This is a genomic window from Paenibacillus sp. FSL H7-0690, assembly GCF_037980415.1.
GTDB lineage: Bacteria > Bacillota > Bacilli > Paenibacillales > Paenibacillaceae > Paenibacillus_AQ > Paenibacillus_AQ odorifer.
Map to the genome: position 1 here is coordinate 2,479,873 of NZ_CP150281.1, position 461,373 is coordinate 2,941,245.

At 43.6% G+C, this 461,373-nt stretch carries 423 protein-coding genes, 1 tRNA gene, 4 pseudogenes and 2 riboswitches (2 of these 430 cut by a window edge); of the genes and pseudogenes, 310 read left to right on the forward strand and 118 right to left on the reverse strand.

Annotated features, from left to right (window positions below; translation table 11 throughout):
- On the reverse strand, positions 1 to 316 hold the 5' portion of the coding sequence (locus MHI32_RS10750) for a GntR family transcriptional regulator (RefSeq protein ID WP_036689422.1). Its footprint begins 56 nt before the window's first position; only the first 316 of its 372 coding nucleotides appear in the window; its start codon is at positions 314 to 316; its stop codon lies off the left edge, out of view.
- Between the two features lie 199 nt (positions 317 to 515).
- On the opposite strand from MHI32_RS10750, the gene MHI32_RS10755 reads away from it, so the two are divergent.
- Positions 516 to 1,325, forward strand: coding sequence for a class I SAM-dependent methyltransferase (locus MHI32_RS10755; RefSeq protein WP_076280937.1), 810 nt, complete (start codon positions 516 to 518; stop codon positions 1,323 to 1,325).
- On the opposite strand, the gene MHI32_RS10760 is transcribed toward MHI32_RS10755, so the two are convergent.
- Complete coding sequence (locus tag MHI32_RS10760) at positions 1,317 to 2,564, reverse strand: S8 family peptidase (protein WP_339190496.1); 1,248 nt, start codon at positions 2,562 to 2,564, stop codon at positions 1,317 to 1,319. The genes MHI32_RS10755 and MHI32_RS10760 overlap by 9 nt on opposite strands.
- A 166-nt stretch (positions 2,565 to 2,730) precedes the next feature.
- Between MHI32_RS10760 and MHI32_RS10765 the strand changes: the two genes are divergently transcribed.
- From MHI32_RS10765 to MHI32_RS10815, 11 genes are all read left to right on the forward strand, one after another.
- Complete coding sequence (locus MHI32_RS10765; protein ID WP_081383124.1) at positions 2,731 to 3,102, forward strand: hypothetical protein; 372 nt, start codon at positions 2,731 to 2,733, stop codon at positions 3,100 to 3,102.
- Positions 3,103 to 3,298: 196 nt separating this feature from the next.
- A complete protein-coding gene (locus tag MHI32_RS10770; RefSeq protein ID WP_076301196.1) occupies positions 3,299 to 4,000 on the forward strand; it encodes a hypothetical protein in 702 nt (233 codons plus the stop codon).
- Positions 4,001 to 4,026: 26 nt separating this feature from the next.
- Complete coding sequence (locus tag MHI32_RS10775) at positions 4,027 to 4,578, forward strand: GNAT family N-acetyltransferase (RefSeq protein ID WP_076301195.1); 552 nt, start codon at positions 4,027 to 4,029, stop codon at positions 4,576 to 4,578.
- Positions 4,579 to 4,810: 232 nt separating this feature from the next.
- A complete protein-coding gene (locus MHI32_RS10780) occupies positions 4,811 to 5,848 on the forward strand; it encodes an ABC transporter substrate-binding protein (protein WP_081387992.1) in 1,038 nt (345 codons plus the stop codon).
- 16 nt (positions 5,849 to 5,864) lie between these two features.
- Positions 5,865 to 6,854, forward strand: coding sequence for an iron ABC transporter permease (locus tag MHI32_RS10785; RefSeq protein ID WP_051491618.1), 990 nt, complete (start codon positions 5,865 to 5,867; stop codon positions 6,852 to 6,854).
- Between the two features lies 1 nt (position 6,855).
- Complete coding sequence (locus MHI32_RS10790) at positions 6,856 to 7,635, forward strand: ABC transporter ATP-binding protein (protein WP_076129974.1); 780 nt, start codon at positions 6,856 to 6,858, stop codon at positions 7,633 to 7,635.
- A gap of 44 nt (positions 7,636 to 7,679) precedes the next feature.
- Entirely contained in the window at positions 7,680 to 8,207 is a 528-nt protein-coding gene (locus MHI32_RS10795) for a pyridoxamine 5'-phosphate oxidase family protein (protein WP_076129975.1), read from the forward strand.
- Positions 8,208 to 8,210: 3 nt separating this feature from the next.
- Positions 8,211 to 8,636: a DinB family protein gene (locus tag MHI32_RS10800; protein ID WP_340012322.1), complete on the forward strand. Its 426-nt coding sequence runs from the start codon at positions 8,211 to 8,213 to the stop codon at positions 8,634 to 8,636.
- A 197-nt stretch (positions 8,637 to 8,833) separates the two neighbouring features.
- Positions 8,834 to 9,241 carry a MerR family DNA-binding transcriptional regulator gene (locus MHI32_RS10805; RefSeq protein ID WP_076280565.1) on the forward strand — a complete coding sequence of 136 codons (408 nt, stop codon included), beginning with the start codon at positions 8,834 to 8,836 and terminating at the stop codon, positions 9,239 to 9,241.
- A 68-nt stretch (positions 9,242 to 9,309) separates the two neighbouring features.
- On the forward strand, positions 9,310 to 10,239 hold the full coding sequence (locus tag MHI32_RS10810) for an alpha/beta hydrolase (RefSeq protein WP_340012323.1): 930 nt from the start codon (positions 9,310 to 9,312) through the stop codon (positions 10,237 to 10,239).
- A gap of 454 nt (positions 10,240 to 10,693) precedes the next feature.
- Positions 10,694 to 11,284: a TetR family transcriptional regulator gene (locus tag MHI32_RS10815; RefSeq protein ID WP_076186459.1), complete on the forward strand. Its 591-nt coding sequence runs from the start codon at positions 10,694 to 10,696 to the stop codon at positions 11,282 to 11,284.
- Between the two features lie 24 nt (positions 11,285 to 11,308).
- Here the strand turns inward: MHI32_RS10815 and MHI32_RS10820 are convergent, their stop codons facing one another.
- Together MHI32_RS10820 and MHI32_RS10825 are read right to left on the reverse strand one after the other, a co-directional pair.
- Positions 11,309 to 11,533 (reverse strand): hypothetical protein, encoded by a 225-nt coding sequence (locus MHI32_RS10820; protein WP_340012324.1) that lies wholly within the window; start codon positions 11,531 to 11,533, stop codon positions 11,309 to 11,311.
- A 33-nt stretch (positions 11,534 to 11,566) separates the two neighbouring features.
- Positions 11,567 to 11,833: a hypothetical protein gene (locus tag MHI32_RS10825; protein WP_340012325.1), complete on the reverse strand. Its 267-nt coding sequence runs from the start codon at positions 11,831 to 11,833 to the stop codon at positions 11,567 to 11,569.
- A gap of 85 nt (positions 11,834 to 11,918) precedes the next feature.
- Here MHI32_RS10825 and MHI32_RS10830 point away from each other — a divergent pair, with 85 nt between their 5' ends.
- The 3 genes from MHI32_RS10830 to MHI32_RS10840 all read left to right on the forward strand — a co-directional run bounded on the left by MHI32_RS10830 (position 11,919) and on the right by MHI32_RS10840 (position 14,797).
- A complete protein-coding gene (locus tag MHI32_RS10830) occupies positions 11,919 to 12,662 on the forward strand; it encodes an SDR family oxidoreductase (protein ID WP_340012326.1) in 744 nt (247 codons plus the stop codon).
- Between the two features lie 83 nt (positions 12,663 to 12,745).
- Positions 12,746 to 13,828, forward strand: coding sequence for a glycerol dehydrogenase (locus tag MHI32_RS10835; RefSeq protein WP_340012327.1), 1,083 nt, complete (start codon positions 12,746 to 12,748; stop codon positions 13,826 to 13,828).
- A 108-nt stretch (positions 13,829 to 13,936) separates the two neighbouring features.
- Positions 13,937 to 14,797 carry a divergent polysaccharide deacetylase family protein gene (locus MHI32_RS10840; protein WP_340012328.1) on the forward strand — a complete coding sequence of 287 codons (861 nt, stop codon included), beginning with the start codon at positions 13,937 to 13,939 and terminating at the stop codon, positions 14,795 to 14,797.
- Here MHI32_RS10840 and MHI32_RS10845 read toward each other — a convergent pair.
- A complete protein-coding gene (locus MHI32_RS10845; protein WP_248549233.1) occupies positions 14,784 to 15,536 on the reverse strand; it encodes an N-acetylmuramoyl-L-alanine amidase in 753 nt (250 codons plus the stop codon). The two genes, MHI32_RS10840 and MHI32_RS10845, sit on opposite strands and share 14 nt — an antisense overlap.
- A gap of 183 nt (positions 15,537 to 15,719) precedes the next feature.
- Between MHI32_RS10845 and MHI32_RS10850 the strand changes: the two genes are divergently transcribed.
- Entirely contained in the window at positions 15,720 to 15,908 is a 189-nt protein-coding gene (locus tag MHI32_RS10850) for a YqzE family protein (protein WP_036689445.1), read from the forward strand.
- A 68-nt stretch (positions 15,909 to 15,976) separates the two neighbouring features.
- Here MHI32_RS10850 and MHI32_RS10855 read toward each other — a convergent pair whose 3' ends face one another.
- The 3 genes from MHI32_RS10855 to MHI32_RS10865 form a co-directional block, all read right to left on the reverse strand.
- Positions 15,977 to 16,999 carry a hypothetical protein gene (locus tag MHI32_RS10855; RefSeq protein ID WP_076195020.1) on the reverse strand — a complete coding sequence of 341 codons (1,023 nt, stop codon included), beginning with the start codon at positions 16,997 to 16,999 and terminating at the stop codon, positions 15,977 to 15,979.
- 156 nt (positions 17,000 to 17,155) lie between these two features.
- A complete protein-coding gene (locus MHI32_RS10860) occupies positions 17,156 to 18,220 on the reverse strand; it encodes a YqhG family protein (protein ID WP_076129984.1) in 1,065 nt (354 codons plus the stop codon).
- Entirely contained in the window at positions 18,217 to 19,962 is a 1,746-nt protein-coding gene (locus MHI32_RS10865) for an SNF2-related protein (RefSeq protein WP_076129985.1), read from the reverse strand. Before MHI32_RS10865 ends, MHI32_RS10860 begins: the two co-directional genes overlap by 4 nt.
- 386 nt (positions 19,963 to 20,348) lie before the next feature.
- Here MHI32_RS10865 and MHI32_RS10870 point away from each other — a divergent pair, with 386 nt between their 5' ends.
- Positions 20,349 to 23,006 carry an adenosylcobalamin-dependent ribonucleoside-diphosphate reductase gene (locus tag MHI32_RS10870; RefSeq protein ID WP_076129986.1) on the forward strand — a complete coding sequence of 886 codons (2,658 nt, stop codon included), beginning with the start codon at positions 20,349 to 20,351 and terminating at the stop codon, positions 23,004 to 23,006.
- Between the two features lie 825 nt (positions 23,007 to 23,831).
- On the opposite strand, the gene MHI32_RS10875 is transcribed toward MHI32_RS10870, so the two are convergent.
- Together MHI32_RS10875 and MHI32_RS10880 are read right to left on the reverse strand one after the other, a co-directional pair.
- Positions 23,832 to 24,197, reverse strand: a complete 366-nt coding sequence (locus MHI32_RS10875) for a hypothetical protein (protein ID WP_340012329.1) — start codon at positions 24,195 to 24,197, stop codon at positions 23,832 to 23,834.
- 75 nt (positions 24,198 to 24,272) lie between these two features.
- The gene (locus MHI32_RS10880) at positions 24,273 to 24,728 is read right to left on the reverse strand and encodes a hypothetical protein (RefSeq protein ID WP_339281933.1); all 456 of its coding nucleotides are present in this window, start codon (positions 24,726 to 24,728) and stop codon (positions 24,273 to 24,275) included.
- 328 nt (positions 24,729 to 25,056) lie between these two features.
- Between MHI32_RS10880 and MHI32_RS10885 the strand changes: the two genes are divergently transcribed.
- Entirely contained in the window at positions 25,057 to 25,533 is a 477-nt protein-coding gene (locus tag MHI32_RS10885) for a hypothetical protein (protein WP_340012330.1), read from the forward strand.
- Positions 25,534 to 26,052: 519 nt separating this feature from the next.
- Here the strand turns inward: MHI32_RS10885 and MHI32_RS10890 are convergent.
- Positions 26,053 to 26,451 (reverse strand): cytidine deaminase, encoded by a 399-nt coding sequence (locus MHI32_RS10890; RefSeq protein WP_036689594.1) that lies wholly within the window; start codon positions 26,449 to 26,451, stop codon positions 26,053 to 26,055.
- A gap of 239 nt (positions 26,452 to 26,690) precedes the next feature.
- Between MHI32_RS10890 and MHI32_RS10895 the strand changes: the two genes are divergently transcribed.
- Positions 26,691 to 27,641 carry a 5,10-methylenetetrahydrofolate reductase gene (locus tag MHI32_RS10895; RefSeq protein WP_339190514.1) on the forward strand — a complete coding sequence of 317 codons (951 nt, stop codon included), beginning with the start codon at positions 26,691 to 26,693 and terminating at the stop codon, positions 27,639 to 27,641.
- Positions 27,642 to 27,727: 86 nt separating this feature from the next.
- On the opposite strand, the gene MHI32_RS10900 is transcribed toward MHI32_RS10895, so the two are convergent.
- The gene (locus MHI32_RS10900) at positions 27,728 to 29,470 is read right to left on the reverse strand and encodes an SGNH/GDSL hydrolase family protein (protein WP_339190516.1); all 1,743 of its coding nucleotides are present in this window, start codon (positions 29,468 to 29,470) and stop codon (positions 27,728 to 27,730) included.
- A gap of 241 nt (positions 29,471 to 29,711) precedes the next feature.
- Here MHI32_RS10900 and MHI32_RS10905 point away from each other — a divergent pair, with 241 nt between their 5' ends.
- Positions 29,712 to 32,579: a glycosyl hydrolase 115 family protein gene (locus MHI32_RS10905; protein WP_340012331.1), complete on the forward strand. Its 2,868-nt coding sequence runs from the start codon at positions 29,712 to 29,714 to the stop codon at positions 32,577 to 32,579.
- Between the two features lie 44 nt (positions 32,580 to 32,623).
- On the opposite strand, the gene MHI32_RS10910 is transcribed toward MHI32_RS10905, so the two are convergent.
- Positions 32,624 to 33,403 (reverse strand): helix-turn-helix domain-containing protein, encoded by a 780-nt coding sequence (locus MHI32_RS10910; RefSeq protein WP_340012333.1) that lies wholly within the window; start codon positions 33,401 to 33,403, stop codon positions 32,624 to 32,626.
- Positions 33,404 to 33,532: 129 nt separating this feature from the next.
- On the opposite strand from MHI32_RS10910, the gene MHI32_RS10915 reads away from it, so the two are divergent.
- A complete protein-coding gene (locus MHI32_RS10915) occupies positions 33,533 to 33,829 on the forward strand; it encodes a metalloregulator ArsR/SmtB family transcription factor (RefSeq protein WP_038569940.1) in 297 nt (98 codons plus the stop codon).
- Between the two features lie 127 nt (positions 33,830 to 33,956).
- On the forward strand, positions 33,957 to 34,979 hold the full coding sequence (locus tag MHI32_RS10920; protein ID WP_076129990.1) for an NADP-dependent oxidoreductase: 1,023 nt from the start codon (positions 33,957 to 33,959) through the stop codon (positions 34,977 to 34,979).
- 71 nt (positions 34,980 to 35,050) lie between these two features.
- Here the strand turns inward: MHI32_RS10920 and MHI32_RS10925 are convergent, their stop codons facing one another.
- Positions 35,051 to 35,860 (reverse strand): YheC/YheD family protein, encoded by an 810-nt coding sequence (locus MHI32_RS10925; protein WP_076129991.1) that lies wholly within the window; start codon positions 35,858 to 35,860, stop codon positions 35,051 to 35,053.
- 162 nt (positions 35,861 to 36,022) lie between these two features.
- On the opposite strand from MHI32_RS10925, the gene sbnA reads away from it, so the two are divergent.
- From sbnA to MHI32_RS10950, 5 genes are all read left to right on the forward strand, one after another.
- A complete protein-coding gene (gene sbnA, locus MHI32_RS10930) occupies positions 36,023 to 38,230 on the forward strand; it encodes a 2,3-diaminopropionate biosynthesis protein SbnA (RefSeq protein WP_340012335.1) in 2,208 nt (735 codons plus the stop codon).
- Between the two features lie 24 nt (positions 38,231 to 38,254).
- Positions 38,255 to 39,220 carry a 2,3-diaminopropionate biosynthesis protein SbnB gene (locus MHI32_RS10935; protein WP_076129992.1) on the forward strand — a complete coding sequence of 322 codons (966 nt, stop codon included), beginning with the start codon at positions 38,255 to 38,257 and terminating at the stop codon, positions 39,218 to 39,220.
- Positions 39,221 to 39,421: 201 nt separating this feature from the next.
- Positions 39,422 to 41,395 carry a serine hydrolase domain-containing protein gene (locus MHI32_RS10940; RefSeq protein ID WP_256716553.1) on the forward strand — a complete coding sequence of 658 codons (1,974 nt, stop codon included), beginning with the start codon at positions 39,422 to 39,424 and terminating at the stop codon, positions 41,393 to 41,395.
- 59 nt (positions 41,396 to 41,454) lie between these two features.
- Entirely contained in the window at positions 41,455 to 42,132 is a 678-nt protein-coding gene (locus MHI32_RS10945; protein ID WP_076100805.1) for a response regulator transcription factor, read from the forward strand.
- Complete coding sequence (locus MHI32_RS10950) at positions 42,129 to 43,481, forward strand: HAMP domain-containing sensor histidine kinase (RefSeq protein ID WP_312149677.1); 1,353 nt, start codon at positions 42,129 to 42,131, stop codon at positions 43,479 to 43,481. The genes MHI32_RS10945 and MHI32_RS10950 overlap by 4 nt, the downstream gene beginning before the upstream one ends.
- 2 nt (positions 43,482 to 43,483) lie before the next feature.
- On the opposite strand, the gene MHI32_RS10955 is transcribed toward MHI32_RS10950, so the two are convergent.
- The 3 genes from MHI32_RS10955 to MHI32_RS10965 form a co-directional block, all read right to left on the reverse strand.
- On the reverse strand, positions 43,484 to 44,119 hold the full coding sequence (locus tag MHI32_RS10955; protein WP_312149675.1) for a TetR/AcrR family transcriptional regulator: 636 nt from the start codon (positions 44,117 to 44,119) through the stop codon (positions 43,484 to 43,486).
- 46 nt (positions 44,120 to 44,165) lie between these two features.
- Positions 44,166 to 45,365, reverse strand: a complete 1,200-nt coding sequence (locus MHI32_RS10960) for a pectin acetylesterase-family hydrolase (protein WP_340012338.1) — start codon at positions 45,363 to 45,365, stop codon at positions 44,166 to 44,168.
- Between the two features lie 150 nt (positions 45,366 to 45,515).
- Positions 45,516 to 48,662: an alpha-mannosidase gene (locus MHI32_RS10965; RefSeq protein ID WP_339190526.1), complete on the reverse strand. Its 3,147-nt coding sequence runs from the start codon at positions 48,660 to 48,662 to the stop codon at positions 45,516 to 45,518.
- A gap of 250 nt (positions 48,663 to 48,912) precedes the next feature.
- On the opposite strand from MHI32_RS10965, the gene MHI32_RS10970 reads away from it, so the two are divergent.
- The 8 genes from MHI32_RS10970 to MHI32_RS11005 all read left to right on the forward strand — a co-directional run bounded on the left by MHI32_RS10970 (position 48,913) and on the right by MHI32_RS11005 (position 63,452).
- The gene (locus MHI32_RS10970; RefSeq protein WP_175617386.1) at positions 48,913 to 50,751 is read left to right on the forward strand and encodes a sensor histidine kinase; all 1,839 of its coding nucleotides are present in this window, start codon (positions 48,913 to 48,915) and stop codon (positions 50,749 to 50,751) included.
- Positions 50,726 to 52,300 (forward strand): response regulator transcription factor, encoded by a 1,575-nt coding sequence (locus MHI32_RS10975; protein WP_076195203.1) that lies wholly within the window; start codon positions 50,726 to 50,728, stop codon positions 52,298 to 52,300. Before MHI32_RS10970 ends, MHI32_RS10975 begins: the two co-directional genes overlap by 26 nt.
- Positions 52,301 to 52,581: 281 nt before the next feature.
- Positions 52,582 to 53,511 (forward strand): ABC transporter permease subunit, encoded by a 930-nt coding sequence (locus MHI32_RS10980; RefSeq protein ID WP_076129998.1) that lies wholly within the window; start codon positions 52,582 to 52,584, stop codon positions 53,509 to 53,511.
- A gap of 18 nt (positions 53,512 to 53,529) precedes the next feature.
- Positions 53,530 to 54,453 carry a carbohydrate ABC transporter permease gene (locus MHI32_RS10985; RefSeq protein ID WP_038569957.1) on the forward strand — a complete coding sequence of 308 codons (924 nt, stop codon included), beginning with the start codon at positions 53,530 to 53,532 and terminating at the stop codon, positions 54,451 to 54,453.
- Positions 54,454 to 54,538: 85 nt separating this feature from the next.
- Positions 54,539 to 56,056 (forward strand): ABC transporter substrate-binding protein, encoded by a 1,518-nt coding sequence (locus tag MHI32_RS10990; RefSeq protein ID WP_076129999.1) that lies wholly within the window; start codon positions 54,539 to 54,541, stop codon positions 56,054 to 56,056.
- Between the two features lie 122 nt (positions 56,057 to 56,178).
- Positions 56,179 to 57,498 (forward strand): glycoside hydrolase family 125 protein, encoded by a 1,320-nt coding sequence (locus MHI32_RS10995; RefSeq protein ID WP_339190529.1) that lies wholly within the window; start codon positions 56,179 to 56,181, stop codon positions 57,496 to 57,498.
- Positions 57,495 to 60,647 (forward strand): beta-galactosidase, encoded by a 3,153-nt coding sequence (locus MHI32_RS11000; protein WP_339190531.1) that lies wholly within the window; start codon positions 57,495 to 57,497, stop codon positions 60,645 to 60,647. Before MHI32_RS10995 ends, MHI32_RS11000 begins: the two co-directional genes overlap by 4 nt.
- A 45-nt stretch (positions 60,648 to 60,692) precedes the next feature.
- The gene (locus tag MHI32_RS11005; RefSeq protein WP_339190533.1) at positions 60,693 to 63,452 is read left to right on the forward strand and encodes an alpha-mannosidase; all 2,760 of its coding nucleotides are present in this window, start codon (positions 60,693 to 60,695) and stop codon (positions 63,450 to 63,452) included.
- Positions 63,453 to 63,522: 70 nt separating this feature from the next.
- Here MHI32_RS11005 and MHI32_RS11010 read toward each other — a convergent pair whose 3' ends face one another.
- On the reverse strand, positions 63,523 to 63,960 hold the full coding sequence (locus MHI32_RS11010; RefSeq protein WP_076130010.1) for a MarR family transcriptional regulator: 438 nt from the start codon (positions 63,958 to 63,960) through the stop codon (positions 63,523 to 63,525).
- A gap of 257 nt (positions 63,961 to 64,217) precedes the next feature.
- Here MHI32_RS11010 and uvrA point away from each other — a divergent pair, with 257 nt between their 5' ends.
- The 4 genes from uvrA (at position 64,218) to MHI32_RS11030 (ending at position 68,377) form a co-directional block, all read left to right on the forward strand.
- Positions 64,218 to 66,722 (forward strand): excinuclease ABC subunit UvrA, encoded by a 2,505-nt coding sequence (gene uvrA, locus MHI32_RS11015; RefSeq protein WP_076130002.1) that lies wholly within the window; start codon positions 64,218 to 64,220, stop codon positions 66,720 to 66,722.
- Positions 66,723 to 67,242: 520 nt separating this feature from the next.
- The gene (locus tag MHI32_RS11020) at positions 67,243 to 67,365 is read left to right on the forward strand and encodes a hypothetical protein (protein WP_340012340.1); all 123 of its coding nucleotides are present in this window, start codon (positions 67,243 to 67,245) and stop codon (positions 67,363 to 67,365) included.
- A 134-nt stretch (positions 67,366 to 67,499) separates the two neighbouring features.
- A complete protein-coding gene (locus MHI32_RS11025; RefSeq protein WP_340012341.1) occupies positions 67,500 to 67,634 on the forward strand; it encodes a hypothetical protein in 135 nt (44 codons plus the stop codon).
- Between the two features lie 134 nt (positions 67,635 to 67,768).
- The gene (locus MHI32_RS11030) at positions 67,769 to 68,377 is read left to right on the forward strand and encodes a hypothetical protein (protein WP_340012342.1); all 609 of its coding nucleotides are present in this window, start codon (positions 67,769 to 67,771) and stop codon (positions 68,375 to 68,377) included.
- A gap of 150 nt (positions 68,378 to 68,527) precedes the next feature.
- Here the strand turns inward: MHI32_RS11030 and MHI32_RS11035 are convergent, their stop codons facing one another.
- The 6 genes from MHI32_RS11035 to MHI32_RS11060 form a co-directional block, all read right to left on the reverse strand.
- Positions 68,528 to 69,097, reverse strand: a complete 570-nt coding sequence (locus tag MHI32_RS11035; protein WP_340012343.1) for a YdeI/OmpD-associated family protein — start codon at positions 69,095 to 69,097, stop codon at positions 68,528 to 68,530.
- Between the two features lie 56 nt (positions 69,098 to 69,153).
- Complete coding sequence (locus MHI32_RS11040) at positions 69,154 to 69,669, reverse strand: DinB family protein (RefSeq protein WP_076305559.1); 516 nt, start codon at positions 69,667 to 69,669, stop codon at positions 69,154 to 69,156.
- Between the two features lie 83 nt (positions 69,670 to 69,752).
- Entirely contained in the window at positions 69,753 to 70,664 is a 912-nt protein-coding gene (locus MHI32_RS11045; protein ID WP_076305558.1) for a YafY family protein, read from the reverse strand.
- A 142-nt stretch (positions 70,665 to 70,806) separates the two neighbouring features.
- A complete protein-coding gene (locus MHI32_RS11050; protein WP_076130594.1) occupies positions 70,807 to 71,976 on the reverse strand; it encodes a KamA family radical SAM protein in 1,170 nt (389 codons plus the stop codon).
- 139 nt (positions 71,977 to 72,115) lie between these two features.
- A riboswitch (cyclic di-AMP (ydaO/yuaA leader) is annotated at positions 72,116 to 72,257 on the reverse strand.
- Between the two features lie 48 nt (positions 72,258 to 72,305).
- Positions 72,306 to 73,973: an AraC family transcriptional regulator gene (locus MHI32_RS11055; protein ID WP_340012344.1), complete on the reverse strand. Its 1,668-nt coding sequence runs from the start codon at positions 73,971 to 73,973 to the stop codon at positions 72,306 to 72,308.
- A gap of 139 nt (positions 73,974 to 74,112) precedes the next feature.
- Positions 74,113 to 75,138, reverse strand: coding sequence for an ABC transporter substrate-binding protein (locus tag MHI32_RS11060; protein ID WP_339190542.1), 1,026 nt, complete (start codon positions 75,136 to 75,138; stop codon positions 74,113 to 74,115).
- 526 nt (positions 75,139 to 75,664) lie between these two features.
- Between MHI32_RS11060 and MHI32_RS11065 the strand changes: the two genes are divergently transcribed.
- Together MHI32_RS11065 and MHI32_RS11070 are read left to right on the forward strand one after the other, a co-directional pair.
- Positions 75,665 to 76,327, forward strand: a complete 663-nt coding sequence (locus tag MHI32_RS11065) for an HAD family hydrolase (RefSeq protein WP_076130591.1) — start codon at positions 75,665 to 75,667, stop codon at positions 76,325 to 76,327.
- Between the two features lie 42 nt (positions 76,328 to 76,369).
- Complete coding sequence (locus tag MHI32_RS11070; RefSeq protein ID WP_339190544.1) at positions 76,370 to 77,575, forward strand: mannitol-1-phosphate 5-dehydrogenase; 1,206 nt, start codon at positions 76,370 to 76,372, stop codon at positions 77,573 to 77,575.
- Between the two features lie 90 nt (positions 77,576 to 77,665).
- On the opposite strand, the gene MHI32_RS11075 is transcribed toward MHI32_RS11070, so the two are convergent.
- On the reverse strand, positions 77,666 to 79,126 hold the full coding sequence (locus MHI32_RS11075) for an alpha-L-fucosidase (protein WP_339190546.1): 1,461 nt from the start codon (positions 79,124 to 79,126) through the stop codon (positions 77,666 to 77,668).
- Between the two features lie 120 nt (positions 79,127 to 79,246).
- Here MHI32_RS11075 and MHI32_RS11080 point away from each other — a divergent pair, with 120 nt between their 5' ends.
- The gene (locus tag MHI32_RS11080; protein ID WP_076280449.1) at positions 79,247 to 80,077 is read left to right on the forward strand and encodes an AraC family transcriptional regulator; all 831 of its coding nucleotides are present in this window, start codon (positions 79,247 to 79,249) and stop codon (positions 80,075 to 80,077) included.
- A 66-nt stretch (positions 80,078 to 80,143) separates the two neighbouring features.
- On the opposite strand, the gene MHI32_RS11085 is transcribed toward MHI32_RS11080, so the two are convergent.
- On the reverse strand, positions 80,144 to 83,254 hold the full coding sequence (locus MHI32_RS11085) for a glycoside hydrolase family 2 TIM barrel-domain containing protein (protein ID WP_340012345.1): 3,111 nt from the start codon (positions 83,252 to 83,254) through the stop codon (positions 80,144 to 80,146).
- Between the two features lie 120 nt (positions 83,255 to 83,374).
- On the opposite strand from MHI32_RS11085, the gene MHI32_RS11090 reads away from it, so the two are divergent.
- A complete protein-coding gene (locus MHI32_RS11090; protein WP_340012346.1) occupies positions 83,375 to 84,199 on the forward strand; it encodes an AraC family transcriptional regulator in 825 nt (274 codons plus the stop codon).
- A gap of 167 nt (positions 84,200 to 84,366) precedes the next feature.
- Entirely contained in the window at positions 84,367 to 85,272 is a 906-nt protein-coding gene (locus MHI32_RS11095; protein ID WP_076130585.1) for a hypothetical protein, read from the forward strand.
- Positions 85,273 to 85,319: 47 nt separating this feature from the next.
- Here MHI32_RS11095 and MHI32_RS11100 read toward each other — a convergent pair whose 3' ends face one another.
- Positions 85,320 to 86,189, reverse strand: coding sequence for an AraC family transcriptional regulator (locus tag MHI32_RS11100; RefSeq protein WP_076130584.1), 870 nt, complete (start codon positions 86,187 to 86,189; stop codon positions 85,320 to 85,322).
- A 137-nt stretch (positions 86,190 to 86,326) separates the two neighbouring features.
- Here MHI32_RS11100 and MHI32_RS11105 point away from each other — a divergent pair, with 137 nt between their 5' ends.
- Together MHI32_RS11105 and MHI32_RS11110 are read left to right on the forward strand one after the other, a co-directional pair.
- Positions 86,327 to 88,993 (forward strand): family 78 glycoside hydrolase catalytic domain, encoded by a 2,667-nt coding sequence (locus MHI32_RS11105; protein ID WP_340012347.1) that lies wholly within the window; start codon positions 86,327 to 86,329, stop codon positions 88,991 to 88,993.
- A 172-nt stretch (positions 88,994 to 89,165) separates the two neighbouring features.
- On the forward strand, positions 89,166 to 91,547 hold the full coding sequence (locus MHI32_RS11110) for an alpha-L-arabinofuranosidase C-terminal domain-containing protein (RefSeq protein WP_340012348.1): 2,382 nt from the start codon (positions 89,166 to 89,168) through the stop codon (positions 91,545 to 91,547).
- A gap of 72 nt (positions 91,548 to 91,619) precedes the next feature.
- Here the strand turns inward: MHI32_RS11110 and MHI32_RS11115 are convergent, their stop codons facing one another.
- Positions 91,620 to 93,125: an alpha-N-arabinofuranosidase gene (locus MHI32_RS11115; RefSeq protein ID WP_076100772.1), complete on the reverse strand. Its 1,506-nt coding sequence runs from the start codon at positions 93,123 to 93,125 to the stop codon at positions 91,620 to 91,622.
- A gap of 150 nt (positions 93,126 to 93,275) precedes the next feature.
- Between MHI32_RS11115 and MHI32_RS11120 the strand changes: the two genes are divergently transcribed.
- The 6 genes from MHI32_RS11120 to MHI32_RS11145 all read left to right on the forward strand — a co-directional run bounded on the left by MHI32_RS11120 (position 93,276) and on the right by MHI32_RS11145 (position 100,480).
- Positions 93,276 to 94,178, forward strand: coding sequence for an ArsR family transcriptional regulator (locus MHI32_RS11120; RefSeq protein WP_076187263.1), 903 nt, complete (start codon positions 93,276 to 93,278; stop codon positions 94,176 to 94,178).
- Positions 94,179 to 94,349: 171 nt separating this feature from the next.
- On the forward strand, positions 94,350 to 95,357 hold the full coding sequence (locus MHI32_RS11125; protein ID WP_036689737.1) for a LacI family DNA-binding transcriptional regulator: 1,008 nt from the start codon (positions 94,350 to 94,352) through the stop codon (positions 95,355 to 95,357).
- A 179-nt stretch (positions 95,358 to 95,536) separates the two neighbouring features.
- A complete protein-coding gene (locus MHI32_RS11130) occupies positions 95,537 to 96,478 on the forward strand; it encodes an ABC transporter permease subunit (protein ID WP_036689816.1) in 942 nt (313 codons plus the stop codon).
- Positions 96,479 to 96,492: 14 nt separating this feature from the next.
- Positions 96,493 to 97,380, forward strand: coding sequence for a carbohydrate ABC transporter permease (locus MHI32_RS11135; RefSeq protein ID WP_036689738.1), 888 nt, complete (start codon positions 96,493 to 96,495; stop codon positions 97,378 to 97,380).
- A gap of 55 nt (positions 97,381 to 97,435) precedes the next feature.
- Entirely contained in the window at positions 97,436 to 99,073 is a 1,638-nt protein-coding gene (locus tag MHI32_RS11140; RefSeq protein ID WP_038569996.1) for a sugar ABC transporter substrate-binding protein, read from the forward strand.
- A 63-nt stretch (positions 99,074 to 99,136) separates the two neighbouring features.
- Entirely contained in the window at positions 99,137 to 100,480 is a 1,344-nt protein-coding gene (locus MHI32_RS11145; RefSeq protein ID WP_036689741.1) for a glycoside hydrolase family 30 beta sandwich domain-containing protein, read from the forward strand.
- A gap of 200 nt (positions 100,481 to 100,680) precedes the next feature.
- Here the strand turns inward: MHI32_RS11145 and thiD (MHI32_RS11150) are convergent, their stop codons facing one another.
- Positions 100,681 to 101,493 (reverse strand): bifunctional hydroxymethylpyrimidine kinase/phosphomethylpyrimidine kinase, encoded by an 813-nt coding sequence (gene thiD / locus MHI32_RS11150; protein ID WP_038570000.1) that lies wholly within the window; start codon positions 101,491 to 101,493, stop codon positions 100,681 to 100,683.
- 131 nt (positions 101,494 to 101,624) lie between these two features.
- Positions 101,625 to 102,506, reverse strand: a complete 882-nt coding sequence (locus tag MHI32_RS11155) for a DUF4850 domain-containing protein (RefSeq protein ID WP_340012349.1) — start codon at positions 102,504 to 102,506, stop codon at positions 101,625 to 101,627.
- Positions 102,507 to 102,687: 181 nt separating this feature from the next.
- Between MHI32_RS11155 and MHI32_RS11160 the strand changes: the two genes are divergently transcribed.
- Entirely contained in the window at positions 102,688 to 103,782 is a 1,095-nt protein-coding gene (locus MHI32_RS11160; protein ID WP_076280902.1) for a glycosyltransferase family 2 protein, read from the forward strand.
- 1,911 nt (positions 103,783 to 105,693) lie between these two features.
- A complete protein-coding gene (locus MHI32_RS11165; RefSeq protein WP_256715861.1) occupies positions 105,694 to 105,822 on the forward strand; it encodes a hypothetical protein in 129 nt (42 codons plus the stop codon).
- Between the two features lie 88 nt (positions 105,823 to 105,910).
- Here MHI32_RS11165 and MHI32_RS11170 read toward each other — a convergent pair whose 3' ends face one another.
- Positions 105,911 to 107,521 (reverse strand): helix-turn-helix domain-containing protein, encoded by a 1,611-nt coding sequence (locus MHI32_RS11170; protein WP_076305632.1) that lies wholly within the window; start codon positions 107,519 to 107,521, stop codon positions 105,911 to 105,913.
- 14 nt (positions 107,522 to 107,535) lie between these two features.
- On the reverse strand, positions 107,536 to 109,260 hold the full coding sequence (locus MHI32_RS11175) for a sensor histidine kinase (RefSeq protein WP_076130368.1): 1,725 nt from the start codon (positions 109,258 to 109,260) through the stop codon (positions 107,536 to 107,538).
- Positions 109,261 to 109,516: 256 nt separating this feature from the next.
- On the opposite strand from MHI32_RS11175, the gene MHI32_RS11180 reads away from it, so the two are divergent.
- The 5 genes from MHI32_RS11180 to MHI32_RS11200 all read left to right on the forward strand — a co-directional run bounded on the left by MHI32_RS11180 (position 109,517) and on the right by MHI32_RS11200 (position 117,161).
- The gene (locus tag MHI32_RS11180) at positions 109,517 to 111,121 is read left to right on the forward strand and encodes an extracellular solute-binding protein (protein WP_076309906.1); all 1,605 of its coding nucleotides are present in this window, start codon (positions 109,517 to 109,519) and stop codon (positions 111,119 to 111,121) included.
- A gap of 82 nt (positions 111,122 to 111,203) precedes the next feature.
- Positions 111,204 to 112,127, forward strand: a complete 924-nt coding sequence (locus MHI32_RS11185) for an ABC transporter permease subunit (protein WP_340012351.1) — start codon at positions 111,204 to 111,206, stop codon at positions 112,125 to 112,127.
- Positions 112,128 to 112,144: 17 nt separating this feature from the next.
- A complete protein-coding gene (locus MHI32_RS11190) occupies positions 112,145 to 113,068 on the forward strand; it encodes a carbohydrate ABC transporter permease (RefSeq protein WP_076130365.1) in 924 nt (307 codons plus the stop codon).
- Positions 113,069 to 113,116: 48 nt separating this feature from the next.
- A complete protein-coding gene (locus MHI32_RS11195; protein WP_340012354.1) occupies positions 113,117 to 114,721 on the forward strand; it encodes an extracellular solute-binding protein in 1,605 nt (534 codons plus the stop codon).
- Positions 114,722 to 114,743: 22 nt separating this feature from the next.
- Complete coding sequence (locus tag MHI32_RS11200) at positions 114,744 to 117,161, forward strand: TIM-barrel domain-containing protein (RefSeq protein ID WP_339190561.1); 2,418 nt, start codon at positions 114,744 to 114,746, stop codon at positions 117,159 to 117,161.
- An 89-nt stretch (positions 117,162 to 117,250) separates the two neighbouring features.
- On the opposite strand, the gene MHI32_RS11205 is transcribed toward MHI32_RS11200, so the two are convergent.
- A complete protein-coding gene (locus MHI32_RS11205) occupies positions 117,251 to 118,594 on the reverse strand; it encodes a glycoside hydrolase family 30 protein (protein ID WP_340012355.1) in 1,344 nt (447 codons plus the stop codon).
- A gap of 133 nt (positions 118,595 to 118,727) precedes the next feature.
- On the opposite strand from MHI32_RS11205, the gene MHI32_RS11210 reads away from it, so the two are divergent.
- Entirely contained in the window at positions 118,728 to 119,522 is a 795-nt protein-coding gene (locus MHI32_RS11210) for an AraC family transcriptional regulator (protein ID WP_076130362.1), read from the forward strand.
- Positions 119,523 to 119,595: 73 nt separating this feature from the next.
- Here the strand turns inward: MHI32_RS11210 and MHI32_RS11215 are convergent, their stop codons facing one another.
- Together MHI32_RS11215 and MHI32_RS11220 are read right to left on the reverse strand one after the other, a co-directional pair.
- The gene (locus MHI32_RS11215; protein ID WP_076130361.1) at positions 119,596 to 120,564 is read right to left on the reverse strand and encodes a glycoside hydrolase family 43 protein; all 969 of its coding nucleotides are present in this window, start codon (positions 120,562 to 120,564) and stop codon (positions 119,596 to 119,598) included.
- Positions 120,565 to 120,721: 157 nt separating this feature from the next.
- The gene (locus MHI32_RS11220) at positions 120,722 to 121,750 is read right to left on the reverse strand and encodes a glycosyltransferase family 4 protein (RefSeq protein WP_076280331.1); all 1,029 of its coding nucleotides are present in this window, start codon (positions 121,748 to 121,750) and stop codon (positions 120,722 to 120,724) included.
- 141 nt (positions 121,751 to 121,891) lie between these two features.
- Here MHI32_RS11220 and MHI32_RS11225 point away from each other — a divergent pair, with 141 nt between their 5' ends.
- A complete protein-coding gene (locus MHI32_RS11225) occupies positions 121,892 to 122,401 on the forward strand; it encodes a DinB family protein (protein WP_076280330.1) in 510 nt (169 codons plus the stop codon).
- Positions 122,402 to 122,464: 63 nt separating this feature from the next.
- Here MHI32_RS11225 and MHI32_RS11230 read toward each other — a convergent pair whose 3' ends face one another.
- Positions 122,465 to 123,328: a sugar phosphate isomerase/epimerase family protein gene (locus MHI32_RS11230; RefSeq protein WP_076280898.1), complete on the reverse strand. Its 864-nt coding sequence runs from the start codon at positions 123,326 to 123,328 to the stop codon at positions 122,465 to 122,467.
- Between the two features lie 29 nt (positions 123,329 to 123,357).
- Positions 123,358 to 124,266, reverse strand: coding sequence for an alpha/beta hydrolase (locus MHI32_RS11235; RefSeq protein ID WP_076130358.1), 909 nt, complete (start codon positions 124,264 to 124,266; stop codon positions 123,358 to 123,360).
- Positions 124,267 to 124,647: 381 nt separating this feature from the next.
- Between MHI32_RS11235 and MHI32_RS11240 the strand changes: the two genes are divergently transcribed.
- The 10 genes from MHI32_RS11240 (at position 124,648) to MHI32_RS11285 (ending at position 135,786) form a co-directional block, all read left to right on the forward strand.
- On the forward strand, positions 124,648 to 125,148 hold the full coding sequence (locus MHI32_RS11240) for a GNAT family N-acetyltransferase (RefSeq protein WP_076130357.1): 501 nt from the start codon (positions 124,648 to 124,650) through the stop codon (positions 125,146 to 125,148).
- Positions 125,149 to 125,364: 216 nt separating this feature from the next.
- Entirely contained in the window at positions 125,365 to 127,434 is a 2,070-nt protein-coding gene (locus tag MHI32_RS11245) for a bifunctional aldolase/short-chain dehydrogenase (protein WP_076309910.1), read from the forward strand.
- A gap of 40 nt (positions 127,435 to 127,474) precedes the next feature.
- Positions 127,475 to 128,233 (forward strand): DeoR/GlpR family DNA-binding transcription regulator, encoded by a 759-nt coding sequence (locus MHI32_RS11250; RefSeq protein ID WP_036689767.1) that lies wholly within the window; start codon positions 127,475 to 127,477, stop codon positions 128,231 to 128,233.
- A gap of 26 nt (positions 128,234 to 128,259) precedes the next feature.
- Entirely contained in the window at positions 128,260 to 128,988 is a 729-nt protein-coding gene (locus MHI32_RS11255) for a (Fe-S)-binding protein (protein WP_036689769.1), read from the forward strand.
- Entirely contained in the window at positions 128,985 to 130,538 is a 1,554-nt protein-coding gene (locus tag MHI32_RS11260) for a LutB/LldF family L-lactate oxidation iron-sulfur protein (RefSeq protein ID WP_076309911.1), read from the forward strand. The genes MHI32_RS11255 and MHI32_RS11260 overlap by 4 nt, the downstream gene beginning before the upstream one ends.
- Positions 130,531 to 131,259 carry a lactate utilization protein gene (locus MHI32_RS11265; protein WP_076218753.1) on the forward strand — a complete coding sequence of 243 codons (729 nt, stop codon included), beginning with the start codon at positions 130,531 to 130,533 and terminating at the stop codon, positions 131,257 to 131,259. The genes MHI32_RS11260 and MHI32_RS11265 overlap by 8 nt, the downstream gene beginning before the upstream one ends.
- Before the next feature lie 26 nt (positions 131,260 to 131,285).
- On the forward strand, positions 131,286 to 132,776 hold the full coding sequence (gene rhaB / locus MHI32_RS11270; RefSeq protein ID WP_256716680.1) for a rhamnulokinase: 1,491 nt from the start codon (positions 131,286 to 131,288) through the stop codon (positions 132,774 to 132,776).
- A 443-nt stretch (positions 132,777 to 133,219) separates the two neighbouring features.
- Positions 133,220 to 134,494, forward strand: a complete 1,275-nt coding sequence (gene rhaA / locus MHI32_RS11275; protein ID WP_312151373.1) for an L-rhamnose isomerase — start codon at positions 133,220 to 133,222, stop codon at positions 134,492 to 134,494.
- Positions 134,495 to 134,659: 165 nt separating this feature from the next.
- Positions 134,660 to 135,298: a Vat family streptogramin A O-acetyltransferase gene (locus MHI32_RS11280; protein WP_076130349.1), complete on the forward strand. Its 639-nt coding sequence runs from the start codon at positions 134,660 to 134,662 to the stop codon at positions 135,296 to 135,298.
- A 110-nt stretch (positions 135,299 to 135,408) separates the two neighbouring features.
- The gene (locus MHI32_RS11285; protein WP_081383451.1) at positions 135,409 to 135,786 is read left to right on the forward strand and encodes a YkvA family protein; all 378 of its coding nucleotides are present in this window, start codon (positions 135,409 to 135,411) and stop codon (positions 135,784 to 135,786) included.
- Positions 135,787 to 135,802: 16 nt separating this feature from the next.
- Here the strand turns inward: MHI32_RS11285 and MHI32_RS11290 are convergent, their stop codons facing one another.
- A complete protein-coding gene (locus MHI32_RS11290) occupies positions 135,803 to 136,195 on the reverse strand; it encodes a helix-turn-helix domain-containing protein (RefSeq protein ID WP_076130348.1) in 393 nt (130 codons plus the stop codon).
- A gap of 150 nt (positions 136,196 to 136,345) precedes the next feature.
- On the opposite strand from MHI32_RS11290, the gene MHI32_RS11295 reads away from it, so the two are divergent.
- From MHI32_RS11295 to MHI32_RS11360, 14 genes are all read left to right on the forward strand, one after another.
- Entirely contained in the window at positions 136,346 to 137,020 is a 675-nt protein-coding gene (locus tag MHI32_RS11295) for an NAD(P)H-dependent oxidoreductase (protein ID WP_076130347.1), read from the forward strand.
- Positions 137,021 to 137,207: 187 nt separating this feature from the next.
- Complete coding sequence (locus tag MHI32_RS11300; RefSeq protein WP_036689778.1) at positions 137,208 to 137,618, forward strand: CidA/LrgA family holin-like protein; 411 nt, start codon at positions 137,208 to 137,210, stop codon at positions 137,616 to 137,618.
- Complete coding sequence (locus MHI32_RS11305) at positions 137,618 to 138,304, forward strand: LrgB family protein (protein WP_076130346.1); 687 nt, start codon at positions 137,618 to 137,620, stop codon at positions 138,302 to 138,304. Before MHI32_RS11300 ends, MHI32_RS11305 begins: the two co-directional genes overlap by 1 nt.
- A 94-nt stretch (positions 138,305 to 138,398) precedes the next feature.
- A complete protein-coding gene (locus tag MHI32_RS11310; RefSeq protein WP_036689781.1) occupies positions 138,399 to 138,578 on the forward strand; it encodes a hypothetical protein in 180 nt (59 codons plus the stop codon).
- Positions 138,579 to 138,744: 166 nt separating this feature from the next.
- Positions 138,745 to 138,924, forward strand: coding sequence for a hypothetical protein (locus MHI32_RS11315; protein WP_076218748.1), 180 nt, complete (start codon positions 138,745 to 138,747; stop codon positions 138,922 to 138,924).
- 165 nt (positions 138,925 to 139,089) lie between these two features.
- Positions 139,090 to 139,656, forward strand: coding sequence for a putative ABC transporter permease (locus MHI32_RS11320; protein ID WP_036689784.1), 567 nt, complete (start codon positions 139,090 to 139,092; stop codon positions 139,654 to 139,656).
- A 146-nt stretch (positions 139,657 to 139,802) separates the two neighbouring features.
- Positions 139,803 to 140,279 carry a DUF523 domain-containing protein gene (locus MHI32_RS11325; RefSeq protein ID WP_339190572.1) on the forward strand — a complete coding sequence of 159 codons (477 nt, stop codon included), beginning with the start codon at positions 139,803 to 139,805 and terminating at the stop codon, positions 140,277 to 140,279.
- 49 nt (positions 140,280 to 140,328) lie between these two features.
- Positions 140,329 to 140,475, forward strand: a complete 147-nt coding sequence (locus MHI32_RS11330; protein ID WP_155288116.1) for a hypothetical protein — start codon at positions 140,329 to 140,331, stop codon at positions 140,473 to 140,475.
- Between the two features lie 168 nt (positions 140,476 to 140,643).
- On the forward strand, positions 140,644 to 141,093 hold the full coding sequence (locus MHI32_RS11335; RefSeq protein WP_076130343.1) for a DUF4362 domain-containing protein: 450 nt from the start codon (positions 140,644 to 140,646) through the stop codon (positions 141,091 to 141,093).
- 30 nt (positions 141,094 to 141,123) lie between these two features.
- Complete coding sequence (locus tag MHI32_RS11340) at positions 141,124 to 141,597, forward strand: NUDIX domain-containing protein (protein WP_076218756.1); 474 nt, start codon at positions 141,124 to 141,126, stop codon at positions 141,595 to 141,597.
- 16 nt (positions 141,598 to 141,613) lie between these two features.
- Positions 141,614 to 142,201: a histidine phosphatase family protein gene (locus tag MHI32_RS11345; RefSeq protein WP_076218744.1), complete on the forward strand. Its 588-nt coding sequence runs from the start codon at positions 141,614 to 141,616 to the stop codon at positions 142,199 to 142,201.
- Positions 142,198 to 142,623, forward strand: a complete 426-nt coding sequence (locus MHI32_RS11350; RefSeq protein WP_076309915.1) for a hypothetical protein — start codon at positions 142,198 to 142,200, stop codon at positions 142,621 to 142,623. The genes MHI32_RS11345 and MHI32_RS11350 overlap by 4 nt, the downstream gene beginning before the upstream one ends.
- A gap of 9 nt (positions 142,624 to 142,632) precedes the next feature.
- Positions 142,633 to 143,043, forward strand: a complete 411-nt coding sequence (locus MHI32_RS11355) for a DUF2809 domain-containing protein (RefSeq protein WP_076218742.1) — start codon at positions 142,633 to 142,635, stop codon at positions 143,041 to 143,043.
- A 24-nt stretch (positions 143,044 to 143,067) separates the two neighbouring features.
- Positions 143,068 to 143,859 carry a lipid II flippase Amj family protein gene (locus MHI32_RS11360; RefSeq protein ID WP_036689792.1) on the forward strand — a complete coding sequence of 264 codons (792 nt, stop codon included), beginning with the start codon at positions 143,068 to 143,070 and terminating at the stop codon, positions 143,857 to 143,859.
- A 24-nt stretch (positions 143,860 to 143,883) separates the two neighbouring features.
- Here the strand turns inward: MHI32_RS11360 and MHI32_RS11365 are convergent, their stop codons facing one another.
- A complete protein-coding gene (locus MHI32_RS11365) occupies positions 143,884 to 144,693 on the reverse strand; it encodes a hypothetical protein (RefSeq protein ID WP_143759902.1) in 810 nt (269 codons plus the stop codon).
- Between the two features lie 202 nt (positions 144,694 to 144,895).
- Here MHI32_RS11365 and MHI32_RS11370 point away from each other — a divergent pair, with 202 nt between their 5' ends.
- Both MHI32_RS11370 and MHI32_RS11375 read left to right on the forward strand, forming a co-directional pair.
- Entirely contained in the window at positions 144,896 to 145,753 is an 858-nt protein-coding gene (locus MHI32_RS11370; RefSeq protein ID WP_076130339.1) for an SDR family oxidoreductase, read from the forward strand.
- A gap of 369 nt (positions 145,754 to 146,122) precedes the next feature.
- Positions 146,123 to 146,524 (forward strand): DUF4265 domain-containing protein, encoded by a 402-nt coding sequence (locus MHI32_RS11375; RefSeq protein ID WP_076130337.1) that lies wholly within the window; start codon positions 146,123 to 146,125, stop codon positions 146,522 to 146,524.
- An 84-nt stretch (positions 146,525 to 146,608) separates the two neighbouring features.
- On the opposite strand, the gene MHI32_RS11380 is transcribed toward MHI32_RS11375, so the two are convergent.
- Positions 146,609 to 147,586 (reverse strand): alpha/beta hydrolase, encoded by a 978-nt coding sequence (locus tag MHI32_RS11380; RefSeq protein ID WP_076187003.1) that lies wholly within the window; start codon positions 147,584 to 147,586, stop codon positions 146,609 to 146,611.
- A gap of 156 nt (positions 147,587 to 147,742) precedes the next feature.
- Between MHI32_RS11380 and lepB the strand changes: the two genes are divergently transcribed.
- The 3 genes from lepB (at position 147,743) to MHI32_RS11395 (ending at position 150,586) form a co-directional block, all read left to right on the forward strand.
- Positions 147,743 to 148,240, forward strand: coding sequence for a signal peptidase I (gene lepB / locus MHI32_RS11385; protein WP_340012358.1), 498 nt, complete (start codon positions 147,743 to 147,745; stop codon positions 148,238 to 148,240).
- A gap of 184 nt (positions 148,241 to 148,424) precedes the next feature.
- Positions 148,425 to 149,462: an HD domain-containing phosphohydrolase gene (locus tag MHI32_RS11390; protein ID WP_076130334.1), complete on the forward strand. Its 1,038-nt coding sequence runs from the start codon at positions 148,425 to 148,427 to the stop codon at positions 149,460 to 149,462.
- 263 nt (positions 149,463 to 149,725) lie between these two features.
- Positions 149,726 to 150,586: an alpha/beta hydrolase gene (locus tag MHI32_RS11395; protein ID WP_340012359.1), complete on the forward strand. Its 861-nt coding sequence runs from the start codon at positions 149,726 to 149,728 to the stop codon at positions 150,584 to 150,586.
- Positions 150,587 to 150,669: 83 nt separating this feature from the next.
- Here the strand turns inward: MHI32_RS11395 and MHI32_RS11400 are convergent, their stop codons facing one another.
- On the reverse strand, positions 150,670 to 150,987 hold the full coding sequence (locus MHI32_RS11400) for a MazG-like family protein (protein ID WP_076130332.1): 318 nt from the start codon (positions 150,985 to 150,987) through the stop codon (positions 150,670 to 150,672).
- A 97-nt stretch (positions 150,988 to 151,084) separates the two neighbouring features.
- Here MHI32_RS11400 and MHI32_RS11405 point away from each other — a divergent pair, with 97 nt between their 5' ends.
- From MHI32_RS11405 to fetB, 5 genes are all read left to right on the forward strand, one after another.
- Positions 151,085 to 151,663, forward strand: coding sequence for a TIGR00730 family Rossman fold protein (locus MHI32_RS11405; RefSeq protein ID WP_076193859.1), 579 nt, complete (start codon positions 151,085 to 151,087; stop codon positions 151,661 to 151,663).
- A gap of 765 nt (positions 151,664 to 152,428) precedes the next feature.
- Positions 152,429 to 153,178, forward strand: coding sequence for a GTP pyrophosphokinase family protein (locus tag MHI32_RS11410; RefSeq protein WP_076130330.1), 750 nt, complete (start codon positions 152,429 to 152,431; stop codon positions 153,176 to 153,178).
- A gap of 156 nt (positions 153,179 to 153,334) precedes the next feature.
- Entirely contained in the window at positions 153,335 to 154,960 is a 1,626-nt protein-coding gene (locus MHI32_RS11415; protein WP_340012361.1) for a glycoside hydrolase family 9 protein, read from the forward strand.
- Between the two features lie 122 nt (positions 154,961 to 155,082).
- Positions 155,083 to 155,832: an ATP-binding cassette domain-containing protein gene (locus tag MHI32_RS11420; protein WP_254847623.1), complete on the forward strand. Its 750-nt coding sequence runs from the start codon at positions 155,083 to 155,085 to the stop codon at positions 155,830 to 155,832.
- Positions 155,829 to 156,590 carry an iron export ABC transporter permease subunit FetB gene (gene fetB / locus MHI32_RS11425; protein WP_076193865.1) on the forward strand — a complete coding sequence of 254 codons (762 nt, stop codon included), beginning with the start codon at positions 155,829 to 155,831 and terminating at the stop codon, positions 156,588 to 156,590. Before MHI32_RS11420 ends, fetB begins: the two co-directional genes overlap by 4 nt.
- Before the next feature lie 2 nt (positions 156,591 to 156,592).
- Here fetB and MHI32_RS11430 read toward each other — a convergent pair whose 3' ends face one another.
- Entirely contained in the window at positions 156,593 to 156,862 is a 270-nt protein-coding gene (locus MHI32_RS11430) for an excalibur calcium-binding domain-containing protein (protein WP_076187014.1), read from the reverse strand.
- A gap of 201 nt (positions 156,863 to 157,063) precedes the next feature.
- Between MHI32_RS11430 and MHI32_RS11435 the strand changes: the two genes are divergently transcribed.
- Positions 157,064 to 157,570: a hypothetical protein gene (locus tag MHI32_RS11435; RefSeq protein ID WP_036689814.1), complete on the forward strand. Its 507-nt coding sequence runs from the start codon at positions 157,064 to 157,066 to the stop codon at positions 157,568 to 157,570.
- A 1,196-nt stretch (positions 157,571 to 158,766) separates the two neighbouring features.
- Here the strand turns inward: MHI32_RS11435 and MHI32_RS11440 are convergent.
- Positions 158,767 to 159,624 (reverse strand): alpha/beta hydrolase, encoded by an 858-nt coding sequence (locus tag MHI32_RS11440; protein ID WP_081392461.1) that lies wholly within the window; start codon positions 159,622 to 159,624, stop codon positions 158,767 to 158,769.
- A gap of 171 nt (positions 159,625 to 159,795) precedes the next feature.
- On the opposite strand from MHI32_RS11440, the gene MHI32_RS11445 reads away from it, so the two are divergent.
- The gene (locus MHI32_RS11445) at positions 159,796 to 160,632 is read left to right on the forward strand and encodes a cupin domain-containing protein (RefSeq protein ID WP_081392460.1); all 837 of its coding nucleotides are present in this window, start codon (positions 159,796 to 159,798) and stop codon (positions 160,630 to 160,632) included.
- A gap of 51 nt (positions 160,633 to 160,683) precedes the next feature.
- Here MHI32_RS11445 and MHI32_RS11450 read toward each other — a convergent pair whose 3' ends face one another.
- On the reverse strand, positions 160,684 to 161,679 hold the full coding sequence (locus MHI32_RS11450) for an acryloyl-CoA reductase (RefSeq protein WP_076130638.1): 996 nt from the start codon (positions 161,677 to 161,679) through the stop codon (positions 160,684 to 160,686).
- Between the two features lie 139 nt (positions 161,680 to 161,818).
- Here MHI32_RS11450 and MHI32_RS11455 point away from each other — a divergent pair, with 139 nt between their 5' ends.
- The 7 genes from MHI32_RS11455 to MHI32_RS11485 all read left to right on the forward strand — a co-directional run bounded on the left by MHI32_RS11455 (position 161,819) and on the right by MHI32_RS11485 (position 168,168).
- On the forward strand, positions 161,819 to 162,394 hold the full coding sequence (locus MHI32_RS11455; RefSeq protein ID WP_076130639.1) for a hypothetical protein: 576 nt from the start codon (positions 161,819 to 161,821) through the stop codon (positions 162,392 to 162,394).
- A 323-nt stretch (positions 162,395 to 162,717) separates the two neighbouring features.
- Complete coding sequence (locus tag MHI32_RS11460) at positions 162,718 to 164,136, forward strand: NAD-dependent malic enzyme (protein ID WP_076280480.1); 1,419 nt, start codon at positions 162,718 to 162,720, stop codon at positions 164,134 to 164,136.
- A 116-nt stretch (positions 164,137 to 164,252) separates the two neighbouring features.
- Complete coding sequence (locus tag MHI32_RS11465) at positions 164,253 to 164,786, forward strand: AAA family ATPase (protein ID WP_340012365.1); 534 nt, start codon at positions 164,253 to 164,255, stop codon at positions 164,784 to 164,786.
- Positions 164,787 to 164,865: 79 nt separating this feature from the next.
- Positions 164,866 to 165,000 carry a hypothetical protein gene (locus MHI32_RS11470; protein ID WP_256715869.1) on the forward strand — a complete coding sequence of 45 codons (135 nt, stop codon included), beginning with the start codon at positions 164,866 to 164,868 and terminating at the stop codon, positions 164,998 to 165,000.
- Positions 165,001 to 165,124: 124 nt separating this feature from the next.
- On the forward strand, positions 165,125 to 165,568 hold the full coding sequence (locus MHI32_RS11475; RefSeq protein ID WP_340012366.1) for a GNAT family N-acetyltransferase: 444 nt from the start codon (positions 165,125 to 165,127) through the stop codon (positions 165,566 to 165,568).
- Positions 165,569 to 165,599: 31 nt separating this feature from the next.
- Entirely contained in the window at positions 165,600 to 166,091 is a 492-nt protein-coding gene (locus MHI32_RS11480) for a DinB family protein (protein WP_076309241.1), read from the forward strand.
- Between the two features lie 88 nt (positions 166,092 to 166,179).
- On the forward strand, positions 166,180 to 168,168 hold the full coding sequence (locus MHI32_RS11485; protein ID WP_076309242.1) for a CotH kinase family protein: 1,989 nt from the start codon (positions 166,180 to 166,182) through the stop codon (positions 168,166 to 168,168).
- A 71-nt stretch (positions 168,169 to 168,239) separates the two neighbouring features.
- Here the strand turns inward: MHI32_RS11485 and MHI32_RS11490 are convergent, their stop codons facing one another.
- The gene (locus MHI32_RS11490) at positions 168,240 to 169,934 is read right to left on the reverse strand and encodes an ABC transporter substrate-binding protein (protein ID WP_076193877.1); all 1,695 of its coding nucleotides are present in this window, start codon (positions 169,932 to 169,934) and stop codon (positions 168,240 to 168,242) included.
- Between the two features lie 112 nt (positions 169,935 to 170,046).
- Here MHI32_RS11490 and MHI32_RS11495 point away from each other — a divergent pair, with 112 nt between their 5' ends.
- From MHI32_RS11495 to MHI32_RS11540, 10 genes are all read left to right on the forward strand, one after another.
- On the forward strand, positions 170,047 to 171,558 hold the full coding sequence (locus MHI32_RS11495; RefSeq protein ID WP_248548029.1) for a DUF4173 domain-containing protein: 1,512 nt from the start codon (positions 170,047 to 170,049) through the stop codon (positions 171,556 to 171,558).
- A gap of 24 nt (positions 171,559 to 171,582) precedes the next feature.
- On the forward strand, positions 171,583 to 172,107 hold the full coding sequence (locus MHI32_RS11500; protein ID WP_076303022.1) for a hypothetical protein: 525 nt from the start codon (positions 171,583 to 171,585) through the stop codon (positions 172,105 to 172,107).
- A 94-nt stretch (positions 172,108 to 172,201) separates the two neighbouring features.
- The gene (locus MHI32_RS11505; RefSeq protein WP_076187360.1) at positions 172,202 to 172,900 is read left to right on the forward strand and encodes a cyclic nucleotide-binding domain-containing protein; all 699 of its coding nucleotides are present in this window, start codon (positions 172,202 to 172,204) and stop codon (positions 172,898 to 172,900) included.
- Positions 172,901 to 173,061: 161 nt separating this feature from the next.
- Positions 173,062 to 174,756 carry a methyl-accepting chemotaxis protein gene (locus MHI32_RS11510; protein WP_340012369.1) on the forward strand — a complete coding sequence of 565 codons (1,695 nt, stop codon included), beginning with the start codon at positions 173,062 to 173,064 and terminating at the stop codon, positions 174,754 to 174,756.
- A gap of 266 nt (positions 174,757 to 175,022) precedes the next feature.
- Positions 175,023 to 178,925 carry a discoidin domain-containing protein gene (locus MHI32_RS11515; protein ID WP_340012371.1) on the forward strand — a complete coding sequence of 1,301 codons (3,903 nt, stop codon included), beginning with the start codon at positions 175,023 to 175,025 and terminating at the stop codon, positions 178,923 to 178,925.
- Between the two features lie 147 nt (positions 178,926 to 179,072).
- A complete protein-coding gene (cysK, locus tag MHI32_RS11520; protein ID WP_248548032.1) occupies positions 179,073 to 179,993 on the forward strand; it encodes a cysteine synthase A in 921 nt (306 codons plus the stop codon).
- Positions 179,994 to 180,013: 20 nt separating this feature from the next.
- Positions 180,014 to 180,907 carry a hypothetical protein gene (locus tag MHI32_RS11525; protein ID WP_340012372.1) on the forward strand — a complete coding sequence of 298 codons (894 nt, stop codon included), beginning with the start codon at positions 180,014 to 180,016 and terminating at the stop codon, positions 180,905 to 180,907.
- Between the two features lie 286 nt (positions 180,908 to 181,193).
- Complete coding sequence (locus tag MHI32_RS11530; protein WP_254857126.1) at positions 181,194 to 181,967, forward strand: histidine kinase; 774 nt, start codon at positions 181,194 to 181,196, stop codon at positions 181,965 to 181,967.
- Positions 181,964 to 182,623, forward strand: coding sequence for a response regulator transcription factor (locus MHI32_RS11535; protein ID WP_076130654.1), 660 nt, complete (start codon positions 181,964 to 181,966; stop codon positions 182,621 to 182,623). Before MHI32_RS11530 ends, MHI32_RS11535 begins: the two co-directional genes overlap by 4 nt.
- Before the next feature lie 63 nt (positions 182,624 to 182,686).
- Complete coding sequence (locus MHI32_RS11540) at positions 182,687 to 183,328, forward strand: DUF1775 domain-containing protein (RefSeq protein WP_076130655.1); 642 nt, start codon at positions 182,687 to 182,689, stop codon at positions 183,326 to 183,328.
- Between the two features lie 112 nt (positions 183,329 to 183,440).
- On the opposite strand, the gene MHI32_RS11545 is transcribed toward MHI32_RS11540, so the two are convergent.
- The 3 genes from MHI32_RS11545 to MHI32_RS11555 are packed head-to-tail and all read right to left on the reverse strand — an operon-like array spanning position 183,441 to position 186,849.
- The gene (locus MHI32_RS11545; protein WP_340012374.1) at positions 183,441 to 185,375 is read right to left on the reverse strand and encodes a CotH kinase family protein; all 1,935 of its coding nucleotides are present in this window, start codon (positions 185,373 to 185,375) and stop codon (positions 183,441 to 183,443) included.
- Between the two features lie 29 nt (positions 185,376 to 185,404).
- Positions 185,405 to 186,133, reverse strand: a complete 729-nt coding sequence (locus MHI32_RS11550) for a DUF4956 domain-containing protein (RefSeq protein WP_036683492.1) — start codon at positions 186,131 to 186,133, stop codon at positions 185,405 to 185,407.
- A gap of 2 nt (positions 186,134 to 186,135) precedes the next feature.
- Entirely contained in the window at positions 186,136 to 186,849 is a 714-nt protein-coding gene (locus tag MHI32_RS11555; RefSeq protein WP_036683495.1) for a polyphosphate polymerase domain-containing protein, read from the reverse strand.
- Positions 186,850 to 187,075: 226 nt separating this feature from the next.
- Between MHI32_RS11555 and MHI32_RS11560 the strand changes: the two genes are divergently transcribed.
- The 4 genes and pseudogenes from MHI32_RS11560 (at position 187,076) to MHI32_RS11575 (ending at position 193,555) form a co-directional block, all read left to right on the forward strand.
- The gene (locus MHI32_RS11560) at positions 187,076 to 188,317 is read left to right on the forward strand and encodes a metallophosphoesterase family protein (protein WP_340012376.1); all 1,242 of its coding nucleotides are present in this window, start codon (positions 187,076 to 187,078) and stop codon (positions 188,315 to 188,317) included.
- 220 nt (positions 188,318 to 188,537) lie between these two features.
- Entirely contained in the window at positions 188,538 to 189,296 is a 759-nt protein-coding gene (locus MHI32_RS11565; protein WP_340012377.1) for a DUF6612 family protein, read from the forward strand.
- Positions 189,297 to 189,646: 350 nt separating this feature from the next.
- Positions 189,647 to 192,793: pseudogene (locus tag MHI32_RS11570) on the forward strand (X2-like carbohydrate binding domain-containing protein); the annotation flags it as partial.
- Entirely contained in the window at positions 192,773 to 193,555 is a 783-nt protein-coding gene (locus MHI32_RS11575; RefSeq protein WP_340012720.1) for a X2-like carbohydrate binding domain-containing protein, read from the forward strand. The pseudogene MHI32_RS11570 and the gene MHI32_RS11575, both read left to right, overlap by 21 nt.
- Positions 193,556 to 194,022: 467 nt before the next feature.
- Here the strand turns inward: MHI32_RS11575 and MHI32_RS11580 are convergent, their stop codons facing one another.
- A complete protein-coding gene (locus tag MHI32_RS11580) occupies positions 194,023 to 194,763 on the reverse strand; it encodes an SDR family NAD(P)-dependent oxidoreductase (protein ID WP_076129915.1) in 741 nt (246 codons plus the stop codon).
- 131 nt (positions 194,764 to 194,894) lie between these two features.
- On the opposite strand from MHI32_RS11580, the gene MHI32_RS11585 reads away from it, so the two are divergent.
- Complete coding sequence (locus MHI32_RS11585) at positions 194,895 to 195,788, forward strand: LysR family transcriptional regulator (RefSeq protein ID WP_076278074.1); 894 nt, start codon at positions 194,895 to 194,897, stop codon at positions 195,786 to 195,788.
- Between the two features lie 388 nt (positions 195,789 to 196,176).
- Positions 196,177 to 196,887 (forward strand): SAM-dependent methyltransferase, encoded by a 711-nt coding sequence (locus MHI32_RS11590; RefSeq protein ID WP_076279853.1) that lies wholly within the window; start codon positions 196,177 to 196,179, stop codon positions 196,885 to 196,887.
- A gap of 77 nt (positions 196,888 to 196,964) precedes the next feature.
- On the opposite strand, the gene MHI32_RS11595 is transcribed toward MHI32_RS11590, so the two are convergent.
- The gene (locus MHI32_RS11595; RefSeq protein ID WP_076190144.1) at positions 196,965 to 198,179 is read right to left on the reverse strand and encodes an MFS transporter; all 1,215 of its coding nucleotides are present in this window, start codon (positions 198,177 to 198,179) and stop codon (positions 196,965 to 196,967) included.
- Positions 198,180 to 198,353: 174 nt separating this feature from the next.
- Here MHI32_RS11595 and MHI32_RS11600 point away from each other — a divergent pair, with 174 nt between their 5' ends.
- The 7 genes from MHI32_RS11600 to MHI32_RS11630 all read left to right on the forward strand — a co-directional run bounded on the left by MHI32_RS11600 (position 198,354) and on the right by MHI32_RS11630 (position 204,300).
- Positions 198,354 to 198,515 carry a hypothetical protein gene (locus MHI32_RS11600; RefSeq protein WP_175618940.1) on the forward strand — a complete coding sequence of 54 codons (162 nt, stop codon included), beginning with the start codon at positions 198,354 to 198,356 and terminating at the stop codon, positions 198,513 to 198,515.
- Positions 198,512 to 199,474 (forward strand): phosphotransferase, encoded by a 963-nt coding sequence (locus tag MHI32_RS11605; protein WP_340012378.1) that lies wholly within the window; start codon positions 198,512 to 198,514, stop codon positions 199,472 to 199,474. Before MHI32_RS11600 ends, MHI32_RS11605 begins: the two co-directional genes overlap by 4 nt.
- Before the next feature lie 60 nt (positions 199,475 to 199,534).
- Positions 199,535 to 200,020 (forward strand): DUF3888 domain-containing protein, encoded by a 486-nt coding sequence (locus MHI32_RS11610; protein WP_076278071.1) that lies wholly within the window; start codon positions 199,535 to 199,537, stop codon positions 200,018 to 200,020.
- Positions 200,021 to 200,643: 623 nt separating this feature from the next.
- On the forward strand, positions 200,644 to 200,979 hold the full coding sequence (locus MHI32_RS11615; RefSeq protein WP_254847621.1) for a hypothetical protein: 336 nt from the start codon (positions 200,644 to 200,646) through the stop codon (positions 200,977 to 200,979).
- Positions 200,980 to 202,122: a DNA polymerase III subunit beta gene (dnaN, locus tag MHI32_RS11620; RefSeq protein ID WP_340012379.1), complete on the forward strand. Its 1,143-nt coding sequence runs from the start codon at positions 200,980 to 200,982 to the stop codon at positions 202,120 to 202,122.
- A gap of 669 nt (positions 202,123 to 202,791) precedes the next feature.
- Positions 202,792 to 203,676: an EFR1 family ferrodoxin gene (locus tag MHI32_RS11625; RefSeq protein ID WP_076189790.1), complete on the forward strand. Its 885-nt coding sequence runs from the start codon at positions 202,792 to 202,794 to the stop codon at positions 203,674 to 203,676.
- Between the two features lie 3 nt (positions 203,677 to 203,679).
- Positions 203,680 to 204,300 carry a hypothetical protein gene (locus tag MHI32_RS11630; RefSeq protein ID WP_340012380.1) on the forward strand — a complete coding sequence of 207 codons (621 nt, stop codon included), beginning with the start codon at positions 203,680 to 203,682 and terminating at the stop codon, positions 204,298 to 204,300.
- A gap of 110 nt (positions 204,301 to 204,410) precedes the next feature.
- Here MHI32_RS11630 and MHI32_RS11635 read toward each other — a convergent pair whose 3' ends face one another.
- Positions 204,411 to 205,028, reverse strand: coding sequence for a nitroreductase family protein (locus tag MHI32_RS11635; protein WP_312151263.1), 618 nt, complete (start codon positions 205,026 to 205,028; stop codon positions 204,411 to 204,413).
- Positions 205,029 to 205,249: 221 nt separating this feature from the next.
- Here MHI32_RS11635 and MHI32_RS11640 point away from each other — a divergent pair, with 221 nt between their 5' ends.
- The 18 genes from MHI32_RS11640 to MHI32_RS11725 all read left to right on the forward strand — a co-directional run bounded on the left by MHI32_RS11640 (position 205,250) and on the right by MHI32_RS11725 (position 219,951).
- On the forward strand, positions 205,250 to 206,092 hold the full coding sequence (locus tag MHI32_RS11640) for a DUF2785 domain-containing protein (RefSeq protein ID WP_340012721.1): 843 nt from the start codon (positions 205,250 to 205,252) through the stop codon (positions 206,090 to 206,092).
- Between the two features lie 200 nt (positions 206,093 to 206,292).
- Positions 206,293 to 206,736: a DUF1641 domain-containing protein gene (locus MHI32_RS11645; RefSeq protein WP_036685888.1), complete on the forward strand. Its 444-nt coding sequence runs from the start codon at positions 206,293 to 206,295 to the stop codon at positions 206,734 to 206,736.
- A gap of 40 nt (positions 206,737 to 206,776) precedes the next feature.
- On the forward strand, positions 206,777 to 207,955 hold the full coding sequence (locus MHI32_RS11650) for an NAD(P)/FAD-dependent oxidoreductase (protein ID WP_036685891.1): 1,179 nt from the start codon (positions 206,777 to 206,779) through the stop codon (positions 207,953 to 207,955).
- A gap of 164 nt (positions 207,956 to 208,119) precedes the next feature.
- Positions 208,120 to 208,746, forward strand: a complete 627-nt coding sequence (locus MHI32_RS11655; protein ID WP_076278065.1) for an SGNH/GDSL hydrolase family protein — start codon at positions 208,120 to 208,122, stop codon at positions 208,744 to 208,746.
- A gap of 168 nt (positions 208,747 to 208,914) precedes the next feature.
- On the forward strand, positions 208,915 to 209,901 hold the full coding sequence (locus MHI32_RS11660) for a hypothetical protein (RefSeq protein WP_340012381.1): 987 nt from the start codon (positions 208,915 to 208,917) through the stop codon (positions 209,899 to 209,901).
- Between the two features lie 32 nt (positions 209,902 to 209,933).
- Positions 209,934 to 210,680 carry a type I methionyl aminopeptidase gene (gene map, locus MHI32_RS11665; RefSeq protein WP_340012382.1) on the forward strand — a complete coding sequence of 249 codons (747 nt, stop codon included), beginning with the start codon at positions 209,934 to 209,936 and terminating at the stop codon, positions 210,678 to 210,680.
- A 101-nt stretch (positions 210,681 to 210,781) separates the two neighbouring features.
- Positions 210,782 to 211,609, forward strand: a complete 828-nt coding sequence (locus MHI32_RS11670) for a hypothetical protein (RefSeq protein WP_076129946.1) — start codon at positions 210,782 to 210,784, stop codon at positions 211,607 to 211,609.
- A 345-nt stretch (positions 211,610 to 211,954) separates the two neighbouring features.
- Entirely contained in the window at positions 211,955 to 212,377 is a 423-nt protein-coding gene (locus MHI32_RS11675) for an Rrf2 family transcriptional regulator (protein WP_076100677.1), read from the forward strand.
- Positions 212,378 to 212,552: 175 nt separating this feature from the next.
- On the forward strand, positions 212,553 to 213,077 hold the full coding sequence (locus tag MHI32_RS11680; protein ID WP_339190614.1) for a hypothetical protein: 525 nt from the start codon (positions 212,553 to 212,555) through the stop codon (positions 213,075 to 213,077).
- 779 nt (positions 213,078 to 213,856) lie between these two features.
- Positions 213,857 to 214,591 carry a metallophosphoesterase family protein gene (locus MHI32_RS11685; RefSeq protein ID WP_340012383.1) on the forward strand — a complete coding sequence of 245 codons (735 nt, stop codon included), beginning with the start codon at positions 213,857 to 213,859 and terminating at the stop codon, positions 214,589 to 214,591.
- A 78-nt stretch (positions 214,592 to 214,669) separates the two neighbouring features.
- Positions 214,670 to 215,272 carry a GNAT family protein gene (locus MHI32_RS11690; RefSeq protein ID WP_076183265.1) on the forward strand — a complete coding sequence of 201 codons (603 nt, stop codon included), beginning with the start codon at positions 214,670 to 214,672 and terminating at the stop codon, positions 215,270 to 215,272.
- A 5-nt stretch (positions 215,273 to 215,277) separates the two neighbouring features.
- A complete protein-coding gene (locus MHI32_RS11695) occupies positions 215,278 to 216,036 on the forward strand; it encodes a peptidase E (protein ID WP_340012385.1) in 759 nt (252 codons plus the stop codon).
- A complete protein-coding gene (locus MHI32_RS11700) occupies positions 216,033 to 216,584 on the forward strand; it encodes a GNAT family N-acetyltransferase (protein ID WP_340012386.1) in 552 nt (183 codons plus the stop codon). The genes MHI32_RS11695 and MHI32_RS11700 overlap by 4 nt, the downstream gene beginning before the upstream one ends.
- A 36-nt stretch (positions 216,585 to 216,620) precedes the next feature.
- Entirely contained in the window at positions 216,621 to 216,965 is a 345-nt protein-coding gene (locus MHI32_RS11705) for a protein tyrosine phosphatase (protein ID WP_076218945.1), read from the forward strand.
- A 68-nt stretch (positions 216,966 to 217,033) separates the two neighbouring features.
- The gene (locus MHI32_RS11710; protein WP_340012387.1) at positions 217,034 to 217,315 is read left to right on the forward strand and encodes an N-acetyltransferase; all 282 of its coding nucleotides are present in this window, start codon (positions 217,034 to 217,036) and stop codon (positions 217,313 to 217,315) included.
- A 154-nt stretch (positions 217,316 to 217,469) separates the two neighbouring features.
- A complete protein-coding gene (locus MHI32_RS11715) occupies positions 217,470 to 218,336 on the forward strand; it encodes a VOC family protein (protein WP_340012388.1) in 867 nt (288 codons plus the stop codon).
- Positions 218,337 to 218,403: 67 nt separating this feature from the next.
- Complete coding sequence (locus MHI32_RS11720) at positions 218,404 to 219,297, forward strand: beta-1,6-N-acetylglucosaminyltransferase (protein ID WP_143762697.1); 894 nt, start codon at positions 218,404 to 218,406, stop codon at positions 219,295 to 219,297.
- 18 nt (positions 219,298 to 219,315) lie between these two features.
- A complete protein-coding gene (locus tag MHI32_RS11725; protein WP_076183276.1) occupies positions 219,316 to 219,951 on the forward strand; it encodes an NAD(P)-dependent oxidoreductase in 636 nt (211 codons plus the stop codon).
- Positions 219,952 to 220,028: 77 nt separating this feature from the next.
- On the opposite strand, the gene MHI32_RS11730 is transcribed toward MHI32_RS11725, so the two are convergent.
- Positions 220,029 to 220,790 carry an MBL fold metallo-hydrolase gene (locus MHI32_RS11730; protein ID WP_340012389.1) on the reverse strand — a complete coding sequence of 254 codons (762 nt, stop codon included), beginning with the start codon at positions 220,788 to 220,790 and terminating at the stop codon, positions 220,029 to 220,031.
- A 251-nt stretch (positions 220,791 to 221,041) separates the two neighbouring features.
- Between MHI32_RS11730 and MHI32_RS11735 the strand changes: the two genes are divergently transcribed.
- The 4 genes from MHI32_RS11735 (at position 221,042) to MHI32_RS11750 (ending at position 225,464) form a co-directional block, all read left to right on the forward strand.
- Positions 221,042 to 223,060 carry a Na+/H+ antiporter gene (locus MHI32_RS11735; protein WP_076306228.1) on the forward strand — a complete coding sequence of 673 codons (2,019 nt, stop codon included), beginning with the start codon at positions 221,042 to 221,044 and terminating at the stop codon, positions 223,058 to 223,060.
- A 2-nt stretch (positions 223,061 to 223,062) separates the two neighbouring features.
- Positions 223,063 to 223,587: a GNAT family N-acetyltransferase gene (locus MHI32_RS11740; protein ID WP_254847619.1), complete on the forward strand. Its 525-nt coding sequence runs from the start codon at positions 223,063 to 223,065 to the stop codon at positions 223,585 to 223,587.
- Positions 223,588 to 223,589: 2 nt separating this feature from the next.
- Positions 223,590 to 224,051 carry a DIP1984 family protein gene (locus tag MHI32_RS11745; protein WP_340012390.1) on the forward strand — a complete coding sequence of 154 codons (462 nt, stop codon included), beginning with the start codon at positions 223,590 to 223,592 and terminating at the stop codon, positions 224,049 to 224,051.
- A gap of 528 nt (positions 224,052 to 224,579) precedes the next feature.
- Positions 224,580 to 225,464: a DegV family protein gene (locus MHI32_RS11750; RefSeq protein WP_076129966.1), complete on the forward strand. Its 885-nt coding sequence runs from the start codon at positions 224,580 to 224,582 to the stop codon at positions 225,462 to 225,464.
- Positions 225,465 to 225,573: 109 nt separating this feature from the next.
- On the opposite strand, the gene MHI32_RS11755 is transcribed toward MHI32_RS11750, so the two are convergent.
- From MHI32_RS11755 to MHI32_RS11775, 5 genes are all read right to left on the reverse strand, one after another.
- Positions 225,574 to 226,002: a threonine/serine exporter family protein gene (locus MHI32_RS11755; protein WP_036685970.1), complete on the reverse strand. Its 429-nt coding sequence runs from the start codon at positions 226,000 to 226,002 to the stop codon at positions 225,574 to 225,576.
- A gap of 28 nt (positions 226,003 to 226,030) precedes the next feature.
- Positions 226,031 to 226,795 carry a threonine/serine exporter family protein gene (locus tag MHI32_RS11760; protein ID WP_076129956.1) on the reverse strand — a complete coding sequence of 255 codons (765 nt, stop codon included), beginning with the start codon at positions 226,793 to 226,795 and terminating at the stop codon, positions 226,031 to 226,033.
- Between the two features lie 157 nt (positions 226,796 to 226,952).
- Positions 226,953 to 228,215, reverse strand: coding sequence for a DNA polymerase IV (locus MHI32_RS11765; protein ID WP_076189810.1), 1,263 nt, complete (start codon positions 228,213 to 228,215; stop codon positions 226,953 to 226,955).
- Positions 228,216 to 228,296: 81 nt separating this feature from the next.
- The gene (locus MHI32_RS11770; RefSeq protein WP_076218939.1) at positions 228,297 to 228,899 is read right to left on the reverse strand and encodes a YitT family protein; all 603 of its coding nucleotides are present in this window, start codon (positions 228,897 to 228,899) and stop codon (positions 228,297 to 228,299) included.
- Positions 228,900 to 231,445: 2,546 nt separating this feature from the next.
- Positions 231,446 to 232,312, reverse strand: coding sequence for an AraC family transcriptional regulator (locus tag MHI32_RS11775; protein ID WP_076183289.1), 867 nt, complete (start codon positions 232,310 to 232,312; stop codon positions 231,446 to 231,448).
- A 165-nt stretch (positions 232,313 to 232,477) separates the two neighbouring features.
- Between MHI32_RS11775 and MHI32_RS11780 the strand changes: the two genes are divergently transcribed.
- The 3 genes from MHI32_RS11780 (at position 232,478) to MHI32_RS11790 (ending at position 235,815) form a co-directional block, all read left to right on the forward strand.
- Positions 232,478 to 234,442, forward strand: coding sequence for a beta-L-arabinofuranosidase domain-containing protein (locus MHI32_RS11780; protein WP_340012393.1), 1,965 nt, complete (start codon positions 232,478 to 232,480; stop codon positions 234,440 to 234,442).
- Positions 234,443 to 234,766: 324 nt separating this feature from the next.
- Entirely contained in the window at positions 234,767 to 235,402 is a 636-nt protein-coding gene (locus MHI32_RS11785; RefSeq protein ID WP_076212728.1) for a pyridoxamine 5'-phosphate oxidase family protein, read from the forward strand.
- Between the two features lie 104 nt (positions 235,403 to 235,506).
- Complete coding sequence (locus tag MHI32_RS11790) at positions 235,507 to 235,815, forward strand: hypothetical protein (RefSeq protein WP_076130570.1); 309 nt, start codon at positions 235,507 to 235,509, stop codon at positions 235,813 to 235,815.
- A 100-nt stretch (positions 235,816 to 235,915) separates the two neighbouring features.
- On the opposite strand, the gene MHI32_RS11795 is transcribed toward MHI32_RS11790, so the two are convergent.
- Entirely contained in the window at positions 235,916 to 238,351 is a 2,436-nt protein-coding gene (locus tag MHI32_RS11795) for a glycosyl transferase (RefSeq protein WP_036685988.1), read from the reverse strand.
- 176 nt (positions 238,352 to 238,527) lie between these two features.
- Positions 238,528 to 239,583, reverse strand: a complete 1,056-nt coding sequence (locus MHI32_RS11800; RefSeq protein WP_036685989.1) for a LacI family DNA-binding transcriptional regulator — start codon at positions 239,581 to 239,583, stop codon at positions 238,528 to 238,530.
- A gap of 288 nt (positions 239,584 to 239,871) precedes the next feature.
- Between MHI32_RS11800 and MHI32_RS11805 the strand changes: the two genes are divergently transcribed.
- Together MHI32_RS11805 and MHI32_RS11810 are read left to right on the forward strand one after the other, a co-directional pair.
- Positions 239,872 to 240,894 carry an ABC transporter substrate-binding protein gene (locus MHI32_RS11805; protein WP_339190625.1) on the forward strand — a complete coding sequence of 341 codons (1,023 nt, stop codon included), beginning with the start codon at positions 239,872 to 239,874 and terminating at the stop codon, positions 240,892 to 240,894.
- 121 nt (positions 240,895 to 241,015) lie between these two features.
- Positions 241,016 to 242,611, forward strand: a complete 1,596-nt coding sequence (locus MHI32_RS11810) for a helix-turn-helix domain-containing protein (protein WP_076189814.1) — start codon at positions 241,016 to 241,018, stop codon at positions 242,609 to 242,611.
- 1 nt (position 242,612) lies between these two features.
- On the opposite strand, the gene MHI32_RS11815 is transcribed toward MHI32_RS11810, so the two are convergent.
- A complete protein-coding gene (locus MHI32_RS11815; RefSeq protein ID WP_076130567.1) occupies positions 242,613 to 242,804 on the reverse strand; it encodes a DUF6199 family natural product biosynthesis protein in 192 nt (63 codons plus the stop codon).
- 256 nt (positions 242,805 to 243,060) lie between these two features.
- Between MHI32_RS11815 and MHI32_RS11820 the strand changes: the two genes are divergently transcribed.
- The 3 genes from MHI32_RS11820 to MHI32_RS11830 all read left to right on the forward strand — a co-directional run bounded on the left by MHI32_RS11820 (position 243,061) and on the right by MHI32_RS11830 (position 245,544).
- Complete coding sequence (locus tag MHI32_RS11820; RefSeq protein WP_076141729.1) at positions 243,061 to 243,957, forward strand: SDR family oxidoreductase; 897 nt, start codon at positions 243,061 to 243,063, stop codon at positions 243,955 to 243,957.
- A gap of 259 nt (positions 243,958 to 244,216) precedes the next feature.
- The gene (locus tag MHI32_RS11825; RefSeq protein WP_340012395.1) at positions 244,217 to 244,522 is read left to right on the forward strand and encodes a hypothetical protein; all 306 of its coding nucleotides are present in this window, start codon (positions 244,217 to 244,219) and stop codon (positions 244,520 to 244,522) included.
- 209 nt (positions 244,523 to 244,731) lie between these two features.
- The gene (locus MHI32_RS11830; RefSeq protein WP_340012396.1) at positions 244,732 to 245,544 is read left to right on the forward strand and encodes a hypothetical protein; all 813 of its coding nucleotides are present in this window, start codon (positions 244,732 to 244,734) and stop codon (positions 245,542 to 245,544) included.
- Positions 245,545 to 245,625: 81 nt separating this feature from the next.
- Here the strand turns inward: MHI32_RS11830 and MHI32_RS11835 are convergent, their stop codons facing one another.
- Together MHI32_RS11835 and MHI32_RS11840 are read right to left on the reverse strand one after the other, a co-directional pair.
- Complete coding sequence (locus tag MHI32_RS11835; protein ID WP_340012398.1) at positions 245,626 to 246,300, reverse strand: DUF1796 family putative cysteine peptidase; 675 nt, start codon at positions 246,298 to 246,300, stop codon at positions 245,626 to 245,628.
- Positions 246,301 to 246,433: 133 nt separating this feature from the next.
- A complete protein-coding gene (locus MHI32_RS11840; RefSeq protein WP_076136059.1) occupies positions 246,434 to 246,682 on the reverse strand; it encodes a hypothetical protein in 249 nt (82 codons plus the stop codon).
- A gap of 118 nt (positions 246,683 to 246,800) precedes the next feature.
- Between MHI32_RS11840 and MHI32_RS11845 the strand changes: the two genes are divergently transcribed.
- Both MHI32_RS11845 and MHI32_RS11850 read left to right on the forward strand, forming a co-directional pair.
- Positions 246,801 to 247,442: a phosphoribulokinase gene (locus MHI32_RS11845; RefSeq protein ID WP_248548052.1), complete on the forward strand. Its 642-nt coding sequence runs from the start codon at positions 246,801 to 246,803 to the stop codon at positions 247,440 to 247,442.
- A gap of 12 nt (positions 247,443 to 247,454) precedes the next feature.
- Entirely contained in the window at positions 247,455 to 247,850 is a 396-nt protein-coding gene (locus MHI32_RS11850) for a GNAT family N-acetyltransferase (RefSeq protein ID WP_339173486.1), read from the forward strand.
- Positions 247,851 to 247,968: 118 nt separating this feature from the next.
- Here the strand turns inward: MHI32_RS11850 and MHI32_RS11855 are convergent, their stop codons facing one another.
- Positions 247,969 to 250,530, reverse strand: a complete 2,562-nt coding sequence (locus MHI32_RS11855; protein WP_340012399.1) for an Ig-like domain-containing protein — start codon at positions 250,528 to 250,530, stop codon at positions 247,969 to 247,971.
- Positions 250,531 to 250,778: 248 nt separating this feature from the next.
- Between MHI32_RS11855 and MHI32_RS11860 the strand changes: the two genes are divergently transcribed.
- From MHI32_RS11860 to MHI32_RS11875, 4 genes are all read left to right on the forward strand, one after another.
- A complete protein-coding gene (locus MHI32_RS11860; RefSeq protein WP_076280849.1) occupies positions 250,779 to 251,570 on the forward strand; it encodes an AraC family transcriptional regulator in 792 nt (263 codons plus the stop codon).
- Between the two features lie 413 nt (positions 251,571 to 251,983).
- Positions 251,984 to 252,427 (forward strand): hypothetical protein, encoded by a 444-nt coding sequence (locus MHI32_RS11865; protein ID WP_340012400.1) that lies wholly within the window; start codon positions 251,984 to 251,986, stop codon positions 252,425 to 252,427.
- 48 nt (positions 252,428 to 252,475) lie between these two features.
- Positions 252,476 to 252,940, forward strand: coding sequence for an NUDIX domain-containing protein (locus MHI32_RS11870; protein ID WP_339173494.1), 465 nt, complete (start codon positions 252,476 to 252,478; stop codon positions 252,938 to 252,940).
- A 79-nt stretch (positions 252,941 to 253,019) separates the two neighbouring features.
- A complete protein-coding gene (locus MHI32_RS11875) occupies positions 253,020 to 253,454 on the forward strand; it encodes a hypothetical protein (protein WP_081386269.1) in 435 nt (144 codons plus the stop codon).
- Between the two features lie 33 nt (positions 253,455 to 253,487).
- Here MHI32_RS11875 and MHI32_RS11880 read toward each other — a convergent pair whose 3' ends face one another.
- Entirely contained in the window at positions 253,488 to 254,447 is a 960-nt protein-coding gene (locus MHI32_RS11880) for a hypothetical protein (protein WP_340012401.1), read from the reverse strand.
- 134 nt (positions 254,448 to 254,581) lie between these two features.
- Between MHI32_RS11880 and MHI32_RS11885 the strand changes: the two genes are divergently transcribed.
- The 3 genes from MHI32_RS11885 (at position 254,582) to MHI32_RS11895 (ending at position 256,077) form a co-directional block, all read left to right on the forward strand.
- Positions 254,582 to 254,821: a hypothetical protein gene (locus MHI32_RS11885; protein ID WP_076219630.1), complete on the forward strand. Its 240-nt coding sequence runs from the start codon at positions 254,582 to 254,584 to the stop codon at positions 254,819 to 254,821.
- Between the two features lie 415 nt (positions 254,822 to 255,236).
- Complete coding sequence (locus tag MHI32_RS11890; RefSeq protein ID WP_076130557.1) at positions 255,237 to 255,437, forward strand: hypothetical protein; 201 nt, start codon at positions 255,237 to 255,239, stop codon at positions 255,435 to 255,437.
- A gap of 313 nt (positions 255,438 to 255,750) precedes the next feature.
- A complete protein-coding gene (locus MHI32_RS11895; protein ID WP_076130555.1) occupies positions 255,751 to 256,077 on the forward strand; it encodes a YolD-like family protein in 327 nt (108 codons plus the stop codon).
- 162 nt (positions 256,078 to 256,239) lie between these two features.
- Here MHI32_RS11895 and MHI32_RS11900 read toward each other — a convergent pair whose 3' ends face one another.
- From MHI32_RS11900 to MHI32_RS11930, 7 genes and pseudogenes are all read right to left on the reverse strand, one after another.
- Complete coding sequence (locus tag MHI32_RS11900; RefSeq protein ID WP_076130554.1) at positions 256,240 to 257,067, reverse strand: hypothetical protein; 828 nt, start codon at positions 257,065 to 257,067, stop codon at positions 256,240 to 256,242.
- Between the two features lie 721 nt (positions 257,068 to 257,788).
- Positions 257,789 to 258,319 (reverse strand): GNAT family protein, encoded by a 531-nt coding sequence (locus MHI32_RS11905; protein ID WP_076183325.1) that lies wholly within the window; start codon positions 258,317 to 258,319, stop codon positions 257,789 to 257,791.
- A 572-nt stretch (positions 258,320 to 258,891) separates the two neighbouring features.
- The gene (locus MHI32_RS11910) at positions 258,892 to 259,143 is read right to left on the reverse strand and encodes a DUF3951 domain-containing protein (protein ID WP_036686019.1); all 252 of its coding nucleotides are present in this window, start codon (positions 259,141 to 259,143) and stop codon (positions 258,892 to 258,894) included.
- Positions 259,144 to 259,761: 618 nt separating this feature from the next.
- Positions 259,762 to 260,847: a hypothetical protein gene (locus tag MHI32_RS11915; protein ID WP_340012402.1), complete on the reverse strand. Its 1,086-nt coding sequence runs from the start codon at positions 260,845 to 260,847 to the stop codon at positions 259,762 to 259,764.
- A gap of 638 nt (positions 260,848 to 261,485) precedes the next feature.
- Positions 261,486 to 261,671, reverse strand: a complete 186-nt coding sequence (locus MHI32_RS11920; protein ID WP_139330169.1) for a hypothetical protein — start codon at positions 261,669 to 261,671, stop codon at positions 261,486 to 261,488.
- Between the two features lie 246 nt (positions 261,672 to 261,917).
- Positions 261,918 to 262,743, reverse strand: a pseudogene (locus tag MHI32_RS11925) (dihydrodipicolinate synthase family protein).
- Positions 262,744 to 264,291: 1,548 nt separating this feature from the next.
- The gene (locus MHI32_RS11930) at positions 264,292 to 264,645 is read right to left on the reverse strand and encodes a hypothetical protein (protein ID WP_340012404.1); all 354 of its coding nucleotides are present in this window, start codon (positions 264,643 to 264,645) and stop codon (positions 264,292 to 264,294) included.
- A gap of 161 nt (positions 264,646 to 264,806) precedes the next feature.
- Here MHI32_RS11930 and MHI32_RS11935 point away from each other — a divergent pair, with 161 nt between their 5' ends.
- The 5 genes from MHI32_RS11935 to MHI32_RS11955 all read left to right on the forward strand — a co-directional run bounded on the left by MHI32_RS11935 (position 264,807) and on the right by MHI32_RS11955 (position 268,283).
- Complete coding sequence (locus MHI32_RS11935; protein ID WP_340012406.1) at positions 264,807 to 265,085, forward strand: hypothetical protein; 279 nt, start codon at positions 264,807 to 264,809, stop codon at positions 265,083 to 265,085.
- A complete protein-coding gene (locus MHI32_RS11940) occupies positions 265,082 to 265,618 on the forward strand; it encodes a hypothetical protein (protein WP_340012407.1) in 537 nt (178 codons plus the stop codon). The genes MHI32_RS11935 and MHI32_RS11940 overlap by 4 nt, the downstream gene beginning before the upstream one ends.
- A 144-nt stretch (positions 265,619 to 265,762) precedes the next feature.
- Positions 265,763 to 266,386 (forward strand): hypothetical protein, encoded by a 624-nt coding sequence (locus MHI32_RS11945; protein WP_340012408.1) that lies wholly within the window; start codon positions 265,763 to 265,765, stop codon positions 266,384 to 266,386.
- Positions 266,387 to 266,986: 600 nt separating this feature from the next.
- Entirely contained in the window at positions 266,987 to 267,358 is a 372-nt protein-coding gene (locus MHI32_RS11950) for a hypothetical protein (protein ID WP_340012410.1), read from the forward strand.
- 304 nt (positions 267,359 to 267,662) lie between these two features.
- Complete coding sequence (locus MHI32_RS11955; protein WP_340012411.1) at positions 267,663 to 268,283, forward strand: restriction endonuclease; 621 nt, start codon at positions 267,663 to 267,665, stop codon at positions 268,281 to 268,283.
- A gap of 434 nt (positions 268,284 to 268,717) precedes the next feature.
- On the opposite strand, the gene MHI32_RS11960 is transcribed toward MHI32_RS11955, so the two are convergent.
- The 3 genes from MHI32_RS11960 to MHI32_RS11970 form a co-directional block, all read right to left on the reverse strand.
- Positions 268,718 to 269,050, reverse strand: coding sequence for a hypothetical protein (locus MHI32_RS11960; RefSeq protein WP_076305221.1), 333 nt, complete (start codon positions 269,048 to 269,050; stop codon positions 268,718 to 268,720).
- Positions 269,051 to 269,181: 131 nt separating this feature from the next.
- Entirely contained in the window at positions 269,182 to 269,523 is a 342-nt protein-coding gene (locus tag MHI32_RS11965; RefSeq protein WP_340012413.1) for a hypothetical protein, read from the reverse strand.
- Between the two features lie 239 nt (positions 269,524 to 269,762).
- Complete coding sequence (locus MHI32_RS11970; RefSeq protein ID WP_340012414.1) at positions 269,763 to 270,467, reverse strand: ATP-dependent DNA ligase; 705 nt, start codon at positions 270,465 to 270,467, stop codon at positions 269,763 to 269,765.
- Positions 270,468 to 270,645: 178 nt separating this feature from the next.
- Here MHI32_RS11970 and MHI32_RS11975 point away from each other — a divergent pair, with 178 nt between their 5' ends.
- Positions 270,646 to 270,948: a hypothetical protein gene (locus tag MHI32_RS11975; protein ID WP_036686108.1), complete on the forward strand. Its 303-nt coding sequence runs from the start codon at positions 270,646 to 270,648 to the stop codon at positions 270,946 to 270,948.
- Positions 270,949 to 271,100: 152 nt separating this feature from the next.
- Positions 271,101 to 271,172, forward strand: a tRNA-Val gene (locus MHI32_RS11980).
- A gap of 441 nt (positions 271,173 to 271,613) precedes the next feature.
- Here the strand turns inward: MHI32_RS11980 and MHI32_RS11985 are convergent.
- Complete coding sequence (locus tag MHI32_RS11985; RefSeq protein ID WP_340012416.1) at positions 271,614 to 271,841, reverse strand: group-specific protein; 228 nt, start codon at positions 271,839 to 271,841, stop codon at positions 271,614 to 271,616.
- A gap of 230 nt (positions 271,842 to 272,071) precedes the next feature.
- A complete protein-coding gene (locus MHI32_RS11990; protein WP_143763934.1) occupies positions 272,072 to 272,233 on the reverse strand; it encodes a YolD-like family protein in 162 nt (53 codons plus the stop codon).
- Positions 272,234 to 272,861: 628 nt separating this feature from the next.
- Here MHI32_RS11990 and MHI32_RS11995 point away from each other — a divergent pair.
- The 3 genes and pseudogenes from MHI32_RS11995 to MHI32_RS12005 all read left to right on the forward strand — a co-directional run.
- The gene (locus MHI32_RS11995; protein ID WP_076305218.1) at positions 272,862 to 274,013 is read left to right on the forward strand and encodes a hypothetical protein; all 1,152 of its coding nucleotides are present in this window, start codon (positions 272,862 to 272,864) and stop codon (positions 274,011 to 274,013) included.
- A gap of 620 nt (positions 274,014 to 274,633) precedes the next feature.
- Complete coding sequence (locus MHI32_RS12000; RefSeq protein WP_076305217.1) at positions 274,634 to 275,689, forward strand: cohesin domain-containing protein; 1,056 nt, start codon at positions 274,634 to 274,636, stop codon at positions 275,687 to 275,689.
- A gap of 73 nt (positions 275,690 to 275,762) precedes the next feature.
- Positions 275,763 to 275,882 (forward strand): annotated as a pseudogene (locus tag MHI32_RS12005) (ATP-dependent DNA ligase); the annotation flags it as partial.
- Positions 275,883 to 275,888: 6 nt separating this feature from the next.
- On the opposite strand, the gene MHI32_RS12010 reads toward MHI32_RS12005, so the two are convergent.
- A complete protein-coding gene (locus MHI32_RS12010; RefSeq protein WP_340012419.1) occupies positions 275,889 to 277,079 on the reverse strand; it encodes a copper amine oxidase N-terminal domain-containing protein in 1,191 nt (396 codons plus the stop codon).
- Positions 277,080 to 277,281: 202 nt separating this feature from the next.
- Here MHI32_RS12010 and MHI32_RS12015 point away from each other — a divergent pair, with 202 nt between their 5' ends.
- The 4 genes from MHI32_RS12015 to MHI32_RS12030 all read left to right on the forward strand — a co-directional run bounded on the left by MHI32_RS12015 (position 277,282) and on the right by MHI32_RS12030 (position 279,544).
- Entirely contained in the window at positions 277,282 to 278,355 is a 1,074-nt protein-coding gene (locus tag MHI32_RS12015) for a site-2 protease family protein (protein WP_340012723.1), read from the forward strand.
- A gap of 99 nt (positions 278,356 to 278,454) precedes the next feature.
- Positions 278,455 to 278,667 (forward strand): hypothetical protein, encoded by a 213-nt coding sequence (locus MHI32_RS12020; protein ID WP_076129113.1) that lies wholly within the window; start codon positions 278,455 to 278,457, stop codon positions 278,665 to 278,667.
- Between the two features lie 107 nt (positions 278,668 to 278,774).
- The gene (locus tag MHI32_RS12025) at positions 278,775 to 279,218 is read left to right on the forward strand and encodes a GNAT family N-acetyltransferase (RefSeq protein WP_340012421.1); all 444 of its coding nucleotides are present in this window, start codon (positions 278,775 to 278,777) and stop codon (positions 279,216 to 279,218) included.
- An 86-nt stretch (positions 279,219 to 279,304) separates the two neighbouring features.
- A complete protein-coding gene (locus MHI32_RS12030; RefSeq protein WP_036686113.1) occupies positions 279,305 to 279,544 on the forward strand; it encodes a DUF3892 domain-containing protein in 240 nt (79 codons plus the stop codon).
- Between the two features lie 62 nt (positions 279,545 to 279,606).
- On the opposite strand, the gene MHI32_RS12035 is transcribed toward MHI32_RS12030, so the two are convergent.
- Positions 279,607 to 280,344 (reverse strand): MBL fold metallo-hydrolase, encoded by a 738-nt coding sequence (locus MHI32_RS12035; protein ID WP_340012422.1) that lies wholly within the window; start codon positions 280,342 to 280,344, stop codon positions 279,607 to 279,609.
- Positions 280,345 to 280,508: 164 nt separating this feature from the next.
- Here MHI32_RS12035 and MHI32_RS12040 point away from each other — a divergent pair, with 164 nt between their 5' ends.
- Together MHI32_RS12040 and MHI32_RS12045 are read left to right on the forward strand one after the other, a co-directional pair.
- Positions 280,509 to 281,063: a copper amine oxidase gene (locus tag MHI32_RS12040; protein ID WP_036686116.1), complete on the forward strand. Its 555-nt coding sequence runs from the start codon at positions 280,509 to 280,511 to the stop codon at positions 281,061 to 281,063.
- A gap of 80 nt (positions 281,064 to 281,143) precedes the next feature.
- Positions 281,144 to 281,455 carry a DUF1292 domain-containing protein gene (locus MHI32_RS12045; RefSeq protein WP_036686118.1) on the forward strand — a complete coding sequence of 104 codons (312 nt, stop codon included), beginning with the start codon at positions 281,144 to 281,146 and terminating at the stop codon, positions 281,453 to 281,455.
- Positions 281,456 to 281,585: 130 nt separating this feature from the next.
- Here MHI32_RS12045 and MHI32_RS12050 read toward each other — a convergent pair whose 3' ends face one another.
- Positions 281,586 to 283,061 carry an aminotransferase class I/II-fold pyridoxal phosphate-dependent enzyme gene (locus MHI32_RS12050; protein WP_036686120.1) on the reverse strand — a complete coding sequence of 492 codons (1,476 nt, stop codon included), beginning with the start codon at positions 283,059 to 283,061 and terminating at the stop codon, positions 281,586 to 281,588.
- A gap of 97 nt (positions 283,062 to 283,158) precedes the next feature.
- Between MHI32_RS12050 and MHI32_RS12055 the strand changes: the two genes are divergently transcribed.
- From MHI32_RS12055 to MHI32_RS12070, 4 genes are all read left to right on the forward strand, one after another.
- On the forward strand, positions 283,159 to 284,448 hold the full coding sequence (locus MHI32_RS12055; protein ID WP_076183344.1) for an MFS transporter: 1,290 nt from the start codon (positions 283,159 to 283,161) through the stop codon (positions 284,446 to 284,448).
- 377 nt (positions 284,449 to 284,825) lie between these two features.
- Positions 284,826 to 285,422, forward strand: coding sequence for a hypothetical protein (locus MHI32_RS12060; protein ID WP_036686566.1), 597 nt, complete (start codon positions 284,826 to 284,828; stop codon positions 285,420 to 285,422).
- A 259-nt stretch (positions 285,423 to 285,681) separates the two neighbouring features.
- Positions 285,682 to 287,097 (forward strand): NADP-dependent phosphogluconate dehydrogenase, encoded by a 1,416-nt coding sequence (gene gndA, locus MHI32_RS12065; protein WP_038570246.1) that lies wholly within the window; start codon positions 285,682 to 285,684, stop codon positions 287,095 to 287,097.
- A gap of 144 nt (positions 287,098 to 287,241) precedes the next feature.
- Positions 287,242 to 287,790, forward strand: a complete 549-nt coding sequence (locus tag MHI32_RS12070) for a shikimate kinase (RefSeq protein ID WP_235219530.1) — start codon at positions 287,242 to 287,244, stop codon at positions 287,788 to 287,790.
- Between the two features lie 4 nt (positions 287,791 to 287,794).
- Here the strand turns inward: MHI32_RS12070 and MHI32_RS12075 are convergent, their stop codons facing one another.
- Positions 287,795 to 288,100, reverse strand: coding sequence for a rhodanese-like domain-containing protein (locus MHI32_RS12075; RefSeq protein WP_036686126.1), 306 nt, complete (start codon positions 288,098 to 288,100; stop codon positions 287,795 to 287,797).
- 110 nt (positions 288,101 to 288,210) lie between these two features.
- On the opposite strand from MHI32_RS12075, the gene aroA reads away from it, so the two are divergent.
- The 7 genes from aroA (at position 288,211) to MHI32_RS12110 (ending at position 298,046) form a co-directional block, all read left to right on the forward strand.
- Positions 288,211 to 289,503: a 3-phosphoshikimate 1-carboxyvinyltransferase gene (gene aroA / locus MHI32_RS12080; RefSeq protein WP_340012424.1), complete on the forward strand. Its 1,293-nt coding sequence runs from the start codon at positions 288,211 to 288,213 to the stop codon at positions 289,501 to 289,503.
- Positions 289,504 to 289,578: 75 nt separating this feature from the next.
- Positions 289,579 to 290,013, forward strand: coding sequence for a CoA-binding protein (locus tag MHI32_RS12085; protein WP_076129119.1), 435 nt, complete (start codon positions 289,579 to 289,581; stop codon positions 290,011 to 290,013).
- 399 nt (positions 290,014 to 290,412) lie between these two features.
- Complete coding sequence (locus tag MHI32_RS12090; protein ID WP_076183350.1) at positions 290,413 to 291,081, forward strand: hypothetical protein; 669 nt, start codon at positions 290,413 to 290,415, stop codon at positions 291,079 to 291,081.
- Positions 291,082 to 292,289: 1,208 nt separating this feature from the next.
- Positions 292,290 to 294,176, forward strand: coding sequence for a glucose PTS transporter subunit IIA (locus MHI32_RS12095; RefSeq protein WP_036686132.1), 1,887 nt, complete (start codon positions 292,290 to 292,292; stop codon positions 294,174 to 294,176).
- Entirely contained in the window at positions 294,173 to 295,942 is a 1,770-nt protein-coding gene (ptsP, locus tag MHI32_RS12100; protein WP_076220453.1) for a phosphoenolpyruvate--protein phosphotransferase, read from the forward strand. Before MHI32_RS12095 ends, ptsP begins: the two co-directional genes overlap by 4 nt.
- A 180-nt stretch (positions 295,943 to 296,122) precedes the next feature.
- Positions 296,123 to 296,653, forward strand: a complete 531-nt coding sequence (locus MHI32_RS12105; protein ID WP_094902125.1) for a sigma-70 family RNA polymerase sigma factor — start codon at positions 296,123 to 296,125, stop codon at positions 296,651 to 296,653.
- Positions 296,646 to 298,046, forward strand: a complete 1,401-nt coding sequence (locus MHI32_RS12110; RefSeq protein WP_340012425.1) for a DUF4179 domain-containing protein — start codon at positions 296,646 to 296,648, stop codon at positions 298,044 to 298,046. Before MHI32_RS12105 ends, MHI32_RS12110 begins: the two co-directional genes overlap by 8 nt.
- Before the next feature lie 91 nt (positions 298,047 to 298,137).
- Here the strand turns inward: MHI32_RS12110 and MHI32_RS12115 are convergent, their stop codons facing one another.
- Positions 298,138 to 298,662 (reverse strand): type 1 glutamine amidotransferase domain-containing protein, encoded by a 525-nt coding sequence (locus MHI32_RS12115; RefSeq protein WP_076189861.1) that lies wholly within the window; start codon positions 298,660 to 298,662, stop codon positions 298,138 to 298,140.
- A gap of 209 nt (positions 298,663 to 298,871) precedes the next feature.
- Here MHI32_RS12115 and MHI32_RS12120 point away from each other — a divergent pair, with 209 nt between their 5' ends.
- The 3 genes from MHI32_RS12120 to MHI32_RS12130 all read left to right on the forward strand — a co-directional run bounded on the left by MHI32_RS12120 (position 298,872) and on the right by MHI32_RS12130 (position 301,387).
- A complete protein-coding gene (locus MHI32_RS12120; protein ID WP_076129122.1) occupies positions 298,872 to 299,336 on the forward strand; it encodes a hypothetical protein in 465 nt (154 codons plus the stop codon).
- 252 nt (positions 299,337 to 299,588) lie between these two features.
- Positions 299,589 to 300,599, forward strand: a complete 1,011-nt coding sequence (gene ccpA, locus MHI32_RS12125; RefSeq protein WP_036686140.1) for a catabolite control protein A — start codon at positions 299,589 to 299,591, stop codon at positions 300,597 to 300,599.
- Positions 300,600 to 300,691: 92 nt separating this feature from the next.
- Entirely contained in the window at positions 300,692 to 301,387 is a 696-nt protein-coding gene (locus MHI32_RS12130; protein WP_076183358.1) for a 5'-methylthioadenosine/adenosylhomocysteine nucleosidase, read from the forward strand.
- A 3-nt stretch (positions 301,388 to 301,390) separates the two neighbouring features.
- On the opposite strand, the gene MHI32_RS12135 is transcribed toward MHI32_RS12130, so the two are convergent.
- Positions 301,391 to 302,023, reverse strand: a complete 633-nt coding sequence (locus MHI32_RS12135) for a GNAT family N-acetyltransferase (protein ID WP_076303480.1) — start codon at positions 302,021 to 302,023, stop codon at positions 301,391 to 301,393.
- A 159-nt stretch (positions 302,024 to 302,182) separates the two neighbouring features.
- On the opposite strand from MHI32_RS12135, the gene acsA reads away from it, so the two are divergent.
- Positions 302,183 to 303,907 (forward strand): acetate--CoA ligase, encoded by a 1,725-nt coding sequence (gene acsA / locus MHI32_RS12140; RefSeq protein ID WP_340012426.1) that lies wholly within the window; start codon positions 302,183 to 302,185, stop codon positions 303,905 to 303,907.
- An 83-nt stretch (positions 303,908 to 303,990) separates the two neighbouring features.
- Here the strand turns inward: acsA and MHI32_RS12145 are convergent, their stop codons facing one another.
- Positions 303,991 to 306,906 carry a transglycosylase domain-containing protein gene (locus tag MHI32_RS12145; RefSeq protein WP_076189866.1) on the reverse strand — a complete coding sequence of 972 codons (2,916 nt, stop codon included), beginning with the start codon at positions 306,904 to 306,906 and terminating at the stop codon, positions 303,991 to 303,993.
- Positions 306,907 to 307,150: 244 nt separating this feature from the next.
- Positions 307,151 to 307,750 (reverse strand): 30S ribosomal protein S4, encoded by a 600-nt coding sequence (gene rpsD / locus MHI32_RS12150; protein WP_036686147.1) that lies wholly within the window; start codon positions 307,748 to 307,750, stop codon positions 307,151 to 307,153.
- A 400-nt stretch (positions 307,751 to 308,150) separates the two neighbouring features.
- Here rpsD and MHI32_RS12155 point away from each other — a divergent pair, with 400 nt between their 5' ends.
- From MHI32_RS12155 to MHI32_RS12195, 9 genes are all read left to right on the forward strand, one after another.
- Positions 308,151 to 310,154 (forward strand): sensor domain-containing diguanylate cyclase, encoded by a 2,004-nt coding sequence (locus MHI32_RS12155; protein WP_076219420.1) that lies wholly within the window; start codon positions 308,151 to 308,153, stop codon positions 310,152 to 310,154.
- 241 nt (positions 310,155 to 310,395) lie between these two features.
- The gene (locus MHI32_RS12160) at positions 310,396 to 310,722 is read left to right on the forward strand and encodes a hypothetical protein (RefSeq protein WP_340012427.1); all 327 of its coding nucleotides are present in this window, start codon (positions 310,396 to 310,398) and stop codon (positions 310,720 to 310,722) included.
- A 1-nt stretch (position 310,723) separates the two neighbouring features.
- A complete protein-coding gene (locus MHI32_RS12165) occupies positions 310,724 to 311,077 on the forward strand; it encodes a hypothetical protein (protein WP_340012428.1) in 354 nt (117 codons plus the stop codon).
- A 9-nt stretch (positions 311,078 to 311,086) separates the two neighbouring features.
- Positions 311,087 to 311,401: a hypothetical protein gene (locus MHI32_RS12170; protein ID WP_340012429.1), complete on the forward strand. Its 315-nt coding sequence runs from the start codon at positions 311,087 to 311,089 to the stop codon at positions 311,399 to 311,401.
- 12 nt (positions 311,402 to 311,413) lie between these two features.
- Positions 311,414 to 311,566, forward strand: a complete 153-nt coding sequence (locus MHI32_RS12175; protein WP_179087520.1) for a hypothetical protein — start codon at positions 311,414 to 311,416, stop codon at positions 311,564 to 311,566.
- A 26-nt stretch (positions 311,567 to 311,592) separates the two neighbouring features.
- A complete protein-coding gene (locus MHI32_RS12180; protein WP_340012430.1) occupies positions 311,593 to 312,498 on the forward strand; it encodes a hypothetical protein in 906 nt (301 codons plus the stop codon).
- 95 nt (positions 312,499 to 312,593) lie between these two features.
- Positions 312,594 to 313,709 carry an aminopeptidase gene (locus MHI32_RS12185; protein ID WP_036686152.1) on the forward strand — a complete coding sequence of 372 codons (1,116 nt, stop codon included), beginning with the start codon at positions 312,594 to 312,596 and terminating at the stop codon, positions 313,707 to 313,709.
- Between the two features lie 106 nt (positions 313,710 to 313,815).
- Complete coding sequence (locus MHI32_RS12190) at positions 313,816 to 314,061, forward strand: HPr family phosphocarrier protein (protein ID WP_036686154.1); 246 nt, start codon at positions 313,816 to 313,818, stop codon at positions 314,059 to 314,061.
- A 202-nt stretch (positions 314,062 to 314,263) separates the two neighbouring features.
- Positions 314,264 to 314,560 (forward strand): YlaN family protein, encoded by a 297-nt coding sequence (locus MHI32_RS12195; RefSeq protein ID WP_036686156.1) that lies wholly within the window; start codon positions 314,264 to 314,266, stop codon positions 314,558 to 314,560.
- An 87-nt stretch (positions 314,561 to 314,647) separates the two neighbouring features.
- Here the strand turns inward: MHI32_RS12195 and cax are convergent, their stop codons facing one another.
- Positions 314,648 to 315,718, reverse strand: a complete 1,071-nt coding sequence (gene cax, locus MHI32_RS12200; RefSeq protein WP_036686157.1) for a calcium/proton exchanger — start codon at positions 315,716 to 315,718, stop codon at positions 314,648 to 314,650.
- A gap of 154 nt (positions 315,719 to 315,872) precedes the next feature.
- Between cax and MHI32_RS12205 the strand changes: the two genes are divergently transcribed.
- Positions 315,873 to 316,238 (forward strand): Asp23/Gls24 family envelope stress response protein, encoded by a 366-nt coding sequence (locus MHI32_RS12205; protein WP_019911482.1) that lies wholly within the window; start codon positions 315,873 to 315,875, stop codon positions 316,236 to 316,238.
- 88 nt (positions 316,239 to 316,326) lie between these two features.
- On the opposite strand, the gene ftsW is transcribed toward MHI32_RS12205, so the two are convergent.
- Positions 316,327 to 317,568: a putative lipid II flippase FtsW gene (ftsW, locus tag MHI32_RS12210; protein ID WP_081388260.1), complete on the reverse strand. Its 1,242-nt coding sequence runs from the start codon at positions 317,566 to 317,568 to the stop codon at positions 316,327 to 316,329.
- The gene (locus MHI32_RS12215; RefSeq protein ID WP_036686159.1) at positions 317,565 to 317,912 is read right to left on the reverse strand and encodes a YugN family protein; all 348 of its coding nucleotides are present in this window, start codon (positions 317,910 to 317,912) and stop codon (positions 317,565 to 317,567) included. The genes ftsW and MHI32_RS12215 overlap by 4 nt, the downstream gene beginning before the upstream one ends.
- A gap of 239 nt (positions 317,913 to 318,151) precedes the next feature.
- Here MHI32_RS12215 and MHI32_RS12220 point away from each other — a divergent pair, with 239 nt between their 5' ends.
- The 10 genes and pseudogenes from MHI32_RS12220 to MHI32_RS12265 all read left to right on the forward strand — a co-directional run bounded on the left by MHI32_RS12220 (position 318,152) and on the right by MHI32_RS12265 (position 327,442).
- A complete protein-coding gene (locus tag MHI32_RS12220; RefSeq protein WP_076301804.1) occupies positions 318,152 to 319,333 on the forward strand; it encodes a M20 family metallopeptidase in 1,182 nt (393 codons plus the stop codon).
- Positions 319,334 to 319,396: 63 nt separating this feature from the next.
- Complete coding sequence (locus MHI32_RS12225) at positions 319,397 to 319,828, forward strand: CBS domain-containing protein (RefSeq protein WP_076223876.1); 432 nt, start codon at positions 319,397 to 319,399, stop codon at positions 319,826 to 319,828.
- Between the two features lie 119 nt (positions 319,829 to 319,947).
- Positions 319,948 to 321,660, forward strand: a complete 1,713-nt coding sequence (locus MHI32_RS12230; RefSeq protein WP_340012433.1) for a DNA repair helicase XPB — start codon at positions 319,948 to 319,950, stop codon at positions 321,658 to 321,660.
- Positions 321,657 to 323,582 (forward strand): helicase-associated domain-containing protein, encoded by a 1,926-nt coding sequence (locus MHI32_RS12235; RefSeq protein ID WP_340012434.1) that lies wholly within the window; start codon positions 321,657 to 321,659, stop codon positions 323,580 to 323,582. Before MHI32_RS12230 ends, MHI32_RS12235 begins: the two co-directional genes overlap by 4 nt.
- Before the next feature lie 20 nt (positions 323,583 to 323,602).
- Positions 323,603 to 324,040 carry a YlbF family regulator gene (locus tag MHI32_RS12240; RefSeq protein ID WP_076129134.1) on the forward strand — a complete coding sequence of 146 codons (438 nt, stop codon included), beginning with the start codon at positions 323,603 to 323,605 and terminating at the stop codon, positions 324,038 to 324,040.
- 40 nt (positions 324,041 to 324,080) lie between these two features.
- Complete coding sequence (locus MHI32_RS12245; protein ID WP_036686170.1) at positions 324,081 to 324,344, forward strand: YlbG family protein; 264 nt, start codon at positions 324,081 to 324,083, stop codon at positions 324,342 to 324,344.
- A gap of 164 nt (positions 324,345 to 324,508) precedes the next feature.
- The gene (locus tag MHI32_RS12250) at positions 324,509 to 324,946 is read left to right on the forward strand and encodes a hypothetical protein (RefSeq protein ID WP_076129159.1); all 438 of its coding nucleotides are present in this window, start codon (positions 324,509 to 324,511) and stop codon (positions 324,944 to 324,946) included.
- Between the two features lie 160 nt (positions 324,947 to 325,106).
- Positions 325,107 to 326,006 (forward strand): selenium metabolism-associated LysR family transcriptional regulator, encoded by a 900-nt coding sequence (locus MHI32_RS12255; RefSeq protein ID WP_076129135.1) that lies wholly within the window; start codon positions 325,107 to 325,109, stop codon positions 326,004 to 326,006.
- 23 nt (positions 326,007 to 326,029) lie between these two features.
- Positions 326,030 to 326,482, forward strand: a pseudogene (locus MHI32_RS12260) (GNAT family N-acetyltransferase); the annotation flags it as partial.
- A 72-nt stretch (positions 326,483 to 326,554) separates the two neighbouring features.
- On the forward strand, positions 326,555 to 327,442 hold the full coding sequence (locus MHI32_RS12265; RefSeq protein ID WP_340012725.1) for a PHP domain-containing protein: 888 nt from the start codon (positions 326,555 to 326,557) through the stop codon (positions 327,440 to 327,442).
- An 87-nt stretch (positions 327,443 to 327,529) separates the two neighbouring features.
- On the opposite strand, the gene MHI32_RS12270 is transcribed toward MHI32_RS12265, so the two are convergent.
- Entirely contained in the window at positions 327,530 to 329,419 is a 1,890-nt protein-coding gene (locus MHI32_RS12270; protein WP_340012435.1) for an NFACT RNA binding domain-containing protein, read from the reverse strand.
- Between the two features lie 291 nt (positions 329,420 to 329,710).
- Between MHI32_RS12270 and MHI32_RS12275 the strand changes: the two genes are divergently transcribed.
- The 5 genes from MHI32_RS12275 to MHI32_RS12295 all read left to right on the forward strand — a co-directional run bounded on the left by MHI32_RS12275 (position 329,711) and on the right by MHI32_RS12295 (position 337,636).
- Positions 329,711 to 332,527 (forward strand): calcium-translocating P-type ATPase, SERCA-type, encoded by a 2,817-nt coding sequence (locus tag MHI32_RS12275; protein WP_076189874.1) that lies wholly within the window; start codon positions 329,711 to 329,713, stop codon positions 332,525 to 332,527.
- A 137-nt stretch (positions 332,528 to 332,664) separates the two neighbouring features.
- A complete protein-coding gene (gene dapF / locus MHI32_RS12280; protein WP_076129138.1) occupies positions 332,665 to 333,501 on the forward strand; it encodes a diaminopimelate epimerase in 837 nt (278 codons plus the stop codon).
- A gap of 146 nt (positions 333,502 to 333,647) precedes the next feature.
- A complete protein-coding gene (locus MHI32_RS12285; protein ID WP_340012436.1) occupies positions 333,648 to 335,309 on the forward strand; it encodes a spore germination protein in 1,662 nt (553 codons plus the stop codon).
- Complete coding sequence (locus tag MHI32_RS12290; RefSeq protein ID WP_081383232.1) at positions 335,227 to 336,513, forward strand: Ger(x)C family spore germination protein; 1,287 nt, start codon at positions 335,227 to 335,229, stop codon at positions 336,511 to 336,513. The genes MHI32_RS12285 and MHI32_RS12290 overlap by 83 nt, the downstream gene beginning before the upstream one ends.
- A gap of 22 nt (positions 336,514 to 336,535) precedes the next feature.
- Positions 336,536 to 337,636, forward strand: coding sequence for a GerAB/ArcD/ProY family transporter (locus MHI32_RS12295; protein ID WP_340012437.1), 1,101 nt, complete (start codon positions 336,536 to 336,538; stop codon positions 337,634 to 337,636).
- On the opposite strand, the gene MHI32_RS12300 is transcribed toward MHI32_RS12295, so the two are convergent.
- A complete protein-coding gene (locus MHI32_RS12300; protein WP_036686181.1) occupies positions 337,609 to 337,866 on the reverse strand; it encodes a hypothetical protein in 258 nt (85 codons plus the stop codon). The genes MHI32_RS12295 and MHI32_RS12300 overlap by 28 nt on opposite strands.
- Positions 337,867 to 338,051: 185 nt before the next feature.
- Between MHI32_RS12300 and MHI32_RS12305 the strand changes: the two genes are divergently transcribed.
- From MHI32_RS12305 to spoVM, 16 genes are all read left to right on the forward strand, one after another.
- The gene (locus tag MHI32_RS12305; RefSeq protein ID WP_340012438.1) at positions 338,052 to 339,920 is read left to right on the forward strand and encodes a bifunctional homocysteine S-methyltransferase/methylenetetrahydrofolate reductase; all 1,869 of its coding nucleotides are present in this window, start codon (positions 338,052 to 338,054) and stop codon (positions 339,918 to 339,920) included.
- 38 nt (positions 339,921 to 339,958) lie between these two features.
- A complete protein-coding gene (locus MHI32_RS12310; protein ID WP_340012439.1) occupies positions 339,959 to 340,852 on the forward strand; it encodes a YicC/YloC family endoribonuclease in 894 nt (297 codons plus the stop codon).
- Positions 340,853 to 340,900: 48 nt separating this feature from the next.
- On the forward strand, positions 340,901 to 341,161 hold the full coding sequence (locus tag MHI32_RS12315; protein ID WP_006209218.1) for a DUF370 domain-containing protein: 261 nt from the start codon (positions 340,901 to 340,903) through the stop codon (positions 341,159 to 341,161).
- 19 nt (positions 341,162 to 341,180) lie between these two features.
- Complete coding sequence (gene gmk, locus MHI32_RS12320) at positions 341,181 to 341,750, forward strand: guanylate kinase (RefSeq protein ID WP_340012440.1); 570 nt, start codon at positions 341,181 to 341,183, stop codon at positions 341,748 to 341,750.
- Positions 341,751 to 341,801: 51 nt separating this feature from the next.
- Positions 341,802 to 342,002, forward strand: coding sequence for a DNA-directed RNA polymerase subunit omega (rpoZ, locus tag MHI32_RS12325; protein WP_036686188.1), 201 nt, complete (start codon positions 341,802 to 341,804; stop codon positions 342,000 to 342,002).
- Positions 342,003 to 342,218: 216 nt separating this feature from the next.
- Positions 342,219 to 343,454 carry a bifunctional phosphopantothenoylcysteine decarboxylase/phosphopantothenate--cysteine ligase CoaBC gene (coaBC, locus tag MHI32_RS12330; protein WP_076183392.1) on the forward strand — a complete coding sequence of 412 codons (1,236 nt, stop codon included), beginning with the start codon at positions 342,219 to 342,221 and terminating at the stop codon, positions 343,452 to 343,454.
- Complete coding sequence (gene priA, locus MHI32_RS12335) at positions 343,454 to 345,985, forward strand: primosomal protein N' (RefSeq protein ID WP_076275857.1); 2,532 nt, start codon at positions 343,454 to 343,456, stop codon at positions 345,983 to 345,985. Before coaBC ends, priA begins: the two co-directional genes overlap by 1 nt.
- A gap of 85 nt (positions 345,986 to 346,070) precedes the next feature.
- Entirely contained in the window at positions 346,071 to 346,550 is a 480-nt protein-coding gene (gene def / locus MHI32_RS12340) for a peptide deformylase (protein WP_036686193.1), read from the forward strand.
- Between the two features lie 5 nt (positions 346,551 to 346,555).
- Complete coding sequence (gene fmt, locus MHI32_RS12345; RefSeq protein ID WP_340012441.1) at positions 346,556 to 347,491, forward strand: methionyl-tRNA formyltransferase; 936 nt, start codon at positions 346,556 to 346,558, stop codon at positions 347,489 to 347,491.
- Between the two features lie 137 nt (positions 347,492 to 347,628).
- On the forward strand, positions 347,629 to 348,960 hold the full coding sequence (rsmB, locus tag MHI32_RS12350; RefSeq protein ID WP_340012727.1) for a 16S rRNA (cytosine(967)-C(5))-methyltransferase RsmB: 1,332 nt from the start codon (positions 347,629 to 347,631) through the stop codon (positions 348,958 to 348,960).
- A gap of 151 nt (positions 348,961 to 349,111) precedes the next feature.
- Positions 349,112 to 350,152 (forward strand): 23S rRNA (adenine(2503)-C(2))-methyltransferase RlmN, encoded by a 1,041-nt coding sequence (rlmN, locus tag MHI32_RS12355; RefSeq protein ID WP_036686196.1) that lies wholly within the window; start codon positions 349,112 to 349,114, stop codon positions 350,150 to 350,152.
- Between the two features lie 6 nt (positions 350,153 to 350,158).
- On the forward strand, positions 350,159 to 350,932 hold the full coding sequence (locus MHI32_RS12360) for a Stp1/IreP family PP2C-type Ser/Thr phosphatase (RefSeq protein WP_076129149.1): 774 nt from the start codon (positions 350,159 to 350,161) through the stop codon (positions 350,930 to 350,932).
- Positions 350,932 to 353,193 carry a Stk1 family PASTA domain-containing Ser/Thr kinase gene (pknB, locus tag MHI32_RS12365; protein ID WP_340012442.1) on the forward strand — a complete coding sequence of 754 codons (2,262 nt, stop codon included), beginning with the start codon at positions 350,932 to 350,934 and terminating at the stop codon, positions 353,191 to 353,193. The genes MHI32_RS12360 and pknB overlap by 1 nt, the downstream gene beginning before the upstream one ends.
- Positions 353,194 to 353,289: 96 nt before the next feature.
- Positions 353,290 to 354,195 (forward strand): ribosome small subunit-dependent GTPase A, encoded by a 906-nt coding sequence (gene rsgA / locus MHI32_RS12370; RefSeq protein WP_036686201.1) that lies wholly within the window; start codon positions 353,290 to 353,292, stop codon positions 354,193 to 354,195.
- Between the two features lie 4 nt (positions 354,196 to 354,199).
- On the forward strand, positions 354,200 to 354,865 hold the full coding sequence (rpe, locus tag MHI32_RS12375) for a ribulose-phosphate 3-epimerase (protein WP_076136152.1): 666 nt from the start codon (positions 354,200 to 354,202) through the stop codon (positions 354,863 to 354,865).
- A 176-nt stretch (positions 354,866 to 355,041) separates the two neighbouring features.
- Positions 355,042 to 355,122: a stage V sporulation protein SpoVM gene (spoVM, locus tag MHI32_RS12380; RefSeq protein ID WP_020431362.1), complete on the forward strand. Its 81-nt coding sequence runs from the start codon at positions 355,042 to 355,044 to the stop codon at positions 355,120 to 355,122.
- Positions 355,123 to 355,224: 102 nt separating this feature from the next.
- Here spoVM and rpmB read toward each other — a convergent pair whose 3' ends face one another.
- Positions 355,225 to 355,413: a 50S ribosomal protein L28 gene (gene rpmB, locus MHI32_RS12385; protein ID WP_036686205.1), complete on the reverse strand. Its 189-nt coding sequence runs from the start codon at positions 355,411 to 355,413 to the stop codon at positions 355,225 to 355,227.
- Positions 355,414 to 355,603: 190 nt separating this feature from the next.
- Between rpmB and MHI32_RS12390 the strand changes: the two genes are divergently transcribed.
- From MHI32_RS12390 to MHI32_RS12405, 4 genes are all read left to right on the forward strand, one after another.
- Positions 355,604 to 357,388, forward strand: coding sequence for a DAK2 domain-containing protein (locus MHI32_RS12390; protein WP_340012443.1), 1,785 nt, complete (start codon positions 355,604 to 355,606; stop codon positions 357,386 to 357,388).
- 83 nt (positions 357,389 to 357,471) lie between these two features.
- Positions 357,472 to 358,335, forward strand: coding sequence for a DegV family protein (locus MHI32_RS12395; RefSeq protein ID WP_340012444.1), 864 nt, complete (start codon positions 357,472 to 357,474; stop codon positions 358,333 to 358,335).
- Between the two features lie 9 nt (positions 358,336 to 358,344).
- Positions 358,345 to 360,396 (forward strand): ATP-dependent DNA helicase RecG, encoded by a 2,052-nt coding sequence (gene recG, locus MHI32_RS12400; protein WP_248548085.1) that lies wholly within the window; start codon positions 358,345 to 358,347, stop codon positions 360,394 to 360,396.
- Between the two features lie 66 nt (positions 360,397 to 360,462).
- Positions 360,463 to 360,750, forward strand: a complete 288-nt coding sequence (locus MHI32_RS12405; RefSeq protein WP_036686212.1) for a stage VI sporulation protein F — start codon at positions 360,463 to 360,465, stop codon at positions 360,748 to 360,750.
- A 1,340-nt stretch (positions 360,751 to 362,090) separates the two neighbouring features.
- On the opposite strand, the gene MHI32_RS12410 is transcribed toward MHI32_RS12405, so the two are convergent.
- Both MHI32_RS12410 and MHI32_RS12415 read right to left on the reverse strand, forming a co-directional pair.
- A complete protein-coding gene (locus MHI32_RS12410; RefSeq protein ID WP_076125880.1) occupies positions 362,091 to 362,951 on the reverse strand; it encodes a YitT family protein in 861 nt (286 codons plus the stop codon).
- A gap of 901 nt (positions 362,952 to 363,852) precedes the next feature.
- Positions 363,853 to 364,215 carry a hypothetical protein gene (locus tag MHI32_RS12415; protein WP_340012445.1) on the reverse strand — a complete coding sequence of 121 codons (363 nt, stop codon included), beginning with the start codon at positions 364,213 to 364,215 and terminating at the stop codon, positions 363,853 to 363,855.
- Between the two features lie 184 nt (positions 364,216 to 364,399).
- On the opposite strand from MHI32_RS12415, the gene MHI32_RS12420 reads away from it, so the two are divergent.
- Together MHI32_RS12420 and MHI32_RS12425 are read left to right on the forward strand one after the other, a co-directional pair.
- On the forward strand, positions 364,400 to 364,813 hold the full coding sequence (locus MHI32_RS12420; protein ID WP_254848946.1) for a DUF2500 domain-containing protein: 414 nt from the start codon (positions 364,400 to 364,402) through the stop codon (positions 364,811 to 364,813).
- Positions 364,814 to 364,939: 126 nt separating this feature from the next.
- Positions 364,940 to 367,636, forward strand: a complete 2,697-nt coding sequence (locus tag MHI32_RS12425; RefSeq protein WP_340012729.1) for a calcium-translocating P-type ATPase, SERCA-type — start codon at positions 364,940 to 364,942, stop codon at positions 367,634 to 367,636.
- A 90-nt stretch (positions 367,637 to 367,726) separates the two neighbouring features.
- Here MHI32_RS12425 and MHI32_RS12430 read toward each other — a convergent pair whose 3' ends face one another.
- Entirely contained in the window at positions 367,727 to 368,662 is a 936-nt protein-coding gene (locus MHI32_RS12430; protein ID WP_076125886.1) for an NlpC/P60 family protein, read from the reverse strand.
- A gap of 324 nt (positions 368,663 to 368,986) precedes the next feature.
- On the opposite strand from MHI32_RS12430, the gene MHI32_RS12435 reads away from it, so the two are divergent.
- The 12 genes from MHI32_RS12435 to MHI32_RS12490 all read left to right on the forward strand — a co-directional run bounded on the left by MHI32_RS12435 (position 368,987) and on the right by MHI32_RS12490 (position 382,790).
- Complete coding sequence (locus MHI32_RS12435; RefSeq protein WP_340012446.1) at positions 368,987 to 370,057, forward strand: ABC transporter substrate-binding protein; 1,071 nt, start codon at positions 368,987 to 368,989, stop codon at positions 370,055 to 370,057.
- Between the two features lie 62 nt (positions 370,058 to 370,119).
- Complete coding sequence (locus MHI32_RS12440) at positions 370,120 to 371,043, forward strand: ABC transporter permease (protein ID WP_036686219.1); 924 nt, start codon at positions 370,120 to 370,122, stop codon at positions 371,041 to 371,043.
- Positions 371,036 to 371,830 carry an ABC transporter ATP-binding protein gene (locus MHI32_RS12445; protein WP_076125889.1) on the forward strand — a complete coding sequence of 265 codons (795 nt, stop codon included), beginning with the start codon at positions 371,036 to 371,038 and terminating at the stop codon, positions 371,828 to 371,830. Before MHI32_RS12440 ends, MHI32_RS12445 begins: the two co-directional genes overlap by 8 nt.
- Positions 371,831 to 372,053: 223 nt before the next feature.
- Positions 372,054 to 373,820 (forward strand): sensor histidine kinase, encoded by a 1,767-nt coding sequence (locus tag MHI32_RS12450; RefSeq protein WP_076183882.1) that lies wholly within the window; start codon positions 372,054 to 372,056, stop codon positions 373,818 to 373,820.
- Positions 373,813 to 375,381, forward strand: coding sequence for a response regulator (locus MHI32_RS12455; RefSeq protein ID WP_076183420.1), 1,569 nt, complete (start codon positions 373,813 to 373,815; stop codon positions 375,379 to 375,381). The genes MHI32_RS12450 and MHI32_RS12455 overlap by 8 nt, the downstream gene beginning before the upstream one ends.
- A gap of 127 nt (positions 375,382 to 375,508) precedes the next feature.
- Positions 375,509 to 376,837, forward strand: coding sequence for an extracellular solute-binding protein (locus MHI32_RS12460; protein ID WP_248548093.1), 1,329 nt, complete (start codon positions 375,509 to 375,511; stop codon positions 376,835 to 376,837).
- A gap of 143 nt (positions 376,838 to 376,980) precedes the next feature.
- Positions 376,981 to 377,901: a sugar ABC transporter permease gene (locus MHI32_RS12465; protein WP_076105030.1), complete on the forward strand. Its 921-nt coding sequence runs from the start codon at positions 376,981 to 376,983 to the stop codon at positions 377,899 to 377,901.
- Positions 377,902 to 377,904: 3 nt separating this feature from the next.
- Entirely contained in the window at positions 377,905 to 378,744 is an 840-nt protein-coding gene (locus MHI32_RS12470) for a carbohydrate ABC transporter permease (protein ID WP_038570347.1), read from the forward strand.
- Between the two features lie 57 nt (positions 378,745 to 378,801).
- Positions 378,802 to 379,914, forward strand: a complete 1,113-nt coding sequence (locus MHI32_RS12475; protein WP_340012449.1) for a rhamnogalacturonan acetylesterase — start codon at positions 378,802 to 378,804, stop codon at positions 379,912 to 379,914.
- Between the two features lie 112 nt (positions 379,915 to 380,026).
- Positions 380,027 to 380,818, forward strand: coding sequence for an SDR family NAD(P)-dependent oxidoreductase (locus MHI32_RS12480; protein WP_076105002.1), 792 nt, complete (start codon positions 380,027 to 380,029; stop codon positions 380,816 to 380,818).
- A 181-nt stretch (positions 380,819 to 380,999) separates the two neighbouring features.
- Positions 381,000 to 381,716, forward strand: a complete 717-nt coding sequence (locus MHI32_RS12485; protein WP_036686231.1) for an MgtC/SapB family protein — start codon at positions 381,000 to 381,002, stop codon at positions 381,714 to 381,716.
- An 84-nt stretch (positions 381,717 to 381,800) separates the two neighbouring features.
- Positions 381,801 to 382,790 (forward strand): aldose 1-epimerase, encoded by a 990-nt coding sequence (locus MHI32_RS12490; RefSeq protein ID WP_076183424.1) that lies wholly within the window; start codon positions 381,801 to 381,803, stop codon positions 382,788 to 382,790.
- An 80-nt stretch (positions 382,791 to 382,870) separates the two neighbouring features.
- On the opposite strand, the gene thrS is transcribed toward MHI32_RS12490, so the two are convergent.
- Complete coding sequence (gene thrS / locus MHI32_RS12495; RefSeq protein WP_339173628.1) at positions 382,871 to 384,784, reverse strand: threonine--tRNA ligase; 1,914 nt, start codon at positions 384,782 to 384,784, stop codon at positions 382,871 to 382,873.
- A 474-nt stretch (positions 384,785 to 385,258) separates the two neighbouring features.
- On the opposite strand from thrS, the gene MHI32_RS12500 reads away from it, so the two are divergent.
- Positions 385,259 to 385,927: a TraX family protein gene (locus MHI32_RS12500; protein WP_339190682.1), complete on the forward strand. Its 669-nt coding sequence runs from the start codon at positions 385,259 to 385,261 to the stop codon at positions 385,925 to 385,927.
- A gap of 92 nt (positions 385,928 to 386,019) precedes the next feature.
- The gene (locus MHI32_RS12505) at positions 386,020 to 387,537 is read left to right on the forward strand and encodes a copper amine oxidase N-terminal domain-containing protein (protein WP_076125900.1); all 1,518 of its coding nucleotides are present in this window, start codon (positions 386,020 to 386,022) and stop codon (positions 387,535 to 387,537) included.
- Positions 387,538 to 387,634: 97 nt separating this feature from the next.
- Here the strand turns inward: MHI32_RS12505 and MHI32_RS12510 are convergent, their stop codons facing one another.
- Positions 387,635 to 389,032, reverse strand: a complete 1,398-nt coding sequence (locus MHI32_RS12510) for a metallophosphoesterase (protein ID WP_340012450.1) — start codon at positions 389,030 to 389,032, stop codon at positions 387,635 to 387,637.
- A gap of 272 nt (positions 389,033 to 389,304) precedes the next feature.
- Between MHI32_RS12510 and MHI32_RS12515 the strand changes: the two genes are divergently transcribed.
- Together MHI32_RS12515 and MHI32_RS12520 are read left to right on the forward strand one after the other, a co-directional pair.
- Positions 389,305 to 389,904 carry a nitroreductase family protein gene (locus MHI32_RS12515; RefSeq protein WP_076125903.1) on the forward strand — a complete coding sequence of 200 codons (600 nt, stop codon included), beginning with the start codon at positions 389,305 to 389,307 and terminating at the stop codon, positions 389,902 to 389,904.
- A gap of 71 nt (positions 389,905 to 389,975) precedes the next feature.
- Positions 389,976 to 390,170 carry a hypothetical protein gene (locus MHI32_RS12520; protein ID WP_036686240.1) on the forward strand — a complete coding sequence of 65 codons (195 nt, stop codon included), beginning with the start codon at positions 389,976 to 389,978 and terminating at the stop codon, positions 390,168 to 390,170.
- 84 nt (positions 390,171 to 390,254) lie between these two features.
- Here the strand turns inward: MHI32_RS12520 and MHI32_RS12525 are convergent, their stop codons facing one another.
- Both MHI32_RS12525 and MHI32_RS12530 read right to left on the reverse strand, forming a co-directional pair.
- Positions 390,255 to 391,412, reverse strand: coding sequence for a peptidylprolyl isomerase (locus MHI32_RS12525; protein ID WP_076125905.1), 1,158 nt, complete (start codon positions 391,410 to 391,412; stop codon positions 390,255 to 390,257).
- A 185-nt stretch (positions 391,413 to 391,597) separates the two neighbouring features.
- Positions 391,598 to 391,933 (reverse strand): hypothetical protein, encoded by a 336-nt coding sequence (locus MHI32_RS12530; RefSeq protein ID WP_036686243.1) that lies wholly within the window; start codon positions 391,931 to 391,933, stop codon positions 391,598 to 391,600.
- A gap of 207 nt (positions 391,934 to 392,140) precedes the next feature.
- Here MHI32_RS12530 and MHI32_RS12535 point away from each other — a divergent pair, with 207 nt between their 5' ends.
- Positions 392,141 to 393,247: a lactonase family protein gene (locus MHI32_RS12535; protein WP_340012452.1), complete on the forward strand. Its 1,107-nt coding sequence runs from the start codon at positions 392,141 to 392,143 to the stop codon at positions 393,245 to 393,247.
- Between the two features lie 136 nt (positions 393,248 to 393,383).
- Here the strand turns inward: MHI32_RS12535 and hfq are convergent, their stop codons facing one another.
- A complete protein-coding gene (gene hfq / locus MHI32_RS12540; protein WP_036686247.1) occupies positions 393,384 to 393,605 on the reverse strand; it encodes an RNA chaperone Hfq in 222 nt (73 codons plus the stop codon).
- Between the two features lie 111 nt (positions 393,606 to 393,716).
- Here hfq and MHI32_RS12545 point away from each other — a divergent pair, with 111 nt between their 5' ends.
- The gene (locus MHI32_RS12545) at positions 393,717 to 394,358 is read left to right on the forward strand and encodes a phosphatase PAP2 family protein (RefSeq protein ID WP_340012453.1); all 642 of its coding nucleotides are present in this window, start codon (positions 393,717 to 393,719) and stop codon (positions 394,356 to 394,358) included.
- Between the two features lie 68 nt (positions 394,359 to 394,426).
- Here MHI32_RS12545 and MHI32_RS12550 read toward each other — a convergent pair whose 3' ends face one another.
- The gene (locus MHI32_RS12550; protein ID WP_076183438.1) at positions 394,427 to 394,930 is read right to left on the reverse strand and encodes a hypothetical protein; all 504 of its coding nucleotides are present in this window, start codon (positions 394,928 to 394,930) and stop codon (positions 394,427 to 394,429) included.
- 184 nt (positions 394,931 to 395,114) lie between these two features.
- Here MHI32_RS12550 and MHI32_RS12555 point away from each other — a divergent pair, with 184 nt between their 5' ends.
- From MHI32_RS12555 to MHI32_RS12565, 3 genes are all read left to right on the forward strand, one after another.
- On the forward strand, positions 395,115 to 396,158 hold the full coding sequence (locus tag MHI32_RS12555; RefSeq protein ID WP_340012455.1) for an aromatic acid exporter family protein: 1,044 nt from the start codon (positions 395,115 to 395,117) through the stop codon (positions 396,156 to 396,158).
- A gap of 219 nt (positions 396,159 to 396,377) precedes the next feature.
- Positions 396,378 to 398,729, forward strand: coding sequence for an RNA polymerase recycling motor HelD (helD, locus tag MHI32_RS12560; RefSeq protein ID WP_340012457.1), 2,352 nt, complete (start codon positions 396,378 to 396,380; stop codon positions 398,727 to 398,729).
- Between the two features lie 132 nt (positions 398,730 to 398,861).
- The gene (locus MHI32_RS12565; protein ID WP_340012458.1) at positions 398,862 to 400,175 is read left to right on the forward strand and encodes an MFS transporter; all 1,314 of its coding nucleotides are present in this window, start codon (positions 398,862 to 398,864) and stop codon (positions 400,173 to 400,175) included.
- 56 nt (positions 400,176 to 400,231) lie between these two features.
- On the opposite strand, the gene fsa is transcribed toward MHI32_RS12565, so the two are convergent.
- Complete coding sequence (fsa, locus tag MHI32_RS12570; RefSeq protein ID WP_036686257.1) at positions 400,232 to 400,879, reverse strand: fructose-6-phosphate aldolase; 648 nt, start codon at positions 400,877 to 400,879, stop codon at positions 400,232 to 400,234.
- 231 nt (positions 400,880 to 401,110) lie between these two features.
- Here fsa and MHI32_RS12575 point away from each other — a divergent pair, with 231 nt between their 5' ends.
- Positions 401,111 to 401,566 carry a hypothetical protein gene (locus MHI32_RS12575; RefSeq protein ID WP_340012459.1) on the forward strand — a complete coding sequence of 152 codons (456 nt, stop codon included), beginning with the start codon at positions 401,111 to 401,113 and terminating at the stop codon, positions 401,564 to 401,566.
- 150 nt (positions 401,567 to 401,716) lie between these two features.
- Here the strand turns inward: MHI32_RS12575 and MHI32_RS12580 are convergent, their stop codons facing one another.
- Complete coding sequence (locus MHI32_RS12580; RefSeq protein ID WP_076125917.1) at positions 401,717 to 401,914, reverse strand: hypothetical protein; 198 nt, start codon at positions 401,912 to 401,914, stop codon at positions 401,717 to 401,719.
- Between the two features lie 81 nt (positions 401,915 to 401,995).
- On the opposite strand from MHI32_RS12580, the gene rpiA reads away from it, so the two are divergent.
- From rpiA to MHI32_RS12605, 5 genes are all read left to right on the forward strand, one after another.
- Positions 401,996 to 402,676, forward strand: a complete 681-nt coding sequence (gene rpiA, locus MHI32_RS12585; protein WP_339174496.1) for a ribose-5-phosphate isomerase RpiA — start codon at positions 401,996 to 401,998, stop codon at positions 402,674 to 402,676.
- A gap of 47 nt (positions 402,677 to 402,723) precedes the next feature.
- Positions 402,724 to 403,149, forward strand: coding sequence for a VanZ family protein (locus MHI32_RS12590; RefSeq protein ID WP_339173657.1), 426 nt, complete (start codon positions 402,724 to 402,726; stop codon positions 403,147 to 403,149).
- A gap of 3 nt (positions 403,150 to 403,152) precedes the next feature.
- Entirely contained in the window at positions 403,153 to 403,593 is a 441-nt protein-coding gene (locus tag MHI32_RS12595) for a GNAT family N-acetyltransferase (RefSeq protein ID WP_076125920.1), read from the forward strand.
- A 171-nt stretch (positions 403,594 to 403,764) separates the two neighbouring features.
- Positions 403,765 to 404,220, forward strand: a complete 456-nt coding sequence (locus tag MHI32_RS12600) for a MarR family transcriptional regulator (RefSeq protein WP_038570382.1) — start codon at positions 403,765 to 403,767, stop codon at positions 404,218 to 404,220.
- The gene (locus MHI32_RS12605) at positions 404,217 to 407,378 is read left to right on the forward strand and encodes an MMPL family transporter (protein WP_076125923.1); all 3,162 of its coding nucleotides are present in this window, start codon (positions 404,217 to 404,219) and stop codon (positions 407,376 to 407,378) included. Before MHI32_RS12600 ends, MHI32_RS12605 begins: the two co-directional genes overlap by 4 nt.
- Positions 407,379 to 407,459: 81 nt before the next feature.
- Here the strand turns inward: MHI32_RS12605 and MHI32_RS12610 are convergent, their stop codons facing one another.
- Positions 407,460 to 408,131: a hypothetical protein gene (locus MHI32_RS12610; protein WP_340012460.1), complete on the reverse strand. Its 672-nt coding sequence runs from the start codon at positions 408,129 to 408,131 to the stop codon at positions 407,460 to 407,462.
- A 194-nt stretch (positions 408,132 to 408,325) separates the two neighbouring features.
- Here MHI32_RS12610 and MHI32_RS12615 point away from each other — a divergent pair, with 194 nt between their 5' ends.
- From MHI32_RS12615 to MHI32_RS12630, 4 genes are all read left to right on the forward strand, one after another.
- Positions 408,326 to 409,885, forward strand: a complete 1,560-nt coding sequence (locus tag MHI32_RS12615; RefSeq protein ID WP_076310407.1) for a hypothetical protein — start codon at positions 408,326 to 408,328, stop codon at positions 409,883 to 409,885.
- 89 nt (positions 409,886 to 409,974) lie between these two features.
- On the forward strand, positions 409,975 to 410,568 hold the full coding sequence (locus tag MHI32_RS12620) for a TIGR00730 family Rossman fold protein (protein ID WP_076125930.1): 594 nt from the start codon (positions 409,975 to 409,977) through the stop codon (positions 410,566 to 410,568).
- A gap of 144 nt (positions 410,569 to 410,712) precedes the next feature.
- Entirely contained in the window at positions 410,713 to 411,606 is an 894-nt protein-coding gene (locus MHI32_RS12625) for a polysaccharide deacetylase family protein (protein WP_339173667.1), read from the forward strand.
- A gap of 144 nt (positions 411,607 to 411,750) precedes the next feature.
- The gene (locus MHI32_RS12630) at positions 411,751 to 411,912 is read left to right on the forward strand and encodes a hypothetical protein (RefSeq protein WP_172628809.1); all 162 of its coding nucleotides are present in this window, start codon (positions 411,751 to 411,753) and stop codon (positions 411,910 to 411,912) included.
- Positions 411,913 to 411,990: 78 nt separating this feature from the next.
- Here the strand turns inward: MHI32_RS12630 and MHI32_RS12635 are convergent, their stop codons facing one another.
- On the reverse strand, positions 411,991 to 412,203 hold the full coding sequence (locus MHI32_RS12635) for a hypothetical protein (protein ID WP_076125931.1): 213 nt from the start codon (positions 412,201 to 412,203) through the stop codon (positions 411,991 to 411,993).
- Positions 412,204 to 412,473: 270 nt separating this feature from the next.
- Here MHI32_RS12635 and MHI32_RS12640 point away from each other — a divergent pair, with 270 nt between their 5' ends.
- The 14 genes from MHI32_RS12640 (at position 412,474) to MHI32_RS12705 (ending at position 428,045) form a co-directional block, all read left to right on the forward strand.
- A complete protein-coding gene (locus MHI32_RS12640) occupies positions 412,474 to 413,832 on the forward strand; it encodes an extracellular solute-binding protein (protein WP_076218205.1) in 1,359 nt (452 codons plus the stop codon).
- Positions 413,833 to 413,929: 97 nt separating this feature from the next.
- On the forward strand, positions 413,930 to 414,883 hold the full coding sequence (locus MHI32_RS12645) for a sugar ABC transporter permease (protein WP_036686279.1): 954 nt from the start codon (positions 413,930 to 413,932) through the stop codon (positions 414,881 to 414,883).
- Positions 414,880 to 415,743: a carbohydrate ABC transporter permease gene (locus tag MHI32_RS12650; RefSeq protein ID WP_038570403.1), complete on the forward strand. Its 864-nt coding sequence runs from the start codon at positions 414,880 to 414,882 to the stop codon at positions 415,741 to 415,743. The genes MHI32_RS12645 and MHI32_RS12650 overlap by 4 nt, the downstream gene beginning before the upstream one ends.
- An 83-nt stretch (positions 415,744 to 415,826) precedes the next feature.
- On the forward strand, positions 415,827 to 417,551 hold the full coding sequence (locus MHI32_RS12655) for a sensor histidine kinase (protein ID WP_340012461.1): 1,725 nt from the start codon (positions 415,827 to 415,829) through the stop codon (positions 417,549 to 417,551).
- A 62-nt stretch (positions 417,552 to 417,613) separates the two neighbouring features.
- Positions 417,614 to 418,933 carry an extracellular solute-binding protein gene (locus MHI32_RS12660; RefSeq protein WP_076308159.1) on the forward strand — a complete coding sequence of 440 codons (1,320 nt, stop codon included), beginning with the start codon at positions 417,614 to 417,616 and terminating at the stop codon, positions 418,931 to 418,933.
- Positions 418,934 to 418,950: 17 nt separating this feature from the next.
- Positions 418,951 to 420,549 (forward strand): response regulator, encoded by a 1,599-nt coding sequence (locus MHI32_RS12665; RefSeq protein WP_076183463.1) that lies wholly within the window; start codon positions 418,951 to 418,953, stop codon positions 420,547 to 420,549.
- A gap of 14 nt (positions 420,550 to 420,563) precedes the next feature.
- A complete protein-coding gene (locus MHI32_RS12670; protein ID WP_340012462.1) occupies positions 420,564 to 421,760 on the forward strand; it encodes a hypothetical protein in 1,197 nt (398 codons plus the stop codon).
- Positions 421,761 to 421,903: 143 nt separating this feature from the next.
- The gene (locus tag MHI32_RS12675; protein WP_076125939.1) at positions 421,904 to 422,968 is read left to right on the forward strand and encodes a fatty acid desaturase; all 1,065 of its coding nucleotides are present in this window, start codon (positions 421,904 to 421,906) and stop codon (positions 422,966 to 422,968) included.
- 158 nt (positions 422,969 to 423,126) lie between these two features.
- A complete protein-coding gene (locus MHI32_RS12680; protein WP_076179017.1) occupies positions 423,127 to 424,263 on the forward strand; it encodes a sensor histidine kinase in 1,137 nt (378 codons plus the stop codon).
- Positions 424,263 to 424,865, forward strand: a complete 603-nt coding sequence (locus MHI32_RS12685; RefSeq protein ID WP_036686291.1) for a response regulator transcription factor — start codon at positions 424,263 to 424,265, stop codon at positions 424,863 to 424,865. The genes MHI32_RS12680 and MHI32_RS12685 overlap by 1 nt, the downstream gene beginning before the upstream one ends.
- Positions 424,866 to 425,337: 472 nt before the next feature.
- Positions 425,338 to 426,423, forward strand: coding sequence for an aspartate-semialdehyde dehydrogenase (asd, locus tag MHI32_RS12690; protein WP_036686293.1), 1,086 nt, complete (start codon positions 425,338 to 425,340; stop codon positions 426,421 to 426,423).
- 123 nt (positions 426,424 to 426,546) lie between these two features.
- Complete coding sequence (locus MHI32_RS12695) at positions 426,547 to 426,945, forward strand: hypothetical protein (protein ID WP_340012463.1); 399 nt, start codon at positions 426,547 to 426,549, stop codon at positions 426,943 to 426,945.
- Positions 426,946 to 427,061: 116 nt separating this feature from the next.
- Positions 427,062 to 427,244: a DUF3934 family protein gene (locus MHI32_RS12700; protein WP_076218200.1), complete on the forward strand. Its 183-nt coding sequence runs from the start codon at positions 427,062 to 427,064 to the stop codon at positions 427,242 to 427,244.
- Positions 427,245 to 427,352: 108 nt separating this feature from the next.
- Positions 427,353 to 428,045 (forward strand): pseudouridine synthase, encoded by a 693-nt coding sequence (locus tag MHI32_RS12705; protein WP_076218199.1) that lies wholly within the window; start codon positions 427,353 to 427,355, stop codon positions 428,043 to 428,045.
- Here the strand turns inward: MHI32_RS12705 and thiE are convergent.
- The 6 genes from thiE to MHI32_RS12735 are packed head-to-tail and all read right to left on the reverse strand — an operon-like array spanning position 428,026 to position 432,848.
- Entirely contained in the window at positions 428,026 to 428,691 is a 666-nt protein-coding gene (gene thiE, locus MHI32_RS12710; RefSeq protein WP_076280800.1) for a thiamine phosphate synthase, read from the reverse strand. The two genes, MHI32_RS12705 and thiE, sit on opposite strands and share 20 nt — an antisense overlap.
- On the reverse strand, positions 428,672 to 429,502 hold the full coding sequence (gene thiD / locus MHI32_RS12715) for a bifunctional hydroxymethylpyrimidine kinase/phosphomethylpyrimidine kinase (protein ID WP_340012465.1): 831 nt from the start codon (positions 429,500 to 429,502) through the stop codon (positions 428,672 to 428,674). The genes thiE and thiD (MHI32_RS12715) overlap by 20 nt, the downstream gene beginning before the upstream one ends.
- 23 nt (positions 429,503 to 429,525) lie before the next feature.
- Positions 429,526 to 430,320, reverse strand: a complete 795-nt coding sequence (gene thiM / locus MHI32_RS12720) for a hydroxyethylthiazole kinase (protein ID WP_076183472.1) — start codon at positions 430,318 to 430,320, stop codon at positions 429,526 to 429,528.
- Between the two features lie 41 nt (positions 430,321 to 430,361).
- On the reverse strand, positions 430,362 to 431,399 hold the full coding sequence (locus tag MHI32_RS12725; protein WP_340012467.1) for an ABC transporter substrate-binding protein: 1,038 nt from the start codon (positions 431,397 to 431,399) through the stop codon (positions 430,362 to 430,364).
- On the reverse strand, positions 431,396 to 432,172 hold the full coding sequence (locus MHI32_RS12730; RefSeq protein WP_081386295.1) for an ABC transporter permease: 777 nt from the start codon (positions 432,170 to 432,172) through the stop codon (positions 431,396 to 431,398). Before MHI32_RS12730 ends, MHI32_RS12725 begins: the two co-directional genes overlap by 4 nt.
- On the reverse strand, positions 432,153 to 432,848 hold the full coding sequence (locus tag MHI32_RS12735; RefSeq protein WP_340012468.1) for an ABC transporter ATP-binding protein: 696 nt from the start codon (positions 432,846 to 432,848) through the stop codon (positions 432,153 to 432,155). Before MHI32_RS12735 ends, MHI32_RS12730 begins: the two co-directional genes overlap by 20 nt.
- A gap of 198 nt (positions 432,849 to 433,046) precedes the next feature.
- A riboswitch (TPP riboswitch) is annotated at positions 433,047 to 433,150 on the reverse strand.
- Between the two features lie 222 nt (positions 433,151 to 433,372).
- On the opposite strand from MHI32_RS12735, the gene MHI32_RS12740 reads away from it, so the two are divergent.
- The 3 genes from MHI32_RS12740 to MHI32_RS12750 are packed head-to-tail and all read left to right on the forward strand — an operon-like array spanning position 433,373 to position 435,697.
- On the forward strand, positions 433,373 to 434,209 hold the full coding sequence (locus tag MHI32_RS12740; RefSeq protein ID WP_076183478.1) for an amino acid ABC transporter substrate-binding protein: 837 nt from the start codon (positions 433,373 to 433,375) through the stop codon (positions 434,207 to 434,209).
- 53 nt (positions 434,210 to 434,262) lie between these two features.
- The gene (locus MHI32_RS12745; protein WP_036686309.1) at positions 434,263 to 434,931 is read left to right on the forward strand and encodes an amino acid ABC transporter permease; all 669 of its coding nucleotides are present in this window, start codon (positions 434,263 to 434,265) and stop codon (positions 434,929 to 434,931) included.
- Positions 434,932 to 434,944: 13 nt separating this feature from the next.
- The gene (locus tag MHI32_RS12750) at positions 434,945 to 435,697 is read left to right on the forward strand and encodes an amino acid ABC transporter ATP-binding protein (RefSeq protein ID WP_076189904.1); all 753 of its coding nucleotides are present in this window, start codon (positions 434,945 to 434,947) and stop codon (positions 435,695 to 435,697) included.
- 95 nt (positions 435,698 to 435,792) lie between these two features.
- On the opposite strand, the gene MHI32_RS12755 is transcribed toward MHI32_RS12750, so the two are convergent.
- The gene (locus MHI32_RS12755) at positions 435,793 to 436,449 is read right to left on the reverse strand and encodes an S-layer homology domain-containing protein (protein ID WP_076125959.1); all 657 of its coding nucleotides are present in this window, start codon (positions 436,447 to 436,449) and stop codon (positions 435,793 to 435,795) included.
- Positions 436,450 to 436,767: 318 nt separating this feature from the next.
- On the opposite strand from MHI32_RS12755, the gene MHI32_RS12760 reads away from it, so the two are divergent.
- On the forward strand, positions 436,768 to 437,247 hold the full coding sequence (locus MHI32_RS12760; protein ID WP_036686314.1) for a transcriptional repressor: 480 nt from the start codon (positions 436,768 to 436,770) through the stop codon (positions 437,245 to 437,247).
- Between the two features lie 73 nt (positions 437,248 to 437,320).
- Here the strand turns inward: MHI32_RS12760 and MHI32_RS12765 are convergent, their stop codons facing one another.
- Positions 437,321 to 438,001 carry a TIGR00266 family protein gene (locus MHI32_RS12765; protein WP_036686316.1) on the reverse strand — a complete coding sequence of 227 codons (681 nt, stop codon included), beginning with the start codon at positions 437,999 to 438,001 and terminating at the stop codon, positions 437,321 to 437,323.
- A 162-nt stretch (positions 438,002 to 438,163) separates the two neighbouring features.
- Here MHI32_RS12765 and MHI32_RS12770 point away from each other — a divergent pair, with 162 nt between their 5' ends.
- Both MHI32_RS12770 and MHI32_RS12775 read left to right on the forward strand, forming a co-directional pair.
- Positions 438,164 to 438,370 (forward strand): hypothetical protein, encoded by a 207-nt coding sequence (locus MHI32_RS12770; protein ID WP_076125962.1) that lies wholly within the window; start codon positions 438,164 to 438,166, stop codon positions 438,368 to 438,370.
- Between the two features lie 61 nt (positions 438,371 to 438,431).
- The gene (locus MHI32_RS12775; protein ID WP_076183484.1) at positions 438,432 to 439,163 is read left to right on the forward strand and encodes a class I SAM-dependent methyltransferase; all 732 of its coding nucleotides are present in this window, start codon (positions 438,432 to 438,434) and stop codon (positions 439,161 to 439,163) included.
- Between the two features lie 105 nt (positions 439,164 to 439,268).
- Here MHI32_RS12775 and MHI32_RS12780 read toward each other — a convergent pair whose 3' ends face one another.
- Positions 439,269 to 440,087, reverse strand: a complete 819-nt coding sequence (locus MHI32_RS12780; protein WP_076135544.1) for an AraC family transcriptional regulator — start codon at positions 440,085 to 440,087, stop codon at positions 439,269 to 439,271.
- 277 nt (positions 440,088 to 440,364) lie between these two features.
- Here MHI32_RS12780 and MHI32_RS12785 point away from each other — a divergent pair, with 277 nt between their 5' ends.
- The 6 genes from MHI32_RS12785 (at position 440,365) to MHI32_RS12810 (ending at position 445,625) form a co-directional block, all read left to right on the forward strand.
- The gene (locus MHI32_RS12785; protein WP_076202612.1) at positions 440,365 to 441,132 is read left to right on the forward strand and encodes a sugar phosphate isomerase/epimerase; all 768 of its coding nucleotides are present in this window, start codon (positions 440,365 to 440,367) and stop codon (positions 441,130 to 441,132) included.
- Complete coding sequence (locus tag MHI32_RS12790; protein ID WP_036686323.1) at positions 441,125 to 442,222, forward strand: Gfo/Idh/MocA family oxidoreductase; 1,098 nt, start codon at positions 441,125 to 441,127, stop codon at positions 442,220 to 442,222. Before MHI32_RS12785 ends, MHI32_RS12790 begins: the two co-directional genes overlap by 8 nt.
- A 22-nt stretch (positions 442,223 to 442,244) precedes the next feature.
- Positions 442,245 to 443,315 carry a Gfo/Idh/MocA family oxidoreductase gene (locus MHI32_RS12795; RefSeq protein ID WP_339248411.1) on the forward strand — a complete coding sequence of 357 codons (1,071 nt, stop codon included), beginning with the start codon at positions 442,245 to 442,247 and terminating at the stop codon, positions 443,313 to 443,315.
- Between the two features lie 34 nt (positions 443,316 to 443,349).
- A complete protein-coding gene (locus MHI32_RS12800; protein WP_076101695.1) occupies positions 443,350 to 444,318 on the forward strand; it encodes a sugar phosphate isomerase/epimerase in 969 nt (322 codons plus the stop codon).
- Positions 444,306 to 445,295, forward strand: coding sequence for an aminoglycoside phosphotransferase family protein (locus MHI32_RS12805; protein WP_340012470.1), 990 nt, complete (start codon positions 444,306 to 444,308; stop codon positions 445,293 to 445,295). Before MHI32_RS12800 ends, MHI32_RS12805 begins: the two co-directional genes overlap by 13 nt.
- 72 nt (positions 445,296 to 445,367) lie before the next feature.
- The gene (locus MHI32_RS12810; protein ID WP_076125970.1) at positions 445,368 to 445,625 is read left to right on the forward strand and encodes a DUF2164 domain-containing protein; all 258 of its coding nucleotides are present in this window, start codon (positions 445,368 to 445,370) and stop codon (positions 445,623 to 445,625) included.
- Positions 445,626 to 445,644: 19 nt separating this feature from the next.
- Here MHI32_RS12810 and fabV read toward each other — a convergent pair whose 3' ends face one another.
- Positions 445,645 to 446,835 carry an enoyl-ACP reductase FabV gene (gene fabV / locus MHI32_RS12815; RefSeq protein ID WP_076275831.1) on the reverse strand — a complete coding sequence of 397 codons (1,191 nt, stop codon included), beginning with the start codon at positions 446,833 to 446,835 and terminating at the stop codon, positions 445,645 to 445,647.
- A 144-nt stretch (positions 446,836 to 446,979) separates the two neighbouring features.
- Here fabV and MHI32_RS12820 point away from each other — a divergent pair, with 144 nt between their 5' ends.
- The 4 genes from MHI32_RS12820 (at position 446,980) to MHI32_RS12835 (ending at position 451,448) form a co-directional block, all read left to right on the forward strand.
- The gene (locus tag MHI32_RS12820; protein ID WP_254848944.1) at positions 446,980 to 447,978 is read left to right on the forward strand and encodes an aminoglycoside phosphotransferase family protein; all 999 of its coding nucleotides are present in this window, start codon (positions 446,980 to 446,982) and stop codon (positions 447,976 to 447,978) included.
- A gap of 67 nt (positions 447,979 to 448,045) precedes the next feature.
- A complete protein-coding gene (locus tag MHI32_RS12825; protein WP_076125975.1) occupies positions 448,046 to 448,585 on the forward strand; it encodes an HXXEE domain-containing protein in 540 nt (179 codons plus the stop codon).
- Positions 448,586 to 448,724: 139 nt separating this feature from the next.
- The gene (locus tag MHI32_RS12830; protein WP_076125977.1) at positions 448,725 to 449,792 is read left to right on the forward strand and encodes an ABC transporter ATP-binding protein; all 1,068 of its coding nucleotides are present in this window, start codon (positions 448,725 to 448,727) and stop codon (positions 449,790 to 449,792) included.
- A 189-nt stretch (positions 449,793 to 449,981) separates the two neighbouring features.
- Positions 449,982 to 451,448 carry a family 43 glycosylhydrolase gene (locus MHI32_RS12835; protein ID WP_076125979.1) on the forward strand — a complete coding sequence of 489 codons (1,467 nt, stop codon included), beginning with the start codon at positions 449,982 to 449,984 and terminating at the stop codon, positions 451,446 to 451,448.
- A gap of 84 nt (positions 451,449 to 451,532) precedes the next feature.
- Here MHI32_RS12835 and fabF read toward each other — a convergent pair whose 3' ends face one another.
- Complete coding sequence (gene fabF / locus MHI32_RS12840; RefSeq protein WP_076306326.1) at positions 451,533 to 452,771, reverse strand: beta-ketoacyl-ACP synthase II; 1,239 nt, start codon at positions 452,769 to 452,771, stop codon at positions 451,533 to 451,535.
- Between the two features lie 127 nt (positions 452,772 to 452,898).
- Here fabF and MHI32_RS12845 point away from each other — a divergent pair, with 127 nt between their 5' ends.
- On the forward strand, positions 452,899 to 453,759 hold the full coding sequence (locus tag MHI32_RS12845) for a helix-turn-helix transcriptional regulator (RefSeq protein WP_076125982.1): 861 nt from the start codon (positions 452,899 to 452,901) through the stop codon (positions 453,757 to 453,759).
- 60 nt (positions 453,760 to 453,819) lie between these two features.
- Here the strand turns inward: MHI32_RS12845 and MHI32_RS12850 are convergent, their stop codons facing one another.
- Positions 453,820 to 454,107 (reverse strand): hypothetical protein, encoded by a 288-nt coding sequence (locus MHI32_RS12850; RefSeq protein WP_076125983.1) that lies wholly within the window; start codon positions 454,105 to 454,107, stop codon positions 453,820 to 453,822.
- A gap of 162 nt (positions 454,108 to 454,269) precedes the next feature.
- Positions 454,270 to 455,415, reverse strand: coding sequence for an MFS transporter (locus tag MHI32_RS12855; RefSeq protein WP_076304188.1), 1,146 nt, complete (start codon positions 455,413 to 455,415; stop codon positions 454,270 to 454,272).
- A 191-nt stretch (positions 455,416 to 455,606) separates the two neighbouring features.
- Here MHI32_RS12855 and MHI32_RS12860 point away from each other — a divergent pair, with 191 nt between their 5' ends.
- Complete coding sequence (locus MHI32_RS12860; RefSeq protein ID WP_076279814.1) at positions 455,607 to 456,371, forward strand: exodeoxyribonuclease III; 765 nt, start codon at positions 455,607 to 455,609, stop codon at positions 456,369 to 456,371.
- Positions 456,372 to 456,438: 67 nt separating this feature from the next.
- On the opposite strand, the gene MHI32_RS12865 is transcribed toward MHI32_RS12860, so the two are convergent.
- Positions 456,439 to 457,878, reverse strand: coding sequence for a serine hydrolase (locus MHI32_RS12865; protein ID WP_076306325.1), 1,440 nt, complete (start codon positions 457,876 to 457,878; stop codon positions 456,439 to 456,441).
- Positions 457,879 to 457,965: 87 nt separating this feature from the next.
- Positions 457,966 to 459,102, reverse strand: coding sequence for a VanZ family protein (locus MHI32_RS12870; RefSeq protein ID WP_076306324.1), 1,137 nt, complete (start codon positions 459,100 to 459,102; stop codon positions 457,966 to 457,968).
- Positions 459,103 to 459,254: 152 nt separating this feature from the next.
- Between MHI32_RS12870 and MHI32_RS12875 the strand changes: the two genes are divergently transcribed.
- The 3 genes from MHI32_RS12875 to MHI32_RS12885 form a co-directional block, all read left to right on the forward strand.
- Positions 459,255 to 459,602: a hypothetical protein gene (locus MHI32_RS12875; RefSeq protein WP_076279804.1), complete on the forward strand. Its 348-nt coding sequence runs from the start codon at positions 459,255 to 459,257 to the stop codon at positions 459,600 to 459,602.
- A gap of 103 nt (positions 459,603 to 459,705) precedes the next feature.
- On the forward strand, positions 459,706 to 460,164 hold the full coding sequence (locus MHI32_RS12880) for a hypothetical protein (protein WP_076306323.1): 459 nt from the start codon (positions 459,706 to 459,708) through the stop codon (positions 460,162 to 460,164).
- A gap of 104 nt (positions 460,165 to 460,268) precedes the next feature.
- Positions 460,269 to 461,373, forward strand: the 5' portion of a protein-coding gene (locus MHI32_RS12885) for an aminopeptidase (protein WP_076189916.1). 128 nt of this gene lie beyond the right edge of the window; 1,105 of the gene's 1,233 nt are visible here — the first part of the coding sequence; it begins with the start codon at positions 460,269 to 460,271; its stop codon lies off the right edge, out of view.

Consider the following 461,373-nt stretch of genomic DNA (forward strand, 5'->3'; position numbering starts at 1 on the left):
CTAATTTTTCAGCTTCACGGATCATGGTTACTACATACTGTTCATAAAATTGTTCTTTTCTCTTCTCCATCAATACTGCACGCGCTCCAGATGCCACAAACATACCGATTCCTCGTTTTTTGTACAATATCCCTTGATCCACAAGCAAATTCACACCTTTCGCAGCTGTAGCCGGATTGATCTGGTAGAAAACAGCAAACTGATTTGTCGAAGGAACTTGTGATTCCTCCAGCAGTGTTTCTTCGATGATGTCATTTTCTATTCGTTCGGCGATCTGCATAAATATCGGTCGTGTATCATCCATTAAGTTTCCCATGTATTCACCGCCAACTTCATTGGTTAGTTAGTTATGTAATTAACCATATATGCAACGAAGTTAATTGTCAATATTTTTAATTATTTTGGGCTGTATCCACATAAATAAAGGCTGCCCAGAATGCTCTGGATAGCCTTTTATTTGCACAACATATCTGCTATGATTTTGTCCTTGGTAAAAAAGAAGGGGGAGTTCAGCTATGAATGATTATGGTCCGGATCTGTTCAAAGATACTGCAAGCTATTACACCAGATATCGCCCGCTATATCCGTCCTCACTGATTCGATATCTAGTGGACAAATTCTCACTTCACGGAGAGGGCCGGTTGCTGGACTTAGGTTGTGGTACTGGGCAGTTAGCGCTAAGGTTTACGGATTGGTTCGAAGAAATCATTGGCGTAGATACTGAACTAGAGATGCTAGATGAAGCAAAGCTGTTATCACAGTACAACAGGGTTGAGAATGTTAGCTGGCAACAGGGGAGAGCGGAAGAACTATCCAATGACTGGGGTTCCTTTCGTCTCATCATGATGGCTAAGGCGTTTCACTGGATGGACCGAGAATCCATACTTGAAGTTCTCTATCATAGTTTAGATGATAACGGTGGTATTGCTGTAATTGATACTTTTAATGAACAACTAGAACCGTTACCTTGGCAACAAAAGGTAGAGGAAGTAGTGAAACGCTGGTTGGGTGACGAAAGAATAGCCGGAAAAAGTACATATAAACATCCCCAAGAAAGACATGAGGATGTTGTAAAGCGATCCAGTTTTAAAGACGTTAAAAGACAGGTATTACCGAGTTATTCCATCACTTGGACTGTTGATTCGATACTAGGAAATTTGTATTCTACGTCTTATGCTTCTAAGCGATTATTTAGAGATAACTTAGAACGTTTTGAAGATGATATGAAATCAGCTTTATTAGAAATAGAGCCTACAGGTATATTTACAGAGGAATTGTCGGTTTCCGTCATTACTGCCTTTAAAAAAGAAGCGGATTTACGATAAAAACCGCGCATTGATCTCACCGCATCCTGCTGTGTTAGGACTTAGTTTAAGGCGAAACGTGTTCTTTTTTAGTATGGATTTTACTTGCTTAGGCGTAAGAGAAGGGTTCTTCTGGAGTAATTGCGCGATCACACCCGAGACGATTGGTGTTGAGACACTGGTACCGGACAGCACAAAGTAATTTTTAGCTATCCGCAAATAAGGAAGCTCGCGATCCAGCTTGGATCGTGGAGCACGAAGGGAGATGATCGTCTCGCCTGGAGCAACGAGATCTGGTTTCTTCCTTCCTCCCGGTGCGGGTCCACGACTGGAGAACCAAGTGATTCGGTCGTCCGCTTGCGTGAGCGTGCGACGGTCATCCACTGCACCAACAGTAATTGCTGAAGGACTAATCCCTGGAGATTCGATCGTACTGCGTCCCGGGCCGCTGTTTCCAGCAGCTATTACAACGTTAAGTCCGGCTTTAATTGCTTTTTCTACAGCTTGGCAGAGTGGATCATCTGAACAAGGAAGATTCACCTTACCCCCGAATGACATCGAAAGAATACGAAGATTAAGTCTTCTCCGATTCGCAATACACCATTCAATTCCTTTAATGATTGTGGAGTCATATCCATCGCCATTTTTATCTAGTACTTTGACACCTACTATCCCTGCCTCTGGAGCAGGGCTTTTGTATTTTCCTTTACTCATCCATCCGTTGCCTGCTGCATCCCCTGCGATATGAGTTCCATGGCCGTTATCGTCATAGGGCTGTTTTCTATGATTGATAAAATCTTTAAAAGCAACTATACGGTTAACAGGGCGAAACAGGTCAGGGTGACGATACACCCCTGTATCAAGAATCGCAATGTTTATTCCTTTTCCGGTAAGCCCCTTTTTCTTTTGAGCGGTTGTAGAACCAATGGATGGTGTGGCTATATTAAGGGATGTTTTTTTGACTTGATCCAAATAAATTTTCTCGATTCCATCCCAGCGGCACATCCGGTTCAAGCAGCTTTTTGAAACTTTGGATGATATCGAATTGAGCAGGTGAAGATGATGTCTGATCGGAAGGTCGTGGGATTTTAAATGCTTTTGTAAAGACTGTAGCTGGGCTGTAGTTATTTTTTGTTTGAATTTAATGATAACTGGAATGGTATTCGCTTTATATCCTGGATAATAGGAACGTTGAACTCTTTTTCTCAAGGAATGGTGCATTTTCGAATGATATTGCTCTAGCCATTTTTGACCGTTCATTAGTAATGAATCACCTCTTGAAGGTATTATATGCACTGCAGAGCTAGTGGACACGAAACTATGAAACTAGGGTTTAACATATTTTCAGATTTGTAGGTGAAAGAGAGGTCAAATCTTACGATTCTTGCATTTACTAACGTATCCTAAAAAGAAAGTGGTGAAATAAATGGCAATGATTAAAAAACCAGTTAACAAGCAAGCTGTTATGGCTAGCAAAGTTCTCGCGGCTAAAAAAGCGAAAGCAGCTGCTACAAGAAAGAAACGGAGAATTAGACAGACTCTGGATAGATTCATTGTTGTTGCTATTGGTACAAATGCAACGGGTACACCTAAAGATACTACGGGGTGGACAGCTTCATTGAGAGCTGGAACTACAACGGTTACTGCTGATTTTGACGAATTTGGTGTAGTTAGATTCCCAACAATTAGTACCTTAACATCGGTACCTTATCTTCTCACTTTAAGAGATGAGAGTGGAGCTACTATAAGAAGCTTTAACGTTCCCGCAGACCGCGAATTTTTTGTGGCTAGATTCTAGTTTGGACAAGCCAGGTCAAGTAAACAGCATGCGTCGATTTTATATCGATGCGTGCTGTTTTTTTATTTTTCTAACTTTGATTCAAGTGAGTGATTTGTTACAGACAAACAGAATGGGGGGATGCCATACTTTCAGCATCATAATTTTGGGAATATAGTACAAAAATGGACAATATATAAGGCGGGTGAGAGGTTTCGTGAAAGAAAAAGGGAATATATCAGGTATTCAATATTTTTTATTAGGACTGCTTATATTTTTAATGTTAGGAATGGATATGTTCATCATGGGATTAGATCAATGGTTATGGGGGGATTTGTTTAATATAGACGACTTTTTTGTCAGCCCTTGGTACGTACTAGTTGTTCATTGGAGCATAGTTACCCTATTGTGGGCAGTAGGAGCTATGATGTTTCTACTTTGGTTCAGGAAGAGGAAGTTGATTGGACCGGTTATATCTTTGTGTTGGAGCTCTAAGGTCATTCCTTTGTTAATTGTAGCTTTTATATCAAGCTTTTTGTTCGCTGTGCTGGAATTTTGGATTAATGGGGAGAGCATTCCACAGATTTATAGAGAATATGAAAACTTCAAGTTAGAACATGGTTTTATGGGCATATGGGTTGCCTTGGTTCAAAACATATATTACATTGTGGAAGCTGTACTAGTTGTACTATTGGTTGCGCTAATGCAGCGTGCAGGAGAAGTATGGTTTAAGAATCCTTCTCTTCCTTATGGGGGAATAGGTTTAATGCTGACTTGGGGATTAGGTCATTTGACGCATGGTCTGCAAAGCGGCTTGTATATTACTGCTTTTTCTTTGATATTTGGCTGGCTGTTTGTGAAAGCGGGCAAGCAGTGGTGGCCAAGTTTTCTGTTTATCTGGCTTGTATTTGTTTTATAATAATTAGTTTAACGGGGGGGACACCATTGTACAATTCAGAGAAGAGAACAATTACTACTGAAAGATTGATTTTAAGACCTTTTGCATTGTCTGATGCACAGCGTGTCAGTGAGCTCTGCAATAATTATAATGTTTACAAAAGTACATTAACTCTACCTTATCCATACCCTATTGATTGTGCATTATCATGGATTGAAACACATGAAGTTGAGTTCAATAATGATAATTCATATGAATTCGCTATTACTGATAATAATACAAACGAACTGTATGGTGCTATAGGTTTGAGAAATAACCGGACACACAGAAATGGCGAGCTTGGATATTGGATAGGCGAGGAACACTGGGGTAATGGATATGCTACAGAAGCAACAAAAGCGGTCATTAATTTTGCTTTTACAGAAAAACATTATCACAAAGTGTACGCCAGATTCTTTGCTTCAAATCCTGGTTCGGGACGAGTTATGCAAAAATCTGGCATGCTGAAAGAAGGCGTTTTGTTACAGCATATTTATAAAGAGAATGAGTTTGTAGACCTTATTCATTATGGGATATTAAATACGGGAGCTACTGACTAACGCTTGGATTTCATACACCACTATTTGAAGTCACGCCCATAGGGCGTGGCTTTTTTATTAGAAATGCTAGTTGGCTTCAACGGACAATAATGAAATTCCTTCTTATTTAAAATTAAAATAAAATTCTTGACACTTCTCATTGATAACGATTATCATAGGAATCGATGAGTGAAAATGAAAATCATTATCACTACATGGGACGTATAAATATACATATTTGGAGGGATAGATTTTGAAAAAAATATTAGTACTACTGGTTATTGCAGCGCTTACGGCAATGACTGCATGTTCGTCTACAAATACAGCGGACAATCCAAAAAATGAAGCGGTAACGAATACAACTGCTAATGAATCGAAAGAAGCAAATGCAGCAAAAACAACAGAAGTAGCAAATACAGCGGAAGCTGCCGGCAAGGTGTACAGTCTGGAGAATGATGGTGTGGATGAAGCGTTGTTCAACGAAGCGTTAAGCCAATTCCCAGCCACAGTACCGGAGCGTATTGTAACAACTTCTGTACCGTTAACAGAAATGCTTTATTTGCTCGGCATAACACCGGTAGGTGTACCTACTTCTACGAATCCAATCCCTGCTGATTTCGAAACAATTGATCGTATTGGATCACCTATGGCGCCGGATCTGGAGGTAGTAACCAAACTCGAACCAGACTTGCTGCTGGGAGCGGAATCTCTTCGCAGCACGTTGGACAAATCGCTAGAAGGAATCGACCTACAAAAAGCATATTTGAGAACAGAATCATTTGAGGATCTAAAGCTTAGTCTCAAAGTATTAGGCACTTATTTTAATAAAAAAGATGAAATGAATGCTGCTTTAACTAAGATTTTGAACAAAGAAAATGAGCTGAGTCAATTAGCCGAAGGCAAAGAACTGCCAAGCGTGCTGCTAGTAATCGGAACCGCAGATTCCTTTATGGTTATGAGTGAGAAATCTTATTTAGGTAGCTTGGTTAAAAAGCTTGGTGCTGATAACATCGCAACTTCTGTATTGCAAGTTACTGACACTTACTCACCTATCAATATGGAGAACATTGTAGCCGCTGATCCAGACATCATTCTCGTACTCGCTTCAGGCGATCACGGAGCGACTGAGGATAAGTTCAAAAAAGAAATAGAGAAAAATGAAACTTGGACAAAGCTTTCGGCTTATGCAAATAACAAAATCAACATTCTAGATTACAGCGTATTCGGTGTCACTTCGATTATTAACGCGGAGACAGCCTTAACCGAAATTGCAAAATACTTCTATGAATAATTAAAGGAGACAGCAAGTGATAAATACATCTCGTAGCAGAATTATTGTTATTGTAACGTTAGCACTTGCGCTCGTTGCCGCTATAATTGCGATTGGACTAGGCTCAGTATACATTCCTATACCAGACATCCTAAGCACGATCTTTGGTTCAGCGGCAAAAGCGGTGAATGCGACCATCATATGGGATATTCGTTTGCCGCGTGTATTACTGGCGATGATCATTGGGGCAAATATCGCGGTTTCGGGTGCTCTTCTGCAAGCCGTGATGGGCAACCCACTTGCTGATCCAGGTTTGACCGGTGTAACGAGTGGAGCGGCTGCATGTGTGCTTGTCATTATGCTTGCAGCTCCACAATATACGGAGTTCATTCCAATTGCGGCTTTTGTGGGTGGACTAATTGCTGCAGGGATTGTATATGCATTAGCGTGGAGAAGAACCGGTATTTCGCCCATCACTATTATTTTATCAGGAGTTGCTGTGAATGCTCTTTGCGGGGGATTAATAGGACTCCTGACCATCATGTACAGCGACAGACTTCCGGCAGCGGTCCAATGGTTAAACGGCAGTCTGGCTGCTAAAGGGAACAATGCTTTGATGATGGTTTTCCCGTATGCCATAGCAGGCTGGATCTTATCCTTTTTCGCGATCCGCAAGGCGAATATTATACGTTTAGGGGATCAGGTAGCTTCGAATTTAGGTGAAAATGTGGACCGAATTCGTATTCTACTTTCCTTGCTGGCAGTATTTCTAGCGGCTATCTCTGTAGCGGCTATTGGGATGATTGGCTTTGTAGGGCTTGTTGTGCCACATATGGCTCGATTGTTGGTGGGTTCAGACTATAAATTTCTTTTGCCGATGAGTATGGGACTTGGTGCATTGGTATTGTTGATAGCAGATACAGGTGGACGTACCCTATTTGCACCTTTAGATATTCCTGCGGGTATCCTTATGGCGGTGATCGGTGGACCTTATTTTCTATACCTGATGAGAAAGAAGGCGTTCTAACATGTTTACTGTCGATTCTATTTCGATTCGGTATGAGCAGAAAAACATTATTAACAACTTCTCTTTTTCCGTAAAAAAGGGTGAAATCGTCTCGATTATAGGACCAAACGGCTCAGGTAAATCTACATTGCTTAAGGCGGTATCACGGCTAATTCCATATCATACGGGTGCGGTCACACTCGAGGGTACGGATCTAAAGTCTATGACTGCCAAACAAGTCGCTCGAAAAATGTGTATGCTGAGCCAGAAGAACCAAGCACCTAATGATATGACTGTGATCGATCTCGTCTCCTATGGAAGGTATCCACATAAAAAATGGTTCGAAAAATTAAATCATGAGGATATGGACATTGTCGACTGGGCACTGGAGAAGACACATTTAAAGGATTATAAGGATCGAGCCGTTTCCTCGTTATCCGGTGGTGAATCACAGCGTGCTTGGATTGCTATGGCCTTGGCGCAGCGTCCTTTGGTTATGTTGCTTGACGAACCGACCACTTACTTGGATATTTCGCATCAGCATGAAGTTCTTGAGTTAGTACGTGAGCTAAATCAAGACATGGGGATGACCGTCGTGATGGTGTTGCATGACCTCAATCAAGCCTCTACCTATAGTGATAGTATTGTTGTGGTGCAGGCGGGTGAAAAAGCGATGTATGGGACACCAAATGAAGTTATGACCACCGATATGATCCGGGATATATACCGAATGGATGCCGAAGTTCAATATGTTCCTACAGAGACGAAACCTCGTATTCATTTGCTAAGTACCGTTCGCTAGATTCGTGGCTAGATTACATAACCTATTAATGGAGGGATTTTATAATGAAGAAGCCTGTAGATGTTGAAAAAAATAAAGAAAACTATTTGCAATTTATTGCGAATCGTAAAAATCTGATTTTGAGCTTGATTGATGACGAAGGAAAACCTTTTATCAGCTATGCTCCTTTTGTTAAGCATGAAGGCAAGCTGTATATCTACATCAGTAAGATCGCCGAGCATTACAGATATATGGAAAATAACGATTTTGTAGATGCGCTTCTAATTGCAGATGAGTCTGCGACGAATAATAAATTTGCAACGGAACGTGTGCGGTGGAATTGCACATCAAGCAATATCGGGAATGACGGGCATGAGGAGATCTTTGAATTGTTTAATGCTGATCATGGGGCGGCAATGGTGAATTTGCTGCGTGGATTGGATTTTTCATTGTTTGAATTGACCCCTCTCCAAGGGCGTTATGTTGTTGGTTTTGGCTTGGCCTTTGACATCGACGTAGATGCGAACCTGTTCAACCATGTGGTGATCGACAAGAAAAAAGACGAAGAAGCCACTGTACAAGGGAGCAAATAATCTATGACTTTCACTTCAGTGTTGCCAATCTGGCAAGCGGTGCAAACGCGATTTCATAAAATCGTGAAGGCTTTGCCGGAACAAGATCTTAACCTTAAGCTAGGGAACTCTACAATTGGGGGATTAATTCAGCATAATGCAGAAGTTGAGTTTATGTTCACAGAGTGGTTTTTTGGAAAACCTAATCCTCAAGGCGACAAGGCGGCATATTCTACATTGAATGAACTCGTTGATCTGCTGACTGTTTCCAATGAGAATCTAACTGCTGCGATGCAGGAGCTTCCGGAAGAAGCGTGGCATGTGAGTGTGGAGTCGGCTTTTGGCACATCTACACCGCTTGAAGCGATAGGCAGACTTATGTATCATACAGGCATTCATGCCGGACAGATTTCGTTTATACAGAAAAATGCAGTTCGAAGTGAAGTATAGTGAATTGGGAAATGATTGATGAGAAAACGGCAGAAATGTCGTTTTTTTTGTGCGTAAATAAGGAGTTTCTAAAAAGGAGTTTGGGTAGTTGTTGACGTTCTTTTGATGTCCCTTTGATGTCCCTTTGATGTCCTTTTGATGTCCTCTGCAGTCTCTGGATTTGGTATAATGTAGGGGATTCTAAGGGGGCGCTGATTATGACAGAGTACTTGCGAGGCCAAATTGCCAAAATGGCGAATGTGAATATGGAGACGTTAAGGTATTATGAAGAGCTCGGATTAATTAGCACTCCCTTACGTTCGGAAGCTGGTTATCGTCTTTATTCGGATGAGGTGTTTAGCCGCCTTGTTTTTATACATAATGCTAAACTGTGTGGTTTCACTTTAAAGGAAATCAAGAAGGCACTCACTAAATCTGAAAGCAGCGGCATTAGTATTGCTGATTTTGTAACTGTTGTGGATAAGAAAATGGATCGAGTTCGTGGCGAAATTGCAAAACAGGAAATAAAACTAACAGCCCTCGCAGATTTGAGGAAAAATTTGTTAGCCACAGATAAACACCCAGGCGTACAGTCCACGCTCGAAATCCTAAAAATGGATTCTTAACTTGACCTTGTAGTCTCCTACAGACTTTACAATCTGAGTTGAAAAAAATTGTAGGAGGGATTTACGAGATGGAAAAGACAAGTACAGAGCAGCTTGCAGCGATCAAAGATTATTTGCGACAAAGCAACCGATGGGATAGCAAGTCTATCGGGCAAATACGGCAGGAGATGGATGCGACGGCTGCGAACATGCCCAGTCCTACGGATGTTATCGTCGAGCGGGTCATGATTGGACCCTTAAGCGGAGAGTGGATTATTCCTGTGAATTCTGCTCTACTCGCTGATGAAGTGATCCTTTATTTCCACGGTGGGGGTTTTATTTCGGGGACTTGTGAATTTTATCGGGATCTGGTTACACGAATTGCAAAATCTAGTGGCACGAAGATCCTAATCATTGAATATCGTTTGGCACCAGAGTTTACTTATCCGGCTGCTAATGAAGATTGTATAGACGCTTATCTGTGGCTGCTCGCGAATGGATATTCTGCCGGGAATGTCGTGCTTGGAGGGGATTCTGTTGGAGCCAGCCTTGCGCTGATGACGTTGATTACTATACGGGATGCGGGTGGGGAATTGCCGGCGGGTGCTTTTTTAATCTCGCCGCATACAGATCTCGTCCATTTGGATGGTGAATCGTATCTGAGTCGAGCGGAGTTTGATCCAACAGGCAGCTTAGACGGAAATAAACGAATAATTGATGTTTATCTAGGTGCTCGGATAGAACTAGCTCCTATATTATCTCCCTTAAGGTTGGATTTGCAGGGATTACCTGATTTATTTGTTCAAGTAGGCGACCACGAGGTATTGTTAAGTGATGCAACGAGGTTGGCTGAACGAGCACAAGCTGCGGATGTTCATGTAGAACTGGAAATATGGGAGAACATGTGGAGTGTCTTTCACTTTTTAGCTTATATGCTGCCAGAGGCGCAGCAAGCGATTGCGAATGTCGGTAAGTTTGTTAGGACGAGGTTAGATCGGATTGAGCAAAAAAGCAGCTGATATTACCCGCCTTCTTGAGAGATCAAGGAGGTTTTTTGGTGAAATCGTTAGGTTGGCAGAAGGTGGATTGCTAGATGTTGGGCTGCTTCATCGTAACGGACCGTATTGCAGCTATTTGCTCAATTTAGCGTGTTTGGCTAACTTTTCGGACTGCATAGCTCTTATTAGCACATTAGAATGCCGAAAAGGTGGGGATTTGGGTGAATAGCCGCATTGGAGTCCGATAGCATGGCGAATTACGGTGATTTTTGAAAATAAGGGCTCCTCAGTCCGAATTCATGTAGTACGGGGCTACGGAGAATAAGATACTAAACTGGGACCTAAGTTTAATAATTGGGTGCGAGTATATACTGATAATGATTTAACGAATGACAAAGTGGTAATATTGTCAGTTCGTTTTTGAACATAATATGCTATGATAATTACCACCAGAGATAGAGCGAGGGGAATACATATGTCGAATGATCTTCCATTATCAAAAGAAAACATTTTGGACGCGGCTGAACAAGTGCTCCGGCGTTTTGGCCCGGACAAGACTTCTGTTGTAGATGTAGCGAAGGTGCTTAAAGTAAGTCATGGTACGTTGTATAGACATTTTTCCAGTAAATCTGCTTTGCGAGAAGCCGTAACCGAAAGATGGTTGCAGTATAATATTTCAGAGCCTTTAAAGAATATTTCAGAGCATTTTGATGGGAATGCCAAAGAGCAGCTCCGATTATGGATGGATACGCTGATTCGTAGTAAACGCACCTATGCTGTGGATGATGCCGAAATGTTTGCTATGTATGCAGCTGTAACTTTAGAAGCGGTGGATATGATTACCCTACACGTAGATCAATTAATTGGGCAAATCGCAGGCATTATTGAAAAAGGCATACAATCCAAAGAGTATAGAGTGGTGGAACCAGTGGTAACGGCTAGAGCAATTTTTAATGCTACTTCGCGGTATCATCATCCAGCACATGCTATAGAGTGGCAGTCGGCTACGATTGATCAGGATTTCGCCTCCGTTTGGGATTTGATTATTTCCGGGATTTCTTTGTAACATCTACTTAAAACCTTCTGAGACTCAGGAGGTTTTTTTGTGTCTTAAAGAGGTATAAATCCCGTAGATATGATTGAATTGTGCGAGTTGCTGCGAATGAGCGGTATAAATCCCGTTGAATTGATTGAATTGTGTGACTAGCAGCAGATGAACGGTATAAATCCCGTAGATTAGGCTGAATCGAGCGACTAGCAGCAGATGAACGGTATAAATCCCGTAGATTAGGCTGAATTGAGCGACTTGCAGCAAATGAACGGTATAAATCCCGTAGATTAGGCTGAATCAAGCGACTAGCAGCAGATGAACGGTATAAATCCCGTAGATTAGTCTGAATGGAGCGACTAGCGGCGAATGAACGGTATAAATCCCGTAGATTAGGCTGAATTGAGCGACTAGCAGCAAATGAACGGTATAAATCCCGTAGATTAGGCTGAATTGAGCGACTAGCAGCAGATGAACGGTATAAATCCCGCTGTTTAGTCTGAATGGAGCGATTAGCGGCGAATGAACGGTATAAATTCCGTGTGCAAAACCAATTTGAAATGACAAATATTAAAAAATGTCACTTGTAATTTGTAAATGATCGATTTATAATCAGACCAACAAGAAGGACAAAGTGATAGGAGGAGTAATTATGAATCAGAATTTAGCTGGAAAAGTAGCATTAATAACAGGTGCATCGAGAGGCATGGGCCGGGAGATTGCGGAGAACTTGGCACAACAGGGTGCGAAGGTGGTCGTTAACTATTCGAGTAACCCCGGCAAAGCAGAGGAAGTCGTAACCGGTATTAAACAAAAGGGTGGAGAGGCCGTCGCTATTCGGGCAGACATCAGCCAGGTGGCAGAACTTGAACAATTATTCCAAACCACACTAGAAGCCTATGGACAACTCGACATTCTCGTCAACAACGCCGGGATTATGATTACGAAGCCGATACTAAATATGACGGAAGAAGATTTCGACAAGCAGTTTGCGATAAATGTAAAAGGCACCTTTTTTGCTTGCCAGCAAGCAGCTAAATATATGAATGATAACGGACGGATTATCAATTTTTCAACTTCCGTTACGGGTCAAATGTTCCCGACCTACAGCGTCTATGCAGGAACTAAGGGAGCAGTGGAACAAATCACTCGTCAGCTGGCCAAAGAATTTGGACGAAAAGGAATCACTATCAATGCTGTTTCACCTGGACCTGTGAATACAGAGTTATTTACCGTAGGCAAATCAGCGGAAGAGATTGCGACCGTGGGGAATATGAATTCCTTTGGACGTTTAGGCGAGCCTGAGGATATCTCAAACATTGTGTTGTTCTTAGCCAGCAAAGAATCACAGTGGGTTACAGGTCAGACGATCCGTGTGAATGGTGGATTTATTTAAGCTGGTGGTTAAAGGGATCTTTTTAATAGCTGAATGTGGTCAATCCTTCTAATATGAATGTAAATAAAAGGAGGAGTGAAACCATGACGCAGATCATCTGCTCACCGACTAAATATATACAAGGACATGGTGAAATTCGTAAGCTGGGAGATTATTGTTTGCAGCTAGGAGCGACAAGAGCTTATGCCATTATTGATCCTTATATTTTCTCTGTGTACAAAAAAGAGATCACATACAGTTTTGAAATGAACGAAATGCCGCTAGTGATGTGTGAATTCAAGGGCGAGTGTAGCCGTAATCAGGTTAATGAGATAGTTGCAGCACTTGGCTTGAAGGATGCGGAAGTCATTATAGGGTTTGGTGGTGGCAAGACTTTAGATACGGCAAAAGCAGTAAGCCACATGAGTAACCTCCCGGTAGTTATTGTACCCACAGTGGCTTCAACGGATGCACCTTGCAGTGCTTTATCAGTGTTGTATACGGATGAGGGAGACTTTGACTGTTATCTTCCACTAAAAAGAAATCCCGATCTGGTTATCGTAGACGTCGATATCATTGCTAAAGCTCCTGCAAGATTGCTTGTTGCTGGAATGGGTGATGCTTTGTCCACTTTTTACGAAGCAAGAGCTTGTCGAGAATCTGGGGCTATTACACACGCAGGTGGGACTAGCACAATTGCAGCCCTTTCATTAGCTCGTGCCTGTCTGGATACCCTTCTTGCAGAGGGTGAAACGGCATTAAAAGATGTTAAGCAAGGCATCACCTCTCCTGCGGTGGAACATATCATTGAAGCCAATATTTACTTGAGTGGCATTGGGTTTGAAAGTGGAGGACTTGCTGCGGCGCATGCGATTCATAATGGATTGACGCTGCATGAGGAATGCAGGAATACTCTTCATGGTGAAAAGGTTGCTTTTGCTACGATCGTTCAGCTTGTACTGGAGAAAGCACCATATGAAGAGATTGATCAGGTGATTGGTTTCTGCAAAAAAATCGGTCTTCCCGTTACTCTCAACGATCTTGGAATTACCAGTAAGGATATTGATCCATTGATGATGGTGGCGGAAGCTAGCTGTTCTGAGGATAGCCCCATCTGGAATATGCCCTTTGAAGTTCAAGCTGTGGATGTGCTGGAAGCAATTCTTGCCGCAGACGCGCGGGGATAATAGAAAAAGCCCGATTGTAAATTATTGCGAACCCTCCCCGTACATATTTAACCTTCGTGAACCAAACAATGAGAATAATTGTTTAAGACGAAGGAGGCGTTCCTCTTGATGAAGGACAGTCGAAAGTTCAAACGTTATTTACTAATTTGGATTGCTGTTGCTGCTTTAATGGTTACTTTAATCGCTCCCATGGCACCGTCTGTTTCAGCTGCCGAGTCCAGAGACAACCCTACAAACACACCAAGTAAAGAGAAGACATCTCAACGTAATAAGGTCGTAATTATTATTGACGATTTCGGCAATGGCATGAAGGGGACGGATGAAATGTTTTCGCTGCCAATAAAGCTTACTGTGGCGGTTATGCCCTTTTTGCCTACATCTGTGAAGGACGCCACACGCGCGCATGAACGCGGAGATGATGTTCTGGTCCATTTGCCAATGGAGCCCCGCCAGGGTAATCCTAAATGGCTTGGACCGGGAGCTATACTGGCTAAGATGTCTGATGAAGAAGTGCGTCAAAAGGTGGAAGCCGCGCTCGATAATGTGCCTTATGCTATCGGTATAAACAACCATATGGGCTCTAAGATTACCGGGGACGAACGGATTATGGGTGTGATTTTAGCCGTCTGCAAAGAGCGGGGATTGTTTTTTGTGGACAGTAAGACCAACTACCGTTCTGTTGCTGGCAATATGGCTTATCGAATGGGGCTGCCGCGCGTAGAGAACCATATCTTTTTGGATGATACACACACAGCTAATCATGTCCTGAAACAAATGGGTCTAGTAAATAATCTGGCGAAGGATCAACGATTCTGCGTAACCATTGGTCATGTTGGTGTATATGGAAAAGAAACCGCCGCAGGCATCCGCAGCGGTGTGGAGCAAATAAAAGATGATGTTGAATTTATAGGCATTTCTGATCTCGTTAAAAACGAAATGAAATGGAACTCGAATCCTACACTTCCATAAGATAAGCTACTATGCCGCCAGCAATTGCTTCAGCAATTTCTTGTTGCCCTTTAGGGGTGCACAGCTTTTCGCGATCTGTCGGACTGCTTACAAAACCCGCCTCAACAATTACGGTTGTGGCGGTTATTTTGTTGAGTAAATAAAAAGGTTTACCCGGTCTTGTCTCTGCCTGGATATTATAGAGACTGTTTAATTGTTGCTGAATGGTCTGGGCGAGGATAAAGCTGCGCCCTTCTTGGCGATATAATACAAGCGGACCATGCTTGGATGGTGAAGGTGCCCAGTTAACATGGATGCTGACGACTACAGTAGCTGGTAATGTCTCAGCCAGCTCTTTACGCTGGGCAAGGTCGCGCAGATGCCGGGATTTACTGCGCAGCCAGCGGTTCTCATCGCTTGGGGCGTAATCTCCATTACGATTTAAGGCAACGTCAAATCCATCGCTGCGCAGCAGCAGAAATAATCGGCGTGAGATATCTAATGTAATATCCTTTTCAAGAATGTTCCCGTAGGAAGTTCCTCCGTCGATCCCCCCATGTCCTGCGTCAATTAAGATCATCCGGTGACCGTGGCTTAAGAGATGCTGACGTTCATCATTCACTACGGGTTTGGATGGAGTTGCAGAAGCATATGCACTCCCCATAAACAGCATTAGAAGTCCAACTGTGGTTAAAGTAATACGCAAGCTACATATTGCAGCTGCTGTCTTGGAATAAGCTTTATTTCTCCCATTGTTCAAATGAACTCCTCCTTGCATGTGAATAACCTCGTGCCCTAGATTCTTTGTTAGATTGTGCTTTAATAGGTAAACCTATTCGAACAATTCGAGACAAGAGTTTAGATATATGCTCGGTGGTGCACACTAAGAGCATGGAACGACGCTGGCTATCTTAATTCACTTACAATGTAGGAGGTGTTACAAATGGCTTCCGGCGGCGATGAGCTTGTGAAGTATATCACTGAGAAGGTAGTTGTTTATATCGAGGATCCGCGTGCCATTCATGCTCGTAGAGCGGCTACAAAGCAGCCGTGGTCACAAAAATGGTTCGGTATGCTTCCGCTTGGTTGGTCGATCTGGCGAAGCAAATGGAGCCACAGTGACAAGGATTGAATTTCACAAATAACAAATAACCTTCCAGTGCCTAATCGAGCGTGGCAGCGGAAGGTTATTTGTTATGTTTAGTTATAGATATTTCTGTCGGGCAGCTTGTGCAGTGTTCCTATAGCCTGCAAGGCAGTGAGTGGCAAATACCGTCTTCCTTCTGGCCCTGATGCTGCGTAAACGGTAGGCATGTTGTTTATTGCTTTTGTTTTATTCGAAGCAGGCAACCAGTTTTGATAACCTGTAATCATGAAAGGTGCCCCTACGATATCATTTCGGCCAGCGGCTTGATAAGCAATACTTTCCTTGGGACGAATCAGTGCGGCGATATTGTCACCGCCTACAGCAAGCAGTTTTGGGGAGGTCAACCACATGATATCTTTATAAGGATCATCTGTTCCCCCGCTTTGATAGGCAGAAAGCGGAGACAAATCAGTAGTTAGGTTAGTGATTACATCCGTTTCTGTCTGCTGTCCTTTAAGCACTTCTTCCGCTTTACTTAGCGTCCACGGTAAAACTTGCGGCACGGAAGCATTGATAAATATTGTCTTATCGTCAATGACGATTTTCCATACGGGTAGAAGTGGTGCATATAAGGCTGTGAGTTTTATTTTTCCGGTATAAGATGAAGGTATAAGTCCTTCCTGCACCAAAAATTGGCGCAGTTCTAATAAACTATAGGGGAGTCCGTAAGTGCCAGCTCCATATTCGCTAAGCATATAACCACCTTGATCCGTAGCGGAAATGATCATGTAGCCGATCCGCTGTTCACCTTTCATAACGTTGACAAGCCAGCTATGAGTACCTGGACCCAGAGGATAATATTCTATTCCTGCGTCCTTCCAGGCTGTAAATGGAGCTTCTGCTGCGAGCTTGTTCAGTGTACTCTTGGCAAATTCTTGGACCGTACCGGGTGAAGGTAAGATATCCATCTGCAGTACAGGTATCAAATCCTGTGTGACTGAATCAACTACACTTACTCTGGAAGCGGCAAGCGCAGAAGAGGAACCGGAGCTCGTTGCGATGAGTCCGATGCATAGAAGCAGGAGGAAGCAGCTTTGACCTGCAAGAAGCAGCCTCCGCCGTACACTTATTTTCATGGCGTCGTTCACCTTTCTTTGTTATGAAATATCAGAAAGTAAAAGCTTCCTTTTTATTGTAGAGGACAAGCTATAAAAAGGCTGTTGCTTGCTGTCGCGCCGGAAGGCGGCATTTCCCTTGTTTTTTTGCCTGCTTTTAGCGAGTAGGGTCGCATTCTATAGGCTCCGCAGATGAAACAGTCCATAGGTCACCGCAGAAACTGCGATTTGCGGCTCATATTGCCAAATGGTCTCTTGTCGACGCCGATTATACTGCTCTTGAGTCGCTAGGCGTTTTTCTTCGTCAGGCTCCTTCAGCAACTCTCCATAATAGACATCAATGATGTCCAGTTCAACCCTTAGCCGCTCACGTGCCTGTTCTGCCCAAGTGTAGTCCAGTTCGGCTAACTGAGCGGTAAGATGAGTTTCCAATAAGTCGGTAGCGGCTGCTACTGTCATTTCATAAGGCTGGATATGCACATTTTCCGGTAAGCGTGGCATCATCTCTTTTGTGGAAACTTTTGCATTAAAGTCATCAATGATGGTTCCCTTTGTTAGGGAGATGCCAAGATAATGGAGTTCTTCACGTTTCAAATCGCAGCTCATCTCCACTTTATAGCAGACACTAAGCCATGGCTCGTAAGCGGCAGAGAACAGCGTGTTTCGCTGCCTGCTGCCCGGGTCCTCAAATAAGTAAAGGCATTTCCCTTCGTCCCGAGCGGCGTTCCAAATCTGTTGCAATCGCTTGCTTCCGTAAATAATATCCTCTCTGCGGATCATTCCTGGCCCAATTCGTGGGAGTGCCGGCACAATGCCGAAGTAGCGGGCTAGGATACTTTCCTCCGGGTCAGTAGATGGAGCATTCACTGCTTCTGAGCCCGGGGAGGCGGATTCGAGTAAGTCAGTGCTGGCCTCTGCATCGTTTGTTCCGCCTGTAGTTAGGCTTCCGGTGACAACTTGATTCAAAATGCCAGCACTACGATTTGCAATGGGGGGAACCTCTACTGCAGCTTGACTGTCGTATTTTTCCGGATCAAAAACAAAGGTGAAAGAAAGGGTCTCAGGATCTACACCTGTGCGCTCCACGAATCCCCAATAATACGGCCGGTCGGTAAGCATTTTGTCAGCTCTAGGTGATAATTTCACAGTTACGTGAAGGGGCGAAGCCTCAATGATGGAGCATTCAGTGGCTTCAAGATAGTCCATCACATGCTTGCGTACTTCCTGTGCGGTGAGGGTCATGTCGCAGTCCCACTTTCTTTTTTAATACCCTGTGTCAATTCACTGAGGGATTCACCAATATGGTCCAGCTCATGCCGCAATTCTTCGTCGGAGCGGGATTCGAGCATGATTTTGTATAAACTTTTCTCCAGCGATTCCTTCTTTTCAAAACGTTCCAGGATTACATCCAGCCCGCCAATCACCATTTCAAACATATTGATTTTTTCATGCAGCAGATGCAGGATATGTTCTTCAATCGTGCCTTGCGTAGACAAGTTGTAGATCACTACGTCATTTTCTTGCCCTAACCGATGGACACGTCCGATACGTTGCTCCACGCGCATGGGATTCCAGGGCAGATCAAAGTTGATCATATGGTGGCAAAATTGCAGGTTAATTCCTTCACCACCGGCTTCCGTTGCAATCATAACTTGAGCGCGGCCGCGGAAAAGATCCATCATCCAATCTTTTTTTCCACGGTTCATTCCGCCGGAATAAGAGACACACATCAGCCCATGTTCACGGAAATACTGTAGTAAATACTCTTGAGTTGCTCGATATTCCGTGAAAACGATGACCTTTTCATTCATTTCTTGAATGAGGGCTAAGGTTGTTTCAGCTTTAGTGTTTGTTTTAACGGTACGGAGGGTCTGTAGCAGCTCCATCATCCGGTCTCTTTTTGGGGAATCCGCAGGCAGCTTTTTGATCAAATTAACTAAAGTGATAAAGACGGCATCCCGGCTGCTGCACACCTCACGTTGAAGGGTTACCAGAGAAAGCATGCTGCTAAGATTGCCGCCGGATTCCTGATACTGGTCTTTGACAAAGGAAGTAACACTGTTATACAAATCTTTCTCTTCTTGGGAGAGAACTAAGGGGATATTACGGACTTTTCGTTTCGTGAAATTAACTGGACCTTCACCACGGCGATTGCGGATCATGACCTTCGAAAGCTCGTCCCGCAGTTGACCTTCATTCTTGGGCTGGCGTTTATCAACCACGAAATTCGAGGCAAAATCGCCCTGATTTCCAAGTTGCCCCGGCTTCAGTATAGTGATCAGATTAAAGAGTTCGCCCAGATCATTCTGAACGGGAGTCGCGGTGAGCAGCAGGCAATATTTTTTGCGTAATTGCTGTACAAATAGATAATTGGTCGATTTTTTATTCTTCAGCTTGTGAGCTTCATCAATGATCAACATATCGTATTCATTTTCCAGCAAGATTTCCTTATGAGGATCTCGTTTGGCGGTATCCATCGATGCGACGACTATGGCGTTGCCCCAAGAATAGGCTTTTTTCTGAGCGACAGCAGTGATGCCAAATTTCGCATTTAGCTCACGAACCCATTGCAATACTAGAGAAGCAGGTACGAGAATAAGCACTTTGGAGACAAGACCGCGTACCAGATATTCTTTGAGCACCAGTCCTGCTTCAATGGTCTTGCCCAGTCCAACCTCATCTGCAAGAATCGCGCGGCCTGACATTTCGAACAGAACCTTATGCGCTGTATCCAGCTGATGGGGAAGTGGGGACAAGCCGGATAAATGCTTCATACATTGCAGCTCATCGAAGCTCGTTACTAGACCTGTTTCCTCTCCTTGTACGGCAAGCTTAGATAAACGGTAGTCTCCCCATGGGCCGCCCTTTTCCAATTTGAGCTCCAGATCTTGCAACCAATTCCGGTCAAAAGAAAGAGGAACAGGCAGTATTGGCGCGGGTGTTCCCCCTTGCTGGGGTAGAGAATTACGGAATAATTGCGTCATAATGCAGCCTCCTCAAGCTCGGATTTATATCACCATTCGTAAGAGTAGTATGCTCGTAAACGAGAGAATTCATAACCTCTTATTTTTCACGATAGCCTTTAAAAAAGAGAGCAAGAGCGAGAAAAAGCAGCAACGTTTGCGATAATTCGGCAACTTGACTCTATTTTCGAATAAGACCTTCGATACAATATGTGGTATAGTTTAAAAGCTGACGCACACAATATATTGTGACAAAAGCTTGAAAATGTATTTTTTATAGAGTGCTTAGCTGGTATTTGTTATTGACAAGATGAGCTTCCTACATACACCTGTTAAGCAGTGGAGGATGGTAAGGGGGTTTTTGTTGTGGGCCCATACCTTGGACCGGAAACTAATATCTACTACACATGCGGGAGGTTTTTTTATTGAGTAAAGTGGAACGTAAGCAACGCCTTGAAGGGCTAAGTGAAAAAATATTTTTGGATCGTTATGCTTGGAAGGATGCAGACAGCAACAATGCTAAAGTAGGCGATGTTGTATTGGTGCTGACCAAAGATGATCCGAAGTTTCCAACTAAGGAAGTCGGAGAAATTGTGGAGCGCAGTGGTCGAATCGTAACTGTAAAGACACGCAGCGGTGAGTTTGTGAAATCGGATGTTGAAAAGTTGACCCTTAATATAGAAAAAACTCCTGAGGAAATGTGGGACCGTCTATCCACAGCGATGGCTTCTGTAGAGAAGACACCTGAGCTTCAAGCAGAATGGGCGGGCAAATTCCGTTCAATCCTAGATGATTGGAAGCTTGTGCCGGGTGGACGTATTGCGGCTGGTGCAGGTGCTAGTGAAGAATTAACATTGTTCAACTGTTATGTAATCCCTTCTCCAAAAGACAGCCGTGGCGGCATCATGCAGACATTGTCTGAAATGACGGAGATTATGGCCCGTGGTGGCGGTGTGGGCATTAACCTGTCTTCATTGCGTCCTCGTCGTGCGATTGTTAGAGGGGTTAATGGTTCATCCAGTGGTTCCGTATCTTGGGGCGGTTTGTTTAGTTATACTACGGGGCTTATTGAGCAAGGCGGCAGCCGTCGTGGCGCGCTCATGTTGATGATTAATGACTGGCATCCCGATGTTGAGGACTTCATTACCGTGAAGCAAACGATGGGCCAAGTCACTAATGCTAACCTTTCGGTATGTGTGAGCAATGGTTTTATGAAGGCTGTAAAAGAAGATCTGGACTGGGATCTCGTATTCCCGGATACAACCGATCCTGAATATAACGAAATGTGGGATGGCGATCTCGACAAGTGGAAAGCTGCCGGCAAAAACGTTATCCATTATCGCACCGTAAAAGCGCGTGACGTGTGGCGTACGATCATTGAATCGGCATGGAAATCTGCTGAGCCAGGCGTCGTGTTCATGGAATACTATAACCAGATGTCTAACAGCTGGTATTTCAACCCGATTATTTGTACGAATCCTTGTGGAGAGCAAGGCCTGCCAGGCTGGGGAGTCTGCAATCTGTCTGCGGTGAACCTGTCCAAGTTCTACGATGAGAAAAATCATGATGTAGATTGGGAAGATCTTGCGACTACAACCCGTTATTCGGTCCGTTTTCTGGACAATGTAATTGATAAAACACCTTATCATTTCCCGGAAAATGAAGCGAATCAGAAAAAGGAACGCCGCGTGGGTCTCGGAACCATGGGATTGGCGGAGCTGATGATTAAATTGAACATCCGTTACGGCAGCCCGGAATCGTTGGAGTTTCTGGACAAGCTATACGGCTTTATGGCTCGTGAAGCCTACCTTGCTTCGGCAGAAATTGCTGGAGAGAAGGGTTCCTTCCTAGCTTTTGATACTGAGAAATATCTAATGAGCGGCTTTATGAAAAATATAGTCGAAGCGTATCCAGAGGTTGGCGAAGCGATTCGTGAACATGGTATGCGTAACGTTACAGTGATTACACAAGCACCTACAGGTAGTACAGGTACAATGGTAGGTACTTCTACGGGAATTGAGCCTTATTTTGCCTTTAAATATTTCCGTCAAAGTCGTCTTGGCTATGATGAACAGTTTGTTCCAATCGCTCAAGAGTGGCTGGAAGCTCATCCGGGTGAAGAGCTGCCTGACTACTTTGTAACTTCGATGGATCTGTCAGCTAAAGATCATATCCGTGCGCAAGCAGCGATCCAACGCTGGGTAGATAGCTCTATTTCCAAAACAGCGAACTGCCCGTCTGACTTTACGGTTGAGGAGACGGCTGAGCTATATGAAATGGCCTTTGATCTAGGATGTAAGGGTGTTACGATCTACCGCGATGGAAGTCGTGATGTTCAAGTTCTGGAAACCACGAAGAAGGAAGACAAAAAAGAAGCTGCTACGGTTGCGGCAGAGGAAGCTACAACTACTGTAGAAGCAAGTACAAGTGTGGTAGCAGCAAGTCCAGCGCCTCAAGTGACTACAAAAGAGGCGGATAAACAATACAAAAAACGTCCGCAGGTTCTGCGCGGCGCTACCTATAAAATCAACACACCATTTGGGATGGCATATATTACGATCAATGACCTTGATGGAATACCGGCTGAAATCTTCCTGAATGTAGGTAAAGCAGGTTCTGACGTCTTTGCTATGGCTGAAGCATTAGGCCGTGTCTGCTCCTTGTTCCTCCGTTACGGAGATCATGGTGAGAAAGTGGAGCTGTTGATTAAACATCTGAAAGGCATTGGCGGATCAGGAGCTATCGGCTTCGGCGCGAACCGGGTTGAATCCATTGCTGACGCTGTAGCTAAGGCTCTGGAATCACATGTGCTGAACAATGCTCATGATGATCATGTACCTGCTCCGATTGCGGCAACTTTGGAGCTGGAGGATTTCAATGAAGCATTAAATGCGGAGTTGAAATCGAGCGTTCCGTCAGCTACGGAAGATGGACATGGTGGTCATCATGGACATAACCATGCTACGGCTTCCCGTGACCTTTGCCCATCCTGCGGCAGCGCCTCGCTGATTAATATTGAGGGTTGTAAGACTTGTGGCAATTGCGGGTATAGTCGTTGCGGGTAAACGATAGAGCCAATAAGTGTTTTATGGAAAAATGTGATTTTTCATTTTAAATGAGAAATGGTTCATTTAAAGCGATAAAAATTCGTTTTAAAAGAGAAAAATCTCAGTCATTCAATAAATCGTATATTTATACATCTAAAATAAAAGCAACGAGTTTCACAATCTTTCTTATCAAGCCGGCAAGCCTAACTTTTTAGGGTTTTCCGGCTTTTCATTTAAGCGTAACTGCTATTTATAGGCGATTGATTCTAGTTGGTTTCTTAACTAGTTAAGGTTGATTCTCGATTTCTACCTAATTGTAGTAATCCTAATGATACTATAAAATCGATCAAAACGAACTCTTGTTCTTATTTTTTTATTTGAATTGTGGAGGTATATGTATGAAGTTTACTGAATCAATGTTAGATAATTATTCCCAACCACTAAGCAAGACTGAAGATCAGTAATGTAAAAATGCAATTGCAATGGTTGTAAATGCCCTAAAGCCATTAGGATTTCAAGAAAAGAGAAGTATTGTGGAACCAATGTACCCTGAAACTTAGGCGTATTTTCAAGAATTGGAGTCTCTTATGGAGGAAGACAAATTAAGGTTTTCTTGTAGGGCTCTTATGCGAATAATACTAATGTACGCACCCAAAGTGATGTGGACATTGCAGTTGTAGAGGAAGATACATTCAGAACTCAATATAGATCTGGTGTAAGTGATTCCAATTATGGATTTGTTAATGCGCCATCTCGTTCTAAAACGTTTAAGGATGAAATAGAAGAAGCTTTAAAAGACAAGTTTGGGACTGACGTAAGCAGGGAGAATAAATCGATTAAGATTTATGGTAATACATATAGAAAAGATGCTGATTCTGTACCATGTCGTAGATATAAAGATTTTAAGGACCTTTTATCACCCGTTTCTAAATATCTTTTTTTCCATTTATATAGCCTGGATACTGAACCAATACTCATTTTCAGCTCATCTGTTAATGAATCAATATACATTTGAAATTCTGTCGGTTTTATTTCACCTGAGATAACTGGAATTAATATTTTATAGCGGTTATCCATAATTTTATATTCTTCATTGAATAACAGGTCAGGATCGTATAAGCGGGGCAACAGTTTATTAGTAGATTCTTTCTTTACAACAAGCCGTTTTTCATCCCATGCGTCTATCAATTCAATCAATTTATAAATCACTGGAGCTTTCCAGTTGGACTAAATAAAGAAACAAAAACTGTAATAATTATACTTAATGAAAATATTCTTTTCATATTATATTCCCCCTTTATTATTTCTAACGATTAGATTTTTTCTTATTTTGATTAGATAATATAGAGTTAAGATAAATTGTATAATAGAAATACTCCAAGGAAGCAGAAAGAGCATTTCCACTTGATATTTTGGAAAAAATTCAATAGAAACGACAACTCCATATTCACTATCACTGTCATCTTGCATTGCATTGAAAAATAAAAAAAGTAAGAGGCTGGATAGCATAGTTACCAAAAACCAAATGGCATTGTACTTTATCCTCTGAGTCCTTATAAACAAAAAAGAATTAATAAAACATAATAAAAGTGGTATAAAGTACACCTTAAATGAGATATTTAATAACTCCGTTCCCCATCCCTCTATTCTTATCTTTAAAAAATAGATTAAGATCAGATGCAGTCCAACCACCAGTATTACATAAAGAATGGCTTGTAGTCCTGTCTTGAATGACTTCATCTTTCGTTCCCCTTTTCCATTCGTTCACTTAATGCTCTAATGATATCATCACCCTTCATCGAGATTTTCTTCTTACTTCAAGCACCTATATACCACCCCTGAAATTATATGGATTAATTTTAACTAAAACACTAAATATCCTTATAATGTAATCATCGGGAATTTTAAGGCGAAAATTAATAGTAAACCCCTCTTCCGAGTAACAGTACTAACTCAACCCCGACAATTGTAATTGGACTTAGCAATATAAAAGTCATAACAGCAGGCAATCTATTTAGTTTTGCAATTTCTAAGGATGGAAATGTGTGGGGCTGGGGAGCTAACACGAATGGCGAACTGGGAGATGGTACGAGAATTAATCCAGTTTCACCTGCATGGTAGCCTTAACTTAAAAGAGACGTGTAGAGGAGTTTTTATTTTGGGAGCGGCAGGGAGTACATTTAAACCAAAAATATTGAGCAAGAAACCTGGTATTTTAACATATGGGATGACACCACCGAAGGTAAGCCATTCACCAGAAAAGATATCAGAAATTGCACAGAAACAGGTTGAAAGACTTAAAAACGTTGATTTAGATGCTTTAATTCTTTACGACTTCGAGGAGGAGGTAGAAAGAGTTGATCATGAAAGACCTTACCCATATTTACCAACGATTGATCTGGCTATTTATGGTGATAAATATCTAGGACAAGTGGAGGTCCTAGGATTTCATTTGAAGGAGCAAACAGTATATTACATTATTACGTTAAATGAAAAGTGTACCCATTTTACGGTACTCTTTTTAATAGCGCATTTTCTCATTTAAAATGAAATATTAGATGATTATTAGTTACTGGGGATTTAAATTCTCAATTAAATTGAAACAGTCTCTCTTATTTTATAAGGGTTTTCTAACAGTGAATTCTCATTTAAAATGAAACATCACAGGAAAACTAGAAATGTGACTATGCATAGCTACTAAAAGCAAGCGATCATCGAGAGGAAGTGTTTATCCTTTTATCTCAATGGATCGCTTGTTTTTTATTATTGATGATGTTCATTGAGAGGTTTTAACTATATGAGTTTTAGATACTATAGAACTACATACAGACTATGATAAAGAATTTATTGAATTTAGGGTAAGAAATGCTTTGGAAATGATAAAGGTAGTATTTAAAGAAAAAGATAAGGTTGGAATTGCGATTTGGTAAGTAACAACGTATTTACGCGGTGTGTCTGGTCTGTGAACTCTGTGTTCTGACTAAGCTTTTTAACACAAAAACACGCGTACTTGTCTAACAAAGGTACGCGTGTTTTTGTTATTCCACTACGAGAGGAATTATTTTTACATATCTAAATTTTTGAATGCATAAGGCAATAAATCCCTTAAACTCAGCTCTAAGATTTCTTTTTTCTCATTGGTTAAATAGACAGGCATGTCGGGCAAACAGAATTCCGATAATACTTGTCTGCAGATACTGCATGGCGGCAGAAAATCCATTGTGTCACCTGCTACAGCTATAGCCTGAAAATCACCTTTAGTATAGCCCTTTGTAATAGCTGTGAAGATTGCTGTTCTCTCTGCACAATTAGTAGCGCCAAAAGATACATTTTCTACGTTTACTCCATTAATAACATTTCCATCTTTAAGCAATAAGGCTGCTCCAACTGGAAATTTAGAATATGGGGCATAAGCAGCTTTCTTTGTGTTACGTGCGCTTTCCATTAATTCTTCTTTATTCATAATACTCACCCTTTTTAAATAAGAATGAACCTTTCGGTCCCCTTATCGCCAACTTTAAGGTTGGCAGGACTTCTAATATTATAGTCACACCAAATGGTTGTCAACATGTACTACTCGATAAGTATCATTAGGGAATCATAGCTTTAAAATATAACTAGATATAGTAAATAGAAGTTACACATATTAAGCCTGCCATGGTAACCTTATCTTAAAAGCGACGAGTAGAGGGGTTTTATAATTTGGGAGCGGCAGAGAATACATTTAAACAAAAAATATTGAGCAAAAAACCGGGTATTTTAACATATGGAATGACACCACCGAAGGCAAGCCACGCACCAGAAAAGGTCTCGGAAATCGCCCAGAAACAGGTTGAGAGACTTAAAAATCTTGATTTAGATGCGTTAATTCTGTACGACGTTCAGGAAGAAGTAGACAGAGTGGATCATGAAAGACCTTATCCCTATTTACCAACGATTGATCCGGCTGTCTATGGTGATAAATATCTAAGACAGGTGGAGGTCCCGAAAATAATTTACCGGTGCGTCGGTAATGATACTAGAGCTCAGTTCGAGGATTGGGTTAAAACTGACGAAAATGAAGATAGATTTTCCGTGTATGTGGGCGCTTCGTCAAGTAAACAAGAGGTGAAATTGAATTTACCAGATGCTTATGAGCTAAGCAAACAGTTAAATAGTAATTTAACTTTTGGTGGAGTTGTCATTCCGGAAAGACATATAAAAAAGAATGATGAGCATATACGGGTTGTCGAAAAGACCAACAGTGGGTGCAACTTTTTTATTACACAGGCAACTTATAATGTAGAGGCATCTAAGAATTTATTGTCTGATTTATATTATTACTATACAAATAACGGTTTTGAGATGGTTCCTATTTTATTTAATCTTGCACCATGCGGCACCGCGAAAACATTACAATTTATGAAGTGGTTAGGGATCAGTATCCCGGGATGGTTAGAAAACGAGTTGAAATACTCGAATGATATTTTGGATAAATCAATCCAGCTATCGCAAAAAATCTTTGAAGAATTACTAGATTTCGGGCTGGAGAAGGGAATTCCTATTGGTTGCAGTATTGAAAGTGTTTCAACAAGTAAGTTGGAGATTGAAGCATCCGTACAGCTTGTTAAAGATGTGAAGGCTATTTTGGATAAGAAGCTGCCTACCAAATAGAAAAAGATTCCTCAAATTATTGAGAAACCCAGGTCATTTAAAGACCATGGGTTTCTTTTTAGGTTATATGCCACTAGGTCAAATTATTAAACATTATAGCCGAAGCCCAGTATAGTAAAAGACTTGTCCTGATCTTCCGGCACCATTCTGATTTCTACCTGATGCTCCCCGCTAACCTCATTTTGATAAAGAATTACCGGATTGCAATGTGTCCAATTATTCTCATGTGGATCAGCGGTGACTACAAGACAACCATCGACGTAAATGTTTGCCTTGCCGAATTCGCTGCTGCCAGAATCCTTGTATACAAGGATGAGATTTTTGCTTGTTATCGTCAGCTTGAAGCTGTGTTCCCCAGACGACGCTGAATGCATCCAATTATGAGGGAATTCCGGAGTTCCGAAAGGATTGGTATCCATTTCTACCCGCTGCAAATCGGTATCGATCCCCGAAAATCCGCCCACCTCGATCCTGCCTGCGTCAATATGGCTTTTGCGGTCCAGCAGGAGGGTTCCCGCAAAATCATTCCCGATGACCGGATGTTGATCCAATAGGAGATCATCTTCGTCCATTAGCGTTTTGTGGGTTTCGGAGAATAAATAAGCCAGACAATCAGCCATTACCCGGTGACCATCATTAGTAGGATGATAGATATCATAGAAAAATTGCCGTTTCGAGAGGATGTTCCCCTCATTTTTGCTTAGGCGGAATTGCCCGGATACCGCATCCTTTACACTAACCATAGGAAGATTATAAGCCCGGCCAATGGGGGAGAGCCGTTCCTGCAGGTTCCAGTCATTCATAAACACGCTGAACAGGAGAACTACTGCCGGTCTATTATCGGCGGAAAGTATTTTTAGGCATAAGCTTTCAAAACAGTTGCCTTTCGTTTCATCCCCTTCGTCGTTTACCGCAAATTCTACCACCACGATATCAGGTGTTACAGAACCTTCCCGGAGAATATCCCTTTCATAACGGATGACCCCAAGCTCGGACGGTGTTCCACCTACCCCAGCCTTCACAAAATGGATGTTCTCACCACCATTCGTACCGAATAATTCCTTAAATCTCAGATACGATTGGTAGGCATAACATTCTGTATGGATCGGCTTAGCACCTGCTCCCTGAGTAATGGAACCCCCAATATAAGCAATCGTGACATCCTCACCTTTTATAGCCTTATGGATGGCCGTTTTTAATCTTTTATTATTGCCCGGATGAAGCAAGGATTGGGTAATGATCTCCCGGTATTCGTTAGAATCAAACGCTACAGGCGGTTCAATGATTAGCTCTGGTACAGAATAACCGTCATGCAAATAAAAAATTATACTCGCGATGGCCAGTTCGCCTTCATGTTTAAATTCAAAAGCGAATTTGCCGAGCACCGCATCCTCTTCAGACCATTCCAAATCCTCTAACTTCAAGAGGACTTCGGAACCGTCGGAGGGACAGGGCACACGTATGCTGCTGCCTGTTTCGTATTTGCTGGTTTTGCCCCAGTTCTGCAATAGAAAAGAGATGGGCTCGTTCTGCTCAGGATCCCTTCTCACAGACACTCCGATACTATGGACTAATTTGCGAAATCCAACGCAGTTTCCTAGCAGCTCCAGTATTGTCTCATCAGTGACGCCGCCAATATATCTGGCCTTGTCGATTAGATAGTTACCTTCCAGATAAACTTCCTGTGAAGGTGGACCTTCGGCCCGGGCTGTCGCCTCAATCGCGGTTTCGTAGACCACAAAAAAACCGTTCCTGCGTTCAGCCGGATCCTTGGGCGCCTTTGGACCTTCAATCTTGCCTCCTGTAATGATCCCGTTATTGTTTTTCATATTGATCATCCTCGCTTTTTGTATAAGCTTTTCTTGTTATGGATGCGCTTGCAAAAAACATATTTTTATTAGAAGGAATACCTGTTAACAGTAACACCAAATATCCAGATTGTTCAACCGATAAACAAAGTTTCATTTAATAATTACAAAAAGTTGCTAGTTTACACATGGATGTTGAAATCGCTTACTTATATAATGTGCCTAGTCATACGAAAATAGGATGCTTAAGGGGAGAATTATCATGCCTACGAAGGAATTGTACCTTGTGAAGCAGGGCAGTGCTGCCAAGATTTACGTGGACCCCAAGGGGAAAGATTATGAGGGATTACGCCGGGTGGCACAGTCTTTTGCAGCAGATGTTAAACAGGTAACAGAGGTAGAACCTGAGATATATACACAATTGAACAAATTGGATGGAACAGTCATAATCGCTGGATCGATAGGCAGCAATGATTTTATCGATGATTTAATCGCGGAGGGAACCGTTAATGTATCGGCCATCCAAAATAAAAGAGAATGTTATAAAATTCAGGTGGTTGAACAACCCACAGCGGGAGTGGACAAGGCGCTAGTCATTGTAGGAAGTGATAAACGGGGGACGATTTACGGGTTGTATTCGATCTCCGAAAAGATTGGAGTTAGTCCTTGGGTGTACTGGGCGGATATTGTGCCGGAGAAGAAGCCGGCATTGTCCATTCCTGATAACAAGCTTCATGTGATCTCCAAGGAGCCTTCGGTTAAATATAGAGGTATTTTTTTGAATGACGACTGGCCGTCTTTAGGTTCTTGGGTAACTCAAAGATTTGGTGACTTTAATGAAGATTTCTATGACAAGGTATTTGAACTCATTCTTCGCTTGAAGGGGAATTATTTATGGCCGGCGATGTGGAGCGCCGAATTCAGCCTGAATGGTAAAAGCAGCCCGATTGCCAACGCCAAGCATGCACAAGAATACGGAATTATTATGGGGACCTCCCATCATGAACCCTTATTCCGGGCAGGCAGTGAATGGCAGAAGGTATACAGCCAATACGGAACAAGTAACCTATGGGATTTCGCCCTTAATAAACAGGCGATTACAGATTTCTGGGAAGACGGAATCAAGCGTAATCAGGACTTTGATAACTTGATTACCCTAGGCATGCGGGGGGAAAGTGACTCTGCGCTGGAGGGCTCCGATCAGGAGAATATTGATCTGCTTAAGGACATTATACTTACGCAAAAAGAACTATTGAAGAAATACAATCTTGAACATGCGCCGCAAATTTTGGCCGTTTATAAGGAAGTTGAGAAGTACTGGTATGGCACTGCCGGGGCGGAAGGGTTGAAGGACTGGGATGTTCTGAATGACGTTACGATCCTGCTTGCTGACGATAACTTTGGCAATCTCCGCAAAATCCCGACAAAAAACGAACGTAACCGCAGCGCAGGATGGGGGATGTATTATCATTTTGACTATCATGGTGGTCCGCATTCCTATGAATGGTTAAATACGACCCCGCTTGAAAAAGTCTGGGAGCAAATGTGTATGGCATACGATTATGGCATCCGTGATGTATGGATTGTGAACGTCGGGGATTTGAAGCCTATGGAATTGCCCATTTCCTACTTTCTGGATTTGGCCTACGATTTTGAGGCTTGGGGGACAGGTGCAATCAATCGGACTGTGGAATACACCAACCGTTGGGTAGAGCAGCAATTCGGATATGTGCTGGAACAAGAGACATGTCTGGGAATCGCACAATTGTTAGGGGATTATATCCGGATGAACGGTCGGCGCAAGCCTGAAATTATTTATCCGTCCACCTTCAGTCCTATCCATTACAATGAGGCGCACAGAGTTCTGGAGCAAGCGGTGATGATCGAGAAGGCTGCCGACAAATACGATGAGCTAATCCCGGAACAACTAAAGGATGCTTACTTCCAGCTCGTATATTTCCCTGCTGTTGCCTCGGCCAATGTGGTCAAAATGCAAATTTATGCTGGACTGAACCATCTATACGCTAAGCGAAATAGTATGTTGGCAAATACTTACGCTGCTCTGACCCGCGAAACCATCGAACGGGATAAGTATCTGGAGCTGGTTTATAATAGCGGAATTTCGGATGGAAAATGGCAGGGAATGATGAGTTCCCCTCATGTAGGGTATATACATTGGAATGCAGAAGGGTGGAAATATCCGGATGTAAACACCTTGACGCCCGCCAGAGGTTCTTTAATGATTGTCGATGTGGAAGGAACGGAACAAGCGTATGTTTCCGGCACAGCTAATCTTCGGGTATTTACAAATCTCCAAAAAGAAAACTATCGCATCACAATCAGTAACGGTGGAGAAGCGGGTTTTGAATATCAGGTGCGGAGCAGCGTAGATTGGATCAAGCTTGAGAAAATACGCGGCTGGATTGAGGCAGGGGAGACGCTTCAGGTTTCCGTAGATTGGGAGAAGGTCAAAGAAGCATCGACGGGCGAAATTACGATCTCCGGTGCCGGGAATATAGTTAAGGTGAAGGCAGCCGTGGATTGGATAGACATTCCGGATATGCCACCGATGACATTCATCGAGACCCATAATATCGTGTCCATTGAAGCGGAGCATACCATAACTCGTGTTTCGAAATCAGGGGTGGTATGGAAGACCATTGACAGCTATGGACGTTCTTTATCCTCGGTTAAAATGTTTCCGGATGCTGTATCTTTTGAACAACCGGAGGATGCACCTTGTCTGGAATATCGGATTCTAGTGCAGCAGGACACCGATTATAGCTTAACCGCGTATATTGCGCCGACAAACAATCTGTCACAAACTAGCGGGTTAAAATATGCGATAGGTTTCGATGATCAGGCACCCGTGATTAAGGATGCTTTACCAACGAACTTTGAAGGCGGCAATCATGATAATGAACCGTGGTGCCGTGCGGTTATGGACAATATTCATGCTGTAACCACCAGCCATGCTTTAACGAAGGGTCTTCATACCCTCCGCTTTTACGGATTCGATGCGGGTCTGGTTCTGCAAAAGCTTGTATTGTCCGCTGCCCAGCTTCCTTATTCCTATTTAGGGCCGGAGGAGAGCTTTTATACTAGCGGGACGGCGTCCATTCTTAGTTAGGTTGAATTAATAGGGCGAACAACAGGGTTGCTTCGGATCCTCCGTTATTTCAGGGCAGATGACGGAGGATAACCCTTTATATTTTTGAAAACGTTGCTGAAGTAGGCAACATCTTGATAACCACAGTGCGCTGCCACTTCGGACACATTAAAACCACCTGCCGATAGAATCATCTCAGCATTGTTCACCCGCACCTTGTTTATAAATTCTTTACAGGTGGAGCCAGTGTTCTGCTTAAATAGCTTACCAAGATATACGGGATTTAGGGCAACCCAATCTGCCAGCTCCTTGATCGTAACTTCCTCCGAATAATGATCCATGATATAGGCCATCACTTTTTGGATTCTTAGATCTATCAGAGGTGTTTCTTGATGGTGGGCGATACTTAATAAGCGGTACACAATCAGTTGAAAGATGGCCCGGGCCTTCATTTTGTAGAAAGGTTGTTTGCCCATCCAGACATGTGAGAATTCTTTAATATCCTCTAGAATCTCTTTAGTTCTCCAATTCCTAGTTACAGTCTCAAAAGGGAGCTGCACATGATTGTCCTCACCCTCCCAGAAGAAATTGAAGGCAAAGGAACGCATGGGTGCCTCCTTGAAAGTCTGAGCTTCCCGAATGCTGCCAGAAGGGGCATAGAGCATATCCCCGGCTTCAACCGTGAATTTCTCTCCATTAATAAAATAGTCAGACTTTCCTTCTACGATGAAGGTAAGATCATGGAAATCAATTTTACTCCTCGTAATCTCCCAATCCGGGAAGGATCGGCGATCAACGAACAAAAAAACACGGGGAACAAGATTTTCGTATTTGGTAATGTCCATTTTTACCACCCCTCTTTCCTTATAAATAGATCCGCGCTAATGCCGATTGGTATATTATACAAAAATGAATCCGATTAAGAAATGGGATTGTAAATTGACTTTGCGCAATCAGAAGAATACAATAGTTTTATGACTATCGAACAATATTCCTTAAAAGATGATGAAAAGCGAGTGAAGATTTTTAAAGCATTAGCAGAAGTGAAACGAATTGAAATGATTCGTTATCTTCATCTCCATAAGGAGAACAATACATGTGGGTCCATTGGTGAATCTATGGGAATGGATAAATCCAATGTGTCGTACCATCTGAAGATTTTGTATGAAGCTGATTTAGTAAGTGTCACACGTATGGGGCAGAATAAGATTAGCCAGCTTCGAGAGGATACGTTTAGCGAATTATTACCGGGTTTCTTGGACAGTTTATAATATGTCCGGAAACCTATAATTTTTTCTTGATAGTTTGATAGTTTTATAACTATTTGATAATCATGTACAGGATTTGGTTAATAGTTATAGGTAGCAGCAAAAATAAATATTAATGGAGTAGTGATCTATGAATCAGTTGAAAAATAAACAGGTCCTGTTAATTTCACGTCCTGTAGGCATGCCAACCCAGCAAAATTTCGAGTTCAAAGATATTCCTGTAGTTGAAGCAAAAGAAGGACAAGTTGTTGTACGAACGTTGTATTTGTCAGTGGATCCTTATATGCGCGGAAGAATGAATGATTCTAAATCGTATATTCCTCCGTATCAGCTTAATGAAGTCATCGCTGGAGGACTTGTGGGAGAGATCGTAGAATCCAAATCGGAGCGATTCAAAGCTGGAGATAAAGTCATCGGTATGCTGGGCTGGCAGTTATATAATACTGTAGATGCTAAAGCAGTAACCAAAATCGATGATTCGATTGCACCTGTATCGGCTTACTTAAGTGTTCTAGGTTTAACAGGGCTCACTGCATATTTCGGTTTACTTGATATCGGGCAGCCGAAAGAAGGAGAGACTGTCGTAGTGTCTGGAGCAGCGGGTTCAGTGGGGATGTTTGTTGGACAGATTGCCAAAATCAAAGGCGCTCGTGTCGTTGGGATCGCAGGTAGCGATGATAAATGCGACTATTTGAAAAAAGAACTTGGCTTTGATGCAACCATTAATTATAAAACAACGGAAAATTTAGGCCAGGCTTTGGAAGAAGCATGTCCAAATGGTGTGGATGTTTATTTTGACAACGTGGGTGGATCGATTTCAGATGCTGTGATGAGCTTGCTTAATGATTATGCACGTATTCCCCTATGTGGCGCTATTTCTTCCTATAATAGTACAGATGGAGATATGGGTCCACGTATTCAGAGCAGATTGATCAAAACCCGCTCCCTTATCAAAGGATTCGTTCTTAGTGATTACGCAGCCCGCCAGTCAGAAGGACTTCAAGAGCTTGGAAAATGGCTAACAGAAGGTAAATTAAAATATGAAGAAACAGTTGTTGAAGGATTCGACAATGTGGTTGAAGCATTCCTGCAATTGTTCCAAGGTGCGAACCTCGGGAAGATGCTTGTTAAGGTGAGCGACTCCGAATTCTAAAACAACACAAACAGCTCTGGTAGAGATTTTTATATATCAGGGCTGTTTGTATTATTACCAATCAAATCCGTTCAGACCATACCCTGTTTGGACTTCATGCATTTAAGATTGTATGTGCGGCCATAGGCTTTTGCATATTTGACGATTCGCTCAATCATGCTGGTGTCATTCAGTTTGGTAAACGGGCACGGATCGGGGGCAGTATTTACTTCCAAGATCCATGGTTTAAGGCGTCGATCCAAAGCAATATCCACACCGATTTCCTGCAGGCCGGGATAGGCTGTGCTCAGCTGTCTGGCGGAGTTCACTCCGATTTGTTGCATGGACCGGATCAACGCGCTACTATTCTCTACGTTTGTGTAGGATTCTAATAATGCCTCTACCGGATAAATCGTTCCCCCTTGGCTCCCATTCGTAACCACTTTGCGAGGATGAGCTACGCGACCCGCAATGCCTGTAGCTTCCCACCCACCCTTAAGATTTCTTTGCACCATAACCCGGATATCAAATGGCCTTCCCTCATAAACCAAAAGCCAAATCCCTTTTTGCACCAAATAGGACTTTCCTTGGGTCTCGCTAGAGATTGCCCGATAAGCCATCTCGTAATCAGAAAATGTATGTTTATGCGTACCGGACTGATAGCTGTAGGCTGGTCGTTTTTTGGAGGAATGATCTTGCGATCTTTCAATCCGGATTACACCCTGTCCCAAAGATCCACAGCAGGGCTTAATGTACACCATTTTATGTTTTTGCAACATCTCATAGAGTACGTTTTTATTCATTTTTTTCGTTACCGGTATATACTTCCTTAGCTCTTGTTTTCTAAGCAGTACCCTTGTTTTCGTCAGCTTATTGGATATCCGCCGTATTGGCTCCTTCATTTTGTTCCTCCGTTCTATATATCTATAGGCTATATTACGGGAATACGCAGTTTTTGCTTGGGCAAACACAGAATAATAGAACACATGCAAAGAATTCTACATATGAATATTGGAGGCATTTATTAAACTTGGGCTGCAGCATGCGGTCAACGGGAGGCGGCTATGATGCTGCTCGGGAAATTGCAGAATAAGGTGCAAGAAGTAATGGACGAATACCCTTGGTACAAGGGGCTGATCGATGGGGAGAAAACGAATTATAACCTGCAGAACTTACCTCTTATGTCTTCGAAAATACTTGAAACCTTCTATTATAACCAACCCATCGATCCTTCTTGGACTGTTTATAGGACGTCTGGTACAAGCTCAGGCCGTAGAAAAGCAATCCTTTACTCTGAGGAAGATGACAAACACTATGTGGATATTAAAACGAAGCTATTCGGCGAGCTTATTGCGGGAAGCGGATGTAACAGAGCGTTGGCGGATATGGGCACTGGACATGCAGCAAATACTGCGCTGACCATTTTTGAAAGGTTAGGATTGGAGAAAAGTTCAATACCCTTTGAACTGCCAATCGAACAGCATATTGAACAGCTTAAAGCTTTTAAACCTGACTTGCTCTATACGATGCCGTCCATCCTTGACCATATCGTATATGCTGCCGGAAACCCGCGTGAATTCGGAATTCGCAAGATTATTTTGGTAGGGGAAATTGCTCCGCCTGAGTGGCAGCGGAATATGGCTGGCTTGTTTGGTATTGATCCTAGAGATATCATCGATACTTACGGCTCCATTGAAATCGGTACGATCGCTTATTACTCCCATGATCATGGCAGGTACATTTTTGCCGACGGAATTTTTGCGGAAGGAATCGGGGTTCAGGAGTTAGACGAAGAAGTAAGGCCGCTTCGGAACAATGAAAGTATTCTGGTGCTTACCTCAACTGTCCGCAAGATGCTGCCAGCCCTTCGTTTTGTTACTTATGACGTCGTAAGGGATTTTAGGCCTGTGATGATAGACGGCGTTGAACAACAAAGCTTCGAGTCCATTGTAAAAAGAGTGGGTCAAGAACTGAAGCACGGTGAGAAAATCAGCCTGTACGATATCGAGCAGGTCGTATACCGTCATATTGAAGATGCAATCATTCGGGTCAAAGTAAAAAACAATGCGCTCTCTATTTATATCATGAGTAAATCTGTGAAGCCCTCTATTATTCCGGTAATCAAAGAGGAAATCAGGGAGTGTATTCCGGAAATCGGGATGATGATTCGCAACCATCTGCTTGATGATATTGAGATCATTATAGTAGCTAAAGGGGAGTCGCTGGCCAGCGGGCAGGTCAAGAACAAGAAGTTATATTATCAGAAGGACAAAGCTAAGGTGGACATAAATATCCAAGGCGGTATCTTGTCGACTATCGGAAAAACGCCATTAATCAAGCTGAATAATCTGTTCCAGAACAGTGAGTTCGAAGTCTACGCAAAAATGGAACTGCTAAATCCGGGAGGAAGTGCGAAAGACCGTCCAGCTCTGCGGATGATCCATGAGGCATGGAAGGAAGGGAAAATCGGGCCGGGAACTACTATTATTGAGTCAAGTTCGGGAAATATGGCGATTAGCTTGGCGATGATTTGCCAATATTTAGGGCTGCGGTTTATTAGCGTGGTTGATCCAAGAACCACCACAACAAATCTGCAGATTCTGAAAACATTAACTGCGAAAATTGACTTTGTTAGCGATCCCGACCCCGAGACCGGTGAATATCTGCCTGCTAGACTGAATCGAGTGCAGCGACTCTTGGAGGAAATACAGGGCAGCTACTGGCCGAATCAATATGCAAACGCAAATAACTATTTGTCCCACTACCATACGACCATGAAAGAAATCGTGACTGAGCTTGGCGAAGTAGATTATTTGTTTTGCAGCGTAAGTACATGCGGCACGATTCGAGGTCTCGCGGAATATGTAAGGGATCATGGTCTGAAGACTAAGATTGTTGCCGTCGATGCGGAGGGAAGTACTATTTTTGGTGGCAACAAAGAGAAACGGCGGTTCCCGGGACTGGGTGCTGGCATCGTACCCCCTTTCTGCAGAACGGATTTAATCGACCTTATCGTGCATGTCTCAGACTTGGATATCGTAAAAGGATGCCGAGCACTCGCTCAGAATGAATCGATTCTGGCCGGTGCATCCTCAGGGGCTAACCTTGCCGCTGTTAGGCGTATGGAGCAAGAATTGGCTCCAGGATCTGTCTGTGCGGTGATCCTGCATGACAAAGGGGAGCGTTACCTCGATACGGTATACTCTGACCCATGGATTCAGAATGAATTTGGGCAGGAGTTCTCGGCTGACGGTGGAGATGTCCTTGCTTAACGAACGGCAAAAGGAGGTTGTGGAATGCTGTATTTAAACGATCGGGACATCCGGGAGGTGGGGCTTGATTGGCCTTCTCTCGTGGAATCGATAGAAACTACGGTGCGCATACTTGATTCTGGAGATTACGCGCAGCCCGTAAAACCTTATCTAAGGTATAAAAATCCCCAAAATCGTATTATTGCAATGCCCGCATACGTAGGGGGGAACGTGAACGCAGCAGGGATCAAATGGATTTCCAGCTTCCCGGATAATATCCAGGTTGGTCTTCCCCGCGCGCATAGCATCATTGTCTTGAATGATCCCATTACGGGCGAGCCTATATCCGTCCTAAGCTCTCCGCTCCCCAGCATCGTAAGGACAGCTTCCATCAGTGGACTGATGATTGGCTACTTTTTGCAGGCACGTTCACTTGAACGGATTCATCTTGGCATTATCGGCTGGGGACCAATCGGGCAATATCATTTTCAAATGGTTATGGCATTGTACGGAGATCGAGTTGAACGTGTCCGCATTTTTGATATAAGGGAAGTAGATTTGTCAGACATCTCATCTATATATAAGAATAGGATAGAAGTGGAGGAGACGTGGGCGGACGTTTATCGAAAGTCCAATATCTTTATCACCTGTACCGTATCCAATCATAGATATATCGATATGCTTCCGGCGGAAGGTAGTCTTCTACTGAATATTTCACTGCGTGATTATAAGCCTGAGGCATTAGCTTCGGTGAAGGCCATAATCGTCGATGACTGGGATGAGGTGTGCCGCGAGAATACTGACATACAGCAGCTCCATCTGAAACATGGGTTAACTCGTGCCGATACCCGAATGATTACCGATGTCGTCTCGCGCCATTGCCTGAATGAACTCAGAGCAGATGAGCCGATTTTCTTTTGTCCGATGGGGATGGCGGTTTTTGATATCGCAACAGCGGTATACTTCGTGAAGAAGGCTAGAGAAAAAGGGATCGGGACTGAGCTACAGTAAGGTTGTAGGCATACGTTCGCTATGGGATTTTTTATAGATTTTTCTGATGTAACTAGACTATGATCCGTCACTTTTAAGGATGGATTGCTGTCTAGTTTTTTTATTGTCTTGTTAACGTTCCATTCATAATACTCTGATAATCTCTATAAGTGTTAGGCGGATGATCATCCACCCCAATAAATGATGACTCGGAGGATAATAATGTTGACACCTATGAAAAAAAGGCTGATCGCTGGTCTGACCCTATTGGCTGTGATTAGTGCCGGCTTTGGCGCAAGCTTGGTATTTCCCGGGAAACAGGCCTCGGCTGAGAACCAAACGGGTCAAACCGCGCTGCCGGCAGCGCAAATTGAAGCATTTGCCAATCTCGATGATACCGCGGGACTGACTAGCTTCGTTGATGGAATTATGGAAAAAGATATGAACCGGCTGCAAATTCCGGGAGCGGTTATCTCCATTGTAAAAGACGGCAAGATTATTTTGACCAAAGGTTATGGCAGTTCCAATCTGGAAGAAGCGGCACCGGTTAATCCGACAACCAGCATGTTTCGAATCGCTTCAACAACAAAGCTGTTCACCTGGACAGCGGTGATGCAAATGGTCGAACAAGGTAAGATAGATCTGGACACTGATATTAACACCTACCTGAAATCAGTGGAGATCCCTGCTACATATCCTGAGCCGATCACGATGCGCCATTTGATGACACATACAGCGGGGTTTGAAGAGGGTGGAGTGGGTTATCAAATCACTACCGACCCTGCCAAATTGCCGGGATCAATCTCGGAAACACTCAATAAGCATATGCTGGCACGGGTAAGACCCCCCGGAGAGATGAGTTCTTATTCGAACTTCGGGGCTACTCTCGCGGGTCTGATTGTGGAGGAAGTCAGCGGTGTTCCTTACAATGACTATATACAAAAGTATATTTTCGATCCGCTCGACATGAAATATTCGACGGTGGTAGAGCCTTTGCCGGAGTCATTCATACCCAATCAAGTTGTAGGGTACACGAGTGAGAACGGTAGCTTTATTCCTGGCACACCTACCTTCGAGGGCGGCTTTCGTCCTGCCGGCTCGGGTACAGTATCAGCAGTAGACATGGCGCACTTTATGATTGCCCATCTGCAGAACGGGAAATATGGTGACCAGCAGATTCTTAGAACGGAGACTGCAGAACTAATGCATTCAACGGCGTACCAATTCGATAAACGTATGCCGGGAGTAGATCTGGGGTTCTCTGAGAAACGCATCAATGGTCTTAGACTAATCACTCATGGTGGTTCCGACCCCATGTTTAATACAGAGTTTTATCTTGTGCCTGCCAAGCATGTAGGTATCTTTGTTTCCTATAACGGCGGTCAGGGCGGTGATTCCGCGGCAGGCCTAGTCCATGCCTTTTTTGAGCGCTATTATCCCGATCCTGAAGCGAAGCAGCCTGAATTCTCCACTTCTGCAGAATCTGTTCAGAAATATGCGGGAACCTATCAATTCACACGCCGTAACCACAGTGATATTGATAAATTTTTCAATTTTTTTGCCCAGCTAAATGTTAAGGTAAAGGATAATAAGCTATCTTTGGGAAGTGGTAGTGAACAACAGTTGTATAGAGAAATCGCTCCGAATCTGTTCCAGCTCGAGGGAGGCACCGAACAAATCGGCTTCCGCACAAATGATACCGGTAAGGTTACACATATGCTCTTAGGTATGGCACCGGAAATGCCACTGGAGCGTACGCCACTCTTGAATCAGAATAAGTTTTGGCTTATCGTACTTGGCGGCTCGGGGTTGATTTTCATCACTGCATTGCTTGGACTAATCTTCTCCAGACGCAAGATCAAGGCGATGACGCCTCCGGAAAAGTGGGCCATCCGCTTATCTGCGGGAACTGCTGGGTGGGCGCTGCTATCTTTCGTTACGATATTTATGGTGGTTATGTCCATGGATACGATGCAGAAGTTCAGCGGTATCAGTCTTTCGCTTTCTCTCAGTTTAGTTATGCCAATCCTTTTGGTTGGACTGACTTTAGCTTTGCTAATCTCGGCTATACTGGTTTGGAAGAATAAATACTGGACAGCTTTCAAGCGTGTGCATTATACACTAGTGGCACTTTCGGCTGTAGTGATGACTCTGTTTTTCTACTATTGGAACCTGTTGGGTTGGCAGTTCGGATAACTTCGTTTCTTGTCAAGAATATATCATATATAATGTAAGCTTAAGAGAGGAGGACAATCGTGGCTACTATACTTATTGCTGATGATGATGATAACATCCGAAAGCTAATGTCTTTGTTTTTGCGAAAAGAAGGTTTTGACCTCAAAGAAGCCAGGGATGGCACCAAAGCGCTGTCCATTATAGAGAACTCGCGAGTCGATCTCGTCATCCTAGATATTATGATGCCAGGATTGGATGGTTGGGATCTGTGCAGAGAAATCAGGCGCTCTGATGCCAACATTCCCCTCCTCATGGTGACGGCTAAAGGAGAATCTGCACATAAAGTGAAAGGTTTTCAACTCGGCACGGATGACTATTTGACCAAACCGTTTGATCCGCTTGAACTGGTGATGCGAGTAAAAGCTTTGCTTAAACGCTCGCTGGTTGTTTCTTCCCAGTCTGTGCAGTTGGGCAATGTGGTGCTTAACCGCCGCACTTTCCAGGTTACGCGTGATGAAGAACCGGTAACGATTCCTTTGAAGGAATTTGAGCTACTGTTTCTGCTGGCTAGTCACCCTAGGCAAATCTTCACAAGAGAACAGTTGATTTCTCAAATCTGGGGATTGAACTATGAAGGAGACGGCCGGACTGTAGATGTGCATATAAGCCGGTTGAGGGAGAAATTCTGCGGTAACGACGAGCAATTTCAAATCGAAACGGCCCGCGGCCTAGGATACCGGCTGATCCCTGCGCTATGATCAAGACATTGTATGTACGCGTCGTTCTCACGTTTTTAGGCATCATTATCTTTAGTCTGATCTGTTCCTTTTTCATTGGTTTGTATGTCTTTCAGAAACAAATAAGTTACGAGGGACAGAATGAAATGATCACAGTGGGGAAGGAGATCATTCACCGTTATGATGACGCCAAGCCTGAGGATACAGACGAGTTCTTGAATAGTATGGTTAAGGTATCTGCATACCCTATCCACTTGTATAATCATTCCGGGGAATATACCTTTTATGGGCTCAAGGATAGTCCGGCCGTCACTATCACCCCCGAGGCTGTGAAACAAGTGCTGCAAGGAAAACTCTATCGTTCCTCCGCAAATGATAAGGATACCTTTATCGGGATGCCCTTTATGTTTAACGGGGAGTGGCAAGCAATGTTCTTGCAGTATTCTGCCGAGAACGAAAATATCGTCAATCGGATGCTGCTCTTTGTGCTTTTACTCGTGCTTTTACTGGGTAGTCTATGCATTCTTATTGCCGCCAGATATTTGGTGGAGCCGATCAAAGCTTTGACGAATGCGACAAGAAGGCTGGCCAAGGGTGATTTCGAGGTAGAGCTTAAAGTAAACCGAGTAGACGAAATAGGGGAACTGACACAAAGCTATGTGGAGATGGCCGGGGAGCTGAAGCAGCTGGAACAGATGAGGCAGGATTTCGTATCCAACGTTTCTCATGAAATTCAGACACCGCTTACGTCTATTTCCGGCTTTGCCAAGGCATTGCAGAACAATGATCTAATCGTGGAAGAGGAACGTTCTGAATATCTTGATATCATCATTGCAGAGAGTGAACGTCTGTCGAGGTTAAGTGATAATTTGCTGAAGCTCGCTTCCCTGGATTCTGAACATCATCCCTTTAATGCAGGTTCCTTCAATCTTGACGAGCAGATTAGAACCATCGTTGTGACCTGTGAGCCACAATGGTCAGCCAAAGGCATCGTTATCGATCTTGAGCTGCCGGAAGCTGTCAAAATTAAGGGTGATGAAGATCAGCTGAAGCAAGTATGGATGAATTTGCTGAGCAACAGCATCAAGTTCACACCTGAAGGCGGGAACATCCGCATTAGTATAGATGACAGTGCAGCAGATGTATCGGTCACCATCAGTGATAACGGGATCGGGATTTCCCCGGAAGAGTTCAACGCCGTATTCCAAAGATTTTATAAAATAGACAAGTCACGGAATGGAAACAACAATGGCAATGGCTTGGGACTTGCAATCGTTAAAAAAATTGTCTCCCTGCATCAGGGAAACATAGAAGTGGACGGTGCGGTTGGAGCGGGAACGACGATTATCGTCAGGTTGCCCCATAAGTGAAATTAAGGGTTTGTCTGATTCTTGGATTGCCGTACGCCAAACATAATGAAATCCTTGAATTGCCGGTCCATAACCCGATCTTCCTCCGTAACCACACCCCCCCGCTGATGAGTAATAATGACGGCTTTTTGTAAATACATGAAATACAGGTGGGTGGACTTGTGCAGAATGTCCAGCCACTTATTTTTTTCCTCCGGAGCTACTGATATGGACTCAAGGAGAATTAACCGTGAATACCAGCCTTCCATAGCCTGCTTAAAGTCAGGAAGTTCCGCGGGATTTTTGGAAAGCGTGCTGTAGTAAACTCCAAAAATGGCATCATAGTAGATCAGGGCTTCCTGCTGATCTCTTAATGCCAGATATTTATCGAGAATGTTCTCCAATGACTGTATAGGGTGTTCAAAATCAAAATCAAACAGCAGCTGTCCAAACATCCGCTCCAGATTAAGGACATAGATTTGAGCGGCTAACTCTTCCTTGTCTTTATAATGATGATACAAAGTACGCCGGGAGATGCCGGCTTGTTCCGCAATCTGTGCCATATCCGTGCGCTCAATACCTTGAGCACAGAATAAGCTAAGCGCTGTATCCTTAATGATCTCCCTTGTCATTTGCATTTGCTTTTCCCGCAAATTCATTGATTTTCTCTCCTGTCTTGTTGCAACTCTTCCGCTGCTTCTAGCACTATTTCTGAGCTGGCTTCGAATTCATGAGGAATTTGCTGCCCACTGAATAGGGGTTCTGCCGGTTGATCGCATCACCTAACCAATTCAGAAGCTTCGCACCATCCTGTTCAGCCTGAAAGAAGGTCTCTCTGGTGGCAAAAGTGTGCGGAGTTGTACCCGTCTTAGCGTTCAGTCCATAGTCGGTGAGATAGTAATAATAATTAGGTAAAGTGGCTGCCAAAGAAGAAACAGATTGCCGCATTTCCTGTGACCACTCATTAATGATGCTTTGATCTCTTGGCCCCTTGTAATCGTTGATGTTGTTCTGAAAGTGGATTAGAATCTCGTCAAATACCGAGTAGGATTGCAATATTATCGCATTCGCAGGAAGTAGATGGCCGTTCGCTTTAAAAGCTGCCCCGATGATATCCACTTCAGGGGCATATCCGAAGTTCTTCACGAAGTCTGCCTGCCATTCCTGCTTCACAACATTTGGCCACTTGTCTGATTTCAAGAAGGAACTGTCTGAATATTGGAAAATCTCGGAGTTCTTGTAATGAGAGGCGATCTCGGGAGCCCAAAAAGCGGACCCGAAGCCACCAGCACTTTCGCCAGCAATCAGTAGTTTGCCGGGTTTATCCACGTTGGCATATATCCAATCGAGGCTGCTTCGCACATTATTGCTGCCGTTATAACGCATAGTAAAGGGGCTGCCGTCATCTTTTTTATATTCAACTGTGCGGTTGCCGATATGGAAGTCACCGGTTGAATAGGGAAGGTAGACCACATTCCAGCCATGAAAAGGATTGGCAGGGTTATCCGTATCCATCATGCCTCTCAGCAATGTCAACATATAGAAGGGGATGTTCTGGAAATAGTTGCCTGTATCTCCACCTTTAATAAAGTTCATAAGCTTGATGGGGTGTGCGGCACTTTGGGCATCCCAGCTGGCTCCGCCACCGGAAAAAAAGATGATCCAGTTATTATTTTCACCCTTTTTATTCCACAAAAAATACTCTGATCCATCACTTGATATGACATTTCCGTCTAGCGTGACTTTATTCCACTTGTAAGGCTTCACTTCCGCGATTACGGGGGTGGTAGTCGCCGGTCTTTTGATTACAAAAGCGCTGATTGCAAACATGGCAATCAAAACAAGGCTGAATAATCCAATACCTGTGAATATTGTGATTTTCCTCATTTTCCTCATTTTTCTCATATCCATCTCTCCCTTACTCGGAGTATACGTCAAGATCACTCATTACACAAGGTGTATACCTAAAATCATAAAACAATCGTGAGAAAATATATAAAGAGGTGTCCTCGTAGCCTTTGATCCATGGCTACAGGGACACCTCGATTGTGTATGTTACTTTATTAATTTTGCTGCTTCGATTTCAAATGTTTTTAGTTCGTAAGGTTCAAGTATAAAAGTAATGACAGGTTCAGTGTGGACTTCCCCTTCAGGACGCTCCATTAGATTACACTCTTGCCACGAAATAATATTCAAGTCGCTAGTCATATCAATTTGCTGACGGCTTCCGGAATAGTCGTGCACACGTACGATTAATTTTTGACCATCCTCAGACTTCTTGATCGCAGAAACCATAACCGTCTGAGTAGAAAGGCGAATAAGCGACTTGGATGCTCCTTCTGCTTGCCCCATGGTGCTCCGTAGAGGGTTGTTGACGGACCAAGCTTGACGGACGGTGTCACCCTGTAGCCAATCCCCAGTATGAGGCAGGATAGAGTAGGTGAAAGTATGTTCACCTTGATCCGCTTCAGGGTCAGGGTGCGTTGCCGATTTGATTAAGGATAGACGCATCACATTATCCTTGATGTCATAACCGTATTTGCAGTCGTTCAGCAAGCTAACGCCATAACCACGATCTGATAAATCTGCCCACTGATGCCCCACAGTCTCGAATCTAGCGTAATCCCAGCTAGTGTTCCAATGTGTTGGACGCGTAACATTACCGAACTGGATATCATAAGTGGCTTCGGTAGCTCGTATTGCAACAGGGAAAGCTACTTTCATTAGCTGTTGTCGCTCATGCCAGTCTACCTTTGTCACGAAATCGATACGACGATGGTGTGCATGTAAGATCATTTGCTGCTTAATCGTGGAATCCATATAACTCCATGTGAATTGTACAACACATCGCAGTGAACCCTTTTCTATGACTTCAATGCTGCGGCAGTCGGTGACTTCACGTTTCTTTTGCTGATAGTAGATGTCAATGTCCCAAGCTTCATGGGCTAGGGGTTTATCTTCAAACACTTGGAACACGTTACCGTGACTTCCGTTTGCTAATACTTGTCTTTGTTCATTTATATCATAGATGGATACTAATTGACCTTGTTCGTTCCATTCAATTTCGAAGTGAGGCGTTGAGATTCCTGATTCATTTAGCTTGAATGGAGCGCTTAGTGACTTAGAATTCACATCTTCTACGAAGGAGATCGTTGTGTATCCAAGAGAAGGAATGTTAGATACTTCAACGATCCAGCGGTCACCTTCACGCTGAGCTTGTAGTTGTTTTCCTTCTGAGCTTATCCAATGTCCTGTTTCCATCCCGGCTTCAACAGTAATTTCTACGAGTTCTGTCAGCTCCCAAGCAGCATTGTTCCAGATCGTATATTTACCGGCTTCATTTCCGCTCACAAGTGCCTTACTGGATTGCTCCCAGACAGACTGACCTATTGCTTCTGCTTGTGCATACTCAATTGTACTGTCTTCATACACTTCACGAATCGAAGAGCCCGGAATAATATCATGGAATTGGTTGCGCAAAATAATTCTCCAGCCCTCGTCTAAATCGGTCTGACGATAGTTCGACCAGTCACCTGTCATCACACTTTGCAGTGTATTTAGCCATTCCGCCTCACGGTATAGCAGCTCAAGCTTACGGTTCATCCGCTTATTGTAGGCTTGGCTTGTGTAGGTGCCGCGGTGATATTCTAAGTAAAGCTCGCCATCCCATACATGGACATAACGATCTGTATTTGCAACAGTTTCTTGCAGGGTACGGAAGTAGTCTCCCGCTGTTCCTGTTTCAATCTTCGGCAGACCGGGAAGATCGTTTAGCCGACGGCGCATCTCTAGCATTTCACGGTTCACACCCCCGCCACCATCGCCATATCCGTAAGAAAGTAACAGATTGCGATTCACTTCTTTATCCCGGTAAGTATCCCAAATTCCTTTCACAGTCTTAGGAATAATCCGGCCATTATAAGTGTAGAACCAAGAATCTTCTTCGGACCAAGGCTCAGGCGTTGTAATAAAGTGTGTTAACACCTCTGTGCCATCAATCCCACGCCATTGAAAGGTATCATGTGGCATCCGGTTATATTGATTCCAGCTAATTTTTGTGGTCATGAAGGTATTAATTCCTGATTTTTTTAGAATTTGTGGCAAGGACCAGCTGTAGCCAAATACGTCCGGCAGCCATAAATAGTCACATTCAACCCCAAATTCATTACGTAAGAAGCGAGTTCCATAGAGTAATTGACGGACTAGAGACTCCCCTGAGGTCAAGTTGCAATCTGCCTCAAGCCACATGCCGCCGCCAGCTTCCCAGCGTCCTTCAGCTACACGTTCACGAATATTTTCATAGATTTCTGGATAGTCATTTTTGATATATTCATAGAGTTGCGGCTGAGTCTGTAAAAAGGTATAGTCCGGGAACATTTCCATCAGACGTAGTACGGTTGAGAAGGAACGCGCACATTTCTCACGGGTGTGTTTCAATTGCCACAACCAAGCCACATCAATATGGGTATGGCCAATACAGGTAACTGTGACGGGTGAGGATTTCTCCATTTTGTTAATTTCATCACGCAAATAATTGCGGGCTTCCCCGATCGAAGCGTAGAAGTTGTCTGAACCTGGACGAGACCAGTCGATCAGAAGAAAGGAGCGGTCTACTGTACTCATAAGTTGTGTATATTCTGGAGTTTTGGCATCGAGTACGTTCAGCGTCTCAACTACAGCAAGCGCGGTAAAATAGAAATCATCCGTTGCTTCATCCAGCCAACAAATTTCAGCCATGCGAATGCCATGTGTCTGATCTTTTTTAGGGCCGCCACCTTCGAGTCCCGACCATAACCGGAAGGTCAGTGGAAGCTGAGTGCCTGTCGTTTCATTTGGCAAGAACACTTCGGTATGATTGGAATCCACACCTTGATAGGGTTTGCCGTTGAAAAAGAATAAGGATTCAAATCCGGAGTTATTTCCAGCACCCGTCTCGCCAAAATCAAATCGACCCAGTACTCTACGGCCTGCCCAAGAGGCAGGCACGTCTATATTTGTCGTTAGCCATAAATACAAATCGCGGCCTTTCCAGGTATCTCCAACTCGTAGCTTAGACCATTCTCCATCCACGGGCGGTTCGGCTGCAATTTCACCTTGTTCGTCAATCATTGAGTTGAAAAAAGGAATGTGTATACGATCCCTGTAACGATATTCGGAAATTTCGTTTAGTTGGGAGTTGAGTTTGCGTTTGGTTAGAAACATGAGTAATAGCCCCTCCAATATGTTGATGGGGGACGAGGAAATTAAGATCTATTTGGGTTATTATAGGTTTGTTTGGGGGGTAGAAATCAACTATAGACGATTTTGTGTGAGTTGTAAACTCTCGGTGGAGAGAAAAGGTGGAGCGCTAGAATATATAAATAAAAAAATGCATGCGCTTCCATTGCAGAAAAAGAAGTGTGATGTTAAGCTTCTAATCCTAAAGGTGATATTCAGAAAGAAGGTGGCTTTGTTGAATGTAAAGAAATTTTATCAAAACCATTTGCAGAAAAAACTGTTCAATAAAATTTTAGCTATATACTCTTCGATCATTATAATTACGTTAATTGCCTCATCCATTACCGTATATAAATACTATGAGCAGACGATCACTCGCCAACATGTAGATGCCAATCGGGAGGTGCTGGATTATGTAAGTTTGTATATGAATCAGCAGTACGAAAGCATCCAAGTGGCTATCCAGCAAATTTATAGCGATGCCTCTGTCAGTGAGGATTTGTCCTACTTTTTGCAAAATGATTATGGGGATTATCTTAAATACCGTTTAGATCAATATGCAGACATAGGGAGCTCCGTTCCTCATACGTTCGATACTTATTTCAAAACCTATTTGAATCAGAAAAACGGGATTTATGACGTTATTTTATACAGTACAGAGAAAGAATTTTATTATTTATATAAAAATAATACCCGACAATTCTACTTGAGCGACATGGACGGTTCTAAGCAAAAGTTATCCTTACCGAAGAATGGCTGGGTCTCGCATGAAACCAAATTAGTGCTTAAGGAAATAAGAGAAGACAATAACAATTTGTATACAATGACTAGGGAAATTAAAGATCCGATTACACTGAAAACGATCGGGATGCTCATAGTAGATTTTGACGCAGAACTTATTTCAAAATGGCTTGGCACAAAAGTTGCAGAAAATAATGGTCAATTGTTGGTCTTAACCCCAAGCGGTGACGTTATATATGATTCATTGGGAAGGTATATGGGACAGCGATATCCACATCTCGATGCGCTTCATGCGGATGGCTGGACAACACTGGATGGGATCTCCAAGGTTAACTTAAATACAACGAATAGCTCAGGTCTTATTATGGCAGGGATCATTCAGAAGTCACAGGTCAACAACGAAATGAAAACGGTTCGAACTTGGATTATCGGGATTACCACAGCGCTTATTATTACTGCAATGTCTTTTACATACGGAATTATTTTACGTTTTTCTAAAAAAGTGAAGATCATTATCAAATCTATGAAGCGCTTACAGGAAGGTGATTTAAGCACACGTATTCACCTAAATCGAGAAGATGAATTGCAGCTAATTGCGAACAACTTTAACTATATGTGTGAAAGATTAGAACTCTATATTAATAAAGTGTACATTTCGGAGCTTACGCAGAAAAATGCAGAGCTAGTTGCACTTCAATCGCAGATTAATCCACACTTTTTATATAACACACTTGAGGCGATTAGGATGCGGGCAATTACGCAAGGAGCGAAGGATGTAGGTCAGATGATTTACATTTTATCGACATTATTTCGAACGATGATTAAGAAAAGCATGGTCGTTACAATATCTGATGAGATTGAATACTGCAATTTGTATCTGGAGTTGTTTCAGATTAGACATAAAGATAGGCTCCAAATCATATCACAAATAAGTCCAGTTGCCATGAATTGTTCTATCGTTAAATTGCTCATCCAACCGGTCATTGAAAATTATATTGTTCACGGATTTAGACCTGACCGTTTTGGCAATCTCATCCGTATTGAAGTTACTGAATCTGGCGGGGAAATTCAAATTGCTATAAGTGATAACGGGAATGGAATTACTGCCAGCAAGCTGACAGAGCTACAGCAAATGCTTCAAGTCAGTATGAGAATGGATGAACCTCCTTCTTCGGTAGGCCTATGTAATGTGAATGAACGAATTAAACTTTATTATGGGACTGAATATGGATTAACGATCGCTAGTGAAGTAAATAAAGGAACAATAGTCATCATGAATATACCAGTAGTAAGGGAGAGTACTAATAATGCACAATATACTTATCGTGGATGATGAACCTCTTATTCTTGAAGGATTACGTTCAGTGATTGAATGGGAAAAATATGGATTGAGAATCGCGGGACAAGCGTCTAATGGGGAAGAAGCTTTAGAATTTCTACGCAATCATAATGAAGGGATCGACATATTAATTACTGACATTACGATGCCAAAACTTACGGGACTTGAACTGATTCAGCAAATAAAGGTTTTTGATTCAAAAATGAGGTTTATAATCTTGAGCGGGTATGAGCAATTTGAGTATTTAAAAGCTGGAATGAGTCTAGGCATTGAAAATTATATTCTCAAACCCATTAATATACATGAGTTGGAATCAACCATTGAACAAATTGTTGAAGTGCTGAATCAAGAGGATGTTGAACAATTTCATGCTAAAGAGGATTGGCAAGTTCTACGCAATAATATTCTAAACCGCTGGGTAACTGGCAATATAGGCCGGCAGGAGCTACAGCACCGTTCAAAAGTCTTAAATATCTCACTGGACTGTTCATTTTTTACGGTGGCTGCGATTCGGCTTATCACCGAACAGGATGACGATGAGGGCCAGGATAAACTCCATAGGAATCAGCTTATGGATGAATGTTATCGTATCGCTGTGAAATCATTAGAGCAACTTGGAACCGTTATTGTATTTATAGATATGGAAGGTGATCTTGTTCTTATTATTGCTGAGCGGGCTGAAGCTGAGAACAAAGAAGAGCTTTATTGTGTACTGGAGCAAGTGCAATGTGAGATTATGCATGAGTTAGAAAAGTCTGTCTGGATAACGATAGGAAGTAAGGAGCATGCTTTTCAGGAAGTCCCAAATAGTTATAAAAAGGCGAAGAGTTTATATGTTGATCATCTTATGCTACCGGGTTACCCGATTATAGATGTGGAACAACTATCAAAGATGGTTCTGCATGAGGAGAAGCTCGAAATTGATTATGAGGAATTCACCAAATTATTATTATCTGGAGACCGGGAGGCTACGAACCAATTTATCGCAGAAACGTTCGAAAAGCTGTTTGGCTGTGGCATGATTACCCGCATTGATAATTACAACGTAGCGATTGAGTTAATGTTGATTGCTAAGAAAATGGAGAAAAACTCTAATTTTAGTGCCGTGTTTAATCCATTGCTGCGCATACATACTATTGAGCAATTGGTGCACCATGTGCAGGAAAGTGTGAAAGAAACACTAGACCAATTATCATTAGTAAATGATGAGCTCAGTCCGAATATGAGATATATGGTTGATCAAGTAAGCAAACACTATAGAGAAGAGCTATCCCTGAAAACGCTCAGTCAGCGTATGGAAATGCATCCTAATTATTTGGGCCAGCTATTTCAGAAGGAAATGGGCCGTAGTTTCTCTGATTATGTTAATCAATTTCGAATTGAAAAGGCAAGACAATTGCTGCTTCAAACTACGTTACTAACCAACGAAATTGCAGCTGAAGTAGGATATCCGGATCCAGCATATTTCTATCGCCAGTTTAAAAAATCAGTAGGTGTATCGCCGACAGAGCTTCGGAATATGTACAAAAAAGCAAAATCCTAAAATAAAGGAAATGTTCCTGAGTATCACGTTCAAGTACGGGCTTCATGGACGTTGATAACGAGAATGTTTCCTTTTTTTTTGCTCAAATTTAAGGGGAAATAGACTTTTTAAATGTCCCTTCTGCTGTGGATCTTTAATTTTTACATCTGATTCTGGAGTTTTTCAACTTTATGAAACCGCTTTTATAGCGCAGAATTAAGGGTAGTTAAAGGGGCGAGGGAAAAAGATCGAAGGGATATATAGGGGTTGTTTGGGGATAGAGAGAAGGGGGATGTGGAATAATGCCTGCATTTTTCAAAAGTTTAATTAAGGATAAAGTACTCTGGTTTATGGTATTACCAGGGACATTATGGTTCCTGATCTTTTGCTACTTACCGATGTTTGGAACAGTAATTGCATTCAAGGATTTCAAGATTCATCGGGATGGATTCTTTGCAAGCGTTTTAAATAGTAAGTGGGTTGGCCTTGAAAATTTCAACTTTTTGTTCTCGACGGAGGACGCCTATATCATTACAAGAAATACGATTCTTTATAACTTGGCGTTGATCTCTCTCGGTTTAGTTCTTGCGGTGGGCATTGCGATCACCTTAAATGAACTTGTGAACAAACGGATGGCTAAAGTTTATCAAACGGCGATGTTTATGCCTTACTTCCTTTCTTGGGTCATTATTAGTTTCTTTACCTTCAGCTTTCTGAGTGTAGATAAAGGAATATTGAATCAAGTGGTTGTTTACTTCGGAGGCGATCCTATTTCCTGGTATGGGGATACTCGCTTTTGGCCATATATCCTAATTTTCATGGGGATTTGGAAATCAATTGGTTATTCAAGTGTTGTTTACTTAGCGGCTATAGCGGGTATCGACAAGTCCTACTATGAAGCAGCTATGATTGATGGGGCCAGCAAATGGCAGCAGATTAAGTTTATTACACTTCCTTTGCTTAAACCTTTAATGGTAACGCTAACGATTTTAGCGATTGGTGGTATTTTTAGATCGGACTTCGGTTTATTCTATCAAATCCCTCGGGATTCAGGTGTTCTATACTCCGTAACGAATGTTATCGATACTTATATTTATCGCAGCATGAGTACGACAGGTAATCTAGGGATGAGTACAGCAGCGGGTCTATATCAATCGATTGTTGGATTTATCATGGTGCTTGTAACGAATTCTATTGTGAAAAAGATCAGCAAAGAGAATGCGATATTCTAGAAAGGAGTTAGTGACGTTATGGCAGTATTCAAACGTAAGCCAAAAGAAATCGACAACAACGCCATTACTCCTTTATGGAATGTGGTACTCAATATTATAATTGGCATCTTCGCTTTTACTTGTGTGTTTCCGTTCTTGTTTGTCATAGCCATTTCTTTTACAGATGAGAAAGTACTTGCTCTAAATGGATTTAGCTTGTTACCCGAAAAATATAGTTTAGCAGCTTATCAGTTTGTTTTTAACACAGGTGATCAATTGCTTCGTTCCTTTGGAGTTACTTTGATGGTTACTGTACTAGGTACGCTCATTAGTTTATTTCTAATAACAACTTATGCGTATGTTCTCTCTCGAAGATCATTTCGCTATCGTAATTATTTCAGCTTCTTCGCCTTCTTCACGATGTTATTCTCAGGCGGAATGGTTCCCAACTATATCGTGGCTACGCAGTTTTTACATTTGTACAACACGATATGGGCTTTAATATTGCCCATAGCGATGAATGCATTCTTTATTCTAGTAATGCGGACCTTCTTCCAGACTAGCGTACCTGATGCACTCATTGAGGCTGCCAAAATTGATGGGTCTGGTGAGTTTCGGACCTTCCTGCAAATTGTACTTCCAATCTCTTTACCGGGGATTGCAACGATTGGATTGTTCTGTACGCTGGGCTATTGGAATGATTGGTTTAATGCCCTGCTGTATATAGATGATGCGAGTCTTGTTCCACTCCAAGCGATGCTGATGCGAATTCAGAATAATATGGAGTTTGTCATTCAGAACAGTATGCAGATGGGATCAAGCTTTGAGATTGCTGCAACCTTGCCAACAGAAACCGTTCGTATGGCGATGGTTGTACTGGCGACCTTACCTATAGCACTAGCGTATCCGTTCTTCCAAAAGTATTTTGTACAAGGCTTAACCGTGGGCTCTTTAAAGGAGTAACACTACTAAGATGTATTTATTCGAATCGCTAGGACAGGAATCGATATAAATAAAGCGTTCATTAATCTAAAGGGGGAAAATAGAAATGAAAATGAAAAAAGGCTTAACACTCGCTCTTGCAGGGACAATGCTTTTTTCTGGCCTTCTAGCTGGATGTGGTTCGAATAATAATACAAATGCTGCTAAAGAAACAAACAATTCAGCGGCAGCAGGGAATTCAGCAGGGAACACATCAGAATTAAAGCCATATGAGTTGAAGATGTATTTAATTGGTGGACCTCAAAAGGATTTAGATCTTGTCTTAAAAGAAGTTAATAAATATACCCAAGAAAAAATTAACGCGACGTTGAACATTACGATGTTCGATTGGGGCGATTACGATAAGAAGATGCAAGTCATCACCGCTTCCGGTGAGCCTTATGATATTGCCTTTACCTCTTCTTGGACAAATGACTTCCGTCGTAACGCTGCTAATGGGACGTTCTTGGGTCTGAATGATCTGCTAGATAAGTATGGTAAGGAAACGAAAGAAGTTTTGGACCCTCGTTTCTTAGAAGGAACTAAGATTAAAGGTGAGATCTATGGTGTTCCTGTAAATAAGGAGCTTGGACAGCAATGGGTATGGCGCTTCAATAAGAAATATGTTGATAAATATAACATGGACATTTCCAATATCCGTACATTGGATGATCTAGAGCCACTTCTTAAAACGATTAAAGAGAACGAGCCGGCTGATATTACACCTCTAGCTGTTCCTAAAGGCTTTAAACCATTCATGCCATTTGACTATGTACTAGGTGATGAGCTACCTATCGGGGTCTATATGGATTCCACAGATGGCAAGGTTGTTAATATTCTGGAGACACCTGAACTTGCAACATCGTTAGATACGATGCGTAGACTTTACACAGCAGGTTACTTACGCCCAGACGTTGCGACACTTGAAGGTATTGATAACATTAAGACCGGTAAATGGTTTGCCGATCGCGAAATCACACAGCCTTATGCAGAAAAAGGTTGGTCTCGTTCAGCAGGTTATGAAATTGTAACTTCGCCTATGCATGAGCCTTATGTATATACACAGTCCGCCGCAGGTTCGATGCACGCGATTTCCGTAACCTCAGGTGATCCTGAGCGCGCGATGATGTTCTTGAATCTTTTGAATACAGATAAGTACTTACGCAATTTGCTCAACTATGGTATTGAAGGCACTCATTATAAGAAAATCTCCGACAATGTCATTGAAGATCTGCCAGCTATGCAAGATAGCTATGCAATGCCAGGCTTCACACTTGGGAACATGTTACTGACTTATCTGCATGCTGATGACCCTGCTGATAAATGGGATGCTTTCAAGAAGTTTAATGATTCTTCAAAAGAAGCCCCTACCTTCGGTTTTGCATTTGATCCTACACCTGTAAAAACAGAAGTAGCGGCTATCAACAACGTAACTAAAGAATTTATGCCAGCGCTATACACAGGTTCTGTTGATCCTAAAACATATCTGCCAAAAGCAGCGAAGAAATTTAAAGAAGCTGGACTTGATAAAGTCATTGCAGAAGTTCAAAAGCAACTTGATGAGTGGAACCAGACAAAGAAATAAGCTAATGAACGTAACACGCCTAAGATTAATCACTAAAGGTAACACAAATAGGATTAGTGGAGACGGGCAGCTATGCTGCCCGTCTCTCTATCTATCCCCATTTATTATGAAGGAGTGAGAATATGGAACAATTCCGACTTCCCACCATCTCTATGCCGAAGCTGCCGCTTCCTCAAGCGGTTCAAGAAGTATTGAACGAAGCAGAGGAGAAGTTAGCTCATCGGCCGAAGCTGTTGCAGCTTTTTAAGAACTGTTTTCCCAATACGCTTGAGACAACGACTAAGCTTATGGATGATGGGACAACGTTTGTAATTACAGGAGATATCCCAGCTTCTTGGTTGCGAGACTCTGTGGAGCAGGTTATGCACTACGTGCCCTTTGCTAAAAACGATCCCGATCTTCAGCGGATTATTGGCGGGTTAATTAAACGTCATATCGAGTATATTCATATCGATCCGTACGCCAATGCGTTTAATGAGACAGCGAATGATTGGCATTGGAGCACTAGCGATATTACGGAAATGTCCCCCTGGGTGTGGGAGCGTAAATTCGAGATCGATTCTCTTTGTTTTTCCATGCGTCTGGCTTATGCCTATTGGAAAGAAACCGGAAAGGCTGATATATTCGACGCCGGATTTAAGGCAGCAATGATCAAAATATTCAACCTGTTCAAAACTGAACAGCGCCATAGTGAATTATCTCCATACCGGTTTACGCGTAACAATGGGATTCCTGAAGATACACTGCGTAATAACGGTCTAGGTATGCCTGTTAATTACACGGGTATGGTCTGGTCGGGATTCCGCTCGAGTGATGATGCATGCGACTTTCATTACAACATCCCGGGGAATATGTTCGCTGTTGTTGCATTACGTCATATGCAGGAATTCGCTGAATGGGTATTCCGTGATCTTGAATTTCTGGAACAGCTTAAAGCATTAGAAGCTGAGATTGATCACGGAATTCAATTGTATGGTATTTATCGTCATCCGAAATTCGGTCCAATCTACGCCTACGAGACCGATGGTTATGGCAACTACTGCTTGATGGATGATGCGGGAACACCAGGACTCCTGTCGATTCCTTATCTCGGCTATGTTACCGCAGAGGATGAAATTTATCAGAATACGAGACGATTTGCTCTGAGCAAGGAGAATCCTTTTTATTTTGAAGGAACCGCAGCGAAGGGAATCGGCAGTCCGCATACTCCCAAAGACTACATCTGGCATATGGCATTAACCATGCAAGGTTTGACGGCTTCAACTAAGGAAGAAAAGCTGGAGATGCTTGCGATGTTAGAAGCTACGGATGCGGATACTGGCTTTATGCATGAGGGATTCCATGTTAATGATCCGAATACGTTCACTAGAAAATGGTTCGCCTGGTCCAATAGTCTGTTCTCCCAACTTGTCTATAAAATGATGAAGGAAGGACTACTATGAGCAGCCTGAGTAGACCTGTAATCATATTTTATGATTCTGATTTTCCAATTTCCAGTCCCATTCCTAGCGATGCGATTACATCCATGAGTGAGTTCGGATCTATTGTAAGTGAGAATCAGCTTGCACAAACGCTATGCGAAACGAAAGGCGGCTGTTTCATCAATCTGCATGCACCCTATTTCCCGAAAGCGGCCTGGATAGCCATTCTTGAATACCTGCAAAGAGGTGGCGGGTTGATTAGCATTGGAGGCGCACCCTTCAAACAACCTGTTCGTTGGGAAAATGGCCGATGGCATGTCGAAGCGGAGCAGACTTCCTATCATCAGGAGCTGTATATTCATGAGGCACTTCGTGTTGAATGCTCACGCAACCATTCATTGCTTGCCTTGGATGTCATTCCTCTGCTTAAGGGTCAAGAATCTCTTTTTCTAACGAGTGCGGACACATGGAACCTCGTGCCACATACGACAAAGACGAGTGATTTACCACATCAAATGGGCTCGGCAGGTCCGATGAGCACACGGATTTACCCGCTCTTAAAGGGAATTACGTCCGAGGGTCGAGAAACCGCTGCCCCAGTGGTTCTTTGGGAGAATACGAGCGGTTTGTATGCAGGTTCACGCTGGCTGTTCGTAAATACACCTGCAACAGCTTCTTTTTGGGAGCAAAAAGGTCCTTCCGCGATATCCAATTGGGCGCGTTTCTGCAGCAAGGGTGTTACGGAAATGTGGGTTAAGCCCAATTACGCGTCTTATGAATCAGGAGAACGTGCTTCCCTAACCCTTCAGATTCAGCAGCTTGAACGAGTGAGACCTTCTATGCGAAATGAAGATACATGGAATTTCACAATTCATGTAGAGCATGAATCAGATACCTCTTTGAAGTGGTCTCAGAGTTTGGAAATGAAGGCGAATGCAGAACTAAACATGGTGCGTCTGCCTATTCCTTTGGAGATAAGTAGGGGCCTCTACCAGATTGTCTGTGAAGCAGAAGCCAGTGATGGTGAGGTTCGCATTCTGCGCCAAGGGTTCTGGGGTCATGCTCCTGAGCTGCTGGCAGCAGGCCATCCGGTAACGAGCGGCAGAGATTATTTTATAAAAGATGGGCGTCCGCTACCAGTGGTCGGCATGACTTATATGGCGAGTGATGTGGCGCGTAAATTTCTATTTCTGCCGAACGTCGGAGTTTGGGATCGTGATATGGGCCAGATGCGGAAGGCCGGGATTAACTGGATCCGTACAGGGATCTGGACAGCTTATCGCAATGTGATGCAAGACGATGGACATGTCTCGGAAGAAGTATTGCGGGCGATCGACGCCTTCATCATGACGGCGAAAAAGCATGATCTTCAGGTGACGTTCACGTTTTTCTCCTTCACCCCGGAAACGTGGGGTGGGGTAAATCCTTATCTGGACCCACAAAGTGTTGAGGCTCAGAAGCGGTTCATTCGGTCTATTGTATCTCGTCATAAAGATTCTTCGAATGTAGACTGGGATCTTATTAATGAACCGTCGATGTTTGATCCGGACCGTATTTTCTCGGACGGCCCGAGTTCATGCCATGATCGCTTTGAGCGACAAGCTTTTAGGGAATGGCTACAAGAAAGACATGGTGTAATCGAAGTGCTGCAGGAACGCTGGAATATGACGCCCGCACAGCTTCCGGCCTTTGCTTCGGCAGGGCTGCCTGAAGCAAAAGAGATGAACTTCGACGTACAAGATATGCACAGTGCTAAGAGGGGGACACGCTGGTTGGACTATTGTTTGTTCTCTATGGAAATGCATAACCGTTGGGTGAAGCAATTATACGATACCATTAAGGAGCAATGTCCAGCTCAGATGGTTACGGTTGGCCAGGATGAGGGACTAGGAGCGCAGCGTCCTTCGCCGTTTTTCTATGAGGAAGCGGTAGATTACACTACTGTGCACTCCTGGTGGTTTAACGACTATTTGATATGGGATGGCATTTTTACCAAAACCCCCAATAAGCCAAACCTAATTCAGGAGACAGGCGTCATGTATGTAGAAACTCCAGATGGCCGAGCCAAACGTTCAGAACAAGAGCTGCGGAATTTGCTGGAACGCAAGTATGCTTACGCTTTTGGAACGGCTGGTGCGGGAGCTATTCACTGGATCTGGAATACGAATTTCTATATGGATAATGCGAATGAGTCCCATATCGGAGCACTGAGAGCGGATGGAACCGAGAAGCCTGAGGCAGACGTATCTTATGATTTCGGGAAGTTTATAGAAGGTATCCGTGATATATTTGGTGATCGGAAATTGGAAGAGATTGCGGTGGTGTTCCCTTATTCGAATGATTTCTCTAATCGAAAGTTGGCTTTTGCGTCTACAACAGAGCTTACCCGCATTCTGTCTTATGAGCTCAAGATGTCTTTTCGGGGGGCTTCTGAATACCACCTAGATGATTTGGAGAAGAACCCTGCGAAGCTGATTATACTGCCAAGCGCGCATAACTTCGCTGATGCAGCGATGGAACGGTTGTTACATATCGTTGAAGAGACAGGAGCGGTATTGCTTGCCACTGGACCGTTAAGCATTGATGCCTACTGGCGTTCTTCGGATCGGTTGAGTGATATTCTTGGCAAACGCGAATTGCGTAATGTGCGCCGCGAAGAAGTGCTTATGCTTCAAGGTCAAGTACTGCCTGTCTCTTTCGGCCACCGCCGGATAGCTGAGGTGACGAAGGAAACGATCATTCAAAAAAATGGTGGGAGTTCTACTATAGACACTGTCGTGAACCTTCCGCTGGGCAAGGGTCGACTCCTATGGAGTCCACTGCCAGTTGAATTGAGTGAGCGTAGGGATACTACGGCTGCACTTTACCGCTACGCGGTTAATGCTGCTTTTGTGGAACGTGATTTTGAATGGATTAGTGGTGGGGACTTAGCGGGTATCTACGGACGAAAACTGAGCTTTGCTACGGGTGCACTTTTTACCTTCGTGTCGGAATATGCCCAGGATGCAAAGATCGAGGTGAAGGATTCGGCCACTGGCCGAACTTATTCGTTCGTGTTGGAACAGGAACGTTCTGTTCTATTTGCCACGGATAGTAAAGGAGATTTGCTTGGTGTTTATCGCCCGCAGGAAGTCGAGATTCATGTCAATTATCCACATCTTCTACATTAAGCAACTTGGTAGATAGAACGCATTGCATATAAGGAGGTCTTCACTTTGGAAAGCTCAAAACAATCAATTAGCCCTCAGACAGCCCATATCATTTCCCATACACACTGGGACCGGGAATGGTATCTTCCCTATGAGAAGCATCATGTACGCTTAGTGAAACTGGTTGATGAATTACTGAACCGGTTGGATGAGGATAACGAATTTAAGAGTTTCTATCTGGATGGACAGACGATTATTCTGGAAGATTATCTTCAGGTACGTCCAGAAAATCAAGAGCGGCTACAGAAATATATTACGGAAGGTCGCCTTCTAATAGGACCTTGGTATATTTTGCAGGATGCGTTCCTTACTAGTGGGGAGGCCAATGTTCGTAATATGCAGATTGGCCATCAGGATTCGAAGCGTTACGGGGAACCCTCCAAAATCGGTTATTTTCCGGACACCTTTGGTCTAGTCGGCCAGACTCCACAATTAATGCTGCAATCCGGCATCAATAATGCCTTTTTTGGAAGAGGTGTGAAGCCCACTGGATTCAATAATACGGTGTCGGATGGAGGTTACGAATCCTCATTCTCGGAGCTGATTTGGGAAGGCCCTGATGGATCAAAAGTGCTAGGCATCCTATTTGCCAATTGGTATTCTAACGGAAACGAAGTGCCTGTAAATGAAGCAGAAGCCAAAGTGTTCTGGGAGAAAAAGCTGGCAGATGCGCGGAAGTTTGCCTCTACAGGTGAGCTGCTGTTCATGAATGGTTGTGATCATCAGCCGGCTCAACTGGATTTGCCAGAGGCTATCGAAGCTGCGAAGCGGTTGTATCCAGATATGGAGTTCATTCATTCGAACTTTCCTGATTACCTTAAGGCCGTAGAGGGTGTAGTGGATCGCAGCAATCTGTCGACTGTAAAGGGCGAACTGCGGAGCCAGCATACCGATGGATGGGGTACGTTAGTGAATACCGCGTCTGCTCGTGTCTATTTGAAACAGATGAATCAGGAAGGGCAAATCTTGCTTGAAAAGTTGGCCGAGCCACTTGCTTCGTTCGCACATTTACTGGGCAAAGAGTACCCCCATCATCTGTTCACCTATGCATGGAAGACATTAATGCAAAATCATCCGCATGATAGTATTTGTGGATGCAGCGTGGATGAGGTACACCGTGAGATGGTCACCCGTTTTGACAAGAGCCGTCATGTGGCAGAGACCATTGTTGAGGATAGTAAACGAGTGATTGCAGAAGCTGTGGATACGTCCGGGTTTACCACATATGGTGAAGACGTGCTTCCATTAGTAGCGATGAATATGACGGGTTGGAGTCGCACGGGTACTGTGAGCGTAGAACTTGATGTGGCGCGTCTATATTTGCGAGAAGGATTCTCTCTGGAAGAAACGGCTAGCCGTATGACTGGAATTGACTTGCACGGTCGTGTGTTAGTAGACGATCAAGGGAATAACATTGCCTCCCAGCTGGAGGACTTGGGTCTTCAGTTTGGTTATGATTTGCCAGATGATAAGTTCCGTCAGCCGTATATGTGCCGCCGGGTAAGACTTACCTTTGAAGCCGTAGAAGTTCCTGCGCTAGGTCTTCGATCATATGCTTGGGTTCGCCGAGCAGATGCAAAACTGCCAATAGCCGCTGAATCTTTGCTATATGGAGATCGGGTGCTGGAAAATGACGTTATCAAGGTAGTCATTAATGATGATGGTTCGTTTATGCTAAGTGACAAAACTAGTGGAGTGACCTATAACGATCTTGGTGTATATGAAAACACCGGGGATATCGGCAATGAATATATGTACAAACAGCCAGAGGCTGAACAAGCTTTGACGACTAAAGGACTGAAGGCTAACATTTGTGTACTGGAAAATACATCGTTTCGCGCCGCTATAGAAATTAACCATAACTGGGAGATTCCAGCCTCGGCAGATGATAAGCTGGATGAGGAGCAGCGTGCACTGGTTTACTATCCGGAGCGCAAAGCTCAGCGCAGTAGTGACACAGTCATTCTAAAACTTCGTACTGTAATCACCTTGGAGCGGGGCGGAAAGGGATTGCATATCGAAACGACAATAGATAACCAGGCCAAAGATCACCGGATTCGTATACTGTTTCCAACAGATTTGAACGCTGCCACGCATCGTGTAGATTCGATGTTCGAGGTTGCTGAGCGGAATATTGAACCAGCCACAGAATGGAAGAATCCGAGTAACACGCAACATCAGCAAGCCTTTGTTGATGTTAGTGATGGGAAAGCGGGTCTAACCGTCGCTAATTTTGGATTAAATGAATATGAAGTGCTGCGAGATGGGCGTAACACTATTGCGATTACGCTGCTACGTTCTGTTGGCGAACTTGGTGACTGGGGGCTATTCCCAACTCCAGAAGCGCAGTGTCTGGGAGAGCACGTTGTTCGTATGGAGCTAATCCCGCACACAGGTGAGGGTATAACTTCTGGTGCTTATGCTGAAGCTTACCAATTCCAGGTTCCGTGGATTGTATGTCAGACAGATGTACATGCAGGCGTGGTTGCGCCGGTGTATACTCCATTTGATTGGGAGAGTAGGGAACTCGCATTTTCTTCACTGAAAATGAACGAGCAGACTGGAGATATACTGCTGCGTTGGTACAACATGAGTCAGCAGAACACCAACCTGGCCTTCCATTCGTCTATTCCACAGCAGTATTTCTATAAAACGACGATTCTAGAAGAGGAGAGCCACCCAGTCACTAGTGATGAGAAAGAGAAAGGTAGCTTTGACTTACAGATCGGTCCATGCGAAATTGTAACGATTGGTATTAGAAAATAAATGGAAAAGGACGGTATCCAGAGAGTCGTATGACTTTTGGATATCGTCCTTTTTTGTATAAATACGTATCTTAGGAAGAAGATTTGCCGCGCGCAGTGGATCCAAGCTGATCAATCTGCTCTTCCAGAACCGCACTTGCTTGGCCTAAAAACTGCGAAATAAGGGCGAGCTCTTCATCCGTATAAGAAGCTGCGAGCTTAACCATGGCGGTATGGAGCGGTTGGTACGTATTAATGACATCATCTTTATTCTCATATAATGGCACAATAATCACTTTACGGCGGTCATTCGGGTCATTTTGTCTGCGGACATAGCCATTTTTTTCGAGCCGGTCTATTAATGCCGTAACACTGCCTGTGGTCAGACCGGTTAATTTAGACAGTTCTCCAGCAGTGATCGGACCTTTCTCCCGTAGAATATCTATAGATAAGAAATCATTATTGTATAACCCAAGTGAGGCGGCTACATTTTGTTGGTACAATACCGTTCGGTTTCCCAAACTGCGCATAAGCAAGGTGAATTGTTCCTGCTCTGGTGTAGGTTGTTCGTGGCTTGACAAAAGATAACGCTCCTTTTAAAATAATTATATCTTGATAGTCAAGATATTAGATTATAAAGTTATTTGAAAATTTTGTGATTTATCAAATACATTCTATCGAAATTAGAAATGTTTTGCAAAATAATTGCAATCCAACAACTTTGGGCAACCATATGGATAGAAGATATAACTACGAACCAGTGGGTTGAATTGAGAGGGGAATAGATGTGAAAGAGACTATTGTTATTAAAGGGGCAAGAGAGAATAATCTGAAAAATGTCTCGCTCACGATTCCTAAGTATAAGCTAGTTGTCCTGACAGGACCTTCGGGATCAGGGAAATCGACGTTAGCTATGGATACACTTCAGCGGGAATGCCAAAGACAGTATTTGGATTCCATGGGCATGACGTCAGATACGATCAGCAAACCAAAGGTGGAGTCTATTATTGGACTGTCTCCGTCCATTAGTGTTGGACAACATGTCACCAATCGTAATCCCCGTTCGACAGTTGGGACAGTCACCGACATCTATACGTTTGTCCGGTTTATCTTTTCCAGATTAGGCGAGCGGGTTTGCCCTTCCTGTAGTGGCAGCATTCCACCTTCTTTTGAAGCGAGGGGATTGCTGATCGAGGAAGACGAGGAAATGCATGGTCAAACGATGGGTTGTCCGCATTGCGGAGCTGAGCTTGAGAAGCTGGGCATGTCACACTTTTCTTTTAATAAGCCGGAGGGAGCTTGTGAAGCCTGCGGTGGTGTTGGATCTGTGGCAACTATAAATGAAGTGGCAGTGTTTAATCCAGAGCTTAGTATGCGTGAGGGTGGGGTGGCCTCGCTGAATGGTGTTCATCGTGATATACAGATGCGTATATTAGTGGCCGCTGGCAAGCATTTTGGTTTTGAGTTTGACCCAGATCAGCCCTTAAAAAATTACGGCGAAATTCAGCGCGACTTGTTATATTACGGAGTGGAAAGTGAGGCGTTTAAGCGCCATTTTCCCAATGTTAAGCCGATTCAAGGCACCAAATTTGAAGGCGTCATTCCTGGTTTGTGGCGGCGATACAAGGAGAAGGAAGGAGAAGCTGGTACACAGGAAAAAGACGGCGGATTTTTTCATGAGCAGCAATGCCCGGAATGCCTTGGCGCTCGCCTAAAAAAAGAAGTTCGTCTCGTTCGGGTAGCTGGCGCATCGATTACGGAGGTATCAGATTGGCCATTAAGCGATGTTTACGAGTGGACTAAAGGCTTGGAGGCGGCTTTGCCAACCGAGGGACTTCATCTGCTTGAACCCATCCTTCACGATATGCCTACCCGACTAAAACGGATTATCGATGTTGGTCTTGGTTATCTTTCCATGAACCGTCAGACGGTCTCCCTCTCTGGTGGAGAGGCACAGCGGCTGCGCCTTGCCTCATTGCTGGGGTCAGGTCTGACTGGAGTGTTATACATTCTAGATGAACCGACGACCGGGCTTCATCCGCGGGATACTGTTGGCCTCATTCGTGTGCTTCAGGAGCTGCGCGATTTGGGTAATACGGTGCTCGTTATCGAGCATGATATCGAGATGATGCGCGCTGCCGATCATATTATTGATATGGGTCCGGGTGCTGGTCTGGACGGAGGGCAAGTTGTTGGCGAGGGCAGCATTGAGGATTTGATGGCAAGCGAGGCTTCTGTTACGGGAGCCTATCTTAGAGAAGAGCGTCATAAGACTGCTGCATATGTTCGCCGGAAAGGTGACGGAAAACAAATCACCATCCGACAGGCACAGTACCGGAATATTGATATCCCGGAGGTTTCTTTACCTCTAGGTTGTCTGGTCTCTGTAACTGGAGTTTCGGGTTCAGGCAAGTCGACACTAGTCTTTGATATTCTTGCGCAAGGCAGTACGAAAGGACATGAGCAAATAGGCTGTGCGGAGATTGCGGGCTTAGATCAGGTTGGAAATATAGTGATCTTTGACCAATCGCCCATGGGTAGAATGCTGCGTTCTAATGTAGCGACGTATACAGATGTATTCACACATCTGCGCCAGCTGTTTGCTGCTTTGCCGGAGGCGAAAAAAAGAAAACTGACCTCCAAGCATTTTTCCTTTAACACACCGGGTGGACGCTGCGAAACCTGTCAGGGTCTTGGGGTGCTGACTGTAGACATGAATTTCTTACCCGATCTGGAGGTTAAATGCCACGCATGCAAGGGGAGAAGATTTACGGATGAGGTTCTCCAGGTGAAATATGATGGATATTCCATCTCGGATCTGCTGGACATGTCCGTACAGGAAAGCTTGCCGATTCTTAAGTCGGAAGCCAAAATGGCGGGGATTATCGAGACATTGTGTGAGGTGGGTCTCGGTTACCTTAAATGGGGACAATCTGTCAAAACCTTATCCGGTGGTGAAGGGCAACGGATTAGACTGGCTAAAGAGCTGAGCAAACCTTCCAAAAACCATACGCTCTATCTGCTTGACGAACCCACAACAGGCCTTCATCCGTCAGACATCAAGCAGCTCCATACCTTATTGAGCAAATTGGTTGATACGGGAAATACTGTCGTAGTTGTGGAGCACAGCTTAGAGCTGATTCGGGAGTCCGACTGGGTGATTGACATCGGCCCTGAAGGTGGCGTTGTGGGCGGTAAGCTTGTAGCTGAAGGTACACCGGAGCAGGTTGCTGAAGTACGGGAATCCTACACAGGGATGTTCCTGAAACGGATTCTGGCTGAAGGGCTGTAACTTAATAAAAGAGGTGCCCAAAGCCATGAAAATGGCTGGGGCACCTCTCTTTTTTTGAACTTAAACCAAACCTCTGCTCTCAACTCTAAACTTTGCCTGAACGTCTGAACCAATCTCATTCGCGCGTACTTAGCACTTTGGGAATAAGAGATGATCATGAGTCAATGGTGTTTGATCCGCAGATGATTAGGATACGGTAGCAACAGACAGCGAAAGACAGCGAAAGACTATGCTTCGGCGGTATCGGACTCAGCAGACCAGCGAATGATCATTCTTCGGCGTGTCGGACTCAGGAGTCCAGCGAATGATCATTCTTCGGCGTATCGGACTCAGCAGACTTTATAAGCAGGAAAATCCGCCAATTGGAGTATTATCGGACCGCATAGCTCCTAATGGCGGAAAAATCACCGTATAAGAGCCTGATTCTAAGAAATAGCTGCGCTGGAGTCCGATGAGTTGCTGAAAAGGCGATAAATTAGTAAATAGCGTCATTGGAGTCCGAAAGCCTCAGCAGGAGATCATGGTAGCAGTAGCAGTAGCAGTAGCAGTAGACCCAGCGAAAGACTATGCTTCAGCGGTATCGGACCCAGCGGACCTTAAATGTAGGAAAATCCGCCATTTGGAGTATTATCGGACCGCATAGCTCCTAATGGCGGAAAAATCACCGTATAAGAGCCCCTTTCTAAGGAATAGCTGCGCTGGAGTCCGATAAGTTGGTGAAAAGGCGATAAATTAGTAAATAGCGTCATTAGAGTCCGAAAGCCTCAGCAGGAGATCATGGTAGCAGTAGCAGTAGCAGTAGTGGTAGCGGTAGCAGTAGAACCAGCGAATGACCATACTTCGGCGGTATCGGACTCAGCAGACCTTATAAGCAGGAAAATCCGCCATTTGGAGTATTATCGGACCGCATAGCTCCTATTGGCGGAAAAATCACCGTATAAGAGCCCATTTCTAAGGAATAGCTGCACTGGGGTCCGATAAGTTGCTGAAAAGGCGACAAATTAGTAAATAGCGTCATTGGAGTCCGAAAGCCTCAGCAGGAGATCATGGTAGCAGTAGCAGTAGCAGTAGCAGTAGCAGTAGCAGTAGCAGTAGCAGTAGCAGTAGCAGTAGCAGTAGCAGTAGCAGTAGCAGTAGCAGTAGCAGTAGCAGTAGCAGTAGCAGTAGCAGTAGCAGTAGCAGTAGCAGTAGCAGTAGCAGTAGCAGTAGCAGTAGCAGTAGCAGTAGCAGTAGCAGTAGCAGTAGCAGTAGCAGTAGCAGTAGCAGTAGCAGTAGCAGTAGCAGTAGCAGTAGCAGTAGCAGTAGCAGTAGCAGTAGCAGTAGCAGTAGCAGTAGCAGTAGCAGTAGCAGTAGCAGTAGCAGTAGCAGTAGCAGTAGCAGTAGCAGTAGCAGTAGCAGTAGCAGTAGCAGTAGCAGTAGCAGTAGCAGTAGCAGTAGCAGTAGCAGTAGCAGTAGCAGTAGCAGTAGCAGTAGCAGTAGCAGTAGCAGTAGCAGTAGCAGTAGCAGTAGCAGTAGCAGTAGCAGTAGCAGTAGCAGTAGCAGTAGTAGTAACAGTAGTAATAGACCGAGCAAATGATCATACTTCAGCGGTATCGGACCCAGCACACCTTAAATGCAGGAAAATCCGCCATTTGGAGTATTATCGGACCGCATAGCTCCTATTGGCGGAAAAATCACCGTATAAGAGCCCATTTCTAAGGAATAGCTGCGCTGGAGTCCGATGAGTTGCAGAAAAGGCGATAAATTAGTAAATAGCGTCATTGGAGTCCGAAAGCCTCAGCAGGAGATCATGCATCTAGCGCAGCTTAATAATCTAGCAGACGTCCATTATCATGCCATTGCCCGTACATTTTATTTTCTTTAGTGTTTGTTATGAATTTGTCTAATTTACTCTTAAATAAATCTGGCTGATGTTTATTGCTTTGGATCGTGTCGATCCGAACTCTTTTATAAAGGGGGGGAAAGGCCCGGAAATTCTCATATACTTGACTGTCCTCTTTTAGCCTTTGCTCTATAATCTTATCTACTATAAAAGAATCAGGGTTCATATCAGGAAGTACCCGTTTTCCTTCAGCACTCATTAACCCCAGCTTTTCGAGGCGGCGGACACGCTCTTTATTCAATTCAGTCCAAGAGCTTCTTTTGCTTCGGGGAGAGAGTCTTTGCGCCAGCTCCGTTTCCGAAATTTTCTTTTTCACTCCATCGATCCATCCAAAACACAAACATTCCTCAACTACGTCCAAATATAGCAACGTTTCTGGGTTTGGCGTCATACTAACGAGTACCCAACAAGATTGTTCAGTCTTACAATTCTCCTGCAGCCAAACTCTTAAATCTTCTCTCGTTTTTACTGTAATTAGATTTTTAATCTCCATAATTAAAATACAATTTCCTTTCTAGGTATGGAGTGGAGCGTCTTGCCCATCCGAGATTAAATTGCTTTTGCAGGAACCTGATACCAAAAAAGAGCATAGTCATTCATGGTGGAAGCATGGCCTAACTGCCGTAACATAGTAGATACATTGCCTCTATGATAAGTCCCGTGATTGGCGACTTGCAACACAATTTCTGATAGGCGTGTTTGGCGGATTCCGGCGAATGGATTGTCAAGCAGAATGGTTTGCTCCAAATCGGATTGGTTGTGTAACCATGCTTTGTATTGTTCTGATAGATGGGCAAAGATATTTACGTATTCATCCACAGAATCTAGAATGCTCAAATTTAGCGGGATACTTTGTTGAAAAGCCTCTGGCATGGCAGTGCCTGTTAATACAAGATACCACATCGTATCAACCGCATAGATATGGCTAAGGGCATGAGCGATGGTGGGAAATGAGCTGTTCACTTCTTGACTTAGCACAGAAGGCGGGAGTTCCTTGATTCCCCCCAGGATAGTTTGGTTTGCCCATGTGTGGTATTTAAACATTTCTACTGGATAATTTGTCATTCGTACATTCTCCTTTTGAATGGTCATGGATTTGTTTTTTGTTACTGTAGTTAATATAAAAGAAGAAGTATGACATCAGACTGTCATACTTCTTCATAAAGTTTGAGTGTGTTTTGAAGCTGCTCTTTTAAAATACCTCGCAATGCAGGGGGTTCGAGGACTTCGGCGCCGCTGCCAAAACTCAGCAGAATGGACCAAAGCCAACGTGCTTCCAATGGCTTATACACAGGAATTCGCATCGTCATGCTTTTATCGGAATGAAATTCCTTGTCGACTTGATGAAACTGATCCAAAGCTTCTGCCAAAGCCTCAGGGTCTACCCGGATCACTATTTCCTCCACCTGATCTGCCCTGTTTGAACAGCCGGCCTCTTTGGGTACCTCATGTTGCGAATGAAAGGTATCCTGCGTCAGGAACAAATTCAGCATCCGGGAAAGTCGGAACTCCCTATAGTCCTGCCGAGCCCGGCAATAACCATAGATGTACCAGTTGCTATATTTAAAATGAAGCTTTACTGGTTCCATTTCACGGGTTGTACGTTCATTTTTTACACTGATGTAATCAAAACGGACAACATTTCGTTCCGCTATAGCCGCACGTAAAAGAGGAAGTGCGTCAGGATCCGTACGCCGGGTTTCAAGATCCACCGCGAGACTAGAGGTCTGTGGCTCCGTTCCAATCGTTTGCAGCCGTTCAATGGTTCCTTGCGTATGCTCATCTTCAAACACGGAAGAAAGACTGTTCAGTACAGTAATCAGAGAAGTGACATCATACGAACGGAGCAGGCTTTTATCCATTTTATATCCGTCCATAATGCCATATCCACCTTTAGTTCCCTGATACGATACGACCGGGATGCCAGCGGCACAAATCACATCGATATCTCTATAGATCGTTCGCTGGGAAACCTGAAACTCTTCAGCCAGCTTGGAGGCAGATAAAACTTCGTGGTTCAATAGCTTGTAGATCATAGAAATCAATCGTTCCAATTTCATGTGTGCATTCCCACCCATTAGTCCATTTCGTGTTACAGCGTGATTATATCATAGATTTTTTCGGGCTAATTTTGGGCGGGAGGAGTTTTGTTGTTGGTGATGAAGAAATATCCTATGACAGAGTCTGACAGAGTTGATTAATCTATTTACAGATTAAATCCGCAGGCTCGCCTGATAAATCATTAACAGAAATAATAGCATCGTTTTTTTTCACAGGTGGGGTCCAATATTGCTCATTCCCAGGCAGGTCATCGAACCATTCGGCGTCCTTTGGACAATCTAGAATCATAAATTTTCCGTATTCCTGATCTCTGGATTGATGGTATTTGAGATAGGCTTTTCCGTTATCAATGGCGAGAATTTCTATTTTTCCTGAGGTGTGGCTCATGGATAAGCGTACTCTTTTGCCAAGTCCTGAGGTTCTGGCTTTGGCTTCTTCTACAATTTGATAGACTTGCTCGAGCGGTAATACGAAATCCCGGTTTCCGGCTACGGGCCGGTTCACAAAGAAGTAGTAGGGTGTAACGCCAGCCCATGAAAGCCGGTCCAGTAGTTCCCCTAAAATAACGGGATCATCGTTGATGCCTTTGAGGATGGGGGTCTGATTTACGACAATTGCCCCTGCGTTGTGGAGAGCTTTAAATGCTTTTTTGGCTTCAGGTGTAATTTCACGAGGATGATTGATATGCGCCATAACATAGATTCGTTTGTCTTCGGTAGAGTAAGTACGAATCAGCTCCAGCAGTTCTTCGTCTTCAGAGATCCGCATCGGATTAAATACGGGAATTTTGGAACCCAGTCTAATGATCTTAACATGCTCAATGCTTCTTAGATTTTCAATAATGGATCTTAGCTTCGGTGTGGAGAGAATTAAACTGTCCCCGCCCGTAAGAAGTACGTTGTTAATCTCCGGATTATTTGCGATATACTCCAAACCCGGAGAGACATCAGCCATCGCCTCTTTCACGTCATTTCGGAACAGACGCTTACGGAAACAGTAGCGGCAATAAGCCCCGCAGACCTCGGATACAATCAGCAGTGCAGTTGTTCTATACTTGTGCTGACAACCAGGTACCACATAATTCGTGTCCTCATCGGAGGCGTCCCAGCGCCCATACTCCAGCAGTTCACCTTCGTTAGGAATAACCAGCTTACGGATGGGATCATTTGGATCATCCCAGTTAATCAAAGACAGATAGTAGTCATTTACACGAAAAACAAATTTGTCCGTAATTTCTTTCAGATTCTCTTTTTCCAGCTCAGACAACATAGCTATTTTGTTAATATCCGTGAAGTACTTTACCTTTTGCACGTACATCTCTCCTTTGTCTCGTAGTGTGAGAAATGAGGGAGCCTTAGTGTCAAAGGCCAATCTACTGCCAGCAGGGTCCAAAAAAGCACCAAAAGAGACCCTTAGCAAGGGTCTCTGGTTATGTAAATAACATGAAAAGCAGACCCATCCACTGCTGACGAGGTTAGCTGACGGACTCGGGTAAGATGGTACCCTACATTCTAATGCTCAATGATTCGCCCCAATTAACTGGTTCCCCCGCTTTTCAACTGTAAAAGTTGGAAATTAAGCGTAGATAAAGTATACCCTATCAAGTTTTGAAAAGTCAAAAGAGAATCCTAGATTCACTTTCAATTGCTAGCGCTACTTCCGCCGAGTAGTTTAGGCAACAGCGTTAGCAGCTTCTCCCGGGTTAACGCATCACTAGAGTTCCATTTGCTTCCGTCGAGCAGATAAACATGTCCCTGACGTACTGCCGGGAGATTGTTCCAAAGTGAACTGTCTAGTAATCGTTCCATCGCAGCTCGCGAGTCTTTGCGTTCCGGAATGAACATGAAGATATGATCTCCGGCGTAGGCAGGCAGTCGTGTTGGATCAACTTCGGCGAACCCTAACTCTTCGTCCAATATGGCCTGGATCTCTTCAGTCGGTTGTAATCCACATGGGGCATAAAGCGCAGTGGAGAATCCGGACATTCCCATAGCATACAGATGATCTCCATGATCATAGACCAAAGCAGAGGCGGTTTCTCCAACTTGGAGGGTTGTCGTGTAAAGCTGCTGCCACATGGCAGCGTTTTTGATTGTGAATGACTCCAGCCATGCTTCGGCTTCGCGCTGTTTACCTAGCCAACTGCCTAGTGTCCGCATTCGTTTGTCGAGAGATGCAAATGAATCAAAGGTGAGTGTCGGAGCGATACCAGAAACTGCTCTGTAGGCTCTTTCATCACTATTTGCCAAAATGATCAAATCTGGGTTTAGGGAAGCGGTCAACTGCGGGTCCAGTGGAAACCCGACGTTGGCGAGCTTCTTAAGCCGATGTTTATAGACGCTGTTCCGGGCGAACGCTTCATCTCCACCGATAGGCTTTACGCCTAACGCGAGAAGGTCGCCAAGTGTTTCGCCATGATAGACAATACGTTTCGCTCGCTCTGGAATCTCCACCTCATGACCCGTCCAATCCTTGACGGTAAGCTTACGACCTTGCTGATGTGCATATTGTCCGGGTGTAACTCCGGTTTTTTGCCGAAAGCGGCGGCTGAAATAGTATTCGTCCGAGAAGCCGACCAGTCTGGCGATTTCCCGCAGTGGTTCAGTCGATTCCTGCAGGAATCGTTTGGAATGATTAATGCGCAGATCCGTCAGGTATTCAAGCGGCTTTTTACCCGTAAGCTGCTGAAAGATCGGTGTATATTGCCAGATTGATATTCCCGCCAGTTCAGCTAACTGCTTCACGGTGATACTCTCTGTATAATGCTCCTGAATGAATGTTATGGTCTTTTCTACGGATTCCGTAGGACTTGGCAGGTGTTTGGAAGGGTAATTATGCTCAAAAAGTAGCAGCAGCAATTCTTGGAATTTTAATTGTCGCTTGAATTGTTGTACATCATCGGTGTTATTCCTGTTCATGAGCAGGTCTTCGACTAGTCGGATTACCTTGGTGAACGGGTGCACAATTAACTCCCGTCTGCCGGAAAGCAGCTCTCCAGAATATCGTTTAGGAAGCTTGGTTGTATAAATTGCTGTAAAGGTGATGAGGTAATAATACAACGTCAGCTCCTGGTTGTTCGTACTATAGGAGATTCCAGGAGATAGTAGATAACATTTATCCGTACTTAGTATCACGCTTTGATCATCGAGGTTCAATTGTCCGTTCCCTCCAGTAAATATGAGAAGGGTATAGTCCTGGGTTGTACGCGTTATAGAGCTTGAATCGGCAGCTTGAATCATCAGTTCGGCCTCGTTTAGCTGAAATAGCAGAGAGTGGAGTGGGGGGCAGGACGATGATGTATGCAGCATGGGTTCAGCCTCCGTTCATTTGGTGAGAATGATTATCAATGAATTCATTGTATATAAAAAAAAGAAGCATATCAACAGCTGTTGACATGCTTCTTGCAGTTTTTTATCAGCCTTGTGTTAAACTCTTCATCTCGGAAGGTTATTTCATATTCAATAGCTGTGGAATTTCGCCAAGCAGCCATTCTCTTGTTGTCGCATCACTTGAAGTCTTCATGATGTCTTGTGTATAGACATATCCGTTCTTGACGGCAGGAAGGCTCTTCCAGATAGGGCTCTTTAATAGATTCTCTGTGGATTGTTTTGCTTCTTCTGCCACTGGAGTCAAGATGAATATCCGGTCTCCGGCATATTCTTTCAGGACTTCCATGGATACTTCCTGGAACCCTTTACCTTCATCAAGGATCGTCTGAATAGCTGGAGTTGCCTTGAAGCCATTCTCCCCATAGAGTACCTGGGAAAGTCCGGTTGCTGCCATTATAAACAGTCTGTCTCCTGGATAATAAGTGAAGACCGCAGCCGTTTCGCCCTCTTTCATGCCTGCGGATTTCAATTGCTTCCACATGTTCTCTTCAGCGGTTTTATACTGCGCAAGCCATGCTTCTGCTTCAGTCGTTTTCCCAACAATTCCACCAATGTCCAGCATACGTTCCTGGAGTGGGGCAAAGGTATCAAATATTATAGTGGGTGCAATTTTGGAGAGCTGTTCGAAATCAGCTTCATCTGTGCCCGCATAGATGATCAGGTCAGGCTGAAGCTCCAATGTTTTTTCCAGATTGATAGGGAAGCCTACATCCTCCACACCTTGTAATTGATCTTCAAAAACCTGGCCTTCACCCATAGAAAGAGGATAACCTACCGCCTGCACACCAAGTGCGAGCAAATCGCCATAAGTTTCTCCAGAATAGATAATTCGCTGTGGATTCACCGGAATCTCTACAGTATGCCCTATGTAATCTGTATAGGAGCGGGTAGTCGCTGCTGCTTCATCTGTACTGCTATCTGAGGGTTCTGCTGAAGGTACCGCGGTTGCAGCGGAAGAGTTCCCGGTTGCGTTCACCGTACTATTGGCAGAGGATTGTTCCTTTGAGTTTCCGCACGCCAGTAGCAATGTACTCAGCAAAAATAGTACACATACCACAGCGAAGGACTGTCGTACCTTGTTCATATCTTATTGCCTCCCTATTATATGTAACGACCACCAATAATGATAATCATTCTCGATTAAAATATATCATAAATTAAAGCCTCTTTTTACTCAATGGACAAAAAATAACCCCGTAATTTGATTTGTACAATCAAGTAAAAAGGATGTGTTTAAAATTATTTTGAATTATTTTTAGCTGCTTGGAAAAATACTCTAAATAACAGCAATCGAGAGAAAGAGAGGGAGCTTGTCTTCATAATAAACTTGGCAAAGGAATCCCTTGAAGCACATAGGATTGTGGTGTTTTTTTGAATCTGATTACTGTTATGTATTAAGAAGTTCAGGTGATGCAAAAATCCAGGTTTGTCCACATTGATTGTAATCGTTATCATTACGTGGCATGTTATCTACCGTGCTTGACGTCAGTAGAAGGGCTTTGTTATGGTTTTTATAGTCAAACGCAAGCCGAAATAGCTTTTTGTAGAATATGCAGAAGGTTTTGCGTAAGATATTCTAACCAAACATAATACGAGGGAGATGGTTGATTGTGATCAAAGGAATTATTTTTGATTTTGACGGAACGATTATCGACACGGAGACTGCTTGGTACACCGCATTTAACGAGGCTTATGCAGAATATGGAGTGGATCTGACGCTTGAACAATATTCCACCTGCATCGGCACGAGCTTGAACAGTTTTAATCCTTATGAATATTTAATGACTGATCTTAAGCTAGCGATTGACAAAGAAGAGTTCAGTAAGGCTGTTAAACAGAGACACAGCAAACTTATGGAGCTTGAAACAATACGACCAGGCATTCAGCATTATCTTGATTCCGCCAAAGCAGCTGGACTACGCGTAGGGCTGGCCTCAAGTTCTTCCCTGGAATGGGTGGAAAAATATCTGAATCAATTGGGTATTCGCGAGTATTTCGAATGTGTTCGGACTGCCGACCATGTGGCAAAAGTGAAACCAGATCCCGAGCTATATAACCAAACGTTAGCTTGTCTTGGAATCACAGCTGATGAGGCGGTTGCTATCGAGGATTCACCGAATGGATCTAAGGCAGCGGCAGCAGCTGGCATCCGTTGCATTGTGACGCCTAACGAAATTACTAATTTTCTTGAATTCGATAAGCAGCACCATAAAATTGATAATCTAAGTCTTCTTGAATTTGATCATGTAGTTACTCAACGTTGCTTCGTATAGAGAAACCGAGAAACTAAGTTCAAATTAAAGGGGGATACCAAATTGAGAGCCGTACATTTTGGAGCAGGTAATATTGGCAGAGGTTTTATTGGGCCTATGTTGTCGGACTCCGGTTACAATGTTTGTTTCGTCGGAAGAAATAAGAGTAAAATTGCCCAATTGCAAAAACGTGGGCAATATCCTGTCACCCTAGCTAACAAGAACAGGGACAGCTTTATTGTTGATAATGTTACTGCAATCAATCTGAATGATACTGAGGACGTTACTAGAGCTATAGCAGAAGCTGAAATTGTGACAACTGCCGTCGGAATATCCGCTTTAAAAGATATTGCTGAGACCATTGCGCAGGGCATCGAACGAAGGCTTGAAAATAGCAGAAATCTCAACCCTCTTCATATCATTGCCTGTGAGAATGGGATTGGAAGCAGTCAGAAGTTGAAAAAATCAGTTTATCGGCATATGAAGCAATCCTTCAAGGAACTTGCTGACCGCAATGTCGCTTTTCCCAATGCGATGGTGGACCGGATTGTACCTATGCAGAAAAATACAGATTCACTTGAAATCCTCGTTGAACCCTTCAGTGAGTGGGTTATTCCCCGCAGTGGAATGATTGGTAATTACAATGAAATTAAAGGCGTCCATTATGTGGATTCGCTGGCGCCATACCTCGAACGGAAGCTATATACTGTGAATACAGGTCATTGCAGTGCAGCCTATTTTGGATACCTGGAAGGTTATACTAGCATTCAAGAAGCGATGTCTGATCCCGGAATCAGAGTTCGTGTTCACGGGGTGCTTAAGGAAACAGGGGCCTTATTGGTGCATTTATATGGCTTCAAGCCCATAGAACATGACCGGTATATAGAAAAGATGATGGAACGATTCACTAACCCCAACTTTAACGATAAAATTACACGTGTCGCCCGCTCCCCGCTTCGCAAGCTTTCACCTAATGATCGACTCGTAAAACCGGCAATGCTTGCTCATGAACTTGGTTTTGAGACTTCACATTTAGTCTCAGCTATTGCTTCTGCACTTTATTTTGATCATGAAAAAGATCCAGAAGCCTTACAGCTTCAAGCGGACATCCGAAACCACGGGCTAAGTGAAGTCATTGCTGCACAACTAAAAATCCCCACGGAGCATCCGCTTCATGGTCGCATTATTTTGGAGTCCAACAAATTACGCGCGAGATATCCTCATAGGACTAGAATGAAGACAATAAACGTCAGGGTACCCTACTTTTAATATAAATCGATGGTTATAAAACTATAAAAGAGTGTTCTCTGCTGGATGGGCAAGAACACTCTTTTTTAGGTTACGAAGGTCTGTAAGTCTCTAATCCAATTCAATCCGCAGAACAACCGGAGTCTCACTGCGAACCGAGGTCGTTTTTATAACCAAGGCTTCATCGGTTCTTTCCCATGCAGGTTGTTCCTCAACACCTAAGATTTTGATCTGTTTAATCATCCCATGGAAGTGCGCAGAGTTTTCTTTAAGGGATTTGATTTGCACTATTCCGTTGTTTGGATAGACAAGAACAGTAGCGTAAAGATAACTGCCTTTTACCGTAAAGCGGATATCTTCATTAGTGAAAATTTTCGTGATCCCATCTGTAAACTGACCTTCAACGATCTCTGTAGGGCCTTCCCCGAAGGTGCGCCAGTAGGTCGTATCATAGATTGCTTCACCATTCACCTTTAGCCATTCTCCGATGCCAAGCAGAATTTCCTGATCCTGAGCTGGAATGCTGCCGTCCGCTTTAGGACCTATATTCAGCAGCAAGTTGCCGTTTTTGCTTACGATATCTACTAGATCTCTGATAATTTCTACGGCAGATTTATAATCATTTTCCGGTGTATAACACCATGAATTTTTAGCAACTGCTGTATCCGTTTGCCAGAAATAAGGTTTAAGCTCGGAGAAATGACCTCTCTCAATATCTGGGATTGCTGAGCCAAACATGAAGGCATCATGCTTATAATTGATTGCAACCGGAGTTCCCCATTCCTCTCCCTTATTGTAATAGTAAGCGGCGAACTTTTTGAGATAGGGTTTGAAGGCAGCTGTATGAATCCACCAGTCAAAGTAAAAGATTTTCGGTTGATAATTGTCTACCAGCTCGCAGCAGCGAATCAACCAATCCTCCAGAAATTCTTGATTGGGTGGGGAGCCGAATAAATCGTGATGATCGGGTTCGGGCATAGATGGCCAATAGAAATCTCCACATACAAGCGGTTCATGGATATCGGAATCAAATTCCTTGCCATGAGACAGGAAGAACCAGTGCTCAGCTCTATGGGAAGATACACAAAACTCTAATCCCTGCTGCTCAAAAGCGTCTTTCATTTCCCCGACTAAATCCCGCTTAGGACCCATCTCATATGTGTTATAGTGGGAGTAAGCGCTCTTATACATTTGAAAGCCGTCATGGTGCTCTGCAACAGGCATCACGTATTTGGCACCAGATAATTTGAAGAGACTGGCCCATTCCTCAGCATTGAAATGCTCAGCCTTGAACAAGGGGATGAAGTCTTTATAACCAAAGGTTTTATGCTCACCATAAGTAGCAAGATGATGTTCATATTCCCGCGAACCCTGGATATACATATTTCGGGGATACCACTCATTGGCGAAAGCCGGAATAGAATAAAGGCCCCAATGAATGAAAATACCAAACTTAGCGTTCTCATACCACGTAGGCACTTGAAATTGACTTAGTGAATCCCAATCGGCTTTGAATCTTCCAGTTGCGATCGTATCTTCGATTACTTTTAAATATTTGCTTTTATCCACCATTTTGCAATCATCCTTTCAAACGTTTATTTCTTCTTCATTGTAGTGATTGGAGGTGGAAATCAAAATGTAGGACATTAACTTTTAGATGTACAAAACTAACCTGATAAGGCGGAGTAAGGGATGGATAACCATGTTTTGCTTACAAATTATTTATCCAATTTAAAGGTTGATTTATTTATGGCTGATTACAATCTTTGTGGCCGTGACTGGAGAGATCTTGACTACACACCTGACTATAGTAAATTTTATTTTATTTGCGATGGGGAGGGTTGGTTAAAGATTGGTGATCGAGAATATTATCCGAAGCCTGGTCAGCTTTTTTTGATGCCTGAGGGAGTTAAGCAATCTTATTCTTGCATAAGTGATCAACCCTTTGAGAAGTATTGGTGCCATTTCAGCGCAAAAGTCGGAGACATCAATCTATTCAAAATGTTAGAGCTAAGTCATGTATGCAGAGAAGTAGATCCTCATGTAATCCAAGAGATATTCAGCAGCCTAACGAGTCATATGAAATCTGATGCGGTGTATGCTCATTTATTAGCCAAAAGTAAGTTAATGGAGTTATTTTCTTATTTTATTATGAACATAGATGTAGACGAAATCACTTTTAAGAATCTAAGCTCGATCGAAAAATTAACGAAAATATTAACGTACATAGACACCCATATCGAGCGTAATATCACCATACACGAGCTTGCCGAGATTGCGTACATGCATCCCAACTATTTTATCCGGCTATTTAAACAGCAAATCGGAGTTCCACCCATACAGTATATCACCAGAAAAAAGATAACTAAGGCCAAGGAGCTATTGAGGGGGACGCAAAGTTCTGTCGGTGAGATTGCCCATGATCTTGGTTTTAGTGATCTTTATTATTTCTCCAAACAGTTCAAGAAAAATGTGGGTTTAAGCCCTTCGGAATTCAGACAAGGAACAGTAGCAGTGAAATAAATAAAAGAAGACCGTCCTGTGTGGTAGAAACCAACCAGAGACGGCCTTTTTTATAAGTGGAAGAGATTAGAGCAGTGAGACAGTGAAACGGAAGATGTACGGGCGATTAGCCGGCAGAGTGAACTCTTCGTGGGTTGGTGCGCCCCAGCTGTCGTCCCCGCCAACACCCATTTGCTTGTAGTTAACTCTTAGTACGCTTTTGTTCGAGACTGGCAATTTATAGACGTGGTCATGGGCTTCCAGTTCCTCAGGCTTCCAAGGCAGGGCATTAATTTCGATAGGCGTTGCACTTTCAAAATAGAATCCTGTTCCATCGTTGCCCTCTGTAATCGAAGCGAATCTGACATCAGTCTTGTTGCCGCACTCTTGAGGTTTGAGATAAGGTGTGAATTGATCACTGACCTTACCAGTGTAACGTCCAAGTGGGGCTCCGGTTTGTCTATCCCAATAATTCTCATGAGGTCCGCGGCCGTACCATGACAGGGTATCAAGACTTCCATCTAGAACGAACATCATTCCGAACTCAGGGATTTCTGGCAGAACGCTGCTGCCCGGACTCAATTCTTGCGTGATCTCTAAAGTCCCGTCAGCACGAATCACGTACTGGACCCGAAGCGTGGAATCCGGACTTGTAGCCAGAAGGTAGCTGGCAGAGACGAAACAGAGAGAGCCTTCGGTTCTAAATGTAAAGCTGATTAAGTGTTGTTTATGCGATGCCTGCTTCCATACTGCACACCGCTGTGGCAATTTATTACCACAATCATTATCAGTGACTGCTCTCCAGAAGTTAGCTCTTACAGGTTCAAGCAGACGTTCTTTGCCTGAGGAACGATAAGAGTTCAGAGCACCCGTAGTGGTACTAAAGCTCAGTTCGAAATTATCACCTTGTACATTCAAAACATTCTCAAGCTCGCTGACACGCAGTGGTTCTGCGATTGTCTTTGAGGTATTGGTTACAAAACGGGGTGACAGAATGAACTGTTCCCAAGCGATTTCGTGATTAGCTTCTGCCCATATAGTTGCTGAAGGCTGAATAAAGGAAAGATTCAGAACTGCTTCATGATTGCCACGCAGTGAATCCAGCTCGTAAGGAACTTTGCATGAAATGTTCTCACCTGGTGCACATGAGATCTTCAGCAAGCCTTCTTGTGCAGTTACTCCGTCTAAACGAACTTCCCATTTGAGATCGTATTCCTTTAAGTTGGTAAATAAGAAGGAATTGCGAATCTGGAAGAGTCCTTCTAGGATATTTTCAGCCGTTACTTTAATATTTTGATAACATTTTTTGACCTCAAAGAGCTTAGGAGTAACCGTACGATCAGCAAAAAGCAATCCGTTGCCACTAAAGTTGCCGTCATGAGGCGATTCACCAAAGTCCCCGCCATAAGCGAGATATTCAATTCCCTCGGAGGTGTGGGTCCGAATGGCTTGATCTACCCAATCCCAAATGAATGCACCTTGAACAATATCATATTTGTCGAACAAGTCACAGTATAAGTGCAGCCCACCGCATGAATTGCCCATGGCATGACTGTATTCGCAGAGGATATAAGGCTTTTTCGGATTATTAAGCGCATATTTTTCAACATCCTGCGGTTTAATGTACATAGTAGATTCTATGTCACTTGCTGCTTCCGATTCTCTACAGTGGAAGATTCCCTCATAATGAACCGGCCGCGAAGGATCGATTTCTCTCAGGTAGTCGTGCATAGCGATAAAATTGTCGCCTCCGAAAGATTCATTGCCGAGAGACCAAATGATGACTGAAGGGTGGTTTTTATCCCTTTGCATCATGGAGTTGCAGCGGTCAATGACATTGGCCCGCCATTCCGGTTTGCTTCCAGGGACATTCCCGTCATTCAACCCTTCTTGGCTGTATGCCCAGGTGCCGTGCGTTTCCAGATTAGTTTCGTCAATCACATATAATCCGTATTCATCACATAACTCGTACCAGACAGACTGATTCGGGTAATGGGAGGTTCGAACAGCATTAATATTATGTGTTTTCATTAATTGGATGTCGCGCAGCATATCTTCTTTGGCTAAAGCACGACCTGTGTCGCAAGAGAATTCGTGGCGATTGACACCTTTGAGTACGATTCTTTTGCCATTGATCTTCATAAGTCCGTCTTTAATCTCGAACTTGCGGAATCCAACCTTACAACTGACCGTTTCTTGTGTATGCCCGTTGCTGTCATTTATAGACAGGACTAAGGTATAAAGATAAGGGGTTTCAGCACTCCATTTAAAAGGCTGTTCAACCGGGGCAGAAAGCTTGAGCTGTTGAACGCCTTCTTGCTCAAAGGAACCAGTAGCGGAGATAGGAGTCTCCCAAACAGGCTGGCCCTCTTTATTGTAAAGCTGCATTTGCAGTGTATATGGGCTTTGCTCGTTAAAGTAATTTTCCACCTTGATATCTACATTTAAATCCGCATGTACGAAGTTTTCATCCAGATCTGTGTGGACGAAATAATCAGCAATATGAACGGAAGGAGCCGAATAAAGATAGACTTCCCGAAAAATACCGCTCAGGCGCCAGAAATCCTGATCCTCTAGCCAGCTGGCATCACACCAACGATAAACCTCGACAGCTAGTTTATTGTCCCCTGCAACTAAATATGGGGTGATATCGAACTCTGATGGAGTAAATGTATCTTCACAGTACCCGACAAGTTCACCGTTTACCCAGACGTAGAAAGCGGATTCAACACCCTGAAAGCTTAGGTACACCGGTTGACCGTTCCAAGACTCAGGTACAGTAAAGGTTCGCAGATAAGAGCCTACTGGATTATATTTTGTTGGGGCAAAGGGGGCTTTAAGCTCTGGCTCGGATTCCGCCCAAGGATACCGGAGATTTGTATACTGAGGATAGTCATAACCTTGGAACTGCCAGTGAGACGGTACAGGAATGGTATCCCAAGTACTGCAATCGAAATCGGTTTTATAGAAATCCACAATTCGTTGATCCGGTGTTTCGGAAAAAGCGAATTTCCAAAGCCCATTGAGGGTTTGGTAGAAAGGTGAGGTTTCTTTATCGTTAGTTAGCGCTTGGGATAAACTACGGTAAGGGATCATGGAGGCATGTGCATCCAATCGATTTAATTCAAAAGTCTCTGGGTTGTTATTCCATTCCGGATAACCGTTAGCAGGTGGCTGGTAGACAAACTTTGCTCGCATGAGTTGATCTCCTTTATAATCATTGTAATGTTATTATATTCATATTATAAGTTGAAGTAATATTAGGATAAATAAAAGAATTTTAGTCCCAGATAACAAAATATGAAACGAGGACTTTTTATGGAGAGCAAAATTATTTTTTGCCAAACAGAAGATGTAATCATGCTGCCGCTTTATGCTACAACCCTTGGATTTTGGGAGCATCAGCCAGAAACTATACGTCCTGCAGGCTTTCCAGACTATCAAATACATCAGATTCACGAAGGTAAAGGCGAGCTTATCATTCATGAGAGCCGATATCTCGTGGGTCCAGGGGATGTGTTCTTTTTGTTCCCGGATATTCCTCATTCGTATGCCCCTATCAGTGGGAAGGAGTGGAAGGTATCATGGGTCTCGTTCAATGGCAGAGAGGTTGGTCAAATGCTGCTCTATGCGGGCATCCGCGAGTCTGGTCCTGCTAGATTAAAAGAAGATCAATGGCTCAATCCTCTAAAGCAAATCCTTATGCTGCCAGATAGCAATGAGCTGGAGACTAATTTGGCACGTTCTAAACATCTTTACGCATTGCTTCTGGATTTAAAAAGAAAGCTAGTATCGCCTCTGAATGAGGCACATGAATTGGAGCGAATCAAACCGGTGCTGCGTTATATAGAGAGCAATCTGCATAGGACGCTTCCTTTAAAGGAGCTGGCGGAGATTATTTCTGTATCGCCACAGTATTTATGCAGGCTTTTTCAAAAAACAATTCATGATCGACCTGTAACCTATATCAATAAGCAACGTATCAATTTGAGTAAACAGCTTATGTTTAATGGACGCGATAAAAAAATGTATGAAATTGCCCAGCTAGTGGGCTTTGATAATGCTAGTTACTTTTGTTTGGTGTTTAAAAGATTGACAGGGATGAGTCCTGAGCAATTTAAGCAGCTGCATGGTTTGGATTAGATAAACGCTTACTTGTTACCGTCTAGCACAACATGATATAGTTTACTTGAGTTCCTGCGATGTTTTTTTTGCGGCTTAGCCCATACTTTTACTGCCACAAGAATTCAATACATAGAACCAAATTAACGATCTGAAATGACGAAAAGCATCAGGAAGGAGACATCATTTTGAATGAGAAGCTAAAGCAAGCCTATGAGCGTTTGAACTTGCCTGAAGACGTTACCCGGGAGGAATTGAACAAAAGGTTAGATATGCATTTGAAACGCCGTCGATCGAATTCGACTGAAGATGAGGTTGCAGCTTATGAAGAGGAGTTCCGCGCTTACAAAACCATCCTAGATGGCTTGGATCAGAAGGAGATTCAGGAAGCAGAGGACAAGCGGCTGGAGAAGTGGGGAGCCATGTCCGGCGTAGCACGTAAATCGGAGAATTTCTTTCGACTCTACAAAACGCACACTATTATTTCTATTATCGTGCTGCTGGTAGTTATCTTTGGGGGGAAAGCGCTCTATGATCAATGGCAGGAAAGAAAATATGAAGCTACGCTCCCACCGGTAGATGTTCGAATCATGTTCCTAGGCAACTATGAATCTCAGGACTCGTCAGGTAAGAATGAAGAGCTAAAACAAGAAATTATCAAACGTTACCCGGCTTGGAAGAGAGTGGAGGCAGAAATCGTTTATCTACCCTCAACAGGTGGGACGGACGGTGGAGCCTTGGATATGAGCTATATGCAGCGGGCTATGGCGATGCTGGCAGCCGATCATCCGGATATCCTGATTATGGATGATGCTACTTTTGAATGGATTGGCCAGCAGTCGGGACTGCAAAATCTGGAGTCGTTTATTAAATCCGCAGGACTTCCTCTTGATGATAACCGTTTGAAACGTATGACTAACCCGGAGAGTGGTCAAGAGCTGATTACTGGCATAGATATCACAGATACGGATTTTGCTACAGAACTCCCTATCCATTCAAACCAGATGATCGTCGGAACGTTAGGACAAGATGACAGTAAGACTAAATCAACTGATTTTGTTGAGTTTTTACTTAAACAGATCACTAATCAATAAATTAATAGGGCCGATGTTGTATGGATGTTCATACGACATCGGCTTTTTTATGATCTGTAGAGCTTACGGTACGCGATGGGTGTCTGGCCGACTATTTTTTTGAATACAGCGTTAAAGGAGTCGATGTCACGGTAACCCACTAGCTCGGCAATCATATTAATTTTATGTCCAGAAGTACGCAGCAATTCACAGCTTTTATGCATTCGCAGATTCTTCAAGTAGGTCCCAAAGGACTGGCCAGTATGCTTGTGGAACATGCGCTGAAGATGCCTGCTGCTCCACTGTGAAATACGGGCTAATTCGGCAAGTGTAATCTTTTCCGACAGATTATGCTCTAGGTATTGAATGACTTGCGTGAAGTCTGCCATATCCATCGTAGATTTGTCATCTTCTCCGTATTTTTGCCTGTACACTGCTATGATTAATTGACTTAAGAGGGTGTAAAGCATTGTTTTGGAGCCCATACCGGATACCGACATTTCATGATATAAATTCAGCATTAAGCGCTCAATAGAGCCATCTCGATCTGAGACGGAAAAGTAAGATGAGCTGCTACTCCCAAGAGTGGCTAGGTGCTCCCGGATAGATGGCTCTTGAAGGACGATATTTAATTGCTCCACCATTTGCATATCAAAAAGGCAGTTATAGACGATCAGGCGATTCCCTAAAGTATCAGAAGATGCTGGACGGAACACATGGGGGGCACCTACAGGAATCACGAACAGCATTCCTTTTCTAACGGGAAAGATCTCATTTTCAAGGTGATGAAAACCTCTTCCTTCAGCTACATAGCAATACTCAATAAATTCATGAGCATGAAAAGGGGCGTGGAAGTTCTCTGAATAGCGGTTAACGAGCAGATGCAGATCGTTTTGAAAAAAAATTTCATTTTTGAACAACTCGGTGGTTCGTTGCATATTGAATTGCCCCTTCCAGATTCATGGCATGATTGCAGGGATATGATGTCCTTTTTACCGGGTGATGAAAGCGGTAACCCAGCTATAATTATAGGGCAAAGACTAATTGGTCGCTATAGAAGGAGGTTTTTATCTATATGTTCGCAATGACTAAGCTTCGTTGTGAGTACAAAGAAAATCCGCTAGGAATTGATGTGATCAGACCCAGAATCAGTTGGCAGTTAGTTTCAGATGACAGGGACTGCATGCAGTCTGCTTATCAAATTCAAGTGGCGGAGAATATGCTTTTTCAAGGCAAGCTATGGGATACAGAGGAAGTAAAGTCTTCTCAATCGATCCATGTTGAGCTTGAAGGTCTGCTGCTGGAAGCTCGCACGCGTTATTATTATCGGGTTCGGGCATGGAATCAGAATGCAATAGACTCGGGTTGGTCTGAGGTTGCATTTTTTGAAACCGGACTATTAGATGCAGGGAATTGGCAGGCGGAGTGGATCAGCGCTCCTACAGCCTCTTTTTCACAAGATTCTGAGATTTGCCCACAGCTTCGTACATTCGTGGATGTAAAAGGTCCAGTGGAAAGTGCAAGGATTTATGCTACTGCTTTGGGCTTGTATGAACTGCAGCTGAACGGAAGTCGGGTGGGAGATCATTATTTTACTCCAGGCTGGACCAGTTACAGTAAGCGGCTGCAATATCAAACTTATGATGTCACAAAGCTTCTGCATGAAGGTGCGAATGCGTTAGGCGCACTGTTGGGCAATGGCTGGTACAGAGGGTATTTGGGCTGGGATAATCAAAAGGAGATTTATGGATCAAAGACTTCACTTCTGCTGGAGCTTCATATCCGGTACGCAGACGGTTCAAATGAGCTTATTAGCTCAGATCAGAATTGGCAGGCTGCAAAAAGCGCAATTATGATGTCTGAAATTTATAATGGTGAAACTTATGATGCTCGGCTGGAGCTGGATATCACCGATCCTTCATCAGAAGGTTGGCATCCAGTGGAGATTATTAATTATTCCAAAGCGATCATCGTTGCCCAGGAAAATGTGCCAGTGACACAAGTTGAAACCTTGAAGCCGATTGCATTGCTGACTACCCCGCAGGGAGATAGATTGCTGGACATGGGCCAGAACATGGTAGGGTGGTTAAAATTTAATGTAAAAGGTCAATCTGGTCAGATGGTAGAACTTCAGCATGCTGAAATATTAGACCGGGACGGAAATTTCTACACGGAGAATATGCGTAAAGCGAAACAGTGCATCCGCTATACTCTGAAAGGTGGGGAGCAAGAGACGTATGAACCGCATTTCACCTTCCAAGGCTTTCGGTATGTGAAGCTTAGTGGGTTCTCAGCAGATCTTCAACTAGAGGATTTCACAGGAATAGTGATGCACTCTAATATGGAACGTACGGGTGATTTTCAGTGCTCAGATCCACTTGTGAATCAACTGCATCACAATATCCTGTGGGGGCAAAAAGGGAATTTCCTCGATGTGCCCACTGATTGTCCACAGCGTGATGAGCGGCTCGGCTGGACGGGGGATGCTCAGATGTTTGTCCGAACAGCCTCTTATTTGATGAATACGGCACCATTCTTTACGAAATGGCTGCGGGATTTGAAGGCAGACCAAACCCCTGAGGGCGGCATTCCGTTTTTTATTCCAGAGCTGAGAGCAGCGCCTCCTGGCGACGGAGATACTAACCATTCTTCTGCAGCCTGGGGGGATGCAGCTACGATCTGTCCATGGACAATCTATGAAATGTACGGCGACAAAAGGCTGCTTGCAGAGCAATACGAGAGCATGAAGCAATGGATTTCATATATCTATGCACAGGGAAGTAACCCTTATCTGTGGAATACTGGCTTTCATTTCGGCGATTGGCTAGCGCTTGATTCCAAGCCAGACAGCTATGTGGGAGCTACAGATCGGGATTATGTCGCCACCGCTTTTTATGCCTATTCCGTTTCTCTTACTTTAAAAGCGGCAATAGCCTTAGAAAAATCGGAGGACGTGGACTATTATAGGGAGCTGCACGCCAAAATTATAAAAGCATTCAGTGATGAGTTCATAACACCTGCGGGAAGGTTGTCCGTCTCTACCCAGACTGCACAGATATTAGCCCTACGTTTCGATCTTATAGAAGGGGTTGCCAAAGAACGTGCAATTCAGAAGCTCACTGAGCTGCTTGCTGAAGCTAAGGATCATCTGACTACTGGATTCGTGGGCACACCATATCTGAATCCTGTGCTCAGCGAGATTGGAAATAATGAACTCGCGTATAAGCTTCTTTTTCAAAAGGATTATCCATCCTGGCTGTATCAGGTGACGAAAGGTGCGACTACGATTTGGGAACATTGGGATGGGATTAAGGATGACGGCAGCTTCTGGAGTGCAGATATGAATTCCTTCAATCATTATGCCTATGGCGCAATAGGTGAATGGTTGTATCGTTACGTTGCAGGAATCGGAACAGATGAGTTGGAGCCTGGTTTCAAAATCGTTCATATCAAGCCACAGCCAGGCCCCGGTCTGGATTACGCAGAAGCTAGTCTTGAAACCATGTACGGAAAAGTAGAGTCAGGGTGGCGGCGATCAGAGGATAATGGAATGATGATTCACGTTACGATTCCTGCCAATACCAACGGTATTGTCGTTCTGCCTGGAGCCAATCAACTAGGGTTATTAGAAAATGAAGTTCCTGTGGAGCAGTCCAGAGGCGTGCACAGTATCAGCTTAGTCGATAACGGAGTGAGACTTCAATTAGGTTCGGGCAGCTATCAATTTACGTATTCTTTATAACCTTTACTAGGGGTCTTCCTAGTGTGAACTGACATCGAGGGGTATTCGGTGTCAGTTTTTCGTTTTCGAATTGACGAATGTAGAGAGGAGTTATTATAATGATTTATATTGATATGAACTAAGTAATATAAATATAAATCAAATTGGAATTCACAAGGAGGAAGACAAAAGAATGAAGACAGAAGGAAAATTGACGATACATACGCAGCAGCGGGGGGCGGAGTTAGGCGATCTATTCGGTATTTTCTTCGAGGATTTGAATCATGCGGCCGATGGTGGGCTTTACGCTGAGCTAGTTCAGAACCGATCTTTTGAATTCGACCCGATTGACCGGGCAGATTATCATGCGCTGATGGCTTGGGAGCCTGTAGAACGTGGAGATGGAAAGGTAAATATCTCTGTAGAAGACAGCAAGCCCTTAAATGATCGTAACCAACATTATGTTGCCATCGATATTGTGGCTGAAGGTGACGGCGTTGGCCTGATGAATCTAGGCTTTAACAGTGGTATTCCGGTAAAAGAAGGCGAGAATTATAACTTCTCAGTGTATGCCCGCCGGGAGACAAGCTTTGATGTGCCGCTTACCGTAAACATCGAAAGCACAGACGGCACCATTCTTGGTGAAGTGGAGATCGCCGTAAGCAGCTCTGAATGGACCCGATATGAAGCCGTTATTACAGCTAATAGCACGGACACAAGCAGTCGTCTTGTAATCGTTACCAAAGGTAACGGGAAGGTATATCTGGATATGGTTTCCCTGTTTCCTGAGAAGACCTTTAAGAATAGACCCGGAGGCATGCGTGAAGATATTTCGCTGCTGCTCGCTGATTTAAAACCTAAGTTTATGCGGTTCCCAGGAGGATGTCTGGTGCATGACGGTTCCTTGGATCCAGATGACAGAGACTCCATGTACAGATGGAAGAATACGATTGGGGATGTTGCGCAGAGACCCGCAAGACGCAATAACTGGTCATATAATCAAACGCTTGGGTTAGGTTATTATGAATATTTTCAGTTCTGTGAGGATATTGGAGCTAAGCCGATCCCCGTACTTCCGGGCGGCTACGACCCGCATCATAAACGGATGGTACCGCTGGATGAATTAACGCCTTGGATTGAGGATGCTTTGGATTTAATTGAATTCGCCAAGGGGGATTCTTCCACGAAGTGGGGAGGCATTCGTGCAGAACTGGGTCACCCCGAGCCTTTTGGGCTGGAGTATGTCGGCATTGGGAATGAAGAGGTAGGTGCACCCTTTTTCGAGAGATATCCTTACTTTCATCAAGCCATCAAAGCAAAATATCCGGAAATCAAGGTCATTAATTCTAGTGGCCCGTTCTCTGCCGGTCAGGAATATGAACGGGGCTGGACGTCGGCAAAAGAGAACAAGTCTGACCTCGTAGACGAGCATTATTACTGTACACCTGAATGGTTCCTGGCTAATCATCATCGTTATGATGATTTCAAAGCCGATGAGCCAAAGGTATTCCTCGGTGAATATGCCTCATGGGGCAATACCTATTACAATGCATTGGTGGAAGCAGCATTTATGACAGGTCTGCAAAATAATGCGCATGCCGTTGGCTTAGCTTGTTATGCTCCAATGCTCTGCAATGTGGATTATATTAACTGGAAGCCGGATATGATCTGGTTCAATAATCATGAAGTGTACGGAACGGCAAACTATTATGTGCAAAAGCTATTTATGAACCATCAGGGAGATCATTTGCTGAAGATGGAAGCAGATAGCTTCACGGCACCGAAGGAAAGCAGAAAGGAAGCGATCACTGGAGCCGTCAGTTTCGGTGTGGATGCCTCTGCTGCTCGTTTCTCCGAGATCACCTTAGTCAACAATCTTACGGGAGAAGTGAAGACGTATTCTGACTTATCAGAGGAAGTTTCAAATCTGCCTGACCCTGCTCAGAACAAAACGGCTAATCGGACACTAGAGCTTGGTGAGACAGAGTGGGAAAACTATACTTTGCATTTTAAGGCTAGACGAACCGCAGGAAATAAAGGGTTTATCTTCTATTTTGGTAAAGCGGATGATCAGAATCATTTGTACTGGGAGCTGGGTGGCTGGCAGAATCAGGATTCGATTGTGGCCTCAATTATCAACGGAAGAAATTCTGTTCTGACGCATGCTATGTTTACGGTTGAAACAGATGTAGAATACGATCTTAAGTTAGAAGTAGTGGGCAGACAGATCCGTACTTTTATTAACGGAGAACTGGTGAATGAGACAGAAGATAAACTTCCGGTGATCGAACCGCTGTATTACACGGCAAGTGTGGAAGACTTAACGGGGGATATTATCCTCAAGACAGTAAACGTACAAGAGAATAGTGTTTCTGCTGAGGTTGCACTGGAATCTTTGGCAAAAGAAGCACTGACCATCGAAGTCTATGAAATGTCGGGATACCCGCTTGAGGACGAAAATAACTTCGAGAATAAGCAGCAGGTCTCTCCGAAACAAACTAGCTTTAAGACAGAAGGAAGCAGCTTTAGTTATGAGTTTCCGAAGCAATCCGTGACAATTTTCAGAATAAAATAACGAAGAAGCCCCCATGAATCTATGGCTTATTAAAGATTCATGGGGGCATTTCTATGACTATTACAAGTTAACTTAGCCGTTCACCCGCAGACGAATCACATTCCAGGAAGCTTTTGCGAGAAGGGCCTTTACATGTCCACCCTCAACAACGGCTTTGCCTTGGCTAGGCATCACGTTATGTGGATTGGATTTGGTGTTTACAGCTTTAATATCTTCATGTTCCAGTACAATATGCTCAATGATGTTTACGGAACTGAAGCTGCGCAGATCCACGTCGAGCTCTAGTCCTTCGGATAAATGGCGGTTTACAGCGAAGACGGTTACTTCATTCAGCTCCTCGTTGTATACACTAATGGCTTCCAAATAAGGCACATCAGTGAAATCTTTGGAATCGTATTTAGGGCTGGAAATCAGCGGGTGAAGTACGGTTCCACGACCATAAAGGGAAGCGTGCAGGTACGGATAATAAGTAGTCTGCAGCCAAAGCGGTCCGCCATTTTCAGTCATAATTGGGGCGATAACATTGATCAGCTGCGCTAAGCAGGCCATTTTCACACGATCAGCATGCTTCAACAATGAAATAAGACAGCAGCCCACAACAAGTGCATCTTCAAGTGTGTACACATCTTCGAATTCTGGCGGTGCGATCTGCCAATGTTGTTCGGCACGGCTGCTGCCTTGTGATTTCCATACATTCCATTCATCGAGCGACAGATTAATTTTCTTTTTGCTCTTTTTCTTCGCTTGAACATAATCACAGGTGGCAGCCACACTGCTGATGAAATGATCCAAATCCATGGAGCGGGCTAGGAAATTAGGCGTATCGTCATTGTTGTTATTGTAGTACGTATGCAGTGATAAATAATCTACATTATCATAAGAAAGATCAAGCACGGTAGCTTCCCACTCGGCAAAAGTGTCCATGCCGCTGCCGGAGCTGCCACAAGCCACAAGTTCAAGCGTTGGATCGACCCAGCGCATAGCTTTTGCAGTTTCGTTCGCTAACCGGCCATATTCGACTGCGGTTTTAGCTCCAATCTGCCACGGACCATCCATTTCATTTCCGAGGCACCAGGTCTTAAAAGCGTGAGGCTCTTTATACCCATGAGAGATCCGCAGGTCACTGTAGTAGGAGCCGGAAGGATGATTGCAGTACTCTACTAGATTTCTAGCTGCATCTATACCGCGTGTTCCAAGGTTAACTGCCATCATGACTTCGCTGCCTACGAGCTTAGCCCAATCTGCAAATTCGTTGGTACCCACTTGATTGGTTTCTGTGGTCCACCAAGCTAGTTCAAGAGATTGCTTGCGTTCATGCTTGGGTCCAACCCCATCTTCCCAATTGTAACCGGATACAAAGTTTCCTCCAGGATAACGGATGATAGGAACGTTTAGGGCACGAATAGCTTCGATGGCATCGTTCCGAAAACCATTCTGATCCGCAGTAGGGTGACCCGGGTCATAAATCCCACCGTAAACTGCTCTTCCTAAATGTTCGATAAATGAGCCGTAGATCCGCGGGTCTACTTCAGCTAGTCTGAAATCTTTGTCAATAATCATTGTCGATTTAATCGGCATGAGTGTACAGCTCCCTCTAGTTGAATTAATGATTTCACTAATTAAGTAATTGTTTTATGATTACATGATACTGATTTTCGCTTATAATAAGCAATGAATTAATTTAGGATTCGTTAAAATGCTAATTCAATAAGCATAGGAGACGTTGGAATGTACTTAACTACAGATTCTGAATCCTTGCAGGTGTATGAAGCGCTGGCAAGTGAAGTTAGGCTGCGAATTATTGAACTTCTGGACCGCAGAGAGATGCACATCAAAGAGCTGGCAGCGGAGCTCTACCTTAGTAGTGCAATTGTCAGTACTCATGTAGCAAAGCTGCAAAAAGCAGGCCTGATCAGTTCTAAAATGAGACGAGTAAATGGAGGGACCTATAAATATTGTTCTTTGTCTGCGAATTATCTGCAGATTAAATTATCGGGCTCCCGCGGAGTTGCGAGAAAGGTGGTTGAGGTGTCTATCCCTGTAGGGCAATATACCGATATTCAGGCTTTACCTACCTGCGGGATTGCTACTACTGAGAAGCTGATCGGCTATTATGATGATCCGCGTTATTTTCTGGACCCGGAACGGGTGAATGCCGGCATTGTATGGTTTGCGAAAGGTTCTATCGAGTACAAGATTCCAAATTATCTATTTCAAGATCAAGTGGTGCAGGAGATTGAGATTTCGCTAGAAATAGGTTCCGAAGCTCCACATGTAAATGAGAAGTGGCCGTCGGATATTGGCTTTATGATGAATGGACAGGATTTAGGAAAATGGACTAGTCCGGGCGACTTTGGACTCACTAGAGGACGATTAAATCCCATTTGGTGGCGTTCAGATGTTAACCAATATGGTTTGCTTAAGGTTCTGCGGATTAATGCTGGTGGAACCTTTGTGGATGGGCAGCAAATTTCAGATATTACGTTGGAGGATGTACGAGTAGAGCAGGATCAGTGGACCTTTCGTTTAACGGCAGAGAATAGCGGACGGAGAAGAGGTGGACTAACCATATATGGCCGTGGGTTTGGGAATTACGAGCAAGACATTATGTTTAGAGTGTATTACGATTGATTTCGAGTTTGCAGGTAAGGTGTTTTAAAAGATTCTGTAGAAAATTTAAGCTTGTGTACCAATTATTACCTCTGATAAAATAAAAATAAAAAATATATTGTAATGAAAACGTTTTTATGTTAATTTAAATCTATAAAAACGTTTTTATTCGTAAAGGAAGATTGAATCATTATGGAAAAGGTAACGATCAAAGATGTTGCCAGAGAGGCTGGAGTCTCCATTTCTACGGTTTCCAACGCGCTAAATGACGTAGATGTATTGAACCCGGAGACGAAATCACATGTTCTTAAGGTTGCGAAGCGATTAAATTATGTTCCTAACCTGAACGGTAAGCTCCTTAGGAATGGGAAAACCAAAATGCTGGGTTTTTTCACAACAAGTGTGTCGGGTCCATACTTCTATAAGCTGGTTGAGTCCATGTCACGTGAATGTGATCGGCTAGGTTACGGGCTGAATGTATTTGTTACCAAGGATAAACAAGTGATTATGAGCAATATTCTAGGCCGGCGAGTGGATGGTGTCATTATCTACGAAGAGCTGAGAATAGACGAAGAAGAAATTGCTGCAATGGTGAAAGACAAGATCAAGGCTGTATTTCTGGATCGGCCGCTTAAGAACGACACGATGGGAAGCGTGATATTTGATTCCTTTGAAGCGGGGTTTGAAGCGACCAAATATTTAATCAGTCTAGGGCATAAAAAGATTGCTTACATATCTGGTGTGGATGAGATGTACGACAGTGTTCAGCGGAGAGAAGGATACTTAGCTGCTTTGCGTCAGTATCAGCTACCCACGCATGAAGAGTATATTATACAAGGGTATTTTGAAGAAGAAAGTACTTACAACGCTATAAAATCTTTTCTTCACTATAGTCCTGATAAAATACCTGATGCCTTCTTAGCAGGGAACGACTTGAGTGCGATTGGATGTATTCAAGCTTTGAAATCGCATGGATACGAAGTTCCGCTAGATGTTAGTGTTATGGGGTTTGATGATATTGATATTGCGCAATATTTCTCACCGCCTTTAACTACTGTAAGAAATCAAATTGCTAGACAGGGTATTTTGGCTATTAATCACCTCGTTCGTATGATTCAGAAGAAGGAACAGGGCGAGATGATGAAATTGGCGGGTGAATTAGTTGTAAGAGGTTCTAGTCAAGTAAAGATTGGTCGGTAAGAACACATATATGTAATGGGTTCAAGATTTCACCCGATCATTTTTTATAATTTTGTTGTTTTGGGAGGGTTTTTTTTTCAAAAAAATAAAAACGTTTTTATTGTTTGGGGATCATGATTTGGAGGGGAGAAGAAAAAGTGGATAAATTAGCCGTAGTGCCAACAAACGGAAAGAATCCAATGAGCGGGAAAAAGCCTATGGGGCAGAGGGTCAAAGAATTTGTAATTGATTACAAGAGACAATGGGAAATTCAATCCATGGTCATCCCGGGAATTATTTTTATGATTATCTTTTGTTTTATTCCGATTTACGGATTGACGATTGCTTTTAAAAGCTACACCGTAATTGATACGCTCGATTCTGCACCTTGGGTAGGGCTCGATAATTTCAGAATTATTTTATCTGATAAATATTTTTGGGACGCTGTAGTTAATACATTAGGGATCAGCTTTCTGAAATTAGCCATAGGGTTTGTTATTCCTATTATTTTATCCGTTATGATTTACGAATTAAGTGGTGGACGTTTTAAAAAGATAGTGCAAACCATCTCTTATTTACCACACTTTTTGTCCTGGATCGTTCTCGGCGGGATGCTGATTGCCTGGTTTTCCTCATCCGGTATGTTTAATGAGATTATGCTCAGTTTGGGACTGATTTCGAAACCGGTAAATATTTTGCTTGATGCGAATAAATACTGGTGGATTGCAACGTTATCCGATATTTGGAAAGAGGCTGGTTGGGGAACGATTCTCTACTTAGCCATTATGTCGAAAATTGATCCTACTTATTATGAGGCTGCCAAAATAGATGGCGCAAGCCGTATGAGACAAATTTGGAATATCACACTTCCTAACATGAAACCGATTATCAGTTTAAATCTGATTCTGACTGTAAGCGGTTTATTAGGATCAAATCTGGATCAAACCCTGGTATTGATGAATTCTCAGAACCGCGTTAAGGCGGAGGTCATTAATTCTTATGTGTATCGTATGGGTATGACGCAAGGTGACTTCTCTTATGCTACTGCTGTTGGTTTAGGTGTCTCCATCGTTTCAGTCATCCTACTGATTAGCGCCAACAAAGTATCCAGTAAATTAAATGATAATCAATCAGTTCTGTAGAAGGAGGCATTTCTGTGAATCGTACGGTGGCTAAAGAAGATCTCGATAGTCGAATCTTTAATACCTTAAATATTATTTTGCTCTGTATTTGTACAATCATTATTGTCGTTCCTTTATGGAATGTAGTCATATCCTCTTTAAGTTCGGGCAAGGCGCTTGCGGAAGGCGGATTCATATTTTGGTCTCCAGAGTTCTCTTTGGAAAATTATCGTGCTGTATTTCAAGATGAGACCATTGGTTTAGCATTCGTAGTATCGCTTGCCAAAACATTCATTGGTGTCATTACCCACGTATTCTTTTGTGCCATGATCGGTTATGGCTTGAGTAAGAAATACATACGTGGACGTAAGCTGTATGTTGCCATGGGTGTAATCACTATGTTTTTCTCTGGTGGAATGATCCCTACGTATTTATTGATTAAATCATTAGGCCTCTTAAACAGCTTCTGGGTTTATATTATCCCGGCCTTGTTCAGTTATTATGATGTAGTTATTCTAATGAACTTCTTCAGAAATGTACCGGATTCACTTGAAGAGTCAGCCAAAATTGATGGTGCAGGTGACTGGCGCATTTTCCTGAAAATCTTTATCCCTCTTTCCATGCCGGCTATGGCCACCATTGCGTTATTTAACGGGGTTGGGCAGTGGAACGACTTTATGACTACCAAGTTATATATTACCGATCAATCGCTCTACCCGCTGCAGATGAAGCTCTATGAAATCATTGTTCAGTCGCAAACACAATCCATGCAAAATGTTGGTGGATCTGCGATTATCGAAACTACGACTAAAGGGGTTCAACTAGCAACAATTGTCATTACAACTTTGCCGATTGTTGTGATGTATCCAATATTACAGAGGTACTTTATCTCAGGCATGATGATGGGGGCGGTGAAGGAATAGTAAGTAAATCTCCAAGTAGTGAATGCTTACAAAACATTTTAGGGGGAAACAAAAGATGAACAAAGCATTTGGGAAAAAAGGACTCAAACTTTGTACGGCACTTATGGCTGTTGTATTAGTATTTACAGGTTGTGGATCGAAAGGTAATTCTGACAGCTCCAGTAAAGAGTTAAGCTCCATTGAAGGCCGTTATACTATAGATCCGGAAACACCGGCATGGAAGCTGGATACAAAAAAAGAGACAACAGATCTGACTTGGTACGTGAATGCAGACTGGTGGAATACTGATTTCGGAAAAGACCTTGTCACCAAGAAAATTAAAGAGGATTTAAACATCAACATTAAATTCATTACAGGCGATGACACTAAGCTGAATACGATTTTTGCTGGCGGTGAAATGCCAGATCTGTTGACTATTTTTGATTCCAACTCTCCAGTCGTACAAAAAGCTGCTACCTGGGCATTGCCTTTAAATGATCTGGCAGATAAATATGATCCGTATTTCAATAAAGTTGCAGAAAAAGATACGATGAACTGGTTCCAGTTAGCTGATGGCAAGACCTATGGATACCCTAACTATTCCAATACGCAAAACGATTATGATAGCGGTAACATCCCTGCTAAAACAGCCTTTGTCATCCGCAAGGATGTTTACGAAGCCATTGGAAAACCAAGCTTTGGAACTCCTGAGGAATTCAAGAGCGTTATGCAACAAATCAAAAAACAATTCCCGGACATGATTCCTTTTGGTTTTAACTCCATTGGTTCAGGCACTGGTTCTTTGGGAGATGTATTGGAGGATTTCATCGGAGTGCCGATGGAAACTGAAAATGGCGAATTCTACAACCGTAACCTAGATGAGGATTACTTGACTTGGTTGAAAACGTTAAATGAAGTCTACAGAAATGGTGATATCAGTGATGACAGTTTTGCTGATGACGGTACTGCCTTTGAAGAAAAAGTGAAATCCGGTAAATATGCAACAATACTTTTGGATGGAACCCCTCAACAAAGTGGTAACCTGCAAATCTTCATGACAGAAAATCCAGGCAAGGAATATATCGCTATTGATGGCCCACAAAGTACTGTTGGACATGAACCAACGTTGAATCAATCCGGAATTACAGGTTGGATGATTAGCTATGTTACTAAAAAGGCTAAGGATCCTGCAAAAGCGATTCAAATTTACACTTATTTGCTCAGCGACGAAGGACAAAAGCTCATGAACTACGGTATTGAAGGAGAGACCTATAAAGTTAACGACAGCGGTAAAATTGAATTCTTGCCTGAAATCAAAGACCTGCAATTAAATAATGCCGATAAATTCAAAAAAGATTACCGGATGGGCGAATTTATGTTCTTTGGACATGACCGTGATAAAGCGCTGAGTAATGACGCATTCGCAGATTCCATTAAACAAATGCAAGAGTGGGGCAAAGGAAAGCTAAAACCACACTTTATTCTTGAAAATATTAACCCGGCTCAAGGAACGCCTGAAGCTCGCAGTCTTACTGCAATTGATACTACTTGGAACACTACGCTTGTAAGTATGATCCGCGCTAAAGACGATGCTACATTCGACAGCACCTTGGCTGCTTACAAAACATTTTTGAATGATAACAACTGGGATAAGATTGTAGAAGTTCGTTCTGAAAAAATGAAAAACAACAAAGAAAAATTAGGCCTTAAATAAGTTAGATAATAGAATGTGGCCCCTTCACTGGGGCCTCTTCATAGAAAGATGGAGGGAAACAACATGCCAGAGCTTAAAATTTATCAATCCACCGGGGAGAATACATTGTTTGTAGAGCAAAGTCTGCAACAATTAACTCCAATTGCTGACGCAGAGGCGACCACTACTGTAACTATTGACGAGAATCAAACCTTTCAGGAAATGGATGGCTTTGGAGCATCCTTTACGGATTCATCCGCTTATTTGATTAATCAAGTCCTGGACAACGAACAGAAAAAGGAAGTCATGAGCAAGCTTTTTGACGCACAAGATGGAATTGGTTTGTCCGTATTAAGAAATCCAATGGGGGCATCGGATTATGCTAGAGATATTTATAGCTATGACGATAGACCTGCACAGGAAACGGATACGGAATTAACCCACTTCTCTATCGCACATGATGAAGCAGACATTATCCCTTTGTTGCAACAAGCTCTGGAAATTAACCCTGAGATCAAACTGATGGCTTCTCCATGGAGTGCACCAGGTTGGATGAAGACTAGCGGATCGATGATTGCTGGAGAACTTAAACAAGAATATTATCAGGCTTATGCCGATTATTTTGTTCGATATATTCAAGCTTTTGAAGGGCACGGATTGCCAACTTATGCTGTAACACCACAGAACGAGCCTTTATTTGAACCCAAACACTACCCTAGTATGTTAATGTTGCCTGAGGCGCAAAAAGATTTCATTAAAAACTACCTGAAGCCTAGCTTTGTTAAGCATAACATCGCTACAAAAATTCTCTGCTACGACCACAACTGGGATCGTCCAGATTATCCGTTAACCGTGCTCGATTATGCAAAAGATGAAGTAGATGGTGTAGCTTGGCACTGGTATGGTGGCAATGCGTCAGCGCAATCAGAGGTTCTGAAAGCTTTTGCTGATAAAGAAGTGCATTTTACAGAAGGTTCTGGTGGAGAATGGATTCCTCCGTTTGAACAAGCCTTCTCCAATGTAATGAGAACAGGGATTGATATTCTTAGAAATCATAGTAAATCCTTTGTGTTATGGAATATGGCCTTAGATGAAAAGAACGGCCCAACCGTACCGGGTTTTGGCAAAAGTACTTGTCGTGGTGTTGTGACAGTCAACCAAGAGACCAAGGAGCTTACGTATACGCTCGACTATTATGCGCTGGCCCATTTCAGTAAATTTATTCGTCCGAAGGCTGTGCGCATTGACGCCTCCACCAATCAAGAAGTGATTCGTTCCGTAGCTTTTAAGAATACAGATAACTCTATTGCAGTTGTTCTGTTCAACGATAGTGAAAAGGCTGAGAATGTGGCTTTGAACTTGCCGGGAGCGGATGAATTATCTTTCCGTTTGGCGTCAAAAAGTGCTTTATCCATTTTGATAAAATAATTAGAGGACGTAGCTCAGAAGCACTCGAATCTTGATTCGGGTGCTTTTTTTTATGAAAATAATCGTATAAAAAATGTATGTTCGGTAAGCTTAGTTTTGAATTTACGGATTTTCTATAATAGTAAATAAAAATGGCAGTCCAGAGCTGAAGTTCAGCGTCTGGACTGCCATTTATTTTTTGTGTAATTGGATTGCGAGTTCTAACGTTCTAAACGGTAACCACCGTGAAATACAGGACCCACATATTCATTAAACGCAAATCCATTACGAATGGCTGCGGAGACAAAATCTTTAGCTTTTGCAACAGCTTCATGAACCGTTAAGCCATTAGCTAGACCGCCTGTAATTGCTGCGGCAAAAGTACATCCAGCTCCATGATTGTGAGCGGGTTCGATTTTGGCTGTTTGGAATACAGTGTACTCAGAACCGTCGAAGAAGATATCAATCGCTTGATCGCCGCCGAGTGCTTTGCCGCCTTTAACCACGACATTACGTGCACCGAGCTTATGAATCAGACGGGCAGCTTCTTTCATTTCCTCAAGGGTAGTAAGTTTGCCAAGACCTGAAAGAACACCTGCTTCAAACAAGTTTGGGGTGACCACAGTTGCTAGTGGTAGCAATAAGTCACGAATAGCCTCAGCGCTGTCAGGGTTCAAGACTTCATCTTCACCCTTGCACACCATAACTGGATCAATAACTACATTAGTCTGAAGATTTTCTTTGATCGCTTGCTCTGCAACGCGCACAATTTCAACACTTCCAAGCATACCTGTCTTCATGGCATTAACCGGGCCACCAGCGAAAATAGTTTTTAACTGCTCAGCAACAATGGAGGCATCAATTGGATAAACATTATGGTGCCAGCCGTTGTCCGGGTCCATAGTAACGATAGTGGTCAAGGCACTAAAGCCGTAGGTACCATACTCTTCAAATGTTTTTAGATCCGCTTGGATGCCTGCGCCACCACTGGAGTCGCTGCCTGCAATAGTTAGAGTTTTAATAATTTGAGTCATGGTTACGTCCCCTTTATATATGTCTGAATTCATAAACAACGCATTGCATTGATTATAACAAAAAATAGCACCTACGTCTTTCTAAAAGCAAGAGTAAGGTTGAAAATACCTTCCTCTAAAAATTCCCACCCTTAGTCCAGCCTCTCTGCGTTTGGGTCAGCAATGAAGAGCGGTCCATGATTATCTGTAAAGAACTTTATGAGGGTCTCCACTACTTCCTGCTGTGGGGATGTTTGAGCTTGATGTATTCCGATACTGCGGAATAAATAACCCCATTCTCCCTTATCGTAATAGGCAGCACCCTCATCCTGATAACCATTCGCGTCTGCTTGAAGCGTATATCTGACCGTTCTTGCTTCAGCTCCAGCAGTACCTAAAATATGCTGTTCGCTAAACTTAAGCGGATTATTAATGGTAAATCCCAGCGCGTCAGCCCATTCGGCTTTTTCCGGAAAATAGGCTCCGATTGCAGTGATAGCACAGCCTATACAAGTCCAAGCCGTATCTGAATAGTGCATGTTTTGTTCCGGATGGTTCGGATCCTGAAAGGTAACTCCATAAGAACCGTTAGCGCCGACAACCGCAGTAGCCTGCCATCCGGCAGGAGCGAGTAGAAGATAACCTCCACCGATATCAGGGCGGTAGACCAGCGTTGCTTCTACTTGGTTTTTCATGTCTTGAGATAAAGCAAAGGTCATTTCAGGTATGGGGGGGATTTCTGTATTTACATATTCGTCACCACTATCAATATTTAGCTGCGCGAGCGTAGTGTGCAGTGGAATGATGACCTGCCCATTATCGGGATCACTGCTAGGAAATTCGAGCATTTCTTGAGTGGAGCTATGTTTGTTATCTGCTTCATTATTAGTTTGTGCGTTGGTGGATGTAGGTGGTGTGGTAGGTGTACCCCAGTCGAGCCCTTTATATCCAACCAGCAGCACTAGTACAATTACGACGCATAATATTGAAGTTAAGATCCAGCCGTTTCTAACTCCTCTTCGTTTGGATTTCATATATGTTGTACCTCCTTTGATCTTACTTATATAGACCTAAGAATGGAGTGGAAAGTTTCTTACATAACCTTTATATTTCTGAAGTTCTTCATGATCGGGCGGGATAGAGAGGGAGTCCGTTTCTTAAACCCTGCATATCAATATAGAAAGAATTTCAAACAAAGCGTGTAGGAGGGCGAGTATGGTTACGATTAGTTTATGTATGATAGTACGAAATGAAGAAAAAAGCTTACACAGATGTTTGTCTACCATTACAAGTCTCGTAGATGAAATTGTTATCGTGGATACAGGCTCGACGGATAAAACGAAAGAGATTGCGTTGTCCTTCGGAGCTGTAATTTATGATTTTGAATGGATTGATAATTTTAGTGCCGCACGTAATTTTGCCTTTAGCAAAGCTACTCAGGAGTACATTTTGTGGCTTGATGCGGATGATTATATAAAGGAAGAGGATCAGATTCTTTTTAAAAAACTAAAAGAAATCCTGCCAGGACATATTCACAGTGTGAACATGCAATATAATCTGGCTTTTGACGAAGCGGGAAATGTCACAGCTAGTTTACGCCGCAACAGGCTGGTTCGGCGCAGCTGCAACTTTCAATGGATTGGGCCTGTTCATGAGTATTTAGAGGTAAGTGGTCCTTCTTTTAGTAGTGATGTCTGCATCACACATGAGAAAGATAAGGAATACACAGATCGTAATTTGCGGATTTATCAAAAACGAGTTGCACAGGGTGAAGTATTTTCGCCGAGAGACCAGTATTATTATGCGAATGAATTAAGGGATCATGCTATAAATGAAGAGGCTTGCAAATACTATGAGATTTTCTTAGCGGGTGGGCAGGGCTGGATTGAAGATAATTTCCAGGCTTGCCTAAAGCTTGCCGAATGCCGGGAACGGTTGGGGGATAAAGACGGTGCATTTGAAGCGTTATGTAAAACCTTGCAGTATGATAAACCACGGTCAGAGTTCTGTTGCCGACTGGGGGCACTTCTGCTGGAAAAAGGCCAGTTGCATCCAGCCGCATACTGGTATGAGCTAGCGATTCAGCTACCGCGGGATAACGATTCGATGGGGATGAAGAATGGGATCTTTTATACCTGGCTGCCGCATCTTCAATTGGCACTTTGTTATGATCGTCTCGGCCAACACGAGAAGGCGAATCATCACAATGAAACGGCGTTGAGTTTTTATCCATCCCATCCTAGTATGTTATACAATCGCACCTATTTTAAAAATCTGCTTGGCGATAAATATGTAGCGCTTCAGGCTTAATTTAGTAAAAGAGATGCCCCAGCCGTTCTGATTATAACTGCTGGGGCATTAATGCGTTTTTTGGAGCTTGCAAGATTACTGGCAGTGGGGAACCTTCCCGTGATCCCCGGCAAGCTTCGCTAATTAGCTCCAGATTTCCGCGTAGGAAGTAGCTATCGGACTCAGTTGACCTTAAACGTTGCTTTATGGCACATTTGGAATTCTAACGGACCGCATAGTCGCTATTGACCAGAAACACACTCGGTTTGGAGCAATATCTCAGGAATAGCTGCACTGGAGTCCGAAACTGTGCTCAAAAGGCGATAAATGAGCAAATAGCGTCATCTGGGTCCGAAAGCATCAGAGGGGAGAGGGTGAAGCGGATAGTAACTGGCGGAGTTGCGCTGTCCTCTTGATCCCCGGCAATCTTCGCTGATTGGCTCCAGATTTCCGCGTACGAAGTAGCTATCGGACTCAGCGGACCTTAAACGCTGCTATATGGCACATTTGGAATTCTAACGGACCGCATAGTCGCTATTGACCTGAAACACACTCGATTTGGAGCAATATCTCAGGAATAGCTGCACTGGAGTCCGAAACTGTGCTCAAAAGGCGATAAATGGGCAAATAGCGTCATCTGGGTCCGAAAGCACCTGGGGCGAGAGTGGGGCGGGTGGTTACTGGTTGTAAGAGTAAGCTCGGGGAAATGACTCCGGTAGTGTAGGAGAAAAGGCGTGGCGGATGATTACCGGGTGTAAGAGTAAGGTATGAGGTGTAAGATTCCCGGTAGCGTAGGAGTATAGGCGTGGCGGATGATTACTGTGTGTAAGAGTGAAGCGCATAGTTACTGGTGGGGTCTTGGTCGTTTCCCTTGATCCCCGTCAAGCTTCGCTGATTGGCTCCAGATTTCCGCGTACGAAGTAGCTATCGGACCCAGCTGACCTTAAACGCTGCTATATGGCACATTTGGAATTCTAACGGACCGCATAGTCGCTATTGACCTGAAACACACTCGATTTGGAGCAATATCTCAGGAATAGTTGCACTGGAGTCCGAAACTGTGCTCAAAAGGCGATAAATGGGCAAATAGCGTCATCTGGGTCCGGAAGCAGGGGCGAGAGTGGGGCGGATAGTTACTGGTGGTCTTGGGATTTTCTATGATCCCCGGCAAGCTTCGCTAATTAGCTCCAGATTTCCGCGTAGGAAGTAGCTATCGGACCCAGCTGACCTTAAACGCTGCTATATGGCACATTTGGAATTCTAACGGACCGCATAGTCGCTATTGACCAGAAACACACTCGGTTTGGAGCAATATCTCAGGAATAGCTGCACTGGAGTCCGAAACTGTGCTCAAAAGGCGATAAATGGGCAAATAGCGTCATCTGGGTCCGGAAGCACCTGAGGCGAGAGTGGGCCGGGTGGTTACTGGTTGTAAGAGTAAGCTCGGCGTAAATGACTCCGGTAGTGTAGGAGAAAAGGCGTGGCGGATGATTACTGGGTGTAAGAGTAAGGTATGAGGTGTAAGATTCCCGGTAGCGTAGGAGTAAAGGTGCGGTGGATGATTACTGTTTGCAAGAGTGAGGCGGATAGTTACTGGTGGGGTCTTGGTCTTTTCCCTTGATCCCCGGCAAGCTTCGCTAATTAGCTCCAGATTTCCGCGTAGGAAGTAGCTATCGGACTCAGCGGACCTTAAACATTGCTTTATGCCAAATTTGGAATTCTAACGGACCGCATAGTCGCTATTGACCAGAAACACACTCGGTTTGGAGCAATATCTCAGGAATAGCTGCACTGGAGTCCGAAACTGTGCTCAAAAGGCGACAAATGGGCAAATAGCGTCATCTGGGTCCGAAAGCACCTGGGGCGAATGGTTACTGGATGTAAGAGTAAGGTCAGGGGTGTAAGATTCCCGGTAGCGAAGGAGTAAAGGCATTGCGGATGATTACTGTGTGTAAGAGTAAGCTCGGCGTAAATGACTCCGGCAGTGTAGGAGTACAGGCGTGGCGTATGATTACTGGGCGCAAGAGTAAGCTCGTAGGTGGATCATTATCAGCAGCGTAGGAGTAAAGGTAGACAGTAATTAATATTCAGAAGATATTCCAAAGAGGGTAACCCAGCATCCATGAAATAGATGCTGGGTTACCCTCTTTTAGTAAGCTGGATTGTATTGTTGTTCCTTTTTATAATCGTTTGGAGGGAGACCTACTTCTTGTTTGAAAAGCTTGGAGAAATAGGAGTAGTTGCTATAGCCGACTTTGTTCGCGACGGTATATACAGACATATTTGTGGTTTCTAATAGATGTTTCGCAGCCGCGATTCGGACGTGGATGACGTAGCTTCCTAATGAAACCCCAGTTTCTCGTTTGAATATCCTTGCCAGGTAATCAGGATTGAGATAAACAATTTCAGCCAAATCATTTCGGGTCAGGTCATCGCCGTAATGTGAATGAATGTATTGTTTGATTTCTTCTGCGACGGACTTAGGCTGGGCAGCAAAGTCACGATATTTCATGGCTGTAGTGACAAGGTATTTAAGATATTCTTCCATATCCTCGATTGAATCCAAAGAGTGCATAGATAATTTATCATTAGTTTTGCCAGAGTATAATTTGTGCGATCGTATCCCTTTCAGGTTGAGAAATGAATAGACTAGCTGAACTACATCTAAACGGAACAAGCTAAGGACAGAGGTCTCAAGTGTTCTATTGTTAAGCATGACCTTTAAATATTGTGTAACTTCTACAAGAAAAGCAGTGAATTTATTCTGGTTCAGCAGCTCTTCCAAATAGGCAAGATCCGGTGGTGCATAGCCCGGTTTATTTTGCTGCAGATAAGCCTCCACCAAAAAGGTCTGATTTCTGCATCTCGTAATTTCCTCATCCATAGTCAGGGATTGTTTTAGAACATTCCCTACATTACTCAGTTTATCGTATAAGCCAATATTGCAGCAGACATCACATTTTAAATAAGGATTCGCCTTTTGAATAAAAGAAGAACATAATGCTTCAAGCCGTTGCGTGTCTGGTGCCTGGTTCCATTTTAAAATGGCGATCCAGTTATAATCTCTATATTCCAGAATGCTTTCGATGGTAAAACAAGGGTGCTGAAACAATTCGTACAATACATTTAGCAGGGCAAAATCAAACAGATCCTTTTCTTCTTTTCCCATGCTGCCATTGTAAGGGAATAAGTTAAATATCAAAGGCTGTAGAGTATCGCTCATTTGATAGGAGAGGTTTTGTTCTTCAATGGCATGTGTGATGTCTGCCAACTTAATCGGAAATGATGTACTGCCACTAACTAGCTTCCGCCAAAAATGTTCAAGAATCTTCGCCTGATTTTTTTGCCAAAAGTAACCGCCCTGAATGGCTTTTTCGTTTTTTTGCTGCTCTTTTGCTTGGGTGACCGCCTTTTGGATGATCAACATCAGCTTGTCAAATTCAATGGGCTTGAGGAAATATTCAAAGCTCTGCAATTCGATTGCTTTCTGCGCATAGTTGAAATCTGCATAATTGGTAAGAAGAATTGTCTGAATACTATAATTTCCCTCGCGAATCCATGCCAGTAATTCCAGTCCGCTGCCCTGCGGCATTTCAATATCTGAAATCAGAATTTGAACAGAATGCTTTTCTATTATTTCACGTGCTTGAGCGACATTATTAGCCGTATAAACAGTATCAATGTGGAGTGATTCCCAATCTATTTTCTTTTGCAATGCGGCAATAACATAAAAGTCATCATCAACAAGCAGTACATTCATAGTTTGCTCTCCATTCATTTAGATTTATTAGGAAGCTTCGGAAGATATAAGATTACACTAGCGCCGCCGCCCTCCAAATTGGAGAAGGTGACGGTTGCTCTTTTTAAATATAGGTACTCTAGTCTTTTAAGCGTATTCATAATGCCGATTTGCGTACCTTTACTTTGATCCAAGGGCTCTCCAAGATTAAGTTTCTCTAACACCTGAGGTGGAAAACCGGGACCGGTGTCGGTGAGCTGGATAACGAGCATTTCTTCTTCCTGTTCCATCTGTAATCGTTGTACTGTAAGTCTGATCTCGGCTTCATGTTCGCGTGAAATCGCATATTTAATTGAATTTTCGATAAAGGTTTGCAGCACTAACGGTGGAATTTCCACACTGCCTGCCTGATCCTCTTGTTCGATGTAATAAATAAATGCGTCCTGATAACGTTGCTTTTGAATCTCCAAGTAGGTTCGGACATGCTCGATTTCATCCTCCAACCGGACAAAATTCTCGCCATTCTGAAAAATGTAACGGAAATATTTAGAGGTAGACAACGTCATATTTTCAATTTCTTTATACATATGAATTTGCGCCATGCTATAGATGCTAGTCAGACAGTTTAAGAAAAAGTGTGGTTTAATCTGTAGCTTCATATAGTCCAGCTGTATTCTTTGTTTCTCCAGTTCCTGCTCGTACATAGCGATTTTAAAGGTTTTGATTTGTTCAACCAAGCCTTTAAACTGAGTGTTTGCTTGTTCCAGCTCTATAATCTCACTGCTTTTGAAATCTGCGGGTTGCCCAGACTCATTAATGAAAGCAAGGTTATCGGAGAAGCTTTGAATCGGACCTAACACTCTTTTTTTGAAAAAGAGCAGAACAATGCATAACGTGGAGGTCACAATGAAGAACAATAACATAATAAGCAGCTGGGCAATCATGATTTTTTCGAATATGCCATATTTAATGACCATTTTGGTGCTGAAGGTGGTGTCTGAGAATGCGCTGTTGATGGTTGTACGCGATTGCAAAAGATTAGCGAATCCTTCATTTTCCGTTATTAACGTTCCGCTATTGGAGATCGGACTGGTTAAAGGCTGTTCATTCTCATCTACTAGAGAAACATAACCATTGGCGCCAAGATTAATTTGGCGTAGCGGCCGGATCAGATTATCTGCGGAGATCAGTCCAATTAAATAACGATTGTAATAGGGCACGATATTAATTACATAATAATGGTTGTTCACAAGAATAGGCGTCCATTTGGAATAAAACTTCTCATACATCTCCTTATCATCAATATAAGAAATAATCTTCTTTTTCAGCTCCCTGTAATCCGTATAGGTTACGCTGATCGGTGCACAATTCAAAAAATAGGTCTCATTTTTCAAATAGTAGAAGAAGTTATACTCATGCCCGTAGTTTTTTTGCAGCTCGGTAAAGCGTTTGAACAGATTATCATTTGCTTTTAAGAACTCGATACTGTTGACCCCGTAAGTATTCATCGTTAGTAAGCTCTCATCGTTCCCAAGCGTCCAGCCCATATAGTGATTAATGTAGGCAAAATCATGATTAATACGATTGATGTAAAGCGCCGCAGTATCCTGCAAATTTCGAGTGGACTGCTGCTTAACGATGGAAATGGAAGCGATGCTGATTCCTAAATCCAGAATAAGGACTGTGAATGAAACCAACATCATGACTTTTATATAATGGCGAATGGGGTAGGTTTTATGTTTCGCTGTTTTTTTGATCATAAAGTCATTATAAAACCTCTGCGTGAAAAAAACATAAGAACTCGCTAGTGATTTCCCTCAAAGTCCGGATAGCACATACAGAAGTCGGGATACTGTTATTAAATCTCCCCAAGTAGAGCATTTAGCTTTTGTATTTTTTGTAAGCGAATTCAAAGGTCTGGATAACCGTCTTAATGTGTCCGGAATACGAAAAAATAAGAAGTTATTATAAAGCTATTCAGATGCATTTTGATAAATTGAAATGGGGGATTAAGAGATGAGTCAACACAGTAAGAAAAAAACTGCAAAGAAATGGACTGTGGGTCTGCTGGCGGCTGCGATGGTAGTTGGAATTGCTGGCTGCGGCGGTAACAACGGGAATAATGCAGCGACAAATGAAACGAGCAGCTATAACAAAGAAGGTCTGCCGATTGTGAATGAGCCTGTGACACTTAAAGTGCTGACTGTCCGTTGGGGGAGTATGGGGGACACCTTTACGCAAAACCAATGGCTGAAGGATCTGGAGAAAAATACGAATGTCAAAATCGATTGGCAAGTAATGTCCTCCAATGACTGGGGTGAGCAGAAGTCCATTATGCTGGCAAGTGGCACGCTTCCGGATATCGTTTTGGGAGATCAAACCTTTGGGGATGCCGATATCGTAAATAATCTGAGCTTTTTCCGGCCGCTTGATGATTATATTGAGCAAAATATGCCTAATCTCAAAGCAGCTATGGAAGAAACCCCAGAAATGAAAAAAATCAGCACATTTCCTGACGGGAAAATCTACTCCCTGCCAACAAGACTTCCTGCACGTCCAAAAAGCTCACGTCAGCCTGTGATTAACAAGACCTGGCTGGACAAATTGGGCTTGAAGGTGCCTGAAACGATTGATGAGCTTTATAACGTGCTCAAAGCTTTTAAAGAACAAGATCCGAATGGGAATGGAAAACAAGATGAGATTCCTTTTATTGAAATTGGTAATGACTTGATTAGTCCTTTCGGAATTGCCGATTTGAATAACAATAATATGATTATCAAGGACGGAAAAGCGATATATTTCCCTGTTTCGGAGGAGTTCAAAGAAGGTCTCAAATGGGAAAATAAATTGTATGCGGAAGGCTTGCTAGATAAAGAGGTATTCACTCAGGACGATACAATGAGATCGGCTAAGTTCCAGAATCCGGATGCTCCAATTGTAGGCTTTACGTACCAGTGGACTCCAGACGCCGTGTTTGGAAAATGGAGCGATCAATATGTGACGATTCCACCGATTGCCGGACCAGATGGTAAACGTTATACGATCGGGAATCCGATTGGGATGAATCTTAACCGTAATGAGCTGCTGATCACCACATCCTGCAAATATCCTGAGGTTGCTGCACGTTGGGCAGATCAGTTCTATACTGACGAAGCGAGCATTCAGAATTTCTGGGGTGCGATTGGAACGGTTATTAAGAAAAACGATGATAGCACTTATACGTTGATGGATCCACCAGCTGGAACCAGCGCAGATGCTTGGTATTGGGATCAATCGCTACGTGATTTTGGACCGAAATATGTGAGCCCATCCTTTGAATCGAAAATTGTCCTGAACCCTGAAAGTGGAGATGGACTGAAGCTGCAGCTGGATAAGCTGGGCAGTGAATATGTAACCACACCTTTCCCTAACGTAATGTACACTTCTGAGGAGTTCGAGGAGCTGCCAACCTTGACTACGGATATCGACAGCTATGTGAATACTATGCGGGCGCAATTTATTAGCAAAGGCGGAATTGACGAGGGCTGGGATGATTATGTGAGTAAGCTTAATAAAATGGGACTTGAAAAGTTAGTTAAGATTCGCACGGATGCTTACAGCCGTTATATGAACGTGAAATAACCTATTCGTCTTTCGAAAAAGGTGCTGCCCTGCAGGATAGCTGTGGGGTAGCATTCTCTATTTTAAATAAGGAGGGGATGTCATGAAATCTAGTCCACTTCATTTCGGGCGGAAATTCGGACAAATCAAACAAAATTGGGGTCTCTATCTATTGCTTTTTCCTGCTGTAGTTCTGACGTTATTATTCGCGTACAAGCCAATGTACGGGGTGCTGATTGCTTTCAAGGATTATAGCCCGGCGTTGGGAATTGGAGGCAGCCCTTGGGCTGGATTCAAGTACTTCGAGAAATTTTTTCATTCCTATCAATTTTCATCAACGATTAAAAACACATTGATCATCAGTGTGTACAGTCTGATTACCTTTCCGATTCCAATTATACTGGCGCTGATGGTTAACCAGATGAGACCAAACCGGTTCAGACGTTTTTTCCAGACGGTGTCCTATATGCCGCACTTTATCTCCACGGTAGTAATGGTGGGTTTAATGATGATTTTGTTCTCACCTAGCACCGGACTGCTGGGCAATATATATAGTCTTTTTGGAAAAGAGACTCCTGATCTGATTGGCTCCGCTGGATTATTCAGCAGTGTGTATGTTTGGTCAGATGTGTGGCAGCATGTCGGCTGGGACAGCATTATCTTTATCGCTGCGCTCTCCGCAGTTGATCCTAGCTTGTACGAGGCGGCAACCGTAGACGGAGCAAGCCGGATGCATAAAATTCGTTATATCGATATTCCGATGCTGATGCCAACAGCGATAACCTTGCTTATTTTGCGGGTCGGTGGATTGCTTGGGGTTGGGTTTGAAAAAGTGTACTTAATGCAAAATGACTTGAACATCACTTCAAGCGAAATTCTTTCTACTTATGTCTACAAAATTGGCTTGCTCAGCAGTCAATACAGCTTTTCCTCGGCGATCAACCTGTTTAACACCGTTATTAATTTTATTTTATTGATCATGGTCAATCAGATTTCTAAAAAACTAAGCGAAAATAGCTTGTGGTAGAAGGGAGGAGCATTGAAATGGGAGGTTTAGAGACAGTTACTAAAGGGAATGTGGGGAAAATAAAGAAGAATCGTTCTTCGGATACTATAATGGAAATAGTGATGTATGTTATATCAGCAATTTTTCTAGTTATCTTAATTTATCCGCTATATTTTATCGTCATTGCTTCGTTCAGTGACCCTTCCGCGGTGGCGGGGGGGCAGGTTTGGTTATTTCCTAAAGGGTTCACCTTCGATGGTTACAAAGAGCTGCTGCGTCATGAAAATATTTGGATCGGTTACTGGAATACCATCATGTATACGGTGGTAGGGACGGCAATCGGTTTAATTGTAAATATTTCTGCGGCCTATGCGTTGTCCAGAAAGGATCTTGTGGGGCGAAAATATCTTTCCCTGTTTTTCATCTTTACGATGTTTTTTAATGGGGGGTTAATTCCGACTTTTCTAACGATCCGTGATTTCCATCTGTACGACACATTTCTGGTGATGGTACTGCCTTTCTCCGTTGGGGTGTTTAACATTATCGTTGCCCGCACCTTTTTTCAGTCGAGTATTCCGGGAGATTTATGGGAAGCTGCACAGATCGATGGTTGTGGAAATCTTCGATATTTTGTACAGATCGTTTTGCCACTATCGAAGGCGATTATTGCCGTGCTGGGTCTATGGATCGCCGTTGGTTACTGGAATTCATATTTTAATGCCTTGATCTATTTGAAAAATCCTAATATGTATCCCTTGCAGCTGATTCTGCGAAATATTCTGATCACCAATCAGATGCAATCGGGGATGGGAACCGGGGAAGCTGCGCAAATCGCACTACGACTCGCCAATATGATGCGGTATTCTGTTATTATCGTGGCAACGGTTCCGATTATGTGTGTGTACCCCTTTGTACAAAAATACTTTAACCAAGGGGTAATGATCGGCGCAGTGAAGGAATAGTACATTCGGCTATTCTACTAACATTCATTCGTAAGGAGCAAGAACGTTATGAAAAAGCAACAAAAAAACAGGATATATAGAACAATCACCGTCATTCTTTTAGTGACAACGTTGCTTGCTAGCCTTACTGCCTGTAAAGGGAGCAATGGGGTTAATTCTGTTGAACCTGAGCCGGGCGGATTTAACAAAGAAGGATTGCCGATAGTGGATAAGCCTGTGACGCTGAAAGTACTCACTGTCCGGTGGGTAAGCATGGGAGATTCTTTTACCGAGAATCAATGGCTCAAGGATTTGGAGAAGAACACGAATGTCAAAATCGAGTGGCAGGTGATGTCCTCCAATGATTGGAGTGAACGGAAGTCTATTATGCTGGCCAGCGGCACACTTCCAGATATCATTTTAGGGAGTCAGACCTTTGGAGATGCGGATATCGTCAATAATTTAAGCTTATTTCGGCCGTTAGATGATTATATTGAGCACAACATGCCTAATCTTAAAGCAGCTTTGGAAGAAACACCGGAAATGAAAAAAATCAGCACCTTTCCTGACGGGAAAATCTACTCGCTGCCTGCAAGATTACCCTCACGTCCTAAAAGCTCACGTCAGCCTGTGATTAATAAAACCTGGCTGGACAAATTGGGTTTGAAGGTACCGGATACGATTGATGATCTTTATAGCGTGCTAAAAGCCTTCAAAGAACAAGATCCGAATGGAAACGGAAAACAGGATGAAATTCCGTTTATCGAGATAGGGAATGATTTGATCAGTCCCTTTGGGATCGCGGATTTAAATAATAACTTTATGGTGGTCAAAGACGGAAAAGCAGTATATTACCCTGTTTCAGAGGATTATAAAGAGGCTCTCAAATGGGAGAGCAAATTATTTAAAGACGGATTACTTGATAAAGAAGCATTCACTCAAGACGAAACGATGAGATCGGCAAAGTTTCTAAATCCGGATGCCCCAATCGTAGGCTTCTCTTATCAGTGGACCCCAGACGCCGTATTTGGCAAATGGAGCGATCAATATGTGACCATTCCGCCAATTGCTGGACCAGACGGGAAGCGCTACACCGTTGGGAACCCGTATGGGATGAATCTGGAACGCAATGAGCTGTTGATCACTACATCCTGCAAGTATCCAGAAATTGCTGCACGCTGGGCGGATCAGTTCTATACCAATGAAGCCAGCATTCAGAATTTCTGGGGTGCCATTGGAACGGTGATTAAGAAAAATGACAACGGTACGTATACATTGATGGACCCTCCAACCGGCACCAGTGCGGATGCTTGGTATTGGGAACAGTCACTCCGGGATTTTGGGCCGAAATATGTAAGCCCAGCTTTTGAAAAGACCATTTTTCTAAATCCTAAAACCGGAGATGGACTGAAGCTACAACTCGATAAGCTGGGAAGTGACTACACAACACCACCTTTCCCCAACGTAATGTACACTGCAGAAGAGTTTCAGGAGCTACCGACCTTGACCACCGATATTGATAGTTACGTCAATACAATGCGTGCTCAATTTATAATCTCAGGTGATATTGACGAGCAGTGGGATGACTATGTGAAGCAGCTACGGGGGATGGGCCTCGAAAAGATGGTGAAAATTCGGACAGATGCTTTCAGCCGTTATATGGGCGTTGAATAACAAGAAATGAGGTTTTTACTTGATGGGAAATATAATGAAAGAGCCAACCCCTTTGGCAGCCCAATTAAAGCTGCATTCTGAACCAGGCAGTAATGCTGACGCGATTATTCAGGGGGAGTGCTATCGGTTCACTGTCTTAACTCCGGAGCTTATCCGGATGGAATATAGTGAGGAAGGTTTTTTCGAAGATCGGGCGTCGCAGACCGTTGTGAATCGCAATTTCCCGGTTCCAGAGTTCCGCGTAATGGATCTGGGGAATAAACTTGAGTTGATTACGGAGCGCCTGCATTTAACTTATGACAAGCAGCCTTTCTCCCGGCATGGTCTCAGTGTTCGGGTGAGAAACGAAGCGGGTCACCTAATGAGTGTCTGGAATTATGGAGATACAGTCCAAGATTTGGGAGGGACTGCACGTACCCTGGATAATGCAGATGGTGCCATTCCGCTGGAGCACGGACTACTTTCGCGTGCGGGGTATACGTTAATTGATGATAGCACCTCCCTAGTACTGGAAGAGGATGGACGGGTCGAGCTACGGGCGTTGGCTGGCCTCGATGTTTATTTTTTTGGATACGGTCATGATTATTTGCACTGCTTGAAGGATTTCTATCACCTTTGCGGTCGTACGCCCCTATTGCCACGTTATGCCCTTGGCAACTGGTGGAGCCGTTATTACCGATATTCAGAAGAAGAATACAAAGCGTTAATGGAGCGGTTTGAGCTCGAACGAATTCCGTTTTCCGTCGCTGTTATAGATATGGATTGGCATCTCGTCGATATTGATCCGCAGTACGGCAGTGGTTGGACGGGTTATACCTGGAACCGGGAACTGTTTCCGGAGCCTCAAAGATTTTTGGCATGGCTGCATGAAAAAGGACTTCGAGTAACGCTCAACGTACATCCAGCAGACGGTGTACGGGCGTTTGAAGATCCTTATCTTGCCATTGCTGCGGAGATGGGTATGGACCCGGAAAAAGGGGATGCTGTGGAATTTGATATCACGGATCCGAATTTTTTGCGAGCATACTTTAAGTATCTGCATCATCCGCTAGAGAATGAAGGTGTGGACTTCTGGTGGATTGATTGGCAGCAGGGTGGAGTGACTAAAGTACCGGGACTAGATCCGCTTTGGATGCTGAACCATTATCACTATCTGGATAGCGGCCGGCGAGGCAACCGGCAGATTACTTTTTCCCGTTATGCAGGTCTTGGCAGCCATCGTTATCCTGTGGGCTTCTCTGGAGATACCATTGTTACTTGGGAGTCGCTGGATTTCCAGCCATACTTCACAGCCAACGCCGCTAACGTGGGATATGGTTGGTGGAGCCATGATATCGGGGGCCATATGAATGGTTATTTAGACGATGAGTTGGCAATGCGCTGGGTGCAATTCGGTGTGTTTTCGCCTATTCTGCGGTTACATAGTTCTGCTAGTGCCTTTAACAGCAAGGAGCCATGGCGATTCAATAAGATTGCGGAAGATGTGATGAAGGATTGCCTGCGTTTGCGGCATAGTTTACTTCCCTATCTGTACACGATGAATCGCTATGCCAGCCGCGATAGTCTTCCGCTAATCCGACCGATGTATTATCATCATGCGTTGTCGAATGAAGCCTATGAAGTGCCCAATGAATATTATTTCGGAACGGAACTTATTGCCTGTCCGATTACACAGCCGGTCAACCCAAAGGTAGGCGTTGCCGAATTTAAGGCTTGGTTACCTGAAGGGATTTGGATAGATTTTTTTAACGGAAGAGTGTACGACGGTGGCAGAAAGCTTTCTCTTTATCGTAATCTTGAGAATATCCCTGTATTAGCTAAAGCGGGTGCTATTGTGCCCATGGCAGATCTGACGCAATTTACCTCTTCAGTGGATAATCCGAGGCATATGGAGGTCCGTGTATTTGCGGGAGGAAGGGGTCATTTTCATCTCTGGGAGGATGAGGGCGATACTGCGGAGGATCAGGACGATCAATGGTGTGATACAGAAATGATCCTGGAAATGGGGGATAGAGCGAGCTTCAAGATCCTCTCTGCTAAGGGAAATACAAAGGTTGTGCCTGAGCGGAGATCGTGGAAGCTGTCCTTTGTCGGTTTTGCTGATACGAAGGTACAGGTATTCGCTGGCGGCACAGAAATCGAAGCAAACATGGACTATGATGAGGCTACACATACGCTTACGATCATGATTTCGGATCAAGCGGTAGAGCATTCATTGGAGGTAACGTTCACAGATGCCCGGATTGCGGTGAATTCGGTAGATGATGAGGTGTTCAGCCTTCTGAACCGTGCGCAAATTCTTTTCCAATTGAAAGAACAAATTTACCATGTAGTCAAAGCAGCAGTAACGCCGATGGCAGCCCTGGCTTCTCTTGCCTCGTTGGATCTTGAACATACACTGTATGGAGCGTTATGCGAAATACTGTCGGCAAGACTTTAAGCACTATTTCATTTAATTTAATAAAAAAGGAGGTTCTCTCTGTGCGCTGGCATAAAGAGAACCTCTTTTTTATTAGGAATGAACCGCTGCTACTTAATTAGCAGGGTTTGAATGGCATGAGCCGGAATCATGTTCTCAGCCAGTTCGTCATGGAAGCGCAGGGTGAATGGAAGCTCTTGCTCTGTGCGGTTCATAACGATAACAGCAATAGTGCCATCAGGGTTGCGGAAAGCTGTTGTTTCAAGCTTATCTGTATATTTGGAGAAACCAATGCGTTTAGCACCCGGACGAATATATTTACTGAAGTGCCCGATGTAATAGAAAGAGCTCTCAAAAGTAATTTCATCGTTTTTGGTATCTCCGATAATTGGAGCGTCACAGTAATTTCCTACATGATTAGGTCCACCTTGCTCATCCAAGACAATGTTCCAGTCTGTCCAGCTCGACATCCAGTTGTTCAGATTGCCAATGATATCATGTCCGTAACGTTCACCGGTGTTCCATGAGCCGAGATGAACGCCACCTTCTTGGCAGCCTTCGCTGAAGAACAGCTTTTTATCTGGGAAACGATCATGTACAGCAGAGAGGGCTTCGAAGTGATCACCGGAATACCAATGGAAGCAGATTCCCCATATGTATTTGGACGCTGCTTGATCTTCAAAAGCAACCTTAGCACGGTCATATACCCGTTCTTTGTTATGATCCCAGATCATAACTTTTACATGGCCCAAGCCCGCTTGTTCCAGAGCAGGTCCCAAGTAGTCACGCACAAAATCCTTTTCTTCTTCAGCGGTATACAGGCAGGAATCCCATCTTTGTACAGCTTTGGCTTCATTCTGAACACTGACAGCCCAGATATCAATCCCTTCTGCAGCGTACGCCTCAATATATTTAACGAACATGTTAGCCCAAACCTCACGATATTCAGGCTTAAGAGCTCCGCCTCCGTTCATTTGCCCGTTTGTCTTCATGAACGCTGGAGGACTCCATGGGGAAGAGAACAGACGAAAATCTTCACCTACTGCTGCGGCAGCATTTTTTATGAGGGGGATAATTGATTCGTGATCTCTGGAAATATCGAATGAACGTAGCTCCGCATCGCCTTCCTCTACATAAGCATAGTTGCCCAGTGAGAAGTCGCAGCTTTGGATGTGTGAGCGGCAAAGGGTGTATCCGATGCCGTGCTCAGGATGAAAATAAGCGTCAATGATTTCTTTTTGTTTAGCTTCACTAAGTTTAGCGATAGTAACGGCAGAGGACTCCGTAAGGGCTCCACCAAAGCCTTCAATTTCTTGATACTCCAGATCATCATAGATATTGATTAGCTCTGATTCGACTCCTGACGTATCGGGAAGGAAAATCAGAGGGTCCTTTTCTGTTAAACGATCCGTGGTTTCTTTAGCGGTTTGAATGACGCGAATAGTTTTACTCATAATGGTTGATAACCTCCTACATATGAATTCTGTCTTTATTATAGAAGGAGATTCACTGCACTTTGAAGAAACTATATGGCTAAGAACCTCAACAATCTGGTCATTGATTACTATAGAAAGAGGAGCAAATGCGATGGAAACAAACAGCGTTCAAATTAGTTTGTGTGGATTTATCCGCCATACTCAGCCTTTTCGGCAACTATATCGCAGTGGGTTGGATACCTATATCATCAGGCTGCAAGCCGAAGGGGAATGTGAAGTCCTCATTGATGGAGAAATGACTACCGTAGTACCTGGGGATCTACTATTATTTAAGCCCTATGATATATATGATCTGAGAATCGGTGAAAAGAAAAGTCCTCTGGGACATAGTGTGGACTATTTTGTAATGTGTACAGGGGAATGGGTGGACCACTGGTGGAACCTGCGTGAGCGACCCAAAAAGGTAAGAATTGCGGATGATGGTAAGCTGCAAAGTATATGGCAACAGCTTGATCTGGAGAATAGAAGACTAGACGGGGGTAGCCCTGAAATACTAGAAGCGCTATTTAAAGCTTTATGTTTGCTGTTAGATCGGGCTATGGAAGAGGCACCTGCATCATCTTCGGCTTCACTTCTACACGGACTTAAGATGAAGAGTTATGTGGAGGAGCATGCTACTTCAGAGATCAGACTAAAGGACGTAGCCGCTCATGCTGGAATTAGTGTGACAAGGGCCGTGCATGTATTCAAAATCCAATTCGGTTATTCTATTATGCAATATGCGGGGCAAATCCGGCTTGCGATGGCACTGAGATTAATGGACAATACCAATTACACCTTAGAGCGTATAGCAGAGGAGACGGGGTTTGGAAGTTATACCTATTTTCACAGGGTGTTTCGGGAGCGTTATGGTGTCTCGCCAGGTATTTATCGAAAGAGAGAGTAGAAGGTTTAGCAGTAAAAAGAAGCTGCCCCATAAATCACAGAATAGGGCTTAGGGGCAACTCCTCGATTAGACGTTAATTATAGTAAGGCCAGCCAGCAGAATCCCATTCGAGATCACTGATTAACAATTTGGGTGCGCCATTCTCAGCGACACTGTAAGCATGGCGGACGATAACGTTGGTTCCGTATATATCTTGTCCACCAGGACCCGCCCAAAAACTGTTGCCGCTATCGATGACCGTAGCCCCGCCATTTTTCATATCGGTACCGTCCTTTGCATAGAAAGGCCCCAGTACGCTGGTTGAGCGTCCCACTGCAATTTTATAGGTGCTGTTTACGCCTGAGCAGCATTGGCCAATGGATACGAATAGATAATAATATCCAGTATTTGGATTGTAAACCATGCTGGAGCCTTCAATCCCCCCGGATTTAGTGGCAATGCGATACGAGTTGCCCGTTGGCTTCATGGTTGTTTTGTTGATGGAGGTAATGTAAATCCCGTTGCTCCAGGAACCGAAGGTCATCCATAGGTTTCCGTTAGCATCTGCCGTAATGTTAGGATCAATGGCGTTATAATTGGAGGCGTCATTTGATGAGATAACGACACCTTGGTCCGTCCATTTTCCCCCGGAGATCGATTTAGTAGTTACTAAACCAATAGCAGACACTCTTGAGCCGAATGTGGAGATAGAATAATAGAGGTAATAGGTACCGTTATAGTAGAAAATTTCTGGAGCCCATACATCTAGCCCTTCTTGATTGGGAACGTAAGAGCTCCACCAGGAGGGTTTCGAGTTATAAATCGGAAGGGAGCGAATATAGTTCGTTCCATCGTTTGAAAACATCACTTGGAGACCTGATCCCGTGCTGAATACCCAATGTGTGTTTCCCTCTTTGATATATGAAGGGTCGTGTACGTTGGTATCTCCAGTCAGATTCCAGGTTGCTGCATAAGCTTGCGATCCTGCTGAGAAAACAGTTGTAAAAAGCATTAAAAAAGACAACAATAACAACCGATAACCTTGCCTACCTTTTTTCGCCATATTCCTTCTCCTTTTAGTTTAGATTTCCCTAAAGTGTTTCATTATTTTGCAATTGATAACGCTTACATAATATCTTGTATTATTTCTCTAGTCAATGATTCTTTTGGATCAATAAAAAAGCAAATCTCGGCCATCGGAGACTTGCTTTTTTATATTTTTATAATAAATCTGTGATCGCTTGTTCAAATAATCTGACACTATTTTCCCAAGTCCATTTGCGCGAATATCTTTCCCCCTGCTCCGCTAATTTAGTTCTTAAGTTGGGATCACGTATTAAGCGGATGACATCTTCACCGAGCCGGTTCTCATATCGATAAGAGAGCAAACAGTTTTTCTTGTGATGGGCGTATTCCATATTCCCGCCTGAATATACACAGACTAACGCTGCTCCACAACGCATGGCCTCAAGTCCCGGTAAAGAGCCTGTATCAAAAATACTTGAGCTAACAAAAATATCCGCACCGTTATAGTGATAGCAGAGCTCCTCATCATTTGCTGGCGTAAAGAACCGATATTTGCCAGTAGCTTTCATTCTTTGGAGAATTTCTGAGGTGTTGAACTCGTCAGGCGGACTGATGAAGTTAATATTTACATCGGGATATTGGCTTTTTACGTAATCCAGCTGTTCTATAAGATAATCTTGCTCACGGTGCCAGGAGAAACCGCGTTCTGTTTTTCTTAATATAGCTGTTATGTTTAAAGGCTCTTGAAGACTGTGACGGATATTCATATTTTTAAAAGAGGAGCTAATGCCAATGGGCACGATACTGCCGGTGATACCATGATTTAAACGGATCAGCTCCTGCTGCCAACGTGATAAAACGATTAGATGCTCAGTGATGTGATAGGAGGGGAAGGAGCGTCCGTTATCCGGTAAAAAAGGTGGCTCATAACATAAAGATAAACGTACATGAACCCCTTTTCCTTGTTGGCTTGCTGCTTGGGCGATGGGGACAGTTGTATAATAATTAGAAACAATGACGTCTCCGGGAGGAAAGTCATGCTCGTGAATATTCATATGTGAGGAGCGGATTACGTTTGCGCGCACATCATAAGAAATAGCGCCATCCACAGGCAAAAGGAGATTGACCTGATGACCCAAGTCTGTCAGCCCATTGGTGAGCTCTACTAGCATACGTTGTGCTCCGCCATGAGATAAGGTCAGAATAGGGAATGTGAATCGCATTGATAATCCCGTCCCTTCCAAGTTAGAGCTATAATATGAAAAAATATGATTCAATCGTTCCTTTTTTTATTTTATTCAGCTCCTATAGAAAAGTACCATTTATCAAGTTTATAAAGAAAAGTAGAAGGAAGAGGGGTTAGTATGAGTGAAATCATTATCGAATGTATGAGAAGGCTCGATCAATCCTTGGGGTATGTGGAGCAAGCTGTAAATAAGCTAACGACCGAAGAGATCTGGTTTCGTCCAAAGTCAAAAATGAATGCCATTGGTAACCTATGCCTGCATATTGCGGGCAGCGAATATCAGCATCTGGTCAGCGGAATCGGCAATAAGCCAATAGAAAGAGATAGACCTAATGAATTTTTGACCAGAGGCGGTTATTCATCACAGGAATTATTGCAGTATATGCTAAAGGTCAGGGAAGAAAGCCGTTCGGTGGTGGGCAATTTGACGAAGGCTGATCTAGAACGGGAGGTCACCATTAGTTTCCCTGAGGGGGCTGGAATGGAGAATTATACTTGGAGTATTCAAAAGATTATGATCGGAGCGGCAGAGCATTATTCCTATCATACAGGTCAAATCGTATATGCCTCTAAATTGCTGCAGAAAGAGGATGATCATCTGCTCAATAACTGGAAGCATTATTTTTGAGCATAGATAAAGCTGGGGATAGATGCGCAGCTGCTGCTAACACCTATCCTCAGAAATGGATTTTTATTGTGTTATAGGTGCAAGCTTCTTCAGTAAAGCAACGGTTTCATTAACCTCCAGATCCTTGATATCTTCTAATGACACATCGATCATTGGCTTATATTCTTGGAGTTTGCGCAGGAAAGCCTCGGTATGGAATACTCCGCTGCCTGCTTTTCCGTGGTATGCTTTTTCACCATCTTGATAGATATCTTTTAAATGCGCAAGAATGATACGGTCGCCGAATAATCTAAAGGAATCATCGACAATTTGATCCTGCAAATGCGCAGCCGTGCCAATAAAATTACAAGGGTCCAATACAACACCTATACAGCTTGATGGGACTTCATCTAAGATGCGGCGCATCTTGTCTGGTGTAGAAAGTGTATGTGTGCAGACCCCTTCTAGTCCTAGAAAAACGCCCCATTTTTCGGCTTCCTCTGCAAGTTCTTCTACAGTTGCCCTTAACGTATCCCAGCCGATAGCTTCGTAATGGATCGGATCTTGTGCTTGAAAAGTAGTCAGCGCACCTGTTTCTGTTGCCACCATAGGTGCGCCGAATTGGCGGGCATAACGAAGATGCTCTTTAAAACGATTGATCTCAGCTCTCCGTATGACAGGATCCGGATGAACAGGGTTGATGTAACAGCCCAAAACACCGATACGTATTCCTGCTTTGTCAAATTGTTCGCCAATATAGCTGGCAAGACCTGGACTTAGTTTACCGGTAGAAGTGTCGATGTCCTGAATGGCTTTGGATAATGCAAGCTGAACAAAATCGATATCATAATTCTGAAGGGTTGCAGTTAACGACTTGAGCGGCAGGCAGCCAAATGTGTGGGCTAGAGTTCCGTATCTGATGAGTAACCTCTCCTTTAATAGAGTAATGAGTAATAACCTTCATAATAGTAACGCTTTCATAAGGATGCAAGTGATTTATCATTATCGCGGGTCAGGAAATTGATGATTTCAGTGTTGACTCTATCCGGTTGCTCATGATTAATGCCGTGTCCCGCACGGGGGATTACTTGGTAATGAAACTTTCCATCCTCTAAAATATCTATGAAGTCCTTTGATTGTTTTAACGCGTGTTCTCCTACTAAAAAATAAAGCTTATCTCTGACGGCAACTGCGGCGTTTTTATCGTATTTTTGAAGCTTATGAACAAACATAGCTTGCTGATTATGAGCTCGCATTAAAAGGATTAGATGAGCAGCTACTTCTGGGTGATTGTCAAATAAAGGGGAGTCAGGCGCACTTAACTTCTTCAGCACTTTCAGTAAATTGCGATCCGTGGGAATCAGAATCTCTGGGAACATCATCATTAGCGTTTGCAGCATGGCTTTGATGGGTGTGGTGACCATTCCGCCTTCCAAACAAATCACACGGTTCACTTTGTCCGGTTGCTTGGTTGCATAATTAAAAGCAATATAGGCTCCATTTGACACCCCTGCAATATTAAAGATGTCTATGCTCAGATGTTTGGCTATTTCATTAATCCATTCCACCTGCTCAAACTTTTGTTTATTAAAGTGCGCATTAGGAATACTTTTTCCGGGTCCGCCCAGAGTATCAATAGCAACGCAGTAAAAATGCCGCGATAATTCCTCGATGTTAAGGAGCCACATGACCGCCGAGTTGTCACCAACGCCATGAAACAGAAATAAAGGGGGATTACTCTTTTGCCCGGTAAGGATACAATGCGTCAGCCCATATGTGGTTGGGAGATCGAGCTCTTCAAGAGGAATAGGCCACTGATCAACTAGCTGTTGGTAGGATTGCCACACTCGTTCTTGCACCTTGGCATTTTTAAAGCTATTTACCATCACAAACCTCCTTAGTGAAAATACAACATCTGTATCTTATTCCAATAAGTATACTACGAGAGTGGGGAAGGAGGAGCGCGCAATAGGAACATTCCTGTGAAAAGAGGGGTGCAGACCAGATAAGTGTATTTCATACAACTAAATTGCTACTTTACTCTTACTACGGTGATATAGATGTACTTCGTACAACTATTTCTCTCGTATTTAGCTGATTCAGCTAAATTGGGCGAATTTAATTGCACAAAGTACACTTAACACATTAGGCGTGAGCATTGAAGTTCATTTTAGTTGTAGAATGTGCAATTAAATAATGCATGCCGGTCTCTTTTGCGGTAAATTTTGATAGGGAAGTTATTAATAACGTTCTAGGTGGGGATGATTATGCTCGTTGAGCTAAAGGAAGCTAGTGTTTCAGATGGACGCGATATTTTTGAGCTGATTGTGGAAATAGGTCCGGGGGAGAATGGATTCGTCAATAACGGATTTGATCTGGCTTACAGTCAATTTCCTGATTTCATCCGGGATCGGATAGCACTTTCACAAGGTGATAATCTTCCGCCACAGTATGTAGCACAAACCAACTACTGGCTACTGATTGACGCTTATCCTGTTGGTGTCGGAAAACTAAGACATTCCTTAAATGATCAATTGAGGAAGTCCGGTGGACACATCGGTTATAGTATCAGACCCAGTGAAAGAGGAAAGGGTTATGGTACGATTTTTTTGGCAGAGCTGTTAAAAAAAGCTGCGGACATGGGGATTGATAAGGTCATGCTGACTTGTGAGCCGGACAATATATCTTCGAGAAAGGTTATTGAGGCGAACAAAGGAATACTACATGGCATTGAGAATGAAAAATGTAACTACTGGATCACCCTTTAAGCTGGTGTGAAAAATAGGGGAGGAGTTGCCAAGAGGCAGCTCTTTTTTGTTATTCGCGATGTTATTGTAGTTCATCCAATGGAGATTCGTCTAAAATGTGAAAAAAAATTAAAATTTTTATGAAAGCGCTCTATTCAAACACAAACAAATAGTTTAAAATCAAAACAAACAAAAATAAACGAAAAAACAAACATTCAAAAACGGAGGTATTCACAAATGGTACAAAACTTATGGGATTCATCTCGGGAAACGAAATTAAACGGGGGATTGGATGCATTAGTGTTCCGCTCTAATCTGTTGGGCGAAGATCGCAGAGTCTGTAACTTTGGCGGAGGGAATACCTCCAGCAAAACGATAGAATTGGATTTTCGCGGGCGTGAGGTAGAAGTAATGTGGGTGAAGGGCAGCGGCTCTGACCTTGCTACGATGAAAGCAGGCAACTTTACCGGACTAAGGCTTCAGGATATTGCCCCGTTATTTGAACGTGATGAAATGCCAGATGAAGAGATGGTAGCTTATCTCGCAAATTGTATGATTGATCCTAAACATCCGCGTGCTTCTATCGAAACGTTACTGCATGCATTTTTACCTTTCAAGCATGTGGATCATACGCATCCAGATGCTATTATCAGTTTATGCTGCGCTCATAACGGTAAGGAAATTGCCCGTGAGATTTATGGGGATCGTTTCGTATGGGTGCCATACATCCGTCCAGGCTTCACTTTATCCAAAATGATTGCCGAAGGTGTGCTCGCAAACCCGAAAGCTGAATTAGTGCTGATGGAGAAACACGGTCTCGTGACTTGGGGGGATACACCTGAATCTTGTTATGCCAAAACAATCTCCATAATTAACGAAGCGGAAAGTTATATTGAAGAAAGAATTGAAGATCAGAACCTATTTGGCGGCCGTAAATCGGAAGCACTTCCGGAAGCAGAGCGGCGGGCTGTAGCGGCGGCAGTGATGCCACTGATCAGAGGCGCGGTCAGCGATGCGCGTAAAATGATTTTGACCTTCGACGATGCGGAGGATGTGCTGCGTTTTGTAGGAGGGGCTGACTCGGAGAAGTTATCCGGTGTAGGCGCAGCTTGTCCAGATCATTTGGTACATACCAAAATGAAGCCGCTTTTTGTTGCGTGGGAGCCAAATACCAATGATATCGATGGCTTGAAGGTGAAGCTGAGCGAGGCGATTAGCGATTATAAGGAGCAGTACAAAGCGTACTTCGACCGTAATAAACATGAAGGCGATGTAATGTTCGAGGCTGCGCCACGTGTGATCCTAATCCCTGGTGTGGGCATGATCAACACAGGTAAAAGCTGGAGCAATTCTAAGATCAGCGGAGCCTTGTATCACCGGGCGATTGCTGTTATGCGCGGAGCTACTGCGCTGGGAGATTTCGTCTCTCTTAGTGAGAATGAATCGTACAATGTGGAATATTGGCCCCTGGAATTATATAAATTATCCTTGGCTCCGGCAGAAGCGGAGTTCTCCCGTAAAGTTGCCTTTATTACAGGTGGTGCCGGGGGAATTGGGAGTGAGACGGCTCGTCGTTTAGTATCAGAAGGAGCGCATGTTGTATTGGCAGATCTCAATCTGGAGGGTGCACAAAAAGTAGCGGAAGAGATTAACGCTAAGTATGGTGAAAATCGTGCATTCGCCGTTAAAATGGACGTAACTCAGGAAGAGCAGGTAACCGCAGCTTATGCGGAGACAGCCCTTTTTTATGGCGGGGTCGATATTATTGTTAATAATGCTGGGCTTGCAACCTCCAGTCCGTTTGATGAGACTTCATTGAAAGAGTGGAATTTGAATATTTCTGTGCTGGGCACAGGATATTTTCTCGTTGCACGCGAAGCTTTTAAAGTGATGAAGGAGCAAAAAATCGGAGGCAGCATGGTATTCATCGGCTCCAAAAATTCTATTTTTGCAGGTAAAAGCGTCTCGGCTTACAGTTCTGCCAAGGCGCTCGAAGCCCATCTGGCCCGCTGCATAGCAGCTGAAGGTGGAGAGTTTGGCATCCGTGCCAATACGATTCTGCCCGATGCAATTCTACAAGGATCAGCCATCTGGAATTCGAACTGGCGTAATGAACGGGCGGCTGCTTACGGGATTGAGCCGGATCAATTAGAGGAGCATTACCGTAAACGCACGACGCTGCTAGTTAATATTTATCCACGTGATATTGCCGAAGGCGTTGCTTTTTTTGCTTCTTCCAAGTCAGAGAAAACTACGGGTTGTATGCTGACAATCGACGGTGGAGTGCCAGCAGCTTTTACTAGATAAGAAGTAGCTTGAATATAGATAGGGATAACGGAGGGAAATCATGCTGATTGCAGACAGATATGAACGAATCGTAGAACTAGTGAATGAACGTGGCAGCATCCGTGTCTCAGAATTGAGTACATTATGCCAAGTGACCGAAGAAACCATTCGCCGCGATCTGGATCGATTGGAAAAAGCGGGGCGGCTGCTGCGTTCGCATGGCGGAGCAGTTAGCCTGCGTGACCGGCAACCGGAGACTCCTTATGCCGAACGAGAAATCATGAATGCAGCGGAGAAACAGCGGATTGCCCGTGAGGCGGTAATGATGATTAAGCCGGGCGATCGGATTTTACTGGATGCCAGTACAACGGCTTGGTATATGGCTTCGCATTTGCCGGATATGCCGCTCACTGTGTTGACCAATTCTACTAGAGTGGCAGCAGAGTTAAGCGGGAAGGAGCGGATCGAGGTCTTTTCTACAGGCGGGCAACTGAGCCGCAGATCAATGTCCTATGTGGGTCATTTAGCAGAACGTTCGCTTGAATTGTATCACGTGGATAAAATGTTTTTTTCCTGTAAAGGATTTCATCTCGAACGTGGCGCTAGTGAATCAAATGAGCTGCAAGCTATGGTGAAACGAAAGATGATTTCTATAGCGGAGCAAGTGATCTTATTATGCGATTCCAGTAAATTCGGAATTCAAGCGTTCACACATTTTGCGGCTCCTAGTGATGTGGATGTTCTAATAACGGATTACAGCCCTGTTGAAGAACAAATGAAGCAGTTGCAGAAGCTGAACATCGCAATAACGACGGTGTAGTAAATAGTTGTGCAGGAGGTGAAGGCATGAAGGTATCGATGTTTATAACTTGCGTCAGCGATGCCGTGTTCCCGAAGGTCGGGGAAGCCATGGCTCGTCTGCTGGCCAGATATGGCGTACAGCTGGAGTTCCCGGAGGTGCAGACCTGCTGCGGACAGCCTGCGTACAACAGTGGATATTGGAATGAAGCGCGGCAAGCTGCACTTACGATTCTGCAGGCCTTCGATGACAGTGATTTTGTCATTGCACCTTCCGGATCCTGTACGGGGATGCTTCATCATTACCCTAAGCTGTTTCAGGATGATCCGGTTAATCTGGTCAAGGCGCAGAATTTGCAACGTAAATCCTATGAATTCAGCCAGTTTATGGTGCAGGTGCTTGGCGTAACTGATTTAGGAGCAGTGTTTCCGCATAAGGTTACCTATCATCCTTCCTGTCATGGCACAAGGATTCTAGGGATTCGCGACGAACCTATGCAGCTTATGCAAAATGTGAAGGCGATGGAGCTGGTACCACTGCCTTTTGCTGAGGACTGCTGTGGGTTTGGTGGAACCTTTGCCGTGAAAATGTCTGATATCTCCGGGGCGATGGTCACTGAGAAATCAGATCATGTGCTGGAGACGGAAGCAGAAATCCTAACGGGTCTGGATATGGGTTGTCTGATGAATATTGCCGGGAATCTGCGTTACCGCCGCGAACCCGTTCGAGTTATGCATTTAGCAGAACTGCTATATGAGGGGGTGACTGATAAATGAGCCAAGCCACCACCAATTCCACGGCGAGTTCAGAGAATGGAAAGCCAACAACAGTAAAAGAGCGTGCAGACTTGGCACTGAATAATGACTTTTTACGAAAGGCTGTTCGTTTTACCACAGAGAGACTGCGTGATGGAAAACAAAAAGCGGCTAACGATCACGGTCAATGGGAAGAGTGGCGTGAACGTGGGCGGCAAATTCGTCTACACACGATCGCCCATCTTGATTACTATTTGAACCTTTTTGCAGACAAGGCAAGAGCAAACGGCACACATATTCATTTTGCAGCAACGGGTGAAGAGGCTGTGAAGATTGCCCTTGAAATCGCGCAGCGAAAACAGGCAGCTTCTGTGGTCAAATCTAAATCAATGGTTACTGAGGAGCTGCATTTAAATAAGGCGCTGGAATCCATTGGTGTGGAGACCATAGAGACGGATCTGGGGGAGTATATTATCCAGCTTGCCGGGGAAACCCCGTCACATATCATTATTCCGGCGATTCATAAGAACCGCTACCAGATTGCCGAGCTTTTGTCCAAAGAGGCAGGGGAGGAGCTTTTGCCTGAAACTACTATCCTTGCTGGATTTGTACGGCGAAAGCTGAGAGAGAAGTTCCTTGATGCGGATATCGGAATGACTGGCTGTAACTTTGCTATTGCAGAGACGGGTTCGATGGTGTTGTTCGAGAATGAAGGCAACGCTCGTATGGTCACCACTTTACCGAAAACGCAAATTACCCTGATGGGGATGGAGCGGATTATTCCTTCGTGGAGTGATCTTGAAGTGATGGCTACATTATTGCCTCGTTCGGCAACAGGGCAGAAGTTAACGGTATATATGTCGGGTATTTCTGGTCCCCGCAGAACCAACGATGGTGATGGGCCGGAAGAGCAGCATATTATTATTCTTGATAATGGCCGATCTGAGCAGCTAGGCGATCCTGAGTTTCAGGAGCTGCTGAACTGCATCCGCTGTGGGGCTTGTCTGAATGCTTGTCCTGTCTACCGTCATATTGGCGGTCATGCATATGGGGGAACGTATAGCGGACCTATAGGAGCGGTGTTGACCCCGGCGCTGAATAAAAATGTAGATCAATGGGATGACATCGCCTCAGCCTCTAGCCTGTGCGGAGCATGTTATGAAGCCTGTCCGGTCAAAATCCCTCTGCATGATATGCTCATCTATTTACGGCGGCGGAAGGTAGAACGTGGTTATGGGGATAAGGCAGAAGGTCTCGGCATGAAGGGTTTTGGGGCGATTATGGCGAAGTCTCAGCGATTTAGTAATGTGATGAAGGTAGGTAGAATCGGGCAAAAGCTGCTCGTGCGAGACGAAGGAATTCCGTCGAAACTGGGGCCGCTGAAAGGCTGGAACAATTATCGGATCGCCCCGAAGCTGGCAGATCAATCCTTCCGTGAGAGCTGGAAGGGGCTGCAACAGGAGCTAGACAAGAACAGTCGCGAAATGGACCCGGCGATACAGAAGCGAATGGAAGATTTACTAGCGAAGCGGAAGCGGGAAGAGCTGGAAGGAGGGGCCGGACATGACTGAAGAGACGCACAGTAACTGGTTGGAACGTATGGAGCAGGATTCACGTGAAAAGCAGCAGGGATTCATGAATGATATCGCTCGCCGCCTGAAGCGGCCGAGAATTACTGAAGCTCCCGCACACCCTTTTCGCGGCGCACCGCAGTACTGGCAGCAATTCAAGTGGAGTCCGGAGGAAAGGATTGAACAATTTACGGCGAATTTTCAAAGCGCCGGTGGCCATGTATTTCGTGTGCAGGATATGGATGAAGCCAAGGCTTTTATCGTCAGCAAAGCGGATGAGATGCTCGCACGGTATATTCTCCGGCAAAATGTCACCGAGCTAGCAGCACTTCGACTAGAGGAGGAACTCACAGATACACGGGTGTCTGTCTGGAATACGGATGATCAGGAGGCATGGAAAGCTAGGGCGGCCGAGGCTGATATTGGAATTGTGATTGCGGATTATGCAGTTGCCTATACAGGCTCCATTACTGTGCTGTCCTCTGAGAATAAAGGCCGTTCAGTCAGCTTATTACCTACCGCATTAATTGCCATCGTTCCATTGGAGCGGCTGAAGACTCGTCTCGGTGAGGTGCTTATTGATTTTGATGAAGCTGGGCCATCGGGGCTGCCGGCGGGCATCCATTTTATCTCCGGACCTAGCCGTTCAGCGGATATTGAGAATGATCTGACGATAGGCGTGCATGGTCCAGGAATCGTATTCGCTTTGCTAGTAGGCTGATAGGAGATAAGGAGTGTTGTATAGGGATGAATACACAAGCTCATAATCAAATGCAGAATCATATTGCTGTTGATATCGGAGCCTCTAGTGGGAGAGTGGTCTGTGGAACCTTGCAGCAGCCGGGAGGAACCCTGTCTATAGAAGAAATTCATCGCTTCAGTAATGGATTCGCTGAACAAAATGGTAATCTTTATTGGGATATAGATTATTTAGTTGCTGAAATCGTCAAGGGCTTACAGCAGGCCAAGGCTAGAGGGATCGAGCGCTGCACCGTGGGCATCGATACTTGGGGTGTCGATTATGTACTTCTCGATCAGGAGGGGGCGCGGATCCATGAGGTTTTTTCTTATCGTGACTCCCGAACAGATGGAGCGATAGAGAGGCTGCATCGTAATATCTCAACTGAAAGCGTTTACGAAAAGGTGGGGATACAATATCTCCCGATTAATACGTTGTATCAGCTGTTTGTGCATGATCAGGCGGAGCTGGAAGCAGCACATTCCATCCTCCTGGTCCCTGATTATCTTTATTATCGGCTTACGGGTCGCAAGATTAGTGAGGTGACGATAGGTTCCACCTCTGGGATGCTGAATCTTCACACTCGTGATTACGATGAGGATCTTCTGTCGGTGCTTGGTCTTTCAAAAGAGCAATTCCCTCCCTTAACAGAACCTGGGGAACCCGTTGGGAGGTTGACGGAGGACTTGGCGGCTCGCGGCGATCTTCCAGATTGCGAGTTCATAGCAGTAGCCTCTCATGATACAGCATCAGCTGTACTAGGGGTTCCGGCAAACAGCGAGAAATGGGGATTTCTCAGTAGTGGTACTTGGTCACTCATCGGGGTGGAACGGAGTTCAGCCATCACAAGTCCAGAGGCTATGTTACGCAACTATACGAATGAATGGGGAGCCTACGGATCATTCCGGTTTCTTAAAAACATTATGGGCATGTGGTTGATTCAAAAGGTTCGTGAGGAGTACGGCGGACAATACAGCTTCGGCGAGCTGGTAGAGCTGGCAGCACAAGAAATCCCTTTTAGATCGATCATTTATTGCAATGATGAACGGTTCATGAATCCACAGAGCATGATTGACGAGATCCGCAGCTATTGTGTGGAAGCAGGACAGTTGGTCCCTCAAACACCTGGGGAAATGGCTCGATGTGTATTTGATAGTCTTGCTTTATCTTATTATTTCTACATTCAGGATCTCCAGCAATTGACGGGTGACAACTTAGAGAGGTTGCATATCGTTGGCGGAGGTGCGAATAACGGCCTGTTGTGCCAGATTACGGCAGATCTGCTGGAGATGGAAATTCACGCCGGACCAACGGAATCTACGGCTTTAGGCAATCTGGTGGTGCAGATGATCAGCACGGGTGCTGTAACTGATCTTCAAGAGGCGAGAGAAATTATAAGTCGTTCATTCCAAGTAACATCTTATATACCGAAGGGGATGGACCCCACGACCAAAAAAGCGGCTTTGGCACAGTTCGCCCGGCTGCAGGTCGTTAATTAGTAGCTAAGTTTAGTGGAAAACGAGCCAAAGAGAGGCAAAAGTGCCTCTCATCGAGCGGAGTACGCGGAAAACGAGCTAAAGAGAGGCAAAAGTGCCTCTCATCGAGCGCGATACGCGGAACACGAGCTAAAGAGAGGCAAAAGTGCCTCTCATCGTGCGCAATACGCGGAAAACGAGCTAAAGAGAGGCAAAAGTGCCTCTCATCGAGCGGAGTACGCGGAACACGAGCTAAAGAGAGGCAAAAGTGCCTCTCATCGAGCGCGATACGCGGAACACGAGCCAAAGAGAGGCCAAAATGCCTCTCATCGAGCGCAATACGCGGAAAACGAGCCAAAGAGAGGCAAAAATGCCTCTCATCGAGCGCGATACGCGGAAAACGAGCCAAAGAGAGGCAGAAATGCCTCACCTAAAACACACTAAGCTAAAAATCAGGAGGCTCAAACATGGAGCAGAGTAAAGAGAGCTTACAGAGCATTCAGAACAGCTACAATGAAGCGAAAAAGCTTTACGCACAGCATGGGATCGACGTAGATAAAGTGTTGGAGCAGCTAGCGGAAATTAAGATTTCTTTGCATTGTTGGCAAGGTGATGATGTGAAGGGTTTTTTGAATAAGGAAAAAGAACTGAGCGGCGGGATCGCAGTCACCGGAAGTTACCCGGGGCGGGCCGGGAATCCGGAGGAGCTGCGCCGGGATTTGGAACAGGCCCTTGCACTCATCCCAGGGCAACATAAAATAAATTTACATGCTATTTATGCGGATACAGAAGAGACTGTAGATCTCGACGCGTTAGAGCCTAAGCATTTTGAGCGATGGGTGAGCTGGGCCAAAGAGCAGGGACTCGGATTGGATTTCAATCCTACCTGTTTTTCTCATGAAAAAGCAAACGATGGCTTCACACTGAGTCACCCAGATCCTGAAATCCGCAACTTCTGGATCGCTCATTGCAAGGCCTCACGTCGAATCGCCGAGTCCTTTGGCCAAGTATTAGGTCAGCCTTGTGTCACTAATTTTTGGGTTCCAGATGGTTATAAAGATACGCCGATCGACCGCTTGTCACCAAGGGTACGGCTTCAGCAGTCACTCGATGAAATCTTCAGCGAGGAAATCGATCAGCAATATAACATTGATGCTGTAGAAAGTAAGCTGTTTGGTATTGGTTCGGAAAGTTACGTGGTTGGCTCACATGAATTCTATATGGGTTATGCGCTAAGCCGGGGCAAGGCGGTGTGCTTCGATGCTGGGCATTTCCATCCAACCGAGACGATTTCGAATAAGCTGTCTTCCTGGCTGCTGTTTGGGGATCAATTACTGCTGCATGTTAGCCGTCCAGTACGCTGGGATAGTGATCATGTGGTAACTATGGACGATGAGCTGCTCGAGATTGCCCGTGAACTGGTTCGTGGTCAGTTTCTGGACAGAACGCATATTGGATTAGATTTTTTTGATGGAAGTATCAATCATGTTGCTGCTTGGGTGATCGGAACACGAAATACATTAAAAGCTTTGCTTCGTGCCATGCTGGAGCCAATCGAGCAATTGAAGCAAATTGAGCTGGATGGAGATTACACTTCAAGGCTTGCCTTGGTCGAGGAATTTAAATCGTATCCGTTTGGAGCCATTTGGGATTATTATTGTGCGAAGAATGGCGTACCGGTCCGGGAAAGCTGGCTAAATGAAGTGAAACAGTATGAGGCTGAGGTTTTATCGAAAAGATAGAGGTAGAAGTAGAAGTGAAGTAGAACGAACTTTAACAATATAAGTAGATAAAAGATAGGCGGTTACCGGCAGGTAGCCGCTTTTTTATGTTTATGAATCGTACATGATTTGAATTCAGCTCTGATCTCTGCTATGTTTTATCCAAAAGAGAGCGAGGCGCAAACTATGAAACAATATGGACCGAACCCGAATACGCTCTATCCCAATGAACAAATTAAAAGTATCTGCTATATAAAAAATGCGATTACAAGAGACAATATCATTGTTGGCGATTATACCTATTATGATGATATAAACGGTGCAGAGAAGTTTGAGGAACGTGTGACTCATCATTATGATTTTATTGGCGATAAGCTTATTATTGGAAAATTCTGCGCGATTGCCAAAGGCATTGAATTTGTCATGAATGGTGCCAACCACCGGATGAATTCGGTTTCGACCTATCCGTTTAATATCATGGCCCATGGCTGGGAACAGGCGGTCCCGGATTTAAAAGATCTGCCGCTAAAAGGTGATACAGTCATCGGAAACGATGTTTGGATTGGACAAAATGTTACGGTTATGCCAGGTGTGCATATTGGAAACGGAGCAGTTATCGCAGCCAATTCTACAGTTGTAAAGGATATTCCGGCGTATAGTGTAGCTGGAGGAAATCCCTGCAAAGTGATCAGACAACGTTTTGATGATGAAATGATCGAATATCTTGAAGCGCTGAAGTGGTGGGATTGGGATGCTGAGCGAATCTTTAAGAATCTTGAAGTGTTATGCAGCAGCGATTTAACGAAAATCAAAGCGATCAATTAATCGTAAGTAGGTTCAGGATACGGACTTTAGTTTATCTTAAAGATATAAACCTCAATTGAGGGAATACTTTAGGTATGTACGTCATATGAACCTTTCGGAGGGAACCGGCAATGAAGAAGGATAAGGTCAAGAATAGCATGGAGCTCACTGCAGAGGAATTTCCATATAGCAAAGAAAATGAGGAAATGGTAACGCAAAATTTTTGGACGAAAACTAAAAAGTTCGCAGGCAAAATTCCATTTACTAAAGATGCTATCGCAATGTATTATTGTGCCGTCGACGCTAAAACACCTTTATGGGCGAAAGGAATTGCTTTCGGTGCATTGGCTTATTTTATTTCTCCTATAGATGCTATACCCGATGCGATTCTAGGCCTTGGATTTACAGATGATGCAGCGATTATCGCAGCAGGCATTAAAGCGATATCCGGTCAGGTAACCAACGAACATAAGGAAAAAGCTGCAGCGTTTTTTAATGGGGAAAAATAAAAGGTGCAGCATTGAGCTACACCGTAATATCTGTACCTTCAGGACAGCTTTCTGCGGAAAGCTGTTTTGTTTTGTACACCTCGCCCCAATCTTTCATGAGTTTAATAATAGGAATCAGTGTCTTGCCGAATTCAGTTAAAGAGTATTCGACTTTTGGGGGAACCTGATGGTAGACCTCACGGTGTACAACCCCATCCTCTTCCAACTCTCTTAGTTGCAGGGTCAGCATACGTTGGGTAATGCCCGGGCAGATCCGGCGGAATTCGTTAAAACGTTTCGTGCCATCAATCAAGTGATAGATGAGAATTCCTTTCCATTTGCCTCCTATAACGTCCAGTGTGAATTCTACAGGGCAAGCTTCTTTGTTGCTTTCCGGGAAATTTCCGAAGCCACCTTTTCGGTCACGCATAGCTGTTCAACTCCCATGGTATCATTTTGTATACTACATAACATTATTGTGCGTACTTTTAAAGAAGTGATATATACACTAATATTAAGCATGTGATCGGCAAACAGTCAAATGCTCGTCGATGCTAATCAAGTAAAGGGAGTGTTACTCATGGATACTTTATCGTTAAACAAGAATGAAATCCTGTCTGCATATCAGTTCAGACATGCAACTAAAGAATTCGATAGCCATAAAAAAATTAGTGAATCGGACTTTCAATTTATTCTGGAAACTGGACGATTGTCACCAAGTTCATTCGGATTCGAGCCTTGGCGTTTTGTGGTAGTACAAAGTCCGGAAGTACGTGAAAAATTACGTCCTTATGCCTGGGGCGCACAAAAGCAATTGGCAACCGCAAGCCATTTTGTGCTTATTCTCTCACGTCTTCCTAAAGATATGGCTGCTGACTCCGATTATATTAAAGGGATCATGGAGAATGTGCAGGAGTTGCCTCCGCAAGGAATGGAAGGAAAACGTAAAGTTTTTGATAAGTTTTTGAAGGTTGATTTCGGACTGATGGAGAATGAGCGGGCAATGTTCGAATGGAGCTGCCGGCAGACTTATCTGGCGCTTGGGAATATGCTGACTTCAGCTGCGTTAATCGGGATCGACTCCTGCCCAATGGAAGGTTTTGATAAAGCTAAGGTTGAGCAGATTCTGGAAGAAGAAGGGATTTTGGACGCTGAGCATTTTGGAATCTCCTGTATGGCAGCTTTCGGATATCGCCTGAATGAACCACGTGGTAAGACGCGTCAAGGTGCAGAGCAAGTAATTCAGTGGGTTTAACGAAATTGAATCTTAATCTTTGAGCCTGTAAAGTCTCTGTATTCTGGGGATTTTGCAGGTTTTTTTGCGATATTTCTTATAAGATTCAAAAATTAATTGAAAGTTTCATGAAAACTCTGATACCCTTATGAAGGTGACTCCATATTAGCGCTATCGCTTTAACTTAATAATGAAGGGATCCTGCATCATGAAAATCATTCGCATTATTATCCAAGTGTTCCTGCTATATTTGTTCTACTTGGCTGGGGACTATCTGCAAAAGCAACTGCATCTCCCCGTTTCCGGGAGTATCGTAGGATTACTGTTACTTTTTGTTCTATTGTTATTCAGGGTCGTGCCTGTGAAGTGGATTGAAGAGGGTGCTACAACGATATTAGCTTATCTTCCGTTATTTTTTATTCCAGCGACAGCTGGGATCGTGAATCATATGGATATCTTTAGTGGTAGAGGTTTACTATTAATCCTAATCCTTATCGTTAGCAGTGTTCTCACGATTGCCGCAGCTGCACATTCTAGCCAATGGCTTACTAGCGTAAACAACAAGCTGAAAGCGGGATGGAGCGGCAAGAGACTAAGCGAAAAGGGGAAGGAAATATAATGTTTTTTATCGCAACAGGTATTGTACTGCTTAACGTAGCTATTTATTTGATGATGTCAGTAGTATATAGACGATTTCGTATTCCTGTACTTATTCCCGCGCTTACAGCAACAGTGATTGTTGTAACTTTACTACTATATTTTCATATTCCGTATGATACATATATGATAGGCGGCAAATGGATTAATCAGCTGCTCGGTCCTGCTGTAGTATCGTTAGCCTACCCATTATATAAACAACGTAATGTGTTGATTGAGAATCTCCCGGCAATTCTGGGCGGAGCCATTGTAGGTCTGCTTATAGGGATGTTTAGTGGACTGCTTTTGGCGGCAGGTCTAGGCTTCTCTAAATTATATGTTTTATCTTTATTACCTAAATCGATCACTACACCTGTAGCGATACAGATCTCGAACAGCTTAGGTGGGGACTCTTCTTTAACCTCTGTATTTGTTATGATTGCTGGATTTACAGGTGCGATTGGCGGACCTTTTATCATCAAACTGTTTAGAATTCGTAGTGAGGTTGGAATCGGAATTGGTCTAGGAACCGCTTCACATGCTCTAGGAACAGCAAAGGCCTTGGAATATGGTGAACAATCCGTTTCGATGAGCTCGGTTGCGATGACTGTTTGCGCCGTAGTTGGCTCTTGTATCGGCCCACTTGTAGCGTGGATGATGTACCCTTAAATTATTCTTTTAATTGGACTATGTTTGCAAAACACTCCATCGGGTAACTATAACTAAGGAACAAAAAAAGCAAAGCACCTGAGGAGGATTTCACATGTCCGATCACACACAAGATGAAGCGGAAATCCGCAACAAGGAAAATAAAGAAGGCGATTCATTAGCTGAAATTAAGAAGATGGAGAACGGTGTAGACATCGAGCCAGAGGCAGATGAGTGGGTAGCCAAACCTGCTGAATCCTCACACCCAGATCCGCTTCCGGATAATTTGGAGTAAATGATTCGGAAGACAGGCTGTCCTTTAGGGGACAGTCTGTTTTTGTTGATGATTATAGTAAGTATTGTATAATAAATAAAAGTACAACCTCATCAGAGTGTTTTCTCCAAGTTCGTCTTAGCTTTTCGCAAATTTCACAGATCTTTGCCAACAGGGAGGAAATGGAATGCGTAGTCGGAATGAGAACAGCCGTTACCGGCAAAAACGTGGTGAGGCTCTCGCAGGAAACTTTGAGAAAAAGTACGGTTCAAACTTTGGCGTACGCAGTGAGCTTAAGATGGATGCACTGAAGAAACCAAACGACGATCAGTTGCTGACGACACCTCATGAAGAAGAGCATAAATAATTAGAAGGTAACAAGTGGGAGACTTTTACTCCTGGAATTCTGGAATGGAGGCATAACCTTTTGGGTTATGTCTTTTTTTGTGCGCATATTTCCAGAACGATCAAGACATAATAGGGCCGGATGGACAACTAAGAAAATAATGACAACGGGAGGCGAGATTAGGTCATGATTATTCCTATATTTTCGTTAAGTGGAGATATAGCAGTTACTGTGGTGGGCCAATACTTTTTTTATTTTATGGTCTATTCCTTTTTAGGTTGGGTATTGGAAGGGACCTATAATCTATACAGTAATGGAAGCTTTCGCAAAGAAGGATTTCTAAAAGGTCCATTTAAGCCGATGTACGGCTTTGCTCCACTATTGCTATTGATTGCTAGAGATTTGACGCTGCCACTTCCGCTTTTCCTATTTCTTGCGCTAATCATTCCTTCTGCTGTGGAATTTATAAGCGGTTGGCTGTTAAAAACGGTATTCCATAAGCAATGGTGGGATTACTCAGGAATGTCTTATCAACTGCAAGGGCATATTTGCCTGCGTTTTTCTCTATATTGGTGGGGGCTTTCAGTAGCTAGTGTGTATGTAATTCAGCCGCTTATGGAGCTTTTATATTCGGGTGTTCAGCCTATTTGGAAATTCGTGCTTCCGATCGTGGGGTTCTACTTTATGGCGGATTTATTATGGACCTGCTGGAGCCGGTATCGGATGGAGAAAACCCCTCAATATCAGAAATAATGGTTTTCTATATGTGTACTACGAGTCTTCTTTTGTGTATCAAGCACAAACATTTCGTGGACAGGCATTTCGATATTGCATATCCGTTTCTAGTCATAAATAATATAGCAATATATTAAATACTAGACGGACTGGTGGCGATAACGATGACAGGGAAGATTCTAGTGAGCGCATGTCTGTTAGGGCATAAAGTACGTTATGATAATGGCGATGTTCCGTGTCTCGATGCCCGATTCCTAAAGTGGTATGAGGAAGGGCGTTTTGTCCATATTTGTCCAGAGGTAGTGGGAGGTTTGCCAACCCCTCGTCCTGACGCACAGCGGCAAGGAGATCGGGTAGTGACGGGGGCAGGCGTTAATGTTACGGAGCCATTTATGAAGGGGGCTCAAGCCACACTAAAGCTGGCTAGGGAGCATCAGGTTGCATTAGCTATTTTAAAACAAGACAGTCCTTCATGCGGAAGCCTGTATATTTATGATGGAACCTTTAAGGATACGAAAGCACCGGGAGAGGGCACCACTACGGAGCTGTTGAGGAAAAATGGGTTTAAAGTATTTGGCGAAGATCAGCTGGATGAAGTCGAGCAGGAACTCGCACGTACGGACGGGCAGGGCATTCTTTAAGTAATAAATAGGCTGTAGGATACATAGTGTGTATAAGGGGAACGAAGCAGTGTCCTTGGGAGAGGAAATGCCGTCCGATGAGCCATCCTTCATTTGGGATAGGAGGCGGACGCAGATGAGTATTGATCAGCTCATTGCTTTGCTCGTTCTTGTCATTATGATCGTACAGCTTGCTGGCACAAAAGGTAAACACTAAGTCTCACCTCATTGTAACTGCTTCCGGAGCTCAGCATTTTTTGAGTTCGGAAGCTTTTTTTGTCCATGGCTATGCATATTGTGAAATCTAAAGGATTCCTTCATAGTGATGTCTAATATACATATAGTGGGTTTTTGGGAAGTCCAAGGAAAGAATTTAGGGGGAACTATGAAATTTAGAACATGGATAATCATTGTGCAGTTATTTATGATTGCTGTGCTTGTAGGCGTGTTGGCGGCCGATCTAGGTGAGACAGGCTCAGATGAGTCTAAACATGATGATATTTTAATACATTTTGATCAAAAAGATTTAAACAGGATGAAAGAAACCGTTCAAAGGTTTAGTGAAGGTAAAGGAGATAACCTGATGTTGATTGAGCCAACCACGGATAGTGGACGGTTAATTCATGATTTCTATTCTAATGGTAAAGAGCTTCATTGGGTAAAGGATGATACAAGAGATGCATGGAGTAGTAGTCCTGGGAAGATCGAATATGTATGCCAAGCGATTGAACTAATAGAGACAGGTGAGCGGTTTAATGTCGAGTTATCTCAATGTAATGTTCAGCCAGACGGTGAGAAAATAAACGTGATCAGCTTTTTAAAAGAAAGATTATAAACCCATTTACGGAGAGGATGGATGATCAATATGCCGATGTCTGAGTACTATCAAGGGATTCGTAGGAAAGTGGGCTCAGAATTATTAATGATGCCTTCCGTAGCTGCAGTAGTAAGAAATAAAGAGGATGAGATTCTGTTCATCCGCAAGCCAGGAGAATCTTTGTGGGGATTGCCTGCGGGAGCGATTGAGCCAGGGGAGCGTCCCGGAAGAACCTTACGCAGAGAGGTATATGAAGAGACAGGGTTGATGGTTCATCCTACGTCGATTTTAGGTGTTTTTGGTGGAGCGAAATATAGATACGAATATAGTAATGGCGGTCAGGTAGAATATACGGTTATTGTATTTGAGTGCTCTATTATCAGAGGAACGCTTAGAGCTATAGATGGGGAGATCGAAGAATTTAAATTTTTCAAAGAGAACGAGCTGCCAGAGATTGCAATTCTTTATCCTAGAGAGATTTTTATAAAAGACCGAGAGAAGACTGCAACGATATTTGAGTGACTGAGAGGAGTGCCTCATGAAGACATACATTTATATGGTTAGACATGCAGTGTCACCTTTTGTATTAGGGAATGAGCGGGAACGGGGATTATCCGAAAAAGGACACGCAGACGCTTATAGAATCAAAGAGCTTTTGACGGAGGAGGAAATTACATATTTTGTATCCAGCCCATATAGACGAGCCGTAGAGACAATTAAATATTTGGCAGAAGCTTCGAACCAAGAGATTGAACTGTATGAAGAACTCAGAGAACGAGCAATTGGAAGTGTCGAGATTGAAATCAGTGAAGATGATTTTCTGCAGGGCATTCGGACATCGTTCAGCGACAAGCAATATAAAATGCCGGATGGAGAGAGTACCCAGGAAGCACAAGAGCGTGCAATTCCTGTTATCAAGCAATTAATTCAACAGCATAAAGGCGGAAAAATCGCATTAGGTACGCATGGGAATATCATGACCATTATCCTGAACTACTTCGATAAGAAGTATGGATATGAGTTCTTTGAACAAACTTCCAAGCCGGATATTTACAAGCTGGAATTTGAAGAATTGGAGCTTACCCATGTGGAGCGGCTGTGGGACTCCGAAGTGCTGAACAGATGAAATATTTTATAAAGCTGAATGCACTAAGCGTACTTTATGCCTTTATGTTGTTTGTTGTAATAGAGCTGCCATTGAATATTTATCGAATCAGCAGAATTTCCGGCTTGGAGCTGGGAAAAGTAGATACCTTGCTGTTTATCCTCAAGCTTGTTTTATTTTTATTATCTTCTATAGTATTTATTTGGCTTACAAAAAAATATTTGAGCGGAAAAAAATCCATGTATTTCACTACGATCCTATGGTTTCCCTATTTGATTCTATTCATTAGTTTATTCGCAACCTGGTTCCCAATCACAGAACCTGCAGATAAACCTGCACCGGTAACAGGACTGATCATAATAGGGGTCATGATTATTTATCCGTTTTATATCGCAATGATTAGTATTATCGCAAGCATCAATTTTAAGTCAGAAGCTGGATAGAGGTTGGAAATGAGGATCAATGATCTGAAAGAAAGACTTTTTTATATTTGTATCTGCCTCGTTGTTATTGTATTGGGGTTAAGCACTAGAGTATTCACGGATCAGCTGCCTTTGTTTGTATCTAGACATTTCGGAGATGCGCTTTGGGGCAGTATGGTTTATTTTATGTTTCGGGTTCTACTGGTAAATCAAAAGCTAAGGCTCGCCTTTGTATGGAGTTTGGTGTTTAGCTTCGGCATAGAATTTAGCCAGCTGTATCAAGCGGAGTGGATCAACAGCATCCGTTCTACAGTATTGGGTGGTCTAATTCTCGGAAAAGGATTCCTGTGGATCGACCTTGTTAGATATTTAGTGGGCATTGCCCTTTGTTATGGATTGGATCAATACTTTCACCAAAAGGTGCACCGAAATAATAAATAGTGTTTATTGGAGAGGAACCTTTAAATGGTAAATAGTTTGATTGTGGTATGCTTGCTTACGATGATTATTCACACGGCAGAAACCTTATCGTATTCGGTACGATACGCCGGAGTGAAGCTGAACAAGATAGCCATTGCGTTATCTCTCACAGGCATTATTGTTCTCGTCTCAAGAACTGCAAATATGATCCAAGCTCCACTGACGGCTAAATTCGTAGATTATGCCAAAATACATTCCGATTTTCCACTTCTTAATTACTTGAGAATTATATTATTGGCTTCTTCATTAGGGACTTTAATTGCCATTGCTGTGTTCCCTACCTTTGTAGGCTTGTTTGGGAGAATCATCTCTAAGCTTGAAATCGAAGGTTCTATCCCAAAACTGCTTACCAGTGTGACGATCGGGCAACTAAAGAACACCAGAAAATACATAAGAAAACCAAAAGTGAATCTATATAACTTCAGATACCTGGGGATTCCTAAACGTTTTATTGTGATGAATGTTTTTGTGACAGCCTTTTACACCGTAGGTGTCATATCATCTTTGTACGCTGCTCATCTAATGCCTCAATATAGCACGACTGCTTCTCAAGCTTCCGGACTGATTAACGGTATGGCGACTATTCTGCTGACCATATTTATCGACCCACAGCTTGGTCTTATTACCCATAAGGCTACTGAAAATGTAGAATACCGTGATCAGCTAGGAAAAATATATGTGGTATTGATGGGTTCACGATTTGTAGGCACTATATTTGCTCAGCTCCTAATTGTGCCTGCAGCCCAATTAATTAGTATGTTAGTGAAGCTGATTTGAGCCGGTGGGGGCGAATCATAATCATTAGGGAAGTTTAGATTCTGCTGCTCGTAGTGCTAGCGAAGTCTTCTGTTCCCAGCTGTAAATATTCTGCTGCATGGAATGAATTCGTTTCATTTGCTCATAGGATGATTTCAATTCTGTGGCGGCTCTAACTGCATCTCCTTGCTTAACAGCTGCTTTATATTGTTTGTCAGCTTCCGCGCGTACTTTCTGCGTGGCAGCGAGATTCTTACTCTCGGCAGTTATTTGTTTCTTTAAAGCAGTGATGGGTGCCAACGCATCTTTGACGGGTTTAAGCTTAGCAGCGGTTTGCTTGCGAGCGGCTGCCAAAGCGGTTGTCTTTGTCTTAATTTCGGCTCGGGCGAGGGTTACAGCAGCCTTTAGTTTATTACGCTTCAGGTCCAGCAATGTGACTGTTTTCAAGTCTTTAGCTTTCTTGGCTGCGGTAGACTGTTTACTGAGTGTGCTGTATTGTTCCAGAAGGGGAGCATGTTTCTTCTGAACTGAGCTAGCTTCTGAAGATAAGCGGCTTAACAGTGCTTGATCTGTTGACTGTATGACGGTACGAATAGATTTCAGAGCGTCATTATTCTGTTTGCGTAACTTCTGAATTTTTGAGTTATCTGTCTTGAGGGTGGCTTGAAGCGCGGTATAATTACCATGAAGACTGTTAATGTCATCCAGCGCGGAATCCCAGCCAGTAGCAGCAGACACAAGTGTGAGGTTACAGGTTAAGAAAGCTGCTACCAGCACTACTTGAGCCATCCATTTTAAATCCCTAATTCTGAAAATGTTCGTTCTACATCTGACGGTGTTTTTTGGCTTAAACATTCCTCTCAGCTCCTTAATGAATTAGTTAATATACGCAAAAAAGCACCTCCAAGATAGGCATTGACGCCTGTCTTGCGAGGTGCTTCTCCCGCACAGAAATATAAAAGATGCTCTTACTATAACTTGAAATTAATGGATAGTCAATGAACAATAGAACATTTGTGCTTGTTTTTGTAATTGTGAAATACAAAGGGGAGTAAATATGAGTTCACATCTAGAGTATGGGCACGATCGTGTGGCCCTGATTACCGGAACCTCCAGTGGATTTGGACTGCTGACAGCGCTCAAATTAGCTGGACAGGGGTTTAAGGTGATAGCAACCATGCGTGATTTAAGCCGTAAAGGCGAGCTGGTGCAGCAGGCAGAACAGGCAGGAATTTTAAAGCAGCTTCATTTAATGACCATGGATGTAACTGACAGCGATTCTATAGAGACAGCAATATCTTCAGTACACGAAACATTTGGAAGAATTGATGTTCTAGTCAATAATGCAGGTTTTGCCATTGGCGGTTTCATAGAAGAAATATCTATGGAGGAATGGCGGCGGCAAATGGAGACGAACTTTTTTGGATTAGTGGCTGTGACAACAGCTGTGCTGCCCATTATGCGAGAACAGCAGAGCGGCACGATTATTAATGTGGGAAGTGTAAGTGGATTATCCGGATTTCCAGGTTATGCGCCTTATGCAGCTTCTAAATTTGCTGTTGAAGGCTTCAGCGAAAGCCTGCGTCATGAAATGTCCCCTTATGGAATAAGGGTGGTATTAATTGAACCGGGCTCCTTCCGAACACCTATATGGGGAAAAGGCATGGAGCAAATTCGACGTAAGGAGGATTCTCCGTATAAAGCGCGTCTTGACGCTGTGCTACGATATTCCAAACATACTGCTGAGACAGCGCCTGACCCTAGTCAAGTAGCTAATCTTATCGGTCGTATTACCGAAATGAAGGCACCACGGCTACGTTATCCTATCGGCAAAGGTACGCGAATCTTAATCTTAGGCAAAACGCTGCTTCCATGGAAGTGGCTGGAGAGAATTATTGCGAAAGAATTGAGGTGATAGGATGGAGTCATCCATAAATTTAACAATCATTAAACTAATAGGTTATGTGTCCAGTTTGATGACCGTTTTTTTATGGCTAATTTTTATATTCATCAATCCTTATGCTGAGATTACGAATCGCTCCACTCTTGTGATTAGTATAATTATGTTGTTATTACCGGCGGGGTTATTAGCAATAGGTGTCTTTTTAAACAGAAGTCGGCTAATGCTGCTTGCATTTATCTGGAGTTTTCCCTACAGTTTATATATGTTATTAACACCGGGAATCTTTAGGTTGTTCGGGATTACGAGCCTAATGTATTTACTTTGTTTTGTGTTATTTAGAATGAACAAGATTAGATATTGAACAAGGATAGAGGTGTGCCGATGCTAGAATCGTCCGGAATCCATATCTGCTTCAACGCAGATGGCCGTGAAATAGAAATCCTCGATGTTACTCCATTTGGCAAAGATAAATTTCGAATTGAAGAGACACCGATTTTTAATCCGGCTGTTACAATGGGAGATATTATACAGGTGAAGGAAGAAAATGGAGTCTATTATTACCAAGAGACTGTTCAGAAATCTCCTTTCAAAAGATACGCTTGGCTGCTTAGTAAAGAAGCTGTTGATTCAACGGCCATTGCAGCTTTTAAACATAGAATTATAGAGAATGAAGGCAAATGTGAGTTGATCTTTGGCGGTTTGTTCGTCATTCATATTCCTAAGAATACTTCAATTGATGTTGATGGGGAAATGAATCGAATTATTGAGCGGTTCGAGATTTAAATACTAAGGAAAAAATGCTGCGTCATGAAATGCAAGGAAACTTGCACATGATGACCGCAGCATGGAGAATAGAAGAAACGCTTTTTATTTTATTTCTTCCATAAATGTCTTAAAATTTTCGGCGATTTCTTTTGATTTGGTATGGTGCAGATAATGTCCTGCATCAAGTTTTACCAATTTTCCTTGTACGGAATTTTTGACTTGCTCTTCATGCAATGATATCCAATCTTTTAAGAGAGTATCATCCCCTTGAACAAAGAGCAAAAGGGGGAGATCCTTTGGAAAAGTTGAATTTAGAGCCCCTTTATAATTAGAAGACATATGTTCCACTTCATTTAAGTTAGTGTAATTATAAGTGTTTCTAAGCGTAAGCAATCTCAATTGTTCTTTAGTTTCATCATCAAACGGCAATTCAGCATAGGGATTTCCACTTGATTTAAATAACAATCTGCCCAAGCCTGATTCTCTAAGTAGTTTTAATTTTCCTGTTGGTATTTTAACACCTATTCTGTCTTCCGTTGCAATACTATTATCAATCCCGACAAATGCACTCACTTCGTTTGGATATTTGTTCACATAATTCAAACTGTACATACCGGAAATAGAGTGTGCCATTAGAATATAACGGTCAATATTAAGCTGCTTTACAGCTTCATGAATTTCACTCACAATGTTTTCTGTGGTTCGCTCTTTTTCAGTTCTATCACTTAATCCATAACCGAAAGGCTCAATCACGACAACTTTGTAAAATGGAGATAGTTCATCTATTAACAGCTTAAAATCAAGTCCCGGTGCCACCGTTCCATAACCAGGTAAGAGCACGACTGTCTCTTCACCCTTTCCTTGAATCAAAACGTTCATATTTTTACCATCGACGCTTACAGACTGACCATAGGGTTTTATTTTAGCTTGGTCCGATTTATTGAGGAAAATATTAGCGACAAAAACAGTCACTAGAAAAAGTACTATTGCAGTAGCTAAAGCCCCTAAGGAAATAAGTATAATTTTCAGCGGTTTATTCATCCTTTTTTTAATAACCTCTTCTTCTGGTTTCAATCGCATCTTCTCCTGTTCTAATCGCTTTATTCTAGCTATCTTAATGAGTTGCTAAAGAAAGCTTACCCGATGAAGATGAACTATACATGACGACAATATGAACTGAATATGAACCAGCTAAAAAAAGTTTGACTCTATAAAATGAATGTGAGGTGAGCAATAATGTTGAAATTTATGAAGCAATGGTTGCCGAGTATTGTGATCGCAGTGGTTATTTCTTTGTTTGTTAGAACCTATGTTGCTGAAGCCATGAGAGTTCCAACGGGCTCTATGATCCCAACGATTCAAATCAATGATCGCTTAATTGTTGAGAAAATGTTATGGATGACCACACTGGAGCATGGAGATATTGTTGTATTTACGCCACCTGTAGCTGGTGATGAGAATAAAAGATATGTAAAAAGGCTAATGGGGCTGCCTGGAGATACCTTGGAAATTAAAGATGGCGCACTTTACCGAAACGGAGCGAAGGTTAACGAACCTTACCTCAATGAACAGATGGATTACACTTTTGGACCGGTTACGGTACCCGCCGATTATTATTTTTTTCTCGGAGATAACCGGAATATAAGCTATGATGCTCATCTGTGGGATACTCCATTTGTGTCGAAGGATAAGTTGATTGGGAAAGTAATCGCTGAATTTAGCAATCCCTTTTAGGTAGTGTGTAAGACGGATAAATGTAAGGCTTAATCTCTAAAAATAGATTTAGGGGTGCTGAAGTCGCGGGGGTCTTTTGAACTAACCGAGTGCTTTAATGAGTCTTTAACCATATTGTTACTTTGGAAGAATTTAGCTATCCTTAAGGTAAAATATACCTACATATAGTAAGGGGTGCTGAATTTTGAAAGCTCATGTCACAGATCTCAAACATGGCGATTGTCTAATCACAGATACATTCAATAGTGTTGGCCTACACGTGCTTCCGAAGGGGACAGTGGTCTACGGAGAAGAAATCACCATCCTGATGAGGCATCAGATTGATTATGTCGATATTGAACCACGCATGATGGTGCTGGATAATGAAGAAATGAATGTGGCACAAGGGATAGATGGTAATTTTGATCAAGCCATCCAAAACTATGAATCTATATTTCTGGAAGCACTCAGCAAGGGTAGCTTTACGCAGTCGGATGTTGATAATACGCTGCAGCCATTGCTGGAGAAATTGGATGAACAAAAGGATGTCGTTTCTTTATTATTGCTGCTGGAACGTGATGATATCAGTACATACAATCATTCATTGCAGGTCGGACTGTTATCGTTTTACATAGCGACTTGGTTAGGTCATACAAAAGCCGAAAGATTTGAGATTAGTAGAGCCGGTTATTTGCACGATATCGGAAAAAGCCAGATTGCTCCACATATCTTAAATAAGACGGATAACTTAACTCCCGAAGAATCAGAAGAACTAAAACGTCATACTACGTATGGATACGACATTATCCTTAAATCGATGAATGACGAAAAGACCGCACTAGTGGCGCTTCAGCATCATGAATTCGAGGATGGTACAGGTTATCCTAACAATCTCCGTAAACAGGACTTGCATCCGTATACGCAGATTGTTGCTGTTGCAAATACTTATGTAGGCATGACCTTAGGAAGAGCGAATCAACCAAAACAAGGCCTGATTAACGTTCTGCGCAAGGTACATGAGCTTGGATTTGGCAAGCTGAATGGAAATGCGGTACAAGCTCTGATCGGACATTTATTGCCGAATTTTGTGGGTAAGAGCGTTCAGCTTAGCAATGGTGAGCAAGGTACGATTATTATGAATAATCCGTTGGATATTTTCAAACCTCTGGTAAAAATAAATGAGACTACGTTCAGAGACTTATCTAAAGAGCGTAATTTGACTGTTGAAGAAGTATTTATTTAACGAATATTTTTGTGGCGATAAATAGGAGGCTATCTCCCTGATCCGTAAAATCAGGGGATAGCTTTTTTGTGTTATAATCGAAATTGGGTTAAAAACCCTTCAATATGGAATAGGAGAGTGCTTATCGTGATTATCAAATTCATTCGTTTACGTTAATTTGAGGTGCAATTCAATGATGACATCATCCATTTTTTTGAAAATGTATTGAGTCTTATTTAACTGTGCATTCATTGATAAAATTCGAATGAAATGAGGAATGAACAATGAGCGAAAAAATAGTAAAAGTAAACGGAATTGATATATGTTCGGAAAGTTTTGGAAATCCTAGCAATCCTGCGATATTGCTGATTATGGGTGCCACCTGTTCTATGGTTTATTGGGATGAAGAGTTCTGTCAGCGATTAGCAGATACCGGACGTTACGTTATTCGTTATGATAACCGGGATGTCGGACGTTCCGTTGTTTATGAGCCTGGGAGTTCCAATTATACCGTGATGGACATGGCAAATGATGCTGCTGGGTTACTAGACGCCTATAATATAGAACAGGCAAATATCGTTGGAATGTCCTTAGGCGGAATGATTGCGCAAGTCCTTGCTACACGTCATCCGCAAAAAGTTCTAACCTTAACCTTGATCGCATCAAGTTTTTTCGAATCTGACGATAATGATCGGAACTTGCCTCCTATGGATGAGCGGATCCTCGCATTCCATGCAAATGGAGCAACACTGGATTGGTCTAATGAGGAAGAGGTAGCCAATTATTTGGTTTCAGGTTCCGGCATACTCTGTGGTTCAAAACATAAATTCGATGAGAAAAGAGCGTATAAACAAGTAAGGCTGGAAATAAAACGTGCCAACAACTTGCTTAGCATGTTTAATCATTCTCTTCTTACAGGGGATGACGACTACGAGGGCAAGGCAAAAAATATCATGGTTCCTACCTTGGTTATCCACGGCACAGAAGACACGGTGCTTCCTATAGAGCATGGCTTGGCGCTTGCGGCGGAAATTCCTAATGCGTCGCTTCTAAGCCTGGAAGGAACGGGCCACGAAGTCTACCCGGATGATTGGGAAACAATAATCAAAGCCATTTCGAATCATACTTTAGGCGGTAAAGCTTAACAGGGCTTAAAGAGTAAAATAAAGAAGGGCTACAATTCGGTCTTGCCGATTGTAGTCCTATTTTTTCTAGGATTACTTCGTCCCTAGGAATTAAATCGTTTCACTAATTTTTCTTTATGTGCAGTAAAAGCTTCTTCTAATGTGATGCCATATAAGTCGGCTAACAATGCGATATTTCCGAGAACATCCCCGATTTCCTCAATCAAGTCGTTTTTCAGTTGCTCTGGAGTACGAGTCGATTCATCCGGTCGATCTCTGCCGATTTCATAGGAGCGAACAGCTCGCGCGACTTCACCGGTCTCTTCCATTAAGAATCCGACTCTTATAAAAGGACCATAAGTAGTCCAGCCTCGTTCTCCATAAAAATGATTAATCCATTTCTGCACATCATTAATTTCCATATTATGTAGCACTCCTTAATCTTTCACATGATTTATACTCCAACATATAGTATATTAGATAGCGGACATTATCAATATATAGTTTGGAGATGAGATTTTGAAATCAATATGTGTTTTCGCAGGATCGAATTTAGGGGTGCATGAGGATTATAAAGCTAAAGCTGTTGAACTTGGTAACTACATGGCTATGCATAATTATCGTTTAATTTACGGTGGTTCAAAAATCGGATTAATGGGTGAGGTCGCTAATGCTGTTTTGAATGGTGGAGGCGAGGTAATCGGGGTAATGCCTAGAGGATTATTTAATGGGGAAATGGTACATAGAGAGTTAACGCAGTTGATAGAAGTAGAGGATATGCATGGCCGTAAAGCAAAAATGGGAGAGCTGGCAGATGGCTTTATTGCTTTGCCTGGAGGGTTTGGAACGTATGAGGAGCTCTTTGAGGTTTTGTGCTGGTCACAAATTGGCATACACAAGAAGCCGGTAGGGGTTCTAAATATCAGGAATTATTTTGATCCTCTGATGAATCTGATACATAACAGTATCCAAGAAGGCTTCTCTAATTCTTCGCATCTAAGTCTGCTAAACGTATCCAACGAGCCGTTGGAACTCTTGACTCTTTTGAAGGAGTATGTTCCGCAAACGCTTGAGCAAAAGTGGAAACAGCTCAACTGAATAATGAAACTTTCAGTTTAATGATCGGGTACTCGGGTACACTGTGATCTGGACGTAAACCAACCGAAATCAGGCATTAGTTTCTGCATGACCTTTACCGCTGAGCGTTCGGACTCAGAAGGCGTTATTTGCACTTAGGTTACTTTGGGTTCTCGCGCGATTTGAACTATCCCCCATGCTTGTGAACACACTTTTCCGATGGATCGGACTCAGCTGACCTTATTTCTCCATTTCGAACGTTTTAGGCGAGCTATCGGACTATATTGCAGCTATATACTCATAACCACACCGATTCAGCACTGTTACATGGTGATAAGAGCTATACGGTCCGATACTTCTGTAAAAATGACCAAAAAGCGCAAATAGCTGCAATACGGTCCGTAACATATTGAGGGTCTTTGGCTAGTTTCGTTATTTAGGTTACTTTAGTTTCTTGGGCATCATGGGTTTGGTTCTTAGGTTTATCTCCGTTTGAGCAGGGTTTCGGACTCCAGTGACGTTATTTCTTATGAAGAGGTTCATATTTTGTGTTTTTTTGCCAATAGCGATTATGGAGTTCGATAGCATCCCGATTATGGGATTATACTGTGTATAAGGTCAACTGGGTCCTATAGCGACTTCGCAAGTGGATTCGCGGCGCAAAAGGTACGTAATCAAACGAAGTGTGAGGTTTGGATTATGGCTACATTACCGCTGAATTTGAAATTCACTAGTGGATTGGCTATGATAAATATAGAGAAACGCTACAAGAGGAGAAATGAGATAATGACCCCCGAGAATCAAATCGAACAATTTAAGAAGCTTAAGCACGATATCACTCGTTTCATGTTAATTTATAAATTTGCATTGGATGAGATGGAAACGAAGATTGAGATCCTAAAACAGGAGTTTCAGTCTCTGCATGATTACAGCCCAATTGAACATACCAAATCGCGTATTAAGTCTCCAGAAAGTATCATGAACAAGATGCTGCGCAAAAATGGTGAATTATCGCTGGATTCAGTGAAAAATTGTATTAAAGACATCGCTGGTCTGCGGATCACCTGTTCTTTTATCTCTGATATCTATCATGTTAGTGAGATGCTTCAGAAGCAGGATGATCTAACGGTCCTTGAGGTAAAGGATTATATTAAGAACCCTAAACCTAACGGATATCAGAGTCTTCACTTGCTGATTCAAGTCCCTGTTTTTATGTCCGATCGCCAGGAGCTTGTTTGTGTAGAAGTTCAAATTCGTACCATTGCTATGGATTTCTGGGCAAGCCTCGAACATAAAATCTTTTATAAATATAATAAATCAGTACCTGAGAGTATGACTCGTGAACTTAAAAATGCGGCGGATGCCGCTCATGCCCTTGATCTGCAAATGGAGCGTCTGCACCGGGATATAAAGGAAATCAAAGACGATGATGAAGATGATCTTAGCTCCTTCGAGGAAGAGCTTCGCCGTATAGTGGTTCATAATAAGCAGTTCACACTTCCAGCTAACTTTATTAAACTGCTTGACGACAAATAAACTGTTTTGTCCACCTAGAGTTATCCGTTTCCTTTCGGGTGACTCTAGGTTTTTTCTTGTATACATCATTGCTATAGATAACTAGAATAGAGTATTCTCAACTAGAAGAGAATGGTTACTTCAGCTTCATCATTTTTACATAAAAGGAGAATGAAGATGAGCGAGCGTACACTTCGCACCATTACTGTGAATCAAATCGGATATCCGCTGGATGGACAAAAGATCGCAGTATTTACAGGTACTGAGCATGATTTTCAGGTAGTTGATGTTGATAGTGGGACTATTGTGTTCAAAGGTAGTTCAGATGCTAGAAGATTTGATAAAGCCAGTGGAGTAACTTTGCACACAGGTGATTTCTCGGAGGTCAATACTGAGGGAAGATATCGGATTGAGCAGAGCGAGGGTGTAGCTTCGGCATCCTTTACAATCTCAGATCAGCCTTATCATGAGCTTCAACAGGGCTTGCTGAAAGCTTTCTATTATTATCGCTGTGGCGTTGAGTTGACTGAAGAATATGCTGGAGATTGGAAGCACAAGGCGTGCCATACCGCAAAAGGGATTGTATATGGGCAACCGGATCTTCAACTAGACTGTTCGGGTGGCTGGCATGATGCAGGTGATTATGGAAAATATAGCGGTCCCGGAGCGAAAGCTATCGCGGATATGCTGCTTGCCTATGAATTATATCCCTCGGCTTTTGTAAGCGCTATCCCATTGCCTGAAAGTGATGGATCTACGCCAGATGTGCTGCTGGAATGCAAGGTGGAGCTCGATTGGTTGTTTAAAATGCAAGACTCCGCAACAGGTGGTGTATACCATAAATTGACTACGTTAAGCTTTCCTGGTCTGGATGTTATGCCTGAGGACGATACAGCAGATCTGTACTTCTCACCAATATCTGCTACTGCAACTGGGGATTTTGCTGGTGTTATGGCTATGGCTGCAAGAGTGTACAAGCCTTTTGATGCTGCTTATGCGCGGAAATGTCTGGATGCTGCGGGGGCAGCATGGGAATGGCTTGTACAGCATCCAGATGTACCCGGTTTTACGAATCCGCCTGAGATTAGCACTGGAGAATACGGGGATGGAGTCGATAAGGACGAGCGGTATTGGGCAGCGGCGGAGCTGTATCGTACGACAGGGAAAGAGGAGTATCATCAAGCTGTTCTGCAGCTAGTGCAGCTGACTTTTCCAAAATACAGTTTAGGCTGGGGTGATATGGGGGGCTATGGCACTATCGCTTATCTGTTAAATGGTGAGGAGCAAGCAGACCGTGCTTTATATGCCTCGTTAAAAGAAGGGCTTGTTGCTGAGGCACAACGATTAGCGGAACAGAGTCGTGAGGAGGGCTATAGGATCTCCTTAAAAGAGGAGGACTATATCTGGGGCAGCAATATGCTAGTAATGAACAATGCAATGCTGCTGCTGGCGGCTGAATATTTTAGTGGGGACTCCAGTTTTGCGGACTGTGCCTTAGATCATCTACATTATCTGATGGGGCGTAACGTTCTGGATATCAGCTATGTTACCGGGTTTGGGGATCATGCCGTGATGAATCCGCATCATCGCCCTTCTGTAGGTGACCATGTGGCTGATCCGGTGCCGGGATTGGTGTCAGGGGGGCCAGATCGTGGGCTGCATGATGAATATGTAGTTGAGCATTTACAAGGAAAACCAGCTGCGCAGTGCTTTGTCGATCATGAGCTTAGCTATTCTACGAATGAAGTGACGATCTATTGGAATTCACCTGCGGTGTTTGTTGTGGCCCGTTTTAATCAATAAAATGCAATAGTTCGAATAGGGAAAGACGTCCTGAAACTGGATGTCTTTCTCTTTTTTATAGCTGAAATGCTATAATACTAGACGGTATGCTATTTTAGCGGATGGTATTAGGAGGTAGGGGATTGAGTAGTATTTTTGAGATTCAGAGACTTGCAAAACTTAACTGGAAAAGTAACGAGCAAACTTCGAAATATCTTTTCTCGGAGATCTCCGCAGACATAGCTGAATCGGACCGCATCGCATTGATTGGTGCCTCTGGCCAAGGGAAAAGTACACTCCTTAGAATCCTGGCTCTCTTGGATGCTCCGGATGAGGGAGATATGTTGGTAAAGGGGACTTCATATAAAAGTATGGATGCGAGATTATGGAGGATGAAAATAGGGTTTGTAGCACAACAAGCGGTCATGCTGTCTGGCAGTGTGGAGGATAATTTAAGAACTGTCAGCAGACTGCATGACAAACCTTATGATCTTAAACTAGTGCAGCGACTAATTGGGCAATTGGGGCTGGAGCATTTGGATTTAAGCAAAAAAGCGGCAGATTGTTCGGGTGGTGAAAAGCAGCGGATTTCTTTGATTCGCTCCTTGCTGCTCCGACCTACGGTATTATTGCTCGATGAAATCACCGCTTCGCTCGATGTCAACAGCACTCAAATGGTTGAAAAGCTACTAGAGGATTGGCATAAGGAAGAAGGCACTTCGATGATTTGGGTCACTCATGATCTTAAGCAGGCGAGCAGAATAAGCACAACTACATGGTTTATGGGAAAAGGCAGGTTGGAACAGCATGTGAGCGAGTCTTTTTTTGCTGAATCTGCGGAAGAATTGGCTAAAAGGTTCGTTCGGCCTTCGGAAGGAGCGTCGTTGTTATGAGTTATACAGCACTAAGTTTCACGCTTCTGTTTGTATTAGGGACAATGTTGGTCTCCGTGTGGCAAAAGCTCGGACTGGAAAAAGATATCATTGTAGGCACAGTGCGGTCGGCCATTCAATTGCTTGCGGTGGGGTATGTGCTGCAATTTATTTTTAAATCGGATCAGGTCATTTATGTAATTGTGATAATACTCTTTATGATCAGTGTAGCCGCATGGAATGCAGCCAAAAGAGGCAAAGGCTTGCGCGGATTAGTCTGGAGAATTGGACTGGCGATTGCTACTATGGAACTGCTCATGATGGGCATTCTGCTCAGCTTACATATCATTGAGGCTACGCCACAATATATCATTCCGATTAGCGGCATGACCATTGGCAGTGCTATGGTGGTTTCAGGGTTGTTCATTAACCATATCAAGCATGAAATTCAGCAGAGCAAAGGGGAGATTGAAACGTTGTTGTCTCTTGGCGCAACGATCCCACAGGCGATCCAGGAAGTTAGAAAAAGATCTGTAAAATTCAGCATGATTCCTACCATCGACGGTATGAAGACGGTTGGGCTTGTTCAACTCCCTGGAATGATGACCGGAATGATCATCGCGGGCGCTGATCCTGTAGTAGCTGTTCGTTATCAGATATTAATTGTGTTCTCGTTCACTGCCTCTGCTGCCATAACGAGTATGCTGCTCAGTGTACTGAGCTACCGACTCTTTTTCACGCCGGATCTAAGGCTCAAGCAAATAGTGGAGCAAGGCTAAGCCTATTTCTCACAAGCGATTCCGTCTTTGTCACGGTCGCTTTTTTTATTGGCATTATAGAGTTCTTTCGATACGTAGGGTTTGTATTTCGTTTTGCCGCCTTTGTTCTTGGTTGAGCTGGAAATGGCAACTCCACCTTTGTAATCTTTGTTTAGCTCCGTGCAGTTTTTGTAGGTTTTGACCTTGGATTCTGCGCTTGCTGTATTCAAGGTAGCGACGGATAGAGTGAGTAGCAGACCTGCTGCTAGACAAATGTTTAAGATTTTTTTCATGGGAACACTCCTATAAAAATTTAATGAAATTGCTGGTTGTGTAGTATCATTGTATTTTATATTACCAGTTTAATTCATTGAGGTATACATTATTGGTGGATTTGGAAACCGTGTACATATTTATGAGTGAAGTGGGGGAATAATTAGATTCAATTCACATGTAGTGAACAGGCTACGAATGAGGTGATTCTAATTAGCAAAATGAAAATGGCGACTGCCCTAATTGCGGGATTGTTGCTTCTGCCGGGAATGGCTATGGGTGCATCAGCTCCCGTTACTATGACTCACGTTAATGGAGAACTGCTATCGGCTATGCCTAAGCCAGCTCCGGAGTCTAGGCGCATTATATTACCTTCTGCAATTCAAGCATCAGAGCTATACGGGTTCGGATTACAGCATCGGAATGCCTCGATTCAATATTCGATCTTCTCCAAAGATTTCAAAAAGATTATGTATCCGCGGTTTGTTGAACTAAACTGGGTGACGGGTGTCTCCAGCCCTTGGATCACGAACTACGAGGTCACTAAAGAAACGATAATTAACAAGAATTCAGAGGTCATAGAAATGCGTCTGGATACTGCGACTTCAAGTGGACCAGCACCTTCTATACTTTTGACAATCTCACTTGTGCAAGAGAAGAATAGCTGGGTGATTACCGGAGTGACATCGGACCCCGAGCTGCCGCGTGGCGGATTGCCTAGGAAGTAGGTTGGTTATGGATAGGAAAAAGAGCAAGCGTAGTAGGGGGGGCCCATACGCTTGCTCTTTTTTTGATTCGAAAGCACATCGTTCAGTCCACGTGGTCTGTTTTTCTACAAATGATCAGTGACAATGTTCAGCCCAGAGTGGCAATGCCAACTCAGCGTCACAAATGATCAGCCTACGTTGGTGATTATTTAAGAAACCTCGCTTCACAGATCGTTACGGACCGTATTGCAGCTATTTTTGCTGCACTGCACGATCGTTACGGACCGTATTGCAGCTATTTTAGCATTATGGTCGTTCTGGCGAGAGTTTCGGACTGTATGGCTCTTATTCCCCTAAAATCACGCATTATAGGAGTACATTTGTGCGAATAGCTGCGTCTGAGTCCGATAGCATGGCTAAATCGCTGAAATTATGAAAATAAGAGCTCCTCGGTCCGATCACCGCCAAACTCTAGTGTATTTAGAGTCGTAATGTGCAGTTCAGCGTGACAATGCCAGCTCAAAGTAGCAAGGCTATCTCAGAGTGACAGTGCAGCTCAAAGTGGCAAGGCTAACTCAGCGTCACAAATCATCAGCCTAAGTTGTTGATTACTTAAGAGACAGCGCTTCAGACATCGTTACGGACCGTATTGCAGCTATTTTGGCATTATGGTCGTCCTGGCGAGAGTTTCGGACTGTATGGCTCTTATTCCCCTAAAATCACGCATTATAGGAATAAATTTGGGTGAATAGCTGCATCTGAGTCCGATAGCAAGGCTAAATCGCCGGAATTATGAAAATAAGAGCTCCTCGGTCCGATCACCGCCAAACTCTAGTGTATTTAGAGTCGTAATGTTCAGTTCAGCGTGGCAATGCCAGTTCAGAGTGGCAAGGCTAACTCAGAGTGACAATGCCAGTTCAGAGTGGCAAGGCTAACTCAGAGTGACAATGCCAGCTCAAAGTAGCAAGGCTATCTCAGAATGACATAGCCCAGCTCAGCGTCAGTAGTCTAGCTTGCTCACAAAGCGCAGCTCGAGCCGCCAGCTCAGCTCACATCGCATAGCCCAACTCACATCGCATAGCCCGGCCCAGCGTCATCAGCCCGGCTCGCATCGCATAGCCCAACTCACATCACATAGCTCAGCTCAATCACCAGCTCAGCGCCAAAAACCCCAGCCAAGCCACAACAGCTACCTAGACTATCCAACTGTTAAGCGACTAATCTCTTCCCGCCTTCACCATTAATTCCGCCAGCATTTTGGGTTCGGTTCGAACGGTGGTCATGTGATCTCCTTTGCCCTCGATGAAGCGGAAGATGCCTAAATGACTGGATTGTGTAGGGTGGAATCCGTATGGACCTTGCGGTATCGCGGTGTCCTCCGTTAGATAAAGGTAACTTTTAGGGATCTGGAGACTGTAAAATTTCTTGAGATCAAGCTTTTCGAAAAGTGGACTTGCTGGCTCAGGAGGAGCTTGTTTATAAAAAGCTTGCGCTTCCGCAAGACTGGCGGTGTTGACGAATGTATCCCGGAAAAGAGGGAAGGGGAGCGTTATGGTGTTATTGCCGGAAGTATCTCTCAGCTGTTCAAAGTACTTCAGCGAATCAGCTGGAAATTGGTCCGCCACACTTTGCCCATCTAGCGGTGCGAAGGCGTCGAAGAATACCAGACGTTTGATTCGATCTGGTACTTCCTGAGAGACGGTTTGGATCACCGAACCACCAAAGCTATGTCCGAGCAAAATGATATCCTTTAAGTCTTTTTGCTTGATATAGTCGACAACAGACTGTGTGATTTGCGCATGCGTTACATTATTGTTTTTGTCCCCGCCATGTCCGGCATATTCCGGAGTATAGACGGTGTGCCCTAAGCTGCGAAGTGCGGCGGCCGTTTGATCCCAAAAACCAGCAGTAGCCCAAGACCCATGAACTAGAACGAATGTAAGAGGCGCTTGTTTCGCTGCTGTTTTGTTATTGGCGGCCTCAACTGTGGAGCTAAGATTCATAGGCTGGAAACCCATAATTGTAAAGACAGTGATACATAAAGCTAACACTATTTTTGTGCGAATCGATTTCATACTGTGCCTCCTATGTGGGGTGAGAGTGTAATACTTAGAGGATGCCCCGTTTAGAAAAGAAAGATGAATTTTTATCAGGAGTAGTGAATCTCCGCACCTAGGCATAGGCAAACGCATATCTTGTGTTTAGGGAAAGCAAAAATTTATAGCAACAGAAAGGTAGGAAAAAAAGTGACTTCATACATGGACTATACGTCCCCCAATACAGAGTTTACTTTTGATGTGAACACTAATACACTTTTTAAAAAAGATGCCAACAACTTCATTAACTTGCTGTCGGTTAAACAATTGAATACGCTCGAGAACATATCACTGCTGGATATTTTTCTTAGCAAATCAAATGTGGTTGAACCTCATTATCATCAAAATGCTGCAGAGCTTGTGTATTGTATCTGCGGTTCAGCGGTAGTATCTTTAATCAATCCGTTCACAAATGAACTTCTGCATTTTCCGATTTGTCCGGGTCAAGTGGCAAATGTGCCGCAAGGCTGGTGGCATTATGAGATAGCTACTGTCGATAATACACATCTGCTCGCGATTTTTGACGCACCTATTCCTGAGGTTATCTTAGGTTCGGATATTCTTAGCAAAACCCCGGCAAATGTATTAGCCCATACTTACTGCTTAAATGAAGCTAAGGTAAAAGAAGCTTTAGCTCCAATCAAGCCTGGAACCTTCATCGGCCCTCCTGCTGACTGCTGCGAAGAAGATAAAGTAATGGGCAGCAGCAATATGGCTCCTAATATGGCCCCTAATATGGCTCCAAATATGCAAGCCAATGTTAAACCAAATATGCATCCTAATATGCAGCCAAATATGAATCCATACGCTCATATGCAGGCGCAACCCATCCCGATATCTTCACAAATGCCTCCAGCTACACAAGCCTTTAATTATCAGCCATACCCGATGCAAGGGTACTATACGCAGGGTTATGATCAGCATTATCGCCAACAACCCTATGTACAGCAGCAGCCGCATTACCCATATCCGAATAACCAAGAGTAAACTAAAAAAACCTCCCGGAACTCTAGATTCCGGGAGGTTTCGTAATTAAACCTAGGATAAACGGACAAGAACTCTTCCTCTAAGGTTTCCTTGTAGAATATCTTCCAATGCTTGCGGTAGCTCATTTAACGTGACTTCACGATCCACGAGGTTCTCCAGCTGACTTGGCTTCAGATCGCTCGCCATCCGTTTCCAAGCCTGCTGGCGAAGGTCTGCAGGACATTCCACAGAATCTATGCCGAGAAGGTTAACACCCCGAAGAATAAACGGAAGTACTGTAGTTGGAACTGAAGTGCCTCCGGTTAAGCCACTTGCAGCTACAGAACCTCTGTAGGTGATTTTACTCAGAACTGCGGCAAGGGTGTCACCACCCACCGAATCTACTGCGCCTTGCCATAATTGTTTGTCCAAGGGTTTGCTGGCGCCGCCAATGACCTCTTCACGTGAGATCACGTCTTCGGCTCCTATACCTCTAAGGTAATCGGCAGCTTCGGCGTTACCTGTGCTTGCCACTACGCTATACCCTTTTGCGCCAAGCATGGCAATAGCAGATCCACCTACACCGCCGGTAGCGCCTGTTACAAGTACTTTGCCTTTGTCCGGGGAAACGTCATGATCTTCCAGGGCTAGTATGGACAAGGCTGCTGTCAGTCCTGCAGTACCGTAGATCATAGCTTCTTTAAGCGTCAGGCCTTCTGGAAGGGGAGTGATCCAACCTGCGGGAATACGAGCGTATTCGCTAAAGCCACCAAAGTGTGATACGCCAACACCATATCCTGTCGCAATGACTTGCTGCCCTTTATGAAACCGCTCGTCTGTGGAAGATACCACAATACCGGATAAATCTATCCCTGGAATAAAGGGATATGTTCTTAGAATTTTACCGTTTGGAATACTGGCTAAACCGTCTTTATAGTTTACACTGGAGTATGCAACCTTAATTACAACCTCTCCAGCTGGCAGATCCTCTAGGGTAACCGGTTTAACAGCTACGGAGAAGGATGATTCTGTTTTGTCGACAACTAACGCTTGAAATGATTCTGTCATAAGTGTGAGCTCCTTCAACTACGTTATAGGTAAGACATGTATATAATATTTATTCTGCCCGGTCAACTTGTGATTGTCTATGATATAGCGCAATTGTTTATTAAGGTTCCGTTAAATCGCGTGATAGAGGGTGAAACTTATGAAATGGAAAAATTTAAGGGTTACAGTCTTAGTGGGTATCACATTAGTCTCACTTGGTTTTAATGGATATTCTTTTTACAACAAGCCACCAAAAGAGACTAACCCAACTACCAAGGAGCTAGTTCAAACTATGGGTGTGATTTCAATCCAATCTAACTCTGAGAGCGGAGTGCAGGGTGAGAGTGTGGAGGAACTGAAAAAAATTATTTATAAGTTACCGCAAGTGGAGAAAAAATTAGCTTTTATAAAGGGCGTTATCACAGAAGGGAATACGGTTTATCTGGATCTGGATGAGGTGGAATGGTTCGGTGGAGCGGCGGCAGAAATTGCAGCTAAAGAAGATGGTGTACTAGAACCCGAATCATTGCCTAATGGATTCTATATCCGAAATGCAAGCGAAGAAATCAAGCGGGTTAAGCTGGAGCCTGATGTAACTATAGCTGAACTAAACGGGGCGAGACATCAGCAAGGGGACTATACGAGTTTTATTAGCGAAGAGCTAATGGATAGATTATTCCATCTGACATTTGTAGAAGGTAAGGTTGTTTTGCTAGAAGAGCAGTACAGACCTTAGTGAAGGAGAACAACTAGAAAGGGTTAGTGGAGAAAAGAAATCGGCAGGATGCTCTACAGCATGCAGAAAAGGTAATGAAGAGTAGAAGAGCTTACGGTTTGTTTATGCTTACATACACTTAAGATTATGATAAATTTTATTTTTATGGGAAAAATGGCTCTGTGCCCGTAGCTGTCATACCTGATGTATTTGGACCGGGTGCGGATGGGAATACTGTAAGAAGAAAAATTTTTCGTTGATCTAGTTAATAGGCGGAAGATATGTTTAAATGGGAAAGTATAGTATTTTTTAAATAATAGGATTGAAGAAAGAGAGGCTAATTCATGTCGATTGCGACTACAATGATTATCAGGCTCGAAATTCGGAAATCGGTTGCATCTTTTGGCGATGTTGCTTCAGGAATTGCCGCAGCTGGCGGAGATATTGTTGCTATTGACGTGATACGTGCAGGGAAGGATGTCACTACCCGAGATATAACAGTGAATGTGCAAGACGCAGCTAATGGAGATATTATCTCAATATTATCGAAGATGCCGGGAATTAAAATAATCAACGTGTCGGATCGGACATTTCTGGCTCATCTTGGCGGAAAAATCGAAATCACACCTAAAATGCCGATTAAAAATCGGGAGGATTTATCCTTAGTGTATACGCCGGGGGTAGCCCGAGTATGTACGGCGATTGCCGAAGATCCCAGAAAAGCTTATTCTCTGACGATGAAAAGAAATACAGTTGCAGTCGTTTCGGACGGCACTGCTGTGCTTGGACTAGGGGATATCGGGCCGGAAGCCGCTATGCCTGTCATGGAAGGTAAGGCGATGCTGTTTAAGCAATTGGCGAACATTGATGCTTTTCCGCTGTGCTTAAATACCAAAGATCCGGATGAAATTATCAATATCGTAAAAGCAGTTTCTCCTGGCTTTGGAGGGATAAACTTAGAGGATATAAGCTCGCCACGCTGCTTTGAAATCGAACGCCGGCTTGCGGAAGAACTGGACATTCCGGTATTTCATGATGATCAGCATGGAACATCCGTGGTGGCTTTTGCAGGACTTTTGAATGCGCTTAAAGTTGTAAATAAATCTATTGTAAATGCAAGGATTGTTGTTGTGGGTATTGGGGCGGCTGGGGTGTCCATATGTAATCTGCTGCTGGCAGCGGGCGCGCGTTATATTTATGCGGTTGATCGTGAAGGCGTTCTCAGAAAAGATCTTCAGTATGATAATCCGGAATGGCAGAAGCTTGCTGCCGCAACCAATCCTGAGGGAATTGAGGGGGGAATAACGGAGGTTATACGAGGGGCAGATGTCTTTATTGGGGTGTCACGTGGGGGAATTCTAACCGTGGATCATCTCAAAAGCATGGCCAGTGATAACATCGTTTTTGCGATGGCTAATCCTACACCGGAGATTGAACCGGATTTGGCAGAACCTTTTGTTCGCGTTCTAGCGACAGGCAGAAGTGATTATCCGAACCAGATCAACAATGTGTTATGTTTTCCGGGTATTTTCCGTGGCGCACTTGATTGCCGGGCTAGAACTGTGAATCTGGAAATGAAGCTGGCTGCGGCAAAAGCCATTGCATCGGTCGTTCATCCGGATGAACTCAATGAGCAATATATCATCCCAAGTATTTTTAACGAAAAAGTAGTTGAACAGGTGCGCCTGGCAGTAATACAAGCAGCTATATCCACGGATGCAGCACGCCGGATTCCTAAAGACGTAGCAGCTATAACGGAATAAGATCTATACGATAATTGGACTGCTTTGCTTACTTAGAGAGCAGTCTATTTGTTTTTATACTTGGAGGAAAATTGCCCGAATTGCAACTTTAAATCCACTTAAAGGTGAGGGAGTGTATGAGAAGAATTCATATTATGGGAGCCTCAGGCGTAGGAACGAGTACTTTAGGTTACGAATTAGCTAAAGTGTTGCCACATGTACAGTTAGACAGTGACGACTATTTTTGGGAGCATAAATTCACTAAGCAGCGTGAGGTCAATGCGCGATTAGCGAAACTTACAAGCGATTTGACCCATAAGAAGCCTTGGATTTTAAGCGGTGCGGTATGTGGCTGGGGAGATGGCCTTCGACCATTATTCGATTTGGTTATTTTTCTAGGACTTCCACCGGAAATTCGTTTAGATAGATTAAGAGCCAGAGAGTACGAGAGATATGGTGATCATATTTTGCCTGGAGGAAGTAAATACGAAGCATATCTGACCTTTATGGAGTGGGCGGCATTGTATGATGTTGCTGGAGTTGAAGTCAGGAGCAAAGTGCTGCATGAGGAATGGATGTCCACACTGGAATGTCCTATTTTACGAATAGAGGAAGATTTATCGGTTGGAGAGCGCGTTGAGATCGTGCAGAGATATTTACAAATGGTATAGGAGGAACTTTTGGTCGGCGGAATATATTCAACAGGCTACAGAAGAAGTCAGCAATAATATTGAGGGAGTCAAAGGTGAGTTGAAGTCCGTACATTCTGGGATTGGTGCGTTTGAGCGAGAGGATTCTATCATCAAAGTGGTAGTAGAGTGGGATGGACAGAAAGATGAATTCGAGTTGAAGGAAGTTTGGAATTATGGGCATTACTCTTTATGAAGGTATTGACGCAGCAGTTGATCCAAAGAGGTTATAATGGAAAGCGTATATCTCATCCACGGAATGGTGGACTATATGTGTATGAGCAGGGCTGTTAATTTAAAAGAAAGCAGGATGAACAATCATGGTTGTTATTAAAGAAATAGAAATGGAATCTCTTCCTGAACTGGGGAATTTATATCAAGAGCTGATGAATAAACCGTCTGACCTTAATAAGCTTGAAGAAGTATTTAAAGGGGTCAAGGCGGATAACCGCTACATTCTATTGGGTGCTTTTGTAGAGGGTGAGTTACTAGGGTCTTTGATGGGCATCGTGTGTCAGGATTTAGTGGGGGACTGCAAACCGTTTATGGTGATTGAGAATGTGGTGGTTTCAGCGCGGGCACGCCGTCAAGGCGTTGGCAAAAAACTTATGAACGCCATTGAACAAGCAGCCCGGGAAAGAGACTGCTATTATATCATTTTAGTCTCCGGTGAGCAGCGGAAGGAAGCGCATGTGTTCTATGAATCGTTAGGTTATAGAGATGAAAAGGTGGAGGGATACCGAAAACATTTAAGCTCCCATTAAAAAGCACACAACTTTCTAGGAGGTTTTTAACCTGCATACATTTTTTAAATATAACTGGATGGTCCGTGAACAATGGTATGAGTGGTGTGGAGATATTTCTGAGGAGGAGCTGCTCGCAACACGTATAGGTGGTGTAGGCAGTATTCTTAAGACGCTTTTTCACATTGTTGATGTGGAGTGGAGCTGGATTCAAGTATTGCAAGGAAAGCCGGATTTCCAAGAGGATTTTGAGCGGTACAAGACTTTGCAGCAAGTACGAGAATTGGATGTAAAATTCCACACAGAGGTGGAACCCTTTGTAACGGCTTGGCATGAGGGGCTGGAGCAGAGGATTTTTGAGGATCATCTTCCGGATGGCAGGATCGTGACCGATGCCTGGGGTGAGGTAATGCGCCATGTGATTGCTCATGAGATTCATCATGTCGGGCAATTATCGGTCTGGGCTAGAGAGATCGGAAAACCGCCAGTTTCAGCTAATCTGATTGGCAAAGGGCTGATAAACAGCCTACCTGGCAAAGCATAGACAAGCTATTCAGCGTATATTCAGATTCATATTTTACAATCTCCTTGAACTGCGAAAACATAAATCTGTACTTCAAGGAGGATTACACATGGTGAAGAAGAAAAATTTGCTGAGAAAGTTCATGGCAGCTACACTAAGTCTTGCTATCGTCTCAACGGCGTTTGGTGTTGCTGGAAACACGCCCGTAGTTAGTGCGGCGGATGCAGGTGTAACGAAAGCGTATGAATCCCTGTTCGCGGGTGACAGAATCATTGATGTTAAAGTAACGATTGATGATGCGGATTGGAAAAGTATATTAGCAAGTCCCCTCGAAAAAGAATACAAAAAAGTTAAGGTTGAAGTTGACGGGAATGTTGTTGAAAATGTTGGATTTTCTACTAAAGGGAATCTGACGTTAAAATCGGTAGCCAGTATGACAGACTCGGACAGATACAGCTTCCGGCTGAAATTTGATAAATATGATAAGAAGCAAACGTTACTTGGTCTTGATAAAATGGTATTGAACAATAATTTCTCGGACCCTTCGTATATTCGTGAATATTTACATTACGAAGCGCTTCGTTCTGTAGGTGTGGATGCACCTTTGACTGTGTTCACCAACCTGTATATCAACGGAGAATTATATGGTTTTTATGTAGGTGTGGAAGCGATAGATGATAGCTATCTAGAACGTACCTATGGAGAAAATTATGACGATGGTGTTCTGTATGATACAGAAGAAAAAAGTTATCTGCAGTACAAAGAAGGCAGTGACTACGAAACGATAACTTATGATACAGGTAAAGAAGATGATAAAGCTTCGTTAAAGAACTTCATCAAGGTGCTGAATGAGATGCCTGCCGGTGAGAAGGGTTCTATTGAAAGTGTGCTAGATGTGGATTCGGCACTGAAGTATATTGCCGCTAATGCTGTATTGGGTAACTATGACAGCTATAACGGGGATAAAGGTCATAATTATATGTTGTACGGGGATGCATCCGGTAAATTTAGTGTACTTCCATGGGATATGAACATGTCCTTTAACGGGTATTCTGGTGGCGGAGGCGGCAGAACAGGTACAACAGACACAACAGCTGCTGCGGGCACAACTTCTACATCGGCAACAACCCTTGCAGCCAATACCAGCGCAGTAACTGCATCAATTGATAATCCAACGCTTGGGATAAGTTTAGATCAGGTCCCAATGATTGCTAATCTGTTGGAAGTGCCTGAATATAAGACTAAATACCTGAAATATGTATCTGAGCTGGTTGATTATTTGGAAGGAATTCAGAGCAGAATTACTGAATTGGCTACCTTGATCAAACCTTACGTTCAAGCAGACCCAACCAAATTTTATACCATGGAACAATTTGAAAGTAATGTTACTTACTCAGCAACAGGTGAAATGGGTGGTAGTGGAGGAATGACTCCGCCAGCTGGGATGGAAGGCATGACTCCTCCTGAAGGGATGGAGGGCATGACACCTCCGGATGGAACGACACCGCCAGCACGTCCTGATAATACAGGGACTGCGACTGATGGCAATCCTACACCTCCAACAGGTAATGCTGGAGGCGGGGGACAAGGTATGGGGACAATGGCAGCAGGTTCGATTATGACCTTTGCGCTGAACAGACTTGCTAATCTGCAAGGCCAGCTAGGACTTAACGTCACACCTCTACCCTCTGTAACTACAACGCCATCAACAACGAATCCGAACACGACGGGCACTAAGGGAATATCCGTACTTTTAAACGGAACAGCGGTCAGCTTTGCAGATCAGCTTCCTGTGAATAAGGATGGCCGGGTGCTGGTGCCAGTGAATGCAATCTTTAATGCTCTGGGTGCTACAGTAACCATGGATCAAACGACTAAGAAAATTACCGCAATAAAAGACAATACAACGATCGTAATGGCCATTGGCAGCAAGACTGCTTACATCAATGGCAAAGCACTCACACTCGACGTTCCTCCGCAAATTATCGGAAATCGGACACTGGTTCCGGTAAGATTTATTTCCGAGGGATTGAATATGGATGTGAAGTGGGATGCAGGGACTTCTACAGTTACAGCTACGACTAAAACAGCAGCTTAATAATTAGCTTTATCGCGTATGCGGAAATCCGGGGCAAGCTCTGGATTTCCGCATTTTTTAATTCAAGCAGATCAACTCGTGCTGCTGCTAGAGAGCAGTGGCGGAAACCAGACATGACGAAGATCGACCCAACCCTGGCTATTGAAGCTAACCCCGCGGACAGAGGGGAGATAAGCTGTCTGAGTCGGCTTTTCATACAAAATATGTAGGTGGTGCTCTTTAATCAGACGGTTCTCGATGATACTGAAACTTTCCGCTCGGGCCACCGGATTAGGTTCGCGCGCGATGGTATACAGCCAGCCTTCTATATCCGCCCGGGTATGCGGTTCAATATGCTGGGAGAGCGTGAGGTATAGATCAAATAAACGAAGTTGTTCATCCTCGTCACGGAATAATGAGAAAACAATCAGGTCTGATTCCAGCCGAATCGGACCTTTAAATTCCTCTGGAGACACGGAAATGACATTGCATTTATAACCTTGTTGCTCTAGTCTAGTGGCAATAAAATCAGCATCGCCAGCATATTGTGGAATCGTAGAGATTTGCAACGTGATTTCTTGATCTATTATCGCTTCTTGCTCGATGGACGCTGAATCGTCTTTTAAACAGGAGACTATTTTTGCCCGAAGCAGGGGATCGCTTAGCGGTCCCTTTTTTTGCGTATTGCAGGTGACGAATTTCCGAATGGAAGACTCCGAATGAATTCGGCTCCAGGTCGAAGAACTGGCGGATGAGGGATTCTGAATCACGTGAAAAGCAGAACCCGTATCAGAGGATGACGTTTCGGTATCCCACGGGACATAAAGGATTTCAACCCGATCTAAATGAGCCCGTCCTTGAAAATAATAAGGAAAAACCTCCAGCACACAAGTGTCCTCGGTCATATCCACAACCTTAAAGGGGCCAGTCCCCACGGGTCTACGGCCAAAGCTCTGCTCATCCATTCCTTCTAAATCACGCGGTACAATTGCGGCTCTGCTCGTACACAAAAATGGCAGAAATAGTTCATTAGGCTGCTTAAGCGTAATTTGAACGGTAGATGGATTTAATGCGGTGACCCGCTGGATTTCTTTGAAAATATAGCTATAGAGTGTCCGTTTAGAGGTTTGCATCAACCGTCCCAGGGAATAGACTACATCCTTGGCTGTCAGCACTTTTCCATGATGGAATAACACCTCTTTGCGCAGAAAAAAAGTCCAGAGCGTCCGGCTCTCATCGACTTCCCAGGCGTGAGCCAGACAGGGAACAATTTTGTCCCGTTCACCGCTTCGTTTCACTAACCCGTCGAAAACATGGCTGGAAACAAATGACTCTGCCAGCAAATTCATATAGAGCGGATCGAAGGTATGGAGCTGCTGGGTAATAGGCAGCCGGAGAGTATCAATTTGTTTGTCACTACGAATTTCAGAATGATGCCCAAAATAGGTCAGCAGCCAACCCTGCAGTGTATCCTGCAGTGAGGTGGAGCTGGCATGGGTTTTGATGCCTTCTATAGCGTTGTGGACATCTTTGCGGCTAATCGCCTGCATCATGGATTGAAGGGCAATTTCTTCGGAGGGAACAAGAAATTGCAGCAAAGAGCGGCTTCCCCGCCCACGCTTAGGCGTCCATTTGATCCATTCCTGCAACATCATTTTATTCACAATATGCATGGCATTGCGGTGTGTACAGCCGAAAATCAATGCCAACTCATCCATCGTCACTGAGATTTCTGTGGCTCCCCCAAAATGAGATTGCAGCTTTAAAAATTGGCTATGCAGCTTCATTGTTTTGGTTCCTTTCGGAAAATAGGAAATTATAAATAAATTCTTTCTCTTTTTTTTCTTATTTTATCACGTAAAATAAGGATGAGAAAGTAAGAAAATGGGGGTAATTACCATGACCGAGGAAATGGAAACGGGAACGGGACTTAGGCTTAATCGATCGCTTGCTGCTTTGCTTGCCGCGTTCTTACTGGCAATAGTTCATCAGTATTTATTTTATGGGAAGCTGGCGGGCCTATCGTATCCAATCTTTGTATGTCTGTTCTATGCGTTCATGCTTTATTATGCCAAGGCTAAAATCCGCAAGCTTAACAAATTCAGTTACTTCTGGTTTGGAGCGATTTTTCTACTTTCATTAACCTATTTATTCTTTCATAATTTTTTCTTCTTTGGGCTGAACCTGCTGGTGATCCCGGTGTTGATTTTATTACATATGACTTATTTGCTTAGTGATAAACGGCCGGCTTGGAGCCGGCTTGGATTAGTGGGGAACACGCTGGAGCATGTGCTTCCACAGAATTTCCGCCATTGGAGCACTGTGTTTACGATCATTAAAAGGTCTGGCGGCAGTAAAATGAAGGACGAGCGTAAGCAGGTTATGGGGAAAGTGCTGATAGGACTTGCGATCTCTTTTCCAATATTGCTGGTTGTGGTGACTCTGCTGTCCTCAGCGGACGGAGTGTTTCATCATGTACTGCTGGCGCTGCCGAATGTGCTGGATCAGATTTCATTTGGGGAAGGTTTTGTGCGGGTGCTGTGGATTATCCTGCTGGGCATGGGCTTGTTCGGCTTAGTGTGGGGGTATGTGGATTCGAAAATCTATGACTGGAATATGCAGCCTAAGGAATATGGTCCAGTGCTGGCGCCTGTAAGCTTTAAAATGGATCCGATAATTATGACGACGATTCTTATAGCCATTAACACGGTATATGTATTGTTTGTTTTCGTACAGTTTTCTTACTTGTTTGGAGCATGGGAAGGGATTTTACCAGAGGGCAGCTCATATGCTGATTACGCACGTAGTGGATTTTTTGAGCTGATTATGGTGGCTGCGATTAATTTCGTGATTTTGCTGCTGGCTTTGGTGTCGGAAGGAAAAAGAAGTGGAGGGCTGCAAAAATTTATTAATGTTCTGCTCTACATTCTGGTTGGTTGCTCGACAGTTATGCTATATTCCGCCTATACCCGTCTGACTCTTTATGAAGAGGTGTATGGCTATACCACGACTCGGTTTTTAGTGCATGCATTTATGATATTTATGGGCTTATTGTTGGTGGTTGCAGCCTTACGGATAGCTGTTCAGCGTGTGCCATTGGCGAAATGTTATATTGTGCTGGGCTTGATCTCCTACGTCGTCATGAACTATATCGGGATGGATGTTATTATCGCTAATAAAAATATGGATCGCTATGCAGCGAGTGGTAAATTGGACGCCAATTATTTGGTCCGTTTATCTCCGGAGGTCATCCCTTCTCTGATAAAGTTTAGTGAACAGGAAGATGGGATGCTGGATGATTTTTTAAAGAATGAATGGAGAGAACTCAATAAGCGTGAGTGGGCATGGCAGTCGTTTAATTTCCCGCAATATCTGGCGCAGCGTGAGCTGGCTGAATATTTTGCACAGTAAAGGTAAGAAGAAGGTGTGAGGTCAGTGAGGAAGAAGCCATTTAAAAGAGGCTGGTCATTTATCATCATTTTTATTACGGTAGGTTTAAGTTACGGGATCTATCATATCTATTTATACAATGCGCCCAAACAAAATCATTACTCGCGTGTTTCCAGCACCAATCTTGAACAGGAAAGTCTGGGCGGCATTCAGCTGCTTCAAAGCCTTGATTCAATCGCTAGGGAACCTAAGCCAAATAATGATATAGAGCGGTATCAGTATTATGATCTGGGTCACGAGACAACAATAGCCACAGCACGTGGTGATGATAAGATCATTCTAATCAGCGTCTATTCCGATCATACGATGAGTACGGCAAGAGATATTCATATTGGAGCTTCAGCAGACGAAGTGATCAAGGCTTATGGCACTTCTTATTATAAAAGAGGGGAGCAAGGGGCTGAGATTATCGGATACGTGGATAAAATCAACCATCGGAGTATTGAATTTTGGCTGCAGGATCAGAAGGTAGATATGATTCGTTATTGTGTGGATTCTGTTGTAATGTAAAGTGTCATAGGAAAACCTTATTAAAAAGGACATATGTCCTTTTTTTGTGGGGTATTCTAAATTACACTGGAGCAAACATTAGAGGGGGCACTACATGCATACGATAAATGACCGTGAGGCTGTCCGTGCCTTGGCAGTGAAGAACGGTCTGGACGGAATATTTAGCCCGCTGGTAACGCATAAAATGGAGTTGAGACGTTACGCGGATGAAGAAAAGCTGTGTCTGGTTGGCGATCAATTGGATGGGATGTTCATATTGGTTGAGGGCAAGCTCAAAATCCAGACCTTGCTGCCAAATGGCAAATCTATGCTGGTGCGGTTTACAAATCCGATATCTGTGATTGGGGATGTAGAGCTGCTTCACCGGTTCCCTGTTAAGAATCAAGTGGAGTCTGTGGGTGAGAGCTTGATTCTTTTTGCAGGGAGAAGACTACTCCTGAGAGAGCTTGAGGAAAACACAGCGTTGTTACGTTTTCTCGTCGGAGAACTTAGTCACAAATTGCATACGCTCGGTCAAGCCTCTGCACTTAACCTGTTGTATCCTGTGGAGAATCGATTTGCCAGTTATTTAATGTCTTTGTTCGCAGATAAAAACGGTGACCGGCGGGTGGAGGAGATTCGGACCTCAAGTCTTATTGAGACAGCAGAATTGCTTGGCACAAGCTATCGGCATCTTAATCGAATCGTACGTCGTTTTATTGATGAAGGAATCATTACACGAAATCGTGGACGCTTAAGCGTACTGGATGAATCGAAGCTGGCAGAGCTGGCTAACGGAAATTTATACGAATAAAAAGATCTCAAAAGACCATTAGTTCCTGCCCTCGGCCGGAAATAGGGGTCTTTTTGTTTTTTTAAGCAAACATTCAGTTCAAATTCAGAGAGGCTTAAGGGAGAGCTAGTAGGATAAAAGTACCAAATAGACCTACATACATATAGAGATGAGGAAAACCGATGGTGAAAAGTATCCGTGGGAAAATAGTCTTAGGATTTACTGCTGTGATCATAGTCTTTCTAGTGGCGATAGCCGGAAACACATTGTTTCAGGGGAAGGTTACCCAATTGACAGATCAGGTTAATCGTAACTGGGACAAGCTGTCACTTGTTCAAGGCTTAACGGATAAGATTCGTACCGCAGATGAGCTGGGTGCTCGTTATGTGATGAGTAACACAGATGATGAGCGGAATTCATATCTGGCGCAGTATGAAGAAATGCTCCCATTGATTGAAAATGCTATTACAGAGCTGGAGAATGCCCGATTAAGTGAAGCTGAGTTAAAGGGTGTAGCTGAGCTGAAGAGCAAATGGAATGATTATTTAATCGTTCTGAAGGAAGCTTTTGCCTTAGCTAAGGAAGGCAACTTCCCGGAAGCCCAGAAGAAATTCACGAACCTGTCATTAGACGCTATGATTGAATCTCAGATTGTGTTTCAGAACATGCTCATGGAGGAAATAGAGAATGGACAAAGCCTGGCAAATTCGCATCGTAACAACGGTTTGATTACTAGCTTTGGTGTGACCGGATTGTCGGTAGTGCTCGCGGTGATCCTTGCGCTGCTAATTTCTGGACGGATTATTAAACCGCTTCGTGATGTGAACACTCAGTTGAAGGAAATTGCAGATGGGGATGCCGATCTTACGCGCAAATTAAGTGTTCGTTCTAAAGATGAGATTGGTGAACTGGCGTTTAACTTTAATAAAATGACAGATAATCTGGGCACGATGATTGAACAGGTGAAGTTATCGGCGAATAGTCTCGCGAATTCCTCTACAAAGCTTAGGTCAGATAGTGGAGTGACGGCAGGCGCCACAGAACGAATATCGGATATTATGGGTGAAGTCGCTTCCGGAACAGCCAGACAGATGAATGATTTGCAGACCAATACAATTACAATCTCAGAAATATCACTAGGAATCGGTCAAATTGCTGCCAGTGTCCAGGACATCTCGGAAGCCTCCCATCGCTCTGCGGCATTTGCCATTACAGGAGATGAATCCCTTCAGGCCGCAGGACAGCAAATGGAATCGATTAATCGTTCCATACAATCTTTATCACAGCAGGTCCAAGGTTTTGTGAATCGATCCCAGGAGATTGGCAGTATTGTAGGAGTCATAAAAGGAATCGCTTCGCAGACGAATATGCTGGCCCTAAATGCGACGATTGAGGCAGCTCGTGCTGGTGAACAAGGTAGAGGTTTCGCTGTGGTTGCCGATCAGGTCCGTAAGCTGGCAGAGCAGTCCGCGGAATCCGCCAATCAAATTGCAGAAATGGCGACTGGGATCCAAAGTGAAGCAGATGATGCCATGAAGGTGATGATGAGCAGCATGCGTGAAGTAAAGGGAGGTACGGAGATTATCGAGGAAGCGGGACGTTCCTTCGGTGAGATTCGATTATCTATAGATTCACTCGCCGAACAGGTTCAGGAAGTATCTGGAGCCGTGGAGGAGATTACGGCGGCTGCGGATGAGATTGTAGAGTCAATTCGTAACGTTACGCAAATCTCGGAAACAACCGCTGCGAGTACTCAGCATGTGTCAGCAGCCTCACAAGAGCAAATGGCTTCAGTCGAACAAATTGCATCCTCTGCGAGTGAATTAAGTACAATGGCGCATGGACTGCAAGGGTTGGTAGCTAGATTTAATGTATAACACGAAGCTTCGGAGAGTTAAGGGGCAATATAGTCCCCTTGACCTCTCTGTGGCTTTTTTTGTTGAACGTAATATCCCACATACAAAGCATAGAAATCGCCATCGACGGCCATCTACCTATAACTTATATTATTAGCGTTATTAGTTAGCTTGTATCCGTAATCCATCATTTCAAATGTAGGAGGCGAATGTCTATAAAACTACTGTTTTGAAAGCGCATCCTTTCTGCTGCATAGCTCCACAAAATTTTGGAAGGTGGTTATTCAATGATAGCAGCTTCTAAAAGATTTACAGGGAAGACGGCAGTACTATATTCTTTGATTGTTATATTATTTGTAGGTCAGTTAGGGTTATATCCTTCGGTGAGTTTAGCTGCGGGGAATTTAGCCCAAGGGAAGACTATTACTTCAAGCTCCTTCGGTGATGTATACGTAGCAGCCAATGCTAATGACGGCAGCCAAGGAACGTATTGGGAGAGCGCAAGCGGTGTTTTTCCGCAATGGATTAAAGTGGATTTAGGGGCAGCAAGCAGCGTGAATCAGGTTGTGCTAAAGCTGCCAACGAATTGGGAAACAAGAACTCAAACGTTAGCGGTGCAAGGAAGTACAGATGATGCAACTTACAATAACTTAGTAGATTCCGCCAATTATACATTTAATCCAACGATTGATTCCAATACAGTGACCATCAGCTTTACAGCTGCGAATGTCAGATATGTTAAACTGAATTTCACATCCAATACGGTCTGGCCAGCAGCACAGTTAGCGGAATTTGAGGTTCATGGTAATACAACTACAACTCCATCCTCAGGATATGAAGCGGAGGATGCCGCATTATCCGGTGGTGCCAAGGTTAACACGGATCATACAGGTTATACAGGTACAGGATTTGTTGATGGTTACCTAAATCAAGGTGCTGCGACTGCATTTATCGTTAATGTGGCTTCTGCTGGTAACTATGATGCTACATTAAGATTTTCAAATGCATCAGGCAGTACAAAAACCATTAGTGTTTATGTGAATGGAACTAAAATTAAGCAAACCTCACTTGCGAATCTGGCCAATTGGAATACTTGGTCAACAAAGATTGAGACGCTGGCTCTGAATGCTGGCGCTAACACGATTACTTATAAGTACGATGCAGGAGACAATGGAAATGTGAATCTAGATAATTTGAACGTCACTCTAGCTTCTGCGACAACACCTACGCCAACGCCGACGGCAACTCCGACACCAGCGGCAACACCTACCCCAACGCCGACGGTAACACCGACACCGACAGTAACACCTACGCCAACACCGACAGTAACACCTACACCAACTCCAACGGTAACACCGACCCCGACACCAACAGTTACACCAACGCCTGGGGCGGGTTCCAATCTGGCTTTGAACAAAAGCATCAACGCTTCCTCTTCCGTCTTTACCTTTGTTCCTACAAATGCGAATGACGGTGATGTAACTTCTTACTGGGAAGGAGCAGGAGGAGGTTATCCCAATACATTATCTGTAAACCTGGGTAGTAATGCCGATATTACATCCATTGTCCTCAAACTGAATCCATCATCGGCCTGGTCCACACGTACTCAGACTATTCAAGTGCTTGGGCATAATCAGAATACAACAGCCTTTACTAGTCTTGTGCCAGCAACCGTGTATACTTTTAATCCGGCAACTGGCAATACGGTCACTATTCCGGTAACGGCCACGGCTAGTGAAGTACAGTTGAAGATTACCACCAATACTGGTTCAACCGCTGGGCAAATCGCTGAATTCCAAGTGATGGGTGCACCAGCTGCTAATCCGGATTTGGCGATAACCGGCCTTACATGGTCACCTTCAGCTCCAGTAGAGACCAATGCCATTACTTTAAATGCAACGGTAAAAAACCTTGGAACGTTAGCTTCCATAGCGACTAATGTGAATTTCTACTTGGGCAGCACACTTGTAGGCACTAGCCCAGTGGGGGCATTAGCGGCTGGCGCATCTACGAACGTCACTTTAAATATAAGCGCAAAGGATGCTGCTACCTATACTTTAACTGCAAAGGTTGACGAGAATAATACGGTTATTGAATTGAACGAAGGCAATAACAGCTTCACTAGCCCAAATTCTCTTATTATTGCTCCCGTATCCAGTTCTGATCTAGTAGCTTCCCCTGTTAGCTGGACACCAAGCAATCCAGCAGGCGGCAATGTGGTCAGCTTCTCGGTAGCAATCAAGAATCAAGGGACAGCAGCATCCGCAGGGGGTGCGCATAACATAACCTTGAAGGTTCTGGATGCTACTACGAATGCTGTACTCCAAACCTTAACTGGAACCTATAACGGCGTGATTGGCAGTGGAGTAACAGCGCCTCCTGTTAGTCTTGGCACTTGGACAGCAGCTAATGGCAAATATACTGTGAAGACGGAAATTGCCGTAGACACTAATGAGCTGCCAGTTAAACAGGCCAATAATATTCAAACACAGTCTCTTTTTGTAGGTCGTGGAGCCAATATGCCTTACGACATGTATGAGGCTGAGGAGGGTGTGATTGGTGGCGGGGCTGTGAAGCTTACTGCTAATCGGACCATTGGAGATCTTGCGGGTGAGGCTTCAGGCAGAAGAGCAGTCACACTGAATACTACAGGCAGTTATGTAGAATTCACTACTAAGGCTGACACTAATACACTGGTCACCCGCTTCTCCATTCCAGATTCGGCGAGTGGAGACGGTACGAATGCTACACTGAACATCTATGTGAACGGAGTTTATACCAAGGCGATTAATCTGACCTCTAAATATGCATGGCTGTACGGTTCAGAGATAAGTCCCGGCAATTCACCAAGCGCGGGTTCTCCGCGGCATATTTATGATGAAGCTAACATTATGTTCGACAGCACGATTCCGAAAGGTAGTACGATTCGACTGCAAAAGGATGTGGCAAATACCTCGCAGTATGCCATTGATTTCATCAGTTTGGAGCAGGTATCACCGATTGCCAATCCAGATCCGGCCAAATATACGGTCCCAGCCGGCTTTACACATCAGGATGTGCAAAATGCGCTAGATAAAGTACGCATGGATACGACCGGAAATCTCGTAGGTGTGTATTTGCCGGCCGGTAACTATCAGACCTCCAGTAAATTTCAGGTCTATGGAAAAGCAGTGAAGATCATTGGTGCGGGCCCATGGTATACCAGATTTTACGCTCCAACGAATCAGGAGAATACGGATATCGGTTTCCGGGCAAGCGATACCGCTAACGGCTCTACTTTTGCGAATTTTGCTTACTTTGGGAACTACACATCACGTATTGATGGCCCGGGTAAAGTATTTGATTTCTCCAATGTGGCAAATATTACGATCGATAACATCTGGACCGAACATCAGGTGTGTATGTATTGGGGAGCTAATACGGATTACATGGTGATCAAAAACTCCCGTATCCGCAACACCTTCGCTGACGGCATCAATATGACGAATGGCAGCACGAATAATCTCGTGTCCAATATTGAGGCACGGGCAACAGGGGATGATAGCTTTGCATTGTTTTCGGCTATTGATTCCGGTGGTGCAGATATGAAGGATAATATTTATGAGAATCTCACTTCAATCTTGACCTGGCGGGCAGCAGGTGTAGCCGTCTATGGCGGATATGCCAATACCTTCCGCAACATTTATATTGCTGACACGCTTTGCTATTCTGGAATTACGATCAGCTCACTTGACTTCGGGTATCCAATGAACGGCTTTGGCGCTTCACCGACAACGAATTTTGAGAATATTTCCATTGTTCGTGCAGGTGGACATTTCTGGGGTGCACAGACCTTCCCGGCAATCTGGGTATTCTCAGCCTCTAAGGTATTCCAAGGCATTCGTGTCAGTGATGTGGATATCATTGATCCAACCTATCATGGCATCATGTTCCAGACCAACTATGTCGGCTCCACGCCGCAATTCCCAGTGACAGATACCCTCTTCACGAATGTCACAATTTCCGGTGCGCAAAAGAGTGGAGATGCTTTTGACAGCAAATCCGGAGTGGGCATCTGGGTAAATGAAGCGGCTGAGGCTGGGCAAGGTCCTGCCAGAGGGTCAGCCACCTTTAACAATCTGAAGATTACCAACACGGTAACGAATATTAAAAATAATACGTCTACTTTTACGATTAACGTTAATCCTTAAAAATAAATGCTGCCAGTACTGAACAGCCGTCTCCCGCTTTCGTGGGGGACGGTTGTTTTCAGGTTGCAGAAACTAAGGTTCTGAATCGACAGGAGGTGCTGCTCACGTTACAATAATGGAAGGTACAGAAATGAAGGAGGCTCTAAAATGACATCCTTAGTGGTTAACAATATAACAGAGCTGATTGGGAATACACCGGTTGTAAGATTAAATCGGCTGACTAGCCCCCAAGATGCAGAACTATACGTGAAGCTGGAGCTTTTTAATCCAAGTGGCAGTGTAAAAGACCGGGCAGCTTATAATCTAATCCTGCAAGCCGAGCTAGAAGGTTTGCTGAAGCCGGGCGGGACGATCATTGAGCCGACTAGTGGAAATACAGGGATAGGCTTAGCGATGAATGCCGCGGCAAAAGGGTATAAAGCGATTCTTGTCATGCCTGATAATATGACCAAGGAACGAATCAATATTCTAAAGGCTTATGGTGCGGATGTTGTGCTGACGCCCGCAGCAGAACGGATGCCGGGAGCTATAGCAAAAGCGATTGAGCTGGGAAAAGAAGTGGAGAACAGTTTTATTCCGCAGCAATTCGAGAACAAAGCCAACCCGGATATTCACCGGACAACGACCGCTCTGGAAATCCTGGAGCAAATGGAAGGTAAGCTGGATGTGTTTGTTGCTTCATCAGGAACTGGGGGCACGATAACTGGAACCGGTGAGGTTTTGCGTGAGCATCTACCTGATATTCGGGTTCTTGTGGTTGAGCCGCAAGGCTCGCCCGTATTATCTGGAGGAAAGCCAGGACCACATAAGCTGGTAGGAACGAGTCCGGGCTTCGTACCTGCCATTTTGAATACACAGGTCTACGATGACATCGTTCAAGTTGCGGATGAAGCTGCCTTGGAGACGGTAAGAACGCTGGCTGCAAAAGAAGGAATTCTGCTGGGTCCATCCGGGGGTGCCACTGTATGGGCGGCGTTGCAGGAAGCACGTCGTCTTGGGGCTGGCAAACGCGTGCTTTGCATTGCACCTGACACAGGGGAACGGTATCTTAGTATGGGAATATTTTAGTTTCGTCTGGAGGAATGGGAATGAATAAGCTCAGTGTGAGTTTTCTTATTGTTCTACTGCTGGCGGGCTGCTCAGGCTCTAACAATCCAACCCCTTCTCCAAGTGCAGAGCCAATGCCAACGGCAAGCATGCAGCAGCCAGCAGCTTATCTGGAAGCTGAAAAGCTGAAGGCGAATTTTGGTTTTGCAGATGAGTCTGGCAAGAGCATCTTAGTCACCGGGCAGGAAAAAGGGCTGGATGCGCAAATGCAACAATTGAATGAGGCGATCGGCGATCATGGGCAAGTGCTAAAAGTGAAATTGAATAAATGGCAGGAGGGTACGGAGAACAGTAATGGCCGGGAGATGGCTCACAATTTTGTGAATCTGCCAGGGTATCTTTATACGGTTGAAGCGGGGAATGCGACCCCTGATGAGACCTATTACCTGACGGATCAGGCAGAGTTTAATGCGAATGCGCTAATCTCTGTTAAGCCTACGGAGGTTAAGCAAGCCTCGCTAAATGTTGCAGAAAGTGTGCGGCAGAATATTGTTTCTGCGAAAAATCGTGAAGTAGAGCACATTTGGAAACTTGCTGACCTGTCTGGTGATCGGCAGCTGTATCTCGTTCAATTCATTAGACAGGATCAGGATATGTTATTTAGTCTCGTGCTGGAAGATAAGGCCGGGCTTACCTTTATGGATTATCCGGCTGTCATTCAAGGCGATGAATTTTCCGTCTGGAGAGTGGATGATGGAGGGGAAGTGATACCTGAGATGTTCTCTATTCTTTTTGCGGCGGAAACTGCTGAAGGTCCATTACTCGCTATGGAGTGGTGGGGAGCGGAAGGCGTAAACACATTTTTCCTGAAAAAAGAGGGAAATGTTTTTAAAGAAATGGACATTCAATACGGACGCTACACATCACCACTATAACTGGGATGCAGATACATCGAAGGATGTATCTTTTTTTTGCTACAATATAAGAAAGTATAAATTTTCACTATATATTGCTTATAATATTATGAGGGATAGCATTATTTTTTTAAAATACTTAAATTTGTAACAATAAGAGCTTTAAATAGCCCGATCGAGTCATGTAGCAGAATTGTGACGGTGATATTGTTAATCATAAGATGTACGGGAGGGGACAGCAACGTATAACCGAATCAAGTATATGATCCTGTTACTGCCAACGCTAATGGTAGGGATCTGGGAGGTCGTGCGCCATCAGTTTCTAATGCCTTATATCTCGATGGATCTGGGGAATTATTTGACACCTGTCCTCGTATTTTTGTTCACTCTTGTTTTGCTCGTCCCTTTGTTTTCGCTGATGGAGCGGAATCAGCGGGAGTTGGAGCAGGAACGTGCGCTCAAAGAGGCAATGAAAGCCCGGGAAGGGCTAGCTAAGGAACTGCATGATGGGATGGCGCAATCTTTATTTCTTTTATCTGTCAAAATAGATCGTTTGGAAGCAAGCCGCAGGAATGGGGAAGTCAGCGAAGAAAATGTGGATCAGATCAAAAAGACCGTCCACGAGGTGAACCGTTATGTTCGACAGGCGATCGCCAATCTGAAGGTACCAGTGTCTGAGCAGCACTCTTTTTCATTGGAACAGTCGGTTAAAGATCAGCTTGCTCAAATGGCTAACGAGATTATGATTGAGGTTTCCTTGGATTGGAGTCTACAGGATGAAGCCCTCTCTCCTTCGGAAAAAGCAGAGCTGCTATCTTGTATCCGAGAGGCTATTATTAATGTGCGTAAGCATACAAGAGCGGCGAAGGTTTCTATCACAGGTGCAGGCACTGAGAAAAACTGGAGCGTGGCGATTGTCGACAATGGCGAAGGATTTCAGCATGATCCCTTTGAGGTGAACGGAAGTTACGGCCTTCAGATCATGAAGGAACGTGTCGAAGGAATGGGATGGAAGCTTCAGGTGAGCTCCGGCAATACGGGGACAAATGTGGAAATTACGAAAGGAGGGGGAAGTTTATGAGCAGGTACCGGGTTTTGGTTGTGGATGATCATGCGCATGCACGTGAGGCGATGTGTGAGATTTTGTCCATGGATGATAGTTTTGAGGTCATTGGTGTAGTGGAGAGTGGTCCTGAGGCGATCGCGTTCACGGCCCAGTGGATGCCTGATCTCATTCTTATCGACATTCAGATGCCGGAGATGGACGGGCTGGAGACTACTCGCCGGATCAAGCAGGAATATCCCTATGTCAAAATCGTTATCGTTACGGTATCGGACGAAATTTCCCACCTCCTCGAAGCATTGAAGCAAGGCGCACAAGGGTACTTATTGAAGAATCTGGCACCTTCCACCTGGATTGAATATTTGCAAGCGATTGTGAATGAAGAAGCACCGCTAAGCCGGGAGCTGGCTTTTCAAATCTTGAAAGAATTTACCGTTCCTTCATTAACGGACGAAGGGGAGTCTTTGACGGCGAGGGAGAAGGAGATTTTAAGCTGTGTGTCTTCCGGATCGACGAATAAAGAGATTGCCATAAGCCTGTCGATTTCGGAGCATACCGTAAAAAACCATCTGAAAAACATCCTTCAGAAGCTTCAACTCCAAAATCGTACGCAGCTAACGCGTTATGCTCTGGAGCAGGGGCTTGCTTCACGTAAACGTGATTTTCCGCGGTAAATATGAGGATAGAGATGAAAGTGAAAAATGATAAAATTACTTAAAGAAAGAGGCACTCTAACTATGAACAGATTATCTCGCAAAATAATGACACTCTTCGCACCAGCCGCTGCAACACTTCTGTTGTTCGCAGCCGTGGCTAGCGCGCACGTAACCGTAGCACCAGCACAATCCAGTACCGGAGCATGGGAGACTTACACACTTAAAGTTCCTTCAGAAAAAGATGTGGCGACTGTACAAGTCGATCTACGAATCCCGGCGGGTGCCGAGTTCAAGCAATATGAGGCTACACCGGGCTGGGATGTTACCATTGAGGGGAACAAAGTTAGCTGGATAGCTAATGGAGAAGGAATTAAAGCAGGGCAATTCCAACGTTTCTATTTCACAGCAAAGAATCCTGATACTGCAGGCGACATTGCTTGGGATGCTTATCAGCATTATGCCGATGGCAGCTTGGTGCAGTGGTCTGGTGAGGCAGGAACAGAAAGTCCGCATTCTATTACTTCGATTGTGCAAGCCTCCGGTGGGGATGAACATTCTCATGGTTCCAGTGACAATGGCATGAGCATGGAAGAACATAATGCCATCATGGAAAGCGAGAACAACTCCACCAGTGTCAACCCAATGGTCTATATCGCATTAGGGATCTCTTTACTAGCCTTTTTAATAGCAACCATAAGTATATTGCGCGGGCGAAAAGAGTAAGCGGGAACTAGTTGTGATACAAGAATATAGTGTTCATGCAAGAAGCCTCCGTCAATAAACGACGGAGGCTTCTTGCATGAATTAATTGGTGATGAGGATACTTTTTACTTATCTACAGCCGTTTGCGTTTGTAAAAGGTTACGAAAGCAGCGGTTAGTATTAGGAGAAGGATGGCGACGCCAGTTGTGATGGCTTCACTCGTGCTGCCTTTTTGCTGCATAGTACCAGCACCACCAAAGTCGCCACCGCCCATACCACCAGGCATACCGCCACCAAAGCCACCGCCGCCCATGCCGCCACCACCAGGACCATTTCCGCCGCCTTCAGGGAAAGCGGGTCCGCCCATAGCACCAGGCTCACCACCCGCGCCGCCGTCAAATCCACCTTGAGCAGCTTGGCCATTAGTGTTGGCCTGTCCCTCTTGAGCAGCTTGGCCGTTAGTGTTGGCCTGTCCACCCTGAGCAGTTTGCCCTGTTTGTGTAGTCTGCCCACCCGCAGCTGCTTGTGAGTTACTGCCAGGCCCCTCGCCGCCATTAGGGATAGCCGGTCCGCCCATGGCACCAGGCTCACCACCTGCACCGCCTTGGGCAGTCTGTCCACCCGTAGCCGCTTGCCCTTCGGTATTTGGTGCAGCTGCATTTGCGCCAGCATTACCAGTAGCGCCAACCGCACCTGTAGCCTGCCCAGCACCCGCAGTGCCTTGAGCTGCGCCATTTTTAGCGCCGCCACCAAAGCCACCGCCGCCCATGCCACCACCACTTCCTGATCCGTCACCGGAGGAAGGAATGGTACCGTCGAGCTGCTGCTGGATACTTTTGGCCATGTTCGACATGAAGGTCTCAACAGCCTTTATCCCATTTTCATACTGTTCGAAAGTGTAGAAGGCGGATGGATCCGCTTTGACATAGCTGGAAATCATCGTGTTCAGCTCATCCATCCGAGCCTGGAACGTATCGTCCGCTAGATAGCCAGTAATCATCTCACTAACAATCTCATGATATTTCGTTTTGTATTCATCATTAGCGAGCAGTTTCGCAATCAGTGGTCGTTCCGCCAACGCACCTTGGGTAGGCTCGTCAATTAACACATCTGCGCTTCCCATGCCGCCAAAAGCCATATTGTAATCCCACGGCAGAATCGAGAAGACCCCATCGTCTTCATATAAGTAATAATTCTGCTTATTTCCACCTAAATAACTGTCCATATTACCCGTGACCGCATTTAGAGCGATATACTTCAGCGATTCCTCTACGTCGATGTATTTTTCATAATCGGTGCCGTTGTTTAGCTCATTCAGCATGTCGACAAGAATATCATCGTTGGACTTATCGGATTTCATTTCTAGTCCAGTATAGAGGGATGGATCATCGCCCAGCCAAGTCAAATCACTGCCCTGACCGGTCATTACACCTTTATAAAGTGCACCATAAGTGTTGCCGAAATTGCGTTCCAGATAAGCATCACTGATCTGTTCTACTGCAAGATAGAAACCCTTCAGTTCATCATTTACATACACATTGACGAAGGAATATTTCGGCGTCGGGAGACCGACACTTTCAGCGAGCTCATAGGTCAGAAATTCACGCATATAAGAAGCATCGCTGTAATTATTATTCAGGTTGATCTTAGTAATGCCGAATAAATTCTGGTTAACATACTCATCAAAAGAAATTTTGAAGCTGTAGCGGTCAGAGTCTGTCATCTGTACTACGCTTCTGAGACTGAGATTTCCTTTGGTCCGTACAGCTACATTATCGTATTTCATACCGTTGTACTCGACGGAAGCCATTTTATATTCTTCAGCACTGGCATTATCCAGCATATCCTGAAAATCGTCCGGGTCCAAGGTGATTTTGACATCCACGACCTTATCTTTTGGAAAGACCTGCTCGTCTAGCTTTTTCTCATCGCTCGAAATGACCTTGTCCTGAGCATCAGACGTTGGATTATTTGTTGCAGACGGACTTGTATTCTGACACCCGGCTACGGCGATGACCAGCAGCAGGCAGCAAAAACTCAGCAGGATTGACTTACCTCTGGTTTTCATCTGGGGCACCGCCTTTCATCTCGTTGTAATTAAGATACATAGTCACCGCTATAGCTGATCAAGAGTGCATTTTTGACACCTTTTAGGTCAGAGACTGTGTTGACAAAGCCGCCTACTTTATCATCCAGACGAAGCTCCAGCGTCAATTCAATATTGTTTGCGGAGACTGTTTTTTGCTTCACATTGTAGCGTTTTACGGATTTGGTGATATGGCTGTGTACTTCACGTTCGCTTTCATCACTGTCGCAGTTAATGACCAGTAAGTATGGCGTTTCGATAGAAGAGTGTTTAATGAACAGGAACAAAATAAGGCCGATAATGATCGAACCGATAATAGCCAAGGTGAAAAATCCTGCTCCAGTTACAATCCCTGCTACAGCTGCCCAGAACAAGAAGATCAGATCAGTTGGATCTTTGATTGGTGTTCTGAAACGAACGATGGACAATGCGCCGACCATACCGAGGGACAGCACAAGGTTAGAGTTAATCGCGATAATGACAGTAGCTGTAATCATAGTCATGCCCATAAGTGAGACGTTAAAGCTTTTGGAATATAAAACGCCGCTAAAGACACGTTTGTAGAGCAGGTAAATGAAGTATCCGATCAGAAAAGCTACGCCCAAGGTAATCAGCATCTTGGAGATACTAATATCAGATACAAAATTGTCGATCACCGAGTTTTTAATAATGTCTGAAAAATTATTTGTAGTATCTGTAGTCGTTGTTGTAGCTGCTAGCGGTGCTAGTGATGCATTCATAATCAATAATCCTCCCAAGTGTTAGTTTTTAAGAATTTGCGGCAGATCACGTATTTCGAAGCGGACTGCCTATTCAGTCCCTCCAGCTGCAACGCGATTTTAATGTACTCCGGAATATACTCATCGAATTTCACTTCGAAAATTATGAAGTTCTCATCAATCGCCCGAATCGGATGCAAATCCTTATCGAAAATATCCGTAGAGTGCAGGCCCGTACGTAGTTCTTTATCGAACGTTATTCGCACATTTCCGTTGTGGCAAACATAAGGCTCGCGAACATAATCCACGATGACCTTGGGTCGCAGCAGGTTATGGCGCATCTGATCGTATAACTCCATGAACAGCGGACTGTCCGGGACGTTCAGCACTTCGTAGTTGCCCGCCATAATCTCGTCGTACATTTGCCGGGTTAGTGGTTCTTTGATTTTGGCGATATAATCGTCCATTTTAATTTTTTTCTCAAAGTGAATGATGTTGTCTTGGATGTTGTAAATGCGAATCCGGTATTTGGCCCGCTCTCGGAGACCGCCGAGCTTGTCTGCAAGTGCCGTGTTGTTGATATCGTCAAAATACAAACTCCGAATGTGGTATTCTCCACTCTCATTAGCGTGTTGATCTTTATCAATCAAGCTTTGCAATCGCTGGCGCAATATAAGGTATTGATGATAGTTAATGAAAAATTTAAGTTCATGCCGGAATTGAAGCTTCTTATTCATTTTCACACCTCGTTTCTCTCTCTATCTCTGGCTAACCTTCCTGCTTGACTAATTCTAGGAGACAGACCTTATGCTTAACTTAAAATAGACTGAATGTTTGCTGAATGTTTTACACTGCGTTAACAAAAGTCTGTATAAAGATTCGTGTGCAGATTTGACTTCTGACTTTGTAGGGGGCTATCTTATTTAGAAGGCTAGAGAGAAATTTTCATAAGGAGGTACCGTGATGAGAGACTATAAATTTGCCATAATCCTAGGAGTGCTTGTGATTGTGGTTATTTTAGTGGCTTATGGGTTGGAACGATCGAAAAGCGGAAGTAATGCAAATTCACCAGCACCGTATGATCTCGTGACTACCTTTAAGGGAGATGCGAGCACAAGCCGCGCGTTTACTTGGTATACAAGTGATTCGAGTGCAGCAGGCATTCTGGAGATTGTAAAGGGACAAGTGTCCTCTTTTGCAAATACGGATGTACAAAGGGTAGATGCGAAAAGTAGTTCCATCAAAACAGACAATGGCACCAAAGGTGTTCATAAAGTGGAAGCTACGGGTCTTGAACCCGGGACGTTATATACTTATAGAGTGGGTAGTGGCGTTGAAGGAGAATGGAGTCCGGCAGCGGAATTTACAACGGAAGAAGATGGACTGGCAAGTGTGTCTTTTATCAACGTAACGGATTCTCAAGGGGAAACGGCAGAGGATTTTAAGCTGTGGGGAAATACGCTGAACAAGGCTTTTCAGACATTTCCTGAAGCTGAATTTATTGTGCATAACGGCGATTTGACGGAGAATCCGGAGGATTCGGCAGGCTGGGATGATTTTTTTGGCAATGTGCAGGGCTGGATTTCGGGGATTCCGTTAATGCCGGTAACAGGCAATCATGATGAGGTGGATGAGGATGCAACGTATTATACTTCACACTTCAACCTGCCGGATAATGGGGCAAAGGGTTCAATTGCAGGCACCTCGTATTCCTTCGATTATGGACCTGTGCATGTAACGGTACTGAATACAGAGAGCAATCTAAAAAAGCAAACGGAGTGGCTAAAGGAAGATCTGAAGAACACAGACAAGAAGTGGAAAATCGTTGCGATGCACCGACCGGCTTACGGGGGGAACTCCTATAAGAAAGTTGAAAATTGGACGGATATTTTTGATACGTATGAGGTTGATTTAGTGCTGCAGGGTCATAATCATGAATACTCCAGATCCTACCCGTTACGTGGCGGAAAAATAGTTCCAGAAGGTGAGATTTCCAAAGGTGCTAAACGAGGGACAGTCTATGTGGTGACCAACGCTTCTGGAGGGAAATTTAACGAGAAAAAAGAAGATCAGTTCTATCATGCGGTGCATTTTCAGAACTATAAGCAAATGTTTGCGGGCATTAACGTTACCGGGGATACATTAACCTATCAGGCCTATGATGTGGATGGAAAGCTGCTGGATGAGTTTGTGTTGACACATTGAGCTAAGAGAATTGGATAATATTATTTAAATACCTTCTCTGCTGTAAAGTCGGGGAGGTATTTTTTGATTTGCATTAAAACACTAAATTCAGCGCAACAACTGTGTATCTTAAGCCGTTTTTTCACATGTCTACCTTTTCCGTCATATAAGCTGTTAACTTTATAATGATAAAATAGATTTAGTTATATTTGGATTTCATTTGAAGTGAAGGGGAAGTAATATGTTTATCAGAAAAATGGTTTTTATCGGTATCATTTGTATGTTAGGTTTGACAGGTTGTGCAACGAACACTAAATCAGGTGCTGAAGGAGAGGGAGATAAGCGTGCAGAGGAGCTGCTCAGCATGTCTCGGAGTGAACTGGCTAAGCAGGAGAACTATACTATAGAAATGGAGAAACAAGAAGAAACATCCAGCAAATCGGAAAAAAGTGAAGATAAACATTGGTCGAGCGCTGTTTCATTTCATGTCGACTATGTTAGAAATCCTTATACCGTATATCTAAAATCGGAGACTGCGGAAGGAAAGGAACGAGAAGAATACATATCGGATACTGAATATCATACAAAGGTAATGGATGATTTATTTATTAAGCAGGACGATTATATTCCAGCGAAAGAAAAACAAATCGCACAAAGATTTATTGACCCGTATGATTATATAGACATGTATCGGATAGATTCTCAGGGGATCGTTGTTTCTGAGGAGGAACAAGAATACATACTTTCGATAGAGATATCGTCTCATGATGCGAGTAAGGAAACGATGAAATTGATGAAGCAGAATTTGACAGACAAGATTAAACTAAGATATACGCTGGATAAAACTACACTTTTGCCGCATAAAGTGGAGGCGGAAATATTCACTTCATTGAAATCAGAAAACTTAAATTCAGAGTCAGTGCTCACGTTGCAAACAACTATCAGCAATTTTAATGGTATAAAAGAGATTGTTATGCCTGTAGATACTAGTGAAGAATAGTTATATCAGAAGCCTCTGGGATTTATTCCGGAGGTTTTCTTTATCAGCAGAATTATTTTCAATCAAAATTTAGTGAAATTGTATCCAGAAGTGTGAAAATGGTACGATTTTTAGAGACAATCTTCTGCAAAATATAACCATTTTCTCTCGATAATGAAAAACCTTACCATTATAATGAAAGCGTTATCAGAAAATGGAGTCTAAGTTCTGAAGGTATGGATTAAGGGGGAGGGAGGAGCAGGGATATAGAGTAAGAAGAAGGCATAAACAAACCAATTATATCGTAGGAGGCGTAAAACGTGATTCGTAACCGTATCCGGAAAACAGGACTTTTGGTCCTGCTTGGCGCGATGGTAGGCTCTTTATTCTCTGCATTCCCAGCTACTACCCATGCAGCCTCAAGTGAACCTTACACCTGGAAAAGCGTTGTAACGGGAGCTGGCGGGGGCTTTGTACCCGGAATTATTTTTAATCAAACTGAACCGAATCTGATTTATGCCAGAACAGATATTGGCGGGGCCTATCGCTGGAATCAAGCTACATCTAGCTGGACATCAATTAGTGACTCGGTAGGCTGGGTGGATTGGAACAAGAATGGTGTTGATGCTCTGGCTACAGACCCAATTGATCCTAATAAAGTCTACATGGCAACGGGTACGTATACTAATCATTGGGATAATAATGGCCAGATTATGCGCTCTAATGACCGGGGGAACACCTGGCAAACTACTCCACTGCCTTTTAAAGTAGGTGGCAATATGCCTGGCCGTTCCGCTGGTGAACGTCTAGTCATCGACCCCAATAAGAACAACATTCTCTATTTTGGAGCTAGAAGTGGTAATGGTCTCTGGAAGAGTATTGATTCGGGTGTAACTTGGTCAAAGGTAACCTCTTTTCCAAACGTAGGAACGTATATTCAGAATCCGACACTTGATTATGGGAATGATCTTGTCGGATTGTCTTGGATCACTTTCGATAAGAGCACAGGTACACTTGGCAACGCTACTCAAACGATATATGTCGGTGTGGCCGATACGGCTAGCAGCGTATATCGGAGTACAGATGGTGGAGTAACCTGGACAGCTCTGGCTGGACAACCTACGGGGTTCTTGCCACATCACGGTGAGCTGTCATCCACAGGTGATCTCTATATTACTTATAGTAATGGTGTAGGTCCCTATGATGGCAGTAAGGGTGAAGTTTGGAAATACAACAAAACTAGTGGGGTTTGGACCAATATCAGTCCTACGACCGGTGAAGATAACTGGTATGGCTTTGGTGGATTGGCGCTGGATGCTCAGCACCCTAACACATTGATGGTATCCAGCTTAAACGCTTGGTGGCCTGATGAAGTTATTTTCCGCAGTACCAATGGTGGGGCTACTTGGAGTCGCATTTGGGATTGGGGCAATTATCCAGAACGGACTTATAAGTTCAGCATGGACATCACCGCTGCTCCATGGCTCGATCATGGAACCACTTCAACATCCCTGGATCCTTCACCGAAGCTAGGCTGGATGATGGGTGATTTGGAAATTGATCCATTTAACTCGAATCGAATGATGTACGGCACTGGAGCAACAATTTATGGCTCGAACAATTTGACCTCATGGGATACCGGAGGCAAGGTAAATATCTCTGTCATGGCAAAAGGTGTGGAGGAAACTGCAGTGCTGGGGCTAATTAGCCCGCCAACGGGAACCTCCCATTTGATCACTGCACTTGGTGACGTTTCCGGTTTCCGTCATGAGGATTTGTCGGTAGCGCCGACTAAATTCCAGACCAGTCCTTCATGGGCAACGACGATGAGTATTGACTATGCTGAACTGAGTCCGTCCTATATGGTGCGGGTAGGCAGTGCAGATAAAGAAAAAACGCCAAGTATGAAGTCCATTGGTATCTCTAACGATGGTGGAGTGAACTGGTACATGCCAAACTCCGAGCCTTCCAATGGAACCAAAACAACGGTTGGCCATGGACAAGTAGCTGTCTCTGCAAGTGGTAATTCCATTCTGTGGAGCACCTCAGATATCGGGGTGTATTATTCCAAAACCTCAGGCAATTCTTGGACAGCAAGTGCAGGATTACCGGCTGGAGCGAAGATAGCCTCTGATCGCGTGAATCCTAACAAATACTATGGATTTTATGCAGGAATCTTCTATGTAAGTGTGGATGGTGGAGCTACATTTACTGCCACCGCAGCTTCGGGCTTCCCGACCAATAATGTGGCTGGATTACAGCCGAACGAAGCCCAAATCAGTATGAAGGCAGTTCCAGGTATTGAAGGTGACATTTGGTTCGCCGGAGGGAATACGGTTGAGAATAAATATGGTCTATGGCACTCCACTAATTCAGGTGCGAGCTTCACGAAGTTAACGAATGCAGAAGAAGCTGATCTTATTGGTTATGGTAAGGCTGCTCCGGGCCAAACTTATATGGCATTGTACACCGTAGCTAAGATTGATGGTGTACGGGGCGTATTCCGTTCTGATGATGTTGGCGCAACTTGGGTTCGTATTAATGACGATGCTCACCAATATGCTAAGATCAATATGGCGATTACTGGGGATCCAAGAATCTATGGACGTGTATATCTCGGTACGAATGGCCGAGGCACCTTGTATGCTGATCCTGTAAATCCACCAGCTACAGGCTCGACCATTACGCCAATCACTGCAAGCTTTGATAAGAAAACAGCAAATCAGGCAGACGTTGCAGTAACTATGACGTTGAACGGAAATACGCTGAGTGCGATCAAGAACGGAACGGCAACCCTCGTAGCCGGAACGGATTATACGGTAAGTGGATCAACAGTGACGATTAAAAAAGCGTATTTAGCGACGCAAGCGGTAGGAACGACAACGCTGACGTTCAGCTTTAGCGCTGGAGCTACACAATCCTTGGCGGTAGCGGTAACGGATACTACAACACCAGTATCTAACTCCACGATAACGCCAACAAGCGCGGGATTTGATAAGAAAACAGCAAATCAGGCAGACGTTGCAGTAACTATGACGTTGAACGGAAATACGCTGAGTGCGATCAAGAACGGAACGGCAACCCTCGTAGCCGGAACGGATTATACGGTAAGTGGATCAATAGTGATGATTAAAAAAGCGTATTTAGCGACGCAAGCGGTAGGAACGACAACGCTGACGTTCAGCTTTAGCGCTGGAGCTACACAATCTTTGGCGGTAGCGGTAACGGATACTACAACACCAGTATCCAACTCCACGATAACGCCAACAAGCGCGGGATTTGATAAGAAAACAGCAAATCAGGCAGACGTTGCAGTAACTATGACGTTGAACGGAAATACGCTGAGTGCGATCAAGAACGGAACGGCAACCCTCGTAGCCGGAACGGATTATACGGTAAGTGGATCAACAGTAACGATTAAAAAAGCGTATTTAGCGACGCAAGCGGTAGGAACGACTACGCTGACGTTCAGCTTTAGCGCTGGAGCTACACAATCTTTGGCGGTAGCGGTAACGGATACTACAACACCGGTATCCAACTCCACGATAACGCCAACAAGTGCGGGATTTGATAAGAAAATAGCGAATCAGGCAGACGTTGCAGTAACTATGACGTTGAACGGAAATACGCTGAGTGCGATCAAGAACGGAACGGCAACCCTCGTAGCCGGAACGGATTATACGGTAAGTGGATCAATAGTGATGATTAAAAAAGCGTATTTAGCGACGCAAGCGGTAGGAACGACAACGCTGACCTTTGAGTTTAGTGCCGGAGCGGCACAATCCTTGGTTGTCACTCTCTCAGATACGTCAGTAGCTCCTACAGCAGCACTGAAAGTGCAGATGTATAACGGTACAGTGACTGCTTCCGGAAATACGCTAAATCCAAAGTTTAAGCTGGTGAACACAAGTACAAGTGCCGTTGCACTTTCTGATGTGAAATTAAGATATTATTACACAATTGACGGAGAGAAGGCACAAAGCTTCTTCTGCGATTGGTCACAGGCTGGAAGCGCGAATGTAACGGGCACGTTTGTGAAGCTGCCAACGGCTAAAGCGGATGCGGATTATTATCTGGAGCTTGGATTCTCGAGTGCAGCAGGTTCACTAGCTGCGGGTGCGAGCATCGATATCCAAGTGCGAGTAGCTAAAGAGGATTGGTCAAATTACACTCAAACCGGAGATTACTCCTTTAATGCGGTTGATACCAATTTTGTAGACTGGACAAAAGCGCCCGCCTACATCTCAGGTAACCTGATCTGGGGTAATGAACCTAACTAAGAATCTTCACCAATAGTTATGCTGAAGAGGCTGTCCTAAAAAGTAGAAAATTCTACTTTTGGGGCAGCTTCTTACTTTAACCCTCAGGCTATAGGTGGTATGTACGCTATGTGCTACGTTCTATGAGTCATGTGATATGTGGTATGTCGGATGCATTTATGGTTCCTATAGTGTTGGCTATATAGTAATTAGGGAAAACCTCCCTGAAAATAGCCGATATTTGCTTTAAATCAACGAAATCAGGGAATTATTCCCTGAAAATCAGGCGAATTCGTTAGTTTCCAGCAAATTAGCCAATAATTAGGGAGGTTTTCCCTAATTATTGGCTGGATGACCAAAAAACTTAGAATTTTAGGGAGAAATTCCCCAATTATGCTATCAACGCTTCACTTCCTCCTGTACGGTACGCAAAAACCAGCTAATGATATTTAAAGGTAGTTCTGAAATACCATTTGCTGTTTTGGCTGTTACAATGTTTGTCCGCTATCTATGGTAATGATCTGTCCAGTCATTGCTTCCTGTTCTAGCGCAGCGCAGACGAACTGGGCGATATTCTCGGCGGTTGAAATATGCTGAAGCAGCAGATTAGGGGCTAGTTTATGCATTTGTTCTTCTCGTCCAGACCACCATCTAGTAGCAACGGCTCCCGGTGCTACACAGTTAACTCTAATATGGGGAGCCAGCGCGTGTGCCAGCGATTTGGTAAGACCGTGGACAGCCGCTTTGGAGACGGCATAAGGAAGGGATGAGCCTAAGCCTGTCTGTCCAGCGATGCTGCCGAGATTGAGTATGGCTCCTGAATTTTTTTGGTTCATATACGGTGCAACCGCTCTGGCGCAGAAAAACATTCCTTTCACATTTACATCATATAACTCATCCCATACTTCCTCTGTTGCCTTTTCCAGATCTCCGAGAGCAATATGTTTAGTTATACTGGCGTTATTCACTAGCAGATCTATTGTCCCGAAATGCTGAATAATCGAATCGACCATACTTCGCACTTCCTGATCTTTAGACACATTCGCTTGTATTGCTATAGCCTGCCCTCCTTGATTCAGAATCGTCTTTACGGTTTCATTGGCTTCATCCTCAGATCTAGAATAGTTCACTACGACGTGGGCTCCGCGTTTGGATAACTCCAAGCTTACAGCTTTGCCAATTCCAGTCCCTCCACCGGTTACTAATGCGACTTTATTGTTGAGATCCACCCTCAATCACTCCTTATGTTGGCGTATGTTGTTGTTATAAAGTATTCTATAGAGAAATGTGGATTTCGTATAATTGAATATAATGAAGGTTTGGTTCAATTAATTTGAATTGAATAGGGGAGGGCACTAGGATGGATCTAAAAACAATAAAAACCTTTCAAACGATCGTAACTTCCGGAAGCTTTAATCGCGCAGCAGAAGAATTGAACTATGCCCAATCTACAGTTACGATGCAGATGCAAAGGCTTGAATCTGATCTGGGATGTCAATTGCTTGAGCGGGGGAAGCAAATCAGCTTAACAGAAGCAGGCAGGTTGTTTTATGAAGAGAGCCTACATATTGTTAAAGATATGGAACGACTAGAGAGCCGTTTGGCTGATTTAAAAATAGGGGAAGCTGGCAACGTGCGATTAGGGGTAACGGACCCTACGGCGAGCTATCGTTTGCCGCAGCTTTTAAGTAGGTTTATGGTGCAATTCCCTAAAGTGAAGATCTCCGTGGATATTGCGGGAACCGCCGCACTTAGTGAACTACTCCTGCGTGGTGAAATTGATTTGGCAGTGTGTTCGGCACCAGAGCTCGGTAAGGAGCTGTATTTTGAACCCTTATTTGCGGAGGAATTCTTGTTACTTTTGCCAGAAGAGCATCCGCTAGCATCCAAGGAACGTATCACCCCAGAGGATCTACAGAGTCATCGCTTACTGATTACGGCAGCGAATTGTCCTTATCGTAAAAAATTAGAAAGTGTGCTGCAGGAATCAGGCGGGCCGCCACTAGATACAATGGAGATTGGGAGCATGACAGCGCTGAAATATTTTGTGGGAAGTGGTTTAGGTGTGGCACTTGTTCCTGAGATTGTGCTGAATCCAGCCCCAGCAGGAACTATAGTACGGAAGCTGGAGGGGAAGGTTATTGATATGACCTGTGGGATCCTATGTAAACTTTCAGATTATCCGCTTAAGCAAGCGAGCTCCAGATTGTATCATTTTTTAAAACAGGAACTAACCGTGACAAGGATATTTTGAATTTTAAACGAATTGTTAAGAAATAGAAAAAATAGAAAGGGCGGTGTTTGATGTTTTTTAGGAGGAAATTCAGTTTCTGGCTTTCGATTATAAGTATCATCATCTGTCTGAGTGACTATCTGGGGGTGGGGATCGCGAATATTATTCTTGTACGTTTGAACCCTATTATAGATACACTGATCTTTACAGAACCTTTTGAAAGCTTCATGGTTGATGTAAATAATTCGAGATGGGGAACCAGTAGTGCGTTAATCAGCGTCAGATTCCCAACGTATATTATTCATTTTGGAACGTTTTTGATTTTGGGTATTCTAATGGATTACCTTATTCGTATATTAAAACAGAAGTAGAAGTGTAGATGAGCCTAGAAGAGGAAAGGTGAGCTGAGATGAGCGGAGCAAAGGGAAAACTTGATTTGGAGAGAATTGTTTTTATTGGCAGAACCTATGAGGAATATATACGTATGTTTGATTTGCTGGAATCAGATCTTATCGGCCAGAGCATTCTGGATTGTCCTGCGGGTGCTTGCTCTTTTACAGCAATAGCGAATCGGTTGGGTGGTGAAGTAACGGCTGCTGATATTGCTTACTATTACTCTGAAGATGAGCTGGCAGACAAAGGGGCTCAAGATATTGCACATGCGATGTCCGGAATGGAAAAAGTACAGGATAATTTCGTTTGGAACTACTTTAAATCAATCGAGGGACTGACCGAAGCGAGGAACGCAGCGTTAACCGCCAGCACTAAGGATCGAAGACAAACCCCGCAGCGATATGTTCCTGTGATACTTCCGGATCTGCCATTTGCGGATGAAGCATTTGATCTGACATTATCTGCTCACTTTCTATTTATGTACAGCGATCGGCTGGACTATGAATTTCATTTAGAGACTGTTAAGGAACTCATGCGGGTGACGAGAGGCGAGCTTCGAATCTTTCCACTAGTCGACCTCTCTTGTAAAAGGTATAAGTATTTAGACCGCCTTATTGATGATTTGGTGAGGCAAGGATTTACTGCAGAGGAACTAGAGGTTCCTTATGAATTTCAAAAAGGTGCAAAGCAGATGTTGAAGATTAGAAGAGCAGAATTGTTCCTCTGAAATATAAAAAACGAGGGTGCCTCAAGCCATGATGACTTTGGGAGCACCCTCGTTTTTTGTATAAATATCTATAAAGCTTACGCTACAGTTTCTTTCCGTTCTGCTACAAAACAAGCTATGCCTAATACCAGACCAAGGCCCACTAGAACCGCACCGACCCAAGGAAGCGAAGTGATCGCTAGATGAGAAATAACCCAACCGCCAATAAAGGCACCCGCTGCGTTACCGAGATTCCCGGCGGAGTGGCTGGTCGTTGAAGCAAGTGCAGGGGCTGCCTGAGCCAGACTCATAATCCGTATTTGCAGACCTGGCATGACCGCAAAGGACACCATACCCCAGAAAAATATTGTGATTACCGCAGCTATTGGGCTATGCATCGTGAAGGAAAAGATCGTTAGAATCATACTGACTGCAAAATAAAGTCCCACGATAGAAGGCATCAGCTTCCAATCCGCAAGCTTTCCGCCAACGATGTTCCCGATGGTCACCCCACAGCCGAATAAGACTAGAATCCAAGTCACACTATGTTCAGCAAAACCGGTCACTTCTTCAAGCAGTGGAGTAATATATGTGAACACGGTGAACAAGCTGGCGTTCCCTAACGCCCCGATCAATAAGAATAGCAGCAGCTTTGGATTAGCCAGCGCAGCAATCTGCTGGATAACACTCGCTGGTTTCTCTTGTTTAAGCTTTGGAATAAAAATGAGGATGCCGATCAGCGCGGCGACTCCCATGACAGCAATCGCTGCAAATGAGGCCCGCCAGCCCATACTTTGTCCAATAAATGTTCCTAGAGGAACTCCGACAATATTGGCTATCGTTAAACCTGCCATCATAATAGATACGGCTCCGGCCCGCTTATTGGGTTGTACAAGATTGGATGCAATGACTGCGCCAACCCCAAAAAAAGTACCATGAGTTAAAGCTGTAATTATACGAGCTACCATGAGAACGGTATAGTTTGGTGCAAACACAGAGATTCCGTTGCCCAGTATAAAAAGAATCATGAGAAGACATAACAGTTTCTTTTGCGGAATGCGCTGCGTGAGAATGGTCAGGATGGGTGCGCCAACGGCCACTCCAAGTGCGTACATTGTAATGAGTTGGCCAGCAGTCGAAATACTAACCTGTAAATCGTTGGCCACATTTGGTAAAATACCCATAATAACAAACTCAGTCATACCAATTGCAAAAGCGCCTACCGTAAGAGAGAGTATAGAGATGGGAAAGGGCTCTTTCCCTGCTCGCTCTTTGCGTGTTTGTGCCTTGTTGAGGTTTGGAATTGCATTCATGATGCCGATGTTCAACCTTTCTTCTGCCTGTAATGAAGCTCCACCTTGGTTAAGATGATAGATCCGACATGTAAGTATTGCTTTTCTATTATTTAGTTTTCTGAAAATATTTTCAAGATAAATATTTTTTCAGATAGTTTTCATTTTTATAGATCATTGAAGGGATGGTTATTTATGAATGATGAAGGCCAAGTCCAAGTGCTTGAATTGCCGGAAATGAAGCGAGAATTTAATAGCAGTTTGCAGAGTAATGATCGTGGATTGGTTATAGAAATCTATCAATTTGCGAACCCTTCCTGGCCCGATGAGACTGAATTGTTCCTTCCTTTGCGATGAGAAAAAATTATAAGCAGGCAGCTTTAATAGCGCTTCAGAACTTTGACCTGGATTGGACGCAGATTCGTTTTAACCAGCTATCGGATACCTGTACCTTTGTAATAGAAACTAATAAAGAGGGAACTTTTTTACTGCGCCTTCATTCGGGGAGATCTAAAGAGGAAATTAACTCCGAAATCGCGTGGCTGGAGCTTTTGAAGAGCAAAATCGATGTCCCCCTGCCAAAAGGTGTTCATGATCGCACGGGTGCTGTAACGTTCAGAGTGGAACAGGGAAATGGAGAAGGTGTTTATGCCTCATTAATGCGCTGGGTTGAAGGGGAACATGCGAAAGAAAATCTTACCGAAGAACAAATTTACAAAGAAGGCGTTCTATTAGCCAAGCTACATAAGGCGGCACAGGAGCTGGAGTTACCCCCTGGCTTTAATCGTCCTGTTTGGGATGAACATAGCTTTCGAAAAGCAATGCTTCGTTTAAAACTTCATTATCATTGTTTTCTTACGGATGAAGAGTTTGTGCTGTATCAGTCGGCAGCTGAGAAGTTATACAATTGGTTAAGCAAGCAGCATAAAAATAAGAACAGAAGGTCTTATGGCGTTATCCATGGAGATTTACATCAAGGCAACATCATATTTAAAGAGGGTGAGCCTCGGCCGATTGATTTTGGAAGATGTGGTTGGGGGTATTATCTTTATGACGTGGCACATACCCTTCTTGGACTGTATCCATTGCAAAGAGAAGGGGTCATTAAGGGGTACGAAAGTATCGCCAAGCTTGACGGGGAGTGGGTTCAGACTTTAGAGGATTTTACGGTCATGGTTATGATCGAAAATTATTGCCATCACGCATCCGATCCTAGGGAAACCGAGGGTCTAAAAGCAGAACAGCCGTATGCGTTAGCGATCCTGAAAAATTATCTTAAGGGAGAACCCTTTCTTTTTAACAGGATTGAGATTTAACGTATAGAAATAGGGTCTCTTTGGGGAATTTATATAAAGTTCCCTAAGGAGGCTATTGTGATGAAAAAAAGCTGGATTGCTCCCCTTCTTGTCGCAGTGATGCTATTTCTGACGCCACAACCTTGCTCCGCAAATAGGTTAATTCAACCTCAATCTGTAACACCTTCCAGGTCTGATTCGGGACTTCAACTGCCAGATCAAGATTCTCGCGAACTTAAGTTTCAAGACATGCTGATGTTATTTCTTTTACCCCATATTGAGAAAAAGATTGCAGATATTTATTCGCCGCTTTTGCGAGAATCGCCAATGGTTTATCCTTACTTTGTGGATGTGACAGAGGTGAAGCGGACCAATGGTTTCCGTGGGTTTGATTTCTTGATTACACTTAACGTATATCCTACAGTTGGTCCACATATTTCAGTTGGAGAAGATACCATGACTTTTAGGATCTCTCCTGGTCCTAAGGTGAAGCTTGAATCGTTCAAGCATCTAAAAGACCCCAAAAAGTCAGACTTCCCACCAAATTATCAGAACATCCTTAGATAGTGTAGTTTCAGTAAGGCGCGTGGGTGGAAGAGTAGATGTTAATATGTGCCGCGCGTTGAGTTATGAGGCGAGCTATTTTTACATGAGTAGGGAGTTCTGAGGTAATGATGATGGGAGTTGTAGGGAAAGGAGTCTTTGGGAGAGGGTGTATGAGAGGGGAGGAAGGTTGGGTTAGTGGCGTGATGAGGGTGAGTGTGCGTGTGTCCGCGAGCGGGCAAACGGGATAGTTGCAGTTTATACACTTATTTGCAGGAGATAAGAAGCTTAGTCACTTTTAGTTGCATTTGGTGCAGTTAAAAGAAGTCTTTTCACACCAATTTGTTAATATCGTTGAATTTAGTTGCAGAGAATACACTTATTTCGCTCGGGCAGCACAATGTATTGTTTATAGTTGTATAAAGTGCAATTAACTCATAGATTCCCAAACGATTTTAAGCAAAATAAAAAAATCCATGGGTTAACGTTGCAATACCCAACTCATGCCCAGTTCACCGCACACACTCCGATCTTTGGGGTGTTTTTTTGTGGTTAGAATTGTGGTGGATTAATGGCGATTATGGTATTATGAAATTAGTGGATATATTGATTTAAGTTACTAAATTCAAATATGGAGGTGTGAGGGATTGGGTGATCATAAATTCGAGGGCGAACAAAAGGGGAGCAGTATTAGCGAAATTAAAAATAAGGTCACTAGCGATAGCGCAAGTAACAACGAGGATAAAGTCAAAGTAGGTGTAGCTACTAAAGACGGGCAGTTGGGGTTTCTTTTTACAAGAGGGGGGCTTCGGGAAGGTGCAGGTAGAAAAAGCACTGGTGTAACTAAAAAGGTATCACTGACGTTATCTGAGGACGTTTGGCAGGAGATAGAGCAGGCTTGCGCGGATCAGAACGCATCTCGCTCCCAAGTATTTCGGAACATCATTGAGGCGCATTTTGTAAAGGAATCTAAGGAGAGTTAGGTGAAGTCTTTGCTAATCCATGTATCAAAAGATTCTCTTAGTACCGCTTTACAGGCAGCATTAAAAGCCATATCCGCGAATAGTTCCTCACGTGTTCTATCAGGAATACTTATTCAATCGCAAACTCAGGGTCTGATATTAACAGCCAGCAATATAAGAATGACCATTGAATATAAGCTCCCTGTGAAGATGGATTCGATGGTTGTGCACAACACAGGTGAGATCGTAGTTCCCGCGCGTTATTTTTATGAGATCATTCGTAAGCTTGATCCTGGACTAATTAGGCTGGAAATCGTAGAATCATTGATATTAAATATTCAATCAGGGAGCACTCAATTTCGTTTATGTGGAATGGATGTGGCAGAGTTTCCAAGAATCCAATACATAGATCATCCAAACATTCAAAGGATAAGCATGAAGAACACTCTCCTGAAGCAAATATTTAAAAGAGTGGTTTTTGCGGTCTCTTCATCGGAAACCAGACCTGTGCTTACAGGAGTTTTGCTGCAAATAGAGAAGCATAATATTCGTGTAGTCGCCACTGATGGCATCCGCTTCGCCCAGCATGTTGTTGAAAGCGTAGATGATTACGGGGAAATTCCTTTAGATGTTGTAATCCCGGGCAGCACCCTGGAGGATCTTTTGAAAATATTAAACGATGATGCAGACAGCAGCACCGATTTAGAAATAGGCCCCAAGCAGATCAGATTTATTTCTAATGGATTGAGGGTTCAGTCTGCTCTTTTAGAAGGAACTTATCCCTCTGTCAATAATTTAATCCCAAAAGCGTACCTCTCCGAAGTGATTGTTAAGAAAGACCGTTTGTTACATGTGGTTGAACGTATTTCTATATTGGCTGGTGAGAGTGTTATGCTCAGCGTACTTCCTTCTAATACGCTAAGTTTAGTGTCCAAGACTGCAGAAATTGGGGATGTAAAAGAAGAGATTCCTTTGGAGCATCTGGAAGGTGATCATTTTCGAGTAGCCTTTAACGGAAAATATTTCAGGGACATCCTTCGGGCGATCGATAGTGAGACGCTTAGAATCAGGTTCGCGGGAAAAGAAAGGGCGCTGGTGATCCTGCCTGTGGACGCATCTTCGTCCACACTTTTTTTAATTACTCCTGTGAGGACGCATGATTGAGGATTTGTTAAGTACAGTATTTGAGTAGGTTTGAGCGAATAGCTGCAACTGAGTCCGATAGTGTGGCAAAATGAGCGGAATTATGGAAATAAGAGCAACTGAGTCCGAATAGTTGGTGAAAAGAACACCGCCTGCCAAATTTGATCCTAAACGTGCTGCCCATTGCTTAAACTAGCTGTCTGGGGCTCAACTTATCTACTCCGTGCGGAATTAGCTATCTATAGCTCAACTTAACTACTTCGTGCGGAATTAGCTATCTATAAATCAACCTACTTCGTGCGGAATTAGCTATCTATAGCTCAACTTAACTACTTCGTGCGAAATTAGTTACCTATCACTCAACCTAGCCGTCTACGTCCCAAACTTAGCCGCCTACATCTCGAAACCAACTACCTTTTGCTCGATTGAGATCGTAGCGGACCGTATTGCAGCTATTTCAGCATATGGGTTCATTTTGCAAAGGTTTCGGACTGTATAGCTCTTATTGCCCCTGATTTGCGCAGAAAAAGAGCACATTTGAGCGAATAGCTGCAACTGAGTCCGATAGTGTGGTAAAACGAGCGAAATCATGGAAATAAGGGCAACTGAGTCCCAAATAGCCAAAACCCACTTCAACTTCACAGCTTTCCCAGACGGGAATGAGGTATATTTGATCTGGGAGGGGATGGAATGCATAATGCAAAGACGGCCATATTTTATTTCTCAGGTACGGGCAATACGGAGATTATTGCTAAGCAATTTGCTGAAAGGCTAAGAAGTAAAGGGCAAGATGTAGATTTGTTTAGAGTGGAAGATGTTTTTAAAGGCACTCGTTCTGTAGAATATGAAGCCTATGATCTTATAGGTATTGGTCATCCGGTTCTAGGCTTTGGCGCTTCCGGTTTTGTTGAACGTTTTGCAGAAGGGCTACCTGATTGTAATGGAACCCCGGCATTTGTATTCAAAACGGCATCCTCTCCACACTATATCAATAACGGTGCTTCGAATACGGTGCTTCGTTCTTTGCGTGGGAAGGGATATAATCCCTTTCACAATTCGATTTTGGCGATGCCATGTAATTTTTATATTAAATATGATGACAGGTTGAATAAGCAGTTGTATCAAGCCGCACAGCGTAAGGTGGAATTGTTTGCAGAGGAAATCGTAAAGCGGACACCACGAAATCTGCCGATTCACCCTGTGTTGGAGCGGGTTCTGAGAACAGTATATTATTGTGAGGAGCACCAAGGGGGAAAATACTTCGCCAAAGGATTGCGTACAACGGACGCTTGCACACTATGCTTAAAATGTGTCAGAAACTGTCCAACATCCAATATTAGTAGCGGCGTAGAAAGAATTGTTTTCAGTCAAAATTGTTTATTATGTATGCGTTGTGTTTATTCTTGTCCTCAGAAGGCAATCCAAGCGACACGACTTAAGGCTAGCGTAGTAGATCCCTATACTGGAGGTCCGAAGCTTCATAAACTAATGAAGGATTCTGCGAATGATGGACGGTTTGTTACTCCCAAATCCAAGGGCTACTACAAGCATTTTATTAAGTATTTGGAGGAATGACATATGAATCTGTTTCGGATGGGATCGAAGCCACTGGGGATTGAGCGGATCACCACATTTTTGGAGGATAATTATGTGAGTATCGGCTACCCCGGAATAGGGGATCTGGAGAATCTAAGCACAGAGGAACTTCGTGATCGATTGATTGGCACATACCAATATAGTGAGTTGGAGCTTACGCAACATCTGCAAGCCCTTCAGCTATTTGTACATACGATGCAAGATGGAGATTATGTGCTGGTGGTCGATGGAGATTGGGTACATCTCGGGGACCTCGGAGATTATTTTTACAACGAGTTTACTGATAATGTTGACGAGGGTACATGCCATCGGCGTGGTGTGACGTGGTTGAAAAGTGTGCCGATTTCTGAACTAAACACAGGCGTGCGGGAGTTATTTAACCAAAGTGCACCGGTTGTACAATATAAGGGTCCCAAACCAAGTGCTCGCTTGGATCTGTGGATTACAGGTGTTTCTGCTAATGAACAAGAAATGAATAGTCCGCTGGAATTGGATGAGGAGACACTCTCTAAGGCGCTTAATATTTTGAAAGATGCTTTGATTTGTGATGACTCCGAACGACGGGAACGAGCAGCGATAGCCATTTTACAATATGCGAAGTAGAGCCCCTCTTGTATATCGGGTGTACGGTTCATTATCTTCATGATGAGTTCCAATTAAAAAACGTTCCACCCGCTACTTGCCTCGGATGGAACGTTTTGCTGTATCTATAATCAGATGAATTCAACGAATTCGTTGACTGGCTTACGGTAGCCGCGGGGTCTGATTTTATGTTTTTTGTCTTTGCCGATCGTGATCAGCATAACAGGTACCATATGATCTGGCAGATTCAAGGTGGATTGGATAGCATCAGCATCGAAGCCGATCATCGGGCAGGTATCCCAGCCTTTATCTTTGGCGATCAGCATAAAGTGCATGGCAGAGAGAGAGGCATTACGTATTGCTTCATCTCTTTGAAAAGCATCCTTATCAATGTAAGCATTGTTAATCATCTCTATTTGCTCATCATATTCCTCTTGTGACATCGCTCCTAAAGCTTTAAGCCCGCCATAGATTTCTGGAGCCTGCTGATAAGCATGCTTATCTCCTAGCACTACAATAACTGCTGAAGCAGTATGGATTTTATATTGGCCGTAAGCTGCTTCGCGAATTTCTTCTTTTAAGCTCTTGTTAGATATCACTTTGTAATTTGTATGCTGTAGATTATAGGCCGATGGTGCCAATCTGGCATAAGAGAACATTTCCTCTAATTCATTCTGAGGGATGATAACCCCTTCCACAAAATTCATAGCGGATCTGCGTGACTGAATCAAGTCTGTAAAAGCGCTCATAAGTATTCCTCCGTTGTGTATGTATTCGGTTGTAAAATATCAACACCTGATATTTGTAAATGAACTAACTAAATGTTACTAACTCAAAATAACACAGCCTAAAAAATTCGTCAATGATAAAATTTATTGAAGTTAATCTTGAATACCCTGTTGTCAAAAAATAGGACATAAATTAGGATATTAGGATATGTAGAAACACAGTGGATGAAAGGGTGGATAAATTGATTAATAGTAGAGAACAATTGATGATAGATTTGCAAAGAATAGAAGAGAATGACTACGAGCTTAGAAGTGGAGAGGACATAAAGGATTATGTGAAGTTGATGCTTGAGCATATAGGAGATCCCGAGCCTGTACTGCGTGATGAATTGATTTATTCCACATTCTACAAATGGATTAATGAGAAACGTTGGTTTAATGATGCGGAGCTTCGTGAACTGCTGTGGATACTTCTTGACGAGCAGCATCTTTTTTATCACATTGGGAATAAAGAAGATCTCACGGTGTATACAAGAACATTTTCTGTATTGGTTGTTGCTCTTATTCTCCAGCGGCATAGGGAAAAGGTTATATTAGATAGCTCTGAATTTATAAAGGTGAAGCAGGGTTTGATTCGTTATTATGAGGAAGAACGGGACTTAAGAGGTTATATGGAAAAAGAAGGCTGGGCACACGCAGCAGCCCATGGCGCCGACGCCTTGGATGAGCTGGTTTTATGCTCGGAGAGTGATGCCGCGGTGCGGGAAGAGGTTCTGGCAGTTATTCAAAAGATGCTTTATAACGATCAATACATATTCAGGGACGAAGAAGATGAAAGGATTGCTACTATTATAGTTACAATCATCGATCATCATTTACTTCCACAGCAGTCTATAACCGATTGGATTCTCAACTTGGCGCAATGTGGCAGTTGGCCTAGAAGCCACAGCCAGTACGTTAATCGAATAAATACAAAGAACTTCCTGCGTTCTCTTTATTTCAGGTTACTTCTAACAGAGAAGAATATGGACATTGTGGAGGTTTTATTGAAAACTGAGAAGAATTTGAATGAATTTGTACATTAATTCACTCAAACGGTTTTAATTAACACTAGTAATTTTAATAATTTATTATAATGTAATAAAAATCACAAATTTTTATGGAAATTCAAAAACTTTGTGACATTTATAACTTGATAAGTGCTATAATAGAAATATGGCGTTAAAAGTTCTTATGTTTTTTATTACTATTAAGCAGCAAAGCTTATTGCAGAGGAGATTTGGATATGTCAGAATCAATCACTCAAACACAACCTGAACAAGAATCACCAAAAGTAGCTGTTAGCAAGGAACAAATGGATGTTCTTGAGCAGCTCTTGAAACCAGAAGTTCAGGAATCATTAACAGTCTTGGTGGAACAGCTGCCAAAATTAACTGAGCTTGTTGGCGTGCTTACAAAGTCCTATGACTTTGTGCAAACTGTCGCAGCGGATGATGTCTTGAAAAGTGATACGGTAAGTGCAATTAAAGAACTTGCTGAACCTGTAGTGCATTCCGCGAAGAATATGGCAGCTACAGTGATCGAAGCAAAAGATCGTGCGAATGAAAGTAACGAAGTTATTGGTCTTTTTGGTCTTATGAAGTTGTTGAAAGATCCGCAAGCGCAAAAGCTTTTCCGTTTCGTAAATGCATACCTTCAAGTTGCTGGAGAACGCAGTAAGCAGAAATAATCATTTTCATATCTTATACGTAAGGGACGGAGGAAACATCATGTCTAAACATATTGTCATTCTAGGAGCAGGTTATGGTGGTCTACTAAGCGCCTTAACCGTACGCAAATATCTCAAAAAAGATGAAGCTAAAATTACTGTAGTTAATCAGTATCCTACCCACCAAATCATTACAGAATTGCATCGTCTTGCAGCAGGTAGTGTTGCAGAGGGTGCTGTAGCTATGCCTCTAACTAAGCTTTTCGCAGGGAAAGATATTGACCTGAAAATCGCGAAGGTTAATTCATTTTCTGTGGAGAACAAACAAATTGTTCTTTCTGATGGCGTGACACTTACTTATGATGCGCTTGTTGTAGGTCTTGGCAGCACTACAGCTTATTTTGGCATTCCAGGGCTTGAACAATACAGTATGGTATTGAAATCAGCTGCAGATGCTAACAAAATTCATCAACATATTGAAGATCGTATTCGTGAATATGCGAAATCGAAAAATGAAGCAGATGCAAACATCCTGATCGGTGGCGGCGGCTTAACAGGTGTTGAGCTTGTTGGTGAAATCGCGGATGTATTGCCTACACTTACTAAAAAATATGGCGTTGATCCTAAAGAAATTAAGCTTATGCTCGTTGAAGCAGGTCCTAAAATCCTTCCAGTATTGCCAGATGCATTAATCGAACGTGCTGTAGCAAGCTTGGAGAAACGTGGTGTTCAATTCCTGACAGGTCTTCCTGTTACGAATGTAGAAGGCAATGCGATTGACTTGAAAGACGGTCAAAAAATTATTGCTAACACATTTGTATGGACTGGTGGCGTACAAGGAAATCCACTCATCGGCGAATCGGGTCTTGAAGTTAACCGAGGTCGTGCAACGGTGAATGAATTCTTGCAATCCACTTCCCACAAAGATGTATTCGTTGCTGGTGACAGCGCGGTGGTCTTTGCAGAAGATGGACGTCCTTACCCTCCAACTGCGCAAATTGCTTGGCAAATGGGTGAATTGATCGGATACAATCTGTATGCCTTCTTGAAAAATAAATCGTTTGAAAGCTTTAGCCCAATCAACTCTGGTACACTTGCTAGCTTAGGCCGTAAAGACGGTGTTGCCATCGTTGGTGCAAGTTCTACTCCGTTAAAAGGCTTGCCTGCAACTCTAATGAAGGAAGCAAGTAATATCCGTTACTTGTCCCACATTAAAGGATTGTTCAGCCTAGCTTACTAATATAGTTTAACCCTAAACCCTGCTCAAATCTGAGCGGGGTTTTTGTTATTGTTTTTTTAGTGAAATGTTTGCATTATTGATGTTTCACAGTAGGCTGTATTCATTGTATTTGATATAATAGATTGGGTTATATTAACAGAGGTAGTTAGAGGAGGATTTCATTTATGATATTCCAACAAAACGATGTCATTCTGTTTCAAGGGGACAGCATAACAGACTGGGGGCGTAATCATGAAGACGCTTCATCACTTGGAGTAGGTTATGCAATGATGGTCGCCGCTCGACTGGGGCATTTATATCCAGAGAAGAATCTTACTTTTTTTAACCGTGGTATTGGTGGTAACCGTATTGTTGATTTGCAGGGACGTTGGGATAAGGATTGCCTGGATTTGAAGCCGACTTGGGTGTCCATTTATATTGGAATTAATGACACTTGGCGGCGTTTTGATTCTGGTGAAGAAACCACTCCCGAGCAGTTTGAAGCTTCATATCGGGACCTGATCGAACGCACTCGGAAATCTTTGGATGCTAAATTAGTGCTTATAGAGCCTTTTGTTTTGCCTGTACCGGAAGATCGTAGAACTTGGCGTCAGGATCTTGATCCTAAAATTCATATTGTCCGCGAGCTGGCACGTGAATATGGGGCGCCGCTGGTTCCGCTAGATGGACTTTTTGCAGCGGCTTCCGTAAAAGCAGAACCGGCTTACTGGGCATATGATGGAGTACATCCTACTCCTGCAGGTCATGCACTTATTGCGGATGCTTGGCTCAAAACGATGGGAGCAATCTAATCAATTGCCATTTTAAGACTAGAACCACGCTTTAATAAGCAGGTTGTAGTCTTTTTTTAATCGCGTGTTCATAAAGTCGTTTTTATATATTTATAGACACTGTTATAATTGGAATATGCTTATGTATTGGAGGCGATTCGCATTAGGCGGTTAATATGGATAGCACCTTTGTTATTGGTCGTAGTGTTAAGCGGATGTAAAAGTGATTTGGGCTTCATCAATGCCAGATGGATCGAAGGCGTGTCGTTGATACCCGTGGCAACGAGTGATCAGAAACAAGCGGATCGTCCTTTGCACTCAGAGAGCTTAACGCTAAAGGATTCTGTTTTGATCAAGACGCTTGCGGAGGCTATGAACAAGAGTAAGAAATTTTCTGATGATCTGGATTGGGGTCCGGAATTTGAAATGAAGCTTGTTTATGGGGACGGCTATTCGGAAGATTATTACATAGCGCTTGGAGATCAACTTGGACATGAAGGGATGTTTACTACAGCAGAGAACAGCAGTCAGGGCTACACAATTCCTGTAAAAAACTCTGACCAGTTAAGAAAGCTCATTTATGGAACAATCGATACGGAGAACATTGAACAGGCAGACCCTGTGGAGACTTCTGTCGAGGTAACAGGTCCAGTAACCCTATCACATAATGAACTGTCTCCGGTCACAGGGAGAGCGGGATTTTTAAATCTGCAACTGCTAGAGGGGACATATAGCGAAGATTGGACTACACCGAGTCCGTTAGCGGGAAGAAACTGGAGTGGCCGATTTAGGCTAGTAGTGACTGATGAGCATGGAAAAACACTGAGTAGCTATCCGTTAAATGATCAATTTGCCCAGACCTTTAATGATTTTTTTCAGCTTCAGTTTGAGGATTATAATGGAGATGGTGATCCCGATTTTACGATCGGACAATATGGAACGAGTAACGGTTATTTCTACAAGCTTTTTACACTCAGAAGAAATAACGTGATAGAAGAACTGCCTATTAAACCTGAAAATCAGCTGTTTATCAGCAGTCCTGAGCGGTATTCCATAAAGCTGGATAAAGTTGATGAGCATAGCTTTAAGAGAAGTTACTACGATAACGCAGCAGGCAAACAAGTGGAAGATACTTTTCAGTGGGTAGGGAGTGCATTTCAGAGGCTCGACAAATGATTAATTCATGAAGTGAGAGGAATGTGTGTTGGATGACAAGTGATACGGTACAAGATTTAGAAGGGTTAAAAGCTATTGGAAAAGTGGTGGGCCACACCATCGCCGAGATGAAAAAGAAAGTAACCCCTGGGATGACGACTGCGGAGTTAGATCTTATTGGAGCTGAGATTCTGGAAAGCTTCGGAGCATCCTCAGCCCCGAAGATAACTTATAATTTCCCGGGCAGCACCTGCATCAGTGTGAACGAAGAGGTTGCTCATGGTATTCCGGGTCCGAGAGTGATTAATGCTGGCGATTTGATCAACATTGATGTCTCTGCTGAGCTGAATGGGTATTATGGGGATGCTGGCGTTTCTTTTCAACTGCCGCCCTATAACGATGATATTCTGCGTTTATGCCGGAGTACAGAGGAAACCATGATGAGTGTGATCAATCATCTGCGGGCAGGAATGAAGGTTAACGAGATCGGCAGAATGATGGAACTTGAAGCTCGCAAACGCGGTTATAGAGTGGTGCGTAATCTGTGCAGCCATGGAATTGGCAAATCACTGCATGAGAAGCCTTTTGAAATTCTACCCTTCTATAATCCAAGAGTGACCACGGTGCTAAAGGAAGGACAAGTAATTACAGTAGAGCCCTTCCTCTCGACTGGAGCGGACTATGTGGAGCAGCAATCGGATGGCTGGACGCTAAGTGTTGTAGATAACGGTCGAGTAGCGCAGTTTGAACATACGATTATCGTGACTAAAGGTGAGCCTATTATTCTGACTAAGGCATAAAGAGTAGTGCGCGAACAGACCTTATTATTTATAGGTTGTGCCCCGCATACGCGATGCAAGGAATTGTTCAAATCTGAAGATAACTATCGGAGGGACCAGAGATGGCTGAGCAAAAGATGATTGAAGTGCCGTTTCAGCAATGGGTAAACGATAAGGAGCTGTGGGTACAGCTTAATGATTTGATGATGCAGGAGAGTAAACTCCCAGGACCACGAGTGAATTTGGAGCTCTCAGACCATTTTGCTAAACAATTCGCTCATCCTAATCTAACAGATACAGGCTGGGAGCTGCTCGTCTCTTGGACTGACATTACTGAAGCTGAAGCTGGGGTGAATGATCCCCGTGAGTTTCTGCCGTTTTGTGCAGTTAGGGCGTTGGGTGCTTATTACAGTTACGCTGGAGAAGAACAGCAAGTAGTGATTCAAAACAGCATCAAGATAGCTATGAATGATTCGCGATGGAGGGTGCGTGAAGCGTCTGCTATGGCGTTGCAAAGTATAGGGGAGGATGATTTCACCCTGCTCAGGCAGCTGATTGACATGTGGGAGAAAGGTGCGAACAGGCTTGAACAACGGGCTTTTGTAGCGGCGTTAGCACATCCTCCTCTTTTAAAAAAGAAAGAAAATACGCTGTATTGTCTTCAGTTGGCTGCCGGAATCATGGAGAGTATAGATGGTGGGGGAGCGCAACATGAGGACGCTGAGCATTTTCGTGTATTATCTAAGGGACTTGAATACAGCTTGAGTGTATTTGTGGCGAATGAGCCTGAAGAAGGCTTTGTTATGCTGGAGAGATTTGCAAAGAGCCGAGATGCCCGAATCCTTAAGATTGTGAAGAGTAATCTTGGCAAATCGCGTCTGAGTAAAAAATATGCTGCCCAGGTGGCTGAGATCCTAAAGGAATTCGATAACATAGGAAAAGACACTTAGGATACGAGTGCCATTTGGCAGTTGTATTTAATCATTTTTTTTGTTTTTACTTATATTAGAATTAACAATTAAAGAAACAAAGAGAATTAATATAATCAAAGAAAACCACTCTATGGATTGTTCGAATATTAAACTGTAGGTTATATTAATAAATTCAAAGACAACTATTATTAAAAGTATTGCCCAACGATCTTTTTTTATTAAAATGCACCAACCTATCTATATGGAGAATATTGATAGATTATAAGTTGTTCATATCCTCAAAAGTTTGACAAATGCATAAAATGTAACTATTATAGTTGCATCTGAAGGATGTTTTGCAGCAAGGCAGAAGGAGAGATTTCCATGAATATTAGCACCCGATTTGCGGTAGCCATTCATATATTAACGTTGATTGACAGCAATAAAGAAGGCAAAAGCACGTCGGAGTGGATAGCTGGTAGCGTAAACACAAACCCTGTAGTTATCCGTCGGCTTACGAGTATGCTGCAAAAAGCAGGACTGGTGAATGCCCGCCCCGGAGTCGCAGGCGCCTCGCTTACACGTAGCGCATCCGAGATTACGCTGCTGCAGATTTATAAGGCAGTTAATGCGGTGGAAGAGGACTCGTTGTTTTCTGTACATGAGCATCCTAATCCAGATTGTCCTGTTGGCAAGAATATAGCCAGTGCAATTGTACCTGTGTTCTCACTCGCCCAAAAAGCAATGGAGAATGTTCTCCAGGAGGTTACATTGGAACAGATTGTGAATGAAATGCCAGAACTATGATTCCTCCATATCACAGCTTAGAAGTAAGGCCAGAACATGTGAAAACGTGATTCTGGTCTTTTTTGGCTTAATTAGGTTTATGGTCAAAGAAGGGAAGTAAGAGAGAATATAGAATCTGTATTTATAAGCCGGATTAAAGATAATATACATACATACATTGAGGGAGAGCTAAAGAATGTTAAAGAAATTACTGCCTATACTACTAATTATAGTAATGATTACCGGATGTAATGAATCAAAGGATACCACTAAATACGAGGATACTAATTTTGGAATCACCTTTAACTATCCGGATGATTGGGTTGTAACTGAGAAGTATGGAGCGCCATTATGGTTGATAGTCTCTACGACTGATTATAAACCTGCTGAGGGACTTAAAGGTCCGGGAGTAATGCTCTTTGGATTTAAGCCTAAGGACATGGAGCTTGTCAACAAATGGCTCGAGGATGCCCAAACGAATTACAACAACGGGGCGGAGCTGACAAAAAGTAAAGCTAGTTTAGGCGGGTTAGAGTCCGTAAAGTACGAAACTGAAGTATTCGAAGAGGAAGGGAGTAAAGGAAAAGCTATCTATTACGTTATTGAGGAACCGGAAATGTCATTTATGGTGCAGTTCCCTTATAGTGTGGATGAAGTACATAAAGAAGATATGAAGAGGATAGAGGATATTTTACAATCCATAAAGTTTACAAAAGATTAAGTGTGACTAGAACGAAGTAGCTGGAATGGTGGAATGTACGGTATAAAATGCGGTTGAAATGTACTAAAGTGGCTGGAATGGTGAAATGTAAGGTATAAATGCCGTTGAAACGGGCTGAAGTAGCTGAAATGGTGAAATGTATGGTATAAACGCCGTTGAAATGTGCTGAAGTAGCTGGAATGGTGGAATGTACGGTATAAATACCTTTGAAATGTGCTGAAGTGGCTAAAATGGTGAAATTTACGGTATAAATACCGTTGAAATGTGCTGAAGTAGCTGGAATGGTGGAATATACGGTATAAATGCCGTTGAAATGTTCTGAAGTGGCTGAAATGATGAAATGTACGGTATAAATGCCGTTGAAATGTGCTGAAGTAGCTGGAATGGTGGAATGTACGGTATAAATACCTTTGAAATGGGCTGAAGTAGCTAAAATGGTGAAATGTACGGTATAAATGCCGTTGAAATGTGCTGAAGTAGCTGGAATGATAAAATGTACGGTATAAATGCCGTTGAAATGTGCTGAAGTGGCTGAAATGGTGGAATATACGGTATAAATGCCTCAGATTTGGCTGAAATCATCCAAAGTAGCAAAAAGAAAGGCAAAAATGCCCTATAAACGAGCAATAGTCGCTGAATGAGCGAAAAGAAAGGCAAAAATGCCCTATAAACGAGCAGCGGCCGCTAAATGAGCAGCAACAGCCAACATTGAGAATGCAGTACAATTAGTTTTAGGATAAGTAACTTTTTTAAAGATCAATATATACGGAGGTTCTACAGTGGAGCAAATTGCAATAATCTCAGACATTCATGGAAATATACCGGCCCTTACGGCCGTTTTAGATGACATCCGGCAGCGGGGAATCAGCAGAGTCTTTTGTTTAGGCGATATTGTTGGAAAAGGACCGAACTCAGATCTAGCCATTGATATCATAAAAAAGAATTGTGAAATCAGTGTTATGGGGAACTGGGATGATTTAATGAATCAGGATGTTGATTTTGAGATGGCTCGGTGGTGCCGCGGGTTGTTAGGTCAAGAGCGCCTAGCTTATTTAAGCACGTTGCCGTTTTCGATTGAGTTTATGTTGAGTGGTAAATTTGTGCGATTATTTCATGCTTCGCCACGAAGCCTGTATGAACGCGTTCAACCTTGGGATGATTATGAAAAGCGATTATCTTTGTTTGATTATTCTGATCTCTGCCAGGAAAAACGACAAGCGGATATCGTAGGTTATGGGGATATTCATAATGCTTTTATTCAACATCTAGAAGGTAAGACCTTATTTAACGTAGGCAGTGTGGGGAATCCGCTTGATCTAACCCAGGCATCTTATGTGATTATGGAGGGAGAATACATGGGAGTGTCAGCAGCTCCTTTGAATATGCAATTTGTAAGAGTGCCTTATGACATCGAGTTAGCTGTTCAACAGGCCGTTGAGGCAGATATGCCAGCTGCAGAGCCTTATATTCGTGAGCTTAGAACCGCGCAGTACAGGGGAAGTGTCCGGGGATAATAAAGGAAAGGATAATAAAGGAAAAAAGTCAAACTGCAACCCTGATCCAAGCCATCAAAAAGTAATGGAGGGAACAAATTGAAGCTTAGTCACGTATTTGAGCAATTCCCTACTTTGGAATCCGAGCAATTATTACTGAAAAAGATTGAAGTCAGCAACCTTAATGAGGTATTTGGGATATATAGCAATGATCAAGTGTTTGAGTACTGTGGAATTATTCCGAAACATAATAAAGATACAGTCAAGAATATGATCGGTCATTTCGAACGTGATTTTACCAAAGGGGTAAGAGTGAAATGGGGGATTTTCCTCAAAAATAACCCTTACATACTGCTAGGTATCATCGAAGTTATGGATTTTAATCAAAAGGTGGATATGGTGACGATTGGTTACTTTTTGGCGGAGCCTTATTGGGGAAAAGGGATTGCAGCTCAGGCCATTCAATTAGTGGTGAAATATTTATTTGAGACTGCAGAAGTCAATCGAATTCAAGCTGAGGTTATGCCCTTTAATGAACGATCGAAGCGGGTGCTTTTGAAAAATGGCTTTACGAAAGAAGGCACGTTAAGGCAGGCGCATGTATGGTCGGGTAAAGGGCTGGTGGATCTGGAGATCTACAGCATTTTGGCAGAGGAATATTTTGCAAGCATCGGTAAGCTAAGAGTAAGCAATAGGATGTAATCCTAGTGAAAGAAGGGGAAATCATGGGCACTATCGTAGTGATTGGCGGGGGAGAGTTAATCGAGCTTGAAACGCTGGAAATTGATCGTAAAGTTGTGCAGCTGACTCAAAAGGCTAAGCCGAAGGCGTTATTTATTCCAACAGCCAGTAGTGATGCGCCGGGATATTGTGATACTTTTAGCAAAGTATATGGTGATATTCTTGGATGTGAAACAAGTAACTTATTGCTTGTGAGCCAAACCTACACTCATGATGAGATTACAGATTTAATTACAGCTGCTGATTTGATTTATGTGGGTGGAGGCAATACCCGAAAGATGCTGGAGATTTGGAAAAATACAGGGGTAGATACGCTTTTGAAAGAAGCTTATTCCTCTGGAACCGTATTGACCGGGCTTAGCGCAGGTTCCATCTGTTGGTTTGAATATGGGCATAGTGACTCTGAAGCGTTCGACGACCAGGGGGAATGGCAGTATATCAAGCTTGAAGCCATGGGGATTCTGCCGGGCATTCATTGTCCGCATTATAATGAGGATATTCGGGTTGAAGATTTTACACGCATGGTTAAAGGTGGAGGTTTGCCTGGAATCGCGGTGGATAACAATTGTGCAATCATCTATAAAGATAAGGAATATAAAGTGATGTCGACCAGAGAAGAAGCTAAGGCCTACCGTGTGATTGACTCCGAGCAAGGTGTTGTCGTAACGGAAATAGAAGAACATCCGAGCTACAGACCACTTCATGAATTGTATGGTGCGTTATGATTATTTTTGAAAAGCAAGAGATCAGACTGAGAACACTTGAGCTAAACGATGCCGCATTACTTGTAAAATGGCTCTCAGACCCCGTTGTACTGGAGTTCTATGAAGGTCGTGATCGCCCGCATGATTTGGAGCTGGTGAAGGAGCATTTTTACGACGAGCAAGCCGAAGTTACGCGGTGTATTGTGCAATACAAGGAGCGGGATATAGGTTATCTCCAGTTCTATCTTATAGATGATGAAGAATTAGAGGTGTACGGCTACGTGGGATTCGAAGGTCAAATCTTTGGGATGGACCAGTTTATTGGCGAGCCTGATTTATGGAATCAAGGAATTGGTTCGCGACTCATTAAAGAAACAGTCAATTATCTAGTCGAAGCAAAACAGGCGGATAAAATTGTCATGGACCCGCAAGCCTGGAATAAAAGAGCCCTTAGAGTATACGAGAAGATTGGCTTTGTGAAGAAGAAATACCTTGAACAGCACGAACAACATGAAGGAGAACTAAGAGATTGTTGGTTGATTGAATACACGAAGCAGTCGAGACAATAAATATCTTTTTAACAATCGAATAAGGAAGGTGCACTTATTAAACTCCTGTTTGTCTGCAGCCAGAATCGCTGGCGGAGTCTAACTGCGGAGAAGATCTTTCAAGGAATTGATGGTCATGAAGTGAGATCAGCAGGGACTGAAGATCATGCCAGAATTAAAATTTCTGAAGGGCATTTGGGTTGGGCGGATGTGATTTTTGTGATGGAGAAGAAACATGTTCGAAGAATTCAAGATAAATTTAGAGACTGTGTAAGGGGCAAAAAAATAATTTGCCTGAACATAGCTGATGACTATAAGTATATGGATGAAGACTTGATCGGCCTTTTGGAATCCAGTGTATCCGAATATTTACTGGAATGGAGCAACAAAAATGAGAATTAGAGCAGAAACTGTGGCAGACTATAATGAAGTATTTCAAGTGAATGTTAAGGCTTTTGGTGATCGGGAAGATGAAGCGCAGTTGGTCGAAAACATTCGTTCAGAAGCAAGGAATCGGCAAGGCGCTGATCCAAGAAGGGTTAGAAAGATGTAGAACGCTCGGATATGAGCTTGTCTTTTTGATCGGGCATCCTGAATATTACCCGAGATTCGGATTTCAACCCGCAGGGCTACATGGGCTGGAGTTGAAGCAATTTGAGGTACCGGAGAATGTCTTTATGGTCTGTGAGCTGAAGGAGGGCGTACTGCAGAGGATTAAGGGAGAGTTGAAATACCCGGAAACCTTTTTTTGAATTACTTATAATATTATTTTGTGAATCATGTTTGGCTGTGAACCAGTCGACATGATTTTTTTATAGGTAATTGACAAACATATAGAAGGTAACTATACTAAAGATAGTTAATTTGTAACTGAAATAGTTACAGCATGATTAGGAGGAATTTATAATGACGACTAAAACAATACTTCAACCAGACACTCAGATCGGTCTGGTGCAGATTAGAGTAAGCAATTTGGAGCGTTCGCTCACCTTTTATCAGAATGTTGTGGGATTAAGCGTTTTGCGGCAGACTGGCCGCGAAGTGGAAATGACCGCTGACGGTCAGAATGTGTTATTAATCTTGCGGGAGATTGAAAATGCGCGGGTGATCCGCCCTAATTCTGTGGCTGGGTTGTATCATTTCGCTATCCTTGTTCCAGATCGTCCTAGCCTTGGATTGGTTGTGCGCAATTTGATCTCTTCGGGGATTGAAGTGGGGCAGGGGGATCATCTGGTCAGTGAAGCGTTGTATATTCAGGATCCAGATAATAATGGGATTGAAATCTATCGAGATCGTCCTAAGAGTGAATGGAAATATGATGCGGAAGGGCATGTAATGATGTCCACTGATCCAGTGGATGTAGATGGACTATTGGCAGCTTCTGAAGGTTTATCATGGAACGGGCTGCCAGCGGGAACAGTGATTGGGCATGTACACTTTCATGTGGGGAATTTATATAAGGCGAAAGCCTTCTACGTCGATTTGCTTGGTTTTGAACTAACAGCTAATTATGGAAGTGCTGCTATGTTTATCTCTGCTGGTGGCTATCATCACCATATCGGGCTGAATGTTTGGGCTGGACAGGGCGCACCTGCGGCTCCAGCTGATACTGTGGGGATTGATTATTTTACCTTAATTCTTACGAATGAAGAGGAACGCAACGCTGTGGTGGAGCGAGTACGGCAGGCTGGTTACGCAGTTACAGAAGTGAATGGAAATCCTACATTCCAAGATCCTTGGAACATTGGAATAAGACTTGTTTTAAAGAGATAATTATATATCCATTTTCGTCCATTTATTTTATAATATTGGAAATAGGTGGGCGGAAGGGTGAAGTTTGTTGGAAGCATTCAAAATGGCGTATATCATTCTTTGTCATAAGAATCCGGAGCAGATCAATTTGCTAATCGATAGTTTAACTAACGAGTCCGTAGAGTTTTTCCTTCATGTCGATCAGAAAAGTAATATTGAAGCTGACATTATTCATCGTAACGATATTCATTTTGTGGAAAAGCCTATTGATGTGCAGTGGGGGCATTACAGCCAGATTGAATGCATTTTGAAGTGCTTTTCGCTGATCAAAGAACATGGGGATTTCAATTATATTCACATCCTAAGCGGTCAGGATCTGCCGCTGGCTTCGAATGAAGTGATTCTAGATTTCTTTAAGGTGAATGAGGGTAAGGAATTTGTGAAGTATTTGCAGCTGCCTAATGCTGCGGAAACTTGGGGATGTTACGAGCGGGTCTCAGTTTACTATCCTAGATTCCTCATCTCAAGGACCCGGCGTATGACAGCGATCCGAATGAGGTACATTAAACTAATTATGAGCGTTCCGTTTCTGCAAAGAAGATTAAGCGCTCTGCCGAACGGTTTATATAAAGGCTCAAACTGGATGTCTATTACAGGTGGATGTATGGAATACATCTTGGATTTTACAAAAAGCTCTCCGGAATACGTCAGATTTTTTAGGAACACTTTATGTGGAGATGAAATCTTTTTCCATACGATAATTTTGAATAGTGTTTATAAGATGCATGTGCTGAATGAAATTAAGCGGTATACAGATTGGGAAACAGGACCGGATTATCCTAGAACGCTAACGATAGAAGACTATGATCGGATCACTCAACGGGGCACGGAATGCTTTTGGGGGAGAAAATTTGATCTCGATATCGATAGAACCATCGTTCAGGAGCTCCTTGATATAAATATTAAAGCGAAAACATCGTAAACTCAGGAGGACAATCATATGAAAATCGCAGTTGTTGGAGCAAGTGGAAAAGCTGGAAGCCGAATTACGCAGGAAGCGTTGGATAGAGGTCATGAAGTTACAGCGATTGTGCGGGATGCATCTAAAGTAACAAATAGTAAAGCGAATGTCATTGAAAAGGATGTATTTGCACTTACCGCTGAAGATTTGCAGGGGTTCGATGTGGTTGTGAATGCTTTTGGTGCGCCGTTTGGACAAGAACATCTGCATGTGGATGCCGGGAATGTGCTTATTGAAGCGTTGAAGGCTTCGCCCGATACAAGATTGATTGTAGTTGGGGGTGCAGGAAGTCTTTATGTAGATGAAGCCAAAACGCTTAAAGTAGTGGATACGAATGACTTTCCTGACTTTATTAAGCCAACAGCGACGAATCAAGCCAAGAATCTGGAGATTCTGCAAGGGACAGATGCACTCTCTTGGACCTTTGTTAGCCCATCTGCTGATTTTGCCATCGGCACAAGAACGGGTTCTTATGTAAAAGGTAAGGATAATCTTCTGGTGAACTCCAAAGGTGAGAGTTATGTCAGCTACGAAGATTATGCCGTTGCTATTGTCGATGAAATCGAACAGCCGCAGCATATTCGTGAACGGTTTACGGTGGGTTCAGAGTCTTAAGTGATAATGAAGAATAACGGTTATATATAACAAGAGAAGGCAGAGCCGGATTTCAGGCTCTGTCTTCTTTTGTATCATTACAGCTTTCCTTTTCCTTCTGCTAGTTCAGCAATACGTCTGTTTGCATCTCCGCGGTAGAGTCCGCCATGATAACAAATGACCGTATCGATCTCATACTCAGAGAACTTGTTCAGAGAGGCCAAAGCCAGCTCCATGTCAGGGGTGGCGGAAGGAGTGGGACCCTGTAGCTCGCCATCCTGAACGGTCAAGGCATCGGCGGCAATAAGTGTACGGCTATCATGATGGTAAAGACTGAGATGCCCTGGGCTATGGCCAGGGGTATGGATCACCGTAATTCCACCGGCAAAAGGTAACTTTTCTCCATCCACAAGCGTTTGATCCACTTTTCCTTTAGGAGGATGGGCTAATACAGAGAGGAAGGCACGCCGCCACTCCTCAGGTACATGAGCTGGGATCATAGCCGCTGCCGCCGCTAAAGCTTCAGGAGTGTGCTTAAGGAGCATTCGCTCTCCTTGAATATAGGGCTGCTCAATTTCATGAGCCAGAACAGTAAGCTCTAGATCTTCATCAGCCAATAGGGCAGGGAGGCAACCGATATGGTCTAAATCCTGATGCGTGATAATAAGGGTACGGAGCTTCTCCCAAGGCACATCCGCTTCTTTTAGAGCCTCTTTGAAAGTAGAGAGTAGACCCGGGAATCCGGTATCGACGAGTACGGCGGCATGTTCATCCCAGAGTAGCGTGGGGTAAATCGTGTCTTTTCCACCCATAACCTGCGCTGTAATCTCGAGCATTTCTATTCCTTGAGCAATGTACATTATTATCCCTCCGTGATTGATAATAAGAGCGACGCCGTGAGGCTAATGCATATATTACTCAAAACTGTAAATAAACACAATAGGTAAATTCTTTATTATAACACAAATAAATATTTATGTCAATATGTATCTGATGGAATTTTTGTGGAATTTGTAGGGGATTTTAATGTTAAGAATCTTTTGCTAGATTTTGCCCTTGCCTAAAGCTTTGCGATATAATAATCAAATATAAAAAAGGGAGTTGATGTGGTTTGGAGACATTTCTAGTTGTACTCGTCCTACTTGGGCTTATCGCAATATCCAACATCATAAACCGATTCATTCCCTTCGTGCCGATACCCTTAATACAAATTGGCTTGGGTGTAGTGGTCGTACTACTGCCTTTGGGAATACATATGTCACTGGAGCCAGAGTTGTTTTTCGTGTTATTTATTGCTCCGCTTTTGTTCAATGACGGAAAGCGAACACCAAGAAATGAGTTATGGAACCTGCGGGCTCCAATCTTAATGCTGGCACTAGGCTTGGTATTTGCTACAGTGCTTATCGCTGGTTATTCCATTAACTGGATGATTCCCACCATTCCACTCGCAGCTGCTTTTGCGCTGGCAGCGATCTTATCGCCGACAGATGCTGTGGCGGTAAGTGCAATCGCTGGGAGAGTACATCTTCCCAAGAGTATTCATCGTATTCTAGAGGGCGAATCATTGATGAATGATGCCTCTGGCCTTGTTGCGTTTAACTTCGCTATTGCAGCAGCTGTTACAGGCATATTTTCTTTGCCGAAAGCCTCCATTAGCTTTGTGATTATCGCTTTAGGTGGGCTAATTGTCGGAGCAATACTCGCGTTCCTCCTGATTCGGTTCAGTGTATTTATCCGCAGACTGGGGATGGAGGACATCACAGTACATGTGCTGCTGCAAATCCTGACTCCTTTCATTGTGTATCTGATCAGTGAAGAAATAGGGGTATCCGGCATTTTAGCTGTGGTTGCAGCGGGGATAATTCATGCGGTCGAGAAGGACCGTGCGGTCTCGCCACAGTATAAGCTACAGCTGGTATCTGCCAGCACATGGTCTGTGCTGCTCTACATCTTGAATGGCTTGGTCTTCCTTATTCTCGGATTGTCGATTCCAGATGTTATTGAAGTGATCTACCGGGATACAGCGGTGGACAATCTTATGGTGATTGGTTATGTATTAGCGATAACGTTACTGCTTTTTGTGCTGCGTTTTATATGGGTATATGTATTTTCCCTGGCTGGCGCCGGCCTGCAAAAAATGGAAAAATCGTCTATAAAGTCCATGCTAATCCTGACCATTTCAGGGGTGCGAGGCGCGGTTACTTTAGCCGGTGCCTTTTCGATTCCTTTTGTGTTAGGAGATGGCTCACCTTTTCCTGAACGTGATCTAATTATCTTTATCGCTGCGGGTGTGATTCTGATGTCACTGCTGATCGCTAGTATCTTTTTACCAATTCTCGCAGGTAAAGAAGAGCCGGTTGCCGAACCAGGGGACACTGAGGTTGAACAGGCGGCCAAATCTAAGGTCGTTGCTGCCGGGATAACGCTGCTTCAAAGTATGATGACGGAGGAGAGCAAGGATTCCGCACAGCCAGCTTTGAGTGAATTTAGAGAAAAGGTTTATAGTCTGAACCGCGAGGATCAAGCGAACGATCCGGCATTTGAGGAACTCCGTCGGCTTGGGGTTGAAGCAAGGATAGTGGGCTTGCATGCTGAACGCAAAGAGCTGACCCGATTGCTTACTAACAATGAGATTCCTGCCTCAGTGGCTCAGAAAATGGAAGAATTCTTGGATCATAGTGAAGTTTTCTTAGCCAGAAGTCTCAACTCTCAAATTAGATTATCCCTTACAGAGATTAGAAGGCTATTTGCGGGGATGTTCTCAGGACAAAACGAACGGGAAGCTAGCCAACAAATGCTGCAACAGGCTGAATGTGCAAGAAAAGCTAAGATTTCTATGTCCCGCGCAGCAATAGCTGCTGTTAATGCAAGTATGAATGAGAACAACCGAAAAGCAGTAGAGAAGGTTGCATGCAGTTATGAGCAACTAATCTCACGCTTCGAGCAGGGTCAAGGCTGGACAAAGGATGGTCTCGTTGATGATCAAAAGCTTGAATTGAAACTGAAAGCTATTCAGGAGCAACGGGATAAGGTGCAGCAATTGTACCAGGATGGAACCATTAACCGCAAGCTAGCCGGTAAATTACGCAAGTTCGTCGATCATTTGGAAACATCCATTTGGGAGGATTAGCTGTGTTGAACAAAGTAGTGGGAGAAAGCTTGTTATTCACTGAAATTCGCGAAGAGCATCTGTCGGATGTACTCGATATTTATAACTATTACGTGCTGAACACTACGGTTTCTTTTCATACCGAGCCTTTAAGTTTGGACGAAATGCGGCAATCAGTGATGAATGATGATCCGCGGTTCAAATCATACGTTATATTATCCTGGGATAATGTTATTCAGGGCTATGTTCTGATTGCTAGACATAAGAGTAAGCCGGCTTATGATAGCTCTGGGGAGATCAGTGTGTATTTGAAACCGGCTTGTGTGGGTAAAAGAATAGGACAGCATGCCTTACGTTTTATTGAAAAGAGAGCTGCCGAACTGGATTTCCATGTGTTAGTAGCTACCGTTTGCGCAGAGAATGAACGCAGTCGCCAGCTTTTCTCAAAGAATGGATATGAACAATGTGCCTACTTCAAGGAGATTGGCTGTAAATTTGGTCGAAGACTGGATATCGCCAGCTATCAGAAAATCTTAGGGGGAACTTAAAGATGAAACTTGCGGAAGCATTAGTGAACCGAAGTGATCTTACCCGTAAAATCGCGCAGCTAAAGCAGCGGCTCGATCGGGTCGTTAAGGTGCAGGAGGGGGAAGATCCGGCAGAGCAGCCGGAGGCTCTTTTGCATGAGCTAGAAATAGCTGTTAACGAGCAGACGATTTTGATTCGAGCGATTAATCGAACGAATTCATCTGTTGCCTTCAATGAGAATTGGAGTATTGCCGACGCCCTATCCGAACGGGATAAAATGCTTCAGCTGCGGAAGCTGTTTAGCGATTTGCTTGAGCAAGCTTCGATCACTCAGGATCGGTATAGCCGCTCTGAGGTTCGTTTCCAGAGAACGGTGGATGTCGCTCAGATTCAGAAGCGGATTGATGAACTGTCTAAGTCTTATCGCGAGTTGGATTTTAAAATTCAGGAGAAAAACTGGACGGTAGCCTTAATCACACCGTAAAAAGCTTTATCACAGCAGAAGGTAACTGATCTTTATAAAGGCGAGCGCAACCCGCCAACAGGGAAAGTTGGACAAATTGACAGATGCCGGGCCATATCTGACCAATCATAACTTAGCCCCGTACTGTAACAACTGTAAAGAGTACCTATTAATGTAACTACCAAGCGCTGATTTATGTAAGAACGGTGAGGGTGGGGACGGGGATATTTTTGCTGTGGTTAGGCTTTTACATAACATGAACTGGCTCTATTAGGATAGGTATATTCGTCATAGATAATGTGAAATAATGTCGAATAAAGTTGAAAAAAGATGAATGAAATTTGCATTATCGGCCTGTTTTGCCTATCTTATCGCTCGTTATCTTGTATAATTTACGAATACGCACGAGGACTTCCTAAACCGCTGATCTATTCGTATGTTGATTGTACAGGATGAGAGAGTGATTCATTGGCCGAGAAGGTTTAGTGGCCCTTGTCTCTTCAAACATTCTACTATTCCTTTCATGAAAGAGAGAAGTGACAAGTGACCATGAAATCAATTGCCTGGGTAACCGACAGTACATGTACAATCGATCCTGAGTTCGCCAAGAACAACCATGTGTATATTGTTCCTTTGCGTCTGATTATTAACAACGAGTGTTATAAAGAAAATATAGATATTACGATCGATGAGTTCTATGAGAAAATGCGTCAGCATGATCAAGTAGGCAGCTCACAGCCGCCAATCGGTGAGTTTATCGAGTTATACGAACGGTTGAAGGAAGAATATGATGAGATTATCGCGGTGCATCTTTCGACAGGGCTTAGCGGAACATACAATGCTTCCATGCAAGGTGCTGAAATAGCAGAAGCTAATGTTATTGGAATTGATTCCAAGGTTGGCGCTTATCCGATTCGGGAAATGATTACGCGAGGTATTCATTGGCACAAGATGGGCTTTACTGGCCTAGAGATTAAAGAAAAGATAGAGAATATCATTCAAAATATGTCCTTCTACTTAATTCCTGCAAGCTTGTCCCAGCTTCACCGTAGTGGGCGTGTTTCTGGTACACAGGTAATTCTTAGTCAATTACTGCGGATAAATTTGCTGCTGCGTTTTGACGAGGGCAAGGTCATTGTTGTGGAAAAAATCCGCACCATGAAGAAGACGAAGCAGGCGCTGTTAGATATCTTTAAACAGGATGCTGGACTTGTTAGCGATGTGTGCATCATGCATTCCAATAATTTAGAAATGGCGCTGAAGCTAGAAGAAGACATCAAAGAGATGGCGCCTGATTTACGTACGGAGATTATGACTTACATTCCTGCCGTGGCTGTTCATGCGGGTGAAGGTACCGTAGGACTTTCTTGGATTAAAAATAACCGGATCAATAGTATTTATTCGGAGGTTGAACCTGTAGCAGTACTTGTGTAGCTAGGACAGTAAACAAAGAAATCGCTTCTTGGAAGAGGGACGGATGATCCTCATTATACCAAGAGACGATTTCTTTTTTTTGAATCTATGAGATGACGTTGTAAGAAGGTTATGCTTTGCTTGCACGACGGCGGAACATTTGTCCGATAACTTCACTCAGTACCAGTCCAGCCGCAATTGCGCCAGAGAGCATTAATGCCCGAACAGCGATTTCTACAGCCAGATTATAGTTTTCTTCTACAAATCTACGCATAGCATCGTAAGCAAGACCACCCGGAACAAGTGGGATAATACCGCCTACACTAAAAATAATAACCGGCATTTTGAAGGATCGGGCAAACAGCTGGCTGACGATGCCCACCACTACAGTAGCCGCAAACGTAGCAACAACAGGCCCACACTCTACATCAAGGATCACATACACCATCCAGCCCACCATTCCAGCAAAACCACACTGCAGTAGAGCGCGCTTAGGCGCATTAAATAAAATACAGAAGGTTGCCGCGGCGATAAAACTGGTTATAAGTTGCAAAATCATGAAGGGCTAACCTCTTTCACATGGAAAATTAAAATAGTGATAGTACAAGCCCAATGCCTGTACCGATCGCAAAAGCAGTTAGAAAGGCATCTGCTCCTTTGGATATGCCTGAGACCAGATGACCAGCCATCAGATCACGAACGGCATTAGTAATGAGTAGACCGGGTACTAGAGGCATCACGGAGCCGATGATGATTTTGTCCATTTCTTGACCTATGCCCAGCTTTACAGAATAGAAGGCTAGAAGTCCGATCAGGAAGGAAGCAGAGAACTCTGCAAAAAATCTAGTCTGCACAAGACGATGCAGGTAGATAACCGCAGCAAAACCTAACCCGGAAATCGGCAATGCGGGGAGAGCATCCCACAAGCTGCCCTTAAACATAACGGTGAAGCAAGCGCCGGTAAGCGCCGCTGCTATGATTTGCAGCCATACCGGATACGCATGTGCGGCATCATCGACCTCACCTAATCGTGTCCGAGCTTCCTCGGCTGTAATCTGACGCTCGTTCAGACGCCGCGAGATATCATTAACCTCTGAGACTTTCTGCAGATCTGTGGTTCGCTCGGCAATCCGATATAACTTAACGGGCTCCGTTCTATTGGTGGTGAACATAATAACGGTTGGTGTCACATAACTATGTGCCCCTGGAAAACCGAGAGAAGCAGCCATACGTGTCATTGTATCTTCTACTCTGTAGGTTTCTGCACCGTTTTGCAGCATGATCTTGCCAGCAAGAAGACAGAGATCAACGATTTCATAATAGGTAGTGTTAGTGTTGCTCGTGCTTTCCAACTTCTCCGGTCCTCCCCTGGAATGTTACATATCTATGTGTATATACTTATGATTGTCGCTTCATTGTGTGAAAATAACAACCTCAATATAGCATTATAAACGATATGGGATATATTTTAATATAGTTTCAGAAATAAAATGTATAAAGATGCACTGTTTATTTATAGTGCCCGCCAATCTTTCCGGATCTGTCCTTAAGTTGTCCAGCATCTGTGAACGATGCGGCGCGTCCGATGATCGATTCCCCGTATTTATTCTTCAGCGCATCAGTGGCCCGTTCGAGCTCGCGGTAGCGGGGGCGCGACTCAAATAAGGTTAGCTGATATTGGCTTTCGTCAGACAGATTGGACAGGCTTAGATGAATTCGGCGCACAGGCTGACCTTCCCAATGCTGTTTGAAAAGAGCGAGGGCGGCCTCGTATACCAGCTGGGTTGCATTCGTAGGATCGCTCATCGTAGTCTGTCTCGAGAAGCCGCTGGGGTCATCAAAGCTGGCGCCTTGGCAGCCAACAGACACGACTGCACCATGCACCTTCAGTTTGCGGCTGCGCCTGCACACCAGCTCTGAGAGCTCCAGAATGATGGTCTTGATCTCTTGCAGTGTATAGTAATCCCGTGGCAGTGTCATTTGGTGCCCGACGCTCTTGGGTGCAACTTCATAGGTAGCGGGACTTACAGGGCTATCGTCGATGCCATTGGCAATTCGCCAATATAGCTCGGCATCGATATCGCATTTTTTATGGAATTTCTCCCGCATGCGCCATTTCAGCTCGCTTAGCGGCATCTGTGCCAAATGGCCTATCGTTGTGAGACCCATGCTTTGGAAGTGCGCGGACATGCGGCGGCCTACCATAAACAACTCACTAATGGGCAGCGGCCAAAGTACATCTGGAAGCTCTTCCTGAGTGAGGGTAAATAGACCCTCCGGGTTCTTCTTGGCCCACAGGTCGCAAGCCATTTTGGCGGTAACCTTGGAATAACCTATACCGATACGTGCGCGCACACCTGTATTTCTGCGGATTAAGTCCTGAATGGTCGTAGCGATCTGTCTTGGGCTTCCGAATAAGCTGAGGCTGCCGGTGATATCAATAAACTGCTCATCGATGGAATAAGGTTCTACGAGGTCACTGAATTTGCGTAGAATGTCCGTGATTTGGGAGGAAACATCGATATATTGCTGCATATGTGGTCTGACGACGATTACTTCGGGGCATTTCGCGAGTGCTTCCTTCAAAGTCTCAGCGGTAGTAATGCCAAAAGATTTGGCTAACGGACAAGCGGCAAGTACAATCCCGCTTCGTCTAGCCGGATCTCCGGCGACAATAAGCGGTTTGTTGCTATATTGCGGATTAGAGGCCTTCTCCACGGAGGCGTAAAAGCTCTGACAATCGGATAACAAAATAACACGCTCTTTATTCATAGATTCACACTCTCCAGGTGAGGTAGAGATACGGTAGATGATTTTCTTATTATTATAATACGAACATATGATCGTGTATATTCATATTTTTTCCCATTTCTCTTCAGTCTCCAAGGTGCAGAGACCTGTGGCCACACCCCCAGCGATAATCGTGAGGATGGAGTGGAAGAAGGTTTCTTTGGAAATCAGGAGTCCCCCCGCGCCGATAATTATAAAATCTGTCAAAAAAATGATGAGTCCAAGGTTAAGCGGGAGATACCTTTTGATATATTGAGCAAGCAGATCCGTTCCGCCTGTACTGGCTTTGAACCGCAGCATAAGCCCAAGACCCGTTCCCATTAAAAAACCGCCAATAATGGCGCTGGAAATGGAGCCGAACTCAAAATAATACAGAAAGTGGTACTGCAAGGGACCGAGAAGCTCAATCAGAAACGATGAGGTCAATAAACCTAATACACTATTGAAAAAGATATCGCGTTCCTTCAGCCAGGCTAACAGGAAAATCGGAAAGCTGCAGAGAAGGACAGCTATACCGATTTTGGCATCGGATAAATAATTGATGATGAGGGCTATTCCTATTATTCCCCCATCTAGGATTTTATATGGGACTAGAAAAAAATTAGTTGCTGCTGCAATGAGCAAGCTTCCGATCAGGATGATCGCGTATCTTAATAATGACTGCATATTTAACATCTCCACATTAAAGGCATGTCTTATAAATATGCTTGTCACTTCCAAAAAATTGCATTGAAGCAAAAAAACTGATTTCGGGCCTAATCATGCGGACCCAGAAGACCCTATTAGGCAGATACAAGGTATTTTTTCGAGCTAACGGACCCAGTTGCAGCTATTCCCACAAATGTGGTCCGATTGCGAGCAAATTATGAGCAATAAGAGCTATACAGTCCGAAATTTCCGAAAAATGGGCCGAAAATCATAAATAGGTGCAATAGGGTCCGATACGATCAAGTTCTAGCAAAAGGTAGCTGATTTCGAGACGTAGGCGGCTAGGTTGTGCAATAGGTAACAAATTCTGCGCACGGAGTAGCTAGGTTAAGCCATAGGTAAATAATTCCGCACGGAGTAGCTAGGTTAAGCCATAGGTAGCTAATTACGCACACGGAGTAGATAGGTTGAGCTATAGGTAGCTAATTCTGCACAGTGTAGCTAGGTTGAGCCCTAGACAGCTAGTTTAAGCACTGGGCAGCACGTTTAGGAGCAAATTTGGCAGGCGGCGTTCTTTTCAGCAACTGTTCGGACTCAGTTGCTCTTATTTCCATGATTCCGCTCGTTTTGTCACACTATCGGACTCAGTTGCAGCTATTCGCTCAAATGTGCTCCTTTTCTGTGCAAATCAAGGGTAATAAGAGCTATACAGTCCGAAACCTTCGCAAAATGAACCCATATGCTGAAATAGCTGCAATACGGTCCGATACGATACGATCAAGTTCTAGCAAAAGGTAGCAGATTTCGAGACGTAGGCGGCTAGTTTGAAAAACAGGTAACTAATTTCTCGCAGAGTAGCTAGGTTAAGCCACAGGTAACTAATTCCGCACGGTGGTGTAGATAGATTGAGCTATAGGTAGCTAATTCCGCACAGTGTAGCTAGGTTGAGCCCCAGACAGCTAGTTTAAACAATGGCTAGCACGATTAGGAGCAAATTTGGCAGGCGGCGTTCTTTTCAGCAACTGTTCGGACTCAGTTGCTCTTATTTCCATGATTCCGCTCGTTTTGTCACACTAACGGACCCAGTTGCAGCTATTCGCTCAAATGTGCTCTTTTTCTGCGCAAATCAAGGGCAATAAGAGCTATACAGTCCGAAACTGCCGCAAAATGGGCCCAAAATCACAAATAGGTGCAATAGGGTCCGATACGATCAAGATCGAGCAAAAGGTAGCTGATTTCGAGACGTAGACAGCTAGGTTGCGCAACAGGTAACAAATTCTGCGCACGGAGTAGCTAGGTTAAGCCATAGGTAGCTAATTCCGCACACGGTATAGATAGGTCGAGCTATAGGTAGCTAATTCCGCACAGTGTAGCTAGGTTGAGCCCCAGACAGCTAGTTTAAACAATGGGCAGCACGATTAGGATCAAATTCGGCAGGCGGCGTTCTTTTCAGCAACTGTTCGGACTCAGTTGCTCTTATTTCCATGATTTCGCTCGTTTTATCACACTATCGGACGCAGTTGCAGCTATTCCCACAAATGTAGTCCGATTCCGAGCAAATTATGAGCAATAAGAGCTATGCAGTCCGAAACCTTCGCAAAATGAACCCATATGCTGAAATAGCTGCAATACGGTCCGATACGATCAAGTTCTAGCAAAAGGTAGCAGGTATCGAGACGTAGGCGGCTAGTTTGAGCAACAGGTAACTAATTTCTCGCACGGAGTAGCTAGGTTGAGCCCCAGACAGCTAGTTTAAACAATGGCTAGCACGTTTAGGATCAAATTCGGCAGGCGGCGTTCTTTTCAGCAACTGTTCGGACTCAGTTGCTCTTATTTCCATGATTCCGCTCGTTTTGTCACACTATCGGACTCAGTTGCAGTTATTCCCACAAATGTAGCCCGATTTGGAGCAAATTATGAGCAATAAGAGCTATGCAGTCCGAAACTGCTGCAAAATGGATCGAAAATCACAAATAGCTGCAATCCGGTCCACAACGGGGAATGCTATGAATGGATGATTAAGCAGACGCATCTCCGGGGGATACAGAGAGTAGTGTGATGGCTATACAGAGAGTTACTTGTTGATAAGCTTTAGAGGGTCGAGCCGCATAATCAGCGTTGATCTATGGTAAGTATGAGTGCGCCACGCCTAGGAAGGTAAACTGGTAAAATTATTGCAAGAAGCAAGAAGCAAGAAGCAAGAAGCAAGAAGCAAGGAGCAAGGAGCAAGGAGCAAGGAGCAAGGAGCAAGAAGCAAGAATCAAGAAGTAAGAAGTAAGAAGTAAGAGCAGTAGAAGGATTTAGGACGGATCACGGGTACACAAGAAATGTGCCAAGCGGAGTACTGCTCCATCATAATAGTTACTTAAGTTTCTCCGAGCTAGAGGAGCAACTCGCAACTCGCAACTCGCAACTCGCAACTCGCAACTCGCATCTCGCATCTCGCGTCCAATTAATCCATAGTTGATCACGTAAGCCAACAGCACACAAGAAAGCTAAAGCAGCGCACCGCATTAACAACGAAAACAGCACGCCTCCAATTATGAGACATGCTGTTTTTGCCGTTATCGGGAATACCGCTTGCGGAAGCGAAGCGGAGAGATTCCGATCTGCTGAGTAAAGCGACGCGAGAAGTAGGCGGTGCTCTCGAAACCGATACGTTCTGCGATCGCAGCTATAGGCATCTCTGTCTTAAGCAGAAGCAGCTTGGCCTGTTCCAAACGGTAATCCGTTAAATACTCCATCGGAGTCAGTCCATATACGCGTTTCATGCAGCGGGCAAGGTAGTTATAATGAAAATGCAGCGCATCCGCCAGAGAGGCATTGGAGAGAGGCTCCGCATAATGATTGCGGATATAAGTCTCTGTCCTCTCGGCGATCTCTACCGCATGACTTTCTGAAGTATCATGCTGCGCCAGATCCATCATCCGCAGCATTTCTTCAAAAATCCTTTGCTGCTCCCAAACTGCACTGGAACGTCTTCCAGTGGACAGCTGTAAAAGCTTCTCAGCTTGTCCACTCCGTTTAAAGGGATCAGGAAGGGGACCAAACTGCGGGATGCGAATGGTATATGGATGAGTAAGAAACTGCCGGAAATGTGTCTCTCGGTTGATATACACGGGCTCGCCATCAGAACTTGACCAATCTGCGAGGGTATGAAAATGAATCCAGATAAACGAAGTCAGCTCCTCGCAAGACTTAACGGAATAATGATAGCGGTCAGGCAGCAGAAGCAGCGTATGCCCAGCCGCAACCTCCCATTGATTATGCTCTTCACCGATAAATAGGCAACCTTGCTCTACAATAATCAGATCAAATAAGCCGATATGGCTTCTATTTGGATGCTGCTCTCCGGGTTGATAAACAGTGTGATTGCATTCCAGAAAATATGGAAAAGGCGGCGCTGCGAAATGTACATAGGAAGGACTCACTGTATTCTACCTCTCTTTTTATCGTAGTCCGAGCTCAAATTGTCCATGGAATTAGGAGTGTGAAATAGTACAAAAAAGGGGTTGCTTCTGATTATATTTTTTATCTATTGTACGCTCTATAATTGTAATTAGCGAGTATAAAATAAGGCTAAGGGGAAGATGATGATGAATAAAACGATCCAGGATCAGCAAGTTGTAAAAGATCAATCCGTTAGCATTAAAGATGATTTCTGGGGAAGTTATATAAAGCTGGTTCAGGATGTTGTAATCCCATATCAATATGAGGCATTGCACGACAAAGCAGCGGGAGCTGAGCCCAGTCATGCCATTGCTAACTTTGAGATTGCTGCGGGCCGGAAGAACGGTGAATTTTACGGCTGGGTATTTCAAGACAGTGATGTAGCCAAGTGGCTGGAGGCCGTAGGTTATTCCTTAAGCATCAAACGTGACCCTGAGCTGGAGCGTCAAGCGGATGAAGTGATTGACCTCGTTGGAGAAGCGCAGCAGGAAGACGGGTACTTAAATACTTATTTTACGATAAAAGAACCCGGCAAACGCTGGACTAATCTGAACGATTGCCACGAGCTGTACTGTGCTGGGCATTTCATTGAAGCCGCCGTTTCTTACTACGAAGCTACAGGCAAAAGAAAACTGCTCGACATCATGTGCCGAATGGTTGATCATATCGATTCTGTGTTTGGTCCGGAAGAAGGAAAAATGCGGGGATATGATGGCCATCAGGAGATTGAGCTTGCGCTCGTGAAGCTGTATCGGCTCACAGGTGAGGAGCGGTATTTGAAGCTCAGCAGCTTTTTTATTAATGAGCGAGGTCAACAGCCGAATTTCCTAAAGCAACAATGGGATAGTCTGGGGAGTATCAATTTTTTCACAGGTCAGAAGGAGAATTTAGATTTAAAATATTACCAAAGTCATCTTCCAGTAAGAGAACAGGAAGTGGCTGTAGGACACGCTGTGCGTGCGGTTTATATGTATACTGCTATGGCTGATCTAGCTGCACTTACGGGAGATGATACTCTTCGCGAAGCATGCGAGAGACTGTGGAATAACATCACTACTAAGCAAATGTACATTACTGGCGGGATCGGATCTACGCATCGTGGTGAGGCTTTCACCTTCGATTATGATCTGCCTAACGATTCGGTGTACGCAGAGACTTGTGCATCTATTGGGTTGATCTTTTTTGCACAGCGGATGCTGAGAATATCGCCGGATGCACGTTATGCCGACGTGATGGAGCGGGCGCTTTATAACAATGTGTTGGGTTCAATGGCACAGGATGGTAAGCACTATTTTTATGTGAATCCACTGGAAGTATGGCCTAAGGCATGCAGCTGCAATCCAGATAAACATCATGTGAAGTCCGAGCGCCAAGGTTGGTTTGGCTGCGCTTGCTGTCCTCCGAATGTGGCGCGTCTGCTGACTTCGCTTAATCAATATATCTATACGATCCATGGTGATACGCTCTATACGAATTTGTATATTGGCAGTGAGCTGACAACAAAGCTGGGTGGAACAGATATTGCGATTCAGCAAGAGAGTAACTATCCATGGGAAGGTAAAGTCTCGTTGAAGATTAATCCCGCAGCGGAAGCAGAGTTTGGGATTGCCTTGCGGATTCCATCTTGGAGCCAAGGAATGGAGATCAGAGTCAACGGTGAAGCAATGAATACTGCTGAGAACATCGAGCAGGGATACCTCGTTATCCGGAGACTGTGGAGAGCAGGAGATGTAATCGAAGTGCATGACCCTATGGAGGCACATCGTATCTACGCACATCCAAGTTTGCGTGCTGATGCTCAAAAAGTAACGATTCAGCGTGGACCTCTTGTGTATTGTCTTGAAAGTATCGATAATGGTGAGCCATTAAGCTCGATTTCTTTAAAAGAAGGCAGTGAACTTACTGCGGCTTTTGATGAGACATTGCTCGGCGGCGCTGTTGTTGTCGAGGCAGAGGGGCTGCGTGTAGATAAAGAGGGCTGGAGTGGTGAGCTTTACAGCAGAGTCAAAGCACCAGTTCAAACCGTAAAGGTTAAGGCGGTTCCGTATTATTTATGGGGAAATCGTGGCAGTGGTGAAATGAAGGTATGGATTCCGGAAGCCAGCGTTTAAGTTATAGGTAGACATAGATCTCGGGAATGGCTGTAGTTTATCAACATTTACCGATGAGGACAGCTGTAATTTACAGTCTGTCCTTTTCTTTTTGCAAAAAGGAGAACACACGCGAAATGGCGAAATTAGAAAAAACATAGAAATATTCTTAAATCCTATAACAGTGGAGGCGGGCTATATTTATAATCATGCTCCAGAGGGTTATACTTGTCCCTTTTGTTTGTTGGTTTCGGGCATTGAAAATGAAGATGTGCATTCTAAGCAAGCGGATATTTGAGCAAAAATAAGAACATTGGGGCTTATTAAGTTGAGAGAGGGAGAAGTATGAAGTCAAACTTTTTCGAAAAAGTTATAGAGTCAGAAGAAGAGCTAAGGTCTTTATTTGGGTACCCAAGCGAATTGGTTAACAACAAAACCATAACTGTTATAGATCATCATTGCCGTGATTATATCTCAAAATCCCCAATGCTTTTTATGGCTACAAGCGGTTCGTCCGGTGCTTGTGATGTCTCTCCGCGCGGGGACGCAGAAGGTTTTGTTCACGTGTTGGATGATAAACATTTAGTGATCCCTGAACGCCCTGGGAATAGACGGTTTGATTCTTTGCGGAATATACTTGAGAACCCAAAAGTCGGTTTGATATTCATCATCCCCGGACTTGAAGAAACATTAAGAATAAATGGGCACGCGAGTATAGTTAAGGATGAAGATATATTGAAACCTATGGAAGCGCATGGTAAAGTCCCGATCATTGGAATTGGCGTGGAAGTAGAAGAATGTTATATGCATTGTGCAAAAGCCTTTAAGCGGTCACATTTGTGGGATGACGATCATTGGCTTGCGAAAGAAGTCTTGCCTAATCCATCAAAAATACTGGCGCAGCATGCCCGTAAACTTGGAGTTACTCCAGAGGATATCTCAAAATCACTAAAAGAAAGCTATGAAAAACGGCTATATTAACATTTTCGACTTAGAAATGGAATGGGATTTGCCCTTCATTGTATGCTATATTTGATCTGGATAAGGTAACTGATCATTTTACAGATAATAATGGAGGCATCACAATGAGTAAACGTTATCGGATGACAAGAGCAATGCAGAATGCTGGAGATTCAGCAACAACCCTATCTTTAGAAGAGTGTAAGCAATATTTCGCATCCAAACCTGATTTCACCTATACATCAGTTTTTACAGTAACAGGTGCCACTACCATGTCCATTGAGGGAGATTTCTTTATGTGGAGCTATGGTGATACAACAATCCCATTTAGACATTATCAGGGCGATATTTATGTTTCTGGCGCCAATGAAGCCGTGATTCCTAGAATGCTTGAGGTCGCGAGTGATTTAAGAGCAGATATTGTGGAAGGGTAAAAAAAAGATGCCCCCTGAATCCTTCAGGGGGCATCCCACTGTTAATTTTAGATCCGATCCGCTCAATCGTTCAAACGAACGGTGAGCGGATTTTTTTGTATTAACCCAGTTCTACAACTACTTGGTGTACAGCACCGTCTCCAACAGGAGTGATGATGTTACCTTCTACAGCTGCGCCATCCAAGGTAAGACTAGCTACACCTTTGGATACATGGTTCGGGTTCTTGATTTGAATCACATAAGTATCTCCACGGAAGACACGGGTGATTTCAAAGCTGTCCCACTCTGTAGGAATACAAGGATCGATCTTCAGACCATTGAAGTCCGCTTGAATACCAAGGATAGATTGTGTAATCGCTACATAGTTCCAAGCAGCAGTACCAGTTAACCAGGAGTTTTTAGCTTCCCCATGGCGAACGGCATCTTTACCTGCGATCATTTGCGAGTATACATAAGGTTCAGTACGGTGAATTTCACTGATGTCCTCCAAGTAAGCAGGAGCAATTTTAGCGTAAATTTCAAACGCTCTGTCGCCATGTCCAAGTACAGTTTCAGCGATCATGATCCAAGGGTTATTGTGGCAGAAAATACCAGCATTTTCTTTGTAGCCCGGAGGGTACGTAGAAATTTCACCCAGGTTCAGATAGTACTTGGAATATGGTGGCTGTTGCAATACGATACCGTATTTAGTATCCAAATGCTCTTGCACGGAAGTCAGAGCTTTTTCAGCTTGACCATCTTCCACACCGATACCGGCCATAACACAGATACCTTGTGGTTCGATGAAGATTTTACCTTCTTCGTTTTCTTTGGAACCGATCTTGTCGCCATAGTGGTCATAAGCGCGCAGGAACCAGTCACCATCGAAACCGTGAGTGAGTGTGATTTCACGCATGTTGTCAATCTTAGCTTCTGCATCCGTAGCTACGTCATTAAGTCCGCGCATCCGGCAGATTTCTGCATAGTCCGGTCCAACGAAGACGAACAGACCCGCGATAAATACGGATTCCGCTACGCGGCCTTCGATGTTGGCAGTAGTTTGGAAAGATTCGCCTGGTTCTGTAGAGAAGCAGTTCAGGTTCAAGCAGTCATTCCAGTCTGCACGACCGATCAGCGGCAAGCCGTGAGGTCCGAGATTGTTAGTTACATGCTCGAAGGAGCGTTTCAAGTGCTCAAACAGAGTAGCTGTGTTATCCGGATTGCTGTCAAAAGGAACCTGCTCATCAAGAATCGATGTGTCGCCAGTTTCTTTGATGTAAGCAGCTGTGCCGAGGATCAACCAAAGCGGGTCATCATTAAAGCCGGTACCGACTTCATTGTTACCTTTTTTGGTGAGCGGCTGGTATTGGTGATAGGCACTGCCGTCTTCAAATTGTGTAGCGGCGATATCGAGAATACGTTCTTTAGCACGTTCAGGAATTTGGTGCACAAATCCGAGCAAGTCTTGGTTAGAATCGCGGAAGCCCATACCACGGCCAATACCGGATTCAAAGTAAGAAGCGGAACGGGACATGTTGAAGGTAACCATACATTGATATGGATTCCAGATGTTAACCATACGGTTCAACTTGTCGTCGCCACTTTGGATTTGATATTTGGACAACAGGTTATCCCAGTGTGCAGCCAGTGCAGCCAAAGCAGCATCCACTTGAGCGTCTGTAGCAAATTGCTCGATCATAGCCTCTGCTGGTTTTTTGTTGATTACGTTCAGAGATTCCCATTTGTCTTCTTCTGGGTTTTCAATGTAACCAAGGACAAAGATGAAGCTTTGCTCTTCGCCCGGCTCCAGAGTAATGTTCAGGGCGTGCGATCCGATAGGGGACCAGCCGCTCGCTACCGAGTTAGTTGGTTCACCTGCAGCAACAGCTTGCGGGCTTTCCAGACCATTGTACATCCCTACGAAAGCTTCGCGGTCAGTATCAAAGCCGGCGATTTCTTTGTTAACAGAGTAGAAAGCGTAGTGGTTTCTGCGCTCACGGTATTCTGTTTTGTGATAGATAACAGAACCCTTCACTTCAACCTCACCAGTGCTGAGATTGCGTTGGAAGTTAGTCATATCATCTTGTGCATTCCAAAGACAGAACTCTGCAAAAGAGAACAGTTTAACGGATTTCTTCGCGGAACCCGTGTTTTTCACTACAAGACGATGTACTTCAGCGTTATGACCCATAGGTACAAAAGCAAGCTGGTTTACAGAGATACCGTTGCGTTCACCAGTAATGGAGGTGTAGCCAAGACCGTGACGGCATTCGTAGAAGTCCAGATCACGTTTTACTGGCATCCAGCCTGGAGTCCAGAAATCACCATCATCATAAAGATAGTAGTAACGGCCGCCAGCATCCATTGGGATATTGTTGTAACGGTAACGGGTCAATCTTCTGAGACGAGCGTCTCTATAGAAGGTATAGCCACCAGCAGTATTAGAAATAAGTCCGAAAAATTGTTCATTACCAAGGTAGTTAATCCAAGGGTAAGGTGTTTTTGGTGTGTTAATTACATACTCTTTACGAGTGTCGTCAAAGGTACCGAATTTCATGTGAGAAAGTCTCCTTTCGATTGTGAACGCGCGTTTATAAGTTTCAGGAAAAATTCCCTCGAGGGAAGGGATTCTTTCCGTTGTTTCTAAAAGATAGTATTAGGCAGTGATTTCGAGACCCAATGATAGCAGCTCCACAGAAAAATATGTATTCTTCAGTGAATGATGAATCTGTGCTACTTCTTCGGCGGTTGACAGGAATCTCTCTCCACTAAACGAGCTGGAAAGCTGATCGTGCTGAAAGTCGGCTGCTGTGAATCACACAGCTCGATTACTTTTTCCACTGCAGCCTTGGACATTTCATAAATCGGCAAGCGTACAGAGGTCAGCTTAGGCTGAATACGGGATGCCAGCTGAATGTCATCGAAACCCGCAATGGAGATATCCTCAGGGACAATGATTCCATGTTCGGAGAACGCTTCCATCGCTGAAATAGCCATGTCATCGTTGGAAGAGAAAAAGGCAGTCGGCAAAGGTTCACCAGAAGCAAGCAGCTTCTTGACCTCTTCATAAGCCGTCTCTTTCAGAAAATCACCCTTAAGAATAAACTTTTCATTCATAGGCAGACCATGTTTTTTCAGCGTGTCCTCATAGGCCGTGTAGCGTTCTCGACCAGAGTACGTATTCATTTGCCCACAGATGATGCCGATCTCTTGATGGCCTAAGGAGATTAAATGTTCAATCACTTCTGTGGTGCCCTCGTAATCTTTGGAATTCACAATGGCCAAATGATTGCGGTCAAGATGCTCCGACATAATCTCTGAGATATCATAATCAATCAGTACTAGCGGAGAATCGAGTCCCACCATTTCGCGGACGATATTAATATCCTTCTGAGTGCCGACAATTATACCACCGTCAATCCGTTTTTGCAGAAAAGCTTGTTTTACCTTCAGAAAATCGTCCGGAGAGTATACCGTATGAATCAGAACGTAACATCCGCGGGCATTCGACGTGTCGACTACGGCATCGACGAATGGTGCAAAGTAATTGTTCTGATAAATTCGGGTAGTGTTCTCTTTCTCGTTCATACTGATGGCGAACAATCCGATGGTATCGGTTTTCTTACCGGCCAGAGCCCGTGCAAAGCTGTTCGGTTCGTACTGATGTTGCTCAATCACCCGCAGCACTTTGGCCCGGGTTTCTTCAGGAACATTGGAATAGTTGTTGATCACGCGGGATACCGTACTTCGGGAAACCCCGGCCAACTTAGCAATATCTTCGCTGCGCATGTTTCCCCTCTTTTCATAAACGCGCGTTTATGAGTTTATTGTAAGCGAAAGCATCGTATAAATCAATCGTAAAATAAGAAATTTTGCGATTAAATTAATAAAGGATGACATATTTTTAATAGAAGAAGAATCCTACCGAATAATGATAGAGCAGAACAACTAGAAATAGTTTGTATAAGTTTTTTGCGGAGAAAGTGCATTGAAAGCTATGAAAGTCATGCTACTATTGTGATAAAGGTTATTGAGAATGATAATCAATGACAATAAAGCATAGGAGTGAAGGGATCAATGGCAAGATGGGGTCAGAAGTTTTTATGGGCAGCGGTACTTATAATGGCAATAACTGCGCTGGCAGCATGCGGAACGAATAACAATACTGCGAAAGAAAACGTTGCTAAGACACAGAATGCAGAGGAATCTACCTCAGCGAGCACTAGCGCACCAACTGAAGGAAATGGAAATGCCGCAGAAGAGGGTGCAACTCGGACTATTGCCGGGGAATTCGGGGATGTTGAAATTCCAGTTAAACCGCAACGGGTAGCCGGGATCTATGTTGAAGATTATTTGAAGGCATTGGGCATTACCCCGGTGGTGCAGTGGTATCATCCAAGCTGGGGCAAACAGGATTATTTAAATCTTGATGTACCAGAATTTGATATTACCGGTAGTATGGAAGTGTTGCTGGAAAAAGACCCTGACTTGATTATTGTGGATGGAGGTGCGGATGCGGCGAAATATGAACAATATTCCAAGATAGCACCAACCTATCGTCTACCTGAGGCGGTGTTGCAAGACTCAAGACAAGTGCTTACGGCTATTGCAGATGCGCTCGGTATTCCGGAGAAGGCGGAATCTGTTCTTGCAGCGTACGATCAGAAAGTGGCAGAGGGGAAAGCTAAGCTGCAACAGGCCCTAGGTCAGGAAAAAGTAGCAGTGATCCGGCTCAACGTAGCGGATAAAACCTTTGCTCTATTCGGTGTTAAAAACCGTTTCACCGGTGTAATTTATTCTCAATTTGGCCTGACACCTGTGCCTATGGCGGCAGAAATGACCGAATATCAATCTATTATCTCCGAAGAGCTTATCCCTCAGCTCGAAGCGGATCATATCATTGTGTTCCCTGACAACGGGGGCTGGGATACTGAAGGGAATCAGGAAGCGACTCAAATCCTTGATGGCCCGTTGTGGAAGAGCTTGCCGGCGGTGAAGAACGGGAATGTTTATAGAATGGAACGTTCCCACTGGCAGACTGGTGCCATCACAGCCAATTCGATGAAGCTTGATGACTTGCTGAAAGCTATGGTGAAATAAAACGGCAGCCGTCGTAAGGAATAGCATAAAGAAGGTCTATCAGCATAGTTGATAGACCTTCTTTTTTATTCTAAACTATAGTAAAGTGAATGAAAATGGTTCTCAATTGGAGGGCGCTAGAATGGCAGAAGATTTACAAGACAGCAATAAAAAGAGGCTATTCTATAGCTTGATTAACATAGAAGCCCAATCCTTATCGGTGAACGGACAGACCTTAGTGTTTCAAAATCATACCCTGATCATTGTATCGGAAGGACAGGGATGGTTAGAAGCCGAGGAGAAGCGTTTTCCTCTGGAAAAAGGTGTCGGGTTCTTGTTCGAACCTGGGCTAATAAGCAAAATCAATGCCGAGGAGCGAGGACTTAGCTTCTATAGGCTTACGTTTGAAGTCATCGAAACGGGGGGAAGCAGGCAGAGTGGAATGGAAAAGGGGACTAAAGAAGGAATTCTCCAGTCCGGCCCGCTAAGCTGCAGACCTTTTTCACAATGTGCATTACTGCTGGAGGCTATCTATCATAGTCGCAGAAGTACGGAAGAGATTGAATGGTTCGCAGGCCATACCCGCTTTCAAGAGTTACTGCTGCTGATCATGCGGGCAAATTCCTCTGTCATCCAGATGAAAGGAGCCCATGAGGCGGTACAGCGTTCCATCCGCTATATGCAGGAACACTACAATCACGCCATAACCGTCGATCAATTAGCTGAAGTGGCAGGCATTACACGTGCACGCTACACACAGATTTTTAAAGAAGTGACAGGGCGGATTCCCTTAGAGCATTTGAACGGACTTCGTATTGAAAGGGCACAGCAGCAGTTGCTGCTTACGAATGACCGTATGCATGATATCGCGTTATCCGTAGGGTATAGCAATGAGTATTATTTTAACCGGCGTTTCAAAAGATCGGTGGGCGTTACGCCCGGCCAATACAGAAGCTTCCATCAGGAAGGGCTGCGGGTGTTCGCTCCTTTTCTGGAAGACTATCTGCTGGCTCTGGATATTACACCGGTGGCGCAATATTCTCACGCTCAGTGGGGGAAGCAAGAGTACCTGTCCCTCCTCGATGTGCCTGCGGTGGATATTTCGACTGGCGATTGGCAGGAACTCTCCCAGTACATGCCCGAACTGATCCTGCTGGATGATGGCTTTCAGCGTTGGCACCTGGATGAGTGCAGCCAAATTGCTCCTTTGTTCAAGCTGCCTTTTCATCAAGAGGATTGGCGTGCCACGTTATTTTCCGCAGCAGCCGTCTTTGGCAGAACGGATCGTGTCCAGGAAGTGATCGGCAATTATGAGCATCGGGCGCAGCAAGCTAGACGAGAGCTAAACCGTTCTGTCCAAGGGCAGACTGTAGCATGCCTTAGAATATCTTCCTACGGAATCAATCTCTACGGATGCGGGCAATTGGGGTATACAGGTAGCGTACTCCATGAGGATTTAGGTTTGCAGCCCCATGAATTGGTTCCGAAGTTGACCCGTGGACAGAAGCGGGTGAGCCTAACAAGAGAAGAGCTTGCGAGCCTCACTGCAGATCATTTGTTCATTACCTTTGATCGACAGGAAGGAGAAGGACGGGAGCTGTTGGATACACCACTTTGGCGCAATCTGCCCGCTGTTCGTAATCGCTGTGTATATGAGGTGGATTTTATGGCCTGGATGAATTATGGGGTATTGTCACATCAGCGCAAGATTGAAGATGTGTTAAGAGCGTTAGGGTAAGTCAGAAACTAGTCCAGATAAAAAAGAGGATAATAAGTGCCACTATACTGCTAATGCGAGTCATTAATAAATAGGCATCACTGGGTTCTACATCACCTTTCATCATCCAGCCATAGCGCATGTACCATCCCAAATGAGGAAAGAAGATATTAAGCAATGCTAACAGTACAAAGAGGAATATAAAAAAGCCCATGATTTATCACTCCTTTATCTAATGTATACGCCAGACTATACGGAGCGTTCCCTAACTAATAAGTGAGCTTCCATATATTTATTTTTAGGCGGGGGATACCCTGGCCACCTTGACAGGTGGTTGGGGTATTTTTGCGGCACTATTCAAGGCTGTGTTATTGAAGGTGAATGTTTAGAGGCGTGCTGGTTGTGTTTACATAACAAAGAGTTCGGAAAATATAAAAATGTATTTCTAAAAATAAAGGAGGAATTGATCGATGTCTAACCAATATACGATGCAAGATCCTACCACTCAGTACACTAAGGCTGGACCGGAATTTCAGCAGCAACAAGAGGAGCCGGGTCTGCAGAAGAAAATGAATCCAGTACCTGATACAGGAGAAGATACCTATAAAGGAACTGGGCGTCTGACCGGACGTAAAGCGTTAGTTACGGGAGCCGACAGCGGTATAGGCCGTGCTGTTGCTATTGCTTTTGCTCGTGAGGGGGCAGATATTGTTCTATCTTATATGCCCGAGGAAGAGGAAGATGCAAAGCAGGTGGTCAAGCTAGTGCAGGAAGCGGGTCGTACTGCAATCGCCATTCCAGGCGATCTGAAGGATGAGACATACTGCGAACAACTCGTCGATACTGCGGTTAAAGAGCTAGGTGGAATTGATATTTTAGCCAATATCGCGGGCAAACAGCAATTCGTTCCAGACATCGCTGATCTCACTACGAAGCATTTTGACGACACATTTAAGACGAACGTGTATGCTATGTTCTGGCTGTGCAAAGCTGCGGTGAAGCATATGCAACCGGGCAGCACCATTATTAACACTTCTTCTATTCAAGCTTATAATCCCTCACCGATCCTTTTGGACTACGCGACCACCAAGGCTGCTATTAATACATTCAGTAAGTCTCTCGCTCAGCAAGTAGCTGATAAGGGGATTCGCGTCAATGTAGTAGCACCTGGTCCCGTATGGACACCTCTTCAAGTTGTGGGTGGGCAACCGGAGGAAGTGCTGAAGGAGTTCGGGTCGAGCACACCACTAGGTCGTCCGGGACAGCCTGCGGAGATGGCTCCGGCATATGTATTCCTGGCTAGCCAGGAATCTAGCTATATCAGTGGCGAAACCCTGAATGCGAACGGCGGAACTCCAACTCCATAAACCGCTCAGCGGAATGTTGATATTGTAAATACGGCGAAGCATCCAAAAGTACCCTGCTAATTTTAGCTTTGGGTGCTTTTGTTTTTATATATAGAAAGGAGTATTATAGAATTCGAGACTTTTTCTCCCATTATTTTCATGGAATATGATCTATACTGATCAAGATTGTCGAATACATAGTTTTCCTGCGATTACCCAAGAAATAATTTGAACGGCTCTAAGTTATAGGGGAGACCCAGAAAGAATTAGGAGATGTATGATGCGAAAAAAGAAACTAGCGATCCTCACCATTTGCTGTGTCTTATTCATGGCGTGTTTTCAATCGGGATCTGTCCTTGCGGATAAAGGAAACGGAACAGTAGTAGATAGTGGAACCAAGGAAAGGCTGATGGAGAAGTATGATCTTGTAGAGCCTGAACCCGCAAATCCAGCAGCGCATGGGAGTCAATACGATTTTGGAATTAGTAACCCTATTGCTTTATTGGTCAGCATCAGTAGGCTGTATTTGTATCCATATGTTTTTGCAGCAGAGGAAATAATTAATCATATGATCGATCAAAGTTGATTGTTTTAGATTTATAGCGAAATTCCATCTTGTCTAGATGTTTTTTACAAGAAAATGAGTACCGTCCCTAATTAATTTTTTCAACAAAGGCGAAAGTGTTCATACAGTGAAAACACAAAAAAACTATACTACTAAGTGAACACTTGAACTTCAGATTAGATAGTGCTTAGGTGGATTTTAAAACTTGTATTGACATGTGGGAGGCCGTCGTGAAAAAAATCATTGTTAGTTTATGCCTTGCTTTTGGTTTAAGCGGGCTTTTATCTTTTCATTCCCTGGCCTTTGAAAGCTCTTATGAAGGAACAATTAAAATGAAAAAACCATTTAGAGCATGGCAAGGTGTGGGAGCTAATGGGAAGAGCGTATATGTCACCACAGACCGTTCTGAGAAGTTCAGTCTTTTGAATACAATTTCTGTTTATGATCTTGAGGGCAATTTTATAAAGGAGTTAAAAAGAGCATATACCGGTAAGGATACCCATAATCGGTTTATGTCGTTTGGAGATTGTTATGTTTCTAGTGATTTTTTATATGCCACTGTCTATAATTTTAATTCAGCACCACCAGAAGATGAGCGAATTAGTAGAATAGTCAAGTATAGTTTGCCGGATTTAAAACAAGTTCATGTATTCGATATCGGTGATGGAACGGCAGAATCGTTAGCGAAATATAAGGGGTTTTTCTGGATAGTTTATCATGACAAAAATGAAATCAGAAGATTTGATTCTCAATTCAGACTACAGAAAAGTTACCCACTTTCAGAAACATTTGGAGATGAGGGGGGGTATCAAGGCATTTTTTTTGATGGTGATAATCTTTATGCAAATCTACATGGATCAAATAAATTTGGAGGGAATTATGCTCAGGGCTTGGATAAGTATCATTTTGATGGCTCTTCTTTCAAGTTTCTAGAGAGAATTAAACCACCTACATATGGAAGCGGTCAAGGCGTAGAAAAGGTCGGGAATTCAATTTTCTGGGTTGATCGTCCTGGTAATCAAATCATTATCCAAAAATTATAAAAACGTCATAGATTTTCATTCCCATTCTTATTGATAATTCCATAAGAGGGTCGTTTTTTAAAGAGCTAGATTAATTATTAGTTAGTTACTTACGTGTATGTCTTTCAAAATATAATCCCAGCTATCATAATCGTTCATATCCTCAGGAACTTCTAACACACAAATATCACTTATGTTCCAATTTAATTCTTGTACCGAGATTGATTCACGAACGGGAATAAGAATAAGAATAATAAATTCGTTCGGTTTTAATAAATCAGACAAAATTGACTGTAGCTCTACAGCCTGTTCATATGAGGCAAACCATCTAATGAATAAAGTTTTTTTACTGTGGATTAACTTGTCCCAAAATCTATTAATTCGTAATTCCAGCTTCGCTTTATACGAAGGATAGGTTATAGACCAGTGTTTACCTTGGTGGATTGGAAAATCATGAACTGAGATAATGTTATATAAAGTATCCTGAATAAAATAGGATTTCACTAGTGCATTTTTATTCCCATTAGGATAGACTGGTAATCCATCCTCCAGAAAAAAATGTGTTTCATCAAGAATTTGCAGATTTATTAATTCCATGAAATTTTGAAATCTATTCTTATAAAGTCTATTTACATCAGCCAATGAATAAGAAACCATCCAGTCGAGCGGCATGGAGAATTTCCTCAAGCTATTTCTTTGCAGATTTATAGCAGGAGCACAAGACATCCCTAAGCTTACTATTAAATCATAGCTTTTTTTCACAGCTTGTAATTTCATGGACTCACCCATTTTCAATCAGATTCAGTTTCTAATAAATTATACACACCATTTTCTAGGATTGATTGGACTTTAAGTGCAATGAGATACACAGGAAAAAGAGAGCAGCAATTTTCACTGCCCCCTAAACCTATTAGTTACGTTGTAACAAAATATATCCGCTAATGCTTGAAGTTTTTTTACGAAAGACCACTTTAAAACCAACATCGTTGTCTAATAAGCAAGCCAAAGCGGTGTTAAGCAATCCGTTGGGTCTCAAGCTAGGTCTGCACGGCACGGCATTTCCAATAACACGGGCGGCAATAATCCTACGTGCTGATCCAGCAACCAAAGGATTTCTGCTCCAACTGATCAATACTAAATCTGGCTGACGAGTAGCCATGGAAGATCTACCCCTTTCTAATAAATTTCTTTATATAAAATGCACCATTGATTTTAATGTGCTAAACCATAGCGGAGTAAGGAATACATAGGATCGAGTAGGGAGAGGGGCTAATAATATGGACAAGGTGTTACATAAGATAGCTAATTTGATTAGCGGTGAGGCTAATAGATTCATCATTGGGATTTCGGGTCATGGTGCATCTGGAAAAACAACGTTTGCTCATAATCTTTTAAAGCTTTTGCAGCAGGATGATGTGAATTATATTAATACAGACCCCTATATTGTTGAATCTAGTCTTAGAAAATACACTTCTATCGACTATGAATATAAGAATGTACATTATCACGATAAAGTGACAGCTTGTCATCCTGCTGCTCATCATATATTTGCTTTAGAGAGAGACATTCATATGTTGAGGGATGGGTTGGATTTTTACACAATTGGCACAGACTATACAAAAAGTATGTTCATATCTTCACAAAACAAGGTAAATATTGTAGAAGGCATGAGCGTTGCCTTTACTGATCCGAATTTGTATGATCTGAAAATCTACTTATACACGGATGGAGAAACCGAGTTGATGAGAAGGAGTATACGTGATGTTTCTGAAAGAGGAACAGATATTAATTATTTAAGAAAATCCCATGAACAGCGTAGGATGCAATATGAGTTGTTTATGCATTCTTATCATCATAAATTTGATATCGTTTTAAAAAATTCCAATGAAGAGTATGTTCTTGAAAAGGGAACATTGTAGAGGGGGAAGAGAATGCTTCCAAATGTTAGGCTAGCAACGATATGTAACGCGGATGTTTTGTCTAGGTTAAATCTTGAGTTCAATGGTGGAGTAAAACGTCCTGTGCCGGAGATCATCAAGTGTTTGAACAGCAATACTGAAGTGGTTGGTTTTGGCTGTGCTCAAAGTTTGAAATCATTTTGTTATAATGAAGCATATGGTGAAATTACTGAAATGTATGTAAAAGAGTCAGCTCGTAGGAATGGTGTCGCTACTGCACTAATTTCTTTTCTGGAAAGTCAGCTTTATTCTCGTGGAGTCAAAACAGTTAAGATTTTAACAGGAGAAGATAATCGTGTAGCCATTAAAGCGTATGAATTGAGCGGGTATGTTAAGGATGATGAAGTAATGTTAAAGAAAAAACTTTAAAGCCATAGTGAACAGAGAATCAGGCAATATATTGTGCTGGTCCAGTCGGATATCAATAAAAAAACGGAAGCCGTTTTACTGGCTTCCGTTTTTTTGGAACTGTGTAGAAGAACAGACACTATTTATTTATCGTTGAGTCACCTATTGGAGTGAATGTATTCTCCACAGTAAGGTTAGAGAACTTAGCATAGTTCAGTTGCTCAATCTGATTGGCGACATCATTGCTGTCAACGGCGAATCCGACATATACCGAACCATCCATAACAATAGTTCGCTCGCCAATTAGCTTCCAGTCTTTTCCGTCCGTTGATCCGTAAGCATAGAAAACATCTCCCTTACGGCCAAGCTTGAGCCAATACCCTTGCTCCACACCATTAATTTTAAATGGAATATCTGAAAGAAGTTGAATGCCAGCTTTTTCAGCAGCAGATACGCTGTCTAAAGTTTCAGTTAATTCATCAAATCCTCCGCCCTTAATGTTTCTGCCCGTCAGATAAGATGACCAGCTGGTCTCTTTGGACAACTTCACATAGGAGATACCAAGGGCCGCGGCGGCGCTGTCTTTATTCAAGTCATCGCGGATCATTAGCCCGGTGAAGGCATGGTTGTCAACGGCCCCGATTTCTTCGAGCTTCGCGGTAAATTCCATATCTCCGTTCATTTCTTTATACACGAAGTGGAAGTCATCTTTGGTTGCATTGTTTGCTTCTGATCGTTCTGTGCCACCTTCACTTTTTCCAAGCTTTCCGTTGCCTTTAACGGTAAGCACATCATTTGTCATACTTCCGGAACCCTTAATGTTCGGATCACCGATATCTGCTGTAGTCCAACCCTTTCCAGCCAGGGAAGAGGTAGCAGCATTGATATGGATGTTAGTGGCTGTGGTCTGCGTCTCATTTCCTTGGGTATCGGTCACTCTTGCAGAAATATAGTAGGAAGCATCCGTTAAATTCTTGAGGGTATATGTGTATGTGTTGCCTTTTTTGGCTGCTTCTCCAAGATATTTAGAACCATTATATACAGCAACTTTTTTTATTTTGTTTCCGGATTTAGGGGAAGCATTAATTTTAACTTCGACCTCTTTCCCGGTAACAAATTGTGCATTGTTTTCTGGCGCTAAAAGCTTAGCATCAGGGTTTTCGGCGACGTGTTTCATATCAACTAGGCCGTTAATAAAAAGCTCAAGCCAGGTGTAACCATTTTTAGTAACCGTTTTGTATGCATCCTTGATGCCCCAGATTTTATTTTTCTTTTCCCACTTGTCGTCTATTCCGTTTTTATTAGTGTCAAATTGCTTATCATATTGAGCCTCAATGACGCCAAAGTCTGAAATGTAACCCCCGACTTCATGTTCAGTGTTGATATATCTTCCCGAGTTCTGCTCGACTTCTGCCACAATTCTTGCATCGATAGCATCGCGACGTGGATAGGTAGCTCCCGCTTGTTGCAGAATGCTTTTTAATAGTGATTCATTCGCTTGCTTTACGCCGGACTTAACATAATTATCAAATGCTTTATTGGTAATACCATGGTTAACTCCAGTACTGTCCGCGGAAAGATATGGTGTGGCTGCAAGGGTCGTCTTTTGTTCACCACTCTGTACGCCAGAAAATTTCACATAATCTGAAGAATCATTCAGTAAGCCTGTGAGCTTACCGTTAATTCTGTTTCCAGCAATATAGAAACCGCCCAGCTTGGTAGCTTCACCGGCGTCAATCACTCGGTTAGTTACATTCTCTCTTGTACCTGGGCCGGCAATTTCGATATTGTTCATAAAGTTAGTAAAAGTAAAACCTCCACCATAAGTGCCGTTAAAGCCCCAATTGTAAATTACATTGTTCGAGAACTGAACAACCGCCACATGATCAGCATCTGCCGCACCTGCGTAACCTCCGCCTAGTCTTGGGTTTCGCGAGGTATGGTTCGCATACAGATTGTGATGGAATGTTGTTTTGTCTCCGCCTGAAATACCGCCGTAGCCATGTCTTCCTTTGGAATGCCCGGATAGAGTCAGACTTTCGGAAATAATGGACCACTGGATCGTGCCATTTTCGCCTCTATATAAAGATAGAGTTTCATCTGTGTTCCAACTGAAGGAACAATGGTCAATGAGGAAGTAGTTGTTGTCTCTCCCCCAAAGCGCATCCATTGAATCACTGCCATTATACACATTAGTGGCACCCGGACGGAAAGCGGTGTACCGAATAATGATATTCTCTGAATTGCTGATATTGGTATCCCAACCTGCAATGGTAATTCCGTTGCCTGGAGCGGTTTGTCCAGCGATGGTCAGGTTTTTAATATTATTGAGACTTAACGTGCTCTTCAGTTCAATCGTTCCGGAAACATGAAAAACAATGGTACGACCCTCTTTAGGCGTAGATAAAATCCCATAGCGAAGGGACCCTGCAATCGGTTTGTCTTTTACAGCGTAATCTTCAAGGGTAGTTACGATGAATACATCGCCCCCTCGACCACCGCTTGTATAGGCGCCGCCACCTTCCGCGCCAGGAAAAGCAAGAATAGAGGCACCCGCAAAACTTTTGTCTCCGTCTGCCTGCCCTGAAGCTGCAAGTGTGTGACCTCCTAAAAATGAAAACGCTACCGAAAAACTCAATAAGACACCTATAACCTTACCTGATTTTTTACTCTTCCATTTCATCTTTTTGACGTATAACATGGATACAGTCTTATCGCTGAATGCTGTTCCTGTTATACTTCCTCCTCTCAGTGAAATGTTACTGGTCTGCGACAAGCAGCTTACTGGTAATACTTTAAAACTTTTAGGGCGTATTTACCTGCCAAAAAAATCTTTTTTTGTGCCAACTATTGCTCTTTGGTTCTTGCGTAAACGAACAAATTCATATTATGTTCTTAGTATTACAGCAGCTATAGTGCTTGGCATTCCATGACGATAGGGAGAAAAACATGAATATTAAATATCAGCATCGTGACCAGGCGTTTCACTCCTTTATTTCTACCAATAACACTTATCCTCTTCATCTACACAAAAATGTAGAGATAACAATGGTTTTGTCCGGCAAAATCAATATCAACATCAATGGAAAAGAGTATGATTTGTCTGAAGGAGACATAGCGATTATTTTCTCCAATCAACCTCACAGCTACAAAACCCTAGAGAAAAGCCAGATCCTGCTGTTCTTTTTTGACGCCACTTTTCCGGGGGATTTTGCGGGGGATTTGCTTAATCATGTTCCGGATAACCCTATAGTTTCGAAACAAAAGGTGCTTCAAGATCTGCTGGAAACCTTGTATAAACTATATAAAGAACAATGTGATGTTCGTCTGCTCAAGGCTTATACCTCTGTAGTATTAGGGCACGCGCTGCCGTTACTGTTAATGAAAAAAGTAGACTATAAAAAAGAAATGGATCTCGTCCCCAAAATCCTAGCTTACATCGACATGCATTTTTTAGATCACATAAATCTGAATACGCTTTCAAGAGAGCTTGGCATTAGTAAATTTATCATTTCCCGAATCTTTTCTGAGCAGTTTCACATTTCATTTCGTGATTACATCAATGGCCAACGGGTAGCCTTTGCTCATATGCTGCTGTTATCCACTACCCATCCGGTCACGGATATCGCGTTTGATTCCGGATTCAACAGTTTGCGTTCTTTCTATCGTGTTTTTAAAAATGAATACGGGATCACCCCCAATGAATTTCGCCGAAAAGTATCGAAGGAGTGTGTAGAATGAAAATGATGAAGATGGCTTATATTCTATTTGATGGGATGACTACGTTAGATTTTTGTTGGTTTTTACGATGCGGTTACCCGGATGGGAGTTCTAAAGGCGATAGAAAATGTATCGTGGGATTTTTGTTCCAACAAGGAAGAAGTCACGGATGATCGAGGATTGACGTTGAAAATAAACCAGGTTTCCCCTGATCTGTCAGCCTATGATTTGATATTTATCCCTGGAGGGTTTTCGACTCGACAACTTAGATTCGATACTAATTTTATAACATGGATTCAGACTAAGTGAAGATGGATTACCCATATTACAAAGACAATTAACCCTTCCAAAGGGAAATCATAACTATAATATATGGGAATTAATGATATAATATCCAAAGTGAAATAATTAAGGTGATGAATAGAGGTGTAAGTATGTTGGACACAAACAATAGCAATAGAATGCTGGTAACTTTTCCTCATAGTAAAAAATATCCTTATTTAACTTCATATAGTTTATTAGCCAATGCTTTATACGTAGGTTTGAATGTGTTTTTTGATCTTAGTGTTTATTATTATTTATTTTTTGTCCTGCCAGTTTTTCCTTTTCTATTTATTTCGTTAAAAAGTCAAAAGGAAAAGCATAAACTTGAAGTACTAGATGATAGTGTAGTAATTGGTGAAACAAATATTACGTGTGGTTCCTTGAAAAAAATTGTGATTCATAATCCTATTTCAATATTTTTTCATATAATTCCGGCTCGAAAAAAGAAAAAAATAATTACGATACAGGTAAATAAGGATGAAGCAAAAGATATTTTTACACTATTAAATAAATGGGCACAAAAAAATAGTGTGGAGATCGAAAAACAATATTAGAAGAGCCACTTAGTCCCAGAAGAGATGTTGAAGATATGAGGTGTCACGATGAAGATAGGAAAACCGATTAGAAAGAAGGTATACGGATTTATTTTGCAAGACAATGAAGTTGGAGAAAAGACCTTATTAGTCTATCTTAATGAACCAGAAGTACCCTTTAGATTAGTAGGTGGAAATATCGATGCCGGGGAAACAGAAGAAGAAGCGTTATTCAGGGAAATTCAAGAAGAAAGTGGACTTAAACAATTTAAATTAGTAAAGAAAATAGGCACACAATATTATTATAAGGATTTTATAGATGCGAATGTCGAAAGACATGACTACCTTCTAATTCCAGAAACGAGATTACCTGAAAAGTGGAGCTTCACTGGAGAAGGAGAAGGTGAAGACTATGGGACTATTTTTAACTACCAATGGATAAATCAAGATGAAATATACTTATTAGACAAAGAGTTTAGAGAATACATGACGGAAGATTACATGCAAGAATTATTCAGCAAGGTAAAAAGGTAATCCATCTAAACCAAGTGCGAAATGATAATTTAAAAAAATCGGCTGTAAGTATAAAAAGCATAAAGATGGTGGGATTGTTTTGCGTGCAGTTAAGCCTATAATGTTATGGTTTATTTCGACGATTTTATTCACCCTGGCAGCCTTTGGATTGGAGCTTTGGGAAGGAACTAAAATAAGTACAACAGAATATTACGGTTTTCAAAACATTGGGTTTGCTTTTATTTTTCTGGTGTTCCTCTTTTCAGTTCTTCTTTACCCGGTTATACTGCTTCCTTTATCATGGGTTATTCGAAAGATAGTTAATCCTTTAGTAAACCGCATAATGATATTCTTATTGAGTGGTATTGCGGGATATGGTTTCTTTTACGAGGTGTACGATGAACGCTTTATACGGGAATACCATTTGAATAGTAGTACAGCTATTATTTTTTTCGGTATTGCTGGTTTCATCTATGCTCTGGTGGATTACTATTTTGAGTCGCAAGCCATTAAAGCCGAACAAAATCCCTGCTAACCGTGGCGGCCGGCAGGGACGTTATTTTTTAATCTAAGTATTAGGTAATTTGTTAACCTCGTCAGTAAAGGCTTCCAAGTACTGGGTGAATAATCCTGTATCTATTTTGGTGGTTGCATCATTTGCAATAGGAGGCGTATCTTGGATTTGTTTGTACATACGATCCATCTCACCCGTGAGCTTAGCCCAGATGCTTTTAATTGAGTCATATTTTGCATCAAGGTTGCTGATATAACTATCGTATTCCATTTTTTGGTTCATCGCTTTTCCTAATTGCTCGATTGTAAAATCTATATCTATTGTTTGACCCGTAGAGCCAGTTCCAGAACCTGCATACCAGCTGATATCAACAAATCCATCATTCCAAATATCTGAAACGACAAAATTACTGATTTCTTTAAGCATCGCTTCAGGAGACTGTTCAGTTGTACCTGCATTACCTGAATCTGAAGTATTAATTACAGGTTCCTTGAAGAGTTTCCTCACTTCGTTAAATGCATCCTTATCTTTGTCATTAGACGAATACCCCCAACCAACTTTGTCATCTTTAATAAAAATGATAAGTTCGCTATTGGAGGAAGACTTCTCACCTTGGATAAGCACGAGTTTATCTTTTCCGCCATCTTTGTCCGTATAATCAGCTGTTTCAATTACTGTAGGGTTCTTAAGTTTATTATTCTCGGGTGTCTCAGTAGATTCAGCCATTTGGAAAATGGGTTGTACATCTGGAAGTATATTTTCGGATACGAATTTCTTTTTCGCTTCGATATCTGAACCATTGAGGAAAATCTCCACATAGTTGAGAGCCAGTTTCTCGGAAGCTGTAAGTTTCTTTTTTGGCTCAGGAGTGGGCTCTGAAGGGCTGGCTGTTGCTTCGGACGGTGTAACTCCTGTAGACGTTGTATTTTTTTTCTCTGAATTTGTTGTGGAACTACCACATCCTGAAAGGATTACAATAGTTGCCACGATACATAAAAAAGCTTTTTTGTTCAATCTGATATCCCCCTAAATCTGCTAATAATTGCTAGTTAATTCTACCAGATATAGGAATAGTAATCTATGAATTATAATTTATGGCGGAACCAATATATTAGATTAGCGTGTTTTATTTTTCGGAGGTGATCATTTTGCTGAAAGTACTAAGAGTATGCGGTATTTTATTCAGTGCAGCAACAATCATTCTGGGAATCACATTTTTCCGCGGCCAGGATCAAGTGATAGTGTCTTGGACTATGCTGGGGATGTGCGGAGCTTTAATATTTAATGGAGCGGCATTGTATTTGAAAACGAAAGTTAAAATGGCTGTGCTATCCTCGATTGTTGGGATTGTACTGTTAATAGCCTCGCTTACTCAGTTTCCTTTTTAAAAATAAAAACAGCCTCGTCACCCTTAATAGGTCGGCGGGGTGTTTTTACGTTTTTTCCCTTTATATTTATTTCTTTTTTTTCTTAGTGGGTCCGATCTGGCGTCTTACCTTATCGTTCTCATCTACCTCAATAATATAAATCTCCTTCACTGTACCGGAGAGAGTAAACCATTCACGCATAGCTTCAACCTCAGTCATCGGTCCTAATATTCGTTTCCCCCTATAACATATAAAAAACACTCATACTCCTTAGTTTGTTTGCGGAAATGCAATAAATGCTTATAGAACAAATTATAAACCTGAGCGATGACTTTGTATGTAATAATTCATGCCTGGCGGGATATTTTTACATTGATTAACGAACGTACGTTTGGTTATAATACAAACAAATGTTCTTATCTTTGGAAGGTGAATAATTATGCAAATAAGCATCGGTCAAACCATTGAAATAGTGTACCAAGATAAATCAGGTAAGATATCTCAACGTAAAATTGATGTGAAAGGGATTCGTGGAGGATATATTCGCGCAACTTGCTTATCAACCGGAGCTCCGCGCGTATTTCTGGAGGCTAATATTCTTGCTTGGCAGCCTGTGCAAAAAAAGCGCTATGCTTAGTGACACCGCACGAAAGCTACTAATGATCATGCGACACTCTGCTGTGCATCATGCTCATATGCCAACTTTACAGGAGTTAGAGATCAAGAGTGGACGGACACCAGATAAGATCATTAGTGGGCTTAGGGAATTAGTTAACGAAAAATATATAGAATGGACCCCACACACTCCACCAGAGAGCGCCCGAATTATTGAAGGCTGGGAAAGGATTGACCCTAGGTTTAAAAAGAGAAAGTCAGAGCCACAAGAACTCCAATGGGGAATAGATGGTAGTAAAACGAACTACTGGACGGATTATTAGGAGGGCAGCTTCATGATGAAAAAATTAGAGAACGTATGGGAGTGTAGCAGAATGATATTGCCCGAACATAAAAACCGGATTATAGATGACAATAATGAGCAGGAACGTCGTGAAAAGCCTATTCTAGATTTACAGGAGATAGAGCGCTTTGAAATATTGTTATATCGTTCTATGGAAGAGCACAGCCCGATTACACTCACTCTGTTTGATCCCATGGAGAATATATTAAAACGAGGTATCGTGATGAAACTGGATAAACAACAGGGAATTAAACTCCGCTGGTCGGAGGAGGAGTGGGATTGGTTCAAGATGGAGGATGTTATTGCAATAACTACATAATTCACTTCATAAAAAACAGGTTAGGAGCAATCTCCTAACCCGCGCTGTACTTCTGATATTAATGTTCTGCTCCGTGGAATAAGACCACTGGTGAGGTACTTGGCAGTGCTGGCGCAATGCTGACGATGGTGAGGACCAACAATAAAGAGACGGCAAATTTTTTCATAGAGACTCAACCCTTTCTTTGAAATTTATTATTTTCTCTTCAAAATCTTTAATCTGAGTAGCATCAGCATATGAACGTAATGATTCGAAGTATACTACTGCTTGTTTAAAGATTTTATCAGAGTTTGTGACCTCAGCAGAATCTAATAATTTCATGCTATATTTGATAGCTGAATTATAATCTTGAATTTTTGTTTTATATCTGATCATATTAATAAAAAAAGTTTCTTGGTAGGAATTTATTATAATTTCATCAGCAGCGGTATCCTCAAATTTTGAAATACTATTAGAGAAAAGTTCTAAATGAGATTCAATGTTTAAATTGAAATTAGTAGCTGTTTTTAACAAAGTTATCAGTCCCGGTAGAACTTCTTTAGTGTTGGATAAAAGGAAAGAAACATAACGATCTATGAATTGAATATTTCCGGAAAGCACTTCTACTTCTAAGAGATTTGGCTCTGATATGTACTTATAATAGGCTACCTCATTTAATCCTTCAGCATCTAATCCCTTGAACCAACTCAAATCACTGTAAGCTTTAATGTAAGTTCGAGCTTTATCATAATTTTCGATTTCTTTGTGGGCTAGTCCCAACATAAGCAAGCTGTATCCATAATAATAAATTAAAGGTCGTTGGTGTTTTAGTTCCAGTTCATTATTGTGTGTGTAATTATTATAAATTTGAGTTATTCGGTTGAAAAAGGTATCTGCTAGTTTTAGAAGATTGGGCCAGCTTTCAAAAGAATATATCATTTTAAGAACTTTTACGGCTGGATCAAGATCTAGAAGATTTATATCTAAATCTAAATCGATATTTCCATCCAACGGCCTCACCTGCCTTTATTTTACATAATATACCTGTATTATACAATGTAATCAATAGATGGTCAATTAAGTGCTCCATATAAAAAATAGATGATTAATAGGGACCAATAGAGTAAATCTATCCATTATTGCGCCATGATGTGTGCCTGGGAAAGCTTTGGTAGTAGTAGATTACCGCTCTAGATGGCCACATAAAAAGTCATATAGATTATGTAATGCCTCAAGAATAGCAGCAGCTACGACATAAACTAAAAGGTTGCTATTGATTAAATCATTTACCGTATTATGTTTTGTGAGTACAAACTGGAAGAATGTGTACATCGCAATTGTTGCATATGCCGCAACCTTGGAAATATTAAATAACTTATCAAAGATCATTAACAGTGCGTCCACCTCCTTAAGGAATAAATATTATCAATAAATATCTAATTCAAATATCTGTAAACAGAAGCCCGGAGCTGCTGGCAGAAGGCGGCTAAGCTCGATCCGGAATCGGCTGAGGCTAGGAGAGTCTCTCTAGCCTTCTACGTTTGGAGGATGTGACAACAGTTGCTCTACTTAATACACAGTACGAAGATACAGTTCATTAGACGAGTAGGAGTATCCCTCTTCTCCCAAAGGCTATGACGAAGTAGCCGCAAACTATTCATTTAGTTGAGTTGAGCAACGTGAAGTAAATAAAAAGCCTACACCATAAAAATGTAGGCCCACCCATTAAAAGTTACTCTGTTACTAATTTTGAGAAAATGCTTAAATCAATAAACTTTCCTTTGGACTTTTCGCACTTTCTCATTGTTCCTTCGAATGTATAGTTTAACTTTTGCAAAACTCTGATGGAATTATTGTTTTCGGGTTCGACTTTTGCTTCTATCCTGTTGAAATTTAAAGTGTTGAACGCATAATCCATCAGAGATTGAATGGCCTCAGGAGCATATCCCTTGCCCCAATAATCTTTACTAATATCGTATCCGATCTCTGCTTTAGCGTTTGAAGAATCTATAGAATTATAACCGCAGGAACCAATTATGCGATTTGATTCTAACTCAATTATGGAATAACGAATAGCTTTGCTTTCCAAAGACAGGTTATTAAGAATTTTAATCATTTCTACTGCTTGGCTTTCCTCAGTGAAACTATTGATATTCATAAACTTTGTAACCTCAGGATCAGACCAAATGTTAAACAAACTAGCAGAGTCAGATAATTTCATTTTTCTTAATATTAGTCTTTTGGTTTGTATTTCTGTAATCAATATATTACCTCCATTATCTATTTGTTTTGGGGTTAAGATATCGATATCTGCGCATAGTTCAGTCCCTTCAATATTTAATTCAACACTATTATAACGTAAGAGTTTTTTTATGTCACAGTACGAAGATACAGAACATTAAAGGAGTAGGAGTGTCCCTCCAAAGGTCATGACGAAGTAGACGCATATTGCGAAGTATAGAGGCTATCTAGCGGTAATGCAGCCTATTTCTCTTTTGGCAGAAGTAATGTTCTTATAAAAGCGCCAATACAGCCAGAAAGAATAATAATCATTACAACATTTAGTGATCTAATAAGTACCGAAGATGAAAAAATTAATTGAAGGCTTTTTTGTACGATGATAATTCCAAATACCAAAGACATGGTGATTAAGAATGTTTGGATAGATATTTTCAAATCATTAATTCCTCTCTAAACAAATTACCAAAATCTAAATTTATTTTAACAAAAAATGATTGAGTGAAACGTAGTACGAAGATACATGACATTAAGGGATAGAGGAGGTTACAGAAATCCGCTCCCAAAGGCTATGAAGAAGTAGCAGCCTATTGCGCATCAGGGAAGAGAAGGTCGTCGTTTTGATAATGAAATGATGTTTTTGTCCTTATCATCACCATGGTCTGCATTTTCTTCTATCTCTTTTTTCTCATCGTGAAACTCAACAGGAGATTGGGCCGTGATGTAGTCAAATGGAGTGTAATTATTATTTGGTAATTTTCTTGTAAGGATTACCTTTACAATGATGATTCCTAATGAGAGATAGAAAATCGCGCCTACTCCAGCCAACATGAACAGTACTAATCTCATTGTTAACACCGCCTTTGTTTGATTTTATAATCAAATGTTAATATTTACAAGATTCAGGCTGCTGAGTACTATTCATTCGACTGAGATTTGATGCACAGTAGGAAATGCTTGGGCCACTAGATTTTACAAATGGTGGAACCTTCGAACATACGAATGAAGTGTAGCACAATAGTCATACCTACACATGAAGTGGTTTGACAGTTATAAATATTAATTACTTTAAAGCATCACAGAAAGGTTGTTTTACAGACACCATACTCATATGGATATCCGATCTCATCTTTAAATGTAACCTCTGCACCATATCGACAGATACTGCTCTTAGAGACAGAACCTTTAATGTTGTGTATTTCATCTACTGTGCTTCTTGGTAATAAGATAGGTTTTTAGATATATCTGTTTCTAACGGTAAGACCAATTTTTATGTAGTTACTACATTGAATAATAATGGAAAGTTAAGTTTCAAACAAAAGCATCAGCTACCCCTCAGAAGGCAGATCAACCTGAATCAGAACCATCTGGTGATCGCGTAATACTCACAATTACATTAATAACTGGTCTTGAAAAAGTCAGTGTGGCGGCGGTGCCCCGACTGCTGTATTTCTGTAACGTTTCCGCTTAATTGGCTTTGTCAGAAGCTTCATAGATTAGGCAGCGAAGGGTCTGATCGGGATAGCGGAACTCCGCGGTATAGCTACTTCCATCTTCCAGCAACAGTTTAACATCCACCATCCCGCGTTTGTTGTTAAACTCGGTATCGGTTAGATAAGCTTTGACAATGGTTCTTGTTTCTCCCTGCTTGTCCGTGATGACCTGCACGGCTTTATGAATCCAACTGGCATCCTTCTGGATGGTGCCGGCTGCGTCGTCGTCGATGGGAGTTCTCTTCAGTGCCAAATTAATGGCTGTCGTATCCTCTACGGCACCGGTTGTTGCATTAATCAACACATCATATTCCCAGAATACCTCGCCTGATCCGAGCAGGGTAAGATTCTTGTAAGGAGCAAAATGAACTGTCCAGGTTGGACGTTTGGTTAGTCCCAGCTCAATCAGCATTCCCGATGTTTTTAGCTTGGACACGTCGGCATCGAACAGCTTGCGCACACTGTCAGAGGCCAGTGCCTCAGCTTCAACCTGGCTGATTTTCTGAGGCTGAAGCTGAGGTACAGTCGGATTTCGTTTGGACACGAAGTAATTCAGCCGGTAGTACCAGTCAATCAGCTGTAACAGTTCCTCATCAGTCATACTCCTCTCCGGGTAGGTGTACGTATTGGTTTCTAAATCTAGATACAAATCTGCTTGTCCAGCCTTTAACGGCAGCTGCTGCTTGGGGCGGAGGCCGTCATACACATACTTATCGTCCAACACTTGTCTGCGGTTGATTTCGGATTCGGTTTCTTCCCGACCTGAAGTATGGGGATCTTCTGCCTTGTCTATAAAGTCATAGATTTGCTGGATTTGCGCTGCTGTCATCTGTTGATACAGGTCTTGTTGTATGGTGGATACTGGCGCCGGCGCCTCCACCTTCAGCACGGGTATCGTGCTTTCACTCAAAGCCAGCTGGTTACTGCCCTGAATTGATGAACTGTTCTTGGCGAAAACTACGGAATCCATCAGGCTGGGGACGAGCAGCGCACTGGCTGCAAGCACACCAGCTGAAAACAGGATAACAACTAATGTAGCGGACCGCTTTTTCTTGTTCAATCGGATTACCTCCATTGGGATCTAAGATGATGAATCTTTATACATCTTAACACCAAGTTATTATAGAATTAGGAGGATAGTTGTTATGGAGTTGTAAAAAGATCGGATACTTCCCCTTCACCAAGGACAGTCAGGAGTTAATCTCAATTTTGTCCACGTTTTTCTTCAAGAGCCACAGCTACAATGCAAGAAGTGTCTTTACAATAAAGATGTGCCAGAAGCGGGAAGTGTTTACTTAGTGTCGTATTTACATCGATGTGATTAGTCATAACTTTTCACCTAATTGGAAGTATGATTCGTGGGATAATTACATGAACAACAATAAAGTTATTAAGATGGACTTTAAAGCAGAAAAACGATTGGTTGCGAAGAAATAGATAGTTCGGAGAACAAGGAGTTTTTGTACTGATGAACAATAAAGATTTTCAATACAGAGAGACATACTTTATTGTGGGGAAACCAGCAACTCTATGGATACTCATACTTGGATTGGTTTCGTTTGGAACCAGATCCAATAGGTCATCTTATAGATTATGGTGGGATTGTAGAGGGGATGCACCGGATCTATTAAACTTGCTGGATCTCATTTTGTTTGGAAGTGATTTGAATTTAGAGCATGCATTCAATAACCTACGATATCACACTTCTTTAATCCGTTTGATCGCCCAAGAAGGAAAAGAAAATAAACCACTCTTAGTTCTTATTGTGAAGTAACCTGTAGAGTCGCTCTCCTGACAAAAACCAACATATGTCTCTCCACTGACTAAATGTATTTGTAGTTGTAATTCTGTTTCAATTGCGTGAAAAATCAGTGTGAGATTCATATTAAAGCCCCCTTGCATAAGATGATTATATTCATAAAATACCCACTTCATTGTTAAGGAACGCAAAATAGTTGACAATTGACAATGTTGTAATATTTTAAACGTGATTTTGGCATAAGCATGACTATAACAAATACCCCATCAATCACTTAAGGTTGATGGGGTATTTGTTATATTGATGAAAACTAACGATCCTTACCAGTGTTATAGAGCAGCATATATACTTCCCAATGAATTATATTAAGTTTATACAGTAAACTTTAATTCCTTTAGAATGATATTCAGGTGATTCCTAACGGATTTGTTTAATGGTTGTAAAGGCAAGGGAAGACTAGGACTTTTAATTAAGCCAATTATTTCAGCAGCTGCTGAAATCACTCGAAGGCTACCGTAGCTATTGAATAACTTCCAGATCGGTTCTAGTAATGTTGAAAGGTGTTGTGCTTCTTCTAAATGGCCACTTTGAGTCATTCTTGTGATATCTAGACATAACCTCGGAAATAAACCACCTAGCACTTAGTACCATAAGTCACAACCTGCACTCAAGCCTGGATATGCGGATGGATTCCCGCTTATTCCAAACGTAACATGGAGTGGAATAACAGCTCTGAGTTTTTCTACAGCAATTCTGCTGTGCAGCTCATCACTGAAATGGAAATGTGAAGTGCCGGGATTATCATAAACACAAAGTGGAATGGAGAGTGAACTTGTCACCTGTTCGTATAGAAAAAACACTTCTTCATCTGTTAGCGCCTGAAGGAGATAGGAGCCAAGAGTACTGCACTTGCCCCAGCTTGTTGTGCATCTTCCGCTAATCGAAGTACTTCTGAAGTTCGAATCGCACTTATGCTTGTCATCACGGGAATCCCTTCAGCAGAACTAACAGCAAGCTCAAGGACACGCAAACGCTCCCCTCTACTAAGAGATACGCATAGTTACCAGTTGATTCCAGTACACCAATTGAGTCTACTCCTGCCTTTACCAGGCGTTGAATGATTGCTAGAAATGCCCTTTCATTAACTCCTGCCTCATCCATAGGGGTAAGCGGAAACGCAGATAAGCCATTAAACATCATTTTAAAATCCTTTATGAATTAACTTTTATAATTAAAATCAATTATAGAAATCAATTGGACTTAAAAAAGGACCAATTCTTTAATAAAAAAAGGGACCAATTTTAGAGGCTAGGTGTTGTTAAAAAATATGAGTTGCCACGTTTGTCCCGTAGCGATTTAGATTCAGAACAAACATAAAATAACCTGTCAAGCTTATGCCTGAAGGGTCTATTAGTGCTTATACGATAAACTCTGTAAATACTGGGCTTCGAAGCATGCCAGATTTGGTCCAGTTCCTCATTCTTACCTTTGCTTGAAGCCGGACTCCAGATGTACAAACTCCGTATCCGTACCTTTGTATATCAAGATATCAAAGATGGCGTAATACGCTGGGAGTGTCCCAGTGAGTTGAGTTATTTTATCAGTTCGTCTCGCTTGAAATCGGCTCATAACAGATTCAAAATCGGATACTCCAGTCTCTGGATCAACACAGGTAAAACTCGCCGTCCAAAATAATATCATCCGAAAATGGGAGATGTAGCTCAGGGTACTGCCGAGAAGGATTTAACTGGGAAAAAGCGACTCTCCCTCAACTCTATGAGATTGCGTACCACGATAGCGGCGCACCCCTTGTGCACAAGCAGGCTACCCTAGCTGAGATCCAACGCAGACAAGCTCATCGGCGTGAAAGGGTTAATCATAAAATCAAAGCGGTCGAAGTGTATAACGACATTGACGGTGAAGTGGTCAACTTTCTGATGATGGGCATAACGGAACCGAGGCGATTACAGCAGGAGTGTGATGTCCTTCCTTACAGCCGCGCAGGAGGACTTCGTAACGACCGAATAGGCGCGAGCCGTAAGAGATCATTCAGATCATTAAGGGATTAGGAGTATCTCTCCTCTCCCGCAGGTGCAGTATATGCATATAGAGAAGTATCAAATGAATTTTAAGATCATTAGAAAAATAATCTCATAATAAGCGCGTAGCAGCCAAAGATAGTAAGAACCAGAGCGATTAATTTAAATAGGGGCTTTAATTTAAAGAATATCATAATAAATTTACTCCTCAATAATTCCATTTATATTTTCTTTATACTTTAACCAATTTATCGAAGATAAACTTATAAAACCTAACGCTATAAGCAGAATTTGTATTGGATCTCGATTAATATCGAATACAATTCCGATGCCAACAGAGAGAGGTATTAATATGAGACAAATAATAGAAAGCCATTTATAAATATTTTGATTTTCCTTCTTTATGTTATTCATGTTTATCCCCTTTCAAAAAAATGATAATTATTAACAAATGTATTATATCATGCCAACTTAGGTTGATGTCTACATGCTGCACAGTACGAAGATACATGACATTAAGGGATAGAGGAGGTTACAGCACTCCTTTCCCAAAGGTTATGACGAAATAGAAGCATACGCGCAGTAGAAGGGAGAGTCAGTTTTTTAACGAAGGTATCTCTGAACGAGAAAATAAAGTCATAGACTGCCGCTGTGTTGTTGAACTAACGTTTCCTGTTAGTTCAAAGAACAGTTCATCAACAAATTATCACTTCACTCTTTCGAAAATGTTTTTACTTATTTCTTCAGGATTTTCAACACCAATGATCAACTTTGATATTTTGAATTCACCAACTTTAACGCCATTCAAATCTAAATGAAGAGTTTTAAGCTCATTTTCAAAAAAGTGCAGTTGATAATCACCATTTGCTCTAAATAACCCATTTCTCATTCCTCTAAATAAAGCACCATATAGTTTAAAAGCATTCGGTATCGGTCTACCTGTTGTTATTCCTGTGATTGAAGAGTATGGAATTTGCAACCCTTTATCTAATTTTAAAAAGGGTGAGTTTCCAAAGTCGATATTTACGTAGGTTTCCATTAGTTGAATTTTACGTTCCATATTTTGATTCCCCCCCCCATTTTCCAAAAAAAATGTAATTATCAACCTAATATATTATATCATGCCAACTTATGTTGATGTCCACACGCTGCACATTACGAAGATACAGGGACAGAGAGGGTTAATAGCCCTCCTCTCCCACAAGGGAGGATACGTAATAGATGGATGTTTTAATCGACAAGTTAGTTAAGACGCGTAAGTTTCATAGATGTTTCGGATGCAATGAAACTATTCCGGAAAAAACGGACGGCATTAGGTTTACGAAGTTAGCCAATGAGGGCAGGGTTTATTCCACATATACGTGCGCAAGGTGCGAAGAGTGGATAAAAAACAACCATGGATATTTCGAAGATGGCGAATATTACAGAGGTGATATCAAGGAAGCGATGGTTGAATCTGGAGAATGGAAATCGGTAGAGGTAGGGGAGGAAGCCCAATGATACAAAGGGACTGGCAAGAAGGTGCAGATATGATTGAGGCTTATTTAGAAAATAGAAATTTAGCTAACTATCCAGAACAGAATCTAAGAGGCATACCTGTTGTAAACATCCTGTTCTACTGGCTCCAAGAAGCCAAAGAACTCCAAGAGATTGTATCGGGACGTGGTAGAGAATTGCTAAGACATCGCGACTTACTGAAGGGCTTGAATGATGAACTAACAGCAACAGAAGCCCGTGCAGACGCAGCAGTGGCTCGGGAACAACAACTGAAAGAGGTGGTACAACTTGCGATTAACGATCTCGGAATTTGGGGTGACAAAATAACGGCGGCGAACGTTGTGTTAGGACAATTACAACGCACATTATCTACCCTTTACCCAGATACCCCAGCACCCACGGAGGAACCAGAGAATAAATGTCCCGGCTGTGGGTCACACATGGTTCCTCAATGGGGCGGAGATGAAGGACCCGATTCACATTGGGAAGAGTGTCAGAATCCGGATTGCGATTATGAGGAAGGAGATAACCAATGACACAAGAATACTCAGATACGTTAACGCTGGATCAATATAAAAAAACAATCATGCAGGAGATATGGAAAAACCACCGCTGGTGCCGTTCAGACTTCGAGCACAGCAAATATATCAAGTACGTTCGGCCAAACTGGGATATGCGAGATGGGCTGTGCTTCTCAGTTAATGCAGATTGTATCTTATGTATCAACATTTGTATCCATAGCGCTTGCATTTGTAGCAATTTACATTTCTGTTAGAGAGGCTACAAAAGGCGATCAGGTAAAGGATCAAATATATGTAGCTCTAGGAGAAATGAAAAGTAAATTGAATTCAATAGATATAAAAGTTGAAAAGATTGACGCAACTTATTTTAATGAAGGTAAAGACGATGCAGTAAATGAAATGAAGGAATCAATAATGAATGACATGGCTGATATGATTGATAAATTAGCTAATAAGGAAGACACTATAAATCTTAAGAAAATAATAAATGAAAAAATAGATGGAAATATTGACGCATTAAAGTCAAATTTGAGCGATACTTTAGAAGCATCAATTACAGTTGCTCAGGGTCCTAATAGTTCAGCTAGAATTTATACATTTGAGGAACATGATATTCAGCAATTTATTATGAACATGTCCAAAGGGAATCGATTTACTTTAAATGGGTTAATTGATGAGCTTAGAATATCTGTTCCAGATGACGTATATTTAAAATGCATAAAGAAAATGAGGAATTTGCTGTATATTAAAACTGTTGGACCTAATATTTATCAGAGAATGTAAATCCGTAGTAACACCGAATAAATCCAATGGTATTCTTAATTCATAGAAATAGGAGCGAAATCAGGAGGTCAGGAAACATTTCCTGCCTTCTTTTTTATTGTCCAAGAAAGGAGGTACAACCATGGGTATAAGACAAATCCTAATAGATTGGCTTGCAGCTGGTCGAATGAAGAATGAACCGGGTCGGCAAACTGAGGCGTACTTACAGTCATATGGATGGTGGACGTAGTGGAAATGCTCAGCCAGTTCCAAAACGAACTCCAACAAACCTCAGAACATTGAGTGAGTCACCAATACCACGTAGAGCAATCAATGTAGTGAAGAACGGTATCACTAAGCTGAACTGGACTGGAGCAGTAATAGATTAATATGACACCGAGAAGTATAAAGATATATGTAAGACAATTGAACGATCATTGCTTAAGCCAAACTCTGGAGACTCCTTTCGTTCATGGCTAGAACAAATCGTTGAAGACATGCTTGTAGGCAGTGCAGGAAGTTCTGAAGTACATTAATTCAGCATCGCGAATACCAGGCAAATAACTTAAATAGACAGCAGGCGCTTGTTCGCTTAGCGACAATCATAAAGGCGGATTTGAATTGGCTTATGGAGTTGAATTTGATTATGTCAACACAAACCGCGAAGTAACTGATGATGAATTTCTTGAAGTGTTCGAACAAAATAGAATTACCTTTATGAGAGTGAAACTATATCCACAAGGAAGTCTTCTTCGTGACATCGCTGAAATTTTCTTAGACGAGGAAGTCAATAGATTCTGGATTGATAGTTGGAATGCTGATGAAAGCGAAACTCATGAAATGGTTCTGAAAGCACCAGGCAGAGGCGGAGCAGGTGATCTTAGAAGATCTCCTATAGCTAATAGTTTGATAAATCTTCCAGTAAAAAAATTTTGGAACTTAATTACTGGAGTGATGAAGATGGGGCTGGGAGTATGTCCCGTACCGATTTAAGAAAATTAAGAGTTCAAGGTATAGATCGGCATACACAACCCCTTACTGCCATTGATCAACTTCTTCTTGATTTAAGAAATAGAAGAGATGAAATGAGAAGATTTGTTGCCTTTCAGCAATTGGACTAATAGCTCGACATCCTTTCAAAATGTTGATGGGGTGTTTTTGGGAGTGGAGTGCAGTACATATACATAATGTTCCAAATCATTTATATTACGGTTATAGGCTTTGGAAGTAATGACATTGCAATTCGGAGGAATCTCGCTAATGTCGGCGAGGGGCTTATATTAATGGGGGTTGCTGGTTGACAAAAATTATAATTTTTATGGTTATTCTTGTTATCATTACTGATGCTTTTGTATTCAAAGTTTTATCAAGAAAGAAGATTTACCCTCCCCAAAGTATAGTAATTGATCCACTTAAGATTACGATCCAGGACATTGACCGTATGCAAGACGGTTCTGACTTCGAAGAATACTTGTATCGCTTATTTTTAGCACTGGGGTACAATTATGCATATAAAACACAAGGAAGCCGTGATTTCGGCTCTGATTTAGTTTTTACTGATCGTGAAGGATATCGAAATGTGGTTCAGACAAAGAGATATTCGAATCCCGTAGGATTAGTGGCAGTTCAAGAAGTATATAGTTCGATGAGATACTATCGAGCTAAGAGGTCAATGGTAATATCCTCAAACCATTATACCTCAGCATGCGAAGAACTTGCTGGACATAACGCCGTGAAATTACATAATCGAAGTGATCTGATTAATATCATTGATTTATATAAGTTAGGAGAGATCCATAAAGCAAAAGATATTATTGAATTAGAACCTAGAATTATACTAGACTCATGGGATAATTACAGCAATAAAGTTATTAAGAAGGACTTTAAAGCAGAAAAACGATTGGTTGCGAAGAAATAGTTAGGTCGGAGAACAAGGAGTTCTTGTACTGATGAACAATGAAGATTTTCAATACAGAGACACATACTTTATTGTGGGGAAACCAGCAATTCTATGGATCACTATATTTGGTTTGGTGCTACTAGGATTTATGTTGTTTTATTTGATTAAGAAATATCGAAAGAAGAGAAAGTGAGAAGACATGAGTAATACAACAAAGTCTTAGAGAGCGATGCTGAATTCCTGACAGCGGCTCTTTCTCAATCAAAGGTATCCGTATAATTTCGGCTGGAACCAGATCAAATAGGTCATCTTATGGATTATGGCGGAATTGTAGAGGGGTATACACCGGAATCAATTAGGATCAAAGGAACTCGTTTTATTCGTGAAGGTTCGAGTTTAAAGTGCGCATAAATAAGCCCTCCCTATAGTAAATGGAGGGCTTATTTTGATTATTACTTAACAAGAACTATATAATACATTGTATTTCCATTTCCGAAATCTGCGGCTACAGTGCTTGCCCCCGGAGACAAAGCTGTAATCAATCCATCTTGCCTTACTTCAATACTACCATCCGTATGGATGTACCAAAAGTCATACCCTGTTACCCACATTGCTTCCCCGACTTTAAGATTAAGAATAGCCTGATAATATTCTCCCGCAGCAACTACCTCGTTTGCGGAAGGTGACGAATTCGGAACTGTAGAAGTACTGGATGCAAAAGAGGTCGACCCTAACGAAAAACAGGTAGCAACAGTTAATAGACCAGCTAAAATTTTCTTTTTCATAACTCAACCTACTTTCCTTATTTTGGAGTATATTCCAATTATCGAGTCTTTATATACAAATGTAAACATATTTAGTGAATTAGCCCGCTAACCTTACACTGGTTGGCGGGCTTTTTTTTATAATATTTTTATTAATTTCTATCTACTAGAATTGTAAATGACTTTATGTTTCCTAATGCATCATAGGCAAATATATTTGCAGCTCCGTATTGAACGGCACTAACCCATCCATTTTCATGTAAAATAATGGATCCATCATTATAAATTAGTTCACGGAGGACACCAGGGATGTATCTCTGTTCTCCTGAATCCATGTAAATAATAATTTGTTCAAAAGTAGGTCCACTCGTTACATTAGATACTGGAGTTGGGTCAGGAGTTGTGATTGGAGCAGTTGCTGCGAATGAGGTCGATCCTGCAGCGAAACACGAAGCAACAGCGAAGAGCCCTACAAGCAATTTCTTTTTCAACATTAGTTAATCCTCCCAATTAAAAAATATAGTAACAAGGAAAATTATAATTAAATTTGATTAAAATGTATATATGCACTAAGTATGAATAAAATATATATATAATGTATTATTTTGTATAAAAATGATGAAAATAGTGAACATTGGATTTTAATAGTAAGTATGTCCTAAGACTAATTGAGTGCCATAATCCCTAAAGCAAAACGCCCGTCAACCTTAAATAGTCGGCGGGCGTTTATTATTTATACTATGAACTCCGTAAACACTGGACTCCGGAGCATGCCGGATTTAGACCAGTGCCTCATTCGCACCTTTGCTCTTAACCGTGGTTCTAAATGAACTAACTCCTTATCCTCACCTTTAATTAGTTGCGGTGCTACAACTCTGAATGCCTGTTTATGAATTGGTGAAGCGCCGAGTTCAATAATCCCAGCTGGACGTAGTTTTCTGGATGTACTGGATGGAACAGCAGCCAGCCAACCAAATTCTTGTTTGCGATATTCGGTTATGAAAACATCAGCATAGGTCCAATTGATGACCTTTTGCCACGCGTGAGAACGGCGGCCAGTCTCATATACGCTATTTTTACGTTTACCCACTATGCCTTCCTTACCGCGAGTTTCGATCTGCTCAAACAATGCCTCTCCAGCACCTTCAACGTGAGGCGCTACTCCAAAGCTATCAGACGGTAGAGTTAACCCCGCCAGTATCTCCTTACGGCTCATCAGGGGCAATCCACGCAGATCCTGATCTTTGTACATTAAGATATCAAAGATGGCGTAATACGCTGGGAGTGTCCCGGTGAGTTGAGTTATTTTATCAGCTCGTCTCGCTTGAAAACGACTCATAACAGATTCGAAATCTGATACTCCGGTTGTAGGATCAACACAAGCTACTTCACCGTCTAAAACAACATCGTCCGCAAATGGGAGATGTAATAACTCCAAGAATAATACTGATTAGAAAGTACAGCACAAGCATGTGTATTGATTAAAGAACTAATCGAATCCTCCTCAGTGATTATCCCTGAAAATTAACCTTCCTACATATAGGCAAACGCCGTGAACGTTGTAGGCAAAGGACCATAGACTGTTATCAGGATTGAAACATTCGAGGAGGATATCCATGGAATCAAATACAAATTTTCATCAACAGGTCGCTTGGAATTGCATGAATAAATATGTAGGTATAGTAACGACTGATGGTCAATCCTTTGACGGCTTCATCGCTCACGTGGATCAGAACTATATCACCCTAGCGGTTCCCAGCAATGAAATGGTCGATCGTATGAACGGAATGCCTGCCGAGCAGTCGAACTATAGACAATTCGGGTTCCAGCCCGGCTTTTACCCAAGACGCCGCTTCTATCCACGCCGTATCCCTTTTTTCGGAATAAGCAGTCTATTTCTACTCCCGTTTTTTATCTGACTCGGTGCAGGGGGATGAAGGGTCATCCCCTTTCTAGCTATTTAACTACTTAATCGGAGAAAATTAAGAAGTAAATACAACTCTACATCTATATTGATTATAAAAAAGAATTGCCATCCTACTCTATCGTATGGTATTATAAATTTCGTCGCAGGACGGTAGCTCAGCGGGAGAGCACTATCTTGACAGGGTAGGGGTCATGGGTTCGAACCCCATCCGTCCTATATCGAAAAAGCCTTATTATATAAGGCTTTTTCTTTTTTTTCGATCATCGATGCCGCTCTATAAATTTGTGAATCTTGCTCTAGGGGACGGATTGGGGACGAAATTTTTCTTCTCATAAAAAAATGGCTATCTTTTTCACAACTCAGGCAGCCCTCTCAATTACTTTAATAAATGTTATCTGGAGAAGCCAACTTCAAAAAGTGTACAGTCAGTATTATGGTAAATCTGTTATGTTGAAGAGAAAAAATGAAAGCTGCACTCTTAACATTTTAGCAACCAGAATTATCACCAATGACCAGCATATAAGCCCCCACCATTAACTGATGGTGCTTATTCATATGTTTTATCGCACCTCTTCTTCAAACTTCTCCCAATCAATAATTATTTGCTTTTGTTCACTTAGCCACTTTTCCAAAAAGGTACGTGTCTCTTTAACCGGATCATACCATTTCCGATTTTATATTTTGGAAATCTATCGTCAAAGAAAAATGTATCTTGAATTGAATTGAATTCCAACTCATACAAGTTCGTTTTTCAGGCTCTGTTGTATCCCAAAATACGTACTTATTATCTAATTCATCAAGTAATTTCTCTATTTTTTCTCGGCAAATTAATAATATTTCCGATTTATCTATATCAATAGTAACTAAATTCTTACCATCACTCATCTCACAAACTCCTTACATCTTCATATAAACGGTACATCAAAGTTTTATTACGAACTCGCTCCAATAATGTCCTCTATTTTAATCCAATCCCAATCCTCGCCATAACGAAACTTAATCTGTCTAAGGTGCTGATCTACTCTCATGACTATCCCATGAATGGATCTGTCCTCATATTCCCCAAACAATGTAATCGTGATGGGACTACAATCCTCTAAAGATTGAGCTAGTACCTATGAGATTTCAGCTAATTCTTGGGGATCTAAATCAGGCTTTGATCGCACCTCTTCATTTAGCGGATCGTCCAGAATCCTATTTTTATGTTCAGGCATTAACATCCGACTTCCCTCCCAAAGACCATTACCTTCAAGTTTCTTACGCTGTTGTGATTTCATTGTCTTCGTCGACTCCCTTAATAACTCTCAATGCTCGTGGCATGTTACCTCTCTGTATTTACCCCTTACTCTTCAAGCGCTCCATGTACACATGTATTACCACTGTAGATGACACCCCTACCTCCCTGGCAAGTTCACGTAATTGGCGGATAGTGAATTATTTTGATCATCTTAATTAATGATCTGAGCATTTCTTTCTCTTTATCCGTTAATGGATTCATGCAATTGCTCCTTTATCACTTGGCTGCCAAGCTAATATATTTACCATTAGAAACAATCTTGGCGCTCCTGTATTTAAGCATGGTGCACGAATCTTTCCGTCCTTTATACCTTAACTTCAATTTTGCGCTGAGTAATTTTGCCAACTTTATCTTAGTAAACAATTTCAACGGTTTACCAATCCGCATATGCACGTTGATAGCCCCCTAAAAATAGAACATATTTTTTTATGATAAAAAGACGTACATTCTTAAAACAACAAGAAACTTATTCACTAATTGGTATAAAGAACAAACTATCATTATTCATTCACTTCATTACATATATAGGAATTTATGTTTAGACAAGTTTGTTATCATATCTATATAATAAGGATAAAAGAACAAAATAAGGGGTGTTAGTAATTATTATGAAAAAGTTAAATTTTTTACTTGTTTTATTTTTATTATTTACTGCGGTACCTGTACATATCGCTTCCGCAAGCACGGAGCCGCGGGTGGTTTATGTTGACCTCGGGGTTGATGGGCAACAAACAAGCAAAATAAGTTTAATAGGTACCGGAACAGGCCATGATTTGAAATTTTACGGTACAGATAAAGCCCTGCTGTTCCACTCCCCAGACTCTGCTTTGAAATTGACTGGAACTTATAAGAATGAAAATACATATAAAAAAATTCGTATGGTTGAAATCACGTTAGATGAAGGCGCAGAATTAACAGGAGCGATCTGGTATGATGATAACAACCCAAGACCAGTAAATAATGTTACCTCCATTAATCCGTTGACAGTCCCCATCCCTTCTGAATTTGGTGAAGATTCCTTACTCGCAGGTAAATTATTTACTAGCGGACAAGGTGCAACTTACCAACTTACTGACGGTGATGATTCTACTAACAAAGTAATTAGCAATACAATTAGATATATTTACCATCATACATTTAGTGAACCTGTATTTGCAGATAAACTATTTGTTAGAAAACAAGGTGACTGGCTTACAGCAACGATTATGTTTGAAGATAACACTCGCATAACTTTCACTCCAGTTGAAGCATTTGCAAAGACTTCTTATTATTACGACATACCTACTCAAAAAAAAGTAAAAGAAATAACGTTTTCTGCGGGACAACTGGGTTCTACTCTAATTGATACAGATTTACGCAAAGCCGAAGTGCCTGAACCAACACCAATACCTACTATTACTCCTGAACCAACAGCTTCTCCATCTCCGACCAGTACACCGGAGCCAACACCGACTACTACGCCTAGCGCTACACCAACAGTGACGCCAAAACCTACAGCAACTCCAGAACAGCCAACAGGCCATCGAGCTATTCTTACTATAACTCTGGTGAATGGAACAGAAAAAGAATATGACCTACCAAATGCTGAAGTGGATGCATTTTTGAACTGGTACGATGCTCGTGATGCAGGCAGAGGTGCAGGATCATATGCTATTGATAAGCATTCAAACAATAAAGGTCCGTTCAGCAAACGTAAAGACTATGTTGTATTCGATAAGATACTTACCTTTGAAGTTAGTGAGTATATTACAACCGAATAAATAGAAAAAATCCCCGCCAATCACTTTAGGTTGACGAGGATTTTTTTATTTTCACAAAATTTAAGTATGTTACCGGCAGTACCAATATTCGCTTCCCTTATATCAGAACAACCTATAGACACTATCTCGACTGCTCAGCTACGCCTGCAAGGATAATCCAAGTAGATATTAATCCTCTAAAGAATTGTCTTTAACTCTTCTTTGGAAGTATTAATCCAAATGAATTTCTGCCTTATAACAAAGCGTGAAACTATCATAAAGTATGTACGCATCATATCGAACACACGATTGCTTAACAAACACGAGTTTTTTCGTAATTGGATTGATTATGTATAAATGGTGAATTTAATATATTTATACCATATATACAAAAAAATGTTTGGACGCAACCCATTTATTGTAATAATCTTATCGAGCTTGTATTGTTATTGGGTTCTCATTCTAAGAAGAAAGGAGAAGTATTATTTTATAAACTTAGTACATAAAATGCTCATTTGATTTATGGAATCCGAAACATTTGATTCGTCGCAGTTCCAACATATATTGAACTAATAAAATCTACAGGAAATTAAGAACTAAAGACATTTTCCTGTCGATAAAAATTATTCAAGGGGTGTATAATGAAAAAACTTTTCTTTCTTACGTTTCTATTAACTTTACTTTTGCCTATAAGTAAGATTCATGCAGAAAGTGTGCCGGAGGACGTATACGATTATCTATCAGGAAAACCATTTGTAATTGCAAATAGCACTATTGAAAATCTTAGTTTTACCGACAATAATAATACCACAGGCACCCAAATGTACAATCATTATACTATTTCCTTTGAGAATCCTATCGATATTTCGGGTTATTCATCTTACTCAGTAGGTGGAATTTATGGGTCAGGTGTTGCAATAATTTTCAATTATGACAATGGAACAAGTAATACTACTGTCGCTGGAGGAAGTGGAGGTTACACAACTTTAGACTTAAAAGGAGTTAAAAAAATAACTCTTGCACGAACTGGTACAGAAGGAAGCCCAGGCTTTTTATATGATTTAAAAGTTTTTGTAAAAAAGACACCAACACCAGTCCTGAATCCTACACTTGATGTGACGATCGAAAAAGAAAAGGTAGGAGTAGGTCAAGAGTTCACAGCAGGAGTTTCACTCAAAAATGTAAAAGATATTTATGCCGAAGACTTTGAAATAAAGTATGACAATCAACACCTACAGTATCTTGGATTTGAAGAGGTTGCTGGCTATAAAGTATACAACACACCAACCGACTTAAACGGTACTCTACGCTTTATCGTAGCCAGCAAAGGTGAAGACTACGGGATTAATAAAGACACAGTTATTCTGAAATTGAAGTTCAAGGCGAAAGCCATAGGAACAGCAGTAGTCGATTCCACAAAAGCTAGGATTGCTGATACGGAGCAGGAATATGATCTTGAGAAAGAAAACTGTTTAGAGGACAGCATCATAATTGAAGCAACAGATGTCAACAAATCAGGAGAATTCACCTTGGTTGATCTAGCGATTGACGCCAGATATTTCAAGTATTTGGCGGCGGATGTTGATCCGGTAAAATACAACGCTCAGCAAGCTGGTGATGAGTACGTCAATGACGATGACCTTCTTTATATTGTGGATCAAATATTAAGTAACTCAAACTATTTGCCTAACAGCTAATAAAATAGCCTCCCAACTCTTACCTCCTCTATCCTTAGTAGCCAAGAGCTATAATTGGATGGAGGAGTTTTGTATGTTTATAACACCTACACTTATGTTATTACAAACTGCTACCGGACCATTCAGTCACAGCGATTTTATATATGAACCAAAGATAGATGGGCATCGTCTTATTTATTCTCAAGAGTCCGGAAACTAATTAGGAATGAGCTTCAATGGAGTAGATAACTTCTTTTTTGCCAGTAAGCGGGGAGTCATTTATAAAATACAATTTGTCACCGCTCCGTTTTACGAATTTCAAAGTATCTCCTTTAAAAGGAACATCGTTATTTTCCGCATATTCCTGATCCTTTGCTGTGAGTAGCTCCTTATACAAAAGGGTTCGCTCGCCTGTTTGGCGGTCGATTAAGGTTAGCAATCCATTCTGATTTCCACGAAGCAGTATGATTTCTTTATCAATGCTTTCTACATAGTAAGCATCTTCCTCGCCACCCAGCTTTACAAGATCAAGAGTATCTATTACATTGCCTGTGCCGTCTTGGATGAAACGTAAGGTATTACCATCATGCAAGATGAGGTTGCCATCATAAGGTTTGAAATCCGCATCTCCTCTGAACTGGTAAGCGAATGTGGCCTTGCGTAGTAATGCACCATTTTTGAATATGAGTGTGATTTCGCGTGTATTAATATGAGGCTCTCCATAGGAATCAATAATCTTAATGACTAGCAGACCCCCCGCCGTTTTCTCGATCTTCATTCCTGCCCAGTCAAAGTTTGTTTGGAGTGAAGTGAGTTTTATCACCGTATCCTTGCCTTGTGAGACATATAAATCACCATTAGCTTTGACCAGCGTATAGGTACGCCCTCCAAAGGATTCTGTGAAAACATTGTAGGTCTTCAGATCATCTGCTAAAAGTGTGTTCGTTGTGGAGTCCAGACGGAGATGGCTGCCTTCGAAAGCCTTAACGATAAAACGGGCCGGCACATATATCCCATCTTCTTTGGATTTAAAAGGTATTCCTCCTAGATCTACCGCTTTCCCGTCAAGCACGCCAGTTTGACTCCCGATTCGAACAGCAAAACTTTTAGTCCAGCCTTTGAACAGAGCACGTTTGCCGGATTTATCCCATTCCATTTTTAAGCCAGCTTGTTCAGCGATCCCCCGAACATCTACGTAGATTACACCATTTTTGAGCAGCGCAGGTCCGCCTATGTTTCCACCAGGAATGCCAAATTGGTAGTATACTTGCGAAGTACTAGCAGAGGAAGCTTGGGCAAGCGCAGAGGACTCCGATACAGTTAATGAAGAGCTTGCTGACATGGTGGCAGGGAGTAAAAGTGTTGAGAGCATTAAGACGGATAACCAAGCTTTGGAGTGAAAAGAGAGCATATGAACCAACCCTTTCTTTATCTGGCAGTAAAATTTATCCAAGATAGTTGGTTTGACGCTGAAACGTTTCTAAAAGTTGCGTCGTATACTTTCCGAAGGGCTCACTGTAGAAATATATTTAATGCTACTATGATAAGATAGATGGAACTGTACAGTAGTTTCTTAAAATTGAAAGATAAAGGAGCTTGTGATCTTGCCGCAAATGCAAAATGAGCAGAAAAAGAATACTTCTACTCCGCTGAAATGGTTGGGGGGCGGAGCCGCCATGCTCCTGTTAAAAGGAAAGGCGATTTTGTCTCTGCTGAAAATAGGTAAAATTGCCGGGCCGTTAATTTCCATGATGGTTTCTATAGGAGCATATGCTTTGATTTATCCGTGGGGGTTTGCTATAGGTATCGTCCTGCTTTTGCTTGTTCATGAATTGGGACATGTTATAGCCGCTAAGCGGATCGGGCTACCCGTCAGCGCTCCGTTATTTATTCCTTTTTTAGGCGCCTTAATTACTATGAAAAAACATCCGCTGGATGCGAAGACAGAAGCGTATGTTGCTTTTGGCGGACCGATTCTGGGTACTATTGGGGCTACTGCTGTTTTTGGAGCGGGATACTATATGGATAGTCCGCTTCTTTATTCCCTGGCTTATATAGGCTTATTACTTAATTTGATTAATCTGCTGCCAATCCATCCGCTAGACGGTGGACGTATTGCTACCGCAGTTACGCGCTGGCTGTGGCTTGTGGGTCTGGTGGGTGGCTTAGCTATAATCGTTTACTTGCGTTCGATTTTGTTCTTTATCATCTGGGCAATGTTTGCTTACGATCTGTATAATAAATATGTGAAAAGACGTAACAACAACCGCCCGCAGTCTGTGACTAAGGGGTTCTTAATTCCCGTGGAGCCCTTGCGAGAGGCGGGTTACATGATTCCAGGAGCTGAGCATCGCCGGGATTTACCTTTTACTACCTACAGTGATCTAGAGAGACAGCAGTATGTTGTGGTCAGATGGGACCAGCTGAATTATTATGGAAAAGCTACACTGCCACAGCAATGTATTATTGAAAAGGTAAGAATTTCGCAGCTGGAGCAAGTAACGTTAGAGAATGGTCTTCATTTAAAAATGCAATGTGACATTAGCTGTACCGTACACGATAATGATAAGTATTACGATGTGCCAGCCAATACACGCTGGAAATATGGGACAGCTTATTTTGTTTTAGCAGGCTTTTTGGTTGGGATGATGTATTTAGTCCATTTGGTTGGAAACGTCAATCTCTAAGAGGGAAACTGGAATGAATAGCTCCTATTGTTTATAAAGCTCTTGAATCGTCAAAGCTGTAGTGAGTATAAATGCAGCTGCGATGAAAGGAGCTTTTTTATGTCTAAAATTGTGAAATGGGAAGTCGGCGTTTGCCTATTGTTACTGCTGGGTGTAGTGGGGTGTTCTACGGCGAAACCCGCAAAAGTTATCGAAATCAATGAGATGACCAATCTGGATGGCAAATCTAAAAGTCAGTATCCTCCGTTGTCACCTGTGATGCAAGACGTATATAACCGTTCAATCCCTGAAGAAGTATATTCTGTGGATTAGTCTACTGAGAGGTTACGGATTCCATGTGTAGGCTTTTCTTTCTAGTCATTATTTTATATAATAGACAACTATCGTTGGCTACATAGAGAGAGGAGTTTGCAACTAACATGGCGGCAGAAATCTTACGGGTAACTACAGAGGAACAGCTTCAGATGGGGCTGGATATCCGTACTAAAGTATTTGTTGAGGAACAAAAGGTACCGGCCGAGGAAGAAATTGACGAATATGATGCCATCAGTCCGAATGCGCACCATATTCTGATTATAGATGAAGGGATACCTGTAGCAACGGGTAGATTGATCTATTACAAAGCAGGTACTGCTAAAATGCAGCGCATCGCCGTATTGAAAGACTATCGGGTCAAAGGATACGGACGTGTCTTGTTACTGGCGATGGAAGAGCTTGCTCGGGAGCTTGGACTGGAAGCTTCAATTCTAGATGCTCAGTGTCAGGCAGAGAATTTCTATAAGAAACTCGGCTATGAAGTTATTTCTACAGAACCATTTTATGATGCAGGTATATTACATGTACGTATGCAAAAAATACTTTAAAGATTGGCGCACATAATTATTGGACGCTCTACGCAAGCTAGGATGTGCCGAATGATGGCAAATCCAAGTGCAAGGGGCGAGCTAAAGTGCCAAATAACGAACGTGAATCTTTCGTAGCTGTTCAAAAAAATGGGGATGGCGATTTAACAAGCTTCCAGACCTCTACAGGACGTGTGCTGGCGTATGACCAAGCCCTGCAAGAAGTACAGGCTGGAAATATTGCCGGAGTGAACGCTTTTAAAGGTAAGGATGGAGAAACTTATATTCGCGGAGATGCGGATGGAGATCCAACTAACAATCTGGATAATTTGCCGACATTTTCATAGTTCAACACGAAAAGCCGTACATACGTCTACAGACGTTTATGTACGGCTTTTTTTTGTAAAGATCAGAGTTTATAGTTCACATGCTGCTCTAAAAATTCCATCTCTCCTGTAAGTCCGACGAAATCTGGTTGTTCATCGCTATAATGCATGAGCTTGATCCGCTCGCGAACATCTTTAGGCAGAGACATCAGCTCTTCCAGCGTGGTGTGAACAACGCCTGTTCCACCTAGTTGGCAGTCATGCAGGATGATCCGGATCCCGCGCTCCCGCACAAGGCTAATCAGTAGATCCGGCTGAAAGGTCATGTCCGCACTATAAAAAATCTCGTTGTTTATTAGAAGGGAATAACTGTTTTTGCCGGGAATATGCGGTGTTTGTATGATCTCTAATGAAAGAGTAGGAGAGAGTTTGTAGGTATTTCCAGGCTGTATGGGCTTAACATCGAAGATATCAGATAAGGAAGATACAGCATCTTCTTGGTATAGACCTCCCTTTATTGTATTGTTCCACAAGGGCTCTATAAGTGTCTCGGGAAGAAGTAAGGTCATTTTTTTACCGTGCACATGCTTTAAGGTTAGCGCAAGCTCTTCCAGCCCTCCAACATGATCCGCATGAATATGTGTAATGAGCGTAGCATTTACGTCACTGAAGGATTTTTCAAGTCTATGCATGGCAAGCGCGGCTGTTATCCCGCAATCAATCAGCAGGGTGTAATTTTCATCTAGCAGCAAGCCATTGTTGTTAAAATATTTTTTCGCAAAAGCATTGCCTGTTCCTAGCATTTGTAGGCTTAGACTCATAAGAAAGAACCCTCCTGAAATCGGTTATTGCTAATGTTTCTACTTCGAATAAGACCATAATATCATTTTTCGCAAGATCAATGAAATATTTACCTGAAATCAGCGCAACTTGCTGAAACAAAGTAAGTATATATTAACAGCATGAATTATCTGGAGGGTCTCAAATGAATAGATGGAAAAAAATCACTTTGTGCGTGTTTGCTTTTTCCTTGATGGGTGGCTCATTATTATTCGCCGATTCCGTTAATCAGAAAATTAGAGTATGGAGCAACGGAAAAGAAATTGTAGACGGCGGTTATCTAATTGATGGAAAAACGTACATTCCTGCTAGAGAAACAGGCGGGGTTGTTACTTGGGACGGTTCTGGGAAAGTTACGATCCTTAAACCTAATGTCCATATTGTACTTTTTAAAGGGGATACGGTTTTTGGCAATGTCAACGTAGGCAAGCTGAAAATAAAGATATTAACTCAGGTAGATAGTCTGACCGAAGAGATTTCAGCTGTGAAAGTGGCCATGACAGATCCGTCTGGAAACGTTAAGGATATTCAGTCACAGGTGCTTGAAGGCTCGCAGAAGGATAATTTCTGGTTTCCAACCTCGGAGTTTACTTATGATTTTAAAGAAGCGGGCAAATATCGGGTAGGCTTCTATATTAAGCCCTCTAAAAATGCCGATTACGTACTTGTGTCGGAGAAGGTAATAACAGCGTTAAATTAGGTGTTCTAAATTGACCTGAACTAATCTAACGTGGTACGATACCAGATGTAGGATAATACAATTCAAAGTGAGGTATTACAATGAGCGATCACAAACATGAGCATGGTGAAGCATGCGGTTGCGGGCATGATCACGACCATGAGCACGAGGAGTTTGTGCTGACCTTGACGAACGAGCAGGGCGAAGATGTGGAAATGGTGCTTGTAGAAACGTTCGACATAGGCGAGAAATTATATGCTCTGTTGTTAGAGCGCGAGAATCCAGAAGCAGACGGCATTATTCTGCGTATGGAAGAAGAAGACGAAGAAATGGTATTGTATAATATCGAAGATGAAGAAGAATGGAAAGCTGTTGAAGAAGCTTACAACAATCTGCTTGCTCAGCAAGAATAGATTCTAGCGACTAAACTTAAGCTGTTCTATGTGAATGGAACAGTTGATGCTTATATACAGAAACCCGATACTCATTATGGTATCGGGTTTTTGTATAAATGATTTAAGTTTTTAAGGAAAAAGATAGATCTTAGGATATAGGATCGGCTTCAACAATCACCTTAACATTAGTGATGCTGCGGTCCTCAGGCCCTTTAACCGGCAGGCCGATTTCGACGTGGTCGATAATGTAGTCGATATTATCCTGAGTAATGACTTCGCCAGGGAGGAGAATCGGTATCCCCGGTGGATATACATAGATAAACTCTGCAATGATGTATCCAGCAGATTCGCGGAACGGAACTAACTGAGTGTCAGCATAAAAAGCATCTCTTGGAATTAAAGCAAGCTGCGGGATTTCTGGAACCTGAACCTTCAGTTCATAGATTTCACCCTTGCTATAATGGATAGCGGATAGCACCCGTAAAGCAGCTAATAATTTATCTACTGATTCTTGAGTATCACCTGGGGTAATAAGGCAAAGAATATTATACATGTCACTCAGTTCAACTTCGATGTTGTATTTCTCACGCAGCCAGTTTTCGGTTTCGTAACCAGTGATCCCTAAATGGCGAACGTGAATGTTAAGTTTGGTTGGATCTAGATCGAAAGTTGCTTCTGTTCCAAGTATTTCTTTACCAAAGCTGTACAAGCCTTCGATAGTGTTAATGGTCTCGCGTGCGTAGTTGGACAATTGGATGGTTCTTTCCGCCATTTCATGTCCGTTCAGCGCGAGATTGCGTCTAGATGTATCGAGAGACGCTAATAAAATATATGAGGTTGATGTTGTAGTCAGCATGCTCATAATGGTCTGCACCCGTTGTGGGTTAATCAGCCCAGTCTTCGCATTTAGATTCAGTACCGAGCTTTGCGTCATGGAACCACCAAGCTTATGCACACTAGTGGCAGCTATGTCCGCACCAGCCTGCATGGCCGACACCGGCAGATCCTCATGAAAATGAATCAGTACTCCATGTGCCTCGTCCACCAGAACGGGTACCCCGTAACGGTGAGCCAGGTCGACAATCGAACGCAGGTCGGCACATACGCCGAAGTACGTTGGATTGATAACTAGAACTCCTTTAGCGTCTGGATGACGCTTTAACGCTCGTTCCAGCGCACTGGTGGTTATGCCGTGATCTATCCCGAGATTCTCATCCTGTACAGGCGAGACGAACACAGGCTTGGCTCCGGAGAAGATAATGGCCGACATTACGGATTTATGAATGTTACGCGGCACAATTATTTTTTCACCCGGTGAGCAGACAGAGAGGATCATCGTCATGATGGCATTGCTCGTGCCCTGTACGCTAAAATACGTATAGTCGGCGCCGAAAGCCTTCGCAGCCAGCTTTTGAGCCTCCTGGATTACGCCAGTTGGCTGATGTAGATCATCAAGCGGTGCGATGTTGATTAGATCTATGGATAGAGCGTTATCGCCGATAAACTCACGGAATTCGGCATCGGTTCCTAGCCCCTTCTTATGCCCGGGAATATGAAATTGAACTGGATTGCCGGCGGCATGCTTTTTTAGAGCTGTGAAGAGGGGAGTACGGTGTTGATTCATTTAATGCTGTCACAACCTTTCGCGAATAGTTAATTTTTAAGGCAAGCATCAGTATAACAAAACAATCTTCAGAATACTAGGATTTGGATGTGATAGAATGTCCACGAAAGCTGAACAACGGATGAATATTAGTTTAGCATCACCATTTATTGTTGAGATGTGGGTAATTATTTTTTTAGTTGAATTTGTTAAAGGTTCGCTGCTTGTTGCTTTATTGCCAGTGTATATGGAGAATATACTGGGGCTGTCGGTGACAGTAGTGGGATTCGCTTTTGCCCTACAGTATTTGGGGGACAACGTCTTCCGCAGCCCTTCAGGCTGGGTTATGGAGCGCATAGGGTTCCGCTGGACGATGACAAGTGCATTGCTGCTGATTCTAGTAGCCATTGGTTTGATCATCTATGCCAAAACGGCCGTTGCGTTATCCATCGCCTGTCTCATTCTTGGGATCGGGACCTCACCGCTTTGGCCATGTGTGATGACCGGGATTACCGAGCTGGCCGGATCAACCAAAAGCGGCAGCAGTGGTGCGGCCATGGGCGCTGTTGAGATGGCTTCTCTCGCAGGAACAGGAATCGGTCCAATTGTTGTGAATTTTTTAATGGATCAGGGTGGACAAAGCTATCACGTAGCTTTTCTAGTCTTGTTAGGTTGTGCTGCCGCTGTAGTTGTAGTAGCCCTTTTCTTACCTAAACGAATCTCTTCTAGCGGGTCTCATGCTGTCGTGAGGGACATGCATGGACTTGGCGGAGCAATGGAGCGTAAAAAGCTTAGTCCGTTAGAAAGTATAAAAAGAACGCTGCATCAGGTGAGAACTACCCTGAAAGTCAGCAGATGGCTGTACCCGGCGTTGTTCCTACAGGCCTTCGCCATTGGCTTGATGACACCTGTAGTTACCTTGTTTGCACGTACAGAGCTGCATGTTAGTCCCAATCAATTCAGTTTGCTCCTCATTGCAGGGGGAGGGATTACAGTTCTTGCACTTATTCCCGCAGGTAAGCTGGTGGACCGTATAGGGACAACGGTGTTTCTGAATATAGGTTTTTTGTTAGCTGCCTTTTCGCTGGCCTTTTTCTCTCAGGTTCGCTGGCTGCCACTTGCCTTTATCGCGGTTGCGCTGGTCGGTATAAGCTACGCGCTTATCCTCCCGGCATGGAATGCCTTTCTGGCTAAGCAAGTTCCTAAGGGGGAACGAGGGACGGTCTGGGGGCTGTTCTTGACACTCCAAGGCTCAGGAATGGTAGCGGGGCCAGTATTGTCAGGTAGATTATGGGATCATGTAGGACATGGTGTCCCATTCCTGGCAAGTGCTATTGTAATGTTGCTGCTCTTCGGGCTGCATCTGCTTATCGTGCATAGAACGAAACAGAAATTTAAGACTAGCTGAGGAAAAAAAGCCGCTGATAACCGGAGAATGATCCGGTAAATCAGCGGCTTTTTAGAAAATTAGAAGGATATACGATATAACGGAAGTAAGTTTCGAAGGTCTTCTGTATGACACTGTGCAGCTGAAGGACTAGAACGTTTATGCTCCAAAAGGACTAAAAGGCATTAAAATTCTCGATCAGCGTTTGGAGAAAGGCTGTTGCGGGTAAAAATAGTCAATAAACCAAGTTACCGCTACATAAACTGAAGTATAAAATAAGATTAAGACGAACGCAAAAAGGAAGTTAACTCAAGAAGAGGTCCGGCAGCCATGATTACTCTGGAATTGAACTAATGAAGGTTGGCTTTACAGATGTGAAGCTGTTAGGGGGGAGTGCCGTGAACAAAAACGACGAGGTGGAGTATTGTAACCTGGAACTGCGGTTCGACAGACAGCATATCCAGGACCTGATCAAGGATTTGATTCAAGAAGGTTATTCCCTATATTGGAGCGAGAATGAACAGGTCTTTGTGATTTCGGTCCGTACGGGTCGTAAGTTAGTGAAATTGCGGTTTCAAAGGATTAAAGACGGCTATAAGCTTGTGGGCGATTATATGATCCGTGATGCTCGCTTGTCAGAGTGGATGGAGAAGTTAATTGGGGATATGCGCGGGCATGCAATCGTTAAACGTTTCCGGGATCGGCAGATTATTATTGAAAATATTTTGTTTGGCGAAGTGATTCGCCTAGTTGAAATTTCTGGTTATCAGCAGCGTGTGTTATATCAGAAGGGACCTATGCTCACAGATGAGGAGCTGACAAGACTCTTTTATTCTATTGAAGGGGAAGAACGGGTTCGCCAGCGGAGAATTGAAGTGGATGAACAGTTGGATCGGTTAAATGATGCACTAAAAGCTGGAGATACGGTTCGCGCGGACAAATGTCGAGCTGAGCTTGCCTTTTTGACCAAGGAATTGTTTATGTTAGAATGGTAAGCAAGTGCCGCAAATGTTCTTTCAAGGCACCCCGTTCATCGGGGTGTCTTATATTTGTATTGGAACTTGCAGACAGGGGTTCACTTCTGACGTTAAAAACGTTAAAATAGTCATTGTGATCATTTCTTAGACTGAATTTGTCAATGAAATTGATCTCTATTCGCAGGGCAGGCTTTGCTGTCTCTGATAAAGGGTGGTATTCTTATACTGCGAGAAATGGATTTCACAAAAATATAGGGTGCAAAGGGTGGAGGACCAGATGGCAAAACAACAAATCGGCGTTATTGGCTTGGCGGTAATGGGCAAGAATTTGGCTCTAAATATCGAAAGCAAAGGTTTTTCCGTATCCGTATTCAACCGCTCCCCGGAGAAGACACATGATCTTCTTGCTGAAGCGGAAGGTAAAAACCTCGTAGGCACATTTTCCGTTGAGGAATTTGTAGCTTCGCTGGAAACACCGCGCAAAATTCTGATCATGGTTCAAGCTGGTAAAGCTACTGATGCTACCATCGAACAACTGCTGCCGCATCTTGATCAAGGCGACATCATTATCGACGGAGGGAATGCTTACTTCCCTGATACAGTTCGTCGTAGTAAAGAGCTGGAAGAAAAAGGTTTCCGCTTTATCGGTACTGGAGTTTCCGGTGGTGAAGAAGGTGCTCTTAAAGGTCCTTCGATTATGCCAGGTGGTCAAGAAAGTGCGTATAAACTTGTAGAGCCTATCCTAACGGCAATCTCAGCCAAAGTGGACGGAGAGCCTTGCTGTACATATATCGGACCTGACGGTGCAGGACACTATGTTAAAATGGTGCACAACGGTATCGAATATGGTGATATGCAATTGATCTGTGAAGCTTATCAGTTGTTGAAAGATGTTCTAGGTCTGGATGCAAAAGAACTTCACAATATTTTCAAAGAGTGGAACAGCGGCGAGCTCGACAGCTACCTGATCGAGATCACTACTGATATCTTTGCTCAATATGACGAAGAAACCGGCAAACCTATGGTTGACGTTATCCTTGATTCTGCTGGCCAAAAGGGTACTGGTAAATGGACAAGCCAAAGCTCACTAGATCTTGGTGTACCTCTGTCCATGATTACCGAATCCGTATTCTCCCGCTTCCTGTCTGCTATGAAGGATGAGCGCGTAGAAGCAAGCAAAGTGCTTAACGGACCAGAAGCAACAACATTTGAAGGCGACAAAGCCGAATTCATCGAGAACGTGCGTAAAGCATTGTTCGCGAGCAAAATCGTATCCTACGCGCAAGGTTTCGCTCAACTTCGCGTAGCTTCCGACGAATATGGTTGGGATCTGAAATATGGCGAGCTGGCTAAAATCTGGCGCGGCGGCTGCATTATCCGTTCCCGTTTCCTACAAAATATCACAGATGCTTATGAGAACAATGCAGAGCTTAAGAATCTGCTTCTTGATCCTTTCTTTAAGAATGTTATGGACAATTACCAATCTGCATGGCGTAAAGTCATTGCTTCTGCGGTAACTTTGGGTGTTCCAGTTCCTGGATTCTCCAGCGCATTGGCTTACTATGACAGCTACCGCACAGAACGTTTGCCTGCTAACTTGCTTCAGGCTCAACGTGATTACTTTGGCGCTCACACCTTCAAACGTGTGGACAAAGAAGGCGTCTTCCACCACAACTGGATGGCAGCGGAATAATCTAATTGACTGTATGACAAGCGGCCCGGACGGCTTCACCAGAAATGGGGAGCCTTTCGGGTCTTTTTTTACTGGAAGAAGCGGATTGTCTAATGTTTTGACCCTGTGTTATGATATGACAAATATCGCGGTTGGAGGATAGTCATGGCTGGGGATACAGAAGAACTAAAAACGATGAGTCAGGAAGATAAGAACAAAAACATTATTTTAGTAGGGATGATGGCGACTGGTAAGTCAACTGTTGGTGCTATTTTGGCCGAGGAGCTGGGCTATGAGCTGGTTGATTTGGATCATGTCATTATTGAGACTGAAGGCAGAAGCATTGCAGAAATCTTCGCAGAAGATGGTGAGGAATACTTTCGAAGCGTAGAAACTGCGGTTCTAAAGCAAATGCTAGAGTCTGAGAATAAATTAATATCCACTGGTGGAGGCGCGGTATTGGCGCCGGGGAATACAGCCTTAATGCTGAGTAAAGGGCATGTAGTTGCGCTAACGGCAACTGAGGAAGAGATTATTGCACGTGTTAGCGGGGATGAGAATCGTCCGCTGCTCGCCGGCAATGCAGAAGAACGGGTCAGACGAATCATGGAAGATCGCCAGGATGCATACCTATTCGCGCATTACACGGTCGATACAACGGGACTGACTGCGGCAGAAGTGTCGCAACATATTTTAATGCATTACCGCGGTTGAGCTTTTAAGAGAGTGTCTCATTCCATTCAATCATACCGCCGCTGAGGTTCGCAGCGTTATAACCAAATTGCTGTAGATATTCGCAGACACGTTGGCTGCGGGCACCGGAACGGCAAATGAAGATCACTTTGGCATCGCTTGGAATATCCTCAGTACGGTGCGGAATTTCTCCCATAGGGATATGTTGTGCACCGGGAATCATCCCAAAGGCCACCTCTTCGTCTTCGCGAACATCGATGAGTACAAGGTCTTCACCTGTCTCTATACACTGCCGTAATTCTTGCGGTGTGATTTGTGGTACATTATGCATGGGTTTGACCTCTTTTCATCAGAAGAATGGTTTAATGATAACACAAGAACAGAATACCCTGTCAAACGAGCATTACATACCAACTACATCTACTAAGGAGAGTTTATATTATGGACGTTATTATTAGGCCAACGCCATCTCTGCAAGGAGAATTTGGAGCCCTCTCTTCCAAAAACTATACGACACGTTATCTGCTGGTTGCGGCATTGTCTGAAGGAGTAAGTACGATTTATCATCCTGCACATAGTGAGGATAGCGACGCGATCCGCCGCTGCATAGCAGATTTGGGTGCTATGCTTACAGAAGATGAGGAAAAGATTGTGATTCAAGGCTTCGGACGTCACCCAAAAGACGTTAAAGAACTTAATGTAGGAAATGCCGGAGCAGTACTGCGTTTTCTTATGGCTGTGGCCGCGTTAAGTCCTGAGGTTACTTTTGTAAATACGTATCCAGACTCATTGGGCAAACGTCCGCATGACGACTTGATTGTGTCGTTGGAACAGCTAGGTGTTCAGGTGGAGCATAATGAAGGGAAACTGCCGATCACGATCCGTGGGGGTAAACCGGTTGGAGGCAGAATTACTGTCTCTGGTGCAGTAAGCTCCCAGTTCTTAAGTGCTCTACTGTTTCTGACACCATTGCTTGAAGAAGATAGTGAAATTATTGTCCTCGATGATTTGAAATCGAAGGTTGTCGTGGGCCAGACCTTGGAAGTGTTGGAGCAGGCAGGTATTGTGGTGCACGCCGCGGATGATTACATGTCCTTTAAAGTTCCAGGTCGTCAAGCTTATGCAGCTAAATCATATACTGTTCAAGGTGACTACCCAGGCTCTGCGGCAATCCTTGCGGCGGCTGCCGTTACAAAGTCGGATGTGAAAATTCACCGTCTTGCAGAACAAAGTAAACAAGGTGAAAGAGCCATTGTTGATGTACTGCGGATGATGGAAGTTCCTCTTACACATGAAGAGGGTACAGTACATGTCCAAGGGAACGGTATCCTAAAAGCTGTTGAATTCGATGGAGATGCTGCAACAGATGCGGTACTGGCCATGGTGGCTGCTGCAGTATTTGCAGAAGGTACCTCCCGATTCTACAATGTTGAGAATTTGCGCTATAAGGAATGTGATCGCATTACCGATTACTTGGCAGAGTTAACCCGTGCCGGAGCCAAGGTAGAAGAACGCCGCGATGAGATTATTGTTCACGGCATGCCCGAAGGTGTCGAAGGCGGAGTCACCATTAATGCGCATTATGATCACCGCGTAATTATGGCACTATCCGTAGTAGGCTTGCGTGCGCGTCAACCTCTTTTGATTAAGGATGCACATCATGTGGCAAAATCTTATCCGCAATATTTTGATCACTTGCGTGCGCTTGGTGCGAATGTGGAGTGGGTACAATAGGAATAAGGGAGCTAGCGTATCTAGCTTCAGTTAAACAAGGATCATTAAGTGTAATTATGGAAAGGGGCACTACTTATGAGCTTTGAGAATCCAAGTCGGGAGCAGATCGGAGATATTCTTGCTTCCGCAGGTAACATTGCTGTTGTCGGCTTATCAGACAAAACAGATCGTACCTCTTATATGGTCGCGGGCGCCATGCAAAGCCGGGGATATCGGATCATCCCCGTTAACCCAACGGTGGACGGGGAGATCCTGGGTGAAAAGTGTTATCACACTTTAGCTGAAATTCCAGATCGAGTGGACATCGTCAATGTATTCCGTCGAAGCGAACACTGCGCAAAGGTCGCGCAGGAGGCAGCTGACATTGGCGCACGTGTGCTGTGGCTCCAGCAGGGTATAGTTAGCGCGGAAGCCGCTGAAATTGCCGCTGAGCACGGTATGATCGCCATTATGGACCGCTGCATCAAGGTCGAAGAAGCGATCACAATGCATGGGCGTAGCCGGCAGTAGGTTCGGTTATATAACTGTTAAACAGAACACCGAATTGAGTGTTTGGTGATTTACAGTTATCGTCGACCTACGGACTAACAAAGAACTGACGAAGAACGAACTAACTGGTGAAGAATGAGCAAACTGGTGAAGAACGAACTAACTGGTGAAGAATGAGCAAACTGGCGAGAACGAGCAAAGGTGAAATAAACTAACTAGGTTTAAATTTATGATGCTGTGGCTAATGCAAACTTAGATGATGAAGTTTAGCCAAAATAAGTGGTATTGTGTAACGCATGGTGCGATTTCTAATGCAAATCGCCTGTTGAGCTAGTTATAATGAGATTAGACGAAGAACGTCCTTTAACCGCTTTTTGCGGTGAAGGGCGTTTTTTTATTTTGTAGGGGAGGCTATAGGTTATGGAGTTTGAAGAAGCGCATGGTTTGTTTATCGACCAGCATATGAAATCAAGAACAGGTGAAAGAAGAGGGAGGCTGGTTAGAGGACATAATTTTGCGGAAAAGCTATTTTTGCAGAATGTATGGTGGCCTATGTTTGAGTCCCTAGACGATTTGCATCCAGAATACGAAGTATATGACTGGAATCGCAAATCACAATTTCTGGACTTTGCTTATCTTCCACAGACGGGCAGCAGCTTTGGGATCGAGTGTGATGGATATCAAAGCCATGTGAAAGATATGGACCGCGAGAAATTCAACTATTCAGTAAATCGGGACACTTTTTTGACTGGGATGGGCTGGAGGATGATTCATTTTTCTTTTGATGATATCCAGCAACGTCCCGAGGTCTGCCGGATGCTGTTACAACTGGTGCTGGCGCCTTACTTGGCGCGTAAATCTGCTAGCGTAGCTATTTTATCTGAGGAAAAAGAGGTTCTGCGTTTCGCTTGGCGTCTCGGTAGACCGGTTCGTCCAAAGGATGTGGCCATGCATTTCTGCATTAATTTCCGTACGGCGCGTCGATTGCTGCAATCATTAAGTGAGAAGGGGTTGCTGAAGCCGGTTAATCAGGGAGAAAGAATTCGGTATTATGAGGTGAAGGCTCTCAGACCAGATCAAATGTGGTAAGAAGATCTTTAGGAGGTTGGGAAAGGGAATAAGTGCACTTTATACAACTAAAACGCTAAAATAGCCATCTAAATGCGAAATAGTTGTACTTTGTACATTTAGAACGCATCAAAGATTAGGTTAAGTGGGAAATCACTAAAAATAGTTGTATGAAGTGCAGTTAAAAAGGTGCTCAGAGTAACGTCGATATGAATAGTTGCACAAAGTACACTTAAACTCAGGTGGAATTCCTAACTGTGAGTTTAGGGTGTTGGAGATAGTTAATGGGGGAGAAAAGTTCGATGTTATGAAGCGAATGCTCTGAGACCAGATTAGTTCAGACCAGACCAGACCAGACCAGACCAGACCAGACCAGACCAGACCAAATCAAATCAAATCAGATCAAATCAGACCAGGTATGCTAGGGACATCTATACGATAGCTGCGAAGGGAATAATTGCACTTTATACAACTAAAACGCTAAAATAGCCATCTAAATGCGAAATAGTTGCACTTTGTACACTTAGAACGCATCAAAGATTAGGTTAAGTGGGAAATCACTAAAAATAGTTGTATTAAGTGCAGTTAAAAAGGTGCTCAGAGTAACGTCGATATGAATAGTTGCACAAAGTACACTTAAACTCAGGTGGAATTCCAAACTGTGAGTTTAGGGTGTTGGAGCTAGTTAATGGGGGAGAAAAGTTCGATGTTATGAAGCGAATGCTCTGAGATCAGATCAGTTCAGACCAGACCAGACCAAATCAAATCAAATCAAATCATACCAAATCATACCTGATCTGATCGGACCAGGTATGCTAGGGACATCTATAGGACAGCTGCGCAAGGGAATAATTGCACTTTATACAACTAAATCGCTAAAATAGCCATCTAAATGCGAAATAGTTGTACTTTGTACACTTAAAACGCCTCAAAGATTAGATGAAGTGGAAAATCACTAAAAATAGTTGTATTAAGTGCAGTTAAAAAGGTGCTCAGAGTAACATCGATATAAATAGTTGCACAAAGTACACTTAAACTCGATTCTGACTCTGTAGTATTCATCAGCCTCACGTAAATACCAGCCGTTCTATGGATACTAATGAATAAATGTTTAGTGGAATGTGAGAATATTTGTTTTAAAAATGTAACGTGATGATCTTATGAGTTTCTTTTGACAAAAATCCCCGCAGCGCTTACCATTCAATATAGAAAGAAAGGAGAGGGTAGCCTTGAATTGGCTCGGATCATTGCAGCAATTGGGCAGAGCCATAATGCTTCCTACCATGGTACTGCCGGCGGCAGCCATTTTGCTGAGTTTGGGCAGCTTACCTTGGTCTGCATGGGGACTTTCTTCGGTGTCTGAAGTGGCTACTTACGCGGGGCAGGCAATATTTTATTATATGCCTTATTTGTTCGCTGTAGGTGTAGCATGGGGGTTATCCAATCAAGCCGGAACAGCGGGTCTGGCAGCGCTGGCTGGGATGTTCACTTACGACCGAATTGTCACCCAAATGGGAGACGGGCTTGTACAACCTGCAACACTAATCGGAATTTTGCTGGGGATCGTTGCCGGTGTCGCGCAAAACCGGTTTAAAAATATTAAGCTTCCAGAGGCGATCCAGTTTTTTGGAGGGTCGCGTTTTGTTTTGCTGTTCATGGGCTTGTTTTCTGCCGGGTTCGCATGGGTAATGTTAGGAATATCTCCGCTGCTGCAGATAGGGCTGGATAATCTTTTTCAGGGAATATTGCAGACGGGCGGGTTTGGTGTTTTTATCTATGGGGTCCTATATAGGGTTCTGACCGCTTTTGGACTACATCATATTCTTAATAATGTGTTTTGGTTTCAATTTGGGAATTTTACGACTCCTGATGGCAGTGCTGTGGTTCAGGGGGATTTGCCGCGTTTTTTTGCAGGCGATCCAACGGCGGGGATTTTTATGGCGGGGTTGTTTCCGATTATGATGTTTGCGCTGCCTGCCATTGCTTTTGCAATTATTCAGGAAGCGCGCGAGGATTTGAAGCCCAAGATTAAAAAGACTTTTGTGCGGGCGGCGTTGGTTTGTTTTTTGACCGGGGTTTCGGAGCAGATCGAATTTGCATTTTTATTTGCTTCTCCGTATTTATTCGCGGTACATACTGTAATGTCCGGTCTCGCTATGGTACTGACCTACATGCTGGGAATCCATCACGGGTTCTCCTATTCGGCTGGAGCCATCGATTTCTTCTTGAACATGCATTTGTCACAGAGGGCTTGGCTGCTGATTCCGATTGGTATCGGCTACGGGATTGTATACTATAATTTATTTCGCTGGGCAATTCGCCGTTTTCAAATCCCGACACCGGGGCGTGAAGAAGGTTCAGAGCTTGGGGATTGGGCCGGCAATATCCCTTATCAGGCACCGCTGATCTTAGAGGCGCTTGGAGGCAAGGAGAATATTGTACAAGTGCAGTCCTGTATCACCCGTCTGCGGCTTACCGTTCATAATGACCGATATATAGATACTGGAGCGCTTAAAGGTTTAGGTTCTGCTGGGATTATCAAGCTAGGCGGCGGAAATGTCCAGGTAGTATTTGGCACGTATTCAGAACTGATCCGCGAGGAGATTAATAAGCTTATGCTTCGTGATTTACCGCAGGTGCTGTTCAGTTCGCCAATGCAGGGTAGAATGATGCCCATTGAGGAAGTGCCTGATCACATTTTTGCAGCTAAGCTAGTGGGGGATGGGGTTGCATTTTTGCCGGAAAAAGGGGAACTTACTTCACCCGTATTCGGGAAAGTTATGCACGTCTATCCTACAATGCATGCCGTGGGTATTTCGACGCCGGAAGGGTTGGAAGTACTCATGCATATAGGGATCGACACTTCACAGCTCAAGGGACCCTTTGAGGCGGTTGTAAAAGAAGGCGACAGCGTGGAGCCGGGTCAATTGCTTGTTAAATTCGACCTCGCTTATTTGCGTGAACATGCGGCCTCATTGGCTACACCGATGGTGATCACGAATCCTGATCGAGTCAAATCATGGAGCTATGCTCCATTTAAAAATGTTAAAAAGGGGCAATCATCAGTAATGTCCGTAGTCTTACACGAAAGTAACGTTGGAGGGATTGAAGGATGATACAAGGCATAGGCGCAGCAGCAGGTGTAGCTATCGGGAAGGCCTTTGTCTTGCCGAACTGGGAATGGAGCTTACCGGATACACAAGTGAACCCAGTGGATCTAGCTAAGGAGTTTGAGCGTTTATACGAAGGTATCCGTACCTCTAAGGACGAGATTGAATTCATCAAAAAAGAGTTCAGAGAAGTGGTAGGTCCGGAGGAATCGAGTATTTTTGATGCTCATCTGGCGATCTTAGATGATCCTGTGTTCATGAGTGAAATCCGCGGGATCATTGAGCGCCAGTACAAGGCGGCAGAAGTAGCTGTGAAAGAAGCGATTGATCATTTTGTAGCGATGTTTGATCTGCTAGACGATGAGTACATGAAGGAGCGGGCGGTGGATATCAAGGATGTCGGAAACCGTCTTTTAAAACATCTTTTAGGCGCTCCAGAGGTTACGTTACCATCGGATACACAGCCATATATTCTTGTTGCGAAGGAGTTGTCTCCTTCCCAGCTAGCCCACTTGAATCCAACTTATGTTCTAGGTATTGTCACCATGATGGGCGGTAAAACCTCACATTCCTCCATTATGGCTCGTGCGCTAGGCATTCCTCTTGTAGCAGGCTTGGAGAATAATCTGTCTAATCCTATTCAGACCGGGGACATGCTTGTGATCGACGGTGATACCGGATCTGTACAAATCCATCCAGATGAACTTACGATAAATGAATACGTAGCGATTCGGGATAAACAGCATAAAAAGAAAGAGCAACTGGAACTGCTCGCCACCGTGGAGGCTGTTACCAAGGATGGTGTGAACCTGCGACTTGCCGGCAATATCAGTTCAGTTAAAGAACTCAACATAGCGCTTAAGTATGGAGCTGAAGGCGTAGGCCTGTTCCGCACGGAGTTTCTTTATATGGACCGCAGATCTTTTCCAACTGAGGATGAACAATTTGAAGTGTATAAACAGGTTGTCGAGAAGGTGGGCAATAACACTGTAGTGATTCGTACGCTGGATATTGGCGGGGACAAGCAGTTGGATTATATCCAGCTGCCTGAAGAGCAGAATCCTTTCCTTGGTTACCGGGCGATTCGCATCAGCTTGGACCGATTAGATATGTTCAAAACCCAGCTAAGTGCCATTTTGCGGGCAAGTGCATACGGGAATGTAAAGTTAATGTTTCCAATGATTTCTTCCGTAGAGGAAGTGCAGGCGGCAAAAGTTGTTTTAGAAGAAGTGAAAGCTGAGCTGGAGCAACGAGAGATCCCTTTTAACCGGAATCTTCCTGTGGGTATTATGATTGAAGTTCCGGCGGCGGTTATGATTGCTGATTTACTGGCTGAGGAAGTTGACTTTTTCAGTATCGGCACTAATGATTTGGTTCAATATGTGTTAGCGGTAGACCGTATGAATGAACAAATTGCTCATATGTATCATCCGTACCATCCAGCGGTTCTGCGAATGATCCGTATGACGGTAGAAGCGGCACGTAATGCCAAGATTGATATCAGTGTATGTGGTGAAATGGCGGCGGATGAGCGTTCTTTGCCTCTTTGGCTGGAGCTTGGAATTAGAGAACTCAGCATGTCGCCGCAGGCGCTGCTGAAGGTTAAACACCGCACACTGAACACACTGGCCAAGGATGCCAAAAGAATCGCCAAAGCGTGTTTCCACCATCGTACAAGCTCAGAGACGGAAGAAATGTTAACTGCGTTTGCCCAAAAAAGTGGTCTTACACTTGGATCAAGCGGGGAACTACAGGAGAAAGCCTCATCCTAAAATTACTGTAACTTTTATTCAATTCATATCAAGGTTCGGCATTCTTGCCGAGCCTTTTTCTTTATTTAAGCCATACTTTTTAAAAAAACAAAACCGTTTGCCCTGCGGCGCAGTCAATACATAGAGAGAGTTACACAGAACCGATTTAAGAATAAAGGCAAGGGGGGAGGCGGGCCGAAAATGGATCACATTATAAATGACGAAATGGAAATGGCTGCTACGGATGAAGAGCTGTTTTATGAGCAAGTGGCTGGACAGAAAAGAAAACTTTATAGCATTGCTTACAGCTATTTGCGAAATGAAGCGGATTCGCTGGAGGTTTTGCAGGAGGCCACCTGCCGTGCATGGATTAAACGAAAAAGCTTAAAAGATGCGGAGCGTTTCGCTCCTTGGTTAACACGTATTTTGATTAATTGCTGTAATGATGAGCTGAAGCGCCGAAAGAGGAATACAGTCGCAGAAGCTGCTCGAAGTGATGAGGGGATCATGGAGATGAAAAGTGACCGCAGACTGGACATGGAACAAGCGCTGGATGGAGTGAAACCCAAATATCGCCAAGTGCTGGTGCTCAAATATTACAAGGATATGACCCTTGCCGAGATTGCAGAGGTGCTGGATAAACCCGAGGGCACAGTGAAGACATGGCTGAATAAAGGATTAAAACAACTGCGTGACAAAATGAAGCGGAAGGGGGAGCTATTTTATGGCTGAGTCTGAAGAGAAGCTGCTTAAAGATTATTTTCAGAAAATCGATGCGGAGGCAGAAGAAATTCTGGATGTAAAACTGGACACCGCGATCCGCAAGGGGATGCAGCAAGGGAACCGTTCACGTTTGTCTTTTAGAAAAAAGTACGCTGTTGTTGTATTGGTAGTCTTGGCATTCCCCTTACTTATAATTGTGCCTTGGGCAAATCAGATGATAAATCCCGTACGTGCGCAATTACCTCCAAAAAGCTGGGGTCAGCTTGAAGTGTTTAGACCCGTTATTGCTAATAATCTGACGATTAAATCAGCACTTGATGCGGGGATGATGAAGGAGGTAAATATCTCTTCTCCTGAGGTGGACGGGATAACATGGACTGTTAATGGAATCATTGCAGACCGAAGAGGCATTGCTGTGCTTTATACAATCCAGAACAATACGGATCAGAAGATGCGGCTTTTTGGCTTGTCTTTGAAAAAGACTCCAGAGGATAAATACCACCTTAGTGGATACAGCGGGTTTAGCACTTCTAATGCACAAGAGGTTGGGTCCCCTGGGACGACTCGTATGTATGAGCAAATCGTCTGGGATAAATATCAGGATGAGATACCAGAGGAGTTGAATATCACACTATCGCTTTTTCCAGATGATCTTGGTCAAGTTTTTAATAACAAGGATATAAAAGAAATGGATGTCAAAATTCCACTGGAAGCTGATAACAATTATTTTGAAGGAGAACTCGTTGATCTGAAGGATAGTCTGTCTATCGGCGGACAGAAAATTATAATGGACCAGGTTTATATTGGGCCTACGGGTATTTATATGCGACAAACCTTTGGCAGAGAGAATACAATGAGAATTTTCAGTTTGCTTTCACCTAAGCTTGTCCTCGGAAAAGGGGATCATCAAGAGGAACTAATGTGGGCAAGTGGTTCGAATATTTACCACAATGACAATATGAGACCTGATGATCCAATCAAACTTGAAGTTGAGGGAATCTCTGCTCTAGATCAGTCAGAGGTCGAGCTAGTGATTAACACGGAAACACAGCAGATTTTAAAGGCACCGGATAACTATCTCACGATTTCTAAACGGACCGCGGATGAGGAGAAGGGGATTATATTATTGGACTTATTGATTCCCAAAAAAGTTGAGGAGTTGCATGAAGCAACCGGTTTTGGGATAGATGATAATTTTGTGGATAGTGCTGGAAGCGGACATTGGCTTGTACATGATTCTGAGAGTTATTCTAGATATAGAGAATACCGTGAAGACGCTAAGGGAACTACAATAACTTATTATCTTAACGTAGGCAAAGAAAAGCTGCCTCAACCTTTGACTTTTAGGTTTACAAATTATCCAAATATGATCATGGAGACGGATTCCATGCGGATTAGATAACCATCTGGATTTTAAACGCCTCAAATCAAAAGCCCTGTTCCTCAAATTGTGAGAAACAGGGCTTGTTTGATTTTAACTATATTCCTACTGTTTATTCCCCAGCTAGTGCATCGCAAAAGGCTTTGCCGTATGGCGGAAGATCTGGCGGGCGGCGAGCAGAAATGATATGTCCATCCGTAACCACAGCTTCATCCTTCCAGATGGCTCCGGCATTCTCCATGTCATCACGGATGCCTGGCGTGGAGGTGACGGTTACACCTTCCAGAATTTTAGCAGAAATTAATACCCAGCCTGCATGGCAGATCTGCCCAATCGGTTTTTTAGCCGCATTAAAATCCTGTACAAGCTTTAGAACGGCACTGTATCTACGGATTTTATCAGGAGCCCAGCCGCCTGGAACCAAAATCCCATCATAATCTGCGGCATTAAGCTCGTCCCAGGAGTATTCTGCTTTAGCAGGTACGCCATATTTACCGATGTACGTCTTATCTTTTTCCAGACCTGCCAAGTGAACCTCGGCACCTTCTTCTCTCACCCGATACACGGGATACCAGAGCTCCAAATCTTCAAATTCATCGTCTACGAGTGCTATGACCTTTTTACCGGCTAGTCTCATTTAGTTAAGCTCCTTTCGATTCCCATGATTCTTTCATTATTCTATCAAATTTAAAATATGAAGTCATCTTTAGGGATGTAAATTATAGACAAATTGCCAATTTAATCATTATATGCAATAAAGGAGGGTTTTAATCGAGTGGAGTCGAATATAGAAGTTGAAAAAGTCAAACTTTGTGCGTTATTAATTTTGTGCAAGAGGTGTAGAAGATGTATAAAGATAATTTGATGGAGAAGTTGTGCAGTTGTGGTGGCCTCATGAACTTACATATGCATTCTTTGATTTTTAATACGAAGATGAAGATTACTCATGTTCCTGTCTATACCTGCCCAGAATGCGCTAGTTATGAACCTTTGCAGTTTATTAAAGCAGATCTAGGCAAATTAGTAAAAGAACTCAGTGGAGATGATCCGGGAAAAGATTTTTTGTTTACGGAGAGAAATGAATTGGCCAGTGTATTAAAAGAATCCTTGTCAGAAACTATAATAGGGGGAATATCAGAACTAGAGACGATAATCCGAGAGAGGATTCAGACCCGAGTCGATATGCTTCTCGATATCTATCGTTTAGCTGAGAAGCTGTCAGACCAGCATTGGATGGAAGAAACTAGTCGAAGATTGTCTCAATTAACCTTCCAAATGACTGAAAATGAAGATTATAAAAAAATTGTGTGAAAATAATGAAAATTTTTCACGGAATGTTGGATTTTTCACTCACTTTTTGTTACGATAGATAGAAGTTACATTATTGATGCTCTTGGACAGGTTAACCAGCACTGGTCACAATTTTAATCCAGGGTGACGTTTTCAGCCTTGAAAGAAATTTTGAAAGGAAAATGAAGCGTTATCATTGCACAAATGTACAAAGTGTCGTATCATATTTTTAATTAGTCGAACGATAAAATTTATCGCAATGGAGAGAGTAATTTGACGGTAACCATTTACGATGTAGCTCGAGAAGCAGGCGTATCTATGGCTACGGTATCACGGGTTGTGAATAATAACCCTAACGTGAAACCGCAGACCCGGAAGAAAGTTTTTGAAGCGATTGAACGTTTGGGATATCGTCCCAATGCCGTGGCAAGAGGTCTTGCCAGTAAGAAAACGACAACCGTTGGGGTTGTCATCCCTGATATTTCAAACTCGATTTTTGCAGAAATTGCACGCGGGATTGAAGATATCGCGAACATGTATCATTACAATATCATATTGTGTAACGCGGATAAGCGTAAAGAGAAAGAAATTCGTGTCATTAATACCCTTTTGGAGAAACAGGTCGATGGTCTGCTCTTCATGGGTGGTACAGTAACTGACGAACATATTCAAGCTTTCCAGACTTCTGCAGTTCCGATTGTTCTATGTGCTACACGGGATGAGAAGGGAACTTATCCTTCCGTTGACATCGATCATGAAACCGCTGCTTTTGATGCTGTGAACACATTGATTCGTCACGGTCATCGTGAGATCGCTATGATCAGTGGCACACTGCAGGATCCTGCAAATGGATATGCACGTTTCCATGGTTACAAGAAAGCATTGGAACAGGCAGGAATCGAGTACCAAGAGGATTTGGTACGCATCGGTAACTACCGCTATGAATCTGGTGTAGAAGCAATGAAGTATTTCCTTGGACTCAAGAAGAAACCAACCGCTATTTTTGCGGCAACGGATGAAATGGCTATTGGTGCCATTCACAGTATTCAAGATGAAGGTCTGAAGGTACCGGATGATTTCTCCATCATTAGTGTGGATAATATTCGTATGGCTTCGATGGTTCGTCCTTTGCTGACAACCGTAGCTCAGCCTATGTACGATTTGGGCGCAGTTGCGATGAGACTTTTGACCAAGCTTATGAAGAAAGAAACCGTTGAGAATCCGCGGGTTATCCTGCCTCATGAAACGATTCTCCGCTTGTCGGTTAATCATCTAAATAAGTAATTTAAGAACTGAACAGTTATTCCGTAAAAAGCTCCTTATGGAGCTTTTTATGTTTTTATTTGCTAAATAAATCTTCAAAGGAGGTATTTACTGTGAGTGAAGTCATCGGATTAATCGGAGCTATGGATGAAGAAATCAAGCTGCTTCTAGAGGGTATGGAGGACAAGCGGACAAAAGTTAAAGCAGGTATACAATATTACATAGGAAACATATTAGGAAAATCCGTAGTGCTCTGTAAATCTGGCGTGGGTAAAGTAAATGCAGCAGTTACGACTCAGATTCTAATTGATAATTTTGGCGTATCCCGTGTGCTGTTTACGGGGGTTGCTGGAGCAGTACATCCAGAATTGAATATTGGAGATATTGTTATAGCATCTACATGTGTACAACATGACATGGATGCTACGGGGCTTGGGTTCGCAAGAGGCGAAATTCCTTATCAGGAGACTTCCGTCTTTCAGGCAGACCCTGCGCTAGTACAGCTTGCTGAGAAGGCATGCAATGAGCTAGGTCAAAAGTACTTGATAGGCAAGGTGTTATCTGGTGATCAATTCATTTCTAATGCGGAGATTGTAGCTGAATTAAGAGACCAAATGGATGGAGCTTGTGTGGAAATGGAAGGGGCGGCGGTTGCTCAAGTCTGTCATATGAACGCCACGCCCTTTGTCATCATTCGCTCCATGTCAGATAAGTCTGATGGATCAGCTGAGGTGAATTTCAGGGAATTTACAGTACAATCTTCACAACGCTCCCATTCCATATTAGAATTTATGCTGCAGCATATTTAATGATCAATACATAAAGCGTTGTCTAAAACGTACTCTGTCAAAGGTCTCCTGGGAGGACATGGGCACCTCTTGTCCAATGCGAACCATTAGGCAGTTAGCGGGATGTGAACAAATTTCTGGATCATCCGTAGCATACCAAACCATATTTACGGTTTTCATCAGCCGTTCCATCATTTGGCGATAGGCCCATACGTCCAGCCCACTGCCTTTTAAATCCCAGTGCCAGTAATACTCTGTTGTAAAAACAATACAATTCTCCAATTGCTCCCGCTCAAAAGCAGTAGAAATCAGCAGCCGGCCTAGTCCGGCCCCTCTATAATCATTACTCACCTCTATCGCTCCAAGCTCAATAAGATCCTCCATCCCACCCTGTGACCATAACTCCATTTCATCTGGATAATGGAAGGTCACATAGCCTACTATAACGTCATTCTCTACTGCGGTAATTACACGGCCCTCTGGCAAGCTGGCGATCTCTACGAGCGCCTCTTGCTGCTCTAATGGCCTGCGGAAAGCATCAAGGTCCTGATGCATATGCAGGACTTCAAGTTCCTCGGGAGATCGGGGTCCGCTCACGGTTATCGTTCTACCCATATAGGAGAGAGTATGGGAAATAGGGATTTTGCGATGCTCCATGACAGTGCTCCTTTCAGATCAAAAAAATGGTATGTAAACGCTTGCTATGGTATACTAATTCAGACATAAAAAATTCACATTCATTACATTGACATCATTATTTAAAACATGAGTCTTACCCTTAAAGCTTAAATCAAACGAGTGAGGGAGGCAAGAGTGATGGGTCAAGTCCATAGCGAAATTTTGCCGGGTCGTGTGCAGAGCTCCAATATGTCTGATTATGCGGAGGCAGTAGCCAATTTTGAGTGGGAGGATGTTGAACGTAATTTCTCATGGTATGAAACCGGCAAGGTTAATATGGCCTATGAAGCCGTTGATCGCCATGTGGATGAAGGGCGGGGAACGGCAACGGCCCTACTCTACAGTGACACTGTACGGGAAGAATCCTATACATTTGCCGATCTGCAGGAGCGGTCGAACCGGTTCGGAAATGTATTGCGTAAATATGGCATCGGTAAAGGAGATAGGGTATTTATTTTTATGCCTCGCCAACCGGAACTGTATTTCAGTCTGCTAGGTATTCTCAAAATCGGAGCGATAGCAGGACCCTTATTCGAAGCCTTTATGGAAACAGCGGTTAAGGATCGTTTGGAGGATAGTGGGGCTGTTGCGCTGGTAACTACGCCAGAATTGCTGCATCGGGTCAAGCGAGAAGAGCTTCCTGAGCTGCGTCATATTTTTCTAGTAGGTGGAGCAACTGATATTGAGCAAGGAAACTTAGGATTCGCAGAAGAGATGGCTAACGTTTCTGCTGATCTTAATTTAGAATGGCTTGATTTGGACGATGGCCTTATTATGCATTATACTTCTGGTTCTACAGGTAAGCCCAAAGGCGTTTATCATGTGCATAGAGCAATGATTCAACATTATTATACAGGTAGAGTAGTGCTAGATCTACGTCAAGACGATATATACTGGTGTACGGCAGATCCTGGCTGGGTGACCGGAACTTCATACGGCATATTTGCCCCTTGGTTAAACGGGGTGACCAATGTAGTCAGAGGCGGCCGCTTTAGTCCTCAGGATTGGTATAAGACAATCGAACGGAATAAGGTATCTGTATGGTACAGCGCACCTACAGCTTTTCGTATGTTGATGGGTGCAGGGGAGCACTCTTTACAGGGGATTGATTTAAGCAGTTTGCGCCATGTTCTATCGGTTGGTGAACCGTTAAATCCGGAAGTAGTACGTTGGGGAGATAAATTTTACAATCAGCGTATTCATGATACTTGGTGGATGACTGAAACAGGGGCACAATTGATTTGTAATTATCCGTCAATGGATATCAAACCAGGCTCGATGGGCCGTCCGTTACCGGGGATTGAAGCAGCGATTCTGGATGACCGGGGAAATGTTCTCCCGCCTTTTTCTATGGGGAATCTTGCTATAAAAACTCCATGGCCATCCATGATGAAAACGATATGGAACAATCAGACGAAGTATGAGGAATATTTCCGGATTCCTGGCTGGTACATTTCTGGCGATTCAGCTTATATGGATGACGAAGGATACTTCTGGTTTCAGGGACGAATTGATGATGTCATCAACTCTTCTGGTGAGCGTATTGGTCCATTTGAAGTGGAGAGCAAATTAGTGGAGCATCCGGCAGTGGCAGAAGCGGGTGTAATCGGCAAACCGGATCTTGTGCGGGGGGAGATTATTAAGGCTTTTATCTCGCTTAGAGAAGGTTATACTCCAACTGCTGCCTTGAAAGAGGAGATCGCCGCTTTTGTCAAAGCGGGTCTGTCTGCACATGCTGCCCCGCGGGAAATCGAGTTTAAGGATAAACTTCCGAAGACACGATCAGGTAAAATCATGCGGCGTGTACTGAAGGCATGGGAGCTGCATCTACCGACAGGAGATCTATCCACGATTGAGGATTAGAATGAATTGTAAAAAAACACCGTTCCCGGATGAATTCATGGGAACGGTGTTTTGCTGTGTGAAATTATTTAATGATCTTTGGGTTAACGTGTCCCTGCATTATTACCTGCTGTGGTATTATTACTGCCTCCAGTACTGTTACCTCCGCCGGCTGGTGTTTCCGTCGGTAGTAGCGGGAGAATGTTACCTGGATCCTCAATAACGTCTCCTGGTGTCGTCTCAGGCTCTGTAGGCGCCTCTGTACCAGGTTGTTGATCAGGTGTAGGAGTTGCTTCGGGCGTTGGTGTAATCCCTCCAGCAACGCTGCCAGAAGCCGTCTCATTACCTGCAACATCCACGGCTGTTACATAAAAGGTTGCATTAGCACTTGCAGGTGTACCCGGTGTGAATACCTTGTTCTCATCTGCCATGAGTATAGATTGCTTCTGGAAAGAACCTCCGTTTAATGAACGATATAAGCGGTATCCCACAACATCTGCCGAGCTGCTAGCGGAGAAGCTGATGACCGCTTTACCAGTGCTATAAGAGACGTTAACATTTCCGGGAGCAGCAGGGGAAGCCCCATCGTCCACACGTGGATCAACTTCTGTTGGAAAATCCGTCTTGGCATCGGCTGGCATATAATACTCCAGTGATTTATGATCCTTCATCTTAGGGAAGGCAGCCAGGAGTTCTTTGACTAGTTCCTGTATCGGCTTCTCGCGTTTAACGACGATTTTTTCCTTTAGGAACTCCTCTGGAGTGCCTTCCAACGGGATATAATTGACGCCTTTGTAAGTAATATACTTGGCTTTGGAAATCCCGTCGTCGCTCTCTTTTGGCACATATTTTGTATTAAATATATCCGTTGTGAATTTATCAGTCAGAGATGTTGGCAGTTTGCCGCTATATGCGGAAACTGTCTTTTTGATAATTCCCTCAGGTTGTGCAAATTTGTCTGTGACGAATAGTTCCGGCTGCTTATCAATGACAGCATTCAACACTTTTGCCCATAATGTTTGGGCTTGACGTTTTTGTGTATCTCCCGTAAGGGTGTTGATTTGCTCTTTGTAGCCGACCCACATTCCAAGTGTGACATCAGGAGTGTAGCCCATAAACCATACGTCTCCATAATTCTGGGTAGATCCAGTCTTACCGACAATCGGAATTTCTTTAGAGTGTTTATATTCTCTTTTTACGGTGCTGGCTGTACCCTCTGTAATTACAGTTCGCAGCATATCTGTCATTAGGTAAGCTGTTTGCTTAGAGAATACTTGCTCAGGATTAACCTTGTGCTGATAGATAATTTTGCCCTCTGAATTGACAATTTTCTCAATCATGTAGGCATCATTAAAGGCACCTTGGTTGCCGATAGCGGAATAGGCATTGGTTAACTCTTCTACGGATACTCCGTATTTGAGACCACCTATAACCCCAGTCTGCGCGCTGTAATCATCATCTGTGAGGGTGGTGATCCCCAGCTTTTTAGTAAAGGCCCAAGATTTCTCTATTCCGACCTTTTCATTAAACAGCTTAAGCGCAGGCAAGTTGAGCGATTTGTTAAGTGCGTAACGGGCAGTGACCAGACCTTGATAGCGATTATTGGCATTCTTAGGAATGTGGAATCCTTTTCCGCCGTCTTTTAGAATAATTGGCGCATCATCCACAATCCCGGCAGGCTGAATTAGCCCTGCATCTAAGGCTGGTAAATAAGCTGAAATTGGCTTCATGGTCGATCCGGGCTGACGGATCATTTGGGTAGCATAATTCATCTGCTCAATATTGAAGTCGCGACCCTCAATCATGCCGAGAATGGCTCCGCTTTTGTTGTCGATTAACATGCCAGCCGTTTGTTCCATACCTTTGGTTTTGCTGTCTTTAGTAAAATTATTGCTGTCTTCTGAGACACTATGCATTGCATTGTAAACTTTTTTATCAATGGTTGTGTAGACTCGATAACCGCCGGTCATGAGCTGCTGTCTTGCTTCCTCAAGTAACACGGCATTGTCAGTAGTGCTATTGGCATCCGTTGTGCCATTTTTCTCTTCATTCAATGATAGAAGGATCTCGGATGCTTTACGCTCAGTCTCCATCATCAGGTATGGATAGGTAGCATAGGCTTTTTTGGTGTGCGGCGCCAGAGAACTCTTGATATCAAATTGAAGGGCTTCATCATATTGAGAGGTAGTGATCTTATTCTCCTCAAGCATACGACGAAGTACAAGATGTTGACGGTCCATAGCTCTGTTGAAAGCTTTTTCGTTGAATTCACCTATGCCATTAAATGCAGAATAAGTGGAAGGGAGCTGCGGAAGACCAGCCAAATAAGCTGCTTGAGCCACGTTCAATTTGTCCAGATCGTCTAGACCGAATATCCCTTTGGCTGCTGCTTTAATTCCGAATACATTGTAGCCATTCGAGCCATTGCCGAAAGGAACCTTATTCAGATAAGCCGTTAATATTTCTTGTTTGGTCAAGAAGCGTTCCAATCTAAGAGAAAGTAGAATTTCTTTTACTTTGCGATCTTCTGTCCGATCCAGATTCAGGAATACACGTCTTGCGAGCTGCTGGGTGAGTGTACTGCCTCCGGTCTGAACGGATTCATTGAGAAGCTTTTGTTTGACGGCACGTAAGGTGCCTTTGAAATCCACGCCATTATGCTCATTAAAATTATTGTCCTCTATAGCGAGAACTGCATCGATAATAAGCTGGGGGATATCGTTGAATTCAATGAGCCTTCGGTCTTCTTCTGTCCGAAGCTGGCCGATCGGTGCGCCGTCTCGGAAATAAGCGAATCCGGTGATCGCATTTTGACTGACCTGCTGCTGAATCATTTCTTCGGAGCGAACAGGTTCATCCTTCACAATGGAAGCGACATAGCCTGCTACAGCACCACCGGCAAATAGAACGCCTATTATTCCAAGAATAAACATCCACTTAACTACAGAACCGAACCTGCTTAGGGCGGATCTGCGGGGTGAAGGCTTCTTAGCGTTTTTTTTCTTGTTCTCTTGAGCCATCGACGATAATTCCTCCTTTTAACGGAATTATTATAGCATAAATTGGCGTTTTTGAATGCGCTTCTACCTGATTCTCATGGTCTTAAGATTCGACTTTTGTGCAAAAATTATAAATAAAGTAATTTAGGGTATGATTTGCGGGAGCATAACCTTTTACAAACGGCATGGAATTTAGGATATTGACATAACAAAAAGCCCCCGGATTAATCCGGAGGCTTCGGTCATACCCGCTAAAAGCGAGATATTAACGGTTGTAGAACTCGACGATTTGTTTCTCATCGATATCCTGGGAAAGCTCGGAACGTTCTGGCAAACGAATATATTTACCTTCGAAAGATCCTTCAGCATATTCCAGGTAAGCTGGAAGGTGGTTACGGTTAGCAAGAGCTTCTTTAATGGAAGCCATGCCTTGGCTCTTCTCGCGAAGACCGATAACGTCGCCCAAGCTTACACGGTAAGAAGCGATGTCGACTTTTTTGCCGTTTACAGTTACGTGTCCGTGGGATACCAACTGACGTGCTCCAGCACGGGAGTTAGCAAATCCAAGACGGTAAACTAGGTTGTCCAAGCGGCTTTCAAGCAAGAACATGAAGTTTTCGCCCGCAAGACCTGGAAGTTTTTGTGCTTTAGCGAAGAGAGTACGGAATTGTTTCTCTCCCAAGCCGTACATGTGACGCAGTTTTTGTTTTTCCAAAAGCTGCATTCCGTAGTTACTTACTTTTCTGCGTTGGTTAGCGCCGTGTTGTCCTGGTGGGAAAGGGCGTTTCAGGTCTTTGCCTGTACCGCTAAGGGAAATGCCCAGACGGCGGCTGAGTTTGAATTTAGGTCCGGTGTAACGTGCCATGTTATAGTAGACTCCTTTATATTTGAAATTTCAGGTTAGGGCTCTATTTGCGCCGCATTTCGTATCCGTGATTAGCATTAATGGCTTCCACACTACCAGGGAAGTTCAGCCGCTGCCCTGGCAGTAACGAAATGCGTGAGGGTGACACAACGTTACGCCCAAGTAAGACTTGTTACAGTCTTGTTCAACAATAAATATTATATGAAAGTAGCATATAAAGTCAAGCGCATATTAAAAGAGTTTTTGTCATTCTTTGTCGTTAGTTCTTTGGTCCTAAAAAAAATCCCGGAAATAAGGAAAATATAATGCAATACACAAAGAAAGGGAGTAAAATATAGTTAATTAGATGTTAATTGGGAAGGTTTTTTTTCTTAAATGAGAAGCAAAGGGGATCTTCGTTATGTCAGAACAGAAAGCATACGCTTCTCAAGACAGTCGTATGCTGATACAGGACAAATTGCACACTAGTAGAGATTCCGAAGATCCCACCGCCTGGCTTAGGGAAACGGAAATAGTGTCCCATGACTTCCCATATTTGGCCAATCTGATTGCAGACAGCTTCGAGGAATGGATCGATGGGCTAGAGGCTCTACCATTCGCTAAATCATGGGATTGGTGTGTGCTGAATTTTGAAGGCAGATATTTTGCTAATATTGCCGATCAGCAAGAACGATGGAGGCACCAATGGGAGCAAGCGGCTGCAGCTAGTTTACTTTCTGGCGCAACCTCATCTGTTCAACTTACGGTGCAGGGTCAGGATATGAGCTTTTTTACTATACCGCTCATCACTCGCGTTGACAAAGAAATTTTTGCCTTCCTGGGCTGTGCTATGCCGACACAACAATATTTAATGGGTGGACGAGATACTGCTGAGGCTATATCTTTGCAGTACCGGACCATATTCTATCATAAGTTTGAACATATTTTTGTAACTGATCTTGCGAGTGTTCATCAACATGCTGAACGTGAGAGCAATCGCCGCTCCTTGTTATTTCAGATCGTTCAGCGGATGCATGACAATATTGATGTGAACGCTGTGCTTACGGAGGTTATAGATAGCATTTCTGCAATGTACCCTGGTGCTAGGCTTGAGCTGTTTATGTCGCAAGATCACCGCAGCACTCATCCGCAGGTCAAACCTTTACCGTTTCAGATGTCCAGTGATGATGTCTGCGCTAGAGCATTTAAAGACGGCCGTGTTGCTCTGAACACCAACACTGAAGATCAACACATTGTAGAGATTGGTCTTCCGCTAGGCGGGAAGCAAGGGGTTTATGGCGTATTCCACATGGTGATGGATAACTCGATCTTTATGGATGTAGATTTACGGTTTCTCTCGATGGTGGCGGATACCGCAGGTACTGCTTTTGAGAATGCCAAGCTGTATGAACGCTCCAATCAGCTCATTCGTGAGCTGCGTATGAGTAACGAACTTACACAACGGCTGAATCAGAGCTTGCGTTTAGGGGATATTTTTCAATTTGCGTTTGAAGAGCTGCTTGAGATGTTTGGCGCTGACTACTGCTGTATTTTACATATGAACGAAGAAAAGGGCGGGCTAGAGGTTATTGCTTGCAATCATTCCTCCTTGCAAAATGAAATTTTAGAAGTAGGACAAGGTTTAGGCGGGAAGGTCTATACTACTGGGGAATCATTAATCATGTCTAACTACATAGATAATCCTAATACTACTTCTCGTTTAATGAATGCTACCGGGTCGCAGTCGCTGATTGCCACACCTTTAAGTGTAGGTGGTGAAGTGCGTGGTGCCATCATGTTGGCGCATCGCGATGCCCATTATTTCTCTTATGACAATTACAGATTGCTTCAGGCGATGGCGGGGCATATTGGACTAGCTGTAGGGAATGCAAGGCTGCATGCCGAAGTTAGACGTCTAGCGAACAGAGATAGCCTAACTGGACTTTATGCTCGTCATTATCTGGACGAAGAAATAAAGGAACGGCAGTCTACAGATTTTTGCGGTTGCTTAATTGTTGTGGATATCGATCAGTTCAAGATGGTGAATGATACCTATGGTCATCAAAAGGGCGACAAGATCTTAAAAGAGGTCAGTGAAATTGTGAAGTCCTCCATCCGTCAAGGGGATATTGCTGCGAGGTGGGGTGGAGAAGAACTGTCGGTCTATTTACCATTAATGGGAGTAGAACAGGCAGTAAATGTGGCTGAACGTATTCGTAAGCGAGTGATGAATGAGACCGAACCTAATGTAACAGTGTCCTGCGGTATAGCAGAATGGAGCTGGATGGACGAACGTGTAAGCGTCGAATCCCTGTTCTATCGAGCAGATATGGCACTGTATAAAGCTAAGAACAATGGGCGTAACCAAGTGATCGTTGACACTAAAGAGAATGGCAGCGGTGTGAAGGGATTGCCTCATAAGTAAAAAAAATAGCAGAGCAGCGGTTCTCCCGTTATTGGAGAGTCGCTGCTTTTTGTTTTGGCAGATGGCTTGCTGCTTCGACTGTGTATCAAATATGCCGCTGCGATGCATTCGGACCCAGATGACGCTATTGGCGTGTATTTTGCCTTTGGGGCATGTTTTCGGACACCAGAGACACTATTGCATAGTTAGAGAGGCATGTCGGAGGATTTTCGGTCCAATAGCTGCGCTGGAGTCCGTTGGTATGGGAAATATCGGGAAATGCTGCGTTAAGGGTCAGCTGTGTCCGATAGAGACAACGGGGTGGCGATTGGCAGCGGTCATATTCGCGCATCGGTACGTGACTAGCAGTTCTCCTGTTATTGGAGAGTCGATGGTCATTGTTTTTGATAGTTGGCTGGCGCTTCGACTGTGTATCATACATGCCGCTGCGATGCATTCGGACTCAGATGACGCTATTGGCGTGTATTTTGCCTTTGGGGCATGTTTTCGGACACCAGAGACGCTATTGCTTGGAAAAAGACTCATTTTGTGCGTTTTTAAGGTCAATAGCTGCGCTGGAGTCCGTTAGTATGGGAAATATCGGGAAATGCTGCGTTAAGGGTCAGCTGTGTCCGTTAGAGACAACGGGGTGGCGATTGGCAGCGGTCATATTCGCACATCGGCATTTGACCAGCGGTTCTCCCGTAATTGGAAGGTCGCTGGTCATTGTTTTTAATAGTTGGCTGGCGCTTCGACTGTGTATCCATCATGCTGTGAGGCCTTCGGACTCAGATGACGCTATTGGCATGATTTTAGCTTTTTCAGCAAGGTTTCGGACACCAGAGACGCTATTGCTTGGAAAAAGACTCATTTTGTGCGTTTTTAAGGTCAATAGCTGCGCTGGAGTCCGTTGGTATGGGAAATATCGGGAAATGCTGCGTTAAGGGTCAGCTGTGTCCGTTAGAGACAACGGTGCGGCAACTGGCATCGGTAATATTCGCACATCGGCATTTGACCAGCAGTTCTCCCGTAATAAGGAGTTGCTGGTCATTGTTTTTAATAGTTGGCTGGCGCTTCGACTGTGTATCAAATATGCCGCTGCGAGGCATTCGGACCCAGATGACGCTATTGGCATGTATTTTGCCTTTGGGGCATGTTTTCGGACACCAGAGACGCTATTGCTTAGTAAGAGGGGCATATCGGGCGTATTTCGGGTCAATAGCTGCAATGGAGTCCGTTGGCATACGAAATACCGCAAAATACTGTAATTAAGGTCAGCTGTGTCCGAAAGCTTCAACGGTGTGGCGACTGGCAGCGGTAACTTCGTGAGTCTGAAGGTGGTATGTACTGACATTCAGAAGCAAGCGACAAACGCGCATAAGTTAGAGCAATGTATGGAAACCGATTACAGCAACGTATTTGCATCTGTATAAGGCGCGCAGGAAGGGAGAACCCTATAGTGGGCTGTAAAGTAAAATACTCCAAGAAAGGCCTGATGACCGTGAGAAAGTCATTATTACTGAAGGGGTTAGTTCTTATGATTTTTACCTTGTCCTGCGTGTTCAACAGCGGTTGCAGCGTTATTAGAGACAAACCAGCCAAGGAAGATCTAAGTTTGGTGTTAGCGGGTATAACGGGCAGCGATGGGGTTACTTTTAAAGGGTCAACCATGCTTACAAAAGGTGGAAAGACCGTTCCGGAATCCATGATATTTTACGAAGGCACAGTACAGGACCATAAGAAGGTTAATCTGTATACACTGCTTCCTGATAAATCCTCAGCCACAAAAAAATCAGCAAATAGCGCTAAAGATTTAAAAAGCAGCATCACTTCTATGAAAGCTTTCCATAGTCAGCTAGAGAAAAAAGAGGGGGAATGGGTAGCGTTGACCACTGAAGGTTCCTCTGAGGACGGAAATCCGCTTGCTTTGCTTAATCCGTTGAAACAGCTGGAGGAGCTGCAATCCATGGAGGCTAATGTGACTGAAGATGCGGGTGCAGGCAGAGGGACGAATGTGCTGCGGATCGAGCTGTCGCCTGCTGAGGCCAGAAAGCAGCTGACTGCTGAATTGGAAAAAGAGATGCAAGACCTTCGACCTGAAACACCAGATTCTGCTGAAAAAATAACAAAGAACGACCAGGCGGTTACGCAAGCTTTGGTGGAGCTATGGGAGAAGAAAAATAATGAATTACAGCAAAAGCTGAAACAAGCTAATGTTGAAACTGTCTACCATTTAACCGTTGATACAAAACATAATCTGCCGAGAAAGCTCACCTTAAATCGTAAGGTTACCTATTCGGAAGCGGGGAATGAATCTGATAATGAAACTTATGTATCACAGGTGAATTTTTCAGGCTTTCGTTGATTTTCACATTATCCCACAGGTCTTGCGCTCCATACAGGGCGTGCTACAATAGAAAAGCTTGCTTATTTTTTAGACAGAGGAAGGAAGAATACACAATGAAAGATCCCAGAATTCAAAAGCTGGCAGCTAACCTAGTCGGTTATTCCGTAAATGTCCAGCCAGGCGAGAACGTGCTCGTCGAAATGATTGGCAATGAAAGAGATTTAATCAAAGCTGTTGTAGAGGAAATCGGCAAGGCCGGCGGTCATGCTTTTGTACAATTAACAGATCGTACAGTCCTGCGCAGCATGCTTAAATACGCAACTCGTGAGAGTCTTCAGACATGGGCTGAAATTGACTTGAACCGGATGAAGCAAATGGATTGTTATATCGGGATTCGTGCAGGTGAGAATGTGAACGATCTGTCCGATGTTCCTGAAGAAAATATGAAATTGTATAACTCGTTGTACTCTCATCCAGTGCATAGCGAACAACGTGTGAAGCATACGAAGTGGGTAGTACTGCGTTATCCGAATGCGAGCATGGCTCAGCTTGCGAATATTAGCACTGAAGCGTTTGAGGACTTTTATTTCGAAGTGTGTAATTTGGATTACGCCAAGATGGACAAGGCTCAGGATGCTTTAGCTGATCTCATGCGCAGAACGGATAAGGTACATATTTTGAGTGCTGGAACAGATCTTAAGTTCTCGATTAAAGGAATCGGTGCAGAGAAATGCTCCGGGCAAAAAAATATTCCGGATGGCGAGGTTTACAGCGCCCCAGTTCGCGATTCTGTAAATGGAACGATCAGCTATAATGCACCGTCAGTATATAATGGAGTGACCTTTGAAAATATCAAATTCAAATTCGAAAACGGAAAAATTGTTGAAGCCACCAGCAATGACTCCGCTCGTTTGAACGAAATTTTGAATTCAGATGACGGCGCGCGTCATATTGGCGAATTCGCTATTGGTTTTAACCCTTACATTCTTCACCCGATGAATGATATTCTTTTTGACGAAAAAATCGCAGGCAGCCTGCACTTTACGCCAGGACAAGCATATGATGTTACAGATAACGGTAACCGCTCCTCCATTCACTGGGATCTTGTGTTGATCCAACGTCCCGATTATGGCGGCGGTGAAATTTATTTTGACGATGTATTGATCCGTAAGGATGGAATTTTTGTGTTGCCGGAACTCGAAGGTCTGAATCCTGAAAACTTGAAATAAAATGTAATAACAAGAAAACTCCTTGCACAAGTAAGCGGATTCAATGTATCATAAGAAATGATAACAAAAGACTAAAGTTTTATAATCAAGTTGCGGAGGGATTTCTATGTCCAGTAACAATGCGGCAATTGTCGATATTGCCCAAACGGCAGGCCAGTTCAACTCTTCAATCGTTCTTCAAGCGGACAACAAGTACATTGATGTTAAAAGTATCCTTGGTTTGTTCACTACTTTGGTATCCAGCCAAAGCTATGAGCTTCATGTTCATGGGGCAGATGCTGAAGAAGCTAAGAAGGCAATGACTGAAGTGTTTGCAAAACACGGTTTGAAATTCACAGTTGTTGCTGAGTAATAGTCGTGCTAAAAACGTCCTACCGGTTTTCGGTGGGGCGTTTTTTCTAGAAGTAGATACGAAACTTGATAGGATAACGCAGCAGGTTCTTTTAAATATATGGTTAGTATAAACTGAATTGTTGTATTGATACCGGATTTCGTCTAATATTAAGTAAAATAGTAAAAGCAGCTTAACTTTTGGACATGGGGGGGATAGAGGCATGACTTCATCGGAATTACAGGAACAGTATAATCTTAAAGCAATCAATCTTCTACAAGAAGATGCCGATAAAATTCAGCAACTTATAGAAGTGCAGATGGAGAATCTGGCAACACGCTACTGCCCTCTCTATGAGGAAGTGCTGGATACCCAGATGTACGGTTTCTCCAGAGAAGTGGATTTTGCGGTTAGAGCAGGTTTGGTCCCAGAGATTACTGGTAAGATGGTACTAAGTAAGCTGGAGCGTAACTTAGCAGTACTCTACGAGGCTTTGAACAACAAAGCGAAGGAAGAATAAATATCGGTTTCTTAAGTATTTATAGAAGCGCACATGAGGACGAATCGCTCATGTGCGCTTTTTGTTGTGTACAATGGTTAATAATGATTATACGAGATAGAAGGAGACTCCTAAAATCAGGTAGACCGTTAATAACAAGAGACCCTCATACCAGTTAGTCGAGCCGTCCTGAGTAATTGATTTGGCAATAAAGACAGCTACACCGATGGCGACAATTTCGATGGTCGTAAAAACTATGTCCATTGTATCACCCATGAAATAACTGGCGAAGATTAGGACAGGTGCTACGAACAGGGCGATTTGCAGACTGCTTCCAACCGCAATTTCTACTGCTGCACCGATTTTGTTCTTCATGGCCAGCATAATGGCTGCACTATGCTCTGCGGCATTACCGATGATAGCTACGAGGAACGCACCTACAAACAGCTCGCTGAATCCGAAACGTTCTGTCAAAGTCTCTAACGTTCCTACCAGCCACTCACTCACGAAGGCTACCATTACAGTGGCAAGCACGAGATAAAGGATGGATTTGTTTTTGGACCAAGCAGGGGCATGTTCATGAGCTAATTCTTCTTTACCCTCTTCTGTAACGTCCTCTAGATGTTTCTTATGCGTGATCATGGAGAAGATTAGCCAAGCTATGTACGAAGCGATGAGCAGCCCGGCAACGATTAAACTGAGCACATCGGTATCCTTCTCCGTAATAGAGTGGGTGGTAAAGAACATAGCGGGAACAAATAAGGCAATGACGGCAACGATCATCAGGGAGCCATTCATTCCGGCAAGGGTTACGTTGAAGTTCTGAACTTTGAACTTCATCCCGCCGGCGAAAATACTCAATCCTAGAACAAGCAACAGGTTGCCGATAATAGAACCGGTAAGACTGGCTTTGACCATGTCGAACAATCCTTCCTTAACCAGGAAGAAGGCAATGATTAGCTCAGCAGCATTGCCGAAGGTGGCGTTTAGGAAGCCGCCCAGTCGTTGTCCGGCATAATGAGCTACACTTTCAGTGGCCCTGCCGAGAAAACCAGCCACAAACACCACAGCGATTGCTGAGAGAATGAACTGCAGGGTATGATCCCAATCGGCATAATGGCCGATCGCACTAAGGATAAAGGCGATACCCATCAGTGATGGTGAAATCCATTTTTTCAATGTAAAGGACACTCCTATCTATGTATTTAGATTGAATTCATAATCAATATACCCAAATTGTTCCTAGGTGTAAACGAGAAAGCGATAAAGTGATTTGCTTTTTAGCCTGTTTTGGAATTACAATAATTGATAATGAGTGTAGGGGGGATATGGCATGGCAGAACAACTTCAACTGGAAATGGGAAATATACGAATTTCAAATGACGTCGTCTCAAAAATTGCCGGTTTGGCTGCCTTGGAGACTCCGGGAATTGCAGCCATGTCTGGTGGCCTGTCAGAAGGCTGGGCGAAACGTCTAAGCGGTAAGAACGTTCAGAAGGGCGTTACCGTTGAAGTAGGACAGCTGGAAGCAGCAGTAGATCTACGAATTATCGTTCTCTATGAAACACCGATCCACGAAGTGTGCCGGATGCTTCAGCAGAACGTACGTGAAGCTGTGGAGAGCATGACTGGACTTCATATTGTTGAGGTAAATGTCAAAGTTGAAGGCGTAGCTTTCAAGAATGATGAAATCTCTTAAAAAACTTGTACACAAAAAAGCAGTCCAAGGTTAATTCCCTGGGCTGCTTTTTTATGTGTAAATTCCCTAACCTCCGGCTTTATAAAGCTTACCGGGAACGAACCTGTCTAACCGTTGTTACAGATTTCGTTACTTCCTCTTTGGCAGGAAGGTTGGTTTCTCTTGAGATGCTTAGCATAATTCCCATGCACAGCATGCTGACAAGGAGTGAAGAGCCCCCGTAGCTGATAAACGGCAAGGTAACGCCGGTAAGAGGGATTGTATTGGTTACACCGCCGATATTGACAAAGGCCTGAATGGCTATGAGGCCCATAATCCCAATTCCGACGAGCGTACCAAAGGGATCCTTACACCTTAAAGCGATTAGAATACCTCGCCAGATAAAATACAGATATAACATCAAAAATATGGAGGTCCCCAGAAAGCCGAACTCTTCACCAATTACGGGGAAGATAAAGTCCGTATAAGGGTATTTTAGATAGTCCAGCTTTTGAATGCTTTTGCCGAAGCCGGAACCACTTACTCCACCTTGGCCAAGAGCGGTTAAGGATTGAATAATGTTATAACCATCACCCTCAGCAACCTGATAAGGATCTAAAAAGGCAACGATACGACCTTTTCTATAATCCTGAGTGTCAGTGGCTTTATCGGATGGAGATAAGGAATCAATCGCTGCTTTGGCGCCTACAACTAGTCCTACACCCAGCACTAGCAGTGCTATAGAGCCCAGAATATGCTTCATGCTGGCACCGCCGGCATAAATAACAAGTCCGCTGGTAGCTACGAGAATGAGGCAAGAACCTAAATCCGGCTGCATCATTATAAGTCCGGCAACAATACCCACGATGACCATTACAGGGATATATCCTGTACGGAAATCTCTAAACCGTTCACCTTTTTTGGTGATGAGTGCTGAGATATACAGGATAATCGATATTTTGGCTAATTCGGTGGGTTGAATTCCAAGTTTTCCGATACTAAGCCAGCTCTTGGCACCATTAATTTTTTCAGAGAAGGCTACCACGAGCAGAAGTATAACGGTGATGATAAAAATAGGTACATACCACTTCTTAAACTTACTGTAGTGAATGTTCATAGCTATAAACATAACAACGGTTCCGAGTACGATCCAGATCACTTGGCGTTTAATGAAATATAGAGGGTCATTACCGAACTTCGAGCTTGCTAAGGTTAAGCTTGAGCTAGCACTGAAGACCATGACTAGACCGAAACCCACAAGTAGTAGTGTTAAGATAAGTAGTTGGAAATCGGGTGTTCCTCTTTTGGGCAGGCTGACATTTTGTTTCGTCGTTCCCTTTCTGTTACTCAAGCCTCTAACAGCTGCTTTAATTCAAGAATCCGCTTAGCAGCAGTGTCCAATACTGGTTTTGGCACCGGAGATTCATATTCCAGGCCATGAGGGAAGGTTGCTTTTCCTAAGTATACGGCTTCAATTGCAAGTACGGCATCAGACTTCTCTAGCTTTCCCTCGACAGCGCGAGTGTTAATGCGTAGGAAGTATTCGCCACCATCCTGTGGGTCTTCAATTTTGCAGTCGTAAGTGGCACGATAGTATTCCCATTGCCAGCGGATGAAGCCAGCTTTTGTGGCACTCTCGTCCAGATAGAGAAGATCACTCTTCAATCCTACGAGGCCCGTGTTCTCAAAAATCATAGCACGCATATCCCCCTTATGAAGTATAATGATGAATTTCTGATCCGATTGCTGATGTTCTACCTCATGATAGTATGTTTCTAAAGGTTGTGCAAGAGTAGGCAGTGCCTAACAATACCCAGTTTTTTGCGTTTCTGCTACAATAAAAGAATTATAGTCGTTCGCGGCTGGAACAAAGTGAACAGGACTGCTATCGCTTGCTATGGATGCGGGTTTATCGAGAAGGGGATGGAGAACTTATGAAGAGCTTAGCGGTTGATTCGCTCATGCCGGAGATCGTAGAATGGAGACGCCATTTGCATCGTCATCCGGAGTTGTCTTTTCATGAAAAGGAAACGTCAGCATTTATAGCAGATAAGTTAGCCAAATTCGGAATTGAAGTCAGAAGAAGCGGGACAGGGTATGGTGTGCTTGGCATACTACGGGGAAAGCGGCCGGGGAAAACCGTTGTTCTTCGCGCGGATATGGACGCCCTACCTATTAAAGAGGAGAATAAGAAGGATTACGTTTCGCAAAATGAAGGGGTAATGCATGCCTGTGGACATGATGGCCACACTTCCATACTGCTCGGTGTAGCCTCTTACTACAGCAGCCGGCTTGAGGAGCTGGAAGGCGAGCTGCGTTTTCTTTTTCAGCCCGCAGAGGAAGTATGCCCAGGAGGGGCGCAGGGAATGATTGCCGAAGGCATGTTAGAAGGAGCGGATGCGGTGTATGGTCTGCATCTGTGGACTCCATTGCCTATGGGAACTGTAGGGAGTGCTCCGGGACCGTTGATGGCATCTGCGGACGAGTTTTTTATAGATATCATTGGCAAAGGCGGACACGGCGGCATGCCGAACCGTACCATTGATAGCATCGTGGCGGGAGCGGCGCTGGTGACCCAGCTCCAGAGCATTGTAAGCCGCTCTGTGAACCCGCTGGAGCCCGCTGTACTCAGTGTAGGGACCATCCAAGGAGGATTCGCCCAAAATGTCATTGCCGAGCAATGCAGGATCACAGGGACAGTACGGGCATTCGACGAGGAGACACGGCATTTGATACGCCAGCGAATCGAAGAAATGACCGTTTCTATTGCCAGCGCTTACGGGGCAGAAGCTAAGATAGATTACGTTATGGGATATCCTCCCCTCGTAAATCACGATGGTGAAGTGCAGCGGTTTTTCGAGGTGGCCCCAGCGGCTTTAGGAGAATCTGTTGAAGTGATTCGGATGGAAAAGCTGATGCCAGCTGAGGATTTTGCCTATTATGTTAAGGAGATTCCAGGCTGCTTTATGTTTGTGGGTGCCGGAAATCCGGATAAAGAGGCTGACTATCCACATCATCATAGCAAATTTGATTTTGACGAAGATGCCATGCTGCACGGAATGAAGCTGCTCATTGCTATGGCGAATTCCTGTATGCGTGAGAACACAATCGTATAATTTCGTTTCATAGAGGAGAACCTATTCCCATAACATGGAGACCATGATTAGGAGGGTTCATTCTTGAAGACAGTGAAAGAGGTTATGACGAAGGAGCCTGCAACGGTTACGCTGCAAGATAATGTGTATGAAGTTGCCGTGAAAATGCGAGATTATGACACTGGATTTATACCTGTTGTTGATAATGAAGAACATAAGACACTGCTCGGTGTAATTACTGACCGCGATCTCGTGATTAGAGGTTATGCGGCTAAACATCCTGGTTCAACCTCAGTGGAAACTGTAATGAGTAAAGAGATTCAGACCGTCTCGGAGAATACTTCAGTAGATGAGGCTGCAGAGGTAATGGCTGGCTGTCAAATTCGCAGGCTGGCGGTGACACGTGACCAGAAGCTGGTGGGCGTAGTGTCGATTGGAGATCTGGCTGTGCGCGACATTTTTGCGGATGAAGCTGGTGAAGCCCTCCATGATATTTCGCAGCAGCATTTACATTAAATAGTCAGATAGGGAAGCTCATGACCGTTATGCGGGGATGGGCTTTTTCCTGTTATATGAAAATAAACAAAATTACATAGCGCAAGCTTAAATTACTTGAACACTAGGGAGGAAAAGCTATGAATGGATCAGGAGCGTGCATCGTACGCAGGGACCGGACAATTTTACTGGAATGTGCTCATCCGGATTTTGAGGTGGCAAGGAAAAAGCTAGGGACCTTCGCGGAGCTGATAAAAAGTCCTCCTGCTTACCATACCTATCGAATTACCCCTTTATCTCTTTGGAATGCAGCTGCGCTTAATTATACTGCTGAGGAGATTATCACTAGCCTGCATCACCTTGCACGCTGGGGTGTTCCCACAGGACTGGAGGAGGAAATCGAAACTCTTTTGTCCAGATATGGAAAGCTGACTCTTCATGGCCAAGAGACTCAGAATGAGGTCGTTATGTTAAGAGCGGATGCTCCTGAGCTTTTGGATGAATTGAGTGATGAACAAGGTCTAAAATCGCTGGGTCTACTGAGAATAAATCCTCTGGAATGCGCGTGCCCTGCGGAGAATAGAGGGCTTTTGAAACAAGAGCTGATGAGATTGGGGTATCCAGTTCTCGACTACGCCGGATATCATGAAGGGCAAGCGCTTAGCTTGACCTGGAAGGAGAATCTCGATACCTGCAAGGCTGATTCGGCATACGATTCATTTGGCTTACGTGAATATCAGCAGGAGGCCGTTCAGCTGTTTCAAGGGACAGAAGGACAAGGGGGAAGCGGTGTGGTGGTGCTGCCTTGTGGCGCAGGGAAGACAATTGTAGGAGTAGCAGTACTTGAAAGTCTCCAATGTGAAACCCTGATTTTAACTTCAAATACAACGTCCGTAAGGCAATGGATGGATGAATTGCTGGAGCGAACAGATTTGGCTGGGGAGGCAGTTGGTGAATATTCGGGTGAAAAAAGAGAAGTGCGGCCAGTCACCATTGCCACCTATCAAATATTAACGCATCGTTCGTCCAAAGACGGTCCGTTTCTCCATATGAAGCTGTTTAACGAACGCAATTGGGGCTTGATTATATATGATGAGGTTCACCTGCTTCCAGCGCCTGTATTTCGGGCTACAGCAGACATTCAGGCTACACGTCGACTGGGGCTTACAGCCACTTTGGTTAGAGAAGACGGGAAGGAAGGGGATGTGTTCTCTTTAATCGGACCGAAACGCTACGATTTGCCTTGGAAGGAGCTGGAGCAGCAGGGCTGGATCGCTGAAGTGGAATGTGTAGAGATCATTGTGCCGATGAATCCGGAGCTTAAACAAGAATATATGTACGCGGCGGCAAAAGAAAAATTTCGTATGGCTTCCTGCAATCCTGCCAAAGCTGAAATTGTAGCCAAGCTTCTAAAGGTCCATACAGGTTCTTCGGTGCTGGTTATTGGACAATATCTCGACCAGTTAAGTGAACTGGCTGACAGGATCGGGGCGCCTTTAATTACCGGCAAAACGAAGCAGCGTGAAAGAGACGAGCTATATGCGGCTTTTAACGAGGGAGATATACAGGTACTGGTGGTGTCAAAAGTAGCGAATTTCGCGGTGAATTTACCTGACGCGTCAATTGCTATTGAAGTCTCGGGAGCTTATGGATCACGGCAGGAGGAAGCCCAGCGACTAGGTCGAATCCTCCGTCCCAAAGCGGGGGAGAATAAAGCCTATTTCTATACACTGGTATCTGAAGATAGCCGGGAACAGGATTTCGCTTTGCGACGCCGGATGTTTTTGACTGAGCAGGGCTATGAATATGTCGTTAAAAAGATGCCGAGTGGAGAGGAGAGAACCATCCATTGAACCAGCTGTCTACAGAAGCATTAGAGGTCTTAAAGCGATTATGTGCAGCTTATGCTGCCCAGCCGTTTGAGGAAGGGAAGGAAGAACGATTGCGCCCTGTGGCGCTTTGTCGTGCTGAGCAAAAGCTTGCAATGAACGAATTGCGCCGCGAGGGGCTGTTAACTGCAAGGCATAAAATATTAGGCGAAAAGCTGTACCAGATTCCTGTTGATCAGCTGCCGGCAATTGAACAAGAATTTTTCCCGTATCAGCCGCAATTCATTGCCGGGCATTTAGTGAGTCTTACCATGGAAGCAGGAGCCGGACTGGCGATAGATTTGTTTCGGGCTTTGCTGTTCACCGCTTGGGAAGGGTTGCCGCTGACAGCCAAGGGGATTATTCATAAAAAGCATCTTAACCGCTTAGCGGCGCAGCTCTCTTTTGGGGAGGAGCATTTGCAAGGGCTCTCCGTGGGTTCTCTTTTAGAGGAACAGAAAACTCTTTCTGTCATAGCGACGGTGGATATCCTGCTGTGTCTTGGACTTATTCGCAGGCAGAGTGCCGGATACACGCTTGATCTGGAGCTGTTGGATCGTTGGCTGCAGCTTCCTGAAGCGACGATGAGTGACATTCTTTATGGGATTGTAATTAATCGCTCTGGAAGCGTGGGCCCAGCCGATCAACATTTTCGTTATATAATTTCTAATGCAGATTTTATCCCCGGGAAATGGATAATGCTGCCCGCACTATTAGACTGGATGATGGCTTCTAATCTCACAGGTAACATTGCCCGTAATGAGCTTGAACAATCAAGCTTGAACTGGTTACGTTGTTTAACAGGCTTTGGCTGGTGTGAACTGGGAGAAACCGCTGAGGGCATGTTGTGTTTTCGCTGGACCGCTGCTAAGCCAATGCTATCTGCTGAGAGGGGATCATTCGCTGCTGTTGGGTCTGGAGATACACAGGAACAGTTTATTGTGCAGCCGGATTTCGAGGTGCTGGTTCCACCGGAAGTCCCCTATTCTGTACGATGGACACTGGCTGGCTGCGCTGAGCTCCAGCAAAGTGATACGATATGGAGCTTCCGGCTGACGAAAGAGAGGTTGGAACTTGCAGCTGAGCGTGGAATGTCACCGAATGACATCATCTCCTGGATAAGCGAGCATGCTCTGGGCGGGCTTCCTTCGGTGGTTCAAATGTCCCTTGAGCAATGGGCAAAAAGCATTGGCCGTACTTCACTATCGCAAGTAATTCTCTTGACCTGTCAGACGGAAGCCGATGGAGCTGCTATCGCAGCTCACCCGCGTTTACAGGAGAATCTTGAACGTATCGGTCCTTTACATTTCATAGTGGACCCGGAATATATGGAACAGATACGAAAAGAACTGTACTCCGCGGGGCTAGCGCCTTCCAGAATCATTGGAGGACAAGGGGAGGATCCAAACGTAGGGTGGAGTTGGTTTCCTCATGAAACAGGAAACCCCGAGGCAACGTATGTTCTTCCAGAGCTGAATGTAGAACTAGGATTGCTGTCCAAAGGGAATCCTTTTCTTAACCTGCCGGTTATTGCTCCTGAACAAGAGGAGGAGATTCTCTTCGGTGGAGAAAATGTACCGCAGATCTGGAGCAAAGAATGGCGGCATTATCATAGCTCGACTGCACAAAAGGTGATGGAGCAAGGGTTAAGATGGGGAGTCAAAGTGCGTTTTGCACTAAAAGATCAGATGTTAGATTTTATCCCTTCCCGCATAAGCGGAAATCCATGGAGAGTTTCCGGACAGCTGCTCTATCACGATGGTGAAACGGTTGAAGATATAGAGCTCACTCCGGAAGACTGGAAGGAAATGAAGTTAGTTATTCCCAAAGGACGAAGAAATTCCTCTTCTGCTCAAGCGAGTGATTATGGTATGATAGAAAAGTCTACTGAATCGGTAGATCATTAACGAAGAAAAGAGCTGAGTTCATGAGCGTAGCTGAAATAAATACGGTCGATATGGCTGAAGTGCTGACATACGCCTATGAATTAGGCGATATGATTAATCAATCCGCCGAGGTGTCGGATTACTTATACTGGAAAGGACGGGTTGATACGAACCCCGAAATTCAGGCCATGGTCAAACGACTTCAGACTAAGAAGGAGTTGTTTGAAGAAACACAGCGATTCGGACATTTCCACCCGAATTATCATTCAGCAAAGGATGAGGTTTCGGCAGTAGAAGCGGAACTGGAGCGGTTCGAAGAAGTTGTTCGTTTCAAGCTGGCAGAGAAGACCCTTGACGACATTCTGCATTCCATGTCGGAAGCGATTGCTTTTTCAGTATCCGATAGCATTAAAGTACCAAGTAATGATCCTTCCCCTAAAGGTGGATGCGGCAGCGGGGGAAAATGCTCCTGCGGATAAGCTTCCCTTAGGATTTAGAGAGAGAAAGGCGGTTTAGCTTATGTTTGCGGAACGGACAGGATACATCATTTGGGTAAGTGACGTTAAAGCGGCACGTAACCTTGAGAAATACGGAACATTACATTATGTTTCTCGGAAAATGCATTATGCAGTTATGTATGTAAATGCAGAACGGGCCGAGGAAGTTATGAAGAATGTCCGCAGACTCTCCTATGTGCGAAAGATTGAAAGATCTTATCGTAACGAAATTAAGACAGAGTATACTAGTAATGGACCGGACAAGTCCCGTAATTACAGTATGTGATTCCAGGAGATAAACAGGCGCTTAAACAGCGTCTGTTTTTTTTATGCTTATTTACAAAAAAACGCCATTACTCTCGACGGTAGAAACTTGTACAACTTTCGGCAATGAGGTAAGATGACAACATTAAGTGCATACTAAGACCCTTATGGTGGAGTGTGATGATGATGCGCAACAAGGGGACGGATTGGCCCAGCACTTATGAGCCCTTCCACATCATGCTGAACGATTACAGGGTCGCCGATATCGTTATAACCAATCATGCGAAGAGCCGTTATATGGACCGCATCAGCAATGGTGCAAGCAATGCCGAAGAGGTCGCTGCATGGATGTGGCAGTGCCTAATGCAGAATCGGATCAAGCCCTTTTCAAGCAGTGATTATAACGCATATTTAATTGACGATGACTCTGTAGTAATCGCTGAGTTTACGGAATTGACAGGTGAGAGAGATCTCTCAGGCCAGCCATTATATTCTATGATCATCGTTTCGTTTCTTGGGAGAATCTCGGAGATGCCACAGTTGAGAGATTTAAAGACCTATTTTTCACTGCTGCGTAATTCTCACCGCACAAAGCTGTCGAAGAAGAAACGAAGACGCAAATAGTTTATAAAGAAACGGGCAAGAGGCATGCGGCGAGTCTGCATGTCCTTTTTAAAAATATAAGAATTTATATACAGCACGATTATAATATTCTTAAGTTTCTACGAGAAACGATTGTCGTCTTTAAAGGACGTTCTTTTTGTAATATAAGGAGTTGCGAAGCATGAACTTTCATCAGCTGCATATTTTTTATACGGTCTCCGAGCGGGGAAGCTTCTCGGCGGCGGCGCAGACTTTACATATGACTCAACCAGCTGTGACCATGCAGGTACAGGCACTGGAGGATTATTTTGGCACCAAATTGTTTAACCGTTCCACCAAAAAAATCGTACTCTCCGAAGCAGGGCACACCCTGATGCCATACGCGCTGCGCAGTATTCAGCTGATGCGTGAGACGGATCAAGCGATGTCAGCATTCACACATATGCTGGAGGGGCGGCTGCAGCTTGGGGCGAGTCTTACGATAGGAGAATACGTGCTGCCACGGCTGTTAGGCCCTTTCGGAAAGCAATATCCTAACATTTCAATTATGATGAAAGTGATGAACACCTCGCAAATTATGGAGGAAATCCTCAAGCATCAACTGAATTTTGGTTTAATTGAAGCCCCGGTCACACATCCGGACATGGAGATCGAGCCCGTGATGGGGGATGAACTGAAGTTGATCGTGCCACATGATCATCCACTTGCGGAGCAGCAAGAGGTTACCTTGGAGCAAGTGCTTCAGCATCCTTTTGTATTGCGTGAGCAGGGCTCAGGAACGCGGCGTGTGATGGAGGAGCAGCTGTTCTCCAAGGGACTTGATCCGGGAACAATGAAGATCGTGATGGAGCTTGGAAGTACGGGAGCTGTGAAATCAGCGGTGGAAGCAGGTCTTGGCATAACGATCATATCGACCTCTTCGGTCAAGCATGAAGTTGCGCTGGGACTGTTGAAAATTGTGAATATCTCCGATGCCTCTTTTAAAAGACAATTCTACGCCATTCATCTAAAATCAACACTGCTGCCAATTTCTGCAGTAACCTTCCTGACTTATTTGCGTGAGCATTCGAATCAAATCTGATAGTTAAAGCGGGGGATATTACAATGTCAATTGTTCTACGTGGAGAAAAGCTAGTATTGCGCGATATTACAGAGGCTGATTTTCAGAAGCTTTATTATCACTATCATGAAGCTGAAGACCGTGAACACTTGAAATGGGATGGTCCCTATAAATCTCTGGCACATCAAAGATTCGAAAAGTTTACCGAGGACTACATAGGTCATTTGGCGTTAGTTGAGACGGAAACCCCGCGTAACCTGTTGATCATAGAAATAGACGGCAAGGTAAAGGGCAAAGTAGGGCGCTACTGGATATCGCAAGAAACCAACTGGATGGAGATTGGTATAGTAATCTTTGATTCTAGTTATTGGTCAGGTGGTTACGGTACGGAAGCGTTTAAGATGTGGATAGATTATTTATTTAATTCTCTTGATACAGTCCGTCTTGGAATAGGCACCTGGTCAGGGAATAAAAGAATGATCGGGTTGGCAGCGAAATGTGGCATGGTGGAGGAAGCTCGCGTCCGTAAAGCACGAATCGTGCGAGGAGAATACTATGATGCCATAAAAATGGGGATTCTGCGGGAAGAGTGGGAGAATTCAGGTAACCTATCTGCTAAGGATGTATGCGACCTCCATACCCATACTCAAGCCTCTGACGGCATGCAGCCGCCAGCGGAGAATGTACGGCTTGCTAAGGAGAAGGGGCTAAGCGCTGTTGCCATTACGGATCATGATACAGTAGCTGGCGTGAAGGAAGCCTGTGAAGCAGGAGAAAAGTACGGAATAACCGTTGTGCCTGGTGTAGAGATCAGTACGCGTGCTGGTGGCAAAGACATTCATGTGCTGGGCTATTATGTTGATCCTGAGAATGAACAATTTCTCTCACGTTTGGAAGGGCTAAGAGATACCCGGGCACTTAGGAATGAAGCGATAATTACCAAGCTGCAAGACCTTGGGATTGCGATTACCTTGGAACAGGTTATAGCGGGGATTGGGCGGGAATTGAAGCCTGATGAAAGCATCGGCCGGCCACATATTGCCGACGAGCTGGTTCGGCTTGGGGCAGCTACCGATATGAGAGATGCCTTCAACAAGTATTTGGCCGAGGGTGCAGCAGCCTATGTGTCACCTCCCAGAATCACACCGGAGGAAGCTTGCGAGTGGATCATTGAGGCAGGAGGGTCTCCAGTATTAGCCCACCCGGGCTTGTACGGGGATGACCTTCTGGTGCGAGATATTCTGGAGCAAGGCGCTTTTAAAGGGATTGAGGTCTATCACTCTGATCATGGACCTGCGGAAGAAGAACGTTATCAAGTTATGGCTGAGGATTATAATCTGTTAATAACCGGAGGTTCTGACTTTCATGGTGCCCGTCAAGGCGTGATTTTTCACGGGGATATCGGCAGTGTTTCGGTTTCTACAGAAGTACTGAAGTTTTTAAACAAGAAGGCATGAAATTAGTCGATTTGCGGAGCGAATTATAAAAACCTCCAGCCTTAGATGTTCAACATCTGCAGCTGGAGGTTTCTTTATATCTAGTAGTTAGCTTCTCAAAGTATTTGGAAGACTCTTAATTCTTTCCTCATTAGGTGTGACGAACAGTGTCTTTTGATGATCATAGATTACAAATCCCGGCTTGGAGCCGCTTGGCTTACGTACATAGCGGATCAATGTACAGTCCACAGGCACACTGCTGGACTGTTTGGCTTGGCTGAAATAAGCGGCAAGCTGAGCGGCTTCTTCTAGCGTTGCATCTCCAAATTGCTCACTTCGGATGACCACGTGTGATCCGGGGATGTCCTTGGTATGCAGCCAAGTATCATTCGGAGAAGCCAGCCGATTGGTGACGTATTCGTTCTGCAAATTGTTTTTGCCGACATAAATATCGATTCCTTCCGAAGAGGTGAAGACCTGTAATGTGGGTCTGGTGGCCTTTTTCTTCTTTTTACCCTTTTTGCTCCGGTCACGCAGATAACCTTGGCTTACAAGCTCGTCGCGGATCTCCTCAATGTCGTTGAGGGAAGCGTGGGCAAGTTGCTGCAGCAGACTCTCCATATACAAAATTTCCTCATGCGTCTTCAAAAGCTGTTCATTAATAACAAGCAGGCTGTTTTTATATTTGTTGTATTTTTTGAAATAACGTTGTGCATTGTCCGAAGGATTTAATAACGGATCGAGCGGAACCACCATTTCCGCCTGATTTTCATCATAATAATTGACCAAGGAGGCTTCTTTATCCCCTTTGGATACCGCGTGTAATGAAGCGAAAAGCAACTCACCCCAAATGCGGTAACGATCAGCATCCTGAGCTTCGTCGAGATCCTTCTGCAAATTCGCGAGTTTTTTAACGTTTTTGCTCCGTTCATTGCTGAGGAAACGGATCAAATCACTCACCCGTTGCTTTACAGTATCGCGCTCGGCTTTATCCCCGTAATAATCCTCCATACATTCACTGATGGAGTTGTAATGTTTCGCACTCTCACCCAGAAGTGTTAAGGGGATCGCAGAAAAAATCATTTTACCTTTTGCGTTTGCACCTGCAACAGGAGAAAACTCGTTATCACGTACGGGGCCCATTACGGAATGGAAGGCAACCCATAATTTTGTTGGAAACGCTGCTTCGGTTTCTGTAACTTCGCCTTTATCCAAGGTGTTTCTCAGACGAAGAGCAATTTCACCAGCAATCAGCGGGCTCATTCCGCTGAAAGCATGTACCATCCAGCCTACCGGGTCAGCTGAGGGAGATGGACCGCCAGAGCCGTCAGGTTTTTGCTCTACTGCTTCTTTTGTGATCAGATTAGCAAGCTCTCCCTCAATGATTTCTTCTGGCTCAGCTTCCTCCTCAACATCCTCTATCAGCGCAGCTTCTTCAGCAGCTGAGATTAAATTGAGAAATTGCTCCTGGCCGATTTCCAAAGGGTTCAGCTTATGCTGCTGAGGCGGCTCTGTGTAGGCGATGCCGGGCATCACAATCCGATAGCTGCTAATCGATGGAGTTACATGATGAATGCCGTCTATGATCGTTCCAGAGCTGAGATCAGTAAGAATGATGTTACTGTGCCGACCCATGAGCTCTATGATGATCTTTTTGGCAAATACGTCACCAAGCTCATCTCTAGTCTTGACGTTTATGTGAATAATTCGTTCCATGCCTACCTGCGTAATGCTTTCAATGGTCCCTCCCTCACAATGCTTCCGCATAAGCATGCAGAACATGGGTGCTTCCGAAGGATTAATGCTGTTTCTTTCGGTAAAATGCACCCGAGGATACGTAGGATTAGCAGAGAGCAGCAGCTTGCCGCCGCCACCTGCGCCGCGCAGGTTAAAAATTAAATCGTGATTGTTCGGTTGATATATTTTTCCTATACGTGCACCTATGAATGATTGCAATTCGTGCACGATAGCTTTGGTAACAATGCCGTCTAATGCCATGATAAAGCTCTCCTGTCGCCGTGAAATGAATTTCTTAAATATAAGAAAGTAAAAGTTTCACACAATACTTTATGTCTTATATTTCTCGCTCAAACGCCTACCTGTCCTTATAAGGACGCCAAAGACGTTTATGCTTACCTCTCTATGATGCCATACTTTAGGACATTCGCGCAAAAGGGGAATTGGATAGGGGTGATATTATTGGACGACCTTGAATACATTTGTCATGAACAGGTGGAAAAGCTGTGCGCCGCCGGAAGTAAAGAAACGACCGGGAGGGAAAGAAAAGTCATGGAACAAAACAGTTGGCACCGTCTCGGTGCAGAAGAGCTGCAGAAAATGTTCAATGTCCAGCCAAGGACGGGCCTCAGTGATGAGGAAGCCGCGGAGAGACGAAAGGAGAACGGGTACAACGAGCTGTCGGAAGGAAAGACAGTATCTCCGTTTACCCTGCTGTTGAACCAGTTCAAGGATTTCATGGTGCTTGTGCTCATGGGTGCAACGCTTGTATCCGGGTTGCTAGGCGAATACTTGGATGCCATCACGATCATCGCGATTATCCTACTGAATGGAGCGCTTGGATTTGTTCAGGAGTTTCGCGCCGAACGTTCGCTCAGAGCTTTAAAGCAGCTCTCCGCACCTTCTGCGAAAGTGCTACGTGGAGGGAATAGCGAGATTATCCCAGCCAAGCTGTTGGTGCCAGGCGATATTGTCTTGCTGGAGAGTGGTGATCGGATTCCTGCTGATGTACGTTGGTTGGAATGCAGTGCTCTATATGTGGAAGAATCCGCACTTACTGGGGAATCATTGCCTGTCTCGAAGCATTCGGAAGCGATCCGTGCAGAAGAGATTCCGCTTGGTGATCAGAAGAATTTAGGCTTCATGGGCACTATGGTAACCAGAGGAACAGGGAGAGCTGTTGTAATCCGTACCGGTATGAATACGGAAATGGGTAAGATAGCAGATCTAATCCAAAATACGGATTCTCAGGAAACACCTTTGCAGCACCGGCTTGAGCAACTAGGAAAGATTCTGATCTACGTATCTCTGGGATTGACAATTGTAGTTGTGGCAGCAGGTATTCTGCATGGACAGCCTGCCACCTCCATGTTCTTGGCTGGTGTGAGCTTGGCAGTTGCCGCGATTCCGGAAGGGCTCCCCGCTATTGTAACTATCGCGCTTGCGCTAGGTGTGCAGCGGATGATCAAACGCAAAGCTATCGTTCGTAAATTGCCGTCAGTGGAAACGCTGGGCTGTGCCTCGGTAATCTGTTCAGACAAGACAGGAACTTTAACGCAGAATAAAATGACGGTGACCCGATTATGGACGGGTGGACGTGGTCTTGAGGTAACAGGCGAAGGGTATGCTCCAAATGGACAGGTTCTGGAGAAAGGTAAAGCAGTGGATCTAAAACATGATCAAAGCTTACGGCGGATGTTGCAGGTCGGCGCATTATGCAGCAACGCGGAAATCATCGAGACCTTCCAGTCTGAAGTGCGAGGCAAACGCAAAGGGAAGGATAAGGATGCTATTCTTGAAAAGTCTGCAGACAACACTTCCGTTTGGGAACTGAAGGGCGACCCGACTGAAGGAGCACTCGTGGCACTGTCAGGAAAGATGGGTCTGACCGCTCAGACGCTTGCTGTAACCTACACTCGTGAACAGGAATTTCCGTTTGATTCTGAACGGAAGCTGATGTCTGTGATCGTAGGCCATCCTGGAGGACGGATGGTATGTACAAAAGGTGCGCCCGATGTACTGCTCAATCGCTGCTCATACATGCTTTGGGAGGGCGGTGTTGTGCCTTGTACGCCGACTTTGCGGCAAAAGGTGCTTGATGCCAATGAGCAGATGGCTTCTGGAGCCCTTCGTGTGCTAGGTATGGCTTACCGGGATATGCGTCCAAATGAACATGTGAATAGTGAAAAGGATGCGGAGAATCAATTAGTCTTTATTGGTTTGGCTGGAATGATTGATCCGCCACGTCGTGAAGTCCGCGATGCCATCAGCGTCACACGCCGGGCCGGGATTAAGACGGTTATGATTACCGGTGACCATGGAACAACTGCCGAGGCTATTGCTCACCAGCTGGGAATTCTGCAGCGTGGTGGAACGGTGCTGACAGGTGCTCAGTTAACCCGGATGGATGATGATGAGCTGGATAAGGTATCGGACAATGTGTATGTATTCGCCCGCGTATCTCCAGAGCATAAGCTTCGGATCGTTAAATCGCTACAACGTCATGGTCACGTAGTGGCTATGACCGGAGATGGAGTGAATGACGCTCCAGCCATTAAGGCTGCGGACATCGGAATAGCCATGGGTATCACAGGCACAGATGTGACCAAGGAAGCATCATCACTTGTTCTCGGAGATGATAACTTCTCTACGATCGTTGCTGCCATCGAAGAAGGCAGAAACATCTATGAGAATATTCGTAAATTCATTCGTTATTTGTTGGCATCCAATGTAGGAGAAATTCTGACAATGTTCTTTGCCATGATGCTCGCTCTGCCATTGCCACTCGTTCCCATTCAAATCCTTTGGGTCAATCTGGTGACAGACGGACTGCCAGCGATGGCCCTTGGCGTGGATCAGCCCGAGAAGGATTTGATGGAGCATAAACCGCGTGGTGCGAAAGAGAATATTTTTGCCCGCCGCTTAGGCTGGAAAATTATAAGCCGTGGACTCTTAATTGGCTTATGTACGCTAGGAGCATTTTGGCTAACTTTACGTATAGCACCAGAGAATCCTGCACAATTGATTCGCGCACAGTCGGTGGCTTTTGCGACACTCGTTATGGCACAGTTGATCCACGTCTTCGATTGCCGCAGCTCGCGCTCAGTGTTCCACCGCAATCCGTTCCAGAATAAGTATCTAGTGCTTGCCGTATTGTCATCAGTCTTACTGATGCTGGCCGTAATGTACGTGCCTGTGCTCCAGCCTGTCTTCAAAACAGTGCCGCTCAATTTCCGCGAATGGTGTCTGGTGTTTGTAACAGCGGGGATCCCAACCTTCTTGATGGGTGCCGGCAGTGTTTGGGGCGGCAAACGTAATCGTGGGCGCAGCGGCAGTACGATGATAAAAAGTACAAAAATTTCAGCATAAAGTCAATACTAATGCTCCATTCCTAAAGGTATACTTGTTGCAGTTAACCGCTCATATGCTTGCGAAATGCTAAATTACACAGAACCTTAAGCTTAAGCGAATGCTAACATAACATAACCTTTAGGAGTGGACTTTTAATGGAATTTACAAAAATGCACGGCCTCGGTAATGACTTCATCGTTGTTTTCGGTGAGCAAGAGCTGCCAAGTAATGCAGCGGAGCTTGCTGTAACCCTATGCAACCGGTTCTTTGGAATCGGTGCTGACGGACTGGTATATATCCTTCCTTCTGAGCGTGGCGATTTCATGATGCGTATTATGAATTCTGATGGTTCGGAGGCGGAGCAGTGCGGAAATGCTATTCGCTGTGTCTCTAAATATGTATATGACCACGGACTGGTAAGCTCAGAGCAGATTGTAATAGAAACGATTGGTGCCGGAGAACAAAAGGTTACATTAAACGTGAAAGACGGTGTTGTGGAGACTGTAACTGTAGATATGGGCGAACCTGTATTGTCCGGTCTGCAAATTCCAGTATCTATTGATGCAGAGCCAGTGCTCTCTCAGCCGATTGAAGCGGACGGAACCGAATTTACGTTCACAGCGGTATCCATGGGAAATCCTCATTGCGTGATTTACGTAGAAGATGCAGTGAATTTTGATCTTGCCACATGGGGACCTAAGCTTGAGGTACATCCTTTGTTCCCGAGAAAAGTAAACGTTGAATTCGCAACGGTACTGGATCGGGGGAGAGTGGATATGCGTGTCTGGGAACGTGGGGCAGGACCTACGCTTGCCTGTGGCACTGGAGCCTGTGCAACCCTTGTCTCCTCTGTGCTGAATGATCTTACAGACCGGGCAGCTTGGATTAGTCTAAAGGGCGGCGATCTCTATATTGAATGGAATGAAGAGGATAATCATGTGTATATGACTGGACCTGCTGAGGTCGTATTCACGGGCAGTGTAGCAATATAAAAAAATAACAAAAAAGGCAGTCCAAGAGCGCGTTCTTGGACTGCCTTTTTTGTGTTTCTAACCTGATGTGACTTTAAGCAGCCGAATAATGGAAGGAGTAACCGAGAATAATACTACAATGTTTATGAAAAAAGGAGGGGAGCTTGTTGAACATCAACGGGTTAACTAAAAGAAATAAATCCGGTAAGGGACAGCAAGCAGACCCGGCGGGTTCAGGTTCTGGAGCCAGATTAACCATTCATCTGGAGCAGACACTAAACAATATCATTACCGAGCTGGGAGATAGTCCGGATCTTAGAATCCGCCAGGTAAAGCTTGGTGAGCAATCCTTTGTTGAGGCTGCTGCGGTACATCTTAATGGTCTAGCTAAGACAGAAACCGTTAATCAATTTGTAATGGGTTCATTGCTCTCTATTACGGATGAGATGCTCAAGGAAAGTAATACTGCAGCAAATAATCTGAATGACCTCATCTTAAACCGTGCCCTGGAAATAGGTGAAGCGCAGCTGCAGGAGGATTGGAACGAGGTGCTGCTCGGAATTCTTTCTGGGAAGACACTGATTCTCATTGAAGGTTATGACAGTGGCATCATGTGTGAGACTGAAGGAGGGGAAGCTCGTTCTGTCACTGAACCCTCGACTCAGCTAGTTGTGCGTGGTCCAAAGGATAGCTTTGTTGAATCTTTGGCTACGAATGTCTCATTAATACGCAGAAGAATAAGATCACCCAAACTAAGGCTCGAGCATGTGAAGATCGGGTCGGTAACTCAGACCGATGTGGCTTTAATGTACATCAAGGATACTGCGGACGAGAAGCTGGTTGAAGAAGCTAGAAATCGGCTGCAACAGATTAATGTAGATGCCATCATGGAATCCGGTTATATCGAAGAGCTGATTCAGGATAAGACCTTTACCCCTTTTCCAACGATCAATAACAGCGAGCGGCCAGACGTGGCTGCAACGAATCTGTTAGAAGGGAGGGTAGTGATTGTCGTTGATGGCACCCCCTTTGTATTGATTTTGCCTGCGGTTTTCACTCTTTTTTTTCAGTCAGCTTCGGATTATGCGCAAAGGTTCGATATTGCTATTCTGATGCGAATTATTCGGTATATCAGTTTTATTGTGCTTATTCTAGGGCCTTCCGTGTATATAGCTTTGACGACGTTTCATTATGAGATGATCCCTACGACTTTGCTGATCAACCTGTTATCGCAACGAGAAAATGTGCCTTTCCCCGCTTTTGTCGAAGCTATTCTAATGGAAGGTGCGTTTGAGATCATCCGGGAAGCGGGAGTAAGAATGCCGCGTGCAGTTGGGCAGACCGTATCTGTAGTAGGTGCTCTGATTCTTGGTCAGGCCGTGGTAGAGGCTGGAATTATTACACCCGTTATGGTGATTGTGGTCGCGTTGACCGGGATTGCGAGCTTTGCCATTCCAGCGTATAACATGGCGATTGCGGGCAGAATTATCCGCTTTGGTTTTTTGATATTGGCCGGTATGTTTGGTTTTTACGGGATTACATTGGGTTTAATCGTACTGGTTGCACATATGAACAGTCTGCGGACTTTTGGCGTTCCTTATTTGTCTCCAATCGTGCCTTTGTCATCTAGAGGTCAGAAGGATGCTGTTTTAAGGCTGCCTTTGTGGGCGCTGGGCACAGCAGAACCAGCTCCTGCTACTGCGCAGCAAGGGAACATTTCAGAAGGGAAGGAGATCACAACCGGACATGAACAGAACCTATCTCCAAAAATTCTTGATAAGACTAAAGGGACACAGTCGCATAAGAAAGGAAAGCAAGATTCTGAGTAAATGCAATTTTTTCTTAGCAGGACTTTTACCTTGCGTATTGATCTGTCTTAGTCTCACAGGCTGCTGGGATAGTGTGGAATTAAACAGAAGAGCCATCGTTTCCGGTGTGTCCATAGATAGAGGACCTACAGAAGAAGAGAAATACGTAGTATCCTTTCAGGTTATCGTTGCTGACGAAATCTCTGGGAAGAACGCTAGAGGGACTTCACCTGTTTCGGTATATAAAGGTAGCGGCCGCTCTATGTTTGAAGCATTAGCCAATGCCTCGCGTCAGACTGCACGTTTTTTGTCTTTAGGACATATTCGGGTGGTCATCATTTCCGAGAAGTTCGCGCAAGAAGGCATCAAGGATATCATGGATGTGCTGGAAAGGGAAAGTGAAACCCGGCTGACAAGCCTGATTTTTATTTCCAAGGGACAGCCTGCTAGTGAATGTATGACGACTATGACCGTGTTCGGAAGAATTCCATCCAACGATTTGGTGGAAAAGCTGCAGACGACCTCTAAACAATTCGGATATAACTATCGGATGGAAGTGGATGATATTATCCGGGGGATACAGGTTCCTGGTGGGGGGCCAGTGATCAATGGCGTGCTAGTGACTGGAGATTTGGAGCAGAGGGAAAGTAATGATAATTTAAAAAAAATAAGACCGGAGGCCATAATAAAAGTTACGGGTCTTGCAGCTTTTAAAGAAGACAAGCTTAAAGGGTGGCTGCAAGGGGAGGAGGCGATCGGTACCGTTTTGCTTAAGAATAAAATCTCTCAGATGCCGGTACTGGTCTCGATAGGTGAGAATGATTATATATCGTTTAATGTGTATTTATCACAGGTACATATCCACGCTGATGCGAAAGACATAGAGCATCCTATCTTCACGATTAACGTCACTCAGCAGGCTGGATTAAAGGAATCGCCCAATGGCTTGGATCTAACAGATCCGACGGTGTTAAATAATCTTTCGAAGCTTTTGGAAAAGAATATTAAAGAACAGATTCGTGCTGCCATAACAACTGCCCGTTCGTTAAAAAGTGATTATCTAGGTTTTGGTGAAGCAGCAGAAAGAGCTAATCCACGTGGCTGGAAACAAGTAAAAGATCATTGGGACCGTATATTTGAAACCTGCCAGATTAATATCAATACGGATGCTGTGATCAGGCATACGGATATGCGGAGTGATTCCTTTCAGTCCAAGTATAAGTAATGACGATAAAGGAGGAGCAGTTATGGGGAAAATAAAAATAGGACTACTCCAATTTTTCACGTTGACTTTGTTGTTTGAACTTGGAACAGCACTGGTAGTGAATCTTGGGATGGAGTCTGGTAAAGATGCGTGGATATCCATAATGCTCGGAAATTTGATCGGTTTGATTATTTTTTCGGGGTACACTTATTTATACAGAAAGTTTCCGGATCTCCCCTTAACGGCATATACCCGCAAGCTGCTGGGAAGATCCTTAGGTACGGTGATTTCCGTTCTCTACATTATCCTTTTTCTCAATTTAGCGGGTCGTGATTTACGGGATGGCAGTTCCATGCTGGTTATGGCTACTATGCACCGCACACCGTTGTTTATCATATCTACATTGATGATCTTATCTTCTGCGTATGTTTTGCATAAAGGAGTAGAGGTGTTATCCCGAACTTCATTGGTATTCGCAACTCTCGTAATGCTGATAGGTATATTTTGCTCGATTATGCTGATGTTATCGGGCTCCATTAATTTGAATCGATTGCTTCCTGTTTTTGAGAATGGGTTCCAGCCTGTGATCGAATCTGTCATTCGCCAGAACTATATGTTCCCTTTTGGTGAAATGATTTGTTTTACCATGCTAATGCCCTATCTGAACAATGTTAAAAAAGGTCCTTGGGTCATCGGAGCAGGGATATTTGTTTCAGGTTTGCTCTTAAGTCTGACTATGATGCTGAATATCTCCGTGCTGGGCACAGATATTGTGAAACGTTCACCCCTCCCTCTGATGCCCACGATTAGCAAGATTTCAATCTCTGATTTTATTCAACGTGTGGATATTCTAGTAGTTATGGTGCTGATTATCGGCGTTTTTTTCAAAATGTCAGTGTTTTTTGCGGCGGCACTTATAGGGATTTCCGAATTGTTCAAAATTCCTTACCGGAAAATGGTCTATCCCTGTGCTCTGATCATTCTGTTCAGCTCGATGTTGAACGCGCGGAGCTTTACTGAACACATTAATGAGGGAGGGAGATTGTTATATACGATTTTTCCCTTCTTTATGGTGTTGATCCCTGTAATTCTTGTCATCGTTGCGGCGATAAGAAGTCATCTTTCCCCGCCACGTTCTGGTTGATGTCCTGTTTTCCAGTAATAGATATCGGGGATGAACAAGCAGAGCAGCAAAATACAAGCAGTAGCTTTCTCTGAGGCGGTATAGAAGAGATAATTAAGGATATAACCGACGTTACCCAGCCCATAGCCATACAGCCAATCTAGCAAATAAATATACAGTAAGCAGAGAGTGGCTAGCAGTAAAGTTACAGCGTATTTTCGGATCAGAAACTTTCTTGTTTTTTTCTTCAAAGTATTCTCTCCTTTATGGAAATAACAGCATTAACGTTAGTATGAAGCTTTTTATATATGAACATGCATGGTGGATATTTTGGTCTAAATGCATTTCTTTTGGAAAGCTTATCATCCATACCGATTTATGTTACATTAGTATGAAACTAAAGTTAGAAACTAATGTGGCAGGGGAGGATCTTGTTGTGAAGCCGGATTTACGTTCCGCATGGGGAAATAAAGTATTAGTCGGAGACGGAGCGATGGGCACCTACTTATATCAGAAGGGTTTCCCGGTCGGCATTTCCTATGAAGAATTGAATTTGACCTCTCCGGGGGTAATCGAAGATGTTCACCGCAGCTATATTGAGGCAGGGGCAGTGCTGCTGGAGAGCAACACCTTCTCGGCGAACTATGACAGGCTCTCTAAATATGGTCTAGAATCTAAGGTTGAGGAAATCAATCGAGCCGGGGTTAGAATCGCTCGCCGGGCTGCTGGAGATCATGGGTATGTATTAGGAGCTGTAGGATCTATTCGTGCGGGCAAACGTGCGAATCTCTCTTCCACAGAGCTGAAAAAATATTTTACACAGCAGATTGCTGCATTGTTAGAAGAGGACGTAGATGGCATTATGCTGGAAACCTTCTACGATGTTGAGGAACTGCATTTAGCTCTAAGAACGCTCCGCAAGATCAGCTCGCTTCCTGTAGTTTGCCAATTAGCTGTCGATGAAACAGCACGCACATTAGATGGATTAACTTTGCCGGAAGCTTTTCGTATCCTGGAAAGCGATGGCGCTGATGTTATCGGATTTAACTGTAACACAGGCCCGAACGGAATGAAGCGGGCGCTCAAAGCTGTACAAGGGAGCCTGGTTTTGCCAGCTTCTGTGTATCCAAATGCGGGTATAGCGGATTATGTAGACGGAGAATACCGGTACGGGGCTTCTCCAGAATATTTTGGGCAAATGGCGCAGACTTTTGCGGAGATGGGCTGCCGGATAATCGGTGGTTGCTGTGGTACAACTCCGCAGCATATCGCAGAAATCTCGTCTGCACTGAAGAATTATGTACCGCAACCGCTTCCTAAACCGTTGCCACCTACTGTGGAGCGTGTATCGCTGCAAGATAATTTTGGCGATGATGATAGAGAGGGTAGAGAGCCGAACCTGGTTGATCTGGTAAAGGAACGACATACGGTTATTGTTGAGCTTGATCCACCTCGTGAATTGGATATCGCAAAGTTTATGCAGGGTGCAGAAGCGCTAAGAAGAGCAGGCGCGGATGCGTTGACACTCGCCGACAACTCTCTGGCTGTTACACGGATGAGCAATATGGCGTTGGGGCATTTGGTGCACGCTAAAACCGGACTTCGTCCGCTAGTGCATATTGCTTGCCGGGATCGTAATTTGATTGGTACTCAATCCCATTTGATGGGTTTTGATGCGCTTGGAATTGATCATGTGCTGGCCGTAACAGGTGATCCTGCGAAATTTGGAGATCTTCCCGGCTCAAGCTCGGTTTATGATTTAACTTCTTTTGAGATAATTAGAATGATCAAGCAGCTGAATGACGGGATTTCCTTCTCAGGTAAACCTTTGAAACAGAAAGCGAATTTTGTAATCGGAGCTGCGTTTAACCCGAATGTTAAACATTTGGATAAGGCAGTGCAACGTCTGGAGAAGAAAATCGCCTCTGGTGCCGACTATATTATGACCCAGCCTGTCTATGATCAGGAACTTATCGTGAAGATAGCTGAGGCAACAGCACATCTGGAAATCCCTGTATTCATTGGGGTTATGCCACTGGCAAGCGGACGAAATGCAGAGTTTCTGCATAATGAGGTTCCCGGTATTCAGCTTACGGACGATGTCCGCAACCGCATGAAGGGACTTGAAGGAGAAGCTGGAAGAGCAGAAGGTGTCGCTATCGCTAAGGAACTGTTAGATGTTGCTACTGCCCATTTTAATGGGATCTATCTGATGACTCCGTTCATGTTCTACGATATGAGTGCACAGCTAATGGAGTATGTGTGGGAGAAATCAGGACGCAAATTGTCCCCCTTGTTTCGCTAGTAATAATCAATTACAATAGTGTAATGGATGTGATTCCGTTGTCATTTAGCATGACCGGATACGGTCAATCGTCCCTGCAATTCGGCGGCTACAAGATTATGTTCGAAGTGAAATCGGTGAATCACCGGTACTGCGAAGTTGTACTGCGGATGCCCCGGGATTGGACGGGTTATGAGGATGTGTTGAGAAGAAAGGTTCAACAGCACATCAAACGGGGAAGAATAGATGTTACCATCAATAGAGAGCACGATGAGTCGACTGTTAGACCGGTTCTGAATCACTCTGCTGTAATGACCTATCTAAAGGCAGCAGAGCAGCTTAAGAACGAATATGGTTTGACGGGTGAGTTGACTTTACGTGATATACTTTCTATACCCGGTATTATGGACAGCAAAGACGAGGCTGCGGGTGCCGTGTCTGCGACATTAGAAGACTACTCCGAAGTATTGGAGGCGGGACTTGAGCAGTGTTTGCAGTCTCTGCTGGAGATGCGCGCCCGTGAAGGCAGTTATCTAGCCGCAGATATTGAACAGCGCCTGAACCATCTTGAGAACATGCATGCTGAAATGGTTGAACTTGCACCTGTCGTAATCATTGAATATCGAGAGAAACTTCGACATCGATTGAATGAACTAAATGATGGGACGTTCGCTTTTGATGAGCATAAATTCGGGATGGAGATCGCTATTTTTGCAGATCGCTGTAATATTGATGAAGAGTTGACCCGGTTGTATAGTCATTTCGAGCAATGCAGAGCCCTCCTGAAGGGGAAAGGACCGGTAGGACGCAAACTGGATTTTCTCATTCAGGAGATGAACCGTGAGACGAATACAATCGGATCGAAATGCAATCATCTAACTCTCGTGGGTCTTGTGCTAGAAATGAAAGCAGAACTGGAGAAGATTCGAGAACAAGCTGCGAACATAGAGTAATCGGGAATAGGTAATAGCATAGAACTTTATGGGGGGAACTACCGGAACATGGCAATCAAACTTATTAACATTGGCTTTGGAAATATTGTGTCTGCCAACCGCATTATTTCTATCGTCAGTCCGGAATCTGCACCAATCAAACGTATTATCCAGGAGGCACGTGATCGGCATATGTTGATCGACGCCACCTATGGCCGACGGACTCGTGCCGTAATCATTACAGATAGTGATCATGTCATCCTATCGGCTGTACAGCCGGAGACTGTGGCGCATCGCTTATCCAGTAAAGATGACGACAACGACGAATAACAACTAAATGGAGTGTATTATGTCAAAAGGATTGCTCATCATATTATCCGGACCTTCCGGCGTAGGTAAAGGTACTGTTTGTACAGCACTACGTCCGAAGATGCCCAAACTTGTCTACTCAGTTTCTGCTACTACTCGCAGTCCGCGTGCGGGTGAGGAAGATGGCGTCAACTATTTTTTCAAAAGCAAAGATGAATTTATGGCAATGATCGAAGCCGATCAATTGCTTGAATACGCGGAGTACGTAGGTAATTATTACGGTACTCCCCGTGATTTTGTGGAGAGAACTCTCAATAGCGGCAAAGACATTATTCTCGAAATTGAGGTTCAAGGCGCTCTCAAAGTCAAAGAGAAATTTCCTGAAGGGATTTTTGTGTTCCTTCTTCCTCCATCCATGGACGAGTTGAAGGACCGCATTCGCGGACGGGGTACTGAGCATCCAGATGTGATCGATCACCGCATGACTGTAGCGGAGGATGAGATCAACTTAATGCAGCATTATGATTATGCTGTAGTGAATGATGAGATTGATCTGGCTTGTAAGAGAATAGAAAGCATTATTATCGCCGAACATTGTAAAGTCAGATAATTTAAGCTGAAGGTCAAATGTATTAACAGTAAACTATGAAGAGGTGTCCCAGTGCTATATCCATCCATTGATGAAATGATGACTAAGGTTGACAGTAAGTATTCGCTCGTTGTCGCTGCTGCACGTCGTGCTAGACAATTGCGTGAGGGTGGCAAGACAGATGTGAAGAATCCTAGATCGCATAAATTTGTTGGTGTTGCTCTTGAGGAAATTTACGAAGATCGCATTACTCTAACCCGCGGTGAAGAGTAGTCTCAAGCATAAGTAATAATGACCTATTGTAGAAACGGATGCCGCCTATTTGTTTTGAGGCGCTGCCGTTTCTTCTTGGGTTATGGAGCATTTACGGGTCTTAAATTTATGATGAAAGCCCAGAACCGGGCTCTTTATGACAACCGGAAGGTTGTTATTTTTTTCTCGTCGTAAAGATAGCCATTCGTTGTAAGAGTAGGGAACAGGGGGGAGATCATGTTGAAGAGCTTGAAGGGGAAGACTATTTTACTTGGGATCACAGGAGGAATTGCTGCTTATAAAGCGGCGTCCTTGACCAGTAAGCTTGTCCAAAAAGGTGCCGAGGTCCATGTCATTATGACAGCTTCGGCGAAGCAGTTCATTACAGAATTAACTCTACAGTCACTATCGAAGCAACGAGTATACAGTGATACATTCCAGGAGAGAGATCCATCCTCCATTTCACATATTGATCTGGCAGATGCTGCGGATCTTGTGCTGGTAGCACCCGCGACCGCAAATATGATTGCCAAAATGGCGCACGGGATCGCCGATGATATGTTATCTACAACGCTGCTTGCTACTACGGCTCCTATTATGGTTGCACCAGCTATGAATGTTCATATGTATCAGCATCCAGCTGTACTTAATAATTTGAATATTCTCGCTAGCCGGGGCATTCAGTTTATTGAGCCTGGTGAAGGACTGCTGGCATGTGGATACGTTGGCAAAGGTCGGCTGGAAGAGCCGGAGGCTATTGTGAGTGTGGTTGAGAATTTTTTTGCACATCAAGCAAGCGTCGCATCCAAACCTCTTGTGGGTAAAAAAATCGTCATCACAGCGGGTGGAACGGTAGAACGCATTGATCCAGTACGTTATATCTCCAATGATTCATCAGGTAAAATGGGCTTCGCATTAGCACGTGCTGCGCGCGCAATGGGAGCTGAGGTAACGTTGATTGCTGCGCGTACAGATGAGGCCCCTCCACAGGATCCAGAGATTTCAGTCATTCGTGTTCAATCTGCACAGGAAATGTATGAAGCAGTTACCGCACAGTGGGACAGCTGCGATATTATGATCAAGGCGGCGGCTGTATCGGATTACCGTCCGAAGCATAGTGAGCCTTCTAAGATTAAAAAAAGCGGAGAGACGATGACGCTTGAGCTTGTGAAGACAACGGATATTCTGGAAACACTCGGTAAGAACAAAAACAAGCAGTTTTTGGTTGGCTTTGCTGCGGAAACGGGCAATACGGAATTTTATGCTAAGGACAAGCTGGTCCGCAAAAACTGCGATCTCATCGTTGCTAACAATGTAGCGGCTGCAGGAGCCGGATTTGGAGCGGATACGAATATCGTTTCGATATATGATGTGAATGGATTGGTGCTTGAATTGCCACAATTGTCGAAGGATGAGGTTGCTCGTCGTTTGCTGACGCTCGTGGCAGAGCGAATTACTGGAGCTTCATTATAATGGATATCGCCAAGGTCATTGTGGATGTGCCTGTACGCAGCACTGACCGGCCATTTGATTATAGTATTCCAGAATCCCTGAAATTATGGATTGAAGTGGGCAGTCGGGTAGCCGTTCCGTTTGGGCACCGGACAGTCCAAGGTTTTGTAGTTTCTTTAGAATCAGGCGAGACCCTAGTGAATCCTAGCCTGAAGCCAATCCAAGAAGTGTTGGATCTGCTCCCGCCTTTATCTCCTGAATTAGTTGAGCTTGCGGACTGGATGAGTAAAAGATATGCATGTAGACGAATTTCAGCACTGCAGGCGATGTTGCCCACCGCTCTAAAAGGGAAGGCAGAACGGCTGATTTCACTTGGAGATGTGCAGGAAGAGACAGCATTTCCAGAGGATGAATTGTTCCCAATGTTTGCGGACACAGGGGATGAGGAACGGCTAATCACAGAATTTATTGGACGTAGTGGCGAAGTTTCCATGAAGCAGCTTACTCGTGCATTTCCTGAGGCTGCTGAGACGGTGAAGTTCATGCTGCGGCGTGGAGTACTTATAGAGAGTCAATCCATTAAGGATAAAATGGGCAAGAAAAAGCTCAAGGCAGTCGATCTGGCGATAGGTGTCACTGCTGCCCGGGAGGCTTTGAACAAATTTCCGAAAAAATCAGCACGCCAGAAGGAAGTTCTGAGCTTTTTAGTTGATATGGAAGCTACACTCCCCATGGCCCTTAAAGAAGTTTTGTCTGCACTCCAAGTAACGGCAAGTACTGTAAAGGCCTTGGAGGAAAAAGGATTTATCGAGATCAGTGAAATTGAAGTCTATCGCGATCCTTATCAAGGGCGAGATTTTAAACCTACCGCACCTCTACCGCTCACAGCGGAACAAGAGGTCGTATATACAAGGATTTCTCGAACCGTAGAAGAGCAGCTTCACGAAGTATTTCTGCTTCATGGCGTTACGGGTAGTGGTAAGACAGAGATCTATTTGCAGTGTATTAAACGTTGTTTAGATCAGGGTAGACAGGCTGTTGTTCTTGTTCCAGAGATTGCTTTAACGCCACAAATGGTGGAGCGGTTTAAGGGACGGTTCGGCAGCGGGGTCGCGGTTATGCATAGCCGGCTGTCTGTTGGTGAGCGATACGATGAGTGGCGTAAAATCCGTGAAGGAAAGGCCACAGTCGCTGTAGGCGCAAGATCGGCCGTGTTTGCTCCTTTCTCCAACTTAGGACTGATTATTATGGATGAAGAACATGAGACCTCTTATAAACAGGAGGAGAATCCGAAATATCATGCCCGTGATGCTGCTATTCGTAGAGCGGAGCAGTGTGGGGCAGCTGTGATTCTTGGATCTGCCACGCCTTCGCTGGAAAGCTATCATGCTGCAAGATCGCAGAGTGATATTCATTTTTCACCGGTACTGCTGGAGATGCCTACCCGTGCGCTTGGAAATGAACTTCCAAAGGTGAACGTAGTAGACATGCGGGAAGAGCTTAAAGAAGGCAACCGTTCGATGTTCAGCCGAAAGCTTCATTCAGCACTGGAAGAGAGGCTGGAACGCGGAGAACAGACGGTGCTGCTGCTTAACCGTAGAGGTTTTTCAACCTTTGTCATGTGTCGTAGCTGTGGTTATGTAGCCGGTTGTCCAGAATGTGATATCTCACTAACATATCATAGCCGTAGTGACAATTTGCGTTGTCATTATTGTGGCCATGCTGAACCAGCACCTAAGCTTTGTCCGGAGTGTGGGAGTGAGCATATCCGGTTTTTCGGAACGGGTACACAGCGGGTGGAAGAAGAACTTGGTAAGCTGTTCCCAGGCATACGAGTGATTCGTATGGATGTGGACACAACAACAGAAAAAGGCTCACATGAGAAGCTGCTGAACCAATTCCGGGACAAAAAAGCGGATGTTCTCCTGGGGACTCAGATGGTAGCAAAGGGACTGGATTTTCCAGATGTCACTCTTGTTGGTGTAATCACAGCAGATTCAGCGTTGAACCTGCCCGATTTTCGCGCAGCAGAGAAGACATTCCAATTGCTTACACAAGTTGCAGGCAGAGCAGGCCGGCATCAGCTTCCAGGCGAAGTGGTCGTTCAGTCCTATACGCCAGAGCATTATTCCATTATTCATGCCAGCGGACATGACTATCTCTCTTTTGTACGTGAAGAGCTGAAGCATCGTAGAGGCCTCCATTATCCGCCGTATTGCAGACTCATCCTGGTCACATTGTCTCATGAACAGCTGCCGCTTCTACTGCGGATGGCAGAGAATTATGCTCTGAATCTTCAAGGAAAAGCCAGACAGCTAAGATGGTATGGAAGTCTCGATAAGCTAACCAGTGATGTGTTAGATCTGTTGGGTCCTGTGGCTTCACCTATCCCTCGATTAAAGGGTAGATATAGATTCCAGTGTATGATAAAATGGCGCGGCGCCATCGATGTAATTGGACTTGTCCGCCAAGTGGCTGAAGAGTTAGAGGATTCTGTACGGGATACTGGTCTTCAGATCAGCATTGATGTGGATCCGCAGATGTTGATGTAAATCCGTATCATGTTACAATGTAAAAAAAGAGCTTTATAAATTGACTTTAAATATAGAAATGTTCAGAACGGGAAGGTGTTTTGTAATGGCTATACGTTTGATCGTTAAGGAACCGGATGAAGTATTGCACAAAAAAGCTAAAGAAGTAGCTGTAGTTACTCCTAATGTTAAAAAATTGCTGGATGATATGGCACATACGATGTATGACGCTGAAGGAGTAGGGCTGGCGGCACCCCAAGTCGGAATTTTGAAACGTCTAATTGTGGTGGATGCGGATGAAGAGCATGGATTGATCAAAATGATTAACCCTGAAATCATCAGCATGGAAGGTGAACAGCTAGGACCAGAAGGATGTCTTAGTATTCCTGGCTTGAATGGTGATGTACGCCGTGCGGAGACTGTAACTGTACGTGGCCTTAACCGTGAGGGAAAAGAGATTACGATAACCGGCAGTGGTTTACTTGCCCGGGCTTTTCAGCATGAGATTGACCATTTGAATGGAGTTCTGTTTACAGATATCGCTGAAAAAGTGTACGAGATGACTGCTAACGAGACTGAGGAGTGAGGAATATGAAGATTGTTTTCATGGGAACTCCAGCCTTTGCGGTGCCAAGCTTGCAAATGCTGGTAGATGAAGGCTATGAAGTTGTAGCTGTCATCACCCAACCGGATCGTCCGCAGGGGAGAAAAAAGATCTTGGCTCCTTCACCAGTTAAGGAAGCCGCATTAGCTCTTGGATTACCTGTGCTTCAGCCTGAACGCATGCGTCGTCCTGAGGCAGTCGCTGAGCTGGCTGCATATGAGCCGGATTTGATCGTCACGGCTGCTTATGGTCAAATTTTGCCTAAAGCTGTGTTGGACTTACCGCGGAATGGTTGTGTGAATGTACACGGTTCGTTGCTTCCTAAATATCGGGGAGGTGCTCCGATTCAGCGTAGTATCATCAATGGTGAGAAAGTGACCGGCGTTACTTTGATGTATATGGCGGAAGGGCTGGATACCGGTGACATGATCTCTCGTGTCGAAGTGGCTATTGAGGCTGAAGATACCTCAGGAATTCTTTTTGAGAAGCTAAGCCTAGCGGGACGAGATCTGTTAAAGTCTGAAATGCCACGTTTAGTGAGTGGAAAAGTTCAAGCTGTTCAGCAAGACGATAGTGAGGCAACTTATGCTCCTAACCTTAATCGCGAGGATGAACGTTTGGATTGGAACGCGAGCTCGCGTGATAACTATAATCGAATTCGTGGATTAGTTCCTTTTTCCGGCGCATTTACGCTCTGGAATGGTGAGACCTTTAAAGCTTGGGCTTCTAAACTGCCTGAAGAGCAGAAAGCAAGCGATAGTGCTCCAGGAACGGTGCTTTCTGTAACCGAGCAAGGTGTCGAAGTGAAAACAGGTGACGGAAGTCTGCTGCTGACAACGGTTCAACCTGCTGGCAAAAAAGCAATGAGTGCGGCCGATTTTAGCCGTGGTGCTGTTATGAAGCCAGGGACGGTGTTAGGTTGAGCGGCGGTGGAAATGGTGTTGGCCGATCAGCAGTAAATCCTAACGCTGGTAAGAGACAGGGGAACAATTCCAAAGCAGTTGGCAACAACGGCAGAGCTGGCAATAAGGGTAAGGTTGCCCCTGCTTCTGCCCGGGAAATCGCGCTTGATATAATGGTTAAAGTTGAGCAGCAAGGTGCATATAGCAATTTGCTGCTCAACAGCAGTCTACAGAAGGCGACACTTAGCAAAGAAGATGCCGGACTGGTCACAGAACTTGTTTATGGCTCTATTTCGCGGATGAACACCTTGGATTATGTGCTTGAAGGATTTGTTAGTAAAGGGATAGCTAAACTACAGCCATGGGTCCGTAATTTACTGCGGTTAAGTTTATATCAAATTATGTATCTGGATCGTATACCGTCCCATGCAGCTGTTAATGAGGCTGTTAATATAGCGAAGAAAAAAGGCCACCAGGGAATCTCAGGGATGGTTAACGGTGTGCTGCGCAGTGTGTTGCGTGCTGGTGATCTACCGGTTCTGCCTGAGGGGCTGAGTCAAGCGCAGCGGATATCGATATTATACTCACATCCGTTGTGGTTAGTGGAACGTTGGATTACCGAGTACGGTGTCGACACGGCGGAAGCGATTTGTGCATCTAATAATGAGCCGCCTGCGGTCAGCGTACGTGTGAATACAACGATGATCAGTCGTGAAGCTCTGCTGAACCAGATGATTGAACAAGGTCTGCAAGCTTCAGCATCTGAGGTTAGTCCCTATGGTATTGTTGTGAAAAGCGGTGGAAACCTGGCGCTCACCTCCTGGTATCGTGATGGATATCTCTCCGTTCAGGATGAGAGTTCTATGCTAGTAGCTGAAGCGGTAGCTCCGGAGCCTGGTATGAGGGTGCTTGACTGTTGCGCTGCTCCTGGGGGCAAAACAGCACATATGGGCGAGCTCATGAAAGATGAAGGATCAATTTACGCTAATGATCTGCATTTGCATAAAGCGAAATTGATCTCAGATCAAGCAGAACGTTTAGGTCTTGATTGCGTATCTACAGGCAGTGCAGATGCGCTGGAGCTGGAGCACACTTTAGAGTATCAATCCTTTGATAGAATTCTTCTCGACGCACCTTGCTCTGGACTCGGCGTAATTCGCCGTAAGCCAGACCTCAAATGGCGTAAGCAGCCGGAAGATGTGGCTAGCGTAGCGTCATTGCAACGGGAATTGCTGCAGTCGGTCTCTAAACTGTTGAAACCGGGTGGCATTCTGGTATATAGTACCTGTACTACTGAACAAGCGGAAAATAGTGAAGTAGTAGCTGACTTTTTGAAGCAGAATCCTGACTTCACCGCTGTAACTTTTGCCTCCCCATTATGGGACAGGCTGGAGGGTACTGCGCTGGCTGAGGGTGAGGGAATTCAGCTGCTGCCTCATCATTATGGGAGCGACGGGTTCTATATTTCCAAGCTTCAGAGAGTCTTGTAATATAGCAAATTTTCTGACAATTGTAGTATCCTCCGCCCGCCGGGCTACCGTACGGCGGGCGTTTTCTTTTACCGTCTCTGAAATTTGTGTTAAAATAGGAAGAATGAGAAATAATACGCATATCCTTATGAAAGAACAGGTGTAGATAATAATGAAACCTTTAATATATGATTTTTCTTTAGAAGAGTTACAACAGTGGGCGAAAGACAATGGTGAGCCTGCTTTTCGTGGTGGACAAATTTTTGATTGGCTGTATGTAAAACGTGTGAATGACTTCGAAGCAATGAGCAATTTGTCCAAAGGGCTTCGTCAGAAGCTGAATGAACAATTCTCTATTGCTGCACTAACTGAAATTACTAAAATGGAATCTAAAGATGGAACTGTAAAATTCCTGTTTGGATTGCATGACGATCATGCTATCGAAACAGTTATCATGAAACATAATTATGGCAATAGCGTTTGTGTAACAACCCAAGTAGGATGCCGAATCGGCTGTACTTTCTGTGCTTCCACACTCGGTGGATTAAAACGGGATTTGACAGCGGGAGAAATTGTAGCTCAGGTTGTCCGTTCCCAACAAATCCTTGATGCGCGCGGCGAACGTGTCAGCAGCATTGTTATCATGGGTACTGGTGAGCCGTTTGAGAACTATGATGCAACAATGAGATTCTTGCGTCTTATGATTCATGAGAAGGGCCTAAATATCGGACAACGGCATATTACTGTTTCCACCAGCGGTATTGTACCGAGCATTTATAAATTTGCAGAAGAAGATACCCAGATTAATTTGGCGATTTCGATTCATGCACCTAACGACGCCTTGCGTTCAAAGCTAATGCCTGTTAACCGCCGTTTTCCGTTTGATGATGTAATTGAATCATTGCGTTATTATCAAGCTAAGACGGGACGACGTGTCAGCTTTGAATATGCCTTGATCGGCGGGGTAAATGACCAACCGGAGCATGCTGAGGAATTGGCCGGGGTGCTTAAGAGCATGTTGTGCCACGTCAATTTGATTCCGGTAAACCATGTGCCTGAGCGGAAATATGTACGTACTTCACGCAATGATATCTTTGAGTTTCAACGTATTTTGGCTGATAACGGGGTGAATGTTACTATTCGCCGTGAGCAAGGCCATGATATCGCGGCCGCATGCGGACAGCTGCGTGCCAAACATATGGAGTTGGGGTGAGGATATTTGATCAGAACAGTTCATGCCAGCGATATTGGCCGAGTGCGCTCTGTCAATGAGGATTCGGTCTGGATCGGCGCGACGCGCCACGGTTATACACTCGGTATTATTGCCGATGGGATGGGTGGACATCAGGCTGGTGAAACCGCAAGCAGGCTCGCTTTGGAGACAATGAGGAATAACCTGGACGGGTTAGAGCCTGAACTTCAAGACGAAGCTCTGCGTGATGCGTTGTCAGCTGCTATTTTGGAAGCTAACAGCACTGTGTTCAGGGAGGCTTCCGGTGACGATAAGTATCATAATATGGGTACTACTGTCGTTGCTGTTCTTTTGAATGGATCAAACGGATATATTGGCCATATCGGAGACAGCAGAGCCTATTTAATAAAAGACAGTGCGGCAGTTCAACTAACCGAGGATCATACGCTAGTCAATGAGCTGTTCAAGAACGGTCAGATCAGTGTGGAGGAATTGGATAATCATCCGCGTCGTAATGTGCTGACGAGGGCACTTGGAACAGACGCTGAGGTTGAGGTTGATATGGCGCCTATAGCTCTGCTACCAGGGGAAATTTTGCTTCTATGCAGCGATGGTTTAAGCAACTTTGTCACAAATGAGCATTTAGGCAAAGTAGCAGGTATACATGAGATATCGTTAGAGGAAAGAGCGGACCGTTTACTTCAGCTGGCACTGCTCGCCGGCGGTGGCGATAATATTAGCGTCGCTTTGTTAGAACATCATGGAGAGGCCGCTGTGCCCGAAACAAAGGAGTGGGATTGATGATCGGTCACGAATTGGGCGGCCGTTACCAAGTCATCGAACGGATCGGCGGAGGTGGAATGGCGCTCGTCTATAGAGCACATGACATTCTTTTAAACCGAAATGTCGCCATCAAAGTATTGCGCAATCAGTTTGTGCATGACGAGGAATTTATTCGCCGTTTTAGGCGTGAGGCGCAGTCTGCCGCATCTTTGTCTCATCCGAATGTCGTCAGCATATACGATGTAGGACAAGAAGACGAAATTCATTACATTGTCATGGAGTATATTGAGGGTCAGAATCTTAATGAAATTATAAAAGAACGAGCGCCATTGCAGGTTGATGAATCCGTACGGATCGCTTCACAAATCTGTGATGCCCTAGATCATGCGCATCAGAATCAAATTATTCATCGTGATATAAAACCACATAATATCCTGATCGGACGCAATGGACGGGTGAAAGTAACCGACTTTGGGATTGCCCGAGCAGTTACGTCAACAACCATAACACAGACCGGTTCTGTGGTTGGTTCAGTACATTATTTCTCGCCAGAGCATGCCAAAGGTGTCTCTACAGGAGAAAAGTCTGACTTGTATTCATTAGGTATTGTACTTTATCAAATGCTTACTGGAAGCCTGCCCTTCTTGGGAGAGAGTCCGATTAGTGTAGCTTTAAAACATCTGCAAGAAGAGTTTGAAGAGCCAAAACTTCTGAATCCACTCATTCCGCAAAGCGTTGAGAATGTAATTCTGAGATCAATGCGTAAAAATCCGGAGGAGCGGTACGACTCTGCTAAAGAAATGTTGCAGGATTTGGAAACATGCTTATTGCCGGAGCGTCGCAGTGAGGCGAAGATTCTGTTCAACGATGAAGAAGATGAGGATCGTACGCGGGTTATCCCGGCGATAAAACCGATTCAAAGAAGCAATGGTAATCGTAATCATCGTGAGGAACGGATGGTTCGTGATGAAGATGATGAACCGGTGCCTTCAAGCAAAGGTAAAAAACAATGGGCAAAACCTACATTATGGATTGGGCTTACCTTGCTGTTGCTGTTGGCTATGGCCAGTCTCGTATGGTACGTTAAATCACAGCTAGTTGTTCCTGAGGTTTCCGTTCCTTATGTAGTAGGTAAACAGATAGAACAAGCTCAAACTGAGCTTGAGGATTTGGGGCTTGAGGTTGCTGATCCTATTCTGTATGACTACAGTCCGAATTTTGAAGAGAATGTGGTCATTAAGCAAAGTAGGGAAAAGGATGCCAAAGTGAAAAAAGGAGCGTCCCTTATACTCACTGTGAATACGGCTAAGCCACTACCCAAGATGCCAGATGTAGTTAACAAGAGCTTTGATGATGCGGTTAAAGCATTGATGGCGCTGGGTGTAGCCCAAGACCGGATTGATAATAAACCTCTCTATGACGAAAATACAGATGAAGGTCTCATTGTGAAATCTGACCCTGCATTAAATACTGAATTCGATCCTGAGACGGTTCAAATCACCCTTTACGTTAGTAAAGGAGAAGAAAGTGTACTGTTGCCAGATCTCATCGGTAAGACGGAGAGCGAGGCAAAGGCGCTGCTTGAAGGCGCCAAGCTTGTTCTTGGAGAAGTGAAGAAAGAATCCAGCTTCAGCATTGAAGAAGGTAAAGTAACAAAGACCTGGGCATTTGATAAGGGGACCGGTACTTCTGTTCCACCTGGAACAGCGATTACGATTTACTTAAGTACAGGTTATCCACCTGAAGCCCTGAATTATACCTTTAATGTGCCAGTCGCTCCTGCTCAGGATGGGAAAAAGAGCAAGATTCGTATCGAATTCGTGGATGCGCGCAATAATGGAGAGAAGCAGGATTGGGGAACACGTACCATTGGAAAAAGCCAAGTGTTATCTGTGAATCTAGTATTGGCTCCTAATAAAGATGGTTCAGTTATTGTTACCCGTGACGGTGTACTTTTGGACACTTATGTCATTCCTTATATCGATGCTAAGAACGGAACCGTTCAGGAGCCTGAACCACCAGTTATAGCAACACCACAGCCAACTCCAACACCTTCTGCTGAACCTACGCCTACAATTGAACCTACGATTGAACCGGAGATCTTGCCGGGTTCAGGTTCAGAGAATGACGGAGGGAATAACGGGGCGGTGAATCAGACAGGGTTCGTAACCAATAGTTCGGTAAACAGTGAATCGACTAATAATGGCAATAACAAGTACAATAATAATAAGAACAATAATAAAGGCAAGGATAAATCTAAAGATAAAAACAACAACTAAACAGGATTTAACCTGAACGGTTGGCGTAGCGAAATGACCCGGGGATATCAGACTTGGGTCATTTTCGCAAAATCAGGAGAGGAAGGCTCACTATGTATGCCTGAAGGTATAATTGTTAAAGCGTTAAGCGGTTATTATTATGTGAAACCGCTCCGCGAAGGGTTAATTGCGACTGAAGAGCATTCTGTTCAATGCAGAGGCCGAGGAATTCTCAAGAAAAAAGGGATCGCTCCGCTAGTTGGAGATCGGGTTATTTATATACTTACTGAGCATGGAGAAGGAATGGTGGATGAACTTCTACCTAGAGAATCTGAACTGATTCGTCCACCTGTAGCGAATGTTAAGCTCGCAGTGCTTTTATTCTCCGTTCGGGAGCCCGATATGAACCTGAATCTGTTGGACAAGTTTCTAGTTCATATTGAACATTCGGGTCTGGAACCCCTAATTGTTCTGACTAAACAGGATTTGGCGGATGATGATGGTGAAGCTACCCGTTATGTTAAAGAACTTTATGAGGATATCGGATATGAAGTGATGGTTACAAGTTCACTTACTGGTGCCGGAAGCGATGAGCTAAGACAACGGCTTACTGGTGGTATTAGCGTTTTTGCGGGTCAATCAGGGGTTGGTAAGTCCACCTTATTGAATCGTATTGTTCCCGGGCTTAAACTGGAGACTGGAGAGATCAGTTTACGATTGGGGCGTGGTCGTCATACGACCCGTCATGTGGAGCTGATGGATATTGGTGGTGGAGGTTTTGTTGCAGATACCCCAGGTTTTAGTCAGCTTGATTTCTTGGAGCTTGGTGTAGAAGAGCTGTCCACTTGTTTTCGTGAATTTGCTCAATACGCATCCGATTGTAAGTTCCGGGGCTGCAGTCATCAGCATGAACCAGGCTGCCGTGTAATAGAAGCTTGGAAAGCAGGGAAAATTGCGGATAGTCGCTATGATCATTACAAACTGTTTTTTAATGAAATGAAAGATAAAAAGCGGAGGTACTAACATCATGATACGAATAGCACCATCTTTATTGTCGGCGGATTTCGCGCGTTTAGGTCCAGAAGTTGCAGAGGCGGAAGCCAGTGGTGGAGATTGGATACATGTGGATGTAATGGACGGTCATTTTGTGCCGAATATCACGTTGGGTCCACCTATTGTAAAAGCTGTATCGTTACATACCAAGCTGCCACTTGATGTTCACTTGATGATTGAGTCACCAGAACGTTATATCCCTGATTTTGCTGCAGCAGGTGCAAGTGTGATCACCGTTCACGCTGAAGCATGCGTTCATTTGCATCGTGTGGTTCATCAGATTAAGGAACTGGGGCTGAAGGCAAGTGTAGCAATTAATCCGGGTACTCCGGCTTCAGCGGTGCGTGAGGTGCTGGAGGATGTGGATATGATTCTGGTGATGACCGTTAATCCAGGCTTTGGTGGTCAAGCATTCATTCCTAACACTTTGCGCAAAATCACTCAAATTCGAGAATGGGCGAATGAAGTGAATCCAGATTTATTGATCGAAGTAGATGGTGGAGTATCGGAAGAGACAGCACCATTAGTTGTGGCAGCTGGAGCCGATGTTTTGGTAGCGGGGAATGCAGTTTTTGGCCGGAGTGATCGTGCTGCGGCGATCCGAGGAATTCGAGAAGCAGCCGAATCAGCACTGCGTTAAAAAATAGGCTATTGAGACTAGAGGTATAGGCCAAGTCCTCGGTGCATAAATATGGTTACATGAGCAGAAATCTCATGTAGCCTTTTTTGTTTTGGCAGGGAGGACTGCAGTTCGTTTCCGTTATTGACAAGAGGAAAGTCTCCTGCGTACGGCATGAATTGATGGGAGGGTAAATCATGAAATTTTACACGTTTAAGCTGCCAAGGTTTTTGGGAGGTTTTGTTAAAGCAATATTGAACACATTTCAGAAGAGTTAAGCCTCTAACAGAAAAGAAAACATGAAAAAAAGCACCTTACAAATGTAAAGGGTGCTTTTTGCTTCATATAAGTTATCGTTCGGTCTTAAAAATTGCTAAAGACTAAACGCGTTCAACTTTACCGGCTTTCAAAGCACGGGTGCTGACGTACACGCGTTTTGGTTTACCGTTCACGAGGATACGGACCTTCTGAACGTTAACTCCCCAAGAACGACGGTTGCGGTTATTAGCGTGAGACACGTGGTTGCCGCTGCTCGGTTTCTTGCCTGTTACTGCACATTTGCGGGACATAGATTACACCTCCTTATTCCTAACACCTGCATAAACAATACTTATCTATAATATCACAGCAAATTTTGCTACGTCAACCGATTCAAAAACATTTATTTCTTTTAATACTTATAGTACAATGTAAATTAGTGCATTATGTCCTGTTAATCATAGAATGATTAGGCATGAAGTTAGGAAGGGGAATTCTCAATTGAGTAAGCGTTCTATAAACGGAACAGATTTTACCGCTATGGTATTGGCTGGAGCGGATAAGCTGCAACAGCATGCAGAACACGTCAATTCCCTAAATGTTTTTCCGGTCCCAGACGGAGATACCGGTACAAACATGAATTTGACGATGACCGCAGGTGCGAATGAATTAAAGAAAAATAACACCACTTCTGTGGGCCAATGTGCAGGTGTACTCTCCAAGGGCTTATTAATGGGAGCTCGCGGGAATTCCGGCGTTATTTTGTCCCAGTTATTCAGAGGGTTTAGCAGGTATGCGGCTCAACATGATGAGCTTAATACACAGCAGTTCGCTGCTGCGCTGCAAACCGGAGTGGACGCTGCGTATAAAGCAGTTGTAAAGCCTGTAGAGGGAACTATTCTTACTGTAGCTAAAGAGGCTGCAAGACATGCTGTTTATTATGCCCGCCGTACTACTGACGTTGTGGAGCTGATGACAGAGGTATTAGCCAAAGCAAAAGAAGCCTTAGCTTATACGCCTGAGCAATTACCTGTATTGAAGCAAGTCGGTGTTGTAGATTCTGGCGGTCAAGGTTTGGTCTACATTTATGAAGGGTTTCACCAGCATCTGACGAACGGAAGTACCGGTCTGTCTGAATCTGTGCAAGGACAAACCCGCACACCCGTTGCACCAGCGCCTAAACCCGTGTTAACGAAACCTGAAAATGAACTGTTTTCTGTACAGTCTTCTGCGCAGTCACAGCTATCTACTGAAGATATAGAATTTCTATATGATATGGAGTTTTTCATTAATCGCCAGTTAGGCGTTAACGTGAGAACTAATTTTGATGAGGAAGCTTTTAGGAAAGCGTTGTCAGTTAATGGCGATTCCATTATTGTAATTTCGGATGATGAGACGATTAAAGTGCATGTGCACTCTAAGGCTCCGGGTGAAGTGATGAACTTGGCTCTTCTTTATGGGGAGATCACGCAGATTCACATTCTTAATATGCGAGAGCAGCATCGTGACCTGCTGACTGCGGGCATGGATATTGCACCAATGCCTGATGTGTTCGCTGATATGCCGAATGAGAAGAGCGCAGTGCAAATGTCTCCTGCTGAACCACCAGCTGATGATTTGGCACCTTACGGCTTCATTGCGGTATCTTCTGGCGCAGGTATTGCTGATATTTTCAAAAGCCTTGGAGTGGATGTAGTCCTTGCTGGTGGTCAAACAATGAATCCTAGCACGGAGGATTTCGTGAACGCGATTTCTTCTATATCTGCGAAGCATATTTATATTTTGCCGAATAACTCGAACATTGTTCTTGCCGCTCAACAAGCTAAAGATCTTCTAGAGGGCGAACGTGAGATTACGGTGATTCCAAGTAAAAGTATTCCTCAGGGAATAGCAGCAGCTTTTGCGTTCCAAGAGGAAGATGCTGTGGAGACTAATTCTGAGAATATGCTGGAAGCAATTTCTCATGTGAAGTCCGGACAAGTAACGAACGCTGTACGTGACACAAGCTTTGATGAGCTGGAGATTAAGTCGGGCCAATTTATTGGGATTTCTAATTCCAAAATTGTTGCTGCGGCAGATGATCTTTTGGCTGCAAGTCAGGCGCTGTTATCCAACATGCTGGAGAATGGCGACGAAATCGTCACGATCCTTATTGGTGCAGAAACAGAATCCGAGGCTACTGATTCTTTGAGTGAGTGGCTGGAAGAGACTTATCCGAATGTGGAAGTTGAGATTCATGAGGGTGGCCAACCCCTGTATTATTATCTGTTCTCTGTAGAGCCATAGATAGGAACTAATGGTTCTTTAACAATGGAGTAGAAATTTGCTATTGCGTAGTTGGCAAAATTATAGCTTGGGGGAGAAAATCCATGAATCGTACCATTATCGTCACCGACAGCACTTCAGATATCCCGCCAGCAATGGCGGAAACGTACGGAATTGAGGTAGTACCGTTGACCTTAATGTTCGGCGAAGAGGCTTTTAGGGACAATCTGGATATGACTCCGGAGCAGTTCTATGAGCGTCTTCCCCGTACCTCACAGCTGCCGACTACTTCTCAACCCTCACCGGTTGAATATATGAATGTGTACCGCAGTATTCTGGAGCGTAACCCGGGCTGTTCTATCCTTTCCTTTCATATTTCTTCTGGACTGAGCGGGACTTATCAATCTGCATTGCTGGCTAAATCGATGCTGGAGGAAGAGGGAGAAGGAATCACTGTTGTGGATTCTCTCTCCGCTTCTTATGGTTTTGGATTTATGGTAGTGGAAGCTGCCAGAATGTCTGCTGAGGGCAAAGGACCTGAAGAGATACTTGAGGCTGTAGAAAGCCTACGTCAATCGCGTAAGCTTTACTTCTTAGTAGATACACTTGAATATTTACAAAAAGGCGGGAGAATTGGGAAAGCCTCCGCTATTCTGGGGACACTTCTGAATATTAAGCCGATCCTGTCCATTGATGCAGATGGAATTATTTATGCGGTGGAGAAAGTTAGAGGCCGTAAGAAGGCTGTCGCCCGTATGATTGAACTGTTCAAGCGGGATCTGCAGGGTGTAAACAAAATCAATGTGGCCGTGGGTCATACGGCTGAACCGGCTTCCGGCAAGGAGTTCCTGAATGAGCTTGCAGGACACTTCACCTTGGAAGAAAAAGTGCTGACGAACGTCGGCCCTGTCGTGGGCAGCCATGTCGGTAACGGTACATTAGCTGTGTTCATTTGGCCTGCAAAATGAGGGATAAATATGACACTGGCATTAAATCAAATTGAAGTAAAAAACATAACTGGCGTGAGTGCTCAAAAGCAAAGCGAGCTTCACGCCTTTGGCGTCTTTACAGTAAAGGATTTGTTAGAGTATTATCCGTTCCGCTACGAGGATTATCGGCCCCGAACGCTTAGCGAGACTAAACACGGGGATAAAGTGACCGTAGAGGCAAAAGTAATCGGTATCCCTGTGCTGCAGCGCTTTGGCGGCAAGTCACGTCTCAGCTGTAAGATGGTTGCAGAGCCCTGGATGTTCACAGCAACCTGGTTTAACCGCCATTACGTAAGAGAGCAACTCACTGTGGGACGGGAAATTGTGCTGACCGGCAAATGGGATCAGAAGCGCAATCAGATTACAGTGACTGATTATGAATTTCCGGATCGTGGTGAAGGGAAGACGGGAACACTGCAGCCAGTCTATTCAGTAGGTGGTAAGATCACGCAGTCCTGGATCAGAAAGGTTATTAATCAGGGACTTCAGCAGTATGGGGATCTGATTCCAGAGATTTTACCGTATTCTATTATGAGGGAATATGACTTCATGCCGCGTAAACGGGCCATTGCCACTATTCATAGGCCTGAGGACACTCGTGAAGGGCAGCAGGGGCGCCGTAGGATGGTGTATGAGGAACTATTCCTGTTCCAGTTGAAGATGCAAGCGTTCAGGGTTCTGAACCGCGGGCGGATGGATGGGGTAGTCCACACAGTGGATAACGCGACGGTACGCCAGTTCGTTCGCAGTCTGCCTTTTGAGCTTACAGATGCACAGAAACGTGTAGAGCTGGAGATTTTACATGATCTGCGTTCACCATATTGCATGAATCGTCTGCTGCAAGGAGATGTTGGCTCGGGTAAAACAGTGCTTGCGGCAGTGGCGCTTTTTGCTACGGTAAGATCTGGTTTTCAGGGCGCACTTATGGTGCCTACAGAGATTTTAGCAGAGCAGCATATGCGTTCACTTACCAGAATGTTTGAGCCGTTTGGGATTACTGTAGGACTCCTGACGGGCAGTGTGACTGGCCGAAAACGTAAAGAATTATTGGCCTCGTTGCAAATGGGGATGCTTGATATCGTGGTAGGAACACATGCTTTGATTCAGGAGGATGTATTTTTCCGTGATCTGGGACTTGTAGTAACTGACGAGCAGCATCGTTTTGGTGTGAATCAGCGTGGTGTATTGCGGCGTAAAGGATATAATCCGGATGTACTGACGATGACGGCGACGCCTATTCCTCGTACGCTAGCCATCTCTGTTTTTGGCGATATGGATGTATCCACTTTATCTGAGAGGCCGAAAGGCCGGGTGCCAATAACTAGCTACTGGGTAAAGCATGATCTCATGGATCGTGTGCTGAATCTGATTAAGCGTGAAATTGATCTCGGTCGTCAAGCTTATCTGATCTGTCCGCTTATTGAAGAGTCCGAGAAGCTGGATGTGCAGAATGCTATTGATTTGCATATTCAGATGAGCCAAGCTTTCCCTAGCTATAAAGTTGGGCTTTTACATGGTAAAATGACTCCCGCTGAAAAAGATGAAGTGATGCGGGCGTTTTATAACAATGAGCTACAGCTGCTTGTGTCCACTACGGTGGTGGAGGTGGGTGTAGACGTTCCTAATGCTACATTGATGATCATTATGGATGCGGATCGTTTTGGCCTGTCACAGCTGCACCAGCTGCGTGGACGGGTAGGAAGAGGGCAGCATGCCTCTTTTTGTGTGTTGGTAGCTGATCCAAAATCTGAAATCGGACGTGAGCGAATGACTGCCATGACCGATACGGATGACGGATTTGAGATTTCCAGAAGGGATTTGGAGCTGCGTGGTCCGGGAGACTTTTTTGGGACAAAGCAGAGTGGATTACCGGAGTTTCGGCTGGCAGATATGACGGCTGACTTTGAAATTCTCGAGCAGGCGCGGGATGATGTTGCAGAGCTGCTTAAGGATGAAGCCTTTTGGACATCACCTGAATATGCATCTCTTCGGCATTATTTACAGAGTGAACAGATCTTCCAAGGAGAATTAATTGACTAACTAGGCACATGTAGCACCGAAGGCTCATATACTGTGAAAGATTGGATATGACGGGAGGTGCTACACTTGGGTTATCAACAATTCGGAATTAGCCCTCAGTTGGTGGATCGCATCAAGCTGAAGATGAAAAACTCGACTGTGAAGGATCGTATCAAAAGTATGATTGAGGGCATCTCGAAACAGGAGCTGCAGGATCCTGCGGTTGTTCGCAGATTGGTACGAAAAGCGTCAGGTGTATTGAACGAGAAATTGACCTCGACACAGGAAGAACAAATTGTGAAGTTTATCATCGCGCAGAAAATCGATCCGAACAACACCTTTCATTTGATCCGCTTGTGGGGAATGTTCCGTTAAGTAGCGTATTAAATGAAAAGTAGGGGTTGTCCATAGATGTTTTTTTCATCGTATGTGACAGTCTGCAAGCAGCGATCCTCCTATTACTGGAGGATCGCTGCTTTGCTTTTTTGGCCGTAGTTACGGCAAGCTGCAATATGTCTCTATTCCGGACAACCGTTGCCTCCGAATCATAGTCATTCGTCGTCCGGTACCGCTGAATGATGTTCATCCATCGTTTGATGCCACCGAATCATGGTCAACCTTCGTCAGATGCCACTGAATCATAGTCAACAGTTGTCCAATACCGTAGAAATATGATCATTCGCTATCCAATCCCGCCGAATTATATCCATCCTACGTCTAATACAGCGAATCATAGTCATCCGCCGTCCGATACCCCGAATCACATTCACCCGCCGTACGATGTCGTCGAATCATGTTCATCCACTGTCCGATCCCGCCAAATCAAGTTCATCCACCGTCTGTTCCCGCCGAATCATGATCATCCGCTGCGACTTTCGGACTCCAGTGACGTTATTCACAAATATATCGCCTTTGGAGCAAGGTTTCGGACTCCAGTGCAGTTATTCATAAGAAATAGGCTCATAGTTGGCGTTTTTTGTGCCAATAGGGGCTATGGGGTCCGATAGCCTCCAAAATTCAGGGTAATTTCGCGTATAAGGTCCGCTGTGTCCGATGCCACCGAATTCCATTCATCTGCCGTGGGGTACCGCTGAATTATGTTTATCCATCGTCTGATGCTACCGAATCAAGTTCATCTTCCGTCGGTTCCCACCGAATCTTGTTCATCCACTGTCCGATGCTACCGAATCACATTCATCTTCCGTCGGTTCCCACCGAATCTTGTTCATCCACTGTCCGATCCCGCCGAATCACATTCACCCATCGTCCGTTGCCCCCGAATCATGTTCATCTATCGTCCGTTTCCGCCGAATCATGATCATCCGCTGTGGCATTCGGACTCCAATGACGTTATTCGCAAATATATCGCCTTTGGAGCAAGGTTTCGAACCCCAGTGCAGTTATTCATAAGAAATAAGCTCATAGTTGGCGTTTTTTGTGCCAATAGGAGCTATGGGGTCCGATAGCATCCAAAATTCAGGATTATTTCGCGTATAAGGTCTCCTGTGTCCGATAGCTGCCTCAATCGCGCAAACATGTTAGATTAAGCGAAGTTTGAGGCCTCGATCAAGAAGTTTTGGGTCTCAAACAAAAAAAAAGGAGTCTTCGCTCAAGAAATTAGGTCTCGCTCAGAAAAATTGGTTGCGATCAAAGGCTAAGTTCAAAAAGAAGGGAGCGCTCAAGCCATTTTCATGGCTTAAGGGCGCTCCCTTTTTTTATTCGTGTAAGCGTGTTTGTCTATGATCTTTAGTGGCTGATCTGAACACAATTTGGCTCTCTGAATCACACTGTAGAACGAGTGCCCGAAGATGCTCTTCTTCCATTCTGTTCGTCAGACAAAACAACGTGCTAACCTCTCCATCTTGCCCTGAACCTTCAGCAATCGCAGCTTCTCGGTTTAGGGAGCTTGCGATTGCTTGCTGAATGTCCAAACATCGGCTGCTGGTAATCCAAGCAGTGCGGGAGTGGGATAATCCCCGTAGTGAGATACGAACACCTTCGAAAGCCAGCAGGTAGGCAATAATAGAATACATTGCTTGCTCCCAACCGAACAATGTACCTGCAAAAAGCAGAATTGCACAGTTCAGGATCATAATAACGACTTCCGTTGACTTTGGAGGTCCGCCGCTCAGCAGAGAATACCCCTGGTCACTGGCTTGTTTATTTACACCGCCGAATCTTACAGATATTCCAATACCTACTCCAAGACAGATGCCTCCTGCCATTGCGGCAGGTAAAGGATCGCTAATCACAGCAGGAAAACGATGCAGCGCAAGAGACGCGATGGTTAGGCAGGTTAATCCCAAAACAGTGTAAAGAGCAAAGCGGAGATTTACTTGTTTTCGCGACATAAATATAAAGGGCAGATTGAATAGAAATAGAAACAATCCAAGCTGCATTTCAGTAGTATGAGCGAATAATGCGGATAAACCTGTAATCCCGCCGACAACAAGGCCATGTGGCATTAAAAATAATTCCAATCCTACAGCAGCAAGCAATGCGCCGGCAATGACTGTGAGAACTCGGAAGGTAGAGCTTCTTTGTAGCTGTTGACGTTGATTTATTTTGTTCTGCATAGTTTTTCCTCCTTCAACAGGGGAAACGACCTTACTTATTTTCAGTGGCTATGGCAGATTTTTTGGATATTCGTGTATCATGTCGTTTCTCAAAGTTGAATACTTTATCCGTTATTTTACAAATCTATTTAGATTCCTTCGTCAAACAATGTCCAAGGACAACAAGGATCAGCACGTAAATGTCTGCGAATGTCTGCAAATGGTTGCAAATCTCTGCGAAAGGCTGCAAATGGCTGCAAATAGCTGTAAAGGGCCGCGAATGGTTGCGAATGTCTGCAAATGGCTGCAAATAGTGAAGAATAGCCAGCACTCCGCCTGCTTTACCCAAATTGGCTATAACAATTTAAAGTTTATCCCGTGAGACTATAGGCATCCAATGATAGATGAAGCATGAAGGCTGTGACCAACGCTACGTCCGGCCAGCAAGCCTGCAACGAAGTTGCCAATCAGCGTAACGACAACTGCTGCAAGGGAGCTTAGAGCGCCTCACCGCCTAAGGTGGGTGGATGTACCTCAGTCTCTAGCTGAAGAAGAAGATGGCACCTAAGAAATAACGAAATAGGATCACGAGCTTTTCAATTCGTCTAACATGTTCGGTTTCAGCGAGGACAAGTCCACTAGTAGTGCGCCAATAACTTCTGTCTGCTAGACGAGTACTCTCGGAAAATCCAGCAATCAGGAATAGTGCTGCGAATATCACTAATGTAAAAGCGCACGGAACGGATATCCAGAACATGGTTCAGCCAAGATACTTGCTTTCTTCCAGTGGATGATGAGCAATGCGAGCATGTATAGCCACCGGGAAATCCGCATCTCTATAATTCATGAACCTAAGATTTTTATCAATTGAAGTTCTAAATTCCCTTCAGCCGACATTCATTTAGGGCAGAGGTGAACTTCGTTAGTGGAGTGAAATTAGAAAATGAGACGTGAATTTTAACAGGTACAGCCGTAGTCGAAGCAGGAATTTATAAATCACTGGACGGAACAGTAAAGAAAGTACAGGGAGTATTGCAACTACCGCAAGAGACTTCGTTCCCCACTGTTCAGTTATTTTGATGGCTCCTACCTGAGGGGTTATTTGAGGTGCAATCCTTACGGGGGGTGTAAACTTTCGCTCGTAGCGTTCAATTTCGGATGTCGTTGATTCTTGCTCCGTAGTGAATAATCCTCCAGACCAGGCAGGTGGAAAAGAGAACATCATTCCCAGAATTAGGACGATACGAAGAAACCAATGTAGTGATAAACGCGCTATATATTGCACCGAAATAACACCTCCCAACTGTATGTAGTATAAAAAGCATACCATACCTTTTCCTTTGAATCCAAATTGTTTTGTGAAAAAAATTCATATATAGATGATGAAAACATGAAACCGAACGGGAAAAATGACGTATTTCGCAGCATAGATAACTTTTATTATCTAGTTTCAGTCAGGAGGGATAAATTTGAGCGAATGGCAGGATTTTAACGGTTTTGATGAGCGCAGCTTTTTCGGAAGTTTCATTCATGAGATGCCACTGTTTTTTAAATTATTTGCTTTGCTTTTTCTTGGCCTTTTCGTTTTTATAATTGTTAAATCAGTGAGAATCTGGATGTCCAATAACGCAAGTCCTTTGATAAAAGCAAACTGCACAGCGGTCACCAAACGAACCGAGGTATGGGGTGGATCCGGTGAATCGAGAGCAAATACTAGTTATTATGTTACGTTTGAGTTTGCCGATGGCTCTCGATTGGAGTTGCAGGTAAGAGATCAGGATTTTGGCCTGATTGTAGAAGGGGACCGAGGTGAACTCCTATATCAAGGGACTAGGTTTAAAAGCTTCAATCGCGATTTGAAGAAAGAACATCTAAATTTCTAAAAAAGTACATACCATTCAAGAATCACCATGCCTGTTTTGGGTAAAACTCATATGAGAGGTTTTACCAGATCTCAATTCTGGAAGGAGGCTATGGTCTTGAATTCAAATAATTCACAATCGCAAGGGCTGGTACCCTTCCATACTCTGAGCGAGGAAGAAGTGCTGAATAGGCTGGAAACTCGGAAAGAGGGTTTATCTTCCGATGAAGCGGCTAAATTTCTGGAGCGATATGGGAAGAATGTACTGCAAGAAGCGAAGACTAAATCGCTATTAGAAAAGTTTATCGAACAATTTAAAAATGTAATGATCTTTATTTTGCTAGTAGCAGCTGTATTGTCAGGAGTTTTGGGGGAATGGACGGATACGATTATTATTTTGCTTGTAGTCATTCTGAACGCGGTGCTTGGAGTTATTCAGGAAAATAAGGCGGAGCAGGCACTCGATGCGCTTAAAAGCATGTCCTCTCCTCATGCCAGAGTAAGACGTTCCGGTCAGGTTACTGAGATAAAAAGTGAAGACCTCGTACCCGGGGATATCGTATTACTGGAAGCTGGAAATGTAGTTCCGGCGGATATAAGACTTTTGGAAGCCGCATCGTTAAAGACGGAGGAAGCCGCGCTTACAGGAGAATCATTGCCATCAGAAAAGCGGGCCGGTGTGCTTGAAGGTAGCGACATTGTAATCGGTGACCGCACCAATATGGCTTATATGAGCAGCAGTGTTACTTATGGCCGGGCGGTTGGTGTCGTTACAACAACAGGAATGCAGACGGAGGTCGGTAGAATTGCCGGTTATATCTCGGAGGAAGATAATGATGTAACACCGCTGCAAAAAAAGCTGGATGAACTAGGGAAATATTTCACCTTTATTATTCTTGGCGTTTGCGTGATTATCTTTGCCGTTGGGATCTTCGAGGGAAGAGAGCTAATGGATATGCTACTCACCTCGATCTCACTTGCGGTAGCGGCTATCCCGGAAGGGCTGCCAGCAATTGTTACGATCATTCTCGCGCTTGGTGTGCAGCGAATGGCGGGACGAAAAGCGATCATTCGCAAGCTTCCTGCCGTGGAGACACTCGGAAGTACAGAGATTATATGCTCCGATAAGACAGGTACTTTAACATTAAATAAAATGACTGTCGAAAAAGTACATGTCAACGGAAAGACCACTGATTCCAGTGCAGGACTTGAAGGGATTCCTGGTGGTGAGTTATTGCTTCAAGCTATGACGCTTTGTAATGACTCCAGCATTGACGAAGGAAAGACTCCTAGTGAAACTGAAGCAAAAGCTGGAACCAAGGATCCCCAAACCAAGAGCGGAAAAGCAATCATCGGCGATCCGACGGAGACCGCGTTAGTCGATTATGCGCTTAGTATAGGTACTGACAAAAGGGAGCTTGAAAAGAAATATCCACGTAAAAATGAGCTGCCTTTTGACTCTGATCGCAAGCTGATGACAACGATTCATGAGGTAGAAGATGGTCGATATCGTGTGCTGACAAAGGGTGCACCAGATGTACTTTTGTCCAAATGCAGCCATATTTATGTGGATGGAGAAATTGTACCTCTACAAGACGAACATAAGCGGAATATCATGGAGAGTAATAAAATGCTCGCAAATGACGCACTTCGAGTGTTGGCGTTTGCTTTCCGAGATGAGGAGCAGCTGCCGACCGATCTCTCACCAGATACCACGGAGATAGAGTTAGTATTTATTGGTTTGGTTGGTATGATAGACCCGCCGCGTGAGGAAGTACGGGATGCGGTAGCCATCTGCCGTAAAGCGGGAATAAGACCTGTAATGATTACAGGGGATCATCGTGATACAGCAGCGGCTATTGCCAAAAGATTAGGGATTATTGAAGATGAATCAGGTGTATTAACGGGCAGTGAGCTGGATAAATTCAGCGAAGAGGAATTTGCGGAGAAGGTTACCGATTATTCGGTTTATGCACGCGTCTCTCCTGAACACAAGGTGCGTATCGTTAAGGCTTGGCGGCAAAAAGGAAAAATTGTGGCGATGACCGGAGATGGTGTAAATGATGCTCCTGCACTTAAATCATCCGACATCGGTGTGGGCATGGGGATAACCGGAACGGATGTTGCCAAGGGTGTATCAGATATGGTGCTTGCCGACGATAACTTTACGACTATAGTTGTTGCCGTTGAAGAAGGACGGAAAGTTTACAGCAATATCCGCAAAGCAATCCAGTTCCTTCTCTCCGCTAACCTTGGGGAAGTGCTGACATTATTTATTGCCACTATGATTGGTTGGCGTATTCTAGAGCCGATCCATATCCTGTGGATTAATCTCGTTACGGATACTTTACCTGCACTTGCCCTAGGGCTTGAGAAAGCCGGTGAGGATGTAATGGCGAAGAAGCCGCGTAAAGCAAGCAGTAGCATTTTTGCTGGCGGCGTAGGTATCGGGATAATATATCAAGGGATTATAGAAGCGGCACTTACGTTATTCGTGTACCAATGGGCGCATACGCATTACAATGAAGGTATTGCGGTTACAATGGCCTTTGCCACATTAGGATTACTGCAAATTGCCCATGCTTTTAACGTCAGATCCAATAAAAAATCGCTATTCCAGATCGGTTGGTTCAGCAATCGGTATATGTTATGGGCGTCGCTGATCTCTATACTAATGCTTGTGCTTGTGATCATCATCCCGGGCTTAAACGACTGGTTTGGTGTCTCACATTTAAGTGGATTACAGTGGGGAATAGTATGTGCAGCAGCTGTAGCGATTATTGTCATAGTAGAACTTGTAAAGCTGTTTGTCCGGATAAGCGGAAGGGGCAAGAGCTGGGATTAAGAATTTGGTTAAGAGTTGTAGTCAAAAAGCCTGAATCCCTTCAATAGGGATTCAGGCTTTTTGAATGATTTCTTTTAAAGTATGGGAAGCTTATAAAACACGTTGCATGTGGAGGATTACATTACTCCAATAACCTGAGTCGAGGTCACTGATCTGAACTCCGGGTTCGCCCCAAGTGTGGATAAACTTTCCGTCTCCAATGTAAATACCGACATGACCAGGTATAGCATCACTTTCAAATCGGCCGGGAACGGTAAAAAAGATAAGATCTCCTACATCCAGTTCGCTTCGACTTACACGAGTACCTAAATTATCTTGATCTTTAGCTAAACGAGGTAAGCTGACACCGAATTTTTTGAAAACATGCCTTGTAAAAGAAGAGCAATCAAATTTTTTGGTTTCTTCATAAGATCCAGCGCCAAAGTCGTAGGGTACACCTAAGAAATTTTTGGCAAAAGCGACTAACTCCTTTTTATCCGCTTCAGAAATACTTTGAATGCGTAAAGATTTAGATTCACTCGTGGATTCGACCGTCGATAATTTTTCGATAGTCTTACGTTCGGACGGTGTAGCAATGTTTATCTCACCCGACTGGGGATTCCAGCCTACTTCTGTTTGCAGAAATTTGGACAAGGCTAAAGGGGTGATATAGATTTGCCCTTCTTGCCGTCTAGGGGCTTGTGGCAGTGTGATTTTTTCCCCAAGTGAGAATACCTGTGGTGAGCCAGGGCGCAGCATATACATAACATCGCTATAACCGATTTTAGTGTATCCATCACTAGAACCATCATCTTTCATCCGATATCCGAGCGAAGTAACCGCAGGCTTAAGTGGAATCCAATACTTTCCCTGAGCGTCGGTAATTGCAGATTGTTCATAATAACTGGAGGCATTTGTTCCATCAGGAGTTAGCGCGTTAACCTTAGGTTTTTGCGATTGAGATGAATAACCGCAGGATGAACTCGTTAAAGCGACAGCAAGCAATACAGTAGCGGTGGTTAGTAGTCTTTTGTGATTATTAGCCATTTAACACGCTCCATCTTCAAACTGTAAATTCAGTTTGTGCAGGGCGATTTTTTTTATGTAAAAGAAACGAAGGCAATCGCTGTAAGAGACAACCAAGCATTACCTGTTTTGATGTCATATATTCTTCAGAATTTGAAATCTATGGAAATATGATAAGTGATTGACGGATAAACAACCTCCATATAATATAGGTTTAATAGATTTCTATCATTAATGTGAGGTACGTGTAAGCTTATGCTTTAATGCTTTTATCGATAAAAGTGATAATGCTGAGTCGCTCACCTTGATGTATGCGTTAATAAACTAATGAAATGGGGTACTTTGATGAAAAAGAGAAACATTTTGGCGGGATTAAGCTTATGCTTCATGCTCGTAGCAGCTGGTTGTGGTAACAATAACACTGCGGGAAACGCAGGAAATGCAGCGAATTCCGGTAATTCCCCTACGAATGCAGGAGCAGCAGATTCAAAAACGTACAAAATTGCGATCTCGCAATATGTGGAGCACCCCTCACTTGATGCTACACGTGAAGGAATTCTCGCTGCTTTGAAGGATGCAGGAATCGTTGAAGGTGAGAACCTGAAGGTTGACCTTGAGAATGCTCAGGCTGATCAAGCGAATAACTTGTCCATTGCTCAAAAGATTGCCGCTGACTCTAATGATTTGGTATTGGCAATTGCAACGCCTTCCGCTCAATCAATTGTTCAAGCACTCAGCAAAGCAAGTAAGGATACACCGATTTTGTTCGCAGCAGTAACTGACCCACTCGACGCGAAGATTGTCACGGATCTGGAGCATCCAGGTGGAAATGTATCAGGTGTATCGGACACAAATCCCGAAGCGATTAACAGATTAATGCAATTTATAGCTACCCAATTTCCTAACGTGAAAAAGCTGGGGATCGTTATTAATGAAGGTGAACCAAATGCAGTAATTATGGCTGAGATTGCTAAAAAAGAGTTGGATAAACATGGAATCGAGCTTGTGAAGGCTGCCATCACGAATACCTCTGAAGTCAAACAAGCTGCAGAATCACTTGTGGGTCGTGTAGATGCATTCTACATTACTTTGGATAACACAGTCGTAAGTGCAGTGGATACCATTATTCAAACAGCTAATGACAAGAAAATTCCCTTCTTCTCCAGTGACCGTGATACGGTTGAAAAGGGAGCTTTCGCCACCGTTGGTTTTAAATATTACGATCATGGCTATCAAGTGGGTCAAATGGCCGTGGATATTTTGAAAAATGGTAAAAAGCCAGCTGATATGAAAGTAACCATGCAAGAAAAACTCGATCTCATTCTTAACCTGAAATCTGCAGCAGCGCAAGGCATAGAAGTGACTGATGCAATGAAGGCAGAAGTTGCCGATCAAGCTAACAATATTATTCAATAAGCCATTATATAGGGGGCGATTTCGTGAGAACGCCCCTTTCCGCTCGAAGGAGGAAGTCATCTATGTTAAATTCGATGCTCGGGGCCGTTGAAATGGGACTGCTTTACGCATTTATGGCTTTAGGTGTATACATTACCTTTCGTATTCTTGATTTCCCTGATTTGACTGTAGATGGGAGCTTTACCACTGGTGGTGCCATTGCCGCTGTTATGATTACTAACGGTTATGCACCATGGCTTGCTACCCTGGCCGCTATTGCTGGTGGAATGCTGGCAGGAATGTGTACGGGCCTATTACATACGAAAGGCAAGATTAATGGACTGTTATCCGGTATTCTGATGATGATTGCACTCTATTCCATTAATCTGCGGATATTTGGTGGCAAACCGAACTGGTCTTTAATGGGCGACACTACCTTGTTCACTTCCATTGATCCTCTGCTCGTACTGCCGTTTGTAGTTATTTTTGTGAAAATAGTAATGGATTTATTCCTGCGTACAGATCTTGGACTTGCGCTGCGGGCTACCGGAGATAATGCAAGAATGATCCGTAGTCTGGGTGTGAACACGGATAATACCACTATTCTTGGCGTCAGTTTATCCAATGGAATGGTGGCGCTCTCGGGGGCGCTAATCACTCAGTATTCTACTTTTGCGGATTCCTCTATGGGTATTGGGATGATTGTAATCGGGTTAGCTTCGGTGATCATCGGTGAAGCCATATTCGGTGCTAAAAATGTATTTCGGGCCACATTGGCTGTTGTGCTCGGATCCATAGTTTACCGGATTGTAGTTGCACTTGCCTTGCGGGTACCGTGGCTGAAAGCTTCGGATCTTAAGCTGATCACAGCAATTATCGTTATTTTCGCTCTTGTATTCCCGTCGATTCAGCGTTTCCTGAAGCAGAAGAATATGGCGCGGAGGCGTTCCGTTGAATTAGCTGAACAGGCGCTAAGCAGCAAGAGAGGGGGCACCATCGATGCTTAAACTGGAGAACGTATCTAAGCTGTTCAATCCCGGAACACCCGATGAGAAAATAGCGCTGCTCGGCATTGACTTGGAGCTTCTTCCCGGTGATTTTGTCACCATCATTGGAAGTAATGGAGCTGGCAAATCTACACTGATGAACATTATTTCCGGTGTCATGAAGCCGGATCTGGGTACAGCCAGCATTGAGGGAAATTCAATCAGCCATTTGGCGGAATTTCAACGGAGTCGTTGGATTGGCCGTGTCTTTCAGGACCCAATGGCGGGTACGGCTCCACATATGACGATTGAAGAAAATTTAGCTATGGCTTATAAAAGAGGCAAAAGCAGAGGGTTAACCTTTGGCGTAAATAAAGCTAAAAGAGCTTTGTTTCGCAATGAGCTAAGCCGTCTGGGGATTGGGCTGGAGGATCGCCTGCGGGCAAAAGTAGGGTTGTTGTCAGGTGGAGAGAGACAAGCGCTAAGTCTGCTAATGGCGACCTTTACTCAACCGCAAATTTTACTTTTAGATGAACATACAGCAGCCCTTGACCCTTCTCGTGCGGAGCTGATTACTAAACTTACAGAGTCCATTGTCCGTGAGATGAAGTTAACCACCCTAATGGTTACTCATAACATGGAACAGGCCATTCGTCTTGGCAATCGTCTGATCATGATGGATAAGGGCCGTATTATTTTGGATATCGATGAGGAACGTAAAAAAGATCTTACTGTAGAACGGCTGCTCGGAGAATTCGAGACAATCAGCGGACATAAATTGGCAGATGACCGAATGATGCTTGGCTAGTCAGTTGTAGGTGTGAAGGTAGCTCAATATAAGGGCTTGAAGTGAAGTCTGATTCTGGATTTCATTTCGAGCCCTTTTTTACATAGGAATTTTTTCGCCGAGCCATTATACTATCCTTATCTTTCAGTTCACGTAAATTTACCCAAATGGAACATTATGGTTTATAATGGAATTATAGTGATAATAAATGAAAATTATCATATTTAGGGAGCGGAGAATGCAGATGATTTGGAAAAATGTTAGCGCTTACAGAAGTTCGGGCATTTTCAACAAAATGATACTGATTATTTCCTTTTTGCTTCTACTTTCCTTTTTATTCTCTTTGACCGTTTTGCAATATGTTTATCGTATCTATGACAAGCAAATTTATGAAAAGGCTTCTGAGGTACTGGGGATGTCCTCCATTAGCATCGAAAATGCCCTAAGAGAATTGGATCAGCTTTCTTTTACAGTGGTGTCTGATGAGCAAATTCAAGAATGCCTGCGCCAATTGCAGAATGATCCACAGCCTTATGAAAGACAAGTTCTACATAACAAGATCATAAACAGACTGGTTGCTTTTGCAGGGGCAGAGAAATACGTTTATTCCATGATGCTGATGGATACAAGTGGCGGAGTAATGACTGCGGGCAATCGTGAAGGAGTATCACAGGATCTGCAGGATCAGTTAAAGCCGTTAGCTGCGGAAGCTAGCGGAAGTATAGTGTGGTATCCGCAAGGAAACAGAAATTCACTTTTGGCGGTTCGGCAGATTAAATCTTATACAGGGTCAACGTTTACGCTGGATGATCTGGGAACACTCGTGATCCGTATTCGGATCGATCTAATCATTGCGGATAGTACGAGCGATACAGACCAATTAATCGCAGTTGATGCCACGACGGGACAGGCAATCTATCCTGAAGCACCGATTCTTTTGCCAGAAGAGCTTAAAGAAGAGACAGAACGTCCGGAGCTATATCGCACGGCCAAATATCAAGAAGGTACTTATTTTATAACCAAGACGAAATCATCTTATATAGATTGGATCTACATCAATGCCACTCCATTTAATGAGATGTTCAAACATATTACTTTTGTCAAAAAGCTGGTCGTCATCATATTCGCACTAATCTTATTAATTGGTCTCCTTTTAGGCTACAGGCTTGCTCGCAGTATTGTACGTCCGATCTCTAAGTTGACCAAAAAAATGAAGCAAATCGAGAAAGGCGATCTGGACAATCTGGAGGAACAGTCATTAGGTGTGGTTTCACAGACTGCGCAGGACGAGGTTAGTCAGCTAAACCGGACTTTTAAAATGATGATCCGCAGGATCAGAGAGCTTATTGATGAGAACTATGCGAAGCAGCTGATTATTAGAGAGACAGAGCTAAAAGCTTTGCAGGCCCAGATTAATCCGCATTTTTTGTACAATACACTGGAATCAATCAACTGGTTAGCCAAAATGAACAAACAAGCCAAAATCTCAGAAATGGTAGAAGCGCTCGGTTACTTGTTCCGCAGCTCTATTGGTCTAAAGGATCCGCTGATTACACTAGAAAAAGAGATCACTATCGTGCGCAATTATGTCATTATCCAGAAAACACGGTTTGATGAGAGGCTTGATTTCCGGATGGATGTACCTGAACATCTGCATGACGCTTTGATTCCGAAGCTGACCTTGCAGCCTTTAATCGAAAATGCTATCCGCTATGCACTAGAGCCTAATATTGAGCCGTGTACCATTTCTATAACAGTTAGTGAAGAAGAGCAGGGCCTCGATATCAGAGTCAGTGATAATGGACCGGGAATGAGCGCTGAATTTATCAAAGATTTGCAGATGGGAAGAGTTAAGACCCGTGGAGAAGGCATCGGCTTAGCTAACATCGCGGAACGGATTCAAATCGTCTTCGGTCCTGAATGGGGCACTTCCATAGAAAGTGAACCGGGTCAAGGAACAACTATACATGTGCGTATACCTTACTTAAAAGGAGTGCTAGAGAATGTATAAACTGCTGCTGGTGGATGATGAACGCTTGATTCTGGAAGGGATATCGCAGGTTGTGGACTGGGGACGAGCGGGAACAGAGCTTGTAGGCACGGCGTGGAACGGGATTGAGGCTTTGGTAAAAATAGAGGAGCTTAGCCCCGAAATTGTGATCACTGATATTTCTATGCCTGGTTTAGATGGTTTGGGACTGGTGCAAAAATGCAGTGAACGATTTCCAGATGTGAAATTCGTTATGCTGACTGGTTATAAGGATTTTGATTATGCTTGTATTGCTATGCAGAACGGGGTCAAACATTATCTTTTAAAGCCGTGCAATGAGAATCAGATCCATGAAGCGCTGGTTGAGCTGGTAGCAGAGCTCGATGAACAGAAGAGCCGGGGCGAATTCGTAAATAGCATGAAACAACGTCTTCAGAAGGTGTTGCCCCATGTGAAAGAACAATTTTTGAAGGAATGGATCTCTAACAAAACTTATGGAAGTCAGGATCTAGAGTACTATCAGGAATTATTCGGCATTGAACTCAATGACAAAACGGTACGCTTGCTCCTGTTCCGACTAGAAGGTTCTTACGAATATGAGCAATTGTTCGCTCTGCAAAATATTGCCCAGGACGTACTTCAGGAAACACTCCTGAGTGCGACGATAGGCGGTCATTTATTAATATTACTGGAAGACGAAGGAAATACGGTGCAGAATAGCCCCTTGCTTAAACGTATCGCTGAAGTAAGAGAGGTATTCTGCAAGTTTTATAAAATGGATGTGACAATCGCGATTAGTGATGCTGACCTTATGATTCATTCCCGGAGATTGTATCGTCAGACCTTGCAGTGCCTAAACCATCGTTTTTATTTGGAGGCGGGCGGTTTGATTACCGGGAGTGATATCCCAAGTGATGAGCTAAGTGGAAGAAATGATATCGAGCTAGATGAAGAGCATATTTGTCTACTTATAAAAGCAGGCGATCAAAATACGGTAGAGCTGGAATTGGAACGATTATTCAACTTGCTCGCGGATGAACGGTTAGATATTAACGTGACGCGTTCATATGTTTTACAGTTATATTCCGCTATGATTCGTTTAGCAGTCCCTGATGAAAGAAATAGCTTCACATCGGGCTTGGCGGAGCTTGCCGAAATTAGAACCTTGGGAGGTTTAAAAGCATACGTCAAAGAGGCAGCGGTTCGCTTAACAGCGATGTATGACCGACATTTTAGTTCCCGGCAATCGCTTATTGTAGACAAAATGTTCAAAATTATCGCAGAGGATTACAAGAATGCAGAGCTGTCGCTTAGCTCGGTCGCTGCTGAAATGTTATATATGAATCCCGACTATCTCGGCAAAATATTCAAGAAAATTACCGGAGAGAAATTCTCGAATTACGTAACCAATTACCGGATTGCTAAAGCATCGGAGCATATTTTGAGAAGTGGGGATGTAAGAGTATTTGAGCTGGCTGAAATGTTCGGCTTCGGTGGAAATGCACAATATTTCAGTCAGGTTTTTAAAAAAGTAACCGGCCAGACCCCTACAGATTTCATGAAACCCCCTCAAGCGAACTGATTATTGAACAAACAAGACGGTTTTTTGTATTCAATAATCACGGAATATTTGAGAAAATTTAACCAATGAAAGCGCTACCTAAAGGGATCAGAGCCTTTACACTATCATAGGAAAAGGGGACATGAAATTGAAAAAGAGATTCGCTTTACTAGCCGTACCATTATTGTTGTCGTCGATGTTAGCTGGTTGTGGAGGTAACAACAATAACAATGCTGCTGCTACGGATTCCGCTACAAATACTCCTTCGGAGACGAAACCTGCGGCCACGACCTCAGCAGAACCAGTAACCCTGCGTATCGCATGGTGGGGTGGAGATACAAGACATTCTTATACACAACAAGTTATTGATATGTATGAAGCCAAATATCCGAATGTAACCATTGAGCCTGAATATGCATCCTTTGATGATTACTGGAAAAAGCTTGCTCCGCAAGCTGCTGCAAATAGACTTCCTGATATCGTTCAAATGGATATTTCCTATATTAATCAATATGGATCTAACGGACAGCTCGAAGATTTGAAACCTTATTTGAACTCTCAGATTCAAGTCGGCGATGTGAATGAGAACGTGCTGAGTACTGGAGTGATCGGTGAGAAGCAATACGGAATTCCGTTAGGGGTTAACGTACTTGGTTTTCAATATGATCCAGAATTGCTGAAAAAGGCAGGTGTTGATTCTATCCCAGAGAACTGGACTTGGGATCAATACAAGGAAATCGCCGCGAAAGCTAAGTCGGCTGGACTGTATATGGACGGTTCCATGGCAGCAGACGTGTTCTTCAACTATTATCTGCGTACAAAAGGGCTGGCACTCTATAACAATGATGGTTCCGCACTTGGCTATGAGGACGATGCGTTGTTCACTGACTTTTTCGGAATGTTGTCTGGTTTGATTAAAGATGGAGCGGTCCCATCACAAGACAAACTGAGCCAAAATAAAGGGGTAATTGAAGAGTCGGATATTGTTAAAGGGACAGGTATCGGTGTATGGCAATGGTCGAACCAATACGTTGCTTTGCAAATCGCTGTAAATCGTCCTATGGAGCTGGCACAAATGCCTGGTCCAGATATGGATAAAGGGCTTTACATGCAGCCAAGTATGTACTGGTCAATTACTTCTAACTCTAAAGTGAAGGAAGAAGCAGCGAAGTTCGTTGATTTCTGGATTAATGATGTGGAAGCTAACAACCTGATCAAAGGCGAACGCGGAGTACCGATTTCAAGCAAAATCAAAGAATCTGTAGCTACACAATTAACTGATTCCGGTAAGCAAGTATTTAAGTTTGTTGCTGACATGGAGCCTACTACTTCACCTATGAGTCCACCGGTAGGTTCCCCAGAGGTTGTAGCCCTGCTTACAGACCTTGCTGAACAAATGAACTTCGGAAAAATCGACCCAGCAGCAGCAGCAGCACAGTTCCGAAAAGAAGCGAACTCTATTCTCTCCAGCCGTTAATCGTAGGGTAACAGATAACTATACTGCGTCTCACATGGGAAACGGCATGCCCTTTCGCTAGGCGGCATCCCGTTTCCCATATTATTCACATAAAAAGGAGTTGGAGACCCTTGGCATTAACGAATCCCCTACCTTCGAATCCATTGGCTGTTAAGAAAAAGAACCTCACCGGCCGGCGGTTACGAAGCAACCTTACAGGATATGCCTTCATCAGTCCGTTCGTCATTGGCTTCCTTTGCTTCACACTGATCCCGATGATCATTTCGCTGTATCTTTCTTTTACCAAATACAATTTATTCGCTCCACCTAAGTGGATTGGATTTGATAATTACATCAAAATGTTCTCAAATGACCCGAAATATTTGCATTCACTAAAGGTAACGCTGCTTTACGTATTTATAGGTGTGCCTTTACGTCTAACCTTCGCATTATTTGTGGCCATGATTCTAAATACGAAATCACGTATGGTAGGAGCCTATCGGACAACTTATTATTTACCTTCTATTATAGGTGGTAGTGTGGCGGTCTCCATCATGTGGCGTAATATTTTTAGTGATACTGGAATTATTAACGGCATGCTTGGCTTTTTCGGAATTGGACCGGTAAGTTGGTTTGGCAATCCGAATGCTGCGCTTATCATGTTGATAACTCTATCTGTGTGGCAGTTTGGCTCATCCATGTTGATCTTTCTTGCAGGTCTTAAAAATATTCCTGGTGAAATGTATGAGGCAGCTAGTGTGGATGGAGCCGGATTCTTCAGAAAGTTCTTCAAGATTACTATGCCACTCTTAAGTTCAGTGATTCTGTTTAATCTAGTTATGCAGACGATCAGCGCATTCATGACCTTTGTTCCAGCTTATATTATCTCTAAAGGTGAAGGCGGACCTATGGACGGCACTATGTTGTATTCTCTCTATTTATTCCGTCAGGCCTTTATGTTTAATAATATGGGTTATGCTTCGGCTATGGCTTGGGTAATGTTGTTGCTTGTCGGCATCATGACCGGAATCTTGTTCAAGACATCCAAATCGTGGGTCTTCTACGAGTCGGAAGGAGGAAAATAATCCATGGCGAAAATTAAACTGAAATGGCCGCTTTATCACATCCTTATAGGTGGCCTCGCTATCGTTATGCTGTATCCGATTCTGTGGATGATCATGAGTTCTTTTAAAGAGAGCCGGCTTGTGTTTGTTACAGCGCAGCACCTTATACCTGATCCATGGGAATGGGGGAACTATGCTAAAGGCTGGGAAGGTATTGCAGGTTACTCCTTTGGTGTCTTCATCAAGAACTCTTTTGTAATTGTTATTGTCGCAACACTGGGCGCAGTCATTTCATCTTCACTGGTTGCCTTCGGTTTTGCCCGCAATAAATTTGTAGGCCATGGCTTATGGTTCGGAATCATGATGATGACCCTGATGCTTCCTTCCGATGTGGTGCTCGTCCCTCAATACATTATCTATGCCAAATTGGAATGGCTCGACAGTATCAAACCGATCGTTGTTCCACAGTTCTTCGGTGTCCCGTTTTTCATTTTCCTAATGCTGCAGTTTATTCGGACCATTCCTGTTGAACTTGATGAAGCGGCTACCATCGATGGTTGTGGGAAATTTGGACTTTATTTCAGAATTATACTTCCACTCATTCGTCCTTCTATGGCTACTGCGGCGATCTTCTCCTTCTATTGGCGCTGGGAAGACCTGCTTGGACCGGTATTGTACTTGAACTCACCTTCTAAATATACAGTTTCGATGGGGCTTAAAATGTTCCTGGACAGTGAGTCCGTATCCAACTGGGGTCCAATGTTCGCCATGTCTGTTCTAAGTTTGGCACCAGTCATGATTATCTTCTTTATCTTCCAAAAGCAGATTGTAGAAGGAATCAGCACCAGTGGTTTGAAAGGTTGATTTCAGCAAACGAATATAAATGTTTTAAATCTCTAATTAAGAAAGGTGCGGCTGAATTTGGATAGCTATCGTTTTGATTTTGGGATTAAGGAAGCTGAGCCTGGCTACACCAAAATTCGGCCGGACACATCTTATTCTAAGGAAATAGGGTATGGTTTCACTTCTGATTCCTCAGTCTTTGGTCGTTTCAGAGGGGGAACAGATATACTGCGAAGCGATTGCTGCATCCCACAGAAAGCAGTTTTTCTTCTGGATCTCCCGAATGGGATCTACCGTGTTACGCTGCTGTTGGGTGATGCTCTGGCAGATACCAGCACATTTATCAAAGCTGGAGAAGGCAAGTTCGTATTGGACACGCTAAATGTGCCTGCGGGCCAATATTTGCGCGAATCCTTTGCAATTAGGGTTAAGGATGGGCAGCTAAAGCTATCGTTCTCGGGTGCGGCACCGCGTATTAACGCCTTGGACATTCAGATGGACAATGAAGCGCTAGTCTTATTTCTGGCGGGAGATTCCACGGTGACCGATCAAGGGGAAGAAGGTTACCCCTATGCGGGGTGGGGCCAACTGCTGCCACGCTGCTTCAAAGCCGGAATAGCTGTAGATAACCGAGCACTTTCTGGACGCAGTTCCAAGAGTTTTATTGAGGAAGGGCATTTGGAGGGCATTGCCGCAGATATCAGACTCAGAGATTATCTGTTCATCCAGTTTGGACATAATGATTCCAAAACTGATGATTTAAGACATACCGAGCCCTTTACTACATATAAAGAACATTTGCTCCGGTTGATTACAGTCGCCCGAGAAGCGGGGGCCTATCCGGTTCTTGTGAGCTCTGTACATCGGCGAAGATTTGATAGTGAAGAAGCAATTGTAGACACGCATGGAGATTATTTAATCGCCATGCGGGAACTCGCAGATACCGAGCAGGTTCCACTGATTGATTTAGCCGAGAAGAGCCGCAAGCTCTTTGAAGCTTATGGCTCAGAGGGCTCAAAAGATTTATTCATGTGGAGCTATCCAGGAGAATTTATTGCGCATCCAGGTGGGGTGTATGATAATACACATTTTCAGATTTTAGGGGCTCGTCTTCTAGCTGAGCTTATAGTGGAAGGGATCCGGGAAGTTGGATTAAACGATCTCATCATTCATCTTCGTCAGGGAGAATAATAATCCTAAAGGAAAAGTAAATATCTGTCGGTTCAACTTCTGTATGCAAGGTTAAGGTTAAGGAAAGAACTTAACTGGAAGACTTGCATGATAAGAAGGAGGATATCACGATATGGCAGATAAAAAGCTTGTAGGTAAGGTTGCAGTTGTAACCGGAGGCGGCTCAGGAATTGGCCGGGCAACCGTGCTTGAGTTCGCACGTAACGGAGCCAAAGTTGTATTATTGGACAGAACTGTAGAGAACGCGGAAAAGGTTAGACAGCAAGTGGAGAAAGAGGGCGGAGAAGCCCTAGTTATCGAATGTGATGTTGCTGAACCACCACAAGTGGAAGCGGCGATAAATAAGGCGGCCGCGAAATGGGGTCGTCTTGATGTTGTTTTTGCCAACGCAGGAATTAATGGGGCGATGACGCCTATTGAAACGATGGATATTGAAGCTTGGGATCAGACCATTCATATTAACCTGCGTGGAACCTTCGCGACTGTTAAATATGCGATACCGCATCTAAAAGAAAGCGGAGGCAGCATCCTGATCAACAGCTCCATTAACGGAAATCGTGTATTTTCTAATGTTGGTTTTTCTGCTTACAGTACGACAAAGGCAGGACAGGTTGCTTTTATGAAAATGGCGGCACTGGAACTGGCTCAATTTCAAATCCGCGTAAATGCGATCTGTCCTGGGGCTATAAAGACCAATATAGATGACAACACTTTTCCATCAGAGGATCTGAAAGAAGTGAAAATCCCAGTAGAATTTCCTGAGGGAGATCAACCGTTGGAAGAAGGTCCGGGGCGACCTGATCAAGTAGCGAAGCTGGCGCTGTTTCTGGCGTCTGAAGATTCAGATCATATTACGGGGACGGAAATTTATTGTGACGGTGCAGAGTCGCTTCTGCATGGTTAATTTTTCAACATAATCTTGGCCTCTCATAACGGATTCCATCCTCGTCGCTATGCCGGACCACACGGGTCGAAAGAGCATCTGCGGTGAGGATGGCTATGCCGTTTTTTGTTGTAAAATAAAGCTAATCATTATCTCCAATTTCCGTTATAATGGAGTATCTCTGGAGAAAGGAGATTGCGATGTGGATTTTCAATTGGAATCATTAATGAAGTTACTAGTGGCCATGCTGTTCGGGCTGTTCATCGGGATTGACCGACAGATCAAGCAGAAACCGCTGGGGATACGGACCAGTATGGTCATAAGCATTGCGAGCTGTCTTGTCACAGTGGTGTCTATCCATGCCTTTGATAAGTTCGCAGGACCAGAGCATCCAAACATGGACCCAATGCGGCTTGCGGCTCAGATTGTCAGCGGGATTGGTTTTTTGGGTGCGGGTGTTATTCTGCGTAGAGGCGGAGATGCCATTTCGGGCCTTACTTCGGCAGCACTCATCTGGACAGCTTCTGGAATTGGTATAGCTGTGGGTGCGGGATTCTATATTGAGGCAGCATATGCGGTTATTCTGCTGATGTTTGCTGTGAATTTAGTTCCTCATTTAATCCGTTCGCTAGGACCAGAAGTACTGAATAAACATGAAGTTTCAGTGAGGATCATTATGGAAGCTAATTTTGTGCTTACAGAAGTGATCCAAAAAATCGAGCGGCCTCAGGTCAGCTCGCAGCGTAGTACTAGAGGTCCATCCCGAGCGATTCGAAGAATGAAAATTAAAGATTTGGAAGATGGCAGACAAATGATCGATATGGTGATCTCAGCACCGGATCGGGATTACGCAACAGAAATCTATTACGATGTGAAGAAAATTGAACATGTAATGAGCGTAGAAGTGGAGCAATTGTAAAAAGAGCATGTCACCTCATGACTAGATGTGGTAATCTATCAAGTGGAGACAATTATCAGACACTGGAAGGGAGAACAATATATTATGTCAATCACAGCGTATGAAGGACAATATGAAGGAGAAGCAGCTATCTGGTTGAAAGCCGGTCGTTATGAGGCAGCTATTCTGCCAGGCATTGGCGGCAACCTGATCTGTTTCCGTGATACCGAAAACGGATATCGCTTCCTGCATGAGCCTGGAGCTGAAGAGATGGAAGCCTTTAAGGCAAGTCCGGGGATTCACGGAATTCCTGTATTATTTCCTCCAAATCGTTATGAGGATGGTAAATTTCCATGGAATGGTCAAACTTATCAATTTCCAGTAAATGAAGTTGCAACGGGCAACCATTTACACGGATTTTTACATACTGCAGCTTGGGAAGTCGAAGAATTTGGCAGCGGTAAGACTGAAAGCTTCGTAACCGTATTCATCAAGGTGGATGAGAATCATCCTTCTTATCAGTATTTGCCACATAAGTATACGATCAAATTGCGTTATACCCTCGGCGAAGGAGGATTATCTCAACAGGTGTTGGTGCACAATGATGGAGAAGATGTGATGCCTTGTTTGCTGGCATTCCACACTGCCATTAACGCACCTTTCGCACCAGGAAGCAGTGCACAAGATTACCGCGTAAAAGCTACTATTGGCGAGCGCTGGGAGCTCAACGACCGCATGCTGCCAACAGGCAAATTCCAGGCGTTGGAGCCAGGAGAAGTTCAGCTTCGTGAAGAAGGTGTGAATCCATATTTTGCATCGATGGACAATCACTACACGGCTGTACCTCAGAACGGACGCAACCGGATGGAGCTTACCGATAGCAAAGCTGGAGTAACCTTGGTGTACGATGTAGGGACTTCGTACAAACAATGGATGATCTGGAATAATGGTGCTACAGAACAGTTCTTCTGCCCTGAGCCACAAATTAACTTGGTGAATGCGCCAATGGTAGATCTTCCTGCTGATGAAATCGGCTTGTTCAGCCTGAAACCAGGCGAATATTGGGAAGAGAGCAGCCGCCTGTACGTAAAATAGAGTTCATGTGAATATGAATAGGTTATAAAGAAGGGGCTGTCTCAAACGTAGTTTTTCTACGATTAGACAGCCCCTTAAATTTATCTCTTACTAATAATCTCTTCATTAATCTGTTCAATGATGTCTTGGATACTCTTCGAACCAAGATCACCTTCACCACGTTTTCTTACAGAGACAGTGTCGGAATTTTTTTCGTTCTCTCCAAGTACGAGCATGTAAGGTGCTTTTTCAAGCTGAGCTTCACGAATTTTGTAGCCTAACTTCTCATTTCGGATATCTACTTCGACACGAATGCCAGCCTTCTCCATGTGATGCTTCACTTGCAGTGCATAGTCAACATAGTTCTCAGAGACTGGCAATAACTTCGCATGAACAGGTGCGAGCCACAGTGGGAAAGCCCCAGCGAAATGTTCAGTAATAATCCCCATAAAACGATCGATCGACCCATAAACAGCGCGATGGATTACGACCGGGCGATGTTTAAGATTATCTTCCCCGATGTAAGTAAGATCGAATTTCTCTGGCATTTGCCAATCTAGTTGGATTGTTCCACATTGCCAGCTACGTTTTAACGCATCTAAGATATGGAAATCAATCTTAGGTCCATAGAACGCGCCATCCCCTTCATTCACACGATATTCGATCCCGAGATTGTCTAATACATTTTGTAAAGATTGTTCAGCCTGATCCCATAATTCTTCAGATCCCATATAATCTGCCGGCCGAGTTGATAATTCAATCTTATACTCAAAGCCGAACACTTGATAAATATGGTCAATCAGTGAGATTACCCGTCTTATTTCATCCTCAATTTGCTCTGGCAAAACGAAGAGGTGAGCATCATCCTGGCAGAAAGTGCGGACTCTCATCATCCCGTTCAGTGCTCCAGAATATTCATGGCGATGCACTTGACCGAATTCCGAGATACGGATAGGCAGTTCCCGGTAGGAATGCAGATTATTTTTGAAAATTAGCATATGCCCAGGGCAGTTCATCGGCTTAAGGGCAAATTTTGTTTCATCTACATCTGTGAAATACATATTGTCCTTGTAGTGATCCCAGTGTCCTGACTGCTCCCAAAGCCGATTGTTCATCATCAGCGGTGTACGAACTTCATCGTAATCTCTCTGTCTTTGTAATTCCCGGGCAAAGTTCTCAAGCTCTGTACGGATTGTCATTCCCTTGGGAAGATAGAAGGGCATGCCTGGCGCTTCTTCTGAGAACATGAACAACTCAAGTTCTTTGCCGAGCTTACGGTGGTCACGTTTTTTAGCTTCTTCAAGAAACAGTAAATGTTCCTCTAACTGCGCTTTTTTAGGAAAGGCAGTTCCATAAATACGTTGCAGCATTTTGTTATTGGAATCTCCACGCCAGTAGGCACCCGCTACATTCAACAGCTTAAAGGCTTTGACCAAGCCAGTAGAGGGAAGATGTGGCCCACGGCAAAGATCGGAGAATTCACCTTGATCATAAATAGTTAATACTGTGTCTGCCGGCAGATCATGAATAAGCTCCAGCTTTAAAGGCTCATTCAGCTCTTCAAAAAGTTTAATGGCCTCTGCGCGGCTCACCACACGGCGGACAATCTGGTGATTCTCTTGGATGATTTTCGCCATTTCTTGTTCGATTGCAGCAAGATCATCAGTGGATAGAGGTTTCTCAATATCAATGTCATAGTAGAAGCCGTCTTCGATAACAGGACCTATGCCTAGCTGGACAGCTTTATCTCCATATATACGTTTTATGGCCTGCGCCATGATATGTGCAGTACTGTGTCTATAAACCTCAAGACCGTCTTTGCTATCCAACGTAACAATATCGAGCCGGCAATCATGTTCGATCGCTTGGTTTAGATCAACAGATTTTCCATCAATTTTTCCAGCTACAGCATTTTTTTTCAGACTGGTACTTATGGCACCTGCTGCTTCTTTAATCGTTGTTCCTTGCAGTACCTCTCTAATTGTTCCATCTTGCAGTGTTACCTTGATCTTCATGATTTTAGCCTCCATTTCTCAAATATTGTTAGTTGTGAACGCAAAAAAACGCATCTCTCCCAGAAAGGGACGAGTGCGTTCAGCTCGTGGTTCCACCCTAATTCGACCTGTCATATAGACAGGACCTCATTGGTATCCGATATCGGGGATAAATCGGTGCCGCATACTACCGAAAAAACAAAGATCTACGGATTCAGCGCCACGGCTACAAAGGGGTAACTTCACAACCGGTAACTGGAGAAGCTTGCAGCCTGGACTTCTCTCTCTGGACAGTTCGTGTAGGAAATCATGTCTTTGATCATTGCCATATTCTGTTGCTAGTTAATATTACTCAATAGTATTCAATAAAGTCAAGGGGGGGAGGTGCACAGAAATCGGATGATCGTTTCTCCGCGGTCTTCATTTGCTTATTGGTAAAGGAAATGAGGAAGGACTTGGCGAATTTATATTTCAACATGCTTAAGGGGGATTGTAATGCAGATTATTGCCATGCTGACGATGCTAATCGACCATATTGGCTATATCTTTTTCCCGGAGAATCTTGCTTGGAGATATGTAGGGAGAATAGCTTTTCCGATTTATTGTTATGGGCTTGTGCAGGGACATATCCATACTTCATCCAGACCTAAATATTTATTTCGGTTGCTCTTGATTGCGATTATTGCCCAGATTCCCTATAATCTAGCGCTAAATTCTGGTGGCTGGAACGTGGTGTTTACGTTATTGCTGTCAGCAATCGTACTGGTTATTTTGGACAAGCTGCCTTCACTATGGCTTGGTATACCTGTGGTAATTGCTGCTATAGTGTTAATGGATTATTACCCTATAGATTACAATGCGTACGGTTTGCTTTTAGTATTGATTTTTCGTTATACGAAATCGTACTGGCTTGTTGGAGCCCATCTGACACTGAATCTATTCTATATGTTTTATAATTATTGGGTTGTACAGATGCTCAGTATTTTACCTACCTTGCTGATTGCTTTTACGCCTTTAATTTGGAATCGCTTGGAGCGGCACCGGGTTCCGCGCTGGATGTGGTGGTCATTTTATCCTGCACATTTACTGATGTTGGCGATAGTTAAGGCTGTAATTTACAAGGATTGGGCTCAGATCGAATGGCGAAGTTTGTTGAATATCTAAACATTTTACAATAAAAGGAACTTTGATTTACAAAACTTACCTTAGCTGAGATAATGGATTGATTTCACAAAATAAGATGAAGGAGACATGCTATGAGTAGAGTTAAAGCGAAATTGAAGTGGTTTTTGCCTTTTGTCGCACTGATGCTAGTTCTTGCCGGCTGTCAGTCGGTAGGGGGGTTCGATGTTAATAAGGCGTTGATTGGGGATGTTGATGTTAAATCATCAGAATCCAGTATGACTTTTTCCATGAATGCTGAGCCCATAGAGGGAATTAGCGCGGAAGATAAGGAAATGGTTGATCTTATTAATTCTTTTTCCTTGAATATTAGTAAAGCTAAGTTACAAGATAATGGGAGTTTATCGGCCCAAGGAACTGTTGGTTATAAACAATTGAATATTCCATTCACCTTGTTTATGGACAAACAAACACTTGCTTTTACAGTTGAAGGAGCAAAACAACCGTTCTACTTCCCTGTACAAGGATACGATGAAATTTTAGGTGAAGTAGGATTGGATACGGCAAAAGCTGAAGATGTCAGTAAGCTGTTGACGAAATTCGTTGTTAAGAATCTTCCTAATCCTGGCGTAATCAACATTACACCGGTTAGTGATGCTGTGTATGGTGAGCAGTTGAACATGACGAAGCTGCATGCAGAAGTGACTGGTGATGAGCTTCCTGCATTGTTAAAAGGCTTCCTGAAGTCTGTTTCCAAAGACACAGAAGGTTTTACTGAATTGGTGGGTGGTCTTTACGACTATCTGTACCCTGTGATCAAAGCTATGGATGAAGACGGTTCTGGCGATATTTTCAATCTGGGATTCGGAGATATTCCACTGGATGATAAAGAAGCTGTCGTAACTGTATTGCATGATGCTGCCAAATTGGCTGTTGATGCATTGCTGCTAGTATATGACAATCAAGTGGACAGTCTTTACAAATCAACTCCTGAGATGAAGACCGTGTTGAGTAAGGATACGAAGTTATCTGTTGATATTTTCGTTGATAGTGCTCTGCATGTGCGTAAACAGAATGTTGATCTGAAAGTGGCGCTTCCGGGTACCGAGGATTTCCCATTGAAGAGCCTCTCGCTTAAAGCTTCCAGTCAGATTTGGAACATTGGCGGTGCTGTAACTGCTGATCCAATCAGTACTGAAGGTGCACTTGATATTTCTTCCGGACTTACACCTGGAGAGACTTTGAGAAATTTTGCCCCTGATTCTGATGTATATCGTATATTGAAGGATGATCTGGGCATTACGAAGAGAACCATTGTTATCGAACCTGATGACGAATATTATTACCCGATTGTAGACAAGAACACTACTTATATCCCACTGCGTTATTTGGCAGAAGATTTAGATGCTACTGTAGAATGGGATACGGCCAATCGTGCAATTAACGTTACTGATGGTGTGTACGGAGATAAACTGGTATTCAAAATCGGTTCTTCCGAAGCCTTGATTAACGGCACGGCTGTAAAGCTTGCCCAACCTGTATTTGTTGACGAGTATGGCGATGCATATGTATCCTTGCGTCTGCTTGCTGAAGCGCTTCATGCTACTGTGTCGGTAGATGAAGATGGTTGGATTACTATTGTACGGAAATAGTTGTATCTTAACGATTAATTAACACAATAAACCCAGCTTCCATCTGACGCATAAATGCAGGTGGAGGCTGGGTTTTTCATATGAATACATAATCCAGTTATTGCTTCGTTAATACCACCTCTAAAGCTATATTACTAAGCTCTTTATCCTCTGTCATACTTTGGATGTATCCACCTAAGAAACCTTCTTGTAGGCCTTCCCAAAGCTTGTAGCCTGGCATCGCTTTAATATCTTCTGAGGAGCTGCCGGCTGTCCCCGCGAAATATCTTACATTTAGCTTGGCCATTACCTCTGCCATCGATGCCTTTTCAGACTGCGTAAAGGAACTCTCCTTTAAACCATCCATAGCTTTGTTATAAGAGTTTGTAGCAAAAGTATCCTCAGCATAGGTCTTGAAGTTTAAAAGATTCTGATCTGTATTGCCATTAGCTTTAGCCCATCCCTCTACATTTAAGGGCGTTGCTTCATAATTGACGGTTCTGCTCAGAGGATCGAAGGTCATCGCTCCGTATTGATGGGGATAGACAGCCATTGCACTTGTTGCGATATCATAAATTGGTGTTTCTTCCGAAGAAGTTACCGGGTCTACCCGGATGTCCTGCATATGGATATGGCCTGACAAGACTAAATTAAGTTCATTTTCACGAAGTACCTTTATTGTTTCCTGACTGTTGTTAAGCTTAAAGCCTGAAACAGACATAGAGGTGTGGCTTAGTAGATTGTGGTGCATAACCGTGAGAACAGAAGCATGCTCCTTGGCAGCCAGTTTAACAGAATTATCTATCCATGATAGGGTAGAGGCGGTCAGGCGTCCGTCCGTTTGGGGGAAACCGTATTTCTGATTGTTATGATATTGGCTGCTGTCAATCATAAGGAGCCATAAATTTGGCGCTGCCTTAACGATGTAACTTAGTGATTCTTTATCACGTGATACAGCTTCTTTGTAACCGAAATCCTCATACATCTTGGTAAAGTCTTTGTCTGTAATGGAATCCGTAACAAGCTGCTTATCCCCGCTGAAGGATCTGGCCCAAGGATTAAATAAATCGTGGTTGCCTGGAATGACATAAACAGAGGTTCCTTGTGCTTCGATTCGCTTTAATTTTTGGGTTAGCTCCTGATGGCTGCTGCGTTCTCCGTTATTTGTTAAATCTCCACTCAGGATGAGAAAATCAGGCTTCTGCTGCTCAGCGTCATAAACCAAGGTTTCAAGGATTTCATCACTGTAAGGCAGCATTTTTCCATCACCGCCAGTTACATATTTTTGAAAAGCTGTACCGCCATCCTGTAGCTTCTTATCTAAGAAGTGAGTGTCCGTTGCCACCCAGAAAGTGAGGGGGTAAAGATCATTCGGATCTTGTGCTGTTGAGGTTAAATTAGACGAATTTGTGTCTTTACAGCTAGTTAGAGCCAAGCTCATTGAAAGGAGCAGCAATAATGAGATTAAGGCTGATTTTCTATGCCGAACAAGGGCTTTCTCGCTTGGGAATTTCATGATTATAACCTTCCTTCTATACATTTGCTGCACTATTGTAGCGCATTTTAGCTCGTGGTGTATATCGGAAAAGGAAGAGGGCAGTTTCTAGCCCGCCTGAAGTAATTAATGATTAATAGATCAGGTGCATAATTAAGCCCATAAATGCGACAATAAGAGTTGGCAACGAATATATCCGACAAAATAAGTTGTGAATAACTGTTGTGTTTTCAGAAAAAAGGTGCTAAGATATACAAAAGTAAGTTACTAAAATTAATGGAGGTAGTTATTTTATGTCTAACAATTTCTTTGAAGCAGTAAAAGGAAGACGTTCCATATATGCCCTTAGTAAAGAATCTACGATTTCGGATGCACAAATTGTAGAAATCGTTGAACAAGCGGTGCTACATAGCCCAACTTCTTTCAACTCCCAAAGCTCAAGAGCCGTTGTTCTTCTTGGAGAACAACACGATAAACTATGGGATATCACTACAGAAACATTGCGTAAAATCGTTCCTGCCGAACAATTTGAAGGAACAGCGCAAAAATTAGCGTCTTTCAAAGCAGGTTACGGTTCCGTACTATTCTTCGAAGATCAAACGGTAGTGAAGAGCCTGCAAGAGAACTTCGCTCTATATGCTGAGAACTTCCCAATTTGGGCTAACCAATCCTCTGGTATTCTGCAATTTGTAGTATGGACAGCACTTTCTGAAGCAGGTGTAGGTGCATCCTTGCAGCACTATAATCCACTGATTGATGATGAAGTAAAAGAAGCATGGGGCATCCCGCAAGAATGGAAATTGATTGCTCAATTGCCATTTGGTAAAACAGTTACTCCTGCTGGTGAGAAACAATTCCAACCGATTGAAGATCGTGTTAAAGTCTTTAAATAAGTGAAATAAGCGTTTGAAACCTCCTTAACCAGGCTAAGTATGTATATAGACTGGTTAAGGAGGTTTTTGGTATGCCATGGAACAAAGAGGATTATCCAGAATCATTGAAGAACTTCACAGCACCTGTTCGCAATAAGGCAATCGATATTGCGAATGCGCTCCTCGAAGATGGTTATGAGGAGGGGCGGGCGATTTCAATTGCCACAGCGCAGGCGAAAGAGTGGGGGGAGAACCACGATAAACAAATCCGTAAAAAAGGTCATTAAGGCTTAATCAAAGGCCTGAACATAGAAATAAAAAAAAGCAGGACAGCGTTTATTAACGCTTGTCCTGCTTTTTGACGGGCACAATTATTTAGTGGATTCATTTCCTGCTGCTGCGCTTGCAGTTGGCTCAGCTGTTGCAGCTGCATCTTCTTTAGCGTCAGTAAGTGTGTTCGTGATTTTTGCTTTTTCAGTTGTTTCTGACATCCAAGTGGAGGACAGAGTGGAAACCTTTTGCGAAACTAGTGTTTTACGAATTTCATCTTTCTTTTCTTCCAGTGTATAGTCTTTAGCATCTTTATGGTCGGTTACTTTAATGATGTGATAACCATAATCGGATTTGACAGCATCACTGGTTTCACCAACTTTTAGCTTAAAGGCTACATCAGAGAATTCAGCTACCATATCGCCACGTTTGAAGAAGTCTAGATCTCCGCCATTATCCTTGGAACCCGTATCAGAGGATTTTTCCTTGGCAAGAGTAGCGAAATCTGCGCCTTCTTTCAGTTGTTTCAGAATTGCATCTGCTTCTTCTTTAGTCTCAACGAGAATGTGGGAAGCGCGAACTTGTTCTTCTTCACTGAAAGTAGCTTTATTTGTGTCATAGTATTCTTTGATTTCATCATCCGTTACAGTGACTTGTGGCTCAAGGATTTTACGCAGCTTTACTTGCAGCGGCATTTGCTTTTTCAAGTCGTCTACAGTCATTGAGCTTTGGGACAAAGCAGCATTAAAGGCAGCTTCTCCGCCGAATTGTGCTTTAAGATCTTCAAGTTCAGTGTTGATGTCTTCATCTGTAACAGTTACGTTAGCTTTTTTAGCCTCTTGATCAACAAGCTCAGTTGTAATCATAGATTGCAGCGTGCTTTCTCCGCCTGCTTCGATCAATTTATCATAAAGTTGTTCTTTTGTGATTTTTGTTCCGTTTACTGTTGCAACAGCTTTTTTGCTGTCGTCTTTTTGGACGACCAGAACAATGATTAGTGCTGCAGCTAATACGATAGAGGCAATCATCCAAGCTTTATTGCTTCTAGGAGCAGTCGGAGGTGTAGGTGGCGTAGCGTTGTTCGCACCGACTTTGTTCATTACTGGAATACTGTCTGCTTTTGTTGTATTCACAGGTTCCTCAGCAGCAACTTGCGCTACTTCAACCTCTTCATTGATAATCTCGGAAGTGTTCAATTCTTCTTCCGTGGTACCGTTGTTTTCTAAGTTCTCATTTCCATTCAGATCTTTTTTGTCCATTATTAGTAATGACTCCCTTCAATATAGGTGTTGCTTGTCTATTTACAACTTTAACAGAAATCCTAATCCTAAACCTTAAGAAAGTATAAAAAAAGGCAGGATCTTTTTAAGTTTCTATTAATAAAAAGCAAAAAGCCGGAAATGGCATCAGTAACATGCCCTTCCGGCTAATGGGAATAAGATGTCTACTTCAGTCCTTTCAGAAGATGACGAATGCTTTCTTGTTTTCGTCTTGGGACACGTACGTTTTTAGCATACAGGCCCATTTCACCGAAATAAATGCAGTCATCTGCGATAGAGCTGATCTTGTTCAGGTTGACATAACAGCCACCGTACACATGATAATAACTTGAATTGGACAACAATCGATTTAATTGCTCGGCAGTCATTCTCTTTTTTATGTTATAGTTTCTGCCGTGAAAAATGACCAAATCATGGTCCCCGACCTTAAAGAACAGAATGTCTGTTTCCACCTCGAAGTCCTCGTACACATTTCTGGCTTCCAGCAGGATGCTACTCATTCATGTTCCCCCTTTATACGGAATAAAAGACTAATGTTAGCGCTTTCATTATATCACAACAGTTAATCGTTGGAAAGACCCATTTTTGAATTGTTTCGTACATTTCTAACTTTATCGTTTGTAATTAACGTTTAAAAATTGTAGATTATATAGATGATCACATCTAATGAGTGTGAAGTAGCAATACTTTTGAGGAGGAATATAGAGATGAATGAGCAGAATAAGTTATTGCTGTTTACAGGTTCTTATGCAAGTGCCGCGGAAAGCGGAGTGCAGGTGTTTGAATTCGATGGAGCTGCAGGTGGTACGCTAAAGCTGCTGGATTCGGTGCAGGGCTTAACTAATCCTACCTTTGTTAATGTAGATACCGCTGAAAAACGTCTATATGCTATAGGAGAAAAACCGAATGGTGAGGGTGGAAAAGAAGGCGAGGTTGTTACCTTTGCCATTGATCCAAAAGACGGGAAATTGAGTGAACTGAAACGCATTCCCTCCATGCCTGCTTCTGGCAACCGTCAAACAACCACCTGCCATATCAATAGAGATTTGAATGATGAATACGTTGTTGTATGTAGTTATCATGGTGGAAGCGTTGGTTTGATCAAATTAAATGAAGAGAAAGCTGCGGATCAATTAGTTGATGTGGCCGTACATTCAGGTCATGGCCAGCATCCTGAACGGCAGGACCGCCCTCATCCCCATTCCGCTATTTTCAGTCCGGACGGGCAGTATGTGTTTGTATCTGATCTTGGGCTTGATTTAATTCGGGCCTATAGAATTAATAGAGAAACCAACAAACTAGAAGTGCATGGTGATACGGTGCTGCATCCAGGAGCGGGACCACGCCACTTCACTTTTCATCCAGACGGAAAGTCTGCTTATGTAATTAACGAGGTGGATTCCACCATTACATCGTTTACATATGACAGTGCCGCAGGCACTCTGCACACTGTAGATACAGTGCCGACGCTGCCTGATGATTTTAACGAAGAGAATACTTGCGCTGAAATCGCCATTTCCAAGGACGGAAAATATCTGTACGCTTCAAACCGTGGGGCTGATAATATCGCTGTGTATGCTGTGGATAATGCATCTGCTAAGCTTACACATCTGGAATATGTATCTACTCGTGGGGGACATCCACGTCACTTCGCATTGACACCAGATGGAGCTTATCTTATCGTGGCAAATCGTGATGCGAATAATCTGGTTGTATTTTCAATTGAAGCGGCTAGTGGCCGACTCGAATTTACTGGAAATACAGCTGAAGTATCCAAACCGGTATGTGTGAAGCCCGTAATTGTTCCTGTATAAAGTTACTCCATTTGAAGAGTGAATCAGTGATCTTGGGAAATGCTAAAGGGAACACCGGATATAAAGTCCGGTGTTCCCTTTTTTTGAAAATAAAAGCCTGTGATTATCTGGTTGATGAGGTGAATGAGGGAGTAGACTATTTGAGCGAAACGGGCTTAAGAGGTACAATAGTGGATACTGCAGATTTGAATAGTACATTTTGCCTGCCATCACCTTGACCTTGTAAAGTGATTGTGAAAGCATCGTACGAGGTTACGAGCCCTTGCATTTTCACACCATTCGTCGTAAAAATCGTCACAGGCACCTTTGTGGAAATGAACTGGTTCAACAATCGTTCTTGCAATTTTAAACTCTCCACTTTGGCAGCACTCCATCTTCTGTGAATTTTTTTCTCTCAATAATTATAACATGGGTTAGTCCCTCACTGGAAATGAGATCAACAGTCACCTGAATAGACATGGAGGTATTTATGCTTTATTATCAGAACTGGTCTAGAGCTTTTCGCTTTTTTTTAGGGTTTGCTGCTTGTTTCGCCGTTATAGCTGTCCTTGTAAGTATGAATAAGGTATCAACCTTTGATAACTATATTATTGATGGGGTACAGTCAGCGGAATCACCGGGGTTGACCTCATTCGCCAAAGGTTTATCTCTGATTGGTTCCTCTAAGATCGCTATTGGCCTATCTATCGTTACCATGGCACTGCTCTATTTTTTGCTGAAACACCGATTTGAATTAATCTTGTTCCTGTGGGTTGGATTAGGCTCACAGCTCTTGAATACAATAATGAAGTTATGTTTTCACAGAGAACGTCCGAATTTACATCGCATTGTTGAAGAGATTGGTTATAGTTTTCCGAGCGGGCACTCAATGGCAGCATTCTCTTTGTACGGCGTTATTGCCTTTTTACTGTGGCGTCATCTGCGGCGGAGGCATGAACGGGTCTTATTAATAATGTTCGCCGTATTCATGACCGTGGGGATTGGCTGGAGTCGAATCTATCTGGGTGTTCATTACCCGAGTGACGTAATTGGGGGATATATGGCTAGTGGTGCTTGGCTGATGTTGTCCATTTGTTTATTTCAAATCTACAAGAGCTCGCGTAAGAATTAGGACAGATACAAAAACGGATATCTTTCATAACGCATGAAGATATCCGTCTTTATGTGTAAGAGGATTGTTTAAGGAGTCGTCACATGTTGTTCAGATGTTTTGCGATCCTGGAATTGTCCCATTTTGCTTATTCTTTGCTTCAGCATCGCAGGAAGTCCTGCTTTAAGCTTTTGGGCTTCGTCTTTTGTCAGACGTCCTTCGGTGATGGCTTGATCCAGCCGTTGGTTTGCCGATTCGCAGAGCTTCTGAATATATTGATCTTCCGTCCAGCCTTTTTTCTCAAGAGCAAGCTGCGGGAGCGTTTTGCCTGCTTTCAGGCTATTGATTAGCTCTGTACGATCCATTTCCAGCAGTTTAGCCGTTTCAAAAATAATGAAATGTCCACCAGCCCTAACCTTTCCGTCTTTTCCTGGATGGTGACCGTGACCTTTCTCTGAAGGATGGGCACCAGGTGCGGTGGCTGTAGGGGTTACTTTCTCAGCAGAAGCACTTCCGATTGGCGCAAGAGCTGGAGACAGGCTGAGAAAAATAACGGTCGTGAAAGTCATTAATCTTTTGATATTGTTATTCATTCACTCACCTCGTATGTTATGTGATAGGCACTACTCGAATTAGTATTCCCTGAAAGCTGAAAGAAACATGAGTGAGAGCTTAAAGGTTCTTAAAATTCATCAACTCCAGGCTGGGGTAATTAGAAGTACGAGGGTTCGCTGATGTTCATATTGTAGCGTGGGCTAATTTTTAGGAGGGATAGGTTTGGCTTTAGGAGCTCGCATATTTAAAACAGGTTTGGCCGTTACGCTAGCCCTGTATTTAGCTGTAATGCTTCAATTTCCTTCTGCCGTGGGTGCAGGGATTGCGGCGATTTTCGCTATGCAGCCCTCTATTTATCGCTCTTGGCGTTATTTTCTTGACCAGCTCACGACTAGTACAATGGGGGCCGTTCTGGCTTTACTCGGAGGGATGCTGTTATCCAACAGCCCAATAGCAGTCGGTTTGGTCTGTATTCTAGTCATTATGATCAGTATGAAAATCAACCGTTCGGATACGATAAGTCTTACGTTAGTTACTGTAATAACAGTGATGGAGGCTTCGGGTGAATGGCAATTCGCACTTAATCGTTTTTTATTAACTTTGACAGGTATTGTTTCTGCATTTCTAATCAATATTATTGTCGTTCCTCCAAAACCTCGTAAGCAATACATTAAGCAAATTGAGAATGTTTTTTCAATCCTCTCTTTATTGCTGAGAACAGCGGTTTCTCATGAGATGAAGGAAAGTGTATTTCGTGATGAAAAAAATGCTTTGCATTCATCCATAAAATCGTTGGCTGATAAGTATGCATTGTTTGAGGAGGAGCAGAAGCAGTTAAAACGGGCCAAGTATAGCCAGACAAGACAAATGGTTGTGTATAAGAACCTGTTAGCTTCTTTGCAAAAAGGTTACGATGTTCTCGAGGCCGTAGATCGGCATTATTTCCAGGCGGATCGGACCGAACATACAGATGCTCTATTTGATAATCATTTGGAACATTTAATCAAATATCATCAGCACATCTTACTTAAGTTTGAAGACAAATTAAAGCCCAATGCCAATGAATCTGAACCCTTGGGAGAAGACAATGATGAATTCCTGAATAACGCGATTTTGGGGTATAATGCAGAGAAAATAGGTCAGCTGCGTTTATATGTTGTGGCTGCTGCAATTTATGATTACGGATATCAATTGGAGCGCTTAGATAAAGTGGCCGATCAGATGAATCGTATAGCGGAGGATAAAGAATCTGTGCATGAAGCCTAAACATAACCTTGTGAAGAGCAACATATAAGCTTTGTAACAGCAAAAAATCCGGTTCCACAGGGACCGGATCATCTATTTAAGAGAATACTTGAAATCTCAAACTGAAATTGCTAAAATGATAAGATATCGAATAAGTATGCATTTAAAAACATAAATATGCAAATTTATCATATCATGATGCAAATGGAATGTCAACCTTCCAAAAGGGGATGAAATGTAGTGGATAACAATGAAAGTCAGTGGAAAGAGGAACAGGAACGGGTTGACGGAGTAACCAAGCTTTTGTCCGCCCATATTCGCAATTTATCAGAGGAGCTTGGACTTCATCGCAGTGATGTAGTGGATATGCGGAAAGACTTCTGGGAAGAGGTAACCGTAAACTTCAGTAGCCCGGATGATTTGGGAGAAACCTCAACAAGTCTTCGCCAACAGTCCCAAATCCTCAATGAACGGGAACGTCATCATTTGCAATCAAGCAAGGCGCTGAAAAAATATAAAAAGCTGGTTGTCTCTCCTTACTTTGGCCGCATTGATTTCACAGAGGAACCAACGGGCGGGCTGGAAAAGATTTATCTAGGGATTGGATCCTTGATGGAGGATGATGGCACCTTTTTGATCTATGACTGGCGTGCGCCGATCTCCAGTCTGTATTATGACGGAGCCCCAGGTCCTGCAGCTTATGAAACACCTGGAGGATTAGTCTCCGGAACAATGAATCTTAAACGCCAGTTTGTTATTGCTGACGGTGTAATTGAAGTTATGTTTGACACTGGGGTTACGATCGGGGATGAGCTGCTGCAGCAGGTGCTAAGTCATAGCGCTGACGATCGAATGAAAAGTATTGTTGCTACAATTCAAAAAGAGCAAAATGCGATAATCCGCAACGACAAAAGCCGGATGCTAGTTGTGCAAGGAGCAGCGGGAAGCGGAAAAACCTCTGCTGCATTGCAGCGGGTAGCTTATCTTCTATATAAATACCGTGACGTATTATCAGCAGATCAAATGCTGCTGTTTTCACCGAATCCGCTGTTTAACAGCTATGTATCTACAGTGCTCCCGGAGCTAGGCGAAGAAAATATGCAGCAAACAACGTTCCAAATGTATCTAGAACATCGTCTTGGACATGAATTCCTGCTGGAAGATGTCTTTAGTCAGACCGAAAGTTTACTTAATGCTCCTGAGGGTCCTGAGGTGGCTATACGCAGAGAAGGCATTGCCTATAAATCGTCCGTACCTTTCCTCGATGTGATTCGGCGGTATGCTACGTTATTGGAACAGGAGGGTATGCTTTTTAAACCTTTAATGTTTCAAGGGAAAGCAGTGGTCAGTAAAGAAGAAATGGAACGCCAGTTCTACGCGTACGATCCTGCCATAAAGCTTGCAAATCGTGTGGATTTGATGATCCGCTGGCTGCTTAAGAAGATTGCAGATTTTACTCATGAGGAAAGAAATGCGAAGTGGGTCGAAGATCAGATCGAGCTGCTGGATTCCAGCGATTATCACCGTGCATATCAGATGTTGCGTCGGAAGAAGAAAGCTTCGCAGGATAGCTTTGATGATTTTGATACGGAAAAAGAAGTGTTATCTCGTTATGTAGTCAGCCAGCGGCTCAAACCACTGCGGGGTTGGACTAAACGGGGTCGATTTGTGGACGTTAAGGGCTTGTACAGCACGTTATTTACAGATCGCGAGCTTATGGCGCGCCTCAATGGAGATTATCCTTTACCAGAGGTGTGGGATGATATCTGTGAGCAGACATTGGAATCCATTGGAGTGAACGAGCTTGCTTATGAGGATGCTACGCCATTCCTTTATCTGAAGGAGTTAAGCCAAGGTTTCCGGACCAACACACTGATCCGCCATGTGATTGTAGATGAAGTACAAGACTACTCTCCATTCCAATTAGAGTTCATGCGCCGTTTATTTCCAAGAGCAAAAATGACCGTATTAGGCGACCTGAACCAGGCCATTTATGCGCAAGGTGAGGTACTGGGGGATTTGTCTAGTCTCGTAAGTATATATGGTGAAGAGAACACAGAAGTGATCTCGTTAACCCAAAGCTACCGTTCAACTTATGAGATCGTGGAGTTTACGCGGTCAATGATCCCTGGAGGAGAACGAATCGTACCATTTAATCGGCGGGGAGAAGAACCCCAGCTAAGTGTGGTATCCAGCGAGAAGGAGCTTCTGAATGCTGTGGAACAGGATATCCGCAAGCTGCATTCTGAGGGATATCATTATGTGGCTGTCATCTGCAAAACAGCGGAGGAAAGCGCAAGGGTTCATGCTGAACTAAATCGTAGCCTGCCGGTGAGACTTGTTACAAAGGAAACACCGAATTTTCAGAAGGGGACACTGGTTCTGCCTGCTTATTTAGCCAAAGGCGTGGAGTTTGATGCGGTCGTCATCTATGATGGCTCGGCTGAACAATATGGCAGAGAAAGTGAACGCAAATTGTTTTATACGGCGTGCACTCGGGCTATGCACTTGCTGCACATTTTTAGTCTGGGTGAACCTAGCCATTTTATACCGTCCGCTAATGTGGCATCTTTAAGCGCCGGGTCGCTGTAACCATAGATTTATTCATTTTAAGATCGTCCTTTCCGAAGCAGCGGAGGGACGGTCTTTTTGTTTTCATGAATAAAGAAGGGCGAACAAACCACAATAAAGAATGTTGTACACAATGACAAAGGTGGTCAGTTCATGAAGGAAAGAAAATGGGATCTGCTTGCCTTAGCATCAATCCCACTAATAATGACCCTCGGTAACTCCATGCTGCTGCCTATTCTGCCGCAGATCTCCAAAGAACTCGGCATTAGCGCTTTTCAAGTCAGTATGCTGATTACCGTGTATGGATTGATGGCAATTGTAATGATCCCTATTGCAGGTTATCTGTCAGACCGTTTTGGGCGAAAGAAGGTTATTCTTCCGAGTTTAATTATTGCTGCAATTGGTGGTGCTGTCTGCGTGGTGTCTGCTTGGTTTATGAAGGGGGTTAGCGCTTATTGGGTGATCTTAGCAGGGCGTCTGTTGCAAGGAATTGGTGCAGCAGGTGCTTTTCCAATTGTAATCCCCTTTGTAGGCGATTTGTTCAAGGAAGAAGAAGATGTGAGCAAAAGTCTGGGAATCATTGAGACCTCCAATACGTTTGGTAAAGTACTCAGTCCAATTCTTGGTGCCTATCTTGGGATATGGCTCTGGTTTGCTCCTTTTATTGCAATTCCCATTTTATGTCTAATTTCATTTTTGTTAGTCTTATTTCTGGTCCGAAAGCCCGAAGCAAAGGATGAACCTGAGAAACAGGAACTTCGGGCGTTTTTATCTGGAATTGTGAGCGTTTTACGCAAAAAGGGACGTTGGTTGTATGCTATTTTTGCCATAGGCGGCATCTGTATGTTTGTGACCTTTGGTGTCCAATTCTATTTATCAGAAATGCTGGAAACTAAATATAAAATGCACGGGGTGACGAAGGGTTTTGTGCTGGCGATACCGCTTGCCCTCTTATGTCTGTCCTCCTATGGAACAGGAAAGATCATTGGTCAGAATAAAACGCTAATGAAATGGCTGGGTTTTGGGGGCATGGTGTTACTGACTGCGGCGATGATTTGTGCGGGGTTCAACAAAGGTATTTATTTTTTAGTAGGGTTTATGGGGTTAGGCTGTGTTGGAATCGGAATTGTACTTCCCTGTATGGATGCTTTAATCACGGAGGGGATTGAGAAGGAGAACAGCGGCACAATCACCGCTCTTTATAGTAGTATGAGATTTATAGGGGTAGCGTTGGGGCCGCCGGTGGTATCGTTGCTGCTAAGCAGCGGGCATTGGGTCTTGTTCGCGTTGATGGCTACAGTAGGGGCAATTGGTGGATTGCTGACCTTGTTTGCAGTAACTCCGAGTAAGGGGGAAAAGGGGGAGCCAGGCGTTAAAGACACAGAGAAGGTAATTCCCCCAATCTGGCCGAAACGTATTCGCCAAACCTCCTCAATGTCTCTGGATGGAAAAAAGGGCTATCCCTAAGCTGCGTTGCCGCAGCTTGTGGGATAGCCCTCTCGATAAAAGAATAAAAGATATTCTTAGGCTTGTGGAACAGATTCCCAATCCTTTAAGAAACGTTCAATACCGTTATCTGTCAGCGGGTGCTTCCAGAGGGTTGGCAGAAGTGAACCTGGGATTGTAGCGATGTGTGCACCAGCAATAGCTGCTTGCTCAACATGAGCAATGTTGCGGATACTTGCTGCAATGATCTCGGATTTCAAGTTGTAGTTAGTCAGGATAGTCTTCAGATCCTTGATCAGCTTCATTCCGTCAACACCGATATCATCCAGACGACCAACGAAAGGAGAGATATAAGTTGCGCCTGCTTTAGCAGCCATCAAACCTTGAGCCGCGGAAAATACTAGTGTAACGTTAGTTTTGATGCCTTTTTTAGTAAGCTCATAACAAGCTTCCAAGCCATCTTCAGTCATAGGGAGTTTAATTACAACGTTTGGAGCCCATTCAGCAATTTCGTATGCTTCTTTAAGCATTTCTTCTGCTGTAAGTCCGATTACTTCTGCGCTTACAGGTCCTGGAACGATTGCAACGATTTCTTTGATAACATCCTTGAACAATCTTCCTTCTTTAGCGATCAGCGAAGGGTTAGTCGTTACGCCATCCACTAGTCCTAGGCGAGTAATACGTTTGATTTCTTCAATGTTTCCGGTATCCAAGAAAAACTTCATTTTAAATTTCCTCCCTTGATTTCCATATGGATTGACAAGCAACATTCATATTTACATTATGAGACATGCAAATCAAAGTTTCAACTGTTATTTTGAATATTTCAAAATAACTTTATAGAATCAGTATTACCTGTATGCGCTGAATTTCAGATAATATAAGATTGGCTTAGGCCTCCCTCCATGATAATATATAACCGGAATTGTTATTTTGGAGTGGGAGGTGGGGATGGGATGATGTATGCGATACTGGTGATTTTACTTGTGCTTGTGCTGGCAGCAGCGGGATTCCTTGCCTACCAAAACAGCAAGTTGGTGTCTAATCAGAAGAAACTCGGTACTTCATCAAGTGATCCTTCCCTTATGTATTCTATCTTTGACCAATCTAGTGCAGCTGGTGTTGAAGAACCTGAGGCCATTCCGTTATTTCAATACACTGTATTTGCGCGGTCGAATGGAGCGGTTGTTGTGAACAAGCCTGTAGCTTTGATTATTTTGTGCAGAGTTGCAGCGGGAAAAGGGGATTACTTACTGGCTGATGTCGAGCGTAATATGCTTGACAAGATTAGTAGGCCAATGCCTTTGGATGCGTATTCTGAGCATAAAGCCTACTTACACAGGACGGCTAATCACACAGAAAAAGAGATGATTCTCAATCTAGAGGATGCAGTGAATTTACAATATACATAGAGTAGGGTGAAAGATATTGATTTTTTGCTCTGCGCAAAGCATAATACAAATTTGGATATAAAAAAAGAATCAAACAGCCGGAAGCAATCGCGTTTTATGTAAACACAGCTACCGGCATTGTTTGGTAAAATAATGGATGGCAGTCAGCACTTAGGCATGATATCTCCCTACGGGTGCATTAAGCACCCATTCCAGCATCATGATCATATCTTCAACTCTAGTGAGCTGAGCCTGTAGGTTATCTTGCTGTGGGCTGTTCTCTGTTAATGAAGCTAATCTTGATTCCAGAGATCTGCGCTGCAGTGTCAATTCGTTGATTTTAGATTGAATTTGGTTTTCGGTTCTCATCCGGAATCCTCCTGAACAATAGGTGATTTCAACATCATCATAGATCATTATAACGGATAACATGGGGGTAATAAAATGAGTATCAATGTTAAACAATTAGCCGCGGAAAAAGCAGTGGAATTTGTAAAAGATGGCATGAAGATCGGCCTTGGCACTGGATCTACAGCCTATTGGGCGATCAACAAGCTTGGTGAGCGCGTCAGTGAAGGTCTAAAAATTACCGCTGTAGCAACCTCCCGTGCTTCCGAAGAACAGGCGCGTGAACTTGGGATTCCAATCGTAGCTTTTGGAGATATTGATAGTCTGGACCTGACCATTGACGGAGCGGACGAGCTGGATAGTAGTCTACAGCTTATTAAAGGCGGCGGCGGCGCGCTGCTTCGGGAGAAGATTGTTGCGAGTAACAGTACTCGTATGATCGTTATTGCTGATGAGAGTAAAGTGGTAAACACACTTGGCAAATTCCCGCTGCCTGTGGAAATTGTTCCTTTTGCATGGGAATGGACTGTGGCTGAACTTGCCAAGCTGGGTTGCAATCCTGAATTGCGTCGTAGCGGAGAAGAGCTGTACAAGACAGATAACGGCAATTACATCGCAGACTGCCGGTTCGAAGTCATTGAGTCCGCACCGAAGCTGGCACTGACCATCCAAAGTATTCCGGGAGTTGTGGAACACGGCTTATTTATTGGAATTGCAGCAATGGCTATTGTGGGTAAAAAAGATGGAAGCATTGAAATTATAGAAGTTAAACCGGGCAATTGATCATTCGTAGATCTGGAGAATCTAGCAGATTACGGAAGCTGAGAGCATTGACACGGATAGGGCTGACTCTGTATAGTGCTACTGTTATCTATTGGATGTTTATCGGTTTTGGGCGAGAGATCCATACAGGTGGCCCGCTTCAGTACAATTTGATTCCATTACGTACGGTGTCACTTTATTTCGACATGAATAACGGGGTATCGCTGATCAGCCGGTTTGTGAATCTGCTTGGAAATGTTGTTGTGTTTATTCCATTTGGTATACTAATTCCACTTGCAAAGACACGGCCAATTTCTTGGAAAAGAATCTCTTTATATGCTGTTCCTTGCATCCTGCTTTTGGAGTCTCTGCAAATGCTGCTGCATGTCGGAAGCTTTGATATTGATGATCTATTGTTAAACATGTTAGGGATATGGACAGGTTACTGTATGTTTCGAATCGGGTACAGAAGCAACAGAGAAGGAGGAATGTGAACAATGTTGGTAGATCTTAAATCCCTTATTGGTTCGCCTGAGGTGAACGAGCTGTTGACGTATGCGGTCATAGATGACCCCAACGCGTTGGAGCAGACATCGTCTGAGTACAGCGAACAAGCCGGGCTGCAGTTATATGGCTGGGAAGAAGAAGAACTCCTGCTTGGTCTTGTAGGCTTCGAAGAAACCGAAGACGGTTCTTTGGACATTCGGCATATTGCCGTCTTGCCAGAGAATAGAGGGAAAGGTTATGCGCGGGGGATGATTCTGGAGCTGCTCGCTACTCGTCAGCCGCGTTATCTGGTAGCTGAGACTGAGGATGAAATCGCCGCAGATTTTTATCGCAGTCTAGGGTTCATGGTGTACAGCTTAGGAGAGAATGAAGCCGGAATTGAAATGTTAAGATGTGTATACGAAGTTGAAGAGACCGAGGATGAGGACTAAAAAGTCTTTGAAGGTCATAAAATGGCAGGTCGAGAGGAATCTCGGCCTGTTTTTTTTGCGTTTTGCCTTTAAATGCCCGAAAAAAAGCCAATTGACTTTTATAAAAGCAGGTATTATAGTTTGACAATGAAACTGTTCGATAGTTGAACTATATTTTGGAGGTAGGAAGCTTTGGATAACGAAGTGCAACATTGGATCAATCGCTACATGGATGCTTATTTGATTGTGACAAGACAAGTAGCAGCAAGAATTAAAGATAGTATTGCGGCGGAGACAACGAATGATCAGTATCAAATTCTTCGGTTGATTAATGCTCAGGAACAATGTACGTCTACATATCTTGCTGAATCTTTTTGCGTGGGTAAAAGCTCCATTACTGCAATCATCAACAGATTGGTGCAAGCGGGTATAATCGAGCGAACTCGTGACGAGAATGATCGCCGCCAGGTGTATTTGTCGATGTCTGAGCACGGAAAAAAAGTTTTTGAAGCAGCGGAGACGCAGGTACATGAAGTGATTTCCCCGTATTTGTTTCATTTTGAAGAGAAGGATATTGAAATGTTCGTCATGATGTTCGAGAAGCTGGCGAATTTAATTCAGAATGATGATGGAGGGAAGAATCCATGAAGACGATTCTAAAAGCAAGATGGGCGGTTATCGCAATCTGGCTCGCTGTGGCCGTAGTTTTGGTCATGACGGCCCCTTCGTTCTCTGATCTTGTACGTGAGAAGGGGCAGGTTACTGTACCTGATGGCTATTCCTCATCTAGAGCGGCAGAAATCTTAAAGGAAGCGGCGAATGATAAGGGCGGAGAGACACTGCATCAGGTAGCTCTTGTATTCAATAATCCAGAGGGAATCGGAGCCAATGAAACAGCTAGTATCCAGCAGGGCGTTGAGAAGTTGGCTGCGAATAAGGAGACGCTGCAGATCGATTCCATCACCGATCCTTTTTCACAAAGTGAGCTTAAGGATACGTTGATTGCCAAGGATGGCAAGACGATAATGGTGGCGTTGTCTATCAAAGGCGGAGGAGAGTCTGTCACCGCACTTCCTGATAAAGTGGATGAATTACTCACAGATGTTAAGGCGGATCATTATTTAACCAGTGAGGGTTTGATTACTGAGGATATGATTGCTAGCTCGGAAGCCGGGCTTAAGAAATCGGAATATATTACGGTAGTCTTTATTTTACTTATCCTGTTCGTGGTGTTCCGTTCGTTCGTGGCACCGTTTGTTCCGCTACTGACGGTAGGACTCAGCTATATTGTTTCTCAGTCCGTTGTGGCTTTTTTAGTGGATCGTTATGATTTTCCATTATCTACATTTACTCAAATCTTTATGGTTGCGGTCATGTTCGGGATTGGTACGGATTATTGTATCCTGTTAATCAGTCGTTTTAAAGAAGAAATGATGACAGCAGAAGATACCAAAAGTGCTATTATTGCAACCTATCGTAAGGCTGGGGGAACGGTGTTCTATTCCGGACTTGCGGTATTCGTAGGTTTTGTAGCGATTGGATTATCCAAATTCATTCTGTATCGCTCGGCGGTAGCCGTTGCCGTGGGGATTGCGGTTATGCTGCTGGCGCTTGTAACCATTGTTCCATTCTTCATGGCGGTACTTGGCAAAAAGCTCTTCTGGCCTTCACGCGGCAAGCTGGAGCACAGTGAGAGCCGTATTTGGGGAGCAGCAGGTTCTTTTTCCTTAAAAAGACCATGGGCCGCGCTGCTAATTGTTGCAGTAATCGTAGCTCCGTTCCTTGTTACCTATAGCGGAAAGCTGTCCTTCAACAGCTTGGAGGAAATTGGCTCAGAATATGCCTCGGTAAAAGGATTTAACATCATTTCGGATAGCTTCGGGCCGGGTGAATCCATGCCTGGCAAGATCGTAATCAAAAATGATGATCGGATGGATACTTCAGAATATCTTGGACTTGCAGAAAAAATCAGCCGCGAGCTGGAAAAAGTGGACAGCGTAAAATCGGTGCGCAGCATGTCTCGTCCAACCGGAGAGCTAATCAGTGATTTCTTAATCCCGAATCAGGTGGGGACTTTATCTGACGGTCTGGATCAGACCAGTGAGGGACTGACCAAGATTCAAACGGGATTGTCTGAAGCTAGTAAACAGCTGAGTGAAAATGCACCTAAGCTTACAGAGGCTGCTCAAGGCAGCGCTAAGCTGACGGAAGGCACAGCAGAACTGAAAGATGGGATCGTCGCGTTAGGCGATGGGCTGGCACGTATTGAGAGCGGAATAAAAAGCGGCTCAGCTGGTGCAGGAGAAATCAAAGCAGGACTTCAACAGGCAGCTGCTAGTGCCAAGCAGCTTGCGGATGCCAATACGAAGCTGCTGGAGGGATATAAAAAAATCGGCAGCGGTTTAACTGCGCTGAATCAAGGGCTTGGGCAGCTTCCGCAGCAGCTGCAAGGTGTGGCAGAAGCGTTGAAGGGACTGGATGGTTCTTTTAATGGTCTTGAGAGCAGTTATCCGGAAATTCTGCAGGATGTTAATTACCTGACCATTAAAGGCACCGTAACGCAGAGTGGTACTGGGGCAGCACAGCTGGCAGCGGGTCTCGGGCAGATCTCAGAGCAGCTTAAAGGAGCAGCAGCTGGCTTAAATGAGGCGAATGCTGGCTATGCCAAAGCTTCGGCAGGGCAAACCGCACTCGCACAAGGTTTAGCTAAGCTTGTTGCGGGCATCGGTCAGCTGCAATCTGGGCTGGAGCAGGCCGCAGCAGGTCAAGGACAGATCGTAGATAAAATTCCATCCATTACTAGTGGACTAGATCAATTGCAAGGCGGACAGCAGCAGCTTGCGGATGGTTTTGGTCAATTAACTGGGCAGATAGGAGCCTTAACTACTGGTTTAAGCGACAGTGCAAACGGCTTGAAACAAATTACCAGTGGGCTGGGCTCTGCACAAGATTATTTGAATCAGATTCAAGCGGCTAAGGATGATGAGCTGAGTGGATTCTTTGTACCGGCTGAGGCTCTTGAAGCTGAAGGTATAGAGCAGGTATTTAATACCTACTTGTCTGACGACCGTAAGGTAATGACGCTGGATGTAGTATTCACTGAGAATCCATATAGTTCAGAAGCTATTGACAGTGTTGATGATATTCAAGCAGCAGTAGATCGTGCAGTGAAAGGAACGAAGCTGGAAAATGCAGAGTCAGCAATCAGCGGGGTTACAAGCAGCCAGAACGATTTACGTAATATTTCCAACGAAGACTACACACGTACAGTAATTTTGATGCTGGGTGGGATCTTCATTATCTTGGTGTTGCTGCTTCGTTCAATCGTAATGCCGATTTACCTTATTATTTCTCTTTTGATTACTTATTTTTCAGCATTGGGTGTTACAGAGGCTATATTCGTTCACCTTCTGCACTTTGAAGGGATTACCTGGACAACGCCATTCTTCAGCTTTGTTATGCTGATTGCACTTGGTGTAGATTATAGTATTTTCTTAATGGCCCGCTTTAACGAATATAAAACATGGGATGTACGGGAAGCGATCCTGCATGCTATGCGCAATATGGGAACAGTCATTCTTTCGGCGGTAGTTATTTTGGGCGGCACCTTCGCATCGATGTACCCTTCAGGGGTATTGTCGATGATGCAGATTGCAACAGTGGTGCTTGTAGGATTGGCCTTGTATGCACTAATCTTCTTGCCGTTTTTTGTTCCTGTTATGGTGCGGATCTTCGGCCGTGGGAACTGGTGGCCATTTGCGGTCAAACAAAGTGGAGAACCCACTAAACAAGATGTAAACATGTAATCACTCTATACAGCAAAAAACCTCTAGTGTTTGCCTAAATAGGCGGCTAGAGGTTTTTTTATGAAAATATAAGTACAAAGTTTATTTCATTTTGGCAAAAAAGCTACGTAACGCCCAGCCGCGTTCTTGCCGTTTTTTATATTTGGGTAGCGAACGGTAAATGGCGGTGGATTCGTCGAAAGCACGTTTAGCATCCTCAGTTCTGCCCAGTGCTTTGTACATGGAGCCGGCTAAATAATAGGCTTCACTAGAGGAAGATTGAATCTCTTGAAATTGAGTAACGTAATGCAACGCTTTATCGTGATTTGTATGGCGAAAGGTTTCCGCTAACCGAAGATATGGCTGACCATATTGGGCTTTTCGGTTGATTTCTAGACCTCGAAGCATCTGATCTTCGCCTTCTTCCAAAGCGCCCAGCTTAAGATTCACATGAGCCAGCTCCACCCAATATTCGGCAGATTGTTCGTAACGGTCTTCGATCTGTAGCAGGATATCCTTGGCTTCCTTGTATTTTTTACGTTCTGACAGATTCCGGGCTAAATCAAATTTAGCAGAAACATCATTTGGATTCAAAGATACTGTTGTGCGCAGCTTGGAGATTTGCCGCACTCGTTTGAAGGGCTTTGTAATACTAGGGAAAATTCCCACGTATCGCCGATCTAAGAAATATAAGATAACAAGCAGGATGAATAAAGCCAGAAAAGGGTTGCCCACTAATCTGAAAAGCATCATAATACCTATAAATTTAAGCATGATTTCCCTCCATGATCATTTGGTTCCGGTATTGCGGTTGAATAAGAGTAGATCTAAGGCAGCGTAATTATATCATAATTCAAACCAATCTGAATCCCGGGATTTAAGATAAACTACAACTTTTGTCAGCTTTATAGCGTCTTAGTGTAATAGAAATAATAATTACAATAATATCATAAGAAGGGAAAATCAAGATGCACTTATTTTCAAGGAAGCTAAGGCTGTTTAGTTTGTTGGTTTGTTCAAGTCTGGTGACTGCATTGTCTGTCCCTCAAGTTATAAGTGCAGCTCCATCACCTGGGAAGTTGGGTGGGATTAAGGAGATTGTTGCTTCGCCTGGTTTTTGGGGTGGAAGCTCTTTTGCGGTGGGAACTGACGGAGATGTTTGGTCCTGGGGGAGTAATGTTTTTGGTCAATTTGCTAATGGTACCGCCGGGCCTGAGGGGTGGACGATTACTCCCCATAAAATAGCTGGGCTTGAACATACGAAACAGCTGGCGATCGGCGAAGCGTACTATGTAGCGCTGAACGAAGACGGTACGGTTAAGGCTTGGGGAGATTATCGGGATAAGAGTGTAGCAGAAGCTGGCAATGGGGCAAGTGCTAAACAACACAAGGTTCTGCTTCCTCAAGGGATCTCAGGAATGAGTGATGTGGTTAGTATATCGTCAGGATTGCATAGTGCATTAGCTTTGAGAAACGATGGAAGTCTACTCCAGTGGAATCCTCCAGAAGCTTCAGATGTGGGCTATACAGAGCTGCCTGCTGCCACTAAGGTACAGGGTTTGAGCGAAGTGAAGTGGATCGGAAGCAGTATTTATCATGCCGCCATTCGAACTAACGGTACGCTGTGGATTTGGAGTGCTATCCCGCAAACAGAGAACACGAATGTGATGAAGAAACCGACCCCAGTTAAGGATTTATACCATGTAAAGTCCGTCTCTATGAGCGATCTCAGTATACTGGCTTTAACCGAGAGCGGGAGCGTCTGGGGAACAATTGACAGCAATAATTATAACGAAGTCACGATGAGCAAGATGCCAGGTCTTACGGATATTGTATCTGTCCAGACGAAAAACGGGTTCAATCTTGTTGGCAATAAAAAAGGAGAATACTGGGTATGGAAAGCTGGTACCTCACTACAAGGTCTGCAAAAGATTACAGCCGTAAAAACGATCTCAAAACTTACGCTGGATTTAGACAACTTTGCAGCTGTTAAAAAAGATGGCACCGTGTGGACTTGGAGTACCCAACCATCAACCGACAACCGTTTAGTTTTTACGCAGCCTAAGTTAATAAAAGGATTGAGTGATCCTGTTTCTTTTGCCATGGGTGAGAATAGTAAGTATGCAGTCCTGAAGGATGGAACAGCTGTGGCTTGGGGAACAAATAGGTTTGGTCAACTCGGAATTAGCGCGGTTGATTCACGTCCTTTTACTATATCTCCTATTTTAAAGCCTGTTACTGTAATTGTAGATGGTCAAAAAATGGATTCCGCACAGTCTGCTATTTTTATGGATGGAAGTGTAAAAGTACCGATTAGGGATGTAGCAGAAAGTCTGGGATATACCCTGTCTTTGGAGGGGGAACTGACGTTGACGAAAGCTGGGAAGAAAATTTCATTACCATCAGCAGAATCCATTAAAGTAAGCTATACTTCTCTAGTGCCAGCAGCGGCTTTGGCCAAAGCTACAGGTCTATCTGCGGAGTGGAATAGTACGCTGTACCAATTAACATTACAAACAAAAAGATGACTTACATTTAACACATATATTAATATTCTGAGGTACAATAAGTGAATTAATCTCAATTTCACCATAATAACCAGTCTGGAGTGATAGGAATGGCTTTTACAATATGTGTGTTTGCCGGATCGAATCCAGGTCTTAACTCTGAATATACGGAAATGGCTAGGGAATTAGGTTATCATATAGCGGCACAAGGCTGTAGGTTGGTCTATGGAGGTTCGCGGAATGGCCTTATGGGACAGGTTGCGGACGGGGTACTCGCTAATGGCGGCGAAGCTGTAGGAATTATGCCAGTGGATCTTTTTCAAGATGAAATCAGACACTCCGGATTGACGAATCTGATTGAGGTCTCTAGTATGCATGAACGTAAGGCGGTAATGAGCGGTATGGCGGATGCTTTTATTGCTTTGCCGGGAGGTCTTGGAACCTTCGATGAGCTATTTGAAATTCTGTGCTGGATGCAGATTGGTATTCATCAGAAGCCTATAGGGCTGCTGAATGTTCGAGGTTATTTTAATCCACTGCAAGCCTTGATCTCCCATAGTGTGGCTGAAGGTTTTGCACCAAAAACTGCACTTCAAATGCTGCATATGAACTCAGAACCCGAATATCTGCTTGAACTGATGAGAGGGCGAGTGGATCATAATAATGATGAGAAGGGGAAAGCAAGGTTCCCGTCTCAGCGCTAGATTCAAGGTTTCCACTGCTCTAAGGTGCGAATAATTGGTTTTGGTTTAGCACGCTATTCAAAATAAGGACGCAAACACTTCACGGTGTCTAGGTCCTTATTTTTTTTCTTTTTGTTAAATCATTTAGTAATAGGGGGAAGGCTTATGATTCGAAAATTAGGCTTTGCGGCTGACGACCGTCTGTTAATAATTAATGCCGACGATTTCGGAATAACTAAAGGAACTAATGAAGCTATTGTTAACTTATTTGAAGGAAAAGCTATAACATCCATATCTATTATGATGCCTTGCCCAGACTCAAATGACGCTATGAAGATAATTAATTGGAAAGGAATAAAGAATATTGGAATTCATCTAACGCTAACGAGTGGCGAGAAATATCCGTATCAACCAGTATTCAAAGAAAAAATCTTGAATAGTTTAATTACGGGGGAAGGGTATTTTCATCAAGATGCCACTCTTCTGGAAAGAAACGCTGCTGATGACGAGATTAGAATAGAGTTAGAATCGCAAATCCAAAGTGCAATCGTACAAGACATTGATCCAACTCATCTGGATAGTCATGGGGGGAGTATTATGGGGTTATACACTGGGCGAGATTTTTTAGAAATAATATTTGATTTGTGTGAAAAGTACCGCCTGCCCTTTAATTTACCTATTAGGATACTAGAACAACCCTTTTTTAATAATAATCAGTTGAAATTGTTTCAAAAAAGAATTTCTTCAGCAAAAGAAAGGGGGATTTTATTAATCGATGATATAATTTCTCTTCCTTACTGTTTTTACCCTGCTGCAGATTATAGCAAAATGAAAATGAGATTAACTGAATTGTTAAAGAATTTAAAACCTGGTATAACACAGTTAACTATACATCCATCTAAAATAACAGATCAATTAATAGCAATAACGAAATGCTATACAGAAAGAGAATTGGAATATCGTCTTCTAAATGATATTGAAATTAAGGAATTGATTATTAATGAGGAGATTAAACTTATTTCGTGGAAAGACATACGTGATTTACAAAGATGTATTTAGCATATTGTAAAAGCTGCACTTTTTCATTTTTTAATATGAATCTGATAAAACTGTTTATACTTTGGAGAAGCTGGGTAAATAAGCCGTAAGTAACCAAGCAGAAATGCAAATTTCAGGAACATCACGGAAGGAGGTTGAAATCCAATGAATGTGATCGTACATAATCTTATGGCTTACAATCATCAGTTTTTTAGACCTCAGCCCGTGGTCAATCCCAAGCAAGGAAAAGCAGACAAGAAGAGAATGAGTTTCCAGGAAGTTCTGAATGAGAAAATGAAAGCGTACAGCACCTACAACAAAAATTAAAGATGAAAGCTATACCCTATGTCTGTTAAAGAAAGCCGGAACGCGATGATCCTAGAGATCATTGCATTCCGGCTTTCTTTAGGGTCTAACCTCAAAAAATTCGCAGCTCTTGCGTGAGTAGTAAGTCAGATCACTAACTCTAGATTGAATAACAACATCGAAATCAGTGAAGCGGACAACGGTTGCTCCTGAATTTACTAAATGATCGTCCTGAAATACACGAACAGGTAATTTGCGGTCAACGGCTTCTTGGAAATCGCTGTCGCTTAGCAGCGGGCGGTTAATGGGCATGGGAAATAACTCCTTTGATCATGTAATGAAGTAAGAAATAAAAATAGTATACCTGCGGAAGCACAAGAAATCCAATTTAAGATGAAGTACACGTATTCTGTGAGGAACATATTTGGACGAAATTTTATACTCCCTCCTTAGACATTACATAGATATGAATGGTTTCGTAATTATTTCCACCATAAATCGGAAGTTTACCTCCTCAAAAAAAGAATTTAAACCCTGTACACTAATTCTTGTAAGAGAAACCTTTGAAAGGGGTACAGGGGAATGAATAAAGTAAAACACTTGGCGCTATCGTTAGTCGCTATCATGCTCGTAGGTTCACTGGCAGCATGCGGAGGCAACAACGCCGAGAACAACAACACATCAAACAAAAATGCAGGTAACAACGCAGCAAGCACAAGTGAACCTACTAAGGATGAGGGAACAGAACCGGCTGAGAAAATCGAACTTTCTTTCTGGACACTGGGCAACGTGAACTACGAGGATTTAGCGAAGGAGTACACTAAGGAACATCCAAACATTACGATCAAAGTGCAAAATACCGGTGACCAAACCGCTCACCATAATAATTTGACCACTGCTTTGTCGGCTGGATCGGGTGCGCCTGATATTTTCCAACTTGAAATCGGTTTCATGGAACGTTTCATCAACGCTCAGGACAAGTTCTATAACCTGAATGATCTGGGTGCCAAAGATATTCAAGCCAACTATCTGGATTGGAAATGGAAACAAGCTTCTTCCGTAGATGGCAGCTTCCAGCTAGGTCTTCCAACAGATATCGGTCCAACGGTTGTATATTACCGCACAGATTTGGCTGAAGAAGCTGGACTGCCAAGTGATTCAGAAGGATTCGGCGCTGCTATTGATACTTGGGATAAGTTCGCAGCTGTTGCCAAAGCTTTCAAAGAGAAAACAGGCAAACCATTTGTAGACCTTACGGATCTTACCTTTAATGCTTTGCGTGATCAATCTGCTGATGAAATCTATTTCAGCAAAGCTGATGGCAGCTTTATCGGAGATACCAATCCGCAAGTCAAAAAAGCTTATGATTTCACGGTTAAAGGTATTCAAGAAGGCTGGATCAGCAATGTTATGCTCTGGTCTCCTGAATGGGGTCAAGGCATGAACGATGGTTCATTTGCAGTAGTTATGGGACCGGCTTGGATGGCAGGAAATGTTAAGAGTAATGCTCCAGACTCCTCTGGCAAATGGAAAATTGCTCAGCTCCCTGAAGGTGCTGGTAACTGGGGTGGCTCGTTCCTGACGCTGCCAAAAGAAGGCAAACACTCGAAAGAAGCTTATGACTTTATCGCATGGATGGATAACAAGGAAAACCAACTGGAATCTTTCAAAACAAAAGGACTTATGCCTTCTATTCCTGCTCTGTATGAAGATCCTGCATTCGTAGACTTCAAAGATGATTTCTTCGGTGGACAACAAACCGCTGTAGAATTCGGTAAAGCAGCAAACCGGGTAAAACCTGTATACTACGGACCGCTTCATGACCAAACCGATACTTTCTTCAAAAACGCATTGAAAAATGTGTTGGAGAAAAAAGCAGATCCGACCAAAGAATGGAACGAAGCAGTAAAACAAGCGAAAACATTGGCTGAACGCAGCTAAAAGCCTATGAAATTCAATTTCTAGAAGGTCCGGATTCATAGAGTGAAACATTCTCTGTGAATTCGGATTTACACGTTAGATTACCTGGAGGTGTGACATGGCACAACCTGTTATTTCAAGTCCGCATGCCGAGAGCAAGCGCCGCTTTTTAACTGAACAAAGAAGGAGCCGCATCACTGCTTACACGTTTATTTCGCCCTTTTTTATTCTGTTCTCGATATTTGGACTATATCCGATCTTTTTCACGATCTATCTCTCGTTCTTTAAATGGGATGCCCTGAATCCTATGAAATTTGTAGGGTGGAAAAACTATGATCTGGTCACAAGTGATCCGACCTTTTGGATTTCTTTTAGCAACACGTTAATTATGGGGCTTATGGGTACTGTTCCACAGATATTACTAGCTCTATTGATTGCTGTTTTGTTGAATTCGGCGATGACTCGCTTTAAGAAGACGTTCCGGGTTTTATTTTTTATGCCTAATATTACGTCTATCGTTGCGGTTACGCTCGTGTTCAGTACACTGTTTGGCAACAACGGAATGATCAACTGGATACTAAACGGCTTGGGACTGGATAGTATGGCCTTCAACTCTGGCTGGTGGGGCGTTAAAATCGCCATTTCTACGATGGTAATGTGGCGCTGGACGGGATATAATGCCATTATTTTTCTATCAGGCTTGCAAAGTATCCCTACGGATCTATATGAAGCGGCACGTATTGACGGTGCGAACAGAAGACAACAGCTAACCTTTATAACGTTACCGCTATTGAAGCCATTCATTGTATTTGTTACCTTGCTTTCAACTATAGGTGCCTTGCAGCTGTTCACTGAGCCTTATGTATTTTTGGGCCAAGCGGGAACTGGATCTACACGTCAGGAAGGAATCACTATGGTTACTTATTTGTATAGCGAAGCATTCCGCAACGGATTTTTTGGTACGGCAGCAGCTACGGCAGTCTTGCTGTTCCTGGTCACGATTATTTTCTCTGTCCTCAATATGCTGGTCTCAAATCGCATGGGTGGAGATACGGGAGGGGGTAAAGCGTGAGTACGCTGCGTGTATTTAAAAAAGATCCGGATGATCTAGGGATCATCGGCAAGTTAGGATTTTATCTGCTGCTGATTGTTGGTGCGCTCGTGTCCATCTTTCCTTTTTATTGGATGTTTGTAGTTGGCACTAATGACAGAGGCGCAGTATTCCATGTGCCACCTTTGCTTACGGTTGGAGACCAGTTTTTTGAGAATTTCCAGCGGGTACTGGACAAAACAGACTTCTTTCAAGCCTTGGGCAACTCTTTATTTGTCTCATCTATGGTTACAATATCAGTCGTGTTTTTCTGTACACTGGCAGGTTATGCCTTTGCCAAATATGAATTTCCGTTTAAAAATTTTCTGTTCTACTTTGTAATTGCTACATTATTTGTGCCACAGCAGCTTGGTGTATTACCTACTTACGTAATTATGGCCAAGCTCCACTGGATAGACTCTTTCAAGGCACTTATTGTTCCGGCGATGGTTAATGCCTTCGGGATCTTCTGGATGCGGCAGTATATCACTACAGCTGTACATACGGAATTGATTGAAGCAGGTCGGATCGATGGCGGCGGACATTTCCGGATCTTCTGGAACATCGCTATCCCGGTCATTACTCCAGCTATGGCTACACTAGGTATACTGAATTTTATGACCGTTTGGAATGACTTCTTCTGGCCTTTAGTGGTACTGAAGAATCAAGAGCATTTCACAATTCAGATTGCGCTCCAACAGCTGTTCTCCAATCGCGATGGTCTAGACTACGGAATGATCATGTCAGCAACATTTACGGCAACCTTGCCACTGCTGATTGTATTCCTGTTATTTAGCCGCTGGGTGATTGCTGGACTTACTTCAGGAGCTATTAAGAGCTGATCTTACTTTTTGATCTTTACAGGGAATAGGCGGTTTTGTGAAGAATACTAGAGGACAGAGACAGCAGGGGGAAGGGGAATATCATGAAACTCCGCCGTAAAATCTTGTTCGCTATTATTCTTCTCGTCTTTATTCCGGTTATTCTGATGGGGATCGTCACTTACGTTAATTTTTCTAATGCAATGGAGAAAAAATCAAGCAACTTCTACTGGATTTCACTGCTTGAAACGGATCGAAAGCTTAAATTCGCGCTTAGTGAAATCACCTCGATCACGAATTCAAAAATTACGCAGCCGGTTGTTCAGCAATCACTGAAGCAGAAGAACTTTGTAATCACTTATGATCGAAAGCAGGAGCTTAGCAGTTATCTCATTGATCATCCAATGATTACTTCATTTAGTTTTTATAGTAAAGATCGTTTAATTTATCAATACAATGCATCGATGTCTTTTGAGGACTTGAAGAGACAAAGCTGGTTTGACGCGATGGAAGGCGCCGAAGGGCGGCCCGTGTGGTCAGGACCGGGAGAAAATGACTCGGAGATCTCCGGCAATCCGGTACTTGTACAAGCAAGAGTAATCAAAGATTCATATTCTCTCGAAGATATCGGATATCTGGTTGTTAATGTAAAACCTGATTTATTGGATCAGATTTTCTGGGAAGCAGCAACCCTTAAGAAGGGGGATATTTTGCTGGTCAACAAGCTAGGAAATATCGTTTTTAATAAATCCGGTGAACATATTGGACAACGCACAGAGTTCCCCTTTTTACAAAATGATTATGCTAAGGAACATGACTATTACATCGACAACTATCAGGGGGAAAAATCACTCATAACCTTCCTACCTTCTCATAATGCAGCCTGGTATTTAGTAGCCATTACACCTATGAATCTCATCTCGTCAGAATCTGTATCCATCCGGAATATTGCGATTATTTTAAGTACAGTTTCGCTGTTATCCGCCATTTTGTTCGACCGCTATTTCGTACGGAGGCTCGTTCATAGTATTAATAGTGCGGTTAACGGGATGAAGCGGGTGAAGCAGGGGATATTTACGCCGATCACTACACCCTATCGTGCTGATGATGAAAGTGATTTGCTGATTGATGGCTTTAATCGGATGAGCACGCAGATCAATGAACTGCTTGTGCAGGTGGAGACTGAGCAGGGTCGTAAGAAGGAAGCAGAAATGCAAGCGCTAATGGCGCAGATTAACCCTCATTTTATTTATAATTCACTCGAATCGATTAATTCGATGGCAGTGCTGCAAGGCAATAAAGATATTAGCAAAATGGTCATCTCACTCGGCAAGCTGCTGCGAATCAGCATCAGTCAGAATCAGGAGCTGATTCCGCTGCATATGGAGTTCGAGCATGTCCGTCATTATTTGGATATCCAGAAGTTTCGTTTTGAAGATAAATTCTCTTATGTTATAGATCTTTCGGATGGTCTTAGGACGTTCATGACACAAAAGCTGATCGTTCAGCCGATTGTTGAGAATGCGCTGTATCATGCGATTGAGCAGATGGAGGACCCAGGGATCATTGAGATTACGGCCTATGAAATGGGCATGGATATGATCATTATCGTAAAAGATAACGGACCCGGCTTTGACCTTGCCAAGATGATGAGTCTTTGGGATAACGAGGGAAGTGCTCAGAAGAAATACAGTGATAGCGGCGTGGGGCTTAAAAATGTGCATGAACGCTTGAATATTCGGTTCGGCAGTCCATACGGCATACTAGTGTGTTCATCCCCCGGCTTTGGTTCAACCATCCGAATCCGAATACCAAAAATACTGCCGTAATCGACCGTACGGAAAGAAAGGGGGAGAATGTTATCAAAAAATGGTTATTGAAATGGGGCTGGATGTGGTTATATCTAGTGCTGATTTCGGGTGCGGTTTTATTTATAACTTTAGGAAAGCAAGAACCCATTGAAGATGATTCACCAGAGAAAATCACATTAACTTTCCGTCATTTCTGGATTAAAGAGCATGATCGGCCACTGTTGACTATTTATGAAGATATCGTGGACAAATACCAGTTAGAGCATCCAAATGTGAAAGTTAACTTTGAAGGTGTGGATCAGACGTTGCACCGTGATCAAAAGCTGAAGAACGAGATGGTTACTGGCACCCCGCCAGATATGTTTGTTTTGTTCGGTGGAGCGGAAATTGAGCCCTATGTGCGCTCTAAGCGTCTGATTGATCTGACGGATTTCGTCCGGGAGAATGCGCTAACCAATCAATTCAAGGATCTGGATCTCTGGACCTTTGACAACCATATTTATGGCTTGCCCATTGAAGGGAATGCTGAACCTTTATATTTTAATAAAACCATATTCGAAAAGCTCGGTTTGAAGCCGCCAGAAACGCTGCAAGAGCTTGATGCTGCCATACTAAAGCTGAAGTCGGCAGGATATATTCCATTTGCACTTGGCAACGAGGATCGTTGGCCCGCAGGGATTTTTGCACATTATTTAATGGATCGTTATGCCGGCGCCGACTTGATCGAGAAGCTGATCACTGGTGAAGATCAAGCCAGCTTTCAGAATGAGGCGTATTTAAAGGCTTTTCAGCACTTGGAGCAATGGATCAAAGAAGGTGCCTTCAGTACGAAATCGAATGCGTTATCCACAGAAAATGCGGTGGGACTATTTACGAGCGGCAAGGCTGCGATGTATCTGAACGGAAACTGGGATATCAATTTATTTGCCGGAACAGCAGCTCCTACGGATTTTCAAAATGAGGTAGGTGTTATTCCGTTTCCCACATTGAAGAAGGGGGAACAACCTTCGATTGCCGGCGGTTATACATTTGGCATCGGTCTTTCCTCCGAACTAAGCGGAGCGAAGCGGGAGGCTGCACTCGATCTCATGAAAGCTTTTTACACCCAGGAGGTTCAGACTCGGATTGTATATGAAGGGTTGAGAATTCCGTCCATGCGCATCGCCTTTGATCCTGAGAAGACAGGACCCGTATTCGCGCAAGTCATGAATATGATGGAAGTTAACCGGAAGAGCTTTGTCCCTTATGATAATGTATTGTCACCAGAAGTGAAAAAAACGTTCCTGAGTGTTATAGAACAGATGATTAACGGAGAAATGTCTGCTGAGCAAGCGTTAAAGCAAGTGCAGGCATCCTCCATTCAATATTGGAATTTGATCCAAAGCTCAAGTGTACAATGATCCTGGAGGTGCAGGGAATGGATGAGTTACAAGAGAAATATAAAGTAATAATCGTGGATGATGAGCCGATTATTCTTCGTAGCTTAAAAGCAGCCATTCCATGGAATGATCTTCAGATGGAGATTGTGGGAGAGGCCCGAAATGGAGAATTAGCTCTCCGCTTGATAGAAGACACTTCACCACATATCGTGATTAGTGATATTCGCATGCCCGTAATTGACGGGATTACGTTGATGAAGGAAGTATTGTCTAAAAACCCGAAGCTGGTGTTTATTTTTATAAGCGGGTACGGAGAGTTCGAATATGCAAGAGAAGCATTACGTCAAGGTGCTTTTGATTATTTATTGAAGCCGATCGATCATGATGAACTGGTTGAAATGCTAAACCGCGCCAGAACCAAGCTGGATGAACAGAAGCAAAATGATCAGCTGATTCATTCTGTCCAGATGCTGTCACTGCTTGCACGTGAACGTCTGTTTGCAGAAATCACTTTGGGAAATGCAAGGCCGCTTGAGCATCTGAAATGGCTGGAGAACAGTGAACTGGAGAGCGGATATTTCATGGCTGTTGTCCAGTTAGATGACTACACCACACTGAGCAGTCAATGGAGTGTAGAAGAAAAACGGCTATGGCTGTTTGCAATCCGCAATATTGTGGAAGAATGGTCACTGGAGCATGGCGTGCTGACGGTTTTCCCGTTTCATAATGGAGAGTGGATACTACTGTTCCCTGGATCTTTAAGCGCCAGCAGGAGAGAACTTGGTGAACATTTGATAGCGGGAATCAAGAGATACTCCAAGCAGTCTTGTTCCGTAGGCATCAGCCGCACCACACAAGGCATTGATCAATTAAGTACGGTTTACCCTCTGGCCGCGAAGGCCTTATATCAACGGTTCTATTCGGGGCTTGCCGGGGTCTTTATTGATGAAGAGATATCGTTCCCAAGCAGTAAAGAGGTGAAATACCCAAAAGAGCTGGAAACCGCGCTGATTGAAAGTATACGTACCTTAAATAGAGACCGGATGTGGTCTTTATTTGATGAGCTTGCTTTATTTATTGAGTCACAAGCTGTTCCTAAGGATATGGCTGAACGTCTTCTTGTTGAATTGATCGTTGTGTTATACAGAAATTATGAGTATTTGAATATAAATTCAGATTGGTCCTTGCATGGATTACTTAGCAAGATGCACAATCTCGGCACTTTAAATGAAGTGATCTCTGCTCTGAAAGAAGAGTTTGGTGTGCGATTGGAGCAAGGGAACAAGCCTGTGAACCGCGAGGATACGCGTAGCGCCATCGAGAAAGCGAAACGTTATATTGAGAGTAATTACCATAAAGATTTAAGTATTGAGGAAGTAGCGGAGCTGGCTGATCTCAGCATCAGTCATTTCTGCACTTTATATAAGCAAATAACAGGCTATACCTTTTTGGAGTATGTTACACACTGCCGGATGGAGCGGGCGAAGTATATTTTGCAGAGCAGCAACGTAAAAGTGTATCAGATAGCTCCTCTTGTCGGTTATCAGGACCCACGTTATTTTACACAGGTTTTTAAAAAGGCTAGTGGTCAAACACCAACAGAATACCGAGAAGAGCATACTAAGCAGATCCATTAACGAGGAGGTAGGGGATGGAATTTCATTTGGAGATGATTGTTAAGTGTTTAACGAACCACAAGCTGCAGAAATATTGGAAAGGGTTCGAGGCTGTTTCTTTTGCATTTTATAATAAGGATAACGTGTATCTGTACAATCATCCCAAATTCAAAACGGTAGGATATCATCCACATTTGCTTCCTTGGAGTAATGAATTCTCAGGAGATACCATCATCTTATATGAGGATCACCCTACAGCCATCGTTAATCTGGAATTACATGAAGAATTCGAAGACTTGTACGCCATTTGTGTACACGAATTATTTCACGGTTATCAATTCCTGATGGGAGATGAACGTTATGCAGATGAATTATTGATGATTACCTACCCTTTATCCCTCGAAAATATGGAATTGCGGATTCAAGAAAGACATCATTTATATCTTAGTGTAATGGCAGCTACTATTGAAGAGCGTAATCACGCAATGTACAGATTTATTGCCATCCGTCAACAAAGAGAACAACTGCTTGGGGAGTACGTGCTAAATGAATATCTTATTGAAACGCTGGAAGGACCCGCTTGGTATGTTGAATTAAATGCCTATGCCGAAAAATCCACCCTACCTAATGAGGAAGTATTGCTCAAATTCAGTTCGTATTTAATAGATGAACTTGAATCTTCGGCTAATATCAGAAGAAGCTGCTACGGTTCTGGTCTGTTTATATGTTTGCTGCTGGATGAGCTTCGCTCCGATTGGAAAGAAGAGTTTATGAAGTCGGAGTTAAGTTTATATGCGTTTTTTAAGCAATTTGTGGATCAAGTCATCATTCCCTTCGAGGAGATATCTATCAGCAAAGAAACGGAAGATATTATGCAATCGGTCAAAACAATCAGGGAGAAGGAATTCATTGATTTTATCAGCCTTGAAGGGTACCACCTGTATATTGAAGGAGATATAAAATCTACGGGTTTTAATCCTATGGGTATTATTGGTGGAGATGAGAAATGCATTCATAAGAATAATTTACGAATCCAAATCAATGATGCGGAGTATTTTCTGGAAAAGCCAGTGATTAGCTACTATACAGCTGACCTTCGAAATATTAATAAACTGCACCTAGTACTAGATGAACCTCCAACTTTTAATAAAGATTCGTTAATCCTTAATGGAATTGGTGAGATCAAAGGTCAATACGAAGTGAAGGAAGATGGATGTTGGCTGCAATGCTAACGTAATTTAAATGAGAAGGAGAGTATGACATTTGTCATACTCTCTACTTGATGTTTATGACTTATAGGATGACACTTTATCTTCTATACTTAGAGTAGATGAAAAGATCCTTAGCCGGACACATCAAGGAGGAAACGATATAGATGACTACAAAACAGACATCACAGCTCTCCAGCCTTAAAAAGAGTGTAGCCCCTTACGAGAAAAATGACCGCAACGCAAGTATAAGACAGCTCATCAATACTTTAGGACCACTTGTGCTGTTATGGGGCGGAGCTTATTTCTCTTTATCCGTTTCCTATTGGCTCACCCTTCTGTTAGCTATTCCTGCAGCAGGATTTGTAATTCGAACCTTTATTATTTTTCATGATTGCACACATGGATCCTTTTTTAAGAATCGTAAAGCGAATGATATTATCGGAACGATCACAGGTGTACTGACACTGGTTCCTTATCGGCAGTGGAAACATAGTCATTCCATTCACCACGCCAGCTCCAGTAATCTCGATAAAAGAGGGATCGGCGATATTTGGATTATGACGGTCGAGGAATACGCAGCGGCTTCCTTCTGGAAACGTCTATATTACCGGATTTACCGCAATCCCATCGTGATGTTTGGTCTTGGACCGATTGCTGTTTTTATGATTCAGTATCGTTTCAATGTTAAAGGTGCTAGACGCAAAGAGCGGATGAATACCTATTTGACGAATATTTCAATCGCAGCGCTTTATGGCTTGCTAATATGGGCTATTGGCTGGCAGGCATTTCTTATGGTGCAGCTGCCTGTAGCATTTGTATCAGGGTTTCTCGGCATATGGTTGTTCTACGTCCAACATCAGTTTGAAGACTCTTATTTCGAGAATGAATCTGAATGGAGTTATGTGATGGCCGCGGTTGAAGGTAGCTCATATTATAAGCTGCCGAAGGTGCTGCAATGGATTACGGGCAACATCGGCTTCCACCATGTGCATCATTTAAGTCCAAAGGTGCCAAACTATAATTTGGAAAAAGCGCATAACGCGACGCCACCGCTACAAAAAGCAACAACAATTACGATTGGTACCAGCCTGAAGGCTCTTAATTTCCGTCTTTGGGATGAGGAAAATAAACGTTTCATCAGCTTCAAAGAGATGAAGTCCATATTAAATAAACCGAAAACTGCAGGCGAGGTCCTGCAAGTTCATAAGCCCAGACTCCAGGGAGAATAATGGCTACATTGTAATCAAATAGCAGCAATATGGAAGGTTAGAGCCGGAGAACTCATTCGCGCTCTAATCTTTTTTCTCTTTATCGTTGTGGTTCACCGGATTTTACCGGATTTATGCTAGAATAAGGTGAGTGGCATATGGCAAAAAGGAGAGCGAACATGCAGAAGTGGCATCATATTTTTCATAAAAGTACAGGTCTTAGCCCTTATGTATGGGTCGTATTTTATATTCTACCGTTTTATTTCATCTTTCGGTCCTCTTCTCCCTACCAGGTAGTTTCAGGAATCTTGATGATCGCTGTGTTTTTTGTTTGTTATGTGCTTTCTTTTGTCTCCAAGGGTTGGTTAGTTTATTTTTGGACGAGCGTGCAGATACTGGTCTCTATAACGATGACGTTGTTGTTTGGATATATGTATTTTGCGCTTTTTTTAGCCTTTTTTATTGGGAATATCCAGAATCGAGTAGGGTTCTTCACCCTGTACTCCATTCATTTGCTGACTACGATTATTACGATCAATTATGAGCTGCTGTCGCGTAATCCCGTATTTATCAGCCAGCTTCCCTTTGTTCTTGTCAGTATGATTGCAGTGATCCTGCTGCCAATCAGTACCTATAACCGCAATAATCAAGGGAAGCTGCAAGACCAATTGGAGGATGCTAATAAGCGTATCTCAGAATTGGTTAAGCTCGAGGAACGCCAGCGGATTTCACGTGATCTTCACGATACATTAGGTCAGAAGCTTTCGTTAATTGGTCTGAAAAGTGATTTGGCAGGAAAGCTTATCGACAGTAATCCGACGCAAGCCAAAGCCGAGATCAATGATGTACGCCAGACGGCAAGAAGTGCACTGAAAGAGGTCCGGGAGATGATTACGCGAATGCGTGGCATTCGGCTTGAGGACGAACTCGTTCATATTCAGCAGTTTCTTGCGGCTGCGGAGATTGACTATGTTTTGCAAGGCAATCCTAAACTGTCTAATACTTCATTGATTACGGAGAATGTGCTCAGCATGTGTATTAAGGAAGCTGTCACAAATGTTGTGAAGCATAGTAATGCACAATCTTGCGCAATTATCATTGAACCCACACGCACAGATCTCATCATTAAAGTGAAAGATGATGGAACTGGCATCCCGGGCAATGATCTTTATTTTAAAGGACATGGGCTGCAAGGTATGCGGGAACGTCTTGAATTTGTAAATGGCTGTATGGATATCGTGCGAGATGAGGGTACTACGATAGTGATTAAGGTCCCAAATGCATTTAAGCATCCGGAACAGGAGGTAACCGTATAATGATTAAGATTGTAATCGCTGAGGATCAGCGAATGCTCCTTGGAGCGCTGGCATCTTTGTTGGATTTAGAAGAGGATATGAAGGTCGTGGGCCGGGCAAGCAACGGGGAAGAAGCTGTAGCGATGGTTCAGCAGCATAAGCCGGATATCTGTATTATGGATATTGAGATGCCAGCGATGAGTGGTCTCGACGCTGCGGAAGCGCTGAAGAATAGCGGCTGCAAAACGATGATATTAACCACCTTTGCCCGTGCGGGATATTTCGAACGTGCGCTCAAGGCGGGAGTTCATGCTTATTTGCTGAAAGACAGTCCTAGCGAAGAACTGGCACTTTCGATACGTAATGTGATGGCAGGCCGACGCATGTATGCACCGGAGCTAATGGATGAAGCCTACAGCGGTGAAGTAAATCCTCTGACTCAGCGGGAGAAGGAAGTACTTGGACTCATTGCCGACGGTAAAAATACAAAAGAGATCGCCAGCCAGTTGTACATTACCACGGGAACTGTCCGGAATTACATCTCAGTTATACTAGATAAGCTGGATGTAGGTAACCGCATCGAGGCGATCACTCGATTTAAAGAAAAGGGTTGGTTTAAGTGAGCGGGGTAAGAAACGCTTAGTTGGTTGAAGCAGCTTGTAAACGCGAATCGCTAATCGCTAATCGCTGATTGCCGATTGCCGTTTGCTGATCGCAGATTCCTGATTTATACTCACCAATCGCAAATAGATGTATTTCCTACAACTATATGCTATAAAATGCTCGTCAGATGCGATTTAGTTGCATTTCTTACATCTAAAAGTTCACTTAGAGGGCATTTCCATTATTTTTCGGGGAAATAGTTGTAGAGAATGCAGTTAAAGAGTTGTCTAAGCAGAAAATATACTTATAATTGTACTGAGTGCAGCTATTTCTTTTATTAGCATTAGTGAAATTCAATATAATCCGCTAAAAATAAAATTTTTAATGTTATTTTGATGTTAACACTCGCCAAATGTTCCCGCGCCGTATATCATTAATTATCGGCCTATTATCCACAATAGGACAGTTAATCAAAAGGAAGTGTATTTTCTGATGTCAAGAAAGCTAAGAGCCGGCATAGTTGGCGGCACAGGTATGGTAGGACAACGTTTTATTGCCCTTCTAGAGAATCATCCTTGGTTTGAAGTAACTGCGATTGCTGCCAGTGCTAGATCTGCTGGAAAAACGTATGAAGAATCGGCCAAGGGCAGATGGAAGTTATCTACTCCAATGCCTGAGAACGTAAAGAATATTATGGTCCAAGATGCTTCTAAGGTAGAAGAAGTAGCTGCGGACGTGGATTTGATTTTTTGTGCTGTAGACATGAAAAAAGATGAGATTAAAGCGCTCGAAGAGGCTTATGCTCGCACCGGAACACCAGTAATCTCCAATAACTCAGCGCATCGCTGGACGCCTGACGTGCCTATGGTCATTCCTGAGATTAATCCGGAGCATCTTGAGGTTATTGCACAGCAAAGAAAACGTCTGGGAACAGAGACAGGTTTCATTGCGGTTAAACCTAACTGCTCCATTCAAAGTTATGTGCCTGCACTTCATGCGCTCAAAGACTTCAATCCATCTAAAGTGGTGGTCACCACCTACCAAGCCATTTCTGGTGCAGGAAAGACTTTTGCAGATTGGCCAGAAATGCTGGACAACGTGATTCCTTATATCGGTGGCGAAGAAGAGAAAAGCGAGCAAGAGCCTTTGCGGATCTGGGGAAGTGTTCAAGAAGAGGGTATCGTAAAGAGTGAAGCGCCAACGATTACTTCGCAGTGTATACGTGTGCCTGTAGCGGATGGACATATGGCTGCTGTATTTGTTTCTTTTGAGAAGAAACCGTCCAAAGAAGAGATTCTGAATCTCTGGAAGAGCTTTAAAGGACGTCCTCAGGAGCTTGAACTGCCTAGCGCACCTAAACAGTTCATTACCTATTTTGAAGAGGACAATCGTCCACAGACTAAGCTGGATCGTGATATCGAGAACGGAATGGGCGTATCGACGGGCAGACTTCGGGAAGATGCCCTCTATGATTACAAATTCGTAGGTCTCTCCCATAACACCCTGCGCGGAGCAGCTGGCGGTGCTGTGTTGATCGCTGAGCTTCTGAAAGCAGAAGGTTATATTCAACCAAAATAAGTCCATGCATGAGCTGCAAAGCTGATGTGAATAGACACCTCATCAAAGCTTAGTCTTTGGTGGGGTGTTTTTTAATGGATTGATTTGGTAAAATAAGTTATCATCTGAGAAGGAGGAATTTAATTGAAGAAGTACTTATTTACTTTTATTTTGTTGTCATTATCAATCTTTGTAACTGGATGTACATCATCAACTCAAGAGGTACAAGAGTATGGAGTATGTTCCATTAATGCTGAAATTCCTATTCCTAAAAAAGCCAAGGAAATCGAAGTGACAACAAATTCAAATAACCCTAATATAAAAATTGGAGCAAAGTACGAGTTGGATAATATAGGGGGAGAACAAGGTCTTTATCGGCCTGACCACTACTTTAATAAATTAAACGATGCTGGATGGATAGAGCTGGAGGACAAGCGGTTAGGACATGTGCAATTTTTTGAAAAAAAGGACACCGTCATCGCCATCGAAATACATCAGGATACCTTTGATATTCATGAAATGAATAAAGATGCTAAATTCTAAACAGTGGCTAGTTAGATGAAGCATTTGTTATTACTTAAACAGAAAGGTTGAGAGTGTGGTAAGATAGGTAAAGTGTATAAACTATACGAATTCTGAATGACTGACGGAGTGATATAATGGGTGCAAAAAGTAAAGGTGGCGGCACAGGCAGAGGTACGGGGAGTAAAGGCTGGACACGCTGGAACAAAACAGCAAAACCAGTTAAACCTGCTAAAAGTGATCCAACGACGGGTCCAGGTGCTAAAGGTGCAAGTGGAAGCAAGGGCAGTAACGTGAAAAAAAGCGGAAGCACCAAATAGCTCCCTTAAACTGGGTTATTCCTGAAGGTTAACATCTGATTTTGATCGTTAAAATCAGGTTTTTTTTATGACCAGATGTAAGTATATAGAGAGAAAGTAGGATCAGCAGTGAGAATCGATAAATATATAAGCGAAACAGGCTTTTGTTCCAGAAGGGAAACCAAGCGATTAATTGCAGCAGGTCGAATCGCTGTGAACGGCATTGTCTGTGAAGCGAACATTCTTATAGAGCCAGAGGATATCGTATGGATCGATGGGGAGCCGATAACAAGCAGTAAAGGGGAGCCAGTGTATCTCGCTTTGAATAAGCCGATAGGCATTACCTGTACAGCAGCCCCACATGTGGCTGGGAACATTATTGATTTTGTAGGGTATCCTTCAAGGATCTTTGCGATTGGCAGATTAGACAAAAACTCGGAAGGCCTCATTTTGTTAACCAACGATGGAGAGATTGTAAATAAAATGATGCGTTCCGAGAATGGGCATGAAAAAGAATATGTAGTTCATGTAGACAAACCGGTTACGTCAGAATTCTTACAAGAGATGTCTAGCGGCGTGAACATTCTTGGAGTCACAACGAAACCTTGTGAGGTCTATCGGATCACAGAATGTCAGTTTAGAATTATCCTAACTCAAGGTCTTAATCTGCAAATACGCAGAATGTGCAAGGAGTTAGGATATAGAGTACTAAAGCTGGAGCGCATAAGAATTATGAATATTACATTAGACGGCTTGGAACTGGGACAATGGCGGCATTTAAGCAGTGAAGAGCTGTATGAGCTTATGTCCCGCTTAAACTGACTTTGTCAACAAAGCCTCTGGCAGTTGTGGTAATATCTTCAGCTCCGGCAATCGCTGAGATAACAGAAATCCCATCCGCACCAGCTGTTAATACTGGTGCAACATTTTGCAGCGTGATTCCCCCAATGCCAACCAAAGGGATGGTAATGCCTTTATTTCTGAGTTCTTCAATCATCGCAGTGCCTTGAACAGCTTTGGCATCCTCCTTGGATGACGTAGGATAAATGGGACCCACGCCCAGATAGTCGGCTCCATCGGCAATCGCCTGCTGAGCTTCAGCGAAGGAGTGAGCGGATACACCAATGATTTTATTCTCTCCAAGTAGCTGGCGGATCGCTAATGCAGGGGTATCCTCCTGTCCTACATGAATTCCGTCCGCATCAAGCGCGATCGCTAAATCAATGTCGTCATTCACGATAAAGGGCACGCCATTGGCATGACAGATCTTTTGAAGTCGTCTGCCAAGATTAAGTCGTGCCTTATCGCTTAAGGATCCGGTACCCTTTTCACGGAATTGAAACATGGTTATGCCTCCAGCAACCGCTTCCTGCAGCACCTTAACAGGAGCTTTACGGCAATTTACGCTGCCCATAATGAAATAGACTTTTAATAGATCTCGCAGATGTTCACTGTTCATTCGTTGCATTGTTTATCCCTCGCAGTCTGTTCTGATAAGCAAAATGATTGGTTGGTCCATGCCCAGCCCCTATGCCCAGCTCGTCCTCAATCGCCGCTTGTATAAATGCTTTGGCAGTTTGAATGGCCTCAGCTACGGATTTGCCTTTGGCTAGCTCGGCGGTAACTGCTGCTGAATAGGTGCAGCCTGTACCATGCGTATGTCTGGTCTGAATCCGGCTACTCTCCAATAAGGTATATTCGTGACCATCAAATAGAAGATCGGTTACGGCTGTGGTTGAGGTATCATGCCCCCCTTTTAGCACTACATATTTGGAGCCCATGCCATGAATGATTTTGGCTGCTTTTTTGCGTTCTTCGATGGTGGAGATCGTCATCTTTGTGATCATTTCGGCTTCGGGAATATTGGGTGTCGTCAGCAATGCTAAGGGCAGCAGATGGCTGATTAAGGATTGAACCGCCTCCTGCAGCAGCAGTGTGGACCCTCCTTTAGCGACCATCACAGGATCAATTACAAGATTAGACCAGCCGTAATACTTAATTTTATCTGCCACAATGCGGATGATGTCGCTGTTAAATAACATCCCGGTCTTTACGGCATCTGGTTGCAGGTCAAGTCCTATAGAATCAAGCTGCTGAATTATGGCGTCCAGAGTCACTGGATAAACCCCTTGGACACCCAGCGTATTCTGCGCTGTCACAGCTGTGAGGACGGACATGCCATAGACAGAAAGCTCTTGAAAGGTTTTTAGATCGGCCTGAATGCCAGCACCACCGCCGCTATCGGAGCCGGCAATGGTTAGAGCTTTGGATATAATCATCGAATTCACTCCTTTGAGGGTCATTAACTGAGCTGTTTGATGCTAGATCTTTCTAGGAAGACTTCTGGCGTGACCCATGTCAGTTGATTTAGAAACTCAACCTGAAAGCTTCCCGGCCCTTGACCAGTTGTTAGTTCAGCGGCGATTTCAGCGGCTACTCCATAGAAGGAGAGGGCTTCCACTGCGGCCTCCAACGAGGCACCTCCACTTACCGCGAGAAATGCACCCACAACAGCGCTGAGTAAGCAGCCAGTTCCTGTAACCTTCGTGAGAATAGGGTGACCGTTGCTGGCAATATAAGTGTTTTTTCCATTCGTGATCACATCGTCTTTTCCAGTTATGATGACCACACAGCTTAACTTCCTCGCAGCAGCTTCAGCCAATAGGACTACATCGCCTTCACCTTCGCCAGCATCCACCCCTTTAATGGACCAACTCTCTCCAATGACATTAGCGACTTCAGCCACATTCCCCCGCAGTGCGGTGATTTGCATCTCATTCACTAGCTTTTGAGTGACAGCGGTCCGATAAGAAGTTGCGCCTGCACCAACCGGGTCAAGCACTAGGGGAACCCCGTGTTTATTAGCGGATTTACCAGCGAGCAACATAGATTGAATGGCGTAGTCATTGAGTGTGCCTATATTTAGAACTACAGCAGACGACATAGCGGCGATGTCGATCACTTCTTCGTGGGCATCCGCCATAAAGGGAGAGGCACCCAGCGCCAACAGACCGTTGGCTGAGAAATTGGCTACTACAATATTAGTGATGTTGTGGATCAAGGGGTTGGATTCCCGTACTTTGGCTAAGTAACTCATCATAATTCCTCCTCAAGCTTGTATGAATAACCAACTAAACGTTACAGATTGATAAAAGCTTCCTGTGCTTTAATATCTTCTGGTAGAAGATCGTTGGTGGATAACCACAGCTGAACCTTTTCCCAAGATGTCGGGTCTTGATAACCAAAAGATTGATCGCCAGCATTCATCAGTGGCAGTAGAATCTCAAGACTTTTTTTCTCAATCTCCTTGTCGAGCGGTGAAGTTGCATCTTCATGTGCAACCAGTAAATCCAGGGCTTGTTCAGGATTCTGCTCCACAAATATCTGTCCTTTTGTTATGGCATTTAGAAATTTTTTGAAGTAGGCTTCAGAATTTTGCAATCCTTGTTCGCTGGCCACCAGCACAAGCTCATAATAGTCAGGTACTCCGTAATCCGTTGGATTAAGCGAGGTGACTGGATGTCCCTCTTTTTCAAGGATCAGTTGTTCATGGTTGATGAACCCGCCCATTATTGCGTCCACTTGTCCTGTAGAGATCGCAGGGATAAGGTCAAAACCTACGTCAATCAGCTTGGCGGATGAAGGATCGCCTCCATCACTCTGGATCATTGTCCGAATCATTGCTTCATAGAGCGGAATGGAGGAATAGCCGATTTGTTTTCCTGCGAGCTCTTTGGGACTATGAATACTGCCTGCCTGAGGAACCATCAGATGATTCAGTGGATGCCGCACGATAGCTGCAATCGAACGTACAGGAATTTTCTCGCCGCGTGCCATAAGTACCTGAGGCTGATAGCTGAGCGCTAGATCAATTTGATTTGCTGCTACAAGCTTTAGGGCGTCATTGCTGTCCGCAGGCATTTTGATCTCGACATCCAAACCTTCCTCTTGGAAAAAACCTTGCTGTTGCGCAGCGTATAGAAAGGAATGAACGACATTGGGATACCAATCAAGCATAATCGTCAGTTTGTGTGACTGCTTATTTTCGGTGTTGGAGGAACCGGTTTGGGAGTTGCTATTTAGCTTGTCTGCCTTCCCGCAGCTGCTTAAGAGCAAAAGTGTGCATACTAGAAATACAGAAATAAGTCCTCGTTGTGGGGATTTTAATTGATTCATTGGTTAGATCCTCTTTTCTTTAAAAATAATTGTTCGAGTAAAGCTATCGCCAGAAAAAGTACAACACCAAGCGCGGACAGCAGAAATACAGCCGCAAACATTTCATCGCTCTGCATATTTCCGGCCATTCTGCGGCTGAAGTAACCGAGTCCTTTACTGCCGCCGAGCCATTCCCCGATAGTAGCTCCGATGACGCAGTATACAATGGACAGCTTTAAGCCAGAGAAAAAAGCAGGCAATGCCAGTGGAATTTGGGTTTTGACAAGCAGCTGCCAGCGGTTTGCACCAAATGTTAATAATAAGTCCTTGTAAGTCTGGCCACTTGTACGAAGTCCATCATATGTACTCACTACGACTGGAAAAAAAGCCGTCAAAAACACCACAGCCACTTTGCTCCACAGCGTATATCCGAACCACATAATAAAAATGGGGGATAGCGCAATTAATGGGACCGTCTGGCTAATGATAAGGAAGGGATAGATGGCCTTTTCTACGGGGCGAAACAGGAACATTCCAATGCCCAGCAATACACCAAAAATCACAGAAAGGACAAAACCCACCAGTATCTCCTGTAACGTCGCCAATAAATGCTGTCCAAATAATAATTGCCTGTGCTCGATCAATGCGATGCCAATAGATGAAGGTGCAGGGAGAATAAAGGCTGGAATCAAGTGAAGGCGAACAGCTGACTCCCAGATTACAAGAATGAGCAGTACCAGAAGAAGGAAGGGACCATAGTTGTCTAGATGTTTTTTAAAAGGTATAGGTTGCATGCAATCTTCGCTCCAACTCTGCCCGTAGTGCTATAAACCGGGGTTCATAGTTCATCTTATAATGTCTTGGTTTTGGTAGATCGACAATGATCTCCTGTAATTCGCTGTGCGCACCGCCAGATAATAAATAAATCCGGTCACTGAGCAATAGGGCTTCTTCCAGATCATGAGTGATGAGCATAATCGTCTGATTCAGTTCACCCCATAACTTCAACAGCCAACGGTGTATCTCACGTTTGGTCATGGCATCGAGAGCGCCAAAGGGCTCATCCAGCAGCATAAGACCACTTCCGCCTCCAGCCACTAAGGTGCGCAGAAATGCTACTCGCTGTTTCATACCTCCCGAAAGTTCATGGGGATAAGCCTTCTCTACATCTGTTAAGCCGAAGCGGGCCAACATTTCCCGAATCTGAGTGATCGTTTTCTGTTTACTAAATCTGGGCTTGATCTCCCAGGGCAAAAGGCAGTTGTCGAGCACTGTTCTCCAAGGCAGCAATAAATCCTGCTGAGGCATATAAGCGATCTGACCTAAACGACTAGCGGTTGAGGGGAGCGTAGGGAGTTTTATTTTTCCATGAGTAGGTTCGAGTAAACCGGCAACCGTTTTGAAAAATGTGCTTTTCCCGCATCCGCTAGCACCTACTACGGAGACGAATTCCCCTTGCCTGATATCCATGGATAGATTTGCGAATACAGGGGGTTGTTCAGTTTCCGGAAAAGAGTAGGTTAGGCCTTGAATAGATAAAATGGTCGTGATGATCTAACCTCCTAATATTTTTGTGGAGCGTCTAAACAAATAAAGACCCATCCATTTCCAGAGGAAATGAATGGGTCAAAAAGTTCATTCTGCATAATAACACTTAACATGCTTGATGAAAATTCTGCTCCACTTCCCTCCGCTGGTATGATCCAGATCAGGTTCCAAGGGTCCGGAGCTTGAAGCTCCGTCTCAGTCGGCCGACTCCCCTAGTGAAATAACAGGTCCATATTAATTTGTTTATAAATATACCATATCTTTCTGAGAAGTAAAGAGAGAAAGAAGTGAAGGATTAATCCAAGATTGGGTAAGATATAAGTAGAAATCTAGTTAATATTACAATTCCGATGTATATAATCGGAAAAAAGTATTGACGATCATGTGATGGCAGTGTACTATTCAATTTACCGGAAAAAAACCGGATAGAGAGAGGGGATTTAATAATGAAAAAATGGAGTTTAACTATTATATTGGCGTTAACCGTGGTTCTTGTAGCGGCTTGCGGCAATAATTCGAATACCAATACGGCTGCTGAACCAACAGCTGGAACGAATGGTGGAGCAGCATCTTCAGCGCAAAACAGTTTGGAGGCTGTGAAGGCCAGCGGCAAATTGCGGATAGGTACAGAAGGGACTTATGCACCTTTTACTTATCATGACACTGCGGGGAAATTGACGGGTTTTGACGTGGAAATTGCCGAAGAAGTAGCCAAACGTTTAGGTGTTGAAGCTGAATTTTTTGAAACTCAGTGGGATGGTATTTTTGCTGGGATGGATGCGAAACGGTTTGATGTCATTTTTAATGAAGTTTCCATTAACGAAGATCGCAAAGTGAAATATGATTTCTCTGAACCCTATATTGTATCCAAGGCAGTATTGATCGTGAGCGAAAACAATGAGGATATTAAGACCTTTGCTGATCTAAAGGGTAAAAAAGCCGGACAATCCCTGACCAGTAACTTATCCGACATCGCTCGTGAGAACGGTGCTGAAATCGTAGCTACGGACGGTTTCAATCAAGCGATGGACCTGCTGACTTCGGGACGTATTGATGCAACTGTGAATGATGGCTTGTCTTATCTGGATCTGAAAAAACAAAAACCAGATGCAAAAATTAAAGTGGTTGATGAGATTCCTGAAGGCTCACAAAGTGCCGCGGTATTCCTGAAAGGCAATGATGAGCTGGTGAATGCGGTCAGTGATGCGATTAAAGAGATGAAAAGTGATGGAACGTACTTGAAAATTTCCGAGAAATACTTTGGAGCTGACGTTTCAAAATAATACAAGGCTAGCAAGGCTAATTAAGCCTAGAAGCTAAAAAGGATGTCTGAATAATGGATGACCGCAAAATACAAATTTTCTTAGATACACTGCTACCCCTGCTTAAAGCCGGGGTGGCTTTTACCATTCCGTTGGCGCTACTTTCCTTTGTGCTTGGATTGATTTTGGCGATCCTAACCGCGTTGGCACGTCTTTCACCGTGGGTAATTCCGAAGCTAATCGCCCGTTTTTATGTATGGGTCATTCGGGGAACCCCGTTGTTAGTGCAGCTATTTATTATATTTTATGGTTTGCCGGCTGTTGGTATTGTACTCGACCCTTTCATTGCCGCCACCATTGGATTTACCCTTAGCGTAGGGGCTTATTCATCGGAAATCGTACGCGCTGCTATCCTGTCGATACATAAAGGCCAGTGGGAAGCTGCCTTCTCAGTCGGGATGACTCGTGGGCAGGCTCTGCGCCGCGTAATTCTGCCACAAGCTGCACGCGTTTCTGTACCGCCGTTATCCAATTCTTTTATTAGCTTGGTCAAAGATACATCGCTTGCAGCGATCATCACCTATACGGAGATGTTTAGAACTGCTCAGCAGGTAGCCTCTACCACTTATGAGCCTCTGCTGGTATACTCCGAAGCAGGATTGTTTTATTTAGTGTTCTGTTCTGTGCTGTCGGCGCTGCAAAATTACTTGGAGAAACGACTCGATCGTTACTCTGCGACCTAAAGGAGAGATACTTGTGATTGAAATCATTAATTTGCATAAATCCTTCGGTGCACTCCAAGTGTTAAAGGGTATTGATCTGAAAATGGAGCATGGAAAGGTACTTGTCATTATTGGGCCATCCGGCTCCGGTAAAACTACACTGCTGCGCTGTTTTAATCTGTTGGAAATCCCGGATCAAGGCAGCCTGTCACTCGGGGATATCACCATCAATTTTACAGATCATAAGAAAATTCCTCAGAATTCCGTATTAGCTCTTCGGCAGAAAACAGGGATGGTCTTTCAATCGTATAATTTATTTCCGCATATGACTGCGCTAGGCAATGTGATGGAGGGACAGGTAACTGTCTTGAAACGAACCAAGGAAGAAGCGCGTAAGCGGGGCCTTCAACTGCTGGCTAAGGTGGGTTTGGCTGATAAAGCTGATAACTATCCACATCAGCTGTCAGGAGGACAGCAGCAGAGAGTGGCCATCGCCCGGGCTATGGCAGTAGATCCAGAAGTGCTGTTGTTTGATGAGCCCACTTCGGCGCTCGATCCCGAGCTGGTAGGGGAAGTGCTTAAGGTCATCAAACAATTAGCAGCAGAAGGTATGACTATGGTGATTGTGACCCACGAGATGAAATTTGCCGCCGATGTAGCGGACCGGATCATTTTGATGGATGGCGGTCATATCTTAGAGCAAGGAACTCCGCAAGAAGTGCTGGAGCATCCGAAGAATCCCCGGGCTCTGCAATTTCTGAATAGACTGAATGGTGAAGAAGAGTAGAAAGACAATACACACGAAAAAGCAGCTCGGGAATCATCCGGAGCTGCTTTTTCGTGTGTAGATTATTCAAATGAGAAGAGTAACTGAAATTTGGCTTATCCTCCAGTTTTCAGGAACTCCAAAGCGTTGTAGAGCATAATCGCAGCTTCGGCACGGGTGAGTTCGCTTTTTGGATTAAACTTTCCGTTAGCGTCTAGAGTATTGATCTTGTATTTCAGGGAGCGCTGAATACTGCCTTGATATGCAGGGGTCAGTGACGCTTCATCAGCGATATCTACTGGAACGATATTGATCATCGGCAGATTACCTACGCCTTCGATCGCTTGCACTAGATAGTTAGTGAATTGCTCTTTGGTCATAATTAGGCTAGGATCAATGTCTTTTGGTAGCTTAACTTGATTGTAATAAGCATTGATAAAGGCTTCAGCGTACCAGGCTTTGTCTTTTACTTTTGTGAACAAGCCGCTGGCAACAGGAGCTTTGTTAAAGTCAATGGCTGCGAGGCTGAGCTGAAGACCGCCGGAGATAAACTGAATCCCTTGGGCTGTAGTTACCTTAGAGCCAGGGAGAAATTGAGATTCGCTGACACCTTTAATTAACCCTTGATTTTTTAAAGAAATGATTTTTTCTTTGCCGTTTATGTTATCAATATCCTTAAAGGTGTTCCCAGCTGCAAACATCTGACCACCCAAAGAAAAGGAGAAAATGGCTACGGTTGTGATCGCTGCTAGTGTGCTTTTTTTCATGTTCATGTCTTTTCACCTCGTTGTATGGATAGGCTCCTTAGCCTTTGTCACTCCTTTAACGTTGTAAATTATGGAAAGGTTGCGGTCTAATCTGTATTATTTCACGAAAAAGTAGATTTTAATAGAAATATAGGCCAGATTGGGGTGTAGTACTTTGGATAAGTGGCATGAAATGATATAATGATGTCAGGCTCTTTTCATTCGTGGTTAATTTTGTTATGATTATATCGTAACGATTACTATTTATGGTTTGTCTTAACTGCATAAATAGGAGCGTCTCAGAGGGTACGGATGTTAAATCGTTCCGGGAAGGTAGGAGACCAAATGGATCAAATATCAAATATCAGTCAATTGTTTGCGGCGCAAAAATATAAATTAACGCCTCAGCGTGAAGCTATAGTGAACGTTCTGCTCGACAATGAGAAGGATCATTTAAGCGTAGAAGAAGTATATATGCTTGTTAAGAACAGCTATCCACATCTGGGCCTGGCAACGGTATACCGTACACTTGAGCTTTTATGTGAGCTACACATTGTAGAGAAGATGAACTTCGGAGACGGAGTTGCCCGTTACGATTTGCGCGGGAACGATCATTCGCATATGCATCATCATTTGATATGCAGCGTATGCGGTCGGTTGGAGGAAATTAAGGACGACTGGCTTGTGGAGCTGGAGAGAAGAGTGGAACGTGAATATGGCTTTAACGTCACGGATCACCGCCTTGATTTCAAGGGTACTTATGGAACATGTAAACGTACTGGCTGCAAAAAAGCAAAAGCAGAAGCAGATAAAGCAGTCTCGTAAGATTGCTTTCTAACCTAAAGACACAGGCTTTCTCCAAGCCTGTGTCTTTTTTGATTACTGCGTTCTAGGAAGTCTAGCTTCGAGTAGGTACAAAGGATTTGATCCACGTTCCGAAACTGCCAGGGTTACGGCTCTGAACGAGAATTACACCTTCTCCACGGAAGCGGCAGACAAGTGCTTCACCACTGGTTATGCTGTTAAGCCAGCCAGAGGCTGCCTTTTCCACCTTGTAGTCCATATAGTCTGGCCATGCTACGAGGTGTCCGTTATCGATAATCATTTCTTCACCAGGTCCTAAATTTATTGCATGGATAGCACCGAAGGAAGACAGGAACACCGTTCCTCTGCCACTGATTTCTACAATGAAGAAGCCTTCACCGGAGAAGAGCCCTCTGGTTAAATTCTGCATTTTGGTATTTACTTGAATGCCTTCAGTTCCGGCGAGAAATCCGTCTTTTTGAACTAACAGTTTATACGATCCGTCTAATTCTATCGCCTGAATATCGCCGAGTGAGCCAGGCGACAGCAATACCTCACTTTGACCACGGGTCGCTCTAAGTTCTTGAAAGAAGAATTTCTCACCGCTCAGCATTCTCCCGAGACCGCGCATTAAACCACCATCCACGGTTCCTTTTAATTCTACGTTAGGTGACATCGCGACCATTGCGCCCATTTCAGCCTTTACGCTTTCACCGGGATTTAGTTGGACCTTTAACATAGCAAAAGCACCTTCATACAAAACCTGGTAATTCATCCTTTAAACCTCCGCATCTATTTAGATAAGATAGAATACTAGCTTTGCTCTAAGTGTAACGGAATTCTTGCTTCGCTCATAGTCTGGAATATGTTAAAATGAAGTTGTCTTATAGATGTAAGATCAATAATCATTCACCCATGAATAGGAAAGTGGTGTCACATGGCACGAACCAAGACACAAAAAGCCTTGCGTAAGGCAGAGCGCTCCGGAGCCTGGTGCGCAGCACAGAGTCGTAGATTGAATAGTGATTATGGAGCCATTTCACAGCATGTACGATTAACACCAAGCAAGCAGGAACAATTGAATAAGAATAGATATAAGGGGCAGATCTTCCAAGATGATGCTCCTTTTTTATTGGCTATTTGATAAGAGAACATCGCTCAGCGTATAGTAATTGAAGAAATAATATATAGGAGATGTATCCCTGATGAAACAAAATAAATATGACGATTCGAATTTCTTCTCCGCCTACCAGCAAATGCCCCGTTCTATTGGAGGGCTTGCAGCAGCAGGAGAATGGCATGTATTAAAGGCGCTTCTTCCAGACTTACATAATAAAAGTGTGCTTGATCTGGGCTGCGGCTTCGGCTGGCATTGCCTATATGCTCGTGAGCAGCAGGCGAGTTCAGTTATAGGTGTGGATATCTCTGAAAAAATGCTGCAACAGGCGCGTGAAAAAACGAACGATCCTGCTATAACTTATATCCAGCTGCCGATTGAGGACATTGATTTTACGAGCGAGCAATTTGATGTGGTCCTCAGTTCATTGGCTTTTCACTATATTGAATCTTTTGCAGCCATCTGCCGAAAGGTGCATTCGTTTCTTAAGCCTGGCGGGAGTTTTATTTTTTCAGTGGAGCATCCAATCTTTACTTCACGTGAAGAGCAAGACTGGTATGCCGATGAGCAAGGCAACCGCCTGCATTGGCCCGTAGATCATTATCAATCAGAAGGACTTCGTGAAACTAAATTCTTAACAGAAAATGTGATTAAATACCATCGCACGATTTCCACCTACTTTAATGACCTGATTGAAGCTGGCTTTACTATTAAAGCGGTTAAAGAACCAAAGCCTTCAGAAGAAATGAGTAATGATCCTTGGATGAAGGATGAGGAGCGTAGACCGATGTTCCTGATCATTTCGGCTGTAAAAGAATAATCTCATGCTCACGAGTTATATTCGAATATAGAAGCAGGGGTTGTCCTAAAAGTAGCTTTTTCTACTAAGGGACAACCCTTTTGCAATGAAACGGGTTTACTTCATTTACACCTGTTCTCTGCTGTGCACACGATATTCTCTTGGTGACATCCCGAAACGACTTCGGAAGACCCGGTGAAAATAGGTGTAGTTCGCAAAACCACAAGTTTCTGCTACTTGCTCCAGCGGCATGGGACTGAAGGTTATCCGTTCTCTGGCCATTTCCAGTCGGACATCGTTTACATATTTAATAATACTGGTCCCAAAGGCTTCCTTAAATAAATGAACGGCCCGCGAGACGGATATACCCACAAAACCTGCTACATCTTCCAATAGAAAGGGTAGGGTTGCGTGCTCCTCAACATATTGCTTCATTCGGTATGCCAGATAACCTTTTGGAGTAATTGCTGGCTGGTCTGTAATTAGCCGGTCGATTTCCATACATAGAATTTGCAGATAGCAGGCAGATATTTCTGGAGAGAAGTCGGAAAGTCGACGGTGCTCCAGAATCAATTGGCGAAACAAGCCAAGAAAATTCTCACTAAGCGGCACACTTAGGCGAGTGGGTCTTTGTGAACGTTGCCACCATTCATCAATCCATGTTCCTCCGCAAAAGATATGATAATCTCCGCTTTCAATTCGTGGCTTGCCCACAGGGTACTCTTCTTTATCTATGATCAAATAGTAAGGATCATTTGGAGCGAATAACATAATATCCCCGCTTTCCACAGGTGACATCACACCATCGATCAATGCACGGCTTCTTCCTTCTGTTTGCAGACGTATAAGAAAGTTCTGGTTCCCTTGACTTTGAGACATATGAAAAGGCTTGCGATGAAAAGAAAATCCGGCTGATAATACGTGACAGGTAGCAGAATGAGTCATAGGTCCTCCTGGGTGTATTGAAATGATAAGCAGATTGTTCATGTTTTAATCATATTATTCATTTTAATATATACGCTTTCATATTACTATGTAGCTAAGCAATAAAGAAAGAAATCGACCATCAACGCTAGAAACAGTCGGTATTAGCTGTGCTTACAAGAATGACAGTTTAAGGAAACTGATGTGAATCAGATTAGTCAATTCTGTTACAGCATTATTGTTCAAGTGACTGTCACTACAGAAAGCTAACTTTAAATCCAATTGGAGTGATTCGAAAATGCTGAAGATAGGCCTGCAATTGTATACGCTCAGAGAAGAACTGGAACAGGATTTTGAAGGGACATTGCGTAAAGTAGCAGCCCTTGGTTATAAAGGTGTGGAGTTTTTCCATTACTTCGGCCGTAGCGCAGCAGAAGTCAAACAATTGCTTGATGAACTTGGACTAGTAGCGCTGGGTGCACATCGTCCCTATGACGCGTTGTTGAATGATACAGAGGCAGAGATCGCGTACAACCTGGAGATTGGAAATCATAATCTGATTGTGCCGTATCTGTCAGAAGAACAACGTAACTATGAAGAAGTTGCTGCGAATCTGAAGATTATTGGAGAAAAGTGTAAGGCGCGTGGAGCGGTTCTTTTGTACCATAATCATGACTTTGAGTTAACTGATCGATATGGTGACCGTACAGCGTTTGACGGTTTGTTTGAAGAGGTGCCGGCTGATTTGCTGCAAGTTGAAATGGATACATGCTGGGTACATCACGCAGGTTATGATGCCGTAGAATATATCAACAAATACGCTGGCCGGTTGCCAATCATCCATCTTAAAGATTTGAAGAAACATGAGGATGGTTCACCGGAAACGGTTGTTCTAGGCGAAGGAGAAGTAAACCTTACAGCAATTCTTGATGCGGCTGTACAGGCAAAGGTAGAGTGGGCGGTAGTGGAGCAGGATTATTGCAGCCGTTCACCATTAGGAAGTGTAGAAGATAGTTTGAAATGGGTAAAAGCATACGCTAATCAAGGGGGAAATGTTCATGTCTAAAAAGTTGAGAATTGCTATTGTCGGTTGCGGTGGAATTGCTAATGGAAAACATATGCCAAGTTTGTCACGTCAAGCAGATGCTGAAATGGTAGCCTTCTGTGATATCGTCGAAGAACGTGCACAGGAAGCAGCAAAAACCTATGGTGCTGAAGGCGCGGCTGTATATACAGATTATCAAGAGCTTTTGAAAGCCGGAGGATTCGATATCGTGCATGTATGTACACCGAATGACAGTCACTCCGTGATCACAATCGCAGCATTGGAAGCTGGCAATCATGTAATGTGTGAGAAGCCAATGGCGAAGACTACAGCTCAAGCACAGGAAATGTTAGAGGCTGCCAAACGCACTGGCATGAAATTGTCTGTAGCTTATCAGAACCGTTATCGTGCGGATAGTGAATATCTTAAAGACGTTTGTGAAAACGGTGAGCTTGGTGAGATCTATTATGCAAAAGCGATTGCCGTTCGTCGTCGTGCGGTTCCTACATGGGGCGTATTCCTGGATGAAGAAAAGCAAGGCGGCGGTCCACTGATCGATATCGGTACGCATGCGCTTGATCTAACATTATGGATGATGGACAATTATAAACCGCGTAGTGTTATGGGCTCGACTTTCCATAAGCTTGGTAACCGTAAAAACGGCGGAAATGCCTTTGGTCCATGGGACCCTGAACAATTTAAAGTAGAAGATTCAGCATTTGGATTTATTACCATGGAAAATGGTGCTACAATTGTACTGGAATCAAGCTGGGCTCTTAATGTATCTGAATTTGGAGAAGCGAAGACGCTCCTAGCAGGTACAGAGGGTGGTGCAGATATGAAGGACGGGTTACGCTTAAATGGTGACCGTGGTGGCCGTCTATACGAGACTAAAATTGACTTGTCCGCAGGGGGAGTAGCTTTCTTTAACGGAGGACAAGAGAGTGAATCCGATCGTGAAGCTCGCTTGTGGCTTGAAGCAGTTCGGGAAGATAAAGAACCAGTAGTTAAACCTGAACAAGCCCTTGTCGTTACCCAAATTTTGGAGGCTATTTACGAATCTTCCCGTACAGGTCGTGCTGTGTATTTTGACGGAACATCAGATAACTAAACGAGAAGCAGGTGTGAAGTTCATGAGTTCAAACAGACATTCTGTAGTCATTGTTGGTTTTGGAGGAATGGGAAGTTATCACGCAGGATTGATAAAAGAGACCTCTACCTTAATCGTAGTTGGAACGTACGATGTGCTTGAAGCACGTCGTACCAATTCCAACGACGCTGGCTACAAGGCGTACCAAAGTTATGAAGAAGTATTGGCAGATTCTTCGGTCGAAATTATTCTAATTGCCACACCGAACGATGTGCACAAAGAAATTGCGATTCGTGCATTACAAGCTGGCAAACATGTCATTTGTGAGAAGCCAGTTGCTCTATCAAAGGTTGAATTTCAAGAAATACTGGCGGCGGCTGATGAAGCCGGACGTGTGTTTATGGTGCATCAGAACAGACGTTGGGATGAAGATTTTCTAACTATCAAAAAAATGTACGACGAGGAGACGATTGGATCCCTATTCCAGATCGAATCCCGCGTGCACGGAGCGAACGGAATTCCTGGAGACTGGCGTCATGTTAAGGCACAAGGCGGAGGGATGCTGCTGGATTGGGGCGTTCACTTATTGGACCAGCTATTATTCATGATTGATAGCAAAATCACCAGTGTGAGCAGTAGTCTAAGCTTTATTTTAGGAAACGATGTCGATGACGGTTTTGAAGCTATTCTGCAATTTGAGAATGGGATTAAAGCGATCGTAGAGGTTGGGACGACTAACTTTATTACTTTGCCAAGATGGTATGTGAAGGGTATCGAAGGCACTGGAATTATTGAAGACTGGTCTTTAACAGGAAGATTGGTGACCAGAAATAACGCAGGTGAAAAAATCGAACCGAAGCCGATTCGTGCAGGTGTAGGACTAACTAAAACTATGGCACCTCCATCGGAGGGGGCAACGATCACTGAGGAATTACCTCAGCCGTCGGAGTTAAGCTCTAGCTTTTATGATAATTTCGCTGCTGTCATTGAGGGAACTGCAGAACCTATCGTTAAGAACGCTGAGGTTATGCGGGTACAGAATTTGATAGAAGTTATTTTTGAAGCTGCTGAGAGTAATCAAGTGGTGAAGAATTTTGATATCTACGATAAATAATAAGTAAACTATTTCCAAGAGGAGGTGGCCTACAATGAAACTTGGAGTATTTATGGTCTTGTTTGGAGGTCGTAAGCTGGAGGATGCTCTTGATTACGTAGTATCCAAAGGGTTAAAGGCGGTAGAAATCGGTACGGGAGGCAATCCTGGCAACAGCCACTGCGACCCTAAAATGCTGCTGGAGAATGAAACAGCCTTACAAGAATTCAAACATGCCGTGGAATCTCGCGGACTTACAATCAGTGCTTTGAGCTGCCACGGTAACCCATTGCACCCGCAAAAAGAACTTGCTCAAAAGGATCATGAGGATTTCGTAAACTCGGTCAAATTGGCGCAGAAGCTAGGGGTTCCGGTTGTGAATACCTTCTCTGGATGTCCTGGAGATCATGAGGGTGCTAAATATCCGAACTGGCCTGTAGCTCCATGGCCCAATGATTATCAAGAAATTCTGGACTGGCAATGGGAGAACAAGGTTATTCCTTATTGGAAAGAATGGGGTGCCTTTGCCGCTCAGCATGATGTAAAGGTAGGTCTTGAGCTGCATGGCGGATTCTCTGTACACACACCAGGTACTCTGCTGCGGCTGAGAGAAGCAGCAGGTGAAGTGATCGGTGCGAACCTTGATCCGAGTCACATGTGGTGGCAAGGAATTGATCCTGTGCAAGCGATTCATATTTTGGGACGCCAAGGTGCAATCCATCACTTCCATGCGAAGGATACCGTTATTGATCCTGTGAATGTCAATATGCACGGATTAACTGATATGCAGTCGTATACCAAGATGCTTGACCGTGCTTGGCAGTTCCGTTCTGTCGGTTTTGGACATGATCTTAAGACTTGGGCTGACATTATTAGTGCACTTCGTTTGGTTGGGTATGACTATGTGGTTAGTATTGAGCATGAAGATGGGCTGATGTCTATTGAAGAAGGTTTCTCCAAAGCTGTAAGTAACCTTCAACAAGTATTGATTGAGGAGCCACTGACAGAAATGTGGTGGGTTTAAACGAAATGGAGAGCTTCACGAAAGTTAAATTAAATGATGAACAGCTGGATATTTTGGTGAAAGCGGTTTTCGGTTCAGAAACTGCGGTTAACCTTAGTTCAGAACTTACGGGAGGCTTTTTTAATACAGCCTATGATTTGGAACTCAGCACTGGGAAATCTGTCATTCTAAAGGTTGCCCCTGCTGTAGAGACAGATACGTTAAGTTACGAGAAGAACATTATGCGAACTGAAGTGGAAGCTCTCCGTATGGTTGCAGATAAGGGTGTTGTGCCCGTGCCTGCCGTCTACCATTATGATGAAAGTCTGCTGCTTATTCCTATTCCGTATTTCTTTATGGAGAAGGTGGAAGGCCAGCCCTACAGTGATGTAAAGGAGAGTCTTTCGCTTCCGGAGAGAGACGCTATCGAAACTGAGCTGGGGCGTTACAATCGCATAATCAATGAGATACGCGGAGAACGTTTTGGCATTTTTGGAACGGATTCAGAGGAGCCAAGAGCCTCGTGGAGAGAGACCTTTTCATGCCTGATGGAAAGTGTACTTGCTGATGCCAAGAGGCTGAATGCAAAGCTACCTGCGTCCTGTGAAGAGATTATGCAGGAGGTTTTCAAGTATCTCCCTGCATTAGATGCCGTAACCGAGCCACGACTGGTGCATTGGGATTTATGGAATGGGAATGTATTTGTGAAGGATGGAGTCATCGTATCGCTGATTGACTGGGAGAGAGCCCTGTGGGGCGATGTGCTGATGGAGTATTATTTTAGGCATTTTGAGAATTCTGCCAGTTTCTATAAGGGGTACGGAACAACCTACGACAGTCCGAACGAGATTCAGCGGAAGAAGCTTTATGATCTTTATCTTGATCTTATTCTTACTATCGAATGTTATTCACGCAAATATGCAGACGAAGGTTATGTCCGTTGGACGCATGATAACTTGACTGAGGGTTGGAACCGTTTTAAAGGCAGCAGTGAATGAAGGTTATAGGTGTGAAAAATGACGTGCGAAAGCACGTCATTTTCCTGTATCTAATTAGATTGGAGGATTACCATGCAGCCGTTAAAAATACCGAGAGAACATAAGCTTCAGATTACAGCTAGTATTCAAGAATATTTTGATACAGAGCTGTCCAGTGAAATTGGGCAATTAGCCAGCGAGAACCTTCTCGATTTTATGCTCAAAGAACTTTCGCCTTATATTTACAATCAAGCGTTGGCGGATGCACGAAAAATGATTGAGCAAAAGATGATTTCTCTGGAAGAGGAGATTTATGCTCTCGAACAACCCTTATCCTCAGGCAGAAGATAATCCGAAAACACGATTAATTTTAGCGCAGATTTATAACAGTTACGTCTGGATCAGTATCAGCTTCGTAATCTACACCTTCAGTCTCGAATCCAAATAGCTGGAAGAATTCCTGTTTATAGCTATGCAGATCCGTTAGGTCGTAGATATTGTCTGAAGTAAGCTGGTCCCAGATTTCTATTACTTCTTGCTGGACTGCCGGAGACAATTCCCAATCATCTATACGGATACGCCCTTCTTCATCCACAGGAGTTCCTTTCGCTGCGTAGAGATGTTCAGCAAACAACCGATAGGTTTGCTCAATACAACCTTCATGAAGACCGTGCTCTTTCATGACTTTGTAAAGGGCGGAAATATAGAGGGGCACGACAGGAATCGCCGAGCTGGACTGTGTGACAAGACCTTTTGTGACCGCTACATAAGCTCTACCGTGAGTAACAGATAACGCTTCGTTAAGTGTTCTTGCCGTAGCTTCGAGATGGTCTTTAGCAAGTCCAATCGTTCCCTGGCGATATACGGCTTGAGTAAGCTCTGATCCGATATACGAATAAGCAATAGTGGTTGCGTGATCAGCTAATACTCCGGCTTGCTGGAGTGCTTCTATCCATAACTGCCAATCATCACCGCCCATCACCCGTACGGTATCATGAACTTCCTTATCGGTCGCGGGTTCGATGGAGATTTGAGTGACTTCACCCGTATGAAAATTTACAGTTTTGTTGGTAAAGGTGTCGCCAATAGGTTTGAGAACAGAGTTATATACTTCACCTGTCTCCGGGTCTGTACGGCGCCCAGAAGCAACACTGTAGATGACCAAATCGACTTGTCCTAATTCGCTGCGGATCAGCTGAATCGTTCTTTCTTTGGTCTCTTTGGAGTAAGCATCTCCGGTAACGCTGTAGGATTGCAGGCCTGCAGACTCCGCAAGTTGTTCGAAGGCGGCGGAATTGTACCACCCAGCAGAGGCTGTACGGGCTCCATTGCTGCTGCTCGGCCGATATACGCCTACTGTGCTGGCTCCAGCCCCAAAGGCGGCTGTAACCCGTGAGGCGAGGCCGTAGCCTGTGGATGCGCCAATGACAAGCACCTTCCGGGGTCCTTTGATCGCGGGTTGTGCCTTAATATACTCAATTTGCCGCTCGACTTGACGAGCGCAGCCTTGCGGATGTGCGGTTGTACATATAAAGCCACGTGTTCTAGGTTTTATGATCATAATAATAGTTTCCTCTCTTTCATGAAAAGCAGCTAATGATACGTGTTATTTCTAATTTTAACAATTTTCATTCCAATGGAGAAGGATTGTTTATCTTTCTTGGATCAAATACAATGAATCCCGGGCTTTTATGAGGTTGTATTTTTGCATTTTTACTTAACTCTGTATGGTGGTGAAGTCTTGGAAAGTCAGACTAAAACAAAATTGACGGTTGAGCAGCAGGACATTCTGGTGGGTGCTGCTTTTGGAAGCCATGTGAAAATCATTCAAAGTACGGAATTGACGGGAGGTTATTTCAACGCAGCTTATGACCTCCTATTGTCAGATGGCAGAGCTACGATCCTTAAAATATCGCCATCCGATGAGACAGACACGCTAAGTTACGAGCACGATATCATGGCTACAGAGGTTGCGGCAATGCAGCTAATGAAGTCTAAAGGAACGGTACCTGTGCCTGAGGTATACGCTTATGATAACAGCAGAAATTTAATATCGAGTGACTTTTTTTTCATGGAGAAAATAATCGGCCAGCCCTATAATGAAATTAAGGAAGAGCTTAGTCCGCAGCAAAGAAGTTGTATTGAGGAAGAATTAGGTCGTTATAGCCGGATTATCAATGAGATTCAAGGGGATCATTTCGGATTATTTAATGTATCCTCGAAGATAAAGGGGACTTCTTGGCGGGAAACCTTTCAAAATTTGATTGGCAACCTCCTTGATGATGCTCGGCGCTTAGAGGCAAAGATGCCCATTCCTTTAGAAAAGATTGAGGCGGAGATCAACAGCCGTATACATGTGATGGATGTGGTCACTGAGCCACGTTTAGTTCACTGGGATCTATGGGATGGGAATGTGTTTGTGCGAGAGGGAAGCATTGTTGCCTTAATCGATTGGGAACGGGCGTTATGGGGCGATCACCTTATGGAATATTATTTTCGCTATATTGAGGATTCTGAGCATTTCTGTAGAGGTTATGGGGACAGCTTTGATAGCCCTAATGAATGTGCACGCAAAAAACTCTACGACTTATATATCGATTTAATTTATTTCATTGAGTGTTATTCGCGTAAATACGATAGCCAAGGCCATTTCCAGTGGGCACAGGATAATCTGCTGGAAGGTTGGGAACGTTTCATGGGTTAGGACATTTTCAGCAAGATTACAACATAAGAAGGTAAGGAGGCTGAGCAGGAGAAGGGAGAGGATTCTCATGTTTGAGTGGCTAAGTGTACATATAGATATCGTAAGTTTGCTGTGGCTGTTGCCGATCCTATTTATGTTTCATGATTTTGAAGAAATATTAACGATTGAAGCATGGGGGGCAAAGTATAGAACCAGGTTAGAGGACGCAATTCCTTCGTTTATGCGCAAGACGTATCATTCGATGTTACAAATGACTACACGTAATTTTGCAATGGACGTATTATTCGTGTATATTTTTATAGTGACGGTAACTTGTATTGCAGTATTCTTTTCTAATTACTTATTGTACTTGGCAGTGCTTGCGGTATTTTTCTTACATGTATTTACTCATCTAGGACAGACGATATATTTAAAGATATATACACCAGGGGTAGTTACAGCAGTACTAGTAGTTCTTCCCTATTCTCTTTATGCGTATTATCGACTATTGAATGACAACTTGGTATCTCTTGGAGATATCGGATGGTCTCTGCTGTTAGTTCTTTTGCTGCTTCCGCCAATATTGTGGTTGTTAGTGAAGAATAGAACTCGCATTAAACAGAACTAGTACATAAGGCTGCTGCTGGCCATATCTTTTTCAGAAAAATCTTGACTAGAACCCTTAGAACTAGATAAAATAATACTTATTGCTTACAACTTGGTGAGAATCATTATCATAATTGACGAGGAAATGAGAGGGTGACAAGATGGAGCGCCTTTTAGAGGTAAAAGATCTAGCGATATCATTCAAAACACACGGTGGAGAAGTACAAGCGATCCGTGGTGTTAGCTTCCATGTAGATAAAGGTGAAACTCTAGCGATTGTTGGGGAATCCGGTTCCGGTAAAAGTGTAACTTCACAAGCGGTAATGAAGTTAGTTCCAACGCCGCCAGGAGAATATAAACGTGGACAAATTTTATTTGATGGACAAGATTTGATCGGTAAGTCTGAGAAGCAAATGCAGAAGATTCGTGGTAAAGAGATCGGTATGATTTTTCAGGATCCGATGACTTCCTTGAACCCGATGATGAAGGTCGGCAGACAAATTACTGAAGTACTGCACAAACATGAGAAAATCTCCAAAGAAGCTGCCAATAAACGTGGGGTTGAACTGCTTACGCTAGTAGGTATTCCTTCACCAGAGCGCCGCTTCAATCAATATCCGCATGAGTTCAGTGGCGGTATGCGTCAACGTGTCGTTATCGCAATGGCACTTGCAGCAAACCCTAAGCTTCTGATTGCGGATGAGCCAACTACAGCGCTCGACGTTACCATTCAGGCACAGATTCTTGACCTGATGAAGGAATTGCAGAAGAAGATTGATACGGCGATTATTTTTATCACCCATGATCTTGGTGTTGTAGCAAGAATGGCGGATCGTGTAGCAGTAATGTATGCCGGACAAATTGTTGAAATGGGAACTGCAGAAGAGATCTTCTACGATCCAAGACATCCTTACACTTGGGGATTGCTTGCGTCCATGCCAAGTTTAGAGAGCAAAGGTTCTTTGCTTACCGCTATTCCTGGTACCCCTCCAGATTTGATCAAACCGCCTAAGGGTGATGCCTTCGCACTTCGCAGCACCTATGCTATGCAAATCGATATGGAGAAAGAGCCTCCAATGTATAAGGTTTCGGATACCCATATGGTGAAGTCTTGGTTAATGCATCCGATGGCACCTAAGGTGGAACCACCAACAGTCGTTAAGAATAGACAACGTATACTTAAGAACGCTTATCCAGAGCCAGTTTTAGTGCAAGAAGGCGCTAAGTAAGCAACTTGTTTTAACTAAATAATAAGAGGAAACGCTAGGCCATTTAGTTGGCTTAGCGTTTTTTTTATTTTCTACAACGTTCACTATTATTTAAATAAATATGAATTAATACGAACTTAATTAAATAAAAGGGTTGACTATTTATCGTTTTCATCTCAAAATGAAAAGGCATACATAGGGGGTATAACGATGAAGAAGATAATTATTACTACTTTACTTAGCGTTTCATTATTAGCTGTAACCGCGTGCAACAACGACACGGCTAATTCTGGCAACACAAACAGCGGACCTGAGCCTGTTCAGCCTGTCTTCAAGAATGTTTCTGTACATGATCCTTCCATTATTTTGGCTGATAATAAGTACTATGTGTTTGGCTCACATTTGGCTTCTGCTAAATCCGACGACCTGATGTCCTGGACTCAATTGTCCTCTGGAGTTGTTGATGGAAACGTACTCATCCCGAATGTCAAAGAGGAATTAAAAGAGGCCTTAACCTGGGGAAAGACGGACACTTTATGGGCACCGGATGTCATTCAATTGGCGGATGGTAAATATTATATGTATTACAACGCGTGTAAAGGTGATTCCCCATTATCAGCACTTGGTATAGCCGTGTCAGACCATATTGAAGGACCTTATAAGAACAAAGGGATCTTCTTAAAGTCAGGTATGGTGGGTGTAGGCGATGACGGAGAAACTTATGATGCCACACAAAAGCCGAATGTTGTAGATCCGGATGTGTTCTTTGATAAAGAAGGCAGATTGTGGATGGTGTATGGTTCTTATTCCGGTGGTATTTTTATTATGGAACTGGATACAAGCACAGGATTCCCACTGCCGGATCAAGGTTATGGCAAAAAGCTTCTAGGCGCAAATCATGCGCGGATAGAAGCTCCCTATATGCTGTACAGTCCTGAGACGGATTACTACTACCTGTTCCTATCCTACGGGGGGCTGGCTGCTGATGGCGGATATAACATCCGTGTAGCTCGCTCGAAGACACCTGATGGACCATTTGAAGATTCTGAGGGCCAGGATATGATCGATTCACAGGGCACAGCTGGCGTATTGTTTGATGATCCTGCTTATGCTCCTTACGGAGTTAAACTCATGGGGAATTTCGAATTCCTGAATAATGACGATGAGCTCCCAGTAAGTGGGGAAGGATATGTATCACCAGGACATAACTCCGCATTTTACGATGAAGAGACTGGCAAGTATTATTTGATCTTCCATACACGGTTCCCGAATCGTGGTGAAAAGCATGAGGTTAGAGTACACCAGATGTTCATGAACGCTGATGGCTGGCCGGTGGTCGCACCACACCGTTATGGTGGCGAGACCATTGATAAATATACGAAAGAGCAAATCGCAGGCGAATACAAATATGTGAATCATAATAAAGAAATTACGGCAGATATCGTGCAATCGGAGCTAATTCAATTGACGAAGAGTGGTAAAATCAAAGGCGCAGTAAAGGGCAAGTGGAAGCTTATCGACGATCATACTGCAGAGTTAACGATAGGTGGTTCTACTTACAAGGGTGTGTTCCTGAAAGAGTGGAATGAAGCTACAGCCAGTAATGTTATGACGTTCACCGCGGTTTCTAATGAAGGGATCTCTATCTGGGGAAGTCATGTATCACCTTCGGAATAAGATAGTTTAAAAGGATTAACAGCAGAAGGGGTTTCAACTAGTCATGTGTAATGGCTAAGTTGAAACCCCTTTTATAATGTAGGATTAGTCTACGAACTTTCGGATCACAATAACAGCATTATGGCCGCCGAAGCCAAATGAATTGGAGATGCCTATTTCGAGATTAGCTTTTCGTGCATTGTTAGGTACGTAATCTAAATCACAGATGGAATCAGGGGTGTCCTGATTGATGGTAGGAGGAATGATCCCTTCTTGGATACTTTTAACTAAAGCGATGGCTTCTAAGCCGCCAGCGGCCCCTAAAGCATGTCCAGTCATGGACTTATTAGCGGTTACGGGGATGTGGTAGGCATGCTCGCCAAATAATTTTTTAATCGCTAGGGTTTCAGAATGGTCTCCTACTACTGTACTTGTCGCATGCGCACTGATTACATCTACGTTGTGGGGCTGGAGATTAGCTTCATTTAGCGCTAACTTCATAGCTTGATAGGCACCAATCCCCTCTGGATGAGTGGCAACCATATGATAAGCATCAGAGCTAGCACCATACCCGATCACTTCACCGTGAATCTTGGCGTTTCTACGCTGAGCATGGGAGAGTGACTCAAGAATGACTATGCCGCCACCTTCACCGATTACAAAGCCATCCCGTCCTCCATCGAAAGGGCGGCTCGCTTTAGTAGGCTCTTCATTTCGTGTAGATAAAGAGGTGGCATTCCCGAAGCTGGCCAACGAGATTTCAGTAATAGCAGCTTCAGAACCCCCGGCTATAACAATGTCCGCACCGCCATAACGAATTAAACGGAAGGCCTCACCAATCGCAGTATTTCCAATAGAACAAGCTGTTACTGGAGACATGGTCGGGCCGAGAGCTCCAAATTTAATGCTGATCATCGCCGCAGCCATATTGGAGATCATCATGGGAATTAAGGTAGGGCTGACTCGATCAGGTCCACGCTCTTTCAGGACCGTACCTTGATCCATCAAGGTCTGAATTCCTCCAACACCAGATCCTACATAAACGCCAAGTCTCTCCTTGTCAATCTTATCAAGCTGGAGGCCAGAATGTTTCCAAGCCTCTTCAGTAGCTGCGAGGGCAAACTGACTGAATCTGTCCATTCGCCGTGCCTCTTTACGCCCAAATCTGCCCTCTGCATCGAAATCACGTACTTCGCCGGCAATTCTCGTCTTAAAACCTGTTGTATCAAATGAAGTGATCGGGGATATACCCGATTCACCAGAAATTAGCCGATCCCAAAATTGTTCGATTGTATTTCCAAGTGGTGAGATTAAGCCCATGCCTGTAATCACTACGCGTTCCATAATGAACCTCCTCAGCTAGTGTATACTAGTATTTTTCCACTTTATTTATCCTATTACAAGTTATCGTTTATCCTAGTATAATTTGTACTATACTAAAGGAACAGAAATCCCAAAGTGGAGGTAGCTTATGGCTAATCAAACAAGATTACAAGCATTATCCGATTTTTTGAAAGCACGTCGTGCGGCAATTTCACCAAGCTCTGTAGGCTTGCCAGAAGGCACACGCAGAAGAACGCCAGGACTCCGCAGGGAAGAGGTTGCACAGCTTGCAGGGGTAAGCAGTACCTGGTATACGTGGCTTGAACAAGGCAGAGATATAAAAGTCTCGTCCTCTGTTTTGGACTGTATTGCCACTGCACTTAGGCTGACTAAAGATGAGCGGAAGTATCTTTTTGCATTGGCTTTAGAAACTGGAACCGGAACCACACCCTATCCGCAAGATGAATCTTCCGTAATTAGTCCTTCGCTGCAGAAAATTTTACAGGAACTTAAATATTGTCCTACGATAATTTCTGATAGACGTTGCGGAATCGTCGGTTGGAATGAAGCTGCCGCCCATGTTTTTCTTGATTTCTCAAAGCTGCCCATCGAAGAGCGGAATATGATCCGATTGTTATTTGTTCGTAAGGAGTTTAGGCGCTTAGCAGTGAATTGGGAACAATTCGTCAGCGGTTATCTTTCTATCTTCAGAGCGTATTACGGACAGTATGTAGAGGATCATTGGTATGATGAATTTATAGAGGAATTGAAAGAATTGCATCCGGCTTTTAATGAGATGTGGGAGCAAAGTCGGGTTAGTTCGGCCCCGGATGTGTTACTAGAATTCAGACATGCCAAGGCGGGAAAAATGTTATTTCATCTAACCTCTTTGCAGGTTCATGGCAGTGCAGATTTACGCTGCAGCATCTATACTCCTGCGGGAGATTCGAATACTGAAACCAAGCTGAAGCAGCTTATGGAGCAGCATACAATAGAAGGATTAAGCTAGATTCACATAGAGAAGCATCCCTAGCTGAACTTCCAGCTAGAGATGCCTAATGCTACACTATTAGAAATCTGATGTTGAAATTTCAATAGTTCCGAATGTGGTGCCAGCAGGAGTGCTTAAGAGTGCAGCTACCAAAAGGGCATGAACTGCGAGCGTAAGGCTATTGAATGCTGGAATCGTGTATGTGATAACTGGAGCATTCACACGAGTGATTACTAAATCTACTGGGAAGTTGGAGTTGTTGTTCACAGTAACAGCAGCGTTAATTCCACCTGCAAGGTTTTCATAATAAGATTTACCAATGACAGGGGCTAAATTGAAATATTGAAGCGGTAATACGATGGCCATAGTAACGACCTCCTTTTCGTTTGATAGGATATTCTATGTTGAAAATCTATTAATGCTAGAGCGAATGCCATGGTGAATTAGCACTTTTTAATAGAAAAAACCGGGGATGTCCAATAGCCACTTAGAAAGCGGCTGGGACATCCCCGGTTTATTTTCGTACGCTTATTCCGTTTTTTTACGATAAATCAGATACAGTATCAATCCGAATAGCATGCCGACAAACGACATTGCGGATATCGTTAAGTAAAGAGCTTTACCCCCAAAGGCATCATATAATGCCCCACCAGCATAAGAAGCTAGGATACCTGATACACCGAAGAACAATAGTGCAAGGACGGTTTGCCCTGTAGCACGCCATTCCTCGGGTACAATGCTGTAGAGGTATTGAATAGCAGCCGAGTAGAACACAGGGAAGGTAAGAATTTGCAGAATCTGCAAATACGCTAACAAGTGTGGATCAATGATCCAAGCTGAAATCAAGAAACGAAGGAAATAGAAGGCTCCGGAAATCGATATGATGATCAGTTCTTTTCCTTTTCGCAACCACCAGAAGCTTAATGCAAAGACAATGATTTCACTTATTGCCGCGAGGAAAAATGATTGGCCTACCAATTGAGGACTGCCACCAAGCTCACGAATATAAACTCCAATAAATGTATCGTTCATTCGTGCGGGTACAGAGCTAATAAATATGAGCACCAGAAACATCAATGTCTTTTTGTTGCCAAAAAAGTGCTTGAGGCTATCCAGCGTGACCGGCTTACCTGTGACGGGGGCATCTGGCATGTTCCAGCTTACTATAAAGCTTATAAGGCAAATGGCAACAAACAGAAGAGCTATTCCATGAGAGCCGAAAAAACCAAGCACATAGCCAGTAATCAGAGCCATTACACCATAACCTAGCGCACCATATGTACGGATAGAACCATAGCTAATTCCAGCCGCCTCAGAGACTCGGAAATTCAAGCTTTCTGTCAGCGGATCAATGGGCATCAAGAAGAAATACAGCAGCATAGCAAAAAGAATGAGAACAACGTAACTGCTGGAATCGAACAAAAAGTATCCGGTTACCGCTGAGCATAACAGCAGAGCTAACAGCACTTTGCGGATGGTTTTTGTTTTATCACTGATCATCCCCCATAAAGGCTGGGCAACGATGGTAACAAAACCACCAGTTCCAATAATGAAGCCGATTTGCGATGGGCTTAGATCTTGTTCACTTAGATAGACTGGCAGAAAGGGAATAAACATGGCTAGCAGAGCAAAATACAAAAAGTTAAACCCTCGTAAAAGATTTGGTGCATTCATAAGTTTTTTTACCTCACGTGTCAGAAAATTTGTATAGAGTCAATTTTGCTATTGTATCATGGATAATAAATGATTAGGATATAAATCTATTCGCGGAACTGCTCAAGATGACCCTAACCCTCTATAAATTTCTGGCCGTAATATGATAAACTGGTTACTATTAAAGCAAAATGCAAGGAGAAACGTTAATGATAAAGTTGGTATCATGGAATGTGAATGGTCTTCGGGCCTGTGTTAAAAAAGGGTTTGATGATTATTTTAAGGAAGTAGAAGCAGATATTTTCTGTGTACAGGAGACGAAGCTGCAAGAAGGGCAGATTGTTCTGGAACAGGGTGAAGAATACTATCAATATTGGAATTATGCAGTGAAAAAAGGGTATTCAGGCACAGCTATATTCACCAAAATCAAGCCGATCTCTGTGAGATACGGAATGGAAGAGGATGAAGAAGCGGAAGGCCGGATTATTACGCTGGAGTTCGAACATTTTTATCTAGTGAATGTGTATACACCAAATGCCAAACGAGATCTGGCTAGATTGGATTACAGAATGGAATGGGAGGACCGCTTCCGCAATTACCTTCTGGAACTGGACAAGCTAAAACCAGTCGTTGTATGCGGCGATATGAACGTAGCCCATCAGGATATTGATATCAAAAATGCTAAAGCTAACCGCGGAAACTCTGGCTTTACCGATGAAGAAAGGGGAAAAATGAGTACGCTGCTGGAGTCCGGCTTCATAGATACCTTTAGATATTTTCATCCAGAGCTTGAAGGCGTTTATTCATGGTGGTCTTATATGCCGAAGGTGAGAGAACGGAATGTAGGCTGGCGGATTGATTATTTCCTAGCTTCTTCTAGACTTGCACCTAATCTGCTGGATGCCCAAATCGATTGCCACATTATGGGGAGCGATCATTGTCCGGTCATCCTCAAGCTTGCTGATTTCACAGATTAGAATCGAATATTTAAAAGGCCGCTAAGTCTCTTTAAAGGACGAAGCGGTCTTTTGTATTCATTAAGAATTATAGTCTGCCAATGATCTCAGGGAATTCAGTCGGTCCCATATTCACATTAAACTTTTGTTTAAGAATTAGCTGATTCTCTAGTAAGATTATTTCAAGAGTTATGCAGAAAGGCATTTCAATAAACAATAAAGTAAGCTGTAGCTGATCATCAGCAACCCAAGTAAAGCTGGACATGATTCGGTTCAAGGAAGCATCAATGACCTGTGCGAAGCTTTCGAGCCATTTCCCTCGACCAAGACAGATCACAGAATCCTCTCCAGTCTTAAATTGTAAAGTAACTGCAGCTTCGTTGTTATTGAAAGAGATAGAGAAGGTGTCCAAGGCAAATTGGTTGTCATCGAGCTTATAGGTTAAGCCGTTTATTCGTTCTTCTTGTGATGAAGAGGGCTGCAGTTGTGGCGGTTGGATAGATAAATTCTTTAATTGTTCAACCAAGTGGGCAGAAGCAGCCGGCTCTAATGGCAAGGGAGCTGGCTTCATCGCGGGAAGCAGATGTTCCCACACAGCATTCAACATTCCTTGTATACTGTCTGATGCAGCAGTAGTAATAATTACGGCATCTTGCTCCGGAAGCACAACACAGAGTTGACCGAAGGCGCCATCTGCCCGGTAGCCACCGTGCTGGCATTGCCAGAACTGATACCCATATCCCATTGCCCAGTCATGATCACCTTCGCCATTGGAAATATGTTTGGAAGTAGCCTCATTAATCCACTTTTCAGGCAGAACCTGTTGATTATTCCAAATTCCTTTTTGTAAGTATAGCTGGCCGAATTTAGCGATATCCTCGGTTGTAATGTTTAAGCCAAATCCCCCTGTGTTAATTCCACGTGGACAAGACTCCCACGTTGCACCGTGAATGCCCAGAGGAACGAAGAGGCGCGGTTCTAAATATTCTAGCAGTGTTTGGCCAGTAACCCGTTGAAGGATCGCGGCCAGCATGTAAGTAGCACCGGTATTATATAGGAAATGTGTACCCGGTTGTTTCTCGACGGGGACGGAGAAGAAAGCTTTCACCCAATTCCCGTCGGTACTTTTGCGAAGGGTGTCCATAGTATCCACGACATGCCCGGTACCCATCATCAATAGATGTCTGATTGTCATATTGGATAGATTCTCCGTGATAGTCGAAGGAGCCTCTTCAGGGAAAAAGGAGAGGACAGAATCATCGAGGGTGACAAGTTTCTCAGTAACAGCAAACCCGATTGCGGTTGAGGTGAAGCTTTTGCTAAGGGAAAATAACATATGCGGAAGAACGGACCTGTAAGGAGCCCACCAGCCTTCAGAGACCACATAACCATGTCGTAATAGCATAAAGCTGTGCAGGCCTAAATTTTGTTCTTCTACTGCACTAATAAAGCAGGATATTGCGGTTGATGAAATCCCCTGTTCTTCTGGAAGACTTCTAGATAACTGCAAGCTGCTTGTGGTTTCCATACGCTCATCTCCTAAATTTTGAGAATGCTCACCTCCTAATTCTATAATAATTTCCAATGTAAAAATACCATTTAAATAATAACTAGTTTAGCTTTCTACAGGGCTGTTGCTGGATACATCAGATTGGAGCCGTTTCTCTGGCCAAGAAATAACATGAGAAGTTCGACTTAGTTTCTCATACATTAGCTGAGTTTCTTTTTTGAATATACTAATGACTAAATGAATAAAGAAAGCCAAGTCTATCAATAGAACAAACAGATGAATAAGCATATTCCATACGGAGGAAAGATGCCCTAGAAGGGCGGAATCAAGCAAAAGAGCGTGAATCCCAAGCAGCACCCAATATAGCAGGCCATATCTGATCATCAGAGCCCAGAAAAAAGCATGATTCCCGCTGCTCTTCACCCGAATCCGCACCATCCATTTCCCTAAGGTCCGTCCGCCCGTGAGAGCCGGAACAAGCATGAAGTAAATACCAGTTACAATCCAGAAGGCAGCTTTTATATCGAATCCGAAGAGTACCCCAAACCCGATGCTCCACACCATACTATCGATTAGAAAAGCTATTCCTCTGCGGGTATAGGAGACTCTTTTGGCAGAGCGGTCAATGTTTGTATCCAGTTGTTCTATACGTGGCAATAGCCCGGAGATCCAAATGGAAATTCGAAATCCAAAAATCCCTCCGATTGTGTTGGTAATGAGATCATCGACATCAAAAAGACGGTAAGGATGATCGAAGAAACCATAAATTCCTGTAATCTGCGTGATCTCAAAGGACAAGGAAAAGGCAAAGGATAGTAGAATGCACACGACCCAGCGTGTACGAAAATAATAGCCCAAAAACATTCCAAACGGTACAGTCAATGCAACGTTAAAAATGACCTGTAAAAATGCAGGCTCACGCAGTAATGACCAGTAGGTCGAGATTTGTTCAGGGATGATTGACGATCCATCCACAATATCCTGAATAAACTGAAGGGGAATGAATTGGACGACACTCCCAGAAGGTGCAGCATTGTGCCGGGAGGATGGAAAAGGAAGCAAGACAAGAAAATAAGCGTTCATCAGATAGAGCAGCAGCAGATATAGGATTAAAGCTCTAAGCTTATGTATATAGCCATGTCTGCGGTATTGTACGATAAGAAAAGGTAGTGTGAAGACCAGCGCTGCTATTGGAAACATCATGAACGCATACGAAATTGGAAAAAAGTACGAATGAAACATAAGTCACCTGCCGTGGAATTGTTTTTATAAGAAATTTGACTCTACTTGGAAATTAGCTATCCCCGGCTCATTATAAGTTTTTATGATAGGGAACTCAACTAATTTATCCAACGTTTCCGGCATACATATGTCTATGAAGGAGCGTGAAGTGGATGGAGAAAAAGGTTCAGCAGTATTATCGGCTCAAGCAAAAACAAAAGGATATTGAAAAAGAATTGGCCGAGCTTCGTCAGGATATTTTAAATTATTGTAGTCAGCAGGAAACTAACGAGACTGAAATTGGCCGCTATAAAGTGAAGCTGGTCGTGCAAAACCGCAAAGAATATGATGATGCAAAGTTATATGAGACCTTATCAGACCCCGAAGTGTGGCGTTTGCTCTCCAAATCAGATCCGGCAAAGGTGGCAAGCTTGACCAAGTTGAATGTAATTTCAGAGGATAAAATCATGCATACTTATGCTTTGAAGACAGTGACACTGTTACAGGTGGATAAAAAATAGGGATTGAAGTGAGCGGTTCCTCGCGGGAGCCGCTTAATTTGGCTCATAACTGTCCAGATTAAGGAAATATGTTACAGTATTAGGGTGGAAGGGAGGTTGAATAGTGAAAAAAATAATCATCGGAGGCGTCATGGGCTTAACGATTTTACTTTTTTTCTTCTTTATTTTGCGGCATAATAATCAATCACTTGAGGTAAAACCGGATGTTATGTTCCCAACAGCGGAATACAGGGTGACTGATAGTAGTGCTCCAGGATTACATATACTTATAACTGCTGAAGGGGCGGATGTTATTAAGATACAGGCTACATCCGGCAATTTATTGTTATGGAACCCCCCTGACTACAAGGTGCATAACAAAGGTCTTGAGCTGAAAATCAAATCTGGAGATCAAATTTATTGGAGTCCAATGGATGGGGAGAATAAGCAAATAGATGAACCTCAGGATACCAAGATCACAGTGATTGCTTACCATAATGATAAGCAGATCGGAACGTCCAATGTAGAGATTCATAAGAATGATCTAGGTGTCTATACAGGCGAAATACCTGAAGTGAAGTAGCTGAGAATCTAAATCGAATCGCAACTATCCTCGTTTTGCGTTAAAATAAGAAGTGAAGCTGACCGAGTGCTTATAGCAACCCTAGAGATGGAGGAAGAGAATTCATGAAAGATTTTGAAGTAATGCTGGAGAAATATGCGAACCTAGTTGTAAAAGTAGGAGTAAATGTACAGCCTGGACAAGTCCTTATGGTACATGCACCGATAGAAACCGCAGAACTTACTCGCTTGATTGTAGCGAAAGCCTATGAAGCGGGAGCTAAATATGTAATTGTTGACTGGGACGATGAAGCAACTACACGGATCCGTTATGAAAAAGCCCCAGAGGATTCTTTCGATTACTATCCACAGTGGCAGGCTGAGATGATGGAGAAATTCGCGGAAGAGAATGGTGCCATCTTACATATTAAAGTACCTGATCCTGAACTGTTTAATGGCATTGATTCTTCTAAGGTATCTAGAGCAGTCAAAGCAGCGGCTGTTGCTCGCAAGAACTACTCCAAATATACTCGGAACAGCAAAATCAGCTGGTCTCTGGTCAAAGCGCCAACACGTGCTTGGGCGAACAAGGTTTTTGCCGATCTTCCTGAAGAAGAGCGGGTAGAGGCGATGTGGGAAGCTGTATTCCAGATGAATCGTGTGGGCAGCAATGATCCGGTAGCTGCTTGGAGAGAGCATATTGGTCAGTTGAAAGAAAGTCAGGACAGAATGAACGCTAAACGTTATAAAAGCTTGCATTACCGTGCTCCGGGAACGGATCTGCATGTAGAGCTTCCGGAAGGCCATTTATGGCGCGGGGGTGGCGGTGAGAATGATAAAGGCGTATATTTTGTAGCTAATATGCCAACGGAAGAGATTTATTCCATGCCCCATCGTACTGGCGTTAATGGCACAGTTAGAAGCACGCTCCCTCTTAATTTGAATGGACGGTTAGTTGAAGGACTTTCATTCACTTTTGAAAAAGGGAAAGTCGTAGCTTATGAAGCTGAATCCGGACGCGAACATTTAACCTCACTGCTGGCAACGGATGAAGGTGCATCTTATCTAGGAGAAGTAGCCTTAGTGCAGCATGATTCTCCAATCTCTCGCTTGAACCGCATTTTTTACAATACAGGGATTGATGAGAATGCCTCCTGCCATTTCGCGCTAGGAAGTGCTTATCCTGTAAATATTGAAGGCGGCACAAAGCTTACGAACGAAGAGCTTGTCG

What these genes read in the sequence shown, in the direction of transcription:
- MHI32_RS10755 (WP_076280937.1), top strand. Translation starts at nt 516, where the DNA reads ATGAATGATTATGGTCCGGATCTGTTCAAAGATACTGCAAGCTATTAC.
- MHI32_RS10760 (WP_339190496.1), bottom strand. Translation starts at nt 2,564, where the DNA reads ATGAACGGTCAAAAATGGCTAGAGCAATATCATTCGAAAATGCACCAT.
- MHI32_RS10765 (WP_081383124.1), top strand. Translation starts at nt 2,731, where the DNA reads ATGGCAATGATTAAAAAACCAGTTAACAAGCAAGCTGTTATGGCTAGC.
- MHI32_RS10790 (WP_076129974.1), top strand. Translation starts at nt 6,856, where the DNA reads ATGTTTACTGTCGATTCTATTTCGATTCGGTATGAGCAGAAAAACATT.
- MHI32_RS10795 (WP_076129975.1), top strand. Translation starts at nt 7,680, where the DNA reads ATGAAGAAGCCTGTAGATGTTGAAAAAAATAAAGAAAACTATTTGCAA.
- MHI32_RS10800 (WP_340012322.1), top strand. Translation starts at nt 8,211, where the DNA reads ATGACTTTCACTTCAGTGTTGCCAATCTGGCAAGCGGTGCAAACGCGA.
- MHI32_RS10805 (WP_076280565.1), top strand. Translation starts at nt 8,834, where the DNA reads ATGACAGAGTACTTGCGAGGCCAAATTGCCAAAATGGCGAATGTGAAT.
- MHI32_RS10810 (WP_340012323.1), top strand. Translation starts at nt 9,310, where the DNA reads ATGGAAAAGACAAGTACAGAGCAGCTTGCAGCGATCAAAGATTATTTG.
- MHI32_RS10815 (WP_076186459.1), top strand. Translation starts at nt 10,694, where the DNA reads ATGTCGAATGATCTTCCATTATCAAAAGAAAACATTTTGGACGCGGCT.
- MHI32_RS10830 (WP_340012326.1), top strand. Translation starts at nt 11,919, where the DNA reads ATGAATCAGAATTTAGCTGGAAAAGTAGCATTAATAACAGGTGCATCG.
- MHI32_RS10835 (WP_340012327.1), top strand. Translation starts at nt 12,746, where the DNA reads ATGACGCAGATCATCTGCTCACCGACTAAATATATACAAGGACATGGT.
- MHI32_RS10840 (WP_340012328.1), top strand. Translation starts at nt 13,937, where the DNA reads ATGAAGGACAGTCGAAAGTTCAAACGTTATTTACTAATTTGGATTGCT.
- MHI32_RS10850 (WP_036689445.1), top strand. Translation starts at nt 15,720, where the DNA reads ATGGCTTCCGGCGGCGATGAGCTTGTGAAGTATATCACTGAGAAGGTA.
- MHI32_RS10855 (WP_076195020.1), bottom strand. Translation starts at nt 16,999, where the DNA reads ATGAAAATAAGTGTACGGCGGAGGCTGCTTCTTGCAGGTCAAAGCTGC.
- MHI32_RS10860 (WP_076129984.1), bottom strand. Translation starts at nt 18,220, where the DNA reads ATGACCCTCACCGCACAGGAAGTACGCAAGCATGTGATGGACTATCTT.
- MHI32_RS10865 (WP_076129985.1), bottom strand. Translation starts at nt 19,962, where the DNA reads ATGACGCAATTATTCCGTAATTCTCTACCCCAGCAAGGGGGAACACCC.
- MHI32_RS10870 (WP_076129986.1), top strand. Translation starts at nt 20,349, where the DNA reads ATGCGGGAGGTTTTTTTATTGAGTAAAGTGGAACGTAAGCAACGCCTT.
- MHI32_RS10880 (WP_339281933.1), bottom strand. Translation starts at nt 24,728, where the DNA reads ATGAAGTCATTCAAGACAGGACTACAAGCCATTCTTTATGTAATACTG.
- MHI32_RS10885 (WP_340012330.1), top strand. Translation starts at nt 25,057, where the DNA reads ATGGCGAACTGGGAGATGGTACGAGAATTAATCCAGTTTCACCTGCAT.
- MHI32_RS10890 (WP_036689594.1), bottom strand. Translation starts at nt 26,451, where the DNA reads ATGAATAAAGAAGAATTAATGGAAAGCGCACGTAACACAAAGAAAGCT.
- MHI32_RS10900 (WP_339190516.1), bottom strand. Translation starts at nt 29,470, where the DNA reads ATGAAAAACAATAACGGGATCATTACAGGAGGCAAGATTGAAGGTCCA.
- MHI32_RS10905 (WP_340012331.1), top strand. Translation starts at nt 29,712, where the DNA reads ATGCCTACGAAGGAATTGTACCTTGTGAAGCAGGGCAGTGCTGCCAAG.
- MHI32_RS10910 (WP_340012333.1), bottom strand. Translation starts at nt 33,403, where the DNA reads ATGGACATTACCAAATACGAAAATCTTGTTCCCCGTGTTTTTTTGTTC.
- MHI32_RS10915 (WP_038569940.1), top strand. Translation starts at nt 33,533, where the DNA reads ATGACTATCGAACAATATTCCTTAAAAGATGATGAAAAGCGAGTGAAG.
- MHI32_RS10920 (WP_076129990.1), top strand. Translation starts at nt 33,957, where the DNA reads ATGAATCAGTTGAAAAATAAACAGGTCCTGTTAATTTCACGTCCTGTA.
- MHI32_RS10925 (WP_076129991.1), bottom strand. Translation starts at nt 35,860, where the DNA reads ATGAAGGAGCCAATACGGCGGATATCCAATAAGCTGACGAAAACAAGG.
- sbnA (WP_340012335.1), top strand. Translation starts at nt 36,023, where the DNA reads ATGATGCTGCTCGGGAAATTGCAGAATAAGGTGCAAGAAGTAATGGAC.
- MHI32_RS10935 (WP_076129992.1), top strand. Translation starts at nt 38,255, where the DNA reads ATGCTGTATTTAAACGATCGGGACATCCGGGAGGTGGGGCTTGATTGG.
- MHI32_RS10940 (WP_256716553.1), top strand. Translation starts at nt 39,422, where the DNA reads ATGTTGACACCTATGAAAAAAAGGCTGATCGCTGGTCTGACCCTATTG.
- MHI32_RS10950 (WP_312149677.1), top strand. Translation starts at nt 42,129, where the DNA reads ATGATCAAGACATTGTATGTACGCGTCGTTCTCACGTTTTTAGGCATC.
- MHI32_RS10955 (WP_312149675.1), bottom strand. Translation starts at nt 44,119, where the DNA reads ATGAATTTGCGGGAAAAGCAAATGCAAATGACAAGGGAGATCATTAAG.
- MHI32_RS10960 (WP_340012338.1), bottom strand. Translation starts at nt 45,365, where the DNA reads ATGAGAAAAATGAGGAAAATGAGGAAAATCACAATATTCACAGGTATT.
- MHI32_RS10965 (WP_339190526.1), bottom strand. Translation starts at nt 48,662, where the DNA reads ATGTTTCTAACCAAACGCAAACTCAACTCCCAACTAAACGAAATTTCC.
- MHI32_RS10975 (WP_076195203.1), top strand. Translation starts at nt 50,726, where the DNA reads ATGCACAATATACTTATCGTGGATGATGAACCTCTTATTCTTGAAGGA.
- MHI32_RS10980 (WP_076129998.1), top strand. Translation starts at nt 52,582, where the DNA reads ATGCCTGCATTTTTCAAAAGTTTAATTAAGGATAAAGTACTCTGGTTT.
- MHI32_RS10985 (WP_038569957.1), top strand. Translation starts at nt 53,530, where the DNA reads ATGGCAGTATTCAAACGTAAGCCAAAAGAAATCGACAACAACGCCATT.
- MHI32_RS10990 (WP_076129999.1), top strand. Translation starts at nt 54,539, where the DNA reads ATGAAAATGAAAAAAGGCTTAACACTCGCTCTTGCAGGGACAATGCTT.
- MHI32_RS10995 (WP_339190529.1), top strand. Translation starts at nt 56,179, where the DNA reads ATGGAACAATTCCGACTTCCCACCATCTCTATGCCGAAGCTGCCGCTT.
- MHI32_RS11000 (WP_339190531.1), top strand. Translation starts at nt 57,495, where the DNA reads ATGAGCAGCCTGAGTAGACCTGTAATCATATTTTATGATTCTGATTTT.
- MHI32_RS11010 (WP_076130010.1), bottom strand. Translation starts at nt 63,960, where the DNA reads ATGCGCAGTTTGGGAAACCGAACGGTATTGTACCAACAAAATGTAGCC.
- MHI32_RS11020 (WP_340012340.1), top strand. Translation starts at nt 67,243, where the DNA reads ATGGTAGCAGTAGCAGTAGCAGTAGCAGTAGACCCAGCGAAAGACTAT.
- MHI32_RS11025 (WP_340012341.1), top strand. Translation starts at nt 67,500, where the DNA reads ATGGTAGCAGTAGCAGTAGCAGTAGTGGTAGCGGTAGCAGTAGAACCA.
- MHI32_RS11030 (WP_340012342.1), top strand. Translation starts at nt 67,769, where the DNA reads ATGGTAGCAGTAGCAGTAGCAGTAGCAGTAGCAGTAGCAGTAGCAGTA.
- MHI32_RS11035 (WP_340012343.1), bottom strand. Translation starts at nt 69,097, where the DNA reads ATGGAGATTAAAAATCTAATTACAGTAAAAACGAGAGAAGATTTAAGA.
- MHI32_RS11040 (WP_076305559.1), bottom strand. Translation starts at nt 69,669, where the DNA reads ATGACAAATTATCCAGTAGAAATGTTTAAATACCACACATGGGCAAAC.
- MHI32_RS11045 (WP_076305558.1), bottom strand. Translation starts at nt 70,664, where the DNA reads ATGAAATTGGAACGATTGATTTCTATGATCTACAAGCTATTGAACCAC.
- MHI32_RS11055 (WP_340012344.1), bottom strand. Translation starts at nt 73,973, where the DNA reads ATGCTGCATACATCATCGTCCTGCCCCCCACTCCACTCTCTGCTATTT.
- MHI32_RS11060 (WP_339190542.1), bottom strand. Translation starts at nt 75,138, where the DNA reads ATGAACAAGGTACGACAGTCCTTCGCTGTGGTATGTGTACTATTTTTG.
- MHI32_RS11075 (WP_339190546.1), bottom strand. Translation starts at nt 79,126, where the DNA reads ATGGTGGATAAAAGCAAATATTTAAAAGTAATCGAAGATACGATCGCA.
- MHI32_RS11080 (WP_076280449.1), top strand. Translation starts at nt 79,247, where the DNA reads ATGGATAACCATGTTTTGCTTACAAATTATTTATCCAATTTAAAGGTT.
- MHI32_RS11085 (WP_340012345.1), bottom strand. Translation starts at nt 83,254, where the DNA reads ATGCGAGCAAAGTTTGTCTACCAGCCACCTGCTAACGGTTATCCGGAA.
- MHI32_RS11090 (WP_340012346.1), top strand. Translation starts at nt 83,375, where the DNA reads ATGGAGAGCAAAATTATTTTTTGCCAAACAGAAGATGTAATCATGCTG.
- MHI32_RS11100 (WP_076130584.1), bottom strand. Translation starts at nt 86,189, where the DNA reads ATGCAACGAACCACCGAGTTGTTCAAAAATGAAATTTTTTTTCAAAAC.
- MHI32_RS11105 (WP_340012347.1), top strand. Translation starts at nt 86,327, where the DNA reads ATGTTCGCAATGACTAAGCTTCGTTGTGAGTACAAAGAAAATCCGCTA.
- MHI32_RS11110 (WP_340012348.1), top strand. Translation starts at nt 89,166, where the DNA reads ATGAAGACAGAAGGAAAATTGACGATACATACGCAGCAGCGGGGGGCG.
- MHI32_RS11115 (WP_076100772.1), bottom strand. Translation starts at nt 93,125, where the DNA reads ATGCCGATTAAATCGACAATGATTATTGACAAAGATTTCAGACTAGCT.
- MHI32_RS11120 (WP_076187263.1), top strand. Translation starts at nt 93,276, where the DNA reads ATGTACTTAACTACAGATTCTGAATCCTTGCAGGTGTATGAAGCGCTG.
- MHI32_RS11125 (WP_036689737.1), top strand. Translation starts at nt 94,350, where the DNA reads ATGGAAAAGGTAACGATCAAAGATGTTGCCAGAGAGGCTGGAGTCTCC.
- MHI32_RS11130 (WP_036689816.1), top strand. Translation starts at nt 95,537, where the DNA reads ATGAGCGGGAAAAAGCCTATGGGGCAGAGGGTCAAAGAATTTGTAATT.
- MHI32_RS11140 (WP_038569996.1), top strand. Translation starts at nt 97,436, where the DNA reads ATGAACAAAGCATTTGGGAAAAAAGGACTCAAACTTTGTACGGCACTT.
- MHI32_RS11145 (WP_036689741.1), top strand. Translation starts at nt 99,137, where the DNA reads ATGCCAGAGCTTAAAATTTATCAATCCACCGGGGAGAATACATTGTTT.
- thiD (WP_038570000.1), bottom strand. Translation starts at nt 101,493, where the DNA reads ATGACTCAAATTATTAAAACTCTAACTATTGCAGGCAGCGACTCCAGT.
- MHI32_RS11155 (WP_340012349.1), bottom strand. Translation starts at nt 102,506, where the DNA reads ATGAAATCCAAACGAAGAGGAGTTAGAAACGGCTGGATCTTAACTTCA.
- MHI32_RS11160 (WP_076280902.1), top strand. Translation starts at nt 102,688, where the DNA reads ATGGTTACGATTAGTTTATGTATGATAGTACGAAATGAAGAAAAAAGC.
- MHI32_RS11170 (WP_076305632.1), bottom strand. Translation starts at nt 107,521, where the DNA reads ATGAATGTACTGCTTGTTGATGATGACTTTTATGTTATTGCCGCATTG.
- MHI32_RS11175 (WP_076130368.1), bottom strand. Translation starts at nt 109,260, where the DNA reads ATGATCAAAAAAACAGCGAAACATAAAACCTACCCCATTCGCCATTAT.
- MHI32_RS11180 (WP_076309906.1), top strand. Translation starts at nt 109,517, where the DNA reads ATGAGTCAACACAGTAAGAAAAAAACTGCAAAGAAATGGACTGTGGGT.
- MHI32_RS11185 (WP_340012351.1), top strand. Translation starts at nt 111,204, where the DNA reads ATGAAATCTAGTCCACTTCATTTCGGGCGGAAATTCGGACAAATCAAA.
- MHI32_RS11190 (WP_076130365.1), top strand. Translation starts at nt 112,145, where the DNA reads ATGGGAGGTTTAGAGACAGTTACTAAAGGGAATGTGGGGAAAATAAAG.
- MHI32_RS11195 (WP_340012354.1), top strand. Translation starts at nt 113,117, where the DNA reads ATGAAAAAGCAACAAAAAAACAGGATATATAGAACAATCACCGTCATT.
- MHI32_RS11200 (WP_339190561.1), top strand. Translation starts at nt 114,744, where the DNA reads ATGGGAAATATAATGAAAGAGCCAACCCCTTTGGCAGCCCAATTAAAG.
- MHI32_RS11205 (WP_340012355.1), bottom strand. Translation starts at nt 118,594, where the DNA reads ATGAGTAAAACTATTCGCGTCATTCAAACCGCTAAAGAAACCACGGAT.
- MHI32_RS11210 (WP_076130362.1), top strand. Translation starts at nt 118,728, where the DNA reads ATGGAAACAAACAGCGTTCAAATTAGTTTGTGTGGATTTATCCGCCAT.
- MHI32_RS11215 (WP_076130361.1), bottom strand. Translation starts at nt 120,564, where the DNA reads ATGGCGAAAAAAGGTAGGCAAGGTTATCGGTTGTTATTGTTGTCTTTT.
- MHI32_RS11220 (WP_076280331.1), bottom strand. Translation starts at nt 121,750, where the DNA reads ATGCGATTCACATTCCCTATTCTGACCTTATCTCATGGCGGAGCACAA.
- MHI32_RS11225 (WP_076280330.1), top strand. Translation starts at nt 121,892, where the DNA reads ATGAGTGAAATCATTATCGAATGTATGAGAAGGCTCGATCAATCCTTG.
- MHI32_RS11235 (WP_076130358.1), bottom strand. Translation starts at nt 124,266, where the DNA reads ATGGTAAATAGCTTTAAAAATGCCAAGGTGCAAGAACGAGTGTGGCAA.
- MHI32_RS11240 (WP_076130357.1), top strand. Translation starts at nt 124,648, where the DNA reads ATGCTCGTTGAGCTAAAGGAAGCTAGTGTTTCAGATGGACGCGATATT.
- MHI32_RS11245 (WP_076309910.1), top strand. Translation starts at nt 125,365, where the DNA reads ATGGTACAAAACTTATGGGATTCATCTCGGGAAACGAAATTAAACGGG.
- MHI32_RS11250 (WP_036689767.1), top strand. Translation starts at nt 127,475, where the DNA reads ATGCTGATTGCAGACAGATATGAACGAATCGTAGAACTAGTGAATGAA.
- MHI32_RS11255 (WP_036689769.1), top strand. Translation starts at nt 128,260, where the DNA reads ATGAAGGTATCGATGTTTATAACTTGCGTCAGCGATGCCGTGTTCCCG.
- MHI32_RS11260 (WP_076309911.1), top strand. Translation starts at nt 128,985, where the DNA reads ATGAGCCAAGCCACCACCAATTCCACGGCGAGTTCAGAGAATGGAAAG.
- MHI32_RS11265 (WP_076218753.1), top strand. Translation starts at nt 130,531, where the DNA reads ATGACTGAAGAGACGCACAGTAACTGGTTGGAACGTATGGAGCAGGAT.
- rhaB (WP_256716680.1), top strand. Translation starts at nt 131,286, where the DNA reads ATGAATACACAAGCTCATAATCAAATGCAGAATCATATTGCTGTTGAT.
- rhaA (WP_312151373.1), top strand. Translation starts at nt 133,220, where the DNA reads ATGGAGCAGAGTAAAGAGAGCTTACAGAGCATTCAGAACAGCTACAAT.
- MHI32_RS11280 (WP_076130349.1), top strand. Translation starts at nt 134,660, where the DNA reads ATGAAACAATATGGACCGAACCCGAATACGCTCTATCCCAATGAACAA.
- MHI32_RS11285 (WP_081383451.1), top strand. Translation starts at nt 135,409, where the DNA reads ATGAAGAAGGATAAGGTCAAGAATAGCATGGAGCTCACTGCAGAGGAA.
- MHI32_RS11290 (WP_076130348.1), bottom strand. Translation starts at nt 136,195, where the DNA reads ATGCGTGACCGAAAAGGTGGCTTCGGAAATTTCCCGGAAAGCAACAAA.
- MHI32_RS11295 (WP_076130347.1), top strand. Translation starts at nt 136,346, where the DNA reads ATGGATACTTTATCGTTAAACAAGAATGAAATCCTGTCTGCATATCAG.
- MHI32_RS11300 (WP_036689778.1), top strand. Translation starts at nt 137,208, where the DNA reads ATGAAAATCATTCGCATTATTATCCAAGTGTTCCTGCTATATTTGTTC.
- MHI32_RS11305 (WP_076130346.1), top strand. Translation starts at nt 137,618, where the DNA reads ATGTTTTTTATCGCAACAGGTATTGTACTGCTTAACGTAGCTATTTAT.
- MHI32_RS11310 (WP_036689781.1), top strand. Translation starts at nt 138,399, where the DNA reads ATGTCCGATCACACACAAGATGAAGCGGAAATCCGCAACAAGGAAAAT.
- MHI32_RS11315 (WP_076218748.1), top strand. Translation starts at nt 138,745, where the DNA reads ATGCGTAGTCGGAATGAGAACAGCCGTTACCGGCAAAAACGTGGTGAG.
- MHI32_RS11320 (WP_036689784.1), top strand. Translation starts at nt 139,090, where the DNA reads ATGATTATTCCTATATTTTCGTTAAGTGGAGATATAGCAGTTACTGTG.
- MHI32_RS11325 (WP_339190572.1), top strand. Translation starts at nt 139,803, where the DNA reads ATGACAGGGAAGATTCTAGTGAGCGCATGTCTGTTAGGGCATAAAGTA.
- MHI32_RS11335 (WP_076130343.1), top strand. Translation starts at nt 140,644, where the DNA reads ATGAAATTTAGAACATGGATAATCATTGTGCAGTTATTTATGATTGCT.
- MHI32_RS11340 (WP_076218756.1), top strand. Translation starts at nt 141,124, where the DNA reads ATGCCGATGTCTGAGTACTATCAAGGGATTCGTAGGAAAGTGGGCTCA.
- MHI32_RS11345 (WP_076218744.1), top strand. Translation starts at nt 141,614, where the DNA reads ATGAAGACATACATTTATATGGTTAGACATGCAGTGTCACCTTTTGTA.
- MHI32_RS11350 (WP_076309915.1), top strand. Translation starts at nt 142,198, where the DNA reads ATGAAATATTTTATAAAGCTGAATGCACTAAGCGTACTTTATGCCTTT.
- MHI32_RS11355 (WP_076218742.1), top strand. Translation starts at nt 142,633, where the DNA reads ATGAGGATCAATGATCTGAAAGAAAGACTTTTTTATATTTGTATCTGC.
- MHI32_RS11360 (WP_036689792.1), top strand. Translation starts at nt 143,068, where the DNA reads ATGGTAAATAGTTTGATTGTGGTATGCTTGCTTACGATGATTATTCAC.
- MHI32_RS11365 (WP_143759902.1), bottom strand. Translation starts at nt 144,693, where the DNA reads ATGTTTAAGCCAAAAAACACCGTCAGATGTAGAACGAACATTTTCAGA.
- MHI32_RS11370 (WP_076130339.1), top strand. Translation starts at nt 144,896, where the DNA reads ATGAGTTCACATCTAGAGTATGGGCACGATCGTGTGGCCCTGATTACC.
- MHI32_RS11375 (WP_076130337.1), top strand. Translation starts at nt 146,123, where the DNA reads ATGCTAGAATCGTCCGGAATCCATATCTGCTTCAACGCAGATGGCCGT.
- MHI32_RS11380 (WP_076187003.1), bottom strand. Translation starts at nt 147,586, where the DNA reads ATGCGATTGAAACCAGAAGAAGAGGTTATTAAAAAAAGGATGAATAAA.
- lepB (WP_340012358.1), top strand. Translation starts at nt 147,743, where the DNA reads ATGTTGAAATTTATGAAGCAATGGTTGCCGAGTATTGTGATCGCAGTG.
- MHI32_RS11395 (WP_340012359.1), top strand. Translation starts at nt 149,726, where the DNA reads ATGAGCGAAAAAATAGTAAAAGTAAACGGAATTGATATATGTTCGGAA.
- MHI32_RS11400 (WP_076130332.1), bottom strand. Translation starts at nt 150,987, where the DNA reads ATGGAAATTAATGATGTGCAGAAATGGATTAATCATTTTTATGGAGAA.
- MHI32_RS11410 (WP_076130330.1), top strand. Translation starts at nt 152,429, where the DNA reads ATGACCCCCGAGAATCAAATCGAACAATTTAAGAAGCTTAAGCACGAT.
- MHI32_RS11415 (WP_340012361.1), top strand. Translation starts at nt 153,335, where the DNA reads ATGAGCGAGCGTACACTTCGCACCATTACTGTGAATCAAATCGGATAT.
- fetB (WP_076193865.1), top strand. Translation starts at nt 155,829, where the DNA reads ATGAGTTATACAGCACTAAGTTTCACGCTTCTGTTTGTATTAGGGACA.
- MHI32_RS11430 (WP_076187014.1), bottom strand. Translation starts at nt 156,862, where the DNA reads ATGAAAAAAATCTTAAACATTTGTCTAGCAGCAGGTCTGCTACTCACT.
- MHI32_RS11435 (WP_036689814.1), top strand. Translation starts at nt 157,064, where the DNA reads ATGAAAATGGCGACTGCCCTAATTGCGGGATTGTTGCTTCTGCCGGGA.
- MHI32_RS11440 (WP_081392461.1), bottom strand. Translation starts at nt 159,624, where the DNA reads ATGAAATCGATTCGCACAAAAATAGTGTTAGCTTTATGTATCACTGTC.
- MHI32_RS11450 (WP_076130638.1), bottom strand. Translation starts at nt 161,679, where the DNA reads ATGACAGAATCATTTCAAGCGTTAGTTGTCGACAAAACAGAATCATCC.
- MHI32_RS11455 (WP_076130639.1), top strand. Translation starts at nt 161,819, where the DNA reads ATGAAATGGAAAAATTTAAGGGTTACAGTCTTAGTGGGTATCACATTA.
- MHI32_RS11460 (WP_076280480.1), top strand. Translation starts at nt 162,718, where the DNA reads ATGTCGATTGCGACTACAATGATTATCAGGCTCGAAATTCGGAAATCG.
- MHI32_RS11465 (WP_340012365.1), top strand. Translation starts at nt 164,253, where the DNA reads ATGAGAAGAATTCATATTATGGGAGCCTCAGGCGTAGGAACGAGTACT.
- MHI32_RS11475 (WP_340012366.1), top strand. Translation starts at nt 165,125, where the DNA reads ATGGTTGTTATTAAAGAAATAGAAATGGAATCTCTTCCTGAACTGGGG.
- MHI32_RS11485 (WP_076309242.1), top strand. Translation starts at nt 166,180, where the DNA reads ATGGTGAAGAAGAAAAATTTGCTGAGAAAGTTCATGGCAGCTACACTA.
- MHI32_RS11490 (WP_076193877.1), bottom strand. Translation starts at nt 169,934, where the DNA reads ATGAAGCTGCATAGCCAATTTTTAAAGCTGCAATCTCATTTTGGGGGA.
- MHI32_RS11495 (WP_248548029.1), top strand. Translation starts at nt 170,047, where the DNA reads ATGACCGAGGAAATGGAAACGGGAACGGGACTTAGGCTTAATCGATCG.
- MHI32_RS11505 (WP_076187360.1), top strand. Translation starts at nt 172,202, where the DNA reads ATGCATACGATAAATGACCGTGAGGCTGTCCGTGCCTTGGCAGTGAAG.
- MHI32_RS11510 (WP_340012369.1), top strand. Translation starts at nt 173,062, where the DNA reads ATGGTGAAAAGTATCCGTGGGAAAATAGTCTTAGGATTTACTGCTGTG.
- MHI32_RS11515 (WP_340012371.1), top strand. Translation starts at nt 175,023, where the DNA reads ATGATAGCAGCTTCTAAAAGATTTACAGGGAAGACGGCAGTACTATAT.
- cysK (WP_248548032.1), top strand. Translation starts at nt 179,073, where the DNA reads ATGACATCCTTAGTGGTTAACAATATAACAGAGCTGATTGGGAATACA.
- MHI32_RS11525 (WP_340012372.1), top strand. Translation starts at nt 180,014, where the DNA reads ATGAATAAGCTCAGTGTGAGTTTTCTTATTGTTCTACTGCTGGCGGGC.
- MHI32_RS11535 (WP_076130654.1), top strand. Translation starts at nt 181,964, where the DNA reads ATGAGCAGGTACCGGGTTTTGGTTGTGGATGATCATGCGCATGCACGT.
- MHI32_RS11540 (WP_076130655.1), top strand. Translation starts at nt 182,687, where the DNA reads ATGAACAGATTATCTCGCAAAATAATGACACTCTTCGCACCAGCCGCT.
- MHI32_RS11545 (WP_340012374.1), bottom strand. Translation starts at nt 185,375, where the DNA reads ATGAAAACCAGAGGTAAGTCAATCCTGCTGAGTTTTTGCTGCCTGCTG.
- MHI32_RS11550 (WP_036683492.1), bottom strand. Translation starts at nt 186,133, where the DNA reads ATGAATGCATCACTAGCACCGCTAGCAGCTACAACAACGACTACAGAT.
- MHI32_RS11555 (WP_036683495.1), bottom strand. Translation starts at nt 186,849, where the DNA reads ATGAATAAGAAGCTTCAATTCCGGCATGAACTTAAATTTTTCATTAAC.
- MHI32_RS11560 (WP_340012376.1), top strand. Translation starts at nt 187,076, where the DNA reads ATGAGAGACTATAAATTTGCCATAATCCTAGGAGTGCTTGTGATTGTG.
- MHI32_RS11565 (WP_340012377.1), top strand. Translation starts at nt 188,538, where the DNA reads ATGTTTATCAGAAAAATGGTTTTTATCGGTATCATTTGTATGTTAGGT.
- MHI32_RS11585 (WP_076278074.1), top strand. Translation starts at nt 194,895, where the DNA reads ATGGATCTAAAAACAATAAAAACCTTTCAAACGATCGTAACTTCCGGA.
- MHI32_RS11590 (WP_076279853.1), top strand. Translation starts at nt 196,177, where the DNA reads ATGAGCGGAGCAAAGGGAAAACTTGATTTGGAGAGAATTGTTTTTATT.
- MHI32_RS11595 (WP_076190144.1), bottom strand. Translation starts at nt 198,179, where the DNA reads ATGAATGCAATTCCAAACCTCAACAAGGCACAAACACGCAAAGAGCGA.
- MHI32_RS11600 (WP_175618940.1), top strand. Translation starts at nt 198,354, where the DNA reads ATGAATGATGAAGGCCAAGTCCAAGTGCTTGAATTGCCGGAAATGAAG.
- MHI32_RS11605 (WP_340012378.1), top strand. Translation starts at nt 198,512, where the DNA reads ATGAGAAAAAATTATAAGCAGGCAGCTTTAATAGCGCTTCAGAACTTT.
- MHI32_RS11610 (WP_076278071.1), top strand. Translation starts at nt 199,535, where the DNA reads ATGAAAAAAAGCTGGATTGCTCCCCTTCTTGTCGCAGTGATGCTATTT.
- MHI32_RS11625 (WP_076189790.1), top strand. Translation starts at nt 202,792, where the DNA reads ATGCATAATGCAAAGACGGCCATATTTTATTTCTCAGGTACGGGCAAT.
- MHI32_RS11630 (WP_340012380.1), top strand. Translation starts at nt 203,680, where the DNA reads ATGAATCTGTTTCGGATGGGATCGAAGCCACTGGGGATTGAGCGGATC.
- MHI32_RS11635 (WP_312151263.1), bottom strand. Translation starts at nt 205,028, where the DNA reads ATGAGCGCTTTTACAGACTTGATTCAGTCACGCAGATCCGCTATGAAT.
- MHI32_RS11645 (WP_036685888.1), top strand. Translation starts at nt 206,293, where the DNA reads ATGTCAGAATCAATCACTCAAACACAACCTGAACAAGAATCACCAAAA.
- MHI32_RS11650 (WP_036685891.1), top strand. Translation starts at nt 206,777, where the DNA reads ATGTCTAAACATATTGTCATTCTAGGAGCAGGTTATGGTGGTCTACTA.
- MHI32_RS11655 (WP_076278065.1), top strand. Translation starts at nt 208,120, where the DNA reads ATGATATTCCAACAAAACGATGTCATTCTGTTTCAAGGGGACAGCATA.
- map (WP_340012382.1), top strand. Translation starts at nt 209,934, where the DNA reads ATGACAAGTGATACGGTACAAGATTTAGAAGGGTTAAAAGCTATTGGA.
- MHI32_RS11670 (WP_076129946.1), top strand. Translation starts at nt 210,782, where the DNA reads ATGGCTGAGCAAAAGATGATTGAAGTGCCGTTTCAGCAATGGGTAAAC.
- MHI32_RS11675 (WP_076100677.1), top strand. Translation starts at nt 211,955, where the DNA reads ATGAATATTAGCACCCGATTTGCGGTAGCCATTCATATATTAACGTTG.
- MHI32_RS11680 (WP_339190614.1), top strand. Translation starts at nt 212,553, where the DNA reads ATGTTAAAGAAATTACTGCCTATACTACTAATTATAGTAATGATTACC.
- MHI32_RS11700 (WP_340012386.1), top strand. Translation starts at nt 216,033, where the DNA reads ATGATTATTTTTGAAAAGCAAGAGATCAGACTGAGAACACTTGAGCTA.
- MHI32_RS11710 (WP_340012387.1), top strand. Translation starts at nt 217,034, where the DNA reads ATGAAGCGCAGTTGGTCGAAAACATTCGTTCAGAAGCAAGGAATCGGC.
- MHI32_RS11715 (WP_340012388.1), top strand. Translation starts at nt 217,470, where the DNA reads ATGACGACTAAAACAATACTTCAACCAGACACTCAGATCGGTCTGGTG.
- MHI32_RS11725 (WP_076183276.1), top strand. Translation starts at nt 219,316, where the DNA reads ATGAAAATCGCAGTTGTTGGAGCAAGTGGAAAAGCTGGAAGCCGAATT.
- MHI32_RS11730 (WP_340012389.1), bottom strand. Translation starts at nt 220,790, where the DNA reads ATGTACATTGCTCAAGGAATAGAAATGCTCGAGATTACAGCGCAGGTT.
- MHI32_RS11745 (WP_340012390.1), top strand. Translation starts at nt 223,590, where the DNA reads ATGAAACTTGCGGAAGCATTAGTGAACCGAAGTGATCTTACCCGTAAA.
- MHI32_RS11750 (WP_076129966.1), top strand. Translation starts at nt 224,580, where the DNA reads ATGAAATCAATTGCCTGGGTAACCGACAGTACATGTACAATCGATCCT.
- MHI32_RS11755 (WP_036685970.1), bottom strand. Translation starts at nt 226,002, where the DNA reads ATGATTTTGCAACTTATAACCAGTTTTATCGCCGCGGCAACCTTCTGT.
- MHI32_RS11765 (WP_076189810.1), bottom strand. Translation starts at nt 228,215, where the DNA reads ATGAATAAAGAGCGTGTTATTTTGTTATCCGATTGTCAGAGCTTTTAC.
- MHI32_RS11770 (WP_076218939.1), bottom strand. Translation starts at nt 228,899, where the DNA reads ATGCAGTCATTATTAAGATACGCGATCATCCTGATCGGAAGCTTGCTC.
- MHI32_RS11780 (WP_340012393.1), top strand. Translation starts at nt 232,478, where the DNA reads ATGAATAAAACGATCCAGGATCAGCAAGTTGTAAAAGATCAATCCGTT.
- MHI32_RS11785 (WP_076212728.1), top strand. Translation starts at nt 234,767, where the DNA reads ATGAAGTCAAACTTTTTCGAAAAAGTTATAGAGTCAGAAGAAGAGCTA.
- MHI32_RS11790 (WP_076130570.1), top strand. Translation starts at nt 235,507, where the DNA reads ATGAGTAAACGTTATCGGATGACAAGAGCAATGCAGAATGCTGGAGAT.
- MHI32_RS11795 (WP_036685988.1), bottom strand. Translation starts at nt 238,351, where the DNA reads ATGAAATTCGGTACCTTTGACGACACTCGTAAAGAGTATGTAATTAAC.
- MHI32_RS11800 (WP_036685989.1), bottom strand. Translation starts at nt 239,583, where the DNA reads ATGCGCAGCGAAGATATTGCTAAGTTGGCCGGGGTTTCCCGAAGTACG.
- MHI32_RS11805 (WP_339190625.1), top strand. Translation starts at nt 239,872, where the DNA reads ATGGCAAGATGGGGTCAGAAGTTTTTATGGGCAGCGGTACTTATAATG.
- MHI32_RS11810 (WP_076189814.1), top strand. Translation starts at nt 241,016, where the DNA reads ATGGCAGAAGATTTACAAGACAGCAATAAAAAGAGGCTATTCTATAGC.
- MHI32_RS11815 (WP_076130567.1), bottom strand. Translation starts at nt 242,804, where the DNA reads ATGGGCTTTTTTATATTCCTCTTTGTACTGTTAGCATTGCTTAATATC.
- MHI32_RS11820 (WP_076141729.1), top strand. Translation starts at nt 243,061, where the DNA reads ATGTCTAACCAATATACGATGCAAGATCCTACCACTCAGTACACTAAG.
- MHI32_RS11825 (WP_340012395.1), top strand. Translation starts at nt 244,217, where the DNA reads ATGCGAAAAAAGAAACTAGCGATCCTCACCATTTGCTGTGTCTTATTC.
- MHI32_RS11835 (WP_340012398.1), bottom strand. Translation starts at nt 246,300, where the DNA reads ATGAAATTACAAGCTGTGAAAAAAAGCTATGATTTAATAGTAAGCTTA.
- MHI32_RS11840 (WP_076136059.1), bottom strand. Translation starts at nt 246,682, where the DNA reads ATGGCTACTCGTCAGCCAGATTTAGTATTGATCAGTTGGAGCAGAAAT.
- MHI32_RS11845 (WP_248548052.1), top strand. Translation starts at nt 246,801, where the DNA reads ATGGACAAGGTGTTACATAAGATAGCTAATTTGATTAGCGGTGAGGCT.
- MHI32_RS11850 (WP_339173486.1), top strand. Translation starts at nt 247,455, where the DNA reads ATGCTTCCAAATGTTAGGCTAGCAACGATATGTAACGCGGATGTTTTG.
- MHI32_RS11855 (WP_340012399.1), bottom strand. Translation starts at nt 250,530, where the DNA reads ATGTTATACGTCAAAAAGATGAAATGGAAGAGTAAAAAATCAGGTAAG.
- MHI32_RS11860 (WP_076280849.1), top strand. Translation starts at nt 250,779, where the DNA reads ATGAATATTAAATATCAGCATCGTGACCAGGCGTTTCACTCCTTTATT.
- MHI32_RS11865 (WP_340012400.1), top strand. Translation starts at nt 251,984, where the DNA reads ATGTTGGACACAAACAATAGCAATAGAATGCTGGTAACTTTTCCTCAT.
- MHI32_RS11870 (WP_339173494.1), top strand. Translation starts at nt 252,476, where the DNA reads ATGAAGATAGGAAAACCGATTAGAAAGAAGGTATACGGATTTATTTTG.
- MHI32_RS11895 (WP_076130555.1), top strand. Translation starts at nt 255,751, where the DNA reads ATGATGAAAAAATTAGAGAACGTATGGGAGTGTAGCAGAATGATATTG.
- MHI32_RS11910 (WP_036686019.1), bottom strand. Translation starts at nt 259,143, where the DNA reads ATGAGATTAGTACTGTTCATGTTGGCTGGAGTAGGCGCGATTTTCTAT.
- MHI32_RS11920 (WP_139330169.1), bottom strand. Translation starts at nt 261,671, where the DNA reads ATGAATCTCACACTGATTTTTCACGCAATTGAAACAGAATTACAACTA.
- MHI32_RS11930 (WP_340012404.1), bottom strand. Translation starts at nt 264,645, where the DNA reads ATGGAACGTAAAATTCAACTAATGGAAACCTACGTAAATATCGACTTT.
- MHI32_RS11935 (WP_340012406.1), top strand. Translation starts at nt 264,807, where the DNA reads ATGGATGTTTTAATCGACAAGTTAGTTAAGACGCGTAAGTTTCATAGA.
- MHI32_RS11940 (WP_340012407.1), top strand. Translation starts at nt 265,082, where the DNA reads ATGATACAAAGGGACTGGCAAGAAGGTGCAGATATGATTGAGGCTTAT.
- MHI32_RS11945 (WP_340012408.1), top strand. Translation starts at nt 265,763, where the DNA reads ATGGGCTGTGCTTCTCAGTTAATGCAGATTGTATCTTATGTATCAACA.
- MHI32_RS11960 (WP_076305221.1), bottom strand. Translation starts at nt 269,050, where the DNA reads ATGAAAAAGAAAATTTTAGCTGGTCTATTAACTGTTGCTACCTGTTTT.
- MHI32_RS11965 (WP_340012413.1), bottom strand. Translation starts at nt 269,523, where the DNA reads ATGTTGAAAAAGAAATTGCTTGTAGGGCTCTTCGCTGTTGCTTCGTGT.
- MHI32_RS11975 (WP_036686108.1), top strand. Translation starts at nt 270,646, where the DNA reads ATGGAATCAAATACAAATTTTCATCAACAGGTCGCTTGGAATTGCATG.
- MHI32_RS11985 (WP_340012416.1), bottom strand. Translation starts at nt 271,841, where the DNA reads ATGAGTGATGGTAAGAATTTAGTTACTATTGATATAGATAAATCGGAA.
- MHI32_RS11990 (WP_143763934.1), bottom strand. Translation starts at nt 272,233, where the DNA reads ATGAAATCACAACAGCGTAAGAAACTTGAAGGTAATGGTCTTTGGGAG.
- MHI32_RS11995 (WP_076305218.1), top strand. Translation starts at nt 272,862, where the DNA reads ATGAAAAAGTTAAATTTTTTACTTGTTTTATTTTTATTATTTACTGCG.
- MHI32_RS12000 (WP_076305217.1), top strand. Translation starts at nt 274,634, where the DNA reads ATGAAAAAACTTTTCTTTCTTACGTTTCTATTAACTTTACTTTTGCCT.
- MHI32_RS12010 (WP_340012419.1), bottom strand. Translation starts at nt 277,079, where the DNA reads ATGCTCTCTTTTCACTCCAAAGCTTGGTTATCCGTCTTAATGCTCTCA.
- MHI32_RS12015 (WP_340012723.1), top strand. Translation starts at nt 277,282, where the DNA reads ATGCAAAATGAGCAGAAAAAGAATACTTCTACTCCGCTGAAATGGTTG.
- MHI32_RS12020 (WP_076129113.1), top strand. Translation starts at nt 278,455, where the DNA reads ATGTCTAAAATTGTGAAATGGGAAGTCGGCGTTTGCCTATTGTTACTG.
- MHI32_RS12025 (WP_340012421.1), top strand. Translation starts at nt 278,775, where the DNA reads ATGGCGGCAGAAATCTTACGGGTAACTACAGAGGAACAGCTTCAGATG.
- MHI32_RS12035 (WP_340012422.1), bottom strand. Translation starts at nt 280,344, where the DNA reads ATGAGTCTAAGCCTACAAATGCTAGGAACAGGCAATGCTTTTGCGAAA.
- MHI32_RS12040 (WP_036686116.1), top strand. Translation starts at nt 280,509, where the DNA reads ATGAATAGATGGAAAAAAATCACTTTGTGCGTGTTTGCTTTTTCCTTG.
- MHI32_RS12045 (WP_036686118.1), top strand. Translation starts at nt 281,144, where the DNA reads ATGAGCGATCACAAACATGAGCATGGTGAAGCATGCGGTTGCGGGCAT.
- MHI32_RS12050 (WP_036686120.1), bottom strand. Translation starts at nt 283,061, where the DNA reads ATGAATCAACACCGTACTCCCCTCTTCACAGCTCTAAAAAAGCATGCC.
- MHI32_RS12055 (WP_076183344.1), top strand. Translation starts at nt 283,159, where the DNA reads ATGTCCACGAAAGCTGAACAACGGATGAATATTAGTTTAGCATCACCA.
- gndA (WP_038570246.1), top strand. Translation starts at nt 285,682, where the DNA reads ATGGCAAAACAACAAATCGGCGTTATTGGCTTGGCGGTAATGGGCAAG.
- MHI32_RS12070 (WP_235219530.1), top strand. Translation starts at nt 287,242, where the DNA reads ATGGCTGGGGATACAGAAGAACTAAAAACGATGAGTCAGGAAGATAAG.
- MHI32_RS12075 (WP_036686126.1), bottom strand. Translation starts at nt 288,100, where the DNA reads ATGCATAATGTACCACAAATCACACCGCAAGAATTACGGCAGTGTATA.
- aroA (WP_340012424.1), top strand. Translation starts at nt 288,211, where the DNA reads ATGGACGTTATTATTAGGCCAACGCCATCTCTGCAAGGAGAATTTGGA.
- MHI32_RS12085 (WP_076129119.1), top strand. Translation starts at nt 289,579, where the DNA reads ATGAGCTTTGAGAATCCAAGTCGGGAGCAGATCGGAGATATTCTTGCT.
- MHI32_RS12090 (WP_076183350.1), top strand. Translation starts at nt 290,413, where the DNA reads ATGGAGTTTGAAGAAGCGCATGGTTTGTTTATCGACCAGCATATGAAA.
- ptsP (WP_076220453.1), top strand. Translation starts at nt 294,173, where the DNA reads ATGATACAAGGCATAGGCGCAGCAGCAGGTGTAGCTATCGGGAAGGCC.
- MHI32_RS12105 (WP_094902125.1), top strand. Translation starts at nt 296,123, where the DNA reads ATGGATCACATTATAAATGACGAAATGGAAATGGCTGCTACGGATGAA.
- MHI32_RS12110 (WP_340012425.1), top strand. Translation starts at nt 296,646, where the DNA reads ATGGCTGAGTCTGAAGAGAAGCTGCTTAAAGATTATTTTCAGAAAATC.
- MHI32_RS12115 (WP_076189861.1), bottom strand. Translation starts at nt 298,662, where the DNA reads ATGAGACTAGCCGGTAAAAAGGTCATAGCACTCGTAGACGATGAATTT.
- MHI32_RS12120 (WP_076129122.1), top strand. Translation starts at nt 298,872, where the DNA reads ATGTATAAAGATAATTTGATGGAGAAGTTGTGCAGTTGTGGTGGCCTC.
- MHI32_RS12135 (WP_076303480.1), bottom strand. Translation starts at nt 302,023, where the DNA reads ATGGAGCATCGCAAAATCCCTATTTCCCATACTCTCTCCTATATGGGT.
- acsA (WP_340012426.1), top strand. Translation starts at nt 302,183, where the DNA reads ATGGGTCAAGTCCATAGCGAAATTTTGCCGGGTCGTGTGCAGAGCTCC.
- MHI32_RS12145 (WP_076189866.1), bottom strand. Translation starts at nt 306,906, where the DNA reads ATGGCTCAAGAGAACAAGAAAAAAAACGCTAAGAAGCCTTCACCCCGC.
- rpsD (WP_036686147.1), bottom strand. Translation starts at nt 307,750, where the DNA reads ATGGCACGTTACACCGGACCTAAATTCAAACTCAGCCGCCGTCTGGGC.
- MHI32_RS12155 (WP_076219420.1), top strand. Translation starts at nt 308,151, where the DNA reads ATGTCAGAACAGAAAGCATACGCTTCTCAAGACAGTCGTATGCTGATA.
- MHI32_RS12160 (WP_340012427.1), top strand. Translation starts at nt 310,396, where the DNA reads ATGGGAAATATCGGGAAATGCTGCGTTAAGGGTCAGCTGTGTCCGATA.
- MHI32_RS12165 (WP_340012428.1), top strand. Translation starts at nt 310,724, where the DNA reads ATGGGAAATATCGGGAAATGCTGCGTTAAGGGTCAGCTGTGTCCGTTA.
- MHI32_RS12185 (WP_036686152.1), top strand. Translation starts at nt 312,594, where the DNA reads ATGAAAGATCCCAGAATTCAAAAGCTGGCAGCTAACCTAGTCGGTTAT.
- MHI32_RS12190 (WP_036686154.1), top strand. Translation starts at nt 313,816, where the DNA reads ATGTCCAGTAACAATGCGGCAATTGTCGATATTGCCCAAACGGCAGGC.
- MHI32_RS12195 (WP_036686156.1), top strand. Translation starts at nt 314,264, where the DNA reads ATGACTTCATCGGAATTACAGGAACAGTATAATCTTAAAGCAATCAAT.
- MHI32_RS12205 (WP_019911482.1), top strand. Translation starts at nt 315,873, where the DNA reads ATGGCAGAACAACTTCAACTGGAAATGGGAAATATACGAATTTCAAAT.
- MHI32_RS12215 (WP_036686159.1), bottom strand. Translation starts at nt 317,912, where the DNA reads ATGATTTTTGAGAACACGGGCCTCGTAGGATTGAAGAGTGATCTTCTC.
- MHI32_RS12220 (WP_076301804.1), top strand. Translation starts at nt 318,152, where the DNA reads ATGAAGAGCTTAGCGGTTGATTCGCTCATGCCGGAGATCGTAGAATGG.
- MHI32_RS12230 (WP_340012433.1), top strand. Translation starts at nt 319,948, where the DNA reads ATGAATGGATCAGGAGCGTGCATCGTACGCAGGGACCGGACAATTTTA.
- MHI32_RS12240 (WP_076129134.1), top strand. Translation starts at nt 323,603, where the DNA reads ATGAGCGTAGCTGAAATAAATACGGTCGATATGGCTGAAGTGCTGACA.
- MHI32_RS12245 (WP_036686170.1), top strand. Translation starts at nt 324,081, where the DNA reads ATGTTTGCGGAACGGACAGGATACATCATTTGGGTAAGTGACGTTAAA.
- MHI32_RS12250 (WP_076129159.1), top strand. Translation starts at nt 324,509, where the DNA reads ATGCGCAACAAGGGGACGGATTGGCCCAGCACTTATGAGCCCTTCCAC.
- MHI32_RS12255 (WP_076129135.1), top strand. Translation starts at nt 325,107, where the DNA reads ATGAACTTTCATCAGCTGCATATTTTTTATACGGTCTCCGAGCGGGGA.
- MHI32_RS12265 (WP_340012725.1), top strand. Translation starts at nt 326,555, where the DNA reads ATGGGGATTCTGCGGGAAGAGTGGGAGAATTCAGGTAACCTATCTGCT.
- MHI32_RS12270 (WP_340012435.1), bottom strand. Translation starts at nt 329,419, where the DNA reads ATGGCATTAGACGGCATTGTTACCAAAGCTATCGTGCACGAATTGCAA.
- MHI32_RS12275 (WP_076189874.1), top strand. Translation starts at nt 329,711, where the DNA reads ATGGAACAAAACAGTTGGCACCGTCTCGGTGCAGAAGAGCTGCAGAAA.
- dapF (WP_076129138.1), top strand. Translation starts at nt 332,665, where the DNA reads ATGGAATTTACAAAAATGCACGGCCTCGGTAATGACTTCATCGTTGTT.
- MHI32_RS12290 (WP_081383232.1), top strand. Translation starts at nt 335,227, where the DNA reads ATGAACAGAACCTATCTCCAAAAATTCTTGATAAGACTAAAGGGACAC.
- MHI32_RS12295 (WP_340012437.1), top strand. Translation starts at nt 336,536, where the DNA reads ATGGGGAAAATAAAAATAGGACTACTCCAATTTTTCACGTTGACTTTG.
- MHI32_RS12315 (WP_006209218.1), top strand. Translation starts at nt 340,901, where the DNA reads ATGGCAATCAAACTTATTAACATTGGCTTTGGAAATATTGTGTCTGCC.
- gmk (WP_340012440.1), top strand. Translation starts at nt 341,181, where the DNA reads ATGTCAAAAGGATTGCTCATCATATTATCCGGACCTTCCGGCGTAGGT.
- coaBC (WP_076183392.1), top strand. Translation starts at nt 342,219, where the DNA reads ATGTTGAAGAGCTTGAAGGGGAAGACTATTTTACTTGGGATCACAGGA.
- priA (WP_076275857.1), top strand. Translation starts at nt 343,454, where the DNA reads ATGGATATCGCCAAGGTCATTGTGGATGTGCCTGTACGCAGCACTGAC.
- def (WP_036686193.1), top strand. Translation starts at nt 346,071, where the DNA reads ATGGCTATACGTTTGATCGTTAAGGAACCGGATGAAGTATTGCACAAA.
- fmt (WP_340012441.1), top strand. Translation starts at nt 346,556, where the DNA reads ATGAAGATTGTTTTCATGGGAACTCCAGCCTTTGCGGTGCCAAGCTTG.
- rlmN (WP_036686196.1), top strand. Translation starts at nt 349,112, where the DNA reads ATGAAACCTTTAATATATGATTTTTCTTTAGAAGAGTTACAACAGTGG.
- pknB (WP_340012442.1), top strand. Translation starts at nt 350,932, where the DNA reads ATGATCGGTCACGAATTGGGCGGCCGTTACCAAGTCATCGAACGGATC.
- rsgA (WP_036686201.1), top strand. Translation starts at nt 353,290, where the DNA reads ATGCCTGAAGGTATAATTGTTAAAGCGTTAAGCGGTTATTATTATGTG.
- rpe (WP_076136152.1), top strand. Translation starts at nt 354,200, where the DNA reads ATGATACGAATAGCACCATCTTTATTGTCGGCGGATTTCGCGCGTTTA.
- spoVM (WP_020431362.1), top strand. Translation starts at nt 355,042, where the DNA reads ATGAAATTTTACACGTTTAAGCTGCCAAGGTTTTTGGGAGGTTTTGTT.
- rpmB (WP_036686205.1), bottom strand. Translation starts at nt 355,413, where the DNA reads ATGTCCCGCAAATGTGCAGTAACAGGCAAGAAACCGAGCAGCGGCAAC.
- MHI32_RS12395 (WP_340012444.1), top strand. Translation starts at nt 357,472, where the DNA reads ATGAATCGTACCATTATCGTCACCGACAGCACTTCAGATATCCCGCCA.
- recG (WP_248548085.1), top strand. Translation starts at nt 358,345, where the DNA reads ATGACACTGGCATTAAATCAAATTGAAGTAAAAAACATAACTGGCGTG.
- MHI32_RS12410 (WP_076125880.1), bottom strand. Translation starts at nt 362,951, where the DNA reads ATGCAGAACAAAATAAATCAACGTCAACAGCTACAAAGAAGCTCTACC.
- MHI32_RS12430 (WP_076125886.1), bottom strand. Translation starts at nt 368,662, where the DNA reads ATGGCTAATAATCACAAAAGACTACTAACCACCGCTACTGTATTGCTT.
- MHI32_RS12435 (WP_340012446.1), top strand. Translation starts at nt 368,987, where the DNA reads ATGAAAAAGAGAAACATTTTGGCGGGATTAAGCTTATGCTTCATGCTC.
- MHI32_RS12440 (WP_036686219.1), top strand. Translation starts at nt 370,120, where the DNA reads ATGTTAAATTCGATGCTCGGGGCCGTTGAAATGGGACTGCTTTACGCA.
- MHI32_RS12445 (WP_076125889.1), top strand. Translation starts at nt 371,036, where the DNA reads ATGCTTAAACTGGAGAACGTATCTAAGCTGTTCAATCCCGGAACACCC.
- MHI32_RS12450 (WP_076183882.1), top strand. Translation starts at nt 372,054, where the DNA reads ATGATTTGGAAAAATGTTAGCGCTTACAGAAGTTCGGGCATTTTCAAC.
- MHI32_RS12455 (WP_076183420.1), top strand. Translation starts at nt 373,813, where the DNA reads ATGTATAAACTGCTGCTGGTGGATGATGAACGCTTGATTCTGGAAGGG.
- MHI32_RS12470 (WP_038570347.1), top strand. Translation starts at nt 377,905, where the DNA reads ATGGCGAAAATTAAACTGAAATGGCCGCTTTATCACATCCTTATAGGT.
- MHI32_RS12480 (WP_076105002.1), top strand. Translation starts at nt 380,027, where the DNA reads ATGGCAGATAAAAAGCTTGTAGGTAAGGTTGCAGTTGTAACCGGAGGC.
- MHI32_RS12490 (WP_076183424.1), top strand. Translation starts at nt 381,801, where the DNA reads ATGTCAATCACAGCGTATGAAGGACAATATGAAGGAGAAGCAGCTATC.
- thrS (WP_339173628.1), bottom strand. Translation starts at nt 384,784, where the DNA reads ATGAAGATCAAGGTAACACTGCAAGATGGAACAATTAGAGAGGTACTG.
- MHI32_RS12500 (WP_339190682.1), top strand. Translation starts at nt 385,259, where the DNA reads ATGCAGATTATTGCCATGCTGACGATGCTAATCGACCATATTGGCTAT.
- MHI32_RS12505 (WP_076125900.1), top strand. Translation starts at nt 386,020, where the DNA reads ATGAGTAGAGTTAAAGCGAAATTGAAGTGGTTTTTGCCTTTTGTCGCA.
- MHI32_RS12510 (WP_340012450.1), bottom strand. Translation starts at nt 389,032, where the DNA reads ATGAAATTCCCAAGCGAGAAAGCCCTTGTTCGGCATAGAAAATCAGCC.
- MHI32_RS12515 (WP_076125903.1), top strand. Translation starts at nt 389,305, where the DNA reads ATGTCTAACAATTTCTTTGAAGCAGTAAAAGGAAGACGTTCCATATAT.
- MHI32_RS12520 (WP_036686240.1), top strand. Translation starts at nt 389,976, where the DNA reads ATGCCATGGAACAAAGAGGATTATCCAGAATCATTGAAGAACTTCACA.
- MHI32_RS12525 (WP_076125905.1), bottom strand. Translation starts at nt 391,412, where the DNA reads ATGGACAAAAAAGATCTGAATGGAAATGAGAACTTAGAAAACAACGGT.
- MHI32_RS12530 (WP_036686243.1), bottom strand. Translation starts at nt 391,933, where the DNA reads ATGAGTAGCATCCTGCTGGAAGCCAGAAATGTGTACGAGGACTTCGAG.
- MHI32_RS12535 (WP_340012452.1), top strand. Translation starts at nt 392,141, where the DNA reads ATGAATGAGCAGAATAAGTTATTGCTGTTTACAGGTTCTTATGCAAGT.
- MHI32_RS12545 (WP_340012453.1), top strand. Translation starts at nt 393,717, where the DNA reads ATGCTTTATTATCAGAACTGGTCTAGAGCTTTTCGCTTTTTTTTAGGG.
- MHI32_RS12550 (WP_076183438.1), bottom strand. Translation starts at nt 394,930, where the DNA reads ATGAATAACAATATCAAAAGATTAATGACTTTCACGACCGTTATTTTT.
- MHI32_RS12565 (WP_340012458.1), top strand. Translation starts at nt 398,862, where the DNA reads ATGAAGGAAAGAAAATGGGATCTGCTTGCCTTAGCATCAATCCCACTA.
- fsa (WP_036686257.1), bottom strand. Translation starts at nt 400,879, where the DNA reads ATGAAGTTTTTCTTGGATACCGGAAACATTGAAGAAATCAAACGTATT.
- MHI32_RS12575 (WP_340012459.1), top strand. Translation starts at nt 401,111, where the DNA reads ATGATGTATGCGATACTGGTGATTTTACTTGTGCTTGTGCTGGCAGCA.
- MHI32_RS12580 (WP_076125917.1), bottom strand. Translation starts at nt 401,914, where the DNA reads ATGAGAACCGAAAACCAAATTCAATCTAAAATCAACGAATTGACACTG.
- MHI32_RS12595 (WP_076125920.1), top strand. Translation starts at nt 403,153, where the DNA reads ATGTTGGTAGATCTTAAATCCCTTATTGGTTCGCCTGAGGTGAACGAG.
- MHI32_RS12605 (WP_076125923.1), top strand. Translation starts at nt 404,217, where the DNA reads ATGAAGACGATTCTAAAAGCAAGATGGGCGGTTATCGCAATCTGGCTC.
- MHI32_RS12610 (WP_340012460.1), bottom strand. Translation starts at nt 408,131, where the DNA reads ATGCTTAAATTTATAGGTATTATGATGCTTTTCAGATTAGTGGGCAAC.
- MHI32_RS12615 (WP_076310407.1), top strand. Translation starts at nt 408,326, where the DNA reads ATGCACTTATTTTCAAGGAAGCTAAGGCTGTTTAGTTTGTTGGTTTGT.
- MHI32_RS12620 (WP_076125930.1), top strand. Translation starts at nt 409,975, where the DNA reads ATGGCTTTTACAATATGTGTGTTTGCCGGATCGAATCCAGGTCTTAAC.
- MHI32_RS12625 (WP_339173667.1), top strand. Translation starts at nt 410,713, where the DNA reads ATGATTCGAAAATTAGGCTTTGCGGCTGACGACCGTCTGTTAATAATT.
- MHI32_RS12630 (WP_172628809.1), top strand. Translation starts at nt 411,751, where the DNA reads ATGAATGTGATCGTACATAATCTTATGGCTTACAATCATCAGTTTTTT.
- MHI32_RS12635 (WP_076125931.1), bottom strand. Translation starts at nt 412,203, where the DNA reads ATGCCCATTAACCGCCCGCTGCTAAGCGACAGCGATTTCCAAGAAGCC.
- MHI32_RS12640 (WP_076218205.1), top strand. Translation starts at nt 412,474, where the DNA reads ATGAATAAAGTAAAACACTTGGCGCTATCGTTAGTCGCTATCATGCTC.
- MHI32_RS12645 (WP_036686279.1), top strand. Translation starts at nt 413,930, where the DNA reads ATGGCACAACCTGTTATTTCAAGTCCGCATGCCGAGAGCAAGCGCCGC.
- MHI32_RS12655 (WP_340012461.1), top strand. Translation starts at nt 415,827, where the DNA reads ATGAAACTCCGCCGTAAAATCTTGTTCGCTATTATTCTTCTCGTCTTT.
- MHI32_RS12660 (WP_076308159.1), top strand. Translation starts at nt 417,614, where the DNA reads ATGTGGTTATATCTAGTGCTGATTTCGGGTGCGGTTTTATTTATAACT.
- MHI32_RS12665 (WP_076183463.1), top strand. Translation starts at nt 418,951, where the DNA reads ATGGATGAGTTACAAGAGAAATATAAAGTAATAATCGTGGATGATGAG.
- MHI32_RS12670 (WP_340012462.1), top strand. Translation starts at nt 420,564, where the DNA reads ATGGAATTTCATTTGGAGATGATTGTTAAGTGTTTAACGAACCACAAG.
- MHI32_RS12675 (WP_076125939.1), top strand. Translation starts at nt 421,904, where the DNA reads ATGACTACAAAACAGACATCACAGCTCTCCAGCCTTAAAAAGAGTGTA.
- MHI32_RS12680 (WP_076179017.1), top strand. Translation starts at nt 423,127, where the DNA reads ATGCAGAAGTGGCATCATATTTTTCATAAAAGTACAGGTCTTAGCCCT.
- MHI32_RS12685 (WP_036686291.1), top strand. Translation starts at nt 424,263, where the DNA reads ATGATTAAGATTGTAATCGCTGAGGATCAGCGAATGCTCCTTGGAGCG.
- asd (WP_036686293.1), top strand. Translation starts at nt 425,338, where the DNA reads ATGTCAAGAAAGCTAAGAGCCGGCATAGTTGGCGGCACAGGTATGGTA.
- MHI32_RS12700 (WP_076218200.1), top strand. Translation starts at nt 427,062, where the DNA reads ATGGGTGCAAAAAGTAAAGGTGGCGGCACAGGCAGAGGTACGGGGAGT.
- thiE (WP_076280800.1), bottom strand. Translation starts at nt 428,691, where the DNA reads ATGCAACGAATGAACAGTGAACATCTGCGAGATCTATTAAAAGTCTAT.
- thiD (WP_340012465.1), bottom strand. Translation starts at nt 429,502, where the DNA reads ATGATTATATCCAAAGCTCTAACCATTGCCGGCTCCGATAGCGGCGGT.
- thiM (WP_076183472.1), bottom strand. Translation starts at nt 430,320, where the DNA reads ATGAGTTACTTAGCCAAAGTACGGGAATCCAACCCCTTGATCCACAAC.
- MHI32_RS12725 (WP_340012467.1), bottom strand. Translation starts at nt 431,399, where the DNA reads ATGAATCAATTAAAATCCCCACAACGAGGACTTATTTCTGTATTTCTA.
- MHI32_RS12730 (WP_081386295.1), bottom strand. Translation starts at nt 432,172, where the DNA reads ATGCAACCTATACCTTTTAAAAAACATCTAGACAACTATGGTCCCTTC.
- MHI32_RS12735 (WP_340012468.1), bottom strand. Translation starts at nt 432,848, where the DNA reads ATGGATATCAGGCAAGGGGAATTCGTCTCCGTAGTAGGTGCTAGCGGA.
- MHI32_RS12740 (WP_076183478.1), top strand. Translation starts at nt 433,373, where the DNA reads ATGAAAAAATGGAGTTTAACTATTATATTGGCGTTAACCGTGGTTCTT.
- MHI32_RS12745 (WP_036686309.1), top strand. Translation starts at nt 434,263, where the DNA reads ATGGATGACCGCAAAATACAAATTTTCTTAGATACACTGCTACCCCTG.
- MHI32_RS12755 (WP_076125959.1), bottom strand. Translation starts at nt 436,449, where the DNA reads ATGAACATGAAAAAAAGCACACTAGCAGCGATCACAACCGTAGCCATT.
- MHI32_RS12760 (WP_036686314.1), top strand. Translation starts at nt 436,768, where the DNA reads ATGGATCAAATATCAAATATCAGTCAATTGTTTGCGGCGCAAAAATAT.
- MHI32_RS12765 (WP_036686316.1), bottom strand. Translation starts at nt 438,001, where the DNA reads ATGAATTACCAGGTTTTGTATGAAGGTGCTTTTGCTATGTTAAAGGTC.
- MHI32_RS12770 (WP_076125962.1), top strand. Translation starts at nt 438,164, where the DNA reads ATGGCACGAACCAAGACACAAAAAGCCTTGCGTAAGGCAGAGCGCTCC.
- MHI32_RS12775 (WP_076183484.1), top strand. Translation starts at nt 438,432, where the DNA reads ATGAAACAAAATAAATATGACGATTCGAATTTCTTCTCCGCCTACCAG.
- MHI32_RS12780 (WP_076135544.1), bottom strand. Translation starts at nt 440,087, where the DNA reads ATGACTCATTCTGCTACCTGTCACGTATTATCAGCCGGATTTTCTTTT.
- MHI32_RS12785 (WP_076202612.1), top strand. Translation starts at nt 440,365, where the DNA reads ATGCTGAAGATAGGCCTGCAATTGTATACGCTCAGAGAAGAACTGGAA.
- MHI32_RS12790 (WP_036686323.1), top strand. Translation starts at nt 441,125, where the DNA reads ATGTCTAAAAAGTTGAGAATTGCTATTGTCGGTTGCGGTGGAATTGCT.
- MHI32_RS12795 (WP_339248411.1), top strand. Translation starts at nt 442,245, where the DNA reads ATGAGTTCAAACAGACATTCTGTAGTCATTGTTGGTTTTGGAGGAATG.
- MHI32_RS12800 (WP_076101695.1), top strand. Translation starts at nt 443,350, where the DNA reads ATGAAACTTGGAGTATTTATGGTCTTGTTTGGAGGTCGTAAGCTGGAG.
- MHI32_RS12810 (WP_076125970.1), top strand. Translation starts at nt 445,368, where the DNA reads ATGCAGCCGTTAAAAATACCGAGAGAACATAAGCTTCAGATTACAGCT.
- fabV (WP_076275831.1), bottom strand. Translation starts at nt 446,835, where the DNA reads ATGATCATAAAACCTAGAACACGTGGCTTTATATGTACAACCGCACAT.
- MHI32_RS12825 (WP_076125975.1), top strand. Translation starts at nt 448,046, where the DNA reads ATGTTTGAGTGGCTAAGTGTACATATAGATATCGTAAGTTTGCTGTGG.
- MHI32_RS12830 (WP_076125977.1), top strand. Translation starts at nt 448,725, where the DNA reads ATGGAGCGCCTTTTAGAGGTAAAAGATCTAGCGATATCATTCAAAACA.
- MHI32_RS12835 (WP_076125979.1), top strand. Translation starts at nt 449,982, where the DNA reads ATGAAGAAGATAATTATTACTACTTTACTTAGCGTTTCATTATTAGCT.
- fabF (WP_076306326.1), bottom strand. Translation starts at nt 452,771, where the DNA reads ATGGAACGCGTAGTGATTACAGGCATGGGCTTAATCTCACCACTTGGA.
- MHI32_RS12845 (WP_076125982.1), top strand. Translation starts at nt 452,899, where the DNA reads ATGGCTAATCAAACAAGATTACAAGCATTATCCGATTTTTTGAAAGCA.
- MHI32_RS12850 (WP_076125983.1), bottom strand. Translation starts at nt 454,107, where the DNA reads ATGGCCATCGTATTACCGCTTCAATATTTCAATTTAGCCCCTGTCATT.
- MHI32_RS12855 (WP_076304188.1), bottom strand. Translation starts at nt 455,415, where the DNA reads ATGAATGCACCAAATCTTTTACGAGGGTTTAACTTTTTGTATTTTGCT.
- MHI32_RS12865 (WP_076306325.1), bottom strand. Translation starts at nt 457,878, where the DNA reads ATGGAAACCACAAGCAGCTTGCAGTTATCTAGAAGTCTTCCAGAAGAA.
- MHI32_RS12870 (WP_076306324.1), bottom strand. Translation starts at nt 459,102, where the DNA reads ATGTTTCATTCGTACTTTTTTCCAATTTCGTATGCGTTCATGATGTTT.
- MHI32_RS12875 (WP_076279804.1), top strand. Translation starts at nt 459,255, where the DNA reads ATGGAGAAAAAGGTTCAGCAGTATTATCGGCTCAAGCAAAAACAAAAG.